This is a genomic window from Staphylococcus sp. FSL W8-0271, assembly GCF_038006605.1.
Taxonomy (GTDB): Bacteria; Bacillota; Bacilli; order Staphylococcales; family Staphylococcaceae; genus Staphylococcus; species Staphylococcus cohnii.
Genome location: NZ_JBBOVM010000001.1, coordinates 57,672 through 519,044, shown reverse-complemented (window position 1 = coordinate 519,044; position 461,373 = coordinate 57,672). Strand labels below are relative to the sequence as shown.

General features: G+C 32.1%; 409 protein-coding genes, 26 pseudogenes and 3 riboswitches (1 of these 438 cut by a window edge). Of the genes and pseudogenes, 158 read left to right on the top strand and 277 right to left on the bottom strand.

What is annotated here, in order from left to right; translation table 11 throughout:
- The first annotated feature begins 99 nt into the window (after window positions 1–99).
- From NST87_RS02405 to hisIE, 9 genes are read left to right on the top strand one after another with little or no spacing between them, the layout of a single operon-like run.
- Window positions 100–915, top strand: coding sequence for an ATP phosphoribosyltransferase regulatory subunit (locus tag NST87_RS02405; protein ID WP_019470095.1), 816 nt, complete (start codon window positions 100–102; stop codon window positions 913–915).
- A 16-nt stretch (window positions 916–931) separates the two neighbouring features.
- Window positions 932–1,549, top strand: coding sequence for an ATP phosphoribosyltransferase (gene hisG / locus NST87_RS02400; RefSeq protein ID WP_019470094.1), 618 nt, complete (start codon window positions 932–934; stop codon window positions 1,547–1,549).
- A complete protein-coding gene (hisD, locus tag NST87_RS02395) occupies window positions 1,539–2,801 on the top strand; it encodes a histidinol dehydrogenase (protein WP_230620676.1) in 1,263 nt (420 codons plus the stop codon). Before hisG ends, hisD begins: the two co-directional genes overlap by 11 nt.
- Window positions 2,794–3,789: a pyridoxal phosphate-dependent aminotransferase gene (locus tag NST87_RS02390; protein WP_019470092.1), complete on the top strand. Its 996-nt coding sequence runs from the start codon at window positions 2,794–2,796 to the stop codon at window positions 3,787–3,789. Before hisD ends, NST87_RS02390 begins: the two co-directional genes overlap by 8 nt.
- On the top strand, window positions 3,776–4,354 hold the full coding sequence (gene hisB / locus NST87_RS02385; protein ID WP_019470091.1) for an imidazoleglycerol-phosphate dehydratase HisB: 579 nt from the start codon (window positions 3,776–3,778) through the stop codon (window positions 4,352–4,354). The genes NST87_RS02390 and hisB overlap by 14 nt, the downstream gene beginning before the upstream one ends.
- Entirely contained in the window at window positions 4,351–4,923 is a 573-nt protein-coding gene (gene hisH / locus NST87_RS02380; RefSeq protein WP_019470090.1) for an imidazole glycerol phosphate synthase subunit HisH, read from the top strand. Before hisB ends, hisH begins: the two co-directional genes overlap by 4 nt.
- Window positions 4,923–5,627 carry a 1-(5-phosphoribosyl)-5-((5-phosphoribosylamino)methylideneamino)imidazole-4-carboxamide isomerase gene (gene hisA / locus NST87_RS02375; protein WP_019470089.1) on the top strand — a complete coding sequence of 235 codons (705 nt, stop codon included), beginning with the start codon at window positions 4,923–4,925 and terminating at the stop codon, window positions 5,625–5,627. The genes hisH and hisA overlap by 1 nt, the downstream gene beginning before the upstream one ends.
- The gene (hisF, locus tag NST87_RS02370) at window positions 5,624–6,382 is read left to right on the top strand and encodes an imidazole glycerol phosphate synthase subunit HisF (RefSeq protein ID WP_019470088.1); all 759 of its coding nucleotides are present in this window, start codon (window positions 5,624–5,626) and stop codon (window positions 6,380–6,382) included. The genes hisA and hisF overlap by 4 nt, the downstream gene beginning before the upstream one ends.
- On the top strand, window positions 6,379–7,008 hold the full coding sequence (gene hisIE / locus NST87_RS02365) for a bifunctional phosphoribosyl-AMP cyclohydrolase/phosphoribosyl-ATP diphosphatase HisIE (protein WP_340721282.1): 630 nt from the start codon (window positions 6,379–6,381) through the stop codon (window positions 7,006–7,008). The genes hisF and hisIE overlap by 4 nt, the downstream gene beginning before the upstream one ends.
- A 128-nt stretch (window positions 7,009–7,136) precedes the next feature.
- Here hisIE and NST87_RS02360 read toward each other — a convergent pair whose 3' ends face one another.
- Both NST87_RS02360 and NST87_RS02355 read right to left on the bottom strand, forming a co-directional pair.
- Entirely contained in the window at window positions 7,137–7,637 is a 501-nt protein-coding gene (locus tag NST87_RS02360) for a GNAT family N-acetyltransferase (protein ID WP_019470086.1), read from the bottom strand.
- A gap of 73 nt (window positions 7,638–7,710) precedes the next feature.
- Window positions 7,711–8,418 carry an SDR family oxidoreductase gene (locus tag NST87_RS02355; protein WP_019470085.1) on the bottom strand — a complete coding sequence of 236 codons (708 nt, stop codon included), beginning with the start codon at window positions 8,416–8,418 and terminating at the stop codon, window positions 7,711–7,713.
- A 189-nt stretch (window positions 8,419–8,607) separates the two neighbouring features.
- On the opposite strand from NST87_RS02355, the gene NST87_RS02350 reads away from it, so the two are divergent.
- Window positions 8,608–8,877, top strand: a complete 270-nt coding sequence (locus NST87_RS02350) for a DUF1413 domain-containing protein (RefSeq protein WP_019470084.1) — start codon at window positions 8,608–8,610, stop codon at window positions 8,875–8,877.
- A 181-nt stretch (window positions 8,878–9,058) separates the two neighbouring features.
- On the opposite strand, the gene NST87_RS02345 is transcribed toward NST87_RS02350, so the two are convergent.
- Both NST87_RS02345 and NST87_RS02340 read right to left on the bottom strand, forming a co-directional pair.
- Window positions 9,059–9,250, bottom strand: a complete 192-nt coding sequence (locus NST87_RS02345; RefSeq protein WP_019470083.1) for a hypothetical protein — start codon at window positions 9,248–9,250, stop codon at window positions 9,059–9,061.
- A gap of 315 nt (window positions 9,251–9,565) precedes the next feature.
- A complete protein-coding gene (locus NST87_RS02340) occupies window positions 9,566–10,207 on the bottom strand; it encodes a hypothetical protein (RefSeq protein ID WP_019470082.1) in 642 nt (213 codons plus the stop codon).
- 473 nt (window positions 10,208–10,680) lie between these two features.
- Between NST87_RS02340 and NST87_RS02335 the strand changes: the two genes are divergently transcribed.
- Both NST87_RS02335 and NST87_RS02330 read left to right on the top strand, forming a co-directional pair.
- Window positions 10,681–11,526: an HAD hydrolase-like protein gene (locus tag NST87_RS02335; protein ID WP_019470081.1), complete on the top strand. Its 846-nt coding sequence runs from the start codon at window positions 10,681–10,683 to the stop codon at window positions 11,524–11,526.
- 4 nt (window positions 11,527–11,530) lie between these two features.
- Window positions 11,531–13,255 (top strand): glycoside hydrolase family 3 protein, encoded by a 1,725-nt coding sequence (locus tag NST87_RS02330; protein WP_019470080.1) that lies wholly within the window; start codon window positions 11,531–11,533, stop codon window positions 13,253–13,255.
- 390 nt (window positions 13,256–13,645) lie between these two features.
- Here NST87_RS02330 and uidA read toward each other — a convergent pair whose 3' ends face one another.
- The 10 genes from uidA to NST87_RS02280 form a co-directional block, all read right to left on the bottom strand.
- Window positions 13,646–15,439 carry a beta-glucuronidase gene (gene uidA, locus NST87_RS02325; protein ID WP_019470079.1) on the bottom strand — a complete coding sequence of 598 codons (1,794 nt, stop codon included), beginning with the start codon at window positions 15,437–15,439 and terminating at the stop codon, window positions 13,646–13,648.
- Between the two features lie 36 nt (window positions 15,440–15,475).
- Entirely contained in the window at window positions 15,476–16,879 is a 1,404-nt protein-coding gene (locus NST87_RS02320; protein ID WP_019470078.1) for an MFS transporter, read from the bottom strand.
- Between the two features lie 531 nt (window positions 16,880–17,410).
- Complete coding sequence (locus NST87_RS02315; protein ID WP_019470077.1) at window positions 17,411–18,625, bottom strand: helix-turn-helix domain-containing protein; 1,215 nt, start codon at window positions 18,623–18,625, stop codon at window positions 17,411–17,413.
- A 134-nt stretch (window positions 18,626–18,759) separates the two neighbouring features.
- The gene (locus NST87_RS02310; protein ID WP_019470076.1) at window positions 18,760–19,830 is read right to left on the bottom strand and encodes a YkvI family membrane protein; all 1,071 of its coding nucleotides are present in this window, start codon (window positions 19,828–19,830) and stop codon (window positions 18,760–18,762) included.
- A gap of 492 nt (window positions 19,831–20,322) precedes the next feature.
- The gene (locus NST87_RS02305) at window positions 20,323–21,681 is read right to left on the bottom strand and encodes a gluconate:H+ symporter (protein ID WP_019470075.1); all 1,359 of its coding nucleotides are present in this window, start codon (window positions 21,679–21,681) and stop codon (window positions 20,323–20,325) included.
- 192 nt (window positions 21,682–21,873) lie between these two features.
- Window positions 21,874–23,424: a gluconokinase gene (gntK, locus tag NST87_RS02300; RefSeq protein WP_019470074.1), complete on the bottom strand. Its 1,551-nt coding sequence runs from the start codon at window positions 23,422–23,424 to the stop codon at window positions 21,874–21,876.
- Window positions 23,425–23,458: 34 nt separating this feature from the next.
- Window positions 23,459–24,142 (bottom strand): GntR family transcriptional regulator, encoded by a 684-nt coding sequence (locus NST87_RS02295; protein ID WP_019470073.1) that lies wholly within the window; start codon window positions 24,140–24,142, stop codon window positions 23,459–23,461.
- A gap of 157 nt (window positions 24,143–24,299) precedes the next feature.
- Window positions 24,300–25,025, bottom strand: coding sequence for a MerR family transcriptional regulator (locus NST87_RS02290; protein ID WP_340721278.1), 726 nt, complete (start codon window positions 25,023–25,025; stop codon window positions 24,300–24,302).
- 93 nt (window positions 25,026–25,118) lie between these two features.
- Window positions 25,119–25,814 carry a GTP pyrophosphokinase gene (locus tag NST87_RS02285; RefSeq protein WP_019470071.1) on the bottom strand — a complete coding sequence of 232 codons (696 nt, stop codon included), beginning with the start codon at window positions 25,812–25,814 and terminating at the stop codon, window positions 25,119–25,121.
- Between the two features lie 296 nt (window positions 25,815–26,110).
- A complete protein-coding gene (locus tag NST87_RS02280; protein ID WP_019470070.1) occupies window positions 26,111–26,524 on the bottom strand; it encodes a DUF2188 domain-containing protein in 414 nt (137 codons plus the stop codon).
- 178 nt (window positions 26,525–26,702) lie between these two features.
- Here NST87_RS02280 and NST87_RS02275 point away from each other — a divergent pair, with 178 nt between their 5' ends.
- Window positions 26,703–27,878, top strand: coding sequence for a hypothetical protein (locus tag NST87_RS02275; protein ID WP_019470069.1), 1,176 nt, complete (start codon window positions 26,703–26,705; stop codon window positions 27,876–27,878).
- On the top strand, window positions 27,859–29,070 hold the full coding sequence (locus NST87_RS02270; RefSeq protein WP_040029775.1) for a hypothetical protein: 1,212 nt from the start codon (window positions 27,859–27,861) through the stop codon (window positions 29,068–29,070). Before NST87_RS02275 ends, NST87_RS02270 begins: the two co-directional genes overlap by 20 nt.
- A 143-nt stretch (window positions 29,071–29,213) precedes the next feature.
- On the opposite strand, the gene NST87_RS02265 is transcribed toward NST87_RS02270, so the two are convergent.
- The 4 genes and pseudogenes from NST87_RS02265 to NST87_RS02250 all read right to left on the bottom strand — a co-directional run bounded on the left by NST87_RS02265 (window position 29,214) and on the right by NST87_RS02250 (window position 34,266).
- On the bottom strand, window positions 29,214–31,130 hold the full coding sequence (locus NST87_RS02265) for an FUSC family protein (protein ID WP_340721276.1): 1,917 nt from the start codon (window positions 31,128–31,130) through the stop codon (window positions 29,214–29,216).
- 432 nt (window positions 31,131–31,562) lie between these two features.
- Entirely contained in the window at window positions 31,563–32,261 is a 699-nt protein-coding gene (gene budA, locus NST87_RS02260) for an acetolactate decarboxylase (RefSeq protein ID WP_019470066.1), read from the bottom strand.
- Window positions 32,262–32,655: 394 nt separating this feature from the next.
- Window positions 32,656–32,940 (bottom strand): putative quinol monooxygenase, encoded by a 285-nt coding sequence (locus tag NST87_RS02255; protein ID WP_019470065.1) that lies wholly within the window; start codon window positions 32,938–32,940, stop codon window positions 32,656–32,658.
- Window positions 32,941–32,989: 49 nt separating this feature from the next.
- Window positions 32,990–34,266 (bottom strand): annotated as a pseudogene (locus NST87_RS02250) (MFS transporter).
- Between the two features lie 377 nt (window positions 34,267–34,643).
- On the opposite strand from NST87_RS02250, the pseudogene NST87_RS02245 reads away from it, so the two are divergent.
- Window positions 34,644–35,254: pseudogene (locus NST87_RS02245) on the top strand (DedA family protein).
- Between the two features lie 261 nt (window positions 35,255–35,515).
- Here the strand turns inward: NST87_RS02245 and putP are convergent.
- Window positions 35,516–37,057, bottom strand: a complete 1,542-nt coding sequence (gene putP / locus NST87_RS02240; RefSeq protein ID WP_019470064.1) for a sodium/proline symporter PutP — start codon at window positions 37,055–37,057, stop codon at window positions 35,516–35,518.
- Between the two features lie 468 nt (window positions 37,058–37,525).
- Between putP and NST87_RS02235 the strand changes: the two genes are divergently transcribed.
- Window positions 37,526–39,478, top strand: coding sequence for a fructose-bisphosphatase class III (locus NST87_RS02235; protein WP_040029774.1), 1,953 nt, complete (start codon window positions 37,526–37,528; stop codon window positions 39,476–39,478).
- Window positions 39,479–39,893: 415 nt separating this feature from the next.
- On the top strand, window positions 39,894–40,955 hold the full coding sequence (locus tag NST87_RS02230; protein ID WP_019470062.1) for a YkvI family membrane protein: 1,062 nt from the start codon (window positions 39,894–39,896) through the stop codon (window positions 40,953–40,955).
- A 123-nt stretch (window positions 40,956–41,078) separates the two neighbouring features.
- Here the strand turns inward: NST87_RS02230 and mhqD are convergent, their stop codons facing one another.
- The 4 genes from mhqD to NST87_RS02210 all read right to left on the bottom strand — a co-directional run bounded on the left by mhqD (window position 41,079) and on the right by NST87_RS02210 (window position 44,127).
- Complete coding sequence (gene mhqD, locus NST87_RS02225; RefSeq protein ID WP_019470061.1) at window positions 41,079–41,675, bottom strand: methylhydroquinone degradation carboxylesterase MhqD; 597 nt, start codon at window positions 41,673–41,675, stop codon at window positions 41,079–41,081.
- A 26-nt stretch (window positions 41,676–41,701) separates the two neighbouring features.
- Window positions 41,702–42,607, bottom strand: coding sequence for a VOC family protein (locus NST87_RS02220; protein WP_019470060.1), 906 nt, complete (start codon window positions 42,605–42,607; stop codon window positions 41,702–41,704).
- Between the two features lie 52 nt (window positions 42,608–42,659).
- A complete protein-coding gene (mhqE, locus tag NST87_RS02215; RefSeq protein ID WP_019470059.1) occupies window positions 42,660–43,622 on the bottom strand; it encodes a ring-cleaving dioxygenase MhqE in 963 nt (320 codons plus the stop codon).
- 67 nt (window positions 43,623–43,689) lie between these two features.
- Window positions 43,690–44,127, bottom strand: coding sequence for a MarR family winged helix-turn-helix transcriptional regulator (locus NST87_RS02210; RefSeq protein WP_026034835.1), 438 nt, complete (start codon window positions 44,125–44,127; stop codon window positions 43,690–43,692).
- A 192-nt stretch (window positions 44,128–44,319) separates the two neighbouring features.
- Between NST87_RS02210 and aldA the strand changes: the two are divergent.
- Window positions 44,320–45,743: pseudogene (aldA, locus tag NST87_RS02205) on the top strand (aldehyde dehydrogenase).
- Window positions 45,744–45,882: 139 nt separating this feature from the next.
- On the opposite strand, the gene NST87_RS02200 reads toward aldA, so the two are convergent.
- Entirely contained in the window at window positions 45,883–46,854 is a 972-nt protein-coding gene (locus NST87_RS02200; protein WP_019470057.1) for a metal ABC transporter solute-binding protein, Zn/Mn family, read from the bottom strand.
- A gap of 198 nt (window positions 46,855–47,052) precedes the next feature.
- Here NST87_RS02200 and NST87_RS02195 point away from each other — a divergent pair, with 198 nt between their 5' ends.
- Window positions 47,053–47,331: a GNAT family N-acetyltransferase gene (locus tag NST87_RS02195; protein ID WP_019470056.1), complete on the top strand. Its 279-nt coding sequence runs from the start codon at window positions 47,053–47,055 to the stop codon at window positions 47,329–47,331.
- Between the two features lie 310 nt (window positions 47,332–47,641).
- Here the strand turns inward: NST87_RS02195 and NST87_RS02190 are convergent, their stop codons facing one another.
- Window positions 47,642–49,405 carry an ABC transporter ATP-binding protein gene (locus NST87_RS02190; protein ID WP_019470055.1) on the bottom strand — a complete coding sequence of 588 codons (1,764 nt, stop codon included), beginning with the start codon at window positions 49,403–49,405 and terminating at the stop codon, window positions 47,642–47,644.
- Window positions 49,398–51,178, bottom strand: a pseudogene (locus NST87_RS02185) (ABC transporter ATP-binding protein). The gene NST87_RS02190 and the pseudogene NST87_RS02185 overlap by 8 nt, the downstream one beginning before the upstream one ends.
- Window positions 51,179–51,364: 186 nt before the next feature.
- On the opposite strand from NST87_RS02185, the gene NST87_RS02180 reads away from it, so the two are divergent.
- Window positions 51,365–52,174: a VOC family protein gene (locus NST87_RS02180; protein WP_040029772.1), complete on the top strand. Its 810-nt coding sequence runs from the start codon at window positions 51,365–51,367 to the stop codon at window positions 52,172–52,174.
- Window positions 52,175–52,355: 181 nt separating this feature from the next.
- On the opposite strand, the gene NST87_RS02175 is transcribed toward NST87_RS02180, so the two are convergent.
- The 4 genes and pseudogenes from NST87_RS02175 to NST87_RS02160 all read right to left on the bottom strand — a co-directional run bounded on the left by NST87_RS02175 (window position 52,356) and on the right by NST87_RS02160 (window position 56,658).
- Window positions 52,356–53,015 carry an NAD(P)H-dependent oxidoreductase gene (locus tag NST87_RS02175; RefSeq protein ID WP_019470053.1) on the bottom strand — a complete coding sequence of 220 codons (660 nt, stop codon included), beginning with the start codon at window positions 53,013–53,015 and terminating at the stop codon, window positions 52,356–52,358.
- A gap of 118 nt (window positions 53,016–53,133) precedes the next feature.
- Window positions 53,134–53,931 carry a Cof-type HAD-IIB family hydrolase gene (locus NST87_RS02170; RefSeq protein WP_019470052.1) on the bottom strand — a complete coding sequence of 266 codons (798 nt, stop codon included), beginning with the start codon at window positions 53,929–53,931 and terminating at the stop codon, window positions 53,134–53,136.
- 274 nt (window positions 53,932–54,205) lie between these two features.
- Window positions 54,206–55,751: pseudogene (locus tag NST87_RS02165) on the bottom strand (sodium:solute symporter).
- A gap of 25 nt (window positions 55,752–55,776) precedes the next feature.
- Window positions 55,777–56,658, bottom strand: a complete 882-nt coding sequence (locus tag NST87_RS02160) for an N-acetylneuraminate lyase (protein WP_019470051.1) — start codon at window positions 56,656–56,658, stop codon at window positions 55,777–55,779.
- Window positions 56,659–56,883: 225 nt separating this feature from the next.
- On the opposite strand from NST87_RS02160, the gene NST87_RS02155 reads away from it, so the two are divergent.
- Window positions 56,884–57,756, top strand: a complete 873-nt coding sequence (locus NST87_RS02155; RefSeq protein WP_019470050.1) for an ROK family protein — start codon at window positions 56,884–56,886, stop codon at window positions 57,754–57,756.
- A gap of 358 nt (window positions 57,757–58,114) precedes the next feature.
- On the opposite strand, the gene NST87_RS02150 is transcribed toward NST87_RS02155, so the two are convergent.
- Window positions 58,115–58,912 carry a MurR/RpiR family transcriptional regulator gene (locus tag NST87_RS02150; RefSeq protein WP_019470049.1) on the bottom strand — a complete coding sequence of 266 codons (798 nt, stop codon included), beginning with the start codon at window positions 58,910–58,912 and terminating at the stop codon, window positions 58,115–58,117.
- 165 nt (window positions 58,913–59,077) lie between these two features.
- On the opposite strand from NST87_RS02150, the gene NST87_RS02145 reads away from it, so the two are divergent.
- Window positions 59,078–59,746: an N-acetylmannosamine-6-phosphate 2-epimerase gene (locus tag NST87_RS02145; RefSeq protein ID WP_019470048.1), complete on the top strand. Its 669-nt coding sequence runs from the start codon at window positions 59,078–59,080 to the stop codon at window positions 59,744–59,746.
- A gap of 87 nt (window positions 59,747–59,833) precedes the next feature.
- Here NST87_RS02145 and srtA read toward each other — a convergent pair whose 3' ends face one another.
- Complete coding sequence (gene srtA, locus NST87_RS02140) at window positions 59,834–60,433, bottom strand: class A sortase SrtA (RefSeq protein WP_019470047.1); 600 nt, start codon at window positions 60,431–60,433, stop codon at window positions 59,834–59,836.
- A gap of 161 nt (window positions 60,434–60,594) precedes the next feature.
- Between srtA and NST87_RS02135 the strand changes: the two are divergent.
- A pseudogene (locus NST87_RS02135) lies at window positions 60,595–61,095 on the top strand (M20/M25/M40 family metallo-hydrolase); the annotation flags it as partial.
- A gap of 303 nt (window positions 61,096–61,398) precedes the next feature.
- On the opposite strand, the gene NST87_RS02130 reads toward NST87_RS02135, so the two are convergent.
- Window positions 61,399–62,073 (bottom strand): haloacid dehalogenase type II, encoded by a 675-nt coding sequence (locus NST87_RS02130; RefSeq protein ID WP_019470045.1) that lies wholly within the window; start codon window positions 62,071–62,073, stop codon window positions 61,399–61,401.
- Window positions 62,074–62,288: 215 nt separating this feature from the next.
- Between NST87_RS02130 and NST87_RS02125 the strand changes: the two genes are divergently transcribed.
- Complete coding sequence (locus NST87_RS02125) at window positions 62,289–62,552, top strand: hypothetical protein (protein WP_019470044.1); 264 nt, start codon at window positions 62,289–62,291, stop codon at window positions 62,550–62,552.
- 356 nt (window positions 62,553–62,908) lie between these two features.
- Here NST87_RS02125 and NST87_RS02120 read toward each other — a convergent pair whose 3' ends face one another.
- The 4 genes and pseudogenes from NST87_RS02120 to NST87_RS02105 all read right to left on the bottom strand — a co-directional run bounded on the left by NST87_RS02120 (window position 62,909) and on the right by NST87_RS02105 (window position 68,011).
- A complete protein-coding gene (locus tag NST87_RS02120) occupies window positions 62,909–63,970 on the bottom strand; it encodes an NAD(P)-dependent alcohol dehydrogenase (protein ID WP_019470043.1) in 1,062 nt (353 codons plus the stop codon).
- A 19-nt stretch (window positions 63,971–63,989) separates the two neighbouring features.
- The gene (gene xylB, locus NST87_RS02115; RefSeq protein ID WP_019470042.1) at window positions 63,990–65,474 is read right to left on the bottom strand and encodes a xylulokinase; all 1,485 of its coding nucleotides are present in this window, start codon (window positions 65,472–65,474) and stop codon (window positions 63,990–63,992) included.
- Window positions 65,475–65,490: 16 nt separating this feature from the next.
- Window positions 65,491–66,744, bottom strand: a pseudogene (locus NST87_RS02110) (MFS transporter).
- Between the two features lie 241 nt (window positions 66,745–66,985).
- Window positions 66,986–68,011 carry a LacI family DNA-binding transcriptional regulator gene (locus tag NST87_RS02105; protein ID WP_019470039.1) on the bottom strand — a complete coding sequence of 342 codons (1,026 nt, stop codon included), beginning with the start codon at window positions 68,009–68,011 and terminating at the stop codon, window positions 66,986–66,988.
- Between the two features lie 462 nt (window positions 68,012–68,473).
- Here NST87_RS02105 and NST87_RS02100 point away from each other — a divergent pair, with 462 nt between their 5' ends.
- On the top strand, window positions 68,474–70,453 hold the full coding sequence (locus NST87_RS02100; protein WP_126116934.1) for a helix-turn-helix transcriptional regulator: 1,980 nt from the start codon (window positions 68,474–68,476) through the stop codon (window positions 70,451–70,453).
- An 85-nt stretch (window positions 70,454–70,538) separates the two neighbouring features.
- On the opposite strand, the gene NST87_RS02095 is transcribed toward NST87_RS02100, so the two are convergent.
- From NST87_RS02095 to NST87_RS02085, 3 genes are read right to left on the bottom strand one after another with little or no spacing between them, the layout of a single operon-like run.
- Window positions 70,539–72,008, bottom strand: a complete 1,470-nt coding sequence (locus NST87_RS02095; protein ID WP_340721272.1) for an ABC transporter ATP-binding protein — start codon at window positions 72,006–72,008, stop codon at window positions 70,539–70,541.
- A 9-nt stretch (window positions 72,009–72,017) separates the two neighbouring features.
- Complete coding sequence (locus NST87_RS02090) at window positions 72,018–72,737, bottom strand: energy-coupling factor transporter transmembrane component T (RefSeq protein ID WP_040029765.1); 720 nt, start codon at window positions 72,735–72,737, stop codon at window positions 72,018–72,020.
- A 1-nt stretch (window position 72,738) separates the two neighbouring features.
- Complete coding sequence (locus tag NST87_RS02085) at window positions 72,739–73,323, bottom strand: MptD family putative ECF transporter S component (protein ID WP_019470035.1); 585 nt, start codon at window positions 73,321–73,323, stop codon at window positions 72,739–72,741.
- Between the two features lie 553 nt (window positions 73,324–73,876).
- Between NST87_RS02085 and NST87_RS02080 the strand changes: the two genes are divergently transcribed.
- Complete coding sequence (locus NST87_RS02080; protein WP_026034833.1) at window positions 73,877–75,214, top strand: aspartate aminotransferase family protein; 1,338 nt, start codon at window positions 73,877–73,879, stop codon at window positions 75,212–75,214.
- A gap of 14 nt (window positions 75,215–75,228) precedes the next feature.
- The gene (locus NST87_RS02075; protein ID WP_230620673.1) at window positions 75,229–76,320 is read left to right on the top strand and encodes a YkvI family membrane protein; all 1,092 of its coding nucleotides are present in this window, start codon (window positions 75,229–75,231) and stop codon (window positions 76,318–76,320) included.
- Between the two features lie 83 nt (window positions 76,321–76,403).
- Here NST87_RS02075 and NST87_RS02070 read toward each other — a convergent pair whose 3' ends face one another.
- Genes NST87_RS02070 through pgsB form a run of 5 tightly spaced genes read right to left on the bottom strand, consistent with a single transcriptional unit; the run spans window position 76,404 to window position 80,843 of the window.
- Window positions 76,404–77,996 (bottom strand): gamma-glutamyltransferase, encoded by a 1,593-nt coding sequence (locus tag NST87_RS02070; protein ID WP_019470032.1) that lies wholly within the window; start codon window positions 77,994–77,996, stop codon window positions 76,404–76,406.
- A 2-nt stretch (window positions 77,997–77,998) separates the two neighbouring features.
- A complete protein-coding gene (locus NST87_RS02065; RefSeq protein ID WP_019470031.1) occupies window positions 77,999–78,157 on the bottom strand; it encodes a hypothetical protein in 159 nt (52 codons plus the stop codon).
- On the bottom strand, window positions 78,147–79,217 hold the full coding sequence (locus NST87_RS02060) for a CapA family protein (RefSeq protein ID WP_040029764.1): 1,071 nt from the start codon (window positions 79,215–79,217) through the stop codon (window positions 78,147–78,149). The genes NST87_RS02065 and NST87_RS02060 overlap by 11 nt, the downstream gene beginning before the upstream one ends.
- A gap of 14 nt (window positions 79,218–79,231) precedes the next feature.
- A complete protein-coding gene (gene pgsC / locus NST87_RS02055) occupies window positions 79,232–79,684 on the bottom strand; it encodes a poly-gamma-glutamate biosynthesis protein PgsC (RefSeq protein ID WP_019470029.1) in 453 nt (150 codons plus the stop codon).
- A 1-nt stretch (window position 79,685) separates the two neighbouring features.
- Window positions 79,686–80,843, bottom strand: a complete 1,158-nt coding sequence (pgsB, locus tag NST87_RS02050) for a poly-gamma-glutamate synthase PgsB (protein WP_019470028.1) — start codon at window positions 80,841–80,843, stop codon at window positions 79,686–79,688.
- Between the two features lie 428 nt (window positions 80,844–81,271).
- Between pgsB and NST87_RS02045 the strand changes: the two genes are divergently transcribed.
- Window positions 81,272–81,595, top strand: coding sequence for a hypothetical protein (locus NST87_RS02045; protein WP_019470027.1), 324 nt, complete (start codon window positions 81,272–81,274; stop codon window positions 81,593–81,595).
- Window positions 81,596–81,738: 143 nt separating this feature from the next.
- Entirely contained in the window at window positions 81,739–82,896 is a 1,158-nt protein-coding gene (locus NST87_RS02040; RefSeq protein WP_019470026.1) for an ArgE/DapE family deacylase, read from the top strand.
- Between the two features lie 464 nt (window positions 82,897–83,360).
- Here the strand turns inward: NST87_RS02040 and NST87_RS02035 are convergent, their stop codons facing one another.
- The 15 genes from NST87_RS02035 to NST87_RS01965 form a co-directional block, all read right to left on the bottom strand.
- Window positions 83,361–84,329, bottom strand: coding sequence for an alpha/beta hydrolase fold domain-containing protein (locus tag NST87_RS02035; protein ID WP_019470025.1), 969 nt, complete (start codon window positions 84,327–84,329; stop codon window positions 83,361–83,363).
- Window positions 84,330–84,651: 322 nt separating this feature from the next.
- On the bottom strand, window positions 84,652–85,173 hold the full coding sequence (locus NST87_RS02030) for a GNAT family N-acetyltransferase (RefSeq protein WP_019470024.1): 522 nt from the start codon (window positions 85,171–85,173) through the stop codon (window positions 84,652–84,654).
- Between the two features lie 219 nt (window positions 85,174–85,392).
- Complete coding sequence (locus NST87_RS02025) at window positions 85,393–85,722, bottom strand: thioredoxin family protein (RefSeq protein ID WP_019470023.1); 330 nt, start codon at window positions 85,720–85,722, stop codon at window positions 85,393–85,395.
- Window positions 85,723–85,839: 117 nt separating this feature from the next.
- Entirely contained in the window at window positions 85,840–86,823 is a 984-nt protein-coding gene (locus NST87_RS02020; protein ID WP_040029759.1) for a D-cysteine desulfhydrase family protein, read from the bottom strand.
- Window positions 86,824–86,851: 28 nt separating this feature from the next.
- Entirely contained in the window at window positions 86,852–87,367 is a 516-nt protein-coding gene (locus NST87_RS02015; protein WP_019470021.1) for a VOC family protein, read from the bottom strand.
- Window positions 87,368–87,516: 149 nt separating this feature from the next.
- The gene (locus NST87_RS02010; protein ID WP_019470020.1) at window positions 87,517–88,080 is read right to left on the bottom strand and encodes a GNAT family N-acetyltransferase; all 564 of its coding nucleotides are present in this window, start codon (window positions 88,078–88,080) and stop codon (window positions 87,517–87,519) included.
- 182 nt (window positions 88,081–88,262) lie between these two features.
- Window positions 88,263–89,657 (bottom strand): YfcC family protein, encoded by a 1,395-nt coding sequence (locus NST87_RS02005; protein WP_071562137.1) that lies wholly within the window; start codon window positions 89,655–89,657, stop codon window positions 88,263–88,265.
- 392 nt (window positions 89,658–90,049) lie between these two features.
- Entirely contained in the window at window positions 90,050–91,792 is a 1,743-nt protein-coding gene (locus NST87_RS02000) for a pyruvate oxidase (protein WP_019470018.1), read from the bottom strand.
- A 79-nt stretch (window positions 91,793–91,871) separates the two neighbouring features.
- A complete protein-coding gene (locus tag NST87_RS01995) occupies window positions 91,872–92,558 on the bottom strand; it encodes an LrgB family protein (RefSeq protein WP_019470017.1) in 687 nt (228 codons plus the stop codon).
- Entirely contained in the window at window positions 92,559–92,945 is a 387-nt protein-coding gene (locus NST87_RS01990; RefSeq protein ID WP_019470016.1) for a CidA/LrgA family protein, read from the bottom strand.
- Between the two features lie 420 nt (window positions 92,946–93,365).
- Complete coding sequence (cidR, locus tag NST87_RS01985) at window positions 93,366–94,241, bottom strand: cidABC operon transcriptional activator CidR (RefSeq protein WP_019470015.1); 876 nt, start codon at window positions 94,239–94,241, stop codon at window positions 93,366–93,368.
- Window positions 94,242–94,486: 245 nt separating this feature from the next.
- Complete coding sequence (gene nhaC, locus NST87_RS01980; RefSeq protein WP_019470014.1) at window positions 94,487–95,947, bottom strand: Na+/H+ antiporter NhaC; 1,461 nt, start codon at window positions 95,945–95,947, stop codon at window positions 94,487–94,489.
- 426 nt (window positions 95,948–96,373) lie between these two features.
- Entirely contained in the window at window positions 96,374–97,348 is a 975-nt protein-coding gene (locus tag NST87_RS01975) for an SMP-30/gluconolactonase/LRE family protein (protein WP_026034831.1), read from the bottom strand.
- A 220-nt stretch (window positions 97,349–97,568) separates the two neighbouring features.
- On the bottom strand, window positions 97,569–98,849 hold the full coding sequence (locus NST87_RS01970; RefSeq protein WP_019470012.1) for a hydroxymethylglutaryl-CoA reductase, degradative: 1,281 nt from the start codon (window positions 98,847–98,849) through the stop codon (window positions 97,569–97,571).
- Window positions 98,849–100,003 (bottom strand): thiolase family protein, encoded by a 1,155-nt coding sequence (locus tag NST87_RS01965; RefSeq protein WP_040029755.1) that lies wholly within the window; start codon window positions 100,001–100,003, stop codon window positions 98,849–98,851. Before NST87_RS01965 ends, NST87_RS01970 begins: the two co-directional genes overlap by 1 nt.
- 103 nt (window positions 100,004–100,106) lie before the next feature.
- Between NST87_RS01965 and NST87_RS01960 the strand changes: the two genes are divergently transcribed.
- On the top strand, window positions 100,107–101,279 hold the full coding sequence (locus NST87_RS01960) for a hydroxymethylglutaryl-CoA synthase (RefSeq protein ID WP_019470010.1): 1,173 nt from the start codon (window positions 100,107–100,109) through the stop codon (window positions 101,277–101,279).
- A gap of 240 nt (window positions 101,280–101,519) precedes the next feature.
- On the opposite strand, the gene NST87_RS01955 is transcribed toward NST87_RS01960, so the two are convergent.
- The 8 genes from NST87_RS01955 to NST87_RS01920 all read right to left on the bottom strand — a co-directional run bounded on the left by NST87_RS01955 (window position 101,520) and on the right by NST87_RS01920 (window position 114,968).
- Window positions 101,520–103,079, bottom strand: coding sequence for a BCCT family transporter (locus NST87_RS01955; protein WP_019470009.1), 1,560 nt, complete (start codon window positions 103,077–103,079; stop codon window positions 101,520–101,522).
- A 159-nt stretch (window positions 103,080–103,238) separates the two neighbouring features.
- Window positions 103,239–103,772 carry a methylated-DNA--[protein]-cysteine S-methyltransferase gene (locus NST87_RS01950; RefSeq protein ID WP_040029754.1) on the bottom strand — a complete coding sequence of 178 codons (534 nt, stop codon included), beginning with the start codon at window positions 103,770–103,772 and terminating at the stop codon, window positions 103,239–103,241.
- Window positions 103,773–104,193: 421 nt separating this feature from the next.
- Window positions 104,194–105,576, bottom strand: a complete 1,383-nt coding sequence (locus tag NST87_RS01945) for an MFS transporter (RefSeq protein ID WP_340721269.1) — start codon at window positions 105,574–105,576, stop codon at window positions 104,194–104,196.
- Window positions 105,577–106,125: 549 nt separating this feature from the next.
- Window positions 106,126–106,593, bottom strand: a complete 468-nt coding sequence (locus NST87_RS01940) for a hypothetical protein (RefSeq protein ID WP_019470006.1) — start codon at window positions 106,591–106,593, stop codon at window positions 106,126–106,128.
- 303 nt (window positions 106,594–106,896) lie between these two features.
- A complete protein-coding gene (locus NST87_RS01935; RefSeq protein WP_026034829.1) occupies window positions 106,897–108,072 on the bottom strand; it encodes a M20 family metallopeptidase in 1,176 nt (391 codons plus the stop codon).
- Between the two features lie 76 nt (window positions 108,073–108,148).
- Complete coding sequence (locus NST87_RS01930) at window positions 108,149–109,546, bottom strand: MFS transporter (RefSeq protein WP_040029752.1); 1,398 nt, start codon at window positions 109,544–109,546, stop codon at window positions 108,149–108,151.
- A 294-nt stretch (window positions 109,547–109,840) separates the two neighbouring features.
- Window positions 109,841–112,123 carry a transcriptional regulator AryK gene (gene aryK, locus NST87_RS01925; RefSeq protein WP_019470003.1) on the bottom strand — a complete coding sequence of 761 codons (2,283 nt, stop codon included), beginning with the start codon at window positions 112,121–112,123 and terminating at the stop codon, window positions 109,841–109,843.
- Window positions 112,124–112,430: 307 nt separating this feature from the next.
- Window positions 112,431–114,968: an MMPL family transporter gene (locus NST87_RS01920; RefSeq protein ID WP_019470002.1), complete on the bottom strand. Its 2,538-nt coding sequence runs from the start codon at window positions 114,966–114,968 to the stop codon at window positions 112,431–112,433.
- Between the two features lie 148 nt (window positions 114,969–115,116).
- On the opposite strand from NST87_RS01920, the gene NST87_RS01915 reads away from it, so the two are divergent.
- The gene (locus NST87_RS01915; RefSeq protein WP_340721266.1) at window positions 115,117–115,671 is read left to right on the top strand and encodes a TetR/AcrR family transcriptional regulator; all 555 of its coding nucleotides are present in this window, start codon (window positions 115,117–115,119) and stop codon (window positions 115,669–115,671) included.
- Between the two features lie 248 nt (window positions 115,672–115,919).
- Here the strand turns inward: NST87_RS01915 and pruA are convergent, their stop codons facing one another.
- Together pruA and NST87_RS01905 are read right to left on the bottom strand one after the other, a co-directional pair.
- Entirely contained in the window at window positions 115,920–117,464 is a 1,545-nt protein-coding gene (gene pruA, locus NST87_RS01910; protein ID WP_019470000.1) for an L-glutamate gamma-semialdehyde dehydrogenase, read from the bottom strand.
- A 335-nt stretch (window positions 117,465–117,799) separates the two neighbouring features.
- Complete coding sequence (locus NST87_RS01905; protein WP_019469999.1) at window positions 117,800–118,237, bottom strand: DUF4064 domain-containing protein; 438 nt, start codon at window positions 118,235–118,237, stop codon at window positions 117,800–117,802.
- Window positions 118,238–118,409: 172 nt separating this feature from the next.
- Here NST87_RS01905 and NST87_RS01900 point away from each other — a divergent pair, with 172 nt between their 5' ends.
- Window positions 118,410–120,101 (top strand): BCCT family transporter, encoded by a 1,692-nt coding sequence (locus tag NST87_RS01900; protein ID WP_340721264.1) that lies wholly within the window; start codon window positions 118,410–118,412, stop codon window positions 120,099–120,101.
- Between the two features lie 226 nt (window positions 120,102–120,327).
- Window positions 120,328–121,113, top strand: a complete 786-nt coding sequence (locus NST87_RS01895; RefSeq protein ID WP_019469997.1) for a putative hydro-lyase — start codon at window positions 120,328–120,330, stop codon at window positions 121,111–121,113.
- A gap of 191 nt (window positions 121,114–121,304) precedes the next feature.
- On the opposite strand, the gene NST87_RS01890 is transcribed toward NST87_RS01895, so the two are convergent.
- The 3 genes from NST87_RS01890 to NST87_RS01880 all read right to left on the bottom strand — a co-directional run bounded on the left by NST87_RS01890 (window position 121,305) and on the right by NST87_RS01880 (window position 124,556).
- Window positions 121,305–122,321, bottom strand: a complete 1,017-nt coding sequence (locus tag NST87_RS01890) for a PTS sugar transporter subunit IIC (RefSeq protein ID WP_019469996.1) — start codon at window positions 122,319–122,321, stop codon at window positions 121,305–121,307.
- Window positions 122,322–122,712: 391 nt separating this feature from the next.
- The gene (locus NST87_RS01885) at window positions 122,713–123,276 is read right to left on the bottom strand and encodes a sugar O-acetyltransferase (protein ID WP_064263982.1); all 564 of its coding nucleotides are present in this window, start codon (window positions 123,274–123,276) and stop codon (window positions 122,713–122,715) included.
- A gap of 83 nt (window positions 123,277–123,359) precedes the next feature.
- Window positions 123,360–124,556, bottom strand: coding sequence for a DUF819 family protein (locus NST87_RS01880; RefSeq protein WP_019469994.1), 1,197 nt, complete (start codon window positions 124,554–124,556; stop codon window positions 123,360–123,362).
- A 152-nt stretch (window positions 124,557–124,708) separates the two neighbouring features.
- Between NST87_RS01880 and NST87_RS01875 the strand changes: the two genes are divergently transcribed.
- Together NST87_RS01875 and NST87_RS01870 are read left to right on the top strand one after the other, a co-directional pair.
- The gene (locus tag NST87_RS01875) at window positions 124,709–126,130 is read left to right on the top strand and encodes an SLC13 family permease (RefSeq protein ID WP_340721262.1); all 1,422 of its coding nucleotides are present in this window, start codon (window positions 124,709–124,711) and stop codon (window positions 126,128–126,130) included.
- Between the two features lie 151 nt (window positions 126,131–126,281).
- Window positions 126,282–126,488 carry a hypothetical protein gene (locus NST87_RS01870; RefSeq protein WP_019469992.1) on the top strand — a complete coding sequence of 69 codons (207 nt, stop codon included), beginning with the start codon at window positions 126,282–126,284 and terminating at the stop codon, window positions 126,486–126,488.
- A 484-nt stretch (window positions 126,489–126,972) separates the two neighbouring features.
- Here the strand turns inward: NST87_RS01870 and NST87_RS01865 are convergent, their stop codons facing one another.
- The 3 genes from NST87_RS01865 to NST87_RS01855 all read right to left on the bottom strand — a co-directional run bounded on the left by NST87_RS01865 (window position 126,973) and on the right by NST87_RS01855 (window position 130,632).
- Entirely contained in the window at window positions 126,973–127,842 is an 870-nt protein-coding gene (locus NST87_RS01865) for an SDR family oxidoreductase (RefSeq protein WP_019469991.1), read from the bottom strand.
- A 152-nt stretch (window positions 127,843–127,994) separates the two neighbouring features.
- Entirely contained in the window at window positions 127,995–129,881 is a 1,887-nt protein-coding gene (locus NST87_RS01860) for an FtsX-like permease family protein (protein WP_019469990.1), read from the bottom strand.
- Window positions 129,871–130,632 (bottom strand): ABC transporter ATP-binding protein, encoded by a 762-nt coding sequence (locus tag NST87_RS01855; protein ID WP_019469989.1) that lies wholly within the window; start codon window positions 130,630–130,632, stop codon window positions 129,871–129,873. The genes NST87_RS01860 and NST87_RS01855 overlap by 11 nt, the downstream gene beginning before the upstream one ends.
- Window positions 130,633–130,866: 234 nt before the next feature.
- On the opposite strand from NST87_RS01855, the gene NST87_RS01850 reads away from it, so the two are divergent.
- The 3 genes from NST87_RS01850 to copZ all read left to right on the top strand — a co-directional run bounded on the left by NST87_RS01850 (window position 130,867) and on the right by copZ (window position 135,139).
- Entirely contained in the window at window positions 130,867–132,318 is a 1,452-nt protein-coding gene (locus NST87_RS01850; protein WP_019469988.1) for a SulP family inorganic anion transporter, read from the top strand.
- Between the two features lie 176 nt (window positions 132,319–132,494).
- The gene (locus NST87_RS01845) at window positions 132,495–134,879 is read left to right on the top strand and encodes a heavy metal translocating P-type ATPase (protein WP_019469987.1); all 2,385 of its coding nucleotides are present in this window, start codon (window positions 132,495–132,497) and stop codon (window positions 134,877–134,879) included.
- 53 nt (window positions 134,880–134,932) lie between these two features.
- Window positions 134,933–135,139: a copper chaperone CopZ gene (gene copZ / locus NST87_RS01840; protein WP_019469986.1), complete on the top strand. Its 207-nt coding sequence runs from the start codon at window positions 134,933–134,935 to the stop codon at window positions 135,137–135,139.
- A 69-nt stretch (window positions 135,140–135,208) separates the two neighbouring features.
- On the opposite strand, the gene NST87_RS01835 is transcribed toward copZ, so the two are convergent.
- From NST87_RS01835 to NST87_RS01815, 5 genes are all read right to left on the bottom strand, one after another.
- Window positions 135,209–136,207 carry a D-lactate dehydrogenase gene (locus NST87_RS01835; RefSeq protein WP_040030254.1) on the bottom strand — a complete coding sequence of 333 codons (999 nt, stop codon included), beginning with the start codon at window positions 136,205–136,207 and terminating at the stop codon, window positions 135,209–135,211.
- A gap of 14 nt (window positions 136,208–136,221) precedes the next feature.
- Window positions 136,222–137,385: an aminotransferase class I/II-fold pyridoxal phosphate-dependent enzyme gene (locus NST87_RS01830; RefSeq protein WP_019469984.1), complete on the bottom strand. Its 1,164-nt coding sequence runs from the start codon at window positions 137,383–137,385 to the stop codon at window positions 136,222–136,224.
- Between the two features lie 62 nt (window positions 137,386–137,447).
- Window positions 137,448–137,560, bottom strand: a riboswitch (SAM riboswitch).
- Between the two features lie 126 nt (window positions 137,561–137,686).
- A complete protein-coding gene (locus NST87_RS01825; protein ID WP_019469983.1) occupies window positions 137,687–138,427 on the bottom strand; it encodes a hypothetical protein in 741 nt (246 codons plus the stop codon).
- Between the two features lie 512 nt (window positions 138,428–138,939).
- Window positions 138,940–139,983: a PTS transporter subunit IIC gene (locus tag NST87_RS01820; RefSeq protein WP_340721260.1), complete on the bottom strand. Its 1,044-nt coding sequence runs from the start codon at window positions 139,981–139,983 to the stop codon at window positions 138,940–138,942.
- Window positions 139,984–140,287: 304 nt separating this feature from the next.
- Window positions 140,288–140,719: a 6-carboxytetrahydropterin synthase gene (locus tag NST87_RS01815; protein WP_019469981.1), complete on the bottom strand. Its 432-nt coding sequence runs from the start codon at window positions 140,717–140,719 to the stop codon at window positions 140,288–140,290.
- Window positions 140,720–140,851: 132 nt separating this feature from the next.
- On the opposite strand from NST87_RS01815, the gene NST87_RS01810 reads away from it, so the two are divergent.
- Window positions 140,852–141,205, top strand: a complete 354-nt coding sequence (locus NST87_RS01810) for a DUF488 domain-containing protein (protein WP_019469980.1) — start codon at window positions 140,852–140,854, stop codon at window positions 141,203–141,205.
- Window positions 141,206–141,217: 12 nt separating this feature from the next.
- The gene (locus NST87_RS01805; RefSeq protein WP_019469979.1) at window positions 141,218–141,883 is read left to right on the top strand and encodes a DNA-3-methyladenine glycosylase family protein; all 666 of its coding nucleotides are present in this window, start codon (window positions 141,218–141,220) and stop codon (window positions 141,881–141,883) included.
- 120 nt (window positions 141,884–142,003) lie between these two features.
- Here NST87_RS01805 and NST87_RS01800 read toward each other — a convergent pair whose 3' ends face one another.
- Together NST87_RS01800 and NST87_RS01795 are read right to left on the bottom strand one after the other, a co-directional pair.
- The gene (locus NST87_RS01800) at window positions 142,004–142,579 is read right to left on the bottom strand and encodes a M23 family metallopeptidase (protein ID WP_019469978.1); all 576 of its coding nucleotides are present in this window, start codon (window positions 142,577–142,579) and stop codon (window positions 142,004–142,006) included.
- Between the two features lie 373 nt (window positions 142,580–142,952).
- Window positions 142,953–143,891, bottom strand: coding sequence for a nucleoside hydrolase (locus tag NST87_RS01795; RefSeq protein ID WP_340721259.1), 939 nt, complete (start codon window positions 143,889–143,891; stop codon window positions 142,953–142,955).
- 380 nt (window positions 143,892–144,271) lie between these two features.
- Between NST87_RS01795 and NST87_RS01790 the strand changes: the two genes are divergently transcribed.
- Complete coding sequence (locus tag NST87_RS01790) at window positions 144,272–145,162, top strand: DMT family transporter (RefSeq protein ID WP_340721258.1); 891 nt, start codon at window positions 144,272–144,274, stop codon at window positions 145,160–145,162.
- An 88-nt stretch (window positions 145,163–145,250) separates the two neighbouring features.
- Window positions 145,251–145,820 carry a TetR/AcrR family transcriptional regulator gene (locus tag NST87_RS01785; RefSeq protein ID WP_019469975.1) on the top strand — a complete coding sequence of 190 codons (570 nt, stop codon included), beginning with the start codon at window positions 145,251–145,253 and terminating at the stop codon, window positions 145,818–145,820.
- 124 nt (window positions 145,821–145,944) lie between these two features.
- Here NST87_RS01785 and NST87_RS01780 read toward each other — a convergent pair whose 3' ends face one another.
- Complete coding sequence (locus tag NST87_RS01780) at window positions 145,945–146,712, bottom strand: trypsin-like serine peptidase (protein WP_019469974.1); 768 nt, start codon at window positions 146,710–146,712, stop codon at window positions 145,945–145,947.
- Between the two features lie 245 nt (window positions 146,713–146,957).
- Here NST87_RS01780 and NST87_RS01775 point away from each other — a divergent pair, with 245 nt between their 5' ends.
- Window positions 146,958–147,929: an LLM class oxidoreductase gene (locus NST87_RS01775; protein WP_019469973.1), complete on the top strand. Its 972-nt coding sequence runs from the start codon at window positions 146,958–146,960 to the stop codon at window positions 147,927–147,929.
- On the top strand, window positions 147,913–148,146 hold the full coding sequence (locus NST87_RS01770) for a DUF896 domain-containing protein (RefSeq protein ID WP_019469972.1): 234 nt from the start codon (window positions 147,913–147,915) through the stop codon (window positions 148,144–148,146). Before NST87_RS01775 ends, NST87_RS01770 begins: the two co-directional genes overlap by 17 nt.
- A gap of 208 nt (window positions 148,147–148,354) precedes the next feature.
- On the opposite strand, the gene NST87_RS01765 is transcribed toward NST87_RS01770, so the two are convergent.
- The gene (locus NST87_RS01765) at window positions 148,355–149,212 is read right to left on the bottom strand and encodes a fructosamine kinase family protein (protein ID WP_019469971.1); all 858 of its coding nucleotides are present in this window, start codon (window positions 149,210–149,212) and stop codon (window positions 148,355–148,357) included.
- 205 nt (window positions 149,213–149,417) lie between these two features.
- Here NST87_RS01765 and NST87_RS01760 point away from each other — a divergent pair, with 205 nt between their 5' ends.
- Both NST87_RS01760 and NST87_RS01755 read left to right on the top strand, forming a co-directional pair.
- Window positions 149,418–150,482: a quinone-dependent dihydroorotate dehydrogenase gene (locus NST87_RS01760; protein WP_019469970.1), complete on the top strand. Its 1,065-nt coding sequence runs from the start codon at window positions 149,418–149,420 to the stop codon at window positions 150,480–150,482.
- 106 nt (window positions 150,483–150,588) lie between these two features.
- Window positions 150,589–151,011, top strand: coding sequence for a universal stress protein (locus NST87_RS01755; protein ID WP_019469969.1), 423 nt, complete (start codon window positions 150,589–150,591; stop codon window positions 151,009–151,011).
- A 60-nt stretch (window positions 151,012–151,071) separates the two neighbouring features.
- Here the strand turns inward: NST87_RS01755 and NST87_RS01750 are convergent, their stop codons facing one another.
- The 10 genes and pseudogenes from NST87_RS01750 to yut all read right to left on the bottom strand — a co-directional run bounded on the left by NST87_RS01750 (window position 151,072) and on the right by yut (window position 160,084).
- On the bottom strand, window positions 151,072–151,893 hold the full coding sequence (locus NST87_RS01750; RefSeq protein ID WP_064263738.1) for a Cof-type HAD-IIB family hydrolase: 822 nt from the start codon (window positions 151,891–151,893) through the stop codon (window positions 151,072–151,074).
- Window positions 151,894–151,946: 53 nt separating this feature from the next.
- A complete protein-coding gene (locus tag NST87_RS01745) occupies window positions 151,947–152,177 on the bottom strand; it encodes a VOC family protein (protein ID WP_233433248.1) in 231 nt (76 codons plus the stop codon).
- A gap of 295 nt (window positions 152,178–152,472) precedes the next feature.
- Window positions 152,473–152,886: a MarR family winged helix-turn-helix transcriptional regulator gene (locus tag NST87_RS01740; RefSeq protein ID WP_019469966.1), complete on the bottom strand. Its 414-nt coding sequence runs from the start codon at window positions 152,884–152,886 to the stop codon at window positions 152,473–152,475.
- A gap of 415 nt (window positions 152,887–153,301) precedes the next feature.
- Window positions 153,302–154,216: an ABC transporter substrate-binding protein gene (locus tag NST87_RS01735; RefSeq protein WP_019469965.1), complete on the bottom strand. Its 915-nt coding sequence runs from the start codon at window positions 154,214–154,216 to the stop codon at window positions 153,302–153,304.
- 119 nt (window positions 154,217–154,335) lie between these two features.
- Window positions 154,336–155,028, bottom strand: coding sequence for an ABC transporter ATP-binding protein (locus NST87_RS01730; RefSeq protein ID WP_019469964.1), 693 nt, complete (start codon window positions 155,026–155,028; stop codon window positions 154,336–154,338).
- The gene (locus tag NST87_RS01725; RefSeq protein WP_019469963.1) at window positions 155,021–155,806 is read right to left on the bottom strand and encodes an ATP-binding cassette domain-containing protein; all 786 of its coding nucleotides are present in this window, start codon (window positions 155,804–155,806) and stop codon (window positions 155,021–155,023) included. The genes NST87_RS01730 and NST87_RS01725 overlap by 8 nt, the downstream gene beginning before the upstream one ends.
- Window positions 155,799–156,620: a nickel transporter permease gene (gene nikC / locus NST87_RS01720; protein WP_019469962.1), complete on the bottom strand. Its 822-nt coding sequence runs from the start codon at window positions 156,618–156,620 to the stop codon at window positions 155,799–155,801. Before nikC ends, NST87_RS01725 begins: the two co-directional genes overlap by 8 nt.
- Window positions 156,617–157,597: pseudogene (gene nikB / locus NST87_RS01715) on the bottom strand (nickel ABC transporter permease). The gene nikC and the pseudogene nikB overlap by 4 nt, the downstream one beginning before the upstream one ends.
- Window positions 157,594–159,063, bottom strand: coding sequence for a nickel ABC transporter substrate-binding protein (nikA, locus tag NST87_RS01710; protein ID WP_390325927.1), 1,470 nt, complete (start codon window positions 159,061–159,063; stop codon window positions 157,594–157,596). The pseudogene nikB and the gene nikA overlap by 4 nt, the downstream one beginning before the upstream one ends.
- A 121-nt stretch (window positions 159,064–159,184) precedes the next feature.
- Complete coding sequence (gene yut / locus NST87_RS01705) at window positions 159,185–160,084, bottom strand: urea transporter (protein ID WP_019469958.1); 900 nt, start codon at window positions 160,082–160,084, stop codon at window positions 159,185–159,187.
- A 210-nt stretch (window positions 160,085–160,294) separates the two neighbouring features.
- Here yut and NST87_RS01700 point away from each other — a divergent pair, with 210 nt between their 5' ends.
- The 7 genes from NST87_RS01700 to NST87_RS01670 are packed head-to-tail and all read left to right on the top strand — an operon-like array spanning window position 160,295 to window position 165,352.
- Complete coding sequence (locus tag NST87_RS01700; protein ID WP_019469957.1) at window positions 160,295–160,597, top strand: urease subunit gamma; 303 nt, start codon at window positions 160,295–160,297, stop codon at window positions 160,595–160,597.
- Window positions 160,598–160,610: 13 nt separating this feature from the next.
- On the top strand, window positions 160,611–161,024 hold the full coding sequence (locus NST87_RS01695; protein ID WP_019469956.1) for an urease subunit beta: 414 nt from the start codon (window positions 160,611–160,613) through the stop codon (window positions 161,022–161,024).
- On the top strand, window positions 161,021–162,736 hold the full coding sequence (gene ureC, locus NST87_RS01690) for an urease subunit alpha (RefSeq protein WP_064264553.1): 1,716 nt from the start codon (window positions 161,021–161,023) through the stop codon (window positions 162,734–162,736). Before NST87_RS01695 ends, ureC begins: the two co-directional genes overlap by 4 nt.
- An 11-nt stretch (window positions 162,737–162,747) precedes the next feature.
- Window positions 162,748–163,200, top strand: coding sequence for an urease accessory protein UreE (gene ureE, locus NST87_RS01685; RefSeq protein WP_064264554.1), 453 nt, complete (start codon window positions 162,748–162,750; stop codon window positions 163,198–163,200).
- On the top strand, window positions 163,193–163,882 hold the full coding sequence (locus tag NST87_RS01680) for an urease accessory protein UreF (protein WP_019469953.1): 690 nt from the start codon (window positions 163,193–163,195) through the stop codon (window positions 163,880–163,882). The genes ureE and NST87_RS01680 overlap by 8 nt, the downstream gene beginning before the upstream one ends.
- Before the next feature lie 13 nt (window positions 163,883–163,895).
- Entirely contained in the window at window positions 163,896–164,510 is a 615-nt protein-coding gene (gene ureG / locus NST87_RS01675) for an urease accessory protein UreG (RefSeq protein ID WP_019469952.1), read from the top strand.
- The gene (locus NST87_RS01670; protein ID WP_019469951.1) at window positions 164,510–165,352 is read left to right on the top strand and encodes an urease accessory protein UreD; all 843 of its coding nucleotides are present in this window, start codon (window positions 164,510–164,512) and stop codon (window positions 165,350–165,352) included. The genes ureG and NST87_RS01670 overlap by 1 nt, the downstream gene beginning before the upstream one ends.
- Before the next feature lie 537 nt (window positions 165,353–165,889).
- Here the strand turns inward: NST87_RS01670 and NST87_RS01665 are convergent.
- Window positions 165,890–166,096: a hypothetical protein gene (locus NST87_RS01665; RefSeq protein WP_019469950.1), complete on the bottom strand. Its 207-nt coding sequence runs from the start codon at window positions 166,094–166,096 to the stop codon at window positions 165,890–165,892.
- A gap of 105 nt (window positions 166,097–166,201) precedes the next feature.
- Window positions 166,202–167,293 carry a YkvI family membrane protein gene (locus tag NST87_RS01660; protein ID WP_019469949.1) on the bottom strand — a complete coding sequence of 364 codons (1,092 nt, stop codon included), beginning with the start codon at window positions 167,291–167,293 and terminating at the stop codon, window positions 166,202–166,204.
- Between the two features lie 446 nt (window positions 167,294–167,739).
- Here NST87_RS01660 and NST87_RS01655 point away from each other — a divergent pair, with 446 nt between their 5' ends.
- Window positions 167,740–168,210: a thioesterase family protein gene (locus NST87_RS01655; RefSeq protein ID WP_019469948.1), complete on the top strand. Its 471-nt coding sequence runs from the start codon at window positions 167,740–167,742 to the stop codon at window positions 168,208–168,210.
- Window positions 168,211–168,263: 53 nt separating this feature from the next.
- Here NST87_RS01655 and NST87_RS01650 read toward each other — a convergent pair whose 3' ends face one another.
- Genes NST87_RS01650 through NST87_RS01640 form a run of 3 tightly spaced genes read right to left on the bottom strand, consistent with a single transcriptional unit; the run spans window position 168,264 to window position 170,773 of the window.
- The gene (locus NST87_RS01650; protein ID WP_019468979.1) at window positions 168,264–168,914 is read right to left on the bottom strand and encodes a TetR/AcrR family transcriptional regulator; all 651 of its coding nucleotides are present in this window, start codon (window positions 168,912–168,914) and stop codon (window positions 168,264–168,266) included.
- A gap of 18 nt (window positions 168,915–168,932) precedes the next feature.
- Window positions 168,933–170,066, bottom strand: a complete 1,134-nt coding sequence (locus NST87_RS01645) for an ABC transporter permease (protein ID WP_019468980.1) — start codon at window positions 170,064–170,066, stop codon at window positions 168,933–168,935.
- Between the two features lie 2 nt (window positions 170,067–170,068).
- The gene (locus tag NST87_RS01640) at window positions 170,069–170,773 is read right to left on the bottom strand and encodes an ABC transporter ATP-binding protein (RefSeq protein ID WP_019468981.1); all 705 of its coding nucleotides are present in this window, start codon (window positions 170,771–170,773) and stop codon (window positions 170,069–170,071) included.
- A gap of 162 nt (window positions 170,774–170,935) precedes the next feature.
- On the opposite strand from NST87_RS01640, the gene NST87_RS01635 reads away from it, so the two are divergent.
- The 5 genes from NST87_RS01635 (at window position 170,936) to NST87_RS01615 (ending at window position 176,028) form a co-directional block, all read left to right on the top strand.
- Window positions 170,936–171,493, top strand: coding sequence for a TetR/AcrR family transcriptional regulator (locus NST87_RS01635; protein WP_019468982.1), 558 nt, complete (start codon window positions 170,936–170,938; stop codon window positions 171,491–171,493).
- A gap of 99 nt (window positions 171,494–171,592) precedes the next feature.
- Window positions 171,593–172,837 (top strand): MFS transporter, encoded by a 1,245-nt coding sequence (locus NST87_RS01630; protein ID WP_019468983.1) that lies wholly within the window; start codon window positions 171,593–171,595, stop codon window positions 172,835–172,837.
- A gap of 219 nt (window positions 172,838–173,056) precedes the next feature.
- A complete protein-coding gene (locus NST87_RS01625; protein ID WP_019468984.1) occupies window positions 173,057–174,337 on the top strand; it encodes a homocysteine synthase in 1,281 nt (426 codons plus the stop codon).
- Between the two features lie 468 nt (window positions 174,338–174,805).
- Entirely contained in the window at window positions 174,806–175,558 is a 753-nt protein-coding gene (locus NST87_RS01620; protein ID WP_019468985.1) for a threonine/serine exporter family protein, read from the top strand.
- An 11-nt stretch (window positions 175,559–175,569) separates the two neighbouring features.
- Window positions 175,570–176,028, top strand: a complete 459-nt coding sequence (locus tag NST87_RS01615; RefSeq protein WP_019468986.1) for a threonine/serine exporter family protein — start codon at window positions 175,570–175,572, stop codon at window positions 176,026–176,028.
- Between the two features lie 98 nt (window positions 176,029–176,126).
- On the opposite strand, the gene NST87_RS01610 is transcribed toward NST87_RS01615, so the two are convergent.
- The 15 genes and pseudogenes from NST87_RS01610 to folE all read right to left on the bottom strand — a co-directional run bounded on the left by NST87_RS01610 (window position 176,127) and on the right by folE (window position 190,978).
- On the bottom strand, window positions 176,127–177,023 hold the full coding sequence (locus tag NST87_RS01610) for an ROK family protein (protein ID WP_019468987.1): 897 nt from the start codon (window positions 177,021–177,023) through the stop codon (window positions 176,127–176,129).
- 106 nt (window positions 177,024–177,129) lie between these two features.
- Entirely contained in the window at window positions 177,130–178,065 is a 936-nt protein-coding gene (gene manA / locus NST87_RS01605; protein WP_019468988.1) for a mannose-6-phosphate isomerase, class I, read from the bottom strand.
- Between the two features lie 16 nt (window positions 178,066–178,081).
- Window positions 178,082–180,031 (bottom strand): PTS fructose transporter subunit IIABC, encoded by a 1,950-nt coding sequence (locus tag NST87_RS01600; RefSeq protein WP_340721769.1) that lies wholly within the window; start codon window positions 180,029–180,031, stop codon window positions 178,082–178,084.
- A 77-nt stretch (window positions 180,032–180,108) separates the two neighbouring features.
- Window positions 180,109–181,293, bottom strand: a complete 1,185-nt coding sequence (locus NST87_RS01595; RefSeq protein ID WP_230621620.1) for a BglG family transcription antiterminator — start codon at window positions 181,291–181,293, stop codon at window positions 180,109–180,111.
- Window positions 181,290–181,970 (bottom strand): HTH domain-containing protein, encoded by a 681-nt coding sequence (locus NST87_RS01590; RefSeq protein ID WP_233422196.1) that lies wholly within the window; start codon window positions 181,968–181,970, stop codon window positions 181,290–181,292. Before NST87_RS01590 ends, NST87_RS01595 begins: the two co-directional genes overlap by 4 nt.
- Window positions 181,971–182,207: 237 nt before the next feature.
- Entirely contained in the window at window positions 182,208–183,140 is a 933-nt protein-coding gene (locus tag NST87_RS01585) for a lactate/malate family dehydrogenase (RefSeq protein WP_019468991.1), read from the bottom strand.
- Between the two features lie 53 nt (window positions 183,141–183,193).
- Window positions 183,194–184,009 carry a MetQ/NlpA family ABC transporter substrate-binding protein gene (locus tag NST87_RS01580; RefSeq protein WP_019468992.1) on the bottom strand — a complete coding sequence of 272 codons (816 nt, stop codon included), beginning with the start codon at window positions 184,007–184,009 and terminating at the stop codon, window positions 183,194–183,196.
- Window positions 184,010–184,102: 93 nt separating this feature from the next.
- Window positions 184,103–184,213: riboswitch (SAM riboswitch) on the bottom strand.
- Window positions 184,214–184,546: 333 nt separating this feature from the next.
- Window positions 184,547–185,692, bottom strand: a pseudogene (locus NST87_RS01575) (globin domain-containing protein).
- 451 nt (window positions 185,693–186,143) lie between these two features.
- Window positions 186,144–186,503: a 4-fold beta flower protein gene (locus NST87_RS01570; RefSeq protein WP_040030280.1), complete on the bottom strand. Its 360-nt coding sequence runs from the start codon at window positions 186,501–186,503 to the stop codon at window positions 186,144–186,146.
- 119 nt (window positions 186,504–186,622) lie between these two features.
- Window positions 186,623–187,369 (bottom strand): SDR family NAD(P)-dependent oxidoreductase, encoded by a 747-nt coding sequence (locus tag NST87_RS01565; protein WP_340721255.1) that lies wholly within the window; start codon window positions 187,367–187,369, stop codon window positions 186,623–186,625.
- A gap of 18 nt (window positions 187,370–187,387) precedes the next feature.
- Window positions 187,388–187,827: pseudogene (locus NST87_RS01560) on the bottom strand (carboxymuconolactone decarboxylase family protein).
- A 12-nt stretch (window positions 187,828–187,839) separates the two neighbouring features.
- Window positions 187,840–188,352 (bottom strand): GAF domain-containing protein, encoded by a 513-nt coding sequence (locus NST87_RS01555; RefSeq protein ID WP_019468999.1) that lies wholly within the window; start codon window positions 188,350–188,352, stop codon window positions 187,840–187,842.
- Window positions 188,353–188,369: 17 nt separating this feature from the next.
- Complete coding sequence (locus NST87_RS01550; protein ID WP_019469000.1) at window positions 188,370–189,539, bottom strand: NAD(P)/FAD-dependent oxidoreductase; 1,170 nt, start codon at window positions 189,537–189,539, stop codon at window positions 188,370–188,372.
- Window positions 189,540–189,554: 15 nt separating this feature from the next.
- A complete protein-coding gene (locus NST87_RS01545) occupies window positions 189,555–190,325 on the bottom strand; it encodes an SDR family oxidoreductase (protein WP_019469001.1) in 771 nt (256 codons plus the stop codon).
- Between the two features lie 20 nt (window positions 190,326–190,345).
- The gene (gene folE / locus NST87_RS01540) at window positions 190,346–190,978 is read right to left on the bottom strand and encodes a GTP cyclohydrolase I FolE (protein ID WP_019469002.1); all 633 of its coding nucleotides are present in this window, start codon (window positions 190,976–190,978) and stop codon (window positions 190,346–190,348) included.
- Between the two features lie 227 nt (window positions 190,979–191,205).
- Between folE and NST87_RS01535 the strand changes: the two genes are divergently transcribed.
- The gene (locus NST87_RS01535) at window positions 191,206–191,901 is read left to right on the top strand and encodes an aspartate/glutamate racemase family protein (RefSeq protein ID WP_019469003.1); all 696 of its coding nucleotides are present in this window, start codon (window positions 191,206–191,208) and stop codon (window positions 191,899–191,901) included.
- A gap of 621 nt (window positions 191,902–192,522) precedes the next feature.
- On the opposite strand, the pseudogene NST87_RS01530 reads toward NST87_RS01535, so the two are convergent.
- The 3 genes and pseudogenes from NST87_RS01530 to NST87_RS01520 form a co-directional block, all read right to left on the bottom strand.
- Window positions 192,523–192,922 (bottom strand): annotated as a pseudogene (locus tag NST87_RS01530) (macrolide efflux ABC transporter Msr(A)); the annotation flags it as partial.
- Window positions 192,923–192,960: 38 nt separating this feature from the next.
- A complete protein-coding gene (locus tag NST87_RS01525; protein ID WP_019469005.1) occupies window positions 192,961–193,512 on the bottom strand; it encodes a hypothetical protein in 552 nt (183 codons plus the stop codon).
- Between the two features lie 13 nt (window positions 193,513–193,525).
- Window positions 193,526–194,107 carry a TetR/AcrR family transcriptional regulator gene (locus NST87_RS01520; RefSeq protein WP_019469006.1) on the bottom strand — a complete coding sequence of 194 codons (582 nt, stop codon included), beginning with the start codon at window positions 194,105–194,107 and terminating at the stop codon, window positions 193,526–193,528.
- 353 nt (window positions 194,108–194,460) lie between these two features.
- Between NST87_RS01520 and panE the strand changes: the two genes are divergently transcribed.
- Window positions 194,461–195,378, top strand: coding sequence for a 2-dehydropantoate 2-reductase (gene panE, locus NST87_RS01515; protein WP_019469007.1), 918 nt, complete (start codon window positions 194,461–194,463; stop codon window positions 195,376–195,378).
- A 40-nt stretch (window positions 195,379–195,418) separates the two neighbouring features.
- Entirely contained in the window at window positions 195,419–196,237 is an 819-nt protein-coding gene (locus NST87_RS01510; RefSeq protein ID WP_019469008.1) for an acyl-CoA thioesterase, read from the top strand.
- Window positions 196,238–196,291: 54 nt separating this feature from the next.
- Here NST87_RS01510 and NST87_RS01505 read toward each other — a convergent pair whose 3' ends face one another.
- From NST87_RS01505 to NST87_RS01485, 5 genes are all read right to left on the bottom strand, one after another.
- Window positions 196,292–197,650: a PTS ascorbate transporter subunit IIC gene (locus NST87_RS01505; RefSeq protein ID WP_019469009.1), complete on the bottom strand. Its 1,359-nt coding sequence runs from the start codon at window positions 197,648–197,650 to the stop codon at window positions 196,292–196,294.
- 22 nt (window positions 197,651–197,672) lie between these two features.
- A complete protein-coding gene (locus NST87_RS01500; protein WP_019469010.1) occupies window positions 197,673–197,957 on the bottom strand; it encodes a PTS sugar transporter subunit IIB in 285 nt (94 codons plus the stop codon).
- 5 nt (window positions 197,958–197,962) lie between these two features.
- The gene (locus tag NST87_RS01495; protein WP_019469011.1) at window positions 197,963–198,403 is read right to left on the bottom strand and encodes a PTS sugar transporter subunit IIA; all 441 of its coding nucleotides are present in this window, start codon (window positions 198,401–198,403) and stop codon (window positions 197,963–197,965) included.
- A gap of 11 nt (window positions 198,404–198,414) precedes the next feature.
- Window positions 198,415–200,355 carry a BglG family transcription antiterminator gene (locus NST87_RS01490; RefSeq protein ID WP_019469012.1) on the bottom strand — a complete coding sequence of 647 codons (1,941 nt, stop codon included), beginning with the start codon at window positions 200,353–200,355 and terminating at the stop codon, window positions 198,415–198,417.
- Window positions 200,356–200,730: 375 nt separating this feature from the next.
- Complete coding sequence (locus NST87_RS01485) at window positions 200,731–201,627, bottom strand: DUF7916 family protein (RefSeq protein ID WP_019469013.1); 897 nt, start codon at window positions 201,625–201,627, stop codon at window positions 200,731–200,733.
- A 282-nt stretch (window positions 201,628–201,909) separates the two neighbouring features.
- Here NST87_RS01485 and NST87_RS01480 point away from each other — a divergent pair, with 282 nt between their 5' ends.
- The 6 genes from NST87_RS01480 to NST87_RS01455 all read left to right on the top strand — a co-directional run bounded on the left by NST87_RS01480 (window position 201,910) and on the right by NST87_RS01455 (window position 208,952).
- Complete coding sequence (locus tag NST87_RS01480) at window positions 201,910–202,734, top strand: zinc ribbon domain-containing protein (protein ID WP_019469014.1); 825 nt, start codon at window positions 201,910–201,912, stop codon at window positions 202,732–202,734.
- A 14-nt stretch (window positions 202,735–202,748) separates the two neighbouring features.
- Window positions 202,749–204,044 carry a DUF2116 family Zn-ribbon domain-containing protein gene (locus tag NST87_RS01475; protein ID WP_040030291.1) on the top strand — a complete coding sequence of 432 codons (1,296 nt, stop codon included), beginning with the start codon at window positions 202,749–202,751 and terminating at the stop codon, window positions 204,042–204,044.
- A gap of 321 nt (window positions 204,045–204,365) precedes the next feature.
- A complete protein-coding gene (locus NST87_RS01470; protein WP_019469016.1) occupies window positions 204,366–205,184 on the top strand; it encodes a hypothetical protein in 819 nt (272 codons plus the stop codon).
- Between the two features lie 539 nt (window positions 205,185–205,723).
- A complete protein-coding gene (locus tag NST87_RS01465) occupies window positions 205,724–206,833 on the top strand; it encodes a carbohydrate kinase (RefSeq protein ID WP_019469017.1) in 1,110 nt (369 codons plus the stop codon).
- The gene (locus NST87_RS01460; protein WP_019469018.1) at window positions 206,817–207,728 is read left to right on the top strand and encodes a pseudouridine-5'-phosphate glycosidase; all 912 of its coding nucleotides are present in this window, start codon (window positions 206,817–206,819) and stop codon (window positions 207,726–207,728) included. The genes NST87_RS01465 and NST87_RS01460 overlap by 17 nt, the downstream gene beginning before the upstream one ends.
- Before the next feature lie 9 nt (window positions 207,729–207,737).
- The gene (locus tag NST87_RS01455; protein WP_019469019.1) at window positions 207,738–208,952 is read left to right on the top strand and encodes a NupC/NupG family nucleoside CNT transporter; all 1,215 of its coding nucleotides are present in this window, start codon (window positions 207,738–207,740) and stop codon (window positions 208,950–208,952) included.
- A 119-nt stretch (window positions 208,953–209,071) separates the two neighbouring features.
- Here NST87_RS01455 and NST87_RS01450 read toward each other — a convergent pair whose 3' ends face one another.
- Complete coding sequence (locus NST87_RS01450; RefSeq protein WP_019469020.1) at window positions 209,072–209,203, bottom strand: beta-class phenol-soluble modulin; 132 nt, start codon at window positions 209,201–209,203, stop codon at window positions 209,072–209,074.
- Window positions 209,204–209,365: 162 nt separating this feature from the next.
- Between NST87_RS01450 and NST87_RS13765 the strand changes: the two genes are divergently transcribed.
- Window positions 209,366–209,482 carry an IS3 family transposase gene (locus NST87_RS13765; protein WP_080760412.1) on the top strand — a complete coding sequence of 39 codons (117 nt, stop codon included), beginning with the start codon at window positions 209,366–209,368 and terminating at the stop codon, window positions 209,480–209,482.
- Between the two features lie 172 nt (window positions 209,483–209,654).
- Here the strand turns inward: NST87_RS13765 and nagB are convergent, their stop codons facing one another.
- The 4 genes from nagB to NST87_RS01430 form a co-directional block, all read right to left on the bottom strand.
- Window positions 209,655–210,422: a glucosamine-6-phosphate deaminase gene (gene nagB, locus NST87_RS01445; RefSeq protein ID WP_019469021.1), complete on the bottom strand. Its 768-nt coding sequence runs from the start codon at window positions 210,420–210,422 to the stop codon at window positions 209,655–209,657.
- A 62-nt stretch (window positions 210,423–210,484) separates the two neighbouring features.
- Entirely contained in the window at window positions 210,485–212,023 is a 1,539-nt protein-coding gene (locus NST87_RS01440) for a PTS transporter subunit EIIC (RefSeq protein ID WP_019469022.1), read from the bottom strand.
- 172 nt (window positions 212,024–212,195) lie between these two features.
- Window positions 212,196–213,227, bottom strand: a complete 1,032-nt coding sequence (gene argF, locus NST87_RS01435; protein WP_171027049.1) for an ornithine carbamoyltransferase — start codon at window positions 213,225–213,227, stop codon at window positions 212,196–212,198.
- Window positions 213,228–213,812: 585 nt separating this feature from the next.
- Entirely contained in the window at window positions 213,813–215,069 is a 1,257-nt protein-coding gene (locus NST87_RS01430; protein WP_019469025.1) for an MFS transporter, read from the bottom strand.
- A gap of 360 nt (window positions 215,070–215,429) precedes the next feature.
- On the opposite strand from NST87_RS01430, the gene NST87_RS01425 reads away from it, so the two are divergent.
- Together NST87_RS01425 and NST87_RS01420 are read left to right on the top strand one after the other, a co-directional pair.
- Window positions 215,430–217,019 (top strand): L-lactate permease, encoded by a 1,590-nt coding sequence (locus tag NST87_RS01425; RefSeq protein WP_019469026.1) that lies wholly within the window; start codon window positions 215,430–215,432, stop codon window positions 217,017–217,019.
- A 492-nt stretch (window positions 217,020–217,511) separates the two neighbouring features.
- Window positions 217,512–218,171, top strand: a complete 660-nt coding sequence (locus NST87_RS01420) for a glyoxalase/bleomycin resistance/dioxygenase family protein (RefSeq protein WP_019469027.1) — start codon at window positions 217,512–217,514, stop codon at window positions 218,169–218,171.
- Between the two features lie 126 nt (window positions 218,172–218,297).
- Here NST87_RS01420 and ssuE read toward each other — a convergent pair whose 3' ends face one another.
- Complete coding sequence (gene ssuE, locus NST87_RS01415; protein ID WP_019469028.1) at window positions 218,298–218,837, bottom strand: NADPH-dependent FMN reductase; 540 nt, start codon at window positions 218,835–218,837, stop codon at window positions 218,298–218,300.
- Window positions 218,838–219,431: 594 nt separating this feature from the next.
- Here ssuE and NST87_RS01410 point away from each other — a divergent pair.
- Window positions 219,432–220,664 (top strand): ArgE/DapE family deacylase, encoded by a 1,233-nt coding sequence (locus NST87_RS01410; protein ID WP_019469029.1) that lies wholly within the window; start codon window positions 219,432–219,434, stop codon window positions 220,662–220,664.
- A 187-nt stretch (window positions 220,665–220,851) separates the two neighbouring features.
- On the opposite strand, the pseudogene argB reads toward NST87_RS01410, so the two are convergent.
- The 11 genes and pseudogenes from argB to NST87_RS01355 form a co-directional block, all read right to left on the bottom strand.
- Window positions 220,852–221,613: pseudogene (argB, locus tag NST87_RS01405) on the bottom strand (acetylglutamate kinase).
- Window positions 221,614–221,625: 12 nt separating this feature from the next.
- A complete protein-coding gene (gene argJ / locus NST87_RS01400) occupies window positions 221,626–222,864 on the bottom strand; it encodes a bifunctional glutamate N-acetyltransferase/amino-acid acetyltransferase ArgJ (protein ID WP_019469031.1) in 1,239 nt (412 codons plus the stop codon).
- 23 nt (window positions 222,865–222,887) lie between these two features.
- Window positions 222,888–223,919 carry an N-acetyl-gamma-glutamyl-phosphate reductase gene (gene argC, locus NST87_RS01395; RefSeq protein ID WP_019469032.1) on the bottom strand — a complete coding sequence of 344 codons (1,032 nt, stop codon included), beginning with the start codon at window positions 223,917–223,919 and terminating at the stop codon, window positions 222,888–222,890.
- A 45-nt stretch (window positions 223,920–223,964) separates the two neighbouring features.
- Entirely contained in the window at window positions 223,965–225,152 is a 1,188-nt protein-coding gene (gene rocD, locus NST87_RS01390) for an ornithine--oxo-acid transaminase (RefSeq protein ID WP_019469033.1), read from the bottom strand.
- Window positions 225,153–225,524: 372 nt separating this feature from the next.
- On the bottom strand, window positions 225,525–226,862 hold the full coding sequence (locus NST87_RS01385; protein WP_019469034.1) for a gluconate:H+ symporter: 1,338 nt from the start codon (window positions 226,860–226,862) through the stop codon (window positions 225,525–225,527).
- Between the two features lie 202 nt (window positions 226,863–227,064).
- The gene (locus NST87_RS01380; RefSeq protein WP_340721247.1) at window positions 227,065–227,730 is read right to left on the bottom strand and encodes an ABC transporter ATP-binding protein; all 666 of its coding nucleotides are present in this window, start codon (window positions 227,728–227,730) and stop codon (window positions 227,065–227,067) included.
- Window positions 227,731–227,740: 10 nt separating this feature from the next.
- Window positions 227,741–228,337, bottom strand: coding sequence for a hypothetical protein (locus NST87_RS01375; RefSeq protein ID WP_230620708.1), 597 nt, complete (start codon window positions 228,335–228,337; stop codon window positions 227,741–227,743).
- 47 nt (window positions 228,338–228,384) lie between these two features.
- Window positions 228,385–228,663, bottom strand: a complete 279-nt coding sequence (locus NST87_RS01370) for a hypothetical protein (RefSeq protein ID WP_230620709.1) — start codon at window positions 228,661–228,663, stop codon at window positions 228,385–228,387.
- The gene (locus NST87_RS01365) at window positions 228,660–229,826 is read right to left on the bottom strand and encodes an ABC transporter permease (protein ID WP_019469037.1); all 1,167 of its coding nucleotides are present in this window, start codon (window positions 229,824–229,826) and stop codon (window positions 228,660–228,662) included. The genes NST87_RS01370 and NST87_RS01365 overlap by 4 nt, the downstream gene beginning before the upstream one ends.
- Window positions 229,827–229,845: 19 nt before the next feature.
- Window positions 229,846–231,351, bottom strand: a complete 1,506-nt coding sequence (locus NST87_RS01360) for a DUF6583 family protein (RefSeq protein WP_340721244.1) — start codon at window positions 231,349–231,351, stop codon at window positions 229,846–229,848.
- Between the two features lie 339 nt (window positions 231,352–231,690).
- Window positions 231,691–233,103 (bottom strand): MFS transporter, encoded by a 1,413-nt coding sequence (locus NST87_RS01355; RefSeq protein WP_019469039.1) that lies wholly within the window; start codon window positions 233,101–233,103, stop codon window positions 231,691–231,693.
- Window positions 233,104–233,314: 211 nt separating this feature from the next.
- On the opposite strand from NST87_RS01355, the gene NST87_RS01350 reads away from it, so the two are divergent.
- Window positions 233,315–234,253: a nucleoside hydrolase gene (locus tag NST87_RS01350; RefSeq protein ID WP_019469040.1), complete on the top strand. Its 939-nt coding sequence runs from the start codon at window positions 233,315–233,317 to the stop codon at window positions 234,251–234,253.
- A gap of 105 nt (window positions 234,254–234,358) precedes the next feature.
- Here NST87_RS01350 and NST87_RS01345 read toward each other — a convergent pair whose 3' ends face one another.
- On the bottom strand, window positions 234,359–235,501 hold the full coding sequence (locus NST87_RS01345) for a CapA family protein (RefSeq protein ID WP_040030302.1): 1,143 nt from the start codon (window positions 235,499–235,501) through the stop codon (window positions 234,359–234,361).
- A 377-nt stretch (window positions 235,502–235,878) separates the two neighbouring features.
- On the bottom strand, window positions 235,879–236,505 hold the full coding sequence (locus NST87_RS01340; RefSeq protein ID WP_019469042.1) for a nitroreductase family protein: 627 nt from the start codon (window positions 236,503–236,505) through the stop codon (window positions 235,879–235,881).
- Window positions 236,506–236,900: 395 nt separating this feature from the next.
- On the opposite strand from NST87_RS01340, the gene NST87_RS01335 reads away from it, so the two are divergent.
- Window positions 236,901–239,057, top strand: a complete 2,157-nt coding sequence (locus NST87_RS01335; RefSeq protein ID WP_071562186.1) for a bifunctional glycosyltransferase family 2 protein/CDP-glycerol:glycerophosphate glycerophosphotransferase — start codon at window positions 236,901–236,903, stop codon at window positions 239,055–239,057.
- 634 nt (window positions 239,058–239,691) lie between these two features.
- Here NST87_RS01335 and betA read toward each other — a convergent pair.
- A complete protein-coding gene (gene betA, locus NST87_RS01330) occupies window positions 239,692–241,374 on the bottom strand; it encodes a choline dehydrogenase (RefSeq protein ID WP_019469109.1) in 1,683 nt (560 codons plus the stop codon).
- A gap of 61 nt (window positions 241,375–241,435) precedes the next feature.
- Complete coding sequence (gene betB / locus NST87_RS01325; protein ID WP_040030304.1) at window positions 241,436–242,929, bottom strand: betaine-aldehyde dehydrogenase; 1,494 nt, start codon at window positions 242,927–242,929, stop codon at window positions 241,436–241,438.
- 204 nt (window positions 242,930–243,133) lie between these two features.
- Between betB and cudC the strand changes: the two genes are divergently transcribed.
- Window positions 243,134–243,685, top strand: a complete 552-nt coding sequence (cudC, locus tag NST87_RS01320; protein ID WP_019469111.1) for a choline uptake/conversion transcriptional regulator CudC — start codon at window positions 243,134–243,136, stop codon at window positions 243,683–243,685.
- 167 nt (window positions 243,686–243,852) lie between these two features.
- Here the strand turns inward: cudC and NST87_RS01315 are convergent, their stop codons facing one another.
- Window positions 243,853–245,475: a BCCT family transporter gene (locus tag NST87_RS01315; protein WP_141767328.1), complete on the bottom strand. Its 1,623-nt coding sequence runs from the start codon at window positions 245,473–245,475 to the stop codon at window positions 243,853–243,855.
- A 444-nt stretch (window positions 245,476–245,919) separates the two neighbouring features.
- Here NST87_RS01315 and NST87_RS01310 point away from each other — a divergent pair, with 444 nt between their 5' ends.
- The 4 genes from NST87_RS01310 to NST87_RS01295 all read left to right on the top strand — a co-directional run bounded on the left by NST87_RS01310 (window position 245,920) and on the right by NST87_RS01295 (window position 249,368).
- Complete coding sequence (locus NST87_RS01310; protein WP_155385113.1) at window positions 245,920–246,096, top strand: hypothetical protein; 177 nt, start codon at window positions 245,920–245,922, stop codon at window positions 246,094–246,096.
- A 155-nt stretch (window positions 246,097–246,251) separates the two neighbouring features.
- Entirely contained in the window at window positions 246,252–246,968 is a 717-nt protein-coding gene (locus NST87_RS01305; RefSeq protein WP_019469113.1) for a class I SAM-dependent methyltransferase, read from the top strand.
- A gap of 136 nt (window positions 246,969–247,104) precedes the next feature.
- Window positions 247,105–247,995 (top strand): fructose bisphosphate aldolase, encoded by an 891-nt coding sequence (locus NST87_RS01300; protein ID WP_019469114.1) that lies wholly within the window; start codon window positions 247,105–247,107, stop codon window positions 247,993–247,995.
- 365 nt (window positions 247,996–248,360) lie between these two features.
- Window positions 248,361–249,368, top strand: a complete 1,008-nt coding sequence (locus tag NST87_RS01295) for a PTS transporter subunit IIC (RefSeq protein ID WP_019469115.1) — start codon at window positions 248,361–248,363, stop codon at window positions 249,366–249,368.
- A gap of 173 nt (window positions 249,369–249,541) precedes the next feature.
- On the opposite strand, the pseudogene NST87_RS01290 reads toward NST87_RS01295, so the two are convergent.
- The 6 genes and pseudogenes from NST87_RS01290 to NST87_RS01265 form a co-directional block, all read right to left on the bottom strand.
- Window positions 249,542–250,926: pseudogene (locus NST87_RS01290) on the bottom strand (APC family permease).
- 143 nt (window positions 250,927–251,069) lie between these two features.
- Entirely contained in the window at window positions 251,070–252,449 is a 1,380-nt protein-coding gene (locus NST87_RS01285; RefSeq protein WP_040030306.1) for an NAD-dependent succinate-semialdehyde dehydrogenase, read from the bottom strand.
- Window positions 252,450–252,522: 73 nt separating this feature from the next.
- A complete protein-coding gene (gene gabT, locus NST87_RS01280; protein WP_340721238.1) occupies window positions 252,523–253,845 on the bottom strand; it encodes a 4-aminobutyrate--2-oxoglutarate transaminase in 1,323 nt (440 codons plus the stop codon).
- Window positions 253,846–253,955: 110 nt separating this feature from the next.
- Complete coding sequence (gene gabR, locus NST87_RS01275; RefSeq protein ID WP_340721236.1) at window positions 253,956–255,353, bottom strand: MocR-like transcriptional regulator GabR; 1,398 nt, start codon at window positions 255,351–255,353, stop codon at window positions 253,956–253,958.
- A gap of 239 nt (window positions 255,354–255,592) precedes the next feature.
- Window positions 255,593–257,077 (bottom strand): cardiolipin synthase, encoded by a 1,485-nt coding sequence (gene cls / locus NST87_RS01270; RefSeq protein WP_040030309.1) that lies wholly within the window; start codon window positions 257,075–257,077, stop codon window positions 255,593–255,595.
- Window positions 257,078–257,234: 157 nt separating this feature from the next.
- Window positions 257,235–258,419 carry a CynX/NimT family MFS transporter gene (locus NST87_RS01265; RefSeq protein ID WP_019469121.1) on the bottom strand — a complete coding sequence of 395 codons (1,185 nt, stop codon included), beginning with the start codon at window positions 258,417–258,419 and terminating at the stop codon, window positions 257,235–257,237.
- A gap of 85 nt (window positions 258,420–258,504) precedes the next feature.
- Here NST87_RS01265 and NST87_RS01260 point away from each other — a divergent pair, with 85 nt between their 5' ends.
- The 4 genes from NST87_RS01260 (at window position 258,505) to NST87_RS01245 (ending at window position 260,625) form a co-directional block, all read left to right on the top strand.
- Window positions 258,505–259,056: a helix-turn-helix domain-containing protein gene (locus NST87_RS01260; protein ID WP_019469122.1), complete on the top strand. Its 552-nt coding sequence runs from the start codon at window positions 258,505–258,507 to the stop codon at window positions 259,054–259,056.
- Between the two features lie 349 nt (window positions 259,057–259,405).
- Window positions 259,406–259,615 (top strand): helix-turn-helix transcriptional regulator, encoded by a 210-nt coding sequence (locus NST87_RS01255; RefSeq protein WP_340721235.1) that lies wholly within the window; start codon window positions 259,406–259,408, stop codon window positions 259,613–259,615.
- Complete coding sequence (locus NST87_RS01250) at window positions 259,599–260,102, top strand: hypothetical protein (protein WP_019469124.1); 504 nt, start codon at window positions 259,599–259,601, stop codon at window positions 260,100–260,102. The genes NST87_RS01255 and NST87_RS01250 overlap by 17 nt, the downstream gene beginning before the upstream one ends.
- A gap of 13 nt (window positions 260,103–260,115) precedes the next feature.
- On the top strand, window positions 260,116–260,625 hold the full coding sequence (locus NST87_RS01245; RefSeq protein ID WP_019469125.1) for a DUF3278 domain-containing protein: 510 nt from the start codon (window positions 260,116–260,118) through the stop codon (window positions 260,623–260,625).
- A 290-nt stretch (window positions 260,626–260,915) separates the two neighbouring features.
- On the opposite strand, the gene NST87_RS01240 is transcribed toward NST87_RS01245, so the two are convergent.
- From NST87_RS01240 to NST87_RS01225, 4 genes are all read right to left on the bottom strand, one after another.
- The gene (locus tag NST87_RS01240) at window positions 260,916–261,329 is read right to left on the bottom strand and encodes a VOC family protein (protein ID WP_019469126.1); all 414 of its coding nucleotides are present in this window, start codon (window positions 261,327–261,329) and stop codon (window positions 260,916–260,918) included.
- Window positions 261,330–261,448: 119 nt separating this feature from the next.
- Complete coding sequence (locus NST87_RS01235) at window positions 261,449–262,264, bottom strand: pyruvate, water dikinase regulatory protein (RefSeq protein WP_019469127.1); 816 nt, start codon at window positions 262,262–262,264, stop codon at window positions 261,449–261,451.
- Complete coding sequence (gene ppdK / locus NST87_RS01230; RefSeq protein ID WP_040030310.1) at window positions 262,254–264,890, bottom strand: pyruvate, phosphate dikinase; 2,637 nt, start codon at window positions 264,888–264,890, stop codon at window positions 262,254–262,256. Before ppdK ends, NST87_RS01235 begins: the two co-directional genes overlap by 11 nt.
- Before the next feature lie 311 nt (window positions 264,891–265,201).
- Entirely contained in the window at window positions 265,202–266,281 is a 1,080-nt protein-coding gene (locus NST87_RS01225) for a CdaR family transcriptional regulator (protein WP_040030311.1), read from the bottom strand.
- 138 nt (window positions 266,282–266,419) lie between these two features.
- Between NST87_RS01225 and NST87_RS01220 the strand changes: the two genes are divergently transcribed.
- The 6 genes from NST87_RS01220 to larC are packed head-to-tail and all read left to right on the top strand — an operon-like array spanning window position 266,420 to window position 272,830.
- Entirely contained in the window at window positions 266,420–267,550 is a 1,131-nt protein-coding gene (locus NST87_RS01220; protein WP_019469130.1) for a glycerate kinase, read from the top strand.
- 21 nt (window positions 267,551–267,571) lie between these two features.
- Window positions 267,572–268,735: a 2-keto-3-deoxygluconate permease gene (locus tag NST87_RS01215; RefSeq protein WP_019469131.1), complete on the top strand. Its 1,164-nt coding sequence runs from the start codon at window positions 267,572–267,574 to the stop codon at window positions 268,733–268,735.
- Window positions 268,732–269,994 (top strand): nickel-dependent lactate racemase, encoded by a 1,263-nt coding sequence (gene larA, locus NST87_RS01210; protein WP_071562191.1) that lies wholly within the window; start codon window positions 268,732–268,734, stop codon window positions 269,992–269,994. The genes NST87_RS01215 and larA overlap by 4 nt, the downstream gene beginning before the upstream one ends.
- A 42-nt stretch (window positions 269,995–270,036) precedes the next feature.
- Window positions 270,037–270,846, top strand: a complete 810-nt coding sequence (larE, locus tag NST87_RS01205; protein WP_040030353.1) for an ATP-dependent sacrificial sulfur transferase LarE — start codon at window positions 270,037–270,039, stop codon at window positions 270,844–270,846.
- 32 nt (window positions 270,847–270,878) lie between these two features.
- Complete coding sequence (gene larB, locus NST87_RS01200) at window positions 270,879–271,649, top strand: nickel pincer cofactor biosynthesis protein LarB (RefSeq protein WP_040030314.1); 771 nt, start codon at window positions 270,879–270,881, stop codon at window positions 271,647–271,649.
- A gap of 5 nt (window positions 271,650–271,654) precedes the next feature.
- Window positions 271,655–272,830, top strand: coding sequence for a nickel pincer cofactor biosynthesis protein LarC (gene larC, locus NST87_RS01195; protein ID WP_040030315.1), 1,176 nt, complete (start codon window positions 271,655–271,657; stop codon window positions 272,828–272,830).
- Between the two features lie 104 nt (window positions 272,831–272,934).
- Here larC and NST87_RS01190 read toward each other — a convergent pair whose 3' ends face one another.
- The 7 genes from NST87_RS01190 to NST87_RS01160 all read right to left on the bottom strand — a co-directional run bounded on the left by NST87_RS01190 (window position 272,935) and on the right by NST87_RS01160 (window position 279,746).
- On the bottom strand, window positions 272,935–274,155 hold the full coding sequence (locus tag NST87_RS01190) for a putative glycoside hydrolase (protein ID WP_071562193.1): 1,221 nt from the start codon (window positions 274,153–274,155) through the stop codon (window positions 272,935–272,937).
- A gap of 224 nt (window positions 274,156–274,379) precedes the next feature.
- On the bottom strand, window positions 274,380–275,369 hold the full coding sequence (locus NST87_RS01185; protein WP_071562194.1) for a Gfo/Idh/MocA family protein: 990 nt from the start codon (window positions 275,367–275,369) through the stop codon (window positions 274,380–274,382).
- 315 nt (window positions 275,370–275,684) lie between these two features.
- The gene (locus NST87_RS01180; protein ID WP_019469138.1) at window positions 275,685–276,707 is read right to left on the bottom strand and encodes a lipoate--protein ligase; all 1,023 of its coding nucleotides are present in this window, start codon (window positions 276,705–276,707) and stop codon (window positions 275,685–275,687) included.
- 9 nt (window positions 276,708–276,716) lie between these two features.
- On the bottom strand, window positions 276,717–277,601 hold the full coding sequence (locus tag NST87_RS01175) for an SIR2 family NAD-dependent protein deacylase (RefSeq protein WP_019469139.1): 885 nt from the start codon (window positions 277,599–277,601) through the stop codon (window positions 276,717–276,719).
- Window positions 277,594–278,379 (bottom strand): protein-ADP-ribose hydrolase, encoded by a 786-nt coding sequence (locus tag NST87_RS01170; RefSeq protein ID WP_340721227.1) that lies wholly within the window; start codon window positions 278,377–278,379, stop codon window positions 277,594–277,596. Before NST87_RS01170 ends, NST87_RS01175 begins: the two co-directional genes overlap by 8 nt.
- Window positions 278,380–278,382: 3 nt before the next feature.
- Window positions 278,383–278,715: a glycine cleavage system protein H gene (locus tag NST87_RS01165; RefSeq protein ID WP_019469141.1), complete on the bottom strand. Its 333-nt coding sequence runs from the start codon at window positions 278,713–278,715 to the stop codon at window positions 278,383–278,385.
- Between the two features lie 26 nt (window positions 278,716–278,741).
- Window positions 278,742–279,746: an LLM class flavin-dependent oxidoreductase gene (locus NST87_RS01160; RefSeq protein WP_019469142.1), complete on the bottom strand. Its 1,005-nt coding sequence runs from the start codon at window positions 279,744–279,746 to the stop codon at window positions 278,742–278,744.
- Window positions 279,747–280,050: 304 nt separating this feature from the next.
- On the opposite strand from NST87_RS01160, the gene NST87_RS01155 reads away from it, so the two are divergent.
- The gene (locus tag NST87_RS01155) at window positions 280,051–281,280 is read left to right on the top strand and encodes an NADH-dependent flavin oxidoreductase (RefSeq protein ID WP_019469143.1); all 1,230 of its coding nucleotides are present in this window, start codon (window positions 280,051–280,053) and stop codon (window positions 281,278–281,280) included.
- A gap of 225 nt (window positions 281,281–281,505) precedes the next feature.
- On the opposite strand, the gene NST87_RS01150 is transcribed toward NST87_RS01155, so the two are convergent.
- The 9 genes from NST87_RS01150 to NST87_RS01110 all read right to left on the bottom strand — a co-directional run bounded on the left by NST87_RS01150 (window position 281,506) and on the right by NST87_RS01110 (window position 290,532).
- Window positions 281,506–282,993 carry an aldehyde dehydrogenase family protein gene (locus NST87_RS01150; protein WP_040030320.1) on the bottom strand — a complete coding sequence of 496 codons (1,488 nt, stop codon included), beginning with the start codon at window positions 282,991–282,993 and terminating at the stop codon, window positions 281,506–281,508.
- Between the two features lie 118 nt (window positions 282,994–283,111).
- Window positions 283,112–284,755 (bottom strand): alpha-keto acid decarboxylase family protein, encoded by a 1,644-nt coding sequence (locus tag NST87_RS01145; RefSeq protein ID WP_040030321.1) that lies wholly within the window; start codon window positions 284,753–284,755, stop codon window positions 283,112–283,114.
- Between the two features lie 208 nt (window positions 284,756–284,963).
- Entirely contained in the window at window positions 284,964–285,416 is a 453-nt protein-coding gene (locus NST87_RS01140; protein ID WP_040030322.1) for a MarR family winged helix-turn-helix transcriptional regulator, read from the bottom strand.
- Between the two features lie 47 nt (window positions 285,417–285,463).
- Window positions 285,464–285,733 (bottom strand): aminotransferase class I/II-fold pyridoxal phosphate-dependent enzyme, encoded by a 270-nt coding sequence (locus NST87_RS01135; RefSeq protein ID WP_313957100.1) that lies wholly within the window; start codon window positions 285,731–285,733, stop codon window positions 285,464–285,466.
- 17 nt (window positions 285,734–285,750) lie between these two features.
- Window positions 285,751–286,647 (bottom strand): MalY/PatB family protein, encoded by an 897-nt coding sequence (locus tag NST87_RS01130; protein ID WP_313957099.1) that lies wholly within the window; start codon window positions 286,645–286,647, stop codon window positions 285,751–285,753.
- An 18-nt stretch (window positions 286,648–286,665) separates the two neighbouring features.
- Window positions 286,666–287,613 (bottom strand): SLAC1 family transporter, encoded by a 948-nt coding sequence (locus NST87_RS01125; protein ID WP_340721221.1) that lies wholly within the window; start codon window positions 287,611–287,613, stop codon window positions 286,666–286,668.
- A 161-nt stretch (window positions 287,614–287,774) separates the two neighbouring features.
- On the bottom strand, window positions 287,775–288,203 hold the full coding sequence (gene arr / locus NST87_RS01120) for an NAD(+)--rifampin ADP-ribosyltransferase (protein WP_040030324.1): 429 nt from the start codon (window positions 288,201–288,203) through the stop codon (window positions 287,775–287,777).
- A 284-nt stretch (window positions 288,204–288,487) separates the two neighbouring features.
- The gene (locus NST87_RS01115; RefSeq protein ID WP_040030325.1) at window positions 288,488–289,246 is read right to left on the bottom strand and encodes a glycerophosphoryl diester phosphodiesterase; all 759 of its coding nucleotides are present in this window, start codon (window positions 289,244–289,246) and stop codon (window positions 288,488–288,490) included.
- 173 nt (window positions 289,247–289,419) lie between these two features.
- Window positions 289,420–290,532: a M23 family metallopeptidase gene (locus NST87_RS01110; RefSeq protein WP_040030326.1), complete on the bottom strand. Its 1,113-nt coding sequence runs from the start codon at window positions 290,530–290,532 to the stop codon at window positions 289,420–289,422.
- Between the two features lie 365 nt (window positions 290,533–290,897).
- Here NST87_RS01110 and NST87_RS01105 point away from each other — a divergent pair, with 365 nt between their 5' ends.
- A complete protein-coding gene (locus NST87_RS01105; protein WP_040030327.1) occupies window positions 290,898–292,088 on the top strand; it encodes an MFS transporter in 1,191 nt (396 codons plus the stop codon).
- A 56-nt stretch (window positions 292,089–292,144) separates the two neighbouring features.
- Here NST87_RS01105 and NST87_RS01100 read toward each other — a convergent pair whose 3' ends face one another.
- A complete protein-coding gene (locus NST87_RS01100; RefSeq protein ID WP_040030328.1) occupies window positions 292,145–293,122 on the bottom strand; it encodes a tRNA dihydrouridine synthase in 978 nt (325 codons plus the stop codon).
- Window positions 293,123–293,391: 269 nt separating this feature from the next.
- Window positions 293,392–294,562 (bottom strand): annotated as a pseudogene (locus NST87_RS01095) (YbfB/YjiJ family MFS transporter).
- A 178-nt stretch (window positions 294,563–294,740) separates the two neighbouring features.
- On the opposite strand from NST87_RS01095, the gene NST87_RS01090 reads away from it, so the two are divergent.
- Entirely contained in the window at window positions 294,741–295,547 is an 807-nt protein-coding gene (locus NST87_RS01090; protein WP_040030330.1) for a DUF3100 domain-containing protein, read from the top strand.
- A 2-nt stretch (window positions 295,548–295,549) separates the two neighbouring features.
- Window positions 295,550–296,002 (top strand): hypothetical protein, encoded by a 453-nt coding sequence (locus NST87_RS01085; RefSeq protein ID WP_040030331.1) that lies wholly within the window; start codon window positions 295,550–295,552, stop codon window positions 296,000–296,002.
- Between the two features lie 74 nt (window positions 296,003–296,076).
- Here the strand turns inward: NST87_RS01085 and NST87_RS01080 are convergent, their stop codons facing one another.
- Window positions 296,077–296,418, bottom strand: a complete 342-nt coding sequence (locus tag NST87_RS01080; protein ID WP_040030332.1) for a DoxX family protein — start codon at window positions 296,416–296,418, stop codon at window positions 296,077–296,079.
- A 26-nt stretch (window positions 296,419–296,444) separates the two neighbouring features.
- Window positions 296,445–297,005: a TetR family transcriptional regulator gene (locus NST87_RS01075; protein WP_040030333.1), complete on the bottom strand. Its 561-nt coding sequence runs from the start codon at window positions 297,003–297,005 to the stop codon at window positions 296,445–296,447.
- A 139-nt stretch (window positions 297,006–297,144) separates the two neighbouring features.
- Here NST87_RS01075 and NST87_RS01070 point away from each other — a divergent pair, with 139 nt between their 5' ends.
- Window positions 297,145–298,086 (top strand): DsbA family protein, encoded by a 942-nt coding sequence (locus tag NST87_RS01070; protein WP_071562196.1) that lies wholly within the window; start codon window positions 297,145–297,147, stop codon window positions 298,084–298,086.
- A gap of 150 nt (window positions 298,087–298,236) precedes the next feature.
- On the opposite strand, the gene NST87_RS01065 is transcribed toward NST87_RS01070, so the two are convergent.
- On the bottom strand, window positions 298,237–298,563 hold the full coding sequence (locus NST87_RS01065) for a hypothetical protein (RefSeq protein WP_040030334.1): 327 nt from the start codon (window positions 298,561–298,563) through the stop codon (window positions 298,237–298,239).
- A 223-nt stretch (window positions 298,564–298,786) separates the two neighbouring features.
- Here NST87_RS01065 and NST87_RS01060 point away from each other — a divergent pair, with 223 nt between their 5' ends.
- Complete coding sequence (locus tag NST87_RS01060; protein ID WP_340721216.1) at window positions 298,787–299,200, top strand: DUF2871 domain-containing protein; 414 nt, start codon at window positions 298,787–298,789, stop codon at window positions 299,198–299,200.
- Window positions 299,201–299,264: 64 nt separating this feature from the next.
- Here NST87_RS01060 and NST87_RS01055 read toward each other — a convergent pair whose 3' ends face one another.
- Window positions 299,265–299,879 (bottom strand): TSUP family transporter, encoded by a 615-nt coding sequence (locus tag NST87_RS01055; protein ID WP_040030336.1) that lies wholly within the window; start codon window positions 299,877–299,879, stop codon window positions 299,265–299,267.
- Window positions 299,880–300,240: 361 nt separating this feature from the next.
- Here NST87_RS01055 and NST87_RS01050 point away from each other — a divergent pair, with 361 nt between their 5' ends.
- Genes NST87_RS01050 through NST87_RS01040 form a run of 3 tightly spaced genes read left to right on the top strand, consistent with a single transcriptional unit; the run spans window position 300,241 to window position 302,820 of the window.
- Complete coding sequence (locus NST87_RS01050; RefSeq protein WP_040030337.1) at window positions 300,241–301,167, top strand: VOC family protein; 927 nt, start codon at window positions 300,241–300,243, stop codon at window positions 301,165–301,167.
- A gap of 12 nt (window positions 301,168–301,179) precedes the next feature.
- Window positions 301,180–302,241, top strand: coding sequence for an LLM class flavin-dependent oxidoreductase (locus tag NST87_RS01045; RefSeq protein WP_040030338.1), 1,062 nt, complete (start codon window positions 301,180–301,182; stop codon window positions 302,239–302,241).
- 12 nt (window positions 302,242–302,253) lie between these two features.
- Window positions 302,254–302,820 carry an NADPH-dependent FMN reductase gene (locus NST87_RS01040; RefSeq protein WP_040030339.1) on the top strand — a complete coding sequence of 189 codons (567 nt, stop codon included), beginning with the start codon at window positions 302,254–302,256 and terminating at the stop codon, window positions 302,818–302,820.
- A gap of 192 nt (window positions 302,821–303,012) precedes the next feature.
- Here the strand turns inward: NST87_RS01040 and NST87_RS01035 are convergent, their stop codons facing one another.
- The 11 genes from NST87_RS01035 to NST87_RS00985 all read right to left on the bottom strand — a co-directional run bounded on the left by NST87_RS01035 (window position 303,013) and on the right by NST87_RS00985 (window position 316,517).
- Complete coding sequence (locus NST87_RS01035) at window positions 303,013–306,420, bottom strand: GA-like domain-containing protein (RefSeq protein WP_040030340.1); 3,408 nt, start codon at window positions 306,418–306,420, stop codon at window positions 303,013–303,015.
- A 291-nt stretch (window positions 306,421–306,711) separates the two neighbouring features.
- Window positions 306,712–307,698 (bottom strand): choloylglycine hydrolase family protein, encoded by a 987-nt coding sequence (locus NST87_RS01030; RefSeq protein ID WP_040030341.1) that lies wholly within the window; start codon window positions 307,696–307,698, stop codon window positions 306,712–306,714.
- Between the two features lie 127 nt (window positions 307,699–307,825).
- Window positions 307,826–308,359 (bottom strand): anaerobic ribonucleoside-triphosphate reductase activating protein, encoded by a 534-nt coding sequence (gene nrdG, locus NST87_RS01025; protein ID WP_040030342.1) that lies wholly within the window; start codon window positions 308,357–308,359, stop codon window positions 307,826–307,828.
- Window positions 308,356–310,206, bottom strand: coding sequence for an anaerobic ribonucleoside-triphosphate reductase (nrdD, locus tag NST87_RS01020; protein ID WP_071562197.1), 1,851 nt, complete (start codon window positions 310,204–310,206; stop codon window positions 308,356–308,358). Before nrdD ends, nrdG begins: the two co-directional genes overlap by 4 nt.
- A gap of 165 nt (window positions 310,207–310,371) precedes the next feature.
- Complete coding sequence (locus NST87_RS01015; RefSeq protein WP_040030354.1) at window positions 310,372–311,370, bottom strand: HesA/MoeB/ThiF family protein; 999 nt, start codon at window positions 311,368–311,370, stop codon at window positions 310,372–310,374.
- Window positions 311,370–312,137 (bottom strand): thiazole synthase, encoded by a 768-nt coding sequence (locus tag NST87_RS01010; RefSeq protein ID WP_040030344.1) that lies wholly within the window; start codon window positions 312,135–312,137, stop codon window positions 311,370–311,372. Before NST87_RS01010 ends, NST87_RS01015 begins: the two co-directional genes overlap by 1 nt.
- Before the next feature lies 1 nt (window position 312,138).
- A complete protein-coding gene (thiS, locus tag NST87_RS01005) occupies window positions 312,139–312,339 on the bottom strand; it encodes a sulfur carrier protein ThiS (protein ID WP_019469161.1) in 201 nt (66 codons plus the stop codon).
- 45 nt (window positions 312,340–312,384) lie between these two features.
- Window positions 312,385–312,972: a thiamine phosphate synthase gene (locus NST87_RS01000; RefSeq protein ID WP_145353248.1), complete on the bottom strand. Its 588-nt coding sequence runs from the start codon at window positions 312,970–312,972 to the stop codon at window positions 312,385–312,387.
- 75 nt (window positions 312,973–313,047) lie between these two features.
- A riboswitch (TPP riboswitch) is annotated at window positions 313,048–313,161 on the bottom strand.
- A 151-nt stretch (window positions 313,162–313,312) separates the two neighbouring features.
- Window positions 313,313–314,800 carry a xylulokinase gene (gene xylB, locus NST87_RS00995; RefSeq protein WP_019469163.1) on the bottom strand — a complete coding sequence of 496 codons (1,488 nt, stop codon included), beginning with the start codon at window positions 314,798–314,800 and terminating at the stop codon, window positions 313,313–313,315.
- Between the two features lie 335 nt (window positions 314,801–315,135).
- Window positions 315,136–316,059, bottom strand: coding sequence for an AEC family transporter (locus NST87_RS00990; RefSeq protein ID WP_340721211.1), 924 nt, complete (start codon window positions 316,057–316,059; stop codon window positions 315,136–315,138).
- A 335-nt stretch (window positions 316,060–316,394) separates the two neighbouring features.
- Complete coding sequence (locus NST87_RS00985; protein WP_256217581.1) at window positions 316,395–316,517, bottom strand: hypothetical protein; 123 nt, start codon at window positions 316,515–316,517, stop codon at window positions 316,395–316,397.
- 651 nt (window positions 316,518–317,168) lie between these two features.
- Between NST87_RS00985 and NST87_RS00980 the strand changes: the two genes are divergently transcribed.
- Window positions 317,169–317,990, top strand: coding sequence for an AraC family transcriptional regulator (locus tag NST87_RS00980; RefSeq protein WP_040030345.1), 822 nt, complete (start codon window positions 317,169–317,171; stop codon window positions 317,988–317,990).
- A 49-nt stretch (window positions 317,991–318,039) separates the two neighbouring features.
- Here the strand turns inward: NST87_RS00980 and NST87_RS00975 are convergent, their stop codons facing one another.
- The 3 genes from NST87_RS00975 to NST87_RS00965 all read right to left on the bottom strand — a co-directional run bounded on the left by NST87_RS00975 (window position 318,040) and on the right by NST87_RS00965 (window position 320,637).
- Entirely contained in the window at window positions 318,040–318,606 is a 567-nt protein-coding gene (locus NST87_RS00975; RefSeq protein WP_019469167.1) for a DUF4064 domain-containing protein, read from the bottom strand.
- A gap of 123 nt (window positions 318,607–318,729) precedes the next feature.
- Window positions 318,730–319,182, bottom strand: a complete 453-nt coding sequence (locus tag NST87_RS00970) for a MarR family winged helix-turn-helix transcriptional regulator (RefSeq protein WP_019469168.1) — start codon at window positions 319,180–319,182, stop codon at window positions 318,730–318,732.
- A gap of 21 nt (window positions 319,183–319,203) precedes the next feature.
- Window positions 319,204–320,637 (bottom strand): YhgE/Pip domain-containing protein, encoded by a 1,434-nt coding sequence (locus NST87_RS00965; RefSeq protein ID WP_019469169.1) that lies wholly within the window; start codon window positions 320,635–320,637, stop codon window positions 319,204–319,206.
- A gap of 308 nt (window positions 320,638–320,945) precedes the next feature.
- Here NST87_RS00965 and NST87_RS00960 point away from each other — a divergent pair, with 308 nt between their 5' ends.
- Complete coding sequence (locus tag NST87_RS00960; protein ID WP_019469170.1) at window positions 320,946–322,124, top strand: hypothetical protein; 1,179 nt, start codon at window positions 320,946–320,948, stop codon at window positions 322,122–322,124.
- 12 nt (window positions 322,125–322,136) lie between these two features.
- Window positions 322,137–323,354 (top strand): metal-dependent hydrolase family protein, encoded by a 1,218-nt coding sequence (locus NST87_RS00955; RefSeq protein ID WP_340721210.1) that lies wholly within the window; start codon window positions 322,137–322,139, stop codon window positions 323,352–323,354.
- A 100-nt stretch (window positions 323,355–323,454) separates the two neighbouring features.
- Here the strand turns inward: NST87_RS00955 and NST87_RS00950 are convergent, their stop codons facing one another.
- Entirely contained in the window at window positions 323,455–323,925 is a 471-nt protein-coding gene (locus NST87_RS00950; protein ID WP_019469172.1) for a peptide-methionine (S)-S-oxide reductase, read from the bottom strand.
- Between the two features lie 135 nt (window positions 323,926–324,060).
- Here NST87_RS00950 and NST87_RS00945 point away from each other — a divergent pair, with 135 nt between their 5' ends.
- Both NST87_RS00945 and trhO read left to right on the top strand, forming a co-directional pair.
- Window positions 324,061–324,279, top strand: coding sequence for a hypothetical protein (locus NST87_RS00945; RefSeq protein ID WP_040030347.1), 219 nt, complete (start codon window positions 324,061–324,063; stop codon window positions 324,277–324,279).
- A gap of 297 nt (window positions 324,280–324,576) precedes the next feature.
- Entirely contained in the window at window positions 324,577–325,524 is a 948-nt protein-coding gene (gene trhO, locus NST87_RS00940; RefSeq protein WP_019469174.1) for an oxygen-dependent tRNA uridine(34) hydroxylase TrhO, read from the top strand.
- A 350-nt stretch (window positions 325,525–325,874) separates the two neighbouring features.
- Here the strand turns inward: trhO and NST87_RS00935 are convergent, their stop codons facing one another.
- On the bottom strand, window positions 325,875–326,714 hold the full coding sequence (locus NST87_RS00935; protein WP_019469175.1) for a YitT family protein: 840 nt from the start codon (window positions 326,712–326,714) through the stop codon (window positions 325,875–325,877).
- A 369-nt stretch (window positions 326,715–327,083) separates the two neighbouring features.
- Window positions 327,084–327,797, bottom strand: a complete 714-nt coding sequence (locus NST87_RS00930) for a transglycosylase family protein (protein WP_040030348.1) — start codon at window positions 327,795–327,797, stop codon at window positions 327,084–327,086.
- Window positions 327,798–328,174: 377 nt separating this feature from the next.
- On the opposite strand from NST87_RS00930, the gene NST87_RS00925 reads away from it, so the two are divergent.
- Both NST87_RS00925 and NST87_RS00920 read left to right on the top strand, forming a co-directional pair.
- Complete coding sequence (locus tag NST87_RS00925; protein WP_001105987.1) at window positions 328,175–328,849, top strand: IS6-like element IS257 family transposase; 675 nt, start codon at window positions 328,175–328,177, stop codon at window positions 328,847–328,849.
- A 482-nt stretch (window positions 328,850–329,331) separates the two neighbouring features.
- Window positions 329,332–329,481 carry a hypothetical protein gene (locus NST87_RS00920; protein ID WP_155385136.1) on the top strand — a complete coding sequence of 50 codons (150 nt, stop codon included), beginning with the start codon at window positions 329,332–329,334 and terminating at the stop codon, window positions 329,479–329,481.
- 360 nt (window positions 329,482–329,841) lie between these two features.
- Here the strand turns inward: NST87_RS00920 and NST87_RS00915 are convergent, their stop codons facing one another.
- From NST87_RS00915 to NST87_RS00895, 5 genes and pseudogenes are all read right to left on the bottom strand, one after another.
- Complete coding sequence (locus NST87_RS00915; RefSeq protein WP_002476233.1) at window positions 329,842–330,282, bottom strand: NUDIX domain-containing protein; 441 nt, start codon at window positions 330,280–330,282, stop codon at window positions 329,842–329,844.
- Window positions 330,283–330,972: 690 nt separating this feature from the next.
- Window positions 330,973–331,959 carry a biotin synthase BioB gene (gene bioB, locus NST87_RS00910; protein ID WP_040030630.1) on the bottom strand — a complete coding sequence of 329 codons (987 nt, stop codon included), beginning with the start codon at window positions 331,957–331,959 and terminating at the stop codon, window positions 330,973–330,975.
- Window positions 331,960–332,017: 58 nt separating this feature from the next.
- Window positions 332,018–332,280 (bottom strand): annotated as a pseudogene (locus NST87_RS00905) (aminotransferase class III-fold pyridoxal phosphate-dependent enzyme); the annotation flags it as partial.
- Window positions 332,281–333,159: 879 nt separating this feature from the next.
- The gene (locus NST87_RS00900; protein WP_340721205.1) at window positions 333,160–333,354 is read right to left on the bottom strand and encodes a hypothetical protein; all 195 of its coding nucleotides are present in this window, start codon (window positions 333,352–333,354) and stop codon (window positions 333,160–333,162) included.
- Window positions 333,355–333,957: 603 nt separating this feature from the next.
- Window positions 333,958–334,632 carry an IS6-like element IS257 family transposase gene (locus tag NST87_RS00895; protein ID WP_001105987.1) on the bottom strand — a complete coding sequence of 225 codons (675 nt, stop codon included), beginning with the start codon at window positions 334,630–334,632 and terminating at the stop codon, window positions 333,958–333,960.
- Between the two features lie 109 nt (window positions 334,633–334,741).
- Here NST87_RS00895 and NST87_RS00890 point away from each other — a divergent pair, with 109 nt between their 5' ends.
- The 4 genes from NST87_RS00890 (at window position 334,742) to icaC (ending at window position 339,404) form a co-directional block, all read left to right on the top strand.
- The gene (locus tag NST87_RS00890; protein WP_052725236.1) at window positions 334,742–335,776 is read left to right on the top strand and encodes a family 20 glycosylhydrolase; all 1,035 of its coding nucleotides are present in this window, start codon (window positions 334,742–334,744) and stop codon (window positions 335,774–335,776) included.
- Window positions 335,777–336,006: 230 nt separating this feature from the next.
- A complete protein-coding gene (gene icaA, locus NST87_RS00885; RefSeq protein ID WP_046467877.1) occupies window positions 336,007–337,236 on the top strand; it encodes a poly-beta-1,6 N-acetyl-D-glucosamine synthase IcaA in 1,230 nt (409 codons plus the stop codon).
- Window positions 337,237–337,504: 268 nt separating this feature from the next.
- Entirely contained in the window at window positions 337,505–338,359 is an 855-nt protein-coding gene (gene icaB, locus NST87_RS00880; RefSeq protein WP_046467879.1) for an intercellular adhesin biosynthesis polysaccharide N-deacetylase, read from the top strand.
- Window positions 338,352–339,404, top strand: coding sequence for a polysaccharide intercellular adhesin biosynthesis/export protein IcaC (gene icaC, locus NST87_RS00875; RefSeq protein ID WP_046467880.1), 1,053 nt, complete (start codon window positions 338,352–338,354; stop codon window positions 339,402–339,404). The genes icaB and icaC overlap by 8 nt, the downstream gene beginning before the upstream one ends.
- A gap of 17 nt (window positions 339,405–339,421) precedes the next feature.
- Here the strand turns inward: icaC and NST87_RS00870 are convergent, their stop codons facing one another.
- The 3 genes and pseudogenes from NST87_RS00870 to NST87_RS00860 form a co-directional block, all read right to left on the bottom strand.
- Window positions 339,422–340,474, bottom strand: a complete 1,053-nt coding sequence (locus NST87_RS00870) for a family 20 glycosylhydrolase (RefSeq protein ID WP_081256381.1) — start codon at window positions 340,472–340,474, stop codon at window positions 339,422–339,424.
- Window positions 340,475–340,836: 362 nt separating this feature from the next.
- Window positions 340,837–341,541 (bottom strand): hypothetical protein, encoded by a 705-nt coding sequence (locus NST87_RS00865; RefSeq protein ID WP_071562145.1) that lies wholly within the window; start codon window positions 341,539–341,541, stop codon window positions 340,837–340,839.
- A gap of 193 nt (window positions 341,542–341,734) precedes the next feature.
- Window positions 341,735–341,839 (bottom strand): annotated as a pseudogene (locus NST87_RS00860) (IS6 family transposase); the annotation flags it as partial.
- A gap of 55 nt (window positions 341,840–341,894) precedes the next feature.
- On the opposite strand from NST87_RS00860, the gene NST87_RS00855 reads away from it, so the two are divergent.
- Complete coding sequence (locus NST87_RS00855; protein ID WP_001105987.1) at window positions 341,895–342,569, top strand: IS6-like element IS257 family transposase; 675 nt, start codon at window positions 341,895–341,897, stop codon at window positions 342,567–342,569.
- An 84-nt stretch (window positions 342,570–342,653) separates the two neighbouring features.
- Here the strand turns inward: NST87_RS00855 and NST87_RS00850 are convergent, their stop codons facing one another.
- The 3 genes from NST87_RS00850 to NST87_RS00840 form a co-directional block, all read right to left on the bottom strand.
- On the bottom strand, window positions 342,654–343,199 hold the full coding sequence (locus tag NST87_RS00850; protein ID WP_340721204.1) for a recombinase family protein: 546 nt from the start codon (window positions 343,197–343,199) through the stop codon (window positions 342,654–342,656).
- A gap of 216 nt (window positions 343,200–343,415) precedes the next feature.
- Complete coding sequence (locus NST87_RS00845; protein WP_340721203.1) at window positions 343,416–343,862, bottom strand: hypothetical protein; 447 nt, start codon at window positions 343,860–343,862, stop codon at window positions 343,416–343,418.
- Between the two features lie 137 nt (window positions 343,863–343,999).
- Window positions 344,000–344,701 (bottom strand): hypothetical protein, encoded by a 702-nt coding sequence (locus NST87_RS00840; RefSeq protein WP_340721201.1) that lies wholly within the window; start codon window positions 344,699–344,701, stop codon window positions 344,000–344,002.
- Between the two features lie 122 nt (window positions 344,702–344,823).
- Here NST87_RS00840 and NST87_RS00835 point away from each other — a divergent pair, with 122 nt between their 5' ends.
- Both NST87_RS00835 and NST87_RS00830 read left to right on the top strand, forming a co-directional pair.
- The gene (locus NST87_RS00835) at window positions 344,824–344,925 is read left to right on the top strand and encodes a type I toxin-antitoxin system Fst family toxin (RefSeq protein ID WP_111759436.1); all 102 of its coding nucleotides are present in this window, start codon (window positions 344,824–344,826) and stop codon (window positions 344,923–344,925) included.
- Between the two features lie 258 nt (window positions 344,926–345,183).
- Window positions 345,184–345,399 (top strand): hypothetical protein, encoded by a 216-nt coding sequence (locus tag NST87_RS00830; RefSeq protein WP_340721198.1) that lies wholly within the window; start codon window positions 345,184–345,186, stop codon window positions 345,397–345,399.
- Between the two features lie 365 nt (window positions 345,400–345,764).
- Here NST87_RS00830 and NST87_RS00825 read toward each other — a convergent pair whose 3' ends face one another.
- Genes NST87_RS00825 through NST87_RS00815 form a run of 3 tightly spaced genes read right to left on the bottom strand, consistent with a single transcriptional unit; the run spans window position 345,765 to window position 348,468 of the window.
- Window positions 345,765–347,012: a TcaA NTF2-like domain-containing protein gene (locus tag NST87_RS00825; protein ID WP_340721196.1), complete on the bottom strand. Its 1,248-nt coding sequence runs from the start codon at window positions 347,010–347,012 to the stop codon at window positions 345,765–345,767.
- Window positions 347,013–347,030: 18 nt separating this feature from the next.
- Window positions 347,031–347,726, bottom strand: coding sequence for a hypothetical protein (locus tag NST87_RS00820; RefSeq protein ID WP_042743140.1), 696 nt, complete (start codon window positions 347,724–347,726; stop codon window positions 347,031–347,033).
- A 19-nt stretch (window positions 347,727–347,745) separates the two neighbouring features.
- Complete coding sequence (locus NST87_RS00815) at window positions 347,746–348,468, bottom strand: hypothetical protein (RefSeq protein ID WP_340721195.1); 723 nt, start codon at window positions 348,466–348,468, stop codon at window positions 347,746–347,748.
- Between the two features lie 77 nt (window positions 348,469–348,545).
- Here NST87_RS00815 and NST87_RS00810 point away from each other — a divergent pair, with 77 nt between their 5' ends.
- On the top strand, window positions 348,546–348,938 hold the full coding sequence (locus NST87_RS00810; protein ID WP_340721194.1) for a YolD-like family protein: 393 nt from the start codon (window positions 348,546–348,548) through the stop codon (window positions 348,936–348,938).
- 28 nt (window positions 348,939–348,966) lie between these two features.
- On the opposite strand, the gene NST87_RS00805 is transcribed toward NST87_RS00810, so the two are convergent.
- Window positions 348,967–349,209, bottom strand: a complete 243-nt coding sequence (locus NST87_RS00805; protein WP_031905643.1) for a hypothetical protein — start codon at window positions 349,207–349,209, stop codon at window positions 348,967–348,969.
- A 95-nt stretch (window positions 349,210–349,304) separates the two neighbouring features.
- Window positions 349,305–349,511 carry a JAB domain-containing protein gene (locus NST87_RS00800; RefSeq protein WP_340721192.1) on the bottom strand — a complete coding sequence of 69 codons (207 nt, stop codon included), beginning with the start codon at window positions 349,509–349,511 and terminating at the stop codon, window positions 349,305–349,307.
- Window positions 349,512–349,554: 43 nt separating this feature from the next.
- Here NST87_RS00800 and NST87_RS00795 point away from each other — a divergent pair, with 43 nt between their 5' ends.
- Together NST87_RS00795 and NST87_RS00790 are read left to right on the top strand one after the other, a co-directional pair.
- Window positions 349,555–350,229, top strand: coding sequence for an IS6-like element IS257 family transposase (locus NST87_RS00795; protein WP_001105987.1), 675 nt, complete (start codon window positions 349,555–349,557; stop codon window positions 350,227–350,229).
- Between the two features lie 138 nt (window positions 350,230–350,367).
- Window positions 350,368–350,463: a type I toxin-antitoxin system Fst family toxin gene (locus NST87_RS00790; RefSeq protein WP_107365925.1), complete on the top strand. Its 96-nt coding sequence runs from the start codon at window positions 350,368–350,370 to the stop codon at window positions 350,461–350,463.
- Window positions 350,464–350,613: 150 nt separating this feature from the next.
- Here the strand turns inward: NST87_RS00790 and NST87_RS00785 are convergent, their stop codons facing one another.
- The 3 genes and pseudogenes from NST87_RS00785 to NST87_RS00775 all read right to left on the bottom strand — a co-directional run.
- Window positions 350,614–351,387 carry an ABC transporter permease gene (locus tag NST87_RS00785; protein ID WP_071562375.1) on the bottom strand — a complete coding sequence of 258 codons (774 nt, stop codon included), beginning with the start codon at window positions 351,385–351,387 and terminating at the stop codon, window positions 350,614–350,616.
- Window positions 351,387–352,082, bottom strand: coding sequence for an ABC transporter ATP-binding protein (locus NST87_RS00780; protein WP_145353600.1), 696 nt, complete (start codon window positions 352,080–352,082; stop codon window positions 351,387–351,389). Before NST87_RS00780 ends, NST87_RS00785 begins: the two co-directional genes overlap by 1 nt.
- 273 nt (window positions 352,083–352,355) lie before the next feature.
- Window positions 352,356–352,925 (bottom strand): annotated as a pseudogene (locus NST87_RS00775) (sulfite exporter TauE/SafE family protein); the annotation flags it as partial.
- Between the two features lie 53 nt (window positions 352,926–352,978).
- Here NST87_RS00775 and NST87_RS00770 point away from each other — a divergent pair.
- Together NST87_RS00770 and NST87_RS00765 are read left to right on the top strand one after the other, a co-directional pair.
- Window positions 352,979–353,653 carry an IS6-like element IS257 family transposase gene (locus NST87_RS00770; RefSeq protein WP_001105987.1) on the top strand — a complete coding sequence of 225 codons (675 nt, stop codon included), beginning with the start codon at window positions 352,979–352,981 and terminating at the stop codon, window positions 353,651–353,653.
- Between the two features lie 111 nt (window positions 353,654–353,764).
- The gene (locus tag NST87_RS00765; protein ID WP_340721189.1) at window positions 353,765–353,959 is read left to right on the top strand and encodes a hypothetical protein; all 195 of its coding nucleotides are present in this window, start codon (window positions 353,765–353,767) and stop codon (window positions 353,957–353,959) included.
- A gap of 209 nt (window positions 353,960–354,168) precedes the next feature.
- On the opposite strand, the gene NST87_RS00760 is transcribed toward NST87_RS00765, so the two are convergent.
- Entirely contained in the window at window positions 354,169–355,077 is a 909-nt protein-coding gene (locus NST87_RS00760; protein ID WP_340721188.1) for a DMT family transporter, read from the bottom strand.
- Between the two features lie 144 nt (window positions 355,078–355,221).
- Between NST87_RS00760 and NST87_RS00755 the strand changes: the two genes are divergently transcribed.
- Window positions 355,222–356,547, top strand: a complete 1,326-nt coding sequence (locus NST87_RS00755; protein ID WP_340721186.1) for an aminotransferase-like domain-containing protein — start codon at window positions 355,222–355,224, stop codon at window positions 356,545–356,547.
- 218 nt (window positions 356,548–356,765) lie between these two features.
- Window positions 356,766–357,407, top strand: coding sequence for an NAD(P)-dependent oxidoreductase (locus NST87_RS00750; RefSeq protein WP_340721185.1), 642 nt, complete (start codon window positions 356,766–356,768; stop codon window positions 357,405–357,407).
- 154 nt (window positions 357,408–357,561) lie between these two features.
- Here NST87_RS00750 and NST87_RS00745 read toward each other — a convergent pair whose 3' ends face one another.
- On the bottom strand, window positions 357,562–358,236 hold the full coding sequence (locus tag NST87_RS00745) for an IS6-like element IS257 family transposase (RefSeq protein ID WP_001105987.1): 675 nt from the start codon (window positions 358,234–358,236) through the stop codon (window positions 357,562–357,564).
- A gap of 85 nt (window positions 358,237–358,321) precedes the next feature.
- Here NST87_RS00745 and NST87_RS00740 point away from each other — a divergent pair, with 85 nt between their 5' ends.
- Complete coding sequence (locus tag NST87_RS00740) at window positions 358,322–358,777, top strand: hypothetical protein (RefSeq protein WP_340721184.1); 456 nt, start codon at window positions 358,322–358,324, stop codon at window positions 358,775–358,777.
- 74 nt (window positions 358,778–358,851) lie between these two features.
- Here NST87_RS00740 and NST87_RS00735 read toward each other — a convergent pair whose 3' ends face one another.
- The 4 genes from NST87_RS00735 to abc-f form a co-directional block, all read right to left on the bottom strand.
- A complete protein-coding gene (locus NST87_RS00735) occupies window positions 358,852–359,097 on the bottom strand; it encodes a hypothetical protein (protein ID WP_340721182.1) in 246 nt (81 codons plus the stop codon).
- A gap of 163 nt (window positions 359,098–359,260) precedes the next feature.
- Window positions 359,261–360,379 carry an MFS transporter gene (locus NST87_RS00730; RefSeq protein WP_340721180.1) on the bottom strand — a complete coding sequence of 373 codons (1,119 nt, stop codon included), beginning with the start codon at window positions 360,377–360,379 and terminating at the stop codon, window positions 359,261–359,263.
- Complete coding sequence (locus tag NST87_RS00725) at window positions 360,372–360,893, bottom strand: TetR/AcrR family transcriptional regulator (RefSeq protein WP_340721178.1); 522 nt, start codon at window positions 360,891–360,893, stop codon at window positions 360,372–360,374. The genes NST87_RS00730 and NST87_RS00725 overlap by 8 nt, the downstream gene beginning before the upstream one ends.
- Window positions 360,894–361,126: 233 nt before the next feature.
- A complete protein-coding gene (abc-f, locus tag NST87_RS00720) occupies window positions 361,127–362,743 on the bottom strand; it encodes a ribosomal protection-like ABC-F family protein (RefSeq protein ID WP_340721177.1) in 1,617 nt (538 codons plus the stop codon).
- Between the two features lie 391 nt (window positions 362,744–363,134).
- On the opposite strand from abc-f, the gene NST87_RS00715 reads away from it, so the two are divergent.
- Both NST87_RS00715 and NST87_RS00710 read left to right on the top strand, forming a co-directional pair.
- Complete coding sequence (locus tag NST87_RS00715; RefSeq protein WP_000690630.1) at window positions 363,135–363,713, top strand: recombinase family protein; 579 nt, start codon at window positions 363,135–363,137, stop codon at window positions 363,711–363,713.
- A gap of 130 nt (window positions 363,714–363,843) precedes the next feature.
- Window positions 363,844–364,452, top strand: coding sequence for a recombinase family protein (locus tag NST87_RS00710; RefSeq protein ID WP_340721175.1), 609 nt, complete (start codon window positions 363,844–363,846; stop codon window positions 364,450–364,452).
- Between the two features lie 140 nt (window positions 364,453–364,592).
- On the opposite strand, the gene yidC is transcribed toward NST87_RS00710, so the two are convergent.
- From yidC to cadC, 17 genes and pseudogenes are all read right to left on the bottom strand, one after another.
- Complete coding sequence (gene yidC, locus NST87_RS00705; RefSeq protein ID WP_340721173.1) at window positions 364,593–365,426, bottom strand: membrane protein insertase YidC; 834 nt, start codon at window positions 365,424–365,426, stop codon at window positions 364,593–364,595.
- Window positions 365,427–366,527: a helix-turn-helix domain-containing protein gene (locus NST87_RS00700; RefSeq protein ID WP_340721172.1), complete on the bottom strand. Its 1,101-nt coding sequence runs from the start codon at window positions 366,525–366,527 to the stop codon at window positions 365,427–365,429.
- A gap of 178 nt (window positions 366,528–366,705) precedes the next feature.
- Window positions 366,706–367,011 carry a hypothetical protein gene (locus tag NST87_RS00695; protein WP_186296714.1) on the bottom strand — a complete coding sequence of 102 codons (306 nt, stop codon included), beginning with the start codon at window positions 367,009–367,011 and terminating at the stop codon, window positions 366,706–366,708.
- Between the two features lie 207 nt (window positions 367,012–367,218).
- Window positions 367,219–367,866, bottom strand: coding sequence for an HD domain-containing protein (locus NST87_RS00690; RefSeq protein WP_049432273.1), 648 nt, complete (start codon window positions 367,864–367,866; stop codon window positions 367,219–367,221).
- A gap of 80 nt (window positions 367,867–367,946) precedes the next feature.
- Complete coding sequence (locus NST87_RS00685; RefSeq protein WP_057534299.1) at window positions 367,947–368,342, bottom strand: hypothetical protein; 396 nt, start codon at window positions 368,340–368,342, stop codon at window positions 367,947–367,949.
- Between the two features lie 83 nt (window positions 368,343–368,425).
- Complete coding sequence (locus NST87_RS00680; RefSeq protein WP_145380130.1) at window positions 368,426–368,995, bottom strand: LOG family protein; 570 nt, start codon at window positions 368,993–368,995, stop codon at window positions 368,426–368,428.
- 243 nt (window positions 368,996–369,238) lie between these two features.
- Entirely contained in the window at window positions 369,239–369,913 is a 675-nt protein-coding gene (locus NST87_RS00675) for an IS6-like element IS257 family transposase (protein ID WP_001105987.1), read from the bottom strand.
- 378 nt (window positions 369,914–370,291) lie between these two features.
- Complete coding sequence (gene merA / locus NST87_RS00670) at window positions 370,292–371,932, bottom strand: mercury(II) reductase (RefSeq protein ID WP_340721170.1); 1,641 nt, start codon at window positions 371,930–371,932, stop codon at window positions 370,292–370,294.
- Between the two features lie 16 nt (window positions 371,933–371,948).
- On the bottom strand, window positions 371,949–372,092 hold the full coding sequence (locus NST87_RS00665; protein ID WP_228070302.1) for a hypothetical protein: 144 nt from the start codon (window positions 372,090–372,092) through the stop codon (window positions 371,949–371,951).
- Window positions 372,093–372,095: 3 nt separating this feature from the next.
- Window positions 372,096–372,494 (bottom strand): mercury resistance transcriptional regulator MerR1, encoded by a 399-nt coding sequence (merR1, locus tag NST87_RS00660; RefSeq protein ID WP_046836471.1) that lies wholly within the window; start codon window positions 372,492–372,494, stop codon window positions 372,096–372,098.
- Window positions 372,495–372,684: 190 nt separating this feature from the next.
- On the bottom strand, window positions 372,685–373,050 hold the full coding sequence (locus NST87_RS00655) for a DUF6262 family protein (RefSeq protein ID WP_046836472.1): 366 nt from the start codon (window positions 373,048–373,050) through the stop codon (window positions 372,685–372,687).
- Window position 373,051: 1 nt separating this feature from the next.
- Window positions 373,052–373,333: pseudogene (locus NST87_RS00650) on the bottom strand (transposase); the annotation flags it as partial.
- Complete coding sequence (locus NST87_RS00645) at window positions 373,290–373,547, bottom strand: redoxin family protein (RefSeq protein WP_234446432.1); 258 nt, start codon at window positions 373,545–373,547, stop codon at window positions 373,290–373,292. The gene NST87_RS00645 and the pseudogene NST87_RS00650, both read right to left, overlap by 44 nt.
- Window positions 373,548–373,585: 38 nt before the next feature.
- Complete coding sequence (locus NST87_RS00640) at window positions 373,586–373,789, bottom strand: hypothetical protein (RefSeq protein ID WP_228070300.1); 204 nt, start codon at window positions 373,787–373,789, stop codon at window positions 373,586–373,588.
- A 731-nt stretch (window positions 373,790–374,520) separates the two neighbouring features.
- A complete protein-coding gene (locus NST87_RS00635) occupies window positions 374,521–375,135 on the bottom strand; it encodes a CadD family cadmium resistance transporter (RefSeq protein WP_048787448.1) in 615 nt (204 codons plus the stop codon).
- Window positions 375,136–375,238: 103 nt separating this feature from the next.
- Complete coding sequence (locus NST87_RS00630; RefSeq protein WP_019467776.1) at window positions 375,239–377,656, bottom strand: cadmium-translocating P-type ATPase CadA; 2,418 nt, start codon at window positions 377,654–377,656, stop codon at window positions 375,239–375,241.
- Window positions 377,649–378,017, bottom strand: a complete 369-nt coding sequence (gene cadC / locus NST87_RS00625) for a Cd(II)/Pb(II)/Zn(II)-sensing metalloregulatory transcriptional repressor CadC (RefSeq protein WP_002510811.1) — start codon at window positions 378,015–378,017, stop codon at window positions 377,649–377,651. The genes NST87_RS00630 and cadC overlap by 8 nt, the downstream gene beginning before the upstream one ends.
- Before the next feature lie 125 nt (window positions 378,018–378,142).
- Between cadC and NST87_RS00620 the strand changes: the two are divergent.
- Window positions 378,143–378,640, top strand: a pseudogene (locus NST87_RS00620) (recombinase family protein); the annotation flags it as partial.
- A gap of 306 nt (window positions 378,641–378,946) precedes the next feature.
- On the opposite strand, the gene arsC (NST87_RS00615) reads toward NST87_RS00620, so the two are convergent.
- The 6 genes from arsC (NST87_RS00615) to arsD are packed head-to-tail and all read right to left on the bottom strand — an operon-like array spanning window position 378,947 to window position 384,682.
- Window positions 378,947–379,342: an arsenate reductase (thioredoxin) gene (arsC, locus tag NST87_RS00615; RefSeq protein WP_002509695.1), complete on the bottom strand. Its 396-nt coding sequence runs from the start codon at window positions 379,340–379,342 to the stop codon at window positions 378,947–378,949.
- Between the two features lie 17 nt (window positions 379,343–379,359).
- A complete protein-coding gene (arsB, locus tag NST87_RS00610; protein ID WP_161800957.1) occupies window positions 379,360–380,652 on the bottom strand; it encodes an arsenite efflux transporter membrane subunit ArsB in 1,293 nt (430 codons plus the stop codon).
- Window positions 380,652–380,966, bottom strand: a complete 315-nt coding sequence (locus NST87_RS00605) for an ArsR/SmtB family transcription factor (RefSeq protein WP_013730040.1) — start codon at window positions 380,964–380,966, stop codon at window positions 380,652–380,654. The genes arsB (NST87_RS00610) and NST87_RS00605 overlap by 1 nt, the downstream gene beginning before the upstream one ends.
- Complete coding sequence (locus tag NST87_RS00600; RefSeq protein ID WP_340721164.1) at window positions 380,963–382,627, bottom strand: FAD-dependent oxidoreductase; 1,665 nt, start codon at window positions 382,625–382,627, stop codon at window positions 380,963–380,965. Before NST87_RS00600 ends, NST87_RS00605 begins: the two co-directional genes overlap by 4 nt.
- On the bottom strand, window positions 382,627–384,354 hold the full coding sequence (arsA, locus tag NST87_RS00595; protein WP_176719560.1) for an arsenical pump-driving ATPase: 1,728 nt from the start codon (window positions 384,352–384,354) through the stop codon (window positions 382,627–382,629). Before arsA ends, NST87_RS00600 begins: the two co-directional genes overlap by 1 nt.
- Window positions 384,335–384,682, bottom strand: coding sequence for an arsenite efflux transporter metallochaperone ArsD (arsD, locus tag NST87_RS00590; RefSeq protein ID WP_019467779.1), 348 nt, complete (start codon window positions 384,680–384,682; stop codon window positions 384,335–384,337). Before arsD ends, arsA begins: the two co-directional genes overlap by 20 nt.
- Before the next feature lie 284 nt (window positions 384,683–384,966).
- Between arsD and NST87_RS00585 the strand changes: the two genes are divergently transcribed.
- From NST87_RS00585 to NST87_RS00570, 4 genes are all read left to right on the top strand, one after another.
- Entirely contained in the window at window positions 384,967–385,161 is a 195-nt protein-coding gene (locus tag NST87_RS00585; protein WP_002509689.1) for a hypothetical protein, read from the top strand.
- 49 nt (window positions 385,162–385,210) lie between these two features.
- Complete coding sequence (locus tag NST87_RS00580; RefSeq protein ID WP_013730044.1) at window positions 385,211–385,531, top strand: ArsR/SmtB family transcription factor; 321 nt, start codon at window positions 385,211–385,213, stop codon at window positions 385,529–385,531.
- A 90-nt stretch (window positions 385,532–385,621) separates the two neighbouring features.
- Window positions 385,622–386,506: a permease gene (locus NST87_RS00575; protein WP_013730045.1), complete on the top strand. Its 885-nt coding sequence runs from the start codon at window positions 385,622–385,624 to the stop codon at window positions 386,504–386,506.
- A 13-nt stretch (window positions 386,507–386,519) separates the two neighbouring features.
- Window positions 386,520–386,654, top strand: coding sequence for a hypothetical protein (locus NST87_RS00570; protein WP_002509686.1), 135 nt, complete (start codon window positions 386,520–386,522; stop codon window positions 386,652–386,654).
- 112 nt (window positions 386,655–386,766) lie between these two features.
- Here NST87_RS00570 and NST87_RS00565 read toward each other — a convergent pair whose 3' ends face one another.
- A complete protein-coding gene (locus NST87_RS00565; RefSeq protein ID WP_445684169.1) occupies window positions 386,767–386,928 on the bottom strand; it encodes a hypothetical protein in 162 nt (53 codons plus the stop codon).
- Between the two features lie 140 nt (window positions 386,929–387,068).
- Between NST87_RS00565 and NST87_RS00560 the strand changes: the two genes are divergently transcribed.
- Together NST87_RS00560 and NST87_RS00555 are read left to right on the top strand one after the other, a co-directional pair.
- The gene (locus NST87_RS00560; protein WP_001105987.1) at window positions 387,069–387,743 is read left to right on the top strand and encodes an IS6-like element IS257 family transposase; all 675 of its coding nucleotides are present in this window, start codon (window positions 387,069–387,071) and stop codon (window positions 387,741–387,743) included.
- A gap of 286 nt (window positions 387,744–388,029) precedes the next feature.
- Entirely contained in the window at window positions 388,030–388,698 is a 669-nt protein-coding gene (locus NST87_RS00555) for an RluA family pseudouridine synthase (RefSeq protein WP_040030657.1), read from the top strand.
- Window positions 388,699–388,834: 136 nt separating this feature from the next.
- Here NST87_RS00555 and NST87_RS00550 read toward each other — a convergent pair whose 3' ends face one another.
- Both NST87_RS00550 and NST87_RS00545 read right to left on the bottom strand, forming a co-directional pair.
- Window positions 388,835–389,503 (bottom strand): transglycosylase family protein, encoded by a 669-nt coding sequence (locus NST87_RS00550; protein WP_046467856.1) that lies wholly within the window; start codon window positions 389,501–389,503, stop codon window positions 388,835–388,837.
- Window positions 389,504–389,892: 389 nt separating this feature from the next.
- Window positions 389,893–390,399 carry a YfiT family bacillithiol transferase gene (locus tag NST87_RS00545; protein ID WP_019469255.1) on the bottom strand — a complete coding sequence of 169 codons (507 nt, stop codon included), beginning with the start codon at window positions 390,397–390,399 and terminating at the stop codon, window positions 389,893–389,895.
- Between the two features lie 300 nt (window positions 390,400–390,699).
- Here NST87_RS00545 and NST87_RS00540 point away from each other — a divergent pair, with 300 nt between their 5' ends.
- Entirely contained in the window at window positions 390,700–392,226 is a 1,527-nt protein-coding gene (locus NST87_RS00540; protein WP_040030592.1) for an SLC13 family permease, read from the top strand.
- A 151-nt stretch (window positions 392,227–392,377) separates the two neighbouring features.
- Here NST87_RS00540 and fadH read toward each other — a convergent pair whose 3' ends face one another.
- Complete coding sequence (gene fadH / locus NST87_RS00535) at window positions 392,378–393,142, bottom strand: 2,4-dienoyl-CoA reductase (protein WP_340721162.1); 765 nt, start codon at window positions 393,140–393,142, stop codon at window positions 392,378–392,380.
- Between the two features lie 504 nt (window positions 393,143–393,646).
- On the opposite strand from fadH, the gene lqo (NST87_RS00530) reads away from it, so the two are divergent.
- The 4 genes from lqo (NST87_RS00530) to NST87_RS00515 all read left to right on the top strand — a co-directional run bounded on the left by lqo (NST87_RS00530) (window position 393,647) and on the right by NST87_RS00515 (window position 396,620).
- Window positions 393,647–395,137: an L-lactate dehydrogenase (quinone) gene (gene lqo, locus NST87_RS00530; protein WP_019469252.1), complete on the top strand. Its 1,491-nt coding sequence runs from the start codon at window positions 393,647–393,649 to the stop codon at window positions 395,135–395,137.
- A gap of 228 nt (window positions 395,138–395,365) precedes the next feature.
- Complete coding sequence (locus tag NST87_RS00525; RefSeq protein ID WP_019469251.1) at window positions 395,366–395,467, top strand: SE2200 family small protein; 102 nt, start codon at window positions 395,366–395,368, stop codon at window positions 395,465–395,467.
- Between the two features lie 286 nt (window positions 395,468–395,753).
- Window positions 395,754–396,398: a DUF2975 domain-containing protein gene (locus NST87_RS00520; protein ID WP_019469250.1), complete on the top strand. Its 645-nt coding sequence runs from the start codon at window positions 395,754–395,756 to the stop codon at window positions 396,396–396,398.
- Window positions 396,399–396,410: 12 nt separating this feature from the next.
- Window positions 396,411–396,620, top strand: a complete 210-nt coding sequence (locus NST87_RS00515) for a helix-turn-helix domain-containing protein (RefSeq protein ID WP_019469249.1) — start codon at window positions 396,411–396,413, stop codon at window positions 396,618–396,620.
- Between the two features lie 180 nt (window positions 396,621–396,800).
- Here the strand turns inward: NST87_RS00515 and NST87_RS00510 are convergent, their stop codons facing one another.
- Both NST87_RS00510 and NST87_RS00505 read right to left on the bottom strand, forming a co-directional pair.
- Window positions 396,801–398,510 carry an ABC-ATPase domain-containing protein gene (locus tag NST87_RS00510; RefSeq protein ID WP_064264398.1) on the bottom strand — a complete coding sequence of 570 codons (1,710 nt, stop codon included), beginning with the start codon at window positions 398,508–398,510 and terminating at the stop codon, window positions 396,801–396,803.
- Window positions 398,511–398,751: 241 nt separating this feature from the next.
- On the bottom strand, window positions 398,752–400,041 hold the full coding sequence (locus tag NST87_RS00505; RefSeq protein ID WP_103211475.1) for a YhgE/Pip domain-containing protein: 1,290 nt from the start codon (window positions 400,039–400,041) through the stop codon (window positions 398,752–398,754).
- A gap of 160 nt (window positions 400,042–400,201) precedes the next feature.
- Here NST87_RS00505 and NST87_RS00500 point away from each other — a divergent pair, with 160 nt between their 5' ends.
- The 8 genes and pseudogenes from NST87_RS00500 to NST87_RS00465 all read left to right on the top strand — a co-directional run bounded on the left by NST87_RS00500 (window position 400,202) and on the right by NST87_RS00465 (window position 409,475).
- Window positions 400,202–400,819: a TetR/AcrR family transcriptional regulator gene (locus tag NST87_RS00500; protein WP_340721159.1), complete on the top strand. Its 618-nt coding sequence runs from the start codon at window positions 400,202–400,204 to the stop codon at window positions 400,817–400,819.
- 393 nt (window positions 400,820–401,212) lie between these two features.
- Window positions 401,213–401,557 carry an ArsR/SmtB family transcription factor gene (locus NST87_RS00495; RefSeq protein ID WP_040030586.1) on the top strand — a complete coding sequence of 115 codons (345 nt, stop codon included), beginning with the start codon at window positions 401,213–401,215 and terminating at the stop codon, window positions 401,555–401,557.
- Window positions 401,550–403,967 carry a heavy metal translocating P-type ATPase gene (locus tag NST87_RS00490; protein WP_019469244.1) on the top strand — a complete coding sequence of 806 codons (2,418 nt, stop codon included), beginning with the start codon at window positions 401,550–401,552 and terminating at the stop codon, window positions 403,965–403,967. The genes NST87_RS00495 and NST87_RS00490 overlap by 8 nt, the downstream gene beginning before the upstream one ends.
- A gap of 163 nt (window positions 403,968–404,130) precedes the next feature.
- Window positions 404,131–404,955 carry a BglG family transcription antiterminator LicT gene (licT, locus tag NST87_RS00485; protein WP_026034794.1) on the top strand — a complete coding sequence of 275 codons (825 nt, stop codon included), beginning with the start codon at window positions 404,131–404,133 and terminating at the stop codon, window positions 404,953–404,955.
- A gap of 297 nt (window positions 404,956–405,252) precedes the next feature.
- Entirely contained in the window at window positions 405,253–405,942 is a 690-nt protein-coding gene (locus NST87_RS00480) for a glucose PTS transporter subunit EIIB (RefSeq protein WP_340721158.1), read from the top strand.
- A 188-nt stretch (window positions 405,943–406,130) separates the two neighbouring features.
- Window positions 406,131–406,550: pseudogene (locus NST87_RS00475) on the top strand (PTS sugar transporter subunit IIA).
- Window positions 406,551–406,568: 18 nt separating this feature from the next.
- A complete protein-coding gene (locus NST87_RS00470) occupies window positions 406,569–407,999 on the top strand; it encodes a 6-phospho-beta-glucosidase (protein WP_040030584.1) in 1,431 nt (476 codons plus the stop codon).
- A gap of 24 nt (window positions 408,000–408,023) precedes the next feature.
- Complete coding sequence (locus tag NST87_RS00465) at window positions 408,024–409,475, top strand: glycoside hydrolase family 1 protein (protein ID WP_340721157.1); 1,452 nt, start codon at window positions 408,024–408,026, stop codon at window positions 409,473–409,475.
- 95 nt (window positions 409,476–409,570) lie between these two features.
- On the opposite strand, the gene NST87_RS00460 is transcribed toward NST87_RS00465, so the two are convergent.
- The 4 genes from NST87_RS00460 to NST87_RS00445 form a co-directional block, all read right to left on the bottom strand.
- Window positions 409,571–410,851: an amidohydrolase family protein gene (locus NST87_RS00460; RefSeq protein ID WP_019469236.1), complete on the bottom strand. Its 1,281-nt coding sequence runs from the start codon at window positions 410,849–410,851 to the stop codon at window positions 409,571–409,573.
- Between the two features lie 187 nt (window positions 410,852–411,038).
- Window positions 411,039–412,244 (bottom strand): penicillin-binding protein PBP4, encoded by a 1,206-nt coding sequence (gene pbp4 / locus NST87_RS00455; protein ID WP_340721156.1) that lies wholly within the window; start codon window positions 412,242–412,244, stop codon window positions 411,039–411,041.
- A 60-nt stretch (window positions 412,245–412,304) separates the two neighbouring features.
- The gene (locus NST87_RS00450) at window positions 412,305–412,985 is read right to left on the bottom strand and encodes a M15 family metallopeptidase (protein ID WP_064264403.1); all 681 of its coding nucleotides are present in this window, start codon (window positions 412,983–412,985) and stop codon (window positions 412,305–412,307) included.
- 306 nt (window positions 412,986–413,291) lie between these two features.
- Window positions 413,292–414,788: a glycosyltransferase gene (locus tag NST87_RS00445; protein WP_071562363.1), complete on the bottom strand. Its 1,497-nt coding sequence runs from the start codon at window positions 414,786–414,788 to the stop codon at window positions 413,292–413,294.
- A 300-nt stretch (window positions 414,789–415,088) separates the two neighbouring features.
- Between NST87_RS00445 and panB the strand changes: the two genes are divergently transcribed.
- The 6 genes from panB to chrA are packed head-to-tail and all read left to right on the top strand — an operon-like array spanning window position 415,089 to window position 419,967.
- A complete protein-coding gene (panB, locus tag NST87_RS00440) occupies window positions 415,089–415,901 on the top strand; it encodes a 3-methyl-2-oxobutanoate hydroxymethyltransferase (RefSeq protein ID WP_340721155.1) in 813 nt (270 codons plus the stop codon).
- A complete protein-coding gene (gene panC / locus NST87_RS00435; protein WP_340721154.1) occupies window positions 415,898–416,746 on the top strand; it encodes a pantoate--beta-alanine ligase in 849 nt (282 codons plus the stop codon). The genes panB and panC overlap by 4 nt, the downstream gene beginning before the upstream one ends.
- A gap of 4 nt (window positions 416,747–416,750) precedes the next feature.
- Window positions 416,751–417,068: an ArsR/SmtB family transcription factor gene (locus NST87_RS00430; protein ID WP_340721768.1), complete on the top strand. Its 318-nt coding sequence runs from the start codon at window positions 416,751–416,753 to the stop codon at window positions 417,066–417,068.
- Window positions 417,068–418,357 carry an arsenite efflux transporter membrane subunit ArsB gene (arsB, locus tag NST87_RS00425; protein ID WP_340721153.1) on the top strand — a complete coding sequence of 430 codons (1,290 nt, stop codon included), beginning with the start codon at window positions 417,068–417,070 and terminating at the stop codon, window positions 418,355–418,357. Before NST87_RS00430 ends, arsB (NST87_RS00425) begins: the two co-directional genes overlap by 1 nt.
- Before the next feature lie 17 nt (window positions 418,358–418,374).
- A complete protein-coding gene (arsC, locus tag NST87_RS00420) occupies window positions 418,375–418,767 on the top strand; it encodes an arsenate reductase (thioredoxin) (protein WP_019468543.1) in 393 nt (130 codons plus the stop codon).
- A 36-nt stretch (window positions 418,768–418,803) separates the two neighbouring features.
- Window positions 418,804–419,967: a chromate efflux transporter gene (gene chrA, locus NST87_RS00415; protein WP_019468542.1), complete on the top strand. Its 1,164-nt coding sequence runs from the start codon at window positions 418,804–418,806 to the stop codon at window positions 419,965–419,967.
- Between the two features lie 357 nt (window positions 419,968–420,324).
- Here chrA and cstB read toward each other — a convergent pair whose 3' ends face one another.
- Window positions 420,325–421,659 carry a persulfide dioxygenase-sulfurtransferase CstB gene (gene cstB / locus NST87_RS00410; RefSeq protein WP_019468541.1) on the bottom strand — a complete coding sequence of 445 codons (1,335 nt, stop codon included), beginning with the start codon at window positions 421,657–421,659 and terminating at the stop codon, window positions 420,325–420,327.
- A gap of 28 nt (window positions 421,660–421,687) precedes the next feature.
- Window positions 421,688–422,755: a persulfide response sulfurtransferase CstA gene (cstA, locus tag NST87_RS00405; protein WP_019468540.1), complete on the bottom strand. Its 1,068-nt coding sequence runs from the start codon at window positions 422,753–422,755 to the stop codon at window positions 421,688–421,690.
- Between the two features lie 137 nt (window positions 422,756–422,892).
- On the opposite strand from cstA, the gene cstR reads away from it, so the two are divergent.
- Together cstR and NST87_RS00395 are read left to right on the top strand one after the other, a co-directional pair.
- On the top strand, window positions 422,893–423,153 hold the full coding sequence (gene cstR / locus NST87_RS00400) for a persulfide-sensing transcriptional repressor CstR (RefSeq protein ID WP_019468539.1): 261 nt from the start codon (window positions 422,893–422,895) through the stop codon (window positions 423,151–423,153).
- Window positions 423,153–423,908 carry a sulfite exporter TauE/SafE family protein gene (locus NST87_RS00395; RefSeq protein ID WP_064263695.1) on the top strand — a complete coding sequence of 252 codons (756 nt, stop codon included), beginning with the start codon at window positions 423,153–423,155 and terminating at the stop codon, window positions 423,906–423,908. Before cstR ends, NST87_RS00395 begins: the two co-directional genes overlap by 1 nt.
- A gap of 555 nt (window positions 423,909–424,463) precedes the next feature.
- On the opposite strand, the gene NST87_RS00390 is transcribed toward NST87_RS00395, so the two are convergent.
- The 4 genes and pseudogenes from NST87_RS00390 to NST87_RS00370 all read right to left on the bottom strand — a co-directional run bounded on the left by NST87_RS00390 (window position 424,464) and on the right by NST87_RS00370 (window position 430,486).
- Window positions 424,464–425,009: a YdhK family protein gene (locus tag NST87_RS00390; protein ID WP_340721152.1), complete on the bottom strand. Its 546-nt coding sequence runs from the start codon at window positions 425,007–425,009 to the stop codon at window positions 424,464–424,466.
- 17 nt (window positions 425,010–425,026) lie between these two features.
- Window positions 425,027–427,090 carry a heavy metal translocating P-type ATPase gene (locus NST87_RS00385; protein WP_340721150.1) on the bottom strand — a complete coding sequence of 688 codons (2,064 nt, stop codon included), beginning with the start codon at window positions 427,088–427,090 and terminating at the stop codon, window positions 425,027–425,029.
- Between the two features lie 773 nt (window positions 427,091–427,863).
- Window positions 427,864–429,732, bottom strand: coding sequence for a glycosyltransferase (locus NST87_RS00375; RefSeq protein WP_340721149.1), 1,869 nt, complete (start codon window positions 429,730–429,732; stop codon window positions 427,864–427,866).
- 79 nt (window positions 429,733–429,811) lie between these two features.
- A pseudogene (locus NST87_RS00370) lies at window positions 429,812–430,486 on the bottom strand (IS6-like element IS257 family transposase).
- Window positions 430,487–430,541: 55 nt separating this feature from the next.
- Between NST87_RS00370 and NST87_RS00365 the strand changes: the two are divergent.
- Window positions 430,542–431,093 carry an isoprenylcysteine carboxyl methyltransferase family protein gene (locus tag NST87_RS00365; RefSeq protein ID WP_052437226.1) on the top strand — a complete coding sequence of 184 codons (552 nt, stop codon included), beginning with the start codon at window positions 430,542–430,544 and terminating at the stop codon, window positions 431,091–431,093.
- Window positions 431,094–431,596: 503 nt separating this feature from the next.
- Here the strand turns inward: NST87_RS00365 and NST87_RS00360 are convergent.
- Window positions 431,597–431,675 (bottom strand): annotated as a pseudogene (locus tag NST87_RS00360) (DUF4176 domain-containing protein); the annotation flags it as partial.
- A 271-nt stretch (window positions 431,676–431,946) separates the two neighbouring features.
- Window positions 431,947–433,431, bottom strand: coding sequence for an L-lactate dehydrogenase (quinone) (gene lqo / locus NST87_RS00355; protein ID WP_340721148.1), 1,485 nt, complete (start codon window positions 433,429–433,431; stop codon window positions 431,947–431,949).
- Between the two features lie 199 nt (window positions 433,432–433,630).
- Between lqo (NST87_RS00355) and NST87_RS00350 the strand changes: the two genes are divergently transcribed.
- From NST87_RS00350 to NST87_RS00340, 3 genes and pseudogenes are all read left to right on the top strand, one after another.
- Entirely contained in the window at window positions 433,631–434,611 is a 981-nt protein-coding gene (locus NST87_RS00350; RefSeq protein ID WP_340721147.1) for a tRNA dihydrouridine synthase, read from the top strand.
- A 413-nt stretch (window positions 434,612–435,024) separates the two neighbouring features.
- Window positions 435,025–435,975 (top strand): annotated as a pseudogene (locus NST87_RS00345) (restriction endonuclease subunit S); the annotation flags it as partial.
- Window positions 435,959–439,077: pseudogene (locus tag NST87_RS00340) on the top strand (type I restriction endonuclease subunit R). The pseudogenes NST87_RS00345 and NST87_RS00340, both read left to right, overlap by 17 nt.
- Window positions 439,078–439,146: 69 nt before the next feature.
- On the opposite strand, the gene NST87_RS00335 reads toward NST87_RS00340, so the two are convergent.
- The 9 genes from NST87_RS00335 to NST87_RS00295 form a co-directional block, all read right to left on the bottom strand.
- On the bottom strand, window positions 439,147–439,368 hold the full coding sequence (locus tag NST87_RS00335) for a hypothetical protein (protein ID WP_040030487.1): 222 nt from the start codon (window positions 439,366–439,368) through the stop codon (window positions 439,147–439,149).
- A gap of 13 nt (window positions 439,369–439,381) precedes the next feature.
- Complete coding sequence (locus NST87_RS00330) at window positions 439,382–439,885, bottom strand: DUF1643 domain-containing protein (RefSeq protein WP_040030486.1); 504 nt, start codon at window positions 439,883–439,885, stop codon at window positions 439,382–439,384.
- 14 nt (window positions 439,886–439,899) lie between these two features.
- Window positions 439,900–440,211, bottom strand: coding sequence for a DUF960 family protein (locus tag NST87_RS00325; protein ID WP_040030485.1), 312 nt, complete (start codon window positions 440,209–440,211; stop codon window positions 439,900–439,902).
- 92 nt (window positions 440,212–440,303) lie between these two features.
- Window positions 440,304–440,642, bottom strand: a complete 339-nt coding sequence (locus NST87_RS00320; protein ID WP_040030484.1) for an SAUGI family uracil-DNA glycosylase inhibitor — start codon at window positions 440,640–440,642, stop codon at window positions 440,304–440,306.
- A 105-nt stretch (window positions 440,643–440,747) separates the two neighbouring features.
- Window positions 440,748–442,424: a cassette chromosome recombinase CcrC gene (gene ccrC / locus NST87_RS00315; RefSeq protein WP_040030483.1), complete on the bottom strand. Its 1,677-nt coding sequence runs from the start codon at window positions 442,422–442,424 to the stop codon at window positions 440,748–440,750.
- A gap of 224 nt (window positions 442,425–442,648) precedes the next feature.
- Entirely contained in the window at window positions 442,649–444,292 is a 1,644-nt protein-coding gene (locus NST87_RS00310) for a DUF5906 domain-containing protein (protein WP_340721146.1), read from the bottom strand.
- Window positions 444,292–444,660, bottom strand: a complete 369-nt coding sequence (locus tag NST87_RS00305; protein WP_040030493.1) for a hypothetical protein — start codon at window positions 444,658–444,660, stop codon at window positions 444,292–444,294. The genes NST87_RS00310 and NST87_RS00305 overlap by 1 nt, the downstream gene beginning before the upstream one ends.
- Entirely contained in the window at window positions 444,653–445,756 is a 1,104-nt protein-coding gene (locus NST87_RS00300) for a hypothetical protein (RefSeq protein ID WP_340721144.1), read from the bottom strand. The genes NST87_RS00305 and NST87_RS00300 overlap by 8 nt, the downstream gene beginning before the upstream one ends.
- Window positions 445,757–445,984: 228 nt before the next feature.
- Complete coding sequence (locus tag NST87_RS00295; protein WP_040030480.1) at window positions 445,985–447,460, bottom strand: DUF6038 family protein; 1,476 nt, start codon at window positions 447,458–447,460, stop codon at window positions 445,985–445,987.
- A gap of 482 nt (window positions 447,461–447,942) precedes the next feature.
- Here NST87_RS00295 and NST87_RS00290 point away from each other — a divergent pair, with 482 nt between their 5' ends.
- Window positions 447,943–448,839: a hypothetical protein gene (locus tag NST87_RS00290; protein ID WP_230620721.1), complete on the top strand. Its 897-nt coding sequence runs from the start codon at window positions 447,943–447,945 to the stop codon at window positions 448,837–448,839.
- Window positions 448,840–448,912: 73 nt separating this feature from the next.
- The gene (locus NST87_RS00285) at window positions 448,913–449,749 is read left to right on the top strand and encodes a trypsin-like serine peptidase (RefSeq protein WP_391538250.1); all 837 of its coding nucleotides are present in this window, start codon (window positions 448,913–448,915) and stop codon (window positions 449,747–449,749) included.
- A gap of 385 nt (window positions 449,750–450,134) precedes the next feature.
- Here NST87_RS00285 and NST87_RS00280 read toward each other — a convergent pair whose 3' ends face one another.
- On the bottom strand, window positions 450,135–450,668 hold the full coding sequence (locus NST87_RS00280; protein WP_040030479.1) for a DUF3267 domain-containing protein: 534 nt from the start codon (window positions 450,666–450,668) through the stop codon (window positions 450,135–450,137).
- Between the two features lie 39 nt (window positions 450,669–450,707).
- Here NST87_RS00280 and NST87_RS00275 point away from each other — a divergent pair.
- Window positions 450,708–450,891, top strand: a pseudogene (locus tag NST87_RS00275) (helix-turn-helix transcriptional regulator); the annotation flags it as partial.
- Window positions 450,892–451,008: 117 nt separating this feature from the next.
- Here the strand turns inward: NST87_RS00275 and NST87_RS00270 are convergent.
- The 7 genes and pseudogenes from NST87_RS00270 to NST87_RS00240 all read right to left on the bottom strand — a co-directional run bounded on the left by NST87_RS00270 (window position 451,009) and on the right by NST87_RS00240 (window position 460,195).
- Window positions 451,009–451,584, bottom strand: a complete 576-nt coding sequence (locus NST87_RS00270) for an NAD(P)H-dependent oxidoreductase (protein ID WP_210125681.1) — start codon at window positions 451,582–451,584, stop codon at window positions 451,009–451,011.
- The gene (locus NST87_RS00265) at window positions 451,577–451,990 is read right to left on the bottom strand and encodes a MerR family transcriptional regulator (RefSeq protein ID WP_040030477.1); all 414 of its coding nucleotides are present in this window, start codon (window positions 451,988–451,990) and stop codon (window positions 451,577–451,579) included. Before NST87_RS00265 ends, NST87_RS00270 begins: the two co-directional genes overlap by 8 nt.
- 168 nt (window positions 451,991–452,158) lie before the next feature.
- On the bottom strand, window positions 452,159–452,788 hold the full coding sequence (locus NST87_RS00260) for a type 1 glutamine amidotransferase family protein (protein ID WP_040030476.1): 630 nt from the start codon (window positions 452,786–452,788) through the stop codon (window positions 452,159–452,161).
- A 75-nt stretch (window positions 452,789–452,863) separates the two neighbouring features.
- On the bottom strand, window positions 452,864–453,826 hold the full coding sequence (locus NST87_RS00255) for a helix-turn-helix transcriptional regulator (RefSeq protein ID WP_340721142.1): 963 nt from the start codon (window positions 453,824–453,826) through the stop codon (window positions 452,864–452,866).
- Between the two features lie 86 nt (window positions 453,827–453,912).
- Window positions 453,913–456,425 (bottom strand): annotated as a pseudogene (locus NST87_RS00250) (Spaf_1101 family AAA-like ATPase).
- Window positions 456,426–456,804: 379 nt separating this feature from the next.
- Window positions 456,805–457,260, bottom strand: a complete 456-nt coding sequence (locus NST87_RS00245; RefSeq protein WP_340721141.1) for a MarR family winged helix-turn-helix transcriptional regulator — start codon at window positions 457,258–457,260, stop codon at window positions 456,805–456,807.
- Between the two features lie 85 nt (window positions 457,261–457,345).
- A complete protein-coding gene (locus NST87_RS00240) occupies window positions 457,346–460,195 on the bottom strand; it encodes a YhgE/Pip domain-containing protein (protein ID WP_340721140.1) in 2,850 nt (949 codons plus the stop codon).
- A 217-nt stretch (window positions 460,196–460,412) separates the two neighbouring features.
- Between NST87_RS00240 and NST87_RS00235 the strand changes: the two genes are divergently transcribed.
- Window positions 460,413–461,373, top strand: partial view of an amidase domain-containing protein gene (locus tag NST87_RS00235; RefSeq protein WP_119537747.1) — the start only. It continues 1,133 nt past the right edge of the window; 961 of the gene's 2,094 nt are visible here — the first part of the coding sequence; it begins with the start codon at window positions 460,413–460,415; its stop codon lies beyond the right edge, outside the window.

Genomic DNA, 461,373 nt, shown 5'->3' with positions numbered 1-461,373 from the left:
TTATTGAATTCTAAAATCAACTGTGTTAAAGTATGTTTTATCAATTCACTTTAGTTCGGTAGAGAAACAAAGTATTTAATAAAGGATGGTCATTATACTATGGATACGAAAGCACTTATTAATAACAAAGAATATGAATTATCATTTTTAAAACATTTTCAACAAGCGGATTTTAAACTTGTTGATTTTAGTTTTATAGAATCATTATCCTGGCAATCACTTACGCCTGATGATTTACAACAAATGACAGAGCGTAGCTTTTGGCAACATGACCATCATATTTTTGCTTTGCGCAATGATTTCACTGACCAATTATTGCGTTACTACAGTAATTATCAACCTGAACAACAACGTTTAGCTTATAGTGGTCCAATCGTCAGAAATAATGAAGTTTACACTCAATTAGGTATAGAACATTACAACCCAACTGTTACAGATATGCAAAACGATTTTAAAACGTTTTATAACTTTATTAAATATACGTTGAATGATGATATCGACTTTGTCATTTTAGGACATTATCAATTAATCGATTTATTATTAACAGCTAGCGAACAAAGCCAATCGATATTAAATCTTATACAAGAGCGAAATATTTCAGAGTTAACTGCACAGTTAGGTCTTGCGCATCCTGTGGTACAGTTGCTCACTACAAAAACAACTGAACAACTTGATTTATTAACACAACTATTTCCACATGACCATCGCACCATCCAGTCTTTACATCGGTGGGAACAATGGTTTAAATCACAAAATATTACTGAAATTCATCTTGATATAACCCCTAGACCACCACGTTCTTATTACAAAGGATCATTCATGAAATGTCATTTAAAAAATAATAAAACTCAGCGTCTCACTGGTGGGTTTTATAAAGGGAAATTAGAAGGTTTTGGACTAGGTTTTATACTATAAACAAGGAGTGAAAATCATGCTTACTGTCGCATTGGCAAAAGGTAGATTACTTAAAAGTTTTATAAAGTATTTAAATGAAATAAGAGAAACTGAAATAGCATATGCACTTGAACAAAGAGAGCGTCAATTACTTATAACAGTTAATGATATACAATTTATTTTAGTCAAGGGTAGTGATGTACCGATATATGTTGAACAAGGCGTTGCAGATATTGGCATCGTCGGCAGCGATATTTTAGAAGAAGGTAATTATTTTATTAACAACTTACTGGATTTACCTTTTGGCGAATGTCACTTTTCACTTGCTGCTAAACCAGAAGCTTATCAATTTAAAAAAGTAGCTACTTCATATACCCAAACAGCACGTCAATATTTTGAAGCACAAGGTTTAGATGTTGAGCTTGTAAAACTATCAGGTTCAATTGAATTGGCATGTTTGGTAGATATGGTAGATGGCATTGTTGATATTGTTCAAACTGGTACTACTTTAAAGTCAAATGGCTTAGTTGAAAAAGAAAAGATTAAAAACATCAATGCTAAACTCATTACAAATAAGGCATCATATTTTAAAAAATCAACTGAAATTGATGATTTAATTAAAACTTTGGAGGTGACGCTCATTGATTACAAATAAAGAAACATTTATGAATAACTACCTGAACCAATCTGAACTAAACGAAGATTTATATCCAATCGTAAAAGAAATTTGTGATCAAGTGAAATTTCGAGGGGACGACGCCTTAAAGGAATACAATCTAAAACTAGACAAAGTAGAAACATCACAATTATCAGTTTCTAAGGAAGACTTATTTACTGCTTATCAACGCATTGACTCATCTATACGGGAAGCTCTTGAACAAAGTCATGACAGAATTAAGGCATATCAAATGTCTATTAAACAAGAGCATCAGCAGGATAATTCAGAATGTTACGAAATATATCACCCGTTAGAGCGTGTCGGTGTCTATGTCCCAGGTGGTAAAGCTAGCTATCCCTCCACCGTGTTAATGACTGTAACACTTGCTAAAGTTGCTGGTGTTAAAAATATCGTCGTCGTTACTCCACCACAAATTGAAGGTATACCTGATATTGTACTTGCTGCCTGTTATATTGCTGGTGTTGATCAAGTTTACCAAGTTGGTGGCGCACAAAGTATTGCTGCTCTTGCGTATGGTACTGAGACAATTCCTAAAGTGGATAAAATTGTTGGACCTGGAAATCAATATGTTGCCTATGCCAAAAAATATTTATATGGGCAAGTTGGCATTGATCAGATTGCTGGTCCAAGTGAAATTGCACTAATCATTGATCGATCGGCTGACATAAATGCCATTACTTATGATGTATTTGCTCAAGCAGAACATGATGAACTCGCTAGAACATTTGTCATCAGCGAAGATAAAGACTTATTACAACAATTAGAAAATAATATTCAAAAAACTCTAAGACAAATCAAACGGCAACCTATTGTTGAAGCCAGTTTAAAACACAATCACTTCTTAATTTCAGTAGAAAACTTTACTGAAGCTTGCGATTTGATGAATCAAATTGCACCGGAACATGCATCTATACAAACACAATGTCCACATGACTATATCAACCATGTGAAATATGTAGGTGCACTCTTCTTAGGACATTATTCTCCAGAAGTTATCGGAGATTATATTGCTGGCCCAAGCCATGTACTACCTACAAATCAGACTGCTCGTTTTACCAATGGTCTATCTGTGAATGATTTCTTAACGAGACATTCTGTCATAGATTTATCACAACAAACATTTAAAAACATTGAACAATCCGCACGTAAATTAGCACATATTGAACACTTGTATAATCACGAACAATCCATAGAAATGCGAACAACAAAGGAGCCACACAATGATTAGAATTAATAAAAATGAAAGTCCACTTAAACCATTATCTAATGAACAACTTGCAACAATTATTCAACAGGCAGCATTTAACTTTTATCCTGATGATGAGTATGAGCGCTTCAAACGAGCTTATGCAGCTTTTCATAATATTTCTCCTGATCAAGTCATAGCAGGTAATGGTTCTGATGAGCTCATTCAAAAATTAATGTTAATCATGCCAGAAGGACCGGCATTGACCTTAGATCCTGACTTTTTCATGTATCAAGCTTATGCTAATCAGGTAGCTCGACCTATTGAATTTGTACCAGCAAATTCAGATTTAACATTTGATTTAGAAATGATTTTAAAACGAATTGATGAAGTACAGCCTGCATTCTTTATTATGAGTAATCCACATAATCCATCTGGCTTACAATATAGTACGACATTTTTAATGGCTATTGCAGATAAGATGCAAACATTGGGTGGTTACTTTATCATTGATGAAGCTTACTTAGATTTTGGTGAATCTTATGATATTAAGATGCAACCTCATGTTATTCAAATGCGTACGCTCTCGAAAGCGTTTGGTATCGCTGGCTTAAGACTAGGTGTGCTCATCGGTACTAATGATACCATCAAACTCATCCAAAGCATTGAGCATCCGTATCCTTTGAATACAATTACGCTTCATATCGCGATTTATATGTTTGAAAATCAAACAATGACTCGCGCGTTTATAAAGCAACAACGACAGCTTGCCCGAAAATTAAAAGATATGTTTCATGAACTTGTTGACGATGTCATGGTAGTCTTCCCTTCTGCTACAAATTTCGTATTAACCAAAGGAGAAGCTGCGCAAAGTTTAGGTGCTTATATTAAAGACAATGGATTCCTTCCAAGATTATACGATGAACCAGAAATGTCTGACTATGTACGATACTCTATTGCTACAGATGAACAATTAGATCAATTATTTATACTTATTAAAAATTGGAGGTCGCAATATGATACTAAATAAAACACGTAATACAGCAGAAACACAATTAAGTATTTCTCTGGCTGATGACCACCGTGAAAGTAATATCCATACAGGCGTTGGGTTTTTGGATCATATGTTGACACTCTTTACTTTTCACAGCCAATTATCCTTATCTATAGAAGCAAATGGAGATGTTCAAGTCGATGATCATCATGTGACAGAAGATATTGGTATTGTTCTTGGACAGTTACTGTTATCGATGGTAAAGGAACGTAAATATTTTCAACGTTACGGGGTTAGTTACATACCCATGGATGAAACACTTGCGCGTACAGTCGTAGATATTAGTGGACGACCTTATTTATCTTTTAATGCTCAATTCAGTAAAGAAAAAGTAGGTACATTTGATACTGAACTCGTTGAGGAATTTTTCAGAGCACTTGTTATCAACTCACGTCTAACAACGCATATTGACTTAATTCGCGGTGGAAACACACACCATGAAATAGAAAGTATATTTAAATCTTTTGCTCGTGCGCTTAAAGATGCATTAGTCTCAAATGACGCTAATATCACTCCTTCTTCTAAGGGTGTGATTGAATGATTGCAGTGATTGACTATGGTTTAGGAAATATTAAAAACATACAACGTGCGCTTAATCGTTTAGGTTTTAATGCAATTTTAACAGATCGTGTAGAGGATATTGAGGCAGCAGATACCCTTATATTACCTGGTGTAGGTCATTTTAAAGATGCTATGCAAGCGATTGAAAAACGGGGATTAAAGTCTATTTTACAAAATATATCACATAAACCGATCATCGGTATTTGTCTAGGTATGCAATTGCTTTATGAACACAGCGCAGAAGGTGATGTAGAAGGATTACAACTTTTCCCAGGAAATATCATACCTATTCAAACACCTTATCCGGTACCGCATTTAGGGTGGAATAATTTAATCAGCAATTATACAACATTAACGCAAGATGTATATTTTGTACATTCCTATCAAGCTGAAATGTCAGATCATGTTGTTGCTTATGCAGACTATGGCACGTTGATTCCTGCAATTGTTCAATATAAAAATTTTATAGGTATCCAATTCCATCCTGAAAAAAGTGGTGAAGATGGTTTAGCGATACTTAATCAAGCTCTGAAAGGTGGTTTCTTATAATGATCAATATTTGGCCAGCTATTGATTTAATTAATGCAACAAGTGTGAGACTGACTGAAGGAAAATATGATTCAGAAGAAAAAATGACGCGCAGTGCCGAAGATAGCGTCGTTTTTTATGACAAGTTCGACTGTGTAGATCGTATTCATATTGTAGATTTAATCGGTGCCAAGCAGCAAACATCTATTGAACAGGACTACATCAAACAATTAAGAAGCCTGACCAATAAACCTATGGAAGTTGGTGGCGGTATACGTAGTTATGAAACAATCAAAGCTTATTTTGCTGACGGTATAGACTATTGTATTATTGGGACAAAAGGCATTCAAGATACTGAATGGTTAGCCAAAATGTCTCATCAATATCCGTACAAACTCTATCTATCAGTAGATGCATATCAGCGCGAAATAAAAATAAACGGCTGGGAACAAGATGCACATCTAGACTTATTCGATTTGGTTCAGCAAATCGAATCGCTACCATTGGGAGGTATCATCTATACGGATATTTCTAAAGATGGTCGCATGGCTGGCCCAAACTTTGAAATAACAGCACAGCTTGTCAAAGCAACACAAAAACCTGTCATTGCTTCTGGGGGTATTCGTCATCAACAAGACTTAGAACAATTAGAAAAATTTGGTGTTCATGCAGCAATTGTTGGTAAAGCTGCACACAACCCTGCATTTTGGGAGGGATTATCATGATTAAAAAAAGAATTATCCCCTGCCTAGATGTGAAAGATGGCCGCGTTGTCAAAGGCATACAATTTAAAGGGCTACGTGACCTTGGAAATCCTGTGGATTATGCACTTTATTACAACGAGCAAGGTGCAGATGAATTAGTCTTTTTAGATATCTCTCGAACTGAAGCAGGCCATGGACTTATGTTAGATGTTATTGAAGAAACTGCTGAAAAACTATTCATTCCACTTACAGTTGGAGGCGGCATTTCCACAATTGATGACATTTCCCAGTTGCTAAATCATGGTGCTGACAAGGTATCTCTAAACTCTAGCGCATTAAAGCACCCTGCTTTTATCCAAGAAGCCAGTGAAAAATTTGGAAGCCAATGTATTTGTATCGCTATAGATAGTAACTTTGATACAGAGTTAAATGATTATTTTTGCTATACACATGGCGGAAAGAAACGTACAGATAAACGTGTCTATGACTGGGTTCAAGAAGTGGAGGCGCTTGGCGCTGGCGAATTATTAATAACGAGCATGACACACGATGGAATGAAACAAGGCTTTGATGTTAACCATTCACATGAGATTGAACAACTTGTGCACATCCCTATTATTGCTTCTGGTGGTGGCGGCAATCCAGAGCATTTTGTAGATTTATTCAAACAAACAAATGTCTCGGCAGGATTAGCTGCTAGCATACTGCATGACAAAGAAACCACAGTGAATGAAATTAAACAATCAATGGCTCAAGGAGGTATTCCAATAAGATGACACAACAACCTGATTTTAGTAAAGGGCTTATTCCTGCCATACTACAAGATGTTCAGACAAAACAAGTGCTTATGCTTGGTTATATGAATGAAGATGCATACAACAAAACGTTAGCTGAAGGGAAGGTTTGTTTTTATTCACGTTCTAAAGACCGCTTATGGACCAAAGGAGAAACTTCTGGTCACACCCAAGTCGTTCAAAATGTACACCTAGACTGTGATCAAGACACCTTATTGATAGATGTAATTCCCAATGGACCAACTTGTCATACTGGGAGCCAGAGTTGTTTCAATACAACGGTTCCTTTCTATGTACAACAGTTCGAAGACACTGTATCTTCAAGCGCTAACTCTAATAAAGAAAATTCATACACACAATATTTATTGAATGAAGGTTTAGAAAAAATCACGAAGAAGTTTGGTGAAGAAGCTTTTGAAGTTGTAATCGGTGCTATGAAATCTAATCAAGAAGAAGTAACAAATGAAACTGCTGATTTAATGTATCATCTTTTTGTACTTTTACATGCATTGAACATCAAATTTGAAGATATTGAGAAAACTTTGTCAAAACGTCATCAAGTTTCCAATAACTTTAAAGGAGAAAGATCAGATATAAAAAATTGGTAAATTCGATTACTGATTGCTTCATGATTTTTCATAATCAGTTAATTTTACTTATATATACTCATATATCAAACTATAGGCTAAAACAGATCATAACTGTTTTAGCCTATAGTTTTGAATTTATTAATTTTTTATACAAATAACACCATCAAATCTTCATCATAATACCGTTTGCCATCATAAAGTGCCTTTGGTTCAGTGCCATATTTCTGAAATCCTAATTTTTCATATAATTTAATAGCACTTTGGTTTTCCGTAAGAACCGATAAACCTATAGTTTTAACCACACCTTGTTCAGTGACAATATCTATCATTTTTTGAATTAGTTGTTGAGTAAATCCTTGTTTTCTATATTGTGGATCACAATATACACCGACTAAATTACCTCTGTGCATCACTTTTTCTAATATTTCTCGATAAAAAGTTGCATAACCGATTAATTTTCCATCGTCAAATACACCCATTGTAAAATGTCTTTCGTTCGACCCTATCCTCTCTTCAAAACGTTCAATTGGTAAATGAAGCTCACGTTGATAAGTTGAAGCAAAACCTGTAGGATCAGTTTGTAGAGACTGTAAGCGCAATGAGCGATATGCTTCTACATCGCTTTTCTTAAGACATCTAAACTCCATGCTCTACCTACTTTCACATTATATTATCACTTTACTATTAACTGACTCAACGTCGTAACATTAAAAATATATATTAGACTGGTCTGACAGTAATTTCATTTACATTTACATGTGAAGGTTGTTGTAATGCATAAACTACCGCTTCAGCAATATCTTTGGGTTCTAGCTTTTTACGTTCTCCCCAATCTGTCTGGCCACTTAAAGGCGTATCTACCATACCTGGCGATATGCTTGTCACTCGAACGCCCGTTTTAGCCAGCTCTTTTTCCAATCCTTGCGTAATCGTGTGCACTGCAGCTTTCGTTGCACTATATATTGTACTCATTTTCGTCACTTCAAAACCTGAGATAGAAGCAATGTTAATAATATGGCCACTAGATTGAGCTAAAAATGTTGGTATAACTGCATTAATGCCATATAGTGTCCCTTTCACATTTGTATCAATCATTGATTCCCAAGCCTTTACATTACCGTCCGTTACAGCAGAAGACATCATTTGACCCGCACTATTTACAAGTATATCCAAGCGACCGAATTGTTCTTTTGCATATGCTATTAAACGTTCAACTTCTTGTTGCTGTGTCACATCCACTATTAAATATTCAACCTGTGCATGATGTTCGTTTGAACGAATGCGATTCACAACATCTTTCAGCTTTGTTTCATTACGACCAGTTAATAGTAATTGTATACCGTGACTTGATAGCACCTCTGCTATGCTAGCACCAATGCCACTACTAGCACCAGTGATGATTGCAACCTTGTTCTCTAATTTAACCATCGAATCTTCCTTTCATCAAACGTATTTTATATTTTATACCCTGTCCTCAAAGATTGTACCATGTGCCCTCCCCCTTGAAACAATGAGTTAGCTCATAAACATGTGTACTTGTCATATACACTAAATCATTATAAAGTGGGTATATCATACATAACTCACTTATCTTTAAATAAATTAGGAGGATGATCCATGAACTTCACTGAAAGAATAAAAGAACTAAGAAATAATATTGATAGTACAAGTTTCGACTTTCGTTTTGAACAATTGTTTAATGAAGAAGAGTGGCTTGGACTATCGCTTAACCAGCGCCAGCAATATGAACGTGAATTCAGAAAATATGTCACCCAAAGTAATGTATTGCGTATTTCATATGCTTCACAAGATCACATTCGCATGCGTATGTATAATTCTATTTATAACTATAATGAAATCAAACATAACTTTAAATCTTATGTTTAATCATGATGAGAAAAGCCTACGTTACTGGATGAACAGTAACATAGGCTTTTCCACTTTGTAAGGGCTCTAAATAAATCATGAAAGGTGATACTAGGGAGAATAATATTCATGAAGTTTTACACACAAGATACGATGAAGTATATGTGTATAAACTTCAATGCTACTAGATGAATACAGTGTATTAATTACTTACTAGTAGCTTTTTTTCTAATCCATAGTTGTATAATTTTTCTGCATCAATATAAGCTATATAATCAATACTTCTGTATCCATCTTTAATGTCATTAATAATGCCTTGATTCACACCAGTATGTGTGTATATATCATAACTGCTTTCATTTGAAAAAATGACTTCTTCAATTACTTTTCTCATTTAATAATCACTCCGTATTTTTTCTTTCGTTAGGCATTGTTATCTTCTACACCCTTATCATAATCGATAACGTTAAGAATTTAAAGTGTTTTGTGATTAATTTCACAAAATAATCACTTTTAGTCCTTTTTAATATATTTCACACATTTTTAAATTGACAAATTGTTTAATTTTAAAAATGATTGATTTTAAAAATACGCATCATAGGTTAACGATAAAATTCCATTTATAGTACCTATTTCGTTAATATTGCGCTTAATCACGAAGCGTTAGTTATACCATTAGATAAATTGCTGTCATATTTTAGCTAATCATTTAGCTCAAACGCACTGAATTTAATTTTTCTACAAATGCATGTGTTTGATGAATAATCATATCTAAGTGGTTTTTTTGTGTCCCTTTAGTTAATGCATTACCAATACCGATAGCATAGGCACCACTTTTGTACCACTGCTCCATATTTTCTAATGACATGCCGCCATAAGGTATCATATGTATATTGGGGAAGATTTCACGAATGTTTTTCAAAAAAGGTACACCTAATATATTTGCAGGATACAACTTAATCACTGGTACTTCATACTGTATCGCTTTAGTTACTTCATCTTTCGAACCACATCTTGGCATGTAAGGTATTTGGTATACATTACAAATATGCGCTATTTGAACGTCTAAATGCGACGTTGCTATATAGCGAGCACCATTTATAATCGCTACACGTGCGGTTACAACATTTTGAACTGAACCTGCACCAATGATAATTGATTTACCAAATTTTTGGGTTAACGCTTTTATGGCCAATTCTGCATAGGGCGTGTTAGATGTTATTTCAATATTTTTCATACCACCCTCAATCATTTTTTCACTTTTCAATATAGCATCATCACAAGTAGATCCCTTAACTACTCCTACCAAGTAGTTTCGGTGTAATTGTTCCAAAGTCAACAATTTATCCATTAGCGTCTGTCCTTTCCAATCCATTTTATTTCATTGTAATTTTTATCTAATTTTCGTCAATCGATGACTACGTAACCCTTTCATAGTAAGATTCATTATATTTTGTTAACAATTTGAGCAATCATTAGTATCTATGTAGCATATTGGTGTTTTATTTACAAAATGGATGCCATAGATGAGAGATATCAAAAATAAAATGTACGCACCTTTGATCACGTACTTCTCTCAAATAGCCAATATTTTTATTAATAAAATAACTATTTTAGTAATAAAATGACATAAAACATCTACTTTGTGATTATACTCACAAAGTTATACGAAATGCGCTAGTTTTTTTCTATTATGAATGCTAACTTTAATATTATAAAGAAAGCGCTTTATTATATCCTTGAGTTTTGCTTACAATAGTATTTTAAAAGTAAGGCAATGGTATATGATAAAGCACATATTTTAACTTGAGAGGAACAGATTAAATGATTGATTCTTTATCACATTACAAACCTAGGTTTAAAAAATTAATTTGCGTTGATTCTGACGGATGTGCCATCGATTCTATGACTATCAAGCATGAGTGGGCATTTGGTCCAGCTATTGTTGAAGAATGGGATTTAGAAAATATAGAGTCCAAACTATTAAAGCGCTGGAATGATATAAATTTATATGAAATCACTAGAGGTATTAATCGCTTTAAAGGATTAGAACGCATGTTAAGTGAACTTGTTGAACAAGGGATTCATATTGAGGGATACGAGCATATTAAGCAGTGGGTGCAAACAACAGATGCTTTCTCTAATCCAGCACTCGAAAAAGCTATATCAAACAATCCGCAACAAAATGGATTACAAAAAGCATTATCATGGTCCCACCGTGTTAATGCAATTACCAAAACCTTACCAAGTATTGGACCATTTAAAAACGTACAAACGTCTCTACAAAATGCTTCAACTTTTGCCGATATCGCAATTGTGTCATCAGCAAATTTAGCGGCAGTAGAATATGAGTGGGAAACATACAAATTAACAGACTATTTAAGTGGCATGTTTGCACAAGAAGCAGGTACAAAAGAGCACTGTTTAGCGCACTTAAAACAATATTACAACTTAGAAGACATCATCATGTTAGGAGATGCCAAAGGAGACTTAGAAGCAGCAGAATCTCATGGTATGTACTTTTATCCAATACTAGCAGGTCATGAAGATCAATCGTGGCTAGACTTTAACAATAAATATTTAAAATTGTTTAAAGATGGTCTTTTCAACCAATACACACATGACACTTTAAAACAAATATTTTTTAATAATTTTGAAGGAGAGAACTAACACTATGGTTAAAGTAGATTTAACAGCATCACCCTATCATTTAAATGACAATCAAATAGCATGGGTAGAAGAAACACTTGGTACATTAACAGACGAAGAAAAAATTGGTCAATTATTTTTTAACTTATTTTCTTTAGAAGGTGGCAAAAAATTTTTTGACGCAGACTTAACTAATAAAGATATACTTGAACGTTATCACATTGGTGGCGCTCGATATGAAGGTGGAAACAAAGAAGAAGTTCAAAACTTACTCAATGATTTACAAAGGCATACGAAAGTTCCAGTACTTGTAGCAGCAAACTGTGATTCAGGAGGAAATGGTGCATGTAAAGATGGTACATATATCGCAAGTGCTGCTCAATGTGAAGCTGCCCAAGATACAAAAGTTTCATATAATGCTGGTCTCGTTTCAGCACGTGAATCCTCAGCACTTGGTGTACACATTAATTTCTATCCCTGTGTAGACATACTTAAGAATTGGCGCAATACAATCGTTAATACACGTGCATATGGCACAGATGCTGAAACAGTTATTAAATATTCAAGTGCATTTATTGACGGCTTTAATGCTGAACGCGATATGATTACATGTATCAAACACTTCCCTGGAGACGGTACGGAAGAGCGTGACCAGCACTTGGTGCTTGGAGTAAATGAACTATCTACCGATGAATGGGACGACAGCTTCCGAAAAGTTTATCAACATCACATTGATCGCGGTGTACAGATGATAATGGCAGGACATATTGCACAACCTGCTTATTCAAAAAAATTAAATCCAAGTCTCGAAGATAAAGACATTTTACCTGCAACTCTTTCTTCTGAACTAATTACTGATTTACTAAAAGATGATATGAAATTTAATGGTTTAGTCGTTACTGATGCTAGCCATATGTTAGGTATGACTGCTTCTATGCGTCGCGAAGATTATGTTCCATTAGCCATTGCAGCTGGTTGTGATATGTTCTTGTTCTTCAATGATTTGGAAGAAGATTACCAATTTATGCTCAATGGTTATAAAAACGGGGTCATCACAGAAGAGAGATTAAATGATGCCGTAAGACGTATCTTAGGTTTAAAATCACAACTCAATCTTCACATGAAACAAGAAGACGGTTCAATCATTCAACCTCAAGAAGCATTAGATATTATCGGTTGTACAGAACATTTAGAAATGCGCGCAGAAGCAGCTGATTTAGGCATAACACTTGTAAAAAACACTTTAAATCAATTACCTATCCGACCTGAAACACATAAAAATATTATGCTTTATGTGATCGAAGGCGAAAAAGATGGCATCTATAAATCAGCGAATAACGTCACAGATGATATTATAAAAGAACTCGAATCTCGTGGATTTAATGTGACATTAAATGATGGTTCAACACGTATTAAAGGTAAAACATTAGAATATCGTGAAAAAGTAGACGCTGCGTTAGTATTTGCAAATATTATCGGCTATGCTGCTGAAAATAACTATCGCATTAAATGGGGTACAGCCATGAGCAATGAAATACCGTGGTATGTACATGAAGTACCAACCGTGTTTATTTCTACCAATTTCACGACTCACTTGCATGATGCAACAATGGTTAAAGCTTATATAAACGCTTATCATTCCAACAGAGAAAATATTAAACAAACCATTGATAAGATTATGGGAGAAAGTGAATTTAAAGGTCAATATAATGACTTAGTATGGACAGAAAAATGGCAAGCAAAATTATAAAAAAGCGAGTTATAATATCATGCTTAGGATATAATAACTATGCTTAAATTAAGGACTAATCTCTCACATTAAAATGAGATTAGTCCTTTTTATATTGAAATACTTTCGTATGGGTATAGCTAGAGTATGTTTGTTCGAACTGTACACATTCACGTATTTCATTATCTACAGCGTCAACACAGTGCTCTTTTGTCTCCTTTTATAACGATCATAAAGCTAAACAAACTAATTTATACTAAAACTTACTAAACATACAAAATACATTTTATTATATATAATGCCGCTAAATCATATTATTCAATTTGATACCCCCTTTTCTATAAAACCAAAATAACCCTAAAGCTTGTTATAGGCTTCAGGGTGAATATACTTATAATTGTATTTAGTTGTTTATGATTTATAGCCAAAGTTAGGTATGTTTTCCCAACGTTTCTTGAAATAATGTGCAACTGCTTTAGGGCGACGTTCACGCGTGAATATTCCTTTTTTGTTTCCTTGGACACGGATAATATCTGCAGATGTTTCAAAATCTGCAAAATTCCATGTATGTTCACCAATAAATTGTGGATATTGATCAATGACTTCATGATTTGCTTCATAATAACGAATTTGGTACTCTTCCGTAAATAATTCATCATTTAGTGAATGTAATCCTGCTACTGTGTCCGCACCATATTCTGTAAACATAATTGGCTTATGCGGTTGTTTTTCACTCCAACCATCTAACTCAGTTCTTAAAGCTTCTTTAGCAGCTTCCAAGTCGCCTGTTTGTGTATACCATCCGTAATATCTGTTCAGACATAATACATCTACTAAATCTTGAACTTGGCAATTATCCGGCTGTGACATTAAAATGGTTACGATTGTTACAGGTCTGTTTTGTGGATCGCAAGAACGTGCTAAGTTGACCAAGGGCTCAAAATATTCTTTTGCGCCTTCTTCAGTTGAAGCTGGTTCATTAGCTATTGACCACATTACTACACATGCATGGTTTTTATCTCTATCAATCAAATCTTTGATAACAGATTCGTGTGCTTTTTTCGTTCCAATTTCTTTAAATGTATCTCTTGTAGACACACCATATAATACAGTGCTAAAGTTTAAATGCACGCCGACAGCAGTTGTTTCATCTATGACAACAATACCTTGTTCATCTGCCAATCGCATCATTTCTTCAGAATAAGGATAGTGTGACGTTCTAAATGAGTTACCGCCAATCCATTTAATCAGATTGAAATCCATAACGTTTGTTACTTCATTTAATCCTCGGCCATTATAATAGGTATCTTCATGCTTACCAAATCCTTTAAAATAAAACGGTTGATCATTGATTAAAAATTGCCCCTGTTTTACTTCCACAGATCGTATACCAAAACGCTCAGTATAACTATCTACAGCTTGGTTATTATCTACTAACGTTACTTCTAAATGATATAAGTAAGCATTCAAAGGTTGCCATAAATGCGGCTGTTCAACTTTGATAGAACCCTGTGCACCAGTCGTTTCTGCTACAACCTTTCCCGCTTCATCTATCAATTTAATTAAGATATCATCCACTGGTTCATTGATGGAAACATTATAATTTATATCTGCCACATTATTTTTAACTTCTGGAACAATTTCAATATCTTTTATAAATGTTTGTGGTGTTGTATAAATTTTAACGGGTCTATGCAAACCAGCATAATTGAAAAAGTCAAAATTAGGTTTATTTCTTTTAATCAAATTACCATCTTTGTCTGTGGTTTCGCTATAATTACCAACAGGTAAAGTCGTTTCGTCTAATATATTATTTACACAAACCGTTAAACGATGTTTTCCTGTAGAGAATTTTTGATTTAATTCCACTTCAAATGGTAGAAATCCTCCTTGATGTGATGTGAGTTCTTGACCATCAATATAAACAGTTGCTTTATGTGTAGCTGAACCAAATCTCAACACAATACGTTCATCTGATAGTACGTTAGGTATCGTAAACATTCTTTCATACCAAACGTTTCCTACATGATTACGTATGTTTGCAGTCACGCCTTGATCATTATATGAACCAGGTACTGCCATAACTAAATCAGTGTCCAAAGGTTTCGTTACATCTATTTGATCATAGTTCTCTTCTAATTTAAACTGCCAAACACCATTTAAGTCTATGATACTTCTCTGTTCATTTGTTACTGGATATAGCATATAAATGCTCCTCTCATAAAATTAAATACAAAATAGTTATAATTCCTCTCTAAGTGCTAGTTCTTTAACAATTTGTTTATGTTTCTGATCTGTTAATGGGTATGCAATGAAGAAAAGTATCACTGCAACTAAACAAATGACTGCGGGCACCACAAAGAATAATATTTTTAAACCGAATATTGTATCAGGCGTTTGTGCCGCATTAGGTACATAACCAATAATTGTTAATGCCATACCTGGTATAAAACCTGCTAAGCCTTGTGAAATTTTTCTAGTAAAACTATAACTTGCATAAATAATACCTTCAGATCTAAGTCCTGATTGCCATTGTCCGTATTCTACAACATCAGCTATAAACGCCCATGTCACCGTATTTGGAATAACTAAGAATAATTGTGCAATCGTGTTAAATATTAAGAAAAGTACAATTTGCTCTGAAAATAACGAAAAGTTCACAATTTGGAAAATAATAAAACCACTTACGCCTATGACTGCTGTCATTTTTTTACCTACTTTTTTACTTAAGAAAGTAGTTAGGAATAATGCTGGCATTAAAACAATAAAATTCAATGTACTTACAATTCCTATTAAATTATCAAAACCAAGTACATTTTTGTAATAATATAGTTGCGCACCTTGTTGTAAAAATAAAGCAGTAATCGTTAACAATGTATAAATTGCTAGAATTATAAATGGTCTATTTTTCAGTAAATTAAAAAACGCTTTACGCCTTAAACCTTTTACTTGCGGACGTTCAATTGTATGACGCTCTTTAACCCCCTTATAACACAACATATGTAGTGTCACACCTGCAATTGCAAGTATTCCTACTGCAATCGGATAACCAATCGCATGATTCGGAAATAAACTTACTAACGGAATAATAACAATGCCTGAAATAAACATGGCACCTTGTGACCCTAAATTACGAAACACTGATAATTGTGTTCGATCATCCGCATTAATCGTCATTGAGGCAGACAATGAACCATAAGGTATATTCACGACAGAATAAGCAGCATTTAATAGTAAATATGTTCCAAATGCCCATATAATTTTACCTGTTTCACTGATATCAGGAGAAATAAAAATTAAAACAGTCAATATTTCTAAAGGAACGCTCCCATATAAAATAAATGGTCTAAATTTTCCCCGTTTTGAAAAATTCTTCTGATTATCGACAAGAGTTCCTACACCCGTGTCTACAAATGCATCGAAAAATTTAGCAACTAAAAATACGAGACCACCAACGGCAGACGGAATTCCCAAAATATCTGTATAAAAAAGCAGTAAATAAATTTGCCCCATATCAAACATTAATCCGTTTCCTAAATCCCCAAATCCATAAGCTAGTTTTTCTTTGAATTTTAATTTCGGTGATTCAATTTCGTTAAATTTTTTCAATTTCTTATTTGCCGGTTTTAATCTGGCTGTAACCATAAGGATTACCTCTTTCCACTATCGAAACAACATTTGTGCACCTCATCTTTGCAGTTTCATAGTCTGTTTTATTGAATGTGGCCATCAATCATAACTTCCCCCATAGAATTGAGAGCGTTTTCTTACGTACATAAAAAATTTTAAACCCTCTAGAATAGATACGCTTATTATTTTCACGTGCATACACCCTTAACACTTTTTGATAGAGCTCTTACTTTTATTATATTTTTATAATGACAACAGTCAATAAAAAATAACAACGTTGTTAAAATTGTGTCTTACTTATCCATCTATGCTATTTTTTTCAACTATTGCTAAAGTCTGTAATAACGCCAATCCAAATTGATACTATACTTTATTACATACAATTGCGCGGAAAATATTAAATTAGCTCTAAGTTTAATGTGAATTGGTGCTATTTTAATTATTTTCAGAGATAATTATGATTTTTTTGATATTTTCCTAATTTTTTACAATTTTTTTACAATTTTTTTATTGAATATTTAATTTTCTGATTTTTCATTATATCTACTAATAAAATTCTTTATGTTCCGTCCGATATTTCAATGGTGTCTTGCCATATTGCTTTTTAAAACATTGTGCGAAATAACTTTGTTCCTTAAAACCAACATATTTTGCCACTTCGGCAACAGTCATTTTTGTCCGCGCTATTAAGTCACGCCCTTTTTTTATTCTTAGTGCTGTAATAAATTGTGATAAAGATTGATGACATTCCTGATTAAAAATTCTTGATAGATAACTAGGTGCCAAATTCACATAATTCGCTAATTCTTCTAAAGTTAAATTACTATCTAAGTTTCTTTCAATATATTGAATCACTTTACTTACTTTAGGGCTAAAGGCATTCGCTTTAATTTTCATAGCCCTTTCTGCATATTCCTTTACAATTGCATACGTTAATTCTTCCAATACTTCTACATCCAATGTCCGATCAATCATTGCAGCATATCGAGCGGATATTTCATCGATATGTATAAGACTTACACCCGCTTTTTCACCAGCTTTACAGCATAAAGTATTGATCAAATATGCTTTATATTGTTCATTTGATAGATCATCCTTCACTCGTCGTAAACCAGTCACAGACAAACTCATCTTTTTTAAAATCGTTAATGCTTCTTCGACATTTCCGTTTTCTACTGCAGTCAACAATTGATTTTCTAAATTATATCTATATTCTATTTCTTGTAATGTGTAATCACTTTGAAGCTTAGAATCAGCTAAAAATGTTTCATTTGCATGAAAACTGAAGTCAATTTCTACCGTTTCATAGACAATATTTCTTTTCTTCAAAAAACGAATTGCTAAACGACACATTTTTTGTGCTTTAACATGATGACATATTGGTATTTTAAGTAGATATTGTTTCAGTGTAGGCAGCTTAGAAATTTTAATATTTAAATTAAGTAACATTTCATTACATTGGCGCTCATTGGGTCGTTTATCCATATAAGGCCCAATAATATATATTTTTCTATATTTTTTAAATTTAAAAATCAAAAAGCTAACATTAAAACTATTTTTATAGTGATAAATTTTATTACTTTGCATATGCACAATAAAATGTTTCAACTCATTTCTATATTGTTTTTTGGTAGTATTCATAAAAGGTGTCTTAATATGGTTACTAATCTCCTTTATGTTGTCCATATCATAACCTTCTAACTGAATACCCAGCAATTGTATAGCATGCATTTGCAATATTTCTAGCGTTTCATTTTTCATAAAAAACACCCCATTCCTTATATTTTTATTATATCTAAATATTAAGGAATAGAGTATCAAATAAATAAAAAATATTTAATTTATTTTTAGTATTTTATATATTTAGTCATGTAAGGCTATTGATCACTCTGTGTCTATTGTTTCTTACCCAATTTTAATTTAAACGGCGCATAGAATAAGACAAAGATAAGCACCAAACCTAAATAACCGATTAATGGATAGAAGATTGCTACCAGATCTGTAAATCCGACAAAACTTAAGCAAAGTCCTACAAGGATTGTAATAGTATAAAATATCTTAAAACGTATAGAATCTACAACAGTGAAACGTGTTGCAAATGCATAAAACATACCTAGTCCTGTATTGAAAATCATACCAAATATCACGATTGCCATAATGATACCTAGAATTGGTGATATATGGTTCACAATACCTAACATAGGCATTTCCATATTACCGACAATATTGATTTGTGTAAAAATTGCTAAATGACTTAAGACAATCATAGCACCCAATATCAGGCCACCTACTAAGCCTCCAATTGCTGCTACTTTTGAATTTTTTTCTGCTCCACCCATTACAATAGCCATTGAAGCACCTACTGCTGTATTAAATGAAGCATAATTAATACCTGCAACAAACCAATTAGGTAATGTCGAAGGTTTCGCATCTGAAATTGTATTTAATTCAGAAAATGGTACATTTGTAGTTAAGAAACTATAAATCGAAATAATTAATATAAAAATAATTAAAAACGGCGTAATATTGCCAATAACTTTAACTACACCTTCTACCTTTAACATTCCTGCAAGGATGATTAATACAGTCATTAATAATGTACCAACGAGCGATGGTACCCCAAATTGTTGATTTAAGTTTGACCCAGCACCTGCAATCATCACTACACCGACACCAAACAAAGTAAAGATAATGACTAAATCAATAATCCATCCCAATAATTTTCCAAATAATGATTTTCCAGTAATATTATGTATAACGACTTTATGTGAATCTGTATCAAACTTACTCCCTAACCAAACAAGCATCATCCCAACATAAGCAAACAACGCTGTGGTAATGATAGCACCCAAAGTGCCCAAAATACCAAAACTAGTAAAATATTGCAGCACTTCTTGTCCAGAAGCAAATCCAGCACCAACGATGACACCGATAAAAGCACTAGCAATCAGTAATATTCTTTTCATCATGTTACCCCCTTATTGAGTCTACTATATACAACTTAAATAAAATTTCAATTATAATAACTATGATTATTGTATATTTGGCATCTAAACTACTTAAAATTTCTACGATTACTCAATTTTATCATTTTATCCATAATTTATGTTGAAATACTTAAAAGACTAAGCAATTCATGCAAAATAGCATTTGGAACATAAACCCTAGAAAAATAACATGAAGATGATTTAATTCAGTCCATCTGTGTGATTCATTGTTACTCATCAATACTACGACTTATTTATGTCTAAATTCACATTAAAATATTTTTAAAAATAAGGACCTATATTAACCCAAGTAGTAAATCAATGACCTAACTATAATTAAAACAATATTGAAAAAGGCAATTTCTATATGATTTCAATAGAAATTGCCTTTTTTCACTTGTTCAAGAACTTTATGTTCCAGACTCTATTTCGTAACACACACCCATTTATATGTGTTTTTATGTGATTTTATTATACAAAGATACTTAATATAAAAATAAAAACTAGTCCTGAAACAGAAATAACCGTTTCAAGTAATGACCAAGTTAGAAACGTTTCTTTAACAGTTAAACCAAAATATTCTTTAAACATCCAAAAGCCTGCGTCATTCACATGAGATAAGATAACACTACCTGCGCCAATTGCTAATACTACTAATGCAACATTCACGTCCGATGATTGTAGTAATGGCAATACAATGCCTGTTGATGAAATTGCGGCTACTGTAGATGAGCCTAAAGCAATTCTTAAAACGGCTGCAACTACCCATGCTAGTAATATAGGAGACATTTCAGTACCTTCAAACATTTTAGCTATTGTGTCACCAACACCACCATCTATCAGTACCTGTTTGAAAGTACCACCGCCGCCTATAATTAAAATCATCATTCCAATAGGATAGATTGCGTTTGATACAGAATCCATGATTTCAGCATTTTTTCTACCTTGTCTGACACCCATTGTTATAATTGCAAACAAAACGGCAATTAACATCGCTGTACCAGCAGTACCTATAAAGTAAATGAAGGATTCAAAGCCATTTGTCGCTTCTTCATTACCCGTCACTAACTGAACAATTGTAGAAAGTAACATAAGAATAACTGGTGAAATTGCAGTTAGTAAACTGATACCAAATCCAGGCATTTCAGACTCTGAAAATTCTTTTTGCGCACCTAAAGCTGAGATATCACCTTCGCGTTGATAAGCAGTTGGCGTAATTTTTTGTGCCACTTTATTAAATAATGGCCCTGCAATAATGGTAACAGGTATTGCTATAATTATACCGTAAAGTAACACATGACCTAAATTAGCTTGTAGTTCTTTAGCAATTACTACTGGTCCCGGATGTGGTGGTAAGAATCCATGTGTCACAGATAGTGCTACAACCATAGGAAGTCCAAGTTTTAATTGTGATACATTCGCGCGTTTTGCAATTGTAAATACTAATGGTATTAATAGTACTAATCCTACTTCAAAGAATAACGCTATACCTACAATAAAGGCTGCAATCAACATTGCCCATTGTACGTGTTTGTGTCCAAACTTTTTAATCAATGTATCGGCAATACGTGTAGCACCACCACCATCAGCCAATAGTTTACCTAAAATCGCACCTAAACCAAAAATTAGAGCAATATGTCCTAAAGTACTTCCCATACCATTTTCAATGGTTTCTATAATTTTATCTAACGGCATTCCGAGTAAAATAGCAGTGATAATAGATGTAATAATTAATGATATAAATGTATTTAACTTCAAGAAAATGATTAATGATAATAATACAACGATACCTATAACCACTGTAATTAATGGCCAAATTGTTTCAAACATAATTGTTCTCCCCTTTAACACTTAACATAATCGTTCATAATATCAAAAGGGCTTGCCCTCTCAATGATAACGCTTACTTAAATGTTTAAAATTTTAAATTTTTTAAACTGAATGAAATGATAGCCTTAAATGGAATTTACATATTTTTATTTATAGCTTATCATTCACTCAGTTTGTACCAATAAATCGTATCTACGATTTATCTTCAACCACATGTTCACGCTGAAACGTAGCGATTTCAGCATAGCGTTCTTCTAATGAGCGACTTAAATTGATGAAAATTGAAATGAGTTTTTGATAAACATTCACATTATCTTGATTTGGACGATGCTGATTTGTTGTACCCACCATTTCTTCAATAATAGAAAAATCTTCAATTTCACCAAGTGCCTTCATGCCAAGTACACAAGCGCCTAAACATGAGCTTTCATAACTCTCTGGTACGATTAAATTCGTATCAAAGATATCTGCCATCATTTGACGCCACACTTCACTTTTAGCAAACCCTCCCGTTGCTTTTATCGTGGACGGTGTTTCATTCATTACTTCGACTAATGCTAAATAAACTGTATAAAGGTTATAAAGAACGCCTTCTAACGCTGCTCGAATCATATGTTCTTTCTTGTGAGCTAGCGTTAAGCCAAAGAATGAACCTCGTGCATCTGCATTCCACAATGGTGCACGTTCACCTGCTAAATATGGATGGAATATCAACCCATCTGCGCCCGGTTTAACACGATTAGCAATTTTAGTCAGTACATCATATGGGTCAACGCCTAAACGTTTTGCTGTTTCCACTTCACTCGCCAATAATTCGTCACGTAGCCATCGTAATACCACACCTCCATTATTCACTGGTCCTCCAATGACATAATGATCTTCCGTCAAAACATAACAGAAAATTCTACCTTTATAATCTGTTCGTGGTTTATCTATTACTGTTCTTATGGCGCCAGAAGTTCCAATGGTTACAGCAACTTCACCTTTTTTAAACGCATTTACGCCTAAATTTGACAATACGCCATCACTAGCACCTACAACAATTGGCGTATTTTCGTCAATACCCATTAATGTTGCGTAACGACGTTTCATCCCTTTTAATATATGTGTTGTCGGCACAATTTCAGGCAATTGAGATTTACGAATGCCTAACAACGCTAATGCTTCTTGATCCCAATCTAAATTCTCTAAGTTAAACATGCCAGTAGATGAAGCCATCGATTGATCAATCACATAGGTTTCAAATAACTGATAAAAAATATATGTCTTAATGTCTGCAAACATCGCTGTTTGATTATATATTTCTTGTTGTTCGTGTTTCATCCAAAATATTTTAGATAGAGGTGACATTGGATGGATAGGCGTACCTGTTCTACTGTAAATCGCGTCACCGTCATATTTGTCTTTAATCATTTCTGCATATTTTGTCGCACGATTATCTGCCCAAGTCAAATTCTCAGTTAATCGTTGATGACTTGCATTCATTGCAATCAAACTATGCATTTGAGCACTAAATGAAATTAATTTCAAATCATTTTTATGAACATTGGCTTCCCTCATAACATATTTAATCGTCATCAATACTGCATCAAATAACTCATCAGGATTTTCTTCTGACACCTCCACATTTGGTGTATGCAAAGGATAGCCAATATTATGTTTCATAATAAACTGCCCTTTTTCATCATAAAGCACTGCTTTTGTACTTGTCGTACCTATATCAACACCTATCATGTATTTCATAGTTTTTCCTCCTATTGTACCTCTTGTTTCACAATTACTCTTTCATCCAAAAACTATCTATATCTTCGCCAACATCATCAAAATTCAAATGAAATGCTTCTCTTAGTTTTGTTGCACTTTGCTTTGCAACCGCATCGATAAACACTTCATGATTATGATGAATTCGTTCAAAATCAACCGGATTTTCAGTCATACGTTTGCGCATGGATAACAAGATAAGCGCTTCCATCACTGGCTTCAAATTGTTCCAAAATGTTTTTAGATACTGATGTTTAGAAGCTAATATCGTCACTTCATGAAATTTCATATCGTGTTCTGTAAATGCCTCTGCGTCTTCAAATTTAACAGCAACTCTCATCATTTCTAGTTGTTTCCGCATTTCTTTAACAATTTGCTCATGATTATCTTTTTTTATCTTATTAAAAGCAAATGATTCTAGCATAATTCTTAAATCATACAGTTCTTTTTTTTCATTATCATTAAAAGGTAAAACGTAGGCACCCATTCGTTCTAAATGAATTAACTGATCTTGCTTTAATAATTTAAATGCATCTCTTACTGGAGAACGACTCACATTAAATTCATTGGCAATTTGGTTTTCAGTTAACAATGTGTCTGGTGTAATCATGCCATCAACAATTCTTAAACGTATTTCCGAAGCAATCATTTCACCTTTAGAAACACCTTCAAGCCATTGTTCTGGATAAATATATTCCAAACGACTTCACCTCTCCACTCAATCGATATACTTGTATACAAGTATAGTAATATACATTCCGTATAATTGCAAGCGCTTGCAATTATACGGAGCGTCTCCAAATTCCATAAAAAATCGGCATATCAAGTTTTCACTCGACATACCGATTTTTTTCATTTTAATGACTTCCTGTTTTTAACGTTGTTACACAATGATGTGTTTGGTAACAATGCGGGCATTGTAATTTTCTAGTTTTAGGTGTATGTGCAGCAAACATCCACGTCGACAATTTAGGTTTAAATATTTGTTGACAATTCGGACATAAATAACTCACACGTTGATATATCGCTTTTGTCATAATGCCAGCATAAATTACTAGAATAGGTAATGTTGATAAAAAAGGCATCCATTTTTTTAATAATACGCTAGCGATGATAGATGTATATTGTATTATGCTCGCAGGACTCAGCTTATATAGCAGTGGCATGTATAACGTCATGCCACGCTGATTTTGAATGACATATTTATGTGTGTTAATCAATTTTTCAATAGGTGCTTGCGCATCTTCACTGATACTGCTTTCCAGTTGTTTCATTTGATAAGCAGTAAGTTTCAATTTTTCAATTTCTTCATTAATTTCAGTTTTCTTTTGATGTAACATAACTTTTACTGCTTGTAACTTTTTGTCGTCTGTTAGTAATATTTTTATGTCTTTCAATGAAAAACCTATCGATTTCAATATTAAGATAATTTCTAAATTTACTTTGCTTTGTTCGTCAAATAATCGTCTACCATTACTTGATGATGGCATCGATTGTAAGAGTCCTTTTTTATCATAACACTGAATCGTTCTTACTGTTACATTGCAATGCTTTGCTAGTTCTCCTGTTTGATATAGTGTCATAAAATAACCTCCTTGACGTTAATCATACATGGTGACCTAACGTAACGAGCAAGTGTAACATTCGTTTTTAGTGCATAATATTTGTTTAAGACTCTAATTCTCAAAAATTTCGGAATGAATATTTTGCATTTTACTTTCAACAGTTGTAATTTCATTGGCACATTGTTTTAAAATTTCTCTATAATCCTCTGTATTTTTATTATTTTTGTAACGTATTTTATGTTCTAAACTCGCCCACATATCCATACCTATTGTTCTAATTTGAATTTCTACCGGTACTTTTTCTACAGAATTCGCTAAAAACACCGGTATTGACACTACAATATGCAAACTTCTATAACCGTTATCTTTTGGATTCATAATATAATCTTTTCGTTTTAATAACTGAACATCCGCCTGTTTTAACAATAATTCTTCAATAACATAAATATCATCTATATAATTACAAATAACTCTTATACCTGCAATATCATAAATATATGCTTTCGCTGACGCTGTGTTGATTTGATATCCTTTTCGATCTAACTTTTTAATCAGACTTCTCATTTCCTTAACACGACGTTCCATGTGATGGATCGGATTATGTTTATACAATTGTTGAAAATGATCGTCTAAAATATCAAGTTTAGTGCTAATTTCTTTTAGTGCGGATGAATATAATTGCTCTAAAGCAACAAAATCAATGACCATTTCAAATGCTTCTTCATAATTATTTATATATGATAAACTCTCTTTAAATTCTTCTTTCAAATCATCCATATTCAACGTTGATTTACGTTCAATGTACATAAATCGTACCTCCAATAATTCATCTCTTTCCAAACATTATAGCTAAATTTAAAGACTACTTGAAACAATACAGTGAATATTTATCAATGAATGGTTCGAGTCAGAGATTACTTGATATGTGAAAGGGCATTTTTCAGTTTCGGCTGTTCGAGCTCATAAAATCCATAGCTGCCTATTGTTTGTTTTAAAGCCAACTACTTCAATTGACATGTTTTGTTTTTTTCACTTATACATACAAAAGTCTCTATTCTACTAAATCAAATACATTTTCAGCTTCGCCTTCACGTTTTTTCACACTATTCGTTCATTTTATGTTCAATAATCTGAGTCCTTCTATTATCTGCAATGTTACGTGCTCGCTTCATAGCATCTGCCTTTTTATCGAAGCTATCCGTAGCTTGTTTCGCACCATCAGACTTTATTTTCCACTCACTATTCTCATAATAGACATGAACATCTTTATGATTTAATTGTGGATTTACAGATTGATCACGTTCATGAACAGTGATTTTTTTATTTTTCAACGCTTTCAATTCATCTTCAGTCGCATTTTTGTACCAATCTTCAGCTTGTTTCGTAGCGATTGGAATCGCATTGTCCTCTTGATATCCATCTTTAAGCATTGCATTTCCAATGTCTATTGCTTTTTTTCTTTCCAAGTTTTCCATATTTTTCCAACTTTGTGGATAATCTTCCATCGTCCAAGGCATGTGATAAAACCTCCATATTCAAACTTATATTAATTCTCTTTTACCTCTTTTTTCCTTTAACAAACTAAATAAATGCATTAAAAATGATATAAATATTTAAGACAACTATGATTTGTTCATTAATTGAAAGGGAATGATGAGTAAGAATCAGTGTTAAATAAAAGGAGGTTTAACTAACATGAATCTATCCATTGGCTTAATCCCTTCTCCTGACATGCCTCATAAATTAATCAACAAAATTTATTCAGAGCTCCCAAAAGATTTCACAAAACATGTAGATAATGGCGTGGAATGGCAATTTGAAATACACGTTGCATCTATGATTGGGACTGCAGAACATATGGATAAAGTTTTGGATATTGCATCCAATATGAAACAACAAAAAAATTGGGATTATACAATTTGTATTACGGATTTACCTAATTTTTCTAAAAATAAAAGTGCATTATGTGATATTGATTTCGATACTAAAACAGCACTTTTATCATTACCAGCGTTGGGAAACTTTAAGTTAAAAGAGAAATTAAGACAGTGCTTAATATTTATTATTGAATATTTACATTCTTCTGGTAGAAACAAAAACACTTTAAACTTTAAGCATTTTAAATTGACTCAATTTAAAGAAGTCATACCTAAGGATAATAATGAAAATTATAGATCCCGTATCATTGCCAAATCTACATTTTTAGGTTGGCTTCATTTGATTTGTGGCATGACTTTTGCCAATGAACCTTGGTCTGCCATTTTTGATTTTAAAAAAATCATATCTGTTTCATTTGCCACAGGAACTTATATAGCAATATTTTCTACACCTTGGGATATCAGTCTTGATTATAGTTATTGGCGGTATATTTTACTGATGTTACTATCTGTATTAGGCATGGTTGGTTGGCTAATTTATTCTTATAAATTATGGGAAAGACCTAGCGCTAATACACAAAAACTTTATCGCTTTATTTATAACATCACGACCTTCACAACCTTATTGACCATCACCTTTTTAAATTTTATAGTACTATATATCTTGTTATCTCTAAGTACAATATTATTTGTACCTCCCGAGTTGTTTTCAAATTGGACATCATTAAACAGTGAGCATCCAACTATTTTAAATTATATTAACTTAATTTGGTTTATTACGTCATTAGGTATACTCGCTGGCGCTATGGGATCCACTGTTGAAAATGCTGAAAAAATTAAACGTGTGACGTATTCTTTTAGACAATACTATAGATCTAAATCACTGGAACAAGAAGATGAAGATAGCTCTAGCGCATATGCAAAAGCTGATTACTACAAGGGCGAAAAACAATCACATCATGAGGAGGGATTAAATGAACACAACAACGGCTAAAATAGGTATTATTGCTGCACCGGGCGTCACTGAAAAAGTAGCGCGTAATCTTGAAATTGATTTGCCCCACATCCTTAGTGAGCAATATAAGCATTCAGTTAAATGGGAAATCGATACAATTATTGATCCTTTGACTGGTTCAGCAGAAAGCGTCCAACAAATTTTCAGTAAAATTGCTGATTATCAAGAGCATAATCAATGGCATTTTACAATTGGACTCACTGACCTACCGATGATTGAACAACAAAAAGTAGTTGCCATTGATATCAATAGACAAAATGGTGCTAGTTTAATTTCTATCCCTGCTTATGGATGGCGTCCAATCAAAAAAAGAATTCAAAACTCTATATTGGCTATTCTAAAGGCAATAGATGAATTTAAGCATTCTGAAAAAATTAACAATAATCATGACGCTATGTCATTGATGAATGCGCAGTTTCCTTTATCAAATTTACAATCACGAACTGTTTACTTTGAAAATACTACCTCTCAACATACACAATACTACGTATCGTCCAAGTCTAAAGGTATTTTTCGTCTTGTTAGTGGTATGACATTTGCAAACAACCCATTTAACATGTTAAAAAGCTTAAGTAATGTTGTGGCAATTGCATTCACTACAGGTGCCTTTGGAATCATTTTTACGACAATGTGGAATTTGAGCTTTGTATATTCTGAGTGGCGCTTGTTATTAATGATGCTTGTAGCAATTTTCGGTATGATGATTTGGATGATCATTGCACATAATTTATGGGAATCAAAAAAAGAGAGCACGAATAAGCAAATCACTACCTTATACAACTTAACTACAACGATGACTTTAACTGTTTCAGTTATTATTTATTACTTTATTTTGTTCTCACTCTTTTTGATTGCAAGTTTAATTGTGCTCCCCTCAGATTATTTAGGTCAAGCATTACAATTAAAAACATCTGCAGGTTTAACAACTTACCTAAACTTAGCTTGGTTTGCTGCATCAATTTCGACTGTAGCTGGTGCAATAGGTGTTGGTCTAAATAATGAAGCACTCATACTTGAAAGTACTTACGGATATAGACAAAAACAGCGATACAAGCAATTGCATAAAGAACAACAACAACAAGAACAACAACAAAGAAAAGCACAATTAGATATAAAGGAAAAAAGACAAGAAGAAGAAGAAAAAGCTAGAAAACAACAAGATTCCAACTAGATATCGGAAAGTAGCAATGCTTATTAGAGCATTGTTATTTTTCCATATTTGTAAAGACTTCACAAAACACTTCATTAAATTTTAAATATAAAACAAGCCAATGTCATCGGATATTAACTACCGTAACATTGGCTTGTTTTGCATTATTCATGAGGTGATTTATTTGCTTGTCTTGCATTTTGACAATTATGTTGAATACTCATTAAAGAAGTTCTAATGTGCATGTATTGTGGTAAAGTTGCCATTTCTTGAACATTGATATTAGAACCGATTTCAAAGTGTTTAGCAATGTTTTCAAATACTAACAAATACTCTCCCATGGTTTCATCATTAATATGGTAACGTTTTTCATTACTTAATGCCCTCGTCAGCATAAAGCTGATTTCTTCTAGTGCATATATACTAGGATAATAGTATTGTATAACCCTTTTATTACTAAATACTTCACCATTCGCACTATTATATATTTGTTTCATATTATTTAGTTGAACACTTAAATGCAACATTTCTTTTTTATCTCGCTCTCTCGATGAGTATTTGTTGCTTGAAAATAAATAATGGAATAACACTGCTTCATTACGAGCTACTGTAGCAAGCGTGCCTGGTAACATTGAAGAAGCAGTCTTTCTACCTATGATCAGTAGCGAAACAACAGCAATAATAATACCAACAATCACATCAATAATTCGTGGAAGTGCTATTAAAATCGAGAGATGGTTCGATGCTAAACCATTTAATAATATAACTTGGATTGTGATAAATATAACTGCAAATGAATAATTTGCTCCAACGAATATTTCTGTTATACCTGCTGCAACCGCAAGGAGTAATATAGCGATAGGTACAGGTGGTGTAGACAATAGTATTAATGACAGTACAAGTACACCTATAATCGTACCGATACCTCTTGATCCAGCACGTTCAAAACTGTGTAATGTAGTTGAACCTAATAATACTGTATGCGTACTAAGTGGAATCCAATATGCTTTGTCAAAATCAAACATCAATGCGATAAAAATCGCAATTGCCATAATAACGATATAGCGTATAGTATTTCTAAAGACAAATGAATCTATTGTTAAATTCGTAACTAATCGATGACCATAAATAGGTACACGTATATCCACTTCGTGTTCCAGTTGTGCATCATTTGCATTCATTATGGCATCAACTTTGAATATATTATCTACAAGTTTTTGATAAGCTTCATCAATATCAACTTGGCGAGTCCATGTTTTATTTGTCTTACCTTGCGTATATACTAAATTGATTACGTAGTCTACCATCAATTTAATATCTTGAGGTAAAGGCCGTACATTTTTTTCATTTAATTCCAGTAATTCTGAATGTATACCTTGTGCAATAATATGTAGCAATATTAAACGTTGGAATTGTGGTGACTTTTGAGATTTGGCAGAACTTGCAGTGATGAGTTGGTTATCAGTATTTCTAAAAGCAGTCACAGCAAATCGGGATGCTTTTGAAAATGCTTTTGGATCATCAAAATTATAAACTAATTGTTTTATAATATTATAATCATTTTTAATTGATTTAACTTCAGCTGATTCTTTTGAAAGTAAAATCACCACGATTACTACAAATGTTGCTAATAAACCTCCGATAAATACTGAAACACCTCTTATTAATGCTTCATCTGGAGCAACTGGTAAATTAATTGGCAAACTAAATGCCACAATAAAAAAAGTTGATGATGGTCCAGGAATGTTTAATGAACTAAATACATAATATGGTATTACTGCTACAATCAATAATAAAATACCAAATATGATGGGTTGATTGACGGTCAACGTGCCTAACATCATCGATAATGCAAATACTATTGAAGTAAAAAATACTGTACGAAGTTTAGACTTTGCCGTACCGCCAAACACATAAATATGTGCTAACGTACCTGTTGAAATTAATAGACCGATTGAAAAATAATCGACTAAATAACCAATCATTAATGGCAAAAACATTAGTATCGCTTGTCTAATACCTTTAGCAACATCGATTTTCATAGCATTAAATTTTGTGAGTGACTTTAAATATTTAATCAATGGCGATTCACCTCTCCTTTTTATTTTATTTTAACAATGATATTTCATCTGATTTGATGGAAAACATAAAAAAGACGGGTTAGAAATCTAAAATTTATATTTCGATCTCATAGTCCCGTCTCCGTTAAGGTCATTTTGTTTTGTGAAAAACTTGTTATACATAGCTTTAAATATAAATACTTTGCTTTTATACAATATTAAAGATATTTAATTTATCCTTCAGCTCACTTTATCAAATACATAAATCTACAACTGGGGAAGTACATTGTAAAATAGTTCATTTCACAAATTTTGGTTGAGAAATCAGATACATTTTAATTAACGATTACTAAACTATTTTAACACTTTTATTGGTTTCTGCTAGGGCATTTCCTACAAATCGTTATAATGAATATGTTTAATCATTACTATATTCTACTTTAACGAGTAATTTTATTCTGATTGTTTGATGTCTTCGTGCACTGTTGAATAATCAATATCAGATTCTAAAAATGTCGCGTTATTTACTGGGAAATGTTGTTCAAGTGTTTCAATATTACTTATTTCTACATCGCCATGATTCATTTCAAAATCCAATACATGTCCACCTATTGTTTTATCTCTATCTACAAAATGTAAATGGAAACCTCCGGCAGCTATGCCATGAAAAAGTGTTGGTGCATAAAAACCAACGATCGTACCTTCAATTTGATCATAATGAAACTCTGGTTGTTGTTTAGCCGATTCAATTAGTTTAGTATACGGTTTTTCTTGTTTTGGCATCATTCTAACATGTACGTTTTCAAATTTCCCAGATATTTTAACCGCAAAAAATAAGTTTTCACTGGCAGCGTGGCTTTTGGTTTGATTTAATACATATTCAGAATCAGTAATATGTCTCACTTCAAAACTAACATCCGGTTGAAATGGTGTGACCGTAGAAAAAGGGGTCATTTCACTACCTTCTAGTTGTTTGAAATTACCATGTGCATCAGCATGATAAGCGACGCCATCTAATATAATAACTTCACCGTCTGATCCTGTTAACGTACCGATACCTAAATCACCATGTTTTAAAATTTCATTCATTTCCATAGTGCCATCTAATAATCCAGCCATCAATGTACCGAGCGTGCCATGTTGATATAGCATGATATTTTCTCTCCTTATATCAGTATCTTTTTTAAAGAATTTCACTATTCACAATAATTCACAACATATTATTATACAATATAATTGTGTTTTTCAATAACTTTGTGCTCACAAAGCATTAATGAAACCTAAATATTTCTCGATATCAACCTTATATGCTTTATTTTAAAACTATGATAAAACACACTTTGATTTCATTTATATATATCGATTCAAACTATAAATAAACGTCAACTTCGTTTTACCAAGATGACATCCATCATAGGAAAATATTCAGTTAATACGCTTCAATATTTCAAAAAAATGAAAGCGCCCGTTTCTATTCAATTGAATTTGAAACGGGCGCTTATGCGTTAATCATAGATGTTTATCTTCTATACGCTTATTTTATTAATTATTTAATTGTAGCAACTTCTATTTTAGGCGCTTCAAGTAAATAAGTTTCTACTTCTTTAAAAAATGTTTGAAAATGTTCAGATTGATTATGTGCTTCTAATGCAGCTTGATCTTTATATTTTTCTATAAAAGCAAAAGTTTGAGGTTCATTTGTATTTTCAAAGTGCGCATAATATAATGCACCTGCTTCTTGATTTGCTGCAATGACTAAGCGTTCAACCTCTGCTAAATAATTTTCTCTATGTTCTGATTTAATCTTCATTACTGCAGTTACTAAAATCATATATAACCTCCTGAGATAATCGCTCTTGCAAAGTTTGTTTATAAGAGTATTAAAGTTCTTCTTTTTCAATGATTAACGGTTGATCCGGTTTAACAAAAAACCACATAATTATTGCAAACACGACTAGGATAATAACTAATTCTAATGTCACTGTCCAACCAACAATATCAACCATCATACCTGCTAATAAAGGACTCAGCAAAGCACCGATATTGCCCCATAAATTCATCCAGCCAGATACTGAACCAGAAAAATTACGTCCTAAATCTGTAGCTGCCGCCCAACTCATTCCTGTAGCAATTCCTATTCCGCCTAAACATAATGACAACCACAGCACATTTGCTACTAAATTGTTTGTTTGAATTGACATGAATAATGAGATACAAAATACCACAAAACCGATGATTGCAATGGACGCTCTCGCAACAAATCTTGATTTTCCATTTTGTAATAGCTTATCAGAGATTGCACCGCCACATAATATTAATAAGAACATAGCAATCCATGGTGCACCTGCTGCCCAAGCCATATCAGGGTCGGTTAATTTGACATTATATTGTTCCGTTAGATATGTAGGTAACCATATTAAGAATAGTGACACAACAAATTGTACAACAAAATATTGTGCAGCCAATGCATAAAAGCTAAATCTTCTTAAGAAGATATTCCACGGCGCGTTACTTTTTTCAGTTTTTATGATATCACGGTTTTCCATAATATATTTTTTTCTGCTTCATTTACCATTTTATGTTGTTCCGGTAAATCTTTTGAAATAATAATCCATAATAATGCAATGACAATACCAATAGCACCAAAAATATAAAATACAGCTTGCCATCCAAACATATTAACGATAGCAATCGTAACTACAGGTGCAATCACTGGTCCAAAATATGAACCCGCTAACAATGCACTCGAAGCACGTCCTTTTTCACCTTTAGCAAACCAAAATAAGTTAAACACTGCATTCGAAGGATACATAGGTGCCTCACCTATACCAAATAAAAAACGTACAGCATATAATAAACCATGATTTTTAACAACACCAGTTAAAATCGTGAAAGCACTCCACCATACGAGCGCAATTGTTAACATTTTTTTAGAGCCAAATTTTTCTGCCAAAAAACCTGAAGGTACTTGCATCAACGCATACCCTAACGAGAAAAATGATGCTAATAAACCAAACTGTGTTTTCGTCAAATGTAAATCTTCCATCATAGGTCCTGCAATAATGGAAATATTTGACCTATCCATATAAGCAATTACACCTATAATGAAAAACGTAATAGCAAAATACCATCTTATATTTGTTCTTTTTTGTTCCATTTTTTTACCCACACTCTCTCCCTATTTCACTAGTCATCATATGACCTATTGTGTGCCTAGATATACCACAATATGAAATCGCTTACAACTACTTTTTTCATTTTATGATAATACCTTATTCATTCTTATGAACAGCGTACACAGTTTATGTGACAGGTATTAACACCAGTTCTTTAAAAACCTAAATCTTCACTATAATATTAGTTGAAATAAGTTTTTCTTAAATCCCTCAGTGCATTGAAATTTCAAGGCAACAAATTTATTAATTATCTTTATATTACCTTAAATATGCATTACACATTAATTTAGATTATAATACAGAAGTAATTAAAAAATACCATCATGTTTGATTAAGAAAAGGAGCGACACTTATCACCATGGAACAAATACTGACAAACTTTATAAATTCATGGGGTTATACTGCTATTGCAATATTAATCCTATTAAAAATATATTACCTTTTATTCCATCTGAAATTATTTTGACATTTGCAGGACTGATGACAGTTAAATCTGATTTATCCATACCTTTACTTTTTATCATATCTACCATTTCATCGTTAATCGGTTTAATCATACTTTATTACATCAGTAGTATCGTCTCTGAAGCACGTTTATATCGTTTTGTTGATAAATATGGAAAATGGATCAAACTCAAAGGAAAAGATATTGCTCGCGCTAATGAATGGTTTAAAAAATACGGTGCTATTGCAGTCTTTCTTTGTCGCTTTATTCCTGTTTTACGCGTATTAATCACCATACCAGCAGGCATTAATAGAATGAATATTGTATTATTTACTATTCTTTCGTTAATAGGTACTACAATTTGGAACATTGCACTCATCTTCTTAGGTAGCATGTTGAGCAACAGTTTTGATACGTTAATGAATGGCTTACACACTTATTCATATATTATGTATGTCATCATCGCTATAGCTGTCGTATATCTCTTTATTCGTATCTACAAAAAGAATCGCACACATCAATAAGTGTACGCTTTGCTTTAGTTTAAAACTTTTTACGTCATTTGCTCGTATAACTGATATCTATCTTAGCAATCAGACAAAATCCGTAGGGTTTTTGTCTGATTTTTTTATAAAAAAAGACTAACTTCCCCCTTTGAAGTTAGTCTTTCACGATCTTTAATTTCTCCCTAAAATTTTGAGCAGAAAATTTTCTATTACTTATGTGCGCTTTTAATATTTATATAATCAAAATACTACCCCTTTATCAAACTACTATGATAATGATTACTTATTACCTTTTACTATTTGACGAACTTCTTCTAAATCGCCTTCTACATCAATTTGAGGTTTCTTCGTCATTTTACTAACTAAAATAGTAACAATTAAACTTGTTAAAAATCCTGGAACAATCTCATACAAATTAAAGAAATCATTAATTTCACCTAATGGTTTAACAAACGCAATCCAAACAATTACAACAATTGCACCTGAAATCATTCCGCTGACTGCACCAGTACGACTTAAACCTTTCCAATATAAACTCATTAATACAAGTGGTCCAAATGCAGCACCAAAACCTGCCCAAGCGTTACCTACAAGATTTAAAATTGTATCATTAGGTGACCATGCAATGATAATTGAAACAATTGCAACTAAAACAACTGACATACGTCCCACAAAAACAAATTCCTTTTCATGTTTTTTTGCTGCTTCCTCACCACGGAACAATTTATAAAAATCTTCAGTTAATGAACTTGATGTCACCAATAGTTGTGACGAAATCGTACTCATAATCGCTGCTAAAATAGCTGCAAGTAAGAAACCGCCCACAAGTGGATGGAGCAATATTTGACCCATTAATATAAACAATGTTTCTGGATCCTCAAGTGTTACACCACCACGATTGACAAATGTAATACCTACAAGACCTACACCAACTGCACCCAGTAAGCTAATTGCCATCCAACCTATGCCAAAACGTCTTGCTGTCGGTAATTGTTTCACTGATTTAATAGACATAAAACGCACAATAATATGTGGTTGTCCAAAATAACCTAATCCCCAAGCAAAGAATGATATGATACCAATAACCGTTGTACCTTTAAATAAATCAAGGTTTGTCGGTTTCAAATCTGCCGCTTGCGATAAAGTATCCAATCCACTTAATTGCATCATCGCTACTATTGGTACCATGACCATAGCAATTAACATGATTACCCCTTGGAAAAAGTCTGTTAACGACACGGCTAAATATCCGCCGAAGAAAGTATACGCAATTACAATAATAGCAACTAATAATAATCCAAAATGGTAGTTTAAACCAAAAGCACTATCAAATAATTTACCACCTGCAACCATTCCAGAATGAGTATACAGTGTAAAGAACACGACAATAATACCACCTGATATAATTTTAGTCACATTTGATTGATCATCTAAACGATTTCTAAAGAAATCAGGTAATGTTATTGCATCTCCAGCTTTTTCTGTATACACACGTAATCGTGGGGCTACAACGAGATAATTTATGTATGCACCAATAGTCAGACCGATTGCCAACCATGCAGCTGATAACCCTGTCGTATAAACTTCACCGGGCAATCCCATAATCATCCAACCACTCATATCTGATGCTCCAGCAGATAATGCTGTAACATAAGGTCCTATGTTTCTACCACCTAACATATACTCACTGATATTACCTGTCGCTTGCTTATAACCGTAATATCCAATGACTAATAGCACAACAAAATACGCACCAAGCATAATATATGTCTGCCAGTTTGGATTTACTTGACTCGATAACGATGCTCCTAAAGTAAACATAAAATAAACTCCCTTTGTATAATTTTGTTACATGCACTTATTATACAAAATTTTAAAAATTTTTAAACCGCTATTTAAAAAATAGTTTTTGCAAATACATTCCAAATCACCTTCAAAACGCTCAAAACAATTGTTATTAAGCTGTTTTTATCGTTTTAAATAATATGTGTATTTTTACAATTATAGAGTTAAATACTTATTTTTCTATTTCAAAAAAATGTATGTTCCCTACAACATTTACATTTATATGAGAATTTGTTTATTTGAGTAACATCGTTATTTTTAACAATTTTACCGCTTTTTTGACAAAAAAATGAAGCCATTTCCATTAATTAAAAGATAGTATAAATAATGTAATCAATACTAGACACTCACCCCAAAATTAATGCTACAATATTACACATACAATGGAAACGTTTTATTAAATAGAATGAGTAACAAAACTACCTAATTGGAGTGACATAAATAATGCATGATGCAACAGAAAAAAGTGTAAAAGAAAAATATTTAGATTTATTATCTCAACAATTTAATAACAGAGAGGAATTAGCAACTGAAATTATAAATCTTGAGTCTATTTTAGAACTTCCAAAAGGCACGGAACATTTCGTCAGCGACCTACATGGAGAATTCCATGCATTTCAACATGTATTAAGAAATGGTTCAGGAAATGTTCGTTCTAAAATCAGTGATATATTTCAAGATACTTTGACACGCCAAGAAATAAATGAATTTTCGGCACTTGTATATTATCCAGAAGAAAAATTAAAATTAATTAAAAATAGTTTCACCTCAAAAGAGCGCTTAGATGAATGGTATATCACAACGATTAATCGTCTTATCAAATTAGTCACTTATGCTTCTTCTAAATATACACGAACAAAATTACGCAAAACTTTACCTAAAAATTATATTTTTATAATAGAAGAGTTGTTATATAAAAGTAATAAATATAATAATAAACATTCATATTATCAGACACTAATGAATCAAATTATTGAACTCGAACAATCAGATGATCTGATTATCGGTCTGTCCTTTACAATTCAACATCTCGTGGTGAACCATTTACACGTTGTAGGTGATATTTATGATCGTGGTCCAGAACCTGATAAAATCATGGACACCTTAATTGACTATCCTTCTGTTGATGTACAATGGGGAAATCATGATGTCTTGTGGATTGGTGCCTATGCTGGTTCTAAAGTGTGCTTAGCAAATTTACTCAGAATTTGTGCGCGTTATGATAACTTAGACATTATTGAAGATGCTTATGGTATTAATTTACGTCCATTATTAACACTTGCTGAAAAATATTATTCAGGTGACAATCCTGCTTTCAAACCTAAAAATGCTGAAGGACTGTCTCAATCCGAAATAGAACAAATCACTAAAATTCACCAAGCAATCGCAATCATCCAATTCAAACTAGAAGCACCTATCATTAAGCGTAGACCTAACTTTGAAATGGAAGAACGATTAGTGTTGGAAAGCATCGACTATGAAAATCATACAGCCACACTTTATGGTAAAACTTATGCTTTAGAACATACTTGTTTCCAAACAATTGATCCAAGCAACCCTAACGCATTAACTGAAGATGAACACGAAGTAATAGAAAAATTATTATTATCAGTGCAACAATCTGAAAAATTAAAACGTCACATGACATTTTTAATGCAAAAAGGGAAACTTTACCTTCCTTATAATGGCAATTTGCTAATTCATGGTTGTATTCCTGTGGATGAAAATGGAGAAATGGAATCTATGGTTATTGATGGTGAAAAATGCTATGGCAGAGATTTGCTTGACCATTTCGAATACTTTGTAAGAGAGGCATTTGACCATAAAGACATACATGATGATCTAGCAACGGATCTTGTTTGGTATCTATGGACAGGTAAGTATTCGTCCTTATTTGGAAAAAGAGCAATGACAACATTTGAACGTTATTTTATTAATGATAAATCAGCACATAAAGAAACTAAAAACCCTTATTACTATTTACGTGAAGACGTAAATATGTGCAAAAAAATGTTAAAAGATTTCGGTTTAGATCCAGAAGAAGGACATATAATCAATGGCCATACACCAGTTAAAGAAATTGACGGCGAAAACCCAATCAAAGCAAATGGTAAGATGATTGTCATCGACGGTGGATTTTCAAAAGCCTACCAATCTACAACTGGTATTGCCGGCTATACTTTACTCTATAATTCTTTTGGAATGCAGCTTGTAGCACACCAACACTTTAATTCTAAAAAACATGTCTTGCTCAATGGGGCTGACGAGCTTTCTATAAGACGCGTGGTAGACAAAGAGTTAAAACGTAAAAAAATACGTGATACTAATACTGGTAAAGATATACAAGAAAAAATTGATGTGTTAAAAGTATTGATGCATGACCGATTTGTCAACTAATTTTATCCATGACTTCTTCATAAAATGATAATGAAATGATGCAGTATTCAGTGACTAAAAGTTCAAAAAAACAACGCGGCGAATGCTACGTTGTTTCATAAAAATATAGAAAACGACAATATTTATAAACGCCGTTCTCTTAAATTGTAAACTTAATCAAAGCACCATTTTCTAGGCTGTTAATCCCTAAATTCCATGGGTATGCAGCCTAGTTTTTTTAGGTTCTGCCTTTATGAATATTTTCAATTTGTTTACTCAACCTTAGAGCTGTTCCGTTCTCTCAAAAAATACAAATGTATATATGATATGAACTTTATGATTTATTTCTCGTTTCGTTTAAGATAAAATAAATCATTGTGATGTTTATTAAATAAGTATGATTACCATATGTATGGCAAGAAAGGATTCCAATTATATGTCTAGTTTAAAAGAAAGTATCATCGTTGCTTTTGCGTTTGTAGGTGTTGTTGTGGGTGCCGGCTTTGCGACGGGCCAAGAAATTTTCCAATTTTTTACTAGCAATGGTAAATTTAGTGTTTTAGGCGTTATTATCACCGGATTTATCATTACCATAGCTGGTGTATTTGTATTAAATACAGGCTACCGATTGCGTTCACACAGCCATACTGAGCCCATAAAGTTTTACCTACCTCGAACAATTGCGACAATTTTTGATATGATTTTAACACTGTTTTTACTTGCATTAGCTATGATAATGACAGCTGGTGGCGTTTCAACGATTCATGAAAATTTTGATATACCTTATGCTATTAGCGCTTTGATTTTAGTCATTATTATCTTGGCTACTTTATGCTTAAAATTTGATCGTTTAATCACTGTTTTAGGCATGGTTACACCATTTTTAATTATTATTGTATCAATAATTGCTATTTATTATTTCACTACTGGAAGTTTTGACTTTGATTCAGCGTCGCAATATGCCAATAGTGGCACACGTACAGATAAATGGTGGTGGTTTGATGCAATTAATTATGGCAGTTTGCAAGTTGCAGCTGCGTTTAGTTTTCTTTCTGTTATGGGGGGACGTATAAAATCTGAAAAGGCAACATATTTAGGTGGTATTTTAGGTGGCATGGTCATAACGTTTTTATTATTAATGTTAAACCTTGGTATGGTCACAGAATTTACAAAAATAACAAATGTAGCGTTACCGTCACTATTATTGGCAAAACAAATTTCACCTGTGATTGGTCATTTTATGGCCATTATCATGGTATTAGTGATTTATAATACAGTTGTGGGATTAATGTATGCATTTGCCTCTCGTTTCACAGAACCGTATAAACAAAATTATTATATTTTAATTATAATTATTGCAATTATTACATTTGCTACTACGTTTGTCGGTTTTATTGAGTTAATTGGAAAAGTATTTCCATTGATGGGACTCTTTGGTTTTATTTTGTTAATTCCTATATTAATCAAAGGTATCTTTTATAAATCACATTCATCATAACAAAAACCTCTAGACGAGAGTTTCAATATTATCATCATTCAATCATAATATTGAGTTGGTCTAGAGGTTTTTTATTTTGCTATCGCAGCACTTACATATCATTATATCTAATTAAATTGTTATTTATTCATCTTCTAATAATGATTGGCCCGCAATAATGCCTTCACGTGTCAACTCGTGACTATTCACCCATATTTGTTTAACTGTTGCGCCAGCTTGATTAAAGATATCAATCACATGTTGACTATCCTGAACAGAAACGATAGGGTCATTTTCACCCATTGATAATAATACCTTAGAATTGGATAAATCTTTGTCATTTACTGACTCTAAAGGATATAAAGGTGCGTAAAGTAGTGCTTTGTTAAATGAAATATCTGGGTGTAACATCATGCTTATCGCAATATTAGAACCATTAGAGAAGCCTACTGGTATAGCTTGGGTCAAATCAAAATGATACGTTTTAGCCGCTTCTTTTAAAAATCGTATTAAATTGTTTGTTCTATATTTCAAATCTTCAACATCATATTGTCCTTCACCATATCTCTTGAAGAAACGATTCATACCATTTTCCGAAACTTCTCCTCTTACACTTAGTACATTATAACTTGCATTTAATGCTTGTGCTAAAGGTAAAAGATCATGTTCATCTCCACCTGTGCCATGTAATAAAATAAAAGTTGGACCGTTTAAATCACCTTGTTTAAAAATGTGTTCCATTATTTATCATCTCCTTTTTAATATACTTATATTCGAATAGGTGGTAATAATTTCAATAATGCTTCTCTTTGTTCCTCATATTGTGGCGGTAACATAAGATGTGTACCCAAGTCTTCAAATCGTTCATCTATCGTAAATCCTGGTCCTTCAGTAGCAAACTCAAAAATAATGCCACCACGTTCTTTCATGTAAATAGCATTAAAATAATTGCGATCTTTCACTTCCGTTACATGATAGCCCTTGTCTTTCATTTTCATTTGCCAAGCTTTGTGTTCCTCATCATTAGGTACTGACCATGCAATATGATGCACGACACCAACACCCCATCGTACACGCACATCGGTAACTTCTTTTTGAACTATCACATGGTGTCGCCATTCTCCTTTAGTTTCAAGGTGAATATGACGCTCATTTTCATCTATTAGCTCTAACCCCATATCCTCATTTAATGTTCGTACTGTTTGATATGGCTCAATTGATAGCATGCTAACACCATGAAAACCTATAATATTTTCTCGACTATCGTACGTATGCGCTTCATCAGCTTCCACAAGTGCTAATGGTAACGCATGTGTATCTGAAAATTCGACCGTAGCTTTATTAAATAATTGTGTTCTCGCAGTTTCTATCCCATGTGATTGCAAATGTTTTTCCCAATCTTCCAATGATCCTTTAGGCACTCGAAATGCTATACGTTGAACCTGACCAGAACCGATACGTCCTTTATAATTGTTGGGCCAATTAAAAAATGTCAATATTGTTCCATTATCCACATTGCCATTCGCAAAATATAGATGGTACGTGGAAGGATCATCAAAATTCACTGTTTTCTTAATTAATTTTAAATTGAGTATATTTCTATAAAATTGAATATTCTCTTCTGGATTACCTACAATCGCCGAAATATGATGAATATGACTAATATCTTCCATAAAATAACTACCCTCTCACTTTTTAATATTAAGATTTAAGCAATCTCACAATTTAATGTGAACGTCTTGTATCAAATGGACGCACTTCTGATTCTATATAATCACGTTTTTCTTCTAAAAATGGTGGTAATGCAAGGCTTTCGCCCAATGTTTCATATGGTTCATCTCCCATAAATCCAGGTCCATCTGTAGAAACTTCAATCAAAATATGACCAATACGTGCATATAATGCTTCAAAATAAAATCTATCTACTAAGCCTGAGTTACCAATACCATACTGTTCATATTTTTCTAACCATTTAGATATTGCCTCATGATCTTTTAATCTGAATGAAACATGATGCACTTCACCATAACCTTGTCTTGCTTCTGGTCCAGTTGCATCTTTTCTTAAAAAGACTTGGCCACCATTACCACCTTCACCTACTTCTAATACTGCAACGTTTTCTTCTTCTATAATTGTTGTCATACCAAATATATCTTCTAAAATCTTTTTAAAGTCTTCAAAATAACTAACAGTTATTTCAATTGGGCCTAGACCATAAATCGCTTTATCTGTTGGTACTGGGCCTTCTTTCCATGGTTGACCAGCTGCCACACCTTTATTGTTTTCATCTGAGATTAATTGATAACTTTGTCCATCTGCTTCTTCAAAAGGCAATACCTTTTTACCAAATAATGTTTGAATGCCTTCATGTTTAATATTATATTCATTAAATCTTTGTTCATAATATGCTAACGCTGCATCATCAGGCACACGAAATGACGGACGTGTAATTGAATTTGTACCAGAATGCCCTTGAGGAACATTAGGAAAATCAAAAAATGTCATATCTGTACCTGGAGAACCAACATCATCTGCAAAGAATGTATGATAAGTATATATATCATCTTGGTTTACAGTCTTTTTCACAAGTCTCATTCCTAATACTTCAGTAAAAAATTTATAGTTTCGTTCAGCATCATCTGTGATTGCTGTTACATGGTGTATTCCTAATAATTGAGTGTTTGTCATAATAAAACTCCTTTTTCCATTATATTTATCTCGATTTCGAAGTAATTTTGAATAAAATTTTTAAGTGCTACGACTTATTGATAGGTTGAGCACTTAATTTTTTTAAAGCTTGTTGCAATGTTGCTAATTCTTCGTTTGACAATACTGAGAAAGTTGATTCTAACGTAGCTGCATGTTCTGGAAATATATCATTCATCAATGCATGTCCTTCTTCTGTAATTGAAGCATTCGTTACGCGCTTATCTTGTATATTTCGAATTCTTACTACATATCCTTTTGCTTCTAACTTATCAACGACATAAGTGATACTGCTACTCGCAATTAAAACTCTGTCACCAATACGTTGTATCGGCTGATCACCTTTATTATATAATAACTCTAAAACTGCAAACTCCGTTATATTCAAACCATAACGTTGAATATCATTTCTGACGATTTGTTCTAAATGATCTACGGTTCGATTTAAACCAATAAAGATATTCAATGACTCTTTAGTACGATTCATTGCATCACCAACTTTCAATTTATTTCGATTTCGAGATAAATTATAATACCCTTTTGAACATAAGTCAACACATTAAGTATAAAAAATATACTAACATCCGATTACTTAACAAAACCAAAGTTTTATGATTATTTCTCAAACCGTTTCTTCTGCTCAAATAAGTGGTATATATAATAGTGTGGAGGTGTCGTAATGAATAAATTATTTATAAACAACCAATTTGTAGAAAGTGAGTCTAATGACACAATGAATGTCATTAATCCTGCGACAGAAGAAATCATAGACACAATTACATTTGCGACTAAAGACGAAGTAAATTCAGCTGTGGAAAATCTAAACATGCACAATTAGAATGGGAAAAGGTCCCTCAACCAACACGTGCTGACCATGTAAAAATGCTAATTCCGTTATTAGAAGAACATAAAGAAAAAATTGCAAAATTATATGTTCAAGAACAAGGTAAAACACTCAATTCAGCAATCGGTGAAATAAACAAGGCAATACACTTTATAGATTATATGACAAGTCAAAGTATGAATAGCAAAGGTGAAGTGATTCAAAATAGTCGTGAAAATGAGACGATACAATTAACTAAAAAACCTATTGGTGTGACAGCAGGTATCGTACCATGGAATGCACCCATCATGGTATTAATGAGAAAGGTCATTCCTGCTATAATCTCAGGTTGTTCTGTAACAATAAAACCTAGTGAAGAAACATCATTAGTAACTTTAAAAATTGCAGAATTGTTCCGACAATCAACGATTCCTGCGGGTCTTATTCAAATTGTTCCTGGTAAAGGAGAAACGGTAGGTACACAATTAGCAGAACATCCAGATATACAATTAATATCAATCACAGGTAGTATGCGCGCGGGTAAGTCCGTTTATGCCAAAAGTGCCCAAACGGTTAAAAAAGTTAATCTTGAACTTGGCGGTAATGCGCCTGTAATAGTGACACCAAATGCCAATTTAAATAAGGCAGTTGATTACATTGTGGCTGCTAGAATTAATAACGCAGGACAAGTATGTACTTGTCCTGAACGCATCTTTGTTCATCATGATATTCACGAAACTTTCATTAACAAACTAAAAGATAAAATGGAGACTTTAAATGTAGGCGATCCATTCGATGATCAAACTGATTTCGGTGCAATTATCAATCAAAAACAATTAGCAAGCATAGATGAAAAAGTTCAAAAGGCAATTCAAAATGGGGCTCAATTAATTACAGGTGGCAGCATCATAAATCGTTCTGGTTATTTTTATGAACCAACGATTTTAGACCAAGTTAATCCAGACGACGAAGCTTTTAAAGAAGAAATTTTCGGCCCTGTACTACCTATAATTAAATATTCTGATTTTGAAGCAGCTATTGAACACGCCAATCACACAAATGCCGGTTTATCATCTTATATATTTTCAGAAGATTTAAAAGAAGTAATGACAGCAACTGAACGTCTTAAATTTGGTGAGGTTTATGCAAATTGTGAAGCAGAAGAAGTTGTGAATGGATATCATGCTGGTTGGAGAGAGTCAGGTATTGGAGGCGCTGATGGTATTCGTGGGCTTGAAGAATATTATAATACAACAGTGTCTTACATCAGATATGATTAATAATGTTAATTATTGAAAAATACAAAACATGTTGAAATGACTAAATGTATATTAAAAAACGATGATGGTACTTTCTATCACAAAATCAAAAGAGGTTGGGACAAATTTTTTGTCTCAACCTCTTATCTTTATATTAAAATTACTCATTAAGTGCTTTATTTAATGACTTCATATTTTCTTTCATTAAAGATTGATAAGATATTTGCTTATCCTCTATATCTTCTTTTGATAAGGTTGCCATATTATGAAATTTTAGCGGGGTTGTATTAGATTCTTTTTGAATAACATTTGTAACTTTAGATGTTATATTTTGTTCATATAATACATAAGGTTGTTTAGTTTTATTTATATTTTGAACGATATTCATGAGTTCACGTTGACTAGGTTCTTCATTATTCATGCCACTAACACCTTGCTGTTTAAAATGATAGCGATTTGCAAGATAACCTATAGAGTCATGAGAAATTATGGCTGTATCACGTTTAGGATGTTGTGTGATTCGCTTCATCTCATGATCAATTTCATTCATATCCTTTATCAAATGATTATAATTACGCGTGTAATACGTTTTGTGCTTAGGATCCTTCTCGATCAAATCATTTTTAATCACCTTAGCAAATTTTTTATTTAACACCGGATCTAGCCATACATGTGGATCTTCCCCCCCATGATTATGGCTTTCATGTGTTTCATGATGTTCATGTTCGTCATGATCGTCATGTGCTTCATGATTTGAAATTAAATCATGGTGATCAAGGTGTGCAGCAACAGGTAACTTCAAATTATTATTTTTAATTGAACTTGCAACTTTCTTGGCAACGGGATCCATTTCTTCATTCGAATAGATAAACAAGTCACTTTTAGCGATATTAATCATTTCTTTTTGTGTCGGTTCAAAAGAGTGCATATCTGCACCAGGTGGATAAATCGAATCAACTTCTACATATTTGCCTCCAATCTGATTAGTGAAACTTTGGAATGCAAAGGCTGTCGTATATATTTTTAATCTATTGTTCGAACTGACGTCTTTTTTCTCAGAATTTATATTTCCGCATGCACTTAACAATACGATGAATATACAGGTCAGAATAAGTAACATAATTTTTTTCAAAAAACGCCCCTCCAAATCGAAATTATTCCGTTAAAACTATAAACTTATTTTCACATTTTTTCAATGGTTTTTTATTATTCTTCAATTTTTACTAACATCATTTATGTTTGAAATATATGCTTAATTTTAAAATTTGTTTAACTTAAGGCAAAATGTGATATTAAATATATATGATGTTAATAACATGGAGGTGTTAGAATGGCGGAAATCAAACAAGGTACAAATAAATTTTATGTAGGCGATAACGAAGATAATCCACAAGCGGAGATTACATTTCAATCTCAAGGTGACAACCATATAATCATTGACCATACAGGTGTACCAGATGAACTTGGTGGTCAAGGTTTAGGTTCACAACTTGTAAAATCAGTAGTTGACTATGCACGTGATAACAATTTAAAAGTCTCCGCGACATGCCCTTTTGCTAAGTCAGTTATTGAGAAAAAACCAGAATTTCAAGATGTATATGCAGATTAATTAGGTGTCTACAACCTTTTCAAAGTCCAAAATAAATTTGGATATAAAACATCTTAAACTAAATCATCATTTTGAATGAGCCTGGGATGAATCAGTAGTCCCCCAGGCTCATTTGCTTTGTTTATTCTTTAAACCTACATTCGATTCTAATACATAACGAACGCACTTCCATAATTATAAAATATAGAGCTACCTCAATAGTTCTTTGACTGCACCCCTTTTATTTTGGCTTTTGATTGTTTAGTTTCATTTAAATTTTGTAATAACGTTAATTTCCATACTTCATTGATTTTGTTCAAAAATGGGTAATTTAACCATTTTGTAATGCATACATATTATAATAAATACCATTTTTTTTAATCAGCGTTTCATGTGTACCTTGCTCTACAATTTCTCCGTGATTTAATACAAGTATTTTATCTGCATCCTGAATCGTAGAAAGTCTGTGCGCAATGGCTAAAGTGGTTCTTCCCTTTCTCATTGTATTCAAAGATTGTTGTATTTGTTCCTCTGTTTCAGAATCAATGTTTGCTGTCGCTTCATCTAAAATAAGTATTTTAGGATTTGTAGCAATTGTTCTTGCAAATGCTATCAATTGTCGTTCGCCACTTGAAAATGAGCTTCCTTTTTCAATCACTCTATGTTGATACTGACCTGACAATTTTTCAATAAAATGATGCGCATGTACAAATTCTGCTGCAGCTTTTACTTGTTCAAATGTCATCGTTGGATGATACAGTTTAATATTTGATGCAACCGTACCATAAAATATAAATGCGTCTTGAAGCACTAGCCCTATTTTCTGTTTTAATTCTTGTTTAGGGATTGTTTTTATTGAATGTCCATCCACATTAATGCTCCCTCGTTCAAATTCATAAAAACGCATAAACAAATTTATAATTGAACTCTTCCCAGAACCCGTATGACCAACAAGAGCTACCATTTCACCAGGATTAACGGTAAAATTAATATTCTTTAATACATCTGTCTTTCCGTCATAGCTAAAACTGACTTCTCTAAATTCAATCTTTCCTTCTTTAATTGTGTACGATGGTACAGGTTGTTGTTCAGGTTCGTATGTGTCATCATCAATTAAAGTAAATACCCTACTCGCTGAAACTAAAGCTTGTTGCAAAATATTTAATTTTTGACTCACTTGACTAATTGGTTCAAAAAACCGTTCCATATATTGAACAAATGCAAATACAACGCCAGCCGTAATACCTGTCGTAAAGCTAATGATACCAAAATATCCCAAAATCATAACTACCGCAAAAATAGCTAGAGAACTTATTGCAGGTCTCAATAATAAACTATCAAGTTTCACAGTTTTTAACATATATTGATAATGTTCATCATTAATACGATTGAATTCACTGTTTAATCTTTTTTCTTGGTTAAACGCCTGTATTATCTTCATGCCTTCTATAGACTCTGCTAATTTTGTATTTAAATCGGACAATTTTTGTCTAGATTTTGCAAATAAAACAGCTGAGTATTTACGATAACTCGCAAGAATAAATATAATAACTGGTAAAAATATTAAAGATATTAAAGCCAATCTCATCTCTAAAATAAACATCATTATATAACTAGAAATCATCATAAAAAAGGCTATAAGAAATGTTGAAAATACGCCTATAATCATATCAACAATTGTCTCAGTGTCATTCGTTAACCTAGAGACTATACTACCACCTGATACCTTATCAAAATATTTCATTCCCAATTTACCTAATTTATTAAAAGCGTCAATTCTTAATTGTTGGATCACTTTAAAAGCAAGATATTGAAAAAGATATTGGCTTAAATACATTGTTACTGCACCTATTATTTGAATACTAATAAAGATAATCATCAGCCATATCATTGCTTGTTGGGGAAAAACGCGTGGCGTAAGATAATCATCAATAAATACTTTCACTAAGTAAGGCGTCAACATACTTGCAATCGTTGATATTGTTAACGTTAAAAATGCTAAAGCAATAGTTCCTTTATAAGGGGTCGTATACTTAAATAACCTAATCAAAGCCTGAGCTTGATCTTTTGCAGTTAAATTAACTTTCTCAACCATTGGTATCGTCCCCTTTCGTTAAGTCATCTAAATTACGCGTGAGCTTTTGTTGTAAAGCTTGAGCTCGATATGTTTCGTAATACCATCCTTTTTGATTCATCAAAGTAGAATGTGTGCCCTTTTCCACAATCGTTCCTTTATCCATAACAATAATTTCATCCGCTTGTTTCACAGCACTCATCCGATGCGCAGTAATAATATTAGTTTTTCCTTTTCTTATTTTTTTAAATTGCTTAGTATCACTTCTTCGGTTTTGGCATCTACTGCAGAAAGGGAATCATCAAGTATTAATACCTCTGGGTCTATTAATAGCGCTCTCGCAATGGATATTCTTTGTTTTTGTCCTCCTGACAATGATACGCCTCTTTCACCTACCACTGTTTGATATTGATCAGGAAAAGATAATATATCTTCATGAATATCACTTGCTTGACTTGCTGCAAATATTTGATTATCACCTATTTTTTCATTACTAAATGCAATATTATTACGAATTGAAGTTGAAAATAAAAAGTGTTCCTGTGGTACATATCCAAACTGATTTCTCAAAAGCTGTACATTATAATCTCGAATAGGATGCTCACCATATGTGATTTCATGCGTTTCTTTTGTATCATACTCTCTAAGTAGCAATCTAATCAGCGTACTTTTCCCTGAACCAGTTCTTCCAACGATGCCCACAGTAGTACCCTCCCTAACTTCAAAATGTACATTATAGATACCTTCTTTCGAATCACCCGGGAAATTAAATTCCTTAATATTAAAATCAATATTTCCAAAGGGTCTAGTGTTAAGTTTATAATCTGTATCTATATCATTAGGGGTATTTTCTATTTCTTCAATTCGTTCATATGATGCCTTTGCCCTTTGAACGATATTAAAAAATAGTCCTAGTGCTAATAATGGCCAAACGAGCATCCCTAAATATGTCGTGAACGTAATCAGTTGACCAAGTGTGATTGTATTATTAAAAACCAATTTTGCACCAAATACGATTGATAAAAAGTAACTCATTCCTATCACTAATGTGATTGTTGGATCAAATAATGCATCAATTTTCGAAACTTTTAAATTTTTATCAACCACATCATCACTTAAATCTTTAAAATCTTGTTGGTCACTCGCTTCATAACCGAATGTCTTAGTTACTTTGATACCAGCAACACTTTCTTGAGTCTTATCGTTCAATCTACTAAACGCTGCTTGTGCTTTTTTAAATCCTTTACTAAGTAACGATCCATAAAAACTTGTTAACAATACCATAAAAGGTAGTGGTATCATTGCAATCAATGTTAATTTCCAGCTTACTGTTACAGCCATTGTGATCACCACTGTTCCACCAGTTATCAAAGAATCTGCAATCATCAATATTCCAGCACCCGCGGCATTTTGCACTGCTCTTATATCATTAGTTGCATGTGCCATTAAATCACCAGTTCTTCGATTTTGATAAAAGATAGCACTCATAACTGTATACTTTTTATATAAATATGTTCTTAATATTTGCCCCAACTTTTGACTAGTTCCAAATATTGATAATCTCCATATATACCTTAATACATAAGTTAAAATTGCTACCAATACTAATACCAAAAGATAAATCATTAATAGTTTAGGCGTTAATTTGTTTCCCACCATATCGTCAATAGTCTTACCTATAATCTGTGGAGGTAAAATTTCAATTAAAGCAATTAAAAATAATGTACTCAATCCAATAAGATAACTGCCTTTATGTTGTTTGAAAAACCATCCCAATTTCCAAAAAACTTGCATACGCTCACCCCACTCCATCCTCCAAATTGTCCATGTTCACATATTACCATATGTTGTTAAATGTAAATATAGAAGTGATATTAAACTTTATGTAATTCTACGTCATGAGACACTTAAATTGACTTGGTATACTTTTTACATTAATTTGTATCTATAACTCATAACCGAATATAAAGGAGCAAGGCGATGACTTTTCACGATAAATCAGCAATTCAAGTAACAAATATCACCTTAAACATTAAAAATTTACAAACGATGTTGAATTTTTATTCACATATTTTAGGACTTAAAGTGGTATCAACAAATGATACTTCTGCAGTTTTGCAAGTAGGTTTGAGCGGCCATACAATTACGTTATGTGAAATACCAGAGGGACGTCAGCCTACTTTAAGTGAAGCAGGACTATTTCACGTAGCATTTCTACTGCCCGACCGCAAAGACTTAGCTAATTTCTTATTTCATATTTCGCAATCAAACATTCCGGTTGGTGGTGGAGATCATCTAGTAAGTGAAGCTTTATACCTTAATGATCCAGAAGGTAATGGCATTGAAGTTTATTATGACAGACCTAAGTCTGTATGGTTGTGGGAAAATGATAAAGTGAAAATGGATACGTTACAAGTAGATACGAATGATTTACTTAATCAAAGAACAAAGATGGGCTGGGATGAAATGCCAAATAATGCGAAGATTGGACATTTGCATTTGAAAACATCCGACTTAACCATCGCTCAATATTTTTACATTGAGCAACTAGGTCTCCAGCATATTTCTAACTTCCCGCAAGCTCTATTTATGTCATCTAAATATTATCATCACCATATTGCAGTAAATACTTGGCAATCACGCTTACCTAGAGTTGAAAATGATACAAGCTATGGATTAGCCCATATCGATATTTATAAACCAAGTATCGATACTGAAGAAACTTTTTTTATAGATGGTTTAAGTATTAGATTACACAATAATATGTCATTAATTGCTGATAAAACTTAAAAACATTGACATCACACGCCATCAGTATAATAATCCAACTCACTTTTAAAGTTCATAAAACAAAGAAAACGTCAATTTCTGTAATGACAACAGAAATTGACGTTTATAATTCAATACATTGTATGAATGAATTGGCTTTCTTTTTTATGAATTTTAAATATTTGAGTCCTCGTAACGCTTATTATTCAACCCACTCTACTACATGTGATTGAGGTTGACGTACTTTTTCTTTTGCTGCGTTTTCTCTATAACCAAATGCAACCATTACAGATGGTGCAAAATGCGTTTCATCCATCAAACCTTCATCACTTAAAAATTGCGTAACAGCATCTAAATCAAATCCTTCCATAGGGCAAGAATCAATATTTAATAATGCTGCACTCGTCATCATATTACCTAGTGCAATATATGTTTGTTTTTTAGCCCACTCCAACAATGTCTGCGCACTATCATTAATATGGAAAATTGTTTGGAAATTATCAAATTTTTCTTCTGTAGCAGGTATACTGTCTTCGCTATATTGTTTAATGTCTCGAATCATATGTTGTACAAATGGTGATTTAGAAGTTACGTTTTTTCGCGCTAATAAAATTACAAAGTGGCTTGCTGTCTCTAACTGCCCTTTTGCACCCCAACTTATTTCTTTTAACTTATTTCTAATTTCAGAATTTTGTACTACGATAAATTTCCACGGTTCTAATCCTAGAGAACTTGGAGACAATCTACCCGCTTCTAAGATTGTGTTAAATTCACTTTCACTTATCTTTTTATCTGAATCAAACCTTTTTGTTGCATGTCTAAAATTAAACGCATTTATAATTGTCTGTTGCATATCATTCATTTCTTGTTTGCCTTCCTTTCCATTTGTAGCTTATATTTTTTAGTATAAAATAGGTTGTTAGACGGATGAAAGTAATATGTTTAAGCGTAATACTGCCAAAATTTTAAATATTAATTTTTCATTTTAGTACTTTATCTTCAATAATTGATAAAACACCTTGTTTATCATTTGACGGTGCTACATACTTTGCAATTTCGAATAAGGTTTCATCTTCACAATTTTCCATTACATAACTATGTGTTGCTAATTGCAGCATATCTAAATCATTATTTGCATCTCCAAAAGCCATGAGTTCATCTTCCGTTAGTCCCCATTTTTTTAATAATCTTGCTAACGCATTGCCTTTGGTCATACCAGGTAGAATGATATCGATACTATCTCGACCACTCGATACAAGTGATAAATCTTGTGAAAAGCGATTTGACAAATCTTCATCCAGTGTTGGATGTGTTGTTCTATCTATATTTAAGGCTATTTTTACATATGCATCTTCTGGTAAATTTTGCAAAGATGCTATTTCTTTTAATTGTCGATAATAAAAATGTGCATCTTTTTTAAATGATTGTGCATTATTCTTTAATATGTAAGCACTTTTTACGCCACAAACAATTATTTCATTGATACCACGCGTGATGTTTAAGTAATTAACAATATTATGGAAAACATCTTTTTCAAATGCTTGATAATCATACAACGTATTGTCTTCATAAATAACCGCACCGTTTTCCGCAACAAAAAACATAGCTTTATCTCCAAAAATAGATTTTAATTTTGCATATTGATTACCACTTGCTGCTATAAATTTAATATTTTCATTTTTTAATTGTTGAAAGATACGATTAAACCTTTCTTGATCATATTGTTTTTTTGAATTCAAAAATGTACCATCCATATCTACTGCGATTGCTTTTATCATACTTTTCATCCCCTCGAATACTCTGCTTATATCTGTAATTCATTATATCCATAATTTTCGAGGAATTAAAATGAATCACATATTTTATGTTGTAAATAACATGGTTTTCAAGGATTAAAAAAAGAGGCAGAATAGAAAGCATATACACAATATGCTTCATTCTACCTGCCTTTAATAGCTTATTCATTTTCTCAAAAATATTTTGAGATAAACAGAAGTAAATCGTTTTATAACTATTCAACGCATCATTTATTATACCTAACTACATAAAGCTTTAGACTTCTTGATCGTCTTCTTTCATACGGACTATAGAGACATAATTAGATTTTTCTTTAATATCATAGATGGTTAAACCAGTAATGTCTTTTTGTTTGCCTGGCACAATAATACTTATGATATAAGAGAAAACAAAGGCTACTATAAACGAAATAATTGATACATAAAATGGTGAATTGCCGCCACCCATACCATTAAAGATATAAGCAAAAATAATTCCAAAAATTAATCCCATCAGCACACCGAATGTATTCGTACGCCGTGTGAATATACCAACCGCAAACACACCAGCCAATGGCACACTCACTAATCCAGTAATTAACAAGAAAAGATCCCAAAGATCATTAGAATCTGCTGCAATTAGATATATAGACATGCCGAATCCAAATAAACCTGAAAGAATAATCATCCATCTCGCAAATCCTACTTCGCTTTTTTCATTTTTCTTGCCGAAGAATCTGTGGTTAATATCAACAGAAATACAAGCTGAAATTGAATTTAAAATTGAAGAAATGGTTGATTGTGCCGCTGCAAATATGGCCGCTATCAATAATCCAGCAACAAATGGTGGCATTTCAGTAAGTATAAAGTATGGTACTACAGATGAAGTATTAAAATCTTTAGGCAATGCACTTTCATGACTATAAAATGAGTACACCATTGTTCCCATACCATAGAATAAGGGCGCTGATATTAAAGCTAATAACCCATTGGTCCATAAAGACTTTTTAGTTTCTGATATAGAATCTGATGCTTGATAACGTTGTACCACATCTTGACTTGCTGTGTATTGATGCAAGTTATTAAAAATGTTTCCTAAAAATATGATGGGAATTGCTGCTGCGGCAGTATTAAATTTCCAGTTATCAGCACTAATGATTTTATTATGTTCCAGTGCATCACTGACAACGGTGCTCATTCCCCCTTGAATGTGGACGACACCTAAAATAATAATTGCTGCTGCCCCACCTAATAGAATGACACCTTGAATGAAATCACTCCATACTACACCTTCGAAACCTCCAAGAAATGTATAAAGAATACATAATATACCAACCAAACTTGCCACAACATACGGGTTCATATCTGACACAGATGTAATCGCTAACGTAGGTAAATAAATGACAATAGCTACTCTTCCAATATGGAATAATACAAATAGTAATGAACCAATAACACGAATACTAGGTCCAAAACGTGCCTCTAAATATTCATACGCAGACGTCACTTTTAATTTTTTAAAAAATGGTACATAAAAAGTAAATAAGTAAAGGAATAATTGCTACAATCGCAATATTACCTGCAATATATGACCAGTCTGTTAAAAATGCTTTTTCTGGCGTAGACATAAAAGTAATCGCACTCAAAGTTGTTGCATAGATAGAGAAACCTACTGCCCATGAAGGTAAACGACCACTAGCCGTAAAGAAACTATCTGTACTTTGGCTTGCGCGTTTGGTAAAATATGCTCCGACTAAAAGCATAACTAAAAGGTAAATAACTACTGCTACCCAGTTCCATGTACCAAAACCAACTTGTTCCATTTAATTCATCCCCTTATACGGTAACCTACAAATCGTATTTGTTAATTAATGTTTCTAATTTAGCTCTGTTATTTTCATTGAATGGTTTAAATGGGCGTTTCGGTAAACCTCCGTCAATACCACGTGTCGCTAAAATTTCTTTTAATGTAGAATAAATGCCCATAGACAACACATTTTCAATTATGTTGTTAGTATCATGCTGAATTTGATATGCTTCATCAATTTGACCGCTTTTAGCTTTTTCAAAAATTTGTCTTGCGCGTCTACCATTCACGTTATAAGTAGATCCAATTGCACCATCCACACCAGAAATAGCTGCTTGCACTAACATTTCATCAAAACCTGAAAGTATTAATTTATCTGGATACGCTTTTCGAATACGTTCTAATAGGAAAAAGTTAGGAGTTGTATATTTTACGCCAACCACTTTTTTATGGTTAAATAATTCACCAAATTGTTCTATAGAAATGTTAACGCCAGTTAAGTCTGGAATTGCATAAATAATTAAATTATTTTGTGTCGCTTCAATTAATTCAAAATAGTAATCTTTGATTTCTTCAAATGAAAATGGATAATAGAACGGTGTAACTGCTGAAATCGCATCATATCCTAATTCAGTTGCATATTTACCTAACTCTATTGCTTCGTTTAAATCTAACGACCCAACTTGAGCAATCAATTTTACATTTTCATTAACCGCCTCTTTCGCAACTTTAAAAACTTGTTTCTTTTGTTCTTTATTTAATAAGAAGTTTTCACCTGAACTGCCGTTAACATAAAGTCCATCTAAGCCTTCAGTTTCAATGGCATTTTGAGCAATTTGCGCCAATCCTTTCTCTTTAACCTGACCATCTTCATCAAATGGTACTAATAATGCTGCATATAAACCTTTTAAATTCTCTTCCATCGTATAACCCTCCATCTATATATTTAAGTTATTATTCAAAATCATTTATATAACTGTATAATGCTTTAAAAAATATCTTTTATTTATTCTATTTACAGTTCAAATTGTAAACGCTATCATAGAGTGTGGCAATAGAATTTTGAAAAAATACATCATTTTGAAACAATATAAGCGAAAATTTTTTTCAATATCGATTTTCTTTTAAAAATTAAGGAGGATTTGTATATGCATCCATATAAGATTGCTATTGATATTGGAGGTACAGAAATTAAAGCAGCTGTAGTTGATCAATCATTAAATTTTATAGAATATATCAAAACACCTACCCCTAACAACATAGATACATTTATTAAGGATAAAATTTATAACATTGTAATGACGTTTCAAAAATCTTATCAAATATCCCCACTTTATGTCGGCATTTCTAGCGCAGGCGTTATAGACGAACGCCGTGGCATAGTTGAATACGCTGGTCCAACCATACCCAATTACGTAAATACTGACTTCAAGTGTTTGCTTAAACCAATAAATGCTCAGATGAACGTATTTAACGATGTCAATGCAGCTTTGTTAGGGGAATTGGTTTTCCATGATTACAGCGCACAAAATATTTTTTGCTTAACACTAGGTACAGGAATTGGGGGCGCTTTTTATAATAAATATTCCCAACTATACAACGGGGAACGAAATCGTGCTAATGAAATTGGTTATTTACTTTTTGATAGACAAACAAACAAAACATTTGAACAACGTGCCTCAACAACTGCCTTAAAAACACTCATGTTAGAAAAAGGATTTATTTATCAAGACAATGTACCAAAATTATTTGAACTCGCAGATCAACAAGATAATCTTGCATTATCTATACTCAATCAATGGAGTGATTCAATCGCAGAAGGTATCGCTCAAATACAGATTATTTATGATCCCGGTTTAATTCTGATCGGTGGCGGTGTTTCTTCACAAGGACAAAATTTATTAAAATACATCGTACCTAAAGTCGAACATTACTTACCTGAGCAATACGGTCATGCTCATATACAAACATCGCGTACACAGAATCATGCTGCACTTTATGGCGCAGTCTCTAAATTTTAAAACAGCTATTGACGACGTTATGCTGTTATAGCCATGAAAATTACGTCCTTTATGTACCAAAATCATCAAAAATCCTACTATCAAAGAAATATTGATATTAAGCCAATTTTTCGTTTATGCAGGTATTTACTGTTGCACACGAAGAAAGCGGTCATAAATAAACACAATTAAGCGAGCACAGCACTTACTTGTTTCTTCATACTTTGAAATATATCCACCATATTAATGTCCATGGACTACAAAAGCGCCAAATTCTATATAATCTCAATAGAATTTGGCGCTTTTGTTTTAATCAAGGATACTTATATGCCTAACGAACCTCGTAACATTTATTTACGTGTTTACGTTCACAATGACTCTATTCATTTAACACTACTTTTTTCGTATGTTGATATACATTATGCATATATGTATCATCTAATAATAAGTAACTGACAATATCTATTAAAAACAATGTTGCTATTTGAGTATTAATAAATTGTGTGTCTTTATTTCTAGATTGATCAGTTGTTATGAGCACTAAATCTGCACACTCAGTAATTGGACTTCCTTCATAATTCGTTATAACTACGACATAAGCCCCACGTTCATGTGCTACTTTGGCTGCAGCTATAAGCTCTGTAGTTTCACCACTATTTGAAATCGCTACAAATGTATCTGATGCTGATAACAAAGAAGCAAATATTTTCATTTGATGAGCATCTGTAGACACATTCCCTTTCAAACCCATTCTCATCATACGATAGTAAAATTCTGTAGCTGATAATCCAGAACTACCAAGACCTGCATAAATGATTTGTCTACTTCGAATAATTTGGTTAACAAAGCTTTGAATTTTTTCATCAGAAATAAATTCTCCTGTTTGCTGAATAATATTTTGATGATATTTATGAATACGTTGAATTAAAGGACTATTTTCTATTACTCTTTCCGACATTTCTTGCTGTAAATTAAACTTCAAATCCTGAAAGTTCTCATAATCTAATTTATTACTAAATCTTGTAATCGTTGCAGGCGAAGTACCAATCGCATATGCTAATGAATTAATTGTTGAAAATGTGTCGTCAAAGTCATTGTTTTGAATATACGCTACGATTTGTTTATCTGTTTTAGTAAATAAATGATGATAACGTTGCACGCGATTTTCAAATTTCATATTATCTATCCTCCCATCCCAATCATAGCTATAGTATAAATGAAAATGTTTTTCATAACAATGAAATATATTGATTATTATTTTCTTGGTGTTATATTAAAAATATGAATCTATTAGATAGTAAAGTATTTTATTAAATCTACTAAAGTTACGGAGTGTATTATTATGTTACCACAAGGATTAATTGTCTCATGTCAAGCCTTGGAAAATGAGCCGTTACATTCATCTTTTATCATGTCAAAAATGGCTTTAGCTGCATATGAAGGTGGTGCTGTTGGCATTAGAGCAAACTCTAAAGAAGACATTATAGCGATAAAACAAGAGGTGAATTTACCTATCATCGGTATTGTCAAAAGAGACTATGCAAATTCTGATGTTTTTATCACCGCAACACGTAAAGAAGTCGATGAATTACTAGAAAGCAAATGTGAAGTTATTGCCTTGGATGCTACAAAGCAGGAGCGTCCTGAAGAATCATTACAAGAACTTGTTTCTTATATACGTCAGCAAGCACCAAATATAGAAATTATGGCTGATATCTCTACACTTGAAGAAGCACAATATGCTGATAAATTAGGTTTTGATTACATAGGAACGACCCTTCGAGGCTATACTGCTTATACTAAAGGACATATTTTGTATGAAGATAACTTCAAATTTTTAAAAGATGTGATTTCACATGTTCATGCAAAAGTTATAGCTGAAGGAAATGTCATCACACCTGAAATGTTTAAACAAGTTACAGCCTTAAATGTTCATTGTACAGTCGTCGGAGGTGCGATTACACGCCCTAAAGAAATCACCAAAAGATTTATTCAAGCAATTGAAAATTAACATTTAAAAAAGCCCGTATTCAAACCCATGTTTTTACTTGGTAATGAATACGGACTTTTTATATGATTTTTTATTTAACGGTGCATGTTATAGTGCTTCGGCAATAAATATTTTTCTATCTTCCCACTCACCTGTTTGTTCATTGTAATTATCACATGTAATTAATGTTAGTTGCTTCTTATTCGATGCTTGTTCGTCCAACACTTCAACTTCATCTGGTTTCACATCATAAATTTTAGTAATCTGATACGTTCTTCGCTCATCTCCAACTTTAAAATAAACTTTGCTTCCCTTTTTCGTTTCAGGTAACCTAGAAAATTGATAATCCGAATGACCCGTTAATGTATGACCTGCAATTGCGATATTTTGATCCTCTAATGATTCGTTTGATTCCACAAAACTTACGCCTCTATCTAATTGTTTCGGCGTGGCCGGGCCAGGATAAACAGGTGTTTTAATATCTGCATCAGGAATTGATAAATAACCTGCCATCTTTGTCTTATCTTTAGGTATTTCTACTTTCTTTTTTTCAGAAGTTTTAGATTGTTGGTCATAATGTTCTATTTTATTTTCATTGTCTTTTTGAGTAAAATAATTATCAATCTTTGGTTTCATAAATAAATAAATTGCTATTATAATGAGTGCCACACCAATTAATGTGACAAGTCTACTTCCCCATTTTTTCATGTCACGCATGCTCCTTTGTCTAAATCAAACGATTCATTATAAGTATAGCACAACTCATTATCTAACAAAGCATATTTTTTTGCATCAATCCTTTTATAGTTTTAAAAATTAATAATGTGGTAGATACTAAAGTATTCAATATATATAAAGGATGTGTTTGTATGTCAGTATTTTCTAATGATGAGCGTGTAAAGATATTGTCTGACATTGTTGAAATTCAATCTGTGAACGAAAAAGAACTTGATGTCGCACATTATTTACAAGATTTATTTAATAAATACGGAATTCAAACCAAAATCGAAAAACTGGAAGGCGAAAACACAAGAGCTAACTTAGTTGCAGAAATTGGTAACGGAAAACCTGTGGTTGGTATTTCAGGGCATATGGACGTTGTCACTACAGGTGATGAAAATTTATGGAATTATGACCCATTTAAGCTTACAGAGGATAATCAAGGAAGATTACACGGACGTGGCTCTGCAGATATGAAATCAGGACTAGCCGCTTTAGCAATTAGTTTAATAGAAATTAAAGAAGCAGGTACATTAAATCAAGGTACTATCAGATTTATGGCGACTGCAGGAGAAGAAGTAACGAGTGACGGCGCTGCATTATTAGTTGATGAATATGTTTATAAAGATGCTTATCTAACTTTTATAGATTTATATAGCCAGTTATTACCACAATATTTAAATACGGCTAAATAAAATCACTAAGCACGTGATATAACACGCTTACAATCACTAAACAAAGCTTAATACAGAAACTGCGTACTCTATAAATGGCTAATCCATACGAAGTGGATTAGCCATTTTGTATTTAACATTTTCAATTTTACCATCATATATTTGACTAGAGTAAATTGTATAAACATTCAAAACTAACATCCATTTTTTTCATTCAAATTACTATGATGATTTTTCACTTTTAATGACTGTAAATACTCTCTGGACAATCTTAAATGTTTATTTATTCATCTCTAACCAATTAATTAATTCATTTAAATTATTAACTGTTATTGTAGGATTTTGTCCATTATAATCAAAATGTCCATTTTGTCTATTCACCCAAGCTGTATCAAAACCGAAATTGGTTGCTCCTGTTACGTCCCAAGAATTAGAAGAAACAAATAATATCTCTTCTCTTTTCAGATGATGATATTTCAAAATCAATGCATAACTTGCAGGGCTGGGTTTATATTGTTTAATTTCATTAACGCTCATAACTGTATTAATATTTTCCCCTAACTCAGAATTATCAATCAATGGTCTAAGCATGTTATCATTTCCATTAGATAGTATACCAACATCCATATCCATATTATTAAGTTGCGCGAGTATTTTAGGTACTTCGTAAAAATACTCTAAATTTAAAAAAGCATCAAACAACCTGTTTATATCTTCACGATCATATTGTATTTTGTGTTCATCCATTGTATAACGTAAAGCTTCTTTCGTTAACTCATCAAAGGAAATATATCTTTGCATAATTTGTTTTAAAAACATGTGATTTAATTGCGTTTTTCTCCACAGCTTTGAAATTGATGTTGCTTGTTCATCATCAAATTGCGTCATACCTTTTTTTAAAGAGGACATGTCAAAAAGTGTTCCATAAACATCAAAAATAATTGCTTTATACATTTTAAACCTCCTATTCAAAACACGCATTTACTTATTCTTTATCACATTTCAACAAAGTCAAACAGTTTATTATCATTTTTATTTTTATGTAAATTGATAAGGACAATTGAAAAGATATTCACTCTATCGTTTATTAATTTTTTGTAAATTTCTTTAAATATAGCTTTATTATACTACAAATCGGTTATAGAACAGTAAGAAGGGAGCTGGTTGTTATGAGAAGGATGTTTCTATTAGATTTACTAAACCTCTTTTTTATCGCCGTAGGTTACATGTTGATGATTACTTTGATTTTACTTTCTTTTGACTTCTTACAAATAAAAACAACCGGTTCAGTATTTTTAGAATCATTAAGTTCAGTTACTATTTTCCAATTTTTCAGCAATCCTATTTTTAACGGATTATTCACTTTATTTTTAATTGTATCTTCCCTAATATTTCTGTACAAAGCATTTGAACTTTATCAAAAAAATAAGTAATTATCATTGCTCTTCAATTAATTCAAAGCTTAATTTTATATCACTACAAATAAGCACCTATTTTTTATTTATAACGCATATCATTTATTTTAATTTTTTTTAATTTTATATTGTAACAATACATTTTAAGATATATAATATTCTAAGAGAATGTTTCGTGCTATATCTCTAGGCTTTTATTGCCATCTATCATCATAGTTATATTCCATTCCCAGAATTAAACTTTATGCACCCATTAACACTAATGGTATCGCACTGCATTCTCAACAAATGTGCTAAAGTTGCTCATTTGAAAAGAGATCTAAAATCACTTTCAGGCAGTGATTTTAGATCTTCTTATAATACTATTACTTTAATTACCCATTAGGATAAACCATAACTTTTAATGATCCGCTTTTATTGGTTCTTGCTCTTTCCATTGCCTCTTGTGCATCTTCCAAATCATATGAATCGGTAAACATTGTATTTAAATTAGCTGCAGTTGAAGATAACATCTCAAGGCCCATTGGATAAGTATTGGCATATCTAAAGATACCTACAACATTAATTTCATGGTTAGCGATAAAAGGTATATTTAACTCAATATTTTCTTGTTGTGGCAAGCCAACTATTGCTAAAGTTCCGCCATTGTTCAAGACCGCTAGTGCATTTTGTAAGGCTGTTGGATTACCTGCAGTTTCAAAAGCATAATCTACACCGTTATGATTTGTTATTTCATTGATACGGGTAATAACATCTTCTTCTTTAATATTTATAACATGTGTTGCACCAAGTTCTAATGCCTCATCCAATCTTATTTGTTCAAGATCTGACACTATAATTCTTGTAGCACCAAAAGCTTTTGCTGCTACAACAGCCATCAAACCAACTGGGCCCATACCCATTATTACTACTGTGGAACCTGGCTGAACTTTTGCACGTTTACATGCTTGTACGCCAACTGAAAATGGTTCATTTAATGTTGCTTCTTCATATGATAGTGCATCAGGAATATGGAATAAAAATCCCTCAGGATGACTTATATATTGACTAAATGCACCATCAATAGGAGGCGTAGCTAAAAACTTAACATCAGGACATAAGTTATATTTACCAGCCTTACAGTATTCGCACTCTCCACAGGGAACTCCAGGTTCAATGGCAACTCTATCCCCGGGTTTAAAATGTGTTACTTTTGAGCCGATATCAGCAACGATTCCTGAACATTCATGTCCTAAAATCAATGGTTTTTCAACAACAAATTCCCCTACACGACCGTGTTCATAATAATGAACATCCGATCCACAAACACCTACCGCCATCACTTTTACTAAAACATCTGTAGGTCCTAATTTAGGAACGTCTACTTCTTTAAGTTCCATCTCAAATGGTTTATTTAATATTGAAATGTTCATAGTTTCTGGAATATTATTATTCATTTTAATTTCCTCCTAATAGTTAATTAATCTTTAATAATTTTTCTGTTATCGTTTTGGTCTGAGCGTATATATTCTTATAAATTTCAAAATACTGTTTATATTTTTTATGATTTTCTATATTAGGTTTATATGTCTCTCCTAGCGCTATAAATGTTTCAGCACATGCTTGCATTGTATTAAACCAACCTAATCCATATGCAGCTAACATGGCTGCTCCTACACCTGGGCCTTCTTCATATTTCAATGCAGTGACTTGAGTATTGAAAATATCTGCTTGCATTTGTAACCAAAAACTACTTCTAGCGCCACCACCAATCGAAATAATTTCATCAATATGCCTACCGTTTTCTCTCATATATACAATGGATTCATATAGTGAATAAGTAATGCCTTCCACTGTAGCTCGTGCAAAATCCGCTTCTTCTGTATTACTATTTATCCCAATGAAACTTCCTCTAATATATGCATCACCATGTGGTGTTCGCTCACCTTGAATGTATGGTGAAAACAACAAACCATTTGCTCCAATAGTAGATTTCTCAGCAAAATTCAAGATTTCATCAAATGAATATGCTTTAAAAAGCTTTTCTTTGAGCCAATTTAAACTATGACCTGCACTTAATGTGACACCCATTGCATACGACATATTAGGCATGGCATGTTTAAAGAAGTGAATGTTATGTCCATAATCTACTTGATTATTTGTAGTACACGATAAAATCACACCTGAAGTTCCTATACTACATAACGTTTGACCTTCATTAATAACACCTGAACCTAAAGCGCCACATGCATTATCTGCACCACCAGCAAAAACAGCAATATCTTCTTTAATGTTTAGTTCTTTTTTAACTATTTCTGTAACATTACCTACATAACTATGCGACTGTACTAACGGTGGGTATATATCACCAAGTTCCAACTTGTCCCCAATTTCTTTTTCCCAGTCATTTGTTTTTGGATTGAAAAGAAGCGTACCTGCTGCATCACTATATTCCATAGCAATATGACCTGTTAGTCGATAGCGTACATAATCTTTAGGTAACAAAAACACTTCTAATTGTTGCCAATAATTTGGTTCGTTCTGTTTCATCCATAAAAGTTTAGGTAATGTAAAACCTTCAAGTATAGGATTATTTAAAAGTGTCTTCCCAAATTTGTTTTCTAATTCCTCGCATTGTTTAGTAGTTCTAGTGTCATTCCATAGTATTGCATTTCTAATAGGTTGGTATGTTTTATCCAGTGGTACTAAACCATGCATTTGTCCAGAAAACGAAAGGGCACTAATACGTTTATTTGTCATTGTTTCTGTATTTATTAACTTTTTTATACCTTCTTTTACTGCCTCCACCCATGATTCAGGATCTTGTTCACTGTAGCCAATATATGGCTGACTCAATTTCAAAGGAATACTTGATTGTTCAATAACATGACCGCTTTTATTCACAGCAATAATTTTCACTGAACTCGTACCTAGGTCTATACCAAGTACAACCTGTTCCAATTTACATCTTCCTTTCTTAATAATTTTCAATTTGTGCATTTAATGCTTCAACTTTATCGTCCCCAATGCCTGGTTGATGAACTTTAATATAATAAGTGATTACTGCACCTATGAAATAACAAATAGCAAAAGCCCATACGACGCCAACTTCGTTGAATAACGGTAATATAAGCGTGGCAATTAATGGTGCAATAAAATTACTCAATCCAGCAGCAAGATTATGTGAAGAAAGTGTAGCACCAATATGATCAGGCTCTAAAGCTGTAAAAATTGCAAAAATAGGTACAAAGGCTGATTGTGTAATACCGAATAATACTGCACATAAAATTGCAATTGCAAACACATCACCACTAAGTATTGGTAAATAATAAAATAATAATGTCGTGATGCCACAACCGATACAACCAAATAACATCACTTGACGTTTCCAACCAATTTTATCAGCAATAATACCCCAAACTACATCACCAACGATACACGTCACATGCATTGTTCCCCATGTCCATAACCAATGTTGCATTGAAAATCCAATAGTTTCCGTGAATAATACTGGAAAGATAATAACTAGCCCAAACAAAGATAATTGATTAATGATGCGTACGATAAAGACTTTAATAATTTCTGGATTCTTATAAACTACGCCGATATCTTTTAATACTTTAGTATATCTTTGTTTAACCGAAAGCGTTATATTCGGCTTTACATCCCGTTTTCCTACAACGATAAATGCAATTAAACCTCCTATAAAAATCCATATTAATGACATCCATAGTGTTCCATTAAAACCTATAAATGGAATAGTGAAACTAGGTAAATAAGTACCAATTACCCCCATTCCAACTGAGAACATTGCCCAAAACCAACCAATTGCTGTGGCTAATCTTGATTTATCAGTGATATAGGTTACCCATACTAAGAAACCATATAAAAACAAAGGATAACCTAATCCTCTAATACCATATAACACTAACATCATAGGCAAATTTTCCATTCATATTCCAAACACTAAAAAAAGCACGTGGAAAATTAACCATATTATTGTTCCTAAAGCCATTATTTTCCTAGGACCGTAAACATCAGATAAAACGGCCGCTAACCAAGAACCCACAACTACCATCACGCCATATACTGTAAACACTAAGGAAGCTTGACCACCAGAAAAACCGATATCAACAATATTTTTTGATAAAAATGCCTGTTCGATCCCATCTCCTGTCATAAAAATAAATATAGCTATAAGTGCAATAAAAATAATTTTCGGGATTCCCATCCATGTTTTTGGACTATCTTTAGAAATTGTAATGTTATTCAAAATATTTCCCCCTTATTTAAAAATATAACTAAAATAAACTTAAACGTTTAAGTTTTAGCGATTAAGTTAACGGGATTAAAATCAAATGATTTCAAAAACCCGTCTTGTTTAAACAATTCATAATACAATATCTACTCCAATGTATATAATCATAACAACAATCAACAAGTATCAGACTTGGAATACATTTTTGTTTTTATCATAATGACTTATCTTTTATAAATGAACAAGATTCACGTATGATTAGTTTTGTATTTAGTTCAATCGAAGAGACATTTTCCCCTTGAATTAGATGATTGATCATTTCGCCTGCGACACGACCTATCTCTTTTGTAGGTTGTGAAATGACAGATAATTTTGGAGTATAAATTTCATTCCAGTAACTATCATCAAAACCAATGATAATCATATCTTGAGAAATTTTTTTGCCACTTTCTTTTATTGCTTGTAAAGCACCTAATAACAATAAATGATTAGTCGCCACAACAGCTTGAACCTGTTTGTTAATTAATGATTTAGTCGCATGATACCCACTGTCAATTTGTGCATCCGTACCCAATTGCTGATTGCTATAATAAATGAGTTGCTCATCTAACTTAATATTATTTTTTTTCAACGCTTGTTCATATCCAGATTTCCGTTCTGACGTTGTGCTTATATCAGGATTCGCTAACAGTAACCCTATATTTTTACAGGTACTATCAATAATTCTCTGAGTTGCATCAAACGCTGCTTTCTTGTTATCCACGCTTATAGAAGGTAAATATGTACCATCTACTTTCCTATCTATAGTCAAGATAGGTGTTTGGCTCCACTCTTTCTTAAATTTTAATTTAGACTTCACTGGAACTAATATAATAGCGCTTACATTTTGCGCGATAAATGTTTCTATCAACGCTTGTTGTCTTAACTCGTTTTCCTCAGACGACACAACAGCTACATGCAATTGATGTTTTTGACATTCGTTGTTTAATTCTGTCAGTATTTCAGTAAAAAAAGGATTTTGATCAGGTACAATAAAAACAATTAAATTAGACTGCCCTGTTTTTAAACTTCTTGCAAATTGATTCGGTTCATAATGCAATTTATCAATTGCATCTAATACTTTCTGCCTCGTCTTTTTACCTAATTCAGTACTTTTGTTATTCAATACATTGGAAACGGTCGCAATTGATACCCCAGCAACTTTTGCTACATCATGAAGTGTAGGTTTATTTTTTTCCATGCCACTCACCTTAAACGTTTAAGTTATTTGCTTCGACTTATTCATGTCAGCTAGATTCATTATATATATTCACCACAATAAATGCAAGCGCTATCATAAATATTGAGATTTTTTCATTTTCAAGTAAATTAAATAGAAACCTATCATTTTATTACTTCAAAAGGCATTTTATTTTCCAAAATAGTGATTTTTCTATCTATACTCATATCCAAAATACGAATTATTAATTCTTAATATCATTTTAACAAACTTTATTTGTAACCTAACTATTTTGTCTGTGTCAGTTGTACAATAACGTTAATCATTTAATTGTGAGTGTAACAAAATAAAGTAAAGGTGATCTTTGTGATAAGCTCTCTATCAATAAAAAATCATTATATGACTGAGTTGGCAAGATGCATAAATGAAATTATTATTTTAATTCCTATAAATAAATCATGTAAAATAAATTTAAATGGATCGATGATAACTATTGATCACGCTTGTATAATCAATAATGCAGACCTTTATCAATATATCGATATTGATAATTTAATAGAACTTAAGATTCCATTACCTTTATTTATAGAAAAAGATAAATCCATCGCTAATGCTTTGTTTGATATCAAACAAATTAAATATATAGAGCAATTTCGAAACTTAGTTTTGCAAAAATTACAGAATCATACTCAAAATAGAAAATGTATGCATCTTTATATATCTAATATTATTGAGTTTTTACTTAAAGAAGCAAAAGTTGATTTAGACGATCAATATCTACCTATTTTGTATACTAAACACCCTCTGGTTCAACGTTTGACTCAATACATACATAAACACATCAATGAACCTTTAACTACAAAACAAGTATCTAATGCTTTTTATATATCACAATCATATATATCTATTTTATTTTCCAAAATATTAAATATGGACTTCAAACAATATACAAGTTCTCTTAAAATTGCATTATCTTTATTTGATTTATTAGAGAAAGAACAAAGCATTTACGACGTCGCATTAAAATATAGTTTCACTAATGTTAGTACATATTCTAAAAATTTCAAATTCTATATAAAGATGCCGCCAAAATTCTATATTCATCAATTCAGAAAAAATGATTTAAATTCACTATACCAAGTTTCGTTAAGCACTCCCAACTTAAGCAAGACTATCAACAAATTATATAATTTTTCTCATAATCAACATATTTCGTCTAATCAAATCGTCTTGAATAAACTGAAGTATACTCAGAAATTTAATATGACACGTACTTTTATCACGTTTAATGATTTACATAAGTTAATCTCATTTAATCAATCTACTTTTTCAATTAATATGCTATCGCTAATTTCAAAACCAAATTTAATTTTACTTCACACTAATTTCGATGATTTAAACAAATTAGACCATCACAATGTATTTGCAGCAATCAAACAATTGCTTATCAAAGGTTTTGAAATAACTTTGAAAGTTGATAATCCATCCTTTTCACAATCAATTGATTACCAAATTATAAAACTATTGACTTCATTAACGCTGCTTAATGAACATATTTCAAATGTTAGTTTACTTATTGAAACAAATCATAAAACATTTAAAAATGACCAAAGATTAATTGATAACTTTAAACAACAGTTCCCCACTATAAAATGTGCGGTTAATGTTGGACATATCTTGGAAAACAGCGGAAACTTTTCAAGATTTCAAAAAAATATTAGTTCATTAAATGCTGATTTTTATTTCATTGATACAGATTGGTATTTACTAAAAAACATTATATCAAGAAACTGGTTCAACGCTGATAATGCTTTTGATACCCATCAGACCATTATGTTATTTTTAAACCAATTACATCCAACTATTGCCAAAAAAGTGGTTTTTAATAATCTCACACATTCCAATTTAAAACATTATTATAAAGATATGTCCATTTCGCCACATATCTTACTGATGCATTTGCTAATTGATTTTCAAACATTAATTGGTGGCTTTGCATTTCCATATTTTTCTGAAGATGATGAACAATTTATGCTGATTAATCATAATTGTAGTACCATGCCAATCGTTCACGTTTTCAGTTTATTAAAACCTTTTTTAAATTTGCAAATTGCTAAATTCCCTTATGGTTTAATTGGTAAATCTAAACATCATTTTCACATACTATTATTTAATAGTTTAAACTATTCAACACCAACATCTGACCTAATTGCAAATATTGTTCATAATTACATCACTGATTTTCCAGTTTACACACGAGTGCTTAACGAAAATCATGGTATCATTTCACATTTGATCCCAAATAACCTGGACTTAAGCGCTATTGATTCCAAAATTCTCGAACAAATCAACAAGGCTAATACTCCACTTTCTAAGTTAACGATGCATAGTTATCATAATTTACTAACTATTACAGTTACAAAATCAGAAATAAAATATATCATGTTTCCGATTAATTCTTGATTTATCAAAAATACATTAAAAACATGACAAACGAGATAGATATCAATAATATCTATCTCGTTTAATTATTTACATCTTGTATTTTTCAAATGATATTAAAAAATGATTGTAAATATTCAATTGTATCGTTGTTAATTTCATATTGCTTTTTTACTTTTCCTTTTTCTAAATGAAGCACTTCATCTGCACAAGCGAGTAACATTTCATAATCATGAGTTATAACTAATACTGTGTGTCCTTCATTTGCCAATTGGTTAATAATTGTACTCATTTCCCGCATATGGTGACCATCTAAACCGCTAGAAGGTTCATCAAAAATCAATATATCCCTTTTCGTTTCTACTGCACTAGCAATAGCTAAACGCTGCTTCTCACCTCCAGATAGTGACAAAGGATGTCTGTCTAGATGTTCAGAAATACTATAGTTTTGCAAACACCGCTTAATTGTCTCATCATTTAAAGTTGGATTACTTAACCTCAGTTCTTCTTCCACACTTTCAGCAAATAATTGATTGTTAACATCTTGAAATACCAAATAAGCTTCTGCAAGACTTTGTTGTGGTGTTACCCACTTTTCTCCAGTATTAATAGTCCCTTTAAATTTTTTTTCGACTCCAGTTAAACAGCGCGCAAATGTTGATTTACCTGAACCATTATGGCCAATAATCGCTGTCACTTTTCCCTTACTGATACTGATATCATCTATATCTAAAGTTAATTTTTGCCTTCTTTTATATCTAAAATAGTAATTTTGTAAACTTAAGTAACCCACTTTATTATTCACTTTAGTTTTTACTTGCAATTGTTCTAATTGTTCTAAATGAATAGCTCTTAATCCTAGCTTTGCTAATTGTTTATTTGATAACTTATTAAATTGTTCATTTTCATAAATTGCACTTATTTTTCCGTCATCCATTATCATAAAACGGTCAGCTATTTTAGTTAAATAGTGTAATCGATGTTCAGCAATAATAATTGTTTTACCTTCCGCTTTCCAAGTTTTGATCATTTGTTGTAACTTTAACATTGTATTAAAATCTAAATTTGACGATGGCTCGTCCAAAATAATCAATTCGTGACCATATACTTGAATAGCACTGCAAGATAGCAATTGTTTTTCACCGCCAGACAAATTAAATATATCCCTATCTAAAAGGTGTTTAAAATTAAACTGTTCAGCGGTTTCTTTGATTCGTGTCATAATCCGACTAGCTGATACACCATAATTTTCAAGTTCAAATGCAAGTTCACTTGTCGTGTTCAAACAAAAAAATTGTGATCTTGGGTTTTGGAAAACAGAGCCACTTTGTTGCGTTAACTCATAAACATCTTGCTGTTGTGTATCTTTATGATTTATTAAAATTTGGCCATCCATATCTCCCTTATAAAAGTTAGGAATAATACCATTAAGCAACCTCGTCAAGGTAGTTTTTCCACAGCCTGAAGTCCCAGTTAAACAAATAACCTCACCATCTTCAATAGTAAGGTTAATATTATTTAATATCTTGCTTTTGCTTTCTTCGTATTTAAAAGATACATCTTTAAATTGAATCATATTCTACCCTCACATTACATAATAAATGATACAAAGTAACAGTATTAATATTAATAACAACCAATCTAACCAACGAATTTTAAGTGAAATGATTGATGTTCGTCTATGCGTTAAATTCAAACCGCGTGTAATTGAAGCAATTGTTAATTCGTTACCAATTTTCACAATACTGTTTAGTAATGGGACAACACGATATTCAACATATTGTATTGGATGTATGAAGGCGATTTTCAAAGTTATACCTCTCATTTTCATAGCATCCTTTATAGCAGCCGATTCTTCTCTAATTGTTGGCAAAAACCTAAACATAACGGCAATTGGAATTGTGATTTTTCTTGACAATTTCATCCGTTCCAATCCTGTTATTAACACTTCAATTTGTGTAGTTTTAAAAATATAATAGCCCATTGCGAGTGAAGGTAAAAAACGTGTTACGATGCCTGAAGGTACAAAAATTAATAATGTAGCAACTTGGTTACCATCAATCGTTACAAATGCTTCTCCATACCACGCTATCACAGTTAAAATCAAAACGGATAACCCTATTGTGTATTTCTTAATACATAATAATAGTAATGCCGGAACAAGTATTATTATTGCTCTTAAATACACTTCAACACCTGTAACGCCACCTGTTAATGCAACTAAAGATATCATCAAGATTAACGCGATTTTTATTCTTGGGTCTAAATTTAATAAATGGGTCTGTGGGATAGTTTGACTATACATTTTAAATCATACCTGTACGTTTGAAATGTTTTTTTAAAATTAATTTTGCTATATAAACGCCAATCCATGCACCAATTATTGTAGTAATAATAATAACTGGTATCATTTCAACAGAAAATAAAGTGGCTACAGTTTTCTCATATTCAATACCGTATTTGTCTTGAATAAAAGATAAATATGAATTTCTCATAAAGTAAAATGGTATAAATGTACCAATAGGCCAAAATGAAAAGAGCATATAGCCTAAACAATTGTATTTCCAGCTTTTATAGTGTTTCATTGCCATTAAGCCATCTGCAATTAATATAACTGGTATACTAAATATCAACGCAATCCATGGATGCCCCATTATAGCTAAAATAAGACTTACAATCGTACCACATATCGTCAATGCTCCAAATTTTTGAACTTTTGATATCAGTAATAGAATAGGTATGCCACCTATTAAACCAACCATTGCAGGAAGCAATAACATGAATATAGGTATAATACCTAAAATGCCAGGAGGTGCTATAAAAATAAAATATATTGCCGTAAAGAGTCCTATATTTATTAAATCTTTAACTTCTATCTTACTATTATTCATCTAAAACTCCCTCTTTACACATAACGATAAATATTAATATTACAAATATACATAACTAAGCTATAACATCATTGTAGACTCAAAATACTATAATTGAAAACAATTATCAATTACAGCGTATTACATAGCTCCTATTATTTATATTATAAACGAAAAACTTCTCAAAAACGAACTATCCATTTCACATTTATATATATTCATTTATCCTCATTTTTCATAAAAATCAATACGTCATTTCTAAAAACAAAGATAATACATATTTATCATCATACCATTCATTTCTCAAGATTATATGTGTTATATTACATTTTTTAAGTGTTATTCAACTTTAAATTTTCAGAATATATTTACAATTTCGAATTTTCTTAGTATATTCATACGTATCACTACTTCATTCCATTTTTAAAAATTAATGAAGTAAACGAAAAATATTTAATAACACCTTTCTCTTTAAACAACGGGATATGAAGTAAAAGGTGTGTATTTAATTTGTATAACTATTAAACCGACTTATATTAAGTAATACATGGGAGGATTGAAATTTATGGAAAAAATGGAGAGAGCCGCACAATTAATCAATGAAGATAGTCAGTATTTTGCGAAACCGGGAAGGATAAAATACTATCCATTAGCTATTTCTCATGGGTATGGCGCAACACTCGTTGATATGGATGGCAATACATATATCGATTTACTTGCGAGTGCTAGTTCACAAAATGTAGGACATGCACCTCAACCAGTGTCAGATGCTATTAAATCACAAGTAGATAAATTCATACACTATACGCCTGCTTATATGTATCATGAACCTTTAGTTAAACTTGCTAAGAAACTCTGTGAAATTGCACCAGGGGATTATGAAAAGCGTGTACTTTTCGGACTTTCTGGTTCAGATGCAAACGATGGCATCGTTAAACTTGCAAGAGCGTATACAGGAAGACCTTATATCATCAGTTTCGTCAATGCTTATCACGGCTCTACATATGGATCATTATCGATGTCTGCCATAAGTTTAAACATGAGAAAAAAATACGGCCCAATGTTACCAGGATTCTATCATATTCCATTCCCTGATAGCTACAGAGGTATGTTTGGTAGTCCAAACGCTAACACTATTGATGAATACCTTGCGCCGCTTAAAGAAATGTTTGAAAAATACGTACCTGCCGAAGAAGTAGCTTGTATCATGATTGAAACGATACAAGGTGATGGTGGATTATTAGAACCAGTCGATGGTTACTTTAAAGCTTTACAAGATTTATGCAAGGAACACGGCATATTGTTAGCAGTAGATGACATCCAACAAGGGCTTGGTCGTACCGGTGAATGGAGTTCAGTTTCACATTATCATATTGAACCAGATTTGATTACATTTGGAAAATCGTTAGCCGGCGGTCTGCCTATGTCTGCAATTGTAGGTCGTGCTGAAATAATGGATACATTAGAAGCGCCAGCACATTTATTTACAACTGGAGCTAATCCAGTGAGCTGTGAAGCGGCATTGGCTACAATTGGTATGATAGAGGACGAAAATTTACTTCAAGCGAGTACAGATAAAGGTGAGTATGTACGTCAACGTATGGATTCATGGATCGAACGATTTAAAGCTGTTGGAGATGTTAGAGGTAAAGGGTTATCTATTGGTATAGATATTGTTTCTGATAAAGAAAATAAGACACGTGATGCGGAAGCCGCATTAAAAATTTGCAATCGCTGTTTTGATAATGGTGTTGTGATTATTGCAGTAGCTGGAAATGTACTCCGTTTTCAACCTCCGTTAGTCATAACGTATAACCAACTTGATACAGCATTAAATGTCTTAGAATCTGCGCTTGAAGATTTAGCATCTGGAAAATTAGACAATTACGACATTGCTGGTCAAGGTTGGTAAAATTGGAGGGATCAATGATGCAACAACAAATAAAACTCACAAATGTTATAAAACTTAGCGGTGCTTACATCGCTTATCTCATAGGTTCTGGTTTTGCAACTGGACAAGAAGTTATGCAATTTTTTGCATCCTTTGGTATATATGGTATATTCGGAGCTTTAGTTAGCGCATTATTATTCTGTTTACTTGGCTCCACTTTAATGATGAAGGGATTTGATCTTCAATTAAAACAGCCAGGCAGAATATTTAAATACTATTGTGGCAATATATTAGGTACACTAATTGAATATTTTACACTTATTTTTATTTTTAGCATTGTTGTCATCATGATTGCTGGTACAGGAGCTGTTGTAGCAGAACAATTCCATCTCCCAAATCTAGTGGGTGTGCTAGGTATGGGCATTGTCGCAATGATTACAGTTATTTTAGGATTACAAAAGTTAGTTGATATTATTGGTACTGTTGGACCGATCATTGTGATATTAACAATTGGTATTTGCTTAATTGTTTTCTTCTCAAATATCGGTAGTTTATCTAATATGCTCTATTTACCAGAAAGCGCTAAAAATTTACAACCAACAACACATTGGTGGCAATCTGGCGGATTGTTTTTCTGTTACAACATCTTAGCAGGCAGTATCTTCTTTTCACAACTTGGTCAACAATCAAATAGTAGAAAAGAAGCTGGTATTACTGGAATTGTTGGAGGCTCTGTGTTGATGTTAACAGTAATTGTAATGATTATTGCTTTATTAGTACATTCTGATCATGTATTTGAATTAGAAGTCCCTGTACTTTATTTAGGTACTACAATTGCACCGTTTATAGCATTTATATTTTCAGTATGTATTTTATTAGGGATTTATTCTACAACTGCACCAATGTATTGGTTAGTTAAAAATGAATTTATGAAGATTTTCCCATCAAAACTTAGCGTTCCTGTAACAGTTGTGTTAGGTATTGTTTTTATTATTTGTGGTACATTACCTTTTGGAGAATTAGTATCCATTATATATCCATTTGTAGGTTATATAGGAGCAATTGTTGTAGTGATCATTTTTGTGCGTACGTTATATAATAATTTCGTCAATAAACGTAGTACATAAATGACAGCCGTTAAAATTCAAAAAAAGGTCCAAGACATCAATTTATGTCTTGGACCTTTTTTATTGGGTTTATTGAAAATAGACTATCTATTACCCACATCATGACCGATTTCTACTGTTTTATCATTTTTATTATAAAGCGCAGCTTGTACACTTCCAAAGTTAGGATCATTACGTTTTTCTTCAATTTCAAAACCTAAACTTTTGAAAATGTCTATATCTTGCTGATCTGTAGCATTTTCGTAAAAGATTTTTCCTCCATCGTTATAAAAACGTGGTTTATCAATAGATTCTTGTAGTGTACCATCGCTACGTAAGTAATCAATAATAACCTCATTGAGCGTAGTCGGAATTTTGTTACCACCTGGTGTTCCTATACCCATGTAATAATCTGGTCCAACTACGATGCTCGGTGAAGTAAATGAGCGTGGTTGCTTATGTTTGGCACCATAGTTTGGACTAGATGGATTAGAAGAGAAGTTACTTAATGAATTATTCATATAGAATCCTTCTTTTACATACTCCCCTGAACCAAAGAAGCTTGCTAACGTATTCGTTGTACTTGTCAACTGTCCATCTTTATCAACAACCACAAAGTGTGTTGTGCTCGTATTATCAATGTTATTTGTATTGAAATTACTTTCAAAATTAATTTCATTTAATCTACCTAACAGGTAATCTTGGGAAAGATATTCATCATAGTCTTCATCTTGCCCATTTACAATATCCCTATTTCGGTACATCAAATCTCTAGATTTTAAAATACCAGTGATATAATCCAAACGATCACCTTGAGCTGCTTGATTATTAGTAGCTTCATCAATTTCTAAACCTTGTAGCATCAGTGATCCTCCTAAAGGATTAGATGCAGCATAAACTTTATTATTTAAATAGTCTGTACTTACTGGCTCTTTTTTCTCTGTTTTATAACTTTGGAAATCTTTTTCTGTCAGTTTGTCATCCGTTTGCTTAGTGATACTTTTACCAACTTTATCATAGAAATAATTAGGCCCGTTATCTCTGATACCTTTTAATGTTTTAGCTAAAGCTGGTTGCTTAATGACATCACCTTCTCTTTTGGTTTGTTCTCCTTCAAAGAAAGGTGAATCTCTATCTACATCTGAACCATATAGTTTCAAACTTCTTTCTAATTCTGAATCAACTTCAAAGCCTTCTTCAGCTAAAGGAATAACATAGTTCATGATTTTCTTTCTATCCATTTTCCCTGCTTCTTTATGAGCATCTTCAAGACCTCGAACGAAACCTGGAACACCAATTTTATCTTTTTGCTTGTAATTAAAAGAAGAAATATCTTTATACTGCCATTGTTTTGGTGCAACATTTTCTTGACCATCGTAAGCCAGCATCGCACCTCCGCCACCTAGGCCAGAAGAGTGTGGTTCAGTTACAGCAAGAGCATATGACACTCCGATTGACGCGTCAACTGCGTTACCACCATCTTTCAATATTTTTTCTCCAACACGTGTAGCAATCGGATTATTTGAAGCTACACCGTAATTTTTATCCGATATGTCTTGTTGATGATCCGCAATTTTATTTTCATATAAATCATCTTTATCATAATTATCCTTTTTTGTAATCATATAAAATGCAAAGGATATGATAATAGTAAGGAGTAATATTACGATGAGCGTTTTTTTATTATAAATACTCATAGCTAAGCTCCTTTAGATAAATATTGATGGTGTGAAGATTTAAGTTCATTTTGTTCATAACGGTCTAAACCTTCGTTCGCTCTAGCGAATACAATTAGTAAGAATATTATCAACACAACTGCAATGATTGTAATACTTACCCAATGATCTTTAATGTTCATACGTATAACCTCCATTCTCTTTTTTAAGATTTATATTGTCACCTTTAATGTTATTTAATAATTTTGTTTCTTCAATTTTGTTAGGTGTAGATTTAGTCAATTTACCGCCCACTGATTTGATCGGCGTAATCATGAATTTAGAATTTTTACCGTTCCAATTCTGTTGGACAGCTAAACCTTGTTTATTCTTTGATAAAAAACCTTCTGAAGTTACATTACCTAAACTATAAAAAATGCTGGCATCTTTATAATTTTCAATTTCCTGAACAACTGTGTTATGTCCGACGATAACATCAGCACCTGCATCTACTAAAGAGTGTGCATATTTTTTTTGCCTTGTTGTTACTGACCTTTCATCGGTTATACCCCAGTCGACATTAACGACTACATAATCATTTTTTTCTTTCAATTTTTTTATTAACGGAACATAAATATTAGGTTCCAAGCTGATGGATGTAGTGTTTTTTAAAGGATCGGTGTAATCAGACTCAACGTCTGTAAAGGAAACATTAGCTACTTTTTTACCTTTTACCGTTTGTTGTACTGTTTTACTGTTGATAGGATTAGAACCATTACCAGTTAAAAAATTATATCCATTTTGAGCCTCAACAGCTTTACTAAAATCTCTTGCTGTAATGTTATCAGTAACTTGATTTATAATATTTAAACTTTTAATATTTAAACTTTTTAAAAACATTACATTTTCTAAATTTTTATTAATATTTGTTTTTCTATCATCTGAAAACTTGGTTAAATTCAAGCTTGCTGTAGAATAATCACTATCTTTCAACATGTTTTCGACAGCACTAAAAGTATCATTAATATTGTTTTTTCTTGTATGTTTGTTTAATTCCACATTACCTAGATATGTTAGCTTAATTTCATCTTTTCCTTTATTCATAGCTTTAACAGGCTCAAAATCCTGATGCTTCAACACAAATACTAACAAAATCAACGCTATAATTAATATCAAGCCGGTATATATGGAATTCCTTCTTTTATGGCGTTTTGTCCATTTCAAAACACGCTCATCGATAGAGAATCGTTTAGATTGCTTCATATATCTGCTCCTTACTAATTAATAAAGCTATAAAAGAATAAAACAATGTATGTAATACATGTTAATAACATACATGTAGATAAAGTAATTACAACACCTTGTTTTTGTATAGTATTTGCAATGATACCTGGTATTACGACGCCAATACCAGACATTTCTACCATCTCAAACGGGGTTAAGGGATAAATTAAGTCAAATACAAATTTTAATACCATTCCGGTTAATATCATTGCAGCAAATTTCCTGCGCCCGTAGAGAATGACAAAGCGACTAATACCATGGTTCACAATAAAATATGTAATGCAACTAATGATTAATACAGATAGTAGCATGATTGGTTGATCAAAAATGAGTGCTAGATATCCTGGTACAACTAATCCAGCAGGACTAATACCGAATTTCTCGGCAAAAATGAGGCTTAAAACGATCCCCACGAATAATGAAAAATATAACTCTGAACCTATCATATTAATGTATCCCTTCTATATATTGTGCGATTTCTTTTCCTGGTCCATGAATATTACCAACACAGAAAATCAAAGCATTGTGTGATTCTGCATAAAGCGCACGTTCAACTTCATTTATATTTTTACCTTCAAAATTCAAATATTTTTTATCGGGTAATTCTCTCATTACTTCCGTAACCATTTGAGTACTTTTTCCAGTACAAATTAATGTATCGAACGGTACATCTTTTATGAAATTCTCTGCAAATTGTCGAGTTCTATCTACCCTATCTGAACGACAATTTAAGATAATCACAATTCTTTGATATGGGTAATTATATGACTCTACTTTATTTAAAATGGCTTTAGTAGACTGTGGCTCATTTGCTGCAAAAGCATTCACATACACGTTAGTTGTATTATTTGCATTAAAGTATTTGACTTCCACAGCACCTACATCAGGTGGCGCATTTAACATCCCCCTTAAAGCAGTATCTCTGTCGATGCCTAATGCTTCAGCTACACCCATTGCAATTGCTACATTATCTGGAAAGACAATATATCCAAATTCTCGTAAATATGATTCTGGTACCTCTTCTTTATCAACAACAATTAATTTTGTTTTACGCCGTTTGGCTACTTTAGCAAAAAATTTAGTATAATCATCCTTCATTACGACGAGGTGCCCTTTGTATGGAATAGTTGCTGTAAATGCTTGAGCAACCTCATCTAACGTTGGCCCTAACACATCCATATGATCTTCCATTACATTAACAATGACGCCAATATTCGCTTTCACTAAATCTTTTTGGAATGTAATTTGATAGTCTGGATTAACTGCCATACACTCATTAACTAATGCATTAGCTCTTTGCTTCACAACTTTTCTGACGATATCACGTTGTTCACCTATATTTGCACCTTGAGGTTTTCTATATACAGGATATTCTCTCGGTGTGAACCAATACATCATGCGTGCATCTGTACCAGTTGTTTTACCAATCACGCGGTATTTATCTTCCCGCAAAATACTGTAAATCAAGCGTGTAATCGTTGATTTACCTCTAATACCATTTATATTAATACGTATAGGAATCTTTTCTAATCTGTCAGAATGTCTTCGTTTTTCGACGATTCCTAACCATAGAATTACACCTATACAAATTATGATTAGTAGCAAACTCTGTCCCTCTTTTCATCTGCGTATTTATTAATTGCGTGCAAAGATCATTAATCTAGTGAAAATATCTAGCACAACAAATGGCCTTTGTGTATAAACAAATCTTTATACCTTTCAATACTGACATGCTACCACGTAGTTGTTGATTTTATATAAAGTCTATAAATTAACTGTTAATTGAATGTAAATACACATTTACATTCAATGTAAAATTATATTAAAGGTTAAATGAAATACTTTCATATCAACGTTATTCATTTTTCTTCAATAAAAAAATTTAAGTAAAAAATTTTTTTAAAAATTTTTCATCAATTAATAATAAAGGTTGAAAACATGAAATATAATATTTACTTGAAATTTACACATTATTAAAATTCGAATGTTATCTTAAGGATGAAAGGAATTAAAGATACTCTAGGAGGATGGACATGAGCAAACCTGTAAAGCTAACTGTTTCGCTTTATCTCATTATTGTTGCACTTATAACTTGTGGTTATTTAATCATGATTTTAGTAGGTAGCTTCCAAGGTAATGATATGCGTGGTGCAGTACTTGATACAGATAATACAAGACATATTGAAAATGTAGATGAGACCAAAAATACTTCAAAACCTTCTGAACCATCTACACAAGAAAACCGCTCTATCCCTAAACATTTGCAATCTAAACACATGACTCAACCAACAATCAATCAATATAACACGATAAAAACATGGTCTTTAGATAATGATGCATCTAAAAACCATGTTTAACTTTTTGTAAACTATTTTTGACAATTTGTTCAAAATCTCATTATTATGCACTTTTACAAAGGGGTATAATTTCAAAGCGTCTGAATTTTCAGATATAATAAAGATATTAGCTTTCTTATTATATCTGAAATGAGGTTTTTACTATGAGTAAATTTACTGATCAAGAAAAAATTCAAATATTAGAAGACTTGATTAGCATTAAATCAGTTAATGACAATGAAATCGAAGTTTGTGAATATCTGCAAAAGTTATTAGCAGAACATGACATAAAATCCGACATCATTAAAATTAACGACAGTCGTGCAAATTTAGTTGCTGAAATCGGTAAAGATGGCCCAGTATTAGGTATCTCCGGTCATATGGATGTTGTCTCTGCGGGCGATGAAAGTAAATGGACGTATGATCCATTCAAACTTACTGAAGTCGATGGTAAACTATACGGCCGTGGCTCAGCTGATATGAAATCAGGTTTAGCAGCATTAGTAATCAGTATGATAGATATTCATGACCAAAACTTATTGCAACATGGGAAAATTCGTTTACTAGCAACTGCTGGTGAAGAAATCGTAGGTGAAGGCGCAAAAGCTTTTCAAGATAAAGGATATATGGATGATGTTGATGCACTAGTGATTGCTGAGCCTTCTCAAGATCGAATTATTTATGCACATAAAGGATCAATGGATATTCGTGTCACTTCCCGTGGTAAGGCATCACACAGTTCTATGCCTCAACTAGGTTTCAATGCAATTTCACCATTAGTAAAATTTGTTTATAAAGCTGATGAAGGCTTTGAAAAATTCACTAAAAGTAATGATTTATTAGGCAATGCAATTATGAATGCCACAATTTTCAACGGTGGTAATCAGGTGAATTCCATTCCTGAACATGCTGAATCTGAATTTAATATTCGTACGATTCCTGAGCATGATAACGAACAGTTCATTTCATATTTCAATGAAATCTTAAAACAAGTCGAAACTGAACAAACGGATATTGATATTGACACATACATGTCTAGACCACCTGTTTATACTACAGGACAAAACCAATTAGCTGAACTTGCTGTTGAAATGGGAGAAAAATATTTAAATACAACATTACCAACTGAAGCTTCACCTGGTGTTACCGACGCGTCTGATTTACTAGTAGACAAAGATGAAAACTTTTCATTTATCATGTATGGCCCTGGGGCTGTAAGTCAAGCACACCAAGTAGATGAGCACGTAGAAAAGGATATATATCTGACATTTGTTGATTTATTTACAGATTTCTTCTCAACTTACCTAAATAATTCAAACTAAGTATGATTATAAATCAATCATAAATACAATTTTGATAAAATAGTATAAAATCAAAAGACTCTGGGACATAAAGTTCTGAGACAAGTAAAAACAGACAATTTCTATTGAAAAAGTATAGAATTTGTCTTTTTCATTATTGTTTTGATCATAGTTATCTCCTTAATCTACTACTTTCTTATATCAAGTGCTATTAAGTCAAAACCAAGTTCACTTTTGACGTGTTTGTTTTTCTAACCTATACTACATTTTTCGAATTCAATAATGTTACGCATTGGGGAGAGACGCTTGAGGAAATAGAACAAGTTGAAGACTGTAGGTTGAATCCGTCCCCAAAGAAAGCGAACCAACAATAAAAAATATTGAATAAAAAAAGAAGCATTCAGATGAATTGAATTAAATCATCTGAATGCTATTTTTCTGAGATTTATGTTTTATACTCTTTATCGCGTTAGAACGTGATTATATCAGTCTATAATTTTTTTCAACTTATTGATAAATTTTTTTCTTTCAGGAATTGGAAAGATAGGATGAATATGAAATAACTGGTATCCTGGGATAAAGTTATGATCAATACCTTGAGCATTTAACGCTTGTGATAATTTAACCGCATCAGGATAAAGCGTTTCTTTTGTGCCAATTGAAATAGTCATTTTTCCTAATCCATTGAATGCTCCGTAAATTGGTGAAACTCTCCAATCCGTTAATGACAGTTCACCAGCCCATAAACTAATTAAATATTTACTGCCCTCAATCCCTAACATTGGATCAACTTTTTCATAATTGTAAACTTCAGGATGACTAAATGTACCATCCAGTACTGGTGAAATCATCACAATATCACTTGGTTGTGACATATTCACTGTTTTCAAATACTGTGCAAAAGATAATGCAATTTGGCCTCCAGCCGAATCTCCCATGATAACAACACGTTCTGAACTCACTTTTTGTTCTAATTCACGTCTATAAATCACTTCTAGTAATTCGAAAGTTTCTTTATATGTGGCATGCGGAATTTTAGGATATATTGGCATTATTACTTTTGCATCAATAGCTGTTGCCAACATATCTATATATTCAAAGTGATATGGCAGTGGATCTTGGAACCACGCTCCACCGTGAATGTATATCACTACTTTTTGTTGACGATCTTCTTTATCATTCACAATATAATTGGTTACATTGTGAATTTTTTTAGTATAAACAGCATTGTCAAAGTGATAATTCGTACCTTCATACTCGCCTTGTGTTTGTGCTTTAACAAATTCAAGTGCTTTTTGTGCGTTTACTTTCTTTTCAAATGGTTGTTTCATCTTTGTTGCTCTAATCATTATTTCATACAAAAAGCTTTTATAACTACGTTTTTCTATAAGCTTAGCGTACAAATATGAAGCTATCACACTAACACTTGCAATGCTTACTATTCTTTTTAGCATTTCATATTACCTCCAGTGAACAATTAATTCGTGATTATAGAGTTAGTCTCAACAATAAGATAAACTCTATATTGTGCTTCATCCATAAGTTTATTAAAGCACTTAAACATCACACACAAGCTTGCCATGCTCAAATAAGTTGTATAATTAGTGCATTTCACACATCAAAAAATAGCAAGTAATCCTTTTAAGAACAAGCTATAAAACGCCTTTTGGATACAATTTTCCAAAACTAGAGCGAAGTTGAATTATAGTTAACTCATTTTATTAATATGTATTGTACATTTCATTACGAAATGATGTAATGTTAATTTGTATTAGGTTAGCTCTCGAGTATATCTGAATCTATTGAAAATGATTGGTTTATCATCATTGACATATATAATTCATCATAAAAATTTTGATCCATATAAATAGATTCATGTTTGATACCTTCAATTTTGAATCCTAATTTCTCATAAAATTTAACTGCTGGAGTATTAGTTGTAATGACAGTTAATTCTAGTCTTCTTAACCCCTTACGCTCAGCCCATTTTATTGTTTCTTGAAACATCTTTGTTGCTAACCCTTGATGATGTTTTTCGTTTATCACTCCGGTTACAATATAACCGATATGCTTGATTTTTGCTAATCTACTAATATGTACAGATAAATATCCTAGAATGTCATTTTCATCAGTTTTAACACCAATATAGAAGTTGTGTTTAATATCATCAACGAATCTATCTTTATTAAAACTTCTTTCATCAGGTAAATAGAGCATGTATTGTGTCTCTTGATCAATCTTTTTCATGCAAGTATACAGCGCTTCAGCTTCATTCGGACATATTCTTTCTATGCGCATAAATACTCCTCCCCAATTCAATAGATTAATCTTATCATACATTATTTTTATTATATATGATACTTGTGTTTTAATTTACCTCATTTTTATTTTAGACAATTTACTTTTAATTATAAATTTTTAAAAATTGAAACATCCTATTATTAGTATTACTTTTATGTTAATAAACTAACAACAGGATGTCTAAGTACTTATAATTCAACACTATTTCATATTCATTTATGATTTTAAACTTTCATACATCATGGATAATTGGTGTTCTATTTGTTGCATATCAATAAATCTACCTTGGCGATGCATTTCTTTACCGTTGAGAAAGATCAAATCAACCGGCACTGTAAAGATAGATAATTCACCAGCTATTTCTTCTATATTACTTTGATTAATCACACCTAATGGTATGCCTGGGAATTCACGCAACATGTCCTCAATTTGCGGCAACACCGCATGGCAAACACTGCAATTATCTCTCATTACATGAATGACTACGAGCGGTTGTTTGTTAATAAATGAATGATATTCATCCATGGAAGTTAATGTTTGAGTCATATAGAACACCCTCCTTAATTATAAAGTGTTTAATATTATGCACCATATATAGCATGCTTCGCAATTTATATGCTTTCGACTACCAAATGTGCACGTAATCATCATATCTAAATATATTTACAAATCATTATTGAAATTTGGCAGTAATCGTTGAATACGCGTTCTCGTTTCTTCAGTATAACCTTGTAGCCCACCTGTATGAATAAACAAAATTGTTTGTTGATCATCATATTTTCCTTCTTGAATTTCTTTAACCATACCTCTAAAAGCTTTTCCTGTATAGGTTGGATCTAAAACAATACCTTCTTGTTGTGCAATATCAATATAAAATGCTAATTCTTCATCAGTTGCTTGTGCATAACCTAATCCAATATAACTATCATTAATGGTAATTGTATCGAATGTATCTATGCTTTCATCTAACTGTTTAATGATTGTTTGCACTTTATTTTTAAAGGCTGCTGCACTTTCATTAACTGCATATCCAATTATCTTTGTAGGTAGGTTGTGACTGTGTTTACCAAACCATAAACCTGCATATGTGCCACCTGACCCTACAGCTACATTAATAGAGTCAAAATGACAACCTAATTCAGCCTCTTGTTCTATAATCTCTTCAAAAGCATTGATATAACCATGCGTACCTATCCAATCTGATGCGCCAGTTGGTATCATAAAAGGTGTTTTGTTTTTATTTTCTAGTGTATGGCTCAATTGTGCCATCGCTATTTCTCGAGACTGATCGTCGTCAATCACATGTACATGAGCACCAAGCATAGCATCTAAGAATAAATTACCTTCAAAAGATTTCATTGTACCTTTTAACACGAGATGACATTCAATTTGATATTTTGCACATAGTGCTGCTGTTGCTCTAGCATGATTAGATGTGATTGCACCTGTCGTAATAATCGTATCATAGCCATGATCAATTACATATTGTATCGTATACTCTAACTTTCTTACTTTATTCCCTGATATTTCAGTGCCAGTATAATCATCTCTTTTAATATAAATTTCTTTGCCCAAACGTTTACTTAAGTGTTCTAACTTATGAATAGGCGTGGGTAAGTTGGCGACATCTAACTTTTTATTTAACATTATTTTCAACCTCCTGCGTCAATATTTCTTACACTTCTGGAATAAATACGCTTGCCTCGCTATCCCTAGGATAATAATAACCATTTGGTATCGTTTGCAACTCAATTAAACTCCCCCAAGGAGTTTTAACATATACCGTTCGATTACCATCTGTATCTTCATATTTTGTATTACTATGCGGTTCAGAAATAGGTTGTCCCCCAGCTTGCTTGATTTTATTAAACGATGCTTCAAAGTCATCCACGTAAAATGAAATATGTGTATAACCTATGTCTTGTAAATTTACAGCGCTTTTTTGATTTGCATATACAAATTCAAACATCTCTATATTAGGTCCATCATTGAACACCATCATTCTCTTTTTAACGATTTCAGCGCCATTCTCCAATCCCAATACATGTTCAACAAATTGACCACCTCTAGGTTCATCCATTTTAGTTTGACTATCATAAGCAATACGACCATCTAAAGCTTCCTTAAAAAAAGCAGTTGCTATTTCAATATCAGGTACAGTTAAACCAATATGATTAATACCTCTAGTCATCAAGTTGTAATCCCCCTTATATATCATTTTTCGTCTGCTTTATATCATAGCTAATATCAGTCAATACACTAAGTTAACTAACAATTGTCTGTGACTTGGACACACCAAACACCGTTAAGCATGTTCTATACAGACAATCAATCTAACATTTAATTACTTTCAGCCAAGTCAAAATGATTTTTCAATAAAATATATCGATTCATATCCTGATATTTTTCACCATCAAACATGTCTTGAATATCAGTTGCGACAAAATGAAAACCTGCATTTTCTGCAACTTTGTTACTAGCAATATTTCTTACGTCTGCAATAATCGTGAGTTTATTCAATTCTAAAATTTCAAATGCATAATGACATATAAACACCACACTTTCCGTCGCAATTCGCTTCCCTGTATATCCTTTCGCCAGCCAATAACCTATTTCTGCTTTTTTATTTTTTAAATCGATTTTATGTAAATCTATTGTGCCAATCAATTTATCTTCATAATAGATTAGAAATAATTGACCTTTACTTTCAGCTTGATGTTGTATCATCATTTTCAAATATGATTTTTCTGCATCTACAGTGAGATCTTCGGTAATAAAATCTAAAAATCTCGATAAATGTGTAAAATTTTCTTGAATGGTTTCAAATAATGACTCAGCCATTCTAAGGTCTGGTGGTCTTAATGAAACATTTGGCAGTATTTCTATAAACGGTCTATATTGCATTGTCTCACCTTCTATAATTATGTCTTATACCATATCTTATTTGTAATTTCTGAATATTTCAACACTTTAATGATTAAATAAAAAATAGGAGCATCTCAGATATCTAATTAATCCTTTAATATCCGAGACTACTCCTAATAACATGAATTTCAAGCTAGTATAATGACTTAGCAAATCACTACTTAATAACCTATTATCAAGGCAATAGACATGCCAATACAACATATGATTACCCATACTAAAATTAATTTCCAAGCAAATTTAAGCCACTGAGTATAAGATATTTTTCCAACAGCTAAAGCACCCATTAAAATTGCAGAAGTTGGAAATAAGACATTACTGATTGTATCTCCATATTGAAACGCAAGTACAGTAACTTGTCTATTGATATGTAATAAGTCCGAGATTGGTACCATTAATGGCATGGTAGTTAATGCTTGGCCAGAACCTGATGGTATAAAGAAATTCAAAAAGAATTGTAAGACAAACATCGCGATGATTACTGCCGAAGAAGGTACATCTGTAAGCAAGGTTGTCATGCCATGTACGATGGTATCTATGACTTGGCCATTTTCTAAAATGACAATAATACCTTTAGCAAAGCCAACAATCATTGCCCCAAACAAAATATCTTTCATACCTTCTATCATTGCTTCAAATGTACCGTTGATGCCCAATCCTCCTATGACACCTGCAAGTAAACCTGCCAATAAGAAGTTCGCACTCATCTCGTTAAAGGACCATCCATAATTAAAAATACCAAACACATTTAATACGATTGCTGCAACAATGAGTAATAAACCAACTTTTTGTCGTTTCGTAAAACGTGGCGTATCCATCGTTTCCGTAGATTGTCCTTCAACTTGTTCCAGTTCGTAAACAATACTTTTAGACATATCTTGTTTCACTTTACGTGCATATATCATCACTGTTGTAATAGCTGCCAGCAAGATAAAGATGTAAATAATTGAACGCAAGCCCCAACCTGAAAATAATGGTAACTCCGCTACAGATTGTGCAACACCTACAGTAAATGGATTTAACATACCACCAATAAAGCCGCTTGCTGCTCCAAGTATAACCATTGCCGCTCCAGTCAACGCATCATATCCTAATGTTCTCGCTATAATAATTCCAATGGGAACAAAGATAATCGTCTCTTCTGCTAATCCTATTGAAAAACCTAGTATAGAAAATATCGTCATAGTCAAAGGAATCATCAATACTTTATAAGATCCTAAAGTGCTCATTGCTTTATTCACACCATTTTCAAATGCACCTGTTTTATGGACAATACCGAATGCGCCACCCACTAAGAAAATGTAAAATACAATTTCACCACCGCTTAGTAATCCTTCTGGTATTGCTCGAAATATATCAAAAAATGAAACGCCATGTTGTGATACTTCTTGATATGAACCAGATATAACCAATGTTTGTCCATCTTTTTTTTCGCGTGCATATTCCCCAGCTGGTATTAAATATGTCAGTAAACTTGCCACTACAATGATAAATAATAACAATGCATATGTATGTGGTGTTTTAAATGTTATCTTTTTAAAAATTGATTTGAACATTTTAAATATCCCCCATTAAATGGTTTTTAATTGAAAAAATCATAATCTAAAAAATAACCTAATCAATCAATTTAATAAATTACTGTTATAATTATACACTTTATAGATATTATGCTGAATTTTCAATCTATATTTAAATATCTTTAACTAAATTACAAAATATTTTGATTTTGAACGTGCATGCTTGCCTGGGGATATGATTCGAGCCTGTAGTCTCTCGCTCATATCATACCTCTAGTTTTCATTACACTATGACACTTTTCTATCCGAAATGAGCGTGATACAAAACTTCACAAAGCAAAGAAAACGCCAATTTCTATAATATTTCAATAGAAATTGGCGTTTATTTTAGTCACAGAAATTAAAGTCTCTATATTTTTGCTTATATCAACTTAGAAGAAACGTTTAACAGCTGTTGACATTGGAGGAATTTCATCTAAATCTAATTTTTTATCTTCAGTAATTGATCTGTATGCCCATTTACCGTAATTAATCGCTTCATCTTTAACAATTTTACCTGGTAATGGCGCAGCATTTGGATCAACATAAACGTTGACAATTGTTGGTCTATCTTGAGCCATTGCTTCTTCTACAACTTCATCAATTCTATTAGGATCTTTAAGCGTATAACCAACGCCACCACAACTTTCTGCAAATTGTGCTAAGTCTATATCAGTGAAGTTGATTGCATATTCTAATTCTCCAGCTGCTTGTTGTTCATATTTAATGAATGATAGTTCTTGGTTATTTAAAACAAATATAGTCATTGGTAAATCATATTGTACTGCTGTTGCAAAGTCTTGCATTACCATTTCAAACGCACCGTCGCCTGCTATACCCACTACTTGACGGTTAGGATAAGCACGTTTCGCTGCTAATGCGCCTGGTAATGCACAGCCCATCGTACCTAACCAACTAGAAACGATGAATTTATTATTCACTGTTAAATCTAAATAACGTGTTGACCATACAGTAGATGTACCGACATCGATTGAGAAAATCGCGTCATCTGTTTTCACTTGGTTGATTGCATCCATTAGACGTTCAGGACGAATTGGTGAACTTTCATCTGCTTTATCTTTATCCATCCAAGAATCCCAAGTTGCTTTTCTTTCTAATGTTTTATTTAAGAAATCACGATTTTTCACATGTTTAGCACTATCAGTTAATTGTTGTAATGCTAATTTACTATCACCAATTATACCTGCATTCACGTCGAAGCGATGTCCAATATTTTCTGGATTTGTATCGATTTGAATTGCTTTGATATTTTTCTTAGGTAAATAATCAACATAAGGATAATTTGTACCTACCATTATTAGTAAATCAGCGTCTTGAATCGTTTGATAAGACACTTTAGTACCAATTTTACCTAAGTTACCCAAATTATATGGGTGAGCATCTGCTAAGATACCTTTAGCAGGTAAAGTGATAATTGATGGAATTTTAACTGCTTCAATAAATTCTTGCACTTCATCTTTAGCATGTTTAGCACCCGTACCGATAATCATAACCGGACGTTTACTTTTATTAATAAGTTTAGTAGCTTTTTTAATGCTGCGTGGTTTTGGTGCAACACGTGCTGGTGGTGCAGTGTCCACTGGTGTATTTGTTGTATCTTTCACTTTGTTTGTCAATAGATTATTTGGCAGAATTAAGACTGCAACACCTTTTTTCTCATAAGCTGTACGGATTGCTTCGTTAACAATACCAAATATATCTTTATCATTCTCAGAGATTTGGCGGTTATATACAGCTACATCGTCTACCATTTTACTGATGTCTGTTTCTTGGAATGCTTTTGTTCCTAAAGCTGTACTATCTGTTTGTCCTGCTAAAATAAGTTGAGGCACATTATCCATTTTCGCATCATACATACCATTAAGTAAGTGAACGACACCTGGGCCACCGATACTTAATGCAACACCAATTTTACCAGTCAATTTTGTATGACTTGCAGCTGCTAAACTTGCTACTTCTTCATGACGCACATGAACAAATTCAATATTATCTCTTTCAGTTCTTAAACTATCTACTACCGCGTCTATAGAATCTCCTGGGATACCATATAAGTGATCTATTTCCCATGCTTGTAATGCTTTTACTAATGCTTCATTTGCTTTAATTTTTGCCATTGTAAAAATTGCTCCTTCCAAATTTTAACGATTTATTTTTTTACCCTAAAATAGTTAATACTATGTTTTAACACTACGCTTAATATAAAAAGATTATGAGTATCGGGAGAACGATTGAACTTAATAATGCGGTCAAAATCATACCAATTGAACTAAACGCACCTGCTTCTAAATCAATATCAAGTGCTTGAGCTGTACCAAAAGCATGTGATGCGTTACCAAATGTTAAACCTTTTGCAATAGAAGTTCTAAATCTTCCAAATTTAATCAAATATGCACCTAAAATGCTCCCGATTAAACCAGTTGCTACGATAAATAACACTGCTATTGCATCCACACCACCCATTTGGTGAGATACCTGAATACCTACAGCAGCTGTAATTGATCTTGGCAACATCGTAACAATAACTTCTTTTGAATAACCAAACATTTTTAATATGACATAAACAAATGCAAAGTTCAAAATTACTGCTGTAATCACACTACTAAATATAATTTTACCATTAGCTAATATTTTATGACGATTTTGATATAGTGGAAATGCTAATGTTACCACTGTACAATTCAACAGTTGGTGTATCCACTTTCCACCGACCATATATTGTTGATAATCTAAGTTAAATAACATTAATACAATGATAATTCCAATTGATGATATAAGGGCAGGGTTTAAAAATGGGCTCCGATATTGAAACTGTAATTTTTTTGCTCCAATGTACATAAAAACTGTCAGTAGAATCATTAACAATGCTTTTAGAAGTTCCATCTAATCTTGACCATTCCCGTATTGTTCAGCTTTAACCATTTTTTCAGCAATAAACCCTGAAATTAAAGCGACACAACATGTGCCTAGAACAATCATGATAAAGAATAAAATAAAATTAAAGTTAATCATATTAGCGACATCCATAATACCTACGACAGAGGGAACAAAGAAAAATACCATGGTAGCTAAGAAAAATTTAGAGCCTTCTTCTACCCATTTTGTTGGAATAATTTTAAATTGTAGTAATAAGAAAAATAATATTAATCCAACGATACTACCTGCAATCGGAATATCAAAAATCATTTGAATTTTATTACCAATAAAGGTAATACCCATAATTATTAATGCTTGAAACATAATTTTGATTATTTTTAGCGCTACCTGCAATACTCATCACCCTTTTTATTACTTTTGAACTGCTGATTTTTTAACTGCTTTGTTGATTACATGATTAAGTATAACGCGCCATTAAATATAATAAAAATATTGTTTTTTCATATTACCGATTACTTTTTTCTATGAAAGCGATTTTACATATTCCAAATATCTATACATGATAAAACAAATCAACTATTTTACAATGTGTCCTTTTCAAATAATTTTTTAAGGATAGCTTTTTATAATTAAAAATAGTGGGAACAGGATTGGAATCAAATCATCCGTTTGATTGCGCAATCTACTCCCACCAATACATTAAATTACTCAACACTATGGTTGAAACTACTATTATTAACACACAATTGATTCAATCTTTTTAGTCAAATGTTGTTTCATGATCATATATAATATGAATACTAACCTACGTTTTTATAAACGTTGTTTCATAAAATCTATCCATTGTCTGGTTGCGTAGCTTAAATATTTATCTCGTTTCCATATCACACCTAATTCCCAACTCATGCCTGGATCCTCAAGTGTTATATTCTTAAAGTCACTGTCTAATAATCCAACGATGTTCTCTGGTAAAATACTTACACCTAAATGAGCATTTAAAAGATTTTCAATAAAGTTCCATTGTGAAATCTTAGATATTGTATTAGGTATATAACCTGCATTTTTTGCCGCTTCGATAATCTTATCATTCAAGTAAAAATCTTCATTAAAGAGTATAAAATCTTCATCTTTTAGCATGCTCATTTTCACTTGTTCATATTGAGCAAGTCGGTGTTCTTTATTCAAAACTAATTTCAACTCTTCTTGATATAATGGCAAGGAATGAAAAATAGATTGGTCTACTGGTAATGTTGTAATTCCTATATCTATTTCATCATTAATTAATTGATGTTCAATCATTTTGCCACCGTTTTCCACTAAGCTATACGTTACATTAGGATACTGCTGATGGAATTCACCTAAAATATGAATAAACTTATTCATATTCATGACTGCAGACAAACCGATGCTAATATGACCTGTTTCTAAACCTAATAAACTATTAATTTCTTTAGGCAGATCTTTGTATAATGATAAGATTTCTTTGCTTTTATAATAAAAAACTGAGCCAGCATCTGTTAGTACAAGTTGACGTTTACTTCGATCAAACAATGGCATATTCAATTCATTTTCAATGTCTTTAATTGCCTTACTTATCGTTGGCTGAGCGATATACAATGATTTAGATGCATTTGTCATACCTTGTTGGTTTACTACTTCTACAAAATACTTCATATGTTTAATATCCATATGTGTGCTCCTCTATACTTAACTTCAATATGTATATCCTAGTATACGGTTATATACTATTTTTTCAATCTTTTTAGTTTATGCATTATTTAAGGTATTGAAATGATTAGGACTATTGAAAATCACCCTGACATGAATAATCAATTTCTATGCTCATTTTCACTATAAAAAAAGAGAAATCAAATATCATACTTGATTTCTCCTCTTTTTATAGTAAATGATAGATTTTTATAAAATCCACTAAATTAAGCTAAGTTAGCATTGTCTGTATTTCCATCATCTGAATCTTTTAATTTAATTATTTTAAACCCAATAAATCCAAAAATAACTGAAATTATAGGAACTGTATAATTCACAATAGCAAATGGTGCATACTCCATTACCGATACGCCTAACGTTGATGCGATAAATACACCACATGTATTCCAAGGGACGAATACTGAAGTTAATGTTCCACCATCTTCTAATGCTCTAGATAAGTTCTTAGGATGTAAGCCTTTGTCTTTAAAAGCACTCGCATACATTCTAGAAGGTACAATAATAGATATGTATTGTTCTGAACATGTGAAATTAGTGCCGATACAAGAAACAATCACTGACGCAATCAATGAACCAGTTGTTCTCGCTACTTTTAAAATCACCGAAATCAATGCAGATAGCATGCCTGAATATTCCAACACACCACCAAAAGTCATCGCTACTAAAGTCAATGAAATCGTATAAAACATTGATTCTAAACCGCCGCGATTAAACAGTTCATCTACAAGTTTATTACCTGATTCAATTGTATATCCTGTTTGTAAAGCTGTCAGCGCTTCTGTTATACTTCCACCTTGTACAAAAATTTGAGCAAAAAATCCAAATATAATACCGACACAAATTGCTGGAATGGCTGGGACTTTGAACGTTACTAATACAATAACTACTAAAGGTACTAACAACAACCATGGTGTAATCACAAAATTATCTTGCATAGTATTAAGAATTGCATCGATACGCTTAGTATCAAAATTTTTATTACCATACTGCATACCAATAAAGAAAAATGTAATTAACGCAATAATCACAGCTGGAATTGTGGTATAGAACATATGTTTAATATGTTCAAATAATTCAACACCAGATAAACCTGAAGCAAGATTTGTCGTATCTGATAACGGGCTCATCTTATCACCAAAATAAGCACCGCAAATGACTGCACCAGCGACCATGCCTGGAGAAATACCCATGCTAACACCAATCCCCATTGATGCAACACCAACAGTAGCCATTGTGGACCAACTGCTGCCAATAGCTAACGCTACGACACCACATAATATAACTACTACTGCTAAAAAATAACGTGGGTCTATTAACTGCAGCCCATAATATATCATTGTTGCTACGACACCACTACCAATCCATGAGCCAATAACTAAACCTACAAGTATAATAATAATAATCGCTGGCAAAGCATGCCGTATACCTTTGTACATCATTTCTTCTACTTCACTAAATTCATATCCATGTAACATAGTCACCATGATAGCAACCGCAGTACCAATCATTAGAGGGATATGAGGTTCTTTTTCTAATACAGCCACAGTTATTAACATCGTAATAATCATAATTGACAATGTAACGACCGCCGACGTAACACCTAGTGGTTTCTTTAAATCGTGTTTTTCTTCGTTATGCTTATCTTTTGGCTTTAAAATAGTAAACACCTACCTTTGTTAATTTATATCATACTTAAAAATGTATGCGCTTTCAATAATGTATTTATAAATTTTTGGTGAATTTTACCTCAATTAATTTATTGTTACACTTAAAATCAGCATCATTACTCGTCTTACTCCCCTGTCTATAAACTTCAAATAATAATTTAAATGCTCTGATTTTTACAGCAATAAAATATAATTGACGTTCATAAAGATGGTGTATACTAAAAAATCTGAGACGATATTGATTCGTCTCAGATTTTTTTCATATTGTCAGTAATTAAGTTAGTAGAAGTTATACATGAACGTTAATGCAAAGAATCATTTTATATTTTCTTCTATTCTGGTCATCTTTGTCTAAGTACGATGATCAAATCTTTTCAATAAAATTAGATTTCTATCTCATATCCTAAAACGTTTTATGGTTTATATTTACTGAAATTGATAGCTATGATGACCTTTTGCAAATCCTTTTGCCGTATAAATCCAAGAACCTCCACCTTGTTCAATATCATTAGCACAAATCACTAACTGATCTGTCCCTGGGATAAATGCTGGATGTGTTGAACGAAGCATGTGCCCTTGATCACGACCCGGAATTAAAATTTGTCCAATAGGATAACCTTTTTTATTAAAAACTAATACTCTACCTTGCCCATACATTGCAACGTATAAATTATCATCACTGTCTATACAACATGAGTCTGGCCCTTCGTGTCCAGTAAAATGGTAAGGTATAGAAGCGCCAAATGGTGCAATGGTTACACCGTCTTCTAGTAAATCAATACGATGTAATCGGTTCGCATTTGTTTCAGTTACCCATAGTGTTTTTTCGTCAGTACTTAAAGCTACGCCATTGGCAACAGCTAAATTTTGAAGCACAGGTGTTATGGATTTATAATCTGGTGCAACATAATATACGCCACCTTTAAGATTTGTAGAGTATCCTCTAAAATCAGTAAAATAAAATCCACCTTTACTATCAAACACTAAATCATCCACACAATATTCTGTGTCAATATCTGACACAATCGTCTCTTCTGTTTCTCCCTCAGCATTAACTGCAAACACGCCTCCTGAACGTTCAAAGTCACCCAAATAACAAACAAATAATCTTCCATCCTTATGGATTTTAATAGCTGCAGGATTTTCTTTATGTGATGTAAAAAGCTGAGTAACTTTTTTGTCTGGCAAAGTCACGTGAAAAACGGTTCCCCCAAATACTTCGCAAAGTGTTAAATCACCATTCCTATCAAAGCATAAACCTTCCAATTGTAATCCTTCTTCTGAAATTTCCAACCAAGGTTCTGCAGTTATTGTTTGTAGACCTTGTTCAGATGCTAAAATTGGCACCACAGAATGATTCTTGTGATCATATGATAATGCCGGTAGATTATTCCCCATCATACTCCCTCTTTTCTTTTAATCTTTTCTTTTAATCTTTTCTTTCGATATTATAATTTATATTATATGGAACTCAAATCACAAAATAAAATATTTATATTTTATTTCAAAGTCATTTATTGCACAAAAAGACGGAGTAATGAAAACAATGAGTCATTACTCCGTCAAAAATATTAAATGTGTTATAGTCTCAATGATACCTATCAAAAATATAACTCAATCACTAATGTGCTTCTCTAATTTGATTGAGAATCTGTTCTGCCATAGCTGCATTTGCGCTTGGTTTTTCTTTTAACATTTCAGCGACTCTAGCGATTTCATCACCTTGTGCACCCACAACAATTGCCAATGATTTATATTGTAAACTCATATGACCTTTTTGAATACCCTCCGAAACGAGTGCACGACATGCTGCGAAGTTTTGAGCTAAACCAACTGCAGCTACAACATGACCAAGTTCTTGTGCTGAATCCACTTTCATTAAATCTAAAGCAGCTCGAGCAATTGGTAAGACACGTGTACCTCCACCAACTGTTGCCAGTGTCATTGGCACCTCAATCGTACCAACTAATTTTTGGCGTGACACATCATATTGCCAAGTAGCTATTCCTCGATACTGTCCATCTTTACTCGCATATGCATGAGCACTAGCTTCAGCACCACGCGTATCATTACCTGTAGCTAAAACAACTGCGTGAATGCCATTCATCACACCCTTGTTATGCGTCGCCGCACGATGAATATCAACTTGCGCTAACACAGATGCTCTTTCCATTCTACGCGCTACTTCGGCACCGTCACGTCCACCTTTAGATAATGATTGAATATCTATCTCACCTTGTACTTTAACAACAGAGGCAGTGGCGTGATTAGATAGAATGCTCATTAATATATCTACATCTTCAAGTTCCGTTTTCAAATATGCAGAAATCCCCTCTAATATTGTATTTAACATGTTAGCGCCCATTGCATCTTTTGTATCTACAAATACTTTGAGTGATAATAACTCCGCTTCTGGGAAAGTATCTATCTCAATTCGACGGTAACCGCCACCTCTTTCAATAATACTAGGATAAGACTCATCTGCAATTTGCTTAATCTTCGGCTCAAGATCTTTAATATTTTGAGATAGACGTTGTGTATCCTTTACGTTATCGAAAACAATTTGTCCAATCATTAATCGCTCACTAGCTACGACATGAAAACCACCTGTTTCGTTGACTAACTTTGCACCATAGCTTGCAGCTGCAACAACAGAAGGTTCTTCAACCATCATTGGTACAACATATGATTTGTCGTCTACAATAATTTCAGGTAGTAACCCGACAGGCAACGCACCTTGACCAATCACATTTTCAATTAAACTGTTAGCAATTTCTTCTGGAATTAAAGGATGTGTTAATAACATATCGTGATTATCTTTATTCAACCAACCATAATCAAGTAGACAATCTAACTTCTCTTCACGTGATAAATGGCGAAAATCTTTACCTAAAGGTAACATTAGGCATCCCCCTTTTCTACATATAATGCGATACCTAAACCGCCACCAATACATGCAGTTGCAATCCCATTTTGTTTATTTTCTTGTGATAAGATATTTACTAAAGTAGTCACCAACCGCGTACCACTTGCACCTATTGGATGGCCTAAAGCAATGGCACCACCATATAAGTTAAGCTTATCAGGATGTATCTCTAAATTGTTTTTAACCGGTATACTTTGAGCAGCAAATGCTTCTGTCATTTCCACAACGTCAATATCATTCATGGCTTTCTTGGACTTTGTTAATAATTCCGTCACTGCATGATACGGTGCATACCCCATATAGGCAGGATCACAGCCAATTTCCGCGTGTTCGCCTAATGTTGCAATAATTTCAAAGCCTTCTTGTCTTGCATAATCCGCATCCATCAAAATAATTGTTGATGCGCCATCATTGATACTTGAAGCATTTCCACCTGTGACAGTGCCATCTTCTTTAAATATTGTTTTTAAAGTACTTAATTTTTCAATACTACTATTTCCGCGAATGCCTTCGTCTGTTGTCATTAGTTCGCCTTCATTATCTGTTAATGGAACAATTTCATTATCAAATTTACCTGCTTTTGAAGCTTGCGCTGCCTTATGTTGTGAGTCATTTGCAAACGCATCTTGTTGTTCTCGTGTGACATTATATTTTTCCGCTATTTTCTCTGCTGTAACGCCCATTGGTACATTTAGAAATGCATCAGTTAAACCGTCATGCATAAAACTTTCAACTGGTGCTGCTTCTTCATTAAACAATAGTTTGGGAGCATTTGTCATACTTTCAATACCTCCAACAGCTACTACTTTTGCTTCTCCTAATTGGATTTGTTGTTTGCCAAGTATGATAGATTTTAACCCAGAACCACAAACTTCGTTAATAGTCATCGCAGGTGTTGTATTAGGCACACCAGCATTGATACTAACCTGTCGTGCAGGATTTTGGCCACTTCCAGCTTGAAGTACATTGCCATAAATGACTTGTTCTATCATTTCAGGTTTGAGATTAATGGCTGACATAGCAGTCTCTAACGTTTTTGTACCTAATTCTACTGCAGTATAATTACTTAATTTTCCTCTGAATTTTCCTATAGGTGTTCGCTTAGCACTTACGATTGCTATTTTTTTCATTATTATTCTCCTTCTGTGCATATTGTAAATTATTGTCTTTTATACATATGATTTGATATGATACAATTGCTTATTTATTAAAAGAAAGGTGTCGATACACTTTATGACAGTTGGTATTGATCAAATCAATTTTTATGTTCCAAATTTTTATGTAGACATGGCTAAACTTGCCGAATCTCGTCAAGTTGATCCAAATAAATTTCTTATTGGCATTGGGCAAAATGAAATGGCAGTTAGCCCTATGAGCCAAGATATTGTAACTATGGGTGCCAATGCTGCCAAAGAAATCATCACTGAAGATGATAAAAAACAAATTAGTATGGTTATTGTTGCTACTGAATCTGCTATAGATTCTGCTAAAGCATCTGCGGTTCAAATACATAATCTATTAGGTATTCAACCATTCGCACGTTGTATTGAAATGAAAGAAGCTTGTTACGCTGCTACGCCTGCCATTCAATTAGCGAAAGATTATATCGCTAACCGCCCTAACGAAAAAGTTTTAGTTATTGCTAGTGATACTGCTCGCTATGGTCTAGAATCTGGCGGTGAGCCAACCCAAGGCGCAGGTGCAGTTGCTATGATGATAACACAAAACCCACGTATTCTTGAACTAAATGATGACGCAGTCGCATTTACAGAAGATGTATATGATTTTTGGCGTCCAAGTGGACAACCGTACCCGTTAGTGGATGGTGCATTATCAAAAGATGCCTATATCCATTCATTCCAAGAAAGTTGGAATGAATATGCACGTAGATATAATACTACATTAGATACATTTAAATCATTATGTTTCCACGTACCATTTACTAAAATGGGTAAAAAAGCACTTGATTCTATCTTAACAGATGATATCAACACAGAAACTAAAGAACGATTAACTACAGGGTATGACGCAGCAACTTATTACAATCGTTATGTAGGTAATATTTATACTGGGTCATTGTACTTAAGTCTAATTTCATTGTTAGAAACACATACTGAATTAAACGCTGGTGATACAATTGGTTTGTTCAGCTATGGTTCAGGTTCTGTTGGTGAATTCTTTAGTGGTAAATTAGTCGAAGGCTATCAAGATGCACTTGATATAGAAAAACATAAAGATCTATTAAATCATCGTACAGAAATCTCTGTTGAGACATATGAAACATTTTTCAAACGTTTCGACAACCTTGAATTTGATCATGATGTAGAGTTAGCAAATGAAACAAAAGGTATTTTCTATCTCGAAAGCATCAGTGATCATATTCGTAATTATAATACATTAAATTAAGCTTCAATTCACTTAATCTTACCTCACTTCATTTAGTATGATTAATGACATAAAACGGTATATGTATCTAAAATCGAAGGTTAGATACAATTCCAAATATTTAAGCCCGTAAATGAATTGTTTGATATTCAACTACGGGTTTTTTTATATAAAATAAAGAGGGTGGCTTTTACTTCACTTACATAAAAGCTACCCTCTTTTATTATGCTAAACACATTATGATTAAATTACTTATGAGATTTAATCACGGTTTGTTTCGTCTAAATCTTGCGGTTCAATATCTCTTTTGGGTTGTAACGATAACCCTAAATATTTACGTTCTTCATTTCCATCTTTATATAAGGAAATCATCATTAAGATAACTACAAAACTAAACGGTAATGCAGAAATAATTGCCGAAGATTGCAGTGCATCTAGTCCAGTGTCACCACCAGCCAATAATAGTACGTATGCAATAGCTGCTAATGCAAGTCCCCAGACAATTTTTATAAATCCTGATGGATTCAATGTACCATATGCAGTTTGCATACCTAAAACAAAGGTTGCAGAGTCTGCAGAAGTGATAAAGAATGAAGCGATTAATGCTAACGCAATAATTGATAGTATAAATCCAAATGGTAACTCGTTAAATATACCAAATAATTGCGTTTCTGGTGGCATTTTAAATATCTCGCTATGGGATTGTCCTACGTCTATACCAGTTACACCAAATGCACTAAACCAAATAATACTAATCACAACTGGTACACCTAATACGGCAATTACAAATTCGCGAATACTACGACCTTTAGATATTCTCGCAATAAATATACCAACAAATGGACTCCAGCTCATCCACCAGCCCCAATAATAAATTGTCCAGCTTTTCAACCACTCAGCTTTTTGTTCATTTAATGGTGCTACATCTAAACTATTAAAAATAAGTGAATTAAGGTAATCACCAGTACCACTTGTCATCATATTTAATATCAATACGGTTGGTCCTACAATAAAAATAACAATAAGTAATAATGCTGCTAAAAACATATTTAAATTACTTAAATATTGGATCCCTTTACTCAAACCACTCCACGCACTATATAAAAATAACACTGTAACTACAGCAATAATAATTCCTTGAACGACAGCATTATTCGGCACACCAAACAAATAATTTAAACCACCGTTTATTTGTATTGCGCCTACACCTAAAGAAACGGCTACACCAATAATGGTAGCAAACACCGCTAAGACATCAACAATGACACCAATCGGGCCATCTACTCTATCGCCCAACACTGGTCTTAGTGTTCTAGAAATTAAGCCATTTTCTCCTTTACGGAATTGAGAATATGCCAAACCTAATGCTACTACGCCGTATACTGCCCAAGGATGAAATCCATAATCAATAAATGAAGACCTAAAGGCTTGTGCCATTGCTTCCTTTGTTTCCGGATCTGCTGTTGGCGGCGCTAAATAATGTGATATCGGTTCTGAAGAACCATAAAATACAAGACCTATGCCCATACCTGCACTGAATAACATCGCTAACCAAGATACCGTATGGAATTCCGGTTTATCTGTTGGTTTACCTAATTTCAATTTCCCAATAGGGCTGAATACTAAAAATACACAAAAACCTAAAATTACTGTATACAGTAACATATAATACCAGCCAAACGTTTTTGTTACCCAAGAAGAAATAATGCCAGTAATTTCTCCAAATTTAGCTGGAAAGATAGCTCCAATAACTACTAATAAGCCTACGACTAGTGCTGAATAGATAAATACACTAGAAAACGACTTTTTTGTATTATCCAAATTTTCCACCCCTCTAATAATAATAAAAAGACGTTTTATAGGATAACACACTGAGCAATAGAAACAACTTTATATTTTTAGAAAATTTTATTTATAAAAAATACAAAATGTATAAAATAATAATATTTACTTACGTCAATTTTCAGTCAAGTAACTATGTTATGGTTTTGTACTATGCTTCGGTCTATAAAGTGGTTGCATATCTACTTTTTCCAGTTTCAATAACTCAATTTTAGTATCAATGCCACCACCATAACCAGTAAGACTACCGTTTTTGCCAACTACTCTATGACATGGGATTATAATAGAAATCGGGTTTGTCCCAACAGCACCACCCACTGCTTGTGAAGACATATTTGGTTTATTTCTTTTAATACCTATTTCTTCAGCAATATCACCATAAGTAACAGTCTCTCCATATGGTATTTTCAATAAAATATCCCAAACTTGCTCTCTGAATTCGGTTCCTATAGGTTTTAGTGCAAAATCTATTTTGGGATTATGTCCGGAAAAATATTTATCAAGCCAAATAATCGCTTTTTCAAAAATTGGTAAGTTTGCTTCTGTTAACGATTCATCATAATTTGATTCAAAATCATCATGTTTAGGTAACCACAATCCTGTAATTGCTTCGCCATCTGATGTTAGTGCAATCCGACCAATCGGTGATTCATAATATGTCTTATAGTGCATCATATCACTTCTTTCTAGTATATTTTGTAATTATCATAATCCTTTTAAATTTTTATGTAAAATAAATCTTGATACTTCTTCATAATAGAAAGCCATCGTCAGTATATACATAGTTTCTTAGTCACTATGTAACAAAAAGCTCAATTACTACGCTGTACTCAATTCACTTGCTTTATGATAAAGGAAGAGGGAGATATTCAAATCAATTTCGTCGTCCCATCCAGTAAAGATGACTAGTATTAAAAAAATGTAAAACGATCACTTGAGCTGAAATTCCTGCATAAGTACTACTAATTCAATAATTGAGTAGTGCCGTAAACTTTCAGTTAAACCCACTACCAACAATATAAATAAGTCTGGAACGAATCAATGATGTCCCAGACCAAACTCAACATAATTATGAATAAATGAAATGTCTTCACTATTTAACTTTCCGTGTTGGTATAACGATTGCACTTGTTAAAACACAACATAACACTAAACAAGTCCCTACAATAAAGCCTGTACCTGCAGCAATATGCATGTTTTGACCACTCTGAATAATGCCAGTAAAAATAGATGTCATAATTGCTATACCAAACGCACCACCTAATGTAGAGCCCATTTTAAAAATACCTGAAGCAACACCAACTTTTTCTGGCGGTGTCGTGGAGACCGCTGTACTTAATGCTGGAGTTGCAAATAATCCTGTACCACCACCAAAAAACACAGCGCCAATTAACGCTACAACAACATAAATAGCAGTATCGAAAAATGTCATACTAAACATTAAGACACCAAAACCAGTAAATATTGGTCCAATAATCATCGCACGTTTGGCGCCAAATCTTTTTATACTCTTCTCACCTAAACGAATGACAAGCAATAGCGAATTTAAATAAGGTAATGTTAACAATCCTGCTTGGAAGGCTGTTAACTTCAAACCACTTTGTACGTACATATTTAATAAGGCAATTACTCCAACGCCAGTATTTAATAAAAAATTAGCTAAAACAGCACCAATATAAGGTCTATTTTTAAATAAATCTAAATCAATAAATGGCACCTTTTTGACTCGTTCTACTCTAAAAAATATGTATATACAAATTAAAAATATGACAAATAAGATCACTGTTACAGCATTTAGCCATCCTATTTTATAACCCTGTGTAATTACAAAGCTAATACTACCAATCATTATAATAAAAATAAATAAACCTATATAATCAAATGGACTCGCTTCTGCTTTATTAATGCGACTTTCTGGTAATTCACGCAATAAAATTAAAGCTAATATTGATAATATAATCGATAATATAAAAATGGATTGCCAAAAAATAAATGTAGCCATTGCACCTGCAAAAAAGGAAGATAAACCAGTACCACCAAATGCACCGATTGACCAAAAACTGAGTGCTTTTTGTCTATCATCTCCATCAAAAAAGTCATTCACTATAGATATTGTGGCTGGCATGATAATCGCTGCAGAAAATCCCTGTACAATTCTACCAAGTAGTAACATCACAATATTGCCAGAAACAATCAACATCAGCGAACCAATAATACTCAATACTAAAGCAATTCTAGTCAATTTCACTTTACCAAATTTATCTGATATATTCCCAGCCACTACCATAAATACGCCTGTTACAAATGATGTTAAACTCACTGAAATATTTACGATATCCGGACTCGCATCAAAAGTGGTTTGTATTTTAGGCCCAATATTCAAAAAAGATTGAGCAAATAACCAATATGTTAATATAGATAAAACAATACCAGTTAACAACATATTACCTGAAACTTTTTCTGTCTTCATTGTCATAAAAGCATCCCCTATTTCAAATAATGATAACGATGAATCCATTCATTCATGCATTTTATAAATTTGAATACTATAATGAGTCATAATACAATTTATAAAAATTCATATATTTAAAATATTATCACTATTTTATAGAAAATTGGGATATTACTCATAAATTATTACGAATTTTCTGATAATTCATTTTAAAAACTTAATTTTTTCTTAAAATTGACAAAATCAAAATAATTTAAGGAAGCAAATGCTTAGCCATTCATAAAATGTAAGCACCTGCTCCCACCTATAATTATTCCCATCTACAGACTACTCCCCATGGGCTATATTCCTGATTTCTATTGTTTGGAAGTATTCTGACAAATATAATATCTCACTCAACATCTTTAAATAACGCGTCTCCATCTTGTACTAATATAAGCGGACAGACATTTTTTCGTTTCATCATATCCTTTTGGTAATTTCACAAAAATCACATGTTGTTGAAAGTGAATCTTAAATGTTTTAACATTCCTTTTAATCACCATTTTCTTAGCAGTTCAAAAACACCACGCTTTAACTAGGAAAATTAAATAACTTTATTTTATTTTTCTTAGCATACTCTAATGCTAAAATTTCTAAAATATTGATAAAAGCTAAATTATCTTTAACTTTAATATATTGAAACTTTAACTTTTTTTCATTTGCTTTTATGTTTTTCATTTCCGCTTCATCTAAACCATGATGTTCTATATATGCTTTTCTAAATTTTGTAGTTCCAGTGTCTGAAGCTGAATTAAATTGTCCTAATTTATCATATAAATCTTTTTGCGTAAATTTAAAACCAGTCATAAATCCACCAGCTTGTCCCACAAATATTGGTGTTTTATTTTCAAAAATCACAAAAACACCTTTTTGTTCTGCAACTTTACTTCTACTTTCATTATCAAAAGCAAGCGCATTTGCTTTATCATACTTAAATAATTTTTTTAATTGCTTATTATAGTCTTCTAACAAGGTATCTATTTTTTTCTCGCCATTCAATGTACTCATTCCTTTCTTTTTTCATTTAACATATACACCAAATGACCTCATATTAAACCTTTAGTTATCATTCGTACTTTTATTTTAATGAAAGCGCTCAAAAGTATTCCTCGTAATTTTATTTTTCTATATCAGCACATTTTTTATACAACGAAAAACGTACATATACGGATGGTTTATCATGTAATAAACGCCGTATACGCACGCTTTTAATCTCAAATTTTAATTAGCTTTAGATAATATTGTAAAATCATGTATGTCACAGTAAACACATGCTAGCATTCACAAATGAACACAAATATATTATTTAAGATAATTTAATACAGTTAATCCTACAGTTTCTGCAGAAACTCGCATTGAACTTTCACTAATATTAAATTTAGGATGATGGTGTGGGTGAATATCACCATTTTCTGGTGCTGCACCAGCATAAATAAATGTGCCAGGAATTGCCTTAGCATAGTAAGCAAAATCTTCTGAAGGCGGTTGTGGATCACATCTTTCTACACTTGAAATTGCATCAGTATCCGCTTCTTGTATTGTATCTACCACAAATTTTGTGAATTCAGGATCATTGTACAACGCTGGATAATCATCATGGTAGTCTAATTCACATGTGACACCAAACATTGCTTCCAATCCATCTGATAAACGTGTCACTTCTTTTTTTATTGTATTTTTAGTCTCATCGGTTAACGCACGTACATCACCTTCTATTTCAACGCTATCTTTAATCACATTGAATTGTCCTTTACCATCAAATGAACCTATTGTAACAACGCCCGTTTCAAATGGATTTAAACGTCTTGAAACAACAGTCTGTAATGCATTTACAAAGTATGCACCTGCTACAATGCTGTCATTTGCTGTATGCGGCGAAGACCCATGACCACCTTGACCATTGACTTTTAGCTTAAAGAAATCACGTCCAGTTTGCACATTACCTTCTCTGTAATAGATATTACCTGCAGGCATATGACTCATAACATGAACACCCAATACATGATCAACACCATCTAAAACACCGTCTTTAATCATTGCTTGTGCACCACCAGGAGGTACTTCTTCAGCTGGTTGATGTATGACAACAACTTTACCGTTAAATTGATCTTTCATTTCAATAAGTGTTTCTGCAAGAATTAACATATATGCCGTATGTGCATCATGACCACATGCGTGCATGACACCATCATTTTTCGAAGCAAATGCTAGACCTGTATCTTCTTGAATTGGTAAAGCATCAAAATCCGCACGAATTGCGATGGTCTTGCCTGGTTTACCACTATCAATAGTAACTTTCAAACCATTCGGGCCTACATTCGTTTCAACTTTACAATCTTTACCTTCATAAAATGCTTCTATATATTTAGGTGTTTCTTTCTCACAAAAAGATAGTTCTGGGTGTTGATGTAAGTAACGACGTATTTCTATCATACGCGCTTCTTTTTCTTTCAATGTTTCAATCAATTGCTTCATTATAATCATTCCTCCAATGAAATATACGATACCTTAATGTCATTATATACTTTTTAAATGACAACGTTGTATTAATGAATTATGCTCTATTTTGTTTCTTAAATGATGGCACAGCTAAAAGAATAATGACGAATGAAAGCAATGCCATTAATACGTTTAACCATAAACCAGCCATCGCACCAAACTTCACATTTGTAGCTTCTGTAACAACGCCATATAAAGCTCCTGATAAAGCTATACCAAATGCACCACCCAATGAGGAAGCCATTTTATAAATACCTGAAGCTACACCAACTTTATCTTCTGGAGAATTAGATATCGCCATATCTGTAGAAGGTGTTGCATAAAAGCCTAAACCTAATCCATAGAGTAAATAACCAATGATACATACAACGACATATAGCGCACTTGGTAAAAATGTAAATGATATTAAAATAATACCAATCATATTAAACGTTGTACCTAACAACATCGGTTTTTTAGCTCCCACTTTTTGTAAAACTTTTTCACCGACTCTAATCATCAACAATACAGTAACCAAATATGTAATCGATAAAAGTCCTGTTTGGAATGCGTTAAAACCTATACCTTTTTGAACGAATGTATTGGCTACAAGCAAAGCACCAGCCACACCATTTAGTAAGAAGTTGGATAATGTCGCACCTGTATAAGCTTTGTTTTTAAATAATTTAAAATCAATTAATGGATTATGTTTTTTATTTTCAACTATTATAAAAACTATGGTTGAGATAATGAATACAATAAGCAGCCCGATTATTATAGGTGAAAGCATGCCAAATGTACCACTTTGAGTGATTACGACATTAATACTTAACATCATAATTACAAAAAGAATCAACCCAGTAAAATCAAATTTCAAGTTAGTTGTATTATCAGATTTGGTTTCCGGTGTGCCTTTTATTAATAACATTGCAACTAAGGCAATAATAATGGATAAAATAAAAATCCATCTCCAACCAATAAAAGTGGAAACCATACCACCGAATAACGATGCTAATCCTGATCCACCCCAAGAACCAATCGACCAATAACTCAGTGCACGCTGTCTATCTTTACCTTCAAAATAAGTCTTCATAATTGCTAAAGTTGAGGGCATAATCGCTGCTGCTGATAACCCTTGAATTACTCTTCCTATAATGAGCAATATTGGTAGGTTACTAATTATAATCAATAAAGAACCAATGATACTTAACCATAAACCAATATATGTTATTTTCACACGCCCTACTTTATCTGCTAAGCTTCCAGCACCAACAACAAACATTCCTGAGAATAATGCTGTAATACTAACAGCAATACTTATTGTGCCAATATTACTATCAAATGATTGTTGTAACGTAGGAACTACGTTTAATAAAGATTGCGCAAATAACCAAAAAGTAACAACTCCTAATACAATACCTAATATTAATTTGTTGTCACCTTGATAACTCTTCGTATTTCCCTGTTGAGTCATTTGTTCATCCTCCTAAAATATTTTTAAAATGACAAATAGGGAAGATTAGCTTAGTTGGAAAATGTACTTACTATCGACATTTTCAATAAATGATACTTGCTATCCTCTCTATAAAATATAGTAGTAGGATATATTTTGTTAAAATATATAATAATTGTGTTTTTAGTATCGATTATTTTCTAAATAACAATTGTAGCTTTAAATGACAAAAATGAACTATATTATTTTTGTCATTTTGCGCCAAACGTACAACACAGCGATATCTCAATTTTTTGTATTACCCTGCACATATAATTAAAAATATTTTTTATATTCAATTATTTGTATTGCGTTGGTTTGCAATTTCAAATGATAAGAAATCGTATCTACGACATCCACTTCGCTGACATCTAACTTAGGGTAAGAGACTCTGTTAACGTAATTAATTGTCTCTGTATCCATACCATGTTGCGTATTGTACTGCTGCCAAACTTGATAAAGTGCACCATTATTTCTATCTAATGTTAAATGTTTTATTTTATACGAACCAGTAGTGACATTTGATATATTGAGCTGGTACTCTTTATGACTTAAATAATCTATTTGTTCATTCGTTGTAAAATATGGATTATAATGTTCTGCATCCCACACGACAATTTGAAAATGGTCATTCTGTCCTACAACCATACAGTCTTCGTTTTTAAAAAGCACTTGGTTAAATAGCTTTTTAAAAAACATACTTGTAAAAAATGCAGGCCTTTTCCCATCAAATTGATGATATAAATCAATACCATTTAATTCGGAAGTAATCTCATTTGAATTATATTGATGATGTAATTCATGATTAAGCCAGTAGCCAATTGCATTTATTTGATGGTTCATATCAATCAACTGTTCAAAAATAATACCTGCTCTAAAGTATTCACCATTTGTAAGACTTGTATTACCTGTTAATGTGTTCCAATTAAGCAGCACAATCGAAACATCTTTTCCCTTTATATTGAACGCATCAGTAATCTTATTATACTGTTCTATGATATGTCGTTTAGCTAAATCATACTGTTTACTTTCAATTGAATTGAAATTGATAATATCATTTTGATTTGCACTAAACGCTATACTATTAACACTTTCACTTGAATTATCCAAAATTTGTTTAGCGGTTGCCAATTCATTGACATCAGTGATGTCCGTATTAAGTATAATCTGAGTATACTCAAAATATTCTTTAAATAACCTTATTATTTTTAAGAGTACATTGGCTTTCTTACCCTTCAAGTAAATGACTAATTTAAATTCCTTTCTATCCGGCACTGTATTATAAATATGCTCTAATAAAAATCTTAATTCGTTTATATATTGTACAAGTTGTGATGTTAATGTTGGAGGATCGATTTCAATTCCTAAACCAATATGATGTTCAAATAAAAAACTCAAGCATTCATCTACTTTCATATATGGATGTATGGTAGGAATAAGTTCATCACTTTCAATAATTTTATTTTCAATATAGCCTTTTAAAATAGGATCTTTGACAAGTACATGGTCTAAACCTAAAAATTGTTGTACTTCTATCAGTTGTTTTCTGTATCTTTGAAAAAGTAATGTATCAAGGCTACCTATTTGAATCACATGATCATAATCTGACAAATCGTGTGTTTGATTGTAATTCAGCGTAATATCAATGACTTTTTGATTATAAGGCGATTGAATCATAGTACCAAGCGTTTGTTGGATATAAGCATTTAAATAGTATAGATACATTTGATAGTTTTCCGATTCAACTGTTGTTTTTGCAGTGTCCACAATATCTCCAACCTGATACCTTTTTCTATATTGCGAAGGCGTTAATTTAGTGTCTAATTTAAAATATTTCAGCAGCATATTAGAGTTACTAAAGCCATTTTTCAAAGCGATGTGAGTAATGGCATCGTTTGTTTGTACTAAGTCGTTTTTACAATGTTCAATTCTTATATGGTTGACATAATGATTGAAACCAATCCCCATATGTTTTGTGAATAATTTTGACAAATATGTGTGACTTAAATGCACCTTCTCAGCTACCTCACTTAACGTGATTGGTTTAGTGAAATTTCTTTCAATATATTTACATACAAAATCTAAGCGGTGATCATTAACATCATGTTCATGATTGATATTTTCATAAGCTGGCAAATATCTTACAATCATAAACATTAAGTCAATTAACGGTTGTTCCATATATAATCTATAAAACTTCCCTTTTCGAATATAGACGATACCTATCTTAGCCACAACATTCAGAATTTGTTGATATATAACTTTTTGCAATGTCTGTGGATTTAAAATATATATTTTGTCATTATAATCACTAATATATTGCTTTAAATACGATTCTTTCAAATGAATGGCGGTATATAAGGTATCTTCCTCTTCTATAAGTCGATAGCGCTCTCTATGATTGATAATAAAAACATCACCCGCTTGAAATTTATGACTACTAGTTCCACTGACGAATTTCAACTTATTTTTTAAAACGAGAACGATACGTACGCCATCATTAAAATTAAATACTGAATTATTGTTGTGATTAAATTCGATATTATAAAATTTTTCCATAGCACACCTCTTTATTAAAATATATTTTAATAAAATAAATGTGTATTTGCTATTTTGTTTTTTAATTTGTCGTTAATTAGACATAAAAGAACATGCCTGCAAATATACTATAATATTGGCAGTGATTTATGACGATTCCTGCGGGTATATCAATAGCCCGAAGACTACAGGTTACGGTAGTACTCGCGAAAAGCGTGTATAAAAAAACTGCCAACAAAGTCGGGGACTTTGTCGACAGTATGAGACTGATCCGTATAACTATGGATTAGTCTTTTGCTTTAAATATGTGTGTTACATCCTAAAACTTTTATTTTTTATTAATTGTTTTTTCAATTAATTCATTCAAATGACGAATATTTTCACTTTGTTGTGCTAGTAGCTTAACAATTTCATCATCTTCACTACCAAGCGAGTTTTCGTTTTTGTTATCAACTCGAGTTGAGATGGACGGTGATTTATCACTTTCATTTTGCGACTGTGCTAAATCTTTTTTATATGATTTTAAAGCTTCATATAAAAATGCACGTTGCGTTGTTTGTTGTGCAATTTCGTTATATAACATTTTCGTTTTTTGATCCACAGATATTGTATTATTTTCTTCATTATATGTGTTTTGTTGTTTGCGGATGCTAAATGTACGATCATAGCTATCATTACCTGCAGACTGATTGATATGTGCATAATTAGATGCTGGCATCTCACCCTGTAAGGCATGCCCTTCAATATCTACATGTGGTAATATTCGATTTAACCACGCTGGCATATACCAAGATGCTTTGCCAAATAATTGTGTCAATGCAGGAATCAGTAATAAACGTACGATAAATGCATCAAACAATATACCAAAGGCAAGTGATAATCCCATAGATTTAATCATCACATCATCTTGGAAGACGAATGCAATAAACACACTAAACATTATAAGTGCTGCAGCAACAACGACTGGACCACTTTCTTTAATACCTACTTTTATCGCGTGTTCATTATTACCTGTTTTACTATACTCTTCATGAATACGGGACATAAGGAATACTTCGTAATCCATCGCCAAACCAAAGAGCAAGCCAATTGTAATAACCGGTAAGAATGCTAGTAATGGTCCCGTTGTATCTACGCCAAATAGCTCAGACATAAATCCTTCTTGCATTACTAAAGTAGTAAAGCCTAATGTTGCGACTAAAGAAAGTACGAAACCTAGAACTGCTTTTAGTGGAATAATGATAGAACGGAAGACAACCATTAATAGTACGAACGCTAATGCTACGATAACGCCAGCAAACAATGGAATAGCTTCATTTAGTTTTTGCGACATATCTATATTAATTACACTTTGTCCAGATACTTCGGTTTTGAAATTATATTTGTCTCTAGCATCATCATTATAATCTCTTAAATCATGAACTAAATCATTAGTAGATTTAGCATTTGGACCTTTATCAGGAATTACCGCTACTAATGCATAATCTTTACTTTCGCTCAATTGTGGCGGTGCAACCATCTTCACATTATCCATATCTTTAATGTCTTTACTCAAACTTTGTAAATCTTTTTGCAACGCTTTAGGATTATCATTTTGATCTTTCACATTCACAAGCATTGCAATTTGACCATTATATCCTTCTCCAAATTTATCAGATACAATATCGTAGGCCTTTTTCTGAGTCGTATCCGCTGGTTTCATACCATCATCTGGTATACCTAGACGCATATCATTAATCGGTATAGCAGCTACTACTAAAATAATAAGTCCAATCAGTACTGCTGCAAGTGGTTTACCAACTACGAATTTAGACCATTTCGTATCTACATCTCCTGCAAACTCTGCTTTCGTTTGCTTAGGATGAATTTGTTTATGGAAAATACTGATCAATGCTGGTAATAAAGTTAATGCACTAATCACTGCGACAAATACACTAATTGCAGAGGCAAAGCCCATCACGGCTAAGAAATCTATACCAACAAGTGACAAGCCACAAACAGCAATAATAACTGTAACACCAGCAAAGATAACTGCACTGCCTGCAGTACCTACTGCTAAACCGATTGCCTTAATATGATTGGGCTCACTTTTTACAATTTGACGATATCTAAATAAAATAAATAGTGCATAATCAATACCTACCGCTAAACCAATCATGACTGCTAATGTTAAAGTCACATTTGGAATATCAAATGCATAGGTCAATAATGATATGATACCCACGCCAGTGCCTAAACCAAGTAAAGCACTAATAATCGGCATACCTGCTGCGATAAATGAACCAAACGTAATTAGAAGTACGACAAATGCTACAATAATTCCGATTAATTCAGAAGAACCACCAATTTCAGTAGATTCCATACCTGTACCCATCAGTTCTACTTGTACGTTATGATCATCTTCTAATTTCTCAACTTGGTCTTTCACTTTATCTTTTGAATCTTCTTTTAATGAAGTTGCAGACACATCATAATTAATATCAGCGATTGCTGTAGATTTATCCTTACTGATTTGTTTATTGTCATAAGGATCTGAGATGTTTTTAATATCTTCATCATCATCCTTAATATCTTTCAATGTATCTTTGATATCTTTAGTCATATCTTGTTTCACTATGCCATTATCTGAATCACTTTTAAAGACTGCTCTAATTTGAGCTTTCTCACTATCTTGTCCAAATTCGTCTTCTATTTTGTCATTCGTATCTAATGACTGTAAGCCATTCGTTGTTATGTCATTATCAAATTTAGGTGAACTTATTGTAAGCGGTATAATAATTGCTGCAAGAATAATCACCCAAGCAACTACACTCCACCATTTGTGTTTTGCAACAAATGAACCTAATTTGTATAAAAATTTTGCCAAACTATTGCCTCCTTAATTAAACAACGTTATAGTTTATACATATACTGTAGAATATTTCTATTGACATCTTATAATGGTTTACCCTATTTTAAAAAGAACTAAATATGCAATTCCGTATACTTAAACTACAGATTAGGAGAATTGTAGAATGAATGAAAAAGATTTACGTGTAATCAAAACAAAGCGTGCACTATCTCAAAGCCTATATGCATTATTAGAAAAATATACATTTTCAACTATTTCAGTAAATCAAATTTGTAATGAAGCGTTGGTTCATCGCACAACTTTTTATAAGCATTTCTATGATAAATATGATTTACTTATTTATTTAATGACCTTCTTAACCAAAGATTACTTTTCAACAGATATTAAAGAACGTATCAATAACCCTTTTACTAGCATGGAACAATCCGTCACAAACATTGACGATTTTAGTAAAATAAAGCATAAACAAGAAGACGATAAAGAATTTGAACGTACAGTTGAAAATCATTTTATCCGTATACTGCAAAATGATATTAAAGCAAACGAACATCGGATAACGGTTGATCAAAGCGTTCCAATAGACTTAGTATTTTATGTTTACGGTGCGACTTTATACGGTTTTATAGAATGGATGCGTGAACATAATAGTAATATGTCGTATGAAGCCATTGATGCACTTTTTCATAAAATGATTAATATTCAAGTTAATGATGAATAAAAAATTAGCACATCAATAACTTTGATGAATTGCATCAATGTTAATTTAATTTTTAATAAGTATTTAAAGACAATGATATAAAAAGTGAGTATTACAAAGTACTTATAAGCAAACTAAACCTACTTATCGTGCATTTCCTTAAATATAGTAGGTGGCAATATGATATATAAAAAGCCCGTAAATGAATTTCCAAAAATTCATTTACGGGCTTTATGATACTAGAATGATTTCCAAGTCATTTTTTAAAATTAAAACATTTCTGAAACAACTTTTTGTTCTAAGAAGTGCAATAGATAATCTGGGCTACCTGTTTTTGCATCTGTACCAGACATTTTAAAGCCACCGAAAGGATGGTAGCCAACGACTGCTGCAGTACAACCACGATTTAGATATAAGTTACCAACATCATATTCTTTAACAGCTTCAATCCAGTTTTCACGGTTATTCGTAATAACTGCACCTGTTAATCCATAATCTGTGTCATTAGCAATTTCTAATAACTCATTAAAATCTTTTCCTTTTACAAAACCAACAACAGGTCCAAATATTTCTTCTTGCATGATTTGATCGCTTGATTTAAGACCAGAGAAAATTGTAGGTTCAACAAAGTAACCTGTAGCACCATCAGTACCACCACCTTGTTCTAACTTACCTTCTTTTTTACCAATTTCGATATAATTTTTAATTTTATCAAATTGTTTTTGATTTATAACTGGTCCCATATATGTGTTGTTTTCTGTATTTCCTAAAGTTAAATCTTGTGTAAGTTTAACCGCTTTTTCTAATACTTCATCATATACATCTTTATGGACGATTGCGCGCGAACAAGCAGAACATTTTTGACCTGAGAAACCAAACGCTGATGAAACAATCGATTCAGCTGCCAAGTCTGTATCTATATCTTTATCAACAACAATCGCATCTTTACCGCCCATCTCAGCGATAACACGTTTTAAAAATTGTTGTCCTTCTTGAACTTTTGCAGCTCTTTCAAAGATGCGTGTACCTGTTGCACGTGAACCTGTAAACGTCACAAAGTGCGTGTGCACACTATCAACAAGATAGTCGCCAATTTCTTTTGGATCACCAGGAACAAAGTTCACAACACCTTTTGGCAAACCTGCTTCTTCTAATACTTCCATTAATTTATATGCTGTTAACGGCGTATCTTCTGCAGGTTTTAAAAGAACTGTATTACCAGCAACAACTGGTGCTAAAGTAGTACCCGCCATAATTGCAAATGGGAAGTTCCATGGTGGGATTGTTACCCCAGTACCAATTGGTTTATAAAAATATTGATTGTGTTCTCCTTCTCTATCTAATACTGGTTTACCATCTGCGAGTTCCATCATTGATCTAGCATAATATTCGATGAAATCAATACCTTCAGCTGCGTCACCAACTGCTTCGTCCCATGGTTTACCAGCTTCATACACCATCACTGCCGATATTTCTTCTTTGCGTCGTCTAATGATTGCTGCAACTCTAATTAAAAATTCAGCACGATCTCTGTGTGTCCATCGTTTCCAAGATTTATAAGCTTCATTAGCCGCATCAAAAGCTTTATCTACTTCTTTTGTTGTGGCTTTTGATACTTCAGCAATAACTTCAGAAGTGTTTGCAGGATTAATAGATTGAAATGTATCCTTAGTAAAAATTTTCTCCCCATTAATCACTAACGGAAGTTTTTGATTTAATTCACCTTTAACTTTTTTTAATGCTTCTTTGAATGATTCGACATTGCTATTATCAGTAAAGTCAATGCCTGGTTCATTTGTATAGTTGACAACCATTTTTTCTACCCCCATGTAAGTTTGTAAATAGAAAACTAAAATGGAAAACTTCCATTCTTATTTTTATTGTATAGGTATCACACAACAAATGCAATCGCTTACAAATACTTTTGTAAAAATAAATCGCATTTTACACCTTTCTTTTTAACGATTTTACTTCTCTTTTTTCAATATTGGCCAAATTACTTTAAAAGAACACTCTCTTTAACCTCTTTATACATATAATTATGAACTTAAAGAAAGTGTATGATTCATATGATGACGATTTATAATTGTTTCTATGTTCATCTAATTCATTGTTGAATGCTTATTTTTATCATGTCAACGAACAATAGTTAATTTTTATGTACTTTTTTACTTTTATTATGCTTATGTGCTTTTTTAACTAACAGTAAAATACCTGCAATTAACCATAACAATGCCGAAATAATATTTAATGTGAACACACTGACAATAGCAAGTAATATAAATATCACACCTACTGTTTTTGGTATTTTATTGATAAGTAATACAAATATTAATGCTAAGATTGTCGTTACAATAACTAAACCTAAAGCAACAATAAATAATTGACTTATATTATCTAATAATTGTGATGTTTCTGTTTGAGTTAAATTATTGGTAATAGCTTCTTGATTTTCAAAAGAGTCCATTAATGAACCCTTAAAACTTCGATCATTTAAAAACGGCGCAGCAATAGCCATTAAAAAAATTAGTACAAATTGTATGAAAATTCCTAGCCAAACTAGTACTTTTTCCAAAGTACGTTTCATATGCAACCTCCTTAGCAATTTATAAATTTTCATATTTTCTATACCCATAAAAATATGAATCATGCAACTTAATCAATATAAAAATTTTTATCAGAATATTCAATGAATAGTGTCATTACATTAGGGTAATTTCTTAATATAAATTAAAACAAAGGGATGATTTAATACTATAATGAATGACAAGAATGCACACGCCAGAAAGAAAAAACATAGAAATCTTGTTTATATGATATCTGTTGCAATTATTGTACTTATCACATTAATAGCGGGTATTTTCCCTAAAAATTTTGGGAGTCATGCACAACAAGTCTACGACTATATAGCAAATAGTTTTGGGTGGTTATTTTTAGTAATTATTTTTATTTTAGATATCTTTTTAATTGCTTTAGCCATTTCACGTTATGGTCGTTTTAAATTGGGTGATGATAACGAAGATCCTGAATTTTCTATGATGTCTTGGATTGGAATGCTTTTTTCTGCAGGATTGGGCGTTGGAATTGTATTTTGGGGTGTAGCAGAACCATTAACCCATTATTTACATTCTCCATTTCCTGGTAAAATACCTGACGCCTCTGCAGAATCTGCTCGTGTTGCTATGGGCTATACTTTTTTTCATTGGGGTATTTCTCAATGGTCTATCTTCGCCATTGCCGGTTTAACAGTGGCGTACTTCCAATTTAGAAAAAAACGTGATGGTCTTATTTCAACGGCAATGGAACCTGTATTTGGTGAATCTTATAAACGACCATATAGAAATATAATAGATGTATTAGCAATCATAGCTACAGTAATGGGGATAGCCACATCTATTGGCTTAGGTATTATGCAAATTAGTGGAGGGCTTCAACATGTCTTTAATGTCCCCAACAATAATGTCACTAAAATATCAATCACTATTTTAATGGTGGGTATCTTTTTAACGTCAGCAATTACCGGCTTAAATAGAGGGGTAAAATGGTTAAGTAATATCAATATTGGCTTAGGTGCAATATTACTTATCTTCATGTTTATTTTTGGCGATTTTAAATTTATTTTAGAATCTTATACATTAGCAATAGGTGATTATTTACGTCATTTTATTGAATATAGTTTACGTATCAGCCCTTATACTGGCGATAACAGCTGGATACAACAATGGACTGTTTTCTATTGGGCATGGGTTATTTCATGGTCGCCATTTATAGGAGGTTTCGTAGCTCGTGTATCCCGTGGAAGAACGATTAGAGAGTTCGTCGTTGGTGTACTAATTATTCCACCTTTAATTTCGTTTACTTGGATAGCTGGATTTGGTGGTACAGCAGTGAAAATAGCATTAAGTGGTAACGACAACATCGCAAACATTGTCGACAAAGATTATACTGTTGCACTTTTTGAATTATTATCCAAGTTTCCTATCGCTGACATCACAAGTGCATTAGCAATTGCACTCATCTTTATATTTATCATCACGAGCGCTGATTCTACTACACATATTGTTGCGGGTATGGCAACTGGTGGAATCGCTAACCCTAAAATCAAACATAAAATTATTTGGGGGGTATTAATTGGTGCTATATCTGTTGCTATGACAATTGCAGGTGGTTTGACCAGTTTACAAACTGCATCTGTTGTTACAGGTCTACCATTCTCAATTATTTTATTACTCATGATCTTTTCTTTAATGCGCGCATTAAGAAGAGAACCAACTGAACACTTTAAAATGACTTACATCAATGATGATAAAGATTATTCTATACCGTTAGAAGAACGTGAAACAAATGATTTAGAAACTGATGCTGATGCTTCAGTAGAAGAAAATGAATCAAATCACAATGCTGCGACAAATAAAAATCATGATGCAGACACCAAAGACAAAGATGATTAATCGACCATGTTGCTCGAAATTATCAAAATAGCTCAATCATCAATGTTTATACGTGTTTAAAAAACTCAACTGGACAGCGGACGTAGTATTGAAATTAACGATATTTCGATTTCAATACTACATCTGCTTTTTATTTTTTCTAAATATTCCGAACATTTTGCACTACTTATATGTTGATTTTTGCTAAAATATATCTAAGAAGCTAATTTAAGGGGATGAACACATAATGAATTTACAAAACCAACACCCGAGTATATTAAGAAAAATGATAAGTAAAGGTGACCTCACTGGTCATACAAGTGGCATGGCTAAAGGTTATGTCCAAGCCAATGTAGTCATATTACCTTCTGCCTATGCATATGATTTTTTAAAATTCTGTTTTAGAAACCCTAAAACATGTCCACTTTTAGATGTATCAGAAATAGGATCAACTTCTTTTCCTACTTATGGTAAAGAGGCTAACATCACAAATGAAGTCGCACAATATAATGTATACCGTTATGGAGAATTAGTGGAGTCTCCAACTGACATAGCTCATATATTTAATGATGACATGGTGGGTTTTTTGATTGGCTGCAGTTTTACTTTTGAGCATGCTTTGTTGGATGCTGGTTTACCAATTCGTCACATTGAAGAAGAGCATAATGTGCCAATGTATATAACAAATATTCCAGCCGCATCAAGCGGTCATTTCTCAGGAAATATCACTGTAAGTATGCGGCCGATGACCATGCAACAAGCGATAAAAGCAACAGAAATTACAACTCATTTTAAAAATGTTCACGGTACGCCAATTCATATAGGAAATCCATCAGAAATTGGCATCGAAAATATAACAAACCCTGATTTTGGTGAGCCTGTCACGATTAAAGAAAATGAAGTCCCTGTATTTTGGGGCTGTGGTGTTACTCCACAATCTGTTGCGTTAGATGCTAAGCCAGAATTGATGATTACACATGCACCTGGACATATGTTTATCACTGATGTTCCAGATAGTCAGCTAAGTAATTAATTTAAACTTGAACTTGTTTAAACACATATTTTTAATGTTATAAAAATAAAAGCGCAGCAAAATGGCATCCATTTAATATTGATGGATGCCATTTGCTGATTTTTAATTTATATAATTGACTATATGTTAAGTGTATAATACATATGATTATTTTAAATCGATCTTTCATATCGTTTATCTATTACTCAGTATTATCGCGCTTCTATCTCTTCTTTTGAAACGACTGGATAATTTTTAAACCAAACAGAACAAACATAACCTACGATTAAACCTATAATACCTACAATGGCACCATAAATAATTATTTTTATCGGGTTGTTGAAACCGAACATAACAAGGAAACCTGCGAGCGGTGTAGCTGTACCTGTAGCATCATTAATCATACCAGATGTTGCTATAACCGCACCTGCTAAAGCTCCACCAATAAAATTGGCAGTATAGACGGGCACTGGATTTGCAGATACAACATCTGCTTGTGATAATGGTTCAATACAAACCGCAATTCTAGATTTGCGATCTCCAAGTTTTAGTTTATTAAACATCGTACCATTAATGAAAGATGACGCAAATGAAACCATTGCCGCAATTGCCATTGGCATTCCGGTTAAACCTAATAATGCAGTCAACGCCATGGAACTTAATGGTGCTGTCCCAACTACTGTAATGACGCCACCAAGTATAAGCCCCATAATAATCGGGTTAATTTCTGTGGAACTTTGGATAATGTCTCCAATTTTCAATAATGAATTATTTACTAATGGCGTGATTACAGTAGCTACTAACCTTGCTAGTGGCGCTATAATCAAAATGCCTACTATTAAATCTATGCCGTCTGGCACTTTATGTTCTGCAAACTTCATTAAATAACCAATTGCATAACCAGCAACAAACCCTGGTATTAAATCTAAACCACCACATGCTGCTGCAATAACCAAAGCATAAACAGGTGAAACACCGATTGCTAAAGCAACCAAACCAGCAGCTGCCACGCCACCTAGTCCACCAGCGGCATCACCAAGATCTCCTAAAAATTTAATGCCAAATAGATCTCCGCCAACATATTTATGAAAAGCTTCTACTAAAAATGTTGCTATCGCTGCATTGGCTAATGCTCCCATCGCACGCATGCCATTAGGAGCACGATATGTAAATAATGTAAATAACACTAAGACAACGATTAAAAACAAGGTTCCTATTAAAATGTCCATGAATAATTCTCCTCTTTCTTTGAACTACTCACTTTTTAAACTTGTGAAATAAATAGTTCAATCCTTTCTATATATGGATGCCAAAGCTACTTGTAACAAATAAATATTAAATTATTTGTAATTAACAAAATATAAACTTTTCAATTTCCACATTTATATATTCTAACACAAATTTTTATTATATTCCGAACAATTTTATTATTTTCTATTTAAGCTCCGCGGAACATTTTTTAAAACAAATTTAATTTGTTTTAAAATTTCACACAATAGTATTTTATTTATCTTGCAGCAAAACAAAAAAGGAGCAGTAACATCATCCGTTGCAAACGTTGATTCATGTTACTAACTCCTATTAAAAAGTTCATTTTACAATTTAAGCGCATAAAGTCGCTTAGTTGTTATCAATCGTTTTTATTGGTTTTGCCGGTGAACCTATTGCAACTACATTCTCTGGAACATCTTTAGATACAATACTTCCAGCGCCAATAACTGTACCATTACCAATTGTAACTCCAGGTAAAACTATAACATTTGCGCCAATCCAAACATTATCTCCTATATGTATTGGTAGCGCTTGTTCTAATCCTTGGTTTCTATCTTGATAGTTTAATGGATGTATTGCAGTGTAAAAACCACATTTTGGTCCAATAAACACATGATTGCCCACGAAGATTTTACCACCATCCATGAAATAACAGTCATGATTAATAAACACCTGCTCACCTAAAAAAAGGTTATAACCATAATCAACATAAAACGGACTTAATAATTCTAAATGATTTGGTTCAGCATGTAACAATGCTTTCAAAATTGTTTGACGTCTCTCTTTATTACTGGGCTTAGTTTGGTTTAATTCAAAACATAAGTCTTTTGCTATATTTCTTTCTTTGTCCAAATTTGCATCGTAGTTTGCATCATACCATTGCCCAGCTAACATTTTTTCTTTTTCACTCAAATTTCATCCCTCATTCCTCTTCACTAATTTATCAGATTAACTATATCATCTCGTCGTGACATTTCTAAGTAAATGCCTTTTCACTAAGCAATATAAGAAAGCCATTGATACATTAACGTACCAGCATAATTACCAATCACATAACCTAATGTACCCACAATTAATATAGGTCCGACTAGATCAGTCCAACCTTTACCTATCGCTAATGCAGCTGCAGTAGTGGGTCCTCCAGCGGTAGCATTACTTGCTAGTAATATCTCTTCTATATTGAATTTTAACAATTTGCCTAACAACAAGCTCAGTCCTAAATTAAATATTAAAATAATCATTACAAAGATAAATAACAGCGGTGCCGTTTTAATAATCGTAACAAATGAGGCCGGTGTACCTATGACAACAAAGAAAATATAAATTAAGAATGTTCCTATTTCAGAAGCACCTGCTAATTTTTCAAAGAAGTCTCCCCAAATGGCAACAATGATAAGCGTTAAAGTTGTAAGTAAGAGATAGAAATCTCCAAAAAATGATACAAGTATGGTTAAGAGCAAATTACTTTGAGGTACGACATGTTGTATGAATTCAGAAAGTTTAAAACTGATTGCAACGATTGCGATCGCTGCAGCGATTGAAAATGCAATATCTAATAATTGAATTTTTTTAGGTTGCCAAAATGATTCTTGAGATGCTGGTGAATGGTCATTTTTATAATGTGTATTAAAGTGTTTTTTAATAAACGGCATCGATGGAATCGCAATTAATAGCAGAAAATATAATGCCATTACACTATTATCTGCGACAACTGTGGATGAAACCATTTCTCTAGGTGTTTTTAATTTGGAACTCAAGGCAGCAAAGTTTACGCCACCACCAATGTAACTTCCAGTCATCATTGCGCCTATTTTAGATAAATAAGGCACTGAATGATTTAATATGATAAAAGCTACAGTTGTTCCAATCATAGTTCCTACAGATGCAATTAAAAAAATAAACAACAATCGTCGACTTTCTTTCCAAATTTTTAATATATTCGAACTAAAAAGTAGTAATGGTATAGATAAAGGAACAATATAATCCCACACGGTATCATAAACTGGTGCACTCGTCGGTATAACTTTAAAGTTAGAAAGTATCATCGCACCTACCAATGCAATAATCGCTCCTGAAATCGTACTTGCCCATTGATAGCGTTGTTCTAAAAAGATACTTACTGTAGCCCACACTATAATAATTGCCCATAATACCCATGTATCATCTTTACCTACCAGTGTACCCAATATCATGAAATCACTCCCTTTATTTCTCAAATGCACAAGTTTAAACTTATTCTAACAATAAACCACGCTTTTTTTACAATTTTCTGAAAAATAAATTGTCATTACTTTTTCAAATTGATATTCTAACTAATGCAAGGGTAAAACAAGGGGGATTTTTTATGAAACAAAGAATTGGTTTGATCCTAGGACCGTTACTTTTCTTTATCTTTTATTTTATTCCTGGATTTACTGGTCTAGATGACGCTCCTAGGGCTGTACTTGCTGTAACACTATTTGTTGCCACATGGTGGATTACGGAAGCGATTCCTATTCCAGCAACGTCGTTCATTCCACTCATTCTATTACCTTTAAGTGGTGGAACAGATGAGCAAGTGGCTGCAAGCGCTTATGCTGATCCGATAGTCTTTATGTATATGGGGGGCTTCATCATTGCCTTGGCAATTGAAAAATGGAACTTACATAAACGTATCGCAATGACGATTATCGCTATGATGGGATCTAATAGCAATCGTATAATTTTAGGTACCATGATTGCAACAGCATTTATATCGATGTGGATTTCAAATGCTGCAACAGCTTTAATGATGCTACCTATTGCATTAGCTTTAATACATGAAATTCAAAGCGCACAATTTTTAAAACCAGAGTCAGCACATAAATTCAGTAAAGCATTATTACTTACAGTCGCTTATTCCGCTTCTATTGGTGGTCTCGCAACTTTAATTGGTTCAGTACCAAATGCAGTGTTTGCCGCAATCGCTGCTTCAAGCTTAAATAGAACCGTTTCTTTTGCACAATGGATGATTTTCGCTTTACCTTTAACAATTATATTGCTTATCATATTATACTTGTTAATGACAAAATGGCTCTTTAAAATTGAAGATGCAGATAAAATTTCTTCTGACTTTGCCAAAAAATCATTACGTGATTTAGGCCCCATGAGTTTAGAAGAAAAATTAACCGGTGTTGTATTCCTATTTGTCAGTGTCTTATGGATCAGTGGTAGTCTTCTTCCAGCTAGCCTCCATTTATCTGACACCATTATTTCAATGACAGGCGCAGTGCTCTTATTTTTAATTCCTGCTAAATCTCACAAAGGTGGATTACTTATTTGGGATGATATGAGCAAACTCCCTTGGGGTATTTTACTATTGTTTGGTGGAGGCCTTTCGTTAGCTGCTGCTTTTGAAGACTCTGGTCTAACAAAATGGTTTGGAGGCATGCTAGGTGTTGTAAAACCTTTACCACTCATTTTAATTGTTATCGTGCTTACAACTGGCATCTTGTTCCTTACTGAAGTGATGTCTAATACGGCTGTATCAAATATGTTAATGCCAATCAGTATTGGGTTTGCTGCAGCTATCAGCCAAGACCCTTTCATAATTATGGGTATCGTTGCAGTATCTTCGACTTGTGCTTTCATGTTACCCATTTCAACACCACCAAATGCAGCAGTATTCAGTTCTGATGAATTAGAAATGAAAGATATGGTAAAAGCTGGATTTATATTAAACATATTCACTATTATTGTCATATCATTATTTGTTTATTTCTGGTTACCGATTGCTTTCGGTCTCTAATGACACATTTAATTACAGTCGATGACTATATATTTTCATAAGCACGTCGTATACAACTAAGGTACGATGATATATAAATACTATGGACGCATGTCACAGTCTCAATTTTCATTTATAATATATGTATTATCATTAAAAGGAGTCATTACTTATGAAAACAATCATCAAAGGTGCAATAGCTGTCCTCTTGATCTTAGGTGTTGTAAAAACATTTCAAGATCACGATATCGTCGCAGAAACTACAAATTATTATCAACAATTTAAAGAAGGAGAAATACTACAAAATATTGAAAATGTTAACTTTGACTCTTTGAAAAATATAAATGTCGATGATTTCATTCCTTCAGATTTCTTTTAGCAATTTAGAGCGTATGCATCAAACTTGAAGCCTTAGTTATAAAAATATAGGAATGCCTTTTAGATTTAACTGCTCGTGTAGTCTCTCAATTTTCAAAACATGACTAGATCAAAACATTTTATATTAAATATCATACGAACAATACGCGCTTAATTTTAAAAGACTTTACACATATTGCAAAACTACTTTCATATTTCATATTGTTTTACAATTACTATAAAATATAATGAAACACTTTCATTAAATTCATGTTATTAAATGAATTTATATGAAAGTGTTTTTTAATAAAATAACTAGAAGACACTATCAAAGTGTATATCTTTATAAAATATCAAATGATAATACCTAATTACATATTCCCACGATTGTTAAAAGACCAAACGTCATACATACATCACTAATTTAATAATGTAAGTCTTGCAATCATTGTTATATAAACATATATTATTTCGTTAAACCATCATCGTCAAGATGCCCATTATGCTTAAGAAGTAATATAATCACCACCATTTACATGAATGACCTGTCCTGTAATATAAGAACTATCTGCATAAGACGCTAAAAATACATATGACGGTGCAAGTTCTGCAGGTTGTCCACGACGACCCATAGGTGTTTCCCCACCTTGATTTGCTACTTTTTCATCTGAAAATGTAGCAGGTATTAAAGGTGTATATATAGGGCCAGGTGCAACAGCATTGACGCGTACGCCTTGTTCTATCAGACTTGTCGCTAATGATCTCGTAAATGCAACGATTGCCCCTTTAGTTGCTGAATAATCTATGAGATGCGCTGATCCTCTATATGCGGTAACACTAGTAGTATTGATAATGGCATCGCCATTTTTTAAATGAGGTGCTGCTGCTTGAGATAAAAACATCATGCCAAAAATATTAGTTTCAAACGTTTCTTTCACTTGCTCTGGCGTAATTTCTTGAAAACTATCTTGTGGAAATTGAACACCACCATTATTCACTAAAATATTTAAACCATCAAAATCTTTAACCACTTGATCAATTAATTTTTGAGATTCTGATACTACCTTTAAATCATGTGCATAAGCTTTAGCTTTCACGCCTACCTCTCTCAAATCATCCACTACTTTTTGAGCATCCTCATGTTCATCATAGTAACCAATGGCAACGTTCGCCCCTTCTTTTGCAAATAACATCGCTACAGAACGTCCAATACCAGAATCACCACCAGTAATTAGAGCAACTTTACCTGTTAATTTGCCGCCACTTTTATATCCTTCCATTTCCGTTATAGGTTGTGGATCCATATCTTTTTGGATACCTGGTTGTTTATTTTGTGTATACCCTTTAATTTGCTTATGAAATTCTAATAAATTCATCATTATACCCCCATGTGTAATAATTCTATCGTGTACTACATACCACAAATAAGCAGCAACAAACATATTAAAAAATGCTGTGAATAACGTCATATGTCCATAACTTAATCCACAGCATTTTAGTTAAAATGATTTATTAAATTTTATATTGTTTAAATTGAGTGTTTTACAATTCGGCTTGAATGTATAAAGGACATAATTGCAAATATACAATACACAATTGAATATACAATCATGACAATATAAACAGGTGTCATACTCGTTGCATTATAGAGCCCCATAAAAGCTTTTGCTGCAAAATATGCATGCAACAGTGACACAACTAAAGGTAAACCAAAGTTGAAAACAACTTTTAACCCTAGTCCTTTCAACATATCTTGATGCGTATAACCAATTTTTCTTAGAATACGAAAACTCGGTATTTCATCTTCAGTTTCATCCATTTGTTTAATATAGATGATACATCCTGCTGCCACTAAAAATGCTAAACCTAAAAACGAAGTTACAAATAATAAAATACCGACACTCTCGTTCATTTCTTGTTTTATCATTCCTTGAGATTGGATGCTGGGATCAATCGATTGTGCAATTTTCGTTGCTTTAGTCAAATCCGTATGATGTTTCAAATCATAACCATATTGTTTATTCGTCTCCTTACTCCCCTGTTTGATTTCCTCATATTTGTCAGAGCTCACGAGTAATACGGGACCGCCATAACTTATTTCACTCATAAATGTCGCTCTGCTACTATCACCAATTACCTTAAATGTTTCCTTATCACTATTCTTCAACTGAATCTCTTTATTTAAGTCATATTTTACGATTCCATTACCGGCTGCTAAATTAATCAATTTCGCTTTATTTCCAGTCACTGCTTTATCGTTAAAGTATTTGTTACTCGTTACAAATAAACTATCCATGCGCCCCATATTGGATTTTTGAAATACTTGATCTTTTAATATGTCACCACGCACTACTTCTTTATAATCTTTTGTCACATCTATATCTGCTTGTTTTAATTTACTTTCAAATTGTTTGGCTTGTTTACTATTTGTAAAGTTTAAATCATGGGGTGCCATTAACTCTGTATTTTCATCCATCGTTGATTTACTAATCGCACCAAAGCATAATACTGTTACAGTTACTGCTGAAATAGTTGCAATAATAGTTAATGATAATGCATTTTTCTTCATTCTATGCATGATTGATGATGTAAACACTACATCAGTGATTGACACGTTACCTCTTTTTGAACGTTTCAACGTTTTAAATATAAGTGACACGGAACTGCGGAAAAATAAATATGCACCTAATACCGTTAACAATAAAATGATAAATGGCGAATAGATGATCATATTGATGAACTTACCAAACATTTCTGTAGAGATATAATAGCCAACACCAATCATCACAATACCTAACACACCGGAAATAACTTCCATCACAGTAATTTGAGACTTGGTTGCTTCCGTGCGTGCGTTATCATTCATCATCATTAAAATACTGCGTTTACGTAAAAATATAAAACTTTGTATTAGTATGAGTACAAATGACACAACAATAAGCATCAATGTTTGCATTACAGCTGGCAATTGAAACGATAATGATACGCTCATATTAATGTCTAATACTTTGAGCACAATCATCAATAGTAATTTCGAACCAAATATACCTATAAGCATGCCAATCACACTCGTTAATAACAGCATCATCGCTTGCTCAATGACTAACATTCTCATGATGTTATTTCTTGTTAAACCAATCAATTGATACAGTGCAAATTCACTTGTTCTACGTTTAATAAAAAGTTGATTCGCATACATTAAGAATATAACAATAATAAAGAATAAAAATACTGCGCCAATTTCTGAACCTTTTTGAATTGTCTTTAATGATTGCTCATTATTAATACTGTCAGTGTATTTTAAAGTTACAAAACTAAAATATAAAACAATACTGACAATTAGGGAAAATAAATACATAGCATAATGTCTAATATTTTTCCTTAAATTCTTGATGACGATTTGATTAAAATTCATTTGTCACACCACCTAAGGCCGTTTGCATGTGAATGATATTTTTATAAAATGCTTGATTGCTATCCTCACCTTGGTATATTTCAGAATGTATATCCCCATCTTTCAGCATAATGACACGATTTGAATAACTAGCTGCAACGGGATCGTGCGTGACCATGACGATAGTAGCATTTGTCTTTTGGTTTAACTCTTCCAAACGGTTCAATAGATCTTGTGCACTTTTTGAATCTAATGCACCTGTTGGTTCATCTGCAAAAATAATAGCTGGTTTATGTACTGAAGCTCTTGCTGCAGCAGTACGTTGTTGTTGTCCCCCAGATATTTCATCTGGATACTTATGACCCAATTGACTAATACCTAATGCTTGAGTGACTTCTTCATAATTTTGTTCTTTTTCTTGTTTAGATAATTTTTGAATAGATAGTGGCAACATAATATTTTCTTTAACCGTTAATGTATTTAGCACACTATAATTTTGGAAAATAAAACCTATTTCTTTTTTACGAAAGTCTGCTAATGCTTTATTACTCATTTTATTAATTTGATGACCATTAATTTCCACTGTACCACTCGTTATATAATCAATGGAACTGATCACATTAAGTAACGTTGTTTTACCAGAACCTGATGGTCCCATGATTGTTACAAATTCACCTTTTTCAATCGTAAAATCTATACCTTTTAGTACTTCTTGCTTTCTATGTTTATTGCCATAATTTTTCGTTAATCCTTCAACTTTTAGAATAGACATGTATTACACTCCTTCAATCACTTTACTTTTATTTATATTTTTATCATAGCGAATTTATTTAATTTTCTCGTTTGATTTTACTAACAAATACATAATTTCAAATAACAAAACTGTCACATTTTTATTTCGTAATAAATTATAATTTTTGAATTTTTTTGTCATAAAGTACTATAAACTTTTTTTATGCTATGTGCTATACTATTAAAATTGACTTTTAATAAAGGAGCACAAATTATGCTAAATAAATTAAAGAGAGAATGGCTCACTGCACCGGGAACAAATATATTAGCAGGCATTGTTGTAGCACTTGCATTAATTCCTGAAGCAATTTCGTTCTCTATTATTGCCGGAGTAGATCCAATGGTCGGTTTATATGCGTCATTTATCATCGCTGTCGTCATTTCATTTGTTGGAGGTAGACCCGCAATGATATCCGCTGCTACAGGCGCTGTCGCTTTAGTCATTGTGCCATTAGTACGCGATCATGGTATACAATATTTACTTGCTGCAACCATTTTAATGGGCATCATTCAAATCATCTTTGGTCTATTAAAAATAGGCAGACTGATGAAATTCATTCCAAATTCTGTGATGATTGGGTTTGTGAATGCATTGGCTATAATGATATTTATGACACAACTTAAACATATCTTTGGTATTTCATTACCTACATATTTATTTGTAATCATCACATTATTAATTATTTATTTATTACCTCGTGTGTTCAATCGTATACCTGCACCATTAATTGCTATCGTCGTATTAACGGTCGTATATTTAGTTACTGGTGTAGATGTTAAAACAGTTGGAGATTTAGGCGAAATCAAAAAAAGTTTACCGCATTTATTAATCCCCGATGTACCATTTAACATGGAAACATTTAAAATTATATTTCCTTATTCCATATCAATGGCAATTGTAGGTCTTGTAGAAAGTTTATTAACGTCACGCATCGTCGATCAAGCAACTGATAGTTATAGTAACAAAAACCAAGAAGCTCGCGGACAAGGTATTGCAAACTTTATCACAGGCTTTTTCGGTGCAATGGGTGGTTGTGCTATGATTGGGCAGTCAGTTATTAATGTGCGTTCAGGTGCAACCACACGACTTTCCACATTCACAGCAGGTGTGTTTTTAATCATCTTGATTATGGTTTTTGGCGACTGGGTTGTTGAAATTCCAATGCCAATTTTGGCTGGCATCATGGTGATGGTTTCTGTAGGTACATTTAATTGGCAATCATTTAAATTTATACAAAAAGCTCCACGTTCTGATGCATTTGTGATGATGCTAACGGTAGTTATCGTATTGTTCACAAGTAATCTGGCGCTCGGCGTCATCGTTGGCGTTATTGTCAGTGCATTATGTTTTGCTACAAAGATATCCAACGTCTCTGTTCAATATGAGGAACGTGATCATCACGTCTATTATAAAATTGAAGGTCAAATTTTCTTTGTATCTATCGATTCCTTAATGAACCAATTAGATTTAGAAATAAGAGATAAAACAATTTATCTCGATTTTAGCCAAGCACATTTATGGGATGATTCAGCTGTCAATGCAGTAGATACCTTAATAGAAAATTATAAAAAGAAAAACAATATGATTTATATACAACATCTTAATAAAGACAGCCGTAAAATTGTTTCTGAGCTCAGCAAAGTTAATCAGCAGCATCTAATATAACTTTGATTCAAATTATAAGCTAACATCACTTGTTACATACATACTGATGTTAGCTTATTTTATTCCAAACAAACACATTGACTTTTATACCTACAGGGGGTATATTAAATTTAACAGATGACATACAAATAATGATTTATTATAAATCTATGAAGCAAAAGGAGGCATTCACTGAGATGGGAAACAACAAAAAAACGACATTAGGCATTACAGGCATGACTTGTGCTGCATGTGCAAATCGCATCGAAAAGAATTTAAATAAAATGGAAGATGTCAAAGCAAATGTCAATGTCACAACTGAGAAAGCAACGATTGAATATAATTCAGATAATATTTCACTAGATGCTTTAACTCAAAAAATTAAAGATACAGGTTATGATGTTGTCACTGAAAAAGCTGATTTAGATGTCATTGGTATGACTTGCGCCGCATGTTCAAATCGTATTGAAAAAGTACTTAACCGCACTGACGGTGTTGAACAAGCAAACGTCAACCTCACAACCGAAAATGCAACGATTAATTATAATCCAGAAGTGACATCTATAGATGAATTGATTAAAAAAATACAAAACATCGGCTATGATGCAAAAACCAAAGCAGCCCCTTCAGAAAAAAATTCACGAAAAGCACAAGAGTTAAAAGGAAAGCGAAACAAATTAATTGTTTCAGCCATACTTTCTTTACCTTTATTATTGACGATGTTTATCCATTTATTCGGACTACCATTACCTAGTTTCTTAATGAATCCATGGTTTCAATTCATATTAGCTACACCTGTTCAATTTATTATTGGTTGGCAGTTCTATGTAGGCGCATATAAAAATCTACGAAATGGTTCAGCCAATATGGATGTATTAGTCGCGTTAGGTACGAGTGCCGCATTCTTTTATAGTATTTATGAAATGATAAAATGGTTGAATGATACAAACTATACACCTCATTTGTATTTTGAAACGAGTGCTGTATTAATAACACTTATCTTATTCGGTAAATATTTAGAAAGTCGTGCCAAAACGCAAACTACAAATGCATTAAGTGAATTGTTAAGTTTACAAGCAAAAGAAGCACGTATAATTAAAAATGGTAAAGAACAAATGGTGCCACTAAGTGAAGTTGTTGTTGGAGATTATATACAAGTAAAACCAGGAGAAAAAATACCAGTAGATGGACATATCATCAAAGGTATGACTGCAATAGACGAATCTATGTTAACGGGTGAATCTATCCCTGTTGAAAAAACATTAAACGATAATGTGATAGGATCAACGATGAATAAAAATGGTACCATTACAATAGAAGCAACGAAAGTAGGAAAAGACACTGCTTTATCTTCTATTATTAAAGTAGTTGAAGATGCTCAAGGTTCAAAAGCACCTATACAGCGTTTAGCTGATACGATTTCTGGCTACTTCGTCCCTATTGTCGTAGGTATTGCTATACTCACATTTATCATTTGGATTACTTTTGTCCAAACTGGTCAATTCGAACCTGCACTTGTAGCAGCAATCGCTGTATTAGTGATAGCTTGTCCATGTGCATTAGGTCTCGCAACACCTACTTCAATTATGGTAGGTACTGGTAAGGCTGCTGAAAATGGTATTTTATTTAAAGGTGGCGAACACATAGAACGTACACACCAAATTGAAACAGTCGTTCTTGATAAAACAGGAACTATCACAAACGGCAAACCAATTGTGACGGACTTTGATGGTAATGATGAAACACTACAACTTTTAGCGAGTTCAGAAAAAGATTCTGAACATCCACTCGCTGAAGCAATCGTTAGTTATGCAAATAATAAAGGTAGTGATTTATTAGAAACAACATCTTTTGAAGCAGTGCCAGGACACGGTATTCATGCAATGGTTCATAACCAAGACATATTGGTCGGCACACGTAAATTCATGAAAGATGCTCATATTGATGTTTCAAAGTATGAAGATAATTTAGTCAAATATGAATACGAAGGTAAAACAGCAATGCTCATTGCTATTAATCAAACACTACAAGGTGTGATTGCCGTCGCTGATACAGTCAAAGATTCTGCCAATGAAGCGATTCAACAATTACACGATTTAGGCATTTCCGTAACAATGCTTACAGGAGATAACGCGCGAACAGCACAAGCAATTGCTAGACAAGTAGGTATAGACGCTGTAATTGCAGAAGTATTACCAGAAGAAAAAGCTTCAAAAATCAAAGAACTTCAGGATAATGATAAAATTGTTGCTATGGTTGGAGATGGCGTTAACGACGCACCAGCGCTTGTTCAAGCTGATATCGGTATTGCTATTGGAACAGGTACAGAAGTAGCAATAGAGGCAGCTGATGTTACAATTTTAGGCGGAGAATTATTATTAATTCCTAAAGCAATTAAAGCTAGTAATTCAACGATAAGTAATATCAGACAAAATTTATTTTGGGCATTCGGCTATAACGTAGCTGGTATTCCTATCGCAGCTTTAGGTTTACTTGCACCTTGGGTAGCTGGTGCAGCTATGGCATTAAGCTCTGTAAGTGTGGTAACAAATTCACTCAGATTGAAACGAATGAAATTATAATGCAACTTTGTAATAATAATAATAAACATCGTTGATTTAAGGAGGTGATTCCTATGGCAACAGAAACAATTAAAGTTGATGGCATGAGCTGTGATCATTGTAAACATGCAGTAGAATCTGCACTTACAAATCTAGATGGCGTATCAACGGCTGACGTGAACCTTGATGCTGGTAATGTTGAAGTTGATTTTGACGATAATAAAGTTACAATGACAAGCATGAAAGATGCTATCGAAGATCAAGGCTATGATGCTAAATAACCTACACATTCAAAAAAATGAGGGCTGAGACGCATTCAAACGTCTTAGCCCTATTTTTATATTACATATTTAATTAACACGAAGCTTACTATCACCAGTATATATTACCTCTAATGTTGCATCTAGCGCATCTACAATAAGATTTTTCACAGCTGCATCTGTATAAAAAGCAATATGTGGAGATAGAATGACATCTTGTCGTTCTATTAATTCAACTAATATTGCATCATCTAATTGTGTATTGCGTTGATCACTTGGGAATAGCCCTTTCTCACCTTCATAAGTATCTAATGCCGCACCTAATAATTTTCCACTATTTAATGCATCTATAAGGGCTTTTGTATCAACAATCGTACCGCGCGCACAATTAATAAACACGGCACCTGTTTTCATTTCTGTAAATACTGCCTCATTAAACAAATATGTATTTTCCTTTGTCGCTGGAATATGTACAGTTACAATATCTGCATCTTTAATTGCCTCACTCATACTTTCTTTATATGTTAAATATGCTTCACATGAGACTTGAGGTTCAATATCATATGCTACTACTTCTGAACCAAAACCTTCTGCAAAAATTTTACCTACAATAGAGCCAATACGACCTGTACCAATAACTGCAACTTTTAAATCTTTTATAGAACGTGACAAATTACTTGGTTGCCATCTAAAATCATATGCTGCAGTTTTATTTTGTATATCATTAAAATTTCTAATTAAATTTAATGCTTGAGACACAGTATATTCAGCGATAGAATTCGGAGAATAAGAAGGTACATTGGTTATAACTAGTTCATATTGCTTAGCTAAATCAAGATTATAACTATCAAAACCAGCACTTCTCTGAGCAATTTGCTTAATTCCATAATCATGTAATTTCTGATACACTACTTCATCTAATTCAATTTGTTGTGACAATGATACTCCATCAAAACCTTTAACACGATCTACTGTTTCCGAAGATAATATGTCACTATCTAAATCTACTTTCACTTGATTTTTTTCTGACCATTCATTAATAAAAGGGATATCTTCTTCTCTGACACCAAAAAGTTTAATGCTTTTCATTGATCATTTCACTCCTATTCTGCTTCATATAAATGTTTTAATGATTGAATGCGTTCTGCCGCTTCCATTAAGCTATCTTCATCCACTGCTAATGAAATACGTACATAGTCCTGCCCATGTTCACCAAATGGAATACCTGGCGCAACCAAAATGGACTTTTCTTTTAATAAATATGTTTCAAATGTTTCACCATCATAATATTTAGGTGTTTTTAACCATAAAAATATGCCACCATTCATCGGTTCAAAAGGAATACTTGCTTCTTTCAATTTAGCTGTGAACTTATCTCTGCGGACTTTAAATATTTCATTTTGACTCACAAGGAAATCATCATAATGATTTAAAGCAAATGTAGCCGCGTCTTGCAGTGCACCAAACATGCCAGCATGCGTATGTGTTTGATATTTTTTCAATGCTTGTATCATGTCTTTATTCCCTACAGCAAAACCAACTCTAAAACCTGACATATTATATCCTTTTGACAATGAAAATACTTCTATTGCTAGGTCTCTAGCACCCTTTGATTGTAAAATACTTGGATTTTTATAATCAAAGCCAAATGCACTGTAAGCAAAATCATGAACAATTTTAGTTTTTGTGCCTTGAAATTGTGCAATTGCTTTATCAAATACATCTTTTGTAGCAACTGAACCTGTAGGGTTATTTGGATAAGTTAGATAAACTAAGCGTGTATTCAATAAGACGTCTTTATCTATCATATGCCATTGTGGTAAATAATAAGGTGGCTTTAACACAAGTGGTTGTGGCTTAGCATCTGCTAACAATACACCTGCTAAATAATCTGTATAACCTGGATCGGGAAGTAGCACATTTTCACCCGGATTAACGATGCATGTAGGCAAAGCGACTAAGCCGTTTTTCGTACCATATAGAATACAAACTTCTTCATCCTTATCTAATTCAACATCATATTGTCTTTTATAAAAATCGACGATTGCTTGTTTAAATGTTTCTTTCCCATGAAAAGCGACATATTTTTGATTTTCAGGTTTATAGATGGCTTCTGCGTAGCAATCAAGGATACCTTTAGGCGTTGCGCCATCAGGTATACCGACAGCCATATTAATCAACGGTAATGGCCCAGGCTCTATTTTTCGTCCCATCGTTTTACCAAAGTAACTATCCGGAATTTGTGATAACCGATCTGATATTACCATTAAAAGTCCTCCTTAAAATAAAAAACTATATGCCTCATAAGTGACATATAGCTCTCACATGACACTTATCTACCAAGTATTTCACTTGTTGAATGTAGCACAGTACTTATGATAATAGATAAGTCTGTTGCTGAAGTTTCAACGGGTCAAGTCCCTCCACTTCTCTGGATAAGTCACTTTATAATTAAATTAATATTAATTTTATCAGAATATTCTAACATGTCAATATAAAAAAAGAGTGACTCGCTTGAGTCACTCCTTATCTATATCACCAAACATAATTCGTTCAGTGCTATAGATTTTACCACCAACCGTGGTTTTTACGGAATTCTAACGCTGCTGCTTCAGAACCGTAACGTTGTTTAGCGTAGTTTAACATACCTTTAGTTTGATCAGCTACTGAACCAGTACCCCATGATTCCTTAGTTTGACCTAAGCCTCTATACCCTGCTGGGTTAACCGCATTTGGATTACCACTTGATTCAGGCATTACAATTGAATTCCACATAGCTTCTGATCCACCAGCAGCTAAGAATTGTGCTTTAACTGATCCACCAGTTGAAGCTGCAGATGCTTGAGCTGCTTTATATGTTTGTGTAGCTGCACTTGTTTGTGCTGTTTTAACATTTGTAGTTGCTGAAGCTTTTGGTGCTTCTACTGCTGCTGGAGCAGTATATGATTGTTGTGAACGTACGTCACTTGCTGATTTTTCATTTGTATTGACACTTACTTCTGAGCTTACATCTTGTGTAGTATTAGGTGTTGAAGCTTGCGCACCAACTGCATGGTATTCCCATGACCATGTGTTACCGTCAGATGTAAAAGTAAACTCGTTACCACCTAGTACAAAATTGTAGTTATATGCACCAGCATGTAATGGTTTTTGATCTAATTCAGCTGAACCATTTAATGCTAATTCTGCTAAATGTGCTTTGTCGATGTTTTGTTCTGAAGCGTGAGCTTGATTGTTGTCAGATGCTGCTGCATATCCTGTTACGCCTAATGCTACTGCTAATGATGAAGCTAAAATTGATTTTTTCATAATAAAATAAATCCTCCAAATTTAATTTTAATAAAATATATTTTCGATAATTTTTTTGTCGTATTTGCTAAAATTCTTTAAATTTTATGTTTTGTTTTTTGACCATAGTTAATATACCATATATTTTTATCAATTATATTACACTTACATAACAAAACTTTACAAAAAGCATTCTGATTTGTAACATTGCAATCTTTTGTAATTGCTTTATACAACATTCTCAAATAATCAATTTCACTTTTATGATTTATAATTGTTGATATTAAAGAATGATATCTCTTGAATTGCTTTATTTTTTATATAATCTGAAAAATTACAAACAATCTTATTGTTACATAACTGTAATAATATATTTCGATATATTATTTATATATTGGGGTCATACTTGCAAATTATTTTGTACAAAATTAAAAAGGCCTTTGATTTGAGGCCTTTTTAATCTTTTTACTTATATATTGATAATGTGCATTTTTTAATATATTACAATAAGCAAATCTATATCTTTGCTTATTTTATGCTAGGAACTTAAACACTTCTTTATCATATAATTTCAAAACTTTCATATAGAATATATGAATTAAGAAACCTATCATAAACGGCACGACAAAAAATGCAATAAATACATATAATAGATTAATTAGTAATGGTGCTTCCATGTGTTTAAATGCGCTGATGGGGCCTACCAACCCAATAATACCAAAACTAGCAGATTCCTTGGTACCAGCAATACCTAATAAAGCACCAAAAAATCCAGTGATAATCGCATTGGTGAAGATGGGTAATAAAATGATAGGGTGTCGAACCATATTGGGAATCATCATTTTAACACCACCTAAAAATATTGTAATAGGTACGCCTGATCTATTGATTTTCATCGTACCTGCGACGAGAACACCTTCACATGCTACAATGCCTAATGAGGCTGAACCTGCTGCTAAACCACTAATACCAATGGCAAGTGCTGTCGCCACTGTAGAAATTGGTGAAATGATTATAAAACTAAAGACAAGTGCAATAAGCATTGACATAATTATGGGTTGTAATTCTGTAAACGTATTAACTAAGTTACCAATACCAGTCGTAATTAATTGTATGTATGGCAATAACGTCAAACCAATCAATCCTGAAATAACACCAACAATTGTCGGTAAAATAATCAATGTCAGACTACCAAAACGTTCACCGATTAGCAATATTAAAAATACCGCAACTGCTGCTGTTATCATTGTATTAATCAAATCTCCCACGCCGGCAAGTACCCATACACCATCTTTAAATTGTGCAATACCACTTCCGACAAAAGCCGCACTAGCAACTACAGCAGTCGCTAATGGTGTTAAGCTAAAGCGCATTGCAATCAAAGCTCCTACCAATAGTGGAACTGTAAATTGAATACCTAAAACAACCTGTAGTAAAGATTCAAAAACGGCATATTTCGGCGCTAAAAGTTTAAATACCTCCCCTAAAATAGCATTAGGTATGAGCCCAGCAACAATTGCAATTGCTACGCCAGATAATACATTATTAATAAATTGTTTCGGACTTACTTTGATCATTGTGTGCCTCCTATGTTGTAATAAATAAAATATACCATATTATCGCAATTTTCAGAATATTTATTTTTGTACACTCTCTATAAAAATACAGTTAATCATATCATTACAATTTCCAATTCATTCTTTATGTCTACTAAACGCAAAAATTGCACAAAAAACGGATAGACGTCCATTTCTTTTTAATGAACTTATCTATCCATATACTTTCGTTGCTTTTTAAAATAATATTTAACAATAACGTCGAAAGTAATTGTTATGTTCTATACGTACCGCTTGTTTGCTAAATATTATTGTTAAAACTACTTTATTTTGCTTCCATTAATTCACGCGTCAATACGAGACCTTGCGTTGCATTCTCAAAAAATTCTAACTTTTGAAGTGTGTTTTTTTCTGGTAAGTGTTGCTCAAATTGTTCCCATATCCAAAAGGCAATGTTTTCGGCTGTTGTATTCATAGATGGTAATGTTTCATTAACCAGTTGACCATCCAAATAAGTTGCGATTTGTTTATTATATATTTTATCGACTTCATTAAAATCTAATGCCAATCCAGCATCGTTTATTTTAGATAAAATTTCAATATTGAACTTATAGTGTTGATTGGCTAAATCTTTGTGTGCTTTTTGACTAAAATATATGCGATTATCACAAGTAAATTCATAATAATTTTTAATAAGTACTGCATTACTACGATATTTAAATTGTTCAGGTGGTTGAACTTGATTAAAATTTGTCATATTAAAATCTCCTTTTCAACATTATATTTATTTATACCCTTTAAGTTAAAATATATGATTTCTAATGTTTTTAATATTACATTTTAGGCTATAGAAAAATAATTGGAAGTATTAAGAGTAAAGGAGCTTTTTATGACTATTCAAATACAACGCATTTATGAAAAACCACTTAAAGAAGGCGTACGTGTACTTGTAGACCGCGTTTGGCCACGAGGCATCTCAAAAGACCAAGCTAACTTGGATCATTGGCTAAAAAACATTGCACCAACATCTGAATTAAGAAAATGGTTTAATCACGATCCTCAACTTTACGCTGCATTTAAAGAAAAATACGAGAAAGAATTGCGTGAAAATAACGATCAAAAAGAAGCTTTTAATGAATTGAAAGATATTGTTGCTAACAGTAAACAAGATGTCATTTTGCTTTATGGTGCAAAAGATGAAAAACATAATCAAGCAGTTGTGCTACAACAATTATTACAATAAGGTGTGAATATGATGGCTCAATGGCATATCGACATAAATGATTCACCTGTGCAGACACTCATGCACCAAGACGAGACCCTTGCAAAACTTATAAGACAAATCGGCAATGTAGAAATAACACTGCGCGCTAATCTGCTAAAGTCATTAATTCGTTCTATCATTGGTCAGCAAATTACAAATACTGCTGCTTCAGCAATTTTCCAAAGATTTTCGGAAGCAATCCACAATCAATGGACTGTTGCATCGGTGGTAAATTTATCTGAAGCACAAATGAAACACATAGGTCTTTCTAAAACTAAAATAAACTATATTCAAAATTTGCTAGCGCATATAGAGCAAAACAAACTTGATTTTACTCATTTACATGAATTAGATGATGAATCTGTAAAGCAAGTTTTAACACAGGTCAAAGGTATTGGTCGTTGGACATCAGAAATATTTTTAATATTTACCTTAAAACGTGACAATATACTGCCTATTTTTGATGTAGGTTTACAGAGAGCTGCTCAATGGCTTTATCAAACTTCAAAAGCTGAAAGAAAAAAACAGCTCACTCTATGTGCACAACGATGGCATCCATATGCCTCATATGGGGCGTTTTATTTATGGGAAGCAATTCATCAAAATTTATTAAATTACGACTCTATTGATTCACTTTTAGACGAATCATCTTCGTAATACGTTGAGCTTAATATTTTAATTATAACTCAAATCATTCTATATTACGCTACGCTATCACTACGGTAACATCGTATTATTAGGATAAAGCGCGGATAGAATAATACATTTTCTCAACAATTATTTCTTATACAGACTCTCTTCACCATTAGGTAACGATTCTATAAATTTTCTAGGGTTTTCCGCATATTCATTTCCAACGCCACCCTTCATTCTTTGGAAATGTAAATGCGGCCCTGAAGTTTGAGAACCAGTATTACCAGAAAGTGCAATGATTTTTCCAGCTTTAACTTTTTCACCAGGTTCCACCTTAAATTCATTTAAATGCATATACCATTGATGATGTACACCATCTTCTTCCACAATCTGCACTACTTTGCCACCTAATTCATTTTCAAAAGTTCTGGTTACTTTACCATCTGTCGCTGCAGTTACTGGCGTGTTTTTAGCTATGCCATAATCAATGCCATAGTGTTTACCGTCGAAGTCATTATATTTATAATCACCAAAAGATTCAGTCTCTCTACTTATATTAAAAATGCTTCTATCTGTCTTTCCACTATCTTTATTTCCATCATTTTGTTGTACTAAATTTTCTCTTACATATCGTTGTACAGTATCTATATTTGTTAATAATAGTATTAACGGTACTAATATAATAACTAATAATAATATCGTTTTAAATGTATTTTTCACTATCCGATTCACCTTTTAAATTATGATATTAATATCATAATAAATGCTTTTATCTGTATTTTGCTAATTATTCAACTTAAAATCATCTCATACTTTCGTATTAAATAACTGTAATGAAAATATTAAAACAACTTTAGCAATACATACTTACTCAATTCAAACACGAAAATTTGATATCATTCACACACAAAAAACGCCAATTTCTATATTGCTGCGCTAGAAATTGACGTTTATTATTAGTGACAGATACTTATATTCCATACTTTTCTTTAATCGTATTAACAGAATTCAAAAAATTCATCCCTAAACTCTTACAAATGTTACAAATCAATATTTTCAAAATTTAGAGAACAATGGCTATCCATAATTTAGCTTACACGTTATAACTTTTCAACATATGTTCCATCAATGTCCAAACACGTTCAACATCTACAGCCGTAGCAAAATATGCATTTTTTTCTTTGTTTGTGACATTATTTAAGTCGACTGACATTGTACCGTAAGTGAGCGAACTTTGATGTTCTATGTCGATGTGTGTCTGCTGCATAGTAAATAAGTCAGGTTGCAATAAGTATAAAATTGTACACGCATCATGAATAGGACCCCCATCCATATTAAAATGTGTTTTATAAGTAGATTTGAAAAATTCTAGTAGTTCAATAACAAATTGAGATATTTTATTATCAATGCTACTAAATCTTTGAATTACTTCATCTGTTGCTAAGACCTGATGAGTCACATCTAACCCAAAAACATTTATGTTTATCCCACTTTCAAATACTCGTTTAGCAGCTTCTGCATCCACCCAAATATTAAATTCAGCGGTAGGCGTCCAATTCCCGAAAGTACCGCCTCCCATAATTGTAATAGAATCAATTGATTGAGCAATACTAGGGTCTTTGATTAATGCAGTCGCAACATTTGTAAGTGGACCTGTTGCAACAATTGTTACAGGATCAGCGCTTTGTTTTAATGTCTTAATAATTACATCTGCAGCGTGATATTGAGTTGGTTTCAACGATGGCACTTCAGGTAATTTAGGTCCATCTAATCCCGAATCCCCGTGAATTTCCGAAGCGAAAGAAGCAGGTTTTATTAGTGGTCGCGAAGCACCTACAGATACTTCGATATCTCGTTTTCCCATAACTTCTAATACATTAAGTGCATTTTTGGTGTTTTTTTCAACTGCTTGGTTTCCTGCTACAGTGGTCACGGCTAATATATCAAGTGTACTATATTTCGCACCTGCTAGAATTAAAGCTATCGCATCATCATGACCTGGATCACAATCCATGATTATCTTTTTAGTCATTTAACACACTCCAATCATCTTATGTATATTAAATATGAATTAAATCAATTTAATATGAGTATTGTTTTGTAGTAAATATTTTATCATTCAGCATCACTACCCTAATTACAACGGCATTGCTTCATTTATTAAGATTTATTTTTTATACTACTGTTAAAACAATCATACTACTTTTCTACTAGTTCCGCTTTTTATTTTCCGAAAATTCACATATTTTTATAGAAATATCACATTTTTTGCATGAATTGTGTTTGCTCCAATTAAAAATACTGGTAAGTTAGTATCATTACACAACTTGAGGTGGTCTTAAATGCGAGCAATTTTAATTGGTATATTAGCTGCTTTCTTTTTTTTCTATTACATTCATACTAAATCATGCGATGTCTAGCGAAGGTGGCAGTTGGCTTTTTAGTGCGTCACTACGCTTTATCTTTATGTTCCCTTTTTTGTTAATGATGGTTATTTGGAACCGTAAAGGTCGTCATCATATTATTTTATTGCATATTAAGCAAAATTTTTCCAGGTGGTTATTGTGGAGTTCACTTGGTTTTGTCTTTTTTTATGTACCCATAACTTTTGTATCAAATTATAGCCCAGGTTGGCTTATTTCTGCGACATGGCAATTAACCATTATTTGCGGCCTTTTTACAGCTCCATTTTTCTACACATATATACAACTAGGACAATCAATGAGAGAACGTATACCATGGCGTTCACTAACTACATCTAGCATTATGATATTAGGGGTTATCATTGTACAAATTCCACACATTTCGAATATAGAATTACATATTTTCCTATTATCTGTCATACCGTTGATGATTGCAGCATTTTGTTACCCCTTAGGTAATCGTAAAATGATGGTGCTTGTTGGCAACGATTTAAATACGATCGAACGGATATATGGCATGACCTTAGTTACCTTACCATTATGGTTGATCATTTTTCTGATTGGAGTAGCTACTCAGGGGCTACCCTCTTCAGATCAAATCACGCAAACCTTTTTAGTTGCGATTTTCTCTGGTATCATAGCAACAACATTATTCTTCTATGCAACGAATATAGTGAAACATAACCAAACTAAGTTAGCTGCTGTTGAAGCGACACAAGCGATGGAAATCGTTTTTACACTAATTGGCGAAATGTTACTTTTAGGCTTAGCGTTACCAAATTTTTTAAGTATTGTTGGTATTATGATCATTATTTTAGGTATCATCATTTATTGTTTTTTAAATAGTAAAATAAATGACAGTAAAATAGAATTGAAATAAAATCAAATCCAGTTATGTTTATTGACAACTTGTTCGTAAAGCAAGATAATTTGTCTAATGATAATAACAAATATAGAGGTGTAATTAATTGACTCATACTCATATAGATCCCCGTATTATAAGAACTAAAAAATTATTAATGAACGCTTTTCGTGAAATTGCAAAAGAAAAAAAGTTAGTGTCAATTACGGTTAAAGATATTACCGAACGTGCCACTGTCAATCGTGCTACCTTTTATGCTCATTTTTACGATAAATATGACATCATGGATTATACATTGTCCGAAACAATCTTAAAAAATTTAAATCAATCGCTCAATATGGTTGCAGAATTAAATGAAAAAGCACTGTGCCAATGTTTTATTACAATTACTAGTTATATCCAAGATACTCATGAGGAGTGCCGTCTAAATAGTGAAGCATATGGGGAAATTGTCGAGAAAAGAGTTAAAGAAGAATTAGAAGATATTTTCTTAAAATTAATGTCTGATGAACACAAAGATATAGATAGAGAGACTCTTGCTACAAGTGCACGATTTCTATCATGGGGATTATACGGCATTGCTAAACATTGGTTCCATTCGAGTAATTTACCTGCTGAATCATACATCAACAAGTCATTACCTTTCATTACATCCCAACTTTCAAATCAAAAGTAATTTGCACAGTGAGTTTGACGATGAAAATAGTTATTCTATAATCATTCACATTACCCCTCGTTAAAGCTTAAGTTATCGAAACTTTTTTAACGAGGGGATTGATCTATTTAAGTAAAATACATGCTTAAACATTGTGTTCATTGATAAATTGTAATACTTCGCCTGTAATCGCTACTGCATTATTGCTTTCTCCTTCTATACCACCATAATGTAGACCGATTAATTCATTATTTGCATTAAAGACAGGTGAGCCTGAATTTCCGCCAAATGTGCTGGCACTATATGTTAATATACTGTCATTGTTACTTATGACTTTACCCGAGCTTTCCCACATCGTTGCTAAAGGTTTGTCACCTGGATAACCTGTAACTGTTATTGGATCATTACTAGACACAGTACTAGTTTCACCAATTGTGGCAGGTGTCACAACATCTCCAACTGATTGCCCTTCATTGTTTTTATTAAAATGAACTAGTACTAAGTCAGCATCTCCAGGATAGGCTACCACTTCTTTTTCTGTAAATGTACCATACGGAAAACTCTTTTCGTTTTCAGCAGCAGGCGCAAATGATAGCTTTCCATCACCGTTATTTACTACATGCTTATTCGTCAATACTGTATTTTTACCAACAACCACACCAGTAGCGATTGTTTCTCCTTTTTCTATGTAGCCGATGGATTGGTAATGACTAGATTGAGTATTTTCAATTTGATGTCTATTTTCACCTGGTAACATGACTCTTGGTGTGGCAGTACCTACTTGATTGCTCTCATTAGCCTGTTGCGAACTTTTCATAGTATCATTTTGATTTTGTGCTTGTACCTCAGCATTGATAGCGCTTGATAAAAATAATAGTGTGCCAATAATGATGCTGACTAATATGTTTTTCAACAAAACCTACCTCCTATTAAAAATATTACTTTTTAAATTTACAGAATTTTAAGATTTTAATCAATTATTACTTAGTATATTAATTATGTGATTTAAACAACATATTGCTCACTTTGTCGCTTATGCAATGAATTTATAAACATGTTGTTTGCATTATAATAACTCATGCCATATAATCTATCTAAACAACAAGTGTTACTTAGTTTACAGTCGTTGTTTAATTTAATTGAAGAGGAGGGATAGACGTGACAACAATTCAGACACACAGTGGTTTTCAAAGAACTTTTCAACAGGAACATTTAACCTTAGGATTAATGTCACCCTTTGATGATTCTGAAAATATCGCATTGCCAATTGATCAACAAATAGCATTAGTTCAATATGCTGAAAAACTTGGATTCACAAGCTTATTTGCGCGAGATAATCCTTTATATAGTCCGCACCTTGGTAATGTAACGACAAACTACGATCCGTTTGTGTTTTTAACTTTCATCGCTGCTAACACATCAAAAATCGCTCTCGGAACATCTAGTATTGTTGCGACATTACGTCATCCTGTGCATATAGCTAAAGCATCTACCTCTCTTGATTTAATATCAAACGAGCGATTATTATTAGGGATTTCTACTGGAGATCGTCAATTTGAATTTCCAACTTTTAAAATCAATCCAAATGATCTAAGTCAACATTTTCGATCAGCTGTGTCATCTTTAAAAGAATTATGGCAATCATCATCACCACAAACGTCAAATACTTTATTTGAACTGTACGAAGATTCTGGCTTACAAGTATTACCAAAGCATAAGCATATTCCTATGTTCGCAACAGGATACGCCAAACAACATATTGATTGGTTAAAAACACATGTGGATGGTTGGTTATTTTATCCTCAACCTTTCCAACAACAAAAAGCTTTATTACAGCAATGGCATCAAAATGATACATTCAAACCCTTTATGCATCCTTTGGTAATTGATTTATCAGTTAATCCGAATGAACTTGTAAAGCCGATTAAAGGTGGTTATCGCCTAGGAAGAAACACTTTGTTAAACATCCTAAAAGCATATGAACGTATCGGAACCAATCATATCATGTTACAGTTTATAACCAACGACAGAACTTATAAAGAAATATTAACAGAGGTAGGTAATGAAATTATTCCACACTTTCCACCTCGACATTTACAGGAGGACAAAATTTATGAAACTACTAGATAGAATTAACCAATTAGCAAACAAAGAAAAAGTGCAAACTTTGACTGTAGAAGAAAAACAAGAGCAACACGTGTTAAGACAAGAATATCTTCAAATGATTCGCGGCCAAGTCGTTAACACATTTTCTACTTTGAAAGTTGTAGATCCTTTAGGTGAAGATGTTACACCTGATAAAGTTTATAAATTGCGTGAAGAAATGGGCACACTAAATTTAGATTAATAAGAAACCCGTCAAGCAACTGATACTTGACGGGTTTCTCTATAACTATTAAATTGAAACGTGTTAATAACTCTGTTCATTATATTTTATACTTATCTTTTCATTTTAAAGAGTTGATGCTTTCTAACACACTTTTAAGCTGAAATATTAGTAATGAAAGCAATGTGTAACATAACTATATAACAACATAGAAGCATCTTTTCTACGTTTAACTATTTAATATCTTTTCCATGGATCGATCTACACTGCCTGCATACATACTGCCAAATTTCAGTAAATGCACCATTAATAAATACAAACGATAAAATTCTAGTCTTTCATTGGCACCTTTACTTAAAGGATAATGCTTATTATAGGAATCATAAAAAGTTTGAGTAAAGCCACCAAACACAGTAGTTATACCTAAATCAAATTCTCTATCACCATATAGTGGTGCCGGATCAAACAATGCAGGTTGACCATTTTCTAAAAACATATAATTACCACCCCACAAATCACCGTGCAATAATGAGGGTTTACTTGTATGGTCACTCAATGCACTTACAATGACTTCCCGCACTCTATGATAAGTTTGTACATCTTCCTCTATCCATAAACCTTGATCTACCAATCTATCTTTTAAATGATCTAAACGACGTTCAACAAATATGGTCGTCCAACTATCAGACCAATCATTGTCGAATGATACATCACCACCCTCATAAGGTAAATCAAAACCAAACTTGCCATCTGGCTGCTGTTGTTGATGCATTTTAGCTACCAATTCTCCAAGTTCAGCTTGGCTACCTTGGTTTCCTTCATTTAAAAAACTTAGCAAAAGATAGGCATCTCCATCGATTTCACCACTATCTATGACTATTGGCGCAGTAATTCCAGCTTTTTCAAATAAATTAAGGCCAGCAACTTCGGCATCAAAAAAGGCTTTACTTCTCTGACGTTGTATTAATAAAAAATATGGCTTTTGAGATGTTTCTACGCGATAGGCTTCGTTAACGTCTCCACCGCTTACTGGTGCAATAGACTGTATATTGTCTAATGGTAATTGTGATTGCCATTGTTTTTTCATAAAAATATCCCTCCATTATTCCATCACATCATTGTACTATTACCGTTTTATTTAAAATTTAATCAAAATCAGTTTCTTCTCTAATAATTTGAAGGTTATATTAATATTTCTTATTTATACTAGGCATATGAATACTAAAATGCTAGTCTATTAAAGACATATATTTTCATCTACTACTAATTTAAACAAATGGAGCGATTACAACATGTATAAGTTAATTAAACCTATTTTATTTCAATTAGACCCTGAAAAAGCACACGGCATGACTATTAATGCCCTTAAAATCCCTCAAAAGCACACTATATTGCTGCCAATACTCGAAAAAATATTTCATTATAGACATCCTATATTATCTCAAAGCATCAAAGGTATACATTTTGAAAATCCAATCGGATTAGCTGCGGGATTTGATAAATCTTGTGAAGTTCCTAAAGCACTAGATAAAGTTGGACTTGGATCGTTAGAATTAGGGGGCGTAACACCTAAACCACAGCCTGGCAATCCTAAACCACGCATGTATCGATTAGTAGAAGACCACGCGCTAATCAATCGTATGGGGTTTAATAATTTAGGTATGAATAAAGCGTTGAGTAATCTAAGAAAATATAGTTACCATACGCCTATAGGCTTAAATGTTGGAGTAAATAAAGCAACGCCATATGAAGCACGTTACCAAGATTATATAAAAGTCATAGACACATTTAAAAATGACGTTACATTTTTTACCGTTAACATCAGTTCTCCTAACACGGAAAACCTACAAAGTTTTCATGATAAAAATGAATTTTCTCAATTATGTACTGCTATACAAAATTATAAAGCACAACATGAGCTTAACGTACCTCTTTTTATAAAATTAACATCTGACCTTAGTACAGAAAATTTGTCTCGAATGCTTAAACCTATAACACAAACGTTTGATGGCATCATTTTAGCAAATACTACGCAAAAGCGTGAACAATTACATTCCATTAATCAAAAAGAATCTGGTGGGTTAAGTGGCAAACCTTTATTTAAACGAAATTTAAAACTGATTGCACATACCTATAAAGAAACGCAAGGTCAGTTTTTAATCATTGGTACTGGTGGCATTTTCGAAGCGAATGACGTCATCAAAATGTTACGTCATGGCGCATCGCTGGTTCAAATTTATAGTTCACTCGTATTTGAAGGCCCTGGATTAACTAAAACCATGAACAAACAGCTGGCACAATATTTACTAAGCAATGGATACAAACATATCGGTGATATCATAGGATTAGATGCGTAAAATATTTTAGTTTTTCTAGTCGAATTATTTATTGTAAAATATTAATTGTGAAATTATGATGATTTTTTATTATATAGGGTAAACAATTATCGAAGGGGGCGCTACAATGTATAAAAATATATTATTAGCATATGATTTTGATAATTCTTTTAATAACGTTCCTAAAGAATTACAAAATTTAACTACCGGCGTTGACAATGCAAAAATTACTATTTTCAACGTTATACCTGAAGGTGATTTACAAACTTCGGTTCGCTATGATGGCAAACATTTTGAAGAATTAGCTGAAGAAAAAGGTAATGAGATAACACCTTTTGTAGAAAAATTAGAATCACTCGGCTTAAAAATTCAAGTGAAGTTTCGTTCTGGCTATATTAAACAAGAAATATTAAGTGAAATCGAAGAAAACAGCTATGATATCATCGTTATGAGTAATAAACGGGCCAAACCAGACATAAAAAATGTACTGGGAAATGTTACTCATAAAATCGCTAATAGCGCAAATATTCCCGTACTTATTATAAAATAATTGAACATCATTGAAAAACTCATTATTCTATTAAGGAATAATGAGTTTTTTGTCGTTATTTTAGTTTGTAGTATCGTTATCTTGTTTTAAATAGCGCTCGATGACTTGTAGCACACCTGATTCATCATTGGAAGGCGCTCTGTAATTTGCGACATCAGCCACTCCAGGACTACATTCAGCCATTGCATAACTATATGGAGTCAAAGCTAACATTTCTATATCATTATTTGCATCTCCAAAAGCTAGCAATTCTTGTGGTTGTATCTCCCATTTATCTAAAAGTGTTTTAATCGCCACACCTTTATTCACTTTAGGTAAAATTAAATCCAAACTATCATTCCCACTTGTAACTGGCTTTATTTCTTCACCATATTGTGCTTTCAAACCTTTCATTACTTCATCTAAAAGTAATGTATCTTTAATTCTGAGCGCAATCTTAACAAATTCATCTTGCTCAATGTTTTTAAAGTCAGAGACTTTCGTTATATTAAAATAATATTTATTTAAAAATGATAAAAAGTCATTACTCACATCTTCTAATACATAGGCACTTTTAACTCCGCTTAACACAATATCTTCAATATGATAATGATTAATAATCAAATTTAAAACGTCAAATACCAATTGTTGATCAAAATATTCAGCTGCTTCTAACTTGTTATTTTGATACGTCACTGCACCATTTTCAGCGATATACGTTATCTGATGATCCTTACCTGAAAAAAATGAACGTAATTGCGCATATTGATTACCACTTGCAATGATAAATTTTATATCTCTTTCCATCATGCTTTCAAAAATTTTATTGAAATAAGCTTCATCAAATGTATTATCAGATTTAAAAAAAGTACCGTCTTTATCTACTGCTATTGCTTTTATCAAATGTTACACCTTACATTCCTGTACAAATCATTAAAAGATGGGGTTATAAGTCATTACATCACAATGACATTGAATAAATGGCCATCTATATCACTAAATAAAGCCCCGTAATATCCCTCATGTTCCGTGCCTGTTTCTAGTACTTTTCCGCCTGCTTGTTCAACCAACGAAACTAACGTATCAACTTCTGGTTTTGTTGAAACCGAAAGTGATACTAATGTTTCATTGTTACCTATAGACGAAAGTCTAGAAACTTTTTCAAATTGTTTTTTTTCTATCAGCATAATGATTTGGCCACCTTTCGTTTGAATACCTCGCATTTTATTCATCATGTCTTTATGTTTTTTGATTGCAAACCCTATAGTATCAAAAATTTTTCACTAGCTTCCAAATCTTGTACTGGCAAATTGAGCCATGCTGCATTAATTTCCATTAGCCATCCGCTCCCTTTTCAAATTTTTCAACGTATTGCACACTTATAGTAAAACATAAATCACTTTTAAAAACATGACTTATCATTTTCTATTGCAATGCATAAAGCTTTAAAATTCTTATTTTAGTTTTCAATCACAGTAGACTTTAGCCATTATCATCCATGTTTGCCAAAGCGCTGATACTCTTAAAATTAACTTGCTTTAATAATTGTTCGTAAGTATTTAGTGCTTTTTGAGTTACGTTTTCTCCATAACCAGTTAGGTAAATGTACATAGCGCGTTGATCTTCTACACACTCTTGTCTATATACAAGTGGCGTCTCTGTATTTTCCATTCTTACAATAAGTCTAGACATTGCACTTTGACTTAAGTCAACCACTTTAATCAAATCATTAATTTTGTATTTTTTATGCTCTGACTTATAAATTTCATATAATACATAAAATTCTTTAATACTTAGAAAATATTGTTCTTTCAATTTTCTTTCAATCATCGCTTCAATATAATGTATATATTTAGTCATTTTAATCCAGTTATCCACTTTTTGTTCTTTTTTCATTGTATATCTCCCCACTAATCATACGTTTGAAAACTTCTTTAAGTTATTTTTATTGATTAATTCTGAAATAACGTTGTAAAAAACATTATTTCCAAGTGTTGCACTTTTTCATACGACTACCTATATAAATACTTTGCTTTTATAAGTTATATTATTCAATATTCTATAAGTTTCGGTATGTACTTTATAGTTTAAAGGATAAAAATGTCGAACTAAAGACGAGATACTTCCAATTCCTGCTTTTTTTATACATCAACAACATATAATTAGAATATGTTTTTCTTGAGCATAATACAAAAAACCATTTTAGTGTACTAACAACTAATACTAATAAAATAAATTCAATTTTATTAGTGTTTTAATTGTTAATAGTGACTAAAATGGTTTTATTTTGTTAAGTTAACACGATTTATGTTTATTGCTTTTTCAATAATTGCTCTTTCAAATCTTTACGTTCATATTCTAATGAGTAAGGATCATTTAACCAATAAATGCCCTCATCCACTTTAATTGTGTGTCCATTTTTGACAGCCTCAGTACTTTTCCATAAATCTTTATTTTCAAAAGATAATTGAGTTCCTTTAGCGACTGGTGTAACGACATAATCACCTGCCATATCTGGAATTTCTTCTTCAGATATATCAGCTAAATCATTTTTCTCAGTAGCTTTTTCAACATTTTCTGGCATTTTTAAGCCAAATGCATCATACAATACTTCACTACCATGGCCGTATGTCTTACCGAGCGCATACACTTTTTTATCAAAATCTTTTATAATTGAAACAGTTGTATCTTCACCAATAGCTTCTTTTATTGTTTTACCATCATTTTTTGTCTTTTTCTCCCATTCATCAATCCATGCGTTTGCTTGTTTTTCTTTACCTATTATTTTTCCTAGTTCTTGATGTTGCTCTTTGTAGTCATGTTTCAAATAATCAAAAGCAATTGTGGGCGCAATTTTATTTAATTTTTTTAAATTTTTATCAGTATTATAAGTAATAATTAAATCTGGTTTTAATTTTGCGACACTTTCCACATTCTCTGCGTCTACTTTTTTAACGTCTTTAAATTTATCCTTTAATACTTTGCTATCATCCACGATGTTAGCTACACCTACTATGTTCCCATCAAGTTGTTTTAAACCACCTGCATAAGTTGCACCAAGTACGACAATACGTTTTGGCTTTTTAGGTATTTTTACTTTGTCCCCTGAATCTTGAACATACGTCTTTGTCTCTTTCTTACTTTTTGATGACTCATTATCAGATTGATTACCACATGCTGCTAATACCAAAATAAGTGCAAGTAATGGTAATAATAATTTTTTCATTCCTAAATATCCCCTTTTCATTTGTTTACAATTTAAACTGAGCTTAATTATATATTATACTTCATTTATATTGAACGAACCACAAATAATTGTTGATTGTGCATGAATAATTACTCAACTTAATATATAGAAAGTAGCGCTTTCGTATAATGGGCGCGTTCTTCAGAAAATAAATACGCAATCGGAAAATCATCGACAATTTCTCCATCTTTCATAACAACAATTCGCTCAACAAATTGATTTAAAAATGCAATATCATGAGAAATCATAATAATGCCTTTGTTTGTTTGATCATGGTAGTCTTTCAAAACTTTTATCATTCTCTGTTCAGCTATCACATCTAAACTAGCAGTTATTTCATCGCAGATTAACATATCCGGTGCTAACATTAATGTACGTATTGTGTTAAATCGTTGTAACTGCCCACCACTTAACTCGTCTGGAAACTTTTGTAATAATGATTCTTCTAAATGCATATATGACATTAAATATTTAAGATTTGTGCGAATATCTGCTGTTGATTGTGAACCTTTATAATATCGTAATGGTTCTTCTAATGCGGTTTGTATTTTGAATTTGGGATTAAAACTATCGTATGCATGTTGAAATATCGGAAGCATACTTAGTCCTTGTGTTGAATAATGACCTTGATAATTGGTTAATAATCCTAACATTACATGAGCCAATGTCGTTTTACCAGAACCACTTTCACCAACAATGCCAACTTTTTCATTTGAAGCTATCGTCAAATTAATATTTTTTAAAATAGGAGCATTTTTATAAGCAAAGTTTATATGTTGCAACTTAATCATTTATGTCATCCTTCCTTAACTGACTACGCGCATCAAACAATTTAAGACTGTATGGTTTTACATTGCCATCCTTAAATGCTTGAACATGATTAAAATCTATGACTTTGCCATGTTGAATGATGCTAATCCAATCACTAAAATCAAGCACATGAGACAAATTATGCGTAATCATCAGTAAGGTCACTTTATGGACTTCCGCTAAGTACTTGATTAAATGCATCACATTATAACCAGTAATTGCATCTAATGATGCTGTAGGTTCATCGGCAATAATAACACTTGGATTTAACATTAATACACTGGCGATTTGAACCCTAGCAAGTTGACCACCTGATAAATTAAATCTATAACGCGTCATCACTGCTTCTGAATCTAAATCCACCCATCTAAGTGCTTGTTTCACAAACTTTTTAGCTGTAGTTTTATCTACCTTATAATGCATTTTGTAAATCGCAATTAATTGCTTGCCTAATTTTGTGTGATCATTAAAGCTATGTGTGTAATCCTGAGATATAAATCCAATTTCTTTTCCTAGTAAATTGCTTACACCAGTAATTGATTGCCCTTTGTAAACTAACGAATCAAAATGTGTCGTCAACATACTAGGAACTTGTTGTACGAGTGCTTTTGCAGTTAAACTCTTGCCAGAGCCACTTTCACCTACCAAAACATTCACTTTACTTTGTCGTAAAGTTAAATCAAGGTGGTCTACGAGCCTTTGGCCATCGGTATCTGTGATGGTTAAGTTTGTAATTTCTAAAAGGTTATTATTAGCCATCAGCATCACGCTTTCTTTTTAAAAGTCTATCTCTCAATGCATCACCAGTTAAATTAAATAATAAAATAGTTACTGTGATTAAAAATGCGGGTACAATTATTAACAATGGGTATGAACTGATATAATCTCTACCTGCATTTAACATTGCTCCCCACTCTGGAGAAGGTGGCTGTGCACCTAAACCTAAGAATGATAGCGAAGAAATATAAAGTATAATTTTCCCAAAATCTACGGTCATTAAAACGATCACAGAAGGCATCACTTGTGGAAAAAAATGTTTTAAAATAATGCGATGGGTCGGTACATTAAATAGCTTAGCCATTTGAATATACGGTTTGCTTATTTCACTACTGACAATTGAACGTGTGAGTCGTGTGTAAGTCATCCATTTGATAATCGTAATCGCTATCACTAAATTCCATATACTCGGTTTAAAGAAGCTTGCCATAGCAATCATTAACACAAATTCTGGAATACTTAATCCTATGTCGATAACACGCATAATAATCGTATCAACGAAACCTTTTTTATAACCTGCTAAAAGTCCCAATGGCACACCAATGATCACGGTAATCAACAAAGTGATTAAACTGATGATTAATGTATATCTTGCACCGACAATCACCCTTGCTAGTAAATCTCGACCATAGTCATCTGTACCTAGCCAATGTGTGCTACTAGGAAGCTCTAGTGTATGACTCAAATGTACCTCCAATGCACTATCTGCTGAAATAAGAAATTGAGCTACGATGAGTAACAATACATAAATACCAAACACATAAAAAATAAAACTGCCTTTATTTTTATGTCTCATTCAATATCACCATCCTGGCCCTGACGTTTTAATGTATCATTGATTTTGTTAAAACGACGTTTAGGATCGAGCCATAAAAGTAACAAATCACTAATCGTATTGGCTAACACCACAAAGAATCCAATCATGATAACAGCACCTTGTACTACTGGATAGTCCCTCGCTCTAATACTATCTACAAGAAAGTGACCAAGACCTGGTATACCAAATAAATTTTCAATCACTACCGTACCACCAATCAAACTACCAACAGACATACCTAATACTGTAATCACAGGGACAATAGCTGGCTTAAATAAGTCTTTCCATAAGATGTAGTGCTCCGACATTCCTCTTAGTCTAGCCGCTTCTACTTCTTTAGATTGATATAGTTCAACTAAAGTCGAACGCATTAACCTTACATAATATGCACTCATGCCAATACTTAATGCGATTACAGGCAATATATAACCAGCGATGGAATCTAAACCTGATGAAGGAAGTATATTTAATTGTTGTGCAAATATATAAATTAATATCGTTCCTAAAAAAAAGGAAGGCACACTCACAGTAAATGAAGTCAATATTCTTATCTAAGTATCTATCCATGTATGATATCGTTTTGCTGCTAATATACCTAAAGGAATAGCAACTAGAAATACGATAACAATCGTTAATACTGCAATGATTAACGTTGGAGGTGTATAAAAAATCAATGCTTTAGTCACAGGTTCTCCAGTTTGATAACTTGTACCGAAGTTTAATTGTATTATCTGACCTAACCATTGAAAATATTGCATTACTGGTGATTGATTGAGTCCTAATCGTTCTTTCGTAGCTTCAATTTGTTCGCTTGAAACATTCGCTACATCTAAGTGCAAAACTTTATCAACAGGGTCTCCAGGCGTAAGTTCCATTAATATAAAAGTGATAGTAGAAAGGACAAACAATACAATGATCATTTGTCCAATTTTAGAAAGTATATGTTTTAATATCATTCTTTTTTATCAACCTTATAGTCAATAAGATAAATACCTTCTGGTGTTGAAGTTAAATGCTCTACATTCTTATTCATTCCAACGATATTATCATTATAAGAAATATAACTGTTTGCGATGTCATCACTTGTAATATTAATGATTTGATTCGTAATGTTATTACGTTCTTCTTTGTTCACTGTTTTATTTAGCTCATCTATTAATGCTGTGACCTTATGATTATCATAACCACCTGTATTAATTGCGCCTTTTGGTTTGTAAGCTTGGTTAAAGAAATAACCCGTATCCCCTCTAGGAATTGTACCAAAACTGTAAAGTGAGGCATCCCACTGATCTTTATCTTTTAAATAACCCTGTATGTCATCCACATTACGTAATTGGATATCAATATTAGCTTTTTTAGCATCTGACTGAATGACTTGTGCAATTTTAGGTAATTCTGGACGTCCATTATACGTAGATATCGTCAGTTTTAATGGATGTGCTTCACTGTAACCTGCATCTTCCATTAATTTTTTAGCTTGTGCAATATCTTGTTTTTGCACATCTTTATTTTCTATAAAGTCGAGCTTATTGTTGAATGGTCCAGTTGCTGGTGTTGCATAGCCTTTTGAAACATGATCTACAATACGCTTACGATCAATAACTTTATCTAATGCTTCACGCACTTGCTTTGTCATTTTATCACTCGTATGATTATATAATAATAATCCAGTTCTGAAACCAGAGATTGATGAAATTTTCGTCTTATCACTCTCTTTTAATGATTTAACTTTTTCAACAGGTACATCCGTAATGACATCTGCTTTTCCAGAATCTAAATCACTCGTGCGGGCATTGCCGTCTTCTTGATATGTAACATTGATGCGGTCTAGTTTTGGTTTGCCTTGCCAATAATCTTTATTTCGGTCCAATTGAATTTTCTGTGATTGCTTATAATCTTTAATTTGATACGGACCCGTGCCTACAGGTGTTTTATTGATATCTCCTTTAGCTTCAGTATCATAAATAGCTGAGAATGGGCTAGCTAATTCTGAAATGAGTTCAGGATATGCAGTTTTTGTTGTGATTTGCAATTTTTGTCCATCCACTTTGATATCTTTGATTGGCAGTGAACCTTTGACTAAATCACTTTTTTGAATACTTTTCTCCAAGCTGGCTTTAACTGCTTCACCTGTCACTTTTTTTCCATTTTGGAATTTAATATCATCTTTTAATGTTAAATCTAATTGAGTCGGTGATGTTTGTCCGTAAGATTTAACTAGCAACTTTTGAACTTTACCATCTGCTGTCGCTTTAAATAATGATTCTGCAGCACCTACCTTCACAGGTACATCTGTTTCATATGGTGCGATAGATGTCGTTTTCAAAGGTAATTCTATATCTAAAGTTTTGCCTTTAGATTGGCTGCCAGAGCCACTACAACCAGCCAAAATCACTGTTGTAGAAGCTAATACTGTGATGATTTTTTCATAAACATACCTCTTTCCAACAATTTTTATTGAATAATAATCTATCCACAAAGTACACCCTCTTTTATTATACTTAGTTTGTACATTTAATTAAACTTCATGCTTCAATGGTCACTTATTTTTGTACACGCATACGATTTCCTGCGAATAACATTATCCATGTAGCAATAATAAACGGTAAGGTAAAGACAGGTAAGCCAAATGGTGTTAGCAATGTAATCATACCTGCATGTATAACTACCGTGAGTAAGACACCAAGTACAATACTCATATATCTTGGGATTCTAGTTTTAAATGCTACGCCTAATGCTAAAACTGTAAGAATGACATTATAACCAAATAAACCATCATTAATCTGATCATGATTTGCACCGAGCACCGTAACAGCTGCAAAACCAATGACATTAGCAACCATTGCGTAAAGTCCTGCTTTTCTTGAAGCAATAAATATCCCGATTAAAATGAAAGCACCTGCTAAAACACTTTTCAATAAAAAAACTTCACTAAAACCTGATAAAAAGGCACTAATAAAATCGATATGATGTCCCGAATATGTAATTTCTTTGACAGTATTAGGCAATATTTTTACATCTGCATTTACAAACTTGAATTGAAAAGACATTAATAAAACAACCCAGCTTACAAATACATACGGCATCGTTAACATGGGTACACCAAAAGGTTTAAAAAACTCTCTAAATGCTGATCCTAATGGCATTGTTATAATTATTGCAACAATGACTATCAATAAGCTATACCATTCAGGTACTAAAAATAACGTTAATGCAATTGCAGTCAATACTGGATTAAAACCTGCTAAACCACTATTAATCTCTTCATCTGAGTAATTTGTATATTGAGCTAATAATAGTGATATTAAACTAGCAATGAGCGCCATTAAACCAACTTTCCAACTACCTACAAATAGACCTATTAAGATAAATAAACCTGTCCATGCATTGTTCAACAACAAAACCTGTGTGATATTTTTTAATAATATTTGAATCGCATTCAAAATGTCACCTGATTTCTATAAAATTTACGTTATTCATCTTATATCATACAACCTATAATTAAAAGTCTTTCAAATTTTACTAAATTCGCTATTTTCACACTTTTCCTTAATGTGTAATTCTTGTAGTTAGCCTAGCAACCCTTATTATTAAAATGTAGCCACATACACATCGATATTGATTTTAACAGATTTGGAAAGGGAGTGAACAACGTGCATTTTACACAACGTGAGCAAGATAAGTTAATGTTAGTCATTGCATCCGATTTAGCACGTAGACGTCAACAAAGAGGATTAAAATTAAACTATCCTGAAGCAGCCGCTATCATCAGTTTTGAATTGTTAGAAGGCGCACGCGATGGAAAATCAGTAGCAGAACTTATGAGTTATGGAAAACAAATATTAAGTGCAGATGATGTCATGGAAGGTGTTGCAGATATGTTAACTGATTTAGAAATTGAAGCAACATTCCCTGATGGTACAAAATTAATTACTGTCCATCATCCGATAGTCTAAAGGAGGATACATGATGAAACCAGGTGAAATTATTGTTAAACGTACAGAAATCGATGTTAACAAGGGGCTTCATGCCACAGTCATCACTGTAAAAAACACAGGCGATCGTCCTATACAAGTTGGTTCTCACTATCACTTTTTTGAAGTGAATCCTGCATTAGATTTTAATCGTGAACATGCCTATGGCAAACGTTTAGATATACCCGCAGGTGCTGCCGTTCGTTTTGAACCAGGTGATGAAAAAGAAATTCAATTAGTAGAATATAAAGGGAGTCGTAATATTTTTGGCTTCCACGGAAAAGTAAATGGTCCTATAGACGACACACGTGTATTTAAACCAGATGATTATACTAAAGAATCTGATATTATCGATAAAGCTACTTTATCAGAAGATAATGCTAATAAAGAAAGTGGGTATAAAAGATGAGTTTCAAAATGACGCAATCTCAATACACGAGTCTTTATGGACCAACCATTGGTGATTCAGTAAGACTCGGTGATACAAACCTATTCGCTAAGGTCGAAAAAGATTTCGCTACATATGGTGACGAAGCTACTTTCGGCGGCGGCAAATCCATCCGAGACGGTATGGCTCAAAACCCTAACGTAACAAGAGACGACAAAAAAGTTGCAGATTTAGTTATTACTAACGCGCTAATCCTTGATTATGACAAAGTAATCAAAGCAGATATCGGTGTCAAAAATGGCTATATTATGAAAATTGGTAAAGCGGGCAATCCAGACATAATGGATAATGTTGATATCGTTATTGGTGCAACGACTGATGTTATTGCTGCAGAAGGTAAAATCATAACTGCTGGTGCCATTGATACACATGTCCACTTTATCAATCCAGAGCAATCACTCGTTGCTTTAGAAAGCGGCACAACTACATTAATCGGCGGTGGTACAGGAGCTTCTGAAGGCTCAAAAGCAACAACTGTTACACCTGGACCTTGGTACATACATCGCATGTTGGAAGCAGCAGAACAAATTCCATTAAACATTGGTTTTACTGGGAAAGGACAAGCTGTTAACCACACTGCCCTCGTCGAACAAATTCATGCAGGTGTCATTGGTCTTAAAGTACATGAAGACTGGGGTGCAACACCATCTGCTTTAGATCACGCTTTACAAGTCGCAGATGACTACGATATTCAAGTGGCCTTACACGCAGATACTTTAAACGAAGCTGGATTTATGGAAGAAACAATGGCAGCAGTTAAAGACCGTGTATTACACATGTACCATACTGAAGGTGCTGGTGGCGGGCACGCGCCTGACTTAATTAAGTCAGCTTCTTACTCAAACATCTTGCCATCATCCACTAACCCTACTTTGCCGTACACACACAATACAATAGATGAACATTTAGATATGGTTATGATCACACATCACCTTAACGCTTCTATCCCTGAAGATGTTGCTTTTGCTGACTCTCGTATTCGTAAAGAAACAATTGCTGCAGAAGACGTATTACAAGATTTAGGTGTATTTAGTATGGTAAGTTCCGACTCTCAAGCTATGGGTCGTGTTGGCGAGGTAATCACACGTACATGGCAAGTGGCTCATCGCATGAAAGAACAACGTGGTGCGCTTGAAGGAGACGGTGAATATAACGATAATAATCGTATCAAACGTTATATTGCGAAGTACACAATCAATCCTGCAATTACACATGGTATTTCAGAGTATGTTGGATCTATTGATGAGGGCAAACTTGCAGACATCATAATGTGGGACCCAGCGTTCTTTGGTGTTAAGCCTGAGTTAGTGCTTAAAGGTGGAATGATCAATACGGCAATTAACGGTGATGCTAACGGTTCTATTCCAATTTCTGAACCACTCAAATACCGCAATATGTATGGACAATTAGGTGGTAATATGCAAAGTACTGCCATTACTTTTGTTTCATCCACTGCTTATGAAAATGATATAGGTAGAAGTTTAGGGTTAAAACGTAAATTAAGACCAGTTAAAAATATTCGTAAATTAACTAAAGCAGATATGAAAAATAATAACGCTACACCTAAACTAGATGTAGATCCACAAACTTATGAAGTATTTGTCGATGGTAAGAAAATAACAAGTGAACCAGCTACTGAGTTGCCACTAACGCAACGTTATTTCTTATTCTAGGAGGATAAAATATGATCATCGAAGAAATTAAAGGTAATATTGCAAATCTAGCACAAAATGAAAAAAACAAACACGTTGAAAAAGTTTATCTTGAAAATTCTGACTTAGTGAAACGTATTCAACGTGTTACAACAGACCATGGTAATGAAATTGGCATTCGTTTAAAACAGCCTATCGATTTGCAATACGGTGATATTCTATATCAAGACGATACAAATATGATTATTATAGACGTCAATTCAGAAGATTTATTAGTAATCAAGCCACGTACATTACAAGAAATGGGTGACATTGCTCATCAATTGGGTAATCGACATTTGCCAGCACAATTCACAGAAACAGAGATGCTTGTACAATATGACTATCTCGTAGAGGATTTATTGAAAGACTTAGGTATACCCTACAGCCACGAAGATAGAAAAGTAAACCAAGCATTTAGACATATAGGTCATTCACATGATTGATCATGCACATTTGCGCTTATTTCAATTTTGTGATTCTCAATTTCCGACTGGCGCTTTCAGTCACTCATTTGGACTTGAAACATATATCCAAAGAGATATTGTCCATGATGAAGCATCTTTTAAACAATGGCTTGAATTATTCTTAAATGAACAACTTTCGTTTGCTGACGGCTTAACAATGCGCTTAGTCTACGATGCACTAAATCATCATAATACTGAAAAAATATTGTATTTAGATCGTATACTTTTTGTACAAAACCTACCTAAAGAAACCAGACAAGGATCAAAACAAATGGGTAATCGCATGGTCAAACTAGCAGCAGAACTTTACGATAGTGAATGGATACAGTGGTATCAAACGCAAAACAAAAATAAAAAAGCAAAATTGCATCCGGCGATTTGTTTTACAATGCTCGGTCATTATTTAGGCGTCGATATTGAAATGATTATCGATTACTATTTATATCAAAATGTATCGAGTTTAACACAAAACGCAGTTCGTGCAATTCCTTTAGGACAAACTGCAGGTCAAAGAATCGTCTATGAAATGATTCCCTTTATGAAAGAAACAAGAAATCATATTATGACATTAGAGGAGTCACAATTAGGTATCACTGCACCCGGATTAGAGATCAACCAGATGGAACACGAGAACGTAAATGTAAGAATTTTTATATCTTAGGAGGGCATTTCCAATGACAGAGACAGTTAAAATAGGTGTCGGTGGCCCTGTAGGTGCAGGGAAAACACAACTTATTGAAAAATTAGTAAAACAATTATCTAAAGAATTTAGCATAGGTGTCATTACCAACGATATTTATACAAAAGAAGATGAAAAGATTTTAGTTAATTCAGGTGTGTTACCTGCAGAGCGCATCATCGGTGTTGAAACAGGTGGCTGCCCACATACAGCAATTCGTGAAGATGCTTCAATGAATTTTGCTGCCATCGATGAATTAAAAGAACGTAATGAAGATATCGATTTGATATTTATCGAATCTGGTGGCGACAACCTTGCTGCGACCTTCAGTCCAGAGTTAGTCGATTTTTCTATATATATTATCGACGTTGCTCAAGGGGAAAAAATCCCTCGCAAAGGCGGACAAGGCATGATTAAATCTGATTTCTTTGTAATTAACAAGACTGATTTGGCTCCGTACGTCGGTGCTTCATTAGAACGTATGGCTGAAGATACCGAAACATTCCGAGGCAAAAGACCATTTGCATTTACTAATCTTAAAACAGATGAAGGCTTAAATAAGGTTATCGAATGGATAGATCAAGATGTCTTTCTTAAAGGTTTAGCTTAATGGCAAATGCACAGCAAAAATGGACTGGCATATTAGATTTAACTGTTTTTAATAATGGTAGTAAATCTGTTGCGCGTGATATCTTTTTTGAGAAGGCATTAAAAGTCATACGCCCAGTTTACTTAAACGGCTCAGATATACCTACATTTTATATTGTAAATGTAGGCGGTGGTTATTTAGATGGTGACCGTTACAAAATGGATTTCACAGCAGAAGAAAATGCAAATGTGACTTTAACTTCACAAGGTGCGACAAAAATCTATAAAACATTAAATGATCATGTCGAGCAATATCAAAATTTTAACATTAAGGACAATGCTTATATCGAATATGTTGGCGATCCTATTATCGCCTTTGAAAACGCTAAGTTTTTCCAACATAATACATTTAATTTGAGTACCAACGGTTCACTATTCTATACAGATATACTGACACCCGGTTATTCAAAAGAAGATAAAGCCTTCACATATACGTATATGCATCTACTTAATGAAATTTATGTTGAAAATGAACTCGTAACATTTGATAATTTGTTACTTGATCCAACTAAAAATAAAGTTGATGGCCTAGGGTATATGGAAGACTATACACATTTAGGTTCATGCTATTTCATACATCCTGAAGTCAATCAAACTTTTATAGATGATATTTATGATTATATCAAGCATTATCACAAAACATATCATTGTCGTTTCGGTATTACTCAATTACCAACGCATGGTTTCAGCATTAGAATTCTATCAAATAAAACACAGATTATCGAGCGCATTTTAAATGCTGTACAAACGTACGTTGCACAGCATATCTTTGACAGAGAAGTCAATTTCTTAAGAAAATATTAACCTTAATCATGTCGTATATTATGAAATAGCAATTCCAACCTCGGAGCATGAAACATACAGTTTATACTCAATAAAAAGAACTTAGACAAACCCTGTGCAAATTAATGCGTAGGGTTTGTTTATTTTTATTTATATAGATATCTTTCAAATAGCAGTTGTCTTTCAGGCCATTATTGTCACTATTTAATTTATATATATTATCATATTGGCAGTGATTTGGGCTGACTCCTTCGGTAAGCGCACTAGCCAAAAACTATAGGCTAAGGCAGTGTCCGCGGAAAGCATGCACAAAAAAAACCGCCAACAAAGTTGTCGACAGTCTGAAAGAACTTATCTATTTGCATAGGGATAAATTCTTTTTTTATATCATATTTTGATCACGCTTGATTAAAGATATGATTTACATAATTCAAGGCAGTCTACTACTGACAATAAATTGTGCTCAACTTCTATCACTTAGTCCAAAATATTCATATCCAGACATCTATTTATACTGTAATAGCTTATAATGTTATTAAAACTTTCATACCATTTACTTTAAATAATATTTAGCAACCATACGATACTAATGACTAACAATAAAATTGTTGCAATATAAATCGCTAGCTTTTGCCCTTTTTTTAATGATTTTTCTTCATGCGTAAACAAGCTAAATAATGATCCATCTTTACCCATAAGCAGAGCAATAGAATAAATCAGTAGTATAATCGCTATAATTAATACGATTAATGCAACATAAACCATTTGCGATTGACTCCTTTCGAATTTCAATAGTTATTATTTTTTATACGTACATTTTATCTTAATATTTACGCTATAAAAAATATATAGCTAGTTCTATATGATATTTTACAAATCTTGTAATGATTTACCTTGTTTTTTTATTCTTCTCACCTTAAATGGTGCATAAATTAACACGATTATAATAATGATACCCATATAACCTATTACCGGATAGAAAAATGTCATTAAATCTGTAAACCCTGCAAAACTGATTGCAAAACCGATTAAAGTAAATATCGTATAAAATATTTTAAATTGTTTCGTTTCAATTTCAGTGAAGCGTGTAGCTAATGAATAAAACATACCTAAACATGTATTAAAAATCATTAAATAAATAACAATTGACATAAACACGCCTAAAATAGGTGAAATATCATTAACTAGTCCTAACATTGGTAACGGTAAGTGGCCAACTGTTTCAATCTTTGAAAAAATTGCCAAATGACTAATCATAATCATTAAACCTAAAACAATACCACCGGCCAAACCACCCCATGCAGCAACTTTACTATTTTTCTCATTACCTCCCATAACAATTGACATTGATGCACCTAAGCCTACATTAAGCGAGACATAATTTACACCTGCGATAAACCAATGTGGAACAGCAGATGTATGACTTTTAGCCAATGTATCCAATTCGCTAAACGAACCTGACATCGTAAACAAACAATATATAGCAACGATAACAATACAGATAATCAATAAAGGTGTAATGTTACCAATTACTTTTACAACATTATCCACACGTAACATACCAAATACGAGTACTAATATAACCATAAGTGCAGTACCGTACACAGCAGGTATGCCAAATTGTTGTTCAAAATTTGAGCCTCCGCCTGCAAGCATAACAACACCAAATCCAAATAATGCAATAATGAGCACAATGTCTACTAACCAGGCAATGACCTTGCCAAACATTGTACCACCAGTCAATTTATGTATCACGTCGTTATGTCCTTCAGCCTTAAATATACTGCCTAACCATACTAGCATCATACCTACGTAGGCAAATAACACGGTAGAAACAATGCCCGCGAGTATGCCCACCGTTCCAAAGCTAGTAAAATACTGTAGTATTTCTTGTCCTGAAGCAAATCCTGCACCCACGATAATACCGATGAATGCACTACCAATTAAAAATATCCTTTTCATATAAATCCCCTTCGTTACATTGAATTTCATTTATAAGCATTCGTAAAAGCCTATAATGTCACTTCACTCGCATGCACCTTTGATATTGGCAAGGATGCACAAGTTTCAAATATGTTTGTGAATATAACATACGATTTTCACAGAACCCTAATTCTGTACCCTTTTATCCTTACCAGCCAAACCTTAGTACGATACTGAATTTTGTTTGAATTCAAAATTTCTGTACCTTTTATTTTAAATTTATAAATAATGATATAAACTCAAAATATTCAAAATGCAAGCGTTTACATTTTTATGATAACTTACTTGAATTTGATTATCAATTACACATATTCAATAAGTAATATTGAATTATGTACAAATACAATCAAATTACTAACTTAAACTGTTTAATATTGTTACAATAATATAGGCTACTATTAAATTTATACTTTAGGAGTGATTTTGTGGCAGAGGAATACATTTATAAAAACACCGTGCAACCATCTTGGATAGATAATAATAACCATATGCATGATGCACAATATTATTCCATTTTCAGTGATGTCGTCGTTGGATTTTTCGAATCAGTCGACTTATATGTTTCATATCGACAAACACATGAAATTACTATTTTTAGTTTGGAGGCACACATTTCCTTTTTAAAAGAACTCGTCTTAGATGATGACTTTTACGTTAAAGTACATATTTATGATTATGATGCGAAAAGAGTACATTTATTCCTGACAATGTACAATGATAATGATGAGCGTATTGCTACATATGAAGTGATCATGATAGGCGTTAGTAAAGTTACACGTCGTAGCATGGCATTTCCACAGCCTATTCTAGAGAAAATACAAGCAGCTTTTAATATGCAAAAGCCATTTAATGCGCCATCACAACTAGGTCATGTTATTGGCATACCTAGAAAATAACAAACATAAAAGTAGAACGGAAACTCAGCTTTCTTTTCCGTTCTACTTTTATGTTATTTTGCTGTAAACATGTAGTAAAGACTTTCCTTTGTAAATAATAAATGTTTTTCATATACATCGTCATGTTGATAATTCAAACCAATTAAACAACTAATATTTAAATTGATTGTTTGAGCAATTAAACTGCGTACAAAAAATTCCGCTTCTACATCTCGCATTTCGCCACAACGTATCATCTTATTGATTATTGGCTTTAAATGAGAGACTAAACGCTTATTAAATACTTCTAACAAAACCGACTGAAACATTTTACTTGTCATCGCTTCGTTAAAGAATACCTTTAACAACATTCTATTCTCATAAATAAACTTAGAACGATTGTCTACAAATATGTTTATAAATGATTCCAAGTTGCTTGCGCGATTCAATTCACTTAAGAACTCCTCTGCTACAGTAGGCGCTATGTTATCTTTTATGATAGGCACCAGACCTGCATAGAGTAATGCTTCTTTATTTTTAAACTGTTTATATACTGTACCTTCAGCAACACCTGCCCGCTTAGCAATATCACTTGTACTTGTTTGTTTATAGCCTTTTTCACTAAAAAGTATAAGGGCACTTTCAATCACTAAACGTTGTTTTTCAGTTAAATGCTCTAATTTAGGTACAATTTCTTCCATGATATCTTTAATATTTCGATTCATGTATGATACCACCTATACTTAAACTTTTCTATAACGTTTCATTCCTAAAATATTCAATATTAGTAATACTACAAAAATACCAAATAATACACACAAGTTGATATAAATATCTTGCACGCCAAATCCTTTTATCATCACATCTTGCATAGCTTCTCCGGTATAAAATAATGGCATCAAATGTGCAAAGTATTGTAAGCCTATATTCATCGATGATATTGGAATTAAACCTGCAAATAATACTTGCGGTACGATTACAAGTGGTATAAATTGGATCATTTGAAATTCTGAAGATGCAAATGTAGACAACAGTATACCAAACGTTAAAGCTACGAGTGCTGTTAATACCGTTGTAGCTAGAACTAACCAAATCGATCCCTCAACAGCTATATTTAATACATAAATGGCATAAATAACCACTACAAACGTTTGAATAACACTAAAAATACCATATCCCATAATATAGCCATAAATAATATGGCTTCGCTTAATAGGAGAAGACAATAATCGTTCTAGTGTTCCTGATGTTCTCTCTTTTAATAAACCAATGCCAGAAATTAAAAATGTGAAGAAGAAAACGAAAAATCCTATTAAAATTGGATTAATCGTATCAAAATATGTAGCATCTTTATCCCCATATAAATAATGTGTATTAATTTTTATCGGTTCACGATTCTCGGTCATACTTTGACCTGTATTAGCATTGTCAGGTATTTGCGATTGAACTTGCGCTAATGCTTTTTTTAATGATTTCGTATTTTCTTTCAATTGACTCATATTATGATTGGTTAACCACTTTTGGTTTGTAGAAGCCATGACTCCCTTATCTGTTGGATTATCATTAGCAAAAGTGACTTCTAACTCATGATTTTGCATGAGTATAAACCCAGTTAATTGATCTTCTTTTATTTTATCATCTATATTTTTATGGTCCTTAAAATTTTCAATCGTGATGTCTTGTGATTGTAATTGTTGTTTTAGTGATTCAGGAATATCATGAACACCAACTTTCACACCATTTGAGTTATCTGAAACTGTAAATATATAATAGAATAGCGTTAATGTTAACAACGGCGCTACTAGCAATAACATCAACGTACGTATATCTCTGATTGTTTGTTTGAAAATTCGTTTAGTAATATAAAATGCATTCATATTTAGTCCTCCATTTTCAAAAACACTTCTTCAATTGATACAGCTTGATATTGCGTTTTAATATCTTGTGGTGATCCTATTGCAATAATTTCACCATGATTCATAAGTAATAGTCTGTCACAACGTGTTGCTTCATCTAAAACATGAGTTGTGACTAGAATACTTTTCCCTTCTTTTTTTGCTGCATCCAAATCTTTCCATACCGCTTGTCTAAGTTTAGGATCAATTCCAACAGTTGGTTCATCTAGTATCAATATTTGTGGATCTTGTAGAAAACTAATAGCCAAAGATAACCTACGTTTCATGCCGCCAGAATAGGTCGATACCTTTTTATCTAAGGCCTCTTGTAGTTTCACCATATCACTACATATTTCCACACGTTTCTTGATGTCTTTTCTTTTTTTAATGTATATACTGCCAAAAAATTCTAAGTTTTCTCTCCCCGTCAAATCAGTATAAAGTGCATCACTTTGAGCCATATATCCAACGTCACCTAAAATTTTTCTATCGGGCATTTCAACGTCATCTATCGTTACCCAACCTACATCGATGCGTTCCATACCTAACATACATTGAATTAATGTTGTTTTACCAGTTCCAGATGGACCAATTAAACCGACGATTTCACCCTTTTCAAAAGCAACATTTATATCTTTTAATACTTGTTTATCACCAAAAGATTTACTTAAATTATTCACTTCGATCATCTTCACACCTCATCTCACTAATAGTGAGTGAACACTCACTTTATTGTTATATTATACTTTAATATAACAAATGTAAAATCATAATTTTAGCTTTTTGACATTTTGCTATGTAACTGTTAGTTTGAAGTAGAACGGTCATTCTATTTAGAAAGTGTGAGACGATTGTCACAAAAGCGACAAGATATATTATCAACTGCTGAACGATTATTTTATGAATATGGGTTTCGTGGTATAGGCTTAAAGCAAATTATTCAAGAAGCCAATGTAGCAACTATGACTTTATATAATCATTTTGAGTCCAAAGATAATTTAGTTGAGGCGGTGCTAAAGCAGCGTGAATCTAGATATTGGCATTACTTAGACACTTATGTAGAAAAACAACCACACCAACCTTTTATTTCTGCTGTCAAAGCGCACTGCCAGTGGCTTAATGATCATTCTTATAAGGGTGATATGTTTATGAGGGCTATCGAAGATTATGCGAATACAGATAACGAAATTGAAAATATTGCTAGAGGACATAAACAAAAATTATTAAATTACTTAGAACAACTGGCAAATAATGCTGGTATCGTCAATGGTTTAGATTTAGCAATTCAATTTACATTATTACTTGAAGGTACAACTTCAATGACAGCATTATTAGGTTCTAAAAAAGCGACATCACATGCTATAACTATGGCTGATTTGTTACTTAACGAAGCACATAAAGAAATTTAAATTTTAAACGAGCATGAGCATCTTATTTTGTATACTCATCTCGTATTTTTTTAAAACAAAAATAGAATGAACATTCTATCTAAAAAGGAGACGTTTATAGTGAAATTTTCTAAACTTGTATTTCCTGGCGTAGCCATGATCGCAACAACCTATGGTTTAGGACGTTTTAGTTTTGGTTTGTTTTTACCTGAAGTGACCAATGATTTGCATTTGTCTGCATCACAGTCTGGTATTATTTCCTCATTATTTTATTTATCCTATTGTTTTACAATTATCTTTTCAACATTACAAACTGATAAAATCGGACCTAAACGCATGATTATTTTAGCAGGAATCTCAGTACTCATAGGTTTATTGGGGATAGGTATTTCAACAAATGCAATCATTTTATCCATTGGTGTCATTTTTGCAGGTGCCAGTACTGGGCTCATTTCACCACCCTATGGCTATACCATTTCTTTATGGATTAAAGTGCATGAACAAGGAAAAGCAAATACTTGGATCAATTCTGGTACGAGTATTGGCCTTATGTTTACTGGTATAACAGCAATGTTCACTTTTATAGATTGGCGACAAACTTATTTTATATATGCCATATTGGCACTTGTCGTTTTGCTTTGGAACTATCTAATCATTCCATCATTAAAACAAAACATTACTATTCATACAGGTTCATTTAACATTCGTGATATTTCAGCCAGCACACGTATCATGACTGCCTCTATTTTATTAGGTGTGTCAACTGCCACTTTTTGGACGTTTTCTAAATCGTTTGTTCAAAATACTGGTAATTATTCTGATTTTGGACTTTCATTATTTTGGATTTTGATAGGGCTATTCGGCATGATAGGTGGTATATCTGGTGCAATCATTGATAAGCGAGGACTTCGCTATGCATTTAATTTAGGTGTTATTGCACTTGCCATCGCAACAATTGCCCTTGCTTTCACGCCAAAAATTTGGATCATACCATTTATATCAGCTTCATTATTTGGATTAAGCTATATATTCTTAACTGGTGTACTTTTAGTTTGGGGAATTAAAATATTTGTTAAAAATGCCTCTTTAGGCATCGGCATACCCTTTTTAATGTTAGCTATTGGACAAGTTATTGGGTCTTCATTAGCAGGGTTATTCATTGATATGTTCAATTTTATGTATACATTTATTATTTACGGTTTAATTGGTTTCATCCCTCTACTCATTTATCCTAAAGTCGAAGTTCTAGAAAGCAAACTACCAGATGGAGATTACAGTCAACTACAACAACAAAATGCTGAAATTTTGAATCATGAAAGCATGAACGATACACACGATCAATATGCACATCATCAACATTACTAATGGATGAAATTGCTAGGAAATAATGATCGCAAACTAGAAAAAGAACTTCGCTTATAAACTTCCCCACTGGTTTTGTTATTTGTTAACACTCGTGGGGATAGCTTATTGTTATAACTCTAAACTCAATCCTTACTTTTTTAGTAAGAATACTTGAAAATAAAAAATTGCTCTTGTATAGTATTAATTATCAGAAAATTCAAATATATAGGAGGACAATGTATGTCTCAAAATAATTGGCATTTAGATACTCTATCAATCCATGCCGGTCAAGAAGTAGATGAATTCTCAAAATCACGAGCAGTACCGATTTATCAGACTTCAAGTTACGTATTCGATGATACTGAACATGCAAGAAAACTTTTTTCTTTAGAGGAACCAGGAAACATATATACCAGAATTATGAATCCTACACAAAATGTTTTTGAAGAACGCGTTGCTGCGCTTGAAGGTGGTGTAGGTGCCTTAGCCACAGCTTCTGGACAAGCTGCGATTCACTTGGCTTTGTTAAATATTGTTGAAAGTGGCGATGAGATTGTAGCATCATCAAACCTTTATGGTGGTACCTATAACTTATTTAATGTCACTTTCAAAAAATTAGGTATTAAAGTACACTTTGTTGATCCAAGTGATCCGGAAAATTTCAAAGTTGCCTTAACAGATAAAACCAAAGCAGTATATGCCGAAACGATTGGTAATCCTAGAATAGATGTCTTGGATATTGAAAAAGTTGCTCATATTGCGCATGAACATAAAATACCTTTAATTGTTGATAACACTTTCCCAACTCCTTATTTATTGCGTCCATTTGAATATGGTGCTGATATTGTAATACACTCAGCTACAAAATTTATTGGTGGCCATGGTACTTCCATCGGTGGTGTCATTGTTGATAGTGGTAAATTTAATTGGGATAATGGAAAATTCCCTGGTTTAGTCGAACCGGATCCAAGTTATCATGGTGTTTCATATGCAAATGATGTAGGTGAAGCTGCTTATATTACAAAAGCACGCGTGCAATTATTACGCGATCTTGGTTCTGCTGTATCACCGTTTAATGTACATGAATTTTTAATTGGTTTAGAAACATTGCATCTACGCTTAGAACGACATTCAGAAAATGCACTTAAAGTTGCCCAATATCTAGAAGCACATCCTAAAATTTCCTGGGTAAATTACCCTGGCTTAGAAAGTAATGCATATCATAAACTAGCCGAAAAATATTTACCTAATGGTCAAGGTGCAATTTTAACCTTTGGTGTAGATGGTTCGGTTGAAGATATTGCAAAATTTGTTGAATCTTTAAATTTATTCTCACATTTAGCAAACGTGGGGGATTCAAAATCGTTAATTATTCATCCTGCTAGTACGACTCACTTGCAACTGTCACCTGAAGAACAAAAAGCATCTGGAGTCTTACCAGAATTAGTAAGATTATCAATTGGTACTGAAAACATTGATGATATCATTTCAGATTTAGATCAAGGATTACAAGTATTATAAAAATAAATACGTTGCTTTTAGAACAGAAAACAGAAATCTAAATCATTCCAAACAACTATATCATCTCCTTGAATAAAGGTGATTAACAAATATTTTTTGAACTAAAGCTTATGCAAAGTCCCACTGCCTCAAATAATATGAGAAGTGGGACTTTAATTGCCAATTAAATGTTAAAAGAAATTGGGACAGTTGGTTTTCTTCAACAGCATAATGTCTATTTGTAAAGCATACAAATACAACATTTTTCATGTAAATACTTCTCTTATTTAACTCTTGTAAATCTTTGAACTTCAGTTTGCTAAGCATCCATATTTTAGACACTTCGCGAGGGTGACCTCAGACAACCCGAAGACTAACGTTGTCTATACACACTGTTCTTTCTTCTGTAAATTTAATAAATTCTCTTTGAAATTACATATTAATATTGGGATAATAATAATAATTATTTATCAAGTCGGAGGTACACTTTTGGATAACTACAAAGATAAAGTAACGATGAATGTAATATTGCTTGCTGGTAAAATTTTATTATCATCTGGCGCAGAAGTTTCTCGGGTTGAAGATACAATGAGACGAATAGCCATCTGTATGGGCTATTATAATAGCCAAGGGTATGTCATTAATGTATTTATCAATTTTTCATTAAGTGAAGAACACGATACTCGAATTTTGCGCATTGATAAAAACAGTACTAATTTACTTAAAATATTCCAAGTAAACAACATTTCACGTAAACTCACAGGGAATCAACTTTCTATAGAAGAAGCTTTTGAAGCGTTGAAAAATATTGATAGATCCAATTTAAGTATTCCACTATGGAAAAAAGTGATTGCTGCAGGCATTATTTCGTTAAGTTTTTTATACTTACAAGGTGGGACTTGGTCTGATGCAATTACTACGATTATTGCTGGTGCCATAGGTTTTCTAATCGTTGAATATATGCAAAGTAAATCACTAACCATGTTTATACCTGAATTTGTAGGTTCATTTATTTTAGGTACTATCGTTATATTTGGTTCAGAATTGTTTCAAGTCAATAAATCTTTTGGACCAGCTATGATTGCATCCGTTATGCCGATTGTGCCAGGTGTACTGATAACGACTGCGATACAAGACTTGTTTAGTAGGCACATGTTAATGTTCACAGCAAAATTTTTAGAAGCACTCGTTATTGCCTTTGCAATTGGTTCAGGTATTGCGATCGCTTACTTAATTTTTTAGGAGGTCACATGATGACAATTTTATTTACTTTTTTATGTAGCTTTAGCGCATCATACTTTTTTAATGTGATATATGATGCCCCTAAAAAATTATTTTTTCCAGCTGGATTTGCTGGTTCAATGGGCTATTTTGTCAGCTACATTTTAGAACAATCCTTTGAAATGGATAGTATATATTCCAGTTTGCTTGGCAGCTTAACTTTAGGTTTACTTGCACATATCATGAGCCGTATTTTCAAAGCGCCCGTTGTACTTTTTATGATTCCTGGCATCATTCCACTTGTCCCAGGAAGCATCGCTTTTAGAGCGACACAACAATTGGTTACTTTAAATTTCACAGATGCTACCAATACCTTTATACGAGCAATTTTAATTGCAGGTTCTATTGCATTAGGACTATTACTTTCTGATCAATTATCTAAATCATTAAACATACGAAAATATATTTTAATTAAGCGCAACAGACTATAAATCCACTTCATTATTTTAGTCATCAAAAATAGCGAGCATCTGAAACTGCCATTAAATCACTTCAGGTACTCGCTATTTTTATGAATCAGCAAACTTTTTTATTGTTCATTTACATAATAAAGACCTGTTAGCACATTTGATGCTAAATCACTCACCTTAATATGAAATGGTTTGTTTTGGATCAAATGATGCTTTTGTGCATATGCTTCAATGTTTTCTTTATACGGTAATGCACTTTGTGTAACACCGCCACCAAGAATAATATGATATACATTAAATATATTAAATAAATTCGTACACAGTTGTTGTGTTAGTAACACTACTTCTTCCATCATACAACTGATATTTTCATTTTCTTTATTCATATAGATGTCGATTGCTTCTCTAGTACTTACAGTTCTTTGTAAAATATCGCTCGCTTTACGACTGATTGCTAAGCCTGATAGTTCATTTTCAACACATCCAAACTGATGGCACACTGGACATTGATAATCGCTATTATTTTTAATGATAGTATGACCAATTTCTCCAAAATTACCATCGACGCCTGTAACGAGTTGACCATTTCTTACATAAGCCATCCCTATACCTGTGCTAATTGTTAAGTATATGACATCTTCTACTTCTGATTTTAAATATTGATATTCCGCTAAGATTGCTGCATCAGTATCATTTACGAAATGTGGTTGAAATGCACTTTGCTGCTTTATATAATCACCGGCGTTAAAACCAATATACTTCTGTAGATTAGGCGGATTCAAAAACAATCCTTCTGTATAATCACAAGGTCCTGGCATCGCAATGTTTAACGTGTTTTGTGCTACATCATTATATTTTTTGCTGAATTCATTCGCTATATTAATAATTTTTGTAAATTCTACCTCTGGATGATTGACTTCTGTCTCGAATTTTTGACTATCTATCACTGATAAATCTTGATTTATAAGCCCTACAATGGTTTTCGTACCACCTATATCTGCACATATTTTCAACATATCCATACACTCCATCATTCATATTATTGCTTCGATTATAGATAAAAGAGGTGTAGAATAAATTAATTTGTCTTAACACAAATCAATTCATCTCACCTCTTAAACATTATACATAACTTATGATCATTGTCATATCTCCGTTAAATGCTATGTCATGATCTTCTGTTGTTAATATAAAATGCGTTCCTTTTTCTAGTTTATACACTTCATCATTCGTTTCTACATTACCAGTACCTTCAACAATGGATACAAGACAATACGCACTTGGTTTTTCATAATTTAACATACCATCGATCATCCAACGTTCAACCGTGAAGAAATCATTTGAAACAAATTGCGTATACGTTTGCCCTTGCACTACTTCTTGTTTGGGTGTTGTATTTGGTGAAGTAGCAGCAAGGTTGATCACTGCTTTACTTTGTTCTAAGTGTAACTCTCGTTGGTTACCATTGGTGTCTGTGCGCTCATAATCATAAATTCTGTATGTTGTATCAGAAGATTGTTGTGTTTCTAGTATTAAAATACCTTCACCGATAGCATGTACCGTACCTGCAGGCACATAGAAAAAATCTCCAGCTTTCACTTTAACTTTATGAAATAACTCATCAAATTGTTGTTGGTCTATCATATCATTTAGTTCAGTTTGGTTTTTAGCGTTAACACCATAAATAATTTCAGCATCTTCTTGAGCATCTAAAATATACCAACATTCTGTTTTACCATATTCACCTTCATACTTTTGAGCATAGGCATTATCTGGATGAACTTGTACTGATAATTTATCATTTGCATCTAATATTTTAGTTAACAATGGAAATTTAGCGTTACCTGAGACACCAAAGAGTGCTTTATCTTCATTCCACACTTCTTCTAGCGTCTTACCTTGATACCTTCCGTTTTCTATTATATTTGTACCATTTGGATGTGCCGAAATTGCCCAACATTCTCCTATATACTCACTTGGAATTTGATAATCAAATCTTTTTAGAGCAGTTCCACCCCATATACGTTCTTGAAATACGGGTTTTAAAAATAATGGCATTGCATGATACCTCCACTTAAATATCTTTTAATATATTATAAATCTGTTTACTATTTGTTGCATTTATTAAATTTTGTCTAGTCTCATCATCCATCAAAGTTCTCGATAATCTTTGTAATAATTTAAGATGTGTGTCACTACTATCACTTGGTACAGTAATTAAGAATATCAATTGAGGTAATGTTCCATCTAAACTTTCCCATTTCACGCCTTGCTTATTATTCATAACTGCAACAATTGGCGCTTTAACCGCATCTGATTTTGCATGCGGAATGGCTACGTTCATCCCAATAGCTGTCGTTGATTCCATCTCTCTCTTTAAGACATCAGATTTTAATTGTGATTGATCTGTAATATAACCTTGTTCATTTAAATATTCTATTAATTGATCTATCGCTTCATCTCTGGATAAAGTTTGTTCTGAAATATGAATGACTTCTTCACTAAATACACTTTGTTCTTCTAATGCTTGATTATCCGTCATAGATGCATTATTTTTTGCTGTTTCATCTTCATTTTCTGATTGATCCATACCCATTTCAATATTGTTCGTATCAACTGCAAGTGATGGTGTTTGTCTTCTTAAGATTAAAACTACACTCATTGTAACGATACTGCCAATGATTACTGCTATAAAGAACCACAATATTTGATCAATACCGCCCAGCACTGCAACAATTGGACCACCGTGCGCAACTCTGTCACCTACACCACCAATTGCAGCAATTACAGCAGCTACCATCGCACCAATCATATTGGATGGTATAATTCTAAACGGATCTTGTGCGGCAAATGGTATAGCACCTTCCGTAATACCGAACAATCCCATGGTAAATGATGCCTTACCCATTTCAATTTCGCCTTTATTAAACTTACGCTTATTAATAAATGTAGCCAATCCTAAACCAATAGGGGGTGTACATACCGCAACTGCAACCATTCCCATAACAGCATAGTTGCCTTCTGCGATTAAAGCTGAACCAAATAAAAATGCTACTTTATTTACTGGACCACCCATATCAAAAGCAATCATTGCCCCAACAATTAATGCTAAAATAACAATGTTTGTCCCTTGCATACTCTTTAACCAAGTTGTTAAACCTTCGAAAATGCTCGCAATTGGTGCGCCAATCAAGAATATAAAAATTAATCCGACAATCAATGAAGAGATGATTGGAATAATAATAATTGGCATAATAGGTGCCATCGCTTTAGGTACTTTAATATTTTTTATCCATTTTGCAATATAGCCTGCGATAAATCCTGCAACAATACCACCTAAAAAGCCTGCTCCTGCATCACTGCCATAAAAGCTACCGTCAGCTGCGATTGCGCCACCAATCATACCAGGTACTAAACCAGGTTTGTCTGCAATACTAACTGCGATATACCCAGCTAATATTGGAACCATAAAACTAAATGCTAGAGAACCAATATTTTCAATAGATTTCCAAAAAGAATCATCTGGTATAACTAAACCTTTCGATGAAGCCTCCCCACCTAAAGTTAAGGCAATGGCCATCAATAAACCACCAACTACAATGAAAGGCACCATAAATGATACCCCATTCATTAAATGTTGATAGACCATTTGCATCCCACTTTTTTGATCTTGTTCATCATCTTTTTGATTCGTATCCTCGTTACGATCATGATGAATATGTCCATCTTTATCAATAATACGTTGAATTAATTCTTTCGGTTTATGAATACCTTCACGAACACTTTCATTTATGATTAATTTCCCATCAAAACGTGACAAATCTACTTGTCTATCTGCTGCAATGATAATGCCATCCGCTTCTTTAATTTCTTTTGATGTTAAAACATTTTCTGCCCCAACGCCACCTTGAGTTTCTACTTTTATATCTACGCCCATTTCTTGAGCAGCTTGTTCCAACTTTTCTTGTGCCATATAAGTATGCGCTATACCGTTTGGACACGATGTAATCGCTAATATTTTCATCATTTCATCCTCCTCACTTTTAATTGTAAACGCTTTCTAAAATAGTTAAAAAGAATAATTGCCGTTGCTAGTGGCAATTATTCTTTGATTAAATTTATAATGTATTGTTTTAGATGCTGCGTTTCCATAGTCATAAGATAATCGACATCATAGTCATTTAAATCAGCGATCACATGTATTATTTTTTTCATTGCTGAAATTTCAGAATTAGCAATTGCTAAAAAGAATACTAATTTTACTTTATTTTGTTTCCATAGTAAGCCATGAGGACATTTAAATATAATAACCTGTGAACGCAACACTTTGTCAGGGTCACCATGTGGCATACTAATACCATTCCCTATATATGTTGAAGCATATTTTTCACGTTCCAATGCACTCTTCATATAACTTTCCGTAATAGCATGTTGTTTCATTAAAAGTGATTGTGCTTTTTCAAAAACATGGGTTACAGTTATGTCATCTGTCATCTTTTGAACATCAAATTGAATTGCAGATATTTCATCCTGCTTTAACACAGGATTTCTTTTACTATTAATAAATGATTTAATTTGATTTATGTCATTATCTGAAAGCAAAGGAGATACCTCTATCACGTGTAATGTATCTGGTAAATCCTTTGTATTAATGGGGTGCGTGGTAATCAACATATCAATATTTGAAAAGTTGTAATGAGACACCCGCTCTAATTTTAAAGTATCAACAATATTTATATGATTATCTAAATTCGCAATTTTCACTTCCAACAAACTAGATATTCCTAAACCATAATAACAAGTGATCACAACGTTAACTTCATCTTTTTTATTACGGTCAATGGACGATTGAAAATGTAATGCTAAAAAGGCAATCTCATCTTCTACTAAGTTTAGTTTTGAATCTTTCTCCAGATATTTTACAGTTTCATATAATGCATTAAAAACAAAGGGATAGTATTTTTTTATCTCATCAGTTAATGGATTATTGATATATACATTTTTAGCAATACGCAAATACGCTCTACTAAAGTGTGCTTGAATATTTTCACGTAAAATATTATCTTGGGTAAAATTGATACCAACTATTTTTTCCATGTGCTTAATCATGCGCACTACATAGCTTTCGACAAAGAGCGTTTCTATTCCCAAATCATATTTATTAAAGTAATAGCTAATAAAAAAAGAAAATAATTTAGCTGTATCTTTAGATAAACCATAAGCTAATTTTTGATTGATATCCTCTATACATTGCATTGCTATTTCTTCAGACTCTTTATTTATCACCCATGAATCTTCACTTGTTTTTTTCTTTTTATAATAATAATCAAATGAATAAGTAATTGTTGAATACGCATATCAGAAGTAAACAAATGATGTTGCTCTAATCTGTTTTTTATAATATAACAGATAGATTTAATGTGCGCTTGAGGTATTTCATTAAGTATAAAAGCTTCTACTGTCTTTTCCTTATTAGATAATTGATTTAAATGTAATATCGCATTTCTGATATTCATTTCATTACCTACTACAGTAACACCTTTTTTCTTAATGACATCTACATTAATATCAAAGGACGCACACCAAGCCTTTATTCTATTTAGATAATCATAAGCTTCCGTTTTTGTAATCATAAATTCTGATTCTATTTGATCAATTGTATTTGGTTTTTGATACATTAATAATTCGTAACCGAGTTTCATTAATTTTTCATTTTCTTTCGTTAAAAACGAATGTACCAATGTCTCTAATTCAGTCTCATCGTAATGGTCATGGTTGAGTTTATACCCTTTACCTTTAACACTTGTAATCAAGTGATTTATAATTTCGCTATTAATGTATTTAATATCATTTCTCACTGTTCTATTTGAAACATTTAAATAACTTGCTATTTCATCTGCGCTTAGATAATGATTACTGTTATTTAACAATAACCTAATAAGTTTAGCATGTCTTACCAACATGATTGCACCGCGCTTTCTAATCGTTTGAATTTTTATTAAATTCAATATTAATATTTAAATACATTGTAGCCATACCCTCACATTAAAGCAAGAAGTCACACTAAGATATCTTTGATGAAATGATAAAACAAAAATGTGAGTACAAAATAAAAAAATGACAATTTCTATATAAAATCTAGAAATTGCCATTTTTTATACTATGAGACACTGATGTTCCTCACTCTATATTAAATGATCTTATTTTTGTGCTATATTAATTGTTTGTCTGATATATTGATATGCTTCAATGAGCTGTTGTTCTTCCTGCTCATCCAATGCTATAGGATACCTTTGGACAATGCCATACTGGGCAACTAATGTCGGTAAACTATACGCACCATCATCTAACCCATATTCCTGACTGATTGATGTCAATGGCATAATTGTACGCTGGTTTAAAGCAATCGCTTGGATCAAAGCAGTCGTCACCTTGGAAATAGCTGCATTGGTCCACCCTTTTTGATAAAAAACATCCATTGAAACTTCATTTATAATAGACGTTATATGTGCCTTATCAATCGCTGGTGATTGACTTAAAGCTTCATACTCTGATAATTCCATACCGTGAATACGTACTTTGCTCCATACAGGCACTGCATACTGACCATGTTCACCAATAACAAACGCTTCAACATTTTTAGGATCAATTTGGTAATGCTGACCAACAATAGTTTTAAACCTTGAACTTTCTAATGCTGTACCCGTTCCAATTATTTTATGCGATGGATAATTGACTTGATTGGCAAAATATACCATCGAATCTACAGGATTAGAAATTAAAATAATAATTGCTTCTTGCGTAACTTCAGCAATTTGCTTCATCACATTTTTTATAATGTCATGGTTATCTTGTGCCAATAATGTTCGGTCACCATCATTTTTATCTGTTTGTATACTTGCAGCAATAACTATAAAATCTGCGTCAGCTAAATCTTGGTACGCGCCGGCTTTAATTCTTACATGACTTGTATTAAACAACCCTTGTGAATGATTATGATCAAGCGCTTCACCACTTGCAATTTCTTCTTTACTATCAATCAATACAATTTCTGAAAATAAATTCAAATACTGAACGTCTGTCAATACTTGACTGCCTACTCTACCAAGTCCGACAATTCCTAACTTAGACATGTGTAACCATACCTCCTCTGTTTGTTAAAACTTATATTCATAAATCAATGTTTTTATTTTTCATACGGTATAACATCTTCATTATATTCTTTTTTAATAAACTTTTTCATATCTTCAGATTGTAAAACTTTTAGTAATGTTTGATACTTTTTATCATCTTTATGCCCTTTTTGAACTGCAACAATATTGGCAAATGGTGATGATTTACCTTCTATTGCAATAGCCTCTTTGTGTGGCGTTAAGCCATTATCAATCGCGTAATTAGAATTCATGATTACAGCTGCGCCTTCTTTACTTTTATAAGTTTTAGGTAAAAATTCTGCCCCTTGCTTATTGTTAAACTTGAGATTCTTTTTGTTTTCTACAATATCTTCAAATTTGGCATCTTCAATTTTGACACCTTTTTTAATTTTTATTAACCCTTTATCTACGAAAAATGATAAGAAACGTCCTTCTTCTGCCGGATTATTAGAAACATAAATTGTAGAACCATTCGGAATATCTTTGATATCTTTATATTTTTTACTGTATACACCCATTGGCGTTGTAAAAACTTTCCCTACTTCTTCAATATTATAATTATGGTCATCTCTTTCAGCCTTTAAATAAGGTACATGTTGAAAGAAGTTTGCATCTACGTCACCTTTATCTAAAAGTTTATTGGGTACTTTATAATCATTAACAACTTTAATTTCTAAATCATACCCTTTTTTCTTCATTTCATCTTTCGCATGTTTCAGAACTTCACCATGAGGTGCTGGTGATGTAGCAATTGTGATCTTTTTATTCTCTTTATCTTTGGACGAACCACATGCTACGAGTATTACAGCAAAAAATACTAAAACTGTTAAACTAATGACCTTTTTCATAACATCTCTCCTTAGCTTTATCTAAAAATAAAATTCACTCATTATGTAAAAAAATACTTTCTCTTAATAAAATAAAGAGAAAGTACGCACCTTCTCTTATCTTCGAAAGTAATCATTTGTTACTTTCTGTGAATTAGCACCATTTCGTTAAACGATGGTTGCTGGGCTTCATCGGGCACGTCCCTCCGCCTCTCTAAATAAGAGTTAATCATATGTATTTGAGTTGTATTAATCCTAGCATTACACTCGTGTTTAGTCAATGAAATTTTAGAAAATTCTAATTTATTAATGATTAATCTAATATTAATAAAATTGTTCCATGTGAAACGAATACATTTACACTAAATATAGCGATCATTTAGTAACTCAGTTCCTTAAGTTATGTAGAATTTTTAAAATTATTATTCATAATAAAAAAACGTCAATTTCAATAGAAATTGACGCCTTTTACTAGCTGACGCTGTTTGCATACACTTTTTCATTTTTTCATAAACTTTTCTAATCATCATCGCATATGATGTTCAAAAAGTATTATTTTTATACAGAAAAACTTAATCTTGGAACAAATGCTTCAAAATGAATACGCTCTTCTGGAATTTCAAGTGCTTGTAAATTTAACATCATTGAATTTAAGAATGAACTTCCACCACAAATATAAATTTCAGTCTCATCATCAAGATATGCCTCTAAATCTTTCTTTTCTATATAACCATCCTCGTCACGTAAATGAACATGAAATACACTTTCTTCTGATTTTGCGTTAATTGATTTAAGTGTATCTTCAAAAGCAATATTATCGCTATCTGAAGTTACCTGAATAAATGTAGCAGCCGCATTAGATTCAACAGCTTCTCTATACATTGAAACAAGTGGTGTTACACCTACGCCAGAACCTAAGAGTAATTGCTTTTTATCTTTATTTACTAAACCAAAACCACCTACCGGCGCAGATAATTCTAATGTATCTCCAATGTTAACTTCGTCATGTAAAATCGTTGAAACTTCACCCTCATGTTCTTCGGTAAAATCTTTTCTCACGCCAAATGTTAAATAATCACGATTTCCATCTACAATGGAATAATGTCTTTTAGCCTGATAAGGTAATTTCTTATTTGAAATATTTACAGTAATATACTGACCTGGCGTGAATTGACTTAAATCAATATCCTCTGATTGAATCGTAAATGATTTAATGATTTCTGTTTCTTTATTAATATCAGTGACTTCAAACGGTTTAAATCCTTCCCAAGCCATTTGGCTATAAACTTCTTTTTCTAAGCCAATAAATGCGTCTGCGATTGCTTGATAAGCTTTAATCCATGTTTGAATAATTTCACTATCATCCGTCAATCCAGTTACTTCTTGAATCGCTCAAATTAAATTTTCACCTACAATCGGATAATGTTCGGGTTGAACTTGTAACGCACAATGTTTGTAGACCACTGGCATGATAACCGGAACAATTGGAGATAAATCATCAATATTATCAGCTGCAGCTAAAACAGCCATAGCTAGTGCTGAAGATTGTAAACCTTTCTTCTGGTTCGTTTGGTTAAATACGTTTTTTAATTCTGGATGCTCTTCAAATAACATATTATAAAAAATAGAGGTAATATTTTGTCCCTCATCTTTTAGAAGTGGCACTGTTTCTTTAATTATTTTGATTTCTTCATTTGTTAACATATAATCTCTCCTTAATAGTAATTTAAGATAGATTAAGACAAAATCATTATATTAAATCACCTTATTCAAATAAATTACTAACATATTTATTATCGTTTTAATATATTATTGAAAACCTATCTTTAGCATACTATTTAAATTATTTTTGTAAAATCAAGTGTTTGGTAGAAATGTTATACGTATAAAATTAGTGCGAATTTGCGCTTCTAAAAATGATTCTAGTATTCGTATATTAATAGATAGCATCGGAGCTAGTGGTATTTCTATAGAAGTAGTTAATTTAGATTGTAATATTTATAAAGTTGCCTTCAAAAAATCATGATAATAAAGGTGCAAAAAGATATTAAAAAATAACACAAAATAACAGTAATATAATCTAGTTATTTTGTGCTAAAAATGAACAACATATGCAAGCAGTTGTTTTAAAAGAATGACTAAAAAAAGTCATTCTTCAAACACCTTGTAATAAAAAATCTATGCCACTTAAGCGTGACCAAGCTATATGATATATATTTTTAATTTTAACTTGCTTTCTATTCTTTTTAATTGGCATATCTTCTTTTATATTTTTTCCAGGAGCCTTGTTTTTAATAGGTTTTATTGGACCACCAGATGCTTTCGAGCTAAACATTACACATTTACCTTTTAAATCTCTTATCCATCCATTTTCAAACCAACCTAAATGACTCCCATTAAAGCCATACACTTTATTACATTGAAAATAAACGACTGCTTTACCATTAAATAGATAAACATGTGTATTATCTTCTGTATAAGCTGTAGCATTACCATTTCTGTCGTAAAAGTTCATTTTAAACCTTCTTTAAAACTTTTTTTATAGTTAAAAATATATTTTACAATTGAAAAACTCATTACAGCTAAAGCTATAATAAGGCTGTGAGTATTTGAATGTTAAATTTAAAACCATTTTTATTTTAAGTGTAATCCACCACTCACAGGGAAGTAATGTCCTGTGTAAAAGCCATCATCGTCATTCACAAAAAAGTTAACTGCACGCACAACATCTTCTGGTTTAGCAATTCTTTTAGCAGGTGTTATTTCGGCAATACGTTTAATAATCTTGGTTTGTGATTTAGTTCGATCTGTTTCTATCATACCGGGACAAACAACATTCGAAGTGATACCATATTCACTCATTTCAAGTGCTACATACTTTGAAAAAGTACTTATTGCAGCTCTAGAACTACCATGATGTGCTACGTTATTTGACGGTTTTTCACTAGATAATGATCCTATATAAATAATACGACCATAATGATTTTGTTTCATAGTACCTAAAACAGCTTTTGTCATATTAAAGGCTGCGCCCATATCTTCATTTAAATTTTTAGACATATCTTCCCAAGTCATGTCTTCAATTGACATTGGTCTAAATAATGGACCAGCATTGTTCACCAAAATATCAACAGTACCAAATGATTTTAATGCTTCATTAACTATACGCTGCGAGCCATCAATGGTTGTAACGTCAGCTTGTACAATAATAGCGTTGGAACCTAAATCTTTAATTTTTTCTTGAACATTTTCAACACTTTTTTCATCATTTAAATAATTCAAAACAATATTGACACCTTTTTCTGCTAAATTTATTGCAATAGCAGCACCTAGGCCTCTACCGGATCCTGTAACAATCGCAACTTGATTATTTATAGACATATTGTGCACTCCTTTGATTTAAACATTGTATTCATTTCCCATAGATATAGATATTCTATTCCATGTATTAATTTGTGCAATTGTAAATATTAAATCAGCATATTCCTTTTCACTGTATTTTTCACGAACGCGATTATAGAGCTCTTTCGGAACTTTATGATTAGAAATTAACGTAACGTGTTCAGCTAATTCTAGTGCTAATTTTTCAGCATCGTTGTATATATTAGTATCTTCCCAAGCATTTAATAAATAAATTTTCTTTTCGTCTATACCTCGTTTTCTAGCATCTGTAGTGTGCATGTTTAAACAAAATGCACAGCCATTTATTTGAGAAACTCTTATTTTTATTAATTCTTGCAACTTGTTATCAATTGTATTTTTTTCAATAATTTTTCCATTTCATACATTAATTCAATATTATCTGAGGCAATTTCCTCATAATTCATTCGTAAACTCATTTTATATACTCCTTATTTTTTAATAAAATTGGTAGATACGTCTGTCATGATACTTAAATCTATTTTTGCTAATTTTTTCTCTATAAGTTCTACTATATTTTGTAAATTTACTTCATCATTTTTATTAAAACGATTAATCGTTGGTGCATCTATGTCTAATACTCCAATTATCGTATTATTCACAAATATAGGTAATACGATTTCTGATTTACTGTTTGAATCACAAAATATATGATTCGGATATTCGTAAACATCTTCTACGTTTATTAAATTACGCTGTGTTACAGCATCTCCGCATACACCAGATTCTAATTTCAAATGTGAACAAGCTGGTTGCCCTTGAAAAGGACCTAATAATAATTCTTCATTTTTTATAAAATAAAAACCTAGCCAATTTACATTTGGTAAATTTGAATAAAGTAAAGATGAGATATTAGAAAAAATGGTAATAGGTTCTACTTCATCTTCTATTAAAGCTACTAATTGCTTAGCTAAACTACCATAGTTTGTGAAATTATTAGTCATTATGATTACTCCTAATTTTATGCTTTATTTTTTATAAGATAATCTTGTACTTCCTTTTTATTTTTATAACCATTAGTGAAAAACACAGCTTGTGGTTTATCTAATTGATCATAATATGTGATTGAAAATGTTCCATTTTCAATGTTTCCTTCAATTTCACTTCTATTCCAATTTTTTATATGACCCAAATATTCAAAAGAGTCATTATATTGATCAGACCAAAAATAAGGAATTATTTTAAATGGTGAAGTGTTATTATTAATTATATTCTTAGCTAAATTCTTGCCTTGGTTAAATGCATTCTCCCAATGTTTAACATTGATTAATTGATTGTCATAAGGCCAAACCGCACAATCTCCAATCGCATAAACATCTTTAATGTTCGTTTGACCATATTCATTTACAATATAGCCTTGATTATTTGTATTTAATTTTTCCACACCTTGATTTCTTATTTCTTCAAAGAATGTGCCGATACCTGCTATCAAGATATTGCATTGAATTTCTAAATTATTAGCAGTTGTAATCTTTTTAACGGTATCTTTTCCTTCAATTTCTTTAATAGTGTCGTTTGTCATAAAATTAATACCATTTTTTTCATGAAGTTGTTTAATATATTTAGCAGCTTGATTACCAATAATTTTACTCAATGGATATTCAGATCTTGAAATTAAAGTTACATTATGGTTTAAATTTTTTAAACTCGCTGCTAGTTCTAATCCAATAAATCCTCCACCCAGAATAACAATATCTTGTTTTTCTTTGCTTGCTTCCTCTTTAATGCTCAATGCATCTAAAAAGTTAGATAAATAATGAATGTTCAAGTTTTGATTTGAATAATTTAATTTCTTATTTTTTACACCAGTAGCTAATACGAGTTTGTCATAATTTATAATTTTATTTCTTTCTGTAAGTAACTGTTTTTTATCTGTGTCTATATTTATAATTTTAGTATTTAAGACAATTTCTATATTATTGTCATCATAAAAATTTTCTTTTTCTAATAAAGGTATAGCAGTATTTTCATTGTCTTGCATCCACTCTTTCGTCAAAGGAGGTTTATCATATGGCAATCGTTCCTCGCTTTCAACAATTTTAATGCCACCTTGATACCCTTTTTTTCTTAATTCTTTTGCTGCAAATATACCTGCTATAGATCCACCTACAATTACAACATTATCATCCATAATTAAAGCACCTCTTTATAAATTATACTTATTGATAACATCATGATTACCTGTGACAGAGATTGTTGCACCTGTTATATAACTTGATTTTTCTTCACAAAGAAAATTAATAACACGAGAAATATCCTCACCATATTCTTTTCTTGGAATCTCAAAATGAGATAAGTCATTTCTTTTATGCTCAGCTATATTTCTTTCTTTATCATCACCTAAAATATCGCCTGGGCAAACCGTATTAAATGTTATTCCGAAACGGGCTTCTTCTTTTGATAAAGTTTGTGTTAATGATAAGACGCCTGTTTTTGCTGCCGCATAAGCACCTCGATATATCCAACCTGGTATATTTTGACTTTGATCAAAACCAATTGTTATAACTCTCCCCCAATTATTTTTCCTCATAATAGGGACAACTTCTTTAACTAAAATGAAAAAACTTTTTAAATTACCATCAACCATGGCATTCCATTCTTCATAAGAAGTATCAATAATGGTTTGCTTATCTTTAATAAATGGTCCTGCATTATGAATTAAAATATCTAAGCGCCCCATAGTAGACATAATTGATTCAATCATATTTTTTACATCCTTTATTTTTGATACGTCTGCTTGGATGGCAATAACATTCACACCAAATTTTTGCTTAATTTCGTCAACTAATTTTTGTGCTTCTGCCTTACTTTTCCGATAATTAATAACTATATCAATTTCATTAGCAGCTAAATCAAGCGCTGTTTTCTTACCTAAACCTTTTGCACTACCAGTAATTAAGGCTACTTTTCTACACATAATTACACACCTTATTCTAATTATTTATTGATTAAAGTTAAAAATTCATTTCTTGTATTATAATTTTTATGAAATAACCCGTGTACAGCTGAAGTGATTGTAGAAGATTGTTCTTTTTTGATACCTCGACTACACATACACATATGTTTGGCTTCAATCACTACCATGACACCTCTAGGTTCTAACACCTCATTGATTGCTTGTGCAATTTGAGTTGTTAATCTTTCTTGTACTTGAAATCTTCTCGCATATCCTTCGACTACTCTAGCAATTTTTGATAATCCAGTTACCTTTTCATTAGGTATATAACCAACATGAACAACACCGTAAAAAGGTGCAAAGTGATGTTCACACATTGAATAGAATTCTATATCCTTGACCAAAACCATGTCGTCTTGTTTAACATCAAACGTTTTTGTTAAATGTGTTTTAGGATCTTCGTTATACCCTTCTGTATATTCTAAAAAAGCTTTAATAAAACGATAAGGGGTATCGATGAGACCATCTCTTTCAGGATCATCTCCACATAATTCTATGATGTTTCTCACACTTTCCATTGCAAGATTCATCTGTCTTTTTTTCTCCTCAACATTATTGACAAAATTATTTGAGATGAGATCATTTACTTTTTCTTCTAAACCTTTATCTTCCATATCTACACCACTTTTTAATTATTATTTATGATCACAAATTGCTTGCTTAAGCTTGTCTTTATTATTTATCTAAATAATAGCAAAAACAAACGTTCTGCTTAATAAAATATAAACTTTCAAATATTTAAATATCATTGAAATTAAATTATTCGGGTAACAATTTAATAACTGATTAAATATATAATATCGTTTGAATTTAATTTTTGACGGTTATTGGAGGAATTAAGATGAGAAATGTAGGTATAATTGGAGGTCTCGGACCTGAATCAACAGTGGACTATTACCAATCTTTTATTCATAAATATCAAGACAGAAAAAATAGTAAAAAAACACTGCCCGAATTATTTATTAATAGCATTAATATGTATAATATTTTTGAATATATTAACAACAATCAATTGGAAGATTTGGCAAACTATGTAGGAAATGCAGCAAAAAAATTAGAAGATATTGGTGCAGATTTTATAATTATAGCTGCAAATACACCACATATAGTATTTAATGACATTAAAAAAATGGTAAGTGTACCAATGATCAGTATTGTAGATGCAACTTATGAACGGGCAAATGAAGAAAACTTACAATCATTAGGTCTTTTAGGAACTAAATTTACAATGGAACATGATTTTTTCAAAAAGCAATTCACTAAAAATAATAAGCATGTTGTTGTACCTAATGAGAATGAACAACAACTAATACACCAAAAAATTGTTGATGAGTTGGAAAATGGTATTGTAAAACAAGAAACTAAAGAAGATTTTCTAAAAATCATTAGTCGAATGACAAAAGAAGACAATATTGATAGCGTAATTTTAGGATGTACAGAATTACAAATGCTTTTTGATAATAGTGATTTTAATATTCCAATTTTAGAAACTATGGACATTCATGTAAATAAAATGGTCGAGGAGGCATTTAAATGAGAGAATTAATTGGTCAATGTGAGAATTGCCATAGAGATATTTTTTGTTTAAATAGCTTTTTAAATGGCGTGCATAAAAATAATCATTTGTATTGTTTTGAATGTATTGATACTGTCAAATAATTATTTAATTGAACACTTTTTCAAATACTCGTCACATTACTAAAACATGAATAGCTGTGGTCCATAATAAAGTATATTCATCTCATCAATTCGACAAATTAAAACATAAAATTGCTAATTTCTTGAGAAATCTTAAAAGTATGATACCTAAAGACTCTTAGCGTTAATATTTCAGTCTTACTATCAATCATAAGTTGAAATCTCGATAATTAAGAAATAGCATTAAATCTGTACAACTAGTATTATATTAGACTTTAAAATTATTAAGCGACTTCTGAATAATAAGAAGTCGCTTTTAACATGTCGCATGATAACCTTATGAATTTTTCTAGAACCGTAATTTCTATTGTCATCATAACGTTTACTTTACTGCTATGCATTCTTTAGTTCGTTGAGTTATTGATTTTATATACAATGCTGTTAAGACAAAATTAAATCCATATCATTTTTTAAACTTTAGTTTTTAAGTTATATCATAAATAAATTGTTCTGTTAGTTCCTATTTTTTATCTGCCACATGTTCAACAAATCTTCTATCGTGTGATGTGAATAAGATGATCCCTGGGTATTTATTCATAAACACTTCTAATGTTCTAGCGTATTAATATCTAAAAAATTAGTTGGTTCGTCTAAAGTTAACACATTCGCATTCGCTGAAAAATATACTGCTAAAATTATTTCGTTCTTTCCTCACCACTCAAAACGTTACAAGAACGCCCAAGTTATTCATTTAAACCCAAGTTATTTAAAATAGCTCTACTGCATGATTCTGATGAATACGTTTCATCCATTAAATATTGCAATAATGAAACGTCACGCATGTCTTCATAAGCAAGCTGACGATAGTATGGCATTTGCACTTTAGGAGAACAATCGATGACCTCTATTGGACGATAAATATTATAAGGACATTATTGTGATACCGTTTTTTCTTTTCTTATTTATTATGATTTTTTTCTTTTCTAGGCGGCCACACAAAATATGAAATACTAATAATTAAGTCTATAATAATGACAATTGTCCAAATATGAATAACAACATCCATAGCTTCTGTACGACTTTTATCATTAATTAAATAGACAAGTAAATGTAAAATTCCTGTACCTATAATATAAGAAAGTAAATGTTTCAACCAACTTTTGAAATATTTTTTAGAATAAGCTAAACCATCGAGTTTATAAGGTTTGGGACCTTGTTTCATTACATAATATCTAAATCTATCATCGGCCCAATTTATCATACTCTTTCCAAATATAAGAGATACTGAAATATAAACTGCAGCTATAGCATGCGGTGTTTCAGCTGTTGCACCATTCATGAGATCTACAACTGTTGTTATAAGCAATATTAAATCTATAACCGGTGTAAGTGCTAGGAAGAAAAAACCCAGTTTTTGTTGTTTTAAGATATATCTTGTTACCAAACCAAGTAATATGACAACCCAAAAGGCTATTTCACAAAAAATTATAAGCCATACGATAAAATTCATGGGCTGTCCTCCTTCATTGCGTTAATCTAACTATTTCTTCGTCTACAATTGTTTGAATATCATCGTTTGAAATCCCGTTTGGGTTGAGTAGTTTATGCAAAGCCAAACCGTCAATTAATGCGTGTAATTTCATAGAATTAAGGTGCATATTCAAATTATCTTTCAACAAATGCTCGTTTCTTAATAATGTCAAAACACTATTACATAATTGATCTATCCCATCATCAAGTGTACTTTGACCATATTCATGTATGTCATATCGAAATGCCATCCATACTTCCATATCAGCTAACCTTTCTTGATCTAATGGTAATACCGATAGTAAACTTGCTTTTGCTTTGTCTATTGTATTAAGGTTTTCGGACGTAAATATTACTTCGATTCTCCTTCTTACTTTTAATTCCACAGTAGACATTACAGCATTTAATAACTCTGAATGATTGGGAAAATAATATCTAATCTGTCCAGGTGTCATTTCAGCTAATTTCGCAATTTGTCTTACAGTAGATCCTTTAACTCCATTTTCTACAATTGAGTCGAAAGCATATTGAATGATTTGTTCTTTTTTCTTTTCATGATTAATTATTTTTGGCATGTTCTCAGTCTAACACATTTTAATACAGGTGTGTTAAATAAACTAACACCATCAAAACAGAGCGCTTAACAATAAATAACGGACTACGTTAAACCTCGCTTAATTTTGCAACTCCCCAGACAATTCATTATATGATTAGCAAAAATTTAATGCTCTTATAATTTGATATAGATTGTTAACCCTCTTTCTCAAATATGAATAGATGTTCTTAGGTATTAGAAATTTATTGTATATTACATTATACGATTAACACACCCCCTTAATTTTTCATTCATTTCTGATGCGTAACTTTGAACTTTTAGTGGTATATAAATAGCAATATGAATCATTACATAGATTAAGGAGTGTTTGAGATGCGCATTTTAGTCCTAGGAGCAGGTGGAATTGGAGGCTACTTTGGTGGTCGTTTAGCAGAGAATCATAAAAATGTCACTTTTTTAGTAAGGCCGAAAAGAAAATCTTATTTAGAAAGGAATGGCTTAGTCATCCATAGCGACAACGGTGACTATAGTTTCACCCCACAATTGGTTACTAGAGAAGATCATACTGAACCATTTGATGTGATTTTACTATCTTCAAAATCATATCATCTTGAGCAAGCAATCGATGACTTGAAACCGTTTGTGGGAGATCATACTGTGATTATTCCGCTGTTAAACGGTGTTGCACATATTCCAAAATTACAAGCTGTTTTTGGTAAAAATAAAATTATGGGTGGTTATTGCATCATTGAAACTTCATTAAATGCAACTGGTGAAGTCGTACAAACAAGTGATTTCGATAAACTTTTCTTTGGAGAATTAGATGGCACAAATAGTGAAAGAGCTAAATTGATAGAGGATACTTTCGCTAATACAAAATCTGAATTTATTTTAACTTCAGATATCGAGCGTGGTATGTGGCAAAAATATCTAATGATTACAGTATTATCAAGTGTAACTACAATGATGCATGCGCCAATCGGACCAATACGTGATAGTGAAGGTGGTACTGATTTTATCAAATCATTATATGAAGAAGTTTCGTCCATTATGAGAAGTCACCAAGTCCCGATTGATAAAACAATCGTCGATAAATATATGAAAGGACTTACTAAGCTATCTTACCATTTCAAAACATCCATGCAACGTGATATGGAAAAAGGCTTAAATATTGAAGCCGATCACTTACAAGGCTATTTGCTGAATTTAGCCGAAGAACATCAATTAGATGCACCACTACTTTATACTTCATATCAAAATCATAAAGTTTATAAAGAAATGCTTCAATAAAATCTTAAACGTAAGCTAAAAATTATATGGAGGCATACAAATGACATTAAATACGTACGCACATCCTTTTGATATCGCAACAAACTTAAAACCACAAGAAGTTGGCGTTTATCATGGACATACTTCTTCTGATTATGCCAATATGGTTGGCCCTTTTGGTGGTGTGATTGCATCAACATTATTACGAGCAATTATAGAGCATACAGATTGTCTTGGTAACCCAGTTTCATTTACTGTTAATTACACAGCACCTGTCAAAGATGGATCATTCACTATAAATGCCAATCCAGTTAGAACCAATCGCTCTACACAACATTGGTATATTGAACTGCACCAACATAATAAGATAGTCATTACAGCGACTGCAGTTACAGCAAAGAAAAGAGATACATGGTCTTCAACCGAATTAAACATGCCAAAAATACCAAACGCAGAAAATGTAGACAGTTTATCATTAACAGAAGTTCCGCCCTGGGTAAATCAATATGATATTAAAATAATAAAAGGTGCACCTAGAGCTTACACTAAATCAAATCATGCAGATTCAGTTACATTACAATGGATGAAAGACAAACCAAATAGAACTTTAGATTATTTATCTCTTGCCTCAATGTGTGATGCTTTTTTTCCAAGAATATATGTCCGTCGTGAAAAAGTTGTCCCAATAGGTACAGTTTCTCTTACTGTGTACTTTCATTCAGACACAGCAACATTAGCACAGCACAGCATTAATCACGTATTAGGACACACGCGAGCACATAATTTTAATGATGGTTTTTATGACCAAACTGGCGAAATTTGGAGTTCTGATGGAGAATTATTAGCTACAACAACTCAACTTGTTTATTATAAAGAATAAGATAACACAAAAAATCCTAGGCCTATGATTTTGCATAGCCTAGGTTTTTTATGATTATTGTTCTTTCATCGCTTTTTGATTCGAACGTTTTTGTAGTAAAATTGACACCACACCGACAACAACAATTAAACCAACAATGCCAATGATGCCCAAATATTTCGCTACATTACCAAGCACGACACCCACTACTAAGAAATCTGTGTCTGAGAATGTAGTAGCAGCACCACCTAATTCCCCTAAGAATGGCAAGAATAATAATGGTAAAAACGTGATTAATAATCCATTTAATGCAGATCCAGCAATCGCACCTCTAATGCCTCCACGTGCATTACCAAAGACCCCTGCTGTAGCACCTAAGAAGAAGTGTGCCACCACACCTGGAAGTATCACGACACCACCAAATAAGAATAAGATGAACATCCCAATCACACCTACAATAAAGCTGACAAAGAAGCCAATTAACACTGCATTTTGTGCATAAGGGAAGACTATCGGACAGTCTAACGCAGGTTTTGTATTTGGAACTAACTTTTCAGATATACCTTTAAATGCAGGTACTATTTCTGCAAGAATTAAGCGAACACCCGTTAAGATAATGAACACACCAGCTGCAAATGTAACACCCTGAATAAGTGAAAACACAATAAAGTTTTGTCCATCACTGATTTCTGAGTGCACGAAAGTAGGTGTAGCAAACAATGATGCTACAAAGTAAAGCAATGTCATTGTTAAAGAAATACTGATCGTACTTTCTCTTAAAAAGCTTAACCCTTTTGGAAAATTGATATCTTCAGTCGATTTTGATTTACTTTTAAATAATTTACCTATTTCTCCAGCAGCCCAATAACTCAATGTACCAAAATGACCCAAAGCGACTTGGTCATTTCCCGTTATTTTTTTCATTGTAGGCTGTGCTAGTGCAGGTAGTATTGCCATAATCAAACCTAAAATAATCGCTCCAATAATCACTGTAAATGTACCTGTCACATGACCAACGGACAATAATATTGCTAAAAATGCGGACATATAAAATGTATGGTGACCAGTTAAGAAAATATATTTCAAGTTCGTAATGCGCGCAATAATGATATTCACAATCATCCCAAACACCATGATTAATGCTGCAGTCGTACCATATTGTTCCAAAGCGATTGATATGATTGCTTCATTATTAGGCACAACACCCTGCACCCCAAATGCATGCTGGAAAATCTTGCCAAATGGTTCTAATGATTGCGTTACTACATTAGCACCCGCACTTAAAACTAAAAATCCTAGAATCGTCTTTATCGTACCTGATGTGATATCAGTTGCCGACTTTTTCTGGACAATTAATCCAATAAATGCAATTAAGGCAACTAATATCGCAGGTTGACTTAAAATATCGACGATAAAATCAAGAATTGGCTTCATAATCTTACCTCCTTATTAATGATTAAAGTATATTTAAATCTTTTAATTTTTCATCTAGTTTTTGCTGTAATTCTTCTTTATCTAATATATTGTCTAATACAATGACATCACCTAATTTTTTGGTATTTTCTTCTAAATCTCTTCCACAAATAAATAAGTCTGCCATATCAGGACTTGCACTCATAACATCACTATGTTCAACTTTTATATCTGATGGTGCATTTAAATTTTTCAATGCTTCTTGTGCATTCATTTCAACCATAAAACTACTTCCTAATCCGTGCCCACATACTACTAAAATTTTCATTGTCATCATTCTCCTTTAAATATATTTATAATTTCACTTGATGTTTGTGCCTTTAATAAATTATTCACTGTCTGCTGATTGCCTAGAGTCGTAGCTAAACTTCTCAATACTTCTAAGTGTCCTTCATTATCTATAGCACTTAATACAAAAACCAATGAAGCATAGTGTCCCTCTTCTGAAAAGTTAATATGTTGATTTAGCTTTAACAAACTCAAACCTATCTTTCTAACGTTATTATTCGGTCGAGCATGGGCAATTGCTATTTCTGGAGCAATAACGATATAAGGTCCTAATTTTTCTACACTATGAATCATGTCATCAATATACGCTTGTTGAAAATAGCCTTGTTCTCGTAAAGGACTTGCAGCTATATTAATTGCCTCACGCCAACTTTCAACTTGTTCAAGTACTTGCACTTTATCTGATGATAAAATTTCTAAAGTCATTTTTTCCCTCCTTAATGTTGACTCACGTCATTTATACAGCGCATAATTGCTTCAATATTTCCTGAAAGTAATACCTTTCTAGTTTTGTCATCCATAATAAGCTCACTAAGTTGTCTCAGAGCATTTAAATGAATTTGTGGTTGAGCGGTTGCTAATGTAACGATGATATTAACAGGATCATATTGTTCATGCCCAAAATAAATACCATTTTGATAATGTGTAATACTAAAACCTACTGTCCCTTTAACGTGCGTTGGTTGCGCATGAATTAAAGCAATATGTGGACTTATAACCATATAAGGTCCAAATGCATCTAATTGTTCAATAATTTCATCGGCATAAATACAATCAACAATTTGAGCGTCTACCAAAGCTTCAATACTTTGCCTTATTGCATCATTTCTATAAAGTGAAGGTTGTTGTGTTAAAATTCTGTTTTCTGGTAAGACTTCTTTCAAGGTAGGCCCCAACCCTTTGATATCATGCACATACTGTTCTCTTGAATTGTTAATGATTGTGTTAATTTGTTGTCGATCATCTTTATCTAAAAATGGAGAAACATTAAGTATAGGTATCGACGCATGTTCAAACGGTACTGTTGATATGATATAGTCAACGCCTTCATGTTTTAATAATGTTTCGTCAATTTCGTAGATTGAATAAGCATCTACAATTTCAAGTTCAGGATAAATATGGCGCAATCTACTTCTCAATAATTGTGAAGTACCGATGCCAGAACCGCAAAATAGCACTACTTTTATAGCATTTGTAGTAATTGCAGAAATACGTTCAATCGCTGACGCAAAGTGTAACGTAATGTATGCAAGCTCATCTTTGTTGAAACAAATACGATAATTCTCTTCAACGCCCCAAATATGATTGCGTAGTCTTTCTACGATGTGATGATACTGTTGAAATATTTCATCTGTTAGAGGATTATTATGCGTCATATCAAATTTCAATCGGTGAATAGCTGGTCTCAGATGAACAATTAAACCATTTAATAATTTAGTATCGTTAATTAAATCTATACCTAAGTCACCACTCATACGTTCTATCAATTGTTCGGTTAGAATTTCTAAGTCATCGACTGTTTCGCGTTTTTGATTCATCTCTGAAGTTTTAGCACCTAACAAATGTAAGGTAATAAAACCTGCTTCACTTTTAGGGAATTGTATATCGAGTTTTTCTTCCAAAGATGCTTTTATGAGTAATGCCACTCGAAAATGGTCCGTTTCTGCTAATTTGTTATATTCCAATTCAGGTATCTCAAAAACAAATTTTTCTTTAGTTCGATGTATTGCAATTAAAATATGATAAATTAGACCATCAATCGCACTTTGGACTAACTGATAATCCGCTTCAAATAATACCGACACTACCGTCAATCGAATCGTTTCTAATGCTTTGTTCGAAAATAACTTATGTCCTATTTGATGTGTATGATTTTGAAAATATTCATGGACACGTGTCGCATATGCTTTGCGATAATTTGTTTCCTCACCTTGTATGATAAATCCTTTATTTTTAATATATTCTAACTTTAAATCATAAGAAGATAACCAAGTTTGTACATTTTTTAAATCCTCAACGATCGTTCTACGTGTAACGGATACCATATCGGCCAACGTCTTAGAAGATGTTGGTGTATTAGATTCAAATAACTTTAATATGATGTAACGTATTCTTTCTTCTTTAGAGTAATGTATTGAAGTCGCCATATATTTCGGAACGTTATCATTCAAGGGACTTTTAGATTTAATCATTATACCTTCATTTTTATTTCTAAAAATTGTTAAATCTAAGCTTTGTGCCATACTTTCTATATATTCTAAATCGTACTGTATCGTCCTTTCTGAAACATTGAATTGAATAGCTAAATGATGAATAGTTATAAACGTTTCACGTTCAAGTAAGAATGTTAATATATGATGCTGTCTCTTGCTTAACACATGAGCAACCTCCTTACATATTTATTGTAACCGCTTACTTTAAATTTTGGATGTGTAATCTCTTTCGTCTCATAATCCGAAAAGTTGCACATCTAACATAAACGATCACTTTTTCAAATTATAATTTATTGAATAATCATTTTATATAAAAAATATCGATTAAATATAAAAAAAGAGAATTCAACATTAATGTGTTGCATTCTCTCCTCTATATCTTCATTTTTTTGATGTCCTATAACTTATAAGTATTTATTTCAATTGAGTTATTATTGCTAAACTTTTCTAAACACAAAAAAAATACTTTTTGATATATTTAATTAATCTAAAATAAATCAATTAATATTTGAAAACAGGAATTTATATATTCCACTTTTGTTAGCGATTAATAGAACGGGCAATCATTGACAACGTGTGTCTTTCTCCACGCAATGCCTTACTTAATTCAAATATATTTTCCACAGGTGCTAAACCACAGAAACTTCCATCACCAATATGTTGAATATCCACACCACATATTTTATTTCGAATGGCAAAATCTCTAATAGTACTTGGATCAGCGCTTTCTTGACTCGTACCAATTGCTGACATGACAAGCCCCTCTTTACGATGAACTTCTTTGACAATGTCTTTAAGTTGCGCTTCATCGAAACCTGGCACTGTCCCCACAGCGGGTACCAGTATAATATCAGCACCCGCTTCAATAAATTTCCTTACATATTCTCTTGTAATCACAGGTTCATCCACACCTGAACTATGCATTTTTCCAGCGATAATCAAACCAGAAAAATGATTTCTTGTATTTTGGATTGCTTCAACTATTTTCTTATTAGATACACCAGTTGCCGGGTTTCCTGTCATACATATAAAGTTGACCCCTAATGTTTCAAGTACTTGAACCGTTTCAGGACTTGCTTGACGTCCTTCTGCAATTTCTAAGTGTTGATCATACATATTTGTTCCGTCATCAACAGGTTCTAAGTTCACGCCAATGGGTCTACCAACGAATTGTTTTAATGTTTCTATAACCTGTTCATGTTCTTCTATATTTTTCACTTTTGGATGAAATGCATCGAAGCCATTTAACAAAATCAAATCGGCACCAAACGCACGCGCTATTTCAGCATTGGTAATATCTGGCACGACAGGTGTTTCTGTTACTATATTTTCAGATAAAACCACGCGTCCAGCACTAGCTTTAATACTCTGTTTTAATTCTTCACCTGTCATTGCTAGTAGTTCTGAAGCATTGTTACTCAATAATCGCTTAACCATTCGGATTCCACTCCTTAATATATACTTTAGTTGCCATTTTATTTATTATAACTACATTATATAATAATAATGTTTTTTTCTTCGTAATAACTGCACTGTATTTCTCTTCATTTCATTATACACACCCTCTATTTATTATTATTCTTTTTTAAATAAAAAACTACTTCTATTTACATTTATAATTTTTTGAATTTAAATTTAGTTAATTTTCAAAACAGTAGTGTATCGCAAATATAAATGTGATATTATATTTTAATATACATATTACAAGGGGGAAGCCTTATGCAGTGTCCAAAATGTGGAAATCCTATTGAAGCATCAGATTTATTTTGTGGAGAGTGTGGTACAAAATTATCTCATCAAACGAATACAACGAATGAAACTAAAAACAAATCGAAATATGAATCTGAACAAGATCCAACGCAATCTAATACAACACAAACATCAACACAATACTCAACACAGTCTAATCCTAAAAGCGAGCAGTTTTCAAAACATTCTTCAGACATATTCAATGAAGCTAAAACGTTCTTTTTAACTGCTTTTAGACATCCGGATAAAGAACTTGTGAGTCCTCACTTTTTTTCTTACAAAACACTTTTCAGTATTATTGTAGCGGGGTTCCTTTTATCCATCATATTATTAATGATACTGATACCTGCAGAAGTAGCATATTTCATGTCGAGTAAAGCAAGTGTTGTGTTTAACATTTCACTTTTCTTATTAATTACAATTGCAGTACTATTTGGAATCACTTATGCACTTATCAAAATATTGAATATTCATTCGACGTTACATAAAATATTTTCAGATTTCGTTTTAGTCAACACCTTATCTGTCATTACCCTTTTGCTTGGTTTACTATTTTTAACAATTCATGTACCAAGTTTTGCAATATTCCTTATCATTATTGCTATATTATTCACTTTAATTGCACCAATATATTTAATTACGAAATACAGCCACAACCAACTTATACGTATGCCTGTCATTTATTCTATATTCATCTATATCATCATTTTAGGAATCATTTTACTTATTATAGTGGAAAGTACTGTTTCTAATACATTAAGTGATTTAAGTTCATTTTTTAATACAGGTTATTAAGGAGGATGTTTCAAATGAAGTATTGTAGTAATTGTGGTGCTGAAATTAAACCTGGTCAACGCGTCTGTACCCAATGTGGGACGCCTGTGCAACAAAGAGCAAATAATCAATCACCTAACCATAAATCAAAATGGCTTCTATTTATTATTATTGCAGTGATATTAGTCATTATTATCGCTTTGTTTGCGGCTTATAAAATAATAGACGCGCAACTATCACCTACAAAACAAGCAGAAACTATTTCTAAAGATTTAAAAAACAAAGATACAGATCGTCTAGCTAGCCATCTAAAATCAAATGGTGAAGCTATTTCTAAAGATGAAGCTAAGGCTATTTATAAATATATTGACGAAACCGATAGCGTAGATCGTGTTGCTGACGAACTACAAAGTAGTGCAAAAAATATCAAAGAAAACAAATTAAACGAACATGCTGTCACTGTTGGAGATACCTCTCTAATCAATATTACCGAAGATGGGAAAAAATGGGGCATATTTAAAAATTACATCTTTAATGTCAATAAGGAACCTGTTTCTATTACTTCAGAAGAAGACACGACACTATCTTACAAACTTAATGACAAAACAACACAAGTTAAATTAAAACAAGGTAAGACGAAGACACTTGATGATTTTCCAATCGGTATATACGACTTAAAAGCAACACAAAAGGTTGATAACAAAAAATTCGATGGTGTCATTCATATCGATATGTCAGAAAGTAATAGTGCAGATCTGCAATTCAAACAAAAACGTTTTACAGTTAGTATTGATTCATCTTTTGCAGATTCTGATTCACTTAAACTTTATATAAATGGCAATGAACAATCAGATTTTGATGAATATGAATCTGTCACTTACGGCCCTTATGCACCTGATGAAAAAATCGAAGTTTATGCTACTACTGAAGTTGAAGGTAAACAATTCAAATCTAGTGTAGAAAATGTTTCAAGTCCAAATGATGATGAAGATGAAATAGACGTAGCTTTAACATTTGACGATGATGCAATAAGCGATTATGAAGATAAAATGATTGAAAAAGAAGCAGATTCTGATGACGACAATGATAGTACTTCCAATTCTGATGAAAAAGTAACTCGTGATAATGTTATTGATAAAGTCGAATCTTATGAAGGAAGTACTTTGGATACAGATAATTATACTTATAAAGAACCCGAAAAAACTGGAGACGGTTGGGGATTCTCCTTTACAGATAAAGACGGAGAGCTAGCAGGTTCTTATAAAATTGATGAGGATGGTTATGTTACTGAATATGACGAAGACGGCGAAGAAGTCGATTCAGGATATTAACAAACTACAAATAGTAATTCAACTTGTTACTTGAAACGTAGTCATTACATTGCATAAATACTTAAGCACACTATATAAGGGAATGGGCCAGAAATCTAAGTTTATTAAAAAGATTTCTGGTCCACTTTTTAATTTTTATCTTTGTTAAAGTAAAACAAAATATCATCAAATGCATCACCTCAGTCTAAATGATGATGTTTTATTTAAAAAAATTAAGTAATATATATGAAAGACCATTAAAACAAGCAATGTTTATACTACTTGAGTTGGGTAATTTAAAAGTAAGCAATTAATATCTAAATATAATTGAAGGTGAAAAAAATGGCTAATAACGACTCTTTCAATGATTATCCTAAAATTTTAAAAATTGAAGATGATGGAAAAATTATTGCGTTAGACAAATATGGAAATGTTAATACGGATTTAAATATCCACACTGTGAATGACCAGCAACAACAAGATATCTTCGGAACAATCTTATACAATCCCTATCGTCGTACTGTAAAAAATAGCGAATCTTATAATGACAATAAATACAATGATTACAAATCAGAAACAAGCTACAATCAGCGAGATCGTGAACGTGAGTTGCAGTTATTAGAAGAAAATAAAAAATCAAAACGCAAACAATTTTGGTTAGGTTTAGGTATGGTGGTTTTATTAGTCATCATTGTCATCTTTGCAGTTAGTACTTTTATGAATAGTGGAAATAATGATCAACAAACTGCAAATGAATCAAGTGAACAATCCACCGCTAATCAAAATCAATCGAATGATACTCAAGGTGATAATGTCAATTTCGAACGTCAGAACAATCAAGTTAAAGATGATATACAATCAATAAAAACAGATATTTCAAACTCTAATGAAGCAACAGATTCTAAATTACAAGCATTACAAGATAAGATTGATAGTTTAAAACAAAAAGCTGATTCTAATAAAACAAATCATTTAGCTGATAAATATCAAACGACGATAGATGATTTAAAACAGGCAAAAACCCAAAAAGATAATGGTAATACTGATAAAATGCAAGAAGAATTGGATAAAGTAAATAGTAAGCTAGATGATATAAAATCTAAATTTTCTTCTTTGTTTAATAAAGATGAAGAAACAAATAATGATAACGCTGAAAGTTAGCGTATAAAATTAATATATGCTTTCAAAACATATAAGATATAGATGATATTCTCAAAATTAAAACTGTCGACTAAGGGCTCACCTTGTCGGCAGTTTTTTTGTGTTCACCTGTTGTCTGACATGTCTATATATTATCTTAATCGCTCACTTCCCTAGCTTTTTCCTAGTTATAAAATCATTAAATATATATGTCTATTTATAAACACCCCTATTTTCTTTTAATTTCATTAACATTTGAAAGTAGATTTCCAACAATTCAAACATCAAATTATTGAAATTCATTTATTAATTGAAAAAAATTTTTCATTCAAGCTAATTTAATAAATTACAAAAATTATCAAAAATCGTGAAAATCCTTGATTTCAAGCGCTATGTAGCATATTCAAATTGATATTTCGTAGTTATATAGATATTACAATTTTACGAACACTTTTATGTAAGCGTATACAATTCAGAATATTCATGCTATTATCTTATCGACTTAAACAAATGTTTAATTTGTAAACTTAAGTTTAATTTTGCATAAAGGAGGTTGCCATATGAATAAAAATGAACAAGCAGTTTTAAATCGCATTCAAGAAAATCCATTCATTTCACAACAAGAATTAGCACAATCCATTGGATTATCTAGGCCAGCAGTTGCAAATATTATATCCGGACTTATTCGCAAAGAATATGTTTTAGGAAAAGCATATGTTTTAAATGAAGATTATCCAATTGTGTGCATTGGTGCTGCGAACTTAGACAGAAAATTTTATGTTCATAGCGACTTGCAATTAGAAACGTCTAATCCTGTTACCTCAACGAGATCTATAGGTGGTGTTGCGCGCAACATTGCTGAGAATCTAGGACGTATGGGAGAAACTGTCGCATTTTTATCTGTGAGTGGCAATGATAGTGAGTGGGATATGATTCATAAATTATCAACCCCATTCATGAATTTAGACCACGTTCAACAAATTGAAAATGCTAACACTGGTTCCTATACTGCATTGATCAATAGCGACGGTAATATGGAATATGGCTTAGCAGATATGGAAGTCTATGATTATATCACTCCAGAATTTTTAATTAAGCGTACACACTTATTAATAAAAGCAAAATGTATCATCGCAGACCTCAATATTTCAAAAAGTGCAATGGATTTTTTATGTGCCTATTCAGAAAAACACAGTATTAAATTAATAGTTATTCCAGTTTCATCTCCAAAAATGAAAAACATGCCTGATTCGTTACACGCTATCGATTGGCTCATTATCAATAGAGATGAAACAGAAACTTATTTAAATATGAACATACAAGGCACTGATGATTTACGTAAAGCTGCACAGAAATGGAATCAGTTAGGCGTTTCAAATGTTGTTATTACAAACGGTGTAAAAAAACTTATTTTTAGGAATCATGACAAAGAAGTAATTAAACCTGTCATACCTTCTAAGCATGTCGTTGACGTAACAGGTGCTGGTGATGCTTTCTCTAGTGCAGTCATTTTCAGTTGGTTAAATGATCTAGACACCGAAAGCATACTGACAGCAGGCATGATTAATTCTCGTAAAACAATTGAAACAGAATATACAGTGAGACAAAACTTAGATAAAAAACAATTATTTAGAGATTTGGAGGACTATAAAAATGAAACAATATATTGAATTTTCCACAGAAGTAGCACAAGCTAAAGCAGACAAAAAGCCCATCGTAGCATTAGAATCAACAATTATTTCACATGGTATGCCATACCCACAAAATGTAGAAATGGCTACGACTGTTGAAAATATCATACGTGAATATGGCGCTATTCCAGCAACAATTGCATTAATTGATGGAAAGATCAAAATTGGATTGGAAAATGACGAACTTGAATTACTTGCTAAAAGTGATAATGTCGCAAAAGTTTCACGTCGTGATTTTGCAGAAGTACTCGCTACTAAACAGATTGGTGCAACTACTGTTGCATCAACAATGATGAGTGCAGAATTAGCAGAAATTCAATTCTTTGTAACTGGTGGTATTGGTGGCGTACATAGGGGCGTTGAAAATACTATGGATATCTCAGCAGACTTAGAAGAATTAGGTAAAACAAATGTAACAGTAATATGTGCAGGTGCTAAATCTATTCTAGATTTACCAAAAACAATGGAATATCTTGAAACAAAAGGCGTACCAGTAATTGGTTACCAAATAGATGAATTACCAGCATTCTTCACACGACAAAGTGGTATTAAATTAAACAGTTCTTCTGAAAATCCAGACGACATCGCACATATTTGTAAAATTAAAAATGATTTAAATATTGAAGGCGGTGTTGTCATCGCTAATCCAGTTCCTAAAGAAGATGAACTACCAAAATCATATATTGACAGCATTATTGAAGAAGCAGTTAAAGAAGCAGAAACGCAAGGTATTAGCGGTAAAGATTCTACGCCATTTTTACTCAGTAAAATTGTCGAAAAGTCTGAAGGCAAGAGTTTAAATACAAATATCAAACTAGTTGAAAACAATGCGGTACTTGGAGCTAAAATTGCAGTTGCTTTCAATAAATTGTAGGTGATACTTATGTCAATCATATTTGCCATTACTGGTATACTTTTTGCGTTATTCGTCGCTTTTTTATTTAGCTATAACAGAAAGGCGATTGATTTCAAAAAACCAGTAATTATGTTAATCGTTCAAATCGTCATTGTATTATTCATGATGAATACGACTATTGGTTTAACGATATTAACAACACTAGGTTCATTTTTTGAAGAATTAATCAATATTAGTAAAGCTGGTATCGAGTTTGTCTTCGGTGGTTTACAAAACAAAGGTGCTTCAACTTTCTTTATTACAGTGTTACTACCTTTAGTATTTATTTCAGTACTAATCGGTGTATTAAACTATTTTAAAATTCTTCCGTTTATCATTAAATATGTTGGTATTATTATCAATAAAATTACACGTATGGGCCGTCTCGAAAGTTACTTTGCAATCTCAACGTCAATGTTAGGTCAGCCAGAAGTTTATTTAACTATTAAAGAAATGATTCCTAAATTATCTAAAGAGAAATTATATACGATTACCACTTCTGGTATGAGTGCTGTCAGTATGGCTATGTTAGGTTCATATATGCAAATGATTGAACCTAAATATGTTGTTACTGCCGTTATGCTCAATATTTTCAGTGCATTAATTATTGCAAGTGTCATCAATCCATATCAATCAGATGATAGTGATGTGGAGTTTTCCAACTCATCCACAGCTAAAAGCAATTCAAATAGTGATGAAACAAAGTCGAAAAAGGTTCCATTTTTCCAAATGATTGGTGATAGTGCTACAGATGGTTTTAAAATTGCCGTAAGTGTCGCTATTATGTTACTTGCATTTATCTCCTTGATGGAAGCAGTCACAGTGTTATTTAGTTTTGTTGGTTTAGATTTTAAACAATTAATCGGCTTTATTTTTGCACCGATTGCTTTTATTATAGGTGTTCCTTGGAACGAAGCAGTTCAAGCGGGATCATTGATGGCAACTAAATTAATTACTAATGAATTTGTTGCTATGTTAGACTACCAAAAATTAGCTGGAGATTTAACACAACGTACACAAGGTATCATTTCTGTCTATCTTGTTAGTTTTGCTAATTTTGGTACTGTAGGCATTATCGTTGGCGCTATCAAAGGATTTAGTGATGCACAAGGTAATAAGGTGGCTTCGTTTGCCCTACGCTTGTTGCTAGGTTCTACACTTGCTTCAATTATTTCAGCATCAATAGTTGGTTTAGTATTATAATATTAAAAAAGAGTGTTACAGAAATTAAATTTATTTAAAATGATTTCGTCGTCCATTCCTGTAATCAAATAATAAAAGGCTGAGACAATTCAATTTGTCTCAGCCTCTTTCAATATTTATTAGTTAAAGAAACCTAAGATGAAGTCAGCGCCTTTAGCTAATGCATCCGCAATGCTAGTTCCCATTGTTACCCAGTCAGCACTTAAACCTGCTTTTACAGCTTCACTGATTGCGTTTACGAAATCAGACATTTAACACACCTCATTCCTCGATATATTATTTATTAAAGGTTGATTACCTTTAACTAAATTATAATAAAAATCATTAATATTGTTGTAAATATTTCTTGATTTATCGTTTTTTATACCTAAGTGTGATTACAATACTTAATTTTTACAATTAATGTTTCCTAGTTGTCATTCAGTGATAAAGTTTTATATTATTTTTATAATAATGAAAGAATTAAATCAAAATTAAAAGGCTTATCTCCTAAAAATTTTAGGAAACAAACCTTCGAAATATTATACTAAAACAAAGTACAACTTTTGGGGTTCAGTACAATTCAATTCATCTGAGTGCTTCTTTTTTATTTAATACTTCGTATTGTTGGCTCGCTTTCTTAAGGAACGGCTTTAGTCTATAGGCTTCAGCTTGTCCTGTTACATTAAGCGTCTTGCCAAAACACAACGGTTTCAAATATCTTTATGACAAATGCCTTTCTAAGCGCTGAACTTTATTTTGATCTAAAGCTTCGAATACTTCATTATCTACAATCACATCAACATGTGGGTGTTGATGTAATATAGATGCTGGTAATACCTCAGATATATCTCCTTCTATTAATTGCGAAATGGCTTCTTTTTTATTTTCACCCATCGCTAACAAAATAATACGTTTCGCACGCATAATAGATGCCAGTCCCATAGAAATTGCTTGCTTAGGAACATCTTCTATTGAATCAAAATAACGACTATTTGCATTAATCGTTGAAGAAGATAAATCTACAACTCTTGTGACACTTTCAAACGACGAACCAGGCTCATTAAATCCTATATGGCCGTTTTCACCAATACCTAAAATTTGTATATCTGCAGGGCCTTTATCTTTTAAATATTGTTCATACATTAAGCATTCTTGTTCTATATTACCGGTATCTCCTTGTGGTATAAATATATTTTCTTTATGCCACGTTTGATGATGTTTAAATAACTGTTGATACATATAAGCGTGATAACTTTGTTCATTGTCTGCGCTCAAACCCACATATTCATCCAAATTAAATGTCACTATTTGATCTAGTTGCAAATGATTATTGTTGATTAATGTTTTTAAATACTTATAAACATCTATCATAGTATTTCCTGTAGCAAGCCCCAATACTGAATTTGGTTTTAATTTCATTTGTTTTAATAGTTCAATCGCAACATATTGACTTGCAAGTTGCCGGTTCTCTAAATTTAAAATATACATAAGCTCACCAATCACTTTCTACATATTACCTTTGTTTAATGACAAATTGACTATTTTATTAATTACACTTGCTCGCTTTCTAGCAATTCTTCTACTTCATTTTTTATCGTTGTGACATGTGGCCCATAAATAATTTGTACACCATTACCTTTCTGAATAATGCCTCTGGCTTCGGTCGAATTAAGCACTTGTTTATTGACAGGGTCATCCGACTTTAACGTCACTCTTAGTCTTGTAGCACAACAATCGACAATATCTATATTTTCTTTACCGCCTAATCCCTTGATAATTGTTTTAGCACGTTCTGTTGTTTCAACGGTTTCTGTAGTTGCTTTTGCTTCTCTACCAGGTGTTTTAAAATTGAATTTGTTAATTAAAAATCTAAAAATAACATAATATAAAATAAACCAAAGGATGCCAATCGGTATCACCCATAAAAAATTCGTCTTAGCGTTACCTTGCAAAACGCCGAATAATAAAAAGTCTATAAACCCACCACTAAATGTTTGACCTATCGTAATATTAAATATGTCTGCCATCATAAAAGCTAAACCGTCTAAAAATGCATGTATCACATATAAAACAGGTGCAACAAATAAAAAGCTGAACTCTAGCGGTTCTGTAATCCCTGTTAAAAACGAAGTTAAAGCAGCCGATAACATTAAACCACCAACGACTTTTCTATGTTGCGGTTTAGCAGTATGATAAATTGCTAAAGCTGCACCACATAGGCCAAACATCATTGTAATAAAACGCCCTGACATATAACGCGAAACGCCTGAATAGTATTTCGTTACGTCTGGATCACCTAGTTGGGCAAAGAAAATATTTTGCGTACCTTGAACAAGATGACCTTTGACTTCTAATGAGCCACCTAAGGCGGTTTGCCAAAACGGTAAATAGAAAATGTGATGTAAACCAAATGGTCCCAACAGTCTTAATATAAATCCAAAGAAAAAAGTACCAATGACACCAGTTTTATCTACGATACCGCCAACGCCAAATATCCATCCTTGTACTGTAGGCCAAATAAAGAACATGATAACCCCGAGTACGATTGCAGAGATGGCTGTAATAATTGGCACAAAACGAGATCCTCCAAAGAATCCTAAGTACGACGGAAGTGATATCTTGTGGTATTTATTATGTAAAAGCGCTGTCATAACACTTGTTATAATTCCCCCAAACACGCCAGTTTCTACTGTTTGAATGCCAAGAACCATACTTTGTCCTTCTTCTGCCAAATTACCTTTTGCTAATGTATCTGTAATGATCAACAATCCATTCATCGAAGCGTTCATAATCAGGAATCCTAGCATTGCTGCTAATCCTGCAGTACCTTTATCACTTCTAGCTAATCCTATAGCAACACCTATAGCAAAAATTACTGGTAAATTTTGAAATACAATATTACCTGCAGATGACATAAGGACAAATATATTTTGTAATAAAGTAATATCCAGCACGGGATAAGCTTTGATTGTATTTGGATTACTTAATGCACCACCAATTCCCAACAATAATCCAGCTGCTGGTAATATAGCAATAGGCAACATAAATGATTTACCAAATTGTTGCGCCTTTTCAAACAATTTACTCATAGTCATCAACCTCCTAATTACCATAAATATACAATCAAAGAAAATATTAATCAATATAAATTATCACTATGAAAAACTTTTTCATAAAATAGATAACTTTTTTAAATACAAAAAACCTCACAAAGTCATTTTACTTTGTGAGGATCTATATTTATTCAAACATGATATGGTGCTAAAAAATATTTCCTAATGTTCCAGCCATAATTGCTTTGATTGAATGTAATCTATTCTCCGCTTGTTCAAATATAACAGCATGTTCACCTTTAAACACATCATCTGTTATCTCCATTTCAGTTAATCCATGGGTTTTATAGATTTGTTGTCCCACTTTTGTATGCACATCATGAAAAGCTGGCAAACAATGTAATACAATAACATCCGGATTCATTGTATTGACAAGCATCGCATCATTAATTTGATATGGAAGTAATTTTTCAATACGCTGTGTTTGAACTGATTCATCTTCTCCCATTGAAAACCAAACATCTGTATATATTGCATCTGTTTTATAAACTGCTTGTTGAATATTATCCGTAATTAATATATTACTATGAGATTGTTTTGCGTAGTTTTTAGCAAGTTGCTGAATATCTGGATCAGGCTGTAACGATGGAGGGGCTGCAATTTGAATATTCATACCTAATATTGCACCGGTAACTAATAAATCATGCGCCACATTATTTCTTGCATCACCGACATAAGTCAATGTCTTACCTTGTAATGTACCTAGGTGTTCTTTTAATGTATAAAAGTCCGCAATCATTTGAGTAGGATGCCATTCGTTTGTTAAACCATTCCATACTGGAACTTTGGCATGTTGCGCTATACTTTCTACATCTTTTTGATAAAAACCTCTAAATTCAATACCATCATACATACTACCTAATACTTTAGCTGTATCCGCTGTCGATTCTTTGACACCTAAGTGAATTTCACCTTGACCAAAATAATCTGGAAATGCACCTAAATCATTAGCTGCTACACTAAATGCTGAACGTGTTCTTGTAGATGGTTTTTCAAATAATAAAGCAATATTCTTACCTTTAAGGTAAGGGTGTGGAATGCCATGCTTTTTCTTTTCTTTTAATTCTCCGGTAAAGTCGATCAATGTTACTAATTCATCCGCAGTAAAGTCACTCGTTTTCAAGAAGCTCTTACCCTTTAACAATGCTAGTTTTTTTAAATCTGTTGTGTACGCCCCAATTTCATCACTCCAATATTTTTATAAGATTTATATACATACTAAACTTAAATAGAGTTATTTTCAAGTATAAATATACCTTTTTTTGTATATTTTTAAATATTTTATAAAATCAACAAAGTGTAACCTACTTTAAAAACATATCTATATACAATCACGACTTCATTTTCAACGGTTAAGCAAACAAGATTTCTGACAATAAACAGCGTGGCAATCATTGAACTAAGTTGTGCTTTCTTACACTATATTTTAAGTATATATAGGAAATTAATGATGTAGTCACTAGCTCATTGGAGGTGAATATATATGTTAGATTTATTATTTGCCACTATTAAGCAAATTGCTGCTCATTTTGTTTCAGGTGGTTTTCAAGAAAAATAACTCTCTTTATCCCACATCATCTCAAACTCATTGCATAATCATCCTTTAAAAATGAATAAAAAATAGGCATACAAAATCAAAATCCATCATTTTGAAACTGTATGCCCGTTTTTTTATTATTTACTAATCTCAAACTTATACTATTAGATATATCCTTCACCAAACCAAGTACTTACTTTTTCATAGCTTCTACATAAATACTTTACGCTATGATGCAAAATTTTCAGCTTTCTTTCGTGCTCTTTCTTCTGGTGTTTTTAAAAAGCGTGTCATGATTGCACTAGCAACATATAATCCAAATATTAAGTACATCATACCTTTCACACCAATACTGTCATAAAACAATGCCACTAATCCTGGTCCTGCAAATACACAAAGACCAGCTCCTAAATTTAAAATTGCCATTGCAGGCCCCTTATCCCCATCATGAACTAATGAAGGAACAAGCGCAGAAATAGGGACAAAGCCTGCTAAACACATGCCCCATAAAAATCCTACAGCACCGACAATAAAGATATTACCTGTAAATAGTTCAGGGACAAAATACAGCCCTAACGTAAATATTGCACATCCTACACCACCAATATAGGAAATTGTATTTTTCCAGCCAATTTTATCACTCAACGCACCGAAAATTAGATTGAAAATAATATTAGCAATAAAAATTGTTCCCCAAATATTTAACCAAGTTGTAGTCGCAATTCCTTTGGAAGCTAAATAAATCGGCAGGAATAATGGAAAAGCATACTGTGCTGCTTGGTTAATGAATCTAACAACACATGCCACTGCAACACGCGGTTCTCTTTTTAGTATCGTTATACCTGCAAGCACTTCACTAAAGTGTTTTTTAAAGCCGTGACCTTTTTCTTCAATAATAAACTGATCTCTATTTACAAAAACTGCTAAAAATGTTCCTATTAACACCCAAATAATCGCAGTCCATAATGTAAAGAAATGTCCAAATAACTGAATTGCAAACGAAGAATAAAATGATCCTAGAACACTAAGCCCTCCTGTAAACACAAACCAAAACCATCCTACTGCAGCGCCTAAACGTTTTTGCGGAGAACGATAAGCAACCCAAACCAAAAAAGAATAAGCAAATAATGGATAGCCAAAACCTCTTATTGCATAAGAAGGAATCATGATATTGTAGTTCATCGTTGGAATTGCCAAACCAACGAATATTGCATGACCTATGATATATAACCCAGTCCCTAATAGCATTACTTTTCTTGGACCAATAATTTCTACCAAGACACCTGATAACCAAGACCCAATGGCTATCGTCACACCATAACATGTTGTCAAAATCGCTGTTTGTTGCACGGACAGTCCATGATCATGTAAATAAGGACTAATCCATGCTAACTCCAGACCATCCCCCATCATAAATATTAATACACCAACATATCCCCAAAATAACGTTGGAGGCATGCCCATTTTAGTTAATTTATCACTCATATTACGCACCCCTTATAAATCAATCATTGATATTAGAATTGATTTAAATATTTTCTTCCGATTTTTGCGACTATTACTTTGTAAACGCTTTCAAATATTATTATTATATTATTATATTTTTTCTAATAACGCAAATTTATTTTCGTTTATTTTCGTTTTACGACACAAATGAATAAAATCAATAAATATAGACTGTTAAAGTTAAAGAAAAAATATATGCATAACACTTAATTTTTTTAGATTAAAAATATATTTTTTATACATGATTGAAAATTTATTTGTAAACGTTTACAATGAAAGTTATTTAAACATCATATGACTAGATGATTATTAAATTTTTATGAGGGAGTTTTATATAAAATGATGTTATTAGTTGCTTTCAGTGCAGTAATCGTACCTTTTTTATTTCTCGTACTCTTACGTATGTCTGCTTTAAAAGGAATGATTATTAGCGCTATCGTTGTTACAATTTTAGGGATATTTGTATGGGGGATGCAAGGTAATGTCGTTATTGCTTCTATACTTCAAGGTACACATAAAACATTAACGATACTTTACATTTTATTCGGGGCGCTCGTTTTACTTAATACATTACGTCAGACAGGTGCCGTAAACCGTATAAATGCAGGATTCAAAAAAATTTCACCAGATATGCGTGTCCAAGTAATTATTGTCGCTTTCTTATTTGGTTCACTTATTGAAGGTGCTTCAGGATTTGGTACACCAGCAATGGTTACGGCACCTTTAATGGTTGCTTTAGGTTTTAGACCTATGATTGCTGTTGTTACAGCATTAATTGCCGACAGTATTGCCGTGTCTTTCGGAGCAGTAGGTACACCAGTTATTGTTGGGTTGAGTACTTTAAAAGAAGCAAATCAATCGTTTTTCCAGTCTACAGCTGAACAAATAACTGTATTAGATTTATTAAGTGGTATTTTCATACCTATTATCGTAATCGCTACAATAGTGATTTTCTTTGGAAAAAACAAGAAACTAAAATCTATTATTGAAATTTTGCCGTGGCTAGCTTTAATAGGTATTGTATATGCCGTGTCTGCCTTTGTATATGCACATGTATTTGGTGCAGAATTTGTTGCTATATTAGGATCATTAACAGGACTTGTAGTAGCAGTCTTAACTGCAAGTAAGGGGTGGCTATTGCCTAAAACAGTGTGGAGAGATGGCTTAGATGACACATACGAAGCAGATAGTACGGAACATTCTATGAGTTTACTAACTGCTTGGGCACCTTATGTAATGGTTGTTATCTTACTTCTATTAACGAGAACGGTGCCAAGTATTGAATATTTCACCACACATGTCCTTGATTTTTCTTGGAATAATATTTTAAATTTCTCTGAAATATCATCTGAATGGCAATTTCTTTATTCACCTGGAACAATTTTATTATTATCTGCAATTTTTGCGATTATAGTTCAAAGAAAATCTATTAAGGATTTTGGTAATGCAAGTTTAACGTCTCTATCCACAATAAAAATTACTGGTATTACACTTATTGCTACACTCGCTATGGTACATGTTTTTATTAACTCTGGTATAAATGCACATGACTTAATTAGCATGCCAGAATACATCGCCAAAAATATGGCCAACACTTTAGGTCCTATTTGGCTATTTGTCGCACCATTCTTAGGTGCTTTAGGTTCATTTATTACAGGTAGTGCAACTGTTTCAACGTTGACCTTCTCGCCTATTCAATTAAATATCGCCAACTCTATTGGTGGAGATCCATTTATTGTATTAGCTGCACAAATCATTGGTGCAGCTGCTGGTAATATGATTTGTGTGCACAATGTAGTAGCAGTGTGTGCAGTGGTTAATATGCCAGGTAAAGAAGGTAGTGTCATAAGAAAAACATTAGGACCTGCACTTCTGTATTGTATTTTAGTTGGTATTAGTGCTTATATTATCTCATTATTATTCACTTAGTATAAGCAAGTCTGATATACAAACATCTTGAACTAACAAATCGGAGTGAAATATTGGAATCTAATTTATTTAAAACCATTTTTTCATTTCGTTCTGACAAAAAAGGCTGAGACAAGTTGAAGTGTCTCAGCCTTTTCTTTTTTATGAAATTTTATCGATCGCATATTATTATATACATAGATCAAATACCATTTCTAGTTCAACTTTATGTATTTCGCAGCTCTTAAAGTGTTAATAATAAAAACTGTTTATTATCGTACACAAATACAAAAACAATTGTAAATAAAATATGTATTGTGTATATATTTTAAAAAATTCAGTTGTAGTAAATAGCGTTAAATGGTTTCTGAAAATAGGCTTTATTGTTACTTAAAGCGTATTATTTCATATAAAATTCTTATTATTATCATATTGATTATTATTTTGATAAAGTACAAGTAAATTATTTATTATATTTATATGTTAAACATGAGGATTGGATGGGATTTGTTTATGAAAATTGAAAACATTAAGTTATTCACTTCAGAGTTTGAAGAGACATTCCAATTTTATGAAGAAATTTTAGAATGTCCTGTTCGTATGATTAGTCAGGAGGCTTTTACAGTTGAAATTGGAGAGACTCATTTGTGTTTTCAACAAACAAACGATGATGTCCAACCATTTTACCACTTTGCAATTGATATTCCATACAACCATTTTTATGATATGAAACAATATTATCAAAATATATTATTTCTATTGATGGAAGATGGTAAACATACGACTTATTTCGAATCTTTTGTTGCGCATTCATTTTACTTTCAAGATCCATCAGGGAATGTCGTTGAACTCATTGCACGCATTTCTAATATTACGGATGACCCTGAATTTTCAAGAATTAGTGAGATTGGGTTCGTTTGTAATGAAACAAGAGAAGTCTTTGAAGCATTATCAAAATATCATTTAAATACATATGAAAATCAAACATTTGTACCAGATGATTTAAATTTTATCGGCGATCATTATGATGACAGTTTTATTTTACTGACACCAGAAAATAATAAATGGCTATTCTCTGATCAATTTTCTGAAGCCCATCCCATATGCATTCAGACAAATGAATTTAAATTAACCTTAGATAACCAAGCTCAGTGGCACTTAAATGAGCTATAAAAAATAATGAGCACACAATATCAATTTACAAGTTTTGATACTGTGTGCTCATTTTTTATTACAGTTATATTATAGTTAATACTACGTTTATCGTAACTTTTGATATAATCCGTATTCCAAATACATTTATTCTTTAACTTGTGACTTGTCGCTGACAAATTTCTTTAAAGTTTTATTTAATCCATCTTTCGCTTCTTGATCATAACCATAGCTACCATCTTCATTTTGTGTGATGTGCTTATCTAATATAAATCTGCCTTTATGAATTGTATCTGCACCTAGTTCTTTAATCACTGGATCAAGACTGTATTGGATTGCCAATACATGTGCAAATGTGCCACCTAAAGCTAATGGTAGTACTGTTTTACCAGTAAATGCTCCACGTGGTAATAAGTCTAAGTATGTTTTTACGATACCTGAGTAAGCTGCTTTAAATACTGGAGATACTATAATAATACCATCTGCATCTTCTATCGTTTTATGCGTAGTATTTATTGATTCATTAGAGAAATCTGCAGTAATTAAAGCCTCAGCATCTAATTGATGTACATGGATGACATTTGTTTCGATGCCCTCAGCATTCAAATATGATTCCGCATAATCTATAATACCTGTGAGTCTTGATTTAAGTTTATTGCCTCCAGCAATAATTGCTACTTTTGCCAATATGATTATCCCCTTTCTATATAAAATTTCCATATATATCACTGTTATTTTCATTCTTAACTATTTAAAAAATATATGAAAAAATAAAATAATTTGGAACCAAATTCCACTTCTTTAGCGTATCATCAAATACGGGTAAAATCATAGGAAATGATTTGAAATATTACAATAATTATTTTGCATTCTTTTCTTTCATATTCAAAAATGCATTCATTAATGCCACTTAAATATATAAATTTAATTTATAACATTGAATATGGTATTTCCTTGGAAATAATGATGTTCTATTCAAAGCTATATGCTGATCATTACCTAAATCCCTTTATAAATTACCGCTTCTAACTTTACTTCACAAACTGTTATGGCATTTAACTTTCCAATTGATGTATTGCCTATATTCGTAACACATATTTAATTTTCAACATTACACGCCAGAATGTGCAATAGTACAAATACAGTTTATTTTGTTTTCATTATTAAAGATTTTACAATATAAATAATTTTGTTATATTCTTTTTAAAAAAATCGTTTTGCTTTAAAAACCTTTTTTTCTAGATGTATACTTAATTTAGACATACAAAGGAGTGATACACAATGAGTACATTTTCTAATGAAGAAAAAGTACAAATCTTATCAGATATTGTAGCGATTGAAACAGTAAATGATAATGAGCTTGAAGTTTGTAATTATTTACAGCAATTATTTTCTAACTACGGAATTGAATCAAAAATTCAAAAAATTGATGAACGACGTGCTAATCTTATTGCTGAAATCGGTGAAGGGAATCCAGTAATTGGTATCTCAGGTCATATGGACGTGGTTTCTGCAGGTAATAAATCTCAATGGACATACGATCCATTTTCGCTTACTGAGGATGATGGATTTTTATATGGTCGTGGCGCAGCAGATATGAAGTCAGGACTTGCTGCGTTAGCAATTGCACTGATTGATATTAAACAATCTCAAGCACTGCAACAGGGTCGTATTAGATTTTTAGCAACTAGTGGCGAAGAAATGGAACAACTTGGTTCCCAAACTTTATATGAACATGGTTATATGGATGACGTTGATGCATTACTTATAGCAGAACCTTGCCAAGATATCATGGTATACGCACATAAAGGTTCTATGGATTATCGCATAACTTCCTATGGTAAATCAGCGCACAGCTCTATGCCTGTAATGGGCATAAATGCGATAAACCCATTGATCTCATTTATACAAGATATCGATGACGCTTATGCTAGAATTTCCAAAGAAGTTCAGGGAAAAGCATTAGATTTTACAAAATTTATTGATAGAATTAAACCTTCATTGCCTGCAACAACAGCACTTGAAGATGTAGAATCTGCACTGCAAGGTTTAGTTATAAGTAATACATTAATTAAAGGTGGGGTACAAGTTAACTCTGTCCCTGAAGAGGCTGATGCAGATTTTAATATTCGTACAATTCCAGAATATGATAACGCACAAGTAAAAGCATTATTCTCAAACACAATTAAAAGTCATAATGATAAAGGTGCAAATTTATCAAGCAACTTATATTTAGACCTAGATCCAGTTCTTACTACTGGTGATAATAGCCTAATTAATACCGCTCAGACTATAGCTAAATCTCTATTTGATAAGGACTTTATTGCTTCTCCAATCGGTGGCGTTACAGATGCTTCAAACTTATTAAAAAATAAGGATGAAAATTTCCCTTTCTTAGTATTTGGTCCTGGTATTAAACCACATCAAATTGATGAATGTGTGGAAAAAGATATGTACTTAAAATTCATTGATTTTTACAGTGAACTTTTAACAACTTATTCTAAAAATCTTTAGTTTTTGATTTAATTAAATCATCTTTAGCTATATAAAAAAGCTCAGAACATAGTAAATGTCTGGGCTTTTTTATATATAGGGCACGAGATGATCGACTTGTAAATTTACCTTTAAAATTTCGTCCTTGTCTGAGTAGGACGATGTCATTATTTTTAAAAAATTGTGTATATGCCACTCATAGTAAATATTATTTACGGATTGTAGTGCCTACATTATGGCCATGTTGCAGTTTTTGAATAATATGTGTTTCATTCCCTGCAGCAATAACCACTTTTTGGCACCCCATTTCTATTGCTTTTACAGCATCTTGTACTTTAGGTATCATCCCACCATATATTAATTTTTGTTCAATATATGTTTCGATGTTTTTCGCATTCAGTGACGGTTGTACTTTTTCGTTGATTAAAACGCCTGGAATGTCGCTTAATAAATAAATTGGTGCATGTAAAGCTTGCGCAAGTTTGTATGCCAGTGTATCGGCGTTAACATAATATACTTGAGACGTCGTTTGATTAGCACCTATAGATGCGATGACTGGTAGAAAAGATTGAGTTAAAGTTGCGATAACACTAGTATCTATATGAATAGGTTCACCAACAAAACCATATTTTAGATCTAATGGTTTAATATCAAATAATTGGGCATCTATGCTATTCATACCAATACTTTGAACACCAAATTAATTGATTTTATTGACTAAACTAGGATTCACTTGACCAATTAATGTTTGGGTCGTAACAGAAAGTACATCGTCAGTAGTAACTCTCAAACCATCTTTAAATTTTGAGTCTACTTTTTGTAATTCTAAAGATTGATTTATAAAAGGACCACCTCCATGGACGATTATCGGATTATAACCTTGATTTTTTAATGCAATAATATCTTCAATTGTAGAATCATGCATATCCGTCAAAGTGCTTCCACCTATTTTAATTACAATGTAATCCATATCAAACACCTCTTAAGTTCTATATGACGCATTTATGCGTACGTATTCATATGATAAGTCACAACCATAAGCGGTAGCGTCCCCTTCTCCCTCACCGACAGTAGCCTCTATAACGATGTTATCTGCTTCCAATTGTTGTTTTAAATAAGCTTCATCAAATGCTACTGACATGCCTTGTTTAAACACAGAAACTTGACATAATTTCACATTGGTTGCATTAGGGTCTATATATTTTGATGCGTACCCCATCGCTGTTACAATTCTTCCAAAATTTGCATCTTCACCATGAATTGCTGTTTTAACTAAGTTTGATGAAACAATGCTTTTCGCTATTTTTCTAGCCTCATGAATATCTATTGCACCTTTAACCTTAGCTGTCACCAATTTTGTAGCGCCTTCACCATCTTTTGCAATCGACTGAGCCAAATAACGTGCAACATAATTGATAGCATAAACAAATTTTTGCCACTCAGGATGATTTTCATCTAACGAATGATGATTAACTTGACCATTTGCCATACATAAGACCATGTCATTCGTGCTAGTATCACCATCAACAGTAATCATGTTGAAAGAGTGATCTGTAGTTTGACGTAAACATTGATTCAATGCCTTACTATCAACTTTTGCATCTGTCGTTATAAAACCTAGCATAGTCGCCATATTAGGATGTATCATCCCAGAACCTTTTGCAGTGCCACCAATTGTTACTGTTTGATTATCTATGTCTACTTTTACAGACAAATGTTTCGTGATCGTATCTGTCGTTAAAATCGATTGATTAAAATAAGCACTTTGATTAAATGAATCTTCTAAAACATGATCGACGCCATATTTTATTTTATCCATAGGTAAAAATGAACCAATAACGCCTGTCGAAGCAACACCAACATGATGTGGTTCTATGTTTAATCGTTCAGCCACCCAACTTTGCGTATCTTTCGCATCTTGTATACCTCTATCTCCAGTGCATGAATTCGCATTTGCTGAATTAACTACAACTGCCTGCAATGTTTGATTTATGTTGATACTATCTTCAGTTACTTTAAGAGGTGCCGCTTTGAAACGATTAAGGGTATATACACCTGCTGCAGTTGCTTCTGTCGTAGAATAAATCCAACCAAAATCTTTTTTCTTTCTTCTTAAACCAGCATGAATACCACCAGCTATAAAGCCCAATGGTGATCCTACGTCGCCATTAATATCTACAGTAATTTGATTGAGTGTATCTATTGTTTCAATATCTTTCATCTCATCTCTCCTTTCACATTTTATTAAGGATAAATTGGTAACTGATTCAAACCAGTTGCCTCATCTAAACCATAAAGTAAATTTAAATTTTGGATTGCTTGACCACTAGCACCTTTAACTAAATTATCTATCACTGATACGATGACTGCTCTTTGATTTTTTTCATCTACATATAGACCTATATCGCAAAAATTACTACCATACACTTCTTTTGTTTTAGGGTATTCTCCCAAGTCTCTAATTCTTATAAATGGTTTCTGTTCATAATTATTTTTATAAATAGCATGTAAATGCTCAGCTGTCGTATATTCGTTTAACTTCACATAAATTGTAGATAAAATGCCTCTTGTCATCGGTACTATATGCGGGGTAAACATCACATTACACTTTGTTCCTGCAATTTTAGATATATACTGTTCTATCTCTGGTTTATGTTTGTGATTTCCAATTGCATAAGCACTAAAATTTTCATTCATTTCAGCGTAATGCACATGTTGTGCTAATGAACGTCCTGCTCCTGAAACACCCGTTTTTGAATCAATAATAATTGATTGAATATCGATTACATTTTGAGCAATCAGAGGATGTAAAGCTAATAAAATAGAAGTAGGAAAACAACCAGGATTTGCTATCAATTTTGTGCGTTGTGAATCTATTTCACTCCACTCTGCAATACTATAAAGTGCCTTATCTAAAAGTGCTTGTTCTGCAGCTGGTTCACCATAAAATGTTTGATATAGATTTCTATCCGTCAGTCTAAAATCCCCTGACAAATCAATCACCTTAACACCTTTATTAATTAAATTTGGTGCTAAATGTTTGCTGACATTGGAAGGTGTTGCAAAAAATATAACATCACAAGACGTCGCTTGTTCATTTAATTCAGTATAATTAAGTGCGATATGGTTTAAATGTGGAAATGTTTTACTGATTGGTTCATCAATCTTAGAATGTGAAAATACATATTTAATTACGACGTTAGGATGATGTTGTAATAAACGTATAAGTTCTACCGCACCATAACCACTTCCGCCTACTATTCCAACTGTTATCATCTGCTTCAAACCTTTCTGAATATTCGGAAATTTTAATGTGCTATTTTATTTTTTCTCAAGCACTTCTTTAATCACTTCAGCAATTTGGTTAATCTCATCTTCACTAATAACTAACGGTGGTGCAATTCTAATAACATTGCCTTGTGTTTCTTTACACAACACACCTTTTTCTATCATTTCCAAGCAATAGGGCTGCGCTTGTTCTGTTAATTCAATACCGATAAATAACCCTCTCCCTCTGACATCATCAATAATTGGACTATCAATAAGTTGTAAATGGTTCAGCAATATTTGGCCTAATTCAGCGGAATGTTCAATTAAATTTTCGTCTAGCAAAACATCTATGGCTGCCATCGATACTGCGCATGCAAGTGGATTACCGCCAAATGTAGAACCATGCGTTCCGGGTGTTAAGACATTCATGATTGTTTCATTTGCTAAGATAGCTGAAATAGGATAAAGTCCTCCACCCAATGATTTGCCGAGTAAATAAATATCTGGCTCTACACCTTCCCATTCCATAGCAAACACCTTGCCTGTCCTACCTAGTCCAACCTGTATTTCATCGGCAATGAATAAAATATTATGTTGATTACATAAATTACGCACTTCTTGAATAAAATAGTTTGGAGGAATATTCACGCCACCTTCACCTTGAATCGGTTCTAAAATAATGGCCGATGTATTGTCATTAATCAATGCTTTCAAATGTTCAATATCTCCAAATTCTATATAATTAATATTATCTAGCAATGGGCCAAATCCTTCTTTGTAATTATCTTGGGCAAATAAAGATAAAGACCCTAGTGTACGACCATGAAAATTACCTTTCATAGCAATGATTTCACTTCCATTTTCTTTAATACCTTTGACATCTGATCCCCATTTTCGTGCTATTTTAATTGCTGTTTCCACAGCTTCAGTCCCAGTATTCATAGGTAGTACTTTGTCTTTGTTTGCTAACTTGCAAATTTTTTCTTCCCATTGTCCTAAGTTATCACTATATAAGGCACGTGATACCATAGTTATTTGCTCGCTTTGTGCTTGAAATGCTTCAATAATTTTCGGATGACAATGTCCTTGATTTACTACTGAAAATCCTGCTATACAATCAATATAACGCTTACCTTCTACATCCCATACTTGCGCACCTTTACCTTTGGCTAATGCTAATTTCAAAGGACTATAATTATTTGAACTATATTGATCTGTTAATTCGAATAATGCATTCATTCAATACACCAACCTTATTATTATTCTAATATTTGTATTAATATTCATGAATATTACACTTTTAAATATAATAAGTCAAAAGTTTATTTAAATAATTTTTTATAAAAATATTAAAAAAGGCTTTAAAACAAACAAAAAGGCATCTATCAAAATTATAAAATTTCAATAGATGCATATAATTCATTGTATACAATTTGCATATCATAATTTAATGTTTAAGATAATATTCGTACTAATATTCAAATTATACATTTAGTCATTTTAACAACTGTGGTAAGGATATATTTAAGTGACATGCCACATCAAATAACTAACAAGGGGTATAGAGCGGAACAAATCACCATTTTTTATTCTGCTCATACTATTGTTACTTTACATAAACAAATCCATGATTAATACAATGACCAAACCAACAATAGAAGATGTAAATAATAAAAGTCCCCAAGTTTTAAATGTATCTTTAATCGTTATATTAAAATACTCTTTAAATAACCAAAATGATGCGTCATTCACATGCGTAATCGTGTTACTACCGGCAGCAGTTGCTAAAACCATCAATACTGGATTAACATTAAAAGTAGGAATTAAAGGCCCTACAATTCCAGCTGCAGTTATTGCTGACACCACGCCTTGTCCTGTAGCAATACGAATAAGTGCAGTAATTAACCACGCCATGATTAGTGGTGAAATATTTGTATTTTGCATAATTTCCGCAATATAATCACCCACATTTGCTTTTAAAATGATTTCTTTAAATGCACCACCAGCGCCAACAATAAATATAATTGTTGCTACACCTTTCAATCCACTTTCAAAAGATTTCATCAAATCATCCATCTTTTTACCTTTTCTTAACCCAAAGACAACAATTGATGTAAGAATTGCGATTATAAGACTAATTTCTGCACTCCCAAAAAATGATACAATTTCATGCCATAAAGTGTCTTTAGTTATAAACATACTTAATATTGTTGAAAGTGAAATTAAAATAGCAGGAATTAATGGTATTAATAAACTCATTCCAAAACTAGGCATTTCACTTTCACTAAATTCTTTATTTTTCTGTAACAATGGTGGCACAGGATAATTTAAATTTTTCATCATTTTGGGTAAAAGAATACCTGCAATCATTACACCAGGTATAAAGACGACCATTCCTAAAATGTATACCATTCCCATATCAGCTTGATAAGCATCTACCAATGCAGTAGGACCTGCTTGAGGTGGAAATAAACTATGAGAAAGTGTCGTTGCGGCAACCATAGTAATAGCCAATTTCATAAATGGTATTTTAGCTTCAATTGCAATACTAATCACTAAAGGAGCTAAAATCATAAAGGCTACTTCATAAAATACAGAAATACCGAAGACAGCGCCAATAATAATCAATGCCCAATGTACATGCTTTGCACCAAATTTATTAATTAACGTGGTAGCTATTCGCTGCGCCGCACCAGAGTCAACCATTAACTTACCTAAAATTGCACCAAAACCAATAATAAGCGCGAGGCTACCTAACGTTGAACCTAATCCCTCTTTAATTGTATCTAATATTAGCATCGGTTTCATACCGTTCAACAAGCCAACAGCAATAGCTGCAAAAATCAAAGAAAAAATACTGTTAATCTTTAATTTAATATTTAAGAATAATAATAATGCTACGCCAATAATAAGTGATATTATCGGTAAATGCTCACTCATAAATGACAATTTAAGCCCCCCAGTCAAACCAATTTTATGAAAACGTATTCACAAACTCATATTATACACCTTTTATTTCAAAATAACAACGTTGTTATTTTAGGTGTTTGACCTTTATAAAAATTAAAAAGCACTTACAAAGCGAATGGTTGAAATTCACCTTGCGAGTGCTTTTTCAGGAGTGAAGGCTCGAATTATCTTGAAACTAAAGTTAATTTTGATAACTTTCAAATTGCCATTGTTTATCTGATAATACTTTTTTATAAAAAGGATCGACACCTATAACTTTAATACAATCTGCCAATGCCTCTACCTCATCTAAATGATGTGTTGTTAATATAATCAAACAGTTTCGCTTCATTTGATTCAGTAAATTATGAATATCAAACCTTGATTTCAAATCTATGCCTACCGTAGGTTCGTCTAATATGAGAACTTGTGGGTTGTTCAATAAACCAATTAATACATTTACTTTACGTTTTGTCCCTCCAGATAGACGAGAAACCGTAACGTCCAAATCATCGATATTTAATTGTTCCATATATTTTGTAATTAGCGCGTCTGATATTGCGTTTTTACATAAAGCTTTAAAACAATTGATGTTTTCTGCGACAGTCATATGCTCAAATAATGCAATATCTTGTGGGACATATCCAATCATTGCTTGTAATTGCTTTTTAGATAACTTTTTTCCAAAGTACGTAATTTCACCTTGATCGGGTTGCTCTAACCCCGAAAGCATTCTTAATAATGTTGATTTGCCAGCACCATTTTCACCTAATAGCAAAGTTAATTGTTGATTTTCAAATTTCATATTTAGAGATTGAAAAATTATATTATTATGATATTTCTTCTGCACATGTTTTAATGCTATCATCCCATCACTCCTAAATTTGTATAAAGACATAAATCACACTCATGACAAGCGCATATATAAACGTCATAAATAACCTATGACTCAGTGTGTTAATTTTAAATAATAGATACGCAACACCTGCTTCAAATATTACAATAATGAAAAGTGATTTTAAATAAAATATCCATGATAGCGACTGATGAAACAATAATGCGCTTATAATTAATATCATTAACAATAAAATCGTATGTAAAAGTATGTATGTAACATACAATTTCAACTGACTAAATTGTACTAAAAAAATTCTAATCAACGGACCGTTCTGTTTTAACCTTTGGTGTAAAATAATTTGCACACTACTGATACACAACAATATCGCAAAAATAACGCTCAATGATATAGAAGTTTCTGAATGTGACTTCACAAAATAATGTGCAATTTGCGATTGAGGCGTCTTGTCATCCAACATTTTATTCACTCTAGTCAAGGATGTACGATCACCATTATCATCTAGATGACTTTTAACGATATTAGGTATCTGTTGTTCATATAATGACATACTTATGATTTCTAAAGTAATATCACCAATAAAGTCATCTCTTCCATATAATAAAATACTTTCCTTCAAACGATTGTCATGTAACTGTTGACTGTAATTTTCCGGTATTTGTAAACTTACAATTGCTTCTTTTTTTCTATATATTCATCCAAATATGTTTCTTCTGTTGGCACTTCGATTTTAGTAATGTATTCGTTACTTGTGATGCTTTTGATTAAACTTTTTGAAGCAGCTGATTGATCTAAATCTTGTACTGCCACAGGAATTTGAAATGATTTATTTAACGTTTTATACACACCCCATATAGCAATTAAAGAGAGTAATAAGATACAGATAAAGGCTAAATGTTGTTTCCACTGTTTTTTTACAATTATGAAGAAATAGGGTTGAATCATGAGCGATACCTCCCAATCACTATCAGAACTAAGATAAAAATAGATATAAATAGACTACTATAAAAAGTTATTGGTACATCTAAAATATAATTATTCAATACAATTTCTAGCATTTGATTTGTTACAAAACTAAATGGTAAGTAATCAACCATACTCAAAATAGAATGTTTAAAATAAATTGTTGGTATCGTCATCCCTGATAATACAATAATCAATGTACTCAATATACTTTTGAGTACGTAGTTGATCCATTTAAAAGCAATTAAATCAATAATGGTTAACCAAATAATAATCATCAAGACATAGTAACTAAGTTGAATTACAATCGTTAACCAATTATAGCTTTCAAATTGATTAGGTATGGATTTAATCAGCCAAAGCGCACCGAAAAATGTCCATAATCCTGTATAAAATAGCGTGAATATACTTCTTATCAACGTTAATTTTTCAAAAGAAAAATGATACATACTTAACCTTGACCACAATGCCCTCGTTTGGTTCATTTTCAAAATGGTAAATAATGACAAAGCGAAAATATAAATAGACGCTAAATAAGTTGTAATCACATAATAACTTACACTGTCATATATATGTATAGGTTCATAATTAAATGCACCAGTACGGTTTAGTCCCGTAAACAATAAATCTGTGAGTAGCATCAATGTATGGTCTTTATCATTATGTGATGATAATGTTGTATAAGTTAGACCGCCACCCATCGATAGCATGAGTCTTTGATATACTGAATCTGTTAACTGATTAATAACTAGACTTTTTGTCGATTGCTTATCATATGTATGTACTGAAATGGGCAAACTTCCATTTTTATAAAAATCATGTGTCATGCCTTTTTCAAAAACATAATAACCCTCTAAAGTTTTATTTTCCAGCTTTTTTTCAGCTACTTTTTGATCATACTTTTTTAGGCTAATATCCTTTCCCAAATTGGCACCGTCGCCTAGTGATTTCAATATGATTTGCGTTTCTGGAGACTGATCTTTATCAACAACACCAATTCTAAATTTATCATTATCTTGATTTAATTGCTGAATCACTATTAAAGTAGCAAATAATCCTATAACTAAAATAAATAAATATAGTAATAAATACCATTTTTTTAATAAAAAAGAGTGGTAAATGCGAAACAATTGTAATGTTTTCATTTTACCACTCTCCTTTTAGTTATTTTTTAAAATCTTTTGCTAAATCTTTAACGATACCTTCTGCTTTTTTAGAAATTTCCTTTTGTAATTTTTTCAAATCGCTATCGGACAATTCATTTAAATCTTCAGCACCTGATTTTTCAAATTTAATATCGTCTTTAAGTTTTGTCTCACCTTTGATATTAAATGTAACTGGTTGATATTGAACGTCTGTCGTCAATTTGAAATCTTGTTTTTGTGTATTATTTTTTACGTCAGTTTCTAAATTATTATTATATTCAAATTCAGTTTTGCGATAATTTGCATCTACACTCACTTTACCTTTATCTGTACGTTTGTCACCATCTTGAGTTTCATTGTTTGATAGTTTTATCGTAGATTTCTTGTAACTTTCGTTAGCTCCAATAGTATAATTATCTTTATATTTGTCATCGTCTTTTGTTGATTTACCTTTCAGTGATAGTTCAGTATCATCTGCAGTAATTTTATAATTCATAGCTAATTTGTCATCATCAATTTGATTCGTTCCTGTTAATTTTACCTCTGAATCATTTTTATCCTTAGCAGTTAATTCACGTTTTAAAATCAGATTATCTTCTTCCCAAATCACAGATTTAATACTTGGAAAATCATTTTTATCTTGATCTTTCACTTCTTGTATAGCTTCATCAATTTTATCTTCATAATCTTCTGTTTTGAATTGATCTTCTGCAATTTTTTTAATATCTTTATCTTTCTTAGCTTTTTCCAAAACTGATTTCACGATCGCTTTTGTTTCGCCTTTGCTAAGTTTCAATGTCACTTTCTTAACATCTTTTTCATCACCATCTACATCAATCGTAGCATTTTCTTTTTCAAAATTATCTTTGTCTAATTTATCTATGACAACATCTGTATATTTACTGCTTAATTTTTCTATATCTTTTTGTGAAATTTGAGACCCTGATAATAATGAGTTTAAGTTTAATGTATCATTTGTCAATACACTCTCTTTACCTGTAGTGCTTGATGTATCCCCAGTTATTTTTTCATAAACGTCTACAAGTTCGTCATTTTTAGCTTTGTAAATATCGTTAAACAATGGTGATGCATAATATTGATTATCTTTGTCTGCAGCCCATTGAAACTTCCCAATTTCATTGTCGGCTATCGTTGGATTTAAAGCCAAAATTGATTTTTCTTTTTTAGGATCGTGTCCCACTGTCAATCCTATTTCAGAAGCATCCGCAACAGACTTAGGAATACCTGATGATTCTAATAAATTTTTTGGAACATCAGCATTTGCCTTTAAATCGATTAAATATGATTCATCTTTCATTTTATCTTGAAATTTAAATTCATTTTCAAATCGATCCTTAGCATATTCTTGAAATTGGTTAGCTGTTTCCTTTTCGCTCAATAAATATGTGTTTTTAGGTGTGTTTTTGGTAAAAAAGTAATAAGCAGCGCCCCCAATACCAGCAATTAAAAGCACACCAATTACAACTGAGATAACAATTTTTACTGTTTTAGATATACTCTTCAACCTCCCATTAACTTTAATTGTTTTAATAATACCACAAAAGGCTTAATAATAATTTATTTATTTGATTTTTCTTTTATTTTTTACTTGCGCTTTAAATTAATTACTAAACATTTTTAATATATGTAATATATCATTACATCCAATCAATTGTGCACACAATACTTATATAATTGATACTTTTATATAAGCTTTTAATTTGTAATTTATTCATAACTGACGAATTACAATACGAATATAAAATGAGCTCCAAAAGATTACTTTTATCAGCAATCTTTTGGAGCCCAATCTTAAGCTCTAAATTCTAAAACAGTTTGTTGAAAAACTGTAATTTTAGTCACTCTATGTTGTACTATTTTTTTCATGCTTAACTTCTTTTTCCCACCATAATGCATCTTTTGGATTTTGAATCACATCTTCGTAATCTTTTTGAGATTCTACATTAGGATATGATCCTCTTAAAGATTTATTAGATGTTGATTTGAACATTGTTGCAAAGATAATTAGTCCAACAATATTTATAAACATTAAATAGTAAGAAGGTGCAATTTGTTGGCCGGTTGTTTCTACTAGTGTAGAAAGGATAAATGGTGTTAGACCACCAAAAATAGCAGCACCTATATTATATACAAGCGATAGTGTGCGCAATCTAACTTTAGTATGGAACATACTTGGTAACACTGAAGGCATAACACCTTCAAATGTTGACATAAATAGTGCAATGATAAATAAACCTAAGACTACTAAAGGCAACACTGGTATACTCATTAACCAAAAAGCTAACACTGAGAATAAACTGAAGCCTACTAAACCAAATATAATCGTCCGTTTATTTCCAATTTTATCACTATACCATCCGAAGAAAAATACGGCTGGTATCATGAGTAACATGGTAATTGTACTTAATATTGAACCCATCGTTCCACCTAAATTAATCGTCGTATTCAAGAACGAAGGCATATATGATAATACCATGTAATTAGCTACATTTAAGAAGGCTACACCTGTAAAACAAACGACAACATCTTTCCAGTAATATTTAAAGATGTCTAAATATGAATATTCTAATTCTTTTTGTTCTTCTAGTGTAGACTCATAGGCTGGACTTTCGTCAAGACTTGAACGAAGTATAATACCTACAATACCTAATGGGGCTGCTATGATAAATGGAATTCTCCATCCCCATTCAGCCATCTGCTGGTCATTCAACAAACTATACATTGTACCAGCAAGTATTGCAGCTAATATATTCCCTGCAAGTGTTCCTACTTCAAGTCCGCTACCTAATTTACCTCTTGTTTTATCTGGAGATGTTTCAGCAATATAAGTCATTGCTCCTGCATATTCACCACCAGTGGAGAATGATTGAATCATTCGCACTACTAATAATAGTATTGGTGCCCAAATACCAATTTGTTCCTGAGTTGGTAACAAACCTAACATTAATGTAGAGGCAGCCATTAATAAAATGGTTGTAGATAAAACAATTTTTCTACCATATTTATCTCCCAAATGACTGAAAAATATTCCTCCAATTGGTCTTACAATAAATGCAAAAGCAAAGACGGCAAAGGTTGACACAATTTGCATTTCTTGTGGTAAATTACCAAAGAAATTCGCACTGATAACTACTGCCAATTGTGCATACAATCCAAAATCAAACCATTCGATTGCGTTACCTATCCCCGTTGCTACTACACCTTTTTTAGCCTGATTCGAATCTACATGATTCACTTTTTCTTTTTTAAACTTCACAAATAAAAACACCCCTTATTTATTTCCATAGATATAACATAACCTTTACGCGTATATATAAACACTTTCATTCTTTATTTTCAGAATTTCCCTACTCAATGACTATTAATATAGCGTTATTACGATTTGTGAAATTTTGTTGAATGAACTTATCTTAATAACTGAATTTGGTATAATGATTTAAAATCATTATATTTGGAGGATTTCATTTATGAAAAAAGTTTATTTTAACCATGACGGTGGTGTAGATGATTTAGTCTCACTTTTTTTATTAATTCAAATGGAAGAAGTTGATTTGATTGGTGTCAGTGCAATTGGCGCTGATAGTTACGTAGAACCAGCTGTGAGTGCTTCACAAAAAATTATAAATCGTTTTTCATCAACGCCTATCCATGTAGCAGCATCGAAAGAACGCGGCAAAAACCCATTCCCTAAAGATTGGCGTATGCATGCATTCTTTATGGATGCTTTACCTATACTAAATGAACCTACTTCGCAACACTCCAAATTGCTAAAACACGCAGCATATGAAGATATTATCGAAAAAGTAAGCGCAAGCGATGAAAAAGTCACGTTATTATTTACTGGACCGCTTACGGATTTAGCTAAAGCTATCACTATCGAACCAAAACTCGTAAATAACATTGAACGCTTAGTATGGATGGGAGGAACGTTTTTAGATAAAGGTAATGTTGAAGAACCCGAACATGATGGTACAGCTGAATGGAATTCATTTTGGGATCCTGAAGCAGTTAAAACTGTTTTTGATACAACACTAAAAATTGATATGGTCGCTTTAGAAAGTACAAATCAAGTACCTATGACTTGGGATATCAGACAAATGTGGGCAAACGAACGCGCGTATACCGGGGTTGATTTTTTAGGTGTAAGTTATGCTGCAGTGCCTCCACTCACACATTTCCAAACAAATTCTACATATTTCTTATGGGATGTCTTAACTACTGCTTACATAGGTAAACCAGACTTAGTAAAACAACATGATGTTAAAACTTCTGTTCATGTTGATGGCCCTAGTCAAGGAAGTACATACATCGATGAAGAAAACGGTCGATTAGTTTCTGTGGTACATCATGTTGAACATGATAGTTTCTTTAATTACATCACAAATTTAGCTAAGCAAGTAAAATAAATATATGTAAATCAAAGAAGAAGCATAATCAAAATATGTGAATTGATTATGCTTCTTCTTTTTATGTTTAAAAATATATGTTTTGCTTTTATAAACAGTTAATAATCAGAAACTTTCTTCTGTTAAAAATGCAGGATCAATATGTGTTTTAGTGATTTGCTCTAAACGTTGTACGTTAACGTCACCTTGCTTTGTTTGATTTAACCCATGCCTATGAGCCAATTCATTATTATATTGATTCAATGGATACATTTTAAAATTTTGTTTCTTATTTTTATACACCGTAGTTCCCAGCTCATAATGTGTTACCAGTGATTTCCATTTAACCTGATTAATTTTAGTTTGTTTCGGAGACTTTTCAATATTGAACGTTAAATTGCCTCCCAGTATATTGTTTTCATCACCTGTTGCTTGACCATTCAAAAAATTTCCCAGGGAATAAGCCACTAGTGTTTTATGATTATCTTTACCTTCAACCCACTTCACAGGTTGAATGACATGGGGATGCGTCCCAATCACTACATCTACACCAGCATCCGCAAACACTTTCGCAAATTTCTTTTGTGTTTTATTTGGGTTATGTTTACCTTCATTACCCCAATGCGCTGAAACGATGACAACATCACTTTGTTTTTTAGTCTTAGCCACATCTTTTTTAATTTGTTTTTCATCAAAATAATTAATGTAATATGGTTTATCAGATTGAATATCATTCGTGCCATATGTATAACTCAATAAAGCTATATTAATATCGTTTTTATTCATGATTTGGATTTCATCTCTATTGTTTTGCGAATTGTATGTCCCAAAATATTCAATATCATCGAATTGCTTCCATAGTGCAATTTCATTCATAAGTCCGCTCGTCCCTTGATCTAATGCATGATTATTAGCACCGTTTACTAAATTGAACCCTGTATTCGATAAATCTTTTGCTAAAGCTTCTGGTGTATTAAATCGCTTAAATCCAGACAAACCTTTACTATCTCCACCAATGGGAGATTCTTGATTTATATAAGCTATATCTGAAGCTTCAATATCTTTTTTTAAATGACGATACATTGGTTTAAAATCAAAATTTCCATTGTGCATCGAAGCATCATTATATACTACTGGATGAATTAAGTTATCTCCCACTGCATAAAATGAAACATTATGGTTCAAATGCTTAATATTTAATAAACAGCAGGCACTACCTACGATAAAACATAAAAACAATAAAGGAAGTAAAATTTTATATCTCAACACCTATACCCCCTTTCATACAATATAAATTGTTGAAATATTTTTAGAATTATAAATTCAATCGTTTCATACCTTTATAAACTATTTATATCATAACAAACTTTAAATAATTAAGCTTTTATTACATATATTCAAATGAATTTAATGTTTTTTGTGTAGTAAGTACGTTTTAAAAAAGCACGCAAACCCTAGTTGGACTCGCGCGCTTTTTTTGAGTATCAAATTTTACGTATAAACTCTTTTTGTTTTTATTAACTTATAATTTTTGTCCTTTTAAAAATGCAAATTCATATTTAGGTCAATATTACACCTCAATAATAATCTATTTACTATTGAAATTATTACTAATAATTAGACGAATTTTATCAAAATTATAATTTTTAAACATATTTTGTAACAGTTTCTGCTGACAATCTGTATGATTCATGTCCAGGATTTTTAGCCTTTCCAATTGCAACAATCATTACTGGTTCAAAACGTTCTGGATCTAAATCGAATGCTTCAGCAATTTGATCTTTTTCAAAACCACCAATTGGATTTGTGTCATAACCATAAGATCTAGCAACGAGCATAAATTGCATTGCTGCTAAACTACTATCAATTTTAATAATATCATTCATTTCTGAACGATTTAAACTTTTATATAAGGGCAATATTTTGCCTAACATTTCAACTTTTACTTCTTCAGGCATATAACCATTTAAAACTGCATTATGATAAATATCTTCTCCATATTCATAATTTTGCATGTCGCCAAATATAATAACCATAGCTGCGGATGTATCGTTTTGGCGTGTATTAAAACGAACAAGTGGTTTCAATTTTTCTTTCCCTGCTTCACTTTCAACCACTAAAAATCTCCACGGTTGCATATTCACAGATGATGGCGCTTTGGTTGCCTTTTGTATCATCTCATCCATTTCTGATCTAGGAATTTTAACTTGCTCATCAAACACTTTCACAGATTTTCTATTTAATACAACATCTTCAAAATCATTATTTTTCATTTCAAAATTCTCCTTAGTCTTTTTTTACAAAATCAAATTATACGCAATTTGTTATATTTTACAAATCATCTGTTTAAAATTTTAATGATTTTTAAAGTTTGAGAACAACATTACTTCGACCCATGAATTTCCTATAATGAAGTTTTTGATTTATCAAAACAATCAATAAACTAAGAAAAATATTTTTTTCTCAATAAGTCATATATAGTATAATTAAGATTAAACAATAGTTGATGTTTTGAATATATATTTATATTGTAGTAAAATTAAAAAATCCGTTTTAACTCCAAACGGTGAAATTGCTTTTTAAAAAAACACCCTATTATTTTGAACATTAGCAGACGATGTGTGCTATTCAAATAATAAATAGAGTTAATGGAAAAAGAGGTAAAATAATGAAATCTGTATCTGTTATTGTAACTTATTATAACTCAGAAGATTATATTGAAAAATGCTTAAACAGCTTAAAAAATCAAAGATTCCAAGATTTTGAATTAATATTAGTTAACGATGGTTCAACTGATAATTCAAAACATATTGCAACTGAAACAATCAAAGATTGGAACATCTCAATTAAAGAAATTGATTTAACTCAAAACTTTGGACATGCTTACGCAAGAAATACCGCGCTAGAAGCAGTAACATCACCTTATTTTATATTTATAGATTCTGATGATTATCTTGCATCTTACGCGCTCGCTTTTTATATGAAACATTTAAATCAATACGATGCTTTAATTGCACCTATTCATTCTTTCACTTTAGATGTGCCACAATACGTTGACCAAAATTTAGTGAAAGTGCAATATTTAAACACCAAAACAAAATCAAATCAGTTTCTGCGTAAACATTCTGTTTGTAACATTGTTTTTAAAACAGCTATCATGCGTGGACATAATATTAAATTCAATGAAGATTTAGATATCTTTATCGATTGGTCTTTCGTCTTAGAATTTATTAAATATTCTAATGGTTTTGTAAGAATCAGTAGATTCCCTTTCTATATTAAAGGAGAAATCTATGATCCTTTTGAAAAACCGACTTTATCAACTCAAGATTTCAATATTATTTTTAATGACTATGTATATAGCTTTTCAGACGCTGTAAAACGTGCGCCTTTAAAAGAAAATAAAAAATTCATAAAAACTAAAATGAAGAATTTATATAGAGATTCTTTTGAACCGTCATTAAGAAAAACACCAGAAAGATATGAATCAAATAGCGAACTTTTACCAAAAGTCACTAGACAGTTAATGACTACAATATTCAAGAGTGAAAAACCATTATTTATTTTAGAATCATTAATGCTTATGTTTAATAAGAAAACACCAGCATTTAAAGTTAATAGATTTAGAAAGCGTGCTCGCTTAGCCAAAAATGTTGTTTTACGTCGAAAAAATAAAAACCGTTCATTATATCAACTTACAGATAATGAAAACAAAGTTAAGCCGAACACAATCATTTTCGAAGCTTTTGGTGGTAAAAATTATAGTGACAGTCCAAAGTATATCTATGAATATATGATGAAATACCATCCAAACTTTGAATTTATTTGGGTATTCAGAAAACCTGATCAAGTATATTTACCAGGACCTGCTAAAAAAGTTAAAAAAGGTTCACAAGCTTACTATGAAGCATATGCTAGCGCGAAATACTGGGTAACAAATGCGAGACTACCTTTATACTTGAATAAAAAAGCTAACCAAGTTTATATTCAAACTTGGCATGGAACACCTTTAAAACGTTTAGCAAATGATATGAAAGTCATCCGTATGCCTGGAACAACAACTGATAACTATAAACGTAATTTCAAGGAAGAAACAAGCAGATGGGATTATCTTATCTCTCCAAACGCTTATTCATCTAAGATATTTGAAACAGCTTTTTGGATGCCGCCAGAAAAAATACTTGAAATTGGTTATCCTAGAAATGATGTCTTAGTTAATCGTGCAAATGATCAAGCTTACATTCAAGAAATTAAAGAAAACTTAAACTTGCCTGAAGACAAAAAAGTAATTATGTACGCACCAACTTGGCGTGATGATGAATTTGTCAAAAAAGGAAAATATTTATTCGACTTAAAAATCGATTTAAATAACTTGCAAGAAAAAATTGGTGATGACTATGTTATTCTATTAAGAATGCATTACCTTATCGCTAACGCATTAGATTTAAGAGGTTATGAAGATTTTGCAATTGATGTATCAAATTATAGTGATATCTCAGAATTATATCTTATTTCTGACTGTTTAATCACAGATTATTCTTCAGTAATGTTTGATTATGGTGTGCTAAAAAGACCTCAAATCTTCTTTGCTTATGACCTAGATAAATATGCCAAGGATTTAAGAGGCTTCTATTTAGATTATCACAAAGATTTACCGGGACCTATTTATCAAGATGCATATAAACTAGCAGAGGACCTACAACACTTAGATCAAATTGAAAATGACTATAAAGCTGAAATCAATAAGTTTTATAACGATTTTTGTTCAATTGAAAATGGTAATGCTTCTAAAGCAATCGCTGATTTAATTACTAAAAACCAATAAATATTGTATGATGCAAAGGGCATGGATATACATGCTTATGCTCAAAATAAGAGGGCAAATCCTTAACAATGGATTTGTCCTCTTTATATTGTTTAAAATCTTCCGATTTTGATCGTGCATGCTTGCCTAGGGATATGGCTCGAGCCTGTAGTCTCTCACTCATATCATTTCCCCGGGCGTCAGCACGATTGCAAAATCGTTTGGAATATTTATCAAAATACAAAAGCAAAGGCTCATTTGAAGCAATTCATTCCCTCTAATATATTGATGAAGTTTTTATTTTGTAAAATTAATAACATGAATTAGCCTGAAATCATAAGTAATAAAGAATTGGAACTTTTGATATAAGAATCATATGCGATTTTGACCGTGCATGCTTGCCTGGGATATGGCTCGAGCCTGTAGTCTCTCACTCATACTATCCCCAGAGCGTCAGCACGTTACAAAATCACTTTAACTGATACGCTAAAGTATCAAGTAAACATATTTTCGTCTAAACGCATTAAACTTCATAATTTAAAGAGGCTGCACTTTACAGCAGTTACTCTCAATTCAACACATTAAATATAAACATCCCTCTCTCATTCACAATGAATGAAAAAGGGATGTGCTATATAATGTCATAACGTATAAATTATTTTACTGTTCCTGCATCTTTATCATGTACACCATGACGATAATAATCAATATGTTCAGGTGCTAATGGTTTTTTACCTCTGATTACATCAGCAGCTCTTTCAGCTATCATTAATACTGGAGAATGGATATTACCGTTTGTCGTACGTGGCATAACTGAAGCATCTACAACACGTAAATTTTCCATACCATGTACTTTAAATGTATCAGGATCAACTACTGACATTTCATCAGATTTTGGTCCCATTCTACAACTACAAGATGGATGTAATGCTGTTTCTCCATCACGTTTTACCCATTCGATAATTTCTTCATCTGTTTGAACTTCAGGTCCTGGTGAAATCTCTCCACCATTGAAGGGATCTAAAGCTTTTTGAGACAAGATATTTCTAGCGACCTTAATTGCTTCTACCCATTCACGTTTATCTTCTTCAGTAGATAAGTAATTAAAGACAAAATCAGGTTTTTCAAATGGATCTTTAGATTTGATCTTCAAGTGACCACGTGAATTAGAGTACATTGGACCAACATGTACTTGGTAACCATGTGCTGTTGGCGCTTTAGTACCATCATATCTCACTGCAATTGGCAAGAAGTGGAACATTAGATTTGGATAATCTACTTCATTGTTAGAACGAACAAAGCCGCCACCTTCAAAATGATTGGATGCCGCAGCACCTTTACGACCTAATATCCATTGCAAACCAATAAATGGCATCTTCAATTTATTCAAACTTGGTTGCAATGATACAGGTTGTTTACATGCATGTTGTACATATACTTCTAAATGATCTTCAAAGTTTTCTCCAACACCTGGTAAATGTAAACGAGGTTCGATACCTACAGAACGTAAATGTTCTGAATCACCAATACCTGATAATTGTAATAATTGTGGTGAATTAATTGCACCACCTGATAAAATAACTTCTTTAGCATTAACTGTATGTTCTTTACCATTTTTCTTGAATGTAACACCAGTTACTTTATTTCCATCAAAATTTAATTTAGTAACAAAAGCACGTGTTTGTACGTCTAAATTTTTACGTTTCATAGCTGGATGTAAATAAGCTCTTGAAGCTGAAACACGACGACCATTATGAACTTGGCTATCAAAAGGACCAAATCCTTCTTGTCTGAAACCATTAACATCTGGTGTTTTATTATAGCCCGCTTCTACACCTGCATTGAAAAATGCTTGGAATAGTGGATTTGTTGCTGGACCTCTTCTTAACTTAATTGGACCATGATGGCCACGGTATGGATCATCTTTACTTGAACCAAATGTTGTTTCTAAACGCTTAAAGTATGGTAAACAATGTGCAAAGTCCCAATTCTCCATGCCTTCAGGTTTTGCCCATTTTTCATAGTCCATTGGGTTACCTCTTTGATAAATCATGCCGTTAATAGAACTTGAACCGCCAAGCACTTTACCACGGGCATGACCTACTTTTCTACCATCCATATGTGGTTCTTCATTAGTTTCATAAATCCAATCATATAGCTTATTGCCTGCTGGATACATTAAAGCAGCTGGCATTTGGATTAATAAATCCCAAGGATAATCGCTGCGTCCTGCTTCAAGTACAAGTACATTATTAGATACATCTTCACTAATTCTCGCACCTAATACTGATCCGGCACTGCCGCCTCCAATAATAATATAATCATACGCTTCTCTCATTTTTATATAGCCTCCTGATATATATATTTCTAAGATTCATAGTTAATTTTAGTGATTAACGTTACGCTTTACCGAACCAATTCACAGGCTCTGGATTTGTGTTACGAAGGATATGTTTCTCAACTTGATACTCTGCTAGACCTTCTTTTCCAAGTTCTCTACCAATACCTGACTGCTTATATCCGCCCCATGGTGCTTGTGCAAAATATGGATGGAAATCGTTAATCCAAACAGTGCCCATTCTTAATTGATTAACGACACGTTCTGCTTTACCAATATCGTTAGTAAATACACCGCCAGCTAGTCCATAAATAGAATCGTTAGCTAGTGTGATTGCCTGTTCTTCTGTATCAAAACCTTCGATTGTTACAACAGGGCCAAACACTTCTTCTTGAACGATACGCATTGAAGTATCGCAATCAGTAATCACTGTGGGTTCAAAGAATAAGCCATCTTGTAAATCTTCACGTTCTGGTCGTTTACCACCTATTGCAATAGTGGCATTTTCTGATTTAGCTACTTCCATGTATTTCTCTATTTTTTCTCTATGTTCTACAGAGATTACTGGACCCATTTCAGTTTCTGGGTTAAAGCCGTCGCCTAATTTAATATTTTTGATTCTTTCAATTAATGCTTGTTCAAATTGGTTTTTAATTTTGTTATCTACTAAAATTCTGGCACCAGCTGAACAAACTTGTCCTGCATGGAAAAAGCCACCATTAAGCGCTTGATCAACTGCAAGTTCAAAGTCTGCATCAGCGAATATAATATTAGGATTTTTACCACCTAATTCTAAAGCAACATTCGTTACATGATCTGCCGCTTGTTTCATAATGTGTTTACCTGTCTGAATACCACCTGTAAATGAAACTAAGTCGACATCTTTATGTGATGATAATGGTTCTCCTACTTCAGAACCCTTACCTAATACTAAGTTAATAACACCTTTAGGGAAGCCAACTTCTTCCATCAATTCAAACACACGGATTGTTGTTAATGGTGTAATTTCACTTGGTTTCATTACTAAAGAACAACCAGTCGCTAATGCTGGCGCAATTTTCCAAGATGCTTGAAGTAAAGGATAATTCCAAGGTGTGATTTGTGTTACTACTCCTACTGGTTCTTTAACGACTTTACTTTCTGTATTTGGGATTGGAGAATCAATAATTTCTCCTCCATCTTTATCTGCTAACCCAGCAAAAAAGTTAAATACATTTGCAATATCGTCCATATCAGCATAAGATTCTTCTAATGTTTTACCTGTATCTAACGTTTCAAGTTTCGCTAATTCTTCACGATGTGTCTCAATTAAATTAGCTATTGCTCTAACTTTCTTGCCTCTATTTTCACTTGTTTCATTAGCCCATGTTCCTTCTTCAAAAGCGCGTCTTGCTGCTAAAATTGCACGTTCACTATCTTCTGCAGTTCCTTCTGCTACTTCAAAAATAACTGCTTGATTATATGGATTAATAATCTCTCTCGTTTGCTTATTTGAGCTTTCTACCCATTCTCCATCTATATATTGAAGACGAGATAAATGATCTACAAGTTCCATTAAAATTACCTCCGTTAAGTTTGTTAAATTTTTATTTAACGAATTTTATGAACTTTATGTTATCATAGTAGTTGAAAAAGTGTCAAATGTGTTTAAATATGATAGGGGTTTATACATGCATCTTTTGAGTATGGAATGTAAACTATAGGAACTCACTATTTATTTTTCACTTAACTATATATGGACTTGAACGGAGGTGGACAATTGGTACATTCGACCAACCCTGATTATCAATTAGAAGAAGCTAAGGATATCGTTATTAATGCCATAGGTGAAACTATGGATCTATACGGCATCAATCGAAGTGTAGGAAACTTATTTGGAACAATGCTTTTTGAAGACAGTATGACACTTGATGAAATGAGAGAACAGTTACAAATGAGCAAACCCAGCATGAGTGCTGGCGTTAAAAGACTTCAAGAATTTGATATTGTTAAACAACAATTCACACGTGGAAGTAGAAAACAACATTTTGTCGCCGAAAAGGATTTCTTTAATTTCTTTAGTAATTTCTTTTCACGCAAATGGCGTCGGGAGATTGTTATTAATTCAGAAGGCGTTCACGATGCAGTAGCTATACTTGATAAGATTATTGATAACAACAAAGCAGATGAAGCTACAAAATCGGAAGCAGAGGAAGTTAAACAACAATTACTTGATACTTTGCCTTATTATGAATGGCTAGACAATTTAAGCAATGCATTAGAATCTGGTGAAATATTTAAATATTTCCCAATTCCAGAAAAAAAAGACTAACAAAAAGCTGAGACATAATGAACTGTCTCAGCTTTAAGTATGTGTTCATATGTATTGAAACAGGACGAATACCTATACTTTACAAAGTTTGACTAATAGTAGTTATTATAAAAAAAGCGCAGCAAAATCTTACCGTAAAATAAGATTTTGCTGCGCTTGTTACTTTTTTATTTATCATTTTCTCTACGTTCTCTTACTTGTGTTATGCGTAACGAACGTCTTTCTACTTCTCTATATTTTTCAGCTCTATCTTCAAGCTTCAATCTATCTTCGGACAATGTCCTTAAGAATGAAATCATCATCATGACAAATATAGCCAACAGAGGAACACTTGCCAATAAAGAAGCTGTCTTTAAGACTTCTAAAGCTCGCTCCCCACCTACTAACATCAATCCAAATGGTAATAGACATAGTGCAAAAGCCCAGTATAATCTATTCGCTTTTAACGGCTCGCCTATGACTTTCTTTTGAGAAGCCGCAGCCAATATATAAGAACCTGAATCAAATGTTGTTGCTAAGAATAAGAATGCAGATAACAAGAATAGCACGATGATTAAATTAGGGAACGGCAATTGATGCATAACTTCTATAATAGTAGCCTCTGTGCCATGCGTATTTAAGAAATGTATCACATCGAATGAACCAGTGATTTGTAAATAAACTGCATAGTTACCAAAGATACCAAAGAACAGTGCACATCCTAACGTTCCATAAATAATTGTACCAAGCACAATTTCTTTAAGTGTACGCCCTTTAGAAATACGTGCAATGAACAAGCCTATAAATGGCGCATATACAATCCACCATGACCAATAGAAAATCGTCCATTGTTGTGGGAAATTCGTTTCTTTACGACCACCTATACCACCAAATGGTTCAATCCATGTAGCCATTTGGAAGAAGTTTTTAATCATGTTACCCATACCTGTAATTGAGGTTTCCATGATGAATACCGTTGGTCCAACAATAAATACAAAACCTAATAATACAAAAGATAAAATAACATTTGCATCACTTAAAACTTTAATTCCTTTTTTCAAACCAGAGTAAGAACTATATGCAAAGACAGCTGTAATTGTGAATAGAATAATACTACGCATCAACATACTGTCTCCAATACCTGTTAATTTTTCTATACCTGCAGAAATCATTGGTACACCAAGTGCTAGTGAGGTAGCTGCGCCACCAAGCAGACCAAAGATAAATAGAATATCAACGATTTTTCCTATAATGCCATCTGTCTGACCTCTTAAGATCGGACGCATTGTTTGACTGATTTTGTAAACTGGTTTTTTCTTGATAAAAACAAGATAACCAATTGCTAATGCTGGCAGTACAAATGTAGCCCAAGCAATTGGACCCCAATGGAACATGCCATACATAGTAGCGTAATTCAATGCACTATCCGTCATTCCTTTACCGCCATGTGGTGGATCTTGATAATAGAATGCCCATTCAATAACGCCCCAGTATAAAATATCTGAAGCAATTCCAGCACAAAACAACATAGCTGCCCAACTAAAATTATTAAATTCTGGCTTGTCTGTCGCTTTACCAAGCGTAACATTACCATATTTACCGAATGCGATGTATAGTACAAATATTAACGTCGCAAGTCCAATCAATAAATATACTGAGCCGAGTGTACTCGACACGACTTCATTTAAATGCGTTATTATATCCTGACTGGCCTTAGGAAAAACCATCATCGGAATAACTGCAATAAGTAATATCAATGAAGACCCTATAAAGGTCGTCCAATCCATTACTTTTACTCTTTCTTTTTTCACAATAGACACCCCTTATTGTTAGTAAAATATGTAAAAACTTTGCTAATTAGTGTAATTTTTTAGCAAAAACATTTATTAAATTACAAACATGAGCCTAACGAACTTTTAATAATAATGCAAATTACATTCAAAAATATCAAACTCAAAAGATGAATAAATATATAATTTTTATAACATCCACAGTCTTGAAATTCGTTCTAATCGCAGTGTTAAGTTTAAATTTAACGAAATTAACAAATAGAACGAACTTTATTTTTGTATTTTTATACGTATTAAATGTATTAATATTAGTTTTATTTTTTTCAAAAAGTTGTTATTTTCTTTTTGAAATAACAACTTTAATGTGCTATTAAATTGCGATAGATTTTAATTTTTTTAAAATAATGTTGGTGGTTATCAAGATTTAACAAAGAGCATTTTCCAATTATATTTAGCGTCTTTTCTGTGCTATTTCCAATTGGTTCATATACCTCATACAGCGAAGGCATATTTTTCAATAGCTTAGAAGGCGTTTTAGGCATTGGCAGTATTATTTTCTTCATTTTAAATATCGTCGCATTCTTTTACATGATTACTGACAGTGACAAAGCAGGTAATCAATACGGACTACCACGTAAGTAGTTAGAATAACGCACATAAAGAACGGGACAGAAATCATGCTTTACAAGCGATTCCTGTCCCGTTTTTCTTTTTACTAAACTATTAATTCCATACTTTTCCACTAAAATAGCTTATAATCTATATATAGTGCATTTATAATAAATGAGGTATTTATCATGAACAAAAGCAAAATTATTGATTATTGGAATAAGCGTGCGACATCTTTTAGTCAAGATAAGCAAGCAGAACTAAAAAGTGTGCACGCAGAAAGATGGTTAGCTGAAATAAACCAGATTACAACAATCAAACCTGGTATGAGAATCTTAGATATTGGCACCGGTGCAGGTTTTCTGGCAATACTCTGCCAACAACAAGGCGCACAAGTTACCGGCATTGACCTTTCCCCTGAAATGATTCAATCTGCAAAGCAAAATGCTTTACATTTTAATATGAATGTCAACTTTCAAGTCATGGATGCTGAACATTTACACTTTGACGACGCATGTTTTGACTTAATCATTTCTAGAAATGTCACTTGGTTATTGCCAGATACAAAAGCTGCCTACCAAGAATGGTTACGGGTTTTAAAACCAAATGCTACACTCATTAATATCGATGGAGATTATGGAAAAGATGCTTTTACCGATTATAGTAATTTACCAAATCACCATGCACATCATGCTTTAGAAAACACGATGTTAGCGGAGAGTGAAAATATAAAGCAAAGTATTTCAATTAACCACTATAGCCGCCCTCAATACGATTTAAATATCCTTAAGCAAATAAATACGAAGTCCATTCATGTAGATACGACAATTTATCAACGTATTTATCAAACGCAAGATGAATTTTATAATCCTACACCTATATTTTTAATAGCATTAACGAAATAATGTGTGCCAATGAAACTGAACACATTGCTCATCCTATTAAAATATGAATAATTCGTTTCACTTAGAGCCTACAACTTGCGTTGGCATCTATTTTTTATCATACTATATATGAATAAAAGCAAAAGGAGTGGTAAGAATGAATAAAGAACAATTTGATAAAGTAAAAAATGGTAAAGGTTTCATTGCTGCATTAGACCAAAGTGGTGGAAGTACACCTAAAGCATTAAGTGACTATGGTGTAACTGAAGACCAATATAACAGTGAAGATGAAATGTTTAAACTTGTGCATGATATGCGTACACGAATTGTTTCATCACCTTCATTCAGTTCTGATAAAATTATCGGTGCAATTCTTTTCGAACAAACAATGGATCGTGAAGTAGAAGGTAAACATACTGGTGACTATTTAGCTGATAAAGGTGTCGTTCCTTTCTTAAAAGTAGATAAAGGCTTAGCCGAAGAACAAAACGGCGTACAGTTAATGAAGCCAATTCCAGACTTAGATAAATTATTAAGTCGCGCAAATGACCATAAAATTTTTGGTACAAAAATGCGTTCAAATATTTTAGAATTTAATAAAACTGGTATTGATCAAGTCGTACAACAACAATTCGAAATCGGAAAACAAATCATCTCTGCCGGTTTAGTACCAATTATCGAACCAGAAGTGAATATCAATGCTGATAACAAAGCAGAAATTGAATCATATTTAGCAAGTGCAATCTTAGCAGAGTTAAATAAATTAAATGACGATGAACTCGTAATGCTAAAATTAACAATCCCAACTAAAGCAAACCAATATCAAGAATTAATCGCACACCCTAATGTGATTCGTGTCGTTGCTTTATCTGGTGGTTATAGTAGAGAGCATGCTAACGAAGTTTTAAAACAAAACAAAGACTTAATTGCTAGTTTCTCTCGTGCATTAATCAATGACTTAAATGTCAATCAATCAGATGAAGAATTTGATAAAATTTTAGCAGATACAATCGACTCTATCTACGATGCATCAGTAAATAAAGCTTAATGATCAATCAGTAATATTTTTATATTTCCCAGGAAAAGTAGCAAATATAAGTAACATTTAAAACACACACTGACCTATTAAAGTTAGCGTGTGTTTTTATATAGTAATGTTTAAATACAAGTTGTATCAATGATTTATAAATTCAAACTATATTTATTGTCCTCTGTACGCAATCTAACGTACACACATGTCATTTATCACAGTAGCGAGTAATTTTATTTTTAAAAATGTTTACGCTCCGAATCTATAGCTTATTTCATCGATGAAACTTTATGAGAAATCGATAAATAGTCTAGCCATAAATAACAACAAACTATATAATTATATTAATTTACTAATTACCAATGATTTTAAGGGGAGGAAATATGAAAAATTATTTACATAGATGGATTATTGAAGCGCTAAGTTATATGGCTTTAGGTTTATTTGGCTCTTTGATTATCGGCTTAATTTTAGAAACGCTTGGAGAACAAACATTACTACCACAATTAAATCTGACATTTCTATCAGAAATCGGTAAAGTAGCAATGTCCATGACTGGTGCTGCTATCGGTGTGGCGATTGCCTACGGTTTAGGCGCAAAACCACTCGTTACATTTTCTTGTGTTATTGTAGGTACCTTAGGTTATACAACTTTTGATGGTGGTCCAGTAGGCGCTTATATTGCTACAGTTATCGTTGTTGAACTGAGTAGATTATATGCTGGAAAAACTAAAATCGATATTATTTTATCTCCACTACTAACGATATTAATTGGTGGGTTTATTGCAAAAGCTTTCGGACCAGCATTAAATCAATTTATGACAGGCTTAGGTAAAATTATTATTGTATCTACGGAGCAACAACCGTTCATCATGGGCATCTTAGTTGCTGTTATCTTTGGTTTAGCTTTAACTGCACCGATATCTAGTGCAGCATTAGCGTTGATGTTAGACTTGAACGGGCTCGCTGCAGGTGCAGCAACAATCGGTTGCGCTTCACAAATGATTGGTTTTGCAGTTACTGGTTACAAAGATAATGGTTGGGGTGGTGTGCTTTCAGTAGGTATTGGCACAAGTATGCTGCAAGTCCCTAATATCATTAAGCATCCAATGATTTTACTACCGCCTACTGTTACCAGTGCGATTGTCGCACCTATTATGACAACGTTCTTTCCTATGACGAATAACGCTGCAGGTGCTGGTATGGGGACGAGTGGATTCATCGGTCAAATTATGACTATCAATACAATGGGTGGTTCTATACAGACTTGGTGCTTAATCATTACTTTCCATATTTTATTGCCAGCCATCATTAGTTTCTTTCTTTATAAACTTTGTTTAAAAAAGCAATGGATAAGTCCTGGCGATCAATTAATTCACATTGCAAATTAGCAATGATATTCTATATAAAAACAAAGCCTGAGACACATAAATGCCTCAGGCTTTGCTATATTTTGATTTATTTAATTATGTTTAAATTTCACTCATCATTTTCAAGCGTGAGCTTTGCCAGATCAATATAACTATTTTCAATAATAACATTATGTTCATAGCTTTATTTCATTTTACTCTTTATCTACATGTGCATTTACAGGTACATTCGTAGTAGATTTTCTTGTTTGTGTTATATATAAAATCGCCGCTATAAGATACCAAGCCAATACGATAAGCCATTCAGAAGGCCATGCCAATGATGATGGCATTCCAGGTAAATAAATGACTATAAACAAAATGCTTAAAATAATTGCTATGCTACCAACGAGTTTTCCATTTTTTATACGATAAGGTCTAGCTAAATCAGGTTGCACCTTACGTAACTTCATAAATGAAATGCTACGAGTAAATACCCTAATACCACACCAATACCGCCAGCATTAACAATCCATACTAGTGCTGCTCTTCCTAAAAGTGGTGCAACGAAAGCTAATATACCAAGAAACAAAATACCGTGTGTAGGTGTTTTATACTTAGGATGAATAAATGCGAACCATTTAGGAATCATGTGATTCTTTGCCATAGCATATAAAATTCTACTACCACCAATTATAAAAGCATTCCAACTTGTAATTATGCCAGCTACACCACCTAATACAAGTAAGACACCAAATCCACTATGACCAAATAAGTTAACCATTGCATCTGCTGTTGCCAAATTACTGTTGCTTAAAGCTTTGGGTGATAAGCCTGTTGCCACACCAAAAACAATGAGCAAATAAAAAATCACAGAGGCGATAATTGATAATATTAAAATACCGCCGATTTTTTTCGCAGGTGCTTTAACTTCTTCTGCGATTTGTGGAATGACATCAAAACCAACAAATAAAAATGGAATCATCATTAATACAGACATTGTTCCACTAACCCCATTCTCAAATGGCTGTAAATTGTTAAAATTACCATTAAAGCCCGCTCCAAATACAAGTAACAAACCAACACCTACAATAAAAATTGTGAAAACAGTTTGCATAATTGCTGCAGGTTTGACACCAAAATAATTAAGTGAGGTTAAAATGACACTTCCAATTGAGCCAATGATAACCCATGTAAAATATACATCCCAACCTGCGATATTCCACATCAATCCTTGATGTTGAAAAGGAATGACATAGTCAATCACGGTAGGCAATGCAACCGCTTCAAACGTAATTACAGAGACATAGCCAAATAATACAGACCAACCTGATATAAAGGCAATTCCTGGAGTGAAGGCTTTTTTAACAAATACAAAGCCCCCACCAGTTTCTGGAATTGCAGCAGCTAATTCTGCATATGTAAGTCCGATAACAATGACTAAAAATCCACCGAGTAAAAATGCCACAATACTTCCTATAAAACCTGCTGTTGATACCCATTCCCCTGACAATACGACCCAGCCCCATCCAAGCATTGCGCCAATCGCCAAGAATAAGACATCAACAATATTCATCGTCTTATTAAATTGAGATTTCATTTTACATACCCCATAACATTCATTGAATTAAAAGTGAATGAGCTTAAATTTTTTATATTAGTTTCAATCTAATCATCACTTTCTTGTTCATATAGATTCATAAGTTTTGCTTTACTTACCACTAGTAATGCTTCGCTTGCACTTTAAATACCTATGGATAAATATTTCGTTTCTAAATATGGCTCTATACCTTCAGTGCCACCTTCTCTACCATAGCCACTTTCTTTCAAACCACCAAATGGCGCATGAGCAGCTGAAGGGCCACCATCATTCCATCCAACAACACCATATTCTAATTCATTATAAAGTTTTAGTCCTGTACGATAATCATTTGTAAAGAAATAAGAAGCTAAACCAAATTCTGTATCGTTTGCCATTTTTATTGCTTCATCTAAATCTTCATAAACCATAACTGGTGCAACAGGACCAAAAGTTTCTTCATGCATCACTTTCATATCTAAATTTGCATTAGAGATAACAACTGGTTTCAGGAAATTTCCTTTTAACGCTTGTATATCATCCACTGTTCGTGATAATTTTCCACCTTTAGCTTGTGCATCTGTGATATGTGTCATTACTTTTTCAACTGCAGCCTTATCAATTAGCGGACCAATTTTAACGTCAGCTTGGAAACCGTCACCGACAGCTAATTCATTAACTTTCTCAATCAAGCGCGTTGTGTATTGATCAGCAATATCTTGATGTACAAAGATACGATTTGCACAGATACATGTTTGACCAGCATTTCTAAATTTTGAAGCAATGGTGCCGTCTACGGCCGCTTCAATATCAGCATCTTTATGCACAATTAAAGGTGCTAAACCACCTAACTCCATCGTTACATTTTTTACACTTTGCGCGGATTGTTCAATTAGTGATTTTCCTACAGCAGTCGATCCAGTAAATGTCACTTTATTAACCAGTTTATGAGAGGTGAAGATATCTCCTGCATCTTTACCAGACGCAATAATATAAGATATTGCATCTTCAGGTATGCCTGCTTCATGTGCAAGCGCAACAAGTTTAATGGTTGTTAATGGTGTTTTGACAGCAGGTTTACAAATAATCGTACATCCAGCTGCCAATGCAGGCGCCATTTTACGCGTTATCATCGCTGCCGGGAAATTCCAGGGTGTAATCACACCTACTACACCTACTGGAAATTTATCAATCATTATCTTTTTTGATGGTGTGTTTGCTGGTATTGTACGTCCATATATTCTCTTAGCTTCTTCTGCATACCACTTAACATAAGCATTAGCATAGATGACTTCCCCTTTGGCTTCTGCTAATGGTTTTCCACCTTCAAGTGTAATCAGTTCTGCAAGTTCATCCTGATGTGCATCAATGAGGTTCGCCCATTGATACAACTTTGCTGAACGCTCATGTGCATCTACTACTTTCCATTCTTCAAATGCTTTATGTGCACGTTCAATTTTCGAATTAATTTCATCATGACTCGTGTAATTCAAACGTTCTATAATTTCATTTGTAGAAGGATTATAAACTTCTAATTGATCCATTTTTATTCTCTCCCTTACATTTATTTTTGTTATGAGGTATGACTTATCTATACCCTCTATTTAAAAATAAAATTTAAGCGTTTGTATGTGATGTTGTTGTGTCCACATTTTCAAAAGTCTCAGACAATATTTCTAATCCTTGTTGTAATTCATCATCTGAAATAACAAGTGGCGTTAAGAAACGTATAACATTACCTTTAATACCAGCAGATAATAATAACAAACCATTTTCATTTGCCGTTTGAATAATTTTTCCAGTTAATGCTTTATTTGGTTCGCCAGTTTGATCATCGATGATTTCACAAGCAACCATAGCGCCAAGTCTACGAATGTTCGTTATAAATGAATGTTGTTCAGCGCTGTGATATAAGAAATCTTCAAGTTGTTGTCCAATTTGTTCTGCCTTATTGTTTAAATCTTCTTCTTCGATGATTTCAATAACTTTTAAAGCAGCCTCACACGCTAAAGGATTACCAGCATATGTGCCACCTAGTTCTCCTGGGGATGCACTATCTATGATTTCCGCTTTGCCAACTACACCACTTAATGGAAACCCTGCAGCTAATGATTTAGACACCGTTATTAAATCAGGTTCTATGTCAAAATGTTCAATCGCAAATGTTTTTCCTGTACGAGCAAAACCTGTTTGAATTTCATCCGCCACAAAAATAATATCGTGATCTTCACATATTTTTTTAACTGCTTTGACGAATTTTTTATCCGGAATAATAAATCCACCTTCTCCTTGAACAGGTTCCATCACGATACAAGCTACTTCACTAGGATCTACAGTTTCAACAAAGAAATCATGTAACTTATTAATCATTTGATCAATATAAGCTGTTTCGGATAAAGATTCGGATTTTTCTGAAATATTAGGGTATGGTGCCTGATAAACTTCTGGTGCAAAAGGACCAAATCCAAGTTTATAAGGTCTTACTTTACTTGTCATAGACATTGTTAAATTTGTGCGGCCATGAAAGCCTCTTACAAATGATACAACTGATTGTCTTCCGGTATGTTTTCTAGCAATTTTCACAGCATTTTCTACAGCTTCTGCACCTGAATTAAGTAAAATTGTTTTTTTATCAAAATCACCAGGCGTAATTTCAGTTAATTTTTGTGCTAAGTTAAGATAACTTTTATACATAATGACATTGAAACCAGGATGTATAAACTTGTCCAGTTGCTCTTTTAAATGTTTGGTTATCTTAGGATGTGTGTGCCCAACATTTAATGTGCCAATAGCTCCCGCAAAATCAATGAAATGTTCACCGTCTACATCTGTAATCGTAGCACCTTGTGCATAATCCGCAACATGCAGATTGCCGTTCCCAACACCGCGTGCTACATATTTATCACGTTGTTTTTTATAGCTTTCGAATTGATTTGTCATCAATAATCCCTCCTCTTTGTCATCTCCACGTAAGGCGCATGGTTTTCTAAAATTTAAGGGATTATTGGTGTAGTGTAAAGTACCAGTTATGACAATTTAATGGAACCAGATCATTCCCATACGACTTCTTTTAATCTCTGAACTGCCTGAGGAATCTGGTCTTGCTTGATTTTTGAAAAACCAATGATAAGCGTTTTATACGCATGATTTTTTTCAAGCGCTTTCACAGAAAATCGATTTAACGTATAAAGCTCAAGTTTCATTTCTTTAGCGCGCGTTTCAATTTCTTGGTAAGAATATGGTGTGTTAACTTCTACAATAAAATGTAAACCTGCTTGTGTATCTTTAATTCGAATGTCATTTTTAAAGCTATTTGATAAGTGTGTGATGAGTGCTTCTCGTTTTCTTCCATATATTTGATGCATCTTTTTCACATATTTTTTCACATATTTTTCATAGTAACCTTCTTTGATCATTAAATTTAGTGTAAGTGCATGAATCGTTGAAAAATCAGGAATCATATTTAAATTAAGGCAATCAAATTTCTTCACTAAATTTATAGGCAAAATCATATAACTCATGCGTAACCCTGGCATCAAAGTTTTTGAAAAAGTACCTAGGTAAATCACGCGTTCATTTTTATCAAAACTAAATAGTGAAGGTATATTATCTGTTTCATATTTGAATTCACTATCATAATCATCTTCTATGATATAACTTTGCGTTTGATTTGCCCAATTCAGTAGGTCAATACGACGCGATACAGGCATGATTATACCCATTGGAAATTGGTGTGAAGGTGTCACTATCGTAGCATCAGGCTGAACTTGCTTAATTTCTTCAATAGATATCCCCTTACGGTCTAAAGCAATCGGTTTTAACTGCGCAGATGTTTGATTGATTAGTGTTCTAAATCTTGAGTATCCAGGGTTTTCTACTGCTATTGTGATTTCATCTGGTAATAGTTGAATTAATTTGGTTAACAGTGTATTAGTTCCAGAACCAATGACAATTTGTTCCGGATGACATTGGATGCCTCTTTGATAAGATACTAATTTAGCAATCGATTGTCTTAACTCTATTGGACCTTTAATTTGAGGTATCGAAGACAATTCATAATCATAATTTTGAAATACACGTTTAACGAGTTTGGTCCATATTTCTACAGGAAATGCTGAAATATCGGTACTCATATGTGAAAATGAATAATCGTATGTAGCTTCAATATGATGTTCTTGCACATCCAGAGATATTTGCGCGTTTGGATCGATAATCAATTTTTCTAAAGGCTCAATAAAATAGCCCTTTCGCTCTTCAGTATAAATATAGCCTTCAGCTAATAATTGTTCATATGCTGCTTTTACACTATTCACACTAATGTTTAAATGTTGAGCCATATCCCTTTTTGAAGGCATCTTTTCATGACTCTCATATTTGAATGCGAGGATATCCTCTTTTAATTGTCTATATAATTGACGATAAATAAATTGACCGCTTTCCCGTTGCATTCAATCTCCCCCCATTTCACTTCATCCATTCTCCTGTTATTTCATATCACTCATTATAATGAAAACGAGGACGGTATTGAAATCAAAGCGTAAATTTGATTTCATATTCCGCCCTCGTCAGACTAATCTTATGATTTAAAAACAACAATATGTTATTGAAACTTCAGTGGCACAATCGATTGCTACATTGATAAATACATGCAATCGTATGCACTGTCACTTCAATGTGCTTTATATTTTTATAGAATTGGTGACGCTAATTTAGCAATTGATTGTTTGAATTTAATCCAATTTGATCGTTGTTCATAGCGTTCCTCTGTCAATTCCTCAGATACTTTCATATCTTCTATAAAAGCAGCTTTAAGCTCTTTAACAATATTTTCATCATACATAAATGCATTAATTTCGAAATTTAATTCAAAACTACGTATATCCATGTTCGATGAACCTACACTTGCGACTTCATCATCAATAATCATCATTTTTGAATGGATAAATCCATTTTCATACGTATAAACTTTGACTCCATCTCTAATCAACTGCGCGACACTTGTAATTGTGGCCCAGTAAACAAAAATATGATCTGGTTTATTAGGAATAATTAACCGCACATCTACCCCAGCTTTTGCAGCTATACGCAATGCATTGATATAACCTTTATCTGGTATAAAATACGGGCTGTGCATATAAATAGATTCTTTGGCGTTCATGATCATTTTCATATAGCCAAATTCTATCTGATGCCAATTATCACTTGGGGCACTAAGTGCAATTTGCATCGGCACATCTCCACCTTGCTTTGCATTATCTGGGAAATACTTATTGTTAAACTCCAATTGTTCACGGTGTGATTGAGAATTCCAATCGTGGATAAAACTGAGCTGTAACGCGTCAACACCATCACCTTTAACCCTTAAATGTGTATCTCGCCAATAGCCAAAGTTTTCATCTAAACCTAAATATTCATCACCAATATTAAATCCGCCCACATAACCAGTCATACCATCAATCACTAAAATTTTACGGTGATTTCTATTGTTTAATCTGAAATTTATTAATGGAATTTTAGCTTGGAAGAAAGCCTCAACTTGTCCACCAGCTTCTTGGAATTTTTTGAATTTTGATTTATATACCGTTTTAGAACCTACTGCATCATAAAGTATTTTAACTTCTAATCCTTCTTCAGCTTTTTGTTGCAAAATATCGACAATTTCAGAACCCAACTTATCTAATTTCAACACATAATACTCTAAATGAATATACGATTTTGCATTGCGTAAATCTTCTTTCATTTGGTCAAATAACGCATGCCCATCAGTATAAATATCGACATTATTATCGTAACTTAAAAACGTTGGTTCTTTCGTTAGCAATGTATTTACAATATCTGCATGTTTTTTAACTATTCGGTTATCTGAATGATTAATCTTGTTGGTAGCATCTGATAACTGCGTCTTCATTCGTTCCTTCACATCGTCTATCTGATTATGATGGAAACCTTGTTCACGTTTTTTTCGCACTGCTCGACCAAAGAATATATAAATAACAAAGCCTAAAATAGGTACTACAAATAGTAAAAATAGCCAAGCCCAAGTCGCTGTTGCGTCTCTACGATCTCTGTCTAAAAACACAATAATAAACGCGAGCGCTATATTAATAACAAAGAAAAATGCAAGTACACCTCTATAAATTGGACTTACACTTGGATCAAAAATAAGTTGCATAATGACACCTCATCGTTTTTTATTAGATTTTAATGAAACTATATTCCTCATTTAATTGACTAAGATATAGCTCAACTTATCAAATCCAATTATTTTAAAAGCTCATTGAAAAACAAAACAAGTTGTAAAATATCGTACAATATTTGCATGATACTGTCTATTGTTCTATTGTTTTTTCTATTGTGCGATTACGACCTGCTTGTGAGCCAAATAATGTGATTAATAGTGCAGTGATTAATAATATACTTAATGAACCTATCCATTGACCTGTGACATCATGTAGTATACCAAACAGTAAAGGACCTATTGCTGCAAAAAGGTATCCTACAGATTGAGCCATGCCAGATAACTTCGCCGACGTTTGACTATGTTCTGTTCTTAAACTAAAGAATGTATTCACAAGTCCAAACGCTAAACCACTTGCAACACCAACTAAAATTGTAGCAATTAAAGCAAGTTGCGGTGAAAATAACATTATTGAAACACCCACCACAAAACATAAACCAGTCATAAAAGTTAATAAAAATTGTGATTTCATTTTAGTAGCAAATATAGGTGTAATAAATGTTAACGGTATAATAGCGATTTGCATAATTGATAAATACATCCCCGCTTCACTGATAGTCATACCACTTTGAGATAAATATGCTGGTAGCCAATTAATTAGAGAATAAAAAATAAGTGACTGTCCGCCCATAAGTATCGTTATTTGCCATGATAATGGCGACTTCCAAACATTGACACTCTCTTGGGGTAATGATGTCGTTGTTTCTTCTTTATTTTTCAATTGAAATGCCCATATAATAATGGTTATCAATGTAATGACACCGATCGCACTAATTGCAATATTATAATTAAACGCTTTGACAAACGGTGCCGTTCCATATGAAGATAATCCTCCAAATACGTTCATAACGACAGTATAATAACCTGTCATCACACCTATATGCAATGGAAATTTCGCTTTGATTACTGCAGGTGCAAGTACATTACCAAAACCGATACCAATACCTATAAGGATGGTACCTATATATAACCATGAAACACCTGTGATAGAACGTACGATTACGCCAATCAATATTAGCCATAAAGCTACAAAAATCGTTCGTTCTAATCCAAAACGATAACTCGTTTTTGCTGCAAATAGTGAAATGATTGCGAATGCGATTAATGGGACGACCGTAATTACACTAACAGCACTGTTAGACATCGCCAAATCGTTTTTTATATCAGGTAGCGCAACTCCGATGGAAGTAATTGGCGCCCTTAAATTTGCACTCACTAATAAAATACCTATAAATAATAGCCAATTAAATGGTTTTACTTTTCTATAATTTTCCATTTTGCTCACCTTACATCATAAATTTTCTAAACAACATTATATATGGTACAATATGTACGTTATAATGTAAATAGGAGCGATTCACATGTATTATATTCAAAATATTATTGCCAAAAATTTAGCAACTTATCGTAGTAAACACCAACTTAGTTTAGATAAAATGGCCAACCTAACTGGCGTTAGCAAAAACATGTTAAGTCAAATTGAAAAAGGCACATCTAATCCAACAATTACAACATTATGGAAAATTGCTAACGGGCTTCATTTACCCCTGTCACAACTGACATCAACAATGCACGAGCCTGTAGATTTTGTAGATGAATCTGATATTATTCCTATTGTTGAAGATAAAGTTAAGATTTTCCCATACTTTCCTTACAATGAAAGAAAGCATTTCGAAATGTTTAAAATGGAAATTCAACCAGGTGGTAAAATGGTTTCTGATCCACATCATATACAATCTGAAGAGTTTATCATCGTTAACTCAGGTACTTTAAAAATTGATGTTGCCCAAACTTCTTATACAATTAGCAGTAACCAAGCTTTTCGTTTTAATAGTGATGTAGCACATCGTTACTATAATCCAACGGATGAAGTTGTTATACTCACCGCCACTATTCATTATCAGGCACAATAGCAATCGAATTAAATTTCCACCTAATATTAGATGCTATCAATGCTACATACATAGTGAAAAATAAAAATCATCATCAAAATGGTCATTAAGCTTCTTAAAAATAACGACCAATGATACGCTTTGATACTGTTGCCAAGGTACGACACATCAAACGATGAACTATCATATACAATCAAAAAAGGGGTAGAAATCAAATGTTATCAAATGATTTCTACCCCTTTTATTTTTAGAAACATTTTATATAGCGCACTTTATTTAATATATAACTATTTATTAATTTTTATATTACCTTGACGAGAAAATTTATGTCATATATATTTGACACATCAGAAAGAAGTGATGATTTAAATTGAATAAAGTAAAACATTTTCGCAGTCAACAACAAATACCTCAACTTGCGCTTGCACGTTCCGTAGGCGTTTCACGACAAACGATTAATATGATTGAAAATGATAAATACAATCCATCATTAAACTTATGTATCAATATTGCACAATCATTAAATGTCACATTAAACGATTTATTTTGGGAGGATCATAACGATGAAGAAAAGAGATAAATGGTTATATCAAAACTTCGCCGGTTTAATTGATACACCTGATGAATATCAACGACATGAAATTGATAAAACATTAGCAAAAATTTCAATTATTGCTTTATATACGTTACTTGCACTTGTTTATTTATCTATTTTCCTTGATATAGAGCGAGCATTTTTATCACCATTTACCGTTGGTGGTGCCCTGTTAATTATTATTCTATTCTGTAGAATGAGCATGAATCGTCTCGGTGCAGATGCTATTGAAATTGAAGTACATCAACGACATACATATCATAAACTACTAAAAGAAACACGAAATAAAAGGATTATTTTCTTGGTTATAGCCCTAATTTATATGTTAGGGACTGCAACAATCATCGCACCACTACTTGCAGGAAACCCAATGAATTTTAGCTATTTATTAAATATAAGTACCTATATCCCCTTTATATTGATCGTCATCTTTACAGTTAACAAAGATTCGCGCATAAAATTAATAGAATAGGAGGTCAATCATCTTGATTAATGAAAAAACACTTCGCTTAATTCCAAACTATAGATTTACTGATGAATATGAACGGCAAGTATTATTAAACCTCTACGCCAAACTCTATGTCTGGATATTTTGGGGAACATTGATGATTTCCGCACTAGATTGTTTTATCTCTATGTATTTTCAACAAATACCATTTGTTAGTATCATTGCATTGATTGGATTGATGGTAGCTTCAATCATACTCACATGCGCACTTCACAATAAAAAAGTAGACCTATTTGATGTCGATTCTAAAGATGAATACAAAAAATACATCAAAAAAGCACGTAACGGCAGTATCCTTTTTGCATTTGTTATGTTTATAATTTTCAACATCAATAATTACATTATTCCCTTTGTGACACACCAAGAACTTCCTAAAATCACAGCTTTAAGTTCTCAAATCCCAACGACTGCAACCATTGCCATGATTACAGGATTGATCATATATATGATAGCCAAATCCAAAATCATTCGTACTTATAAAAAATGAAGGCCTAATTTTAACATTAGCAGTGTGAAAAACGCTGCTGCCGTTAAATGTTTTGTCACTTCAATGGATCAGTTTACATACCATTTCAAATAAAAAATACAAATCCATTCTAAAGTAAAGCCCCTCAATTGATAGCATTAAAATAGCTATGTAACTTGAGGGGCTCTCTTCAAAAATGAAAATGCAGTTGTTTTTTATTATCTGTAGTTATACTTTAATAAACATCTCTTTACCTTTAATCAGACTAACATACATATTCGTGAATATTTATATTCGAATTACAACTTTAATTATTGTGGAAATGTGTAACTTAAATCCCAACCGATATCGTATTTATCAACCAGCTTGGCATATTTCGCTCCCCAAAACATAGTGTCTAGTTCCATTTGAACATCGCCTTCGTCTTTCAATTGTTCATACACTTCTTGGATTGCTGTTTCACTATCAAATTCCAAAACAATATAAACATTTCTATCTTGGAGCATTGTGTCATCGTCTTTGGGTATATCTGACAACATGAATAAGTTTCCATCAACTTCTAACTGCGCATGAATGACACGATTAGGATCATCTGCAACACTTTCATTCGCTTCACCATACGTCATTGTAGCTTTAATTTCCCCGTTCAGCACCTTACTATAAAATGCCAAAGCGTCTTTACATTGACCGTTAAAAAACAAATACGGCACTGTCGATTTCAACATAATATCCCCTCTTTTTTAATATCATTTTCTAATATCAAACATACCCTTTAAACACAGATTTAGACAATTGAAGTTTTAACAATACATTTGAATTGCATACTTAATTATAATTTTCATTCTTATAAAAACTTTTCAATATAAAATGCTGACTCTTCAATTGATTTGAACTCTGTATTAATGACTGTAGCATTTAATTTAGCAAATATTTCTTCAGCATACATCAACTCTTCTTTAATTCTATCGACACTATTATAATCTGTAGGTCCATGTAAACCTAAAACTTTCACGCGTTCCGTACGAATATTTAAGATATAAGTAGGACTCGCTGTCAGACCAAATACTTTTAAATTTTTATTTCTAAAGACCTCATCTGGGATATCAACTTCTGGAACTAAAGGAATATTAGCTATTTTATAACCTTTATTCGCTAAATACATACTTAAAGGCGTCTTTGACGTACGAGAAACACCTAAAATTAAAGCGTCAGCTTCTCCTATATCCGTGAAATGTTTACCATCATCATATTTAACAGAATATTCCATTGCCTCAATTCTTTTAAAATAGTTGTCATCTAACTTACGCAAAGCACCACTTTCTAAAATGGGTGAACAATTCGTATGTTCTTGAATAATGCTGATTAAATCAGACATATAGTCAACATACGGAATTTGTTGTTCTTGAGCATATGCCAGCCCTTTTTTATTAAATTCTGGATTAACTAAAGTCGTTATAACAACTGCACCACGGGCTTTAGCCAATGAAAGTACATTGAGTAGTTCTTCTTGATTTTTAATAAAAGGAAATTTTTTAATTTCTATACGCGTGACATCTGGAAATTGTGTTAATGTCGCATGAATCATTCTCTGTGCTGTTTCACCTATAGAGTCAGATACAACGAATAGCGTTAGCTGTTTTTTTTCATTATCATTTAACACGCAATCTACCGCCTTCGACTTCACTTTGAGCAGTTGATAATAAGGCACCTGGCACTCTAAATGGAGAACATGATACATAATCCAAATCTAGTTGATTAAAGAATTGAATTGATTTGTGGTCACCGCCTAATTCTCCACATACGCCAATTTTTATCGTTGGGTTTGCCGCTTTTGCTTGTTCTGTTGTTTGTTTAATTAATTGTCCAACCCCATCTATATCGAGTGTTTGGAATGGATCTATCGTTAATATACCTTGTTCTGAATAAGCATTAATAAATTTACCAGCATCATCACGTGAGAAGCCAAACGTTAATTGTGTTAAATCATTTGTCCCAAAACTAAAGAAGTCACATTCTCGTGCTAAATCTCCAGCAATCAAACATGCTCTTGGCGTTTCAATCATCGTTCCAATCATGTAATGAACGCTTGCTCCCATTTCAGATTGTAAAGCTTCAATGCGTTCAACAACTTGCGACTTTAACGTTGTAAATTCTGAAACAGTAGATACAAGCGGAATCATAATCTCAGGTTGACAATGAATGCCCTGTTGTTTAAGTTTCAATGCACTTTCCATAATAGCTTCTGCTTGCATAATATAAAGTTCAGGGTAAGTAATCGCCAAGCGACATCCACGATGCCCTAGCATAGGATTAACTTCATTTAAACTTTCAATATAATGTTCTAACTCTGAAACAGTGACATTGAGTTGACTTGCCACACTATTTTTTTCTTCAGTTGATTTAGGTAAAAATTCATGCAAAGGCGGGTCAAGCAAACGAATAATTGTTGGACGTTCGCCAGATAACTTCAAGATAGTTTCAAAATCTTCTTTTTGATATTCCTTAATTTTATTTAAAGCATTAACTCTTTTATCCTGTGTATCAGATAAAATGAAACGTCTCATTTCAATTAAACGTTCAGGACCAAAAAACATATGCTCGGTACGAACTAAACCAATGCCCTTCGCACCAAATTGGTAACCTGCTTGAATATCTTGTGGTGTTTCGGCATTCATGCGTACATCTAATCTTGCTATTGCTTCTGACCATTGCATAAATTGTTCAAAAGCTTTACTTCTTTCAGCTTTAATCGTTTCAACTTCACCTAAATAAATATCACCTTTAGCACCATCAACTGAGATAATGTCCCCTTCATTTAATGTTCCATTAGGATAAGTTACTTTTTTATCTATAACATTAATTTCAACGTCTGAACATCCAGTCACACAACATTTACCCATTCCTCTGGCAACAACTGCCGCATGAGAAGTCATACCGCCATGTGTTGTAACTATTGCTTCACTTGCGACCATACCTTCTATATCTTCAGGCGAAGTTTCAGGTCTCATCAATATCACTTTATCCCCCTGCTCTGCTTTCAATTTTGCAGTTTCCGCAGAAAATACGATTTCACCACTCGCAGCACCAGGGCTAGCAGGCAGTCCCATTTTCGAAACAGCTGTAGCTTTCTCAAGGGCATTATCATCAAAATTAGGGTGCAATAATTGATCAATTGATTTTACTTCAACATTCATAACTGCTTCATTTTTAGAAATTATACCTTCTTCCACTAAATCTACTGCAATATGAATCGCTGCATTAGCAGTTCTTTTACCACTTCGCGTTTGTAAAACATATAATTGCTCGTTTTCAATAGTAAATTCAATATCTTGCATATCTTTATAGTGTTTTTCTAATTGTTGGGAAACTTCTATAAATTGTTGATGGACTTGAGGCATTTGTGCTTTCAATGTACTGATATCTTTTGGCGTTCTAATACCAGCAACAACATCTTCCCCTTGGGCATTTAACAAGTATTCACCAAATAATTTTGCTTCACCAGTCACTGGATTACGCGTAAATGCAACACCTGTACCACTTTGTGCACCACTATTACCAAAGACCATCTCTTGGATATTAACTGCTGTGCCAATATCGTGTGGTATTTCATTTAATTGGCGATATACACGTGCGCGATCATTATCCCATGATTTAAAAACTGCTTCAATTGCTTCTGTTAATTGCACAATCGGCTCTTGTGGGAATGGTTTATATACTTCTTCCAAATAAACACCTTTAAAATAATCACATATTTCTTCTAAACCTTCAGCTGGGATATCTGCATCACTTTGATAATCGTGTTGTGCTTTATATTGATTAAAATATGTATCAAATGACGTCATCGGTATGCCGTATACTACTTCGCCAAACATTTGTAACAGTCTACGGTAACAGTCATATGCAAAACGTGCATCATTTGTCTTTTCTGCTAAAGTTTTAACATTAATATCATTCAGCCCTAAGTTTAAAATAGTATCCATCATTCCAGGCATGGAAATTTTTGCACCACTTCTTACAGACACTAATAAAAGTGATTCTTTAGAAGAAAATGATTTTTGTGTACGTTGAGAAAATGCTTCTAATTGCTCATGTAATTGTCCAATTAATTCATCTGAAAGATGAGCGCCTTGCTTTAAATACTCAATACACGCTTCAGTAGTAAGGGTGAAACCATCCGGTACAGTTAACCCTAAACGTTTCATTTCAGCTAAATTAGCCCCTTTACCTCCCAATAAATCTTTCATAGCTTTGTTACCTTCATCAAATGCATAAATATATTTCGTCATACAGATTCACCTCAAATTTTTAATATGTCATACTAATTATTATTGAGTATGTCATATTACTTTATAAAAAACAACCAAATTTTTACGATTACTTTTATCGTTCACTTTCTTTAATCTGTTCAGTTAAATTAAATCCATATAAAAAAGCCCTAAGCAATACGATTTCACGATATGCTTAGGACTTTTAATTTTTAATGTATGACATAATTAAAATAAAGATACATTTAACTTTAATTACTAAAAATATTTTTAATTTTGTTCCAATCATTTTTGTTAAACTTTTTTATAAAACACTCCGATTGTTTTCGTTATTAACACCATATTGCAATCTGTAATTTGACAGCATCAGAGTACTTTTTAGGATTTAACCCTGTTTCTTTCTCACATTTTTCTAACCTATACAATAAAGTATTTCTATGGATGTACAATTTTTTAGAAGTTTGCGTTATATTTAAATCATTTTGAAAGAAAGCTTTTAGTGTATCTATACTCTGCTGATCCACATTACATAATATCCTTTTTTTAAATCGTTCTCTTATATTTTTATCAATTTGATATAAAAGTGTTTTTTCTTCCACATCTTCAAATGAAGTCACGGTCTTTCCATTTTCAGCTAACATAAACACCAATTCACACTCTTCGTATGCATTTCTAAAGTCTTTTAATCTTTTAAATATAAGACTTGAGGCAATTTGGACTTTCAGCTCTAAATTTTGAAATATTTGGTATATATTATTGATTTTATTATCTAAAGCTTGCATCGAATGAGCAGTAGCAAGAATAACGATGCGGTTATAATTCGTAAATGCAATTGTAAATGAACTAGCATCTATCCTACTCGTTAATGAACGAACAATACTATTTCTAGAAAATATCTGTTTTTCGATATCGATAATGATACATTTTCTATAAGTTAATAAATCAATATTAAGTTGTTTCATTAAATATTGAATAAAGGATGTTGATGATTCACTTTTTAATAACTCCTCTATAAATAACTCTTGACTTCGTATTTGTCCCTCCAATTCGTACGTAAAATAATTTTGATAAAGTAACAATTCTGTAGACATTTTAACTAAGTCTGCTACATGTGTTATTTGATTAGGATTGCCTGTAATACCAATAACACCAACGATATTATCTTGGAAAATAATGGGTAAGTTAATACCTGCCTGCGTACCTTTAAAATGTAAACTATCTTTCTGGTTGATTACCACTGTTTTTTCTTGTTTCAACACTTCTATAGCACCTTCGTGAAGCGTACCGATACGACTTTTATCGAAGGATGCAATAATTATTCCATTAAAATTCATAATATTAATATTAGTTTTGGTTCTTTTAGCTGTTTCTTTAACGATTAGCGTTGCCATTTCTTCAGTCAATATATCCATTCATCTCACCACTTGTTATTTATATACAAATTCAAATCATTATTTTTGTATCGTTTAACCCTTTTTTCAATATAATAAAATCGTTAAACTTAAAACAACACATTTTAGAAAGCGCTTTCTTAAAAGGAGAAATTCACAATGGAAATCATATTAGCACCTGATTCATTTAAGGGAAGTATGAAGGCAAGCGAAGTAACAAAGTATATGAAAGATAGCATACTGGAAATTTTCCCTGAATCTACCATTCATGATTTACCAATCGGTGATGGTGGTGAGGGCACAATGGAAGCATTAGTAAATGCAACAAATGGGACGTTTACTACGGTTAGTGTAACCGGACCTCTTGGAGACAAAGTAACAGCTCAATACGGGGTTTTAGATAAACATACTTGTGTCATAGAAATGGCAGAAGCTTCAGGATTAAAGCATTTGGCCCAAGATGCATTAAATCCTTTATCTACAACAACGTACGGTACAGGTGAATTAATTTTACACGCTTTGAATCAAGGATATAAAAATTTCATACTGGCGATTGGAGGTTCAGCTACAAATGATGCCGGCGCTGGCATGTTACAAGCTTTAGGGGCAGAGTTAAAAGATAATCAAAATCATTCAATAAATTTTGGGGGTGGCGAACTACAAAATTTAGCTCAAATTGACTTATCAAATTTTGATCCTCGAATAAATCATTGCAATTTTATTATAGCAACTGATGTTCAAAACCCATTAGTAGGACCTAATGGCGCATCATTTATTTTTGGGAAACAAAAAGGTGCATCTGCACAAAATATGCAACAACTTGATGATAATCTCACGCATTGGGCTAATCTAGTTGAACATACCACAGGCATTAGACTACACGATTTACCTGGTGCTGGTGCAGCAGGTGGTTTAGGGGGTGCATTCAAAGCGTTTTTCCCAAGTTACTTTAAAGAAGGTATTCAGGTAGTTATGGAATATATACAATTCGAAAAATACTTAAAACAAGCAGACTTAATTCTTACTGGAGAAGGAAAAATTGATAAACAATCTTTTTATGGAAAAGCACCAATCGGTATTGCACAATGTGCCAAAAAATATGATATACCAGTTATTTTTATAGGAGGATCAGTAGAAGTTGATGCAAAAGACCTAAAAGACAGTGGTATTCTCAGCGCTTTTAGTTTAAGTAACGGACCTATGTCATTAGAAGAAACATTTTCAAAATCGGAAAAATTGATAAAACAAACAACCAAGAATATTGTAAAAACATTTTTCCATAACCAATAACATATTAAGGGGATGTTAGTTATGAGAATTAAAGATACAATAGAAAAAATCCCTGGAGGATTGATGGTAGTTCCATTACTTTTAGGCGCTACTATAAACACCATTGATCAATTACATTTAAGCCCTATAATGAACCTACTTAAGTCACTCGGTGCACCCAAAACAGAACAAGGTCATTACGAAATGCTTCAAATCGGGGGATTTTCACAAGAACTATTCAAAGATAGTGCACTTGTCTTAATTGCACTTTTTATCTTTTGTGTAGGAAGTCAAATGAATTTAAAAATTGGCGGTAAAGCCTTAAAAAAAGGTATGCTATTAACAACAACAAAATATTTTTCTGGGTTAGCGGTAGGACTCTTATTAGGCTCAATATTTGATCGTTGGAGTGGATTATTCGGTTTGTCTACAATAGCTGTAATTGCAGCTATGACAAATAGCAATAGTGGTATGTACGCTGCTTTAACCAGTACTTATGGGAATCGTTCAGATGTAGGTGGCCTGTCCATACTTGCTATTAATGACGGACCATTGTTAACTTTGATTTCATTGGGATTTATTGGTACAATCTTTCCAATCATTTCATTTATTTCTGTGCTTTTACCATTAAGTATAGGTATGATATTAGGAAATCTTGACCCTAAAATATCAGAATTTTTACGTCCTGGTGAAACCATACTCATCCCCTTTTTCGCCTTTTCTTTAGGTGCTGGTATGAATTTAGCTGAATTCTTTAATTTTTCCGTATTATCAGGAGGCTTAACGTTAGCACTATTGACCTTTATTTGTACCGCATTTACTGGTATCATTGCCTTTAAAATATTTAAAGAAAAGAGTGTAATTGCACCAATTTCTGAATCATCTACAGCAGGTAACGCAGTTTCCACACCTGCTGCAGTAGTTGCTGCTGCTTCTACAGCGCTCGCAAATGGTAATCTGAGTCAAAGTGAGTTTGCTATGATTGAGAAAGTAGCACCTATCGCGACAGCACAAATTTCAATTTCAGCTATTACTACAGCAATATTATGCCCAATAGCAGTCATATTGGTCGACAGGTATCAAAAAAGTAAAGGAATATATGGAACAAAGGAATATGTTGCTCACTCGGCCAAAACACATTCTAATACGCAAATAAACACACGCTTTTATGAAAGCGCTTCATATAAGGAGGAAGATCGACCTTGAATACAGAGATATTATATGGAAAGTCAAACCTTAATATAAAATTACCTGAAAATAGCGTTTTAATAGAGCCAAAACCTATACCTGCACTCGATAATGATGTACAAGCTATACGCGATGCATTAAAGAATCCTATCGATTCGGATCCGCTTGAAGATTTAGTACAATCCAATCAAACAGTTTCAATCGTTATTAGTGACATCACTCGCCCTACGCCTAATCATATACTTGTACCACTTATTGTAGAGTCCCTTGCACATGTACCTTTAGAAAATATTGTCATCATCAACGGCACTGGTACACATCGAGATCAAACCGAAGATGAATTAATACAAATGTTAGGTGAAGATATCGTAAACAACATTAGAATTGTACATAATCATTGTAATGATAAACAAACTTTAAAAAAAGTTGGTCATAGTAAATACGGATGTGATGTTTACTTAAACAAAGATTATGTAGATTCTGATTTCAAAATTGTAACTGGCTTTATAGAACCACATTTCTTTGCTGGATTTTCAGGAGGACCAAAAGGAATTATGCCTGGTATTGCAGGTATAGAAACGATCATGACATTTCACAATGCTAAAATGATCGGTGATATTCGTTCTACTTGGGGGAATATGACAGATAATCCAGTGCAAGATATGACTCGAGAAATTAATGCCATGTGCAAACCTGACTTCATGCTCAATGTAACATTGAACAAAGAAAAAGAAATTACAGAAGTCTTTGCTGGAGAACTGTATAAAGCACATGATTTGGGATGTGCTTATGCTAAAAAACACGCTATGTTCAAATGTGACCATCGTTTTGATGTCGTTATCGCATCTAATTCTGGTTATCCACTTGATCAAAATTTATATCAAACAGTCAAGGGAATGAGTGCTGCTCATAAAGTGGTTAAAGAAGGAGGCAGTATTATCATGTTATCTGAATGCAGCGATGGTTTCCCAAATCATGGTAATTATGCAGAAATACTGAAGATGGCAGACACCCCAGAAGCACTTGTCAAAATGATTAATGACCCAAACTTCGCCATGCTAGACCAGTGGCAAGTACAAAAACAGGCTGTGATTCAGACTTTTGCAGATGTGTATTTATATTCCAAATTAACTGATCAACAAGCAAAAGATGCTATGTTACATCCTGTTTCAAATATTGAAGCAACATTAAAATCTTTAGAACAACAATATGGAAAAGACATGAGTATTGGAGTTATGCCACTAGGTCCCCTTACTATACCGTATGTAGAATCATAATTTTCAATGAGTCCAAAAATATTCAAGGAGGAAATTTAAATGATGACTAAATTACAAGATAAAGAAGTTAAACTTGAAATGATTTTAAAAGAAATGGAAACAGTCGTTATTGCTTTTTCAGGTGGTGTTGATAGTAGCTTAGTCCTAAAAAAAGCAATTGATGTACTAGGTATCAATAATGTAAAAGCAGTGATAGTTAAATCAGAATTATTTAGAAACGAAGAATTTAATCAAGCTATTCAACTCGGTAACACGTTAAATGCAGATATCGTAGAGACTGAAATCGAAGAATTAAAAGAACCACACATCATTAAAAACACACCCGACAGTTGGTATTACAGCAAATGTTTATTATACGCAAAACTAGAAGATTTAAGAAAAACATTTGGATTCAATTATGTGTTAGACGGCATGATTATGGACGATATTTCAGATTTCAGACCTGGTCTTAAAGCGAGATCTGAATACGGTGTGAGAAGCATTTTACAAGAAGTTGAACTTTATAAAGAAGAAGTGCGAGAACTTAGTAAATCAAATGGCTTACCTGTTTGGAATAAGCCAGCACTCTGTAGCTTAGCTTCTCGCATTCCATATGGTGAACCACTTAGTTTCAACAAAGTTAATAAAGTTAATGAAGCGGAAAAATTCATTTTGAGTTTAGATATTAATAACGTTAGAGTACGTTATCATGATAACATTGCGCGTATCGAAGTTGATGAAACAGATATTGTTCCAATTATTCAACATAGAAACCAAATTTCACTACGCCTTAAAGAACTGGGGTTTGACTATGTCACAATTGACTTAGAAGGCTATCGTACAGGTAGTATGAATGAGGTCATACAATCTTAATTTTAACGCTATAATATAAAGGTGGTTTAACTATGACAGATAAATATGATTCCATTGAATCATTATTGCAAGCTGTAAAAACAGATCAACTATCAATATCTGAGGCTAAAGTAGAATTAAATCAATATGATGAATTAGGTTTTGCAAAAATTGACCTGCATCGTAGAAAGCGCCAAGGATTTCCAGAAGTAATATTTGGCGAAGGTAAAACTGAACAACAATTAGTGAAAATCATCCACTCATTAATATTACACGAAGAAACAATATTAATTACTCGTGTCAATAATGAAAAAGCCAATTTTATTTGTGAAACATATCCTCAATTGGTATATCATGCAACAGCACAAATCGTTTGTACATCATTAGAGCATATTACCAAAACACAACGTCAAGCTGCCATCATTTGCGCTGGCACGTCTGATCTTCCTGTAGCGGAAGAGGCTGCTATAACAGCAGAAGTAATGGGGATATCCGTAAAAAGGTTTTACGATGTTGGGGTCTCTGGTATCCACCGACTTTTCGCTCATATTGATGATATTCGCAACTGCAATGTATCTGTAGTAATAGCTGGCATGGAAGGTGCGTTAGCAAGCGTAGTTGCTGGCTTAGTTGACCACCCTGTCTATGCCGTACCGACTAGTATTGGTTATGGTGCGAATCTAAATGGTGTCACAACATTGTTATCAATGATTAATTCATGTGCACCTGGTTCTAGTGTACTTAATATTGATAATGGCTTCGGTGGTGGTTATAATGCTGCTATGATTGTCAATATGTTGGAACAACATTCAGGGATGGAGTGAATGATATGACAAATACAATATATTTAGATTGTCACGCTGGTATTGCAGGTGATATGTTGCTATCTTCCCTAGTAGATTTAGGTGCAAATATAGCTTACATTGAATCTCATTTACAAAAGTTGCCACTTAATGATTTTAAGCTGCGCTTTTCTAATCAAAACAAGCAAGGTATTCAAGCTAAGCATCTAAACATTGATTTTAGTGAAACGACACATCATAGAACAGCTGCTGATATTACAAATATGATACAGGATAGTGATTTACCTGAAAGAGTTAAAGTACGAAGCCAAAAAGTCTTTGATACGATTGCTCATGCAGAAGCTAAAATTCATGGGATGCCCGTCGAAGAAGTGCACTTTCATGAAGTAGGCGCTATGGATTCCATTATCGATATTATCGGTGGCTGCCTTGCTTTAGAAAATTTGAAAATTGATGAATTACACGCTTCTCCAATTCCAACAGGTGGAGGTAAAGTAAATATCGCCCATGGATTGTATCCTGTTCCTGCACCTGCAACGGCAGAAATTTTAAGAGGCATACCGCTCGCTTCTTTTGATATTAATAGCGAATTAACGACACCAACTGGAGCAGCTTTCATTAAAGCATTAACATCTAAAATTGGCCCTTTACCTTCTGTCACAATAGAGCAGATTGGTTATGGATGTGGCACCAAAGACTTTGATTTTCCAAACATATTAAGAGCAATTCAATTCAAAACTAAAGATAATACACCAACTCAAGTTCAAGTAATAGAGAGTCAGATTGATGATATGTCTGCTGAAATGCTAAGTTACTTTCTTGAACAAGTTTTAGAAGATGGTGCATTAGATGCATACTTCACACCTATCACTATGAAAAAAAGTAGGCCAGCCACTCAAATCACAGTCATTTGTAAGATAGAAAATGCACAATTTTTCGAAGACTATGTTTTAAAAAATACATCGACATTAGGTATTAGAAGTTACACGGTTAATCGTAAAGTACTCCATAGACAATTCGAAACAATTCATACAAATTATGGAGCGATTTTAGTAAAAACAGCAATGTTAAACGGCAAAATAATTAAGGCAAAACCAGAATTTGAAGATGTACGAAACGCCGCAATTCAAGCCAACAAACCATTCTTACATGTATATAATCATATTAATCAAGAGATTCAAAAACATATACAGATTGATTGAACTCCTTAAAAAGTTATGACACATAAATTCTAATATAATAAGCCTATAACTGAGATTCTGTAAAATTCAGTTATAGGCTTATTTCATTTTAGCATTTAATATGATTAATTATTTTTTGTGTTTTCTGGCTTTTGAGCATCCCGATTAGTGTATTTTGACGGATTGTAATCGGCACCTTTCGTATAATCAGCAGAAGCATCCCATAATAAAAATTCATTTATATCATGATCTTTTAACGCTTGTACTTGTGCAGTTACTTCTGTTTTGTCATAGACTTTATACTGTCCTTCTCCTAAATAAGATGCTGTAAAGTCTTGAAGCCATGGACGAGATTTAACTTTTTTACGATCGATACCTTTAAGTGCTTCTTTTTCCTTATCAAGATAACGATCCACTGTTTTATAAGGTTCTGTATCTGGAGCTTCTAACCCAAAATCACCTGGACTCCAATGAGAAGGATAAATCATCGATGAAATGACATCTACATTCTTCGCGATTTTAGGGAAACTTTGCCCAATACCTGGTGTTTCTTTAACAGTAGCTGCGTAACCAAAAACATCAGCAGATGTTTGAACATCGTATGATTTCAAATCTTTACGTGCAGTTTTTAAAAAATTAGTAATCGTATCCACACGTTGCTCAACATGATTTAAATCACTATTTTTATATTTTCCATTTGAATACTGTAGTGATTTATCCTTATTTTCAAATCCTTCCGGAAATCGAACATAGTCGAATTGTACTTCTTTAAATCCTGCTTTAGCCGCTTCTTTTGCAACTGCAATATTATAATTCCATACTTTATCATTAAAAGGATTTGAAAAACTATCTCCACCTTCATTTTCCCAAACATTACCGTCAGACGTTTTAAATGACCAATCCGGTTTTTTTTGAGATAATCTAGAATCTTTAAATGTAACAATACGTGCAATTGGATAAATATTGTTTTTTTCCATCGCTTTCATGATTTTTTTTACATCAACATGATTCACTGTATTACTGCTAATTAATTTATTGTCACTTTTAAAGTCCATCGTTATATTTCCTTCATCATCTTTAACATCAATTACCATGGCATTTAATTCTGTTTCATTAATAAATTGAATGAGCTCTTCAAAGTTTTTACCATTTGCTGAATTAGGTGTGACATAGATACCTTTCACACCGTCTTTTGGATAGTCAATATCACTATATGTATGCTTATTCGATTTGTTTGAACTTTCTTTTCCTCCATTTGTTTCTTTTTCATTGTTAGAACCACTGTTACAAGCTGACATCATTAAAGCGGCCACAAGTAGCATCACTATAAATTTCCAAACCCTCATTAAATTATCTCCCTTCCCCTTAATCATTTCAACGACAAAAACATTTCAATGACAAATAAGTATTACACTATACATATTATAGTATTTTAATATTTTAAACAATATAAATTCAAGACTTTTATTTACAAAAAAAGACAGAAATAGTTATCAACTGACGTATTGACGACTTATTTCTGTCTTTTAGCTGTTATTTTTAATATTATGAAATCAACTGTATCCAAATTTTATTTAATTGAAGGTCCTATGCTTAAATTTGCACTCGTTAATGCTTGCTCTAAGACATCTAGTACATGAATACTGTGTTCTAATTGTCTTGTTGCAAATATAGTATTTTGTTCCCGAATTACTTTTTCGATTTTCACAAATTCTTCATACATTCGATGCTTGTGTGCATTTACTTGATAATACTGTGTACCACCAGTATGATATTTCAATTCGAATGCATTCAACTCGTTTGTAGGACCTTTAAGATTAATTGTAGCTTTGTCTCCTTGAATATAAGATTGATTATCAGAACTAGAGTCTTTAGCCCCGATACAAACCACTTTCATATCTTCATATTCTAATTGTAAGATACCAGAAGTATCGATATTTTTTTCAATATTTACAAAGTATGTCACTTTATTAGGTTTACCAAATAAGCCTACTGCTAAATGGATATTGTAAACATTTATATCCATTAATGCGCCTCCGCCCTTACTCGGGTCAAATGCTGGTTGAATAATGTCATTTTTAAAATCATCAAATCTTGAAGAATACTGAGAATAGTTGAACTGAGCAATTTTGCAATTCCCAATTTCTGGTATGCTTTGCTTTAATACGTCGTAATTACTTAAATACAAATTTGTAATAGCTTCAATTATAATCACATTTTGTTTCTCGGCTAAATCTTTTAGTGTGATGAGCTCTTCTGCAGTTAATGTAAATGGTTTTTCACAAATCACATGCTTCTTTTGCGCTATTGCTTTACGTGCGTATTCAAAGTGAAGATGATTTGGAACAGCCAAATAAACAGTATCTATCTTTTCATCTTCTATAAACGCTTGATAATCTTCATAGACTTGTTTAATATCAAATTGCTTGTGCAATTGAGCTACATTCTCAGGATTACGTCCAGTAGTCACTATGCTTTGTATATGAATTTCAGGTACCTCTGACATCACTGGCAATGCCTCTTTTACAATTTTTCCGGCTCCAACTACACCTATATTCATAAGTTTCCCCTTTTTTATCATAAAAATTTATTGTCTATATTGAAATAACTATAACTTTTTTGAATCAAAAATCAAATCATCCATTACGATCATAAAGGCTGTCATATTTATCTGTTCAGCCTTATAATGCATAATACGTCACAGTTTGTTCATTTTATCATCTGTATATAATTATATTTGAATGTTTCAGGACAATTTTAAATGTTGAGTTAATATTACTTTATTATGTGGTTTTGCGCTATTTCCCAAGAAATAACTACTTGTCTACAAATCATTTACCACTACATTGATCTTAGCAAATGTTCACTCGTGCTATTAACTTAAAATTAATTCAACGAGTTCTTCTGCTGACGTTTTACCGAAATAGTAAGGAATATCAATTTCACTTAAAGCATCAAGCAAATCTGCTTTAACAACTCGAACACCAATCAGTTGCTGTTCAACTTCATTAATCTCACCTTGTCCGAAAAAATCACCATAAATACGACATGCAACAATACGACCTTGTTCAACGGCTAGTGTGATATCAATGGTGCCTGCAGCTAATTTCGCATCTCTATTATATTCATAACGTGGAGAACGTCCATAGTTCCATTCCCAATTCTTGTATTTTTTTGCCACCATTCCATCTATTGCATGCCAGTCTGCTTCACTTAGTTCGTAACGTTTAACGTCATTGATATCGTCTAATCCCAATAATTGTTTAATCATTAAGTCTTTAAACTCATGTATAGTAATATTTTGATATTCAATTGCTAAATTGTCACGAATACTTCCAACTCTCGACCTAACAGATTTAATACCTTTAGATTCAATTTTTTTACGGTTCGGTTTCAACACTTTAATCATTGCTTCGTAATCAACATCTAATAAGAGTGAGTAACCACCATAGATACGTCCATTAATCAAAGTCATTGCAGCACCAGAAATTTTCTTTCCATTAATCTCTAAATCATTACGCCCACTTTGAACGACTTCAGTAGCACCTAAATTATGTAACGCCTGAATTGCTGGCTCATAAAACTTTTGAAAATCACCATATATCGAATTATCATTTTGTAAAAGACAGCACATATTTACAGCACCACGATCTACATAAACTGCGCCACCTCCAGTTTCACGACGCATCACTTGTATACCATGTTCATCTATATAATCTTGATTAATCTCTACTGCTGTATTTTGAAAACGACCTATTTCTACTTTTGGATCGCAATAATAAGGTAATAAAATATCATCATCTAAAAAAATATTTTGACTTACATAGACTTGCATTGCAGTATTAACTGCACCGTCTGTTATATATTCACCATTTCGAATCGGTTCAATTAAATACATAGTTTTCTCCTACTTTGCTAATTTATTATTTGCTTCTAAAACTAATGTCGAAATATCATCCGTTAAATGTATTGTTCGTTCACGTATATTTTGAGGTATCCTATATGCTTTTTTATTTAATGTCATAAATAATGCATCAGGATTCTGTCTTGTCATACGTTGAAAAGGATGTTTCACAAACTGAGGTGTAGTATAACCAATACCAATTTCTAAATATAGGACTTTTCCTTCTTTATGATTTTCAAGAAACTGATTGTAACGAGATAATTGTGCCTCAAAATCTGCATCTTCTACCATACCGACTTGTGCTTTTCGCTTATTAATTTCCATAGGTGCATCACATTTGGGACAATGTGGTACAAGTTCGCGCGGCACTTCCATATTTGATTGCTCTTGGATCATTTGACGGATTGCCTCATCGTCTCTATAGGTTTGTGGATGACAATGTTGACTACACTGCCATAGAATATATTCACCTTGGATATGAAATACTTTGTCCAAATCATAACCAGCAACTGCAAACGCATTATCTGCATTAGTGGTAATAATATGATGCGCTTTGTTTTTTAGTATTTCTTTCAGCGCAACATAGGATGCACCTACTGGCTGATCTAAATAATTCAATGCAACAAATCTACTTTGAAATGCCCAGTATTCTTGCCAACTTTCAAATGTATGCAGACTTGCCTGTAACATATCAAAAAATCCATATTTTTCTATAAAATCCGGAAAATTTTGGGTGAATCTTTTTCCTATATACGTAAACCCATCTGATGCAGACATGCCTGCTCCTATGCCCACAACTACTGCATCTGCTTCATCTATAGCTTGTGCTAATACATCAGATTGACTACTTTGATTTGTTGACATAACACGCCATGTTGTTTCAGTCATAACGTTTTAGCTCCTCCTTATATAATTGTGCATCTGTATCAGTGAACACGTTAAAAATAATCTTCATATCATCCATATGATGCTCTTTTTTATAATCCAATACAGTGTTAATGGCTATCTTTGCAGCTTCTGCTTGTGGAAAGCCAAACACACCTGTAGAAATACAGCAAAACGCTATACTTTTTAGCGAATGTTTTGCAATTTCTAAACAACTTCGATATGCGCGTGCCAACAAATCTTTATTCATATCAGATACAGGTAATTTGCGAACTTGTGGCCCTACTGTATGAATTACATATTGGGCTGGCAAATTATATGCTGATGTTATTTTAGCTTTTCCTATACCTTCTTTTTTCCCTTGTGTTTCCATAATTTCATGACATGCCAAACGTAACTGTACCCCAGCTTTAGTATGAATGATGTTATCAATACAATTATGATTAGCTTCAAAACAACCTAATAATTGACTGTTTGCTGCATTCACTACCCCATCTACTTTGAGTTGAGTGATATCTCCTTGCCATAAAAATACATCATCACCAATCATTGGCGACAATGTATCAATATGAGTAACATGTTGACGATTCATCGTTTGTAAAAATGCATCTTGTACATCTAAATAAGTGTCAGCAATAGGTCGAGGTAATCTTACATTGGCGAGCCCTCTATACATTTCCCAACGTGATGTTTCATCTTCCGGTAAATTTAAAGTTGTTTCACCATGTGCTTCACGCCATAAATATTCAATTAAATAAGATAAGCGCTCTTGTTGTTGCATATATTATGCCTCTGGTAGTGCGTTAAATGCTGCTTCATCAACATTTTCTAATTTAACTAACCAATTCTCTTCTGGTTTTTCTGAATTCAAAATTGTTGGTTCATCTTCTGCTTTTGTATTTCGTTCTACAATCGTACCAGCTAATGGAGATTGAACATCTAACACTGTCTTAGAAGCCTCAATACTTACTATTTCGTCATCTACTTTCACTTCATCGTTACCTATAAATTCTACGTAACCAACTGTACCTATATCGTCTTGTAACTCTGGCGTCATACTATAAACATATTGTGCGCCTACTTTTTCTACCCATAAATAATTCGCTAATTTTTTCATAATAAATACTTCCCTTCATAAATAATTTATAAATATATTTCTGCAAGCAATTCAATAGCTCGACAACGTGCTTCAATACTCGGTATCAAAGGCACCACCATGATTTCATCTGCATTAAAATCTTGTATCATGTGATCTATTTGTGGTTTCGCACTTTCTTTGGTGCCCACAATGATGCGTGCACGACTTTGAGCTATTTGTCGCTCATCTTTCTCTGTACAATGATAAGATTGTGCTGTTTCAGGCGAGGGCATACGTTCAAATTCAGCAAACTGTTCCTTACCTAATAACCATATATCTAGACTTTGGCTCAATGTTTCCGCCTCTTCTACTGTATCAGCTAATGCAATAAAGACAGTAATCATCACAGATGGCTCCATATTTAATGACGATGGTTGAAATGCGTCTCTATACATTTTCACACTATCTTTTGCTTTAGCTATTGCTTTAGCATTAGGTAATAGAAAAGTACCTAATGTATAACCCATACCTTGTGCACCCGCCTTTTTAGCTGATGCTACACTGGTACTTAGCAACCACATGCTGGGCATGAATTTCGTACTTGGTTGTGCTACAACTCGATGATGTCGTTGCTGCGTCTGTTGCTCTGTTAAATAATGTCTCACATCTTCAATAGACTGCCCGTAGTCTAAAAAGTGTGATTTTGTTTCATTCATCGCCGATTTCACTTGAGCAGTACCTGCATTATTGCCAATACCTAAATCGACACGTCCAGGATGAAGTGCTTCTAACATACGAAAGTTTTCAGCAACTTTATATGGACTGTAATGAGGTAACATCACCCCACCTGACCCCAGAGAAATGTTCTTTGTTTTATTTAAAATTTGCATCATTAATAATTCAGGACTACTACATGCAAATGCTGGTACATTATGATGTTCTGTTAACCAAAAACGTTTAAAGCCGAGTTTGTCAGCTAACTGTGCTAATCGAACAGTATCTTGTAAAGCTTCTTCGGCAGATTTGCCTTCGTCAATCACAGCATAATCTAACACATTAAATTGAACCACGTGAATTACCACCTCCACCAATCATACATTATACAATACGCTTTGTTAACGATTGTTCTTAAAGCAAGTATATTTGAGTATCTTATGTCTTTCAGTTAAGATAAATGCAACGTAACATCACTATACACTTTACTTAATACAACATGCGTCCACTTTAAATTGTCTACACCTTATAGGATAACGGATATAGAGAATTTTTGTTAGATTTTGCTTAAAAATTTTCTACTTTTTAACCGTTTTGACCCTTTTATATTTAAGTGTTACTTTAAAATTATTAATAACAACGAAGATAGAGGTTATAATTATGAATAAGAATTACAATGCATTATTAAAGCCACTAACATTGCCAAATGGTATTGTCTTAAACAACCGTTTTGTTTTATCTCCAATGACGACTAATTCTTCTACACAAGACGGACATATCACAGAAGCAGATATTAACTATGCACGACGTCGTGCACATTCAGCACCGCTTCAAGTTACTGGTGCCGCTTATATAGAACCTTATGGACAATTATTTGAATATGGTTTTAGCATTACAGATGATAGTTGTATTCCTGGCTTAACAACTTTAGCTAATGCTATGAAACAAAATGGCAACAAAGCAATACTACAACTTACGCATGCTGGTCGTTTTTCAAATCAAGCTATTTTAAACTTTGGTCAAGTATATGGTCCAAGTGCGATGACTTTAAATTCTCCAATTAAGCATGAAGTTTTATCTATGACTACAGACAAAATCAAATCCGTTATACAACAATATGCAGATGCGACATCACGTGCAATTAAAGCAGGATTTGATGGCGTTGAAATTTCAGCTGCACAACGTTTATTAATCCAAACTTTTTTCTCGACTTTCTCTAATTTAAGGACTGATGAATATGGTAACCAAAATTTAGAGAATAGATCACGCTTTGAATTAGAGATTTTAAAAGCTGTTCAAAATGTTACTGATCAAGAAGCACCTTCACAATTTATTTTAGGTTATCGTGCCACACCCGAAGAAACACGTGGTAGTGATGTAGGTTACACTGTTGATGAGTTTAATCGTCACTTAGACTGGGTGTTAGAAACTGCCGACATTCAATATTTAGCGATTGCAAGTTGGGGACGTCAAATTTATCAAAATAAAGTACGTTCTGAAGGAAAATATACCGGAGAATATGTCAATGCGGTCGTTTATAAATATCTTAACGGACGTATTCCACTCATTGCTAGTGGAGGTATTAATTCTCCTGATAGTGCTTTGGATGCCTTAAAAAATGCGGATATGGTGGGCATGTCATCACCATTCGTCACTGAACCAGACTTCGTTACTAAATTAAAAGAACGAAGACCAGATGACATTGATTTGCATGTAACTCTGGAAGATATAGATGAATTAGCTATCCCTTATGCTGCTTTTAAAGATATTGTAAAAATGATGGATTATGGTGAAGGATTAAAGAAAGAAACTCGAGATGAATTGCGTAAACTTGAAACAAATTATGATGAAGTAAATTATAAAGAAGTAGATCATAAAAATGAGTCATAAGACTTTCACGACATAAAAATTATGATTCTAAAAGCGCATACGACGAAAATCATCATAGATGTATTCAACAAATTCAATACTTAATAACGAGTTACAAAATGCGCTTTGATATTTGTTTTAATCATGTTTTGTTAAACATTTTTAAATAAGCAGGCTCGAAAATTAACGTTCTAATTTTCGAGCCTGCTTTTTAATACTATTTTCACAAAGTGTATTGGCAAATGTTTAATATAAGCCTTTTAATTCATTGCTTGTGTCAATAAATATATTTTTAACTTGTTGATAATTACTCAATGCTGCTTTATACGTTTCACGACCAATACCTGATTTTTTATAACCACCAAATGGTGCGCCTTCAGGCACTTGGTTATACGTATTTATCCAGATTCTGCCTGTTCTAACTGCTTTAGCAATATTCAATGCGCGAGTAATATCTTGTGAGAATACCCCACCTGCTAAACCATAGTCAGAATCATTAGCAATTTTAATCGCTTCTTGATCGTCTTTCACTTTAATTACTGTTAAAACAGGACCAAAGATTTCTTCTTGCGCTAATTTATTTTGGTTATCACTAACTGCAATCAGCGTTGGTTCTATAAAGTATCCTTTATCTAATCCATTTTCAACAATACGTTTGCCTCCAGTTAACACCTCAGCATTTGATTGTTCAGCATAATCGATATAAGACAATATTTTATTCATCTGTTCATCACTCGTTTGGCTGCCCATTTGAGTATCTTCATCTAATGGATCACCAACCTTAATATTTGAAAATGCCTCTTTTAATCTAGAAATCAACGTGTCGTATATACCTTCTTGAACCAATAAACGTGAACCTGCACTACATACTTCACCTTGATTAAATAATATACCGAGTTGGATACCTTCAACAGCTAAATCTAAATTTGCATCATCCAAAATAATATTGGCACTTTTACCACCAAGTTCTAATGTGGCAGGGACAATACGTTTTGCACCTGCATCGGCAACTTGATAGCCGACATCTGTTGAACCTGTAAATGATAATTTATCTACACCTTCATGATTAAAAATAGCATTACCTGATTCTGAACCTTTACCAGTTACGATATTAACCACACCTTGTGGCAATACTTCTTGAAAAATCTTTCCTGCTTCCAATAAACTTAAAGGCGTTGAGGAAGATGGCTGAATAACAATTGTATTCCCTGCAGCAATGGCTGGTGCAATTTTCCATGCTGCTAAGAGCATTGGGAAATTCCAAGCTACTACAGCGCCAACAACACCAATAGGTTCATGACGTACGATACTCATAGTATCTTTATCAATATCATTAACCGAACCTTCATGTGTTTCAATAACACTTGCAAAATAGTTAAAATGTCTTGCAGCATATGGTATATCAATCGTTGAAGTTTCACGAATCGGTTTACCATTATTCAAGGTTTCCACTGTTGCAAGTTTATCTTTATTTGCCATCAATTTTTCACTGATTTTTCTTAATAAATTCGCACGCTCTGCTTTTGAAGTTAAACTCCATGATTCAAAGGCGCTTTGGGCTGATGATACAGCTTTGTCGATATCCGTTTCGTCAGCTTTGGAAATATTTGATAGTATCTCCCCTGTAGCTGGATTAACAACTTCTAATGTTTCTCCACTATTACTTTTTACAAATTCACCATCAATTAACAATCCATAATTCTCATCAACATAATCTTTTATATTTACTGTCATGACAATCTCTCCTTTGTTTTGGTGTTATTGATAATAACTTTATTTAAGCCTATAGATAACCTAACTTCACAATTCAATTGTAAACAAATATGTGCTGTTTTTAAAAAATTTCCAATTATCACCCGTTTTGTTGGGCAAAAGCTTTGCCTATCGCATCTAATTTTTCTGGTGCATCATGTACATCCATGTGCACTTCTACAAAATGCATCATGTTAGGAGTTTGATTGATTTCATTTAATGCTGTTGCTAACGCATTACTTGTTGTAACATCATGTATCTTAACTTCAGTATCTTTCATACCAAACACGAACGGTAACTGCTTGTAGTCCCACATTTTGATATCGTTGTATGGTGCGCTTTCACCATGAATTTTACGTTCCACTGTATAACCATCGTTATTAATTACAAAAATAACTGGTTTTAAATCCTCACGTATGATTGTTGATAATGCTTGAACAGTTAACTGTAGTGAACCATCACCAATCAACAGCACATTTCTACGTTGTTTGTCTGCAATTTGTGTTCCTAAAGTCGCAGGTAAAGTATAACCGATTGAGCCCCATAATGGTTGTCCTATAAATGTATTATCTTTAGAGAAAAGTAAGTCATAAGCACCAAAGAATGATGTTCCTTGTTCCGCAAGTATAACGTCCTTGGGTTGAATAAATTGTTGCATTAATTTAAAATATGTTGACTGTTTTAATGGCTCATCACTTAATTCAACCGTTTCGTTGGTTACTTGATAACGTGGATAGCTTACGTCAGCCGTATAATCAATTTCTAATAAACTATCTAGTAAATCTGCAAGTCTTACTTCTTCATCGCGTAATTCATCAACTTTGAAATGATGATGATTAATCATGATTACATTTTCTAAATTGAATTTATAAGAAAATCCAGCCGTAGCAGAATCCGTAAGTTTTGCACCGATATTCAAAATTACATCACTATGATCTACGTAATCTTTAATTTCTTCATCTGCGATCTTTCCATCATAAATACCCATATAATATTGATTTCCTTCATTGAAAGCCCCTTTACCTAAGGACAATTGAGCAACTGGTATATGCGTTTGGTTAACAAATTGTTCTAGTTTGTCATGCAGCCCAAAACTATTGATTTCATGACCAGTAATAATTAAAGGCTGTTTCGCATTTTTCAATTTGTTTTCTATTATGTCTATATAACTGTCAACATCTTGTTTGACTGGCGCCGTATATTGATACGGTGTTTGTACTTCAATATTTACAGCAGCTACATCGATAGGTAAGTGTATATGCACGGGACGTTTTTCATTAATTGCTGCATTGATTAATCTTGGAATTTCAGTTTGTGCATTTTCTGGAGTAATATATCCTTGTGCTGTTGTGATAGGTTTATACATTTTACGATAATCATCAAATGTGCCTTCACCTAATGAATGGTGAACATATTTACCAGCACGTTCAACTTCACGAGTTGGTGCTCCTGTGATTGCTATGACTGGTACACGTTCCGCATATGCACCTGCTATACCGTTAACCGCACTTAGCTCTCCCACACCAAATGTTGTTACCATTGCACTAATGCCTTTGATTCTGGCATAACCGTCTGCTGCATAACTAGCGTTAAGTTCATTTGTGTTACCAATCCATTCCATATCATCTCGATTGATAATATCATCTAAAAATGTAAGATTAAAATCACCAGGCACGCCAAATACTTTATCAACACCAACTGAGCGAATTGCATCCATCAAATATTGTCCTACTCTTTTTTGCATACATCATTTCTCCTTTAATGTGTTTCATTTTCATTACACATTAAATATAACTTGTTAAATAAATTAGGTCAAGTTTGTTGACTTATTTACGCCTCCAAACAAAATAAAGAGACTTGCTTTCTAAAATCTAGAAAACAAACCTCTGATATAAATAATTGTATTCAGCAGATGTAACTTCGCTACACTATTGACAAAAATACTTAAAAAATTATTCTCGGTCACCTTTCAAATATTTTACTGATTGAAACCCTTCTCTATACGAAGCAAATTCTTCCATAATTTCATACCAATCATTGCCTACTTTTTCTTGAATTTCTTTAAACATATCATTTTGTGCTTTATTTAATTTACGAACTAAGTTTCGGCCTTTTTCTGTTGGATACAACGTTTTAATACGCTTGTCCTCTGGCGCTTGTTTTTCTACAATGAAGGCCTCATCTCTTAGTTTTTTTAAAGTTGCATGGCTACCTTGCTTTGAAATTTCTAGATTTTTCAATAAATCTTTAATCGAGATACCAGGGACTTTTTCAATAAAAAATAAAAATCTATGGTGTTGGCGATTCAAACCATAATCTTTAATGATTTCATCCGCTGTCGTAATAAATGTTTTATATGCAAAGTAAAATAGCAAATTTTCATAGTCATTATTTTTTATTTCCATAAGTCACAATCCTTTTTAAATATGTCTTAAAATTTTGGGAGGTAAATTTATTTCAACGCTTTAATAAAACGTTCAACGCCGTCTTTAGCAGTTTGGGGTGCACAAGCCACATTCATTCTTAAAAAACCTCTTCCTTCTTCCCCATACTTTGTCCCTGGTTCAAGCGCTACTTTACCTTTTTCTAGTAATTTTGCCATTATTTCTTCTTCAGTCAAGCCAGTTTCTCTATAATCAATCCATAACAAATAGGTTGCTTGAGGCTTTTTAATCTTTATTTGTGGCATAGCTTTGGTAATTTCTGAAATAACATAATCCATATTTGAAGAAACAATATTTATAAGTTCATTAAACCAATCTTCTCATGGTTGTAAGCAGATTCTAGTGCAGCTGCTCCAAATGGACTAATACGGTTAACACCTAAACCATGTGCCGTAAAATTAGCCTCTAATGCTTGTCTAACATCTTTATCAGGCGAAATAATCAGAGCAGCATGAATACCTGCTAGATTAAATGTTTTTGTAGGTGCAGTGCAGGTAATGATTTTTTGTGCTTCTTTATCAGATGCTAATTTATCAAGAGGAATATGTTGATAACCTGGAAATACCAAATCGGCGTGGATTTCATCTGATAATATTAACACATCATATTTAACACAAAGTTCAATCACTTTTTTTAAAGTGTCTTTAGACCAAACAATCCCGCCTGGATTATGCGGGTTGCATAAGATAAACATTTTTACGCTTTGCTTCAACTTTTCTTCAAAGTCTTCAAAGTCAATTGAGTAATTTCTATCATCTTCTATCAAAGCACACGTAATTAATTGTCGATTCATACCTGAAGGTAAATTGGAAAAAGGTGGATAAACTGGAGGCGTAATTAAAAAACTATCTTTTGGAGTCGTAAATGTCTCAATAATTGATGCAATCGCAGGAACTACGCCAGAATGCGCAAGAATCCAATCTTTCCCAATATGCCACTCATGACGTTTGTTAAACCAAGATTGAATTGCATTTTTACAGTGTTCATCTAAATAAGAATAGCCAAACACACCGTGATCGACACTATTTTTTAATGCATCAATCACTGGTTGAGGTGCCTTAAAATCCATATCTGCAATCCACATTGGCAGTATGTCTGAAGCATCATCAATATGATACACATCCTCCATAGTATCCCATTTAACTGATCTCGTCTGCTTTCTATTAACAACTTCATTAAAATTATAAGTCATTACAACCACTCCTTTATCTTAAATCACTTTACTGTTGATTCTTTTTCTCAAAAAAACAATATAACCCAAAATGACATATACCACGGCCAATGACACAAAAATAATTTCACATATCAACATGAATTGTAATAAGGTTTGTATTGGGCTCGGAAAACGCATATGATACATAAAATTAAAATAAGCAGTCGCTGTTGTTACCCATGGAAACGTTAAAGCAGCAAATGAAAATTTAAAATTGATAGCCATTAACTTAGGAATAAATGTTAAAGAAATTACAAAAAGTAATTGGGATATGATAAAGCCAACTATCATCAATATGAAGTCATCAAATTTTGCACTAATTAAATAGCCATTAAAACAAAGTGCTGCTGGAGCCGCTATGATGACTGCCATTGGAAATTGGTTTTCGTTATATAAGCGCCAAGTTTTTTTGATTAAAATAATCGCTATTAATATTATAAAGCAAAAAGTTGCTATATATACCGTGAATTCACCTAAAACTGGATTAAATTCTTTTGCAGTTTCAGATATTACACCTATTCCTACAAATGTGACAAACCAACTCGTATTCGGCAAAACAGTACCTTTGTTATGTAATATTAGATGATAGTAGATGAAACCTACGATAATGATGAATTGGATGATAATCGTTAACCACCATAACCATATTAGCATACCTAGATTGATATTTAAGTGATGCTTTATGATGTAAATGATTGTCATTAGAGCCATTGGAAAAGTTGGGAAAGTAGCGCAGATATTACGATCGCTCAATTCATTCCGTACTGTATTGGGATATAAGATGCATTTTTGTATAAATAACAATAAAATGATACAACTCAATATAAAAAATAACACCGCAAAGCCATGCCAAGTCATATTAAACAGCAAATTACTAAGCGACGCGATACCTAATGCTAATCCACAAATAGCTGTTGGTAATACTTTTATCAATTTATAAAACATAATTTTTAATCCTTTTATATTATATAGTTATATGATTACTATACTATGTCCATACTATTTATGTGTAAAATAAGATTATTATTTCATTTGACTTAATTTACTATGCCTTATCTGTACATTGATTCAATTGGTACGCATAGTTGAATGTCTCTATCAGTATATTAATCTTCAATAACGTCTAGTCCTTTGTCTCGCAATTCCTTTATGTCTTTGAGCATTTGATTAATTTCGTCATCCGAATGTCTTTCCCATGCGCTTAATTCCGCGACAATTTTCAGTGGTTCACTAGAGCGATAAGAAAGCGTTGGATTGCCAGGAAATTTTTTATCTGTGACATTCGGATCGTCTTCGAACTCTCCTAATGGTTCAACAACATAAATATGCTCTTTTGCTATATTTTTAGACAAAGCAACTGCAAGTTCAGCTCCCCATTTTGCTGCTTCTAATGTACCAGTGAAATATATATGATTCATAATTCGGTCTTGATAATTAGATTTATACAAAGGATATAATAAATCACCAATCTCCAATTTAGCTTTCGTCCCATGTAAATATAAATTTTGCCCAAACTGCGCTTTTGTACTGTTCATCGTGTAGCCCCCTCATAATCATTAAGCTGTTAAATTATTATATGCAATATTTATTTAATAATATAGACTATAATATCTGAAATTCTCATAGTATAATTAAAGCAAAGGACATTTTAAATTTTTATAACTTTATATCATTTTTGAACAATTGCTAATTATAAAAAATAATGAATCACATAGCGGTATTTAAAAAACTTCTCTTTTTCTATATCAAAATAAAAGCGGGGCTACTAAACTTCAATTCTTTAGATAGCCCCGTTTTATATACGATAATGATATTTAACTTAATAAGCATTAAAGCCACTATTTAAATGGACTAACTCATCTGCTTTATCTGTAAAGACGCCGTCTACGCCCCAATTTGACAATTGATTTGCCCTCATTTTACTATTTACAGTCCATACATTTAACTCATAACCTGCATTTTTAATTGAACGCACGCGTGCTTGACTCAGTTTCGCATCTTCTATATTGACAATCGTTGATCCACAATAATCTAAAAGTGTTCTCCAATCACCTGTAAAAGCTGCTGCTTTAAAAAGAACTGCTCGCTTATATTGTGGCATTAATTGCTGTGATAATTTCAATAAAACAATATTAAAACTAGATAATAAAACGTCCGAGTCTGAATCTAATGCTTTTAATTTTTCTGCAACTTGTTTAACCATACTTTCGGATAAAGCACTGCCATTTCCACCAGTTACACCTTTTAATTCTATATTTAAATTCATTTTATATTTATTAGCAAACGCAATCACATCATCAAAAGTCGGTAATTTTTCTTCTGCATATTTTGCATTAAACCAATTACCAGCAGATACATCTTTGATTGCATCATAATTTAATTGTGTAATTTCACCTATCATATCTGTTGTTCGATCTAAAAAATCGTCATGAATAATGACGAGCTGTTCATCTTTTGTAATTGCAACATCAAGCTCAATCCATTTTAATCCAGTCACATTTGCTGCTGCGTCAAATGCTGCCAACGTATTTTCGGGAGCTTTACTTGATAATCCTCTATGAGCATAAACTGTAAACATATCATCTTCCCTTTCAATGTGATTTTAGTGTAATTATGATATGTCATGAACCATAATTCAAATTATCTAAGTTATTATCGACAAAAAATCATAGTTTACTGTCGAAATTAAACAAAAAAGTCGCCTTCTACATCCTTAAAAGGATTTCAAAGGCGACCAATATGTGTCGTATATTATGATTTTGAATTTACATATGAAGTTGGATCAACAGAATATCCGTTACCCACGCCACCTGACATACGTTGGAAATGTAGATGCGGTGCAGTAGAATTTCCTGTGCTTCCTGATAAACCAATTTGTTGTCCTTCTTTAACTTCTTGGCCAGATTTAACATTTAAAGAATTCATATGCATATACCATTGATAGTTATCACTGTTTTTCTCTTGGATTGTAACTTGGTTACCGCCACCATAATTACTCCAACCACTTTGAATTACAGTACCATCTGCTAGTGAATAAACAGGTGTATTTTCATCCATAGCATAGTCAACGCCATAGTGTGCACCACCGCTATGGTAGCTACCATAAGGTTGTAATTGACGGTTTTTAGTTAACCAATTTGATGAATGCGTACTATTATTACTACTACTGTTTGATGCTGCTTCTGATTGTGTATTGTTTTGTTGTGGTGCAGCTTGTTGTTGTGGTGTTGAATCATTACTTGATGTAGCATTTTGTTGTACATCATTAGTACCATTATTTTGTGTGTAACTCGTTTCATAATTGTTATTTGTTGATGCGTTATTTTGTGTATTATTTCCTACATTATTTGCTGCATTTTTTGCTGTATTATTTACGTTATTAGAATTACTTTGTGTTGTTTGTTCAGATTCAGTGCTTTGGTTCGTTGTTGCACTATTATCAACATCATTGTTTTCTGATGGTTGGTTGATGTCATAACCCTCTGATTGTACTTCTTCATGACTTTGGTCATCAGTGTAGTTATTATCATCTGAAGCATTTACATTATCAACGTTTGAAGTGTTAGCACTTTGATTATTCATTGGGAAATAATAGTAATGATAATTCCCTTCATTATCTATTAAATAGAAATAATATTGTTGTTGATCAAACATAGATTGATCCCAGTTTCCATCTAATGTGTGATGATAGTTCCCATTATCATCTTGATCGATATAACCATAGTTAAAAATATCACTACTCGCGTGATTGCTTGTATATTGTGTATTTGATTGATTGTTTTCTGAAGCGTGTGCTTCTCCTTGTGCGACACCAATGGCACCTAAAGATAACGTAGCAATTGTTGCTGTAACCATTTTTTTCATAATTAATAAGTCCTCCCAAAATTTTTACAAACACAATAGTATCAGAGAAACTGTATAAAGAGAATAGCAGAAACTGTTTTTTAATTTGTTAGTAATTTGTTTGTGATGTAACGTAAATTTTTTGAAAATTCCTTCTAGATAAACAGATAGCGTTTCCATTACTTTTAATTGAACACTATACATCTATATTACAGCTGTTGTAAATCGACTATAACAGTAAACTTTTTACACTTAATCTCCTGATTTCATATCCATTTTTTCTTAAATATTACAAATCACTTTATCAAAAATTAAAAACAGTGTCTTTTTGGTATGCTATATTACGTGCTAACATAGAATTATTAATTAAAAGTGAGGGATTCAACATGTATGAAGTTCATAATAATTATGCAGTAAAAGGATCAAAGACATATATTAAAGTCATCGTGGCTCTTTTTATTTCTGGATTCACTATATTTTCAATACTTTATAGTGTTCAACCATTAATCCCTCATTTTACAAAATCTTTTAATGTGAGCGAAACAAAGGCAAGTTTAGCTTTATCATCAGCAACTTTAACACTTGCCTTTGCCATGCTATTTTTCGGAGCCATATCTGAAGTTTTAGGCCGTAAACCTATAATGATATTTTCCGTTCTTTCTGTATCCTTACTCGCCTTAATCCAACCATTTTTAACAGATTTCAATACCTTTTTAATTGTGCGATTGATACAAGGCATATGTTTAGCTGGCTTACCTTCAATCGCAATGGCATATATTGGTGAAGAAATTTCTTCGCACAATCTACCTGAAGCGATGGGCATTTATATTAGTGGAAACGCTTTTGGTGGTGCATTTGGAAGAATATTCACCGGCTTTATTTCAAGTATTTATGGATACCAAACAGGTCTAATTTGCATAGGTTTAATCAGTGTCATTGCTGCCATTTTATTTACATTTTTATTACCATCATCTAAACATTTTGAAAAGCAGCGTTTTTCTGTCAATGCATTATTAATTAGCTATTATAAACATCTAACAAATATTCGATTACTCAAACCTTTTATGATTGGCTTTCTGCTACTTGGTTGTAACATCGCTGCCTTTAACTATATTGGTTTCGTGTTATCAGAAAAGCCATACAATTTACATGATAGTATCATTAGTTTTATTTATTTATTGTTTTTAATAGGTATGATTTCCTCAATACTCAATGCAAAATTACGTACGAAATTAGGTACTTTAAATGCTTTGAAATTTAGTGTTTTATTATTAATTTTTGGTATTAACATCACTTTATTACCACCGCTAACATTCAAAATTATTGGCTTAGCTTTTAGTGTTTATGCTTTTTTTAGTGGTCATGCAATCGCAAGTGCAGTAGTTACCAGTCGTGCGGAAGATCATAAAGCACAGGCTTCGAGCCTTTACTTATTGTTTTATTATATGGGGTCTTCTGTAGGCGGTACTTTAGCCGGTGTATTTTATAACTATATTCAATGGCCAGGTGTCGTTTTAATGATTACTAGTTTTATGATTATTGCATTCGTTATTTCACTTACCATTAAACAAAAATAGGCTTGAAAATCTAAAATTTCAAGATTTCCAAGCCTATTGATATATTCAAACTTTTACTATTGTATTGTTGTTTCCATATTAGATTCAAATTCATCTAGTAATTCACGTGCTTCGTCAGTCGTATTTGTGCTCATCAGTTGATGTCTTAACTCACTTGCACCTCTGATACCACGCACATATATTTTAAAGAATCTGCGCAACGGTTTAAATAAGCGTGTTTCTTCTTGTGAATATTTGTCGAACAAATCAAGATGAAGTCTTAACAAGTCTAAAAGTTCTGCACTCGTATGTTCTCTTGGTTCTTTTTCAAAGGCATAAGGATTATGGAAAATTCCTCGACCAATCATAATGCCATCAATACCATACTTTTCTGCCAGCTCAAGTCCTGTTTTTCTATCTGGAATGTCACCATTTATCGTTAACAATGTGTCTGGTGCTATTTCATCACGCAGTTGTTTTATTTCACCGATTAATTCCCAGTGTGCGTCTACCTTACTCATCTCTCTACGTGTACGAAGGTGGATGGATAGATTCGCAATATCTTGTTTGAAAACATGTTTCAACCATTCTCTCCACTCATCAATTTCAGAATAACCTAATCGCGTTTTAACACTTACAGGTAGTCCTCCTGCTTTAGATGCTTGAATAATTTCAGCTGCTGTTTCTGGGCGTAGTATTAAACCTGAACCCTTACCTTTTGTTGCAACATTCGCAACTGGACAACCCATATTCAAATCAATACCTTTAAAACCCATCTCTGCCATACCAATACTCATTTCACGAAAATGTTCAGGTTTATCTCCCCAAATGTGTGCAACGATGGGTTGTTCGTCTTCTGTAAACGTTAAACGGCCACGTACACTGTGTACACCTTCAGGGTGACAAAAGCTTTCCGTATTTGTAAACTCAGTGAAAAAGACATCAGGTCTTCCCGCTTCACTGACCACATGGCGAAAGACTACATCTGTTACGTCTTCCATAGGCGCCAAAACAAAAAATGGACGCGGTAATTCACGCCAAAAATTATCTTTCATATATTTTTTAACCTTCTTATCTATTATTATCTCGAATTTTTATTCATGACGATATTACCACAAAAATAAGACTTATACAAAAAGATTTAAACACTCCAAAAAGCAACGCCAAACTAAGACTTATTACTTAAATAATTGAAACGTCACACAATCACTAAAAATTTTATTGTACGCTTGAATGACTCAGAAAGCAGTTCAAGTTATATACGTGGAAATATTGTTTCTTCATACTTTTAGCAAAACCATCAAAGTTATAAGACAAATCTCATTTAATTCCTAGTCCGGTAACTATACATACTACTAAATAAACCTACACATAAAATTACAGCAGCAAAAATCAATGCTGCATTGAAGTTCCCTTCGTTTCCAATTAATAACCCAGATAATGCAGGTGCAATCATTTGTCCCAAACTGTATATGACAGTCAATATCGCAACTAAGTTCAATCTACTATTATTCTGATACATTAAAGCTTGTGCTTTGGACATAAATAATGTAGTAAGCCCTAAAAACGTTGAACCAAATAATAATGAACTTAGTATTAAACTCAACATACTTTCTGAGAATATCGGTAAAAACTACACTTATTATTTGTAAAATAAAGGCTAAATACGTTGCCTTACCATGACCTAAAACATCAGCCAACATAGACCAAAGAATGGTCGATGGTATCGCACCTAACCCAACAAACATCCAACTTAATGCCGCATAATCTGACAATGAGGGTATTGATTTAACAATAGCCACTAAAAAAGTTCCTGTAATAATATATCCAGCTCCTTCACAAAAATACGCAATGGAAAAACCCCAAATAAATTTTTTCTTCAATTTATTAGATACATTAGATTGATTTTCGTTTGTTTTATGACTTTCGTATTCAGCAACATCATTTTCACGCATACCAAATATAATAAAAATCGCCATGATTAATGAAAAAATACCGAGCAAAACCCATGTCGTTTTCCATGTATTCACTGAAGTGAATAAAAAAATAAAGATACTACTTGTAAAAATGCCTAACCCTACACCACTATATAGCAAACCAGAAATACGTTCTTTTCGAACCATTTTTAATGCTTCTAACGCAACATTTGATGCCAATACAAAAACAGTACCACTAGAAACACCAGCAACAAATCTAAAAATTGCCCATGAGATATAATTATCAAAAAAACCCATGAATAGTGTTGAAATAATATTGATAATTAAATATATTTTAAGATCCACTACCTTATTAAATACAATAATCCAAATTGGAATCATTGCTCCAATAAGATAACCTAAGTAATTATATGTAGCTAACATACCAGCACTTGGATTATCCATACCGCTATTAAGCTGCATAAAAGGCATAATGGGGGTATATGCAAAACGTCCAATTGCCATAACAATAAACAAACACAACATACCTAAAACAAGTTGCTTATACGCTCGTCTCATACTTTACACACCTTTCAACAAATCAATTACATTATACACTTTTTATGATTTTTACATATCCCTTTTATTAATAATTAATAATATTATCTTTAACCCCCTTTTAATTTTGAATTAGTAAGTATAAAATAGGCTTTATTATTATTTTGAATTTTCAGACTTTTTTATTAGGAGGATTGTTATGAAACAACAAAACATTCTTTGGAAAGATTGGAGATTACATGGCATTGTTTTAATCATTATGATCATTTCTGAAGTAATCGGCGCACATAAAATACCATTAGGTATAACATCAATCCTTTTATTACCAGTAGTTTATGCAGTATTACTCGGTTTGGGCGTATATTTCACACCTATTATCAGTAAAAGACAAGCTAAGAACTCTGAACCAATGGTCTTTATTTCTGTAGCATTACTCATAGCAAAATTCGGGGTAGAGGCTGGACCTGCACTTCCTAAAATTATTGCTGCTGGACCCGCTTTAATACTTCAAGAAGCCGGTAATTTAGCTACTATTATTATTTCATTACCGCTGGCTATACTTTTAGGTTTACGCAGAGAATCTATAGGCATGACACATTCAATAGGAAGAGAGCCTAACTTAGCACTTATCACTGAAAAATATGGTATCACTTCTCCTGAATGGCGAGGCGTCATGTCGATGTATATATTCGGAACAATATTTGGGGCAATATTTTTTAGTGTTTTCTCCGGCATTCTAATCTCCGTTTTACCATTTAGCCCATTAGCATTTGCAATGGCGACAGGCGTAGGAAGTGGTGTTATGACTGCTGCTGCACTAGGTCCCTTAGTTGAAATGTACCCTGACCAAGCTAGTACAATTACAGCATTTTCTGGTGTGAGTAATTTACTTACATCTGTCACAGGACTTTATGTGGGGATATTAATTGCTCTGCCATTAACTCGAAAATACTACAGCTTTATTATGCATATCAAATCAAAATTCACAAAAGATAAGGAGCAATGATCATGAATTCGAAAGTTACAAACTGGATACTCACATTATGTGTAGTAGGCATTATTTCACTCTTTAGTAATTGGATTGGTTATAGTGTAATGCCCATAGTAGCTTTACCTGGCATCCTTACGTTAATGGGTATTGCATTAATAGGTTTAATCTTACGTGATATTGTTCCTCTCAACATACCTAGTATTGCTTATATTGGTATAATTGGGCTCATCATTACAATGCCTGGCATACCTGGATCATCACACATTGTTGAATGGACTGAAAAAGCAGACCTGTTGTCATTAGCTACACCAGTTGTTGCATATGCAGGCGTTTCTATAGGAAATTCCTGGGCCGATTTTGCTAAGTTAGGTTGGAAAACAATTGTCGTCGGTATCGTAATATTACTCAGTACATACGTAGGTTCTGCCCTTGTAGCAGAAATTGTTTTAAGGATTCAAGGTTTAGCATAATTTACACATAATAATATCCCCATACAAACAACTCAACCTGTCGTTATATGGGGATATTAAAATTAATCATTATTTTAAATATAATAAATGAATACTATAAAGTTCAATAAAAAGAGTACAATAGCTGGAATTGCTTTTTTAATTGGGTCCTTGCCTAAGAAAATCAATGAGATTGCACCAACAAACATCGTTGCACCTAATAATATACTTGATAATAATGCAATCACGCTATACAACACACCTATCAACATGCCTAGGCCACCTACAAATTCAAAAATTCCTGTAATTTGATTAAAAATAGGTGGGTAGCCAAGACGCGCAAAATCTTGTTTCATTGCACCAGATAAAATTTTAGACCCTGTCATGATAAAAAATATTCCCAAAATGATTTGTAATATAATGATAATAATACTCATTTTAACGACCCCTTTTCATTTTTATCTTAGTCACGCGCTACCAAACCAGAAATCATATAAGGCGTGATGCGTTTAATATAATCTTCAGGTAACATTTCATTATTTTTTTGATACCATGTTTCAGCTGCTTTATAGATACTTGCACTTATCATGTTTGCAGCCAATTGTCGCGTGCTATCATCTTCAAAATCAATATCAGCCAACAATTTATACAATACATTTGCAATATGTTCTTGAACAATATAATCTATCGTCTCTGGATAACTTCTATGACATCTTCTATTTAAAGACAATTGAAACTCTGCCACTACTTTAAAGATATCGACAATTGTTCTTTCATTCAATGGATTATCTTTAAAATATTCATAATTTAAATTAATTAATAGTTCTTCAGCAAGCGCTTTTTCTAACAAATCATAGATATCACTAAAATGATAATAGAACGTAGCTCTATTAATAAGTGCCTCTTGTGTAATATCTTTCACAGTTATACTTTTAAAATCTTTATCACTAGACAATTGGATAAACGCTTGCATAATAGATTTTCTCGTTTTAATGACGCGCAAGTCTGATTTTGATTGTACCATTCGACTCCCTCATTTTCCCCCAACATTAAATACTAAATGTTGAATATTCAACATTTTCTACAATTTGTTGGTACTTATTATTCATATTACTACTTATCATAAGAGTATATCAATTTAATTAAACTACGGAGGTACAATTATGGAAAAAAATATGGTATGTGATATTTATTCGGGTGTTTGCAAACCGAGTGAAGAAAAAGAAGTAGAAGACATTAACTTAAATAACCAAAGTCCAAATTTAACTTTATATTATGTAACTGATCCTATGTGTTCACATTGTTGGGCTTTCGAACCAATTTTAAATAAACTATTAGTACAATACGGTCATTTGTTTAATTTTCAAATGATTATGGGCGGCCTTTTAGAAGCTTGGGGTGATGGTCCTATTGACCCTGCAAATGGCATTTATAAACCAGCTGATGTGACACCACATTGGCAAGAAGTAGGTCAATATTCACGCATGCCTATCGATGGTACGATTATGGAAATAGATCCTGTGCAATCTTCATATCCAGCATCTCGGTTGTATAAAGCGATTCAGCAATTAGATTCTCCGGCTACTGCTATTGAATTTATTAGATTAGTTAGAGAAGCTGTTTTCGTCTTTAACCAAAATATTTCTGATGACAAAATACTTAAATCAATTGTACAAACTTTATATAAAAATAATAAATCAATTAATATTGAAACTATTTTTGATTTAGCAAATAGTACGCAAGGTCAGCAATTACTATCAAACGATTTTAACTTGGTACGTGAATTAGGTGTTCGAGGTTTCCCTACAGTTGTCATAGTAAATAACGATAACCAAGGTACTAAAATTGTAGGAGCTAGAGATTTAAATATTTATATAGATACACTTAAAAAACTTAATAGCAATGAAAAAACCGTTTCAAAACATTTGCCAGATTTAGAATTATATTTTAAAAAACAACATCGCTTATTTTCTAAAGAAATTGAAGTGATGTATGACATTAAACAAGACGAAGTACCAAATTTTGTTAAACAAAATTTAAACTCTTCAGTTTACACAGCTAAAAATATACTTGGTGAAAATTATTATGAATTTATTTTATCGTAATATGTCAAAACCTTACTGACGTTGTGAACGAAACAGTTGACGATCATATAACACAATATGTACATGCATAATTAAAATGTGTGTAAATTCATCAAAAATGTTTATTTAAAATGTCATTTACGTAATTGTATGCTTAATCATATCGCCTTTTTACTTTTTCAAATATTCATTGTAATTAAAAGTTTCTATACTATTAGTTACAATGATATTTTTATTTAGCTGTGTTTCTAAGTATCTACTCACTTCACAAACTGCATTTATTTTTAATGATTCTATGTCATTCATTTCAATTACTACAAAGTCTAACTCTTCAACACTATGATTCGTTTGAGAAAGTATACTATAAATATGTTGTAGCAATGCTTCATTATATTTGTTTTTCGACATTGCTACTACTTTTGAATTAATTGGTTCTTGATTTTTATTACGTAAATAAAACAATGTATTCCCTTTACTATACTGAACAATAATATACATATGATTACCCCGTTTTATTTTTAAAATAATATATAATTACTATATACACATTATGCGCAATCATAAACCTTTTACAATAAATTAAACTCCATTTATTATAGATTTCATTTGAATAATAATCAACATATGTTCTTTTAATTTTCAAAAACACTTAATCGTTCATATAGAGTTCATAATCTTACCTTATATTAAAATTAAACATTCATTACAGGAGGTCGTTAAAATGAAAAAATTAATGTTCAGTTCAGCATTTTATACTTTATTAGGCATGTTCAGTGGTCTATTTTATAGAGAGATGTCAAAAGCAGAAAATTTTAGTGGTTATTCGCAATTAAATGTAACGCATACACATCTACTCGTATTAGGTACAATCATGTTTTTAATATTTATGGTGATAGAACACCAATTAAAACTTACTCAGCATCATACTTTATTTAATTATTTCTTTTATGTTTATCATATCGGGGTATTATTAACGGTTGCTATGCAATTTATTAATGGTATAGCAACTATGAAAGGTTTTGAAGTGAGCCCTGCTATTGCTGGTATTTCAGGATTAGGTCACATTGCTATTTCCATTGCTTTCATTTTATTCTTCGTATTATTGAATAAAAGTATTAATGTCAATTCCAAATAATAGTAAATATAGTTAAAGGTCGAATCACGTTTCTAAAAATAGAACGCAATTCGACCTTTTGTTTTTATATTAACAATAGTAAAAATCCTAAAATTGTAATAAATAAGTAAATCCATTTTTCAAAATTATGATAAGTCGTGTGATTTATTAGATACTTTCCAATAATGACTGAAATAATCAAACAAGGTATGCTCAACAAAAATAAGGATACCGTTTGGCTAGTCCATATCCCTCCAGATGCTTGTCCAATCACTACAAATATCGCTGTAATTAAAAAATGTGCTTGTACCGTACTTCTAAAATCTTTAATATGCCAAGGTGACATTGTGCCATAAATTACAACTGGTACACCGTAAAGTATTAAAAATAGTCCTAACATCAATTGTATATATGAGGTTGTAATATGCTGTAAAATCAATATGCCAATTGGAACACCTAATAAGCTCCCCAACAACATCAATAATAATACTTTAATTTTTATATTCCTATAATCTAAAAATATATTTAAACTTGCTACCATTAGTCCAGCTAAGCCTACCAGTGAAATAGATGTATGTAAGTTTAGCCCTATCAATGTTAAAAGTGGCATGCTCACGAGTGCTTCCCCAAAACCAAAATATGTTCTGACTAATCCACCTAAAAATATAGCAATTAAAATGTAAACTAAAAATAAATCCATATTTTAACTCCTGATTTAGTTCGTCATCAATACGTGTCATATCTTTTCCACAATACTATGTTATTTATTAATATATTTAATTAATGCTTACTGATAATAAAATTTCAGACACTATTAAAAATAATTATACCAAACTTTAATTATGATATTTAAAAATCAGACCATTCTTCATAGTTCTATCATTAATAAACTTTCAAACTTGCTTTTTTTGTGAAAAGGAAATATATTATACAAAACTAGTATATTTTTTATACCAAAGGTGTTTAATCTATACGATAGTGGTTATGAGTATTGAGAAGTTTTATTGCTATTATACTTAGAACACGAGCAACTGAAAAGTTTATTACGAGGAGGTATATATATGAATATCGTTGGTCACCATCACATTTCAATGTATACAAAAAACGCTCAAAAAAATAAAGACTTTTATACTCAAGTATTAGGACTAAGATTGGTTGAAAAATCAGTTAACCAAGATAATCCTAAAATGTATCATTTATTCTTTGGTGATGAAATTGGTTCCGCTGGTACGTTATTAAGTTTTTTTGAAATACCACTTTTAGGGAAAAATCGTCCTGGAACTGATTCTATTTATCGCTTATCATTACTTGTTCCTGATGAAAATGCTTTGAATTTTTTTAAAGAAAGACTAAATCAGTTCAAAATTGCATGGACATCATTAGATTATTTAAATCAGCCTGCCATTACTTTTAATGATATAGATGGTTTGGAGATTATTTTATTAGTTAATGGCAATTATCATACACCGAATGCTTGGAGAAAAAATCCGTATACTGAGATTCCCGAGCAATACCAAATTTTAGGCATGGGCCCTGTAGAACTAAGAGTTAAAAATGCTCAAGCCACTCTCGATTTCTTAAAAAATAGCTTGTCATATACACTTAGAAGAGATGTAAACGAAAATGTTATGACTTTAGATCAAAATGGATTATATACTGATTTTGTTATTGTAGAACAACAAGGTGAACGTGCTAGACCTGGCCAAGGTTATGTGCATCATATTGCTGTTAATACACCAAAAGATAGTGATTTAAATTCAATTCATAAAATAATAGAGCAACAACCTGAAAATAATTCAGGAATTATAGACAGATACTTTTTCAAATCTTTATATTATAGACAAAATCGTATTTTATACGAATTTGCTACGAATGAACCTGGATTTACGGTAGACACAAAAATAGAAGATTTGGGTAAACATTTAAATTTACCAGACTTTATGGAAGCACAACGAACAGAAATTGAAAATAATCTACATGAATTATAGAAAGGTGATTATATGGCACATTTAAAAATGAATGAAAATACTCCATTAGAATTTGGGCTCTACTCATTAGGTGATCATTTATTGAATCCGCATAATGGAGAAAAAGTGAGTTATGAGCAAAGAATTAATGAACTTATAGAAGCTAGTCAATTAGCTGAACAAGCTGGTATTGATGTATTTGGTGTCGGTGAAAGCCACCAAGAACATTTTACAACACAAGCACACACAGTAGTTTTAGGTGCCATAGCGCAAGCCACTAAAACAATAAAAATTTCCAGTTCTTCTAGTATTATAAGTGCTGCAGATCCTGTAAGAGTATTTGAAGATTTTGCTACTTTAGACTTAATTTCACATGGCCGAGCTGAAATTGTAGCAGGTCGCGCTTCACGTACAGGTATATTTGATTTATTTGGATTAGATTTGAATAATTATGACGAACTTTATGAAGAAAAACTTAATTTATTAATGGAATTAAATAAAACCGATAAAATTACTTGGTCAGGCAAATTTAGACCTGATTTAAATAACATAAAGATTTTCCCACGTCCAATTGATGACACATTACCTATTTGGCGTGCAGTTGGAGGCCCTCCCGCAAGTGCTATCAAAGCAGGTAGACAAGGTATACCTATGATGATTACAACACTCGGCGGTCCAGCAATGACCTTTAAAGAGTCCATTGAACAATACAGACTCACTGCACAAGAAAATGGTTTTGATCATTCACCGGAATCTTTACCAGTATCCACAGCAAGTTTATTTTATACTGCTAACACAACTCAAGATGCTTTGAAAGAGTTCTACCCACATCTAAATGTTGGAATGTCATTTATCAGAGGTACAGGTTATCCAAAACAACAATTTGCAAAAGCTCCTGATTATAGAGATGCTTTAATGGTTGGTAGCCCACAACAAATCATCGAAAAAATTCTGTATCAACATGAATTATACAATCACCAACGATTTATGGCTCAAATTGATTTTGGTGGTGTTCCGTTTAATAAAATTATGAAGAATATAGAACTTATAGGTAATGAGATTATTCCAGCTGTAAAAAAACATTTAAGAAAGTAGGTCAATGATACTATGAATATTGTATTACTATCTGGCTCTAGCGTTGGTTCAAAAACACGTACTGCCATGACTTATTTGAATCAAGCACTTAATAATCAAGATGATACGCATCACGTTAATTTTATAGATTTAAAAGAGTTAGAATTGGTGTTTAGTGATGGAAGAAATTATTTAGATTATAGTGGCGATACGTTATATCTTACTCAAACTTTGATGAATGCTGATGTCATTTTCATCGGATTTCCTATCTTCCAAGCTTCCATTCCAGGTACATTAAAAAATGTATTTGACTTACTACCAGTTAATGCATTTAAAGATAAAATAGTAAGTATAGTTGCAACTGCTGGATCACCAAAACATTATCTCATCCCTGAAACACAACTAAAACCGATATTAGGTTATATGAAGGCACATATTATGCAAACTTATGTATTTATAGAAGAACGTGATTTTTCAAATGGTGAGATAGTAAATGATGACATTTTATTTAGATTAGATGATTTAGTTTTATCTACATTACGTACTTCAAAAGCATATACACAAGTTTTGAAAGAAGAAGAAAATCAATATGACTTCTAAATCGTTACTATCAAAATATTAAATTTCACGATTACATTTAAAGACTTATTTTGTTTACATGATTGAGAACAAAATAAGTCTTTTTTTACTACAAATGATTAATTTTCAATAAAAAGCACTTTGGATATTAGACTTTTAATCTAATCATTCCAAAGTGCTTATAAATTCAATGAAACTTTTTAAGTTTCAAACTTAATGTTCTGTGTTTTTATCACTTGTTGAATATCTTCTATAAACAATCATTAACCCTAAAATTCCAAATAGAATTTCGAATGCATAAGGGTTCTTTTTGTCTAATCCAGTATACGGTAAATTCATATTGAAGTTATTTTCTTTATTTGGATTTTCAAATGATTTTTTATTTAATACTTCAAGGTTGTGACGATTATTTTGAACATTAAATTGACTTAAATTTATGCCTAGCGATTTGCTATTTATAGTCGCTTGTTCGTCATTCTCAAAATGACTTGTATTATGCTTATCTTTTACTTGCTCTGCATCCAATGCCTGTTTCTTACCTAATATACTATTACTACCTTTATCATTTACTTTTGTTACTGCTGTGATGTTATCTAATTTAGTCTGTAATCCATTAATATTTGCTGTACCGCTTGGTAAGTTACTTATTTTTCCTTTTGCAATTCGTTTTAATGAATCTAATTTTTCTATTAGTTTGTCTAAATCAGCTTGCTCACTAGGAGTAATCAGACCATCTTTTCTAATCTCTTTTATCTTATTAATGATTTTTGTTTGTGCTGCTTTAGCGTCTGCAATTACTTTTTTGGCTTCCGAAACTTGTTTTGTATCTAAGACACCATTACTATCTGCGTCGTTCACTTTTGGTGATGTTACAGATGTAATTTGATCTAGTTTTCTTTGTAATTCTGCTTTTCCTGCTGTGCCGTTCGGTACTTGGGCTAGCTTATCTTTCGCTGCTTGTTTTTCTTTATCTAATTTTTGAATCAACTTATCGATTTCTGCCTTCTCTTTTGGATTTACTAAACCATCTGATTTAATATCTGCCAGTTTAGTATCTACTGCTGCTTTTGTTGATTCTACTGCTTTGATTGCTTTTTCTGCCTCTGATAATTGTTCTACATCCAGAACACCATTGCTATCTGCGTCATCCACTTCTGGTGATGTTACGGAAGTAATTTGATTCAATCTTGTTTGTAACTCTGCTTTACCTTCTGCGTTGTTCGGTACACTATCTAGTTTCTCTTGCGCTGCTTGTTTCGCAGTTTCTAATGTTTGAATTAACGCATCTACGTCTGCTTTTTCATTTGGAGTTACTAGACCATCTGCTGTGATTTCAGTCAATTTCGTATCTACTTCGGTTTTTGCTTGTTCGGCATTTATCACTGCTTCAGTCGCTTCTGATAATTGTTCAATATCTAACACACCATTACTATCTGCATCATTCACCTCTGGCGATACAACTGATGCGATGTTATTTAACCTTGTTTGTAAATCAGTCTTTCCTGCTATAATATCTGCTACACTATCTACTTTCTCTTTTGCTAATTGTTTCGCAGTTTCTAATGTTTGTATTAAAGCGTCTACTTCTGCCTTTTCCTCTGGTGTTACTAAACTATCTGAATTAATCTCAGTAAGTTTTGTATCAACTGCAGCTTTGGCTTGCTCGGCATTCGCTACCGCTTGAGCTGCTTCAGATAATTGTTCTGTATCTAAGACGCCGTTACTATCCGCGTCGTTCACTTCTGGTGATGTTACTGGTGTAATATCATTTATTCTTTTCCGTAATACATCTTTATTCGTAATTTCGTCCGGTAGAGCGTTTAACATTTGCATTGCTGATGATTTGGCTTTTTCAATATCTACATTCATTTTATCAATTTCAGCTTTTTCAGATGGGTTCACTAATTGATCTCGTGTTATCTCAACTAGTTTTGTTTCAGCTTGTTGTTTTAATTGTGTTACTACTCCGATTGCATCTTCTACTTTTTTTATTTTTTCTTTCTTTAAGGCCCCATTTATTGCATCTGCGACTTCTTGAATATTAACAGCTTTGTTAGTAATATTTACGCCTCTTAATACATTCGGATCCAAAGTATCACTTAGAATATAACCAAATAACTTGTCTTTATTCACATCAATATACTGGTTGGCATCAAATGAAATATAAAATTTAACTGTACCTCCTGAACCGCCGCCTCTATCAGGATCTCCATTTCTACCACTGTCTGGACGTGTATATGAATAATAACCTAAATGATCTTGTCGCAGAATAAGTCTTTGTCTGCCTTCATAAACTGCTATAACTTTTTTTATTTTTTTATTAAGACTATCATTAGGTCTTATTGCATAATTTTCAAATCTGTATGTTCCTCTACCTTTTTCTTTTGACAATTCCATTGTTGCAATTAACGCTTCACCATCATGTAACACTTCATCTTTTACGATACCAAAATCGTTTTTAGTTACATCATTTTGATTTGTAAATGTATATATAGCTTGATAATTCGGATTATCACGATTAGCAGTTAAATTTTTCATTTTATATAGTAATTCGTTTATATTATTCGCTTGACTCGATGTGAGTTTTCTATTTCCTGCTACAGAATAATCTCTATTAAAAATTCTGTCATAAGCAGATTTATTATTTTTTAATGAAGTTTGTCTAATAATATTTCTCAGAAATAATTTTCTTTCTTCTTCGGTTAATTCCGTTCTATTTTTTTCTACTTCATAAAATGCTGTTGTAATATTATCTCCCGATCTTAGGGAATTATAAGATAATCTAGGACCAAAATAATGATAATTATTGTGCATGCCATTATAGTATCGATTTCTATCGATACTTCTGACTACTCGAGTTTTTGGAATATATTGCTTTTCTGGTTGCTTGTCATTCTTGATATCTTTTTCATTCGTACTCAAGCTTTTTTCTGCTTCGTTTTTCTCTATATTTTTGTTTATCGTTTCAATTTTCATTTCAGTAACTCTATTTTCCATAGAAGTCAAATTTTGATTAATCTGTCTTTCATTTTCGTTCAATTTTGCTTCACTTTTTATTGCAGTATCCGTTTTTTCGAGCTTTTCGATACCCGTTGGTTTTATATCTGTATCTGTTTTTTCAATATCTAATGATTTTATTTCTTCACCATTTTTAATAGTTTCAGGTGTTTTTTCTTGTTTATCTCTTTGTTTATCTGATTCTTTAACATCTGAATGCTTTGGTTGTTCTTTATTTTCAATAATAGCATTGGAATCGGCTTCTGATTGTTGCTGAGTTATATTAGTGCTATCCTGAATTAATTTTGTATCATTCGAAACACTTTCTTTTTCTATTTCTTTATTTTCAATTTCAGCTTGAGTTGGTTGCTGTATCGTGTCATTATTTTTTTCTTTTTCTAATATATTATCAATGTTTGAATCATTTTGTGTATTCTCTATATCTACTTTAGGAGGTGTTTCTTTTACTTCTTGTTGTTCTTTTTGTAAAGTATCAGCTTGGGCTTCTTCGCTGTGGTTAAAAATTAAAAAACTACCTAAAAGCACTGAAGCAGTTCCAATCGTAAATTTACGTATAGAATATCGATTATTTTTCCTAGCCATATACTCTTTAAATATCCTCATTGTTATCTAACTCTCCTTTTCGATAGTAAAATCATTTTTTATATTATTAAATTTAATGCAATTTATCCTTCTTAAATCATTATAATTTCAAATTTAATACTCAACACTACTTATAATGCGTCAGTAAAAAAATTGAATTTTTAAGTGAAATAGTGAGATTAAAACGTTTTTCCATCAAAAATGATTGTTAATAAACATAAAAAAAGACATATAAAAACAGCAGTTTTTATATGTCCTTTATTAGTTATTTATTATTTAAAGTTCATTCGATACATGTGCTCGCTTTGAATTTTAATTCAAACGCGTTATTGCTAATCCTTCAGTTGGCTCAAAAATTGTCATTTCTTTTTTATTTAGTAAGTCTTCTGATAAATGTAATTCAGTAATTTTATTAGAATTATACCATTTAATATAAAATGTGCGTGTCGTTAAATTTAATACGGTTTGATACAACGTATAATGTAACTCATTTTCTTCATCTCTAACTGCACCTTTAGGTATACTCATGATTTCCAATAATTTAAATGCATTAAGTATGTCTTGTTCTGGACTATTTGTTGCTTCTTCTAAATAATTTTTCAAGTAAGCAATGCGAATAAATCTCTCTGCTGAAGTATATCCACCTGGTAAGCCATACGTGCCGCCTTCATTTCCTAAGGATTTCAAATTAATATTAGCAAAATTTCTTTCTTTTGGTTTTTGGGGTGAAATGTTTATATAATTCCTTAAATTTTCATAATGCCAATTTAAATCAGGGTTGTTAGTCAAAACGGCAACAGGATTGTCATTAACCACTATTTCACCTTTATTAAAAGTAAGCTCTACTGTTCTACCCGTATCATCAGAAATATGATAATGTAACGGCGGAACTTCAGAGAGGTCATTCAGAGTATGCGCCACAACATTGACAGATTGGGCATTTTTTATTAAATCAGCTATATTTTTGTTATAACCTAGTATCCAATTTATCACTTCATTTTGAGCAATATTCATATAGCCTGCTTTAGTTTCATTTGCGTAAGAAGCGTAGCCTCTGAAATATTGTACTGAAACGCCAATGCCATGCTCATTAACACCATCTCCAAATAAAAAACCTTCCATATCACTGCCTGAACCTACGAAACCATATAATGTTTCACCTTTATACTCTATACGTGATTCCCAGTAATAGTGACGTGGTTGAACTGCTGGATTGCCTTTTAATTGATAAACAAAATCCATTGTTCGACCTAATATAGCTTGATGATTCTCAGACATAAATGAAAAACCTGTACACATTGCTTATACGCTCCTTTAATAGCACTTTACTATATCTATTTTTGTCTTAATTATGATTGTAATTAACTTTATATCATAATAATAGCAATTCGCTTAAATTTCAGGAAATAGTTATGCTATCACAATATTAAATTATATATTCATGAACTCTACCGCTAGCTAGTGATTTTTGCACATCGATGACACGCTGATTTAATGAACCTTTATAAGGTAAATTGGGTTTGTATAAGTGATGAATGAAAGGGCCGTCCACGAGTACATCTATATTCTTTAATAATTCATTTCTTTGAGATTGATCATTCTTTAAGTATTCAAATAAAAACCCTGTCCATACCCATAAAGTTTTTTCATGACCAAAACGTTGTCTAAATGCATGAGCACATTTGAGTGTTATGTCTAAGTTGCAAAATGGCTCCCCGCCTAAAATGCTTAAACCTTCTATATAATTCGGTTCACAATTTTCTATTATTTCTTTCAAAATTTCATCATTAAATTTTTCACCATATTTAAAATTTTGTGCTACTTTATTATAGCAATTTAAACATGCAAATGGACATCCTGAAACATATAAACTACATCTCACACCTTCGCCATCTACGAAACTTTGCGACTCTATTTTGGCAATATAACCTTGTCCATTTATGATATTTAATATTGTCATATCGATTGATCTTTCATATGTTTTACTCTTGCACAAATTTCTTTATGTCTACCTTCGATTGTAGGACGTTGCACTGGATTTCCTAAATAACCACATGTGCGTTTTACTACATCTACGGTTTTAGGATCACTGTTTCCACATTCCGGACACTGATATCCTGATGGGGTTGTTTTAAAATCGCCTTTAAAATCACATAAACGACAATGATCTATGGGGATATTTGTTCCTAGATAACTAATTTTGTCATATGAATAATCCCAAACCGCTTCTAATGCTTTAATATTATGATCTAATTTTGGATATTCACAATAATGTATGTAACCACCGCTAGCATAAAATGGATAATCTTTTTCAAAATCTATCTTTTCAAAAGGTGTAATATCTTTTCGCACATCGTAGTGGAACGAATTTTGATAATATCCCTTGCTCGTAATATCTAATATATCTCCGAACTTTTCTTTATCTAATCTGCAAAAACGATCTGTTAAAGACTCACTTGGTGTACTATAGATACTGAACCAAATATCGTAGCGTTCTGTCCATTCCAATTGATAAACTTTCATAGCTTTTAATATTTGAAGCGTAAATGCTTTACCTCTTGCTGTTTTTTCCCATTCCGGGCCATAAAACACTGTAGCTGCCTCATACAAACCTATATAACCGATCGACAGCGTGGCACGTTTACTTTTAAACAGTGACATTACACTATCTTCATCACTTAAACAATGTTTAAAAGCACCATTTTTATATAAAATAGGGGCGTTATCAGGCGTAGCTTGTTCCATACGTTTAATGCGATAAACTAATGCATCGTGCATAATTTGCATTCTCTCATGAAATATTTCCCAGAACTTTTCTATATCACCATTTGATTCTATAGCTATCCTAGGTACATTAAGCGTAACTACACCTAAATTACATCTTCCATTATTTTCTGCTTCACCTTGCTTATTTTTCCATTCTGGTAAAAAAGAACGACAACCCATTGGTGCTTTAAAATCACCTAAAATTTCTACTGTTTTATCATAATTTAATATATCTGGGTACATTCTTTTTGTAGAACACTCTAATGCTAATTTTTTAATATCATAATTAGGGTCATCTTGACTAAAATTCACCCCTTTTTTAATGGAAAAAACGAGTTTAGGAAAGATGGCTGTAATACGATCTTTTCCGAGTCCTTTTATTCGTGTTTTCAATATAGCTTGTTGAATTTTTCTACTATATTCATCTATACCTAGACCAAAACCAAGCGTGACAAATGGCGTTTGTCCATTTGAAGTATAAAGTGTATTTATTTCATATTCTAAACTTTCAATTGCGTCATTAATGTCTTGTGTAATTTGATGATCAACATAAGCATCAATATGTGTATCTTCAACAAATTGTTGCGCTAATTTTCGATGTTTTGCTTCATTATATTTTACGTAGTCACTTAATAATTCATCTACTCTATCAATGGTACAACCCCCATACTGACTACTAGAAACGTTAGCAATAATTTGAACTAGCTGAGCTGAAGCTGTTTGAATTGATTTTGGAGATGTTACAGATGCATTGCCAATTCGAAAGCCATGTTTCAACATGTTTTTAGCATCAATCAAACAACAGTTAGTGAGTGGTTGAAAAGGGTGATAATCTAAATCATGGAAATGTATATCACCACTTTTATGTGCCTCTGCTATATGTTTAGGCAATAAGTAATCTAAAGCATATGATTTAGATACAACACCTGCTGTTAAATCTCTCATCGTAGAAAAAGTAGCACTATCTTTATTCGCATTTTCGTTAATAACTGTAGGATCTTTTGTAATGAGTTTCGTCAAATCTTGTTCTAATTTATTCATTTTACCCCTTCTTTTCTATATATTGTATATAAACATAATTTAAAACACAATATATAGTGTTTCAATGTTAAGAAAGGCTGTTAACAAATATGTCATAAACTTGTTACGATTTAAGAAACATTAATTTTCATTCTAAAATTTTTGCTTTTGAGAAATGTAAACGTCCTATTTTATGCTTTTAGCAAAATGCGTATATAATGCATGCGCTTGTGCTTCATCTTCTAACCCATAAACATTCATACGACCATCTTTAAATAAAGTAATATCGGTGCCGTTATAAGCAAGTAATTTAGCAAAACTATTTGCTTTTTTAATTTTTGCAGGTAGATAATGCGCATATTCAAACATTTTTTCATCGAAACGAAGCAAAAATGTATCGCCACATTGAGACTCTACGTTTGTACGCTGAGGTCGATTAAGTAAATCATATTGCTGATGTACGCAAATACTACAATTGTCATTTTTAAGTTGGTTGATATTCACTGTATGATACTGAATTGAAAAAGTATCTATCGTTATTAATTTTTGAGAGAATCCAGCTGATGTTAGCCAACGTAATAATTCTGAGACTTCCATGCTAGCTACTTGATATATGACTGTAGGCAACACACCATTAATAGAACAACTTTCTGCAGATTCAGGTATTTTATCTAGCACACATTTTAAACATGGGCCTTTATAATCAATGCCATAAATGGTGCCTTGGCTTCCAATTGCAGCCCCATAAATCCAAGGTATCGAAAATTTATGGCATGCTTCGTTAATTAAATACCTAATTTTAAAATGATCCATGCCATCCATGACGATAGCAGGATTAAATTTTCTCAAAATGTGTTCAATGTTGGTGCAAGTTATTTCTTGGTATAATGCGTTTATTTTAATATTAGAATTTATATCTAATAAATGCTTTTTTAATGCTTCTACTTTAGGTACCATCATTTGTGCATCATTTTCAGTATAAGTGGCTTGCCTATGTAAATTTGATATTTCTACAATATCCATATCAATTATTGTAAGTTCGCCAACTCCCATACGTGATAATATTTCTGCACAATGACTTCCTAACGCTCCGGCTCCTACGATCATCACATGTGTTTGTTCTAGTTTACGCTGACCATTTCTTCCAAAATTTTTATAACGTATTTGACGAGAATACCTTTCCATCATAAAAATCCGATTCCTTCTGTTGGACTTGAAGCTTGAGCTGTATACTTAACAGGTATTCTTCCTGATTGATAACTCATTCTTCCTGCTTGAATGCCCAACTTCATAGCTTCTGCCATTTTCCCTGGATCTTTCGCACTAGAAATTGCTGTGTTTAATAGAATGGCATCTGCACCTAATTCCATAGCATGACATGCATCTTTTGGTGATCCTACACCTGCATCGACTATTACAGGTACATTGGCACGTTCAATAATATAACGTAGATTTAAAGGATTATTTATTCCTCTTCCAGTACCAATAGGTGAAGCTAGTGGCATAATTGCATGCACACCTAATTCTTCTAGACGTTTGGCAAGTACAACATCATTTGAGATGTAAGGACACACTGTATAACCTTTTGCTAACAAAACTTTGCATGCTTCATATGTTTCTAAAGGATCGGGTAGTAAGGTTTCCTGATCACCTATCACTTCTACTTTAATCATGTCACAAAGATTGGCGTGGTTAGCAATTTCTGCAATTCTTATCGCTTCCTCAGCTGATGTTGCGCCAGCAGTATTAGGAAAAGTAACAAAGTTCGATAAATCAACTTTTGCTAAAGGATTAGGTAATTTCTCATCATATAAGTTCATTCGACGTACTGCAAAAGTTAAAACCTCTGTTTCAGACGCATTTATAGCTTCCTTTTGAATGGCTTCTGTTTCAAATTTACCAGTTCCTAATAACAATCTTGAATTGAATTCAAATTTTCCTATTTTAAACATCTTATCCGCCTCCTACAAATTCTAGTAATTCTAAACAATCTTTATCATTAACGATATAATCTTGAAATTGGTTTTGTTTAATTAATTTTTTATTATGTTCAACAATCACTCTCTTTTCGTCTAAACCGAGTGTTTGTAATATTTCTTGTATATTTAAAGGATTTTCAAATGTGAAATTATCACCATTAATAACGCAATGCATCATGATTCATTCCTTTCTCACTTATTGATTAGTAAATAATTAACCTTATGTTGCTTCATAGTTTAACCATGCTCTGTGTAAGGCTTGTACTGTTTTTATCGAGTGATTAAATATTGATATACCTGCGATACCTTGAAATCCCTTAGGTAAATGAGACATCGTTTTTAAATTAATACCACCTAATGCGACTACAGGAATATCACTTTTCAATACATCGTTGATCTCAATTAATGATTTGGGTGCTAACCCTTTTTTAGACTTTGTTTCAAATACGTGCCCATAAAGTACAAAATCCAAATTTAAATCCTCTGCATATTGGATCGACTGGCGACTGTGTGTAGACATACTTATTTTTATGTTTGAACTATGTTGTTTTAAAGCATGGATTTGCTCATCATTTTCTCTAAAATGTATACGTGACAAGTCGCAAGATTGGAGTACATGATAATCACTGTGAATAATAATTTTATCTTTCGGAAAATGCCGTTGCTTTAGTTGGTTTATCCATTCTATCGTCTCAGAAGTACACATCGGTGATCTGACGATTAGATAATCTAAATAAGGTTCAATTTCGCAATAATTAATGCTATCTTGCTTGGTTAATTTATGATAACTGGTAATCGCAATAATCACTATAATCACTCCTAAAATAAAAAAAACGTTATTTTTCCTATTTGGAAAAATAACGTTAATGTGAACGGACAAATATGGTTTATAACGCCACTTTTCCTACGCCAGTACAAACTGGATCAGGTTCAAGGAATTCTAGCGTATCACGCTAGTCTCAGCCTTTTTATCCTAAAGGCACTTCCAGTGGTTAAACTTAGCTCTATTTAATTAATGTGAATTTTACAATTAACTTATGTTTAATTTAACGTAAAAACTGTATTTTTTCAACCTTATATATTTTCAGCTTATTATTTTCTAGGAAATATCATGACAAATCATGCATGATTGTTGCTATAACATAATTTTAGTGAGAGATTTTTAATAATTCCTTTGTTATTTCTTTAGTCTCATCGTAAACTTTTTGGTATATTGCAAAATATTTCATATATTGCATATGACGTTCTACACTGGGTTCAAATACTTTATCATATTGAATAAATTGTTGAACCATCTCAGCGACATTATTAAACCACCCTACACCTTTTGCTGCTATCATCGCTGCACCCATACTTGGTCCTTCTTCATGCTTTAATTTATATACTTTAGCGTTAAAGATATCTGCTTGTAACTGAAGCCAAAAATCACTTTTAGCCCCACCACCGATAGAAATCATTTCTTTAATTTTTTTATCATTTTTACGTAAATAATAGATAGATTCATATAATGCAAAAGTGATGCCTTCAATCACAGCACGAGCCATATCTTTATTATTATGCATATGACTTAAGCCAATAAAACTTCCTCTAATTTGACTATCACCATGGGGTGTACGTTCTCCTGATAAATATGGTGCATATATTAAACCATTACTCCCTAGAGAAGATTGTTTAGCTTCACCCAAAATTTGACTATAAGTTAAGCTTGGCGTAATGTTTTTTTGAAACCATTTTAAACTATCGCCTGCAGCTAATATGACACCCATTGCATATGATTTTTGAGGGAGCACATGATTAAAATGATGTATATTGTGACCATAAGTCCCTGTATTCTCAGAATCACACGCTAATATGACACCAGAAGTACCAATACTACATAATGTATCGCCATCACTAATAGCGCCTGCTCCTAATGCGCCACAGGCATTGTCTCCGCCCCCAGCATATACTGCAACATTTTTATCTAAACCTAATTCCTCTGCAATTGAAGTATTAAGGTACCCTACAAAATCTTGTGATTCAATTAAATTTGGACAAAGTTGGTATACACCGTAATATTCACAAATATTTTTATTCCAACACTTATTTGCTATATCCATTAACAATGTGCTTGATCCGTCAGAATATTCCATATTTATCGTATCTGTGAATTTAAATCTCACATAATCTTTAGGTAGTAAAAAGACATTTGCTTTGGACCAAATCAACGGTTCATTTTCTTTAACCCATAACAACTTCGTTAACGTAAAGCCCTCTAAAACAGGGTTATCCATGACATATTCACCAAATTGTTGTTTTATTTGTTCACACTGAAATGTGGATCTTGTATCATTCCATAAAATGGCATTTCTAAGTGGTTGAAATTGATGGTCAAGTAACACTAAACTATGCATTTGACCAGAGAATGATATACCTTTAACCTTCATATCTGCTAACTTTTCCGAATTCAATAAGTACTTTATACAATCTTTAGAGGCTTCAAACCAATCTTCTGGATTTTGTTCACTAAAACCTGTTTGTTGATTAATAACATGAATTGGTTCACTAGTAACATCTAAAACGTCACCTTTTTTATTAATAGCAATGGCTTTAACAGAACTTGTACCGATATCTATGCCTAATACAATCTCTTTCACATATACCATCCTTTAATTTATAGTTACTTTTTTAACTATTTACTTTCAATGTCACTCACGTTATATTTATAGCACAATATATTTGAAAATAAAAATTGTTTTTATAAAGAAAATATTTTCAGTTCAATTTTTATACATCAAACAAGTAACAACAATGAATGATATAACATTTTTACATTAAGAAATGTAGTGATACTGTTTTCAATGTTTTAAAATACATTAGCTATTTTTAAGTTCATACAAATTTATTAAAACTAAAACAAAAAAGCACTGAGATATTTTTTCTCAGTGCATAAAAGTATAAGGAATGATAATGCATGTAACCTTTTAAGTATCTAAAATAGTAGTTTAGAAGCGTAAATAACAACCACCACAGTAATTGAACTTAATAAAGTAGATAAAAAGACAAGCTCTGCTGCAAGTTCTGGGTGATTGTCATACTCCTGAGCAATCACAGAACTATTTACTGACGTCGGCATTGCTGAAGCAATAAACAAAGTTTGCGCAATCACGCCTTCAATACCCATGATTTTTATAATTATTAATGCGATGACTGGTCCAATCACTAAGCGTACAAATATAAAAATATATGATAATGACCACTTAAAAGTAAAGTTTATATTGGCAATTTGTGCGCCTAACATAATTAAAGCAATTGCAATCATCGCATCCGCTACATAGTTAGCTGGCGTCCAAATAAATTCTGGTATAGGTATATCAGCATAATTTAAAATAATTGCAAACAGCAAAGCGTATAATACTGGCATTTTAAAATAACCTAACATCGCTTTCAATTTTCCAATTCGTGCAGATTGTATTGCGAAAATACCATATGAAAAAGTGAAAATATTTTGTAATGATAAAACGATGACTTGTACTGACATCGCTAGTGGATCACCCTTGAATACTAGATCATTGACTGGGACACCATAGTTTCCAGAATTAAAAAATAATACACTATTGGTTAGCGTTGTAGCCTCGCCCTTATCCCTTTTGTTTACTAAAGTTAAAACTTTTCCCACTATATATAAAAAAATGATGTATATTATGAAAAACACTACAATATACAATAATAAACGCAGTTCAAAATTTGTTTTATAAAATTTTACAAAAATAAATCCTGGAACAAACACATAGATATTTAATTTAGCTAAAGTCTTCAAATCTAGAGTGAACTTTTTCTGTAAGATAAATCCTAATGCTATCATTATAAAAATAGGTAATAACACACTCTGTAATATATAAGCCATTTCACTCATCCTAGAACACTCCCTCGTAAGAAACTTTAACACTAGATATATTCATTTGTATTTAAGCTAAATTTAGATATCTGACTTTTAAAACTATGTTGTTTGTATACTTTAAAAATATAAAAATTAGGAGTGAAATAAAAATTGATAAATTAGAAATCAATTTCATATTTCAACTCCCATATTGTATCAATAAAAATTCTACACTTTACTAAGGTTACACTATTTTAATTTGTACATCATTTAATGGATTTGCTTTATTATTTAAAAGGGATTTATAACAATAAGATAATATATCATTCGTCTCTTCGGTTGTCTTCATCGTTATTAGTAGTATTATTAATCTACTTTTGTTCATTGCTGTTATTTTCTTGCTTTCTTTTGTTTCGTTTTTTTTCTTCCAAAATTGACATAACTATAAAGCCAACAACTAATAGTGGTGTAAGTATACCAATCATCATCATCATTTAGCTCACCTCATTCGTTCATTTCAATTTAATGTCTAAATTAACCTTTACTATCAATTTACATGTTTTTGTTATCTTCCTCAATAGAACAACCTATTTTATTATATTTTAAATTAGTTTAATAATTATCTCTATTCATTTTTCACTTGATATTACACCCATTCGTGTTCGACAATCTACTTTTTTCGCTTATCTGTCTGAAATGTTACTTTAGTTGTTCATATTACATCTTTTATAAAAGCTAAAAGTCTTAACTTTATTGCTAAATCATAACGATAATTACCAAAATAATTGCCATAATGAAATGCTGAACATATTTTCAATTATTTAATACTTCAATATTATTCACGAATTGTTCGGATTTATTACTATTTTAGTGCACAATAATAGAATATATTATAAACAGATGAAAAAATTATCCATTTTTTTAGTTTTAGAATTTTATTTTATTATAATTACGCAACATTAATTGACTTATTAAATTTAAAAAGAGTACTATTTAAATAAATGAAATTAAATTCAAGTATATCTACATATCTTGAACGAATTTATTGTGTACACTCTCAAGACCTTAATACTTAATCTGATTCTCATTTTACTATAAATCATTGCCAATTTTACTAGCTAACATTTAAGGAAAGGAGGGGTTTAATGAATTATAACCAAATCATTTATGATGAAGGCGATAAATTAGAACATTTAAATACATCTAACTTTTCCAATATATATTTAGTCATTTCAGGTATGATTCATTTCCAAAAAGTAAAATCAAACTTTATATTTCATCGAGGAGATGTATTTGTAGTATATGATTTTGAAGAAAACCTCATTATTCATCGAGAAGGTATGCTTGCTTGTATTTCAGTAAATAATTTAAGTTATCATCGGTTTACCTTAATAAATCAGGAAAACCTTCTAGAAAAATATAAATTAAGTAAATTGATTACTGAAACCTATATTACAACTTTAAAAAATATTTTAGAAAATAATTCATTTAATGGAGACATCGGAGTTATTAAATTAATCAATTACCTCAATTCTTCTCAAGCAAATATATATGGACAGTTGACTTACTCAAATAAATTAATTAAAAACGTTGTAGAATATATTAACCAACATTACAAACAACCATTAACGCTTAATTTAATTGCCAAAAATTTTTACGTAAACAGTAGTTATTTGTCTAGAGAATTTTCAAAGAAAATGAATATTTCATTAATCAAATACATTAAAAAAGTTAAAATCTATAGTTTATCTAGAGAGTTATTAACAAATGGCAATAGTGAATCAATTTGGGTAGACTATGGGTTCCGTTCATACAATACTTATTTGAGAGATTTCAAAAATGTGATGCAAATGACACCTAAAGATTTTATAAAACAACATTATTCTAAAAGTACAAATACAAAGATAGAACCACATCAATTATATAACCAACTCCAATTAATTTTGGATACGATTAAATCTGAATAAAATATAAAAAATCCAAGTTTACCAATCAAAGGCAAACTTGGATTACGAATTAATATTTATATTTATTATCCTCATCATCATCGGAATAATTTTCTTTGATTTTTTGTTGTTCGTTCTCTTTTTGATCTTCGGATAATACAAATGAGTTATTATGTTCATTTACTTGTGATCCATCTTTGATATAGGGATTTGCATCATCTTCTTCATCTCTACTATAAATTGCTTTTTGTGGCTTTCTCACAAGTAACATAATACCTGCTACTAACCACAATATTGCGGTAATCCAATTACCAATTAATGAAATAACACCAACAATGATTAATAAAATACCAGCAGCTTTTGCTTTTTTTCCAATTAACACTGCACCGATGATAGCTACTATAAGTAGCACAATAGATAATATAAGACCTGCAGTTACCAATCCACTTAACATATTAATAACCGCTTCTCCATTTTCATAAGTGATCGAACTATCGTCTTCCATCATTGCTTGTATCATTGCATTTTTATTGTCACCATTTCCAACTAATGGTAAGAATATCGCAAGTACAATTACACCTAGTAGTTGTATGCCAATACCAATCCAGGCAAGTATACGTTCAGCTGTTCTTTTCATTATTTGTCACCCCTAATCAAAAATTTATATTTTTTCAGTTAATATCTGTTTAGAATTATATCATTTAGTATACGCATCCTGTTGCTACAAGTCCATGTATAACACATTTAAATTCCTAGGTAATTATTTACTTTTTCTAAAGGCTTCATCTATTCGTTCCAATTGATTTACAAAATCTTCTATTTCTTCAAGTGAAAATTGGTCACCTAAGCGATTTTTTACTGATTCTGTCATTGTAGCAGTCGCTTGCTTTAAAAATGTTTCACCTTCTAAGCTTAATTGAACTAATTTTATTCTTTTATTATTTGAGTATGCTCTTTGCACATAACCCATTTCTTCAAGTTTACCTATTCTTTTTGATGCAGCTGTTTTAAATATATTTTGCAATCCAGCCAATTCATTAATCGTAACTTGCCCTTTTGTTTGAATAATTCTCATCGCTTCAATTTGTTCTCTTGAAAGTAAGTTTGTGAGGGACGACTCGTTCACCATTTCAATAATTTCTTTGTTTAAATACAACATCACTATTTGAAATTTGGTTATCGCTTTTTCAATCGATGCATCTACATCATTCATAATCTTATCCCCCTTTTTAAATTACTTAAATTCGATAGAAAGTGGTAACTTATCGCGCTTATTAAACCATAGTAGAACTAAATATTGTAAAATCATCATTACGACTATGATACCGATAAGTAAAGCTACAACAAATCCAAAGTCAAAGTGACCTGCATTAGTAAATATCGCTTCTCTGTATCCTTGAATAGCGTAAGACATTGGAGAAAATGGATGTATCCATCTATAGAACGTTGCAGAAAGTTCTATTGGGAACATACCTTCACTTGCACTTAATTGTAAGATTAAAAGAATCATGGATATAAATAGTCCTATTCTATCTAAGAATAATGTTAGGAACGATGTGATTGTAATTGCTGCAATAGCCCATAACAATCCTACTAATATAAATTTCCAAACATTACCAACTGACATGTTAAACACAAATAATACCCAACTGCTCATAAATAATGCAGACAACGCACCTTGAACAATATATAATGCAAATTTTCCTAAAGCTTGTCTCACTGAAGTTGTAGATTTATCAATCGTTTTTCTCAATGGATAAATAGCACTAAACGATAGCGCACCAACAAATAAACTTACACTTGCCATATAAGGAACAATCGTTGCACCATATTCATCAGCATTCGTTGGATTATTTTCTTTTACTTTTGTAACATCATTGAGTGCTTTTTCATTTTCAGATTCAAATGATACATTATTTTGTTGACTAACTGCATCATCAATTTTTGATTTTAACTCGTCATTATTTGCTTGAAGTTCTTTTAGTCCATCTGTTACCTGTTGATTTCCTGATAATAATTTTTGAGCTGGCTGACCTACCATTGGTGCCATTTGTTGAATACCATCTGTCACTTGTTGATTACCATCAATGAGTTCCGTTTCTGCATCAGACATTTGTCCTAATGCTTCTGATGTATCTTGATAACCTGATTGTGATTTTTTAGCACTCGCGAATAATTCACTCAAATAGTTAGATCTTATATTATCTTTTATAGATTCAGTCACTGTATTAATAGCTGAGTTTGCAGATTGACTACCAGTATAACTAGAACCAGGATTCACCTTAGTTTCAAGATTTATTTTTTTAGGGTTTTCATCTAAAATTGTCGTTGCATTTGATGAGGCATTTTTGGGAACAATAATAGTTCCTACACTTTCACCTCTATTCAATTGTTTATTCGCTTCTTTTTCAGAAACAACTTGAAAATCAAACTTATCATTATCTTTTAATTTATCTACTAAATCATCGCCAATAGTAATATCTTTATTATTAAGCGTTGCTTTTTCATCGTGGTTTACAACAGATATTTTTAGATTTTCTGTCTTATCGTATGGATCCCACATTGAACCAACGAACAAAGCTACGTATAGCAACGAAATAAGTGATATTGCAATTAAAGATACCACTAACATTTTATTTTTAAATATAAATTTAAATTCATTCAACATTTTTCCAACTACCTTCCTTTAATTGTACATCCCATGTACTATAAGTTAAAAAAAGACTAAAACAAAAATATTTGCCTTAGCTTAACACGCATGACCAGCTATTTATAAGGGTGAAATCACTTCAGTACACCCCGTGTACTTTTTATATATTACGCTTCTTAAATTTAAATGTCAAACCTATTTTCCAAAAAATTTCATGGTGATTTTGAACAAAAATATATTCTGAAAATTCTGTATTTACTGTTAATTTTATCCTTTATTAATGCTATGATACTTACTATCACTTTAAATTAGGGAGGGAAATTATCATGTGGAGTGAACCTATTATTTCAGCAACTGCTTTATTTGCTTTAATTGCTTTGGGGGAAGTTATTTCAACATTGACAAAAGCACGAGTACCAATGCTTTTGACTGCAATGGTCAGTTTTTTATTACTTAAATGGGCAGGTATATTTCCTGAAAATATTCTTGATTCAGCTATTTTACCTTCACTAGGTGCACTAGCTATAGCACCTGCTATTATGCATATGGGAACGATGATGCCTTTATCAACGCTAAAAACACAGTGGAAGGCAGTGATTATTTCACTTTTCGGCATTATAGGTTCAACGACTATGATTTTAATCATCGTATCTTTAGTTTATGATTTTCGTATCGCCGCTTCTGGTGTTGGTCCTATCTCAGGTGGTATTGTTGCATTACTAATTACAATTGATAAGTTAAAGGAATTAGATTTAAGTTATTTAATTGTTTTACCAGCACTTGTGCAAGGTCTACAAGGTGTTATCGGGTTACCATTAAGTTCAGTAATCATGAAACGTTACGGTAAACACTTTTTGCAACAAGAATCTAAAAATTTACAAACTGATACCCGTGAAGAAGCATCAACGACTCGAACATCAACAACACATACTTTACATGATAAATATCCTATTTTACAAAATAATACTTTAAGACTATTTATTATGTTTGTATTAGCTAGTTTAGCTTTTGTAATTGGAGAAGTGACCCCAATTCATTTTACACTTATCAGTTTATTCTTTGGGATTGTCGGGCTAAAACTAGGATTATTTGAACAAGCAGAATTAGAAAAAAACAAGTCGTTCACTTTAATTCTTGTTATTATCATGCTGATTGTCATCGGTTCTATGGGAGATATCACACCACAAGATTTATGGCATCACCTACCAGCTATCTTACTTATTTTATTAATAGGTACGATAGGTATTTTAATCGGAGGAGCAGTTGCTGCAAAATTGATTGGTTGGCGTTATACAAAGGCACTTCCAGTTGCGTTAACTGCATTGTATGGTTTCCCTGGAGATTACATGCTATGTGAAGAAGTGAGTCGTAGTTTAACCAAAAACAAAAAAGAACATGATGCACTTTTCAAAGAATTACTTAGTCCTATGTTGATAGGTGGATTTACTTCCGTTACGGTAGCTTCCGTGATTTTAACAGGTATTATTATGAATTTTATTAATTAGGAGGAATTTTAAATGCTTATAAAAAATATAAACCTTATAGATGGTACTGGTAGCGCTATACAACAAAACGTTGATGTGATTATTCAAGATCATCGCTTTAAGACTATTGGACAGAATTTAAACCATGAAAATCATGAAATCATCGATGGTACCGATAAATATTTATTACCGGGCATGATAGATAGCCATGTTCATATCATGGAAGAAATGAGACCATTGACAGATAATTTAGCTACGCCATTTTCTTATACATTCTATCGCGCTATAGATCATCTTAAACGTACAGTAAATTGCGGTATCACTACCGTGCGTGATGCACTTGGTGCTGACCAAGGGATTAAAGAAGCTGTACAAAATGGTTTGATACTCGGACCCCGCATGCAAATTAGTGTCAATGCATTAACGATTACTGGTGGCCATGGTGATAAATTAACGAAATCTGGTATAACTATGCCAAGTTTTATTGAAGATTATCCAGGTTTGCCTACAGGAATTTGTGATGGCGTTGAAGAAGTACGTAAAAAAGTAAGAGAGATGTTACGTGCTGGTGCGGATGTAATCAAAGTTCATGCAACTGGTGGTGTAACAAGTCCAACAGATCATCCAGACTTCACACAATTTTCTATTGAAGAACTTAAAGTTATGGTTGAAGAAGCACAATTCAGAGGTAATAGAAAAGTTATGGCACATGCCCAAGGCCTACAAGGCGTTAAAAATTGTATCGCAGCAGGCATTCATTCTATAGAGCATGGCATTTACCTAGATGATGAAGCAATAGAAAAAATGAAGGCACAAGGTACCTTTCTCGTACCGACTTTACTAGCACCTGTTTCAGTTATTGAATTTGCAGATGAACTTGGTATGTCTGAAGGTTTTGTTGAAAAGTCAAAAGAAGTTTTAGAGGCACATACAACAAGTTTTACTAAAGCTGTAAACGCAGGTGTAAAAATCGCCATGGGTACAGATGCTGGTGTCTTTAAACACGGTACTAACTTACGTGAATTAGAGTTAATGGTTGAACATGGTATGACACCAATGCAAGCTATAGTAGCATCCACTAAAACTGCAGCAGAATGTCTAGGTTATGACAATGAAATAGGCACAATTGAAACAGACAAAAAAGCTGACTTTATTATCGTAGATGATAATCCATTAGATCGTATTGGGATATTAAAAAACCCTGATAATATTAAAATTGTAGGTATTGATGGTGAGATTGTGAAAAGATAATGCTATCTACTATTTATAAAAACAAAGCCTCATTGTATATCTAAAGAGTGATTGAAGATATACAACGAGGTTTTAATTTTGAATTCACTTTGCTTTATCATTATTTATATTTATTAACCAGTGCTTTGGGTAAATGACAGTAATCATTTGGAAATCTTGATAATCTGTCTTGATGTGTTTCTGCGCTTTTAACATAATTAGTCAATGGTAATACCTCTGTGGCAATAAGGTGATGGTCTTCAATTGCATCTATGTATGCTTGTGCTTCTTTTAAATGTTTTACGTCTTCACTATATAATCCTGTTCTATATTTTAAACCAATATCTTGGCCCTGTTGGTTTACACTATAAGGGTCAATAATTTCAAAAAGATACCCCATTAAATCAGTAACAGACACTTTTTCAGGATCAAAAGTTGTTTTAATTACTTCTACATAGCCGTCGTATTCTCCATCAAGGGTATGCGTAATACCATTTGCCCTACCACCTTCTGTTTGAATGACACCTGGTAGTGTCTTAACAAATGCCTGAACACCCCAGAGACAACCTCCTGCTAAATATACAGTTTCCATTCTATCCCCTCCTGATTTAATACATTATTTAATAAAAGTATAGGCACCACAACCATATGATGCAAATGCTCATATATTTATGATTTATTTTTTGTTAATAGGGAAAATTTATATTAGAGAATAAGGAGGTATTATATGCCTAAAGTTAAAGAAAGATTATTAGAAGATATTGAAGAAAAGCCTTCAAGAACCGACAGTGATTTTAATTCTGAGAAAGAAATGCAACAAAATGCTTTTGAACGATTAGGCAAAGATGTAGTGATTATAGAAACACTTTCGATCATGAATATTGTCTTTGCAATCAGTACAATTAGTTTAGTAGTTGCACTTATCTTTACAAATAAAAATAAATAAATTTATATACATGCTCTTTTCATTGATAATAACAAACTTGAAAAGAGCATGTTTTTTATTAATAATCTAATATTCTTCAAAAAAATTTTGACAATATTTAGTTTTACAAAATTTTTAAATTGAATATTGTACCTTTTTTGTTACAATATAGTGAGGAGAATTTCGTCCTTTTATAAAAGCATATAACAAATATACATTCATCATATCATTATGGATTGTAGCCGCACGATACTATTAAACTATTAATTTTATATAAAACTATTATAAACAGAAAAAAATTTAGAGGAGAATTGAATTATGGATTACAGAGTACTATTGTATTATAAATATACAAATATTGAAGACCCCGAAACATTTGCTACAGAACACTTAGATTTTTGTAAAGATTTAGAGCTTAAAGGACGTATCTTAGTATCAACTGAAGGTATTAATGGTACTGTTTCCGGAACAGTTGAAGCAACAGACAAATATATGATTGCATTACAATCAGATGAAAGGTTCAAAGGAATTACTTTCAAAATTGATGAAGCAGATGGTCACGCATTTAAAAAAATGCACGTTCGTCCTAGAAAAGAAATTGTGGCATTAGATTTAGAACAAGATGTTAATCCTAAAGAACTTACTGGTAATTATTTATCACCTAAAGAGTTTAAAGAAGCATTATTTGACGACGACACAATTGTTATCGATGCGCGTAATGATTATGAATATGATTTAGGACATTTCCGTGGTGCTATACGACCTAATATTACTCGCTTTAGAGATTTACCAGAGTGGATTAAAGAAAATAAAGATCAATTTATGGACAAAAAAATCGTTACTTATTGTACTGGTGGTATTCGCTGTGAGAAATTCTCCGGTTATCTATTAAGAGAAGGTTTTGAAGACGTAAGCCAGCTTGAAGGTGGTATCGCCACTTATGGAAAAGATCCAGAAACAAAAGGTCAGTATTGGGACGGTAAAATGTATGTGTTTGACGAACGTATCAGTGTAGACGTCAATCAAGTTAAAAAAACAGTTGTAGGTAAAGAATGGTTTGACGGTACGCCTTGTGAACGTTACATCAACTGTTCAAACCCTGAATGTAACCGTCAAATTTTAGTATCTGAAGAAAATGAAGCACGTTATTTAGGTGCTTGTTGTCATGAATGTGCTAAACATGAAAGTAATCGTTATGTTAAAAAACATGACATTAGTGATGAAGAAAAGGCAAAACGCCTGGAAAATTTTAAACAACTTGTATAATACAAATATGCGTTGAAATTATGTGTAAATATTTTATAATTTTAATATGTACCAAGCTAACTAAAAAATGGCAATTTCTAAATAAAATTAGAAATTGCCATTTTTCTTTTATTAGGTGCACAACTTACCAGAATTACGCGCAAAAATTGTGTTATTTTCTACATTGTTCAGTGTTTTCACAGTGGCCATTGTCATCTTTTTATCCCGCATCTTATTTTAAAATTTGATAATAGAAACACATTTTCCCTATAACAAACTAGAATAAAAAAATACCAGCCTCTTATTTATAAATGAATGACTATTATTACCAAACTTTTGTAGTTAATTTGCATTTATGTTCTTATTTATGCTTATTGTAATTTCATAAATCCATTTCCCAGAACATCTCGCACATCATGGATAACTAAAAAGGCATTTTCATCATGACGGTTTACAATCTTTTTAATCCTAGCTAACTGATTTTGAGGGACGACGACGTAAAGTACATTCGTTTCTTTTTGTTGATATCCTCCTACACCATTTAACAGTGTAGAACCACGCCCCGTTTCTTCATTAATTTGTTTACTAATGTTCGCGTTAAAATCTGAAATAATAGTAATTGCTTTTTTAGGATTAAATCCTTCTATTACAAAAGACATACTTTTTTCAACGATAAATAACATAACAATTGTATAAAGTACATTTTGAATAGGTAAGACAAGCAAGAAAGATAAAACAATCAATGAATCAAGAATAAATAATGCTTGTGACGTTTTAATTTCACTATATTTGTTTATGATTTTTGCAATAACTGAAGTACCACCCAACGTACTACGGGCAGATATAACAAAGCCTGTACCAATACCAATTAACACTCCTGAAAAAATAGTATTGATAAAATCTGACTCTAAATTCAAATTAAAAGATTCAGTAATCCCTAAGAAAAATGAACTCGCAACCACAGTAATCAACGTATAAAGTGCAGTTGTTTTACTTAAATATTTCCATCCTACACCAATTAATATGATATTAATAATAAGCGTCGTCAATGCTGGAGAAAGGCCTAAAGTATATTTCAGATTTAAGGAGACACCGACTGTGCCGCCTTCTCCTAAATTTGAAGCTAAAACGAATGAATTAACACCTATTGCAATTAAAAAAGTACCTATAAGACAAAAACAAATATTTTTTAGATGAATTTTATATTCCATTAAACTCACACCCTCTCTATAAATGATTTAAATTTTTGAACACCATTTTCTTAACTATACTTCGTTCATTTTCTTTCAACACAAAAAGAAACTTCTTAGCAATAGCTAAAAAGTTTCAGAATTACAATTTTAAACTATAATTTTTTTAATACAGAAGACATAATAATAAAAATACGTAAGTTTTTCAACGTAAGCGGGTTATGATTATTTATTGATATATAATATTTACTTCAATTTATCAAAAGATATTTTGTATTATGCCTTTATTTAATCATTACACATGTTTCTTTAAAAAATAAAAATCCCTAGATTCTATAAAAAGAACCTAGGGATTGATGATTCAATATTTTAAAATTGAATATTATTTTATTATGCAGTAACCCATTGTGAAGCACCTGCAGATTCATATAAATCCATTGCTGCTTGGTCTTGTACTGATTCTGGTGCTTCTGTTGGAGATACACCTTTATATTCAGCTGGTGCTACTGAATCCCAAGTACTTTGTAAGAATTGATATTTACCTGCTGCACCTGAAGATGGGTTAACAGCTTTAAGGTCGCCACCTGATTCACGTTGCGCGATTTGTTTCAAGTGGTCATTTACATCTACAGATGAACCACTTGATGCTTCACTTGAAGAACTATCTGTTGATTGTTGTGATGAAGCTGATTCTTGTTGTGGTTGTTGTGTTTGCTCAGTTTGAGGTGCTTGTTCTTGTGCTGGTTGTTCTGATGAAGCTTGTTGTGTTTGACCTTGAGTTTGTGGTGCTTGTTCTTGTTGTCCTGCATCACTTGTTGATTGTGCTGATGCTTCACTTGATCCGTTTGAACCTTCACCATAGCTCCATGACCAATTTGTGCCATCAGATTCAAAATTATAATTTGTACCGTTTTGGCTGAAATTATAATTATATGAACCGTCATGTAATGCTTGTGCATTCAATTGTTGTGGATTGTTTTGTGCTTGTTGAGCTAATTGTGCTTGATCGATACCTTGTTCAGACGCATCTGCTGAATTTCCTGCTGCAATTCCTGTTACGCCAAGTCCTACTGCTAATGTTGAAGCTAATACTGTTTTTTTCATTATTAATAAATCCTCCCAAGAGATTATACTTTTAAATTTATGCTTTAATTTGTGCTTTCGTTTTTTGCAAAATTACTTTTATCAAATTTGCTAGTTCCCACTGTAACATCCAAAAAGTACTTGTGGGTTACAGGGAAGTTAAAAAAACAGTTAGATTTTTTACGTCCTCATGACATAAAAGTTTATTATTACACTGTCCAAATAACGTTAGAATACTTTCACCATCATCTTAAGACTCATTATTTTTTCTATTTTATTGTAATGATGTTGTAATAAAAACACTTTTTATTCAAGTATTGTAATATTTGATTTATCATTTAAGGTTCTGTTGCAAAGTTGAATTTATAGTATAATTTTAACAAAAAGGAGTCTTCTGTATGAACTATTTCAGATATAAACAATTTAACAAGGATGTTATCACTGTAGCCGTTGGCTACTATCTAAGATATGCATTGAGTTATCGTGATATATCTGAAATATTAAGGGAACGTGGTGTAAACGTTCATCATTCAACGGTCTACCGTTGGGTTCAAGAATATGCCCCAATTTTGTATCAAATTTGGAAGAAAAAGCATAAAAAAGCTTATTACAAATGGCGTATTGATGAGACGTACATCAAAATAAAAGGAAAATGGAGCTATTTATATCGTGCCATTGATGCAGAGGGACATACATTAGATATTTGGTTGCGTAAGCAACGAGATAATCATTCAGCATATGCGTTTATCAAACGTCTCATTAAACAATTTGGTAAACCTCAAAAGGTAATTACAGATCAGGCACCTTCAACGAAGGTAGCAATGGCTAAAGTAATTAAAGCTTTTAAACTTAAACCTGACTGTCATTGTACATCGAAATATCTGAATAACCTCATTGAGCAAGATCACCGTCATATTAAAGTAAGAAAGACAAGGTATCAAAGTATCAATACAGCAAAGAATACTTTAAAAGGTATTGAATGTATTTACGCTCTATATAAAAAGAACCGCAGGTCTCTTCAGATCTACGGATTTTCGCCATGCCACGAAATTAGCATCATGCTAGCAAGTTAAGCGAACACTGATATGATAAATTAGTGGTTAGCTATATTTTTTACTTTGCAACAGAACCTTTATTTGGCTCATATTTGCGTTTTAAAAGCTTATGTAGGTTTTTAGGTAATAAAACTATATGATTTACCCCTAAATCTTTAAAATGCCCCCTTAAAATTCAAAATAAAGGCATTTAAAAATTAACAAAATAAAGGCATTTAAAAATTAACAAAATAAAGGCATTTAAAAATTAACAAAATAAAAAAGCTACTAGCAAAAAACTAGTAGCTTTAGTCTTGATGTAGTATTAATTTTTATATCTGCGCCACAACGCCGATTCCTTAAAATGAATATAAAAAATCGACGAAGGTCGATTACGGTTTTGCACACGTCGATTTATCCGACGTATAAGTGCGCCCTTACGGGATTTAACTAGATTATAACGACGAAAAATAGACCTGTAAAGTAATAACTATTGTGATAAAGTTTGCTAAAAAGGAGTTTTGAATTTGAAAAAAACAGAACGTAATTTATTTTCTATTTTCTTATCTTTAGGAAGTCTTTTTGCTATCTTTAGTGGTTTCTTTATTTTGGGTATTGGAATGTTAATTGGTGGAGCAACTTTATTAACTAAAAGTATTTCTGAAGAATAAAAGAGTTGACGCATTTATGCCGAGAAAATTTATTGTGCGTTGAGAAGAACCCTTAACTAAACTTGGAGACGAATGTCGGCATAGCGTGAGCTATTAAGCCGACCATTCGACAAGTTTTGGGATTGTTAAGGGTTCCGAGGCTCAACGTCAATAAAGCAATTGGAATAAAGCAACTAATTTTGGTAATTTGATAAAAAAAGGAGGGGTATATTGAGTAAGTTTTTAAAATATTTAATTTCAGCTATTCTTTTCACAATTGGCACATTTATTTTAATTGGGTAATCGGAAAATAGTGTGGAATTTTTTATCTGAACCCCTCTTTTTACTAATCCCCCCGTTAACTTAACAAGGATTTACTTTTTAACGAATAAAAGCTAAGTCATCATTGGCAAGGGCGTCATTTAACCATTGAGGATGCATTTTCAATAAGTCTCTTGGTAAACTTTGTTGTTCAAAAAATTGAATTTCTTGTGACTCAGAAGAATTACATCGTAGTTCACCCCCAGTAATTTCAGCAAGAAAACAAGTTGTTATAAAATGCACTACTCTTCCATTTGGATAAGTAAAAACCTGAGAATCAGGCTCAGAGTACACACCTATAAGCTTTTTAATTCTAATATCTAAATTGGTTTCCTCTTTTATTTCTCTAATAGCTGCTTCAGAAACTGTTTCCCCTATTTCTATATGTCCTGAAGGAATACCCCAAAGTCCTACATCGGACCTTTTTTGCAACAAAACTTGGTTCTCCTCATTCAAAATAATAACTGCAACACCAGCTTTCAAATCATCGATCCTTTTCATACGATAAATACCTCCTAAATAATAAAAAAAGAGCCGAAGAGAAAGATTTCAACGCATAACAACTACGCTGAACCTTCCCCCTCGGACCTTTTATGTCAATAGGTGCCTTTTACATATTGTAAAAGATGTAGCCCTCGGTCACTGACCTACCTAGATAGCGGAACCCTAGCTACAGTTTTCTAGTTCATTTTTATGCTACCACAATTACTTAGAAAATAAAAGATACTCTTCAACTAGCCTGACCTTAGTTTAGCAAAAATCTACCAGCTATAATGTTTTTCCACACGATAATCCGAATACCCTTTTAATTTTTGTTTTTGATTACTTGAAGCTAACTCCCAATGATAGTGGTTTTCTTAGTAATTTAAGTAACTTAGAATTGTTTTCTTTTTTCAATACACCTGAATTTAATGGTCTTTTTGTTTTATGTTTATTTATTTCTGCTTTAATTCTTATTTTTGGTTTATTGAGTGGTTTTAAAAAAGAGAGTAGCTCCTAATTTTTACTCTCTTTTTTAATTTTTAGAAACGAGTTGAAAACGAGTTTCTTCTTGTCTTGATAATGATTGGAGGCGAAATTAATATCATTTTCCCATCTATAGGTATATCTTTACCACGAATGGATCCAATAGATTTAATCTCTCTATATAAACTTTCTTCTTGTAATTTTTAAAATCACTTTGTAAGGTCATTATACTCTTTCTTTCAGCTCATTATATCCAGAGTCGATTTCAAATCCCAAATCTTCTATCATCTTATAATCTAATTTATTAGGCTGTCCTCCAGTAATTAAGTAGTCTCCTACAAATATTGAATTTGCTGCCTTTAAAGCCAAAGGTTGTAGTGAACGTAAATTAACTTCTCTACCGCCAGCAATTCTAATTTCTTTAGATGGATTGACAATCCTAAATAGAGATATAAGTCGCAAGCACTTCATGGGTGTCAATTCATCCATTTCTCCAAACTTTGTACCTTTAATAGGATGTAAAAAATTAATAGGAATACTATCTGCATCTATTTCTTTTAAGGCAAAAGCCATATCAATAATATCTTGATTTGATTCTCCCATCCCACAAATCACACCAGAACATGGTGAAATATTATTTTCTTTCATAATTTCTATAGTATTTGTTCTGTCCTTATAAGTATGGGTAGTTACAACTTCTTCATGATAGTTTTCACTCGTATTTATATTATGGTTATATCTATCAACGCCAGACGCTTTGAGCTTCTTAGCTTGTTCATCATTAGTTAAACCAAGACACGCACATACTTTCAGTTGAGGATGGTTTGATTTAATTTCTTCTACTGTTCTACTTATATGATCAATTTCTTTGTTACTAGGTCCTCGGCCGCTCATGACAATGCAATATGTACCTATGTTATTCTCGTGAGCTACTTTGGCTCCGCTAACAATTTGTTCTTCTGGTACTAGAGCGTATCTTTGCTTTTGTTTCATATCTCTAGATTGACCGCAATAACCGCAGTTTTCGGGACATATACCACTTTTAGCATTTAAGATCATATTTAATTTTACTTTTTTCCCATAATAATGTTTTCTTAATATGTAGGCTTCGTTCAATAAATCTAATGTATCTATATTAGGATTTTCATATATTTTCAATAACCTCTCTTTAGTTAAGATTTCTCCTTTTAAAATTTTTTCAGCTAAATTCATACTAATCATCCTTATCTAATATATTGTGTAGTGCTTTTTCAAAAATATTAACCATTTTTCAAATTTCTTTATTCAATATGCTTAAAATTGGAACAAAAGTAACAATAATTTCTAAAGCAATGGAACATACTATTTGGTTACCGGTGTAAGTATAGCTATGTAAAAATGCATTAACACCATGATTATCGCTTGAAAATGTTTTATAAATCTTTTGAGAATTTAAAGTAGCAGCTAAAGGTAAATCCCCCGTAATCGTCTTACCTAGACACATGATAGCTAGCGCACATTTTCATGATTACAAGTAAACATTTCACCACTCTTTCTTATATCTGTATTAGTACTGATAATAAAACTAAGCGATCTAAATGTAAACTAAAAAAATAAAAATGTTTACATTTTGGGTGAAGCACTCCCATTAAATACAAAAATAAATCTGACATTTATCTAAAAAAGAGAGGCCTTAATTACTAATATTCCAAAAAACTTCCTAGAAACTCTTGAAGTTATTGTCAGACTTCTGGTTTGCATTTAACCCTACGTTTAAATAATGGTATGACCAAGAAGGGAAAATATACTTTATATATACTGTTGGTGATTTTAGTCAAATTTTAAATTAATGAATAATAATTTACTAACTTAAAGTTAAAAATTGAATTTTCTAAAGGTCGTAAGGTATATCTAATGTTCTTCTTAGCAGTACATTTTCTATACGTTTATTTGCTGTCAACAGCTAAATAAAGTTACTCTTACGTTCTTTTGATCACGTATCGTAACATCTTTTAATTAAAAAAGATCATTATTCATATCTATTATTTAATTAAAAAACTTATTTTCGGTGCATGCTTCGATTAACTCAAATAAGAGCATAAGAAAAAACAATGCCACCTAAGGTGGCAATCAGCATAGCTGATGTTTTTAACATAATATTCCTACGGCACTTTCTCTCTATAAACATTGCTATATCAACATTTATAGCTATTTGAATTTTTGTTGAAAATTAAATATATCACGGTGCACAAAATATACTTTAATGCCATAAATGATTCAAAAACGGTGCACACAAAAGACTATAACGATACTATTTATAGCTTTTTAGGGTTCTTAAAAAAAGAGGGGATTTAAGTTAACGGTGCGTCGTGCACCGTAATTTTTTAAATTGATCTATCAATTGATACTGCAATTTTTGACACTATAATTTATTTAATTATAAAAAAGAAGCCATTGTATTAATACAATAGCTTCTAAATATGTTAATTCATTTTGTTCATTTTCTGTATTAATATCTGTTCTATTATTTAAATCATCTTCACTTTCATTAAATAATTGTTTATCTTTACGTTGATATTCATTTTTACTATCTTCTAATTCTTTAGTAAGTTCTTTCGACTGTTTCATGCTGTGATTTATTTTTTTAATTTGGTTATCACCAAAAGTTGTATCTATATAAAACAGGAACCATAAGTATATTGAGGTGCTTTTAAGTCATTAATTACCAAATAATCACTTCTAAAAGCCTTTTTCAAAAGCTGGTTCTTCCTATTTTTTGTTCTATCGATTTTTCATCGAGTAACTCGTTTTCATTATTTTGACTCTCTGTTTCTTCTTTTATACTTTCCACGTCTTTATAACTATCTTCTTTATATTATATCTCTGTTGACTGTACTTCTTGTGGGTTGTTATCTTTATAATTACTATAAGAGGGGGCTTTGTATTTTTTATAAAAGAAAGATACAAAGATAAGTATGGAGATATTATCCATAAAGACTGTATCAGGTATAAAAAAAGGATAAAGCTTATAATACTATTAACGCTATACAGTTAGAGATTGGTGAAAAAGTATTAGACCAAAATTTTAATTATGAAGAGAGCTTAGAACAAGCGAAAAAATTTATCACTCAAAGTCTGAATTACACAGTATAACTAAGCGATATAATAAGTTAGGTTCTGTTGCAAAGTAAAAAATATAGCTAACCACTAATTTATCATGTCAGTGTTCGCTTAACTTGCTAGCATGATGCTAATTTCGTGGCATGGCGAAAATCCGTAGATCTGAAGAGACCTGCGGTTCTTTTTATATAGAGCGTAAATACATTCAATACCTTTTAAAGTATTCTTTGCTGTATTGATACTTTGATACCTTGTCTTTCTTACTTTAATATGACGGTGATCTTGCTCAATGAGGTTATTCAGATATTTCGATGTACAATGACAGTCAGGTTTAAGTTTAAAAGCTTTAATTACTTTAGCCATTGCTACCTTCGTTGAAGGTGCCTGATCTGTAATTACCTTTTGAGGTTTACCAAATTGTTTAATGAGACGTTTGATAAACGCATATGCTGAATGATTATCTCGTTGCTTACGCAACCAAATATCTAATGTATGTCCCTCTGCATCAATGGCACGATATAAATAGCTCCATTTTCCTTTTATTTTGATGTACGTCTCATCAATACGCCATTTGTAATAAGCTTTTTTATGCTTTTTCTTCCAAATTTGATACAAAATTGGGGCATATTCTTGAACCCAACGGTAGACCGTTGAATGATGAACGTTTACACCACGTTCCCTTAATATTTCAGATATATCACGATAACTCAATGCATATCTTAGATAGTAGCCAACGGCTACAGTGATAACATCCTTGTTAAATTGTTTATATCTGAAATAGTTCATACAGAAGACTCCTTTTTGTTAAAATTATACTATAAATTCAACTTTGCAACAGAACCGCCTTAATTATGTTATTATATATGAACTAATAACGTAAAATTATGGGGGAAAAATGATAAAAAAATTTATAAGTATTATCATAATAAGTACTGTTTTATGTACTGTCTTACCGGAACAATTAAGCCAAGCTAAAATAGAAAAGGGTGTAACAATAGATATCGCTAGAAAATATTATTCTAAAGATAGTTTGAAGAAAATAGTACAACAAATTAGTGAATACAATGGAAGTTATTTACAACTTCATTTTTCTGATAATGAAAACTATACTATTAACTCAAATTATTTAGATCAAACCGCTAATAAGAAAAACAAATATTTTTTGACTAAATCAGAATTAGAAGAATTAATAAAATTTGCTAATAAAAAAAATATTCAAGTTATCCCAGATATAGATTTACCAAGCCATTCTAAAGGATGGCTAACTCTGTTAAGGAAGAAAGACGAGGATCTATATAGGAATGTGGTATCTAATTATAGTAATGAAATGGTAGATTATCATAACAATAAAGCATCAATATTAGTATCCCGCAAACTAATAAAAGAAATATTAGTGATGTTTGAACAGCCCAAGTTTAAAAACGAACAAAAGATTGTTTTGGGGGGTGATGAAGTTCCTGGAAGTATTAGACAACAAGATGATTTTATTAACTTTATGAATGAAATAACAAAAGTAGCTCTAGAAGGAAATTACACTGTAAAATTGTGGAACGATTCAATAACTACTAATGGTTTAAAAACCTTAAATAACAATATTATAATAATGTTTTGGCAGAGAAAAAGCTCCGACTTAGCATCTGTAGATGATTTTTTAAAACAAGATTATAGTATCGAAAATTACAATAGTTATAGTTATTATCTTTTTCCTTCTTTAAATGAGGGATTACAAGATTTTAATATAAATAAAAGTAATATTATTAAGGCAAATTTAAATGACTTTAGCGATTTAAATAATGATTTTACTAAGTACGTAGGGACAAATATAAATGGCGAAAATATTACCTTTTGGGGCGAACATGCTGATGATATGACGCAAAATGAATTGGTAGATTATATATCATCTTATATTGAAGTATTTCTCACAAACTAAAAAGCGTATTCCATATTGATATGGAATACGCTTTTTAGTTTGTGATTTACTATTACAAAATTATTACAAAATAAAGAACATTATTATAAAAAAATGGTATGTTAGCGTTTACTTATCATATATTTTAGTTTAACAATACAATTATAAAGTAACAAAAATGTAATGAATAAAATTTTGTAAAAATTTATTGAGTGTATTATTATGAGTGATAGTTAGTTAGGGGAGATTAAATGAAACTATACAATTTGCTATTGTTATATCCACTGTTCATGTCGGTTTATTGGATTATTGGGACACTATATTACGCATTATTAAGGGAAATTAAAAACAAAAATGAACCTACATATAAGACATATGGAGAAGGTATATCATTCTTAATACCTTGCTACAACGAAGAAGAAACAATTGAAGATACGATTAAAAACGTATTAAATTTAGAGTTTCCGAACAAACAGATTATTGTAATTAATGACGGAAGTTCTGATGATTCTGAAAAAGTTGTGTCAAAATTGAAAGAAAAATTAGATTTTGTATTTGTGAATTTAGAAGAAAATAACGGCAAGGCTAACGCCCTTAATGAAGGAATAAAGTATGCGACATATGACTATGTTATGGGTATCGATGCCGATACAATCATTGACGAAAAAGCACCATATTTCATGATAGAAAACTTCAAAAAAAATTCTAATCTTGCAGCCGTAACAGGCAACCCTAGGATTAGAAATAAAAGTTCTATATTAGGTAAAATTCAAACAATAGAATATGCAAGTATGGTAGGTAGTATTAAAAGAACACAATCCATCGCTGGAAAAATAAATACAATTTCAGGTGTTTTTACATTGTTTAAAAAAGAAGCAGTTGAAAAGGTTGGGAAATGGGATATAGATATGATAACTGAAGATATCGCTATATCGTGGAAGTTTCATATTGACAAATTTCAGATTAAATATGAGCCACGAGCATTGTGCTGGATGCTTGTTCCTGAAACTATTGGAGGTCTTTGGAAACAGCGAGTAAGATGGGCACAAGGTGGCCAAGAGGTGTTGATCAGGGATTTCAAAAAGGGAATTAAGTCTTTTAATTTTCCTTTGTACTTTTTACTTTTCGAACAAATTTTTTCGCTTATTTGGGTTTATTGCGTTGTCCTATTACTAGGTTTGACAATTATTAATGCAAATTTTTTAGACATATATTATCTAGAATATCAATTCACTATTATTATTCTTTCTGCATTTGTTTTAACTTTCATTAATACAGTTCAATTTATTATTTCTCTTATTATTGATAGCAAATATGAAAAAGTAAATGTATTTATAGTTGTTTTTCTAAGTTGGTACCCAACTGTGTATTGGGTTCTTAATGCTTTAGTAGCAATTGTTGCCTTTCCAAAAGCTTTAAAAAGGCAGAAAGGGGTGTATGCAACTTGGTCAAGTCCAGACAGGGGAAACATCAAACGGTAAAATCGAGTTTAAATGTAATACGAGAAATATGTGTTCTTCTTTTCACTGCTATGTTCTGGTTATATTGTTGTACTGCAATTATAGTGATTGGTGGTTCATTGTTACATATTAATGTGGAAACAGTTCTAATGATAAGAACAGTACTTAATATTGAAATTGATGATATAAACTATCTTTTTAAACTCATAGCAATTTTTGCAACCATTACTTTTTCATTGCTAACATTATCTCTTATCACACAAAAATTGAAAGGAAGTAAAGGAAATCTATGAGTAGACGATTACTATTATTTACTTTGATATTGCTTATTATCATAAGTTCAAACTTAATAATGAACAACCAAAAAGTTCAATCTAAAGAAAAGGAAATAAAATACAAAGAAAATAGCGCACTTGCTTTAAACTATCATCGCATTAGAAACGATAACTTTTTCGATGACTTTTTATCTATATTTTCAAATAGTAAAGAACTTTCAACCTACAGTATTACTAAAGAGCAATTTGAAAAGCAAATTAAATGGTTAAAAGAACATCATGCCCATTTTTTAACTGAGGAAGAGTTTATTAAGTATAAGAAAATTGGGAAATTTCCTAAAAGAAGTGTTTGGATAAATTTTGACGATATGGATCAATCAATTTATAAAAATGCACACCCCGTATTAGAAAAATATAATATTCCGGCTACGGGTTTTGTTATTACTGGGAATGTTGGAGCTGAAAATTTTAATAACTTAAACTTGACAACTCTAAAAGAATTGAAAAAAATGAAAAAATCAGGTTTATGGACTTTTAGTTCTCATACTAATAATTTACATAAATTAAGTAAAAACAAATCTATGATGGTGAAAACTTCAAATAAAAACTTTGTAGATGATATTAGTAAAAGTAATGAATATTTAAAAAAACATTTCAATTACGATAATGAGTCATTAGCATATCCTTATGGCCAAATAGATCAAGAAAAAGAGAAAAATTTGAAAAAAGCAGGTATAAAATATGGTTATGTGTTAGAGGAAAGGCCTGTGGAACCTGGTGATGATAATTATTACATTCCACGAATACTTGTAAGTGATGATGCATTTCATCAAATAATTCAGAAGTGGGATGGATTTAAAAATGAATAAAAAAAAGACTGAGTTAATATATTTACGTGCGTTTATTTGTATACTTATTATAGTAACTCATTTGTTAACTCAAATGATGAACGATATTGATGATACTGAAATAAACCAATTAAAACTTCTTTATTATGTTCAAAATATTGTTATCTTTGGTACACCGAGTTTTATTATCTTATCTCAATTATTAACAACTTTGAATTATGAGAAAATAACATTTAAATATTTATGGTCTAGATTTAAATATATCTTTATTCCTTATTTAACCATCGGGTTATTTTACTGTTATACAGAATCGCTTAAATTAAATAGTCCATTTTTACATCAATTTTATGAAAACGTTGTTTTAGGATATTGGTATGGTTATTTTATTATAGTTATTTTACAATATTTTATACTAAGTTATTTTATATATAAAATTTCAAGTAAGATTTTTGAAAGCAAGGTAATACTATTAATTTCTTTAATAATTCAAATAACTTTTTTACATTTACTACACAATAATAATGAATTTGCTGAAAATTTCCATGCTATTTATCCTTTAAGTGACAATACCTTCATTTTAGGTTGGATATTTTTCTTTTTTTTAGGTGGTTATATTGGGAAGAACTACAATAATATAACTGCTTTTTTAAGGAATTATTTATTTATAATTTTGGTTTTAGCAATTTTATCTTTTGTTTTGTTTATCATTATGTTCTCTCATGATTATTGGAATGTTACTAGTTATACAGAAGCATTAATTTTTTATCATTCTTTCATGTTTTTATTATTACTCGGTGCAACCCTTCATTTTAAGGAATTTATGTTTTATTCTATAAATTTAGTTAATACTTTTTCGTTCTTTGTATATTTATTGCATCCTATTGTTATAGATGCTCTTTATGAAAATACTTCAGTATATATTGACCATACCTTTATTTTCTTGGCAGTGTCATTATTATTTATATTAGGTCTATGCATAGGTGTGGGCATTATACTAAGAGAATTTTATATTTTCAGATTTGTTATTGGTAAACAGCCCTATAGCTTAAAACTAGATTTAAAATAAAGCAAAGTTTAAAAGTATTATTTATTTAAATATGTGCGTATAAGTGGTAGTTCTTGGTTGAGAACTTCTTCCTCTCTCATGCCTGTAGCATGCTCGCCCCAAAAGCTTAAAGCAGAACCTTGGATATTTAAAGAATCTACTTCATAATATGGATTCTTTAAATAGTAAAAACTATTGTGATTATATGCCCAACTGATATAGCTAGTTTGTTCTTCTATATCAGTTGGGCTATAGTTTTTAGAAGGTAAAAAATATAGTGAATAAAAATTATAATTGTAAACTTTAAAATTATAGTCTAAAAAATCTTCGACAGTGATCCCTGGTTCATTATTTTCATTATTACTTTGTTTCCAATAAATTACTGAAAAGTAATTTTTTAATAATTTCAAACCATTTTTAGTAATAGAATCATTCCATATTTGTGGTTCATATCCATTTTGATAAGCATATTCACCAATTTCATTCATAAAATTAATGAAGTCATTTTGGTATGATTTTCCACCAGGAACCTCATCACCGCCCAATACTATTCTTTGTTCTTTTTGAAAATTTGGTTGATGAAAGAGATCTAAAATTTCTTTGATTTGCCTTTTGCTAATCTCTAATGCTTTTTGATTAGAAAAAAAATCAATTGTTTCATCGCTATAATCGCTTACGATATTTTCGTGTAAGTTTGAATTTTCATTTTTTAACAACAATAACCAAGCTTTTGAATGAGAAGGTAAATCAAATTCTGGAACAACCATTATATTTAACTTATTACTATAATGAATAAGGTTCTTTAACTCTTGTTGACTTAAATAATTTTGTGAAGCTATATTTTCGTGTTTAAAAAATTGAGATTCAATTGCATAGTTTTCATTATCAGAAAAATGAAGTTGTAAGTAATCCCCATTATTCTCATGAATTGTATCAACAATCTTTTTGAGTGATTTCAAGGAATAATCTTTTCTAGCTATATCAACATTGATTCCCTTTTGAAAATCTTGAGCATGGACAGAAAAAGAGTTGAATAAAAAAAGATATGAAAGTAAAGTTGAAGTTGAGAAAATAATTTTAATGTAGACCACCTATATTTAAGTTTTATTTAATTTAAATATAACTTAAATGCTATTGAAAGTAAAAGTATTTATTAGCAGAAACTTCCACTGTATAGCGTATACCTTTTCAGTTCCTATAATAGTTAATTATGTTAAATAAAAAGAGCCTTTCGAAGGCTCTTTTATCTTATTTCTTATTAAAGTTTATAAATTTTATTATATAAAATAATGTCATTAGAAGAAAAGGGATTGTTAAAATAAAAGCGTTGAAATGACCAATATTAGATACCCACAAAAATGACAAAAGCATTAAAATATATGTGAGTACTATAACGAATAATATTTGTTTACTAAATAATTTTTCTGATTTAATTATCAGCCCACCTTAATAGCTACTTACTATATCTAATCTTACTTGCTAATTTAGCTACTGTTTTATTGTCGTGGGGTTTAATATAGATTGTTTCAATATTATCCTCAATTGCTTTTCTTGTTACCTTATCCATTTGACTATAATCACTAGTTTGTGAGCTTTCCCATTTATAAGGAATATTGTTGTATACATTAATTGTCCCATCGCCATTACTGCTATATGTTATTGATCCACCAGCCCTCATGGGAGCTTCTAATTTCACAACGTTTTCTTTATAAACTGCATTATTTTGGGCTTGTGGGTTTACTTTTGAACCTTTTGGTATTTCTGTAACATACACATCCCTAATACCTTTCAAATCATTTCTTGTAGATATTAACTGATACCAAACTCGTGCATATTCAATTTCTTCCGAGTTAAAATTATTTAAGTAACTTTTATTTTTATCAGTAGATTGTTGATTCTCATTACTATCATTATTTTTTTCTTGTTTTTTATTATCATTTTGTTCTTTATTTTGTTTATTGCTACTTTCTGAATTATCACCACTATCAGATGTGTTAGTTTTTTCGTCAATTTCATTTGGTGTTTCATTATCTTTGTTTTCCGAGGTGTTAGTATCACTAGAATTATTATCATTGTGATGTTCTGAATCGTTATTATTACAACTCACTAAAATTACCAATAAACTAACAAGTAATATAGGTAAAATGATTTTTTTCATACTATAACTCCTTTTCATCATTTCAAATTAGCTTATGTTGATGTTTTTTGAGCTAGAAAACGTAAATTACATGGGTTAAAAAAACTATATAACATCCATAACATGGTTCTGTTGCAAAGTAAAAAAATATAGCTAACCACTAATCTATCATGTCAGTGTTCGCTTAACTTGCTAGCATGATGCTAATTTCGTGTCATGGCGAAAATCCGTAGATCTGAAGAGACCTGCGCTTCTTTTTATATAGAGCGTAAATACATTCAATACCTTTTAAAGTATTCTTTGCTGTATTGATACTTTGGTTCTGTTGCAAAGTTGAATTTATAGTATAATTTTAACAAAAAGGAGTCTTCTGTATGAACTATTTCAGATATAAACAATTTAACAAGGATGTTATCACTGTAGCCGTTGGCTACTATCTAAGATATGCATTGAGTTATCGTGATATATCTGAAATATTAAGGGAACGTGGTGTAAACGTTCATCATTCAACGGTCTACCGTTGGGTTCAAGAATATGCCCCAATTTTATATCAAATTTGGAAGAAAAAGCATAAAAAAGCTTATTACAAATGGCGTATTGATGAGACGTACATCAAAATAAAAGGAAAATGGAGCTATTTATATCGTGCCATTGATGCAGAGGGACATACATTAGATATTTGGTTGCGTAAGCAACGAGATAATCATTCAGCATATGCGTTTATCAAACGTCTCATTAAACAATTTGGTAAACCTCAAAAGGTAATTACAGATCAGGCACCTTCAACGAAGGTAGCAATGGCTAAAGTAATTAAAGCTTTTAAACTTAAACCTGACTGTCATTGTACATCGAAATATCTGAATAACCTCATTGAGCAAGATCACCGTCATATTAAAGTAAGAAAGACAAGGTATCAAAGTATCAATACAGCAAAGAATACTTTAAAAGGTATTGAATGTATTTACGCTCTATATAAAAAGAACCGCAGGTCTCTTCAGATCTACGGATTTTCGCCATGCCACGAAATTAGCATCATGCTAGCAAGTTAAGCGAACACTGACATGATAAATTAGTGGTTAGCTATATTTTTTACTTTGCAACAGAACCTGTAATAAACACATTCAAAACAGTTGCTATTTTAATACTCGATAAACTGTAGATCTGCTTACCCCTGTTTGTTTCGCAATTTCTTCCCCAGTAAGTTTTTGTTCATCATATAAGAATTTAATTTCTCTTTTCTTATGATTTGGTAATGAAGGTCTTCCGCCTTTTCGTCCTCTTGCTCTTGCAGCTTCTAACCCTTTTTTCGTACGTTCATTTAATAAGTTAGCTTCAAGTTCCGCAAATGCACTCATCATGGTAAAGAACATTTTGCCCATTGCATCTTTGGTCGATACGTTCATATCTATAATATGTAAATCAATGCTGTTTTCATCGAACCATTGAGATAACTCAATTAATTGCTTCGTTGTACGTCCAAGACGATCTAGTTTATAGATAACTAGGATATCTCCTTCACGCAAATAATCTAAACACTTATCAAGTTCTGTTCTTTTGGTTTTACGACCACTTGCTTTCTCGCTAAAGATACGTTCACAACCATAGTCTTCAAGTGTATCAATCTGTCCATCAAGACTTTGATCTTGTGTTGATACACGTGCATAACCAATTTTAGCCATTTCAATACCACCTCTTTTAATCGTTTTATGGGCACTTATTAACGAAATCTAATTCTCGATGCAAATAAACGCGTCTCTCATCGTCTAAAAACTCATGATTTTTGATATTTATGATACATTGATTATAACACAAGTTTATAGACTTAAATATCCAAGAAAAACCTCTTAATATTAAGTTAAGAGGTTTTGTGTCAAAAACGACCGTTTTTGACCAGCTTATAATCTATTTTCACAATATTTTCTAAAACTTCTATAATCATTTAAAGCTTTAATAAATAACTTTCGATATTTTTCTTCATTTTCTTCTTGCTTTTCATGCTTATTTCGATCATATACACCTGATCTACTACCAATAAAACTAACCCTTATTGTTAAACCACCTGCATTATCTAAATGATTATCCCATATAAAGTTTTCTAAATTTGCTAAAGACTTACATAAAGATTTAAATTTCATTTTTGCCTTTATATTAGAAAACATTACTACTGTACTTTTACCATAATAATAATTCGCAAAGTCACTAAATTCTGATAACCTTTCTACACTTATATTATTGTCATTAATTCTAATACTTTCTAATATACCACCTATTTTTTCTAAATCTTTTCTAATAACTTCATATGACTTTTTATCTATCCTTGTAAATGAAATTATATTAATCAAAATTAGCAATAAAAGCAATATCGCTATAAATATTATAGAATATATAATTTTTTCACGGACTTCTATTGATGATATGTTAATTATAATTAAAGCAATTGCTGTAATTATAGATATTACACTGCTAATAACTTTATTTTTTAAAACCAATAAATATCATTATAAATTGCTGTAATCATAATAACCCCTAATCTGATATAAAATTGTTTTTTGTCATTACTCCATTTACTTTTTTCTTCTAATGCTTCAGTGTTAGCATGTCTAAATATATGTGTATCTTTCCTATACTTCATAATATCTTTATTATTTAAAAAATCATAAAATACGCTTTCTGGTACATCTTTAAACTTACCTTCTTCTTTCAATAAGTATTCTATACAATTATTCAAAGTTCCTAATTGGTCATCTACTGTCTGATGTTCAAGACCACCCCTACCATTAGCGATTTTATTAATAGTAGTATTCAAATCTTCTTCAACTTCAAAAAATGTATCGCTATTTTTTTTAATTATTTCCAGTTCATTGATTAATTCCCTGCGATCAGCCCACGGTATACTATCGTCGGGATTGTATCTTTTATTCGCTCTTATTTTAGCCTTTATTTCATCATAAGCAAATCTATTTAATGGGGTTTGTTTATTTACTACATTAGGAAATTGTTTAATGTAATAACCATTACTCAATAACCATTTTAAAATTGCTTTGTACTCTTTTTCATCTGCAATAGTAAAGTCTGAATATCTAAAACGGTTAGATTTTTCAAATTTTGGTTCTAACGTTTTTTTAAAACTTTCTATTAAATCATCAAAGTCATTGTATTCGTATTGCTCTATTTTTATCAATTTACTTTCCCCTTACCCTAAGCTTTTTTATCATTAATTATACATTACCTTGATGATATAATGACTTATGTCATCAACAATCCTAACTGTTGAAATCGGACAAGTTAGGAGGTGCTAACAATATGTCTGTATTAACAATTATTTACTCAACACTTATTGCGCCAATATTTATTGGCATAGTTCTTACGACTTATAAACATTGGTTAAATAATCGTAAGCGTTGATGGCTTTAAATAACCAGGCACTAAAAAACGCCATCTACTACGGCTATAGTAGATGGCGTTTGGTGCTTCAACATGTCTGTCGAAACAATTATTTTCTCAACTTACACATAGTATACCTCTTTTATTTTTTTTTGTAAAACAAACTATATGTACTTTGAAATATCAAATTATATAACGCCATAATTTTTAAAAAATTAGAAGTTGTCCTATATTAGTATCACAGTATTAGTTTACACTAAATATAAGGAGGTGTATAAGATGAATAACAAACAAATTTCTCAAGCAGTTACACAAAATTTATTAAATAAAGAAGCATATTTATCTATCGTTGTATTTTGGTTATTATTAACTTTAAGAAATATTGCCCTTCACAGTACATCTCATTTTCAACTTGATGTAAATATTTTTTTGAAATCTGTATATTTCTATTTCCTACAGCTTTCATTTCATCAAATAAGATCTACAAAAATGTAAATGTCAAAGAAGTTTTTAACAAACGTATAACCATTTTTTTATTCATTATATGTACAATATTTACGGTTTTGGGTTGTGCCGTTATCGCCGTGTGTAATTATTTTATGACGGGATCGGGTGCTTTAATTTTGATAATCTTAATGCTAATTTGTCATTTAGCACTAATCGTAATAATATCTGCAATTTTCAATTTTTGGGTCACACTTCAACTCAAAGTTCTATCCAGTGACAAACTTTAATATTTATATATATAAAAACACCATCTGTAATTAAACAGATGGCATTTTTTATATATCTTCATAACTTTGTATTATAAAGCTATCGTCTTCTTTATTGTACTTCAGTAAATACTTAGATTTTATACTTTATTTATTCTGATTTTCCTTTTCCAAAATGACATCAATTTTCCCATCTTGATAATTAACACTTTCAAATTCTGGTCGTCTATATTTATTTTTCTTCTTACTTTCAACTATTGAACGCATATATTGCAATAGATCACTATTACTTTCAATGTATTTGTCTATAAATTTATAATTGCTTTCTTTATAGGCTTTATTCAAATCTTTAGTATAGTCTTCCATAAACGACTTAGCGCCTAGTTCAATATCTTTGATACTTTTTAAATAATTATTAATATTATCTTCATTGAATTTCAAATTTATTTTTTGAGGTTTTGCCCCCTGATCGCTATTTAAAGTTACTGTATTAGTTTTAAATTCTTTATCGCTTATTTTACCTTTAGCATAAACCTTTAAAGGTTTATTTACTGGATATGCACCGTACACTTTATTTTTTTCATACTCAATAGGCTTATCATTGATATAAAGCTTAATATCGTCATCTACTTTTTCATTGTTAATTAAATTTGCTTTAAAATTTGCGTCCTTAAAACTAGCATATGCAATGATTTTTTTATCACTATTTAGATTATCTGTATCAAATCGAATATTGCCCTTAACCTTGCCTTTAATCAATGAATTATCATCATCATAAATTTTTTGGGCTTCTATATCATATTTACCTACAAAAAACTTACCAATATTTGTTGTTTTATTTTTAGGTGCTGTAATAATTTGCTGTTTATCTTCAACATTATTAAATTCATACTTAGCATTTGAATATGAATTATTTTCTATATATACATCATGAAATATAGGTTTAAAAGCCAACCTATCAATAAATATAAACTTGTTCCCATTCATAGTTATTTCTATCAACTTTCGTTCCTGCTTGTCTGTTATATAGCCAAAATCAACCGTATTACTTTCACTATTTTTAATATTGCTTTTAATGTTGTTCATTTCTTTTTTGAATTTGTTACGGTTGTCTTTCTTGGCCATGTAATCTACAAATTGTTTAGCTTCTGCATGAGTAACATTAACATCTTTAGAAGTTAATGTTTTAGATACTGCTTTATAGTCTTTAGATTGAACAGCTTCTTCAAAATCATCTAGTTGCGCTTTTGCATTATTCGATAAAATAAAATATATAATTGCCCCTATAATGCACAGTAATAATAAAATAATCACAATTACAGATATTATTTTCAGCTTGCTTTGCTTGTTTTCAGCCTTTTCTGATCGTTTAAACTCCTGGTTTTCATTTACCATATTTTCAGCCCTTTAGCATTATTTAAACAATAAACAATACTTCAGATAATTTTCACTATCTTTTTGCTTCTCAATAGCTTTTACTTGTTCTATATCATATTTAATAGCCTTCATAACTTCTTCAAAGAAAACTTTTTCACTTTCTTGTAGCCTATCATCATCTATGCTATAAACACCGTCTTCTTTAATTGCTATTTGGTTCAAATCAAGCTCATATTTATTCTCTAAATAATTATCAATATGGCTTTTAGCCGTTTCAATACTTCTAAAATATATATCTAAACGCTTATTAACTGCATTTGTTTCAATAGGTTTGAAAATAGCTGTGGCGTCATTTTTTTCTGAAAATTTGTCTTTTGTTATTTTATTGAAGCTTATTAACTCCTTAATATTCGCAATCAACTTACTTCTACGCTCTTTAACCAAACTAAAAGCCTTTCTATAGTTATTAATATATCCAAATCTTTCACTTAAATTTCCTAATAGTCTAACTAAATTTTCATCTTCAGTAAGTTTTTTATCTGCATACATGCCTGATCTTTTAGCTGAAGCATGTTCACTAATTGGCTTTCTAGTGCTAACTATATAGAAACTATGCCCCTGCTTTATTTTACTTTGAAAATTTTCAAGTGCGTCTTTATATTGTTCATAATCAGTTAGTATTGCTTTTACTAATTCATTTTTAATATCTTCATATGTTTTTGTATTTATCATGTGTTTTATTCCCCTTTTGTTATATATATTTGCTAAAATGCTTTACTAAATAACTTTGATTATAATATAACTTTGCTATTTCATTAATATTAGGTTCATCTATATGTTTTAATATATAAACCAAATCTGCCATCTGACAATAAACAGCACTATCAAAGTCAGTTAAAAACACTTTATTTTCTAACAATTCATCTAATGAAACGTAATAACAGTGTATATAGGGTTGGTTATCTTTTTTCATCAAAGTAACTCTATTATTGCCATCTAATACTAATAATGATGTTGGTATATCGTATATTTCTTTAAATCTTGCTTCTCTTGATGTTACTAAATCAGGAATTAAAATTATTGGTTCATCAGGCGTTAAAGTATAAGGGTTTTCTCTTTCTGTATAGTCAATGTGTATTCCATCATTAAAAATATCATTTGGCGCTTTCAATGGTTTTCTATTAGTCTTTTTTATTAAATCTCTTGCCAAATCAACATTAAACCCTATGTCATAAATATACTTATTTCCTGCTGTATTACCTCTATATACTGAAAATGTCTGTAAGGTATCTTGTGGACTTTCTCCAAAATCTCCGATACTTCTATATATTTTGTCTAGTACGTCTATCCATTTATCATTAATTAGTTTAACGTACTCATGCTTATACAAATCAATATTCTGCAATTCTTTTTTTACATCAAAATTGCTAACATCAACTTCATACCATAATTTAGTATCATAATCTTTTTTCATTTAAAAACCCTTTCTATAATAAAAAATCACTTCCAAATATAGAACATATGTTCTATATTTGAATTGAGGTGTTGCAAATGATCCCTGAAAAATATGCTAATGAAACAGATTATAGAAAAATACACCGTGAGTATTTAAACCCTAATATCCCACAAAATCGAGGAATGAAAAAATGGCTACCTATGGCCACCATCCCCGAACAATACGAAAGATTAGAACAGTACATTCAAGACCAAAATAAAATTGAAAAGCCGTTACTTAGTGAAGACCAAATAGAAAATATAAATGATACATTGGCTAGTAAAGTGATTGATAATACTTTAGCCAAAATTCAATATTTTGCTAATGGCTATATAAAAAGTGTTCAAGGTATAATACACAAAGTCGATACATTAGATAGTGTTTTATATATTTATACTGATGATGTTTTAATGCCTGTAAAATTAACTGATATTTATAATATTGAATAAGGATTAACTAATAGCTTTATTGTGAGTTTCATTCAATTATATCAATTTTATTATCGTAACGCTTTCCGTTGTAGTAAATCGGGCTTTTGTCTATGAAATTTATACCTCTTTCAAATATGTTGTTTGTGCCCATTTTCAAATTAACTCCTTTGTCTTTATTTTCTAGCTTTAATTTATTAAATTCTTGATAGTCTATTAAGCCGTGTTTATCTGCAATTCCTAATTGTTTTAAATCATTTAATGTTATATAACGTGTTTTTAAATACATCATATTTAACACTCCTTTTTTAGTACGGGGCGGAACTGCATAATATACAAACTGACCTCACGCCCGCCCCCGTTTTTTTGGGGCTTGGCTCATACCAATTATTCTAATAAATCATTTATATTGAGTTCTGTTTCTAATAACTCTAGTTCTTCTAAACTTGTATAATTGTTATTACTTACTACTAAACTATCTAATACATCAATACTTAGCAATTCCCCTATAAGCTTTAATCTCTTGCCAACCATAATATCATTGACTGATGGCGTTACATCTTGGCTTGGGTGGTTATGTGGGTTCTGTTGCAAAGTTGAATTTATAGTATAATTTTAACAAAAAGGAGTCTTCTGTATGAACTATTTCAGATATAAACAATTTAACAAGGATGTTATCACTGTAGCCGTTGGCTACTATCTAAGATATGCATTGAGTTATCGTGATATATCTGAAATATTAAGGGAACGTGGTGTAAACGTTCATCATTCAACGGTCTACCGTTGGGTTCAAGAATATGCCCCAATTTTGTATCAAATTTGGAAGAAAAAGCATAAAAAAGCTTATTACAAATGGCGTATTGATGAGACGTACATCAAAATAAAAGGAAAATGGAGCTATTTATATCGTGCCATTGATGCAGAGGGACATACATTAGATATTTGGTTGCGTAAGCAACGAGATAATCATTCAGCATATGCGTTTATCAAACGTCTCATTAAACAATTTGGTAAACCTCAAAAGGTAATTACAGATCAGGCACCTTCAACGAAGGTAGCAATGGCTAAAGTAATTAAAGCTTTTAAACTTAAACCTGACTGTCATTGTACATCGAAATATCTGAATAACCTCATTGAGCAAGATCACCGTCATATTAAAGTAAGAAAGACAAGGTATCAAAGTATCAATACAGCAAAGAATACTTTAAAAGGTATTGAATGTATTTACGCTCTATATAAAAAGAACCGCAGGTCTCTTCAGATCTACGGATTTTCGCCATGCCACGAAATTAGCATCATGCTAGCAAGTTAAGCGAACACTGACATGATAAATTAGTGGTTAGCTATATTTTTTACTTTGCAACAGAACCCTTATGTATTTACAAATGATATAATATAAAAGTCGTCGTTTTACTTCTGTGCTGTAATTAGCATGGAAGGAGGTGACATCATGTTCAGCATCATATTTGTATCTTTAATAGCTCCTATAATAGTAGGGGTTATACTCACGCTATTTTCTTATTGGCTAAATAAGCGTGATAGATAATTAAACGACGACATAGTCAATACACCCAAAAAGAGCCCGATAACTACTGTGAATAGTTATCGGGCTCGGTGTTTATCATGCTTAGCATCATATTTGTTAATTACATTATAACACCATAGTGGATAGGAATGCAAAATTGCATATCTAAAATTATACATTTTTCTTTTTAAAAGCGAAAATAACTAATGCTAAAAAGATAATAATATAAACAATGTTCCCAATATATAGTTCATGTAACTCTAGTTTAGTCATTTTTTTGAATACTTCGTTATCTAATACTTGTGTACTTAAATTTAACATGTTGATAGGATTCCATTTTAACCATTCCCATTGAGCAATTGCCGCAAAGAGTATGCCTGAAATAACAGAAGAAGCAAAGTAGAAGACAATTCCTACAGCAATCGAAACACCTGGTGATTTTAAAAGGCAAGAAATTAATAATGTTAAACTCAATATTAACCACATACCAATATAAGTAGCTAAAGCAGTTAACAAGTGCTCTTGTAGCAGTGATAAATTGTCACCAGCTTGTTTTAAAATATCCATATCAGAAAATAGGATTAATTTTAAACCTAAGCTTATCAAAGTAGTAACAATAAATAATACTAATGAATAAATAAATAAAGCGCTAAATTTACTTAAAATAATACTCATTCTTGAGTAGTTTCTATAAAGTAAGTTCTTAATTGTACCATAGTGAAATTCCATAGTGATTATGGTTGCTGCTTGAATAATCATTAAGAAGAAGATCCAAGAAAATCCTGTATACCCTTGTTTGAACTGTGATTCTGGCTTAAGTATATCTTCATAATTATTACTTAAAACTGCCATAGCAATCATTAGAATAAATATTATAATTGGGATAATAATGGATGATTTCTTTTTAAATATCTTATAAAGTTCTTGATTAATTAAAGTGCCCATTATGATTGTTCCCCCTTTTGATCAATAATATTAAGTAATATATTTTCTAAATCACTTTCATTTGATTGGTTCAATTCTTCCATAGTAGTCTCTTTAATAATTTTACCTTTATCAATAATTAAAATTGAGTCTGTAACTTTTACAAGTTCACTTAAAATATGACTAGATATTAAAAAAGTTACACCTTGATTTTTAAAGTCTATAATCGTCTCTCTCACATTTTTTACGGCTTTTGGATCTAAGCCGTTCATTGGTTCATCTAAAATAACTAATTTAGGATGATTTAAAAGTGCCAGAGCGATACCTAGCTTTTGTTTCATTCCTAATGAATAAGTTTTTGCTTTACTATGTATAAAATCATTCATTTCTAACTTATCAACAATTTGCTGAATATTATTTGTGTCTTTATCTTCATTAATAAGTTTCATATTTTCAAAACCAGTTAGAAATGGATATAAACCTGGATTTTCAATAAGAGCACCGATATCATTACTTTTATTAGAAGTATGTGATTTCAGAGTTCCAGATTGATAGCTGGATAGACCTAAAATAACCTTCATTAATGTTGTCTTTCCTGCACCATTTCCACCTACTAATCCAATAATATCGCCACTGTTTAGTGTGAAAGATACATCTTTTAGAATTTTTTTACTTTTGATATTTTTACTAATTTCGTTCAAAGTTAATAATTCCATAGTATTCCCCCTTTTTGGTTTTGTGACTTATATATCAATATTATCAAACAAACAATTGTAAATATATAGTATTGTGTGATATTGATACTATTTAAATTATAAAAAGTGTATATATTGTCAAAAAGATTATACTATTAAGGGTACACCCTAATCATACAAATTAAGTTGTTGAAATTATCGCAACTGTTATTTTACTTGCTATATGAGAATGTTTTAACTTTATAAATAAGAAAGAGAAGTACAACTAATATTAGTTGTACTTCTCTTTCTTATTTATAAAACAATTTGAATAATTGCAATAATAATTAAAATACTGATGATCCACTTTTGTACAAAACTAGGGACCTTTTTACCTAATTTTAAACCTAACGGAGCGAAAATAATACTCCCTATTATTAAAAATAACGCATCTTCTAAAGGAATGTAACCTTGTATAAGTTTAATGATAAAGGCGCCAATTGAAGATATAAAAGCAATTACTATACTATTAGCAACTACCGTATTCATTGGTAATTTGAATAAAACTAGCAATATAGGAATAATAATAAAAGCGCCGCCTGCTCCAACTATACCTGAAATAATACCAACGAAAAGACCAACCATAACTAATAATGGTTTGTTAAAGGAAGACTGATTTAAATTCGGTTTTACGTTAATAAACATTAAAATTAATGCGATTAAAGCAATGATAATATATATTGCATTTACAAATTCAGCATTAAATAAATTTGCTAGGAGTGCGCCTAACATGCTCCCTGTAATCATACCTCCACTCATATAAATAACTAATGGTGGGGAGAATTCGGTTTTTTTTCGCGCTTTTAATGACCCAGTTAAAGTGGTTCTGTTGCAAAGTTGAATTTATAGTATAATTTTAACAAAAAGGAGTCTTCTGTATGAACTATTTCAGATATAAACAATTTAACAAGGATGTTATCACTGTAGCCGTTGGCTACTATCTAAGATATGCATTGAGTTATCGTGATATATCTGAAATATTAAGGGAACGTGGTGTAAACGTTCATCATTCAACGGTCTACCGTTGGGTTCAAGAATATGCCCCAATTTTGTATCAAATTTGGAAGAAAAAGCATAAAAAAGCTTATTACAAATGGCGTATTGATGAGACGTACATCAAAATAAAAGGAAAATGGAGCTATTTATATCGTGCCATTGATGCAGAGGGACATACATTAGATATTTGGTTGCGTAAGCAACGAGATAATCATTCAGCATATGCGTTTATCAAACGTCTCATTAAACAATTTGGTAAACCTCAAAAGGTAATTACAGATCAGGCACCTTCAACGAAGGTAGCAATGGCTAAAGTAATTAAAGCTTTTAAACTTAAACCTGACTGTCATTGTACATCGAAATATCTGAATAACCTCATTGAGCAAGATCACCGTCATATTAAAGTAAGAAAGACAAGGTATCAAAGTATCAATACAGCAAAGAATACTTTAAAAGGTATTGAATGTATTTACGCTCTATATAAAAAGAACCGCAGGTCTCTTCAGATCTACGGATTTTCGCCATGCCACGAAATTAGCATCATGCTAGCAAGTTAAGCGAACACTGACATGATAAATTAGTGGTTAGCTATATTTTTTTACTTTGCAACAGAACCCAATAAAGCATGTGGGTTCGTTGGTTATGGTATGGCGGGAGGCACCAGTGCTGTGGAAAATCTGCGGCAAATCATGGGGGAATTAATGGTTGCTGATGTACGTGCTCAAGTTAGAGTTTCGATCTTCACGGATTTTGAACAGGATGGTACATTTAAACCAGCTGCCTTTCAGGAAGGTTCTGTAAACGCAATGCTTGATCAAGTAATTTCTTGGAGCAGTGCTTTACGTGTTCTTCGGGATAAATGAAGATGGTCGAGAACTACAAACTGACAATGAGTATTCTTTTCTACATTCGTGATTTAAAAAATAACAACAAATTGCAAGTTTGTTTGTACAATAAAACCTAACTGAAAATGTACAGTTAGGTTTTATGAATCAAATATCTATTAAATTTTTATGTGATATAAGGATAACCAATTCCGATAAATTATGATTTGGAATTGCCGTATATCCCTTTATGTGGCTGAACTAGAATGTCGTGATACTTTTTTCACATTTACCAGAATTACTCCACAAATAATCACGACTGCACCGATAATATGATAATAATGAAACGGCTCGCTTAAAATCAACACACCAGAAAGAATGGTAATCAAAGTGGCGACATTATTAAACACACTTACTTGAATCACTGGTAATTGAGATACAGCGTAGATAGATAATAAAGATGTTCCAGCTGTTGATAAAACACCTAAAAATATAATTGATAATAGATAAGGAATCTCTGTCATGGAATAAAGATACTCACTTGCTGACCCGCTGTTTATAAAGTACATCATATTGAAAAAAAGAAAACCGATAGAAATAATATAAATCGTAATCTGAATGGGAGCAATTGTTTTTGTTGCACTTCTGGACATCACTTGCCAAATAGCCGTTGCTAGAATAGATAATACAATGAGTAGGTTACCGATTAGATGAAATTCGTAATTTCCAGAGCTATTCATCACCTGTAAGAAAACAACTCCTGCAATGCTCAAAAATATTCCAATTCCTTGTATTCTTTTTACCTGTTCTTTCAGAAATAAACTTGCCAATAGAACTGTTATAGCTGGTGCAATTGCTTGGATGATTCCTGCCTCTGTAACCGTTGTTTGATCAAGTCCAAGTATCTGACTGCTAAAGAATATAATTGGATAGAACAAGGAAATAATCAACACTATCTTAAGTTCTTTCTTATTTAATCGTAAATTGATTGGTCTTATTGCTAAAAATAAAAGAACTCCTAAAAAGGCAAATGTAAAGCGTTGGGCTAATATAAGTAACTGTCCCTCATAGGTTAAAGATATTTTAACAAACATAAAAGACAGTCCAATAATAACAGAAAAAGCAACTGCTGCCAGTAATGCTTTATTTTTTTTCATTATCTCTCTCCCTCCTTTTATTAGAATAAAGGGAAAAGGATATATATACTGTATTTATTTTCGCTATTGTATCGATACAAATAAAGCAAAATGGAGCTTACAAGGAATAGAATCATGGTAATCTATAATTTAGGGAGGAATAATATGCGAAAACATCAATTTGTAGCAAATAAGATTCTGCAATATATTGAGCAAGGAGAATATCAAGAACAACTCCCATCTATGAGGATGTTGATGGACACTTTTGGAGTAAGTCAAGTTACGATTACACACGCACTACAACATTTAGTGGACATGAATCAAATTTACGTGAAGCCAAACGTAGGTTATTTTATTATTACTAAAAAATCAAATCCAACTTCTTTTAAAGGTATATATGATTTTTCCACTGCTTCTACTTCTTGGACGGACTTTCCTTGGGATAATTATTCGCAATGCTTGGAAACCGCTATTCAAAATCAAAAAACAGAATTATTCACTTATGGGTCAACTACTGGTAATGAGGAACTAAGAAGCTTATTTCAGAAATTATTAGCAGAAGATCAAATATTCGCGAAGAAAGAACAAATCATGATAACAAGCGGTTCGCAACAGGCTTTGCATATTCTTGCTTTAATGATGACGACTAGGAAAGAATCTATTCTGATAGAACAGCCAACCTACCATCAGATAATCAATCTAATAGAACGAATGCATTTGGGGTATGTCACCTATCATCGAGATTTGGATAAAATCAATTTAAAAGAGCTGGAAGAAGCGATACAAAAGAATCGTCCTAGCTATATTTACTTTATGCCACGACTTCATAATCCACTCGGGACAACAATGAGTGAACAGGAAAAAAAGGTGATTTTAGAATTTGCAGCTAAGTACGATTTTTACATGATCGAAGACGATTATCTAGGGGATTTTGAAGGAAGTAACAGCTATAAAACACTTTATGAAATGGATACAAATCAGCGAGTGATTTATTTAAAGAGCTTCTCTAAAATTATGTTTCCTGGTCAGCGTTTAGGTATCACTGTTTTACCTGAAAATATGATTGAGATATTCCAAAACTTTAAAGAAATTATTGATATTCATACCAATTCTTTAAGCCAAATAATTATGCAAACGTTTGTGGAAAGCGGTCTATATGCACACCATAAAGATAAAATTGTGTTTAGGCACCAACAGAAAGCAAGTACACTAAGTGACGTACTAAAAAAATATTTTTCTGATTACCAATTTAATGATAATCATCAAATGCATACCGTCATCAAGCTTCCAAATCAAATAAATATGAATAAGCTTCATCAAGAATTAGAGAAACGCCATGTTTTAATTGACGATTATAAAAGGAACTATCTAACAGGGTATAAAAAAAATCACAAATTCCTCAAGTTAAACACAACAAATATCCCAGAAGATAAAATTGATGAAGGGGTTCAATTCATTCAGGAAGCAATAGAAATTAGTAAATCACTTTGATATTTGTATCGATACAAAGTCGTTTTTTTGTTATACACAATACTTTCATTTCTATGCATAATGAGTTTAGCACATGTAACAGGATGGATGAATGCAGCTTGAACTTTATACTATGGCACAAGTAAATGTTGTTGTCTTTTATCAATGAAGAAGCAGACATACAATTTGTGAATGACACAATCCTTTGCATGGTTAATCTTATGAAGGAGGAATGACTAATGAACATTGGAATTATTGGAGCAACTGGTAAATCTGGTAAGTTTATTTTAGAAGAAGCAATTGAACGAGGACATCATGTTACAGCTATTGTAAGAAATGCTTCCAAATTAACAAATCAAAAGGTAGACATTTTGGAGAAGGATATCTATGATCTTTCTTCTGAAGATTTACAGCCATTTGATGTGGTTGTGAATGCTTTTGGTACAACGATTGGTGAAGAAGAACCGCATGTTACAGCAGGTCATGCGTTAATTAAGGCTTTAACTGGCACAACGGTAAGAGTCATTGTCATTGGAGGAGCAGGAAGTCTTTATGTAGATAAAGATAAATCAATGAAGCTTGTTGATACATCTGAATTGCCGATAAATGTGAAATCGACTGCCAAAGGTCAAGGACGGAATCTGGAAGAATTGCAACAATCAGAAATAACTTGGACATATCTTAGTCCCTCAGCTACATTTGATCCTGAAGGTCCTAAAACAGGAAGTTATCAAACAGGAAAAGACCATTTGCTTGAGAATTCTAAAGGGGAAAGTTATTTAAGCTATGCAGACTGTGCGATTGCTGTATTAGATGAAATTGAGAATCCAAAGCATATAAACGAGCGATTCACGATTGTTTCTGAATCAGATAATGATTAGTTTTTCAGATTTATCATGAAAGTTCTAGTAATATAAACGATTGTATTGAAGCTATGCACTAAATTGAAACTGAATATTAGAGGCATAGCTTCAATGGTTCTGTTGCAAAGTAAAAAAATATAGCTAACCACTAATTTATCATGTCAGTGTTCGCTTAACTTGCTAGCATGATGCTAATTTCGTGGCATGGCGAAAATCCGTAGATCTGAAGAGACCTGCGGTTCTTTTTATATAGAGCGTAAATACATTCAATACCTTTTAAAGTATTCTTTGCTGTATTGATACTTTGATACCTTGTCTTTCTTACTTTAATATGACGGTGATCTTGCTCAATGAGGTTATTCAGATATTTCGATGTACAATGACAGTCAGGTTTAAGTTTAAAAGCTTTAATTACTTTAGCCATTGCTACCTTCGTTGAAGGTGCCTGATCTGTAATTACCTTTTGAGGTTTACCAAATTGTTTAATGAGACGTTTGATAAACGCATATGCTGAATGATTATCTCGTTGCTTACGCAACCAAATATCTAATGTATGTCCCTCTGCATCAATGGCACGATATAAATAGCTCCATTTTCCTTTTATTTTGATGTACGTCTCATCAATACGCCATTTGTAATAAGCTTTTTTATGCTTTTTCTTCCAAATTTGATACAAAATTGGGGCATATTCTTGAACCCAACGGTAGACCGTTGAATGATGAACGTTTACACCACGTTCCCTTAATATTTCAGATATATCACGATAACTCAATGCATATCTTAGATAGTAGCCAACGGCTACAGTGATAACATCCTTGTTAAATTGTTTATATCTGAAATAGTTCATACAGAAGACTCCTTTTTGTTAAAATTATACTATAAATTCAACTTTGCAACAGAACCGTTATTTTCCATCAAGACCTTTTGTTGATATGGAAGAATACGAATATAATGCTGATATTCATAAAGGATTTATCACGCTTAGTCACAACATTAAAACTGATGAAGATTATCAAGGTTATCAATACGCTTTAGAATACGGTTTACCCGCCTTTAAAGTATTACGTGAACATCAACTAACAAAACCCGAACTTGCTGATTATAAGCGTAAATATGACCAGTATCGCATACGTCAGTTTTTAACTTATCTATTATGTTTTGAAGGTCGTTACGATAATGATAATTTCTTTTTCCATTTTAACTTTGGTCGTAAGGATTATGTGGATTTAATTAAAGTTGTGTATGGTATTGATTGTTTACAGCAATGGAAGTCTGTACAAAAACGTGGTGTTAAAGGCTATGATTATTTAAATGCTATGAAAGTTCTGTATGATCTTGAGGATTATTATATAAGAATACATGCACAACCTTTAGAGTTTGAAGATTAAACGTAAAAAAAGAGGTGACTATTTGCAGTCACCTCTTTTTTGAGTTCCACGACATTTGCAAAATGTCGTAACGGTTAAGCGTTCAATCTGTAAGCATAACGCTCCATATAACAGCATACAAAGTAGTGCATCAATTCATCAGCATCTAATGCCACCATCGTTAATTCTGCACCGCATTTCTTTGTATAGCGGACATAATTGTATAAATCATCAAATAAGTCTTTTTTAGCCTGTTTATCGCTCATATTGAATACTTCGTGTACATTAAGTCCTTTTTCTTCTAATCTCTTTAAAATCACGCCGAAAACGAATGTGTTCATGTGTTATCACTCCATTATTTTTTAATATTCACATGAACACTAAAAAAAGCCGATACATCGGCTTTTTATTTTTGGTTTGATTTATTTCTATATAAGTATGTTTCAACTAATATAACTGTCATCTTATTTGTTAAATTTGAAATTACTATTGAATATTATTTTCTCATTTACTATTGTAAGGCTTGAAAAATAAAGAACTTAGACTAAAAATACTAAAAAGAAGGAATGAAAACTTATACCCTATTAAATCTATAGAAAAACCAGATATACTTGAACCCACTAATTGTCCTATAGCAAGTACTAAAAACGGTATACCAATTCCTATAGAATGATCTTTAGAAAATATTTTAATACCCCACAAGATATAAATACCAGTCAATAATACATAGCTACTTCCAAATAGAATCGCTGATATATCTGTTAAAATAATATTAGATGGTTGTATGGTGATGAGTAACATTGATAATGAAGTCATGATAACAATTATTAAATATGTTTTTTTAATTCCAAGTTTTTCTTCTATGCTACTTGAAAATCCACCTATAATGCCTGAAATACCAACTATCATCCAAAATATTATTGATATATTATGTGTATTAAATTGATCTACATACGATTTTGAAAATGTCCAATATATTGATGAAGCTAATCCCAAAATAAAGGAACTTATAATGATTTTCCAACCTAGTTTAAAAATGGATGATAATTCATAATGTTTTGTGTTCTTTGTAGTTGGTTGTGATTTTGGTATCAAAATAAGATTTGCAATAAGTATTCCAATGCCTATAATAATAAAAATTACATAAATACTTCTCCAATCATTTCCCATTAAGAATGATAAAGGTCCCGAAATTAGAATACCAAACCCTGTACCTGCATTAATCCATGTGTTTGATTTACTTTTCACATCAGACTTTAAATTTAAATTGACAATATTTCCTAATGCTGGAGACGCAAATCCTGTACTTGTACCCGCTATAAAAACACCAATAGCTAATATAATTGGATTATTTGATATAACAATCAGTAGCATACCAATGACTGCTGCTAATCCAGAAAGCGTAAGGAATTTTTTAGAATCAATCCTACTAGCGTAGATTGAAGATATAACAATAGCGATACAATAAGCCAAATATGAAGAAGAACTAATGAAACCTATAGTAGTACTACTTATATTTAAGTCTTTACTAATTGGTGGTATTAATAACCCGAATCCAAATCTAGCAATTCCATATGTCAAAGCTATCATGAGTAAACCAATTACTGTGATCTTTTTATACATCTTTAATCACATCTTTCATTAGTTTTAAGGTCGTTTTTCTGACTATATCTATTCCAATATATTCAGCCATTGAAGTACTACCTTCCAAAACCATCATAATTTTAAAAGACATTTCCTCATTTTTTAAAATGTCATTTAATTTATTAAATAAATTAATCTTATGTTGTTTTACAATTTTAGTAATTTCTACATTTTTATTTTGATATTCCTCATTTGCTTTTAAAAAAAGACAACCATTTGAATGATAATTCTCTAACCAATTCAAATGTCTTACAACAATATTTTCTATTGATAAATCTTCGTTATCAAATAGATAGCTAAAATATAAAATCTCTCTTCGTAATAACACAGATTCAATTAATTTTTCTTTAGACTTAAAATTTCTATATAGCGTCATAGTAGCAACATTAGCATGTTCTACTATTTGATCGATGCCAGTCGCATTATAACCTTGCTTATTGAATAATTCAGTCGCTGACAAAATCAACTGATCTTTTTTCTTTATTGTTTTCATATGCTCCTCCAAAAAAAGATAGTGAACGTTCTCTTTTTCGAATTTTACTGTATATTTATATAGAAGTAAAGTATCAAATATAAATGTTTTCTTTAAGGGAAACTCAAAATACAACATTTAATTGTTGCATTAAGTCCGTTGTAACTTTACTTGATATATGAGAATTACTTTACCTAATAAATGAGAAAAGGATAGCTAAGAGCTATCCTTTTAAATCTTAAAGTCTCAATTACTTATAAAAATTCTTTTTCTTTAATATAATCATAGTTACCTTCAAACTTCTCTAATGTTTTATCTTTTAACAAGTACGTTGTATTAAATAGCTTGTTAAGAAAATACCTATCATGCGAAACTGCAATTATAGACCCTTCATAATCTAATAAAGCATCTTCTATGGTTTCCTTGGCATCTATATCTAAATGGTTTGTAGGTTCATCTAAAACAAGTAAATTATAATCAGTGTTTACAATTTGTGCCCATCTTAATCTTATTTTTTCCCCTCCACTTAGATCATTAACCTTTTTAAACACGTCTTTACCATAAAACATAAAATTAGCTAAAATATGTCTAGCTTGACCTTCTGATACATTGACTTTTTCACGAATTGTATTCAACAAAGTATCATTGTTATCACTTTCAAATTCATGTTGTGAAAGATAGCCAATTTTTAAATTGTTTGCAGTTTTAATTGAACCTTCATCTACTGAAGTAATTCCTAAAATCATTTTTAACAATGTTGTTTTACCAGTACCATTATCTCCTATAATAGCGACATGTTCGCCTCTTCTAATTAACATATTTACATTTTCAAATAATGAATAGTCATATCCTTTAGCAACATTTTCCATTTCAATAACTCTATTAGAAACGCGCTTACCTTCTTCTAGTTCCATATTCATTTTTTTTGAATTTAAAGTTGGTTTTTCTAATCGTTTAATGCGATTCAAAGCTTTTTCCATACTTTTAGCTCGACGATACATTGCAGCATTCGGTGGTTTAGCTTGGCTTGCCCATGTTCTTAATTGCTTTATAGACTCTTTCATTTTTTTAATTTTCTTTTGTTGTGTTTTATAGGTTTCGAATTCAGCTAATAGTCTTTTTTCTCTTTCTTCAACAAAATATGAATAATTTCCATTATAAGTATGAAGCGCTTTTTGATCTATTTCCATAATTTGATTGACTGTTTCATCTAAAAAGTAACGATCGTGTGAAACAATTACAGCAGCGCCTTCATAACTTTCTATATAGTTAGCCAACCATTCTATAGATTTAACATCAAGGTGATTTGTTGGTTCATCTAAAAGTAGCAAGTCTGTAGGCTTAATTAACATTTGAGCAAGGCCTACTTTTGTACGTTCTCCCCCTGATAAGTCTCCCCACTCTGTTTCAAGTAAATGAGCGATATTTAAACCATGGGTCACTTTACGTATTTTAGCGTCTATCTCATAACCACCATTTTCTTCATAATATGTCTGTAATTCGCCATAGCGAGACATTAGTGTACTTATATCTTCTATATCTTCGGTCATTTTATTTTCTATAGCTTCAAGCTGTTTTGATATAGTATTTAACTCTTGAAATACAGATTTCAAACATTGATAAACACTTGTACTTTTTTCATAATCAGGTATTTGGTTTAAATAACCTATTCTCACATTTTTCTTCCAACTAATAATGCCTTCGGAAGGTTTTTCTAACCCTGCTAGTAATCTTAATAAAGTAGTTTTTCCTTCACCGTTACGTCCTACTAATCCTACAGTATCACCAGAATTAAGGGTCACCTTGATATTATCGAATAGAGTTTCTTCTACATAACTTTTAGAAATATTCGAAGCATTGAGTATATTCATTTTTCTTCCTCCATATCATCTATAAGGAAGAAGTATATAGTGTCAGTTCCTTATAGATTCGATTATTAATTTCAAAAAAGACAGACTTCACCAATTTTGGAATTAAAATCGAAAATTTGTTGCGTATGATTTGTAAATATCTGCAACAATATGCTATAAGAAACATTTAGACACCTCCTCAAATATAATTTATATATATATTACAATAAAAAATTGGTAACTTAAAGAGTGTACAGAAAATAACCATTTTCTGTACACTCTCTTTTTATATCTAGATATATAGCTAGTATACATATTTTAGTGTTCAATAACCCAACATAAAATCTATGTTCATAAATACGGTTGGAATTAAGTTATGATACAATGAAAATACATATAGGAGGTTCGTATTTTGAAAATAGGTTATGCAAGAGTTTCAACTGGTTTGCAAAATTTGAATTTGCAGGAAGATCGATTAAATCAATATGGTTGTGAAAAAATATTTAGCGATCACATAAGTGGAGCAAAAAGTAAACGTCCTGGTTTAGATAGAGCCATTGAATTTGCGAGGTCAGGAGATACGATTGTTGTTTGGAGACTAGATAGACTAGGACGTAACATGGCAGATTTAATCACATTAGTTAATGAACTTAATAATCGAGGCGTGAGTTTTCATAGTTTAGAAGAAAATATAACAATGGATAAATCAAGTTCTACAGGACAATTGTTATTTCATTTATTCGCAGCATTTGCAGAATTTGAACGTAATTTAATTTTAGAACGTTCTTCAGCGGGGAGAATTGCAGCTCGTGCTAGAGGACGCTATGGAGGTCGACCCGAAAAATTAAATAAACAAGATTTGACTTTACTAAAAACACTTTATGATAATGGAACCCCAATTAAAACTATTGCAGAGCAATGGAAAGTTTCACGTACAACAATCTATCGTTATCTCAATAAGTTAAATAACCAAGAAAATAAAGATAAATAAAAATATTACTAAGTTTTAAGAAAGCTAAAAAATCAGACAGGATACACTCTAATCATACAAAATAAGTTGTTGAAATTAGCGCAATTAAAACGTATGATTAGGGTGTATATTTATTGTGGAGTGAAAATAAATGATTATAGGTTATGCGAGAGTATCTTCGACAGATCAGAATTTAGAAAGACAATTGGACAATTTAAAAACGTTTGGCGTAGAGAAAATCTTTACAGAGAAGCAATCAGGCAAATCAGTGGAAAATAGACCTGTATTTCAAGAAGCCCTTAATTTTGTAAGAATGGGAGATCGGTTCGTTGTGGAATCTATTGATCGTTTAGGACGTAATTATGATGAAATTATTGAAACTGTGAATTACTTAAAAGAAAAAGACGTTCAGTTAATGATTACAAGTTTACCTATGATGAATGAAGTTATTGGTAATCCATTACTGGATAAGTTTATGAAAGATTTAATCATTCAAATTTTAGCAATGGTTTCAGAACAAGAGAGAAATGAAAGTAAACGTCGACAAGCGCAAGGAATTCAAGTTGCGAAGGAAAAAGGCGTATATAAAGGGCGCCCCTTACTTTATTCACCAAGTGCTAAAGACCCACAGAAACGTGTTATCTATCATCGAGTTATCGAAATGTTAGAAGAAGGGAAAGCAATTAGCAAGATTGCGAAAGAGGTTAATATTACAAGACAGACAGTTTATAGAATTAAACATGATAAGGGATTATCTTGATAAATGAGTTGTCAATGCGAATGAGGGCCTTTCACAGCGTCTCAAATCTCATAATATATTATTGAATTGAGATTTTAATAAAAACACAAGAAAAAAGAGCCGAATATGGGCTCTTTTTCTATGTAATAATTATTTTAAGACTAAGTATATTTAGCAACATGTTTATTATTTTTTTTAAATTTTCTTTTCAATTGATTAGCTTCTTTTGTAGCTAATCTCGAATAATATCTATTTGAAAAGAACATTTGGATAATTAAGAATGCAGCATTAATCGTCCAATACAGTCCTAAAGCAGAAGCTGAGGTGATTGAAATATATATGATGAAAATAGGGGAGATAATAGCCATTATATAACCCATAGAACGTTGTTCTATAGGCATGTTCCCCATATTTATTAAGGGTTGTATAATGTACAAAATACCAGCGACTATAGTCATCCAAATATCAGGTTGTGTTAAGTCAAACCAAAGAAAATCAGCATGTTCAGTTAAACCACCACTCGAAGGCCATTTTAATGAAACATATAGACCAAATAAAATGGGCATTTGTACAAGTAATGGCAAACATCCTAACATGGTCTTCATAGGATTCATATTATATTCCTTATATTTATTCATCATTTCTTGGTTCGCAGCTATTTTTTCTTCTTGAGTATTTGCATTTTTAATTTTTTCTTGTATTTTAGCCATTTCAGGTTTTATGATCTCCATCTTCTTACGCATGAAGTGTCCATTTTTAGATTGAGCTAACATGAACGGTAACATGATAATTCTAACGATTAACACGATTGCAATGATTGCTAAGCCGTAATTATCATCAAATGTAGAGCCTAACCAGTGTAAAAGGTGATCCATTGGTACTGCAAAAGTATCATAGAAAAAGCCATTTTTATTTTCTGGTTTTGAATAATCACAACCGGAAAGTATGATAAGAGTTATTAATACCAATGCTAGTATATTTTTTCTATGTTTCAATTATCCTTCATCCTTTTTATTATAAATTCTAAGTAGATTATTTTTTATAGATTCAAAATTATCTAAAGTAATAAAATATTCATTTTCTAAGACTCTTGAGCATATAGTGTTCAAGGTGTTTTCGTAATTTGCTGGTAGTCTTTTCCCTAACGGTAACGTATCTAGCCATTCCTCAATAGCATCAAAAAATTCATCTTTTTGATACACAAAATCAGTAACTAAATAATTAAAGCATCGGCAGTACTTTTCCAAGTAATCGATAGCCTTAATATCAGACTTTTTAGCATAATATAAAGCAAACTGATAATAACAATTTATACTTAGATATGGATATAAATAATCTACGTTAAAAGCTTTATTTAAATAGTAAAGCTTTGACTCTAATGATTCTATCGACACAGAATATAAGCCGAAGGTAATCATTAAAGCAAAATCATGCATATAAATCATTAAAGATTGATACATATCTGTTTGGATCACATTTTTAGCTTTTGAAATGTTCTCTTTTTGTAAATAAGCTAATGTTAATGTTGCATTTTCACCAATTTTCAAGTCAAAATCTGGCGTGTTTTCTATAACTGATGAGTAATCACCTTCAAACATATACATTAACGTTTGGTACCCTTGTGCATGTCTTTTTAAGTAAATAGATTCTGAATTATCCTCAGTAGTTTTCACTATCTCATGTGCTAATATTGTTGTGTCTTTTACTTGTGTTTCATTCTCACAATATAAAATATTATTTGATAAAATCCCTAACAATGAATTAAGAAATTTAAACTCATTACAATGACCAATATAATAATTTCTCACAGTTGATAAGTATTCATCATAACTTGTATGGTTAACCATCTTAGATAGTGATATAGATATTTTCTTAATTTCTTCATCTGTCATAGTAATATTATAATTAAGCAAATCATCTACTGAAATATTAAAAACTTTTGCTAATTTAGGAAGCATTGTAATATCAGGATAAAGTGTTGTATTTTCCCACTTAGAAATAGTTGTTTTTGTTGTATTAAGATATTCAGCTAATGCTTCTTGAGTCATTCCACGCCTTAAACGTTCTTGTTTGATTGTCTTAGATATTTGAATCATTAATAACACCTCTTATCTTTAATGTTACTAGAAAATTTAGATAAGGTATATTTCTTATATAACAACTTATAGAAACAAAATTTCCATATGAGAAACAATGGTATGCTAAAAACCATCTCTTTTAAAAAGAGATGGTTTAAAATTTTGTTTCAATAACGAAGATTTTTATTATATTATCTCATTTTTCTACTAAAAAATCTTCTTCTATTTTTAAAATACTTCTAGCTACAGTACATATAGGTACTCTTTGAACTAAGTTATTTTCTTTTAAATTTTTAATTTCTTTTTCATATTTTTGTAAACCATTTTCCGTATCCTCTATTATACTTAATATTTGATTAGAGTAATATTCGTTTATAACTTTATAATTCCAAGAGAAATATCCTCCTATATCTATAATATAAAATTTAGATTTTCCAACATACTCATCTATAAGATTAATCAATTCTTTTTTATTTTTCAGTTGTTCTTTATTTATAAACAAGAATGTGACATAATCCTCCAATATATTCATAATATCTTTATCAAGGCTATTAGGTTTAGGTATAAAATAACCGTCATAATAATTACTTAAAAATTTTATGAAATCTACAGTATTAGTTACACAGTGCTCAACAATTATTATCTTTTGTTTACTTTTAGAATGATAAGGAGAAAAAATTTTCTTTTAATAAATAGTTAGGTTTTATCATTATAAATTACCTTCCACTTCATTTTTGAATTTTTCTAAAAATTCTTTCATAGTTTCTGTTCTTTGATATGCTATTTTTTTCCCTTCTTCTGTATTCATAGTAGTATGTAAAACTAATAATTTTTCATAAAAATGGTTGATAACACTACTATTATTTCTATAATTATCTTCGTTTAATTCATTAATTGGTCTTGCTTTATTATCATTATACATTGAGTGCCCTTTAGAACCCCCATAATAGAAGGCTCTAGATATTCCTACAGCTCCTAAAGCGTCTATTCTGTCTGCATCTTGAACAATCTGACCTATTTTATTTAATGTTATTTTTTTCTTTAAGTTTTTAGAATAAGACATATTATTTATTATATACATAATCATTTCTATTTCTTTTTCTTTTGTATTAGATTCTTTTAATATATCTATTACTTCTTTTTTTGCTAAATCCATATTTTTAGTAACTTTATCATCAATAATATCATGCAAGTATACACACGCCTGTATAATTTCCCATTCTTTATTTTGTATTTTTTCTTCAGAAGCTATCTTTTTAGCTATATTTTCAACACGTTTTATGTGAGAAATACCATGACCCGTTTTATCCATCATTAATTTTTTGTTCATAAAATTATAAATATTTAATAGATCCATAAAATAGTAACCTCTTTCAGCAAATTATTGATATAAAACATATATTAAAATAAATTATTTAAAAAGAGATGTTATTATTTCTAAACATACTCTTTTATATACGAATCTAATTTTTTAAATTCTTCAACCATTTTATTATTATTTAAAGTCTCCAGTACATCATTAATATTTGCTATAGATAATATGTCAATATTATATTGATTTTTTAATCCTACTTCGGCAGAATAGTTACTATTATTAAAATATTGTTCTCCTCTATTTAAAGCCACTAAGCTAGCAACAAGTTGTCCTTCATTTTTATCGATAAATTTTTTTGTTTCAACAGTCGTTTTACCAAAAGTTAATACATCATCAACTGATAACACTTTTCTATTGGTTAAATCTGATCCTACATATACACCTTTATCACCATGTTTTTTTTCTTTTCTATTAAAAGCATAACCTTTATTAATACCATATTTTGTCTTTAAAGCCATAACAGTTGATAAATCTATAGGAATACCTTTATATGCTGAACCATAAACTATATCAAAATCAATATATACATTTTATCCTCCTTCTAATTAACATATTTATTTGGCATTGTATGACGAAAATCTTTCATTTTTTTTATTAGTGATTCTGGATCTTTTTCTATTATAAACAAATTTTTATTCTCCTTAGGCGCAAAGCCTGATTGTATACATCCATCTAAAAGATTTTCTAACGGATCAAAAAAGCCGTTAATATTTAATAACCCTATCGGCTTTTTATGTAATCCCATTTGACTCCAAGATAAAATTTCAAAAAACTCTTCAAAAGTTCCAAAACCACCGGGTAGCACAATAAATCCTTCCGACATTTTTAGCATCACTTGTATTCTCTCACTCATATCTGCAACTTCAATGAGTCTACTTATCTCATTATTTCCTATTTCTTTATCGATTAGAAATTTAGGCATTATTCCTGTCACTTTAATATCGTGTTTTATACCTTCTTCGGCAATTACCCCCATTAGACCAATCTTCCCACCTCCATAAACAATATTATAATTATTATCTTTTACATATTTGATTAGGTTTCTTGTTTGTTTTGTAAAATTTTCATCTAAACCACTATTAGATCCACAAAAAAAACAAATATTATTCATTTAATATATCCTCCTATAATCCTATTTATATGATTATATTATCACTAAAAGTAACATAATATCTATTAATATATTTACCTTGTTCATATATTCATTTGATTTATTTATTAATATTATTTTTCTATTTCACACAATTAAATGAAATAGAAGTCTTCCTTGAACTGATTATGTATATATGATTAATGGTTCTGTTGCAAAGTAAAAAAATATAGCTAACCACTAATTTATCATGTCAGTGTTCGCTTAACTTGCTAGCATGATGCTAATTTCGTGGCATGGCGAAAATCCGTAGATCTGAAGAGACCTGCGGTTCTTTTTATATAGAGCGTAAATACATTCAATACCTTTTAAAGTATTCTTTGCTGTATTGATACTTTGATACCTTGTCTTTCTTACTTTAATATGACGGTGATCTTGCTCAATGAGGTTATTCAGATATTTCGATGTACAATGACAGTCAGGTTTAAGTTTAAAAGCTTTAATTACTTTAGCCATTGCTACCTTCGTTGAAGGTGCCTGATCTGTAATTACCTTTTGAGGTTTACCAAATTGTTTAATGAGACGTTTGATAAACGCATATGCTGAATGATTATCTCGTTGCTTACGCAACCAAATATCTAATGTATGTCCCTCTGCATCAATGGCACGATATAAATAGCTCCATTTTCCTTTTATTTTGATGTACGTCTCATCAATACGCCATTTGTAATAAGCTTTTTTATGCTTTTTCTTCCAAATTTGATACAAAATTGGGGCATATTCTTGAACCCAACGGTAGACCGTTGAATGATGAACGTTTACACCACGTTCCCTTAATATTTCAGATATATCACGATAACTCAATGCATATCTTAGATAGTAGCCAACGGCTACAGTGATAACATCCTTGTTAAATTGTTTATATCTGAAATAGTTCATACAGAAGACTCCTTTTTGTTAAAATTATACTATAAATTCAACTTTGCAACAGAACCAATGAGGACAATGAAGGTTCTATGGAAGAAAATATGAATGGCTCCTCCAGTGAAGGAGATGCACATTATCAATAGTAAAGTACAGAAATTACAGCACAATACTTACCTTTGCTTTAACTACATGTCTTCAATGTTTCTAACATATCATATCTGATGACTTGAAAATACGTAAAAGGGGTAGCGCCATCATTTTGACATAAAACCCACGTTAAAACATTTTTCAGAAGAAAAAAAGACGATTGTCTCTACGCTAAGAGAAGAATCGTCTTTTATAAAAATTTTCATTAACTGAGGAGTATATCAAGGTTTACTGGAAAGGTGATCAACCTGCACAACAAGATAATTTTGATACATCTTTATCAAACGTAAGGGCAGCTAATTTTAATCCCTCTGCCATTGTCAAATATGGAGCCACGGTTTCTCGGAGATCCTCCACGGTTAAACCGAATTTGACAGCCAGTGTCGCCGCATAAATTACTTCTCCTGCATTTTCTGCTACCACATGTGCTCCTAATATCTTCATTGTTTTTGCGTCTGCCACTAATTTAAAAACACCTGTTGTTTCTCGATTAACCAAGGCTCTCGGAACGGCATCTAAAGGCAAGACGGATGTTTTCACTTCATAGCCTTTTTCTTTTGCTTGTTGCTCCGTTAAACCAACGGTTGCAATCGCTGGAGCTGTAAACGTAACCCCTGGAACCACTTCTAAATTCAGCTTTTTATTCAGTCCTCCGATGGCATTTCCTGCTGCAATTCCACCTTGATAAGCTGCCACATATACAAATTGAGGGCCAAGCGTCACATCTCCTGCCGCATAGATGCTTGAATTCGTTGTTTTTGAATACTCATCGATTATAATTTCACCACGGGAGCCTACTTCAACACCTGCTACCTCTAAATTCAAAGTCGTCGTATTTGGTGTTCTTCCAGTGGCAACTAGTAATTGATCTGCTTCAATGATTCGCTTCTTGCCATTGACTTCAACATGAACCTTTTTAACGTCTCCGTCCTGTTCGATTCGTTCAAAGGATGCTCCTGTTACTAAATTAATCCCTTGTTCTGTTAATGCTTGCGTGATCGCTTCTGACACTTCAGGATCGTATTCCTTTAACAGTCGTGGACTTCTTTGCATCAACGTTACTTCTGAACCCAAATGATGGAATAGTTGTCCCAATTCCATACCGATATATCCTGAACCGATGACTGTAAGACGCTTTGGAACCTGTTTTAATTCAAGTAATGTTGTACTTGTTAAATAATCTACCTCTTCTAATCCAGGAATCTTTGGTACAGCAGGTGAAGCACCTGTCGCGATTAAAAATCGTTTGGCTGATAACTGCTTGCCATTCACTTCGACGGTTTTTTCATCCACGAATTTCGCTTCACCTTTTATTAATTCAAAGCCGTAGTCATCAATTAAATCAACATATTTCGAGTTTCGAAGATCCGTCACCAAATCGTTTTTCTGCTTAATCAATGGAGCCAAATCGACATTGCCTGCTGACGTGTGCAATCCTAAAAACGGATTGTTTTTTGCTATGTGATTGATTTCTCCAGCTCTTAACAGCGTCTTTGAAGGAACACATCCGATGTTCACGCATGTTCCACCCACTGTGCCACGTTCGATGATTGCCACGTTCGCTCCGTATTTCGCGGCTTCAATGGCAGATGAAAAGGATGCTCCACCAGAACCAATGATAATGTAGTCATAATCGCCTTCATCTCCAAGTTGCACCGTTTCTTGCTGTTGTACTTCTTCTGTTTCTCCTGTCTGGTATTTGGCTTCAGAAATCGCCTTTTTCGCTCTTTCCACCTCCACGTCATTCGGAAGCTCAAATACAGCTTCTTCGCGACGAAAATCCACTTCAATCTCTTTTGCACCCATGTTTTTAAGAGCAACAGCAACATGCTCTTCACAACCCGTGCAAGTCATCCCTTGAACGTTTACTCGATACTTTTTCATATTAATATTCCTCCTTTTACTCGACTCCAAGACCGAAATCCGAAATTGCCGTCTTAATTAACTGTAAATCCGTTTTCCTATCATCAAAGGAAACCGTTACTTCGCCCGTGCTTCCACTGACTTTAATGGCTGTTTTGCCAACGCCTTCTACCTGTTTCACCTCTTATTTCTTCATCAGTGTTTCAATAATGGGGCATTCGTAAATATCTTTGTTTTCGGGACATCTTTCTTTAAGATCCACCAGCATTTGTTCAATTCTTTTGAGACCTTCAATTTTACGCTGGATGTCCTCTAACTTAAGAACAGTGAAATCATACATATCACGGCACTTCGATTCATTGCGATCGACGACTCCTAATAATTTGTCAATTTCATTTAATGTAAAGCCTAGTTCCTGCATCCTTTTTATGAAATTCAATCGATCGATAATTTGTTGTGAATACATGCGGTATCCTGATTCCGTACGATCAGGTTCTGAAATTAAGCCTATACGTTCATAATATCGAATAGTCTCTTTATTAACGCTGCACTTCTCAGCCAGTTCTCCAATACGAAATTGCATTTATCTCACCTCATATAAAGTATAAACCCTGTACCATAGTACAGGGTCAAGGGAAGTATTATTTACTATATTATCGATTTGCTTTCTTATACCAAAGTGTCCCGTTATCCCAACGAGAAAAACAGAAGTTCAGATTATCAATGCACTTCTGTATTAAAATTAGAGATACATCTTAGGATGCACAATGCTGCTAAAATAGCTTGCCATGTAATATTTGAACTTGATCCTTTAATTGTTTGTTTTCTTCTTCTAGTGCCTTTATACGGTTTTTTAAGGTCTTTATTAACACATCCTCTGAACGGGGGCTTTTACTTTGTTTACGGGGGACTAACTCACTTATTTGCATCCCTCTTAATGTCTCTACTCTATTTCTAATATCTTTTTGTTTGTAAAGCCATGACTTTGAAACATTTGCCTTTTGTGCAACGGAGTTAAAATTAATCTTCTCTTTTTTCAATGCCATCTCTGAAATTGTCTTTTCAACCCTAATTCTTGTTTTCTCCGACTTTTCTTTTGATAGTTGAATTATGGCAGTTGTGTTACTCTTTCTAGTCATCTTAATTCGTCCCCTTTAACGAATGAATAATCTGCTCTAATCTATTTTTCACACGTTCGTTAGTTTCAACCTGACGCTGCCATTGGTTCTGTTTAGCCCTATTTAGTATTTCTTTAGTTCGGTCTAAGTGCTCTTCATGTTCATTTAGAAATTGTTTACTTGTACAGAAGTTCGTACAATCTAAACAAGCATTTGCGTGGGGACAAGGTCCGGCAATTACTGGTAAACGACAATAGCCATTAGGAAGTGCTTGTGCATTGATATTCTTTCTTATCCACGACAATACCGTTTTTATTGATTGCTATTGTCGTCGGCAGTGGTCCGACTTGATAAGCTTTAGTCACATCTCTGTTTCGATCCAATGCGATTGGAAAATCAAGTTTTTCATCTAAGCTGGATAAGAACTGATTAATCTGCTGCCCATCCTCCGAAACATTTATTGCAATGATCTCATAATCATCATGTCCCTCATTATAAATTCGGTTCATATCAGGCATTTCTTCACGACACGGTTTACACCAAGTCCCCCAGAAATTCAAAATAACACTTTTTCTAAATTGACATCTGATAATTGTATTGGACCACCTTTCAACGTCTCTAGTTGAAAATCTATTGCTTCATCCCCTACTTGTACAGTTTTTTTATCAGAAGTTAAATTGAACCACAAAGTGACCCCTAATAAAATAATGATACTTAGTATAATACTTACTCTAAGAATACTTCTTGTTGTTTTTTTCATAATATTATACCTCCTGTAACGATTCCTTTCATCGAACAAATCATGCATTTTTGGTTGGCTTTGAAAGATAATTTTTGTTAAAAATAAAAGTTCATTCTCACACCAATCTAAGTACAAACTTTAACTGTTAAGAAAAATTCACTCCTAATTATTTAGCTTAAGCTAAATTTTCAAAGAAACTGTGCAGTTTCTTAAGTATTTAATGTGACATTTCATATCATTAAGAGATTTTATTGGAACTCGAGAATTAGACTAATAAAATTAGCAGTTATAAGAAGTTCTCTTTACTCTTCAAATAAAACAATATTAGTCTTTAACTCGCATCAGTCTTATGTCATTCAATGTTATTAGTAATCTTTCACCTATGCTAGGATGTATAGCAATACACAATACCACATTAACTGAGAATTTGATTATAATAATCAAATTCTCAGTTAATGTGGTATGCAAAAAAATCTATAAATATATTTTTAATAATGTATGTTTTGAGCAGACCCTAAATAGACATTATATATGTATTGATATGCTTAGCTTGTCACTTTAGGAGTTATTTTGCACCTATTTTAATCGTTATTTTGCATTACAAGTTAATAAGGTTAGAGTCAGGAGGTATATAGAAGTCCAATTTCTCAGTTCTAAAATTAAGAAATTGGACTTCTATCGTGACTCCCAAAAGGCGGTCTTATATGTCAAACGAGCGCTGATTCTTATTAGAGAAAGCGTTCCGATTGTTAAAGAAATGAGAATAAAGCGTTAAATGTACCATTTTCAAACAATATATAAATCCCTAACCCAATGAATACAATAGGTACAATCCAACGTTCATATTTCTCAATTTTTTCTGATACAAAATCTAAGGAAGCTAAGCGATAGCTGACATAACATAAAACAGCAACCATAATCAAAAAGACAATAACAGCAATAAAGATTTCAGACATATTTAAGGTCGTGAAGTACGGTATATAAATCGAAAGGTCATCCGCACTGGAAGCTAATACGATGAAAGTCATCGTCAAAAATAACTGATTAAATTTTCCAGAGGAGAATAAAGATAAAATACTACTTTCATCTTCATCCTCTTCTCCTTTAATCCACATTTTCACACCTAAGTAAAGTGGTAAAAGTCCAAGTAGTCCGATAACCCATTGCTGAGGAATTAAATTTACAACCCCCTGTGCAACTAAAAGACTTGCTCCTATAACAATTGCAGTCCCTATATATTGTCCTATCCAAATATGTTTCACCTGACCTTTTTTTACTTGCGAAAACAAAAGAATTAATATAACGAGATAATCAATTCCTGTTGCTACATATACCGCAGCTGCTGTAAGTATCGTTGCGATCATTTTTCCATCTCCAATATTTTATATTTTAGGGGTAGGACTTTTCTTCAAATTGAAAAGCCCCCTTGAATTGCGCACAGCGTGACCTTACTATTCTGTTTTCTACCTATTTATCCTTCACTCTCATCAGTCGTAAACTATTTAATGCTACCAAAATAGTAGCTCCCATATCGGAAAGAATCGCTATCCAAAGGGTTAACCATCCCGGGATAACTAATAGTAAGGCAATTATTTTAATTCCGATAGCAAAAGTGATGTTAGCTTTAATGATATTTAAAGTTTTTCGACTGAGTCTTACTGCAAATGGAAGCTTACTTAAATCATCTCCCATTAATGCAATATCAGCTGTTTCAATTGCAGTATCCGTTCCAGCACCGCCCATTGCAATTCCAACAGTAGATGCAGCAAGTGCTGGAGCATCATTAACGCCATCGCCAATCATAGCTACATTATCATACTCCGATTGCATTTTTTTAATATAATCTAATTTATCCTGTGGCATCAATTCAGACTGAATATCAGAAACGCCTACATGTGTACCGATTGCATTTGCAGTACCTTGATTATCACCTGTCAGCATAATTGTTTGCTTGATACCTAACTGATGAAGTTTTTGAATCACATTTTTACTTGTTTCACGAACCTCATCTGCAACGGCAATTACGCCGAGAATTGTTTTTTCCGTTCCAATAATCATGGCTGTTTTTCCTTGGTTTTGTAGGATTTTCACATTGTTTTCAAACCCAAGGCTAAAATCGGAAACATTTAATTCCTTGAAAAGTTTTGGGCTTCCAATATAGTAAGTAGTTCCGTTTACAATCCCTTTTATACCTCGCCCAGTAATCGAAGTGAATTCTTCCACTTGTACATTAGAATAAGGGATATTATCTTGCTCTGCCTTTTTCATTATTGCTGAAGCAAGTGGATGTTGTGAACGATATTCTAAAGCTGTAATGGTAGAGAATAGCTCTTTTTCTTCCACTTGGTCATTTAATACTTCAAAATCTGTTACCACTGGTACACCTTTTGTCAGTGTTCCTGTTTTATCAAATGCGACTGTCTTAATGGCTCCTAATTTCTCGAGATAGACACCACCTTTAACCAACACACCTTTTTTCGCTGCATTTCCAATTGCCGAGACAATCGAGATTGGAGTAGAAATAACTAATGCACAAGGACATCCAACTACAAGAACTGCTAATCCTTGATAAACCCATGTATCCCAACTGCCACCAAAGAATAGGGGTGGAACGACTGCAACCAAGGCTGCAATAACCATAATGATCGGAGTGTAGTATTTCGCAAATTTATCAACGAATGCTTGGGCTGGAGCACGCTCCCCTTGTGCTTCTTCAACAAGATGAATAATCTTGGCAATGGTTGTATCTTCTACGTATTTGGTGATTTTTACTTCAATTAGTCCCTCTTCGTTAAGCGTACCTGCAAATACTTCGTCATCTACCGCTTTGGAGACGGGAACAGATTCTCCTGTTATAGCTGCCTGATTGACAGCCGACAAGCCATTCACAATGATTCCATCCATGGCAATTTTCTCCCCTGGTTTGACAATCATGATATCACCCACAGCGATATCGTCCACATGGATTATTATTTCCTGACCATTTCGTCTAACTAGTGCTTCTTTTGGGGCGATATCCATCAATGAACGTATGGATTGTCTTGCTCTGTCCATAGAGAAGCGTTCAAGTGCTTCACTGATTGCAAAGAGAATAACAACAATAGATGCCTCTGCCCATTCACCAATAATGGCAGCTCCAATAACGGCAACGGTCATCAGGGTTTTCATGTCGAAATCAAAGCGTATCAAATTTTGAAAACCGACTTTAAATAATGAATATCCGCCAATTACAATAGAACCTACAAATAACATGGAAGTTACGAGGTTATCTTCTCCATTTACAAAGTGAGAAAGGTAACCAAAAGCAATTAGTAGTGTGGCAAACAGCAATGTACTATGTTTTTTATAAAATGGTGTTTTCTCTTCTTTATGAGCCTTAGTGTCATCTTTAACCCTTTGTATCGTTTGATTCGCTAGTTTTTCAGGAGATACTTTTAGATTCTCAAAAGCACCTGCTTTTTCAAGTTCTTCAACCGATGCATTTCCATATACATCAATTTTAGAAGCGCCAAAGTTTACTTTTGCATCCTCAACTCCAGCTATTTGTTTTACATTTTTTTCAAACTTCCCCGCACAATTTGCGCAGGAAAATCCTTCCACACGGTAAACGTTTTTATCTTTAATTACCACAGGTTCTACCCGTCTTTTAGGTTTCTCTGGTGCCACTTTAAGATTTTCAAAAGCACCAGCCTTTTCTAGTTCTTCAACAGTTGCACTGCCGAAGACATCAATTTTTGAAGCTCCAAAATTTACTTTTGCGTCCTGAACGCCTGGAATCTTTTTAACATTTTTCTCAAACTTTCCTGCACAATTTGCACATGAAAATCCTTGGACCCGATAGACGTTCATTTCTTCTTCCATTAGTTTAACCTTTTGTTCAGACATTGACCTTCACTTCTTTCTTATGTGCTAGGGCGATCATCATTATCTGCCTGATATGTTCATCATCTAAAGAATAGAAAGCTAGTTTTCCTTCTTTTCTAAAGTTGACCACCCCTTGCTTATAAAGCGTACGTAAATGATGAGATGCATTTGCTATCGTAATACCTAAGATATTTGCTATATCACAAACACACAACTCTTCATCCTGACACAGAGCGTAAGTAATTTTTGCTCTATTTTCATCGGCAATAGCCTTTAACATTTGGCTAACACCAGAAATATCAACTGTTTGTAAATCCCCTTGTATTCGATTAACCTTTTCTTCGTCATAACAAAAAATTTCACAAGTATCTTTCTTTTTCATATTATCATCCCATCTTCATTCAAATATTTATTTGAATATATTATAAGCATTTTCGACTCATCATGCAAGCAAATATTTGAATGAAAATAAAAGAAGTAAGTAGGGCATAAAATTCTAGTCTCAAAAACGAACAAAAAAAGAAAATCGAAACCCATACAAATGAAATTGTTGAAGAAATTCATGCTAATAATAAAAATAGAAATGAATTAGATGTTCTTTTAAGCAAGAAACTAGTGACGGGTGATAAGTTATATATTACGGATTTATGTATACTTGCAGATTCTACGAAGCATTTAGTAGATATATTAGATTATCTTTCACAAGAGGAAATATCTTTATATGTAATCAATTTAAATCGATATATTTATAAAGATATCAAAGGGGAATTTCTAGAAATATTACATAATATTACAGACTTTCAAAGTGACATCGTTAAATTTAGAACACGAGCAGGATTAGAAAATTACGCAAAAAAAGGAAAAACTTTAGGTAGACCCAAACGCGATGATAATAACCTTAGAGATGCTATTGAGATGTATATGAGCAAAAAATACACTTTAGATGAGATAAAAGAACAGACAAATATAAGTAGAGCAACCTTGTATCGTCATCTAGATAAATAAGAGGTGATGAACGTTGTTAAAACAAGATTTAGTGTATAATGTACTGTTATCGATTAGAGAAGAATAAAGTGTAGATTTTAAAACTTTAGATGTAAGCGAAAAAATTTTTTATTAGCACTTGAAAGCATAGCGAGGCAAGATTTAGCAAAAAATATAGAGTTATTCTACAATGGGTGTTTTCCTATATGTGGCACAACAATATATGCAGAACTAACAGAAAAAGGTAAGCAGCAAATATCATTATATAAAACAGAGGATAAGCACATATAACAATGCTTATCCTCTGTTTTTGAATTTTATATTAACTTAATTATCATAAAATTGCTTGATCTTTTGACCTATTTCATCTCTTACACGTTGAAATTCTGACCAAGATTTACCTGCTGGGTCATCAAAGCCCCAATGTTCTTTTTTTACATTAGGCGGGATGACTGGACAATTCTCATCAGCATCACTACAAAGTGTAACAACTAGGTCTGATTGTCTTAAAATTTTATTATCAATTAAATCAGAAGTATGGTTTGATATGTCAATATCCACTTCTTTCATAGCTTCTATCGCCTTAGGATTTACGCCATGCGTTTCGATACCTGCTGAGTAAACATTCCATTCTTCGCCGAGTATTTCTCTTCCCCAGCCCTCAGCCATTTGACTACGACAAGAATTACCAGTACATATAAAGTAAATTGTTTTCTTATCCATTTATTATTACCTCTCTTTTAAAAAATTATTAGTGTTAAATATAGACCTAATAGGGTTACAAATAAAACAGGGATTGTGATAATAATTCCGGTCTTAAAATAGGTTCCCCAAGAAATCTTGACACCTTTTTGAGTTAGTACGTGTAACCAAAGAAGTGTGGCTAACGAACCAATTGGTGTTATCTTAGGCCCCAAATCAGATCCGATAATATTCGCATAAATCATACCTTCTTTTAATATTCCTGTAGCACTCGATTGACCAATTGCTATTGCATCTATTAAAACGGTTGGCATGTTATTCATAATAGAGGATAGGAATGCAGCTACAAAGCCCATACCCATAATGCTGCTAAATAAGCCATAACTTGAAATGTTTGTTAGTACATCACCAAGAAGTGTTGTAATGCCCACGTTTTTCAAACCAAATACGACGAGATACATACCAATAGAGAATAAAACAATATTCCATGGCGCACCTTTAATTACTTGTTTCGTATGCACGGCTTTAGATTTACGCGCTAATAATACAAATATTAAAGCAATGATACCAGCAATAATTGATACTGGAATATTTATAAATTCACTTATTAAATAACCAACTAGCAATACAGTGAGTACAATCCACGAGATGTTAAAAAGCTTTTTGTCCTTAATCGCTTCTTTTGGTTCTCTAATATTTACTGCATCAAATTTTCCTGGGATAGACTTTCTAAAATATAACCATAAGACGAGAATACTAGCAATCAGAGAGAATATATTAGGTATAATCATTTTACTGAAGTACTCAACAAATCCAATATCAAAGTAATCAGCAGAAACAATATTAACTAAATTACTAACAATAAGTGGTAATGATGTGGTATCTGCAATAAAACCACTAGCAATAATAAATGGAAATATCGCTTTTTTATCAAAACCTAGACTACGTACCATTGCTAAAACAATAGGCGTCAGTATTAAAGCTGCACCATCATTTGCGAAGAAGGCTGCTACAACTGAACCTAATAGCATGATAAAGATAAACATTTTCAATCCGCTACCTTTTGATGCTCTCACCATATGTATAGCAGACCATTCAAAGAACCCAATTTCATCTAATATGAGTGAAATAAGAATAACTGCAACAAAAGTTAAGGTCGCATTCCAAACAATTCCAGTAACTTCTAGTACGTCTGAAAAGCTTACAACGCCAGTGATTATAGCAACTACAGCACCAATTAATGCAGTAATACCAATATCTAGACCTTTAGGTTGCCATATAACAAAAATTAACGTTAATACAAATATTGTGATTGCTAATATCATCATAATTAACACTCACCTTTCTCTACTGTTTCACATATACATGGGACTGTACTGGAACCCAATAGAGTCAGTCGTGATGTAACGTCATCTAATACGTCATGATTCAATTTGTATAAATTTTTATTACCATCTTTTCTGGATGTAATTAAATTATTGTCTTTTAATACTTTCATATGATGACTTAATGTGGGTTGAGAAAAAGAAAAATGCTCTAATAAATCACAAGCGCATAATTCACCACAAGATAACAAATCTAATATTTCAAGACGGCTACTATCAGCAATCACTTTTAAGTATTGTGATATTTCTTTATAATTCAATTTTTCTTCTTCCTTTCTACTTGAAACCTTTTATAACGTTGATAATTTTTATTACCACCTGACAAATTAAACACTTGTTTAAAACCTAAATTAATAAGTACGTTTTGTGCAGCATTCCCAGTAGTACCTTTATTACAATAAGTCACTATCTTTTGATTTTCATCTAATGTTTTTGCATAACTTCTCAACGTTTTCAATGGGACGTTAATCGCTCCATCAACATGATCAACTTCAAATTGCTTTGGAGAACGTACATCTAAAATCAATAAATCATTATTTTGTTTTATAACTTCTTCAGGCGTTATAATTTTGCGTCCTCGAGTAATATTGTGTCCAATCATCCCTGTATAAATAACAGGATCTTTAGTTGTAGAAAAAGGAGGTGCATATGCTAAATCTAAATGAAATAAATCTTCTGCATTGGCACCAAACGTTATAGCAGTAGCTAGTACATCTATTCTCTTATCTACACCTTCATACCCAATAATTTGGGCACCAAGTAATTTAGAATTGTTTTTATCAAATATAGCTTTAATTACCATTTCTTGGCCTTGCATATATTCTGGACGATTCGGTTTCACATTGTGTAATACGTCAATATCAATATCTAAATCAATAGCTTCTTTTTCAGTTAAGCCTGTTTGGGCAATTGTCATATCAAATATACGAACAATGCCTGTTCCTAAAATACCTTTATGTTCTAGATTTCCACCAGTTAATCGATCTCCTAAAATACGTCCCATTTTATTTGCTGTAGAACCTAGCGGTCTATATATAGGGTTACCAGTAATTAAATTATAACTTTCTGCTACATCACCAATTGCATATATGTGAGGAATATTTGTTTCAAAATACTTATTGGTTTGTATTGCTCCAGATTTTCCAATATTAATACCAATTTCTTTAGCTAATTTAGTATTTGGTGTGACACCAATCCCAATAATGATTAAATCTGTATCAATTAATTCGCCAGTTTTTAATCTCACTCTATTTATCGTATGATTTTCATCATAATCAATAATATCTATTTCATTATAGGTATATACGTTAGCTTTATCTTCAATATATTCTTGAATCATAAAACTGATATCGTAGTCTAAATGAGGCATAAAAGTACTACGTTGAACAATTGAAGTATTGTAATTAGATAATTGTTCTAACATCTCTAGACCAATAAATCCACCACCAATGATTGTTATATTCTGAACATCATTGCCCTCAATATAATTATAAATTGCTTTCGCATCATTAATATTTTTAACTTTAAACACATTGTTATATTCTTCGCTATTTAATTGAGGAAGTTCTTTAGGCGATGAACCTGTTGCTAATACTAATTCGTCATATTCTTGAATCATCTTTTCATCATTTACTAAATTGGTAACTGTTATTGTTTGATCAGTATCATTTATCTGATTCACTTCATATTTTGTATAAATATCTATATTAAAGCGATCTTTAAACCATTTAGCGTTTCGTGGCGTGAGTTCATCAATATCAGATACATTACCGCCTATATAGTAGGGAATACCACATACTGAATACGAAATATCACTATCTTTATCAAAAACGGTAATTTCCACATCTTCACTATTTCTTCTTGCTTTAGCCGCGACACTTGTACCGGCAGCAACTGAACCAATGATTACAATTTTTTTCATTATGATAACCCTCCATAAGGTATGACAAAATAATTATCAAGACTTTCATTTTTAATCTTGTTTATCCAAATTGATTCATCTTCTTTTTTGTTACTAAAAAGGTCATCACGTTGATTTAGCGTAACTAACGATTGATTAACAACCCACCAATTATGGCCTATATTAGCTCTATTTAAATCTTCTACTAAACGTTTAGATTCTAAATAAGGTGTTTTTTCTGCTAGTGTTACGATTATCATCTGTGTTAAATTTTTATTTTGAATTTTGGGTAATAATGTTTCAACATTACTGGTAGTTTGAGTTGATTTTTTCTTTAGTTCTTTATGATGATTTTCACTAGAATCAAGTAACAGCAAGGTATGGCCTGTAGGAGCTGTATCTACAATTACGTAATCCATGTCTTCTTGATTCTCCATAATGTCACTAAAGGCTTTGAAAAATGCTATTTCTTCTGTACAAGGTGATTTTAAATCTTCCACAATATAATCAATATCGTCTTGTGGTGTATCATCATTCACTGTGGCTAGTATTTCTTTTTTATACTTTTCTAATGCTTGTTCTTCATCAATATAAGCAGTATTTAAATTACTTGTGGTTTCAACATTAATTTCTTTAGTAGGGTCAGTCGTTGCTAAAAGAATACGATGTCCTTTATTAGATAATGCTGTAGCTAATTGCGTTGCTACTGTCGTTTTACCAACGCCACCTTTTCCCATTGTAAATAAATACTGTACTTCACTATTTTCAATCTCATCTATTAATTTATTGAATTGTGGATGGTCTTCAACAATAAAGTTATCATTTTCAATTAAATTATCATCATTTAATAGATTAGATAAACTTTCTATACCTTCTGCTTTCTGCTTTTTATATGGAACGTAAAAGGCATGATTGTTATTTAACCATTCATTAAAATGGTTAATGTTTTTATCTTGTTCTAATTTCATTTGATTAGAAATTAAACCGTGACTTTCTTCTATATAGTTGTTAATGATTACTTTGAATTTAGAAATTGATAGTTGTTGTAATTCTTGTTGCGCTCTTTGAATTTCATATATAGAGGATTGGTTAGGTTTAGCAACTAGTACCATTGTCGTATCTTCTTGGTTGCGTAATTTTTCAAGTGCTGATTTATATTTTCTTCTATTTTCATTTAAACCCGATAGTTGACCTAAACAAGAAGCGTTATTACTCGTAGAATTTAAATAATCTGTCCAAGCAGAAGGTAATTCAAGCATTCTCAACGTATGACCTGTTGGAGCTGTATCAAATATAATGAAATCAAATTCTTGTTCTAAATTTTTATCAGATAAGAAATTAGTAAATTCATTAAATGCTGCTACCTCAACTGTACACGAACCACTTAACTGTTCTTTCATATCAGAAAGCACATCTTCTGGTAGAATGCCCTCATAAGGTTCTATAGCTTGTGCTTTATAATCCTCTGCAGCAACAATCGGGTCAAAATTGGCAATAGAGAGATTAGGTATAGGTTGATATGTAGTTAATTTATTAGATAATTCCATTTGAAATACATCTTGTAAATTACTGGCTGGATCCGTACTTACTAGAGCAACTTTCTTTCCATTCTCCGATAAATTTAAAGCGATAGAACTTGATAGCGTCGTTTTACCAACGCCACCTTTACCAGTAAAAAACAGATATTTTGTTAACTCAACATTATTTAAATTCAATTTATTTAAGTATTTAACAGCATCCATCTCCACCACAGCATCCTCCATTTCTCATCTGATTAACCGTAATAATTTCATCAGCTTCCTCTTCGGTAATATAATTTCCTGTTTTAGCTATATTGCCTTCTATAAAAGTGATTGGTAAAACTTCATTACCTTTTTCTTGAATTAAACGAATAGCTTCTTTATTTTTAATAAATTCATTCGGATTATTACTCATATTATAACGTTGAACTTCTATTTGATTTTGTTTTAAATATTCATTGATTTGGTTCGTCTTTATTAGTGTTTCATCCGGTTCTGGACCACATACGCCAGTAGAACAGCACATAGCTTCTTCGTATATTTCAATATTTAACATTATACTCACCTCATTAATTATTTTACTACAATAGATTAACATCTATATAGATTAGTGTCTATGTATTGATTTGGATTTTTAAAATTTTACTTAATTTGAGTTTCTAATAATATAGCTAGGAAGAAAATATTTTTACTATTGCTGTGGAGCATGTCTAAGTTTATGTAAAATTATAGTTTTTTAATCTTGCAATAATGTATATATTGATTTATATTTAATATATCAAAAAAAGTTGATATATTAAATGGAATAAAATTATTTAGACAATAAGGAGGTGTGCCTGATTGCGAGTAAACCACGCAAGTACTTTATCTGTTGGTTACTTTGTAAGTTATTTAAATCTTGTTATGGTTTCAAGAGAAGTCACTTTAAAAGAAGCTACAATATATATGGAGAAGGAGTTCTTTAAAGGTAATATTCATCAGTATGGTGAATCAACAGAAAATAACTACAAACAAGCAATACAAGAATTGAAATAAAGATAATATAAACTCTAATCAAATATTATAAAAAAGAGGTGTTCTTTTTATGGAAGTTATTAAAGCAAAAACTGATATGAATGAAGATCAACAATTAGATTTTTATGAAAACATGTTTAATGCACTTGCCGACAAAAACAGATTGAAAATACTAAATCAAATTAGCCAGAGTTCTAATAAATCATTATGTGTGTGTGATTTAGAAGCGTTATTAGATTTAAAACAATCTAAAATTTCTTATCATTTAAAAAAATTAGTAAGTGCACAGATTTTAATACCTGAAAAATATGGTACTTGGAACTACTACAAAATCAATGAAGCACAAATACAGATTGTTTTAAATGAAGATACTTGCTGTAAAATATTATAGGATTTATCTTATTACACATCATATTAATCAACTTTTTTTAATTTATATATCAAAAAAAGTTGATTAAATAAATTCAGAGGAGTTATACTAATGACAGATTCAATCATAGAATTCATAAAAACATTTTTAATGTTATTTTTTGAATTGTTAGCATTATTTATAGTTGTAAGTTTTATTGTAAGTTTAATTCAACAAGTAGTATCAGAAGATAAAATACAAAAGCTTTTAAGCAAACCAAATAAAGCAACCAACTATATATTAGGAATGATTTTTGGTGCTATTACACCATTTTGCTCTTGTTCAACAATTCCTATACTTGCAGGTTTATTAAATTCTAAAGTTGCATTTGGTCCTGCAGTGAGTTTCTTGATTGCATCGCCATTAATGAATCCATTAATGATATTTATGTTATGGAGTTTACTAGGTTGGAAAGTTGCTGTTATTTACTTTGTTGTACTAGCGATTTTTAGTATTTTAATGGGTCTAGTATTTTCAAAAATGAATTTAGCTAAAACTTACAAAGGTGTAAACGTTAAAGGAGATGGATTTTTTGCTAATAAAACTGGATCTCGTGTTAAACATGCATTAAATGATGCTTGGGCATTCTTATATCCAATGCTTCCTTATTTATTTATTGGTGTGTTTATTGGTGCTTTTATATACGGATTTGTACCTGAAACGTTTATCACTAAATATGCAAGTGGAGATAGTAGTATATCCGTACTCATTGCATCAGTAATAGGTATTCCTATGTATATTAGACCTGAAACTATGTTACCTATAGCCGGAGCATTAGCTTCAAAAGGAATGTCTTTGGGAACGGTTGTAGCATTAATTATAGGTGGCGCAGGAGCAAGTATTCCTGAAGTTGTATTGTTATCTAAATTATTTAAAAAGAAATTTGTAATATCTTTTGTTATAGCAATTTTAGTCGTAGCTATTGCTACTGGTCTAATTGTTAACTTAATCATTTAAGGAGGTGAAGTAAATGGGTATCAAAGACGCATTAAAAAAATTAAAACCTCAAGAACAGTCATGTTGTTCAGTTGAAATTGAAGAGAAAACAGACAAAAAAGACGAAAATAATGAGAAAAAAGAAAACGGTAATAAAAATTGTTGCTAACATTAAAAAAGTTCTGTTTGATTTTGCATTTATTAACATAATCGATGATTATCAGAAGTTCTAGCATAAAAAAGCACTACAAGTTCATGAGCTTGTAGCGCTTTTTATTGTGTTAATTACCAAACAACCGACTCCAGAAACCTTTTTTAGGTGGTTTTTCTTCCTTATCTTCGTATTCATTATCTATTTCTTCGAATTGTTTATCGTCTATTGTGGATGGTTCTTCATTGAGGTTTTCATTCTCTTTCTCTTCAGGTATATCTTTATGCTGCACCTCTGTAGGCTGTTCCCATTCTTGTTGTTGATCAGTATCTTTAGACTCTCCAGTAAATGTTGCTTCTTGTACATTAACATTTTGGGTTCTGTTGCAAAGTTGAATTTATAGTATAATTTTAACAAAAAGGAGTCTTCTGTATGAACTACTTCAGATATAAACAATTTAACAAGGATGTTATCACTGTAGCCGTTGGCTACTATCTAAGATATGCATTGAGTTATCGTGATATATCTGAAATATTAAGGGAACGTGGTGTAAACGTTCATCATTCAACGGTCTACCGTTGGGTTCAAGAATATGCCCCAATTTTATATCAAATTTGGAAGAAAAAGCATAAAAAAGCTTATTACAAATGGCGTATTGATGAGACGTACATCAAAATAAAAGGAAAATGGAGTTATTTATATCGTGCCATTGATGCAGAGGGACATACATTAGATATTTGGTTGCGTAAGCAACGAGATAATCATTCAGCATATGCGTTTATCAAACGTCTCATTAAACAATTTGGTAAACCTCAAAAGGTAATTACAGATCAGGCACCTTCAACGAAGGTAGCAATGGCTAAAGTAATTAAAGCTTTTAAACTTAAACCTGACTGTCATTGTACATCGAAATATCTGAATAACCTCATTGAGCAAGATCACCGTCATATTAAAGTAAGAAAGACAAGGTATCAAAGTATCAATACAGCAAAGAATACTTTAAAAGGTATTGAATGTATTTACGCTCTATATAAAAAGAACCGCAGGTCTCTTCAGATCTACGGATTTTCGCCATGCCACGAAATTAGCATCATGCTAGCAAGTTAAGCGAACACTGATATGATAAATTAGTGGTTAGCTATATTTTTTACTTTGCAACAGAACCAAGCATGAAATATAATATTGGTTTTACAAATATGTAATAATTATGTAATTAGTGTGAAAATAATATTCACTTATATCATTATAAATAGTTATATTTTATGGCTTTTAAATATAAGAAAGATTGAATTTATATCTAACTACTGATAATATCTTAATTTGGTTTAATTTTAATAACTTTATTTTAAAATTTATGAAAACCTATCAATATATAAAATGTTGGAGGAATTAAATGTTCGACAATATTCTTTATGAAGATAACCATTTATTAATGGTAGAGAAACCAATTAATGTTCCTGTACAAGAAGACAACTCAAGAGATCAAGACTTATTGTCCATTTTAAAAAAATACATAAAAGTTCAATACAATAAACCGGGTAATGTATACCTTGGACTCGTACATCGTCTTGATCGGCCCGTTGGAGGCACAATTGTTTTCGCTAAAACATCCAAAGCAGCCTCTAGGTTATCTAATGAACTTAGAAAACAAAAATTATATAGAACATATCTAGCAATTATCCATGGTATACCTTCAAAAAAAGAAGGTGAACTTCGTGACTATTTATGGAAAGACAGAAATAAAAATATTGTTTATGCAGTTGATTCCAAGAAAAAGGATGCTAAAGAGGCAATTTTGAATTATAAAGTTATCAAAACAATTAACAATAAAACCTTGGTTCAAATCCAATTGAAAACAGGTCGTTCACATCAAATTAGAGTACAATTCGCAAATCAAAACTTACCATTATATGGTGATCAAAAATACGGTCAGAAATTTAATAAGCCAGGACAACAAATTGCACTTTGGGCATCAAAACTCAGCGTCAAACACCCCACTAAAGATGAAATCATTTCTGTAACTTCTACTCCAAATAAAGGCATTTGGAATGAATTTATATAACATACTTCTTAAATAACCGTAATTTCATCCAATATATTAATATAAAAAAGCTATGAAAGAATCTTTACTAAATGATTCCTTCATAGCTTTTATTAGTGTTTTATACTTATATTTTTATTTAAAATTATACTTCAGATTATGCAGTAACCCATTGTGAAGCGCCAACTTCGTTATAAAGTTTTACAGCTGCAGCATCTTGTACTGATTCTGGTGCTTCTGTTGGAGATACACCTTTATATTCAGCTGGTGCTACTGAGTCCCAAGTACTTTGTAAGAATTGGTATTTACCTGCTGCACCTGATGATGGGTTAACAGCTTTTAAGTCGCCGCCTGATTCACGTTGAGCGATTGCTTGTAAATGTGAATTAACATTTACTGAAGAACCACTTGAAGCTTCATTTGAGCTTGATGATTGAGTTGAAGCTTTTGTAGTTGCTTCTTGTTGTGGTTGTTGTGTTTGTTCAGTTTGTGGAGCAGCTTGTTGAGCTGGTTGCTCAGTTTGAGTTTGTGCTTGTTGTGGTTGTTCAACTGTTGAAGCGTTAGCGCTTGAACCTTCACCATAACTCCAAGACCAAGTTTGTCCATTTGATTCAAAGTTATAGTTTAAACCATTGTAATTAAAGTTATAACTATATGAACCTTCTTGTACTGGTGCTGCATTTAATTGTTCTGGGTTAGATTGAGCTAAGTTTGCTAATTCTGCTTTATCTACATCTTGTTCTGCTGCGTCAGCTGAGTTACCTGCTGCGAATCCTGTTACACCTAATCCTACTGCTAATGTTGAAGCTAATACTGTTTTTTTCATTTTTGATTAAATCCTCCTACAAGTTTGTTTTTATATTTTTAAGATTTATTTTTACTGTGATATTGAAACCAACTATTTTTTGTATAATCCAATGCTGTTTCAACCAATTTCCAGTAAATACTATAACATCCATAAAAACCTTGTAGGTTACAGCGAAATTAAAAAAACCCCATGCATTTTACATAATAATTACATAAAATTGAATGAAAATTAAAAGATATTTTGTAAAAAAACCTATTACTAAAGTGAATAAAGTACTTTTTAAACTTATTTTTTCTGTAACATAATTGTAATTAGTGTGACAATTATCCTAGTTAGTCAGTTTGCTATTTTATATATTTAAAAAACCGTTCAATGATTAAAATTGAACGGTCTCCCCATTATATTCATTATGATAATGCTATTTTAATATGCGCTAAATGATGCTCTTCGTGCCAAGCTAATTTAGCAACTTTAGTAGCAACAGATATTTCTCCGCTTCCTCTTAATGTAAATGTACGATTCAAATCACTTTCTGTTAAATGATTGCCAATAGCTATAATACGTTCATTTATACCTTCTAACATTTTAAGGGAACATTCTATAGGCAGTTGACTATCAGCAAGTTTTGCCCACTCATCTTGAATAAAAGGATCAACAACTGGATTCGTATCTGTTAGCGCCAATTTTAAGCGTTGAAACATATTTAATTGGGAATCTGCTATATGATGAACGAGTTGTCGCACAGTCCAACTTTTGTCTCGATATTGCTTGTTTAATGCTTCATCATTTAAATGAGCTACAGTTTGTCTCAGTCTATATGCATACGACTCAATTTCGCTAAGACATTTTTGAATATCTTCTAATGTTACTTTATTTGGCACTTCTAATTCACCAATTGGAAATCTGACATCCATATTAATCACCTTTTTTATTTATTAAATGTTTAATAACATCTTTAATTTTTTCATTAGTAATGCTATTGCCTATTTATGACTATTTAAACTTTCATACTATTTATTGTAGAAGTTAGGAATGCATATACTCATATTCATAACAAAAGTATTCTCCCTAGTTATTACCATAAAATTTATAAAATTAATGATATGACAAATACATAATTAGTAAATTTTTATGAACTTTCCTAAATTATAATGATACAACTTAATAAAATTTGTAATATTATTGTGAAGGATTTAACAAGGGAGTGGGAATTTATGAGTAAAGATTCATCTACCAAGTCTACATCTAATTTCAAGCCATTTTGGTTAATCACAAGTATGATTATCTTAATCACGATTTTGTTATTACCTACACCAGAAAGTTTACCGCTTATGGCTAAAAGCGCATTAGCAATATTGCTATTTGCAGTCATATTATGGGTTACTGAAGCAGTGACTTATCCAGTTTCTGCAGTCATGATTGTTGGACTCATTATTCTATTAATAGGTTTCAGTCCGGTACAAAATTTATCTGAATCGCTAGGCTACCCTCAGTCAAATGGTAAAATATTGAAGGGAGATTCACTTTTTGGAACAGGTAATGCTTTAAAACTTGCATTTAGTGGGTTTTCCACCAGTGCATTAGCTTTAGTTGCAGCTGCTCTTTTTTTAGCAACAGCTATGCAAATTACACAACTTCATAAAAGACTTGCACTAATTGTACTTTCCGTAGCAGGCAATAAGACAAATCGTATCGTTATTGGAACGATATTAGTAGCAATATTTTTAGCATTTTTCGTTCCCTCTGCTACTGCACGAGCAGGTGCTGTTATTCCTATATTATTAGGAATGATAACAGCATTCGGCGTTGCTAAACAAAGTAAATTAGCCGGACTTTTAGTTATCACGGCTGTGCAAGCAGTTTCTATATGGAATATTGGTATTAAAACTGCAGCTGCACAAAACATTGTCGCAATTAATTTTATTAATGATCAGTTAAATACTGATATATCGTGGGGACAGTGGTTCTTATATGCTGGACCATGGTCCATGTTAATGTCAATTGCGCTTTATTTTATCATGCTTAAAGTCATGCCCCCAGAAGAAAAAGAACTTTCGGGAGGCAAATCATTAATTCAGCAACAGTTAAAAGCTATGGGACCTATAACTGCTAAAGAATGGCGTCTAATTAGCATATCCATCATTTTATTAATACTTTGGTCTACCGAAAAGATATTACATCCTATTGATTCATCTTCAATCATTTTATTAGCATTGGCTATTATGTTAACTCCTAAAATTGGTGTCATGTCCTGGAAAGAAGCTGAAAGTCGTATAACATGGGGAACAATTATTGTATTTGGCGTCGGCATATCTTTAGGAAATGTACTATTAAAAACTACAGCCGCCCAATGGTTGAGTGATCAAACCTTTGGTATCATGGGTTTAAACCATTATCCTCTTGTAGTAACCATTGCATTAATTGCACTTTTCAATATTTTAATACACTTAGGTTTTGCAAGTGCAACAAGCTTAGCATCAGCACTAATACCTGTATTTATTTCACTAACTACTACGTTAGATTTAGGAAATCAGTCTATTGGATTTGTACTCATACAGCAATTCGTTATCAGCTTTGGTTTCTTATTACCCGTAAGCTCACCACAATCAATGTTGGCCTATGGTACAGAAACATTTACAGTTAAAGATTTTTTAAAAACAGGGATACCTATAACCGTTATTGGCTATTTACTTATTATTTTATTTAGTGCTACTTATTGGCATTGGCTCGGATTAATTTAATGTAAAAAATTATTCTCTATAATAGACTCGACATTGCTAACATTAGCGAATGATTGAACCATTATAATGAATAACAGGCTGAGACGATTATTTGTCACAGCCTGTTAATATTAATGATAGCTATATAAAATGATACAAACACTCTATTATGTTAAAACGCGTTTTGATTAAGCCATTGACCGCCGTCCATTGTCATACAAGCACCATTAATGTAATTTGCCTCTTCAGAAAATAAAAACTTAGCTAATCCTGCAATTTCTTCTGGTTGCCCCATGCGTCCTAAAGGCACACTGTTCAATGTTTGTTGACGTGCGTCTTCCGATAAACTAAGTTTTCCAGAGCCCCCTGTATTATCTATAGGGCCTGGCGCAATAGCATTTACAGTAATGCCATACTTTGAACCCCACTCTACAGCGAGCGTTCTTGTCATAGCTAACACACCCGCTTTTGCACTAGCAGAATGTACAACACCTGGCCCTGAACGCCATGCATATGTTGCCACCATATTGATAATACGACCGTGATGCCCTTGTTCAATCCATTTTTTTCCAACAGCCTGTGTGCAATGCCAAGTTCCATTTAACACAATATCTACCACAGAATGCCAACCATTCGTCGATAGTTCTTCCGCAGCACATATAAAGTTGCCAGCTGCGTTATTCACCAAACCATCTATCTTTCCAAAAGTATTAATGGCTTCATCCACTGTATACTGCACGCGTTCAACATCACGAACATCCATATCAATACATAAAATTTGTCCTTCTCGGTGTTCGATTTCTTTTTTATTTGCTTCTAAACGTTCTAACGATCTACCTGTTATAACAACATTCGCACCTTCTTCAGCAAAACGTTTCGCCATTGCTTTCCCCATACCACTACTTCCACCTGTCACCATTATCACTTTATCTTTCATTATAGTGTCTCCTTTATCAATCAATTTAGTAAGCGCTTACATTTTATTGATAAGTATAACAAAGTTTCACTGATTTTTCTTATAAAATGATAAAGACCTATGATTGATAAACATCATTTTATATCTATGTTTCATATGAAACATTTTACTGATTAAATAATTGAAATGTTAAAAGTAAGTGTAAAAACATAAATTAAGACCTCTAATTTTTATTTCTAATCTATTTATATTTTATTAAGTCATATTTGATTGAAATTTATAGAAATTATAATGTAATATTACTATGTAACAATTATTATCACTTACTTTTAATGATTTATACTTGAAATATAGGGTAAATTATTAAAAGTATGCTCACATATTCCAAATAGGAATGTGTTATATGATTAATATGTATTTTTACATGTGAGAGTCGCGTAATATAATAGTAAATAAAGACATAAGATGAGTGACAATGTATGACAAATTGTTACTGATGTTATTAAGAATGAAAGGTGAGGAACTATGGCTAAAACTGAGTCAAAAGACGTCATTCTTATTGGCGCCGGTGTATTAAGTACTACTTTTGGTTCTATGCTTAATGAGCTTGAACCAAATTGGAACATTAAACTGTACGAACGTTTAGATCGTCCTGGTGACGAAAGCTCAAACGAACGTCATAACGCAGGTACAGGACATGCTGCACTTTGTGAATTGAACTATACAGTTCAGCAACCTGATGGTTCAATTGATATTGAAAAAGCAAAAGAGATTAATGAACAATTTGAAATCTCTAAACAATTCTGGGGCTATTTAGTTAAAAATAACTATATCGAAAACCCTAGAGAATTCATTCATCCATTACCACACATTAGTTTTGTAAGAGGTAAAAATAACGTTAAATTTTTAAAAGACCGTTATGAAGCAATGAAAAACTTCCCTATGTTTGATAATATCGAATATACTGAAGACATTGAAGAAATGAAAAAATGGATTCCATTAATGATGCAAGGTCATAGCGCAAGCGATATTATGGCTGCCAGCAAAATTAATGAAGGTACTGACGTAAACTTTGGTGAATTAACTCGTAAAATGGCGAGAAACCTTGAAAAAAATCCAAAAGTAGAAGTTCAATACCATCATGAAGTACTTGATTTCAATAGACGTAACGATGGTAAATGGGAAGTTCAAATCCGTAACGCAAATACTGGCGAAACACAAACACAGTTAGCTGATTATGTATTTATCGGTGCTGGTGGTGCTGCTATCCCATTACTACAAAAAACAGGTATCCCTGAAAGTAAAAACTTAGGTGGATTCCCTATCACAGGTCAATTCTTAACATGTACAAATCCAAATGTGATTGAAGAACATGGTGCCAAAGTGTATGGTAAAGAACCACCAGGCACACCACCAATGACAGTGCCACATTTAGACACACGTTTCATTAATGGCCAAAAAACATTATTATTTGGACCGTTCGCAAGTATTGGTCCTAAATTCTTAAAATATGGTTCAAACTTAGATTTATTTAAATCTGTTAAACCAAGCAACATCACAACATTATTAGCAGCGGCAGCGAAAAACTTACCGCTACTTAAATATTCATTTGACCAAATTTTAATGACAAAAGAAGGTTGCATGAACCACTTACGTACTTTCTATCCAGAAGCACGCGATGAAGATTGGCAATTATATACTGCCGGCAAACGTGTTCAAGTGATTAAAGATACTGAAGAATATGGTAAAGGCTTCATCCAATTCGGAACAGAAGTTGTAAACTCTGAAGATCATTCTGTAATTGCATTACTTGGTGAATCACCAGGAGCATCAACATCTGTATCTGTTGCATTAGAAGTATTAGAGAAAAACTTCTCTGAATATAAAAATGATTGGGAACCTAAGATCAAAAAAATGATACCTTCTTATGGTAAATCATTAATTGAAGATGTTGATTTAATGAGAAAAACTCGTCAACAAACTTCAAAAGATCTTGAATTAAATTATTACGAATAAACTTTTGATTGCTTAAGTGTAAAAACTAAAATGAACTGAGATTAAGATAGTGTTAAACACTTATTTATGAACCTACAATAACAGTTTATTTTCAAAACACATCTTTCAAGATGTGTTTTGAAATATTTTATCATTACTAAATGTTTATTGGTTCTTTAATCTTTGTTGTTCATTGGTATTTTTTAGAAATACTTTGTTATCATTGATTCACTTAAAGGAGCGAAATGTATGAAAAAATTATTAATTGTTGTGGCTGTAGGCGCATTAGCATTTGCAGGTCTTAAACGTTATCAACAACATGTAAACAAAGCACCAAATATTGAATATTAATAAATCATGTGAGCCAACATAGGTATAACTTACCTATGTTGGCTTTTTTATTATTGTTATATAAACAGTGCTTCTATAAATTTTTTGACCATTTTCTGCATTATATATCCCCCTTGGCAAACCCACTCCTACACGTTTTCACAATCACATTTTTATATTTCCCTTTTGTAATATCTAACGATTCAATTCGACTCACCTATTTAATTTATCGTTATTCGATAAAAAAGTATTGATTTTCGATATATTTTAGTTATAATGAACTTAACAAATAAAAAGGAGCGTCAATATGTCTACAATTAAAAGCAAACGTTTTAGTATTTTAGTCAAAACGTTAACTATTTTAGCAACTATCGCTTTGGTCTTAACATCTCTTAGTATGTTACCAATTATTATCGCAATTATAGCGCTATTAATCATTCCTTCCTCGTTTATTAACTCACAATTAGATAAAGCAAATAAACCTTTTTGGGTAGATTCATTAGGACTAAATTCACATGAAATTACAAAACATGATCTCAATAGTATTACTTTTCCCAAACCATCTGTTATATTAATGCTATTATTAATAATTGTATTAATTGCAATCTATATTCTGGTGATTACATATGTCAGAAAATGGCTTAAAAATGTTAGCAGAGGACAAATTTTTACAGATAAAAATGCAAACATCATTATTTTAATTTCTTATTGTTTTATTGTATTAGGTGTATTTGAGGCATTTATTGAATTGGCAAGTAATTTTATGGTTTATAATTTTTTAGGGCAAAATGCTAAATTGTATGCACTGATAGATAAAGATATCGAAACCTTTGCAGATTTCTTTTTTAATTTTAATTTCACACTTATTTTAGCGGGTATCGTTATTTGGATTATAGGAAATGTTTTTAAATATGGTGCATTCTTACAAAATGAGTTTGATTATACCGTTTAGGAGATTAGATAAATGATTGTAGTTAGATTAGATCGAATATTAGCCGATAGAAAAAAGAAACTCAGTGAATTAGCAAATGAAATTGATATTACTGTAGCAAATTTATCGAATTTGAAAACAGGCAAAGCAAAAGCAATACGTTTTTCAACATTAGATGCCATATGTAAAGCGCTCGATTGTCAGCCTGCAGACATTATAGAATACACAGAGTCTGAGGAGTAAACCAAAATTTATTTAAATTCACAAGTCAACTTATTTTTATCATAGTTAAACCTTTGGCTTAATCCCACATAGCAGTTAGGCTCCCGCTTGTATTAGTTCAGACTAACCGGGCGTCTAAGATTATATTGAAACAGAAAACAGGAGTGGAACTTACTTATTACTTTGTTCCACTCCTGTTTTTTAATGTGTTTTAATATTTAATCCTCTATAGCGATTGAGTGCACCACAGAATTCTTGTTTTCTCGGCAATGCTAAATTACCAGGATGTCCTTGATGAGGTGATATGATATCAAGCCCTTTATCACTAATCAAATCAAAAATTTTATCAGCTGCTTGAGATGTCGTATCTTGTTCATTCAACAAATTACTTTGATAATAATCTATCATGGTTGCTATGCAATTCGTTTGGCTAGCATCGACAAGTTGTTCTAATCCTGAAATATTAATTCGTTCTTTGCCATATAAAATCGTATGCATACCTTTTACTTTAAAACGACGATCTTTACCTTTATTTGAAAAACTAGATTTCAGTGGTATTCTTTGTGAAGTTTGTCCGAATTGGCTAAGTGACGCTTCATCTTTTGAGTGACTATCTTCGCTAGCAATTGCTTTGGCTTTACGGGTAACGTCTTTTAATACATATTCATCCATCATTAATACTTGATCAGCCACATCGAAGTAATCACCAGAACCTCCTACAATTAGAATTGTTGAAACATGATAATCATGGTATAGAGATTTTACTTTCATAGCGAAAGGCGTGATGGGCTCTTTTTCGGGTGCGATTAATTTTTGCATTCTGCTATCTCTAATCATAAAATTTGTTGCAGACGTATCTTCATCTATTAATAATAACGACGCTTGAGATTCTAAGGCTTCTATAACATTTGCTGCTTGTGATGTACTACCGCTCGCATTTTCAGTAGAAAATTGAATAGTATCTTTTTTTCCTGGTAAATTATTTATAAAAGGCTCAATATTTACTTTCTCGATATTTCTTCCATCTTCAGCTCGGATTTTCATCGCATCATCACACGTAATAATGAGTTCACGTCCATCACCTGGAATATGGTGATATACACCACGCTCTAAAGCTTCTAGTAGCGTTGATTTACCATGAAATCCACCGCCAACAATGAGTGTAATGCCTTTAGGTATGCCCATACCACTAACTGTCTTTCCACTAGGTAAATTCAATTGAATTTCAAATTCTTGTGGACTTTGGAATGTTACAGCGTCAGGTAAAGGTGTGTCAGACACACCACTTTTCCTAGGTAATATAGAATCATTCGCTACAAATGCAACTAAATTCTGTCGTGACAGTGCATTGCGTATAAATACTTGATCTATCATCGTAGTCACTTGCTCATTTAATGCAGCTCGATTGATATGTTTATACAATAATGCTTTTTCTACTATTTCAGGTAGTAAATCTATGAAAATATGATGGGCAACTTTTCCTAAAATCTTTCTTCCTGCTGCTGGTAACCCTACTTCAAAACGAACTTCAATTTCGCTATGAGTAATGACTACAGAAGTGCGTTGTAATATTTCTTGGCCACAGTGATCTATAAAAATATCCGGTCTCTTTTTAGAGACTTGATCAGATTTAAGCACTTTGCTAATACTTTTGCTAAACGCCCTTGTCAAAAAATCAGATACAGCAATTTTTTTATTTTCTGTATCTAATAATTCATCGGGGATATTGGCAATATGACGCTGCATTTTAGCACGTACTTTAGATGGTGGTGCGTAAGGATCTGCTTGTATATGATCTATAATTAAATGGAATTTATCAAAAGCATATTCACCTTTAAGTCGTTTATATGCACCATATTTTTGTCCATCTAATGATTTTAATAACTTTCCGAATTCCAATGTGTTTTTCAAAAGGAACACTCCTTTAACATAGGTTAATACTCTTTTATTTCATACCCAGACTACCGAAGCAGTGAAACTAACTCCAGTAATAAATGTTAGTTTACTTTATAAAAGGAACACTTTATAAACTATATTCTCTCGTTTTTTTCCGTTTCGTCATCTTGTGTATCGTCATTAATATTAATTTTCATGAAAAATCCCCACAAAAAGTTAACTTTTAATTACTAATTTATGTGGGTATTTTTAAAATTTAGGAAGGAATTTCTGTACGTTTTGTACTGTGCTTTCTAATAATAGCTGCAATCAGTGCAGAAACAGCACCGAAAATCATAAATCCGATAAACATCCACATCGTTGTATCTAATTGAATACTTCCATGTAAATATAAAATTTCTCTTAATGAGTTTGCATAATGAGCAAATGGGTTCCAATCGACAATATATTTTTGATAAAAATCAGGCAACATTTGTTTTGGCAGTGTTACTAATTGCATACTGAAAAACATTAATAAGAAAAAGATTGGGACAGATTTCAAACCTAACCAAGTCATCGTGCCTAGAATTAATCCGACAAATCCCATGATTGCTAATGCAATAAATGTAGCTGTTGTATTAGGCGCACTGAAATTAAAATCTAATACTATCTTCATAAAGTACACGTACGTGAACGCTCCCACAAAAGCCGTAACAATTGTCATAGCAATTTGCCCTAGTGATGCAATGATGCGGTGTTGTATCGTTATGTTATTACTTGTTCTAAATGCAAAGAATAATAATACTGAAATAATAATTGATCCCATCCAAACAGGCATAAACATTAAGAACGGACCATTGCCACCTGCTTGATGACTACTTATTTTATTTACTTTTTCATTATCTACTTTAACTGGATGCGTTAAACTTTGAATATCCGATGGTTTTAAATCAATGTTTTGCTTTTCTAAAATACCCAAGCTTTGTTTGGTAATTTGTTGGTTCATGTTATCACCCATGCCTTTTAAAACTTGAGAAGACATTTGTGAAACTTGTGTTCCTGCACCATCATTGATAAATGTTTTAAAACTTGCTTTTTGAGGCGTTATTTGTTGATTCTCGCCAGATTGTGACATCTTTTCTTGCATCTTTTTGGCTTGTGCTGCTGGTATTTCTCCAGATTGAACTTTATCTTTCATTTCCTCTTTTTTAGCATCCATCACGATTTTTTGTGTTTTACTTAGCGCATTTTTTGAAAAATCATTTTCTATAACAGCTGCTCCAAAATATTTTTGTTCTTTCATACCTTGTTTTAAATCTTTTTCATTATCAACTTGAATCCATTTAATCGTATTTGAATTACTATCTAGCAATTTATCTTCTAAATTTTCACCTATATTAATCTTGTTACCTTGCATATCAACACCTTTATCGTTGTTAACAATTGCAATTGGAATATCTTTGGGTTTAGGGTTAAATGCTGGATAAAAAGCGACTGAAAATATTACAAATATTAGAATAGCTGCAATCGGTGCAAGCCATAATAACTTATTTTTAAAAATATTCATTTAAGATTCCCTCCTATTTAATAAACAAAGTGTTGAATATTTATCGCATTGTCCATTATAATAATTACTAAATGATATACAATACGCAATGATGTTCAAGACGTTCTTTAATGAACACTTTTGATATAAATGTCTATTAAATACAAAGGAGATTCAACATATGGCAGAAGACAGACGTGTTAGAAAAACACAAAATGCTATTAAACATGCTTTTATACAATTATTAAATGAAAAAGATTTAGATAAAATAACGATTAGTGATATTACACACAAAGCTGATATTAATCGCGGCACTTTTTATCTCCATTATGAAGATAAATACATGTTATTAAACAAAATGGAAAATGATTATATTGAAGAATTGTCTAATACATTAAGCACGAAAGATAAATTTTATGTAGGTATGGATGTAGAAGCATTTACTCGTATTTTTACTGAAGAAAAGTTAAAAAAAATTATCCTTCATATCGATACAAACTTTGAATTCTATAAAACCATATTTATGTTAGAAAGAAGAAGTCAGTTAGAAACAAAAATAAACCAAGTAATGTATGAAAATATGAAAAAACATTTAGTCACAAAAGATACGGTTGATGGTATTCCGCTAGACTATTTTCATAGTTATGTAGCAGGCGCATCTATTTCTTTCATTAAGTATTGGGTGAAAGATAATCGAAAAATTGATCCACAAACTTTAGTAGAAAGCCTATTTAAAATTGTTTTTTATGGTCCGCTGCGGTTAATGGCAAAAGAACAATACAATATAAGTGAACAATAATAGATATAATCTTGCAACGTGGATAAGAATAACATTTGCAAAACAGTTTAATGTACACTACTGCAAAATGAGTTGAATGCCTATATTTCATAATATCGAACAAAGTGCAGCCGCTTAAAAATAAGAAATATATTCGATTCAACTCTTTTTTACATGTTTCGTTTTGGTCATAGTATATTAGCACATGAATATTGAACCCTCTTCAAAACGTAGCTGCAATTTAATTCTTTTTTATCTAACACCTACAATTATTTACAACTTTTACTTGTTCCCCCTCTCTAAAATTCAACAAATTTATATCATTTTCTTATTTTTAACGATAGTCTCTTCCATAACATATTAGATAATGCTAATATGTTATATATTAAGTTTTCCTAATATGAGGTGTTCAAAATGAATAGTAATGATTTTACATTACAAGCACGTTTTTTACATGGACTTTCTAATAAAGTTAGATTAACTATTTTAGAATTATTAAAGGTGTCCGAAATGACGGTTAACGAAATTGTTTCAAGCTCAAAAATGAGCCAATCCAGCATTTCTCAACACTTAGCTTGTTTAAAAGAATGTGGTTTAGTAACTGCTAGACAAGATGGTAAATATATATATTACCAAATTAAAAATCCATATATTTTAGAATTATTGAGCCTGGTTGATCATATCGTAGAAGAAACAAAAGATGATATTATCACTTGCAAATACCATAATAACTTAAGAATGGATGATGCTAATGAATAAATCGTCTGATGTTTGTTGCACTAACACTTGTCAAAATACGAACAATGAAAAAGTATCAAAAAATATAACAAACGAATCCGATACATTACAGAAATTTACTTTTCAAGTTAATGGTATCGATTGTAGTTCTTGTGCCACAACGATAGAAAAAGCACTCTTACCATTAGATGATGTTTATAATCCAAAAGTTAACTTCTCTACTGGCAAATTAACAGCAGAAGTGAGTACTACAGATACGACTAACCAAATTGTAAAAACAGTCGAAAAACTAGGCTATGGGATTCAAAACACTCAATCACAATCAACACAAACCACTTTTATTATCAAAGGCATGGACTGCGGAAACTGTGCTAAAACCGTTGAAAAGCATGTGTTGAACCTTCCGTATGTTAAAGATGCACAAGTTAACTTTTCTACAGGTAAACTACAAGCTACTACGGAAGGACAAAATGAAAAGAATATAATAAAAGAAGTAGCGAAAATTGGTTATACTGCAATTTTACAAAATAATAAAACAGATAATGATCAGAAAATAAGATTGTTTATCAAACCCATCATTTCTGCTGCATTCATTTTACTTGGACTATTAATGTCAATAACATCACTACCAATTGAAATTGCTAATATTTTATATACAGTTGCCATATTGGTTAGCGGACTTAAACCATTTAAAAGTGCATTTTATTCACTAAAATCTAAAAGTTTGGATATGAACGTTTTAATGACTGTCGCAGTTATTGGTGCTATGCTGATAGGTGAATTTTTCGAAGGTGCTATTGTTATTTTCCTATTCACAATTGGTACTTTATTACAAACAATTTCGATAGATAAAACAAGAAATTCCATTCAATCACTCATGGAATTAACACCTAATACTGCCAACTTATATACCCAAAAAGGTATTATCTCTAAAGACTTACATGAGATTCACGTTGGCGATATTATTCTTGTGAAGCCTGGAGAACGCATACCATTAGACGGCACCATTACAGAAGGAACGTCTAGCTTAAATCAATCACCGATTACCGGAGAATCTATACCTGTTGATAAAAAGACGAATGATGATGTTTATGCTGGTTCTATTAATGAAAATGGTACATTAAAAATTAAAGTTACTACATTAGTAGAAGATACAACACTTTCAAAAATCATTGAGATGGTAGAAGCAGCACAAGAAAATAAAGCACCTGCCCAAGCATTTATAGACAAGTTTTCAGAAATTTACACACCTGTTGCTTTTGTATTAGCACTATTAGTAATGCTCATACCACCTATACTTACATTAGGCTCCTGGGGTGAATGGTTCTATAAAGGACTAGAGTTACTAGTTATCGCTTGTCCATGTGCGTTAGTCATTTCAACGCCTGTTGCTATAGTGACAGCAATCGGTAACGCAGCAAAAAATGGTGTACTTATTAAAGGCGGTAATTATTTAGAAGCATTAGGTTCTTTAAATGCAATAGCATTTGATAAAACAGGAACACTCACTGAAGGAAAACCTAAGGTAACAGCTGTTAAGCATATGGAAAGTGACGAACAAACACTATTACAGCTTGCACTTAGCTTGGAAGCTTATTCAACACACCCTATCAGTAAAGCTATTGTTGACTACACCTCTAAATTAAATATTTCACCAAAACATGTTAGTGATTTTGAAAATATAACTGGCAAAGGTATAAAAGGTATAATAGATAATCAAACCGTTTACGCCGGAAATCAAAGCTTGATTGAGTCTATCAATCCTAAAATCAAAACGCATGCATCAATGTTTAGTGATTATGAAAAGCAAGGTTACACCATCATTATCATATCCTCTAAGACAACTTTTTATGGTTTGATCACTATAGAAGATCCATTAAGAGAAAATATAAAAGCAACTATGCATCAGTTGCAAGAATACAACATTAAAAATACCGTTATGTTAACTGGTGATAATCAAGAGACCGCAAACAAAATTGCAGCTCTTGCAGGCATTCGCGAAACTTATGCAAAATTAATGCCTAAAGATAAATTATCAGCAATTGAAGACTTACAAAAACGTGGTTATCGTGTTGGTATGATTGGCGATGGTATCAATGATGCACCTGCACTTGCCCAAAGTGATGTAGGAATTGCTATGGGAGGCGTTGGTTCTGATACCGCAATGCAAACAGCAAATATTGTTTTAATGTCAGATAACTTACAACAACTTCCAAAATCTATCTCAATTAGTAAAAAAGCTAAAACAATTATTAAGCAAAATATTTACTTTTCAGTAATTATCAAATTAATTGCTTTTATATTGGTATTTCCTGGGTTATTAACTTTATGGTTAGCTGTTCTAAGTGACACTGGAGCTGCTATCCTAGTTATTTTAAATTCATTGAGATTATTAAAATTTAAAAAAGATAAGCAAAAAGCGAGCACTTAAACTGTGCTCGCTTTTTATAATTTTTATATTAATACAAACTTTTTTCCTACTAAAATAAAATTTCATAATAAGATTAAAGAATAAATTTTGACTATTGAACACTTTCTCAACTATATTTAATATGTAAGCATTCGAAATCATATAACTAAGGGAATGTTTTATTATGAAAATTACTAAAATATTAAATAATAACGTTGTGCTATCTAAAATTAATGGGAATGAGCGCATCGTCATGGGAAACGGCTTAGCATTTGGTAAGAAAAACGGCCAACAATTAGAACGTGATAAAATTGAAAAAGTGTTTCGCTTAACAAGTCAAGATCAAGAACGCATGTTAACTTTATTAGATGAAATCAATCAAGATGTCCTTTTAGTCAGCGAACAAATCATTAAAGAAGCTAATAAACTTTATGATTCACCTATTTCAGAATCGATATATATCGCATTAACTGACCATATAAATTATGCCATCGAACGCACACATGAAGGTTTTGATATCAAAAATCCATTACTTTATGAAATACGCACGCTTTACCCCAAAGAATATGACGTAGCCCGTGATGGATTACACAAAATCAATCAATATTTCAATGTAACGTTGCCAAAAGATGAAATTGGATTTATTGCCATGCATATTGTGAATGCTAGTTTAGATGAAAATATTGCAAATATTTATGAAATTACTAAAATCACTAAAAGTATTGTTGATATTGTTCGTTATCATTTCAATCTATCTATCAACGAAGATGAACTCAATTATTCCAGATTTATGACACACATAAAGTTTTTTAGCCAAAGATTAATTAATCAACAATCTTTAAGTGAAGTTACAGATGAAAACTTACTTGATGTTTTAAGACAAAAGTATGCTAAATCCGATGTTTGTGTCGATAAAATAGCAGATTTTTTATTCAAACATTATAACCACAAAATATCTAACGATGAACGTGTTTATTTAATCTTGCATATCGCAAGACTGCTAAAATAGCAAATGTAAGCGTTGACATTTATTTTTATAGAGACTATACTGTGTTTAAACTTATATATTGTTACTTTTGATGTTGCTATCAACGTTTGGGGTTGTAACTTTAAGTAGGCAAAACCCAGAGTAATGCATTACGAACCTTTTGTGTAGGGACGTATGTGTATTATTCTGGGTTTTTTTATTTTTTTAGCTTATTACTTGTTTTCAAACTGCTTTAATTTCATTGAGTGGCCACTCAAAATAACATTCAAAAACATGATGTAGCTAGGAAACTAATTAAAAATTGAGGTGAATGAACCAATGAAATATGAAAATTTAGCACAAGAAATTGTTGAAAAAGTTGGTGGTGAAGCAAACATCAACTCGCTTACACATTGTATTACACGCTTACGCTTCAAACTAAAAGATGAGAGCAAAGCCGATACAGAATTTTTAAAAAATCATGATGAAATTGTAACAGTTATGCAATCTAGCGGACAATACCAGGTTGTGATTGGTAACCATGTTCCTGATGTTTACGATGCAATTACTAAAGTGACTCATCTTGATTCAGCTAATGATGATCAATCACAAGAGAAAGGATCAGGTAACATATTAAATCGATTTATTGATTTAATTTCAGGTATCTTCCAACCGATTCTTGGTATTCTTGCGGCTGCTGGGATGATTAAAGGTTTTTCTGCATTATTCTTAGCACTTGGCTGGTTAACAGAATCATCTGGAACATATCAAATATTATTTGCATTAGGTGACGCGTTATTCTATTTCTTCCCAGTATTTTTAGGTTTTACTGCTGCCAAAAAATTTGGTTCCAATCATTTTATTGAGATGGCTATCGGGGCAGCAATTGTGTATCCAACCTTAGTTTCTGCAATGGAGTTTGGAGCAAAAGGCGTGCATACACTTTTCGGTGGAACAATTTTTGAAGTCGAATCAAATTTATCTTTTTTAGGAATTCCAGTAATTTCACTATTATCGCTTCATTGTTAGCCGTATTAGTGAGTAGTATCGTTGGGTATCTTGTGCACTCTGATAAAAATGAACAAGAAGTCCAAGCTACTGCACCAGAATCAGAACAAAAAAAGGATGATGCCAAAAATAATGCATCAAGCGCTTCAGTTGATGAAGCTATTACTGAACCAAAAGATGATTTTATTGTATCTCCTGTCTCTGGTGAAATGAAAAACCTTGAACTTGTAGATGACCCTGTATTCTCATCTCTTGCAATGGGCAAAGGGATTGCTATTAAACCATCATCTGATACGATTATTGCACCATTTGAGGCAACAGTAGAAAGTTTATTCCCTACTGGTCATGCAATCGGCTTATAATCCAAAAATGGTACAGAATTGCTTATCCATATCGGCATCGATACCGTGAAACTAGACGGCTTAGGTTTTAAGCCACTCGTAAGCCAAGGAGATACAGTTACAGTCAACCAGCCACTGATACAGTTTGACTCACAAAAAATACAAGAAAATGCATATGATGACACTGTAATGATAGTAGTAACAAACACAAACGCAACCAAAGACGTTGTGATAGAAGAACAACAAACAGTTAAAGAAAGAGATTCATTAATTTCTGTCATTTATTAAATATAAGGAGGCAATATCATGTCAGTATTAGGCAAAGATTTTTTATGGGGTGGCGCTATCGCCGCGAACCAAGTTGAAGGTGCGTACGATAAAAATGGTAAAGGGCTTAGTTTGGTAGACCTACTACCAGCAGGAGAAGCGCGTAAAGAACCACTATTCAACCCAGCTAAAGGACTGAATAACACTTTTGATTTTTATCCTAGTCATCAATCGATCGACTTTTATCACCATTATGAAGAAGATATCAAATTATTCGCCGAAATGGGTTTTAAAGCATTACGCTTTTCAATCTCTTGGCCAAGAATTTTTCCAAATGGTGATGAAACAGAACCAAACCAAAAAGGCTTGGCTTTTTATGATAAAATCTTCGAAACTTTAGAAAAATATGGTATTGAGCCCATTGTTACAATCAATCATTTTGATACACCATATTATTTAGCTAAAAATTATGGTGGATGGTATAACCGTAAAACCGTAGATTTCTTTTTAAATTACGCAACTATCCTATTTAAGCGATATAGTAACCAAGTTAAGTATTGGATTACGCATAATGAAATTAACATGATTTTACACATTCCTTATATTGGTGGTGGCTTAATTATTCCAGATATTGAAAATAAAAACCAGGTTATGTACCAAGCCGCACATCATCAACTTATCGCATCAAGCTTAGCCACGAAAATCGCTAAAGAAATTGACAATACAAATCAAATAGGTTGTATGTTGGCTGCTGGTGATGTATATCCAAATACATCTCATCCAAATGATGTGATGGCTGCACTTTCTAAAAATCGAGAACAATATATCTTTATAGATGTTCAAACTCGTGGTGAATACCCTAACTATAGTAAACGTATGTTTGAAGATTTAGATGTTTCCATCGATAAACAAACTGGGGATGATGAAATTTTAAAACAATACACAGTGGACTATATTTCATTTTCTTATTATTCAAGCCGACTTGAAAGCGGTGATGATGAAATCAACCAAAACAAAGAAGCTGGTAATGCTTTTGCTTCTCTTAAAAATCCATACTTAGAAGCATCAAATTGGGGCTGGCAAATTGATCCCGTAGGATTACGCGTGACAATGAATCAAATATATGACCGCTATCAAAAACCTTTATTCATCGTAGAAAATGGCTTAGGTGAAATTGATAGACTTGAAGATGATGGCAGTATTCATGATACTTATAGAATTAAATATTTAAGTGACCACTTAAATCAAATGATCGAAGCGGTAAAAGATGGCGTCCCACTCATTGGATATACTTCATGGGGTTGTATAGATTTAGTTTCAGCAGGTAGTGGAGAAATGAAAAAACGTTATGGTTTTATTTATGTTGATAGAGATAATCAAGGAAATGGTTCATTAAATAGATACCGTAAAGATTCATTCTATTGGTATCAAAAGGTTATTCAAAGTAATGGCGAAAATTTATCATACTAATTCAAACAAAGTGAGGTATTTAACATGGAAAATATTAAAGGTTTTAAAAAGAATTTTTTATGGGGTGGCGCAACCGCAGCTAACCAAATAGAAGGCGCATTTAACATTGATGGTAAAGGTTTGTCGAGTGCTGACTTTTCAGAATATGTTCCTAAAAGTCAACGCACAGGTGATAATCATATGGAAGTAACATCAGATTTCATTGATAAAGTTAAATCAGGTCAGTACCAAGGCCACTTCCCTAAACGTGTTGGTATAGATTTTTATCATAACTATAAAGAAGATATTAAGTTGTTTGCTGAAATGGGATTTAAAGCATTTAGAATGTCTATCAATTGGTCACGTATTTTTCCAAAGGGATACGAAAATGAGCCAAACGAAGCGGGGCTTGCATTTTATGATGAGGTGTTTAAAACATTAAAATCATATAATATTGAACCTGTTGTAACTTTAAGCCATTATGAGACACCTTTTGGTTTAACTGAAAAATATAATGGTTGGATTAATCGTAAGGTCATTGATCATTTTGTTCACTATGCCGAAACGGTCTTCAATCGTTATAAAAATGATGTAAAATATTGGATAACATTTAACGAAATCAATGTGATTAATATCTCACCTTTTACAGGAGCCTGTATCATTTCAGATAAATTAGATCATCCTATTGCAGCTTCGTATCAAGCACTTCATCATCAGTTTGTAGCATCAGCGTTAGCTACTCAAAAATTAAAAGAGATTGACCCAAGTGCACAAATGGGTTGTATGATCGCAAGGATGAAACATTATCCATATACTTGTAATCCACAAGATGTATTAAAAGCACAACAAGAAGACCAAATGAATTTAATGTATACTGACGTACAGGTTAGAGGGGAATATCCTAATTTTTACAAACAATTTTTAACAGATAACGGCATTGAATTAGATATTCAAGATAATGATTTAGATATCATTAAACAACATACAGTTGACTATCTATCATTTAGCTATTATATGTCGATGTTGTCATCTGTAGCTCCAGAAGGACAAACAAATCAGGGCAACTTGATGAACAGTTTAAAAAACCCTTACTTAGAAGCTTCTGATTGGGGTTGGCAAATTGATCCAATCGGCTTAAGAATTGTTTTAAATGAATTGTGGGATCGCTATAGAGTGCCATTATTTATAGTTGAAAACGGCTTAGGTGCAGTTGATGAAGTTGTTGATGGAAAAATTCACGATGACTATCGCATAGACTATCTAAGTAAACATATGGCTGAAGCAAAAAAAGCTGTCGAAGATGGTGTGGACTTAATAGGCTATCTCTCTTGGGCGCCTATCGATCTGATTTCAATGTCTACAAGCGAGATGTCAAAACGTTATGGCTACATTTATGTTGATCAAGATAACTATGGTAACGGAAGTATGAAACGTATGAAAAAAGATTCTTTTGAATGGTACAAAAATATTATCTCAACGAATGGAGCGTCATTATAGTTTCATAAAAAACGCATTTCAATGCAATCAATATGAATACAGATAAAAATGCTGAGACTTTCTATCGTCTCAGCATTTTATCGTATATGATGCAATTACAAGTATTGTTTTGTTTGGCGATCAATATCTAATGCAGTTGTATATTTCGGCTTTTCTTTTCTAAATAGATATTCACCATTACGTATCGAAGCAAGACAGTCAACACGTCGACGTTGCGCTTCAAATACATTTGGTGCATCCAACACGATAAAGTTTGCTGGCTTGCCTTCTGATAAACCGTAAACTTCATCTAAATGCATTAATTTTGCACCGTTATAAGTAATTAAATCGAAATTACGTGGAAAATCTTCTTCTCGCATTAATTGTGTGGCATGCAAGCCATTGTCTAAAATATTCATTAAATTACCTGATCCCGCTGGGTACCATAAATCAACAATTGAATCTTGACCAAAAGCCACATTAATAGCATTATCTACAAACTCTTTGACACGTGTTAATCCTCTTCTTTTTGGATAACTATCTTGTCTGCCTTGTAAATATAAATTTTCAGTTGGGCAAGAGACAAAGTTTAAACCTGATTGGCGAAATAGCCCCATCATTCGAAATGCATAAGCATCATCAGCTGAACCAAATGAACAAGTATGTGAAGCTGTCGTAGCATTTCCATAACCTTGTTTCATCACTTCTGCATTTAATATTTCTAAGAAACGCGCTTGTACGTCATCTGTTTCATCACAGTGTACATCAATTAATTTATCATATTGGATAGCGAGTCTAACGATTTCTTTAATAGATTTCACTCCTGCTTCTGGACTCCATTCATTGTGTGGAATACCACCGACACAATCTGCACCTAATTTTAAGGCTTCTTCAATTAAATCACGGCCTGTTTTACCTTGCTCTTCAAAAGCATACATACCATTTTGAGGAAATGCCACAACCTGAATCGTAATATTATCTTTCAATTCATCCCTTACTTCAAGCGCTGCTTTGATACCTGTTAAATCAGGATCTGTACAATCCGTTTGAGCACGAATATATTGTGTTCCGTAGCTCGCTACGTCGTTGACTGCTTGACGCATACGCGATTTCATTTCTTCTTTTGTAGTGCCTTTTTTATAATCATTCCATAAATCAATAGCCTCAAACAATGTTCCAGATGTGTTTTTAATTTGAGGATTTTGTCCTGTAAAATAATAATCTAGATGAAGGTGACCATCAACATATGGGGGCAAAACTAAGGCACCTCCTAAATCAATCACCTCATCCGCTTCACCTAGATTCTTGCCAAATGCTTTAAACTTACCGTTTTCAACTAAAATTTCTGAAGCTTCATCATACTTATAAATTGATGCATTAATGAATTTTTTACGCATTCATAAAACCTCCTATACCCTTCTACCATAAGTCTTAATACTTTTTTAAGCAATGATTACCCAGTGAATATGGTTGAAATAAAAACCAATTTATTAGATTTCGCTGACTTAATAGCAAAAAATCTGCTGACACATGCCACAATTAAGTCGTGGTATCAGCAGATAAATGGAATAATTTAATTATAATTTACAGATTATATCGGGACATTTTATGCGCATCTTTACTGAACAAATTTTTGAAAAATGCAGTAAATTTATTGTCGTCTTTTTTAACTGAGGCATCTACTCGGGGCGCATGTGTACCTTTAATAAATTGACGCTTATAGGCTACATATACTTTGCCTTCTTTATTCACATTAAACTTTAAATGATCCATTTTTTTAGGAACTACATCATATAAATCTTGCTTAACTTGGTACGTTTTTCCGTTAATTTCGTGTTCTCCTTCACTTAACACTTTTCGATATTCATATTTGTTAAATTGTTTATTCATAATGGCATTAGCAATTTTATGGCGTGCATTTTTAGCTTTCATACTTGGAAATGGTTTCACATTGAGTATCGCTTCATTGAGACGTAAACCATTACGTTTACTAGTTAACGCTAAACTATAACCTTCATCGCTTGTTCCCGTTTTTAATCCATCTGCACCTTTTAATTCAAATCGTTGCCCTTTTAAAGAAATATTTTTTGTTTTTAATTCTGTTCCAAATTGTTTATCCGTTGTTTTAGAACTATATTTTAAAATCTTAGGATGATCTTTTAATATATTTTGCATTAGAATGGTCATATCATTTGCAGTAGTTTGTGTTTTGCGCTCTTTTTGATATTGCTTTGGAGCATAATGCTGTAAAAGATCATTATCTGCACCTGTAGGATTCACAAAATGCGTATGGTCCATACCAAGTTTTTTCGCTTTATGGTTCATTTCATCTGTGAATTTTGATGTTGAACCACTCACCTTCTCACCCAAAATAAGTGTAGCTGCATTACTTGATTCTAAAGTGATTTGTCTAAGAAATTGATTAATAGAGTAAGACTTTCCTCTCTCTAAAGGTACACTAGCTAAATCAGGTAATACAGACATTTTTTCATAATCTGAAGTGATTTTTATTTTGTCTGTACCTTTTATCTCACCATTTTCTATCGCATCCAATGTCAAATACATCGTCATCATTTTTGTCAAAGAAGCTGGATCAGTTACTTTTTCCGCTTTATCTTGATATAAAATTTGACCTGTTTGAGCTATCACGCTAAAACTTTCTGGTTTGTATTTAACACTTTGCTTAGGACTCGCTGATTTTTCTGTTTCAGCAGTTATTGTAGCTGTTGGTGCAATGGCAGTTAACGTGAGCAACCAACTTAGCATCACCACACTTAATTTCTTAAACAATGATGACCATTCCTCTCTAAAAATTTATATTAAATAATCAAGCACACTTCAAATTTAATCTTATTTTTGGGGATATAGGTTTAAGTACTCTTCTAATGTTTCATTACTTTTATATAATTTTTTTGCTGTATCTTTTCCAACATATCTGATATGCCACGGTTCATATTGATAACCCGTTATATGCGTTTTATTCTTCGGATATCTGATGATAAAACCATACTTGTAAGCATTATCTTTGAGCCACTGCCCTTCCTTAGTCTTACCAAAAGAAGTTTTAAAGTTGGTATCCGTGTTCTCAGAAACGATATCGTATGTCAGTCCAGTTTGATGTTCTGAATGACCTGGCTTCGCACTGTATTTATTGGCTGCTTCTTCTCCATCTCTTTGAACATATTGATCAAATAACTGTTCTTGACTTTGGTAACTCCTGAAACCACTGGCATTTGATAATTGAAATCCTTGATTATTACCATCATTTAAAAGTTGCTGTAATGCATCACGCGCTTCTTTATTTTCTCCAGAATTAAAATGTTCTGGTAACGAAATATCTTTGTTCACAATTAAAATATCATCAATATACGTTACACCATGCTTCACTTCTTTATGATGCTTATTTTCACTATTGTTACTTTGCTGTTTTTCATGATTTTTACTGTCTTTATTCTCAGATTCATTGTCTTGAGCAGAACATCCAACTAAGACCAAACACAACATGATAATCAATAATTTAAATTTATTCATTGTTACTCCTTTTTAAAAAGTATAATCAAAACAAATGTTGATGGACAATAAAATAGTTTTAAAAACAATTGCAATTAACATTAATATAACACGCTGTATATAAGAGACAAGTATTTTATTGAATTTATTAATATTTCAAAACACAACTATCAACTTTCAAAATGGAAAACAACAAAATAAAAACAGTTACCCTGCTGTGGTTAAGCAATGACAACTGTTTTATCGTACATTTTGTATTTTATAAAATGTGCAAGCAGATACACACTGATTACTAAATATGCTAGAGAGAGACCGATAAAAATCATATTATTTAGTATAGCCGATGTCTTGAAATAATTTTTTATAATTTTCTACAGCTTTATCATGTCTAAGCTCTGATCTCGTCTGTACGCAATTAAATGGCTCATCTATTATTTTAGCCATACAATCAGCAAACGCTTTAGTATTATCTGGCTCAACGAGATATCCATTCGTACCATGATTTATAATCTCTGAAGGACCATATCTAACATCATAAGCAATAACTGGACAACCAACTTCGATACTCTCCATTACAGTTAAGCCAAATCCCTCAAATTTACTTGTTAACAGTGAAGCTTTTGATTGTTGAAATTCTCTCAAAGGATTATTCGTAAAATCGTTGATTTCTACTTTATCTTGAATACCATATTGATCAATTAAATCCAACAACACCTTTTTTTGCCCATCTTCATCCATACCAAATATGGATAATTTCGTATCATACCCATAATCTAAAAATTGTTTATACGCTTTAATTAAATGGTCTACTTGTTTTTGAAGACCTAATCTACCAATAAAAATAAATCGGTCTAATTTATTTTCGTTTGCATGTGATTTATATGTTTTAATCGAATGCGGAATTACTGATAATTGTCTTTCATCTAATGTAACTTGGCTAATAATATCTTCTTTTTGCTTTTCAGTTAATATTAAATATTTTTCTACTTTTTCAGAATGATTTAACGCAAATTTATATGAACCTTTTATTTGCTGTCCATTCAAATGACTATTATGAAAAACTAAAATATTTTTAGTCGCATGTGTTTGATTTAACAATGGTTCATCTAAAAGTCTGGCATCATTAAATACCACATCACCATCACTGAAGCGATGGTCAAAATAATATTTAAATAAGGCTTTTTCACTACTGAAGGATAAATAAGGTCTATCATTTCTATAAAGTTGGATATAATCTAAACTTTCTTTTTCTGTATTAAAAAACTTTTTACAGTATATAACGCCTTGTGTATCAAAGTACACCTCACATAATTTTGAAAATGGTTTATGTGTGTAATAAATCTTTCTATGCAATTGACCAAATTTATTGTATTCCCAACGTTCTAATCGTTTTTTACTAATAGATGACATAAAATCTTCAAGTTGAACTACATTGCTATTGCCATAATATTTTCTGTACAATACGTAATCACCATTTTTATAATATCTCATAACATTGCCATCATTAAAACTTTTACTTTCCAACCCTTTGAGTTCACGGTTCATCGTTTGATATTTAGGTTGTTTTTTAAATTTAGTCTTCGGTATTTCTAATAGTTTAAAGCCACTTAACCAGTCGTATATATTTTCGAATTCTGTATGTTCTGTCACTTTTTCCTCGTTTATAAACTTTTTATAAACAGATGGGTAATTGGCATTATAATTCGTTGTTACAATTTTACTTTTGATCCCTAATTCACTATCTATTAATTTTATTCGACTTAGCAATGCCTTAGTTCTACCTCCATGTACTGGTGGTAATGTGCTTGTTATTGTATATATCATGATTTCCCCTCATTTTCATACCTATAGTGTAGTATTTATATCGTTTGCCTTAATAAATTTAAAAACTAATCATTTATATTGTACATTTCATTTATTATTTAATAGTTATTATAAACTAATATGTATTACACACCTAATATTATTTGCAATTGTAGTCTCTTTTTTCTCGTATGAAACTTTTTAATTTATTTATCTAGTATAAAAAGATGTATTAAATTACTAAATTAATTTTATTTTTCGAGTACATTCGTTACTATATGATTAAATATAAAAATATTTAGACAACGGAGTTGAGTATAATTGTTAACATTAAAGCATTTAATAGATATGAAACAACACGCACATAAAATTTCGATGGTTACAGCTTATGACTACCCCAGTGCAAAACAAGCAGAAACTGCACAAATCGATACTCTTTTAGTTGGAGATTCTTTGGGTATGACGGTGCTAGGTTATGAAAGTACGGTTCAAGTAACGATGTCAGATATGATCCATCATGCGAAAGCAGTGCGCCGCGGTGCCCCTAATACCTTTATGGTTGTTGATATTCCTTTTGGTGCTGTTGGTATTAGTGAACACTCTGATTTAGAAAATGCTATAGATTTATACAAGCAAACAAATGCAAATGCAATTAAAGTCGAAGGCGCACATTTAATTGATTTTATAAACAATTGCCAGAACATCGGTATACCAGTCGTTTCACATTTAGGACTTACCCCACAAAGTGTTGGTATCACTGGATATAAGATGCAAGCCAATACAAAAGAAACCGCACAACAACTCATAAACGATGCTTACGCTGTACAACAAGCTGGCGCTATCATGCTCGTTTTAGAAGCTGTTCCGAGTGATTTAGCTGCACAAATCACCAAAAATTTAGACATCCCAGTGATTGGTATAGGTGCAGGTAAAGATACTGATGGACAAGTATTGGTCTATCATGATGTACTCAATTATGAAGTTCCACATCAAGCCAAATTCGTAAAGCAATATGGAGATTTTTCTAGTGGCATAACCGCTTTAATGCAGTATCATAAAGAAGTCAAAAACGAAATATTTCCTGATGTTTCACACACTTATAAAAAACACATTATGGATGAGGTATCAGAATGACAACATTAATTACATCTATCAAAGAAATGAGTAAAATAAGTACAAATTTAATAAAAAACAATCACTCCCTCGGCTTTGTTCCAACGATGGGGGCTTTACACGAAGGTCATTTAGAAATGATGTCACAATCAGTAAAGGAAAATGACATTACAATCATCAGTATTTTTGTAAATCCATTACAATTTGGACCAAATGAAGATTTTGATGCGTACCCTAGAAATATAGACCAAGATAAAATTAAAGCAGCGTCTGTTGGTGTAGACTATATCTTTTATCCTACAGTAGAAGAGATGTACCCAGAAAAACCCACGATAACGTTAAATGCTGGTAGACTCGCCACTGTTTTAGAAGGTGCACAACGCCCTGGCCATTTCAATGGTGTCATCACAGTTGTTAACAAATTATTTAATATTATTCGACCACATCGTGCGTATTTCGGCAAAAAAGATGCGCAGCAACTAGCTATCGTTGAAAAAATGGCCGTAGATTTTAATCACCCAATAGATATCATTGGTGTTAATACAGTACGTGAATCAGACGGTCTCGCTAAAAGTTCACGCAATGTTTATTTGGCGCCTACAGAACGACAAGAAGCGCCAGCACTATATAAAAGTTTACAGTTAGCCAATGAACAATACCTTCAAGGAGAACGTAATTGTGCCAAATTAATAGACATAGCCAAAACTTATATTAAACAGCATACATCCGGTAATATAGAAACAGTAGCTATATATAGTTATCCAGAATTAGAAGCAATCACTCACATTAATGGAAAAATTTTCATTTCCCTTGCAGTAAAATTCAGCAAAGCACGTTTAATAGATAATATGATTATCGGAGATTAATTAACTGGATAATAAAACTGAAATAGCAACTTTATTAAAAGTTTTATCTGATCCAAGTAGGTCAGAAATAATAGATTTACTTTCATGTGGTAAACTATGTGCTTGTGATTTACTGGAACATTTTCAATTTTCACAGCCAACGCTAAGTCATCATATGAAGTCATTAGTAGATAACGAATTAGTTATAGTAAAAAAAGACGGCAACAAACGCATGTATCAACTTAATCATGCATTTTTAGATTATATTAATCAAAACTTAGATATCATTAACACATCTGACCAACGCTGTGCATGTAAAAATATGAAGTTAGGTGAGTGTTAATGACAATTTTAGCAATTGTGATTTTTCTTTTAACTTTAACCTTTGTAATTTGGCAACCAAAAGGTTTAGATATTGGTATTACAGCTTTAATTGGAGCTGTCGTTGCGATTATTACAGGGGTCGTAAGTTTTTCAGATGTACTAGAAGTTACTGGAATTGTTTGGAATGCTACTTTAACCTTTGTAGCTGTTATTCTTATTTCATTAATATTAGATGAAATTGGATTTTTTGAATGGTCCGCGATACATATGGTCAAAGCGTCAAACGGTAACGGCTTAAAAATGTTTGTTTTTATTATGTTATTAGGGTCAGTTGTAGCAGCCTTCTTCGCAAATGATGGTGCAGCTTTAATACTGACGCCTATTGTTTTAGCAATGGTACGTAGTCTAGGTTTTGATAAAAAAGCGATATTTCCATTTATTATTGCTAGTGGTTTTATTGCAGATACCACATCATTACCACTTATTGTTAGTAATTTAGTTAATATTGTTTCTGCTGATTACTTTGATATTGGATTTGTTGAGTACTTCAGTAAAATGATTATACCTAATATATTCTCTTTAATCGCAAGTATTCTTGTCTTATGGCTTTATTTTAGAAAGTCTATCCCAGGAAAATTTGATGCAGTAAATATTAGAGAACCAAAAGAAGCGATTAAGGACAAAAAGCTTTTTAACATCTCGTGGATTGTACTCACTGTATTGCTAGTTGGTTATTTAATAAGTGAGTTTATAAATATTCCAGTATCAATTATTGCTGGTATCATTGCTTTAATATTTGTATTATTAGCACGTAAATCTAAGGCTGTTCATACGAAACAAGTAATTAAAGGTGCACCATGGAATATTGTTTTATTCTCTATTGGTATATACCTTGTGGTATTTGGTCTAAAAAATGTGGGCATTACAACGCTTCTTGGGGATGTCCTAACAAATATTTCAAGTTACGGCTTATTTAGTAGTATCATGGGCATGGGTTTTATAGCTGCATTCCTTTCATCTATTATGAACAACATGCCAACTGTTTTAATAGATGCAATAGCGATTGGTCAATCTCAAACAACAGGCATACTCAAGGAAGGTATGATTTATGCGAATGTTATCGGATCTGATTTAGGACCTAAAATAACACCCATTGGTTCGTTAGCAACACTCCTCTGGTTACATGTACTTACTCAAAAAGGTGTGAAGATTTCGTGGGGGACATACTTTAAAACTGGAATTATCATTACTATTCCAGTCCTATTTGTAACACTCTTAGGTTTATACCTTACACTAATCATATTTTAAGAAAAGAGGCTTTACTTATGGATAAGAAAACAATTTATTTTATATGTACAGGAAACTCTTGTCGTAGCCAAATGGCTGAAGGTTGGGGAAAGGAAATATTGGGTGAAGATTGGAATGTCTATTCTGCTGGTATTGAAACACATGGTGTTAATCCTAAAGCAATAGAAGCTATGAAAGAAGTAGATATTGATATATCAAACCATACGTCAGACTTGATTGATAATGATTTTTTAAAACAATCAGATTTGGTCGTGACGTTATGTAGCGATGCAGACGATAATTGCCCTATATTACCACCAAACGTTAAAAAAGAACACTGGGGCTTTGATGATCCAGCAGGTAAAGAGTGGTCAGAGTTCCAACGCGTTAGAGATGAAATTGGCAAAAAAATTAAAGAATTTAATAGCTAAGTAAAAAATTAATCAGCTAAATACAAGGAGTTTTTTATGTATAAATATATAAATATATTTTTTGTTGCATTAAAACTTGGATTACTATCATTTGGAGGACCAACTGCCCACTTAGGTTATTTTTATGATGAGTATGTTAAGAAAAGAAAATGGCTTGATGAAAAAGAATACTCAGATTTAGTAGCGCTATGCCAGTTTTTACCTGGACCTGCAAGCAGCCAAGTTGGTATTGGTATAGGAACTATTAGAGGAGGAATTCTGGGAGGAATTATTTCTTTTATTGGTTTTACACTTCCTTCTGTGATTATACTTATGGTTTTTTCAGCATTAATTATTAACAATGATTCTAGTTTAACTTGGATGCAAGGATTAAAACTAGTAGCTGTTGCCATTGTTGCCCAAGCCGTAATAGGTATGGGTAAAAAATTAACAAATACTAAAAGTACCATTACATTGGCATTATTTGTTCTTATATTATCTCTAACAATTGATAATCTTTACATTCAAGTAATCGCATTATCTATTACTGGTATATATGGTCTTATCTTTTTAAAAGAAACCTCTACAGACATAAATAATTTAAGAGTGAAGACATTTAAATTACCTAAAATGTTAGGGTTTATTTCAATTTCATTATTTTTTTTACTATTAATTGTATTACCTATAGTTAGTTCTATGACGAATAATTTATGGCTTAGAATGTTCGATAGTTTTTATAGATCTGGTTCTTTAGTGTTTGGAGGTGGTCATGTCGTATTACCTTTATTAGAAAATGAATTTGTACCACAAGGTTTAATATCACCTGATAGCTTCATAACGGGTTATGCTGCTGCTCAAGCTGTACCTGGACCATTATTTACGTTCGCTTCATATATTGGCATGTCTATAGAAGGTATTGGAGGAGGAATTTTGGCTACTGTCGCTATATTCCTACCAGCATTTCTATTATTATTTGGAGTGTTACCATTTTGGGATGATATTAAATCTAACACTTATGCTGAAGGTTTTTTAAAAGGTATAAGCGCGGGTGTAGTCGGTATTCTTATCGCTGCATTTTATAATCCGATTTGGGCTTCAACTATTAAATCAGAATTAGACTTTGTTCTAGCTAGCTCATTATTCGTATTCCTGGTGTATTATAAATTACCTTCCTGGTCTATTGTACTAATAGGCATTATAATAGGTATAATGTTTTACTAATCTTTCTCGTTCATAATCAAAGAATAAATTTTATAAGTATAGTTATTAAAGTAACCATTATAAATTAAAATAATTGATTTCGTGTAATTATAGTACTTTATCTCAATGTAAAAGATAGTAAAAAACCATTAATTATGTAGTGAGCCCAAAAAGTAAAACTTTTTGGGCTCACTACATTTCCACTAGAAAAGGTTTTATATTAATTTTATAAATCTATTGCTATTATGACTAATTAGGAATCATATCTATATTTCTTTTAAACTTCTATTTATTCTAAATAAACTTGGTGGTATTATAATATCTGATTGTCTTACAATAACAATTTGATATGACTACTCACTTTTCCACATCTTTAAATTATTTTAATGATTCTGGGAAATCTTGATAGCCTTCTCTAATATTCACGACATTTTCATAGCCTTTGTTTTCTAATATACCCACTGCTATTGAGCTTCTAACACCTGACTCACAATGTACGTATATTTTATCCTCTTTATTAAATGGAATATTTTCATTTAATAATTTACCATGCGGAATATTGACTGCTTGATCTAAGTGCCCATTATTCCACTCTTCTTCATTACGTACGTCAAGTATATATTCTTCTTTACCAGTCATATCAACGCTATGGATGGATTGGGTTAAAATTTCTGATTTTGGTAAACGATAACCTGCTACATTATCAAAGCCAATTAATTGTAAAGTATGTGTTGCTTGCTCAACGGTAGATTTATCACCAATTAAATCTATACTGTTTTCATAGTCTAAATACCAACCGATTTGGTTAATGAAGTTTTTGTTGTAAGGAATATTGATTGTACCTTCAGTATGACCGCCATGAAAGGCTTCTTTACTACGAAGATCAAAGGCTATTCTTGCATTATCTAAACTAGGAAAAACGTCGTATGGTTGATACATGTTCATACCAAACTGATTAATTTTTTTCATCTGTGCAAAGTGATGGGGTGGCGCTGGTTGATTTGATGTTAATGTTTCAACAAATTTAGATTCATCTGTTACATTAAATGCCCAGTTATTAATTTTTTCGTAACCTAGCGTAGACATTGGTATGGCACCTAATGCTTTACCACAAGGACTTCCAGCACCGTGTCCAGGCCATATTTGAATATAATCTGGTAAATCTTTAACACCTTCTATAGAATGATACATCTGTTTTGCACCAATCTCTGTAGTACCTTCCATTTGTACTGATTTTTCTAGTAAATCAGGTCTACCGATATCACCAACAAAAATAAAGTCACCACTAAATAAACCCATTGGAACACTTGAGCCGCCACCTTCATCTATGAGTAAGAAACTAATACTCTCTGGGGTATGACCAGGTGTATGCAAGACTTCTAATTTAATATTACCTACTTGAATAATATCTTGATTTTTAACAAAATTTGTATGTTCCGGCATATTTTTATAACTTAATTGATCATCACCTTCGCCAGATACATATATATTGGCGTTTAAACGTTCTGCCACGTCCCGAATTCCAGAAGCAAAATCAGCGTGAATATGTGTTTCTGCAGCTTGTGTAATTTTAAAACCTTCGCTATCTGCAACTTCCATATATTTTGTTAAATCACGAACAGGATCAATTACTATTGCCTCTCCTGTACGTTGACAGCCAACTAAATAAGATGCTTGAGATAAATGATTATCGTAAAATTGTTTAAAAAACATGTTGAAACTCCTTTTTTAATAGATTTAATTAGATGAATAAATTATGATTCGCATTTTCTGTATCACCAATATAAGTACCTACGCCCCCGTACTCAACTTCGTCTCTGAGCTCTTCTTTCTGAATGCCCATAACATCCATACTCATCGTACAAGCGATTAATTTGATATCTTGGTCGATTGCTTGGTCAATGAGTGACGGTAAGGAATCAACATTTTTCTTTTTCATTACGTAGCGCATCATGATATTACCTAAACCAAACATATTCATTTTAGATAGCGGCATGCGTACAGGTGTTTTTGGCAACATCAAGTCAAACATTTTTGCGATACCTTGCTTTTTAACATGAACGGATTGGTTCTTTTTCAACGCGTTGAGTCCCCAAAAAGTAAAGAAAATAGTTACGTCTCTGCCTGCAGCCTTAGCGCCATTCGCAATAATCATTGCTGCCACTGCTTTATCTAACTCACCACTAAATAGTACAATTGTCGTACCTTTGGCAGTATGGTTCACTTCCAAGTCTTTTGGTTTTTCTTTTTGAATAATGGCATTAATTCCATTATTACTTTCATCCAGTTTAACTAACGTATGTCCTGTTTGTTTGACCCAGCTTTTAATGTCACTAAAGAACCCAGGATCTGTAACTGTAACCTCGATTTGCTCGCCTACTTCGATATTTTTCACTTCTTTACTGATGTTTACAATTGGACCTGGACATTGAAGACCACTATAGTTAAATTGTTTACGCTCTGCTTTAATTGCTACATTAGTATTTTCTTCTAATGTATTATCATCGTCGTTTTTTGCTTCATACGCTTTATAGCCACCGTCTAAATTAACAATGTCGTAGCCTTGTTCAGCTAAATATTCGCTCGCTTTAGCACTTCTGGTACCACTTTTACAGTGTACAAAATAGGTTGTGTTTTTATCTTTATTGAACGATTCAATCTTATCTACAGGATGTAATGTCGCACCATTTATGTGTGCAAGCTCATATTCTTCTTCTGTTCTTACGTCAATCAGTTGACCTTGTGCACCCAATTTTTCTAATTCTTGTTTACTGAATTTGTTGATATGCTTTTCGTTATATTGTTTCATAATATCCTCCTAATAAATACCTATAGGGGTATATTAACTGATTGTTTACAGCATGTCAAATACCCAACGGGGTATTTGACATTTTTGGTTCTATCTATTATTATGACTTTATTCAATTAAAAGTGGTGGGAATAACTATGCATTATGATAAAAAAATGATTAATCGTATTAATAGAATACAAGGTCAACTCAATGGAGTTATTAAAATGATGGAAGAAGAAAAAGATTGTAAAGATGTCATTACTCAAATCAGTGCATCAAAAAGTTCAATCCAACGTTTGATGGGGATTATCATTAGTGAAAATTTAATAGAATGTGTAAAAGCAGCAGAGGATAATGGTGAAAATTCTGAAGAATTGATTAATGAAGCCGTTAACTTATTGGTAAAAAGTAAATAATGGATATTTCAACTGTTATTATGATGTTACTTATAGGTGTATTCGGAGGCTTTATTTCGGGTCTAGTAGGTATCGGTGGTGCTATCATTATTTATCCAGCTATTTTATTATTACCGCCACTATTTGGTGTTCCTGCATACAGTGCATACATCGCTTCAGGACTTACTTCCAGTCAAGTCTTTTTCAGTACTTTAAGTGGGTCATTAAAAGCGCGAAAAAAAACAGAATTCTCCCCACCATTAGTTATTTATATGAGTGGAGGTATGATTACAGGGAGCATGTTAGGCGCACTCCTAGCAAATTTATTTAATGCTGAATTTGTAAATGCAATATATATTATCATTGCTTTAATCGCATTAATTTTAATGTTTATTAACGTAAAACCGAATTTAAATCAGTCTTCCTTTAACAAACCATTATTAGTTATGGTTGGTCTTTTCGTTGGTATCATTTCAGGTATAGTTGGCGCAGGCGGCGCTTTTATTATTATTCCTATATTGCTAGTTTTATTCAAATTACCAATGAATACGGTAGTTGCTAATAGTATAGTAATTGCTTTTATATCTTCAATTGGTGCCTTTATCATTAAACTTATACAAGGTTACATTCCTTTTGAAGACGCATTATTTCTAATAATAGGGAGTATTCTCTTTGCTCCCTTAGGTTTGAAATTAAGTAAAAAGATCCCTAACTTCATACAAAAATGGATCATCAGTATTTTAATCATTGTTGCAATTATTCAACTTATCTTTTAATCAATGAAATTTGTCAGGCAACTCCTGATATTTATAATTATACACACCAAAAATTAGGTATTAGTATCACAAAATAGCATTCAATAACTATGGATATCGTAAAGGGATTAGAAAAGAGAAACATAAAATCAATAATAAAGAATTCGATTATTCAAAAGACCTTTGTGACATTGTATCAAAAAAACAAAAAGCCTATCATTATCTATTTAAATCTTAGTGATAAAGTACAAGAATTAAATCGCTTTACAAGTGTCATGTTTATTATCTTTATATTATTTAACCTAAACTAAAAATCCACCCAATTAATCTTTAAATTGGGTGGATTTTCAGGATTATTTATTATATGGCTCTGCGTATTGGCTAATGATGCGGTTTTTAATTATATAATTTCAATTAATAAGGTAATGAACAGTTTTTTGATAAATGTTATTCTTCTAAAATTCTTTTTAATTTACACACTAAAAAATATCCTCCTTAACAATAATAAGTTATTTAAATTATTGATTAAGGAGGATATTTTTATATCTATTTATTTCTCAATTTAGAACTAGATTTTTATCGTGCTTTCAGCTCATTTCCTGTCATCCATTTATGATTTTTAATGATTTTACCATTATCTTTGGATTTGTAATCAACTACGTAAACAGTAGTCTTTTTCACGTTATCTATATTGGCTTTAGCACCTTTCATACCAGACATATGACTTGCTTCTAATTTAACAGTATCGCCCTTACTAAATCCATCTTTAGGTGCATCTTTAATCTCTTCGTTTACGACCCATTTATGATTGTTTACTTTTTCATTTCCATTTGTGGGTTTATAACTTACAACATAGGCATATGTTTTATACGCACCTTTTACAGTAGCTTCTGCACCTTTCATACCTGGCATATGCCCTGCTGTAATCGTTACTTTATCTCCCACTTTAAATTCACCCTCATTAGTCGATTTCATATCTTCTGGAACTTTACTTTCATCATTATGCTTCATATGGCTCTCACTTTTTTGGTCATTAGTGTCTTTATCTTTTTCATCATTATTGGAGCAAGCTGATAATATTAGTAATGATCCTAATATCATAAAAAATAATTTTTTAATCATAATAAAACTCCTATCTTTTATTTTAATTTTAATGTAAAGGCATTAATTGCAACAATAACCGTACTTAGTGACATTAAAATAGCACCTATTGCAGGTGATAAAATCAAGCCGATAAATGCTAAAATACCAGCTGCTAAAGGTACAGCAACAATATTATAACCTGCACCCCACCATAAGTTTTGCACCATTTTTCTCATAGTATTATTTGAAAGGGTCAAGAAATGAATAATATCTGATGGATTACTTTTAACAAGTATGATATCACCTGAATCCACTGCAACATCTGTGCCTGCACCAATTGCTATACCAATATCGGCTCTTATAAGACTCGGCGCATCGTTGATACCGTCTCCGACCATCATGACTTTATTACCGTCACTTTGATAATCTTTTATAATGCTTTCCTTATCTTCTGGCATGAGTTGTGCGTGGACATCACTAATACCTAATTCTTTTGCGACAGCGTGTGCCACTTCATTATTGTCACCTGTAAGCATGACTGGTGTAATATTTCTTGATAGTAAATCAGCTACCATTTGTTTTGAGCTTTCTTTAATTTGATCTCCTTGAGCAATCATGCCAATGACTTGTTGATCCTCAATTAAATAACTGATTGAATTACCTTGTTGAGCTAACTTAGTAAACAAGTCATCGTCATAATTAAGTTTATGTTTATCAAGATAAGAGACATTTGTTATTTTATATGTTTTATTATCAATTAGACCTTCTAATCCGACACCTGGAATATTATTAACGTCTTGTGGATTAGTAAATGAAACATTTTTACTTTTCGCAAAATCAACAATACTTATAGCTAATGGGTGATTAGATTGACTTTCTAATGAGGCGAAAAGGCTTAATATTGTATCATTACTCAAATCATTTTTAAAGCTCTCATAATGATTCACAGAAAAGTTACCCTCAGTTAAAGTACCAGTTTTATCCATCATTACATAATCGATATGTTGAGCTATTTCTACAGACTCTCTATTTTTAATAATTAAACCATTATGTGCACCAATTGAAGTAGAACGTGCAGTGACTAAAGGTATTGCCAAGCCTAAAGCATGTGGACAAGCAATGACTAACACAGTTACAAGACGTTCTAATGCAAAATCAACATCATTTTGAATGAGCATCCAGACAATAAAAGAAATCACGCCAACACTTACAGCAAAGTAGAATAAATAACCCGCTACTTTATCAGATAACAATTCAGCACTAGATTTATCACTTTGTGCTTGATTAACAAGTCCCATAACTTGAGAAAGATATCCATCTTCTCCCACAGCTGTAACCTTGAGTTGTATTGTTCCAGACCCATTAATAGAACCCCCGATGACGTTGTCATTTTGATTTTTTTGTACTTTTTTAGATTCTCCAGTGACTAGGGATTCATCTATAGATGTTTGTCCTTGAACGATAATACCATCTGTTGGAATGCTTTCTCCGGCTTTTACTTCGACGATATCATCAGTCATGATGTCTGATATTTTAACTTCTTCGCGTTGGCCATTATCCATAACTTTAATAGCACTATTAGGTAACAGTTCTGCCATTTTCTTTAAAGCATCTCCAGCATTTCCGACAGCATTCATTTCTATCCAATGTCCTAATAGCATAATTAAAATTAAGGTTGCTAATTCCCAAAAAAAGTCCATTGTATGACCAGTTGCACTACTAAAGTTATTCATATAAAAAGCATACAAGCTATAAATATAAGCTACTGAAATACCTAGGGCAACTAAGGTCATCATGCCTGGTTTTTTTGTAGCAATTTCATCTTTACCACCAGACAAGAACGGTTTACCACCATAAAAGAATAAAATTGTACTTAATATTAACACTACCCATTCAGAACCTGGAAATGTGAATTGAAAAGGTAAGTTAACACCCATCATTGGCGATAAAAGAATGATAGGTATTGCAAAAATTAATGAAACAAAAAACTTAACTTTAAAATTTCCATGATGATGTGCATGGCCACTATGATGATGATGTGAGGCATGGTTATCATGATGCATTTGATTGGAATGATTCATGTGATTTTGATGATTATGCTCTTCACCATTATTATTCAAATTAACCCCTCCTAATGAAAATGTTATAGTAAAGCTACTTATACTATAACATATACCCACCCAGGGTATAAATGTTTTCGATTTATCTACTTTTATGGATTTATATAATTCCGAAACTTATGTCTACACGTCCTACATTAGACCTTGTCATCGATATTTAAAACAATGTTTTAATTAAAAGATCTAATCTTAACTATCACATGACAATACACTCTAACCAAGGTTATCATTACCAACACAAGTCATATATTAATATTCTTAAAGAAAATAGCGCATTTCAAAGTATGCCTAGAAACGAAAATTGTCTTGATAATTATTAGAGAAGCCAGTAAATGAGTTTATAGTAAACTCATTTACTGGCCATTTTTCTAGTATTTATGCTCACTCTCTTCAAACTATATTAATCATTTTTTGATTCTCATATTCTACGCCACAATAGCTGCATTCTATTAAAGTTACTATATATTCAATCAATTTCAAAGTGAGTTATATACAACCTATTTTTTAGTTTTATTTGTGATACGCTTCCCCTTGTTAGTGATATTGCTAAAAAAATTAGTTTTCTCAGTGTATTTCAAAGAGAATCATATACTTCTATTCAAGAAAGAGCATCTATATATCAATATAGATGCTCTTATAAATCATAATTACTCTCTTATAATAATACTATTAATTTTTCATTTCACTTAAACTAAAATATATAAACACTACATCTATCTATACTATTTGGTCATTCTATGCTCAATTTCATTCACTTATCTTTTTCGTATTGTTTAAAATAAGTTTTCAAATTCCTTCACTCTATTAATTTCATATTTTTTGAAATCAAACTTTGTAGTTGGTAATTCGTTATTTATCAACCTTTTCATGCCTTGAACTAGTCCTTCTTCAGAATTTTCTACTAAAATGATATCACTATCTTTTAAAAATTGTGTAGTTGTATCAAGATTGACTGATATTACTGGTGTATTTACATACATACTTTCATATACAACTAAGCCTAGCCCCTCATAATAAGAAGACAATACAAACGCATCAACTTTACTAAGTAATAAATATGGATTGCTCATTCTGTCAAAAACAGTAATTGCATCTTTCGCACTACTTCGTCTTATCTGATTTAATGTCTTTTCTTTAATAGGACCATAAGACGAAAGTATATATAATCTAGTATTATTATCTTTCTCATATACTTTTTCAAACGCATGAATTAACCTATCATGCCCTTTTTGCTGGTCAAACCTTCCTATATTGAAAAATACTTTTATATTAGGATCTTCTATTTCCTTTAAAATTTCCATTTTCCTTAAACCAAAATCACCTTTAAATAATTCTAAAGCTTCTTTCAGAGTATATTCATCACAATCGATATAACTAGAATTCATATTTTCATAATATCGAGTAATATATTTTTGAATACTTTCATAGTGTCTTAAAAAATAATTAGTGTTTATTTCATCTCTTAGTAGTTTCACCATTAAATTGATATATCTATCTTTATCAGAAATGCTTTTTGAAAAATCTCTAATCAATTGATCTCCATATGCAACTTTTATATATGACAATTGTAATTCTTGTCTTAATTCGTTATTTTGTAATAAAATTTTCTTTTGATCTTCGCTCTTAGCATATTTAACAACAGGATTTTCTTTAAATAAAGTAATTGCCTTTTGAATCAATTCATCACTTGAAGCACTTTCATCTACAAAAGTTTCATCTAATATTTTGAATAAATCACTTTTCGAATTTTCAAAACTTCTAAAATGAAATCTAACTTTAAGAAATGTGTCTATAAAATCCTCTTTAAGAAGGTCACTTATTCTATTAACACCTAAAAAATTGTTAGCGATGGAAATGTTATCAAGTTCATAAAAAAAGTTTTCCTCAAAACCTTGCTTAAGGTGTTCATTAACTAAAACTAACTCATCAGCATGTTGCCAAGCATCTGAAACTAAATTTTTATTATAATTTTTTTTATTTTTATAATCTTCAAACATATCAGTATGTACATATATCATAGTTTTTGTACCAAAATTTTTAAGAAACACTACATACTCAGAATATTTGCTTTCAAAACCTGTATAATGGATATAATAGTCAGGGATATTATTACCAAACACTCTTCTGATTTCTCTATTCTGTATATTTGTGAGATTATCTGAAAACCCTGTCGAATTTCCTTCCATTTCATATTTCTTATGTAATTTTTTTTCATCTGCTGTTAAAATTCTTATTCCTTCTATAGGATATATTTTTACACTACTAGGAAGTGACCTTAAATTTTCTTCTCCTAATTTATTAATCGCTTTTCTCTCAAAACAAAGAATATAATTTCTTTTAGTTGTATCAATATTTTTTAATAAATTTTTTAACGCTGCTGTTATTCCTGTATCCCACATTGGTCCAACAAACATATATACATTTGGTTTCATATTGTAGTTATCAAATTGTTGAATATTTTCACTATCTTTGCTAAACAATATATGCTCAACTATTTCTTGAGACCCATTTATAGAATCTTTAGGGCTAAATTTGTCATTGAAATTTGAATATTCAACTAGTTCTTCTTTATTAATATAATCTACTAATTTGTTTATATTATCTGTGGTATAAAATGGATAATCATTAATATTTTCATACATACCCCTCATAGATAAATATTGGTTCTGTTGCAAAGTAAAAAAATATAGCTAACCACTAATTTATCATGTCAGTGTTCGCTTAACTTGCTAGCATGATGCTAATTTCGTGGCATGGCGAAAATCCGTAGATCTGAAGAGACCTGCGGTTCTTTTTATATAGAGCGTAAATACATTCAATACCTTTTAAAGTATTCTTTGCTGTATTGATACTTTGATACCTTGTCTTTCTTACTTTAATATGACGGTGATCTTGCTCAATGAGGTTATTCAGATATTTCGATGTACAATGACAGTCAGGTTTAAGTTTAAAAGCTTTAATTACTTTAGCCATTGCTACCTTCGTTGAAGGTGCCTGATCTGTAATTACCTTTTGAGGTTTACCAAATTGTTTAATGAGACGTTTGATAAACGCATATGCTGAATGATTATCTCGTTGCTTACGCAACCAAATATCTAATGTATGTCCCTCTGCATCAATGGCACGATATAAATAGCTCCATTTTCCTTTTATTTTGATGTACGTCTCATCAATACGCCATTTGTAATAAGCTTTTTTATGCTTTTTCTTCCAAATTTGATATAAAATTGGGGCATATTCTTGAACCCAACGGTAGACCGTTGAATGATGAACGTTTACACTACGTTCCCTTAATATTTCAGATATATCACGATAACTCAATGCATATCTTAGATATTAGCCAACGGCTACAGTGATAACATCCTTGTTAAATTGTTTATATCTAAAATAGTTCATATAGAAGACTCCTTTTTGTTAAAATTATACTATAAATTCAACTTTGCAACAGAACCTGATTTTAACTATTTTATTTATCTTTTTCTGTATTCGACTCATCAGCTTAAATATATCTATGCAACACGCAAAACAGCTAAAGGTAGAGGGCGCTGTGGAATATGGTGTGAAAAATTCAAAATATCTAGCCATTACGCATGTATTCATTTACATGAGTGCAGCTATAGAAACATTTATTCATAAGGATACATTTAGTCTACTTAACGGCATTGGCTTAATCATATTGATCGTCGCTTATATCATGTTATTTATAGTCATAAAGACACTAGGGCGCATTTGGACATTGAAATTATTTATACTGCCAAATCACCCTATTATCAAATCAGGATTATATAAAGTAACAAAACATCCAAACTATTTTTTAAATATCATTCCCGAATTAATCGGTGTATTGCTACTAACACATGCTACATACACAACACTCTTATTAGTTCCATATGCTTATTTCTTAATTGCACGGATTCGTCAAGAAGAGAATTTAATGAATATATATAATAAAAAGCCTACAATCACGCTACTCAGAACGCACATCTTTAAAGCAACATTTTGAAAAATGCGCTATTTAAACGTACGGACTGTAGGTTTTTAATACAAAGACGTAGATATGCCAGTGATAAGTTTCAGAATTACCATTTGCAAACTGTTCTATTAATGGTAGAGATAGGTGAGCTATTTTTTAGAGTGCTGTATGTCTTACGTCAGACAACCCTAACACTCACCTTTGTTATCTCACACTTCGTCACTCAACCTTTATATTATATAGCCAAACACATGAGTTAGGTAATTTCGTTTGTTTTAATTTGATACACATGTAAGTTATAAGCAGGTTTTGATTTACAGCTTGAAAGATGAGCAAACATAAATTTAGAACACCTTCACTTTATAATGAAGTGTGCTCCGAAGTGTTTTAACAATCTCATTTTCTTATCTATGACTTAAGTTAGTTTAAACCAAAATAATCTTCTTTTGTCACTGTACTTTGTTAAAATTTAGAATCTAAATTATTTTTTCTAAAGTAAATCTTGAAATCTATCTTAATCAAAAATAACTTTTCAATACTTCGTTCGTTGAAATAATAAATTTCATCCTCCACAACACCGACATAATACTTACAAGTAGAATAATCAAACATATTTCAACATAACAACGGTCTTATACCTTTAAAAAACTCTTCTTTTACTTTTATAGAATCAAGTATTGTATACGTTTCTAGTATTCACTCAACTTGTTCATTTTTTGTCTTTATGTCTCACTATCGCACATATCTCCCTTATTCAATTAAATCGCACCTCCTTCCTATTTCCTATAAAAAACACCCCGTAACATTAGATATTCTAACTAATGCTACGAGGTGCACACATCATGTCATTATTTCGTGACATATAATTCTATTTTTAAAATACTTATCTATTTAAATGTAAATTTTTAGAAGTTTCACGACGTGTTTCTCTCATTAATTTTTCGTCATTAATTAATGAACGACCGTATGTTGGTACCATTTCTTTAACAACAGGTTCCCATGCTTCTTTGTCATCAGCAAAGTTTTTCTCTAAAACTTCTAATACAACTGATAATGATGTTGAAGCCCCTGGAGATTCACCTAATAATGCAATCATAGAATTGTCGTCTGAATTGACAACTTCAGTACCAAATACTACGAAACCTTTACCGTATTGTTCACTATCTTTGATTACTTGAACACGTTTACCAGCAGTATAAAGTTCCCAATCTTCATCTTTAGCATCAGGAATAAATGTTCTTAAATAGTTCATACAACCTTCTTTAGTTTTGATCATTTGATCAATTGAATATTTAATTAAAGGTACATTTTTAACCGCTGAAGCCAACATTGTAGTAATGTTATATGGTTTGATTGATTCGAATAAGTCTAAATTTGAGCCGAATTTCAAGAATTTAGGGCCGATATTCGCATATGGACCAAATAATAATGTTTGTTTACCATTGATATAACGTGTATCAAGGTGTGGTACAGTCATTGGTGGCTTACCTTGAGGTTCTTTACTGTAAACTTTAGCCGCATGTTGTTTAATAATATCTGGATTTGTACATCTTAAGAATTGACCACTGATTGGGAAACCACCTAGGTGTTCTCTTTGTTTAACGCCAGATTTTTGTAATAACGGAATAGAGTGACCACCAGCACCAATAAACACTTTATCTGCAATTTTTGTTACTTTTTCTTTCGTTTCTCTATTTTCAACGACAACTTCCCATTTGCCATCTTCTCTTTGTGTTAAATCTACAACATCGTGATTATATTTTAATGAAACGTTAGATTTTTGTTCTAAGTAATGTGCTAGCTTACGCGTTAACGCACCGTAGTTCACATCTGTACCTTCATCAATTTTACTTGCTGCCATTTGATGTCCTGGCTCACGGTTTTCCATCATTAATGGCATCCATTTTCTCATTGTTTCCATGTCTTCTGTATATTCAATATTATCGAACATTGGAATTGTTCTAAGTGTTTCATAACGTTTTCTTAAAAAGTTAACGTTTGTAGGTCCCATTACGAAACTAATATGCGGTAATGGTTGAATAAATTCTTCAGGATTAGAAATATCTCCATTTTTAACTAAATTACCCCAGAATTGTCGAGATAATTCAAATTGCTCGTTAATTTCTTGTGCTTTAGACGCATCAATTGAACCATCATCTTGTACAACTGTATAATTTAATTCACATAATGCCGCATGTCCTGTACCAGCGTTATTATTTTCATTTGAACTTTCAATACCAGCGCCCTCTAGTCTTTCAAACATATCGATATGCCAGTTAGGACTTACTTTTGAAAGCATTGTCGCTACTGACGTACCAATAATTCCTGCACCTACAACAACGATGTTTTTATGATTTGCTTCACTCATGTGCATGTTCCTTTCTAAATTTATATATTAAAATAGTACATATTTGGACCGTACCACTTTAAACATATATTAAACAAATAAGCGCAAAAGTCTCACTAATCATTTATTTAAAAGTTGTAGTCAGCTATGTGAGTTTTATGGTAATATCATCATGCGTAAAAATACGAGATTATTATCATAAAGAAGGTTTAAATAAACCATGAAAGAAAATTTTTGGAGTACATTGCCACGTCCGTTTTTTATTTTGGCACCTATGGAAGACGTGACAGATATTGTCTTTCGGCATGTTGTCAGTGAAGCTGCGAGACCAGATGTATTTTTCACTGAATTTACCAATACTGAAAGTTACTGCCACCCTGAAGGTATTCATAGTGTGCGCGGACGCTTAACTTTTAGTGACGACGAACAGCCAATGGTAGCGCATATCTGGGGCGATAAACCAGAACAGTTCCGAGAAATGAGTATCGGCTTAGCGGAAATGGGCTTTAAAGGTATAGATTTAAATATGGGGTGTCCTGTTGCAAATGTTGCGAAAAAAGGTAAAGTGTCCGGCTTAATTTTACGACCTGAAACGGCAGCCGAAATCATTCAAGCTTCTAAAGCGGGTGGTCTACCGGTCAGTGTAAAAACACGTTTAGGTTATTACGATATCGATGAATGGCGAAACTGGTTAAAACACGTCTTCAAACAAGATATCGCAAATTTATCCATTCATCTACGTACCCGTAAAGAGATGAGTAAAGCAGATGCACACTGGGAATTAATCGAAGCTATCAAAACGTTACGTGATGAAATTGCGCCAAATACACTATTAACTATCAATGGTGATATCCCCGATAGACAAACTGGTCTAGAACTCGCAAATAAATATGGTATTGACGGCATTATGATTGGTAGAGGTATCCTCCATAACCCATTCGCATTTGAAAAGGAACCACGCGAACATTCAAGTAAAGAATTATTAGATTTATTACGCTTACATCTCTCTTTATTTGAAAAATATGATAAAGATGAAGCCCGACAGTTCAAAAGTTTACGCAGATTCTTCAAAATCTACGTACGTGGCATTAGAGGCGCTAGCGAACTCCGCCATCAGTTAATGAACACCCAATCCATTACCGAAGCAAGAGCACTACTCGATACTTTTGAAGCACGTATGGATGCACGCTCAGAAGTATAAGCATGGAATTTGATAAGCATAATCAACAATAAATGAACCTCCCCCTGTTGAGTCAGAGGGAAGTTTTTAATATAGAGTTAAAAATCCTGAACAATTTATGTAAGTGAAATGAAAATAAGTTTTAGACTGATCATTTAAACATATAATGGGCCGAAAAGTAAATGAGCAAACTTTTAAATATAGTCCATGTTTTTTATACAAAATATAGAATGATGAACATATATTGAACATTATGAGTTTCAAGTTAAACTGAACAATATTATGATAAATTAAATATAAGAAGCAAATATTTCATTAAAAATAAGGTGCATATCGATGGAGAAAATCTTAGATCACGAAAAAATAATATAGCAACTATTGCAAAAAATAAATTTTGGGTCAATAACCACGCCCACATTTTAAGTGTAAAAGAAAACTTTAATATTTATTATATTTTATATTTAATTAACTCAATGGATATTAGTGGTTACTTAACAGGGACAGTGCAGCCAAAATTAAGTAAAAAAAATTTAGAGTCAGTTATTTTAAACATCCCAGAAAAAAATATCCAAGATAAAATTGGAGATTTAATAGTAAATATTGAAAATAAAATAAATACAAATGATAAATTAATAGCAAACCTTGAAGAACTGTCACAAACTCTATTCAAACGCTGGTTTGTAGATTTTGAATTTCCAGATAAAAATGGTAATCCTTATAAATCTAGCGGTGGAGAAATGATTGATAGTGAGTTAGGTAAGATACCAGACAGTTGGAAAATCTATAAATTAAAAGATATAGCAAGTCATAAAAAGGAAACTTTTAATCCTAAAAAGAGTGAAGAAGTAACAGTTAAACATTTTAGTTTACCTGCTTATGATAATGAAGAACAAGCTATAGAAGAAGAAGTCAATAAAATAAAAAGTAATAAATGGATTATTAATAACAATTGCGTATTATTTTCAAAAATGAATCCTAATACTAAAAGGATTTGGTTACCTGTAATAGATAATAAAAAATTAAATGTTGCTTCATCAGAATTTGTTGTAATGGAATCTCCTAATAATAAGATTAATTCATTCATATATAATATATGTCTTAATTCTCAATTTATAGATTATTTAAAAGCTAATACTACCGGTTCAACAAATAGTAGACAGAGAGTAAAACCAACAATAGCTGTTAATTATAAATTAGCAGTTGAAGATAGTATTGTAAAAAAATACTCTAAAATAATCATTCCATATATGGAAGAAATGAAAATATTAAGATCAGAAATTGGTAAATTAACTCAATTACGAGATACTCTTCTTCCTAAACTCATGTCTGGAGAATTAGAAATACCTGATGATATGGAGGTGAATAATGATGAACTTTCAATTTAATGAAGATGATTTAGAACAAGTCGTATTAGAATGGTTACAATCACTAGGCTACGATTATAAAAAAGGTAATGAGATTAGTATGACAGGTCTAGCGCCAGAACGTAAAAGTGATAAAGAGGTTGTCCTTCATGAACGTTTAGAGAAAGCATTAAGAAAAATCAACTCAGACATCCATCCTCGTTTTATTGAAAAAGCGATACATGAATTAATTTTAGAGAAGTCGCCCAATCTTTTAGAAAATAACCTTACCTTTCATGAAAATTTGATTAATGGTATTGAAATCGAAGACTATGATGACGAAGGACAATCGGTAGTAGAAATTGTTAAAATTGTTGATTTTGAACATCCACAAAACAATGATTTTTTAGCAGTCAATCAATTCACTGTCGTTAATGGAGACTATACAAAACGTCCCGATATTGTACTCTTTATCAATGGGTTACCTATCGTTGTCATTGAACTTAAAAATTCAACCAATGAAACTGTAGGCGTCGAAGACGGTTATCATCAATTAGAAACGTATAAGATGCGTATTCCACAATTATTTACATTTAATGAAGTGCTTGTTACAAGTTATGGTATTAATACAAAGGCGGGTTCCCTAACCGCAAATTATGATCGTTTTATGACTTGGCGTTCTAAAGATGGAGAAATGGAATCTTCGTCAAGTTTATCTAGCTTAGACATACTCATACATGGCATGTTGAATCCAGAAACTTTACTTGATTTAATTCGATATTTTGTCTTATTCCAAGATGATGACAAAGGACATATCAGTAAAATTCTAGCAGCGTATCATCAATACTATGCCGTTAATAAAGCGGTTGACAGAGCTTTATTAGCTTCATCTGGGCAAGGCGATGGAAAAGGAGGCGTTATTTGGCATACCCAAGGGTCTGGTAAAAGTTTAACTATGGTCTTTTTCTCTGGAAAATTATTTCAAATGCTTAATAATCCTACCTTAGTCGTCGTAACAGATCGTAATGACTTAGATAACCAACTGTACAGTACGTTTGTTAAATCGAAAGGTCGATCTGGTAAAGAATTATTAAGACAAACACCAAAACAAGCTGAAACACGTAAAGAATTAAAATCATTATTATCTGTTGAGTCGGGCGGTATTGTATTTACAACAATGCAAAAGTTTGAACCAGAACAAAATGAAACGACCATGGCTGCTCTAACAGAACGTAAAAATGTGATTGTCATGGCAGATGAAGCACATCGTACACAATATGGCTTTAATGCAAAGTATGATGATAAAGGTGAAGGCATTAAATATGGTTATGCTAAATATTTAAGAGATGCTTTACCGAATGCAACATTCGTTGGATTTACGGGTACACCTGTAGCTTCAACGGATAAAAATACGCAAATGGTCTTTGGAAACTATATCGATGTTTATGATATGACACAAGCCGTCGCTGATGGAATTACGGTTAAAATTTATTATGAAAGTCGTGTAATTCCATTAAATTTACCTCAAAATTTAGACTTAGATGAAGCATATAATGAGATTACAGAAGATCAAGAAGAGGATATAAAACAACGCTTAAAATCAAAATGGTCACGAATTGAAGCCTTAGCAGGCGTAAAACCTCGTGTTGAAGCCTTAGCCAAAGACATCATCCAACATTTTGAAACACGTCAGCAAGCGATGAAAAGTAAAGGAATGATTGTGACTATGAGTCGTCGAATTGCTGTTGATTTATATGATGAAATCGTTCGTCTAAAACCAGAATGGCATTCAGATGATGATGATAAAGGAGTCATTAAAGTGGTAATGACGGGTTCATCTAGTGATCCAGCTTCTTTCCAAAGACATATTGGTCCCAAAAACGTCGTAATGTGTTAGAAAAACGTATGAAAGATGTGAATGATGAATTACAACTTGTGATTGTTCGAGATATGTGGCTCACAGGGTTTGATGTCCCTTCTATGCATACGATGTATATTGATAAACCGATGAAAGGACATAATTTGATGCAAGCAATTGCTCGAGTTAATCGAGTGTTTAAAGATAAACCGGGTGGTTTAATTGTCGATTATGTAGGTATCGCTGAAAGTTTAAAAGAGGCACTTAAAGAATATACAGAATCTGATCAAGCTCAAACGGCAATAGATACGGATAAAGCGGTTGAATTGATGTTATTGAAGTATGATGTAATTCAAGATATGTTATATAATCTTGATTATTCTAAATTTAATTCAGATAAAAAATCTGAACGTTATTATACAATATCGAATACGATGGATTATGTAATTAGTTTAGGTGAAGATGAACGTCAACGTTTTATTAAAACAGTCACAGAATTAGGGAAAGCTTTTGCTCTTTGTGCGACTGAACCCACAGCCCAAGAACTCAACGATGAGATTGCCTTCTTTAAAGCAGTTAAAGCTGGACTTGTTAAATTATTAAAACCGCCAAAAGAAGGAAAAACACGTAAAACGCCTGCAGAAGTTGAAGCAGAAATTAATCAACTTGTGTCACAATCTGTTGTGACTGAAGATGTCATTGACGTTTATCAAACGCTAGGTCTTGAACAACCCGATTTATCAATCCTATCAGATGATTTCTTAAAAGATGTCGAAGGATTGAAACAAAAAAATGTAGCGGTAGAATTATTAAATCGATTACTCAAAGGGCAAGTCAAATCATTAATGAAAACGAATGCGACAGTGTCTAAGCGTTTCTCTGAGATGTTAGGAAATTCGATTAATAAATATAATAGCCGTTCTATTGAAACATCAAAAGTGATTGAAGAACTCATTCAACTCGCTAAAGATATTAAACAAGAACAACAACGAGGAAATGAATTAGGTTTAAATTCAGATGAAATCGCATTTTATGATGCTTTAGTTTCACATGAAACAGCGAAAAAAGCGATGGAAGATAAAGAACTACGTGCGATTGCTCATGAGCTAACTAAAACAGTGAAAGAAAATATGAGTGTTGATTGGTCTAAACGTGATAGCGCAAAAGCTAAAATGCGCGTAGCTGTTAGACGATTGCTTAAAAAATATGGCTATCCACCAGATTTACAAAAAATGGCTGTAGAGCAAATCGTAGAACAAGCAGAGCTTATGGCGAGTAACCAATAAAAAAATAAACTAAAAGAGCATCCCTCACCGCAAAGTGAAGGGTGCTCTAGTTTTATTGAAATATGCATTTCACTTTGTTAAATAGTGATTAATAATATTTTGAAAATCATTGTTAAGTACCGTTGTTATAGAGTCATCATTCATAAAATCATCATAGATTTTATCAAGTATTTCCTCGTCATCAATCGCTGTGAAATGATGTACTAAACCTTTTACTATTGATACATAATTTTGTGATGCTAAACAACTAGCAATCGTTTTCCAATCTGACTGTGTAGTGTCATCGTTCATAGATAATCCTCCTTTATTTTAGTGTCCATTTTTGACGCGCTTTAGGATTGAGTGGATGCATGACTTCATCTGTTACTGGATTAATGAGCTTTTTTACTTTCTTTTTATGAGGTTTTAACATTTCCATCACTTGCTCAACACGTTCGACAACAACGGGTCGCTTCGCATAAGCACCATAGGCTAAAATCACTGTGTCACTTTCACTAATCGCTTTCATCAAGTGGATGTCTGTGTGTTTATCATAAGGTTCTTTAATATGTTTAAGGTTCTCTGGTGTTTTAATATTAGAGAATAGATTCACTAGATATACAGCGCCATATTGTTCAGAATTAGCTAATTGGTTGAGTATAAGAACAGTAGTAAGATCGAGTGATAATACACCATCTAAATGAGGATACATCGTTATCACTGTACAAACAGATTTCTTTTCATCCCAAGTCTTTTTGAGTAAGTAGCGGTGTTTTTCATCATCGCTAAATATAGCTTCTGTGTGTATCGTACTTTTGGTTGTATTCATCAACGTCACTCCTTTTAGTATTCTTCTGGTAAAAGCATTACATAATAAAAAACGTCTACATCATCTTCTCGGATGACGTAGACTTTCTTAGGTAATGCATTTTGACTTTTTACATAGTTTGTATAGTGATATTCCAATTTGTATAGTGGCTGTTCTTGTTCATGTGTAATTGACAACATATTATCATCTTCTTGTAGTTTGAAAATGTGTAGGTAATCGGTATGAGGCTGGTTATCTTTTTCTTCTACCATGTGCCAAAGTAATATTTGAAGGTCTAGAGATAAATGTTCACTAACACCTCTTGTAATATATCGATTGATTTTCATACTATTTTCCTCCGTTTTGCTTTTCTTTCATGATGTCGATGATTTCGTTGATGACTGTTACGGATAATTGGGCAGCCTTGATCCAGTTCATATTACTTCCCTCCTTTTGGCAATAAGTAGCGTTCATCAATAATAATTTGATGAGTATCATTTAAAAATATAAAGTCTAAATCAAAATTATCTAAATAACCTATTGCTACTAATTCCTTATCTAGATAACATAAAAAAGGATAAATGCTGATTTCATGTAATTCATCATTGTAATAGGTAAAAGTATTTAAAATTTTATGTTTAAGTGGACTATTTTCAATATATTTTTCAGGTAATACATCTTCAGCCACCGCGTCTACGATTTCACAAGCCCAAGTTTCTTGATGATTTAATTGAAATCGTTCAGTAATATACGTTTTAAGTTGTTTGCTTAGCGTCATTATAATAACCTCCTAATGTGTTTGATTGATGTATGCATGTGTTACATCATTTAGATAATATATATTTGATTTTTATTTCATTTCTCTCACTTTTGTCACTAAAAGCTAAGTGGTAAAAGTGGTAATTTGGTCGATAAAATAATTGTTTCGACCGTCTATTTCGAATTGGAATTTGGGCATAAAAAAAGACCCCCAATCTTTTTTCAAAGATTGAGGGATAAGACTTTCATCAATTTTATATCGTACCACTTTCACTTGTTTATCTTTCGTAATTTCAATCGAGTCAATTAACATTTTCATAAGTTGATTTTTAGCTTCGGGTGTGGCTTTTCTAAGATATACACTGAATCGTGTTATCATCAAAATGAGTCGTCCTTTTAACTTATCAAAATTGGGTATATCATCCTGGGATTGATTTGCTTGTTGCGCTTCTTTAATTTGTTGATCTAATGCTTCTAACTGCTCGTTCATTCGACTTTGTTTATCTTTCAATATGTCGCTATCTATTTCCTCATCCAAATACAAATCTAATAATCGTTCTTGTTGTGATTTAAGCTTAGCTTTTTGTTTTTCTAAGCTATCAGTGTCATATTTTATTTCTGCTTGATGACTATGCTTTTGTTTCAGTTCTTCGATCACATTTGACGCAATCTGCTTAATAATATCTGGTTGAGACAGAATACGATTCAAATGAACATTAATTACACGCTCGACGACTTCTGCATTGATGGAATTACTGTGACATGCAGAACTCCCTGAACGATTGAATAAGGAACAAATGTAATAGCGTTTGATTGTCCGTTCTTTTGACTTTTTCGTTTTATAATAAGTCCGTCGACATACCATATTATTGCCACACTCTGGACATTTAATGAGCCCACGAAGGTAGAAATCTCCACCAATAGGTCTACCTGGTTTAAAACTTTTAGAGGCTAATTTCTCATGAACTTGATCAAATATAGCTTCACTTATAATGGCTTCATGTTTCCCTTTGACCAATATCACATCATTTTTATCACTTTTACCACTTCTTCGCTGAACAGCCCAATTTTGATGGTTATTGAATCTGACATAGCCTTTATAGACTGGATTATTCAAAATATATTTAACCCCATACACTGAAAATGGCTTTTGATTAATGGTACGATACCCCTTTTGATTCAGTACGGTTGTAATAGCTTTGAGTCCTTTATTATGATTCAAGTATAAATCGAAGATTTCACGTACGATATTAGCTTCATTTTCATCAATAACTAAATCATTTTTCTGTGTCAGTGGGTTAAGTGATAATTTGTAGCCGAGCACTCGACCAGTTATTGCTTCTCCACTACGTGCTTTGGCATTCATGGACATTTTGACGTTACTGATAAGTGTTGAACGCTCGATGGATCCTATTAATCCAAACATTGTAACGAGTACTTCTCCAGAGGCATTGGATGTATCAATATTCTCAGAAATCGATTTATACCCTACGCCATGTTCTTTGAATTCATGAATGATATTAAACACATCTCTCATTGATCGTGAGATACGATTCAATTTCCAACTTAACACCATTTCGATTTTATTATCCTTAACATCTTGTAATAGGCGTTTCATTGCTGGTCGACCTTCAATATTTTTACCTGATATACCAGAATCGATATAAGTTTCATAGTCATAACCTGGATAATTTTTCACAACTTCTTTGATGAGCACTTGTTCTTGTTCATGAATTGAATATCCACGTTCTGACTGTTCAGATGTACTTACACGTGAATACAGTGCAATTTTCTTACTCATAACGTATCGCTCCTTTTATTAGATTATTGTTACAGACCATCGGTCTTGTAACATCACATGGATAATATATATTTATAACTTCGTTTCATTTTTATCACTTTTGCCACTTAATAATATGAGTACTACAGGCATTAGCCTGTAGTACATAATTAGCTTACTTACTTTTATTCATACGCTCTTCTATAAGAGGTACAAGCACTTCTACAAATGCTTCAATTTGTTCATTATTCATCGTCAAAGTCCTCCCAACCTATGTCCAAATCATCTTCGTATAAGAATTCATCGTTTGTTACATTTTCGCTCTTATCGAATGAAATGATATTATTTTTGCCTGAATTATTATGAAGATTCTTTTTTTCGGTTTCTTTCCATCCTAAATCGACCCAATATTTATAGCCATTATTTAGTCTACTTTGTACATTAAAGTTAGCTTGAACCAAATCCTTAATAACTTGAGAGCTTATATTAAGTTCTCGTTTAACAGCATTATTGAGTTCAGGTAAATAAACACGAGACCCTGATTCATTTTTTATTAATTTTTTTAGTAACTTAATACAGTCTTTTTGACTTGCAATACTTGCGGACCTGCTAGAAACAAATTCATATCCAAAATTTAACCAATCGTGAGTAATTTCAGTGACACGATTATTTTCAAGATATTCGATATCTGCTTTTACAATCTGTTGATACACATGCATCAAATAAAGAAAAATTTCTTTCTTCTCACTCTCGAGTTTATCAATTAATGAAGTATCCGCTTTTTCAACATAATACTCACATGGAATAACATTAATTCGACGCTCTAAATCTTTCGCATGTTCAGGAGGAAAATTAAGTACTGCATTTGTACCAAAAACAAGTTTCAAATCCAATGTGACTTCCACTTGAGTTTTCCCTTTACGATCAACATGCATTGATTCTACAGATAATAACTTTTTGAAATCATTTACAATCTGTTCTTGAACCCTAGATTTCCCAATTTCATGACTTGCCATCAGGCTTTTGTCAATTAAACTTTCTTTGTCAAAACGACCTTCAAGCTCATTAAGTGGCTTAGACACAATATCTTTGCTATAGAAAAATGATTTAACTAGTTCAATATATACAGATTTTCCATTCTTAGCTCCACCATATAATATGAGACCTCGACGGTATTTAGTATCAGCCGTCAATAACACTGCTGTATGTTGAAAAAGAAAGTATTGTAAGTCATTGTCATAATTAGCAAGTTCTAACATATATTGATTGAAATGTTTGGGTATCTGGTCAGCGATCTCATCATTTTTATCTAACGCTAATTTTAAGCGTGTTTTCGGGAAAATATCGATTGAATTTTTAACGACTTTGAATGTATTAAGATCGAACATGTTTTCACCACAACCAATATAGTGCTCGTTCTCGACAAGTTCTTCTACATCTGTTGATTTTTGTAGACCTTCAGCCACATTATTCAGTACACTTTGCGTAGGCGTATAACCGATTAACAGTACTTGTATCATTTTTGATACAAATCCTTTTAACTCGTCTTCACTTAGCTTTTGCCAACCGTTAATTTTGAATATATACAGTTCCGAATTGAAGCGTTTGATATGAAAAACTTTTATCATCATGTCTATTAATATTGTGTCACTTGGTTTCTTCTTAATACCAAAATAGCTATAGATGTTAGGTCGATAATCTGTATCTTTAGGAATATTAAGTTGTAATTGATTGATAAGTTCGTTATACACTGTTTCACCTTGTACCGTTTCTTCTATTTCATCATCATTGCCAATACTCATGGTTAGGATAGCAATCAAACCTTGACGGTCGATTGCCTCCTTAGCCATACTTATTATTTTAGTTAACATTTCGAATATATGTTTCATTATAATATGCCTCCAGTTTCATTTAATGGTGCTACATCGTGTACATAATAATTACCATTATATTGACCCATAAAGATTAAATGCTTTCGGTCAATGTAAGGTTCATACGTTTCGTGACCCACGCTATAGTTGCTATGACACTTTAGCCAATCATGAATCGACAATTGATTAGCATTCGGTTTTGTTGAAATATTACGATTCGTATATACAATCTGATTGTTCACTTCGATTTCATACTTGAATTGGTGTTTTACTTCACCTGAGAAATCCTTTTCACTCACAGAATGTAACGTAGCTACATATATATTATTTTCTTTAAGTGGAGTACTACTTGGGATGTTTAGGCTTTGGCCTCTATCATTATTCATCATGGTCTTCACCTCCCAGTTCTTCCACTGTCACATGCGCAAATTCATCATTGAACAATTGGTTAGCCGTACGTTTCATTAGCTGAGCAACGTCCTGTGCAGTCTCTTTATCATCACATTCAATCATAATCGCGTCGTGTATGGGCACGATAATTTTGAACGTTCTTTGTTCGCACTGTGCTTTGTACACTTCCAACAGAATGTGCTTAAAAATATAACTCGCTACAGTTTGTACATAGATTGCCATGATACTGCTACCTTGAAATGCACTCATATCATGTTCAATGCCGTAAGGCATAGGCATGGCTTTATGCTCTTCGACTTGTTTCTTAAGTTCAATGACTTTTGTAAATTGGTTGACCGCATCCAACCATTGCACTTCACTTACATATTGTTTCAGCTTGAATTTAGGGCTATCGAAGTTGCCGCCAAATAGAAACGCACCAATAAATGCTCGTTTAACGAACTTTTTCTCCTTTTTGGACAGTGATAAATCTTCTAGTAATGCGTCATATAAACCTTCTTCATGATTCAAATAGTCAATCAGTTTAGAATCTTTCGTCATGTATCCAACAACCGAAGGGTCAAATGAGTTGAAATCGATTATATACACCTTCTTATATTTTGAAGGTAAAATCGTATGTTGAACTGCTTTAGGTAAGCCTTGAAGATTAAAATTTTTAGTTGTAATTCGATGTGTTCGTGTACCAATCAACGATAATTGCGTATATAATCGATTCGTACCATTTAATGCCTGTTCTAACCTATCAAATAGGTTTTCGATCTTATCAGAATGTTCATCATTCTTGGCTCTTTCAAGCATTGTTGCTTTGATACCCGGTAATTTATCGATATTAAGTTTAATAGGTTCCGATTCAATCTCTTTCATTAATGCTTCCAATCCTTGGTGTACTTCCACGTATTGGTCCAATTTAGCTTGCTCATCAGCTAAAAGTTCATTATATTGTTGGTCTAGTTGCTGGCTGAATTGTTGTTGTAATTGTTGAACGTCATCTTGGTTAGATGATTTGTCCATTAACCATTGTTGTGCTTTATTGCCTCGAACCTGCGACATTATTTTATGTCTTGTCTCCATTTGAATCTACTCCTTTATGGTTGAAAGTGGCGCGCTCACATCAACTGAAATTTTTATTTGTCTTGGCCTCGACAATGTTTAATTTAGCAAATCTAGTTAAAAAAATATCTGAGTATCTGAAAAAAAAGCAAAAATAAAAAACCCAACAACCACTGTTATAACAACGGTTGTTGGGTTGGAAAAATAATTTTACTGCTTCCATTTCTCTTAATTCACATATAAATGAATCTATTTTGTTTTCGATAAAAATTTGGGTTGTCTAATCGCCCTTCTAAAATTTTCCACTAGAGGGTCTACTATAAAATTGCCAAAGTGAAAATCAGATCCTTCTACCTTTGACAATGCATTCAATATTTGTGTTACGAAATAACTACCTTGCTCCATTATTTCATTTCTTACGACCATTTGCGCATTTGAATAATTTAATTGCACTGCATCAGTGCTTATATATCTGTCAATTTTAATAATTGCATTATGTACATCTTCGATAGCATACCTTATAAAATCATCATTAATCTTATCTATATATGTTGGGTTCATGCTGTATTTCATCAATTCACTTTCTAGTCTCTCTAAATCAAATTTGGCTTGTAAAAAGTAGTTTAAATAGTTCGGTTGTTTATTAGCATCTTCTAAATTCACCTCGATCGTTTTGATTTTCTTAATAATGTTGCTTTGATTTTCAATATTTAAAGTATCATTTTTGTAATATAAAACATTGTATTTTGGGATATCTCGATTCAGTTTGACATTACTCCAAAACTGATACTTTTTATAAAAAGATAATATATCCCATTTACGGTTGGTTTTTATCAATTCATGATCAATAAGCTTGGATATATTCTTAATGGATTCTTTATGGATATTTTTTCTGAATTTACTTTTCTTATCTAGACTTTCTTTAAATTTACCATCAGCTCTTTGTGAACGTTTCAACATATCTGCAATCAACCAATCAAGTTTAATATGTTCTGTTTCATCATAGTCCCATTCATCTTTAATTAGGCTAGCAACAGGCAATTGACTCTCCTCGTATAAAAGATGATTCAATTCATAATCATTTTTTGGATTCCTATCTTCTCTTATCGCTTTTATATACGTTTCCAATTCATTTTTTTCCTCAATTTGGTTCATTCTTTGTTCTTTTGCCATAAATTGAAAAATCGTTTCATCTATAGATTTTAATACCTCATTTTGTAGTTCAATTCTTTTATGTAATGATAATGTTGACATATATTGGTATAGCTCTTGTTCTTTTTTATTAATGGATTCACCTACACTTAGCCATACTTTAGTATTTTGATACACATCTTTCATATGTATATGTGAAACTAATCTCTTGTATTGAATTTCATTAATTGATTTCATTAATTGATGAATATACTTCATGTAACTAGAAGTATCAATATTATCAATCATTTCTTTTTTAATTTTTCCATTTTGTTTAAACCCTTTGGATGTGATATCTACTGGGTAATAATCAACACTTTTTAATAGTACTTTTATTAACTCTTTTGCGACACCATTAAATGTATATTGATTGTTCCTATCTTGACCTTTATAGTCATGAAATTTTTTCATATCAATTTTAAATAATTTTATAATCATATTCATATTTTTATTAAATTTATATGAAGTGAATCCTAATTCTGTACGTATATCTTCTTTTGAGTATAGTGTTTTTACAATATCATCTGATGACATAAATATTGGCTCCTTTTTTAAATTTAATAAATTATAGGTGTACGGCATTAGTTTTTCATTCTTCAAATCATTTGCAAACCTTTAACTTTTGGTTGTAGCTCCCTATAGTTATTATTTAAACCAATAATCCAAAATTCAACTACATTTGTCCTTTTAAAACCATACTTTGATTATAGCATCATGAATTATATATTTCTTTTCATTTGTAGGTTCCTAGGTGTGAAACTTATTTTTAGGAAAAGCATTTTCTATAGTTTTTATTTCCAACTCATACCATAAGATACTTGGTTAATATTCAAACATATTTCACTATTTCCGTTATCAATTCTATCAAAATAATATTTCCCGTTAACCCTAACCAAATACGTAACTCACAACTAATTATTAATTTTTATTTTGTTGAATTGAAAATAAATATGATGCTCCGCAATTTTTTATGTATAATAATTAATAGAATTTATTATTTCCAAAGGAGGATTTTTGTGAAATTAAAATATATGGTTGGTAGTGCACTCTTAGCAACAATGTTTTTATCAGCATGTGATATTAATATTAATACTGGATCAAACGATGGTTCCAAAGAATCAAAAGAAAGTGCTCAATCTAACGATAATAAGAAAAAGAATGACAACCAGACGTCAAATAATGACTCATCTTCTTCATCCAATAATGATAATAATAATAATGAAAGTACGAGTTCGAATGCACATTATGCTAAAGTTTGGGTTTCAGTCATAGAAGACAACGGAGGCTCTGTAGACCCTTCAAATACCGAAATCAATCACGAAGATGTTTCTGGTAAGGCTCTAAATCCATATAATAAAAGTGCTTCAGCCAAATTTCCAAACGGTACTCAAAGATTATCAGCCACACCAACAGCGGCTGGACAAGTAGTGTATCAAGATAATAACGATGGTACAGTAACTGTTTACGATGTTCCAAGTCATTTTCAAGATAAAGGTTGGATTGAAGATGAATATACGGAACGTGAATCTAATCGTATTCTCACTCATCCTAAAACAGTTAAACTTCAAGACCTTTCACAAAGCCAAATAAGTGATTGGGAAAATGTTATTTCAGAAACAAGTGGGTATGGAGAGATGGGGACGAACGATAGTGACAGTGATGATAACACCGATGATAATGATAGTGACGATAGCAGTGAGGAAGTTACAAGAGATAATGTTATAGATAAAGTGGAAGACTATGAAGGGCATACTTTAGATACTTCAAAATATAGTTATAAAGAACCTGAACAAAGTGATAACGGAGAATGGGGATTCTCTTTCACTGATAAAAATGGAGATCTTGCAGGATCCTATATTATAGACGAAGACGGTAATGTAACAAAATATGATGAAAATGGTGATCCTGAATAAAATATTAAACACCAATAAGTAAGGCATATAATTTTTAAATTTCAACATGTAAAGGGGTATTTATTTGAATAATATAATTAAAGGTATTATTTGTTTTATTACAGTTATTGTCTTAAGTGTAGTAGTTAGCGGTGAATCACATGCGGTTGGAAATTATTATTATAATGGTTTGCAGTCGCCAAATGATAGTAATGCTTTAAAAAAAGCAAAGCAAATTAATAATAAAGACGTTACTATTCAAAGATATAATTATGCAAATAAAACAAAGTATAAAGCGGTCGGCCGTATTCGAAATAATGATGGATGGAAAGGCTACGGTAAAGACAGTATGGGGACCGGATTTGTGATTGATGACTATACTGTATTGACAAATGCTCATGTAATTGATCGAAGTAATGGACATAGTGCTTCACCAAAAGATATCGTTTTTCATATGAATCGTGATGGTAGAAAAATCCCTTACACTTTCCATGCATCAAAAATAATAAAAGTCCCTTCTTCAGATATTGCCATTATACACACGAAAGAAAAAATGTCTAAATATACGCAACCATTAAACTTGGCCTCAGAGTCACAAATTAAAAATTTGAAGTTTAAAGACAATTTATACTCTTTAGGTTATCCATGGCAATTCAATGGCACACGTGATGATAATACATTAGCTTATAGAAATAAATTGAAATTTTTACAATTTTCTTCCAATAAAACTGAAATTCAAACAAAAGATAAATTCCGTTCAGGTGCCTCTGGTTCACCAATGGTAAATGGAAATTATCAAGTATATGGATTAAGAACCTATGGTTACAATCTTAGAGGTGGTTCAACAGATTCATATGCGAAACAAGAAGTCGCAGGAGGAGAAGCATTAGTGGGTTACGCTAGAAATTATGTATTATCTCACTCAAAATAACTAAATCATTATATCTAGCATGTAACAAAACCAGATGAAATCTCAATAGAAGATTTCATCTGGTTTTCCTTATATATAAGACATTGGTTAATCTTCGTAATAAATAATTTTGCATAAAAAATATTATTTTCGTTTAAGAAATTAATGTACATTGTTCGCAACTTATTTTTTTAGTTTGAATTTTTCTACGGTTTCTGTAATTTGAATATTACATCATTCTTCTTAGGATAAGTTTGACTTAATTTCTGGAATAAATTTTCTTTCAATCTGTTTATCTTTTGTCACAGATGCGATTATCTTTTATTTACTTTCATATGTAAATTACAATTAAGTTTTATAATTTATAGGAAATTTACAAGCGGCACATAACTACTTTGTGCATAAATCAAACTTTTTCAGTTATTACTATCCCAGTATGTGTCGTTTCAATTTTCGATGATTTAGGTATTTGTGTCATTTTAACTACCCAGTAAAAATCTCCAACACAAGACATTCCATGCATCGTAGCCATTGTTACAAAAAATACTTTTGGTAAAATCCCTGTGTAAAGAGTGATAATAAATATTGTAGTAATAATCATAAATGGCGCTATTGCACTTATAGCAAAAGTTAATGGCGTAAAGGTGCCGCCTGGTATTGCACAATATATCATTCCTTCAGCAACTCCAAAATGCACCTTGTTTTCTGGAGAAAATAATTTGAAAAATAAACCGTGAATCAATTCATGCAAAATAAACATCCCTATTAGTACACCCACACCAACAATTATATTTTTTAACGTAGAATCAAAAACATCAATTGTGTTACTCATCTTTACCATAATGAAAAACAAGCTACCAAATATTATAAATAAAGCGATTTGATATTTAGATAATGATTTCATTAAGTCATCATTTCCGATTATATCAATTTTTTTCATAATAATTCCTCCCTATTTACATAAAAGATTACCTTTAACATATTATATATTTGTCAAAATAGCTATAATCAAATATATTTTTCCAAAAGTGTAGGTATCTCAAGAAAACTGTTTACTTAATAGAGCGAAATGATTTTACTCCTTCCATCCTTACAACTACAAAAATTGCTCGCATATTTAATGAACCTGTATAAATATATTTGTATTTGAAGAAAGCACCTCAAAAAACAAACAAACATCATCTTTTATACATATTAAGACAAGCCAGTGTATCAAACTATAGGAGATATTAAACAATTTGAAGTACATTAAAAGCATATAATTTCCTAATACCTATGACTTATATTTCGATGTATAACCCCAAATTTTTCACTACTTTCCTAGTGATTTGATTAATTTTTTCATCAATATTTTCTTTTTTATTTTTGCTCCGATTTAAATTATCAAGGTGGTATGTTGTAATTTTATATATTCCCGCAAGGTTTAATGGATATTTAAGTACATGGTATCCCATTCTCTTTTTTAATTTATGAAAAATTTCTGGGCCTCCCTGCGTGTACAAAATGATTGCTTTTTTATCTTTCCATAAACCCTTTTTAAAATATTGCTTTCTTTTAAAACTAAATGCATTTTCTGGCCAAAATGCTTGATCAATAAAACTTTTCATTATTGGTGGAACATTGAACCAATATAGTGGATAAATAAAAATTAATGTCTCTGATTCATTTAAAGTATTGATTATATACGTTTGCTGTTTTGTTGGTTCTGAATAGTAACCATTCTCCAATATTAATGAAAGATCCATTTGTTGCAAATTAAATATATGTAAATCATTTTTATCTAACTTCTTTAAAATTGTCTTATATAACTCAAAGCATACTCCTGACTGGTTACCTCCGTATATAATACTAATCATTATGTTCTCTCCTTTGATTGAGTTCTTTTAGAATTGTTTCTTTATTTAGTTCATATTGGTTATCTTTAGATAATTCATGAATTTTTTTAAGCTTATTCAGTATCAATATTTGATTATTCAACTCATCTTCTTTTTCTTGTATCACTTTATTTATATACTCCACAGAATTAATATTACAAGTCTGCGTTGTCGGCTTATGAAATAATTCAATGATGTACTTCATATCTTCTAACCCTATATCTAACGCTTTTAAGTCCATAATCATTTTCAAATCTATCATAGCCGTGTCATCGAAATACCTATATTGGTTCGTGTCTCTCGGTATTCTGAGTAAGCCAATTTTTTCATAATATCTGATTTTCGATTTAGCGATATTTAGTTTTTTGGAAACTTCATCAATTCTCATGTAACACAACCTCCTTATTTTCAAATCTACCATTAAACATTACTTTAAGGTCAATTGTTCTTTACTATCATCTATGTATTATTGGTCATTTATTATTGTAAAATAGTTTTAAAGATATAAAAAATGAAGGACACATCTACACGATATTGTGTCCTTCACTTAATTACATTAACTTATCGAATCCATTAGTTTATAAAAATATTTTGCTTTATGTGACTTATTCAACTCATACCATGCTTCCAATGTATCTGGTTCAAATACGTCTATCTTTTTCAATACTTCCATAGCAAATTCTAGCGGCGCAATACCTGACGCAGTAATTAAATTTTCATCAGACACAGCCGACTTCATTTCAAAATATTTTTCTCCTCTATAATTTGGACACGTCATTTTAGTATATTCTAAGTTATTACTCGTGTGTTTCCTAGTATCTATGTACCCACTATTAGCTAAAGCATCCACTGCACCACAAATTGCAGCAATAATTGTTCCTTCATCTAATGCAGTACCAACTCTTTCTAATATCGGTTTATGTACTTGGTCATTCCAATTCATTCCTCCAGGTAAAATTAGAAGATCATTGTGTTCTACCTTACATTTACCGAAAGTCATATCTGGCGCTATATGTAATCCACCCATTGTTTTTACTGATTCCTTAGTAGCACCTACAGTTATTACGTTTAATGGTTCTAACCCATTTTTAAAATATCTTCCTGAGTTCAATTCAGCAATTAAATAACCGTACTCCCAATCTGACATTGTATTAAATACATAAAGATATACTTTTGATATTTTCATAAAATCATTCTCCATTCACTATTCATATAACAAAATGTAACATAGCTTCCCTGACAACTAACGTCAAGGAAGCTATTATTTTTGATAGAATTCAATTAAATCGGACAAGTTCTTAATCATTTCTTCTTTTAAACTCAAAGGCTCTACAACTCGAACCCCTTTACCATATGACAACAATAATTGCGGTACGTATTTATTCATAATTGTTTCTTCAAGCTGAAAAACTGCTTGATTGAATGTTCTTTCTTTTAAGTAATGTCCTAGAAACCAATGGTGACAAATTTCATCTAATGTACTTACATCTCCATTAATTACTAAAGTTGTTGTTGCATCTTCATTTTCCTTAATTGGCAACAAATTCCCCATAAAAAAGTTTTCTGCTGAAAAGTCTTCGGGCTGTTCAAACGTTTCATCAGTTAATATGAGACTTTCTATTCTATCCACTCTAAATGTTCGAACATCATCTCTAAGATGGCAATATGCGACTAAATACCATTTGTTTTTCCAGTAAATAATTCTGTACGGATCCACCTGCCTGTCATTTGATGTGTCATCGCTTCTTTTCCAATATGAAATAATGACAGAATTTCTATTAACTACGCAATTTTCTAATGCTTCTAAATGGCTATATGAAGGATATATGTTATTTTGCTTAATTACTTCAAGACTAGACATATGTTTCTCTATTTCACTTTCTTGATCCAATTTCGAATGGTTTCTTAACTTTCTAATAGCACTATTTAACGAATTTCCACCATAATAACCCGCTTCTTCTGCAAAATTTGCAGCATGACAAATTGCTGTTTGTTCCTCAGAATTAAAAAAAAGTGGCGCTTCAATAAAATCATTTAACAATGTATATCCACCATTATGTCCAGTATCTGAAATGATGGGCACGCCACTTTTTGAAAGTGTATCCATATAGCGATACACAGTTCTTATATTCATTTCTAGCTTGTCTGAAATTTGCTTGGCAGTAACTTTCTTATCTGAACTAAGCATCCATAGAATCGCAAGTATATTGTCTAATTTAGCCATAATGTTAACCTCTTTCATGTGGGTCTTATATCACTTTTCTCTCAACTTTACTTCTTCATTTGTATTTACTTTACTAAATTATCACTTTATTCCAATACTTCTTTATAGACACTCATTTTATGTTTAAATGAGTCAATTCCACCCTCTAAATGATTTACGATAGCTTTTTTAATTTTCTTTTCACTTGGATATCCTTGTTGTTCAATCCAAGCTCTTTCCCCATCACTTTTCATAACACAAACTAATTCTGCCATTGCATTAGTGACTATAGTTGCATTATGCGTTGCAATAATAATTTGCCTTTGGTTTTTTGTTTCAATTAACTTGTTCACTAAATTATGATAAATATATTGACTATCTAAATTATCCTCTGGTTGATCAATTATCAATGGGCGATAATCGTTAGCATATTCACTATACGCTAAGATAAAATTAAACATAACGACAACTTTTTGACCTAAGCTCAAATTTTTTACATTTTTAAACTGTAATTTATTATTATTAGCTACAGTGTTGGCGTTGACATTAAATTCTAAGTTGAATTTTTCATAACTAATTAGATAATTATTAAAGTAGTTCTTCATTTTATCTATATCTATATCTTTAAATAACATAATTAATTTCTTATTGAACTCACTTATGTTTGTTTCATCTATTTCGCATAATTCTAAATTTTCGTTGTTGACTTGACTATTTTGCGACATAGATTGAACTAATCGAACTTCTAAATTAATCTTCTCATCAATACACATTTTTATAAAAGAATTAATACCTACATTATCTATGATTTCATTTAACAAATCTACAACCTCTATTTTTGTAATTTTAAAATCATAAAATGAACGTTTTAGATTTCCTTCAGCAAAAACCAATCTTTTAAAGGAAGACTTTTTAACTCAGACTGAACATACTCAATTTTTAAGTTCTTTAAATTTTTGTCGTTAAATTCTTTTAAAATTTCATTAACTTTGTTTTTTCGGTTAATTTTGTACTTTTCTATTTTACTCAAAAATTCTTCTAGTTTAGCAGGACTATCTATAACATCTATTAAGCTTTTCTTGTTATAATCACGTCGTATTTTTTTATTTTTACTTATAAATTCCAAAATAAAATCATTTATTCTGTCCGTACTAGCTATATTAACTAAGTCGTTCATGGAATATGATCTATCAAACATTTCTTCTAAGATTTTCGACTTATTTTTTGTCTTACTAATTTCACCCTTACTTGAAACTTCATATACCATCAAATCTTCTTTACTTATATATTCTTGTAATGCCTTTTCATTAAATTCATACCTATAATTGTACTTATTCTCATAATTTTGACCATAGTAATAAAGTATATTCTCTGCTTCTTCTCGGTTAAAAATGGGTAATCTTAATTGAATAATATATTCTTTATTATTTAATTCATATAAAACATACACGTTTGAATTCCGACTTAAAAACTCCAACTTGTCTACACTGTCACACCTCTGGCTCATCACTAAATTCAATAGATCTAATAATGTACTTTTACCAGTTCCTCTCCCTCCTACAAAACAATTTAGAGAAGGTGAAAAATTAACTTGAAAGTTATTTCTTTCACCTTTATCTATAAGGAAGTTCTTTTTATTCACATCATTATTTGAAATTATACACATAGAACGTATGTATTTTTTCCCTTCATTTATAGGCTTGTCTAATGAAACTGATAGCTTATAATCTTTGATAGAATCAATTATTATGTTCGTTGTCCTTTTACTAGCTTTTATCCATATATATTTAAACTTTAAATCTTCAATACAATGAGCGTCATTATCTAACAAAAAATACTTCTTTTCTTTACTATAATTACTTAAAAATGAAGAAATCTTGTCTATTTTATCTTTATTTGATACCCCTATATATTTTAAACTTTCACTACTCAATAGTTTACTTTTATAACCTCCAGACAAAAATTTAGATTCAGTGTATATGTTAGAACTATTTATATGAGCAATATAGTTAAATATTCCTATTTTATTCAATTCATTAATTAAATCTAATGATGTCTTATAAGTACCTTCTTTTTCACTTAATAAAGATCCACTCAATTTTTCATGGAAATATTCATTTAGTTCATCAATACTTGCTATAGCCACTAAATGTATTTTATCTGCACAGGATATCTCAATTCCAGGAATTACTTCAGGATAAATTGCATTAGGAAATTTACTACTCATTTTATTAATTGCTTTTTCTACTTTTTCGATACCAGAAATAGTATTGTGGTCTGTTACAACAACAATTGATACATGATTAATATAGATATAATAAGCTAAAATATAATACGAAAGCATTTCTTTAATGTTTTTATATCCATCTGAAGTACACAAATCCCTCAGAACATCTATTGATGAATAATCACCGTATAAAACACCTTTCTCATGAGCAATTTTTATCATCTTATCTTCACTAAGATTTTTGAAATATTCATTACCCCATTCTTCAAATAATTTATAATCATATGAAGCGGGAGTATGTATATGTAATAGTGTCTTATGGTATTCACCAAAATTTACTTTGTCACGTTCTTTCATCATACTATAGGCTTTTTCTACTTCTATGTCCCTCATTCAATACCCTCCAAATATATATTATTTACAACCTATTTTTTAGTTTTATTTGTGATACGCTTCTGCTTATCGATTTATGATGCGGTTTTTGGTTAATAAATAGCCGGTTTCAATATGAAACCAGCTAAACAAATTTTATGATTTTTATATATTGGGATAGTAACTACAATAATCTTTTAGCAATATGAACAGTAATTTTAGTATGAATGAATTAACTGATAGCAATCTACATGTATAATACAAATATGTAGAGGTTGGTTTCTTATAATAAATGACTCAATGTTCTTACTAATATGATTACGATTAATAAACGTTAAATTTTCATTTTTCAAATATCTAAGTTACATCGGATACTTTAATTTAGTGAAATTAACTTACTCTAGTAGTACTTTTTTAAAAATGTCTTTTCAAAATTCATGAGCTGATACATAAATTTTTCAAAATCTTCTCTAACAAAACAACTTAACAAAAGTAACTTTATTTCTTTTGTTAAGTTTATTTTCATTTCTTTTAATAAGCGTTCTCCATTATGCGTCAAACTCACTAATTTAGTACGTTTATCATTCGAATAAACTCGTTGCACATAACCTTTGCTTTCTAACTTCTTAACACGTTTTGATGCAGCTGTCTTATAAGTACGTTGCTTATTTGCTAAGTCGTTAATCGATACTTTTTCATTATGCTGAATAAAATACATTGTTTCTATTTGTTCATAAGATAAGTAACGACCTGGTTCCAATTCTTTAACCATGTTAGTAATTGCTTTATTAATATTCGCTGTAGCATCATAGAATTGGTTAATTAATATTTCTAAGTTTCCCTCTTTATCCTCCATATTAACCTTCCTTACTAAACTATCATTTTTCAACCATCATTTATTTTTTAAAAATTAAATATTACTTATTATAAGCATAATAACTTTATTCCATTACATCACTTTCTTCAGCTTTTTCAGTTGCTTTTCTCATCAGTGGATCAGTAATTGGTTTAAAGATAACACCAATTAATAAAAATCCTATACCAAATAATGAAAGTACCACTAATTTTTTAGTTAAAATTTCAGGTACAGGTCCTCCAACTGCTTCTCTTAAAGCATCTATTGAATAGGAGAAAGGTAAATAAGGGTGAATGACTTGGAAGAACTCTGGTGTAACTTGGATTGGGAAGGTTCCACCACCACCTGCTATTTGTAGTACAAGGAAGATGATTGCAATTGCTTTCCCTGGATTTCCTAACAATGACACTAAAGTATATACAATTGAAATAAATACAAGTGATGAGAATACTGATATAGCAATAAACCATACAACAGATTCAACTTGCGCTTTCAGTATCACTATATCTCCAATTGATACGATGAGTGCTTGGATAATACCCAACATGTAAAACAACCCACTCTTTCCTAGATAAATTTCTCTTGTCGTTAGATGTGGCTCTAATGATTTATGTTTATTATCTGTCGTTAATAAACTTACTAGTAATAAAGCTCCTACCCATATTGCTAATGCTGTGTAAAATGGTGTGCTTGCTGAACCGTAGTCTTTCACAGGAAATATATCTTTTTGATCTATATTAATTGGATTTGCGATTACATTAGCTTGTTTTTTCAAATCATTTTTCAATAGGTCTACCATTTTATCCACTGCATCGTCGTCTTCAATCTCATCAAATAGTTTGTTCGCTTTAGCCAGATCTTTTTCAACATCTGGTAATTGATTACGTGCAAAATCTGCCAAATTGTGCAAGCTTTCTTTTGCACGTGGTTGATTTGTATCTAAAATATCTACCAAATTATCATAGCGATTAAACAGTGTAGGTATTGTATTGTTCACAGTTGCTGTTGTATCAGATAACTGTTGTTCTAAACCTGGCAAGTCATTTTCAATAAATGATGCTGCGTTAGAAACACTTTGTTTAAATTGTGGATAATAATTTTGAGCAATAGACATTGCATCCATATATCTTTGCTCAATGACTGGTAGTGCACTTTGAATCGTCTCAACTCTATCCTTACCAGTAGTTAAAATACTTTCTCCTGAATTTATAACTTGATCAATTGTGTTTAATTTCGATTGAACAGTTGATAGTTTTATATCGCCGTCATCTAATAATGACATCACATCATTAGATACATCTAATAATTTTTGGTTTAGTTCTAACTTAATATAGTTTCTTAAATCATCTAAGCTACTATTCACGCGTGGAATTTCTTTAAGTAATTCTACTGCTTCTTCTTTACCAGAACTTCCATTCGAAAGTGCTTCACTAAGTTGATTTTGTGTCTTAATTAAATTATTAATTCTATTATTTGCTGACTCTAATTCCTTAATCTCATCAGAAAGATCTACCTTTTCTCTATCTTCAAGCTCTGATAATATATCTATAAACTTTTGATTGGACTTACTTGTTACTTCAAGCCTAGATTTAATATTATCTAAAGTTTCTTTGAAATCTTTTGGCTTATCTGTAGATATAATACCGTAAGTGACATTTTTTAGCGCATTAATATCTTCTTGACTACTTTCCGCTTGTTTGTCGGTATAATTGGATAAAGATAATAATGATTTTGATAGTGAAGATTCCATTGCGCTTACATCTTCACTACTTATTGCTGTTCCATTTTGATTATTTCCAGCATTGTCGCTATTACTATTACTTATTTGCGAAGTTTTAATATTTGAATAACTATCTGACCCTTTAGAACTTTGCTGCTCAGTTTCAACATTTTCTTGTAATCGATTATTAGCATTTTGATTTGCTTCTTGTGCATTATCAACGACTTCTTGATAGCCTTCGACACGCTGTTGCACTGCAGGTAAATATCCTTGCGCTTCATTCAGGCCTTGTAACCCTGCGTCAACCCCTGCGCTTGCAAGGTCTACACCACGGTTAATTTTTGGAAAAGCTTCTGGTACATCATTAGATGCAACATTCAAGGCATTTTCAATATTTGGCATGTAGTCATTTAATGCCAATATCAATTTAGCTCGCTCATTTAATGTCGGAATAGCCGCATTAACTTGGTTTAATTTATCTGCAGCATCTATAACTTCACCTTTATGATTTCCTAACGCTCTAAATTCATCAGCATAATTGTCAATCTCATCCTGATTTTCATCTAAATATATTATTTTATCAGCAAAATCATTAATTTTGGGTATAGAATCATTAGCTTTAGATACTGCATCTTCAATTTTATTTATGGTTGGAATTTCTTCCTCAAGTTTCACGCCAAGTCGATTTGCTTCATCTAATAATGCTTTTGTTACTGTCTCATTAAATTGTTCATTTGCTTTTTGAACAATGGCACTCGTCCCTGCATTTGTCATTTTAGGCGCAATCGCATTAAGTTTTTGATTCACTTTGTATTCTACGTCTGCTTGCTGTGGGTTTTTTCGAAGTGTGCCGGTAATTTGGTGTGTAAACTTCTCTGGTATGTAAATGGCCGCGTAATAATCGCCCATCTTCAAATCATGATCGGCTTTTTTTCGACTTACAAATTGCCAATCAAAGTTATCATCTTTCTTTAGTTTATTGGTGATTTTATTGCCCACGTTCACATTTTTATCTTTAACTGTATCTCCCTTATCCTCATTTACAACAGCCACTTTAATATTTTTAGTATTACCGTATGGATCCCATGTCGCTTCTAAGTTAAACCAAGCATAAAAAGAAGGAAGAAGTGCTAAACCTCCTAAAATCACTAAAACAGCAGGCGTCTTAGCAATCTTTTTCAAATCCATTATAAATAATTTTATTGCGTTCTTCATTTATACACCTCTAAAACTGTATCTATTGATTTTTCTTACATAAATTTAAAATTACTATTTGTTAATTTCATATAAGTTGATATAATGAATGCATTAACGAATTTTCCCATTTTTTAGTTGATACACATCAACTATATCTAAGTCTGTTTACAGTGTACCAAGACAAACCATAGTTTGTACATAGTAAAGTAATATATTTTAGAAAAGAGGTATTTTCATGAAGCAACAAAAATTATTAGTCTGTTTGCTTTCAACTTCTTTACTTATTCCATCATTTTCTATCAACGATGTTAGTGCCGAATCTTTAGAAAAAAGTGCCACAACTTCTGAATCAAATGACGTGTATAAGGAAAAAGATGAGGAGCAAGCTAAGCAATCGCATTTATCAAAAAATGGAAATGATGAAAAGAATAAGTCTAGTGATGAAAAGGAAAATAGTACAAAAGATGAAAGGACTACAGAAGATATTAATAATAAAAGACATAAAACTTCTGATAATGAATCATCCAACGAAAAAATACCGAGTTCATTTGAAAATTCATTTAATGATTCATCGTCTTATGATAGTTTGAATGTTTTCAAGCCAGAACCTTTTAAGAGTGACAATGATGGGCTATCTGAATTATTAAATCAACTGTTCTCTAATAATAAAATGAAACAAACTTCTACTATAGAGAATAACAATGTACAAAACGAGAAGAATGAGAGTAAAAATGATGATACATCTATAGATCAAATAAATCCAAATACGACAAATTCGGATGATAGTGACGAATCAAATACTAACAATTTAGAAAAAAATAGTGATAAGGGTTCACTACAAGGTGACATTGATGATGTACAGTCATCTGAGAAGTCAAAGAATGATGATATAGATAATAAGTCTGAATCAAACAAACTTCCAATTGATAAAAATCAAAAAAAAGATGATGGTGAGTCAAAACGATCTTCCCAACAAGATCGATCTTATGAAGAAGCAAATAATGATGCTGATGATCTAGACAACAAAGATAATGACACACCTGCTACTGAAAACGATAATGCCAACAGTGATAACGAAAATGCTGATAAATCAGATACAAAATCTGACGATAAAGTATTAGATGCAATTTTAGACGAGTATAGTGAAAATGCTAAAAATAATAAAAAACAATATGATGCTAAAAAAGATGATTTAT

What these genes read in the sequence shown, in the direction of transcription:
- NST87_RS02405 (WP_019470095.1), top strand. Translation starts at nt 100, where the DNA reads ATGGATACGAAAGCACTTATTAATAACAAAGAATATGAATTATCATTT.
- hisG (WP_019470094.1), top strand. Translation starts at nt 932, where the DNA reads ATGCTTACTGTCGCATTGGCAAAAGGTAGATTACTTAAAAGTTTTATA.
- NST87_RS02390 (WP_019470092.1), top strand. Translation starts at nt 2,794, where the DNA reads ATGATTAGAATTAATAAAAATGAAAGTCCACTTAAACCATTATCTAAT.
- hisB (WP_019470091.1), top strand. Translation starts at nt 3,776, where the DNA reads ATGATACTAAATAAAACACGTAATACAGCAGAAACACAATTAAGTATT.
- hisH (WP_019470090.1), top strand. Translation starts at nt 4,351, where the DNA reads ATGATTGCAGTGATTGACTATGGTTTAGGAAATATTAAAAACATACAA.
- hisA (WP_019470089.1), top strand. Translation starts at nt 4,923, where the DNA reads ATGATCAATATTTGGCCAGCTATTGATTTAATTAATGCAACAAGTGTG.
- hisF (WP_019470088.1), top strand. Translation starts at nt 5,624, where the DNA reads ATGATTAAAAAAAGAATTATCCCCTGCCTAGATGTGAAAGATGGCCGC.
- hisIE (WP_340721282.1), top strand. Translation starts at nt 6,379, where the DNA reads ATGACACAACAACCTGATTTTAGTAAAGGGCTTATTCCTGCCATACTA.
- NST87_RS02360 (WP_019470086.1), bottom strand. Translation starts at nt 7,637, where the DNA reads ATGGAGTTTAGATGTCTTAAGAAAAGCGATGTAGAAGCATATCGCTCA.
- NST87_RS02355 (WP_019470085.1), bottom strand. Translation starts at nt 8,418, where the DNA reads ATGGTTAAATTAGAGAACAAGGTTGCAATCATCACTGGTGCTAGTAGT.
- NST87_RS02350 (WP_019470084.1), top strand. Translation starts at nt 8,608, where the DNA reads ATGAACTTCACTGAAAGAATAAAAGAACTAAGAAATAATATTGATAGT.
- NST87_RS02345 (WP_019470083.1), bottom strand. Translation starts at nt 9,250, where the DNA reads ATGAGAAAAGTAATTGAAGAAGTCATTTTTTCAAATGAAAGCAGTTAT.
- NST87_RS02340 (WP_019470082.1), bottom strand. Translation starts at nt 10,207, where the DNA reads ATGGATAAATTGTTGACTTTGGAACAATTACACCGAAACTACTTGGTA.
- NST87_RS02335 (WP_019470081.1), top strand. Translation starts at nt 10,681, where the DNA reads ATGATTGATTCTTTATCACATTACAAACCTAGGTTTAAAAAATTAATT.
- NST87_RS02330 (WP_019470080.1), top strand. Translation starts at nt 11,531, where the DNA reads ATGGTTAAAGTAGATTTAACAGCATCACCCTATCATTTAAATGACAAT.
- uidA (WP_019470079.1), bottom strand. Translation starts at nt 15,439, where the DNA reads ATGCTATATCCAGTAACAAATGAACAGAGAAGTATCATAGACTTAAAT.
- NST87_RS02320 (WP_019470078.1), bottom strand. Translation starts at nt 16,879, where the DNA reads ATGGTTACAGCCAGATTAAAACCGGCAAATAAGAAATTGAAAAAATTT.
- NST87_RS02315 (WP_019470077.1), bottom strand. Translation starts at nt 18,625, where the DNA reads ATGAAAAATGAAACGCTAGAAATATTGCAAATGCATGCTATACAATTG.
- NST87_RS02310 (WP_019470076.1), bottom strand. Translation starts at nt 19,830, where the DNA reads ATGAAAAGAATATTACTGATTGCTAGTGCTTTTATCGGTGTCATCGTT.
- NST87_RS02305 (WP_019470075.1), bottom strand. Translation starts at nt 21,681, where the DNA reads ATGTTTGAAACAATTTGGCCATTAATTACAGTGGTTATAGGTATCGTT.
- gntK (WP_019470074.1), bottom strand. Translation starts at nt 23,424, where the DNA reads ATGAAATACATGATAGGTGTTGATATAGGTACGACAAGTACAAAAGCA.
- NST87_RS02290 (WP_340721278.1), bottom strand. Translation starts at nt 25,025, where the DNA reads ATGACACTATATCAAACAGGAGAACTAGCAAAGCATTGCAATGTAACA.
- NST87_RS02285 (WP_019470071.1), bottom strand. Translation starts at nt 25,814, where the DNA reads ATGTACATTGAACGTAAATCAACGTTGAATATGGATGATTTGAAAGAA.
- NST87_RS02280 (WP_019470070.1), bottom strand. Translation starts at nt 26,524, where the DNA reads ATGCCTTGGACGATGGAAGATTATCCACAAAGTTGGAAAAATATGGAA.
- NST87_RS02275 (WP_019470069.1), top strand. Translation starts at nt 26,703, where the DNA reads ATGAATCTATCCATTGGCTTAATCCCTTCTCCTGACATGCCTCATAAA.
- NST87_RS02270 (WP_040029775.1), top strand. Translation starts at nt 27,859, where the DNA reads ATGAACACAACAACGGCTAAAATAGGTATTATTGCTGCACCGGGCGTC.
- budA (WP_019470066.1), bottom strand. Translation starts at nt 32,261, where the DNA reads ATGCTATATCAACATGGCACGCTCGGTACATTGATGGCTGGATTATTA.
- NST87_RS02255 (WP_019470065.1), bottom strand. Translation starts at nt 32,940, where the DNA reads ATGATTTTAGTAACTGCAGTAATGAAGATTAAATCAGAACATAGAGAA.
- putP (WP_019470064.1), bottom strand. Translation starts at nt 37,057, where the DNA reads ATGTTTACTTTAGGAGCATCGTTATCGAGTCAAGTAAATCCAAACTGG.
- NST87_RS02235 (WP_040029774.1), top strand. Translation starts at nt 37,526, where the DNA reads ATGCATGATGCAACAGAAAAAAGTGTAAAAGAAAAATATTTAGATTTA.
- NST87_RS02230 (WP_019470062.1), top strand. Translation starts at nt 39,894, where the DNA reads ATGTCTAGTTTAAAAGAAAGTATCATCGTTGCTTTTGCGTTTGTAGGT.
- mhqD (WP_019470061.1), bottom strand. Translation starts at nt 41,675, where the DNA reads ATGGAACACATTTTTAAACAAGGTGATTTAAACGGTCCAACTTTTATT.
- NST87_RS02220 (WP_019470060.1), bottom strand. Translation starts at nt 42,607, where the DNA reads ATGGAAGATATTAGTCATATTCATCATATTTCGGCGATTGTAGGTAAT.
- mhqE (WP_019470059.1), bottom strand. Translation starts at nt 43,622, where the DNA reads ATGACAAACACTCAATTATTAGGAATACACCATGTAACAGCAATCACA.
- NST87_RS02210 (WP_026034835.1), bottom strand. Translation starts at nt 44,127, where the DNA reads ATGAATCGTACTAAAGAGTCATTGAATATCTTTATTGGTTTAAATCGA.
- NST87_RS02195 (WP_019470056.1), top strand. Translation starts at nt 47,053, where the DNA reads ATGGCGGAAATCAAACAAGGTACAAATAAATTTTATGTAGGCGATAAC.
- NST87_RS02190 (WP_019470055.1), bottom strand. Translation starts at nt 49,405, where the DNA reads ATGGTTGAGAAAGTTAATTTAACTGCAAAAGATCAAGCTCAGGCTTTG.
- NST87_RS02180 (WP_040029772.1), top strand. Translation starts at nt 51,365, where the DNA reads ATGACTTTTCACGATAAATCAGCAATTCAAGTAACAAATATCACCTTA.
- NST87_RS02175 (WP_019470053.1), bottom strand. Translation starts at nt 53,015, where the DNA reads ATGAATGATATGCAACAGACAATTATAAATGCGTTTAATTTTAGACAT.
- NST87_RS02170 (WP_019470052.1), bottom strand. Translation starts at nt 53,931, where the DNA reads ATGATAAAAGCAATCGCAGTAGATATGGATGGTACATTTTTGAATTCA.
- NST87_RS02160 (WP_019470051.1), bottom strand. Translation starts at nt 56,658, where the DNA reads ATGGAAGAGAATTTAAAAGGTTTATATGCAGCATTATTAGTACCATTT.
- NST87_RS02155 (WP_019470050.1), top strand. Translation starts at nt 56,884, where the DNA reads ATGCATCCATATAAGATTGCTATTGATATTGGAGGTACAGAAATTAAA.
- NST87_RS02150 (WP_019470049.1), bottom strand. Translation starts at nt 58,912, where the DNA reads ATGAAATTTGAAAATCGCGTGCAACGTTATCATCATTTATTTACTAAA.
- NST87_RS02145 (WP_019470048.1), top strand. Translation starts at nt 59,078, where the DNA reads ATGTTACCACAAGGATTAATTGTCTCATGTCAAGCCTTGGAAAATGAG.
- srtA (WP_019470047.1), bottom strand. Translation starts at nt 60,433, where the DNA reads ATGAAAAAATGGGGAAGTAGACTTGTCACATTAATTGGTGTGGCACTC.
- NST87_RS02130 (WP_019470045.1), bottom strand. Translation starts at nt 62,073, where the DNA reads ATGTATAAAGCAATTATTTTTGATGTTTATGGAACACTTTTTGACATG.
- NST87_RS02125 (WP_019470044.1), top strand. Translation starts at nt 62,289, where the DNA reads ATGAGAAGGATGTTTCTATTAGATTTACTAAACCTCTTTTTTATCGCC.
- NST87_RS02120 (WP_019470043.1), bottom strand. Translation starts at nt 63,970, where the DNA reads ATGAATAATAATATTCCAGAAACTATGAACATTTCAATATTAAATAAA.
- NST87_RS02105 (WP_019470039.1), bottom strand. Translation starts at nt 68,011, where the DNA reads ATGGAAAAAAATAAACCTACACTTCATGATGTAGCAAAAGTTGCTGGG.
- NST87_RS02100 (WP_126116934.1), top strand. Translation starts at nt 68,474, where the DNA reads ATGATAACTATTGATCACGCTTGTATAATCAATAATGCAGACCTTTAT.
- NST87_RS02095 (WP_340721272.1), bottom strand. Translation starts at nt 72,008, where the DNA reads ATGATTCAATTTAAAGATGTATCTTTTAAATACGAAGAAAGCAAAAGC.
- NST87_RS02090 (WP_040029765.1), bottom strand. Translation starts at nt 72,737, where the DNA reads ATGTATAGTCAAACTATCCCACAGACCCATTTATTAAATTTAGACCCA.
- NST87_RS02085 (WP_019470035.1), bottom strand. Translation starts at nt 73,323, where the DNA reads ATGAATAATAGTAAGATAGAAGTTAAAGATTTAATAAATATAGGACTC.
- NST87_RS02080 (WP_026034833.1), top strand. Translation starts at nt 73,877, where the DNA reads ATGGAGAGAGCCGCACAATTAATCAATGAAGATAGTCAGTATTTTGCG.
- NST87_RS02075 (WP_230620673.1), top strand. Translation starts at nt 75,229, where the DNA reads ATGATGCAACAACAAATAAAACTCACAAATGTTATAAAACTTAGCGGT.
- NST87_RS02070 (WP_019470032.1), bottom strand. Translation starts at nt 77,996, where the DNA reads ATGAGTATTTATAATAAAAAAACGCTCATCGTAATATTACTCCTTACT.
- NST87_RS02065 (WP_019470031.1), bottom strand. Translation starts at nt 78,157, where the DNA reads ATGAACATTAAAGATCATTGGGTAAGTATTACAATCATTGCAGTTGTG.
- NST87_RS02060 (WP_040029764.1), bottom strand. Translation starts at nt 79,217, where the DNA reads ATGAAGCAATCTAAACGATTCTCTATCGATGAGCGTGTTTTGAAATGG.
- pgsC (WP_019470029.1), bottom strand. Translation starts at nt 79,684, where the DNA reads ATGATAGGTTCAGAGTTATATTTTTCATTATTCGTGGGGATCGTTTTA.
- NST87_RS02045 (WP_019470027.1), top strand. Translation starts at nt 81,272, where the DNA reads ATGAGCAAACCTGTAAAGCTAACTGTTTCGCTTTATCTCATTATTGTT.
- NST87_RS02040 (WP_019470026.1), top strand. Translation starts at nt 81,739, where the DNA reads ATGAGTAAATTTACTGATCAAGAAAAAATTCAAATATTAGAAGACTTG.
- NST87_RS02035 (WP_019470025.1), bottom strand. Translation starts at nt 84,329, where the DNA reads ATGCTAAAAAGAATAGTAAGCATTGCAAGTGTTAGTGTGATAGCTTCA.
- NST87_RS02030 (WP_019470024.1), bottom strand. Translation starts at nt 85,173, where the DNA reads ATGCGCATAGAAAGAATATGTCCGAATGAAGCTGAAGCGCTGTATACT.
- NST87_RS02025 (WP_019470023.1), bottom strand. Translation starts at nt 85,722, where the DNA reads ATGACTCAAACATTAACTTCCATGGATGAATATCATTCATTTATTAAC.
- NST87_RS02020 (WP_040029759.1), bottom strand. Translation starts at nt 86,823, where the DNA reads ATGTTAAATAAAAAGTTAGATGTCGCCAACTTACCCACGCCTATTCAT.
- NST87_RS02015 (WP_019470021.1), bottom strand. Translation starts at nt 87,367, where the DNA reads ATGACTAGAGGTATTAATCATATTGGTTTAACTGTACCTGATATTGAA.
- NST87_RS02010 (WP_019470020.1), bottom strand. Translation starts at nt 88,080, where the DNA reads ATGCAATATAGACCGTTTATAGAAATACTGCCAAATGTTTCATTAAGA.
- NST87_RS02005 (WP_071562137.1), bottom strand. Translation starts at nt 89,657, where the DNA reads ATGTTCAAATCAATTTTTAAAAAGATAACATTTAAAACACCACATACA.
- NST87_RS02000 (WP_019470018.1), bottom strand. Translation starts at nt 91,792, where the DNA reads ATGGCAAAAATTAAAGCAAATGAAGCATTAGTAAAAGCATTACAAGCA.
- NST87_RS01995 (WP_019470017.1), bottom strand. Translation starts at nt 92,558, where the DNA reads ATGGAACTTCTAAAAGCATTGTTAATGATTCTACTGACAGTTTTTATG.
- cidR (WP_019470015.1), bottom strand. Translation starts at nt 94,241, where the DNA reads ATGGATATTAAACATATGAAGTATTTTGTAGAAGTAGTAAACCAACAA.
- NST87_RS01975 (WP_026034831.1), bottom strand. Translation starts at nt 97,348, where the DNA reads ATGATGGGGAATAATCTACCGGCATTATCATATGATCACAAGAATCAT.
- NST87_RS01970 (WP_019470012.1), bottom strand. Translation starts at nt 98,849, where the DNA reads ATGTTACCTTTAGGTAAAGATTTTCGCCATTTATCACGTGAAGAGAAG.
- NST87_RS01965 (WP_040029755.1), bottom strand. Translation starts at nt 100,003, where the DNA reads ATGAAAAAAATAGCAATCGTAAGTGCTAAGCGAACACCTATAGGAAAA.
- NST87_RS01960 (WP_019470010.1), top strand. Translation starts at nt 100,107, where the DNA reads ATGACAGTTGGTATTGATCAAATCAATTTTTATGTTCCAAATTTTTAT.
- NST87_RS01950 (WP_040029754.1), bottom strand. Translation starts at nt 103,772, where the DNA reads ATGCACTATAAGACATATTATGAATCACCGATTGGTCGGATTGCACTA.
- NST87_RS01945 (WP_340721269.1), bottom strand. Translation starts at nt 105,576, where the DNA reads ATGACAATGAAGACAGAAAAAGTTTCAGGTAATATGTTGTTAACTGGT.
- NST87_RS01930 (WP_040029752.1), bottom strand. Translation starts at nt 109,546, where the DNA reads ATGACTCAACAGGGAAATACGAAGAGTTATCAAGGTGACAACAAATTA.
- aryK (WP_019470003.1), bottom strand. Translation starts at nt 112,123, where the DNA reads ATGGAAAAATTTTATAATATCGAATTTAATCACAACAATAATTCAGTA.
- NST87_RS01915 (WP_340721266.1), top strand. Translation starts at nt 115,117, where the DNA reads ATGAATGAAAAAGATTTACGTGTAATCAAAACAAAGCGTGCACTATCT.
- pruA (WP_019470000.1), bottom strand. Translation starts at nt 117,464, where the DNA reads ATGGTTGTCAACTATACAAATGAACCAGGCATTGACTTTACTGATAAT.
- NST87_RS01905 (WP_019469999.1), bottom strand. Translation starts at nt 118,237, where the DNA reads ATGAAACGTACTTTGGAAAAAGTACTAGTTTGGCTAGGAATTTTCATA.
- NST87_RS01900 (WP_340721264.1), top strand. Translation starts at nt 118,410, where the DNA reads ATGAATGACAAGAATGCACACGCCAGAAAGAAAAAACATAGAAATCTT.
- NST87_RS01895 (WP_019469997.1), top strand. Translation starts at nt 120,328, where the DNA reads ATGAATTTACAAAACCAACACCCGAGTATATTAAGAAAAATGATAAGT.
- NST87_RS01890 (WP_019469996.1), bottom strand. Translation starts at nt 122,321, where the DNA reads ATGGACATTTTAATAGGAACCTTGTTTTTAATCGTTGTCTTAGTGTTA.
- NST87_RS01880 (WP_019469994.1), bottom strand. Translation starts at nt 124,556, where the DNA reads ATGATATTGGGTACACTGGTAGGTAAAGATGATACATGGGTATTATGG.
- NST87_RS01875 (WP_340721262.1), top strand. Translation starts at nt 124,709, where the DNA reads ATGAAACAAAGAATTGGTTTGATCCTAGGACCGTTACTTTTCTTTATC.
- NST87_RS01870 (WP_019469992.1), top strand. Translation starts at nt 126,282, where the DNA reads ATGAAAACAATCATCAAAGGTGCAATAGCTGTCCTCTTGATCTTAGGT.
- NST87_RS01865 (WP_019469991.1), bottom strand. Translation starts at nt 127,842, where the DNA reads ATGAATTTATTAGAATTTCATAAGCAAATTAAAGGGTATACACAAAAT.
- NST87_RS01860 (WP_019469990.1), bottom strand. Translation starts at nt 129,881, where the DNA reads ATGAATTTTAATCAAATCGTCATCAAGAATTTAAGGAAAAATATTAGA.
- NST87_RS01855 (WP_019469989.1), bottom strand. Translation starts at nt 130,632, where the DNA reads ATGTCTATTCTAAAAGTTGAAGGATTAACGAAAAATTATGGCAATAAA.
- NST87_RS01850 (WP_019469988.1), top strand. Translation starts at nt 130,867, where the DNA reads ATGCTAAATAAATTAAAGAGAGAATGGCTCACTGCACCGGGAACAAAT.
- NST87_RS01845 (WP_019469987.1), top strand. Translation starts at nt 132,495, where the DNA reads ATGGGAAACAACAAAAAAACGACATTAGGCATTACAGGCATGACTTGT.
- copZ (WP_019469986.1), top strand. Translation starts at nt 134,933, where the DNA reads ATGGCAACAGAAACAATTAAAGTTGATGGCATGAGCTGTGATCATTGT.
- NST87_RS01835 (WP_040030254.1), bottom strand. Translation starts at nt 136,207, where the DNA reads ATGAAAAGCATTAAACTTTTTGGTGTCAGAGAAGAAGATATCCCTTTT.
- NST87_RS01830 (WP_019469984.1), bottom strand. Translation starts at nt 137,385, where the DNA reads ATGGTAATATCAGATCGGTTATCACAAATTCCGGATAGTTACTTTGGT.
- NST87_RS01825 (WP_019469983.1), bottom strand. Translation starts at nt 138,427, where the DNA reads ATGAAAAAATCAATTTTAGCTTCATCATTAGCAGTAGCATTAGGCGTA.
- NST87_RS01820 (WP_340721260.1), bottom strand. Translation starts at nt 139,983, where the DNA reads ATGATCAAAGTAAGTCCGAAACAATTTATTAATAATGTATTATCTGGC.
- NST87_RS01815 (WP_019469981.1), bottom strand. Translation starts at nt 140,719, where the DNA reads ATGACAAATTTTAATCAAGTTCAACCACCTGAACAATTTAAATATCGT.
- NST87_RS01810 (WP_019469980.1), top strand. Translation starts at nt 140,852, where the DNA reads ATGACTATTCAAATACAACGCATTTATGAAAAACCACTTAAAGAAGGC.
- NST87_RS01805 (WP_019469979.1), top strand. Translation starts at nt 141,218, where the DNA reads ATGGCTCAATGGCATATCGACATAAATGATTCACCTGTGCAGACACTC.
- NST87_RS01795 (WP_340721259.1), bottom strand. Translation starts at nt 143,891, where the DNA reads ATGACTAAAAAGATAATCATGGATTGTGATCCAGGTCATGATGATGCG.
- NST87_RS01790 (WP_340721258.1), top strand. Translation starts at nt 144,272, where the DNA reads ATGTCTAGCGAAGGTGGCAGTTGGCTTTTTAGTGCGTCACTACGCTTT.
- NST87_RS01770 (WP_019469972.1), top strand. Translation starts at nt 147,913, where the DNA reads ATGAAACTACTAGATAGAATTAACCAATTAGCAAACAAAGAAAAAGTG.
- NST87_RS01765 (WP_019469971.1), bottom strand. Translation starts at nt 149,212, where the DNA reads ATGAAAAAACAATGGCAATCACAATTACCATTAGACAATATACAGTCT.
- NST87_RS01760 (WP_019469970.1), top strand. Translation starts at nt 149,418, where the DNA reads ATGTATAAGTTAATTAAACCTATTTTATTTCAATTAGACCCTGAAAAA.
- NST87_RS01755 (WP_019469969.1), top strand. Translation starts at nt 150,589, where the DNA reads ATGTATAAAAATATATTATTAGCATATGATTTTGATAATTCTTTTAAT.
- NST87_RS01745 (WP_233433248.1), bottom strand. Translation starts at nt 152,177, where the DNA reads ATGCTGATAGAAAAAAAACAATTTGAAAAAGTTTCTAGACTTTCGTCT.
- NST87_RS01740 (WP_019469966.1), bottom strand. Translation starts at nt 152,886, where the DNA reads ATGAAAAAAGAACAAAAAGTGGATAACTGGATTAAAATGACTAAATAT.
- NST87_RS01735 (WP_019469965.1), bottom strand. Translation starts at nt 154,216, where the DNA reads ATGAAAAAATTATTATTACCATTACTTGCACTTATTTTGGTATTAGCA.
- NST87_RS01730 (WP_019469964.1), bottom strand. Translation starts at nt 155,028, where the DNA reads ATGATTAAGTTGCAACATATAAACTTTGCTTATAAAAATGCTCCTATT.
- NST87_RS01725 (WP_019469963.1), bottom strand. Translation starts at nt 155,806, where the DNA reads ATGGCTAATAATAACCTTTTAGAAATTACAAACTTAACCATCACAGAT.
- nikC (WP_019469962.1), bottom strand. Translation starts at nt 156,620, where the DNA reads ATGAGACATAAAAATAAAGGCAGTTTTATTTTTTATGTGTTTGGTATT.
- NST87_RS01695 (WP_019469956.1), top strand. Translation starts at nt 160,611, where the DNA reads ATGAAACCAGGTGAAATTATTGTTAAACGTACAGAAATCGATGTTAAC.
- ureC (WP_064264553.1), top strand. Translation starts at nt 161,021, where the DNA reads ATGAGTTTCAAAATGACGCAATCTCAATACACGAGTCTTTATGGACCA.
- ureE (WP_064264554.1), top strand. Translation starts at nt 162,748, where the DNA reads ATGATCATCGAAGAAATTAAAGGTAATATTGCAAATCTAGCACAAAAT.
- NST87_RS01680 (WP_019469953.1), top strand. Translation starts at nt 163,193, where the DNA reads ATGATTGATCATGCACATTTGCGCTTATTTCAATTTTGTGATTCTCAA.
- ureG (WP_019469952.1), top strand. Translation starts at nt 163,896, where the DNA reads ATGACAGAGACAGTTAAAATAGGTGTCGGTGGCCCTGTAGGTGCAGGG.
- NST87_RS01670 (WP_019469951.1), top strand. Translation starts at nt 164,510, where the DNA reads ATGGCAAATGCACAGCAAAAATGGACTGGCATATTAGATTTAACTGTT.
- NST87_RS01665 (WP_019469950.1), bottom strand. Translation starts at nt 166,096, where the DNA reads ATGGTTTATGTTGCATTAATCGTATTAATTATAGCGATTATACTACTG.
- NST87_RS01660 (WP_019469949.1), bottom strand. Translation starts at nt 167,293, where the DNA reads ATGAAAAGGATATTTTTAATTGGTAGTGCATTCATCGGTATTATCGTG.
- NST87_RS01650 (WP_019468979.1), bottom strand. Translation starts at nt 168,914, where the DNA reads ATGAATCGAAATATTAAAGATATCATGGAAGAAATTGTACCTAAATTA.
- NST87_RS01645 (WP_019468980.1), bottom strand. Translation starts at nt 170,066, where the DNA reads ATGAATGCATTTTATATTACTAAACGAATTTTCAAACAAACAATCAGA.
- NST87_RS01640 (WP_019468981.1), bottom strand. Translation starts at nt 170,773, where the DNA reads ATGATCGAAGTGAATAATTTAAGTAAATCTTTTGGTGATAAACAAGTA.
- NST87_RS01625 (WP_019468984.1), top strand. Translation starts at nt 173,057, where the DNA reads ATGTCTCAAAATAATTGGCATTTAGATACTCTATCAATCCATGCCGGT.
- NST87_RS01615 (WP_019468986.1), top strand. Translation starts at nt 175,570, where the DNA reads ATGACAATTTTATTTACTTTTTTATGTAGCTTTAGCGCATCATACTTT.
- NST87_RS01610 (WP_019468987.1), bottom strand. Translation starts at nt 177,023, where the DNA reads ATGTTGAAAATATGTGCAGATATAGGTGGTACGAAAACCATTGTAGGG.
- manA (WP_019468988.1), bottom strand. Translation starts at nt 178,065, where the DNA reads ATGCCATTATTTTTAAAACCCGTATTTCAAGAACGTATATGGGGTGGA.
- NST87_RS01600 (WP_340721769.1), bottom strand. Translation starts at nt 180,031, where the DNA reads ATGAAAATATTAGCGATTACATCGTGTCCAAACGGTATAGCGCATACT.
- NST87_RS01590 (WP_233422196.1), bottom strand. Translation starts at nt 181,970, where the DNA reads ATGTTGGTAAGACATGCTAAACTTATTAGGTTATTGTTAAATAACAGT.
- NST87_RS01585 (WP_019468991.1), bottom strand. Translation starts at nt 183,140, where the DNA reads ATGTCTAAGTTAGGAATTGTCGGACTTGGTAGAGTAGGCAGTCAAGTA.
- NST87_RS01580 (WP_019468992.1), bottom strand. Translation starts at nt 184,009, where the DNA reads ATGAAAAAGGTCATTAGTTTAACAGTTTTAGTATTTTTTGCTGTAATA.
- NST87_RS01570 (WP_040030280.1), bottom strand. Translation starts at nt 186,503, where the DNA reads ATGAACTTTTACGACAGAAATGGTAATGCTACAGCTTATACAGAAGAT.
- NST87_RS01565 (WP_340721255.1), bottom strand. Translation starts at nt 187,369, where the DNA reads ATGTCTATAAATAATCAAGTTGCGATTGTTACAGGATCCGGTAGAGGC.
- NST87_RS01555 (WP_019468999.1), bottom strand. Translation starts at nt 188,352, where the DNA reads ATGACTAATAATTTCACAAACTATGGTAGTTTAGCTAAGCAATTAGTA.
- NST87_RS01550 (WP_019469000.1), bottom strand. Translation starts at nt 189,539, where the DNA reads ATGGATGATAATGTTGTAATTGTAGGTGGATCTATAGCAGGTATATTT.
- NST87_RS01545 (WP_019469001.1), bottom strand. Translation starts at nt 190,325, where the DNA reads ATGTGTAGAAAAGTAGCCTTAATTACTGGTAGTGCAAAAGGTTTAGGT.
- folE (WP_019469002.1), bottom strand. Translation starts at nt 190,978, where the DNA reads ATGGAAGATAAAGGTTTAGAAGAAAAAGTAAATGATCTCATCTCAAAT.
- NST87_RS01535 (WP_019469003.1), top strand. Translation starts at nt 191,206, where the DNA reads ATGAGAAATGTAGGTATAATTGGAGGTCTCGGACCTGAATCAACAGTG.
- NST87_RS01525 (WP_019469005.1), bottom strand. Translation starts at nt 193,512, where the DNA reads ATGAATTTTATCGTATGGCTTATAATTTTTTGTGAAATAGCCTTTTGG.
- NST87_RS01520 (WP_019469006.1), bottom strand. Translation starts at nt 194,107, where the DNA reads ATGCCAAAAATAATTAATCATGAAAAGAAAAAAGAACAAATCATTCAA.
- panE (WP_019469007.1), top strand. Translation starts at nt 194,461, where the DNA reads ATGCGCATTTTAGTCCTAGGAGCAGGTGGAATTGGAGGCTACTTTGGT.
- NST87_RS01510 (WP_019469008.1), top strand. Translation starts at nt 195,419, where the DNA reads ATGACATTAAATACGTACGCACATCCTTTTGATATCGCAACAAACTTA.
- NST87_RS01505 (WP_019469009.1), bottom strand. Translation starts at nt 197,650, where the DNA reads ATGAAGCCAATTCTTGATTTTATCGTCGATATTTTAAGTCAACCTGCG.
- NST87_RS01500 (WP_019469010.1), bottom strand. Translation starts at nt 197,957, where the DNA reads ATGAAAATTTTAGTAGTATGTGGGCACGGATTAGGAAGTAGTTTTATG.
- NST87_RS01495 (WP_019469011.1), bottom strand. Translation starts at nt 198,403, where the DNA reads ATGACTTTAGAAATTTTATCATCAGATAAAGTGCAAGTACTTGAACAA.
- NST87_RS01485 (WP_019469013.1), bottom strand. Translation starts at nt 201,627, where the DNA reads ATGGTTAAGCGATTATTGAGTAACAATGCTTCAGAACTACTAGCAATG.
- NST87_RS01480 (WP_019469014.1), top strand. Translation starts at nt 201,910, where the DNA reads ATGCAGTGTCCAAAATGTGGAAATCCTATTGAAGCATCAGATTTATTT.
- NST87_RS01475 (WP_040030291.1), top strand. Translation starts at nt 202,749, where the DNA reads ATGAAGTATTGTAGTAATTGTGGTGCTGAAATTAAACCTGGTCAACGC.
- NST87_RS01470 (WP_019469016.1), top strand. Translation starts at nt 204,366, where the DNA reads ATGGCTAATAACGACTCTTTCAATGATTATCCTAAAATTTTAAAAATT.
- NST87_RS01465 (WP_019469017.1), top strand. Translation starts at nt 205,724, where the DNA reads ATGAATAAAAATGAACAAGCAGTTTTAAATCGCATTCAAGAAAATCCA.
- NST87_RS01460 (WP_019469018.1), top strand. Translation starts at nt 206,817, where the DNA reads ATGAAACAATATATTGAATTTTCCACAGAAGTAGCACAAGCTAAAGCA.
- NST87_RS01455 (WP_019469019.1), top strand. Translation starts at nt 207,738, where the DNA reads ATGTCAATCATATTTGCCATTACTGGTATACTTTTTGCGTTATTCGTC.
- NST87_RS01450 (WP_019469020.1), bottom strand. Translation starts at nt 209,203, where the DNA reads ATGTCTGATTTCGTAAACGCAATCAGTGAAGCTGTAAAAGCAGGTTTA.
- nagB (WP_019469021.1), bottom strand. Translation starts at nt 210,422, where the DNA reads ATGTATATTTTAAATTTAGAGAACCGGCAACTTGCAAGTCAATATGTT.
- NST87_RS01440 (WP_019469022.1), bottom strand. Translation starts at nt 212,023, where the DNA reads ATGAGTAAATTGTTTGAAAAGGCGCAACAATTTGGTAAATCATTTATG.
- NST87_RS01430 (WP_019469025.1), bottom strand. Translation starts at nt 215,069, where the DNA reads ATGAGTGATAAATTAACTAAAATGGGCATGCCTCCAACGTTATTTTGG.
- NST87_RS01425 (WP_019469026.1), top strand. Translation starts at nt 215,430, where the DNA reads ATGATGTTATTAGTTGCTTTCAGTGCAGTAATCGTACCTTTTTTATTT.
- NST87_RS01420 (WP_019469027.1), top strand. Translation starts at nt 217,512, where the DNA reads ATGAAAATTGAAAACATTAAGTTATTCACTTCAGAGTTTGAAGAGACA.
- NST87_RS01410 (WP_019469029.1), top strand. Translation starts at nt 219,432, where the DNA reads ATGAGTACATTTTCTAATGAAGAAAAAGTACAAATCTTATCAGATATT.
- argJ (WP_019469031.1), bottom strand. Translation starts at nt 222,864, where the DNA reads ATGAAAGATATTGAAACAATAGATACACTCAATCAAATTACTGTAGAT.
- argC (WP_019469032.1), bottom strand. Translation starts at nt 223,919, where the DNA reads ATGATAACAGTTGGAATAGTAGGCGGAAGTGGTTATGGTGCGGTAGAA.
- rocD (WP_019469033.1), bottom strand. Translation starts at nt 225,152, where the DNA reads ATGAATGCATTATTCGAATTAACAGATCAATATAGTTCAAATAATTAT.
- NST87_RS01380 (WP_340721247.1), bottom strand. Translation starts at nt 227,730, where the DNA reads ATGATAGCATTAAAACATGTGCAGAAGAAATATCATAATAATATAATT.
- NST87_RS01370 (WP_230620709.1), bottom strand. Translation starts at nt 228,663, where the DNA reads ATGATTCAACCCTATTTCTTCATAATTGTAAAAAAACAGTGGAAACAA.
- NST87_RS01365 (WP_019469037.1), bottom strand. Translation starts at nt 229,826, where the DNA reads ATGAAAACATTACAATTGTTTCGCATTTACCACTCTTTTTTATTAAAA.
- NST87_RS01350 (WP_019469040.1), top strand. Translation starts at nt 233,315, where the DNA reads ATGAAAAAAGTTTATTTTAACCATGACGGTGGTGTAGATGATTTAGTC.
- NST87_RS01340 (WP_019469042.1), bottom strand. Translation starts at nt 236,505, where the DNA reads ATGAAAAATAATGATTTTGAAGATGTTGTATTAAATAGAAAATCTGTG.
- NST87_RS01335 (WP_071562186.1), top strand. Translation starts at nt 236,901, where the DNA reads ATGAAATCTGTATCTGTTATTGTAACTTATTATAACTCAGAAGATTAT.
- betA (WP_019469109.1), bottom strand. Translation starts at nt 241,374, where the DNA reads ATGAGAGAAGCGTATGATTATATTATTATTGGAGGCGGCAGTGCCGGA.
- betB (WP_040030304.1), bottom strand. Translation starts at nt 242,929, where the DNA reads ATGGAACTTGTAGATCATTTATCTCGTCTTCAATATATAGATGGAGAA.
- NST87_RS01305 (WP_019469113.1), top strand. Translation starts at nt 246,252, where the DNA reads ATGAACAAAAGCAAAATTATTGATTATTGGAATAAGCGTGCGACATCT.
- NST87_RS01300 (WP_019469114.1), top strand. Translation starts at nt 247,105, where the DNA reads ATGAATAAAGAACAATTTGATAAAGTAAAAAATGGTAAAGGTTTCATT.
- NST87_RS01295 (WP_019469115.1), top strand. Translation starts at nt 248,361, where the DNA reads ATGAAAAATTATTTACATAGATGGATTATTGAAGCGCTAAGTTATATG.
- NST87_RS01285 (WP_040030306.1), bottom strand. Translation starts at nt 252,449, where the DNA reads ATGGATCAATTAGAAGTTTATAATCCTTCTACAAATGAAATTATAGAA.
- gabT (WP_340721238.1), bottom strand. Translation starts at nt 253,845, where the DNA reads ATGACAAATCAATTCGAAAGCTATAAAAAACAACGTGATAAATATGTA.
- gabR (WP_340721236.1), bottom strand. Translation starts at nt 255,353, where the DNA reads ATGCAACGGGAAAGCGGTCAATTTATTTATCGTCAATTATATAGACAA.
- cls (WP_040030309.1), bottom strand. Translation starts at nt 257,077, where the DNA reads ATGCAACTTATTTTTGATCCAAGTGTAAGTCCAATTTATAGAGGTGTA.
- NST87_RS01265 (WP_019469121.1), bottom strand. Translation starts at nt 258,419, where the DNA reads ATGGAAAATTATAGAAAAGTAAAACCATTTAATTGGCTATTATTTATA.
- NST87_RS01260 (WP_019469122.1), top strand. Translation starts at nt 258,505, where the DNA reads ATGTATTATATTCAAAATATTATTGCCAAAAATTTAGCAACTTATCGT.
- NST87_RS01250 (WP_019469124.1), top strand. Translation starts at nt 259,599, where the DNA reads ATGAAGAAAAGAGATAAATGGTTATATCAAAACTTCGCCGGTTTAATT.
- NST87_RS01240 (WP_019469126.1), bottom strand. Translation starts at nt 261,329, where the DNA reads ATGTTGAAATCGACAGTGCCGTATTTGTTTTTTAACGGTCAATGTAAA.
- ppdK (WP_040030310.1), bottom strand. Translation starts at nt 264,890, where the DNA reads ATGACGAAATATATTTATGCATTTGATGAAGGTAACAAAGCTATGAAA.
- NST87_RS01225 (WP_040030311.1), bottom strand. Translation starts at nt 266,281, where the DNA reads ATGGATATATTGACTGAAGAAATGGCAACGCTAATCGTTAAAGAAACA.
- NST87_RS01220 (WP_019469130.1), top strand. Translation starts at nt 266,420, where the DNA reads ATGGAAATCATATTAGCACCTGATTCATTTAAGGGAAGTATGAAGGCA.
- NST87_RS01215 (WP_019469131.1), top strand. Translation starts at nt 267,572, where the DNA reads ATGAGAATTAAAGATACAATAGAAAAAATCCCTGGAGGATTGATGGTA.
- larE (WP_040030353.1), top strand. Translation starts at nt 270,037, where the DNA reads ATGACTAAATTACAAGATAAAGAAGTTAAACTTGAAATGATTTTAAAA.
- larB (WP_040030314.1), top strand. Translation starts at nt 270,879, where the DNA reads ATGACAGATAAATATGATTCCATTGAATCATTATTGCAAGCTGTAAAA.
- larC (WP_040030315.1), top strand. Translation starts at nt 271,655, where the DNA reads ATGACAAATACAATATATTTAGATTGTCACGCTGGTATTGCAGGTGAT.
- NST87_RS01190 (WP_071562193.1), bottom strand. Translation starts at nt 274,155, where the DNA reads ATGAGGGTTTGGAAATTTATAGTGATGCTACTTGTGGCCGCTTTAATG.
- NST87_RS01185 (WP_071562194.1), bottom strand. Translation starts at nt 275,369, where the DNA reads ATGAATATAGGTGTAGTTGGAGCCGGAAAAATTGTAAAAGAGGCATTG.
- NST87_RS01180 (WP_019469138.1), bottom strand. Translation starts at nt 276,707, where the DNA reads ATGTATTTAATTGAACCGATTCGAAATGGTGAATATATAACAGACGGT.
- NST87_RS01175 (WP_019469139.1), bottom strand. Translation starts at nt 277,601, where the DNA reads ATGACTGAAACAACATGGCGTGTTATGTCAACAAATCAAAGTAGTCAA.
- NST87_RS01170 (WP_340721227.1), bottom strand. Translation starts at nt 278,379, where the DNA reads ATGCAACAACAAGAGCGCTTATCTTATTTAATTGAATATTTATGGCGT.
- NST87_RS01165 (WP_019469141.1), bottom strand. Translation starts at nt 278,715, where the DNA reads ATGAAAAAATTAGCGAATTATTTATGGGTAGAAAAAGTAGGCGCACAA.
- NST87_RS01155 (WP_019469143.1), top strand. Translation starts at nt 280,051, where the DNA reads ATGAATAAGAATTACAATGCATTATTAAAGCCACTAACATTGCCAAAT.
- NST87_RS01150 (WP_040030320.1), bottom strand. Translation starts at nt 282,993, where the DNA reads ATGACAGTAAATATAAAAGATTATGTTGATGAGAATTATGGATTGTTA.
- NST87_RS01145 (WP_040030321.1), bottom strand. Translation starts at nt 284,755, where the DNA reads ATGCAAAAAAGAGTAGGACAATATTTGATGGATGCAATTCGCTCAGTT.
- NST87_RS01140 (WP_040030322.1), bottom strand. Translation starts at nt 285,416, where the DNA reads ATGGAAATAAAAAATAATGACTATGAAAATTTGCTATTTTACTTTGCA.
- NST87_RS01135 (WP_313957100.1), bottom strand. Translation starts at nt 285,733, where the DNA reads ATGGATTATGTTATTTCAGAAATTACCAAAGCTATGCCACAAATAAAG.
- NST87_RS01130 (WP_313957099.1), bottom strand. Translation starts at nt 286,647, where the DNA reads ATGACTTATAATTTTAATGAAGTTGTTAATAGAAAGCAGACGAGATCA.
- NST87_RS01125 (WP_340721221.1), bottom strand. Translation starts at nt 287,613, where the DNA reads ATGTTTTATAAATTGATAAAAGTATTACCAACAGCTATTTGTGGATTA.
- arr (WP_040030324.1), bottom strand. Translation starts at nt 288,203, where the DNA reads ATGAACAGTACAAAAGCGCAGTTTGGGCAAAATTTATATTTACATGGG.
- NST87_RS01115 (WP_040030325.1), bottom strand. Translation starts at nt 289,246, where the DNA reads ATGTTTACAGTTTATGCTCATAGAGGATTATCAAGTAAAGCTCCCGAA.
- NST87_RS01110 (WP_040030326.1), bottom strand. Translation starts at nt 290,532, where the DNA reads ATGAAAAAAATGGTTACAGCAACAATTGCTACGTTATCTTTAGGTGCC.
- NST87_RS01105 (WP_040030327.1), top strand. Translation starts at nt 290,898, where the DNA reads ATGTATGAAGTTCATAATAATTATGCAGTAAAAGGATCAAAGACATAT.
- NST87_RS01100 (WP_040030328.1), bottom strand. Translation starts at nt 293,122, where the DNA reads ATGAAAGATAATTTTTGGCGTGAATTACCGCGTCCATTTTTTGTTTTG.
- NST87_RS01090 (WP_040030330.1), top strand. Translation starts at nt 294,741, where the DNA reads ATGAAACAACAAAACATTCTTTGGAAAGATTGGAGATTACATGGCATT.
- NST87_RS01085 (WP_040030331.1), top strand. Translation starts at nt 295,550, where the DNA reads ATGAATTCGAAAGTTACAAACTGGATACTCACATTATGTGTAGTAGGC.
- NST87_RS01080 (WP_040030332.1), bottom strand. Translation starts at nt 296,418, where the DNA reads ATGAGTATTATTATCATTATATTACAAATCATTTTGGGAATATTTTTT.
- NST87_RS01075 (WP_040030333.1), bottom strand. Translation starts at nt 297,005, where the DNA reads ATGGTACAATCAAAATCAGACTTGCGCGTCATTAAAACGAGAAAATCT.
- NST87_RS01070 (WP_071562196.1), top strand. Translation starts at nt 297,145, where the DNA reads ATGGAAAAAAATATGGTATGTGATATTTATTCGGGTGTTTGCAAACCG.
- NST87_RS01065 (WP_040030334.1), bottom strand. Translation starts at nt 298,563, where the DNA reads ATGTATATTATTGTTCAGTATAGTAAAGGGAATACATTGTTTTATTTA.
- NST87_RS01060 (WP_340721216.1), top strand. Translation starts at nt 298,787, where the DNA reads ATGAAAAAATTAATGTTCAGTTCAGCATTTTATACTTTATTAGGCATG.
- NST87_RS01055 (WP_040030336.1), bottom strand. Translation starts at nt 299,879, where the DNA reads ATGGATTTATTTTTAGTTTACATTTTAATTGCTATATTTTTAGGTGGA.
- NST87_RS01050 (WP_040030337.1), top strand. Translation starts at nt 300,241, where the DNA reads ATGAATATCGTTGGTCACCATCACATTTCAATGTATACAAAAAACGCT.
- NST87_RS01045 (WP_040030338.1), top strand. Translation starts at nt 301,180, where the DNA reads ATGGCACATTTAAAAATGAATGAAAATACTCCATTAGAATTTGGGCTC.
- NST87_RS01040 (WP_040030339.1), top strand. Translation starts at nt 302,254, where the DNA reads ATGAATATTGTATTACTATCTGGCTCTAGCGTTGGTTCAAAAACACGT.
- NST87_RS01035 (WP_040030340.1), bottom strand. Translation starts at nt 306,420, where the DNA reads ATGAGGATATTTAAAGAGTATATGGCTAGGAAAAATAATCGATATTCT.
- NST87_RS01030 (WP_040030341.1), bottom strand. Translation starts at nt 307,698, where the DNA reads ATGTGTACAGGTTTTTCATTTATGTCTGAGAATCATCAAGCTATATTA.
- nrdG (WP_040030342.1), bottom strand. Translation starts at nt 308,359, where the DNA reads ATGACAATATTAAATATCATAAATGGACAAGGTTATATTGCCAAAATA.
- nrdD (WP_071562197.1), bottom strand. Translation starts at nt 310,206, where the DNA reads ATGAATAAATTAGAACAAGATTTGACGAAACTCATTACAAAAGATCCT.
- NST87_RS01015 (WP_040030354.1), bottom strand. Translation starts at nt 311,370, where the DNA reads ATGGAAAGGTATTCTCGTCAAATACGTTATAAAAATTTTGGAAGAAAT.
- NST87_RS01010 (WP_040030344.1), bottom strand. Translation starts at nt 312,137, where the DNA reads ATGTTTAAAATAGGAAAATTTGAATTCAATTCAAGATTGTTATTAGGA.
- thiS (WP_019469161.1), bottom strand. Translation starts at nt 312,339, where the DNA reads ATGCATTGCGTTATTAATGGTGATAATTTCACATTTGAAAATCCTTTA.
- NST87_RS00990 (WP_340721211.1), bottom strand. Translation starts at nt 316,059, where the DNA reads ATGAGTGAAATGGCTTATATATTACAGAGTGTGTTATTACCTATTTTT.
- NST87_RS00985 (WP_256217581.1), bottom strand. Translation starts at nt 316,517, where the DNA reads ATGATGATGATGATTGGTATACTTACACCACTATTAGTTGTTGGCTTT.
- NST87_RS00980 (WP_040030345.1), top strand. Translation starts at nt 317,169, where the DNA reads ATGAATTATAACCAAATCATTTATGATGAAGGCGATAAATTAGAACAT.
- NST87_RS00975 (WP_019469167.1), bottom strand. Translation starts at nt 318,606, where the DNA reads ATGAAAAGAACAGCTGAACGTATACTTGCCTGGATTGGTATTGGCATA.
- NST87_RS00970 (WP_019469168.1), bottom strand. Translation starts at nt 319,182, where the DNA reads ATGAATGATGTAGATGCATCGATTGAAAAAGCGATAACCAAATTTCAA.
- NST87_RS00965 (WP_019469169.1), bottom strand. Translation starts at nt 320,637, where the DNA reads ATGTTGAATGAATTTAAATTTATATTTAAAAATAAAATGTTAGTGGTA.
- NST87_RS00960 (WP_019469170.1), top strand. Translation starts at nt 320,946, where the DNA reads ATGTGGAGTGAACCTATTATTTCAGCAACTGCTTTATTTGCTTTAATT.
- NST87_RS00955 (WP_340721210.1), top strand. Translation starts at nt 322,137, where the DNA reads ATGCTTATAAAAAATATAAACCTTATAGATGGTACTGGTAGCGCTATA.
- NST87_RS00950 (WP_019469172.1), bottom strand. Translation starts at nt 323,925, where the DNA reads ATGGAAACTGTATATTTAGCAGGAGGTTGTCTCTGGGGTGTTCAGGCA.
- NST87_RS00945 (WP_040030347.1), top strand. Translation starts at nt 324,061, where the DNA reads ATGCCTAAAGTTAAAGAAAGATTATTAGAAGATATTGAAGAAAAGCCT.
- trhO (WP_019469174.1), top strand. Translation starts at nt 324,577, where the DNA reads ATGGATTACAGAGTACTATTGTATTATAAATATACAAATATTGAAGAC.
- NST87_RS00935 (WP_019469175.1), bottom strand. Translation starts at nt 326,714, where the DNA reads ATGGAATATAAAATTCATCTAAAAAATATTTGTTTTTGTCTTATAGGT.
- NST87_RS00930 (WP_040030348.1), bottom strand. Translation starts at nt 327,797, where the DNA reads ATGAAAAAAACAGTATTAGCTTCAACATTAGCAGTAGGACTTGGCGTA.
- NST87_RS00925 (WP_001105987.1), top strand. Translation starts at nt 328,175, where the DNA reads ATGAACTATTTCAGATATAAACAATTTAACAAGGATGTTATCACTGTA.
- NST87_RS00915 (WP_002476233.1), bottom strand. Translation starts at nt 330,282, where the DNA reads ATGAAAAGGATCGATGATTTGAAAGCTGGTGTTGCAGTTATTATTTTG.
- bioB (WP_040030630.1), bottom strand. Translation starts at nt 331,959, where the DNA reads ATGAATTTAGCTGAAAAAATTTTAAAAGGAGAAATCTTAACTAAAGAG.
- NST87_RS00900 (WP_340721205.1), bottom strand. Translation starts at nt 333,354, where the DNA reads ATGAAACAGTCGAAAGAACTTACTAAAGAATTAGAAGATAGTAAAAAT.
- NST87_RS00895 (WP_001105987.1), bottom strand. Translation starts at nt 334,632, where the DNA reads ATGAACTATTTCAGATATAAACAATTTAACAAGGATGTTATCACTGTA.
- NST87_RS00890 (WP_052725236.1), top strand. Translation starts at nt 334,742, where the DNA reads ATGATAAAAAAATTTATAAGTATTATCATAATAAGTACTGTTTTATGT.
- icaA (WP_046467877.1), top strand. Translation starts at nt 336,007, where the DNA reads ATGAAACTATACAATTTGCTATTGTTATATCCACTGTTCATGTCGGTT.
- icaB (WP_046467879.1), top strand. Translation starts at nt 337,505, where the DNA reads ATGAGTAGACGATTACTATTATTTACTTTGATATTGCTTATTATCATA.
- icaC (WP_046467880.1), top strand. Translation starts at nt 338,352, where the DNA reads ATGAATAAAAAAAAGACTGAGTTAATATATTTACGTGCGTTTATTTGT.
- NST87_RS00865 (WP_071562145.1), bottom strand. Translation starts at nt 341,541, where the DNA reads ATGAAAAAAATCATTTTACCTATATTACTTGTTAGTTTATTGGTAATT.
- NST87_RS00855 (WP_001105987.1), top strand. Translation starts at nt 341,895, where the DNA reads ATGAACTATTTCAGATATAAACAATTTAACAAGGATGTTATCACTGTA.
- NST87_RS00850 (WP_340721204.1), bottom strand. Translation starts at nt 343,199, where the DNA reads ATGGCTAAAATTGGTTATGCACGTGTATCAACACAAGATCAAAGTCTT.
- NST87_RS00835 (WP_111759436.1), top strand. Translation starts at nt 344,824, where the DNA reads ATGTCTGTATTAACAATTATTTACTCAACACTTATTGCGCCAATATTT.
- NST87_RS00830 (WP_340721198.1), top strand. Translation starts at nt 345,184, where the DNA reads ATGAATAACAAACAAATTTCTCAAGCAGTTACACAAAATTTATTAAAT.
- NST87_RS00825 (WP_340721196.1), bottom strand. Translation starts at nt 347,012, where the DNA reads ATGGTAAATGAAAACCAGGAGTTTAAACGATCAGAAAAGGCTGAAAAC.
- NST87_RS00820 (WP_042743140.1), bottom strand. Translation starts at nt 347,726, where the DNA reads ATGATAAATACAAAAACATATGAAGATATTAAAAATGAATTAGTAAAA.
- NST87_RS00815 (WP_340721195.1), bottom strand. Translation starts at nt 348,468, where the DNA reads ATGAAAAAAGATTATGATACTAAATTATGGTATGAAGTTGATGTTAGC.
- NST87_RS00810 (WP_340721194.1), top strand. Translation starts at nt 348,546, where the DNA reads ATGATCCCTGAAAAATATGCTAATGAAACAGATTATAGAAAAATACAC.
- NST87_RS00805 (WP_031905643.1), bottom strand. Translation starts at nt 349,209, where the DNA reads ATGATGTATTTAAAAACACGTTATATAACATTAAATGATTTAAAACAA.
- NST87_RS00795 (WP_001105987.1), top strand. Translation starts at nt 349,555, where the DNA reads ATGAACTATTTCAGATATAAACAATTTAACAAGGATGTTATCACTGTA.
- NST87_RS00790 (WP_107365925.1), top strand. Translation starts at nt 350,368, where the DNA reads ATGTTCAGCATCATATTTGTATCTTTAATAGCTCCTATAATAGTAGGG.
- NST87_RS00785 (WP_071562375.1), bottom strand. Translation starts at nt 351,387, where the DNA reads ATGGGCACTTTAATTAATCAAGAACTTTATAAGATATTTAAAAAGAAA.
- NST87_RS00780 (WP_145353600.1), bottom strand. Translation starts at nt 352,082, where the DNA reads ATGGAATTATTAACTTTGAACGAAATTAGTAAAAATATCAAAAGTAAA.
- NST87_RS00770 (WP_001105987.1), top strand. Translation starts at nt 352,979, where the DNA reads ATGAACTATTTCAGATATAAACAATTTAACAAGGATGTTATCACTGTA.
- NST87_RS00760 (WP_340721188.1), bottom strand. Translation starts at nt 355,077, where the DNA reads ATGAAAAAAAATAAAGCATTACTGGCAGCAGTTGCTTTTTCTGTTATT.
- NST87_RS00755 (WP_340721186.1), top strand. Translation starts at nt 355,222, where the DNA reads ATGCGAAAACATCAATTTGTAGCAAATAAGATTCTGCAATATATTGAG.
- NST87_RS00750 (WP_340721185.1), top strand. Translation starts at nt 356,766, where the DNA reads ATGAACATTGGAATTATTGGAGCAACTGGTAAATCTGGTAAGTTTATT.
- NST87_RS00745 (WP_001105987.1), bottom strand. Translation starts at nt 358,236, where the DNA reads ATGAACTATTTCAGATATAAACAATTTAACAAGGATGTTATCACTGTA.
- NST87_RS00740 (WP_340721184.1), top strand. Translation starts at nt 358,322, where the DNA reads ATGGAAGAATACGAATATAATGCTGATATTCATAAAGGATTTATCACG.
- NST87_RS00735 (WP_340721182.1), bottom strand. Translation starts at nt 359,097, where the DNA reads ATGAACACATTCGTTTTCGGCGTGATTTTAAAGAGATTAGAAGAAAAA.
- NST87_RS00730 (WP_340721180.1), bottom strand. Translation starts at nt 360,379, where the DNA reads ATGTATAAAAAGATCACAGTAATTGGTTTACTCATGATAGCTTTGACA.
- NST87_RS00725 (WP_340721178.1), bottom strand. Translation starts at nt 360,893, where the DNA reads ATGAAAACAATAAAGAAAAAAGATCAGTTGATTTTGTCAGCGACTGAA.
- abc-f (WP_340721177.1), bottom strand. Translation starts at nt 362,743, where the DNA reads ATGAATATACTCAATGCTTCGAATATTTCTAAAAGTTATGTAGAAGAA.
- NST87_RS00710 (WP_340721175.1), top strand. Translation starts at nt 363,844, where the DNA reads ATGATTATAGGTTATGCGAGAGTATCTTCGACAGATCAGAATTTAGAA.
- NST87_RS00700 (WP_340721172.1), bottom strand. Translation starts at nt 366,527, where the DNA reads ATGATTCAAATATCTAAGACAATCAAACAAGAACGTTTAAGGCGTGGA.
- NST87_RS00690 (WP_049432273.1), bottom strand. Translation starts at nt 367,866, where the DNA reads ATGGATCTATTAAATATTTATAATTTTATGAACAAAAAATTAATGATG.
- NST87_RS00685 (WP_057534299.1), bottom strand. Translation starts at nt 368,342, where the DNA reads ATGGCTTTAAAGACAAAATATGGTATTAATAAAGGTTATGCTTTTAAT.
- NST87_RS00680 (WP_145380130.1), bottom strand. Translation starts at nt 368,995, where the DNA reads ATGAATAATATTTGTTTTTTTTGTGGATCTAATAGTGGTTTAGATGAA.
- NST87_RS00675 (WP_001105987.1), bottom strand. Translation starts at nt 369,913, where the DNA reads ATGAACTATTTCAGATATAAACAATTTAACAAGGATGTTATCACTGTA.
- merA (WP_340721170.1), bottom strand. Translation starts at nt 371,932, where the DNA reads ATGAAAAAGTATCGAGTAAACGTTCAAGGGATGACTTGCACGGGTTGT.
- merR1 (WP_046836471.1), bottom strand. Translation starts at nt 372,494, where the DNA reads ATGCAATTTCGTATTGGAGAACTGGCTGAGAAGTGCAGCGTTAATAAA.
- NST87_RS00655 (WP_046836472.1), bottom strand. Translation starts at nt 373,050, where the DNA reads ATGACTAGAAAGAGTAACACAACTGCCATAATTCAACTATCAAAAGAA.
- NST87_RS00645 (WP_234446432.1), bottom strand. Translation starts at nt 373,547, where the DNA reads ATGCCTGATATGAACCGAATTTATAATGAGGGACATGATGATTATGAG.
- NST87_RS00640 (WP_228070300.1), bottom strand. Translation starts at nt 373,789, where the DNA reads ATGAAAAAAACAACAAGAAGTATTCTTAGAGTAAGTATTATACTAAGT.
- NST87_RS00635 (WP_048787448.1), bottom strand. Translation starts at nt 375,135, where the DNA reads ATGATCGCAACGATACTTACAGCAGCTGCGGTATATGTAGCAACAGGA.
- NST87_RS00630 (WP_019467776.1), bottom strand. Translation starts at nt 377,656, where the DNA reads ATGTCTGAACAAAAGGTTAAACTAATGGAAGAAGAAATGAACGTCTAT.
- cadC (WP_002510811.1), bottom strand. Translation starts at nt 378,017, where the DNA reads ATGAAAAAGAAAGATACTTGTGAAATTTTTTGTTATGACGAAGAAAAG.
- arsC (WP_002509695.1), bottom strand. Translation starts at nt 379,342, where the DNA reads ATGGATAAGAAAACAATTTACTTTATATGTACTGGTAATTCTTGTCGT.
- NST87_RS00600 (WP_340721164.1), bottom strand. Translation starts at nt 382,627, where the DNA reads ATGAAAAAAATTGTAATCATTGGTTCAGTTGCTGCCGGTACAAGTGTC.
- arsD (WP_019467779.1), bottom strand. Translation starts at nt 384,682, where the DNA reads ATGTTAAATATTGAAATATACGAAGAAGCTATGTGCTGTTCTACTGGC.
- NST87_RS00580 (WP_013730044.1), top strand. Translation starts at nt 385,211, where the DNA reads ATGGAAGTTATTAAAGCAAAAACTGATATGAATGAAGATCAACAATTA.
- NST87_RS00575 (WP_013730045.1), top strand. Translation starts at nt 385,622, where the DNA reads ATGACAGATTCAATCATAGAATTCATAAAAACATTTTTAATGTTATTT.
- NST87_RS00570 (WP_002509686.1), top strand. Translation starts at nt 386,520, where the DNA reads ATGGGTATCAAAGACGCATTAAAAAAATTAAAACCTCAAGAACAGTCA.
- NST87_RS00560 (WP_001105987.1), top strand. Translation starts at nt 387,069, where the DNA reads ATGAACTACTTCAGATATAAACAATTTAACAAGGATGTTATCACTGTA.
- NST87_RS00555 (WP_040030657.1), top strand. Translation starts at nt 388,030, where the DNA reads ATGTTCGACAATATTCTTTATGAAGATAACCATTTATTAATGGTAGAG.
- NST87_RS00550 (WP_046467856.1), bottom strand. Translation starts at nt 389,503, where the DNA reads ATGAAAAAAACAGTATTAGCTTCAACATTAGCAGTAGGATTAGGTGTA.
- NST87_RS00545 (WP_019469255.1), bottom strand. Translation starts at nt 390,399, where the DNA reads ATGGATGTCAGATTTCCAATTGGTGAATTAGAAGTGCCAAATAAAGTA.
- NST87_RS00540 (WP_040030592.1), top strand. Translation starts at nt 390,700, where the DNA reads ATGAGTAAAGATTCATCTACCAAGTCTACATCTAATTTCAAGCCATTT.
- fadH (WP_340721162.1), bottom strand. Translation starts at nt 393,142, where the DNA reads ATGAAAGATAAAGTGATAATGGTGACAGGTGGAAGTAGTGGTATGGGG.
- lqo (WP_019469252.1), top strand. Translation starts at nt 393,647, where the DNA reads ATGGCTAAAACTGAGTCAAAAGACGTCATTCTTATTGGCGCCGGTGTA.
- NST87_RS00525 (WP_019469251.1), top strand. Translation starts at nt 395,366, where the DNA reads ATGAAAAAATTATTAATTGTTGTGGCTGTAGGCGCATTAGCATTTGCA.
- NST87_RS00520 (WP_019469250.1), top strand. Translation starts at nt 395,754, where the DNA reads ATGTCTACAATTAAAAGCAAACGTTTTAGTATTTTAGTCAAAACGTTA.
- NST87_RS00515 (WP_019469249.1), top strand. Translation starts at nt 396,411, where the DNA reads ATGATTGTAGTTAGATTAGATCGAATATTAGCCGATAGAAAAAAGAAA.
- NST87_RS00505 (WP_103211475.1), bottom strand. Translation starts at nt 400,041, where the DNA reads ATGAATATTTTTAAAAATAAGTTATTATGGCTTGCACCGATTGCAGCT.
- NST87_RS00500 (WP_340721159.1), top strand. Translation starts at nt 400,202, where the DNA reads ATGGCAGAAGACAGACGTGTTAGAAAAACACAAAATGCTATTAAACAT.
- NST87_RS00495 (WP_040030586.1), top strand. Translation starts at nt 401,213, where the DNA reads ATGAATAGTAATGATTTTACATTACAAGCACGTTTTTTACATGGACTT.
- NST87_RS00490 (WP_019469244.1), top strand. Translation starts at nt 401,550, where the DNA reads ATGAATAAATCGTCTGATGTTTGTTGCACTAACACTTGTCAAAATACG.
- licT (WP_026034794.1), top strand. Translation starts at nt 404,131, where the DNA reads ATGAAAATTACTAAAATATTAAATAATAACGTTGTGCTATCTAAAATT.
- NST87_RS00480 (WP_340721158.1), top strand. Translation starts at nt 405,253, where the DNA reads ATGAAATATGAAAATTTAGCACAAGAAATTGTTGAAAAAGTTGGTGGT.
- NST87_RS00470 (WP_040030584.1), top strand. Translation starts at nt 406,569, where the DNA reads ATGTCAGTATTAGGCAAAGATTTTTTATGGGGTGGCGCTATCGCCGCG.
- NST87_RS00465 (WP_340721157.1), top strand. Translation starts at nt 408,024, where the DNA reads ATGGAAAATATTAAAGGTTTTAAAAAGAATTTTTTATGGGGTGGCGCA.
- NST87_RS00460 (WP_019469236.1), bottom strand. Translation starts at nt 410,851, where the DNA reads ATGCGTAAAAAATTCATTAATGCATCAATTTATAAGTATGATGAAGCT.
- NST87_RS00450 (WP_064264403.1), bottom strand. Translation starts at nt 412,985, where the DNA reads ATGAATAAATTTAAATTATTGATTATCATGTTGTGTTTGGTCTTAGTT.
- NST87_RS00445 (WP_071562363.1), bottom strand. Translation starts at nt 414,788, where the DNA reads ATGATATATACAATAACAAGCACATTACCACCAGTACATGGAGGTAGA.
- panC (WP_340721154.1), top strand. Translation starts at nt 415,898, where the DNA reads ATGACAACATTAATTACATCTATCAAAGAAATGAGTAAAATAAGTACA.
- arsB (WP_340721153.1), top strand. Translation starts at nt 417,068, where the DNA reads ATGACAATTTTAGCAATTGTGATTTTTCTTTTAACTTTAACCTTTGTA.
- arsC (WP_019468543.1), top strand. Translation starts at nt 418,375, where the DNA reads ATGGATAAGAAAACAATTTATTTTATATGTACAGGAAACTCTTGTCGT.
- chrA (WP_019468542.1), top strand. Translation starts at nt 418,804, where the DNA reads ATGTATAAATATATAAATATATTTTTTGTTGCATTAAAACTTGGATTA.
- cstB (WP_019468541.1), bottom strand. Translation starts at nt 421,659, where the DNA reads ATGTTTTTTAAACAATTTTACGATAATCATTTATCTCAAGCATCTTAT.
- cstA (WP_019468540.1), bottom strand. Translation starts at nt 422,755, where the DNA reads ATGAAACAATATAACGAAAAGCATATCAACAAATTCAGTAAACAAGAA.
- cstR (WP_019468539.1), top strand. Translation starts at nt 422,893, where the DNA reads ATGCATTATGATAAAAAAATGATTAATCGTATTAATAGAATACAAGGT.
- NST87_RS00395 (WP_064263695.1), top strand. Translation starts at nt 423,153, where the DNA reads ATGGATATTTCAACTGTTATTATGATGTTACTTATAGGTGTATTCGGA.
- NST87_RS00390 (WP_340721152.1), bottom strand. Translation starts at nt 425,009, where the DNA reads ATGATTAAAAAATTATTTTTTATGATATTAGGATCATTACTAATATTA.
- NST87_RS00375 (WP_340721149.1), bottom strand. Translation starts at nt 429,732, where the DNA reads ATGTATGAAAATATTAATGATTATCCATTTTATACCACAGATAATATA.
- lqo (WP_340721148.1), bottom strand. Translation starts at nt 433,431, where the DNA reads ATGAGTGAAGCAAATCATAAAAACATCGTTGTTGTAGGTGCAGGAATT.
- NST87_RS00350 (WP_340721147.1), top strand. Translation starts at nt 433,631, where the DNA reads ATGAAAGAAAATTTTTGGAGTACATTGCCACGTCCGTTTTTTATTTTG.
- NST87_RS00335 (WP_040030487.1), bottom strand. Translation starts at nt 439,368, where the DNA reads ATGAACGATGACACTACACAGTCAGATTGGAAAACGATTGCTAGTTGT.
- NST87_RS00330 (WP_040030486.1), bottom strand. Translation starts at nt 439,885, where the DNA reads ATGAATACAACCAAAAGTACGATACACACAGAAGCTATATTTAGCGAT.
- NST87_RS00325 (WP_040030485.1), bottom strand. Translation starts at nt 440,211, where the DNA reads ATGAAAATCAATCGATATATTACAAGAGGTGTTAGTGAACATTTATCT.
- NST87_RS00320 (WP_040030484.1), bottom strand. Translation starts at nt 440,642, where the DNA reads ATGACGCTAAGCAAACAACTTAAAACGTATATTACTGAACGATTTCAA.
- ccrC (WP_040030483.1), bottom strand. Translation starts at nt 442,424, where the DNA reads ATGAGTAAGAAAATTGCACTGTATTCACGTGTAAGTACATCTGAACAG.
- NST87_RS00310 (WP_340721146.1), bottom strand. Translation starts at nt 444,292, where the DNA reads ATGAAACATATATTCGAAATGTTAACTAAAATAATAAGTATGGCTAAG.
- NST87_RS00305 (WP_040030493.1), bottom strand. Translation starts at nt 444,660, where the DNA reads ATGAATAATGATAGAGGCCAAAGCCTAAACATCCCAAGTAGTACTCCA.
- NST87_RS00300 (WP_340721144.1), bottom strand. Translation starts at nt 445,756, where the DNA reads ATGGAGACAAGACATAAAATAATGTCGCAGGTTCGAGGCAATAAAGCA.
- NST87_RS00295 (WP_040030480.1), bottom strand. Translation starts at nt 447,460, where the DNA reads ATGTCATCAGATGATATTGTAAAAACACTATACTCAAAAGAAGATATA.
- NST87_RS00280 (WP_040030479.1), bottom strand. Translation starts at nt 450,668, where the DNA reads ATGAAAAAAATTGATATAATCGGAAATGATGACTTAATGAAATCATTA.
- NST87_RS00270 (WP_210125681.1), bottom strand. Translation starts at nt 451,584, where the DNA reads ATGATTAGTATTATATACGGAGGTAACCAGTCAGGAGTATGCTTTGAG.
- NST87_RS00265 (WP_040030477.1), bottom strand. Translation starts at nt 451,990, where the DNA reads ATGAGAATTGATGAAGTTTCCAAAAAACTAAATATCGCTAAATCGAAA.
- NST87_RS00260 (WP_040030476.1), bottom strand. Translation starts at nt 452,788, where the DNA reads ATGAAAATATCAAAAGTATATCTTTATGTATTTAATACAATGTCAGAT.
- NST87_RS00255 (WP_340721142.1), bottom strand. Translation starts at nt 453,826, where the DNA reads ATGGCTAAATTAGACAATATACTTGCGATTCTATGGATGCTTAGTTCA.
- NST87_RS00245 (WP_340721141.1), bottom strand. Translation starts at nt 457,260, where the DNA reads ATGGAGGATAAAGAGGGAAACTTAGAAATATTAATTAACCAATTCTAT.
- NST87_RS00240 (WP_340721140.1), bottom strand. Translation starts at nt 460,195, where the DNA reads ATGAAGAACGCAATAAAATTATTTATAATGGATTTGAAAAAGATTGCT.